The 446,312-nt window shown below is 69.0% G+C and carries 442 protein-coding genes, 5 tRNA genes, 4 pseudogenes and 1 riboswitch (2 of these 452 cut by a window edge); of the genes and pseudogenes, 272 read left to right on the top strand and 179 right to left on the bottom strand.

The annotated features are described in order from the left end of the window. From AB4Y74_RS13405 to AB4Y74_RS13390, 4 genes are all read left to right on the top strand, one after another. Positions 1-234, top strand: partial view of a hypothetical protein gene (locus AB4Y74_RS13405; protein ID WP_441799553.1) — the 3' portion only. It extends 66 nt beyond the left edge of the window; only the last 234 of its 300 coding nucleotides appear in the window; its start codon lies off the left edge, out of view; the stop codon is at positions 232-234. A gap of 64 nt (positions 235-298) precedes the next feature. Then, a complete protein-coding gene (locus tag AB4Y74_RS13400) occupies positions 299-1,459 on the top strand; it encodes a benzoate/H(+) symporter BenE family transporter (protein WP_441799552.1) in 1,161 nt (386 codons plus the stop codon). 109 nt (positions 1,460-1,568) lie between these two features. Next, on the top strand, positions 1,569-2,435 hold the full coding sequence (locus tag AB4Y74_RS13395; protein ID WP_441799551.1) for a phosphatase PAP2 family protein: 867 nt from the start codon (positions 1,569-1,571) through the stop codon (positions 2,433-2,435). 10 nt (positions 2,436-2,445) lie between these two features. Beyond that, positions 2,446-3,201 (top strand): SDR family NAD(P)-dependent oxidoreductase, encoded by a 756-nt coding sequence (locus tag AB4Y74_RS13390; protein WP_441799550.1) that lies wholly within the window; start codon positions 2,446-2,448, stop codon positions 3,199-3,201. A 34-nt stretch (positions 3,202-3,235) separates the two neighbouring features. Here AB4Y74_RS13390 and cls read toward each other — a convergent pair whose 3' ends face one another. Further along, entirely contained in the window at positions 3,236-4,708 is a 1,473-nt protein-coding gene (gene cls, locus AB4Y74_RS13385) for a cardiolipin synthase (protein ID WP_441799549.1), read from the bottom strand. 157 nt (positions 4,709-4,865) lie between these two features. Here cls and AB4Y74_RS13380 point away from each other — a divergent pair, with 157 nt between their 5' ends. Then, positions 4,866-5,183, top strand: coding sequence for a DUF5652 family protein (locus tag AB4Y74_RS13380; protein ID WP_441799548.1), 318 nt, complete (start codon positions 4,866-4,868; stop codon positions 5,181-5,183). Between the two features lie 101 nt (positions 5,184-5,284). Next, positions 5,285-6,955 carry an alpha-amylase family protein gene (locus AB4Y74_RS13375; RefSeq protein ID WP_441799547.1) on the top strand — a complete coding sequence of 557 codons (1,671 nt, stop codon included), beginning with the start codon at positions 5,285-5,287 and terminating at the stop codon, positions 6,953-6,955. 12 nt (positions 6,956-6,967) lie between these two features. Here AB4Y74_RS13375 and AB4Y74_RS13370 read toward each other — a convergent pair whose 3' ends face one another. From AB4Y74_RS13370 to AB4Y74_RS13360, 3 genes are all read right to left on the bottom strand, one after another. Next, positions 6,968-8,200, bottom strand: a complete 1,233-nt coding sequence (locus AB4Y74_RS13370) for an ATP-binding protein (protein WP_441799546.1) — start codon at positions 8,198-8,200, stop codon at positions 6,968-6,970. Positions 8,201-8,273: 73 nt separating this feature from the next. After that, positions 8,274-8,942 carry a GAP family protein gene (locus AB4Y74_RS13365; protein ID WP_441799545.1) on the bottom strand — a complete coding sequence of 223 codons (669 nt, stop codon included), beginning with the start codon at positions 8,940-8,942 and terminating at the stop codon, positions 8,274-8,276. Positions 8,943-9,102: 160 nt separating this feature from the next. Further along, on the bottom strand, positions 9,103-9,666 hold the full coding sequence (locus tag AB4Y74_RS13360; protein ID WP_441799544.1) for a TetR/AcrR family transcriptional regulator: 564 nt from the start codon (positions 9,664-9,666) through the stop codon (positions 9,103-9,105). 90 nt (positions 9,667-9,756) lie between these two features. On the opposite strand from AB4Y74_RS13360, the gene AB4Y74_RS13355 reads away from it, so the two are divergent. After that, a complete protein-coding gene (locus AB4Y74_RS13355; RefSeq protein ID WP_441799543.1) occupies positions 9,757-10,758 on the top strand; it encodes a zinc-binding dehydrogenase in 1,002 nt (333 codons plus the stop codon). Here AB4Y74_RS13355 and AB4Y74_RS13350 read toward each other — a convergent pair. Then, the gene (locus AB4Y74_RS13350) at positions 10,725-11,180 is read right to left on the bottom strand and encodes a hypothetical protein (protein ID WP_441799542.1); all 456 of its coding nucleotides are present in this window, start codon (positions 11,178-11,180) and stop codon (positions 10,725-10,727) included. The genes AB4Y74_RS13355 and AB4Y74_RS13350 overlap by 34 nt on opposite strands. Before the next feature lie 133 nt (positions 11,181-11,313). Here AB4Y74_RS13350 and AB4Y74_RS13345 point away from each other — a divergent pair, with 133 nt between their 5' ends. Next, complete coding sequence (locus AB4Y74_RS13345) at positions 11,314-11,790, top strand: hypothetical protein (RefSeq protein ID WP_441799541.1); 477 nt, start codon at positions 11,314-11,316, stop codon at positions 11,788-11,790. Positions 11,791-11,863: 73 nt separating this feature from the next. On the opposite strand, the gene AB4Y74_RS13340 is transcribed toward AB4Y74_RS13345, so the two are convergent. The 5 genes from AB4Y74_RS13340 to AB4Y74_RS13320 form a co-directional block, all read right to left on the bottom strand. After that, a complete protein-coding gene (locus AB4Y74_RS13340) occupies positions 11,864-12,688 on the bottom strand; it encodes an alpha/beta fold hydrolase (RefSeq protein ID WP_441799540.1) in 825 nt (274 codons plus the stop codon). A gap of 173 nt (positions 12,689-12,861) precedes the next feature. Then, a complete protein-coding gene (locus AB4Y74_RS13335; protein WP_441799539.1) occupies positions 12,862-13,554 on the bottom strand; it encodes a hypothetical protein in 693 nt (230 codons plus the stop codon). A gap of 43 nt (positions 13,555-13,597) precedes the next feature. After that, positions 13,598-14,044, bottom strand: a complete 447-nt coding sequence (locus AB4Y74_RS13330; protein ID WP_441800456.1) for a MarR family winged helix-turn-helix transcriptional regulator — start codon at positions 14,042-14,044, stop codon at positions 13,598-13,600. Further along, positions 14,035-14,244 carry a hypothetical protein gene (locus AB4Y74_RS13325; RefSeq protein WP_441800455.1) on the bottom strand — a complete coding sequence of 70 codons (210 nt, stop codon included), beginning with the start codon at positions 14,242-14,244 and terminating at the stop codon, positions 14,035-14,037. The genes AB4Y74_RS13330 and AB4Y74_RS13325 overlap by 10 nt, the downstream gene beginning before the upstream one ends. 72 nt (positions 14,245-14,316) lie before the next feature. Continuing rightward, the gene (locus AB4Y74_RS13320) at positions 14,317-14,730 is read right to left on the bottom strand and encodes an arsenate reductase ArsC (RefSeq protein WP_441799538.1); all 414 of its coding nucleotides are present in this window, start codon (positions 14,728-14,730) and stop codon (positions 14,317-14,319) included. A gap of 229 nt (positions 14,731-14,959) precedes the next feature. On the opposite strand from AB4Y74_RS13320, the gene AB4Y74_RS13315 reads away from it, so the two are divergent. The 4 genes from AB4Y74_RS13315 (at position 14,960) to AB4Y74_RS13300 (ending at position 18,253) form a co-directional block, all read left to right on the top strand. After that, positions 14,960-15,310: an ArsR/SmtB family transcription factor gene (locus AB4Y74_RS13315; protein ID WP_441799537.1), complete on the top strand. Its 351-nt coding sequence runs from the start codon at positions 14,960-14,962 to the stop codon at positions 15,308-15,310. 40 nt (positions 15,311-15,350) lie between these two features. Next, positions 15,351-16,418, top strand: coding sequence for an NAD(P)H-dependent flavin oxidoreductase (locus AB4Y74_RS13310; RefSeq protein WP_441799536.1), 1,068 nt, complete (start codon positions 15,351-15,353; stop codon positions 16,416-16,418). Positions 16,419-16,501: 83 nt separating this feature from the next. Further along, positions 16,502-17,512: an alpha/beta fold hydrolase gene (locus AB4Y74_RS13305; protein WP_441799535.1), complete on the top strand. Its 1,011-nt coding sequence runs from the start codon at positions 16,502-16,504 to the stop codon at positions 17,510-17,512. Positions 17,513-17,587: 75 nt separating this feature from the next. After that, positions 17,588-18,253, top strand: a complete 666-nt coding sequence (locus AB4Y74_RS13300) for a class I SAM-dependent methyltransferase (protein ID WP_441799534.1) — start codon at positions 17,588-17,590, stop codon at positions 18,251-18,253. A 15-nt stretch (positions 18,254-18,268) separates the two neighbouring features. Here the strand turns inward: AB4Y74_RS13300 and AB4Y74_RS13295 are convergent, their stop codons facing one another. The 3 genes from AB4Y74_RS13295 to AB4Y74_RS13285 all read right to left on the bottom strand — a co-directional run bounded on the left by AB4Y74_RS13295 (position 18,269) and on the right by AB4Y74_RS13285 (position 20,106). After that, positions 18,269-18,442 (bottom strand): hypothetical protein, encoded by a 174-nt coding sequence (locus AB4Y74_RS13295; protein WP_441799533.1) that lies wholly within the window; start codon positions 18,440-18,442, stop codon positions 18,269-18,271. An 87-nt stretch (positions 18,443-18,529) separates the two neighbouring features. Then, positions 18,530-18,904, bottom strand: coding sequence for a DUF2200 domain-containing protein (locus AB4Y74_RS13290; RefSeq protein ID WP_441799532.1), 375 nt, complete (start codon positions 18,902-18,904; stop codon positions 18,530-18,532). A 35-nt stretch (positions 18,905-18,939) separates the two neighbouring features. Next, positions 18,940-20,106 (bottom strand): toxic anion resistance protein, encoded by a 1,167-nt coding sequence (locus AB4Y74_RS13285; protein WP_441799531.1) that lies wholly within the window; start codon positions 20,104-20,106, stop codon positions 18,940-18,942. A gap of 163 nt (positions 20,107-20,269) precedes the next feature. On the opposite strand from AB4Y74_RS13285, the gene AB4Y74_RS13280 reads away from it, so the two are divergent. Further along, a complete protein-coding gene (locus AB4Y74_RS13280; protein WP_441799530.1) occupies positions 20,270-20,752 on the top strand; it encodes a hypothetical protein in 483 nt (160 codons plus the stop codon). A gap of 19 nt (positions 20,753-20,771) precedes the next feature. Here AB4Y74_RS13280 and AB4Y74_RS13275 read toward each other — a convergent pair whose 3' ends face one another. Both AB4Y74_RS13275 and AB4Y74_RS13270 read right to left on the bottom strand, forming a co-directional pair. Continuing rightward, a complete protein-coding gene (locus AB4Y74_RS13275; protein ID WP_441799529.1) occupies positions 20,772-21,257 on the bottom strand; it encodes a DUF805 domain-containing protein in 486 nt (161 codons plus the stop codon). A 170-nt stretch (positions 21,258-21,427) separates the two neighbouring features. After that, entirely contained in the window at positions 21,428-22,315 is an 888-nt protein-coding gene (locus tag AB4Y74_RS13270; protein WP_441799528.1) for a LysR family transcriptional regulator, read from the bottom strand. 154 nt (positions 22,316-22,469) lie between these two features. On the opposite strand from AB4Y74_RS13270, the gene AB4Y74_RS13265 reads away from it, so the two are divergent. Then, complete coding sequence (locus tag AB4Y74_RS13265; RefSeq protein ID WP_441799527.1) at positions 22,470-27,239, top strand: ExeM/NucH family extracellular endonuclease; 4,770 nt, start codon at positions 22,470-22,472, stop codon at positions 27,237-27,239. A 77-nt stretch (positions 27,240-27,316) separates the two neighbouring features. Here the strand turns inward: AB4Y74_RS13265 and AB4Y74_RS13260 are convergent, their stop codons facing one another. Genes AB4Y74_RS13260 through AB4Y74_RS13245 form a run of 4 tightly spaced genes read right to left on the bottom strand, consistent with a single transcriptional unit; the run spans position 27,317 to position 29,607 of the window. Next, entirely contained in the window at positions 27,317-27,640 is a 324-nt protein-coding gene (locus tag AB4Y74_RS13260) for a CHY zinc finger protein (RefSeq protein ID WP_441799526.1), read from the bottom strand. Next, positions 27,637-28,248, bottom strand: a complete 612-nt coding sequence (locus tag AB4Y74_RS13255) for a CbiQ family ECF transporter T component (RefSeq protein ID WP_441799525.1) — start codon at positions 28,246-28,248, stop codon at positions 27,637-27,639. The genes AB4Y74_RS13260 and AB4Y74_RS13255 overlap by 4 nt, the downstream gene beginning before the upstream one ends. A gap of 10 nt (positions 28,249-28,258) precedes the next feature. Continuing rightward, complete coding sequence (locus AB4Y74_RS13250) at positions 28,259-28,951, bottom strand: energy-coupling factor ABC transporter ATP-binding protein (protein WP_441799524.1); 693 nt, start codon at positions 28,949-28,951, stop codon at positions 28,259-28,261. Then, on the bottom strand, positions 28,948-29,607 hold the full coding sequence (locus AB4Y74_RS13245; protein WP_441799523.1) for a biotin transporter BioY: 660 nt from the start codon (positions 29,605-29,607) through the stop codon (positions 28,948-28,950). Before AB4Y74_RS13245 ends, AB4Y74_RS13250 begins: the two co-directional genes overlap by 4 nt. 57 nt (positions 29,608-29,664) lie before the next feature. Between AB4Y74_RS13245 and AB4Y74_RS13240 the strand changes: the two genes are divergently transcribed. Then, a complete protein-coding gene (locus tag AB4Y74_RS13240; protein ID WP_441799522.1) occupies positions 29,665-30,270 on the top strand; it encodes a TetR/AcrR family transcriptional regulator C-terminal domain-containing protein in 606 nt (201 codons plus the stop codon). Here AB4Y74_RS13240 and AB4Y74_RS13235 read toward each other — a convergent pair. Both AB4Y74_RS13235 and AB4Y74_RS13230 read right to left on the bottom strand, forming a co-directional pair. Then, positions 30,251-30,631 carry a DUF3566 domain-containing protein gene (locus AB4Y74_RS13235; protein WP_441799521.1) on the bottom strand — a complete coding sequence of 127 codons (381 nt, stop codon included), beginning with the start codon at positions 30,629-30,631 and terminating at the stop codon, positions 30,251-30,253. The two genes, AB4Y74_RS13240 and AB4Y74_RS13235, sit on opposite strands and share 20 nt — an antisense overlap. Before the next feature lie 215 nt (positions 30,632-30,846). Beyond that, positions 30,847-31,476: a ScbR family autoregulator-binding transcription factor gene (locus AB4Y74_RS13230; protein ID WP_441799520.1), complete on the bottom strand. Its 630-nt coding sequence runs from the start codon at positions 31,474-31,476 to the stop codon at positions 30,847-30,849. 107 nt (positions 31,477-31,583) lie between these two features. On the opposite strand from AB4Y74_RS13230, the gene poxB reads away from it, so the two are divergent. Beyond that, a complete protein-coding gene (gene poxB, locus AB4Y74_RS13225; protein ID WP_441799519.1) occupies positions 31,584-33,317 on the top strand; it encodes a ubiquinone-dependent pyruvate dehydrogenase in 1,734 nt (577 codons plus the stop codon). A gap of 29 nt (positions 33,318-33,346) precedes the next feature. Here the strand turns inward: poxB and AB4Y74_RS13220 are convergent, their stop codons facing one another. The 3 genes from AB4Y74_RS13220 to AB4Y74_RS13210 form a co-directional block, all read right to left on the bottom strand. Next, complete coding sequence (locus AB4Y74_RS13220) at positions 33,347-35,068, bottom strand: LCP family protein (RefSeq protein WP_441799518.1); 1,722 nt, start codon at positions 35,066-35,068, stop codon at positions 33,347-33,349. A 166-nt stretch (positions 35,069-35,234) separates the two neighbouring features. Next, positions 35,235-35,759: a MarR family winged helix-turn-helix transcriptional regulator gene (locus tag AB4Y74_RS13215; RefSeq protein WP_441799517.1), complete on the bottom strand. Its 525-nt coding sequence runs from the start codon at positions 35,757-35,759 to the stop codon at positions 35,235-35,237. A gap of 43 nt (positions 35,760-35,802) precedes the next feature. Beyond that, on the bottom strand, positions 35,803-36,345 hold the full coding sequence (locus AB4Y74_RS13210) for a hypothetical protein (protein WP_441799516.1): 543 nt from the start codon (positions 36,343-36,345) through the stop codon (positions 35,803-35,805). 77 nt (positions 36,346-36,422) lie between these two features. On the opposite strand from AB4Y74_RS13210, the gene AB4Y74_RS13205 reads away from it, so the two are divergent. Beyond that, positions 36,423-37,010 carry an NADPH-dependent FMN reductase gene (locus tag AB4Y74_RS13205; protein WP_441799515.1) on the top strand — a complete coding sequence of 196 codons (588 nt, stop codon included), beginning with the start codon at positions 36,423-36,425 and terminating at the stop codon, positions 37,008-37,010. Between the two features lie 31 nt (positions 37,011-37,041). On the opposite strand, the gene AB4Y74_RS13200 is transcribed toward AB4Y74_RS13205, so the two are convergent. The 3 genes from AB4Y74_RS13200 to AB4Y74_RS13190 all read right to left on the bottom strand — a co-directional run bounded on the left by AB4Y74_RS13200 (position 37,042) and on the right by AB4Y74_RS13190 (position 43,320). Then, on the bottom strand, positions 37,042-37,818 hold the full coding sequence (locus AB4Y74_RS13200) for a DNA-formamidopyrimidine glycosylase family protein (protein ID WP_441799514.1): 777 nt from the start codon (positions 37,816-37,818) through the stop codon (positions 37,042-37,044). Positions 37,819-37,830: 12 nt separating this feature from the next. After that, positions 37,831-42,606, bottom strand: coding sequence for a DNA glycosylase AlkZ-like family protein (locus AB4Y74_RS13195; protein WP_441799513.1), 4,776 nt, complete (start codon positions 42,604-42,606; stop codon positions 37,831-37,833). 63 nt (positions 42,607-42,669) lie between these two features. Continuing rightward, the gene (locus AB4Y74_RS13190; RefSeq protein WP_441799512.1) at positions 42,670-43,320 is read right to left on the bottom strand and encodes an alpha/beta hydrolase; all 651 of its coding nucleotides are present in this window, start codon (positions 43,318-43,320) and stop codon (positions 42,670-42,672) included. 114 nt (positions 43,321-43,434) lie between these two features. Between AB4Y74_RS13190 and AB4Y74_RS13185 the strand changes: the two genes are divergently transcribed. The 3 genes from AB4Y74_RS13185 (at position 43,435) to AB4Y74_RS13175 (ending at position 45,549) form a co-directional block, all read left to right on the top strand. Then, positions 43,435-44,016 carry an NUDIX hydrolase family protein gene (locus AB4Y74_RS13185; protein ID WP_441799511.1) on the top strand — a complete coding sequence of 194 codons (582 nt, stop codon included), beginning with the start codon at positions 43,435-43,437 and terminating at the stop codon, positions 44,014-44,016. Between the two features lie 92 nt (positions 44,017-44,108). Continuing rightward, positions 44,109-44,972: an alpha/beta fold hydrolase gene (locus AB4Y74_RS13180; protein ID WP_441799510.1), complete on the top strand. Its 864-nt coding sequence runs from the start codon at positions 44,109-44,111 to the stop codon at positions 44,970-44,972. 79 nt (positions 44,973-45,051) lie between these two features. Continuing rightward, positions 45,052-45,549 (top strand): TetR-like C-terminal domain-containing protein, encoded by a 498-nt coding sequence (locus tag AB4Y74_RS13175; protein ID WP_441800454.1) that lies wholly within the window; start codon positions 45,052-45,054, stop codon positions 45,547-45,549. Between the two features lie 87 nt (positions 45,550-45,636). Here AB4Y74_RS13175 and AB4Y74_RS13170 read toward each other — a convergent pair whose 3' ends face one another. Further along, positions 45,637-47,214: a DEAD/DEAH box helicase gene (locus AB4Y74_RS13170; protein WP_441799509.1), complete on the bottom strand. Its 1,578-nt coding sequence runs from the start codon at positions 47,212-47,214 to the stop codon at positions 45,637-45,639. A 262-nt stretch (positions 47,215-47,476) separates the two neighbouring features. Here AB4Y74_RS13170 and AB4Y74_RS13165 point away from each other — a divergent pair, with 262 nt between their 5' ends. Then, complete coding sequence (locus AB4Y74_RS13165) at positions 47,477-49,723, top strand: HelD family protein (protein WP_441799508.1); 2,247 nt, start codon at positions 47,477-47,479, stop codon at positions 49,721-49,723. A gap of 104 nt (positions 49,724-49,827) precedes the next feature. Here AB4Y74_RS13165 and AB4Y74_RS13160 read toward each other — a convergent pair whose 3' ends face one another. The 4 genes from AB4Y74_RS13160 to AB4Y74_RS13145 are packed head-to-tail and all read right to left on the bottom strand — an operon-like array spanning position 49,828 to position 52,747. Further along, the gene (locus AB4Y74_RS13160) at positions 49,828-50,523 is read right to left on the bottom strand and encodes a DUF1684 domain-containing protein (protein WP_441799507.1); all 696 of its coding nucleotides are present in this window, start codon (positions 50,521-50,523) and stop codon (positions 49,828-49,830) included. Continuing rightward, on the bottom strand, positions 50,520-51,086 hold the full coding sequence (locus AB4Y74_RS13155) for a hypothetical protein (protein WP_441799506.1): 567 nt from the start codon (positions 51,084-51,086) through the stop codon (positions 50,520-50,522). The genes AB4Y74_RS13160 and AB4Y74_RS13155 overlap by 4 nt, the downstream gene beginning before the upstream one ends. Positions 51,087-51,137: 51 nt before the next feature. Further along, positions 51,138-52,430 carry an RNA polymerase sigma factor gene (locus AB4Y74_RS13150; protein WP_441799505.1) on the bottom strand — a complete coding sequence of 431 codons (1,293 nt, stop codon included), beginning with the start codon at positions 52,428-52,430 and terminating at the stop codon, positions 51,138-51,140. Continuing rightward, positions 52,427-52,747 (bottom strand): YciI family protein, encoded by a 321-nt coding sequence (locus tag AB4Y74_RS13145; protein ID WP_441799504.1) that lies wholly within the window; start codon positions 52,745-52,747, stop codon positions 52,427-52,429. Before AB4Y74_RS13145 ends, AB4Y74_RS13150 begins: the two co-directional genes overlap by 4 nt. Positions 52,748-52,872: 125 nt before the next feature. Here AB4Y74_RS13145 and AB4Y74_RS13140 point away from each other — a divergent pair, with 125 nt between their 5' ends. The 6 genes from AB4Y74_RS13140 (at position 52,873) to AB4Y74_RS13115 (ending at position 56,657) form a co-directional block, all read left to right on the top strand. After that, a complete protein-coding gene (locus AB4Y74_RS13140; RefSeq protein WP_441799503.1) occupies positions 52,873-53,370 on the top strand; it encodes an EVE domain-containing protein in 498 nt (165 codons plus the stop codon). Beyond that, positions 53,367-53,963 carry a 2-phosphosulfolactate phosphatase gene (locus AB4Y74_RS13135; RefSeq protein WP_441799502.1) on the top strand — a complete coding sequence of 199 codons (597 nt, stop codon included), beginning with the start codon at positions 53,367-53,369 and terminating at the stop codon, positions 53,961-53,963. The genes AB4Y74_RS13140 and AB4Y74_RS13135 overlap by 4 nt, the downstream gene beginning before the upstream one ends. Positions 53,964-54,003: 40 nt before the next feature. After that, positions 54,004-54,306: a DUF427 domain-containing protein gene (locus tag AB4Y74_RS13130; protein WP_441799501.1), complete on the top strand. Its 303-nt coding sequence runs from the start codon at positions 54,004-54,006 to the stop codon at positions 54,304-54,306. A gap of 15 nt (positions 54,307-54,321) precedes the next feature. Continuing rightward, complete coding sequence (locus AB4Y74_RS13125; protein ID WP_441799500.1) at positions 54,322-55,485, top strand: PQQ-dependent sugar dehydrogenase; 1,164 nt, start codon at positions 54,322-54,324, stop codon at positions 55,483-55,485. Between the two features lie 215 nt (positions 55,486-55,700). Then, positions 55,701-56,111: a hypothetical protein gene (locus AB4Y74_RS13120; protein WP_441799499.1), complete on the top strand. Its 411-nt coding sequence runs from the start codon at positions 55,701-55,703 to the stop codon at positions 56,109-56,111. A 48-nt stretch (positions 56,112-56,159) separates the two neighbouring features. Then, positions 56,160-56,657, top strand: coding sequence for a SprT-like domain-containing protein (locus AB4Y74_RS13115; RefSeq protein ID WP_441799498.1), 498 nt, complete (start codon positions 56,160-56,162; stop codon positions 56,655-56,657). 89 nt (positions 56,658-56,746) lie between these two features. On the opposite strand, the gene AB4Y74_RS13110 is transcribed toward AB4Y74_RS13115, so the two are convergent. Beyond that, positions 56,747-57,355: a GNAT family N-acetyltransferase gene (locus AB4Y74_RS13110; protein WP_441799497.1), complete on the bottom strand. Its 609-nt coding sequence runs from the start codon at positions 57,353-57,355 to the stop codon at positions 56,747-56,749. A gap of 63 nt (positions 57,356-57,418) precedes the next feature. On the opposite strand from AB4Y74_RS13110, the gene AB4Y74_RS13105 reads away from it, so the two are divergent. Genes AB4Y74_RS13105 through AB4Y74_RS13090 form a run of 4 tightly spaced genes read left to right on the top strand, consistent with a single transcriptional unit; the run spans position 57,419 to position 60,445 of the window. After that, entirely contained in the window at positions 57,419-58,180 is a 762-nt protein-coding gene (locus AB4Y74_RS13105) for a CGNR zinc finger domain-containing protein (protein WP_441799496.1), read from the top strand. Continuing rightward, positions 58,159-58,920 carry a LamB/YcsF family protein gene (locus tag AB4Y74_RS13100; protein ID WP_441799495.1) on the top strand — a complete coding sequence of 254 codons (762 nt, stop codon included), beginning with the start codon at positions 58,159-58,161 and terminating at the stop codon, positions 58,918-58,920. The genes AB4Y74_RS13105 and AB4Y74_RS13100 overlap by 22 nt, the downstream gene beginning before the upstream one ends. Beyond that, positions 58,917-59,534, top strand: coding sequence for a 5-oxoprolinase subunit PxpB (gene pxpB, locus AB4Y74_RS13095; RefSeq protein WP_441799494.1), 618 nt, complete (start codon positions 58,917-58,919; stop codon positions 59,532-59,534). Before AB4Y74_RS13100 ends, pxpB begins: the two co-directional genes overlap by 4 nt. Next, entirely contained in the window at positions 59,531-60,445 is a 915-nt protein-coding gene (locus tag AB4Y74_RS13090) for a biotin-dependent carboxyltransferase family protein (RefSeq protein WP_441799493.1), read from the top strand. Before pxpB ends, AB4Y74_RS13090 begins: the two co-directional genes overlap by 4 nt. 9 nt (positions 60,446-60,454) lie before the next feature. Here AB4Y74_RS13090 and AB4Y74_RS13085 read toward each other — a convergent pair whose 3' ends face one another. After that, a complete protein-coding gene (locus AB4Y74_RS13085) occupies positions 60,455-61,336 on the bottom strand; it encodes a spermidine synthase (RefSeq protein ID WP_441799492.1) in 882 nt (293 codons plus the stop codon). Between the two features lie 144 nt (positions 61,337-61,480). Here AB4Y74_RS13085 and AB4Y74_RS13080 point away from each other — a divergent pair, with 144 nt between their 5' ends. The 17 genes from AB4Y74_RS13080 to AB4Y74_RS13000 all read left to right on the top strand — a co-directional run bounded on the left by AB4Y74_RS13080 (position 61,481) and on the right by AB4Y74_RS13000 (position 85,320). After that, on the top strand, positions 61,481-62,530 hold the full coding sequence (locus AB4Y74_RS13080) for an SDR family oxidoreductase (protein WP_441799491.1): 1,050 nt from the start codon (positions 61,481-61,483) through the stop codon (positions 62,528-62,530). 295 nt (positions 62,531-62,825) lie between these two features. Beyond that, the gene (rpoB, locus tag AB4Y74_RS13075; protein WP_441799490.1) at positions 62,826-66,323 is read left to right on the top strand and encodes a DNA-directed RNA polymerase subunit beta; all 3,498 of its coding nucleotides are present in this window, start codon (positions 62,826-62,828) and stop codon (positions 66,321-66,323) included. A gap of 60 nt (positions 66,324-66,383) precedes the next feature. Beyond that, positions 66,384-70,259, top strand: coding sequence for a DNA-directed RNA polymerase subunit beta' (gene rpoC, locus AB4Y74_RS13070; protein ID WP_441799489.1), 3,876 nt, complete (start codon positions 66,384-66,386; stop codon positions 70,257-70,259). A gap of 158 nt (positions 70,260-70,417) precedes the next feature. Continuing rightward, positions 70,418-70,642, top strand: coding sequence for a hypothetical protein (locus AB4Y74_RS13065; protein WP_441799488.1), 225 nt, complete (start codon positions 70,418-70,420; stop codon positions 70,640-70,642). Positions 70,643-70,893: 251 nt separating this feature from the next. After that, entirely contained in the window at positions 70,894-72,558 is a 1,665-nt protein-coding gene (locus AB4Y74_RS13060; protein ID WP_441799487.1) for a GspE/PulE family protein, read from the top strand. 8 nt (positions 72,559-72,566) lie between these two features. Beyond that, positions 72,567-74,246: a PilT/PilU family type 4a pilus ATPase gene (locus AB4Y74_RS13055; protein WP_441799486.1), complete on the top strand. Its 1,680-nt coding sequence runs from the start codon at positions 72,567-72,569 to the stop codon at positions 74,244-74,246. A gap of 2 nt (positions 74,247-74,248) precedes the next feature. Then, the gene (locus tag AB4Y74_RS13050; RefSeq protein ID WP_441799485.1) at positions 74,249-75,478 is read left to right on the top strand and encodes a type II secretion system F family protein; all 1,230 of its coding nucleotides are present in this window, start codon (positions 74,249-74,251) and stop codon (positions 75,476-75,478) included. A gap of 176 nt (positions 75,479-75,654) precedes the next feature. Next, positions 75,655-76,089, top strand: coding sequence for a type II secretion system protein (locus AB4Y74_RS13045; protein ID WP_441799484.1), 435 nt, complete (start codon positions 75,655-75,657; stop codon positions 76,087-76,089). A gap of 114 nt (positions 76,090-76,203) precedes the next feature. Further along, positions 76,204-77,595: a prepilin-type N-terminal cleavage/methylation domain-containing protein gene (locus AB4Y74_RS13040; RefSeq protein WP_441799483.1), complete on the top strand. Its 1,392-nt coding sequence runs from the start codon at positions 76,204-76,206 to the stop codon at positions 77,593-77,595. Continuing rightward, positions 77,592-78,263, top strand: a complete 672-nt coding sequence (locus AB4Y74_RS13035) for a PulJ/GspJ family protein (RefSeq protein ID WP_441799482.1) — start codon at positions 77,592-77,594, stop codon at positions 78,261-78,263. The genes AB4Y74_RS13040 and AB4Y74_RS13035 overlap by 4 nt, the downstream gene beginning before the upstream one ends. Before the next feature lie 8 nt (positions 78,264-78,271). After that, positions 78,272-80,176: a hypothetical protein gene (locus AB4Y74_RS13030; protein ID WP_441799481.1), complete on the top strand. Its 1,905-nt coding sequence runs from the start codon at positions 78,272-78,274 to the stop codon at positions 80,174-80,176. Further along, complete coding sequence (locus tag AB4Y74_RS13025; RefSeq protein ID WP_441799480.1) at positions 80,173-81,018, top strand: prepilin peptidase; 846 nt, start codon at positions 80,173-80,175, stop codon at positions 81,016-81,018. Before AB4Y74_RS13030 ends, AB4Y74_RS13025 begins: the two co-directional genes overlap by 4 nt. Before the next feature lie 32 nt (positions 81,019-81,050). Beyond that, positions 81,051-82,100: a type IV pilus assembly protein PilM gene (pilM, locus tag AB4Y74_RS13020; RefSeq protein WP_441799479.1), complete on the top strand. Its 1,050-nt coding sequence runs from the start codon at positions 81,051-81,053 to the stop codon at positions 82,098-82,100. Continuing rightward, positions 82,097-82,840: a hypothetical protein gene (locus tag AB4Y74_RS13015; RefSeq protein WP_441799478.1), complete on the top strand. Its 744-nt coding sequence runs from the start codon at positions 82,097-82,099 to the stop codon at positions 82,838-82,840. Before pilM ends, AB4Y74_RS13015 begins: the two co-directional genes overlap by 4 nt. A 1-nt stretch (position 82,841) precedes the next feature. After that, positions 82,842-83,564, top strand: a complete 723-nt coding sequence (locus AB4Y74_RS13010; RefSeq protein ID WP_441799477.1) for a hypothetical protein — start codon at positions 82,842-82,844, stop codon at positions 83,562-83,564. Positions 83,565-83,653: 89 nt separating this feature from the next. Further along, positions 83,654-84,811, top strand: coding sequence for a hypothetical protein (locus tag AB4Y74_RS13005; RefSeq protein ID WP_441799476.1), 1,158 nt, complete (start codon positions 83,654-83,656; stop codon positions 84,809-84,811). A 14-nt stretch (positions 84,812-84,825) separates the two neighbouring features. Beyond that, on the top strand, positions 84,826-85,320 hold the full coding sequence (locus AB4Y74_RS13000; RefSeq protein WP_441799475.1) for a DUF6121 family protein: 495 nt from the start codon (positions 84,826-84,828) through the stop codon (positions 85,318-85,320). A 135-nt stretch (positions 85,321-85,455) separates the two neighbouring features. Here AB4Y74_RS13000 and AB4Y74_RS12995 read toward each other — a convergent pair whose 3' ends face one another. Then, positions 85,456-89,970 carry an FtsK/SpoIIIE domain-containing protein gene (locus AB4Y74_RS12995; protein ID WP_441799474.1) on the bottom strand — a complete coding sequence of 1,505 codons (4,515 nt, stop codon included), beginning with the start codon at positions 89,968-89,970 and terminating at the stop codon, positions 85,456-85,458. Positions 89,971-90,107: 137 nt separating this feature from the next. Between AB4Y74_RS12995 and AB4Y74_RS12990 the strand changes: the two genes are divergently transcribed. The 4 genes from AB4Y74_RS12990 to AB4Y74_RS12975 are packed head-to-tail and all read left to right on the top strand — an operon-like array spanning position 90,108 to position 93,005. Further along, a complete protein-coding gene (locus tag AB4Y74_RS12990; protein WP_441799473.1) occupies positions 90,108-90,395 on the top strand; it encodes a hypothetical protein in 288 nt (95 codons plus the stop codon). Then, the gene (locus AB4Y74_RS12985; protein ID WP_441799472.1) at positions 90,392-91,744 is read left to right on the top strand and encodes a putative T7SS-secreted protein; all 1,353 of its coding nucleotides are present in this window, start codon (positions 90,392-90,394) and stop codon (positions 91,742-91,744) included. Before AB4Y74_RS12990 ends, AB4Y74_RS12985 begins: the two co-directional genes overlap by 4 nt. 14 nt (positions 91,745-91,758) lie before the next feature. After that, on the top strand, positions 91,759-92,397 hold the full coding sequence (locus tag AB4Y74_RS12980) for a hypothetical protein (RefSeq protein ID WP_441799471.1): 639 nt from the start codon (positions 91,759-91,761) through the stop codon (positions 92,395-92,397). Beyond that, on the top strand, positions 92,394-93,005 hold the full coding sequence (locus AB4Y74_RS12975; protein ID WP_441799470.1) for a hypothetical protein: 612 nt from the start codon (positions 92,394-92,396) through the stop codon (positions 93,003-93,005). The genes AB4Y74_RS12980 and AB4Y74_RS12975 overlap by 4 nt, the downstream gene beginning before the upstream one ends. Here AB4Y74_RS12975 and AB4Y74_RS12970 read toward each other — a convergent pair. Further along, the gene (locus AB4Y74_RS12970; RefSeq protein ID WP_441799469.1) at positions 92,962-93,720 is read right to left on the bottom strand and encodes a hypothetical protein; all 759 of its coding nucleotides are present in this window, start codon (positions 93,718-93,720) and stop codon (positions 92,962-92,964) included. The genes AB4Y74_RS12975 and AB4Y74_RS12970 overlap by 44 nt on opposite strands. Positions 93,721-93,873: 153 nt before the next feature. Here AB4Y74_RS12970 and AB4Y74_RS12965 point away from each other — a divergent pair, with 153 nt between their 5' ends. From AB4Y74_RS12965 to glmM, 40 genes are all read left to right on the top strand, one after another. Beyond that, positions 93,874-94,170, top strand: coding sequence for a WXG100 family type VII secretion target (locus tag AB4Y74_RS12965; RefSeq protein WP_374009678.1), 297 nt, complete (start codon positions 93,874-93,876; stop codon positions 94,168-94,170). A gap of 386 nt (positions 94,171-94,556) precedes the next feature. Further along, positions 94,557-94,931, top strand: coding sequence for a 30S ribosomal protein S12 (gene rpsL / locus AB4Y74_RS12960; protein WP_011186743.1), 375 nt, complete (start codon positions 94,557-94,559; stop codon positions 94,929-94,931). Beyond that, positions 94,931-95,401, top strand: a complete 471-nt coding sequence (gene rpsG / locus AB4Y74_RS12955; RefSeq protein WP_374009680.1) for a 30S ribosomal protein S7 — start codon at positions 94,931-94,933, stop codon at positions 95,399-95,401. Before rpsL ends, rpsG begins: the two co-directional genes overlap by 1 nt. A gap of 84 nt (positions 95,402-95,485) precedes the next feature. After that, a complete protein-coding gene (gene fusA / locus AB4Y74_RS12950) occupies positions 95,486-97,600 on the top strand; it encodes an elongation factor G (protein ID WP_441799468.1) in 2,115 nt (704 codons plus the stop codon). Positions 97,601-97,714: 114 nt separating this feature from the next. Then, positions 97,715-98,908: an elongation factor Tu gene (gene tuf / locus AB4Y74_RS12945; protein ID WP_374009682.1), complete on the top strand. Its 1,194-nt coding sequence runs from the start codon at positions 97,715-97,717 to the stop codon at positions 98,906-98,908. A 533-nt stretch (positions 98,909-99,441) separates the two neighbouring features. Next, the gene (locus tag AB4Y74_RS12940) at positions 99,442-100,461 is read left to right on the top strand and encodes a hypothetical protein (protein ID WP_441799467.1); all 1,020 of its coding nucleotides are present in this window, start codon (positions 99,442-99,444) and stop codon (positions 100,459-100,461) included. A 296-nt stretch (positions 100,462-100,757) separates the two neighbouring features. Beyond that, the gene (gene rpsJ / locus AB4Y74_RS12935; RefSeq protein ID WP_018191969.1) at positions 100,758-101,066 is read left to right on the top strand and encodes a 30S ribosomal protein S10; all 309 of its coding nucleotides are present in this window, start codon (positions 100,758-100,760) and stop codon (positions 101,064-101,066) included. A 14-nt stretch (positions 101,067-101,080) separates the two neighbouring features. Further along, positions 101,081-101,740 (top strand): 50S ribosomal protein L3, encoded by a 660-nt coding sequence (rplC, locus tag AB4Y74_RS12930; protein ID WP_441799466.1) that lies wholly within the window; start codon positions 101,081-101,083, stop codon positions 101,738-101,740. Positions 101,741-101,744: 4 nt separating this feature from the next. Then, positions 101,745-102,392 carry a 50S ribosomal protein L4 gene (gene rplD, locus AB4Y74_RS12925; RefSeq protein ID WP_441799465.1) on the top strand — a complete coding sequence of 216 codons (648 nt, stop codon included), beginning with the start codon at positions 101,745-101,747 and terminating at the stop codon, positions 102,390-102,392. Beyond that, positions 102,392-102,691 (top strand): 50S ribosomal protein L23, encoded by a 300-nt coding sequence (gene rplW, locus AB4Y74_RS12920; protein WP_441799464.1) that lies wholly within the window; start codon positions 102,392-102,394, stop codon positions 102,689-102,691. Before rplD ends, rplW begins: the two co-directional genes overlap by 1 nt. Before the next feature lie 24 nt (positions 102,692-102,715). Beyond that, the gene (gene rplB, locus AB4Y74_RS12915) at positions 102,716-103,555 is read left to right on the top strand and encodes a 50S ribosomal protein L2 (RefSeq protein ID WP_374009686.1); all 840 of its coding nucleotides are present in this window, start codon (positions 102,716-102,718) and stop codon (positions 103,553-103,555) included. A gap of 12 nt (positions 103,556-103,567) precedes the next feature. Next, positions 103,568-103,849, top strand: a complete 282-nt coding sequence (rpsS, locus tag AB4Y74_RS12910; RefSeq protein ID WP_018191964.1) for a 30S ribosomal protein S19 — start codon at positions 103,568-103,570, stop codon at positions 103,847-103,849. A 24-nt stretch (positions 103,850-103,873) separates the two neighbouring features. Next, positions 103,874-104,266 (top strand): 50S ribosomal protein L22, encoded by a 393-nt coding sequence (gene rplV / locus AB4Y74_RS12905; RefSeq protein ID WP_064109780.1) that lies wholly within the window; start codon positions 103,874-103,876, stop codon positions 104,264-104,266. Beyond that, the gene (gene rpsC / locus AB4Y74_RS12900) at positions 104,266-105,039 is read left to right on the top strand and encodes a 30S ribosomal protein S3 (RefSeq protein ID WP_441799463.1); all 774 of its coding nucleotides are present in this window, start codon (positions 104,266-104,268) and stop codon (positions 105,037-105,039) included. The genes rplV and rpsC overlap by 1 nt, the downstream gene beginning before the upstream one ends. A gap of 2 nt (positions 105,040-105,041) precedes the next feature. Further along, entirely contained in the window at positions 105,042-105,461 is a 420-nt protein-coding gene (gene rplP / locus AB4Y74_RS12895; protein WP_055894786.1) for a 50S ribosomal protein L16, read from the top strand. Then, positions 105,461-105,793 (top strand): 50S ribosomal protein L29, encoded by a 333-nt coding sequence (gene rpmC / locus AB4Y74_RS12890; RefSeq protein WP_441799462.1) that lies wholly within the window; start codon positions 105,461-105,463, stop codon positions 105,791-105,793. The genes rplP and rpmC overlap by 1 nt, the downstream gene beginning before the upstream one ends. Beyond that, positions 105,793-106,098 (top strand): 30S ribosomal protein S17, encoded by a 306-nt coding sequence (gene rpsQ / locus AB4Y74_RS12885; RefSeq protein WP_441799461.1) that lies wholly within the window; start codon positions 105,793-105,795, stop codon positions 106,096-106,098. Before rpmC ends, rpsQ begins: the two co-directional genes overlap by 1 nt. Continuing rightward, positions 106,095-106,463, top strand: coding sequence for a 50S ribosomal protein L14 (gene rplN / locus AB4Y74_RS12880; RefSeq protein WP_018191958.1), 369 nt, complete (start codon positions 106,095-106,097; stop codon positions 106,461-106,463). Before rpsQ ends, rplN begins: the two co-directional genes overlap by 4 nt. Positions 106,464-106,466: 3 nt before the next feature. Then, positions 106,467-106,826 carry a 50S ribosomal protein L24 gene (gene rplX / locus AB4Y74_RS12875; protein ID WP_374009690.1) on the top strand — a complete coding sequence of 120 codons (360 nt, stop codon included), beginning with the start codon at positions 106,467-106,469 and terminating at the stop codon, positions 106,824-106,826. Then, positions 106,826-107,413 carry a 50S ribosomal protein L5 gene (gene rplE, locus AB4Y74_RS12870; protein WP_441799460.1) on the top strand — a complete coding sequence of 196 codons (588 nt, stop codon included), beginning with the start codon at positions 106,826-106,828 and terminating at the stop codon, positions 107,411-107,413. Before rplX ends, rplE begins: the two co-directional genes overlap by 1 nt. Before the next feature lie 99 nt (positions 107,414-107,512). After that, positions 107,513-107,911: a 30S ribosomal protein S8 gene (gene rpsH, locus AB4Y74_RS12865; protein WP_441799459.1), complete on the top strand. Its 399-nt coding sequence runs from the start codon at positions 107,513-107,515 to the stop codon at positions 107,909-107,911. Between the two features lie 6 nt (positions 107,912-107,917). Beyond that, a complete protein-coding gene (gene rplF / locus AB4Y74_RS12860) occupies positions 107,918-108,454 on the top strand; it encodes a 50S ribosomal protein L6 (RefSeq protein ID WP_441799458.1) in 537 nt (178 codons plus the stop codon). Positions 108,455-108,456: 2 nt separating this feature from the next. Then, entirely contained in the window at positions 108,457-108,828 is a 372-nt protein-coding gene (gene rplR, locus AB4Y74_RS12855) for a 50S ribosomal protein L18 (RefSeq protein ID WP_325517352.1), read from the top strand. Positions 108,829-108,854: 26 nt separating this feature from the next. Continuing rightward, complete coding sequence (rpsE, locus tag AB4Y74_RS12850; protein ID WP_441799457.1) at positions 108,855-109,547, top strand: 30S ribosomal protein S5; 693 nt, start codon at positions 108,855-108,857, stop codon at positions 109,545-109,547. After that, on the top strand, positions 109,547-109,732 hold the full coding sequence (rpmD, locus tag AB4Y74_RS12845; protein WP_055894815.1) for a 50S ribosomal protein L30: 186 nt from the start codon (positions 109,547-109,549) through the stop codon (positions 109,730-109,732). The genes rpsE and rpmD overlap by 1 nt, the downstream gene beginning before the upstream one ends. Further along, positions 109,732-110,451, top strand: a complete 720-nt coding sequence (gene rplO / locus AB4Y74_RS12840) for a 50S ribosomal protein L15 (protein WP_441799456.1) — start codon at positions 109,732-109,734, stop codon at positions 110,449-110,451. The genes rpmD and rplO overlap by 1 nt, the downstream gene beginning before the upstream one ends. 76 nt (positions 110,452-110,527) lie before the next feature. After that, the gene (gene secY / locus AB4Y74_RS12835; RefSeq protein WP_441799455.1) at positions 110,528-111,850 is read left to right on the top strand and encodes a preprotein translocase subunit SecY; all 1,323 of its coding nucleotides are present in this window, start codon (positions 110,528-110,530) and stop codon (positions 111,848-111,850) included. Next, positions 111,847-112,461, top strand: coding sequence for an adenylate kinase (locus AB4Y74_RS12830; protein WP_441799454.1), 615 nt, complete (start codon positions 111,847-111,849; stop codon positions 112,459-112,461). The genes secY and AB4Y74_RS12830 overlap by 4 nt, the downstream gene beginning before the upstream one ends. Before the next feature lie 16 nt (positions 112,462-112,477). After that, entirely contained in the window at positions 112,478-113,308 is an 831-nt protein-coding gene (gene map, locus AB4Y74_RS12825; protein ID WP_441799453.1) for a type I methionyl aminopeptidase, read from the top strand. Positions 113,309-113,466: 158 nt separating this feature from the next. Next, complete coding sequence (gene infA, locus AB4Y74_RS12820; RefSeq protein ID WP_011186713.1) at positions 113,467-113,688, top strand: translation initiation factor IF-1; 222 nt, start codon at positions 113,467-113,469, stop codon at positions 113,686-113,688. An 82-nt stretch (positions 113,689-113,770) separates the two neighbouring features. Then, positions 113,771-113,884, top strand: a complete 114-nt coding sequence (gene rpmJ / locus AB4Y74_RS12815) for a 50S ribosomal protein L36 (protein ID WP_018191946.1) — start codon at positions 113,771-113,773, stop codon at positions 113,882-113,884. A gap of 140 nt (positions 113,885-114,024) precedes the next feature. Further along, positions 114,025-114,399: a 30S ribosomal protein S13 gene (rpsM, locus tag AB4Y74_RS12810; protein ID WP_441799452.1), complete on the top strand. Its 375-nt coding sequence runs from the start codon at positions 114,025-114,027 to the stop codon at positions 114,397-114,399. A gap of 38 nt (positions 114,400-114,437) precedes the next feature. Next, on the top strand, positions 114,438-114,836 hold the full coding sequence (gene rpsK, locus AB4Y74_RS12805; protein ID WP_018191944.1) for a 30S ribosomal protein S11: 399 nt from the start codon (positions 114,438-114,440) through the stop codon (positions 114,834-114,836). A 119-nt stretch (positions 114,837-114,955) separates the two neighbouring features. Then, entirely contained in the window at positions 114,956-115,954 is a 999-nt protein-coding gene (locus AB4Y74_RS12800) for a DNA-directed RNA polymerase subunit alpha (RefSeq protein ID WP_441799451.1), read from the top strand. Between the two features lie 53 nt (positions 115,955-116,007). Next, positions 116,008-116,571, top strand: a complete 564-nt coding sequence (gene rplQ, locus AB4Y74_RS12795; RefSeq protein WP_441799450.1) for a 50S ribosomal protein L17 — start codon at positions 116,008-116,010, stop codon at positions 116,569-116,571. An 86-nt stretch (positions 116,572-116,657) separates the two neighbouring features. Next, the gene (locus tag AB4Y74_RS12790) at positions 116,658-117,692 is read left to right on the top strand and encodes a GNAT family N-acetyltransferase (RefSeq protein ID WP_441799449.1); all 1,035 of its coding nucleotides are present in this window, start codon (positions 116,658-116,660) and stop codon (positions 117,690-117,692) included. Beyond that, positions 117,682-118,557: a tRNA pseudouridine(38-40) synthase TruA gene (gene truA, locus AB4Y74_RS12785; protein ID WP_441799448.1), complete on the top strand. Its 876-nt coding sequence runs from the start codon at positions 117,682-117,684 to the stop codon at positions 118,555-118,557. The genes AB4Y74_RS12790 and truA overlap by 11 nt, the downstream gene beginning before the upstream one ends. A gap of 175 nt (positions 118,558-118,732) precedes the next feature. Then, positions 118,733-119,179, top strand: coding sequence for a 50S ribosomal protein L13 (rplM, locus tag AB4Y74_RS12780; protein WP_441786532.1), 447 nt, complete (start codon positions 118,733-118,735; stop codon positions 119,177-119,179). A gap of 51 nt (positions 119,180-119,230) precedes the next feature. Beyond that, positions 119,231-119,728: a 30S ribosomal protein S9 gene (gene rpsI / locus AB4Y74_RS12775; protein WP_441799447.1), complete on the top strand. Its 498-nt coding sequence runs from the start codon at positions 119,231-119,233 to the stop codon at positions 119,726-119,728. A gap of 27 nt (positions 119,729-119,755) precedes the next feature. Beyond that, positions 119,756-121,117, top strand: coding sequence for a phosphoglucosamine mutase (gene glmM / locus AB4Y74_RS12770; RefSeq protein ID WP_441799446.1), 1,362 nt, complete (start codon positions 119,756-119,758; stop codon positions 121,115-121,117). 24 nt (positions 121,118-121,141) lie between these two features. On the opposite strand, the gene AB4Y74_RS12765 is transcribed toward glmM, so the two are convergent. Next, on the bottom strand, positions 121,142-121,450 hold the full coding sequence (locus AB4Y74_RS12765) for a helix-turn-helix domain-containing protein (RefSeq protein WP_441799445.1): 309 nt from the start codon (positions 121,448-121,450) through the stop codon (positions 121,142-121,144). Between the two features lie 78 nt (positions 121,451-121,528). After that, positions 121,529-122,464, bottom strand: coding sequence for a type I pantothenate kinase (coaA, locus tag AB4Y74_RS12760; RefSeq protein ID WP_441799444.1), 936 nt, complete (start codon positions 122,462-122,464; stop codon positions 121,529-121,531). Positions 122,465-122,530: 66 nt separating this feature from the next. Between coaA and glmS the strand changes: the two genes are divergently transcribed. The 8 genes from glmS (at position 122,531) to AB4Y74_RS12720 (ending at position 129,343) form a co-directional block, all read left to right on the top strand. Further along, the gene (gene glmS, locus AB4Y74_RS12755) at positions 122,531-124,381 is read left to right on the top strand and encodes a glutamine--fructose-6-phosphate transaminase (isomerizing) (protein ID WP_441799443.1); all 1,851 of its coding nucleotides are present in this window, start codon (positions 122,531-122,533) and stop codon (positions 124,379-124,381) included. A 4-nt stretch (positions 124,382-124,385) separates the two neighbouring features. Further along, on the top strand, positions 124,386-124,742 hold the full coding sequence (locus AB4Y74_RS12750) for a holo-ACP synthase (protein WP_441799442.1): 357 nt from the start codon (positions 124,386-124,388) through the stop codon (positions 124,740-124,742). After that, positions 124,730-125,860, top strand: coding sequence for an alanine racemase (gene alr / locus AB4Y74_RS12745; RefSeq protein WP_441799441.1), 1,131 nt, complete (start codon positions 124,730-124,732; stop codon positions 125,858-125,860). Before AB4Y74_RS12750 ends, alr begins: the two co-directional genes overlap by 13 nt. Continuing rightward, a complete protein-coding gene (gene tsaE / locus AB4Y74_RS12740) occupies positions 125,857-126,414 on the top strand; it encodes a tRNA (adenosine(37)-N6)-threonylcarbamoyltransferase complex ATPase subunit type 1 TsaE (protein WP_441799440.1) in 558 nt (185 codons plus the stop codon). The genes alr and tsaE overlap by 4 nt, the downstream gene beginning before the upstream one ends. A gap of 9 nt (positions 126,415-126,423) precedes the next feature. Next, on the top strand, positions 126,424-127,044 hold the full coding sequence (gene tsaB, locus AB4Y74_RS12735) for a tRNA (adenosine(37)-N6)-threonylcarbamoyltransferase complex dimerization subunit type 1 TsaB (protein ID WP_441799439.1): 621 nt from the start codon (positions 126,424-126,426) through the stop codon (positions 127,042-127,044). Positions 127,045-127,091: 47 nt separating this feature from the next. Further along, positions 127,092-127,526, top strand: a complete 435-nt coding sequence (rimI, locus tag AB4Y74_RS12730; RefSeq protein WP_441800453.1) for a ribosomal protein S18-alanine N-acetyltransferase — start codon at positions 127,092-127,094, stop codon at positions 127,524-127,526. Then, positions 127,523-128,608, top strand: coding sequence for a tRNA (adenosine(37)-N6)-threonylcarbamoyltransferase complex transferase subunit TsaD (tsaD, locus tag AB4Y74_RS12725; RefSeq protein ID WP_441799438.1), 1,086 nt, complete (start codon positions 127,523-127,525; stop codon positions 128,606-128,608). The genes rimI and tsaD overlap by 4 nt, the downstream gene beginning before the upstream one ends. Before the next feature lie 120 nt (positions 128,609-128,728). Next, a complete protein-coding gene (locus AB4Y74_RS12720; protein WP_441799437.1) occupies positions 128,729-129,343 on the top strand; it encodes a DUF4190 domain-containing protein in 615 nt (204 codons plus the stop codon). 18 nt (positions 129,344-129,361) lie between these two features. Here the strand turns inward: AB4Y74_RS12720 and AB4Y74_RS12715 are convergent, their stop codons facing one another. Continuing rightward, positions 129,362-130,549, bottom strand: coding sequence for a THUMP-like domain-containing protein (locus AB4Y74_RS12715; RefSeq protein WP_441799436.1), 1,188 nt, complete (start codon positions 130,547-130,549; stop codon positions 129,362-129,364). Between the two features lie 152 nt (positions 130,550-130,701). Between AB4Y74_RS12715 and groES the strand changes: the two genes are divergently transcribed. The 3 genes from groES to guaB all read left to right on the top strand — a co-directional run bounded on the left by groES (position 130,702) and on the right by guaB (position 133,695). Beyond that, complete coding sequence (groES, locus tag AB4Y74_RS12710) at positions 130,702-130,998, top strand: co-chaperone GroES (protein ID WP_055894868.1); 297 nt, start codon at positions 130,702-130,704, stop codon at positions 130,996-130,998. Between the two features lie 170 nt (positions 130,999-131,168). After that, positions 131,169-132,110 carry an EamA family transporter RarD gene (rarD, locus tag AB4Y74_RS12705; RefSeq protein ID WP_441799435.1) on the top strand — a complete coding sequence of 314 codons (942 nt, stop codon included), beginning with the start codon at positions 131,169-131,171 and terminating at the stop codon, positions 132,108-132,110. 82 nt (positions 132,111-132,192) lie between these two features. Beyond that, positions 132,193-133,695: an IMP dehydrogenase gene (gene guaB / locus AB4Y74_RS12700; protein ID WP_441799434.1), complete on the top strand. Its 1,503-nt coding sequence runs from the start codon at positions 132,193-132,195 to the stop codon at positions 133,693-133,695. 99 nt (positions 133,696-133,794) lie between these two features. Here the strand turns inward: guaB and AB4Y74_RS12695 are convergent, their stop codons facing one another. Next, entirely contained in the window at positions 133,795-134,952 is a 1,158-nt protein-coding gene (locus tag AB4Y74_RS12695) for a MalY/PatB family protein (protein ID WP_441799433.1), read from the bottom strand. A gap of 91 nt (positions 134,953-135,043) precedes the next feature. Here AB4Y74_RS12695 and AB4Y74_RS12690 point away from each other — a divergent pair, with 91 nt between their 5' ends. The 7 genes from AB4Y74_RS12690 to guaA all read left to right on the top strand — a co-directional run bounded on the left by AB4Y74_RS12690 (position 135,044) and on the right by guaA (position 143,017). After that, positions 135,044-136,162 carry a GuaB3 family IMP dehydrogenase-related protein gene (locus tag AB4Y74_RS12690; protein WP_441800452.1) on the top strand — a complete coding sequence of 373 codons (1,119 nt, stop codon included), beginning with the start codon at positions 135,044-135,046 and terminating at the stop codon, positions 136,160-136,162. Between the two features lie 104 nt (positions 136,163-136,266). Next, the gene (locus AB4Y74_RS12685; protein ID WP_441799432.1) at positions 136,267-138,105 is read left to right on the top strand and encodes a glycerol-3-phosphate dehydrogenase/oxidase; all 1,839 of its coding nucleotides are present in this window, start codon (positions 136,267-136,269) and stop codon (positions 138,103-138,105) included. A gap of 126 nt (positions 138,106-138,231) precedes the next feature. Further along, positions 138,232-138,762: a cation:proton antiporter regulatory subunit gene (locus AB4Y74_RS12680; RefSeq protein WP_441799431.1), complete on the top strand. Its 531-nt coding sequence runs from the start codon at positions 138,232-138,234 to the stop codon at positions 138,760-138,762. Positions 138,763-138,768: 6 nt separating this feature from the next. Next, positions 138,769-140,109 carry a cation:proton antiporter gene (locus AB4Y74_RS12675; protein ID WP_441799430.1) on the top strand — a complete coding sequence of 447 codons (1,341 nt, stop codon included), beginning with the start codon at positions 138,769-138,771 and terminating at the stop codon, positions 140,107-140,109. A gap of 56 nt (positions 140,110-140,165) precedes the next feature. After that, positions 140,166-140,957: an SURF1 family protein gene (locus AB4Y74_RS12670; RefSeq protein ID WP_441799429.1), complete on the top strand. Its 792-nt coding sequence runs from the start codon at positions 140,166-140,168 to the stop codon at positions 140,955-140,957. A gap of 4 nt (positions 140,958-140,961) precedes the next feature. Beyond that, complete coding sequence (locus tag AB4Y74_RS12665) at positions 140,962-141,411, top strand: DUF3817 domain-containing protein (RefSeq protein ID WP_441799428.1); 450 nt, start codon at positions 140,962-140,964, stop codon at positions 141,409-141,411. Between the two features lie 19 nt (positions 141,412-141,430). After that, positions 141,431-143,017 carry a glutamine-hydrolyzing GMP synthase gene (guaA, locus tag AB4Y74_RS12660; RefSeq protein WP_441800451.1) on the top strand — a complete coding sequence of 529 codons (1,587 nt, stop codon included), beginning with the start codon at positions 141,431-141,433 and terminating at the stop codon, positions 143,015-143,017. Positions 143,018-143,103: 86 nt separating this feature from the next. Here the strand turns inward: guaA and AB4Y74_RS12655 are convergent, their stop codons facing one another. Together AB4Y74_RS12655 and AB4Y74_RS12650 are read right to left on the bottom strand one after the other, a co-directional pair. After that, a complete protein-coding gene (locus tag AB4Y74_RS12655) occupies positions 143,104-143,895 on the bottom strand; it encodes a Bax inhibitor-1/YccA family protein (RefSeq protein WP_441799427.1) in 792 nt (263 codons plus the stop codon). 12 nt (positions 143,896-143,907) lie between these two features. After that, on the bottom strand, positions 143,908-144,483 hold the full coding sequence (locus AB4Y74_RS12650; RefSeq protein ID WP_441799426.1) for a hypothetical protein: 576 nt from the start codon (positions 144,481-144,483) through the stop codon (positions 143,908-143,910). Positions 144,484-144,560: 77 nt separating this feature from the next. On the opposite strand from AB4Y74_RS12650, the gene AB4Y74_RS12645 reads away from it, so the two are divergent. Genes AB4Y74_RS12645 through AB4Y74_RS12635 form a run of 3 tightly spaced genes read left to right on the top strand, consistent with a single transcriptional unit; the run spans position 144,561 to position 149,270 of the window. Further along, a complete protein-coding gene (locus AB4Y74_RS12645) occupies positions 144,561-145,649 on the top strand; it encodes a glycerophosphodiester phosphodiesterase family protein (RefSeq protein WP_441799425.1) in 1,089 nt (362 codons plus the stop codon). 49 nt (positions 145,650-145,698) lie between these two features. Beyond that, a complete protein-coding gene (locus AB4Y74_RS12640; protein ID WP_441799424.1) occupies positions 145,699-148,227 on the top strand; it encodes an ATP-dependent helicase in 2,529 nt (842 codons plus the stop codon). Then, the gene (locus AB4Y74_RS12635) at positions 148,224-149,270 is read left to right on the top strand and encodes an FUSC family protein (protein ID WP_441799423.1); all 1,047 of its coding nucleotides are present in this window, start codon (positions 148,224-148,226) and stop codon (positions 149,268-149,270) included. The genes AB4Y74_RS12640 and AB4Y74_RS12635 overlap by 4 nt, the downstream gene beginning before the upstream one ends. Here the strand turns inward: AB4Y74_RS12635 and AB4Y74_RS12630 are convergent. Both AB4Y74_RS12630 and AB4Y74_RS12625 read right to left on the bottom strand, forming a co-directional pair. Next, the gene (locus AB4Y74_RS12630) at positions 149,267-150,094 is read right to left on the bottom strand and encodes an oxygenase MpaB family protein (protein WP_441799422.1); all 828 of its coding nucleotides are present in this window, start codon (positions 150,092-150,094) and stop codon (positions 149,267-149,269) included. The two genes, AB4Y74_RS12635 and AB4Y74_RS12630, sit on opposite strands and share 4 nt — an antisense overlap. Positions 150,095-150,148: 54 nt before the next feature. After that, a complete protein-coding gene (locus tag AB4Y74_RS12625) occupies positions 150,149-151,771 on the bottom strand; it encodes a hypothetical protein (protein WP_441799421.1) in 1,623 nt (540 codons plus the stop codon). A 235-nt stretch (positions 151,772-152,006) separates the two neighbouring features. On the opposite strand from AB4Y74_RS12625, the gene sucC reads away from it, so the two are divergent. From sucC to AB4Y74_RS12575, 10 genes are all read left to right on the top strand, one after another. Continuing rightward, positions 152,007-153,170 (top strand): ADP-forming succinate--CoA ligase subunit beta, encoded by a 1,164-nt coding sequence (gene sucC / locus AB4Y74_RS12620; protein ID WP_441799420.1) that lies wholly within the window; start codon positions 152,007-152,009, stop codon positions 153,168-153,170. A 16-nt stretch (positions 153,171-153,186) separates the two neighbouring features. Then, positions 153,187-154,074, top strand: a complete 888-nt coding sequence (gene sucD / locus AB4Y74_RS12615; RefSeq protein WP_441799419.1) for a succinate--CoA ligase subunit alpha — start codon at positions 153,187-153,189, stop codon at positions 154,072-154,074. Between the two features lie 189 nt (positions 154,075-154,263). Next, positions 154,264-155,646, top strand: coding sequence for a hypothetical protein (locus AB4Y74_RS12610; protein ID WP_441799418.1), 1,383 nt, complete (start codon positions 154,264-154,266; stop codon positions 155,644-155,646). 55 nt (positions 155,647-155,701) lie between these two features. Continuing rightward, positions 155,702-157,006, top strand: coding sequence for a cell division protein PerM (locus AB4Y74_RS12605; RefSeq protein WP_441799417.1), 1,305 nt, complete (start codon positions 155,702-155,704; stop codon positions 157,004-157,006). 9 nt (positions 157,007-157,015) lie between these two features. Then, on the top strand, positions 157,016-157,609 hold the full coding sequence (gene purN / locus AB4Y74_RS12600) for a phosphoribosylglycinamide formyltransferase (protein WP_441799416.1): 594 nt from the start codon (positions 157,016-157,018) through the stop codon (positions 157,607-157,609). Next, on the top strand, positions 157,606-159,186 hold the full coding sequence (gene purH / locus AB4Y74_RS12595) for a bifunctional phosphoribosylaminoimidazolecarboxamide formyltransferase/IMP cyclohydrolase (protein ID WP_441799415.1): 1,581 nt from the start codon (positions 157,606-157,608) through the stop codon (positions 159,184-159,186). Before purN ends, purH begins: the two co-directional genes overlap by 4 nt. Positions 159,187-159,314: 128 nt before the next feature. Then, positions 159,315-160,370 carry a Glu/Leu/Phe/Val dehydrogenase dimerization domain-containing protein gene (locus AB4Y74_RS12590; RefSeq protein WP_441799414.1) on the top strand — a complete coding sequence of 352 codons (1,056 nt, stop codon included), beginning with the start codon at positions 159,315-159,317 and terminating at the stop codon, positions 160,368-160,370. Positions 160,371-160,394: 24 nt separating this feature from the next. Beyond that, the gene (gene ddaH, locus AB4Y74_RS12585) at positions 160,395-161,594 is read left to right on the top strand and encodes a dimethylargininase (protein WP_441799413.1); all 1,200 of its coding nucleotides are present in this window, start codon (positions 160,395-160,397) and stop codon (positions 161,592-161,594) included. A gap of 344 nt (positions 161,595-161,938) precedes the next feature. After that, entirely contained in the window at positions 161,939-163,771 is a 1,833-nt protein-coding gene (locus tag AB4Y74_RS12580; protein WP_441799412.1) for an ABC transporter ATP-binding protein, read from the top strand. Then, positions 163,768-165,582, top strand: a complete 1,815-nt coding sequence (locus tag AB4Y74_RS12575; RefSeq protein WP_441799411.1) for an ABC transporter ATP-binding protein — start codon at positions 163,768-163,770, stop codon at positions 165,580-165,582. The genes AB4Y74_RS12580 and AB4Y74_RS12575 overlap by 4 nt, the downstream gene beginning before the upstream one ends. Positions 165,583-165,667: 85 nt before the next feature. Here the strand turns inward: AB4Y74_RS12575 and AB4Y74_RS12570 are convergent, their stop codons facing one another. Further along, positions 165,668-166,621: a hypothetical protein gene (locus AB4Y74_RS12570; protein WP_441799410.1), complete on the bottom strand. Its 954-nt coding sequence runs from the start codon at positions 166,619-166,621 to the stop codon at positions 165,668-165,670. A gap of 179 nt (positions 166,622-166,800) precedes the next feature. On the opposite strand from AB4Y74_RS12570, the gene AB4Y74_RS12565 reads away from it, so the two are divergent. Genes AB4Y74_RS12565 through AB4Y74_RS12555 form a run of 3 tightly spaced genes read left to right on the top strand, consistent with a single transcriptional unit; the run spans position 166,801 to position 169,664 of the window. Continuing rightward, positions 166,801-167,148, top strand: a complete 348-nt coding sequence (locus AB4Y74_RS12565; RefSeq protein ID WP_441799409.1) for a response regulator — start codon at positions 166,801-166,803, stop codon at positions 167,146-167,148. Positions 167,149-167,152: 4 nt separating this feature from the next. Further along, a complete protein-coding gene (locus AB4Y74_RS12560) occupies positions 167,153-167,836 on the top strand; it encodes a response regulator transcription factor (protein WP_441799408.1) in 684 nt (227 codons plus the stop codon). A gap of 4 nt (positions 167,837-167,840) precedes the next feature. Continuing rightward, entirely contained in the window at positions 167,841-169,664 is a 1,824-nt protein-coding gene (locus AB4Y74_RS12555) for a sensor histidine kinase (RefSeq protein WP_441799407.1), read from the top strand. A gap of 37 nt (positions 169,665-169,701) precedes the next feature. Here the strand turns inward: AB4Y74_RS12555 and AB4Y74_RS12550 are convergent, their stop codons facing one another. The 3 genes from AB4Y74_RS12550 to AB4Y74_RS12540 all read right to left on the bottom strand — a co-directional run bounded on the left by AB4Y74_RS12550 (position 169,702) and on the right by AB4Y74_RS12540 (position 171,008). Then, the gene (locus tag AB4Y74_RS12550; RefSeq protein ID WP_441799406.1) at positions 169,702-170,124 is read right to left on the bottom strand and encodes a hypothetical protein; all 423 of its coding nucleotides are present in this window, start codon (positions 170,122-170,124) and stop codon (positions 169,702-169,704) included. 76 nt (positions 170,125-170,200) lie between these two features. Then, positions 170,201-170,572, bottom strand: a complete 372-nt coding sequence (locus AB4Y74_RS12545) for an MGMT family protein (protein WP_441799405.1) — start codon at positions 170,570-170,572, stop codon at positions 170,201-170,203. Then, on the bottom strand, positions 170,556-171,008 hold the full coding sequence (locus tag AB4Y74_RS12540) for a GNAT family N-acetyltransferase (protein WP_441799404.1): 453 nt from the start codon (positions 171,006-171,008) through the stop codon (positions 170,556-170,558). The genes AB4Y74_RS12545 and AB4Y74_RS12540 overlap by 17 nt, the downstream gene beginning before the upstream one ends. A gap of 146 nt (positions 171,009-171,154) precedes the next feature. On the opposite strand from AB4Y74_RS12540, the gene AB4Y74_RS12535 reads away from it, so the two are divergent. Further along, positions 171,155-172,369 carry an NADP-dependent isocitrate dehydrogenase gene (locus tag AB4Y74_RS12535; protein ID WP_441799403.1) on the top strand — a complete coding sequence of 405 codons (1,215 nt, stop codon included), beginning with the start codon at positions 171,155-171,157 and terminating at the stop codon, positions 172,367-172,369. Between the two features lie 222 nt (positions 172,370-172,591). On the opposite strand, the gene AB4Y74_RS12530 is transcribed toward AB4Y74_RS12535, so the two are convergent. Then, positions 172,592-173,383 (bottom strand): SDR family NAD(P)-dependent oxidoreductase, encoded by a 792-nt coding sequence (locus AB4Y74_RS12530; protein WP_441799402.1) that lies wholly within the window; start codon positions 173,381-173,383, stop codon positions 172,592-172,594. Positions 173,384-173,450: 67 nt separating this feature from the next. Here AB4Y74_RS12530 and AB4Y74_RS12525 point away from each other — a divergent pair, with 67 nt between their 5' ends. The 8 genes from AB4Y74_RS12525 (at position 173,451) to nagB (ending at position 182,201) form a co-directional block, all read left to right on the top strand. Continuing rightward, positions 173,451-174,326 carry a serine hydrolase domain-containing protein gene (locus tag AB4Y74_RS12525; RefSeq protein ID WP_441799401.1) on the top strand — a complete coding sequence of 292 codons (876 nt, stop codon included), beginning with the start codon at positions 173,451-173,453 and terminating at the stop codon, positions 174,324-174,326. A gap of 68 nt (positions 174,327-174,394) precedes the next feature. Next, a complete protein-coding gene (locus tag AB4Y74_RS12520; RefSeq protein WP_441799400.1) occupies positions 174,395-175,576 on the top strand; it encodes an ROK family transcriptional regulator in 1,182 nt (393 codons plus the stop codon). Between the two features lie 71 nt (positions 175,577-175,647). Beyond that, positions 175,648-176,997: an extracellular solute-binding protein gene (locus AB4Y74_RS12515; protein ID WP_441799399.1), complete on the top strand. Its 1,350-nt coding sequence runs from the start codon at positions 175,648-175,650 to the stop codon at positions 176,995-176,997. A 90-nt stretch (positions 176,998-177,087) separates the two neighbouring features. Continuing rightward, positions 177,088-178,044 carry a carbohydrate ABC transporter permease gene (locus AB4Y74_RS12510; protein ID WP_441799398.1) on the top strand — a complete coding sequence of 319 codons (957 nt, stop codon included), beginning with the start codon at positions 177,088-177,090 and terminating at the stop codon, positions 178,042-178,044. Beyond that, a complete protein-coding gene (locus AB4Y74_RS12505; RefSeq protein WP_441799397.1) occupies positions 178,041-178,949 on the top strand; it encodes a carbohydrate ABC transporter permease in 909 nt (302 codons plus the stop codon). The genes AB4Y74_RS12510 and AB4Y74_RS12505 overlap by 4 nt, the downstream gene beginning before the upstream one ends. After that, positions 178,946-180,523 carry a beta-N-acetylhexosaminidase gene (gene nagZ / locus AB4Y74_RS12500; RefSeq protein ID WP_441799396.1) on the top strand — a complete coding sequence of 526 codons (1,578 nt, stop codon included), beginning with the start codon at positions 178,946-178,948 and terminating at the stop codon, positions 180,521-180,523. The genes AB4Y74_RS12505 and nagZ overlap by 4 nt, the downstream gene beginning before the upstream one ends. Further along, positions 180,520-181,416 carry an ROK family protein gene (locus AB4Y74_RS12495; RefSeq protein WP_441799395.1) on the top strand — a complete coding sequence of 299 codons (897 nt, stop codon included), beginning with the start codon at positions 180,520-180,522 and terminating at the stop codon, positions 181,414-181,416. The genes nagZ and AB4Y74_RS12495 overlap by 4 nt, the downstream gene beginning before the upstream one ends. Continuing rightward, a complete protein-coding gene (gene nagB / locus AB4Y74_RS12490) occupies positions 181,416-182,201 on the top strand; it encodes a glucosamine-6-phosphate deaminase (protein ID WP_441799394.1) in 786 nt (261 codons plus the stop codon). Before AB4Y74_RS12495 ends, nagB begins: the two co-directional genes overlap by 1 nt. 121 nt (positions 182,202-182,322) lie before the next feature. Here nagB and nagA (AB4Y74_RS12485) read toward each other — a convergent pair whose 3' ends face one another. The 3 genes from nagA (AB4Y74_RS12485) to purU all read right to left on the bottom strand — a co-directional run bounded on the left by nagA (AB4Y74_RS12485) (position 182,323) and on the right by purU (position 184,809). Beyond that, positions 182,323-183,480 carry an N-acetylglucosamine-6-phosphate deacetylase gene (gene nagA / locus AB4Y74_RS12485; RefSeq protein ID WP_441799393.1) on the bottom strand — a complete coding sequence of 386 codons (1,158 nt, stop codon included), beginning with the start codon at positions 183,478-183,480 and terminating at the stop codon, positions 182,323-182,325. Next, positions 183,477-183,839, bottom strand: coding sequence for a YrdB family protein (locus tag AB4Y74_RS12480; protein ID WP_441799392.1), 363 nt, complete (start codon positions 183,837-183,839; stop codon positions 183,477-183,479). Before AB4Y74_RS12480 ends, nagA (AB4Y74_RS12485) begins: the two co-directional genes overlap by 4 nt. 106 nt (positions 183,840-183,945) lie before the next feature. Then, positions 183,946-184,809 carry a formyltetrahydrofolate deformylase gene (gene purU / locus AB4Y74_RS12475; protein ID WP_441799391.1) on the bottom strand — a complete coding sequence of 288 codons (864 nt, stop codon included), beginning with the start codon at positions 184,807-184,809 and terminating at the stop codon, positions 183,946-183,948. Positions 184,810-184,877: 68 nt separating this feature from the next. Between purU and AB4Y74_RS12470 the strand changes: the two genes are divergently transcribed. The 5 genes from AB4Y74_RS12470 to AB4Y74_RS12450 all read left to right on the top strand — a co-directional run bounded on the left by AB4Y74_RS12470 (position 184,878) and on the right by AB4Y74_RS12450 (position 188,978). After that, the gene (locus tag AB4Y74_RS12470; RefSeq protein ID WP_441799390.1) at positions 184,878-185,141 is read left to right on the top strand and encodes a hypothetical protein; all 264 of its coding nucleotides are present in this window, start codon (positions 184,878-184,880) and stop codon (positions 185,139-185,141) included. Further along, on the top strand, positions 185,138-185,554 hold the full coding sequence (locus AB4Y74_RS12465; protein WP_441799389.1) for a PIN domain-containing protein: 417 nt from the start codon (positions 185,138-185,140) through the stop codon (positions 185,552-185,554). Before AB4Y74_RS12470 ends, AB4Y74_RS12465 begins: the two co-directional genes overlap by 4 nt. Before the next feature lie 45 nt (positions 185,555-185,599). Next, positions 185,600-187,066, top strand: a complete 1,467-nt coding sequence (locus AB4Y74_RS12460; RefSeq protein WP_441799388.1) for a purine-cytosine permease family protein — start codon at positions 185,600-185,602, stop codon at positions 187,064-187,066. Further along, a complete protein-coding gene (locus AB4Y74_RS12455; RefSeq protein WP_441799387.1) occupies positions 187,063-187,611 on the top strand; it encodes a cysteine hydrolase family protein in 549 nt (182 codons plus the stop codon). The genes AB4Y74_RS12460 and AB4Y74_RS12455 overlap by 4 nt, the downstream gene beginning before the upstream one ends. A gap of 140 nt (positions 187,612-187,751) precedes the next feature. Next, positions 187,752-188,978: an MFS transporter gene (locus tag AB4Y74_RS12450; RefSeq protein ID WP_441799386.1), complete on the top strand. Its 1,227-nt coding sequence runs from the start codon at positions 187,752-187,754 to the stop codon at positions 188,976-188,978. 87 nt (positions 188,979-189,065) lie between these two features. Here the strand turns inward: AB4Y74_RS12450 and nagA (AB4Y74_RS12445) are convergent, their stop codons facing one another. From nagA (AB4Y74_RS12445) to AB4Y74_RS12420, 6 genes are read right to left on the bottom strand one after another with little or no spacing between them, the layout of a single operon-like run. Continuing rightward, a complete protein-coding gene (nagA, locus tag AB4Y74_RS12445) occupies positions 189,066-190,214 on the bottom strand; it encodes an N-acetylglucosamine-6-phosphate deacetylase (RefSeq protein ID WP_441799385.1) in 1,149 nt (382 codons plus the stop codon). After that, positions 190,211-190,996 (bottom strand): DeoR/GlpR family DNA-binding transcription regulator, encoded by a 786-nt coding sequence (locus AB4Y74_RS12440; protein WP_441799384.1) that lies wholly within the window; start codon positions 190,994-190,996, stop codon positions 190,211-190,213. Before AB4Y74_RS12440 ends, nagA (AB4Y74_RS12445) begins: the two co-directional genes overlap by 4 nt. Beyond that, complete coding sequence (locus tag AB4Y74_RS12435) at positions 190,993-191,868, bottom strand: class II fructose-bisphosphate aldolase (RefSeq protein ID WP_441799383.1); 876 nt, start codon at positions 191,866-191,868, stop codon at positions 190,993-190,995. The genes AB4Y74_RS12440 and AB4Y74_RS12435 overlap by 4 nt, the downstream gene beginning before the upstream one ends. Before the next feature lie 38 nt (positions 191,869-191,906). Beyond that, positions 191,907-192,818, bottom strand: a complete 912-nt coding sequence (locus AB4Y74_RS12430) for a 1-phosphofructokinase family hexose kinase (RefSeq protein WP_441799382.1) — start codon at positions 192,816-192,818, stop codon at positions 191,907-191,909. Then, on the bottom strand, positions 192,815-193,774 hold the full coding sequence (locus tag AB4Y74_RS12425) for an ROK family protein (RefSeq protein WP_441800450.1): 960 nt from the start codon (positions 193,772-193,774) through the stop codon (positions 192,815-192,817). Before AB4Y74_RS12425 ends, AB4Y74_RS12430 begins: the two co-directional genes overlap by 4 nt. A 59-nt stretch (positions 193,775-193,833) precedes the next feature. Then, positions 193,834-194,715, bottom strand: coding sequence for an SIS domain-containing protein (locus tag AB4Y74_RS12420; RefSeq protein WP_441800449.1), 882 nt, complete (start codon positions 194,713-194,715; stop codon positions 193,834-193,836). A gap of 363 nt (positions 194,716-195,078) precedes the next feature. On the opposite strand from AB4Y74_RS12420, the gene AB4Y74_RS12415 reads away from it, so the two are divergent. From AB4Y74_RS12415 to AB4Y74_RS12400, 4 genes are all read left to right on the top strand, one after another. Beyond that, positions 195,079-196,320 (top strand): extracellular solute-binding protein, encoded by a 1,242-nt coding sequence (locus tag AB4Y74_RS12415; RefSeq protein ID WP_441799381.1) that lies wholly within the window; start codon positions 195,079-195,081, stop codon positions 196,318-196,320. A gap of 6 nt (positions 196,321-196,326) precedes the next feature. After that, positions 196,327-197,283, top strand: coding sequence for a carbohydrate ABC transporter permease (locus tag AB4Y74_RS12410; protein ID WP_441799380.1), 957 nt, complete (start codon positions 196,327-196,329; stop codon positions 197,281-197,283). Beyond that, on the top strand, positions 197,280-198,173 hold the full coding sequence (locus AB4Y74_RS12405) for a carbohydrate ABC transporter permease (protein ID WP_441799379.1): 894 nt from the start codon (positions 197,280-197,282) through the stop codon (positions 198,171-198,173). Before AB4Y74_RS12410 ends, AB4Y74_RS12405 begins: the two co-directional genes overlap by 4 nt. Before the next feature lie 83 nt (positions 198,174-198,256). Continuing rightward, positions 198,257-199,501, top strand: a complete 1,245-nt coding sequence (locus tag AB4Y74_RS12400) for a hypothetical protein (RefSeq protein WP_441799378.1) — start codon at positions 198,257-198,259, stop codon at positions 199,499-199,501. 6 nt (positions 199,502-199,507) lie between these two features. On the opposite strand, the gene AB4Y74_RS12395 is transcribed toward AB4Y74_RS12400, so the two are convergent. After that, positions 199,508-201,043: a family 20 glycosylhydrolase gene (locus AB4Y74_RS12395; RefSeq protein WP_441799377.1), complete on the bottom strand. Its 1,536-nt coding sequence runs from the start codon at positions 201,041-201,043 to the stop codon at positions 199,508-199,510. A gap of 145 nt (positions 201,044-201,188) precedes the next feature. Then, a riboswitch (ZMP/ZTP riboswitch) is annotated at positions 201,189-201,287 on the top strand. Between the two features lie 33 nt (positions 201,288-201,320). Here AB4Y74_RS12395 and glyA point away from each other — a divergent pair. The 4 genes from glyA to AB4Y74_RS12375 all read left to right on the top strand — a co-directional run bounded on the left by glyA (position 201,321) and on the right by AB4Y74_RS12375 (position 204,630). Then, positions 201,321-202,646: a serine hydroxymethyltransferase gene (gene glyA / locus AB4Y74_RS12390; protein ID WP_441799376.1), complete on the top strand. Its 1,326-nt coding sequence runs from the start codon at positions 201,321-201,323 to the stop codon at positions 202,644-202,646. 101 nt (positions 202,647-202,747) lie between these two features. After that, complete coding sequence (locus tag AB4Y74_RS12385; RefSeq protein ID WP_441799375.1) at positions 202,748-203,629, top strand: bifunctional methylenetetrahydrofolate dehydrogenase/methenyltetrahydrofolate cyclohydrolase; 882 nt, start codon at positions 202,748-202,750, stop codon at positions 203,627-203,629. Next, the gene (locus tag AB4Y74_RS12380; protein ID WP_441799374.1) at positions 203,626-204,108 is read left to right on the top strand and encodes a YbaK/EbsC family protein; all 483 of its coding nucleotides are present in this window, start codon (positions 203,626-203,628) and stop codon (positions 204,106-204,108) included. Before AB4Y74_RS12385 ends, AB4Y74_RS12380 begins: the two co-directional genes overlap by 4 nt. Before the next feature lie 156 nt (positions 204,109-204,264). Further along, on the top strand, positions 204,265-204,630 hold the full coding sequence (locus tag AB4Y74_RS12375) for a hypothetical protein (protein WP_441799373.1): 366 nt from the start codon (positions 204,265-204,267) through the stop codon (positions 204,628-204,630). Positions 204,631-204,732: 102 nt separating this feature from the next. Here AB4Y74_RS12375 and AB4Y74_RS12370 read toward each other — a convergent pair whose 3' ends face one another. From AB4Y74_RS12370 to galT, 3 genes are read right to left on the bottom strand one after another with little or no spacing between them, the layout of a single operon-like run. Beyond that, complete coding sequence (locus AB4Y74_RS12370) at positions 204,733-205,539, bottom strand: MBL fold metallo-hydrolase (protein WP_441799372.1); 807 nt, start codon at positions 205,537-205,539, stop codon at positions 204,733-204,735. A 60-nt stretch (positions 205,540-205,599) separates the two neighbouring features. Further along, positions 205,600-206,760, bottom strand: a complete 1,161-nt coding sequence (galK, locus tag AB4Y74_RS12365) for a galactokinase (RefSeq protein WP_441799371.1) — start codon at positions 206,758-206,760, stop codon at positions 205,600-205,602. Then, positions 206,757-207,944: a galactose-1-phosphate uridylyltransferase gene (galT, locus tag AB4Y74_RS12360; protein ID WP_441799370.1), complete on the bottom strand. Its 1,188-nt coding sequence runs from the start codon at positions 207,942-207,944 to the stop codon at positions 206,757-206,759. The genes galK and galT overlap by 4 nt, the downstream gene beginning before the upstream one ends. Positions 207,945-208,025: 81 nt before the next feature. Here galT and AB4Y74_RS12355 point away from each other — a divergent pair, with 81 nt between their 5' ends. Beyond that, a complete protein-coding gene (locus AB4Y74_RS12355; protein WP_441799369.1) occupies positions 208,026-208,811 on the top strand; it encodes a DeoR/GlpR family DNA-binding transcription regulator in 786 nt (261 codons plus the stop codon). A 16-nt stretch (positions 208,812-208,827) separates the two neighbouring features. Continuing rightward, positions 208,828-209,763: an aldose 1-epimerase family protein gene (locus tag AB4Y74_RS12350; protein WP_441799368.1), complete on the top strand. Its 936-nt coding sequence runs from the start codon at positions 208,828-208,830 to the stop codon at positions 209,761-209,763. Here AB4Y74_RS12350 and AB4Y74_RS12345 read toward each other — a convergent pair. Then, positions 209,742-210,446, bottom strand: a complete 705-nt coding sequence (locus AB4Y74_RS12345; protein WP_441799367.1) for an SDR family oxidoreductase — start codon at positions 210,444-210,446, stop codon at positions 209,742-209,744. The genes AB4Y74_RS12350 and AB4Y74_RS12345 overlap by 22 nt on opposite strands. 99 nt (positions 210,447-210,545) lie before the next feature. Here AB4Y74_RS12345 and AB4Y74_RS12340 point away from each other — a divergent pair, with 99 nt between their 5' ends. Then, a complete protein-coding gene (locus AB4Y74_RS12340) occupies positions 210,546-211,169 on the top strand; it encodes a TetR/AcrR family transcriptional regulator (RefSeq protein WP_441799366.1) in 624 nt (207 codons plus the stop codon). On the opposite strand, the gene AB4Y74_RS12335 is transcribed toward AB4Y74_RS12340, so the two are convergent. Next, positions 211,144-212,238, bottom strand: coding sequence for a calcium:proton antiporter (locus AB4Y74_RS12335; RefSeq protein WP_441799365.1), 1,095 nt, complete (start codon positions 212,236-212,238; stop codon positions 211,144-211,146). The genes AB4Y74_RS12340 and AB4Y74_RS12335 overlap by 26 nt on opposite strands. Positions 212,239-212,369: 131 nt before the next feature. Between AB4Y74_RS12335 and AB4Y74_RS12330 the strand changes: the two genes are divergently transcribed. After that, on the top strand, positions 212,370-212,981 hold the full coding sequence (locus AB4Y74_RS12330) for a DUF4232 domain-containing protein (protein WP_441799364.1): 612 nt from the start codon (positions 212,370-212,372) through the stop codon (positions 212,979-212,981). Positions 212,982-213,009: 28 nt separating this feature from the next. Here the strand turns inward: AB4Y74_RS12330 and AB4Y74_RS12325 are convergent, their stop codons facing one another. Continuing rightward, the gene (locus tag AB4Y74_RS12325; protein ID WP_441799363.1) at positions 213,010-213,585 is read right to left on the bottom strand and encodes a transporter; all 576 of its coding nucleotides are present in this window, start codon (positions 213,583-213,585) and stop codon (positions 213,010-213,012) included. Positions 213,586-213,672: 87 nt separating this feature from the next. Here AB4Y74_RS12325 and AB4Y74_RS12320 point away from each other — a divergent pair, with 87 nt between their 5' ends. Genes AB4Y74_RS12320 through AB4Y74_RS12310 form a run of 3 tightly spaced genes read left to right on the top strand, consistent with a single transcriptional unit; the run spans position 213,673 to position 215,669 of the window. After that, positions 213,673-214,950 (top strand): chloride channel protein, encoded by a 1,278-nt coding sequence (locus AB4Y74_RS12320; protein ID WP_441799362.1) that lies wholly within the window; start codon positions 213,673-213,675, stop codon positions 214,948-214,950. 48 nt (positions 214,951-214,998) lie between these two features. Beyond that, positions 214,999-215,571 carry a VanZ family protein gene (locus AB4Y74_RS12315; RefSeq protein WP_441799361.1) on the top strand — a complete coding sequence of 191 codons (573 nt, stop codon included), beginning with the start codon at positions 214,999-215,001 and terminating at the stop codon, positions 215,569-215,571. Continuing rightward, positions 215,493-215,669, top strand: a complete 177-nt coding sequence (locus AB4Y74_RS12310) for a CGNR zinc finger domain-containing protein (protein ID WP_441800448.1) — start codon at positions 215,493-215,495, stop codon at positions 215,667-215,669. The genes AB4Y74_RS12315 and AB4Y74_RS12310 overlap by 79 nt, the downstream gene beginning before the upstream one ends. Before the next feature lie 17 nt (positions 215,670-215,686). On the opposite strand, the gene AB4Y74_RS12305 is transcribed toward AB4Y74_RS12310, so the two are convergent. Beyond that, positions 215,687-216,169, bottom strand: coding sequence for a hypothetical protein (locus tag AB4Y74_RS12305; protein ID WP_441799360.1), 483 nt, complete (start codon positions 216,167-216,169; stop codon positions 215,687-215,689). A 149-nt stretch (positions 216,170-216,318) separates the two neighbouring features. On the opposite strand from AB4Y74_RS12305, the gene AB4Y74_RS12300 reads away from it, so the two are divergent. Next, positions 216,319-217,413, top strand: coding sequence for an FAD-dependent monooxygenase (locus AB4Y74_RS12300; RefSeq protein ID WP_441799359.1), 1,095 nt, complete (start codon positions 216,319-216,321; stop codon positions 217,411-217,413). A gap of 65 nt (positions 217,414-217,478) precedes the next feature. On the opposite strand, the gene AB4Y74_RS12295 is transcribed toward AB4Y74_RS12300, so the two are convergent. Then, positions 217,479-218,255, bottom strand: coding sequence for a DUF4386 domain-containing protein (locus AB4Y74_RS12295; RefSeq protein ID WP_441799358.1), 777 nt, complete (start codon positions 218,253-218,255; stop codon positions 217,479-217,481). A gap of 92 nt (positions 218,256-218,347) precedes the next feature. Between AB4Y74_RS12295 and AB4Y74_RS12290 the strand changes: the two genes are divergently transcribed. Further along, a complete protein-coding gene (locus tag AB4Y74_RS12290) occupies positions 218,348-218,626 on the top strand; it encodes a helix-turn-helix transcriptional regulator (protein ID WP_441799357.1) in 279 nt (92 codons plus the stop codon). A 254-nt stretch (positions 218,627-218,880) separates the two neighbouring features. Here AB4Y74_RS12290 and AB4Y74_RS12285 read toward each other — a convergent pair whose 3' ends face one another. From AB4Y74_RS12285 to AB4Y74_RS12270, 4 genes are all read right to left on the bottom strand, one after another. After that, the gene (locus AB4Y74_RS12285) at positions 218,881-219,525 is read right to left on the bottom strand and encodes a VOC family protein (RefSeq protein ID WP_441799356.1); all 645 of its coding nucleotides are present in this window, start codon (positions 219,523-219,525) and stop codon (positions 218,881-218,883) included. Between the two features lie 219 nt (positions 219,526-219,744). After that, a complete protein-coding gene (locus AB4Y74_RS12280) occupies positions 219,745-220,011 on the bottom strand; it encodes a Txe/YoeB family addiction module toxin (RefSeq protein ID WP_441799355.1) in 267 nt (88 codons plus the stop codon). Beyond that, entirely contained in the window at positions 220,004-220,252 is a 249-nt protein-coding gene (locus tag AB4Y74_RS12275) for a type II toxin-antitoxin system Phd/YefM family antitoxin (protein ID WP_441799354.1), read from the bottom strand. The genes AB4Y74_RS12280 and AB4Y74_RS12275 overlap by 8 nt, the downstream gene beginning before the upstream one ends. 194 nt (positions 220,253-220,446) lie before the next feature. Next, positions 220,447-220,519: transfer RNA gene (locus tag AB4Y74_RS12270), tRNA-Lys, on the bottom strand. A gap of 56 nt (positions 220,520-220,575) precedes the next feature. On the opposite strand from AB4Y74_RS12270, the gene AB4Y74_RS12265 reads away from it, so the two are divergent. From AB4Y74_RS12265 to AB4Y74_RS12255, 3 genes are all read left to right on the top strand, one after another. Further along, complete coding sequence (locus AB4Y74_RS12265; RefSeq protein WP_441799353.1) at positions 220,576-221,205, top strand: DNA-directed RNA polymerase subunit beta; 630 nt, start codon at positions 220,576-220,578, stop codon at positions 221,203-221,205. Between the two features lie 268 nt (positions 221,206-221,473). Further along, positions 221,474-222,049 carry an ECF RNA polymerase sigma factor SigK gene (sigK, locus tag AB4Y74_RS12260; RefSeq protein ID WP_441799352.1) on the top strand — a complete coding sequence of 192 codons (576 nt, stop codon included), beginning with the start codon at positions 221,474-221,476 and terminating at the stop codon, positions 222,047-222,049. Next, complete coding sequence (locus AB4Y74_RS12255; RefSeq protein WP_441799351.1) at positions 222,046-222,813, top strand: anti-sigma factor; 768 nt, start codon at positions 222,046-222,048, stop codon at positions 222,811-222,813. Before sigK ends, AB4Y74_RS12255 begins: the two co-directional genes overlap by 4 nt. 9 nt (positions 222,814-222,822) lie before the next feature. Here AB4Y74_RS12255 and AB4Y74_RS12250 read toward each other — a convergent pair whose 3' ends face one another. Continuing rightward, on the bottom strand, positions 222,823-223,293 hold the full coding sequence (locus AB4Y74_RS12250; RefSeq protein WP_441799350.1) for a MarR family winged helix-turn-helix transcriptional regulator: 471 nt from the start codon (positions 223,291-223,293) through the stop codon (positions 222,823-222,825). Between the two features lie 59 nt (positions 223,294-223,352). On the opposite strand from AB4Y74_RS12250, the gene AB4Y74_RS12245 reads away from it, so the two are divergent. Then, positions 223,353-223,721 (top strand): VOC family protein, encoded by a 369-nt coding sequence (locus AB4Y74_RS12245; protein ID WP_441799349.1) that lies wholly within the window; start codon positions 223,353-223,355, stop codon positions 223,719-223,721. Between the two features lie 18 nt (positions 223,722-223,739). Here the strand turns inward: AB4Y74_RS12245 and pstB are convergent, their stop codons facing one another. From pstB to AB4Y74_RS12210, 7 genes are all read right to left on the bottom strand, one after another. Continuing rightward, the gene (gene pstB / locus AB4Y74_RS12240; protein ID WP_441799348.1) at positions 223,740-224,519 is read right to left on the bottom strand and encodes a phosphate ABC transporter ATP-binding protein PstB; all 780 of its coding nucleotides are present in this window, start codon (positions 224,517-224,519) and stop codon (positions 223,740-223,742) included. 46 nt (positions 224,520-224,565) lie between these two features. Next, the gene (gene pstA, locus AB4Y74_RS12235) at positions 224,566-225,663 is read right to left on the bottom strand and encodes a phosphate ABC transporter permease PstA (RefSeq protein WP_441799347.1); all 1,098 of its coding nucleotides are present in this window, start codon (positions 225,661-225,663) and stop codon (positions 224,566-224,568) included. Then, positions 225,663-226,610: a phosphate ABC transporter permease subunit PstC gene (pstC, locus tag AB4Y74_RS12230; protein WP_441799346.1), complete on the bottom strand. Its 948-nt coding sequence runs from the start codon at positions 226,608-226,610 to the stop codon at positions 225,663-225,665. The genes pstA and pstC overlap by 1 nt, the downstream gene beginning before the upstream one ends. Positions 226,611-226,712: 102 nt before the next feature. After that, positions 226,713-227,807 carry a phosphate ABC transporter substrate-binding protein PstS gene (gene pstS, locus AB4Y74_RS12225; protein WP_441799345.1) on the bottom strand — a complete coding sequence of 365 codons (1,095 nt, stop codon included), beginning with the start codon at positions 227,805-227,807 and terminating at the stop codon, positions 226,713-226,715. 168 nt (positions 227,808-227,975) lie between these two features. Next, positions 227,976-228,914, bottom strand: a complete 939-nt coding sequence (locus AB4Y74_RS12220) for an NUDIX hydrolase (protein ID WP_441799344.1) — start codon at positions 228,912-228,914, stop codon at positions 227,976-227,978. Next, positions 228,911-231,121 carry an RNA degradosome polyphosphate kinase gene (locus AB4Y74_RS12215; protein ID WP_441799343.1) on the bottom strand — a complete coding sequence of 737 codons (2,211 nt, stop codon included), beginning with the start codon at positions 231,119-231,121 and terminating at the stop codon, positions 228,911-228,913. Before AB4Y74_RS12215 ends, AB4Y74_RS12220 begins: the two co-directional genes overlap by 4 nt. Positions 231,122-231,221: 100 nt before the next feature. Continuing rightward, on the bottom strand, positions 231,222-231,977 hold the full coding sequence (locus AB4Y74_RS12210) for a response regulator transcription factor (protein ID WP_441799342.1): 756 nt from the start codon (positions 231,975-231,977) through the stop codon (positions 231,222-231,224). 99 nt (positions 231,978-232,076) lie between these two features. Here AB4Y74_RS12210 and AB4Y74_RS12205 point away from each other — a divergent pair, with 99 nt between their 5' ends. From AB4Y74_RS12205 to ygfZ, 3 genes are all read left to right on the top strand, one after another. Next, the gene (locus AB4Y74_RS12205) at positions 232,077-232,427 is read left to right on the top strand and encodes a hypothetical protein (protein WP_441799341.1); all 351 of its coding nucleotides are present in this window, start codon (positions 232,077-232,079) and stop codon (positions 232,425-232,427) included. A 180-nt stretch (positions 232,428-232,607) separates the two neighbouring features. Next, the gene (locus AB4Y74_RS12200; protein ID WP_441799340.1) at positions 232,608-233,204 is read left to right on the top strand and encodes an FABP family protein; all 597 of its coding nucleotides are present in this window, start codon (positions 232,608-232,610) and stop codon (positions 233,202-233,204) included. A 10-nt stretch (positions 233,205-233,214) separates the two neighbouring features. Continuing rightward, complete coding sequence (ygfZ, locus tag AB4Y74_RS12195; RefSeq protein WP_441799339.1) at positions 233,215-234,330, top strand: CAF17-like 4Fe-4S cluster assembly/insertion protein YgfZ; 1,116 nt, start codon at positions 233,215-233,217, stop codon at positions 234,328-234,330. 12 nt (positions 234,331-234,342) lie between these two features. Here the strand turns inward: ygfZ and AB4Y74_RS12190 are convergent, their stop codons facing one another. Continuing rightward, positions 234,343-235,164, bottom strand: a complete 822-nt coding sequence (locus AB4Y74_RS12190) for a class I SAM-dependent methyltransferase (RefSeq protein WP_441799338.1) — start codon at positions 235,162-235,164, stop codon at positions 234,343-234,345. A 54-nt stretch (positions 235,165-235,218) separates the two neighbouring features. Here AB4Y74_RS12190 and AB4Y74_RS12185 point away from each other — a divergent pair, with 54 nt between their 5' ends. Next, positions 235,219-235,968, top strand: coding sequence for a phosphoglyceromutase (locus AB4Y74_RS12185; RefSeq protein ID WP_441799337.1), 750 nt, complete (start codon positions 235,219-235,221; stop codon positions 235,966-235,968). 86 nt (positions 235,969-236,054) lie between these two features. Beyond that, positions 236,055-236,441: pseudogene (locus tag AB4Y74_RS12180) on the top strand (2'-5' RNA ligase family protein); the annotation flags it as partial. A gap of 104 nt (positions 236,442-236,545) precedes the next feature. Here AB4Y74_RS12180 and phoU read toward each other — a convergent pair. After that, positions 236,546-237,202 (bottom strand): phosphate signaling complex protein PhoU, encoded by a 657-nt coding sequence (gene phoU / locus AB4Y74_RS12175; RefSeq protein ID WP_441799336.1) that lies wholly within the window; start codon positions 237,200-237,202, stop codon positions 236,546-236,548. 190 nt (positions 237,203-237,392) lie between these two features. Between phoU and AB4Y74_RS12170 the strand changes: the two genes are divergently transcribed. Together AB4Y74_RS12170 and AB4Y74_RS12165 are read left to right on the top strand one after the other, a co-directional pair. Beyond that, a complete protein-coding gene (locus tag AB4Y74_RS12170; protein WP_441799335.1) occupies positions 237,393-238,544 on the top strand; it encodes a sensor histidine kinase in 1,152 nt (383 codons plus the stop codon). Further along, positions 238,541-239,224: a response regulator gene (locus tag AB4Y74_RS12165; protein WP_441799334.1), complete on the top strand. Its 684-nt coding sequence runs from the start codon at positions 238,541-238,543 to the stop codon at positions 239,222-239,224. The genes AB4Y74_RS12170 and AB4Y74_RS12165 overlap by 4 nt, the downstream gene beginning before the upstream one ends. Before the next feature lie 68 nt (positions 239,225-239,292). On the opposite strand, the gene AB4Y74_RS12160 is transcribed toward AB4Y74_RS12165, so the two are convergent. Then, positions 239,293-239,799 carry a hypothetical protein gene (locus AB4Y74_RS12160; RefSeq protein WP_441799333.1) on the bottom strand — a complete coding sequence of 169 codons (507 nt, stop codon included), beginning with the start codon at positions 239,797-239,799 and terminating at the stop codon, positions 239,293-239,295. 139 nt (positions 239,800-239,938) lie between these two features. Here AB4Y74_RS12160 and AB4Y74_RS12155 point away from each other — a divergent pair, with 139 nt between their 5' ends. The 5 genes from AB4Y74_RS12155 to rlmB all read left to right on the top strand — a co-directional run bounded on the left by AB4Y74_RS12155 (position 239,939) and on the right by rlmB (position 244,672). Next, the gene (locus AB4Y74_RS12155) at positions 239,939-240,421 is read left to right on the top strand and encodes a CarD family transcriptional regulator (RefSeq protein ID WP_021763858.1); all 483 of its coding nucleotides are present in this window, start codon (positions 239,939-239,941) and stop codon (positions 240,419-240,421) included. A gap of 163 nt (positions 240,422-240,584) precedes the next feature. After that, positions 240,585-241,742, top strand: a complete 1,158-nt coding sequence (gene ispD / locus AB4Y74_RS12150; protein ID WP_441799332.1) for a 2-C-methyl-D-erythritol 4-phosphate cytidylyltransferase — start codon at positions 240,585-240,587, stop codon at positions 241,740-241,742. Between the two features lie 79 nt (positions 241,743-241,821). Continuing rightward, positions 241,822-242,202, top strand: coding sequence for a nuclear transport factor 2 family protein (locus AB4Y74_RS12145; protein ID WP_441799331.1), 381 nt, complete (start codon positions 241,822-241,824; stop codon positions 242,200-242,202). 26 nt (positions 242,203-242,228) lie between these two features. Further along, positions 242,229-243,662, top strand: a complete 1,434-nt coding sequence (cysS, locus tag AB4Y74_RS12140; protein ID WP_441799330.1) for a cysteine--tRNA ligase — start codon at positions 242,229-242,231, stop codon at positions 243,660-243,662. Further along, positions 243,659-244,672: a 23S rRNA (guanosine(2251)-2'-O)-methyltransferase RlmB gene (gene rlmB, locus AB4Y74_RS12135; RefSeq protein WP_441799329.1), complete on the top strand. Its 1,014-nt coding sequence runs from the start codon at positions 243,659-243,661 to the stop codon at positions 244,670-244,672. The genes cysS and rlmB overlap by 4 nt, the downstream gene beginning before the upstream one ends. Here the strand turns inward: rlmB and AB4Y74_RS12130 are convergent. The 3 genes from AB4Y74_RS12130 to AB4Y74_RS12120 all read right to left on the bottom strand — a co-directional run bounded on the left by AB4Y74_RS12130 (position 244,669) and on the right by AB4Y74_RS12120 (position 247,666). Further along, positions 244,669-245,097, bottom strand: coding sequence for a DUF4190 domain-containing protein (locus AB4Y74_RS12130; RefSeq protein WP_441799328.1), 429 nt, complete (start codon positions 245,095-245,097; stop codon positions 244,669-244,671). The two genes, rlmB and AB4Y74_RS12130, sit on opposite strands and share 4 nt — an antisense overlap. 73 nt (positions 245,098-245,170) lie before the next feature. Further along, entirely contained in the window at positions 245,171-246,472 is a 1,302-nt protein-coding gene (locus AB4Y74_RS12125) for a DUF4032 domain-containing protein (protein ID WP_441799327.1), read from the bottom strand. 99 nt (positions 246,473-246,571) lie between these two features. Further along, positions 246,572-247,666 (bottom strand): ABC transporter ATP-binding protein, encoded by a 1,095-nt coding sequence (locus AB4Y74_RS12120; RefSeq protein WP_441799326.1) that lies wholly within the window; start codon positions 247,664-247,666, stop codon positions 246,572-246,574. A 274-nt stretch (positions 247,667-247,940) separates the two neighbouring features. Between AB4Y74_RS12120 and AB4Y74_RS12115 the strand changes: the two genes are divergently transcribed. Both AB4Y74_RS12115 and AB4Y74_RS12110 read left to right on the top strand, forming a co-directional pair. Continuing rightward, the gene (locus tag AB4Y74_RS12115) at positions 247,941-248,837 is read left to right on the top strand and encodes a DsbA family protein (protein WP_441799325.1); all 897 of its coding nucleotides are present in this window, start codon (positions 247,941-247,943) and stop codon (positions 248,835-248,837) included. Between the two features lie 59 nt (positions 248,838-248,896). Then, positions 248,897-248,972, top strand: a tRNA-Thr gene (locus tag AB4Y74_RS12110). A gap of 12 nt (positions 248,973-248,984) precedes the next feature. Here AB4Y74_RS12110 and AB4Y74_RS12105 read toward each other — a convergent pair. From AB4Y74_RS12105 to AB4Y74_RS12090, 4 genes are all read right to left on the bottom strand, one after another. After that, positions 248,985-249,434, bottom strand: coding sequence for a hypothetical protein (locus AB4Y74_RS12105; protein ID WP_441799324.1), 450 nt, complete (start codon positions 249,432-249,434; stop codon positions 248,985-248,987). 94 nt (positions 249,435-249,528) lie between these two features. Further along, positions 249,529-249,918, bottom strand: a complete 390-nt coding sequence (locus AB4Y74_RS12100; protein WP_441799323.1) for a PLD nuclease N-terminal domain-containing protein — start codon at positions 249,916-249,918, stop codon at positions 249,529-249,531. A gap of 22 nt (positions 249,919-249,940) precedes the next feature. Next, complete coding sequence (locus AB4Y74_RS12095; RefSeq protein ID WP_441799322.1) at positions 249,941-251,494, bottom strand: carboxylesterase/lipase family protein; 1,554 nt, start codon at positions 251,492-251,494, stop codon at positions 249,941-249,943. Continuing rightward, the gene (locus AB4Y74_RS12090; RefSeq protein WP_441799321.1) at positions 251,491-251,835 is read right to left on the bottom strand and encodes a YciI family protein; all 345 of its coding nucleotides are present in this window, start codon (positions 251,833-251,835) and stop codon (positions 251,491-251,493) included. The genes AB4Y74_RS12095 and AB4Y74_RS12090 overlap by 4 nt, the downstream gene beginning before the upstream one ends. A 186-nt stretch (positions 251,836-252,021) precedes the next feature. On the opposite strand from AB4Y74_RS12090, the gene AB4Y74_RS12085 reads away from it, so the two are divergent. Further along, a complete protein-coding gene (locus tag AB4Y74_RS12085) occupies positions 252,022-252,972 on the top strand; it encodes a siderophore-interacting protein (protein ID WP_441799320.1) in 951 nt (316 codons plus the stop codon). A gap of 60 nt (positions 252,973-253,032) precedes the next feature. Here the strand turns inward: AB4Y74_RS12085 and lepB are convergent, their stop codons facing one another. Beyond that, a complete protein-coding gene (lepB, locus tag AB4Y74_RS12080; RefSeq protein ID WP_441799319.1) occupies positions 253,033-253,767 on the bottom strand; it encodes a signal peptidase I in 735 nt (244 codons plus the stop codon). 129 nt (positions 253,768-253,896) lie between these two features. Between lepB and AB4Y74_RS12075 the strand changes: the two genes are divergently transcribed. Beyond that, positions 253,897-255,318 (top strand): M23 family metallopeptidase, encoded by a 1,422-nt coding sequence (locus AB4Y74_RS12075; protein WP_441799318.1) that lies wholly within the window; start codon positions 253,897-253,899, stop codon positions 255,316-255,318. A 54-nt stretch (positions 255,319-255,372) separates the two neighbouring features. Next, a complete protein-coding gene (locus AB4Y74_RS12070; RefSeq protein WP_441799317.1) occupies positions 255,373-256,734 on the top strand; it encodes a maltokinase N-terminal cap-like domain-containing protein in 1,362 nt (453 codons plus the stop codon). 48 nt (positions 256,735-256,782) lie between these two features. On the opposite strand, the gene AB4Y74_RS12065 is transcribed toward AB4Y74_RS12070, so the two are convergent. The 6 genes from AB4Y74_RS12065 to paaA are packed head-to-tail and all read right to left on the bottom strand — an operon-like array spanning position 256,783 to position 261,278. Next, positions 256,783-257,553: an enoyl-CoA hydratase/isomerase family protein gene (locus tag AB4Y74_RS12065; protein WP_441799316.1), complete on the bottom strand. Its 771-nt coding sequence runs from the start codon at positions 257,551-257,553 to the stop codon at positions 256,783-256,785. Positions 257,554-257,565: 12 nt separating this feature from the next. Beyond that, complete coding sequence (paaE, locus tag AB4Y74_RS12060) at positions 257,566-258,654, bottom strand: 1,2-phenylacetyl-CoA epoxidase subunit PaaE (protein WP_441799315.1); 1,089 nt, start codon at positions 258,652-258,654, stop codon at positions 257,566-257,568. Positions 258,655-258,656: 2 nt separating this feature from the next. Beyond that, positions 258,657-259,139 (bottom strand): 1,2-phenylacetyl-CoA epoxidase subunit PaaD, encoded by a 483-nt coding sequence (gene paaD / locus AB4Y74_RS12055; protein ID WP_441799314.1) that lies wholly within the window; start codon positions 259,137-259,139, stop codon positions 258,657-258,659. After that, complete coding sequence (gene paaC, locus AB4Y74_RS12050) at positions 259,133-259,993, bottom strand: 1,2-phenylacetyl-CoA epoxidase subunit PaaC (protein WP_441799313.1); 861 nt, start codon at positions 259,991-259,993, stop codon at positions 259,133-259,135. The genes paaD and paaC overlap by 7 nt, the downstream gene beginning before the upstream one ends. Continuing rightward, positions 259,990-260,277 carry a 1,2-phenylacetyl-CoA epoxidase subunit PaaB gene (paaB, locus tag AB4Y74_RS12045; RefSeq protein WP_441800447.1) on the bottom strand — a complete coding sequence of 96 codons (288 nt, stop codon included), beginning with the start codon at positions 260,275-260,277 and terminating at the stop codon, positions 259,990-259,992. Before paaB ends, paaC begins: the two co-directional genes overlap by 4 nt. A gap of 26 nt (positions 260,278-260,303) precedes the next feature. After that, entirely contained in the window at positions 260,304-261,278 is a 975-nt protein-coding gene (gene paaA / locus AB4Y74_RS12040; RefSeq protein WP_441799312.1) for a 1,2-phenylacetyl-CoA epoxidase subunit PaaA, read from the bottom strand. A gap of 85 nt (positions 261,279-261,363) precedes the next feature. Between paaA and AB4Y74_RS12035 the strand changes: the two genes are divergently transcribed. Next, positions 261,364-262,020: a TetR/AcrR family transcriptional regulator gene (locus tag AB4Y74_RS12035; RefSeq protein ID WP_441799311.1), complete on the top strand. Its 657-nt coding sequence runs from the start codon at positions 261,364-261,366 to the stop codon at positions 262,018-262,020. Positions 262,021-262,120: 100 nt separating this feature from the next. Here AB4Y74_RS12035 and paaZ read toward each other — a convergent pair whose 3' ends face one another. After that, entirely contained in the window at positions 262,121-264,196 is a 2,076-nt protein-coding gene (paaZ, locus tag AB4Y74_RS12030) for a phenylacetic acid degradation bifunctional protein PaaZ (protein WP_441799310.1), read from the bottom strand. A gap of 36 nt (positions 264,197-264,232) precedes the next feature. Here paaZ and AB4Y74_RS12025 point away from each other — a divergent pair, with 36 nt between their 5' ends. Next, entirely contained in the window at positions 264,233-264,634 is a 402-nt protein-coding gene (locus AB4Y74_RS12025; protein WP_441799309.1) for a PaaI family thioesterase, read from the top strand. Here the strand turns inward: AB4Y74_RS12025 and AB4Y74_RS12020 are convergent. The 5 genes from AB4Y74_RS12020 to AB4Y74_RS12000 all read right to left on the bottom strand — a co-directional run bounded on the left by AB4Y74_RS12020 (position 264,612) and on the right by AB4Y74_RS12000 (position 269,452). Next, positions 264,612-265,478, bottom strand: a complete 867-nt coding sequence (locus AB4Y74_RS12020) for a 3-hydroxyacyl-CoA dehydrogenase family protein (protein ID WP_441799308.1) — start codon at positions 265,476-265,478, stop codon at positions 264,612-264,614. The two genes, AB4Y74_RS12025 and AB4Y74_RS12020, sit on opposite strands and share 23 nt — an antisense overlap. Then, positions 265,475-266,221: an enoyl-CoA hydratase/isomerase family protein gene (locus AB4Y74_RS12015; RefSeq protein ID WP_441799307.1), complete on the bottom strand. Its 747-nt coding sequence runs from the start codon at positions 266,219-266,221 to the stop codon at positions 265,475-265,477. Before AB4Y74_RS12015 ends, AB4Y74_RS12020 begins: the two co-directional genes overlap by 4 nt. Beyond that, positions 266,218-267,402, bottom strand: a complete 1,185-nt coding sequence (locus tag AB4Y74_RS12010) for a thiolase family protein (protein WP_441799306.1) — start codon at positions 267,400-267,402, stop codon at positions 266,218-266,220. The genes AB4Y74_RS12015 and AB4Y74_RS12010 overlap by 4 nt, the downstream gene beginning before the upstream one ends. Positions 267,403-267,854: 452 nt before the next feature. After that, the gene (locus tag AB4Y74_RS12005) at positions 267,855-269,027 is read right to left on the bottom strand and encodes a low temperature requirement protein A (protein WP_441799305.1); all 1,173 of its coding nucleotides are present in this window, start codon (positions 269,025-269,027) and stop codon (positions 267,855-267,857) included. Beyond that, a complete protein-coding gene (locus AB4Y74_RS12000; protein WP_441799304.1) occupies positions 269,024-269,452 on the bottom strand; it encodes an Lrp/AsnC family transcriptional regulator in 429 nt (142 codons plus the stop codon). Before AB4Y74_RS12000 ends, AB4Y74_RS12005 begins: the two co-directional genes overlap by 4 nt. Positions 269,453-269,579: 127 nt before the next feature. On the opposite strand from AB4Y74_RS12000, the gene pdhA reads away from it, so the two are divergent. Genes pdhA through AB4Y74_RS11975 form a run of 5 tightly spaced genes read left to right on the top strand, consistent with a single transcriptional unit; the run spans position 269,580 to position 274,201 of the window. Further along, on the top strand, positions 269,580-270,695 hold the full coding sequence (gene pdhA / locus AB4Y74_RS11995; RefSeq protein ID WP_441799303.1) for a pyruvate dehydrogenase (acetyl-transferring) E1 component subunit alpha: 1,116 nt from the start codon (positions 269,580-269,582) through the stop codon (positions 270,693-270,695). After that, positions 270,692-271,735 carry an alpha-ketoacid dehydrogenase subunit beta gene (locus tag AB4Y74_RS11990; protein ID WP_441799302.1) on the top strand — a complete coding sequence of 348 codons (1,044 nt, stop codon included), beginning with the start codon at positions 270,692-270,694 and terminating at the stop codon, positions 271,733-271,735. The genes pdhA and AB4Y74_RS11990 overlap by 4 nt, the downstream gene beginning before the upstream one ends. After that, positions 271,732-273,084, top strand: a complete 1,353-nt coding sequence (locus AB4Y74_RS11985) for a dihydrolipoamide acetyltransferase family protein (protein ID WP_441799301.1) — start codon at positions 271,732-271,734, stop codon at positions 273,082-273,084. The genes AB4Y74_RS11990 and AB4Y74_RS11985 overlap by 4 nt, the downstream gene beginning before the upstream one ends. Positions 273,085-273,093: 9 nt before the next feature. Beyond that, the gene (locus AB4Y74_RS11980; protein WP_441799300.1) at positions 273,094-273,216 is read left to right on the top strand and encodes a hypothetical protein; all 123 of its coding nucleotides are present in this window, start codon (positions 273,094-273,096) and stop codon (positions 273,214-273,216) included. Between the two features lie 31 nt (positions 273,217-273,247). Continuing rightward, positions 273,248-274,201 (top strand): DMT family transporter, encoded by a 954-nt coding sequence (locus tag AB4Y74_RS11975; RefSeq protein ID WP_441799299.1) that lies wholly within the window; start codon positions 273,248-273,250, stop codon positions 274,199-274,201. A gap of 84 nt (positions 274,202-274,285) precedes the next feature. Here AB4Y74_RS11975 and AB4Y74_RS11970 read toward each other — a convergent pair whose 3' ends face one another. Both AB4Y74_RS11970 and AB4Y74_RS11965 read right to left on the bottom strand, forming a co-directional pair. Further along, positions 274,286-274,840 (bottom strand): LytR C-terminal domain-containing protein, encoded by a 555-nt coding sequence (locus tag AB4Y74_RS11970; protein ID WP_441799298.1) that lies wholly within the window; start codon positions 274,838-274,840, stop codon positions 274,286-274,288. A gap of 20 nt (positions 274,841-274,860) precedes the next feature. Next, on the bottom strand, positions 274,861-275,172 hold the full coding sequence (locus AB4Y74_RS11965; protein ID WP_441799297.1) for a DUF3263 domain-containing protein: 312 nt from the start codon (positions 275,170-275,172) through the stop codon (positions 274,861-274,863). A gap of 183 nt (positions 275,173-275,355) precedes the next feature. On the opposite strand from AB4Y74_RS11965, the gene msrB reads away from it, so the two are divergent. From msrB to groL, 4 genes are all read left to right on the top strand, one after another. Next, entirely contained in the window at positions 275,356-275,781 is a 426-nt protein-coding gene (msrB, locus tag AB4Y74_RS11960) for a peptide-methionine (R)-S-oxide reductase MsrB (RefSeq protein ID WP_441799296.1), read from the top strand. Continuing rightward, on the top strand, positions 275,781-276,332 hold the full coding sequence (locus AB4Y74_RS11955) for a nitroreductase family protein (RefSeq protein WP_441799295.1): 552 nt from the start codon (positions 275,781-275,783) through the stop codon (positions 276,330-276,332). Before msrB ends, AB4Y74_RS11955 begins: the two co-directional genes overlap by 1 nt. A 169-nt stretch (positions 276,333-276,501) precedes the next feature. Next, complete coding sequence (locus AB4Y74_RS11950) at positions 276,502-276,705, top strand: cold-shock protein (protein ID WP_374009857.1); 204 nt, start codon at positions 276,502-276,504, stop codon at positions 276,703-276,705. Positions 276,706-276,908: 203 nt separating this feature from the next. Then, positions 276,909-278,528, top strand: coding sequence for a chaperonin GroEL (gene groL / locus AB4Y74_RS11945; protein WP_441799294.1), 1,620 nt, complete (start codon positions 276,909-276,911; stop codon positions 278,526-278,528). Between the two features lie 81 nt (positions 278,529-278,609). Here the strand turns inward: groL and AB4Y74_RS11940 are convergent, their stop codons facing one another. Both AB4Y74_RS11940 and AB4Y74_RS11935 read right to left on the bottom strand, forming a co-directional pair. Then, positions 278,610-278,996, bottom strand: a complete 387-nt coding sequence (locus AB4Y74_RS11940) for a type II toxin-antitoxin system VapC family toxin (protein ID WP_441799293.1) — start codon at positions 278,994-278,996, stop codon at positions 278,610-278,612. Then, positions 278,993-279,259 (bottom strand): type II toxin-antitoxin system Phd/YefM family antitoxin, encoded by a 267-nt coding sequence (locus AB4Y74_RS11935; protein WP_441799292.1) that lies wholly within the window; start codon positions 279,257-279,259, stop codon positions 278,993-278,995. Before AB4Y74_RS11935 ends, AB4Y74_RS11940 begins: the two co-directional genes overlap by 4 nt. Before the next feature lie 157 nt (positions 279,260-279,416). Here AB4Y74_RS11935 and AB4Y74_RS11930 point away from each other — a divergent pair, with 157 nt between their 5' ends. Beyond that, positions 279,417-280,580: a hypothetical protein gene (locus AB4Y74_RS11930; protein ID WP_441799291.1), complete on the top strand. Its 1,164-nt coding sequence runs from the start codon at positions 279,417-279,419 to the stop codon at positions 280,578-280,580. A 182-nt stretch (positions 280,581-280,762) separates the two neighbouring features. Here AB4Y74_RS11930 and AB4Y74_RS11925 read toward each other — a convergent pair whose 3' ends face one another. Together AB4Y74_RS11925 and AB4Y74_RS11920 are read right to left on the bottom strand one after the other, a co-directional pair. Further along, positions 280,763-282,454 (bottom strand): ATP-binding protein, encoded by a 1,692-nt coding sequence (locus tag AB4Y74_RS11925; RefSeq protein ID WP_441799290.1) that lies wholly within the window; start codon positions 282,452-282,454, stop codon positions 280,763-280,765. A 58-nt stretch (positions 282,455-282,512) separates the two neighbouring features. Further along, on the bottom strand, positions 282,513-283,205 hold the full coding sequence (locus AB4Y74_RS11920; protein ID WP_374009860.1) for a response regulator transcription factor: 693 nt from the start codon (positions 283,203-283,205) through the stop codon (positions 282,513-282,515). A 114-nt stretch (positions 283,206-283,319) separates the two neighbouring features. Between AB4Y74_RS11920 and AB4Y74_RS11915 the strand changes: the two genes are divergently transcribed. The 4 genes from AB4Y74_RS11915 to AB4Y74_RS11900 are packed head-to-tail and all read left to right on the top strand — an operon-like array spanning position 283,320 to position 287,111. After that, on the top strand, positions 283,320-284,540 hold the full coding sequence (locus AB4Y74_RS11915; RefSeq protein ID WP_441799289.1) for an NAD(P)/FAD-dependent oxidoreductase: 1,221 nt from the start codon (positions 283,320-283,322) through the stop codon (positions 284,538-284,540). After that, complete coding sequence (folP, locus tag AB4Y74_RS11910; protein ID WP_441799288.1) at positions 284,533-285,474, top strand: dihydropteroate synthase; 942 nt, start codon at positions 284,533-284,535, stop codon at positions 285,472-285,474. The genes AB4Y74_RS11915 and folP overlap by 8 nt, the downstream gene beginning before the upstream one ends. Then, complete coding sequence (locus AB4Y74_RS11905; RefSeq protein ID WP_441799287.1) at positions 285,467-286,243, top strand: pyrimidine reductase family protein; 777 nt, start codon at positions 285,467-285,469, stop codon at positions 286,241-286,243. Before folP ends, AB4Y74_RS11905 begins: the two co-directional genes overlap by 8 nt. Then, entirely contained in the window at positions 286,230-287,111 is an 882-nt protein-coding gene (locus AB4Y74_RS11900) for an aminoglycoside phosphotransferase family protein (RefSeq protein WP_441799286.1), read from the top strand. Before AB4Y74_RS11905 ends, AB4Y74_RS11900 begins: the two co-directional genes overlap by 14 nt. A gap of 111 nt (positions 287,112-287,222) precedes the next feature. Here AB4Y74_RS11900 and AB4Y74_RS11895 read toward each other — a convergent pair whose 3' ends face one another. The 4 genes from AB4Y74_RS11895 to AB4Y74_RS11880 form a co-directional block, all read right to left on the bottom strand. Then, on the bottom strand, positions 287,223-288,866 hold the full coding sequence (locus AB4Y74_RS11895) for a DNA repair helicase XPB (protein WP_441799285.1): 1,644 nt from the start codon (positions 288,864-288,866) through the stop codon (positions 287,223-287,225). Between the two features lie 66 nt (positions 288,867-288,932). Next, the gene (locus AB4Y74_RS11890) at positions 288,933-289,355 is read right to left on the bottom strand and encodes a hypothetical protein (RefSeq protein ID WP_441799284.1); all 423 of its coding nucleotides are present in this window, start codon (positions 289,353-289,355) and stop codon (positions 288,933-288,935) included. A 130-nt stretch (positions 289,356-289,485) separates the two neighbouring features. Then, a complete protein-coding gene (locus tag AB4Y74_RS11885) occupies positions 289,486-291,348 on the bottom strand; it encodes a helicase-associated domain-containing protein (protein ID WP_441799283.1) in 1,863 nt (620 codons plus the stop codon). A gap of 24 nt (positions 291,349-291,372) precedes the next feature. Beyond that, complete coding sequence (locus AB4Y74_RS11880; protein WP_441799282.1) at positions 291,373-291,672, bottom strand: hypothetical protein; 300 nt, start codon at positions 291,670-291,672, stop codon at positions 291,373-291,375. A 56-nt stretch (positions 291,673-291,728) separates the two neighbouring features. Here AB4Y74_RS11880 and AB4Y74_RS11875 point away from each other — a divergent pair, with 56 nt between their 5' ends. Together AB4Y74_RS11875 and AB4Y74_RS11870 are read left to right on the top strand one after the other, a co-directional pair. Next, positions 291,729-292,109: a cold-shock protein gene (locus AB4Y74_RS11875; protein WP_374009868.1), complete on the top strand. Its 381-nt coding sequence runs from the start codon at positions 291,729-291,731 to the stop codon at positions 292,107-292,109. Beyond that, positions 292,102-292,923, top strand: coding sequence for a DUF3027 domain-containing protein (locus tag AB4Y74_RS11870; RefSeq protein WP_441799281.1), 822 nt, complete (start codon positions 292,102-292,104; stop codon positions 292,921-292,923). The genes AB4Y74_RS11875 and AB4Y74_RS11870 overlap by 8 nt, the downstream gene beginning before the upstream one ends. A 24-nt stretch (positions 292,924-292,947) precedes the next feature. On the opposite strand, the gene AB4Y74_RS11865 is transcribed toward AB4Y74_RS11870, so the two are convergent. Beyond that, complete coding sequence (locus tag AB4Y74_RS11865; RefSeq protein WP_441799280.1) at positions 292,948-293,169, bottom strand: DUF2530 domain-containing protein; 222 nt, start codon at positions 293,167-293,169, stop codon at positions 292,948-292,950. 8 nt (positions 293,170-293,177) lie between these two features. Further along, positions 293,178-294,293, bottom strand: a complete 1,116-nt coding sequence (serC, locus tag AB4Y74_RS11860; RefSeq protein ID WP_441799279.1) for a phosphoserine transaminase — start codon at positions 294,291-294,293, stop codon at positions 293,178-293,180. Positions 294,294-294,424: 131 nt separating this feature from the next. On the opposite strand from serC, the gene AB4Y74_RS11855 reads away from it, so the two are divergent. From AB4Y74_RS11855 to AB4Y74_RS11830, 6 genes are all read left to right on the top strand, one after another. Next, complete coding sequence (locus tag AB4Y74_RS11855) at positions 294,425-295,117, top strand: metal-dependent transcriptional regulator (protein WP_441799278.1); 693 nt, start codon at positions 294,425-294,427, stop codon at positions 295,115-295,117. Positions 295,118-295,341: 224 nt separating this feature from the next. Then, a complete protein-coding gene (locus AB4Y74_RS11850; protein ID WP_441799277.1) occupies positions 295,342-296,250 on the top strand; it encodes a C40 family peptidase in 909 nt (302 codons plus the stop codon). A gap of 360 nt (positions 296,251-296,610) precedes the next feature. Then, positions 296,611-297,126: an HNH endonuclease gene (locus AB4Y74_RS11845; RefSeq protein WP_441799276.1), complete on the top strand. Its 516-nt coding sequence runs from the start codon at positions 296,611-296,613 to the stop codon at positions 297,124-297,126. A 24-nt stretch (positions 297,127-297,150) separates the two neighbouring features. Then, positions 297,151-297,222 (top strand) — tRNA-Arg (locus AB4Y74_RS11840). 589 nt (positions 297,223-297,811) lie between these two features. After that, positions 297,812-300,370 carry an N-6 DNA methylase gene (locus AB4Y74_RS11835; RefSeq protein WP_441799275.1) on the top strand — a complete coding sequence of 853 codons (2,559 nt, stop codon included), beginning with the start codon at positions 297,812-297,814 and terminating at the stop codon, positions 300,368-300,370. Continuing rightward, on the top strand, positions 300,367-301,413 hold the full coding sequence (locus tag AB4Y74_RS11830) for a hypothetical protein (RefSeq protein ID WP_441799274.1): 1,047 nt from the start codon (positions 300,367-300,369) through the stop codon (positions 301,411-301,413). Before AB4Y74_RS11835 ends, AB4Y74_RS11830 begins: the two co-directional genes overlap by 4 nt. A 38-nt stretch (positions 301,414-301,451) precedes the next feature. On the opposite strand, the gene AB4Y74_RS11825 is transcribed toward AB4Y74_RS11830, so the two are convergent. The 5 genes from AB4Y74_RS11825 to AB4Y74_RS11805 form a co-directional block, all read right to left on the bottom strand. Continuing rightward, positions 301,452-302,384, bottom strand: a complete 933-nt coding sequence (locus AB4Y74_RS11825; protein WP_441799273.1) for a DUF5655 domain-containing protein — start codon at positions 302,382-302,384, stop codon at positions 301,452-301,454. Continuing rightward, positions 302,381-305,467: a type I restriction endonuclease subunit R gene (locus AB4Y74_RS11820; RefSeq protein WP_441799272.1), complete on the bottom strand. Its 3,087-nt coding sequence runs from the start codon at positions 305,465-305,467 to the stop codon at positions 302,381-302,383. The genes AB4Y74_RS11825 and AB4Y74_RS11820 overlap by 4 nt, the downstream gene beginning before the upstream one ends. A gap of 3 nt (positions 305,468-305,470) precedes the next feature. Then, positions 305,471-306,805, bottom strand: a complete 1,335-nt coding sequence (locus AB4Y74_RS11815; protein WP_441799271.1) for a restriction endonuclease subunit S — start codon at positions 306,803-306,805, stop codon at positions 305,471-305,473. Continuing rightward, positions 306,802-308,766 (bottom strand): type I restriction-modification system subunit M, encoded by a 1,965-nt coding sequence (locus AB4Y74_RS11810; protein ID WP_441799270.1) that lies wholly within the window; start codon positions 308,764-308,766, stop codon positions 306,802-306,804. Before AB4Y74_RS11810 ends, AB4Y74_RS11815 begins: the two co-directional genes overlap by 4 nt. Positions 308,767-308,939: 173 nt before the next feature. After that, positions 308,940-309,692, bottom strand: coding sequence for an HNH endonuclease (locus tag AB4Y74_RS11805; protein WP_441799269.1), 753 nt, complete (start codon positions 309,690-309,692; stop codon positions 308,940-308,942). A gap of 326 nt (positions 309,693-310,018) precedes the next feature. Between AB4Y74_RS11805 and AB4Y74_RS11800 the strand changes: the two are divergent. Next, positions 310,019-311,258 (top strand): annotated as a pseudogene (locus AB4Y74_RS11800) (integrase core domain-containing protein). A gap of 267 nt (positions 311,259-311,525) precedes the next feature. Here AB4Y74_RS11800 and AB4Y74_RS11795 read toward each other — a convergent pair. The 3 genes and pseudogenes from AB4Y74_RS11795 to AB4Y74_RS11785 all read right to left on the bottom strand — a co-directional run bounded on the left by AB4Y74_RS11795 (position 311,526) and on the right by AB4Y74_RS11785 (position 312,733). Further along, positions 311,526-311,759 carry a GNAT family N-acetyltransferase gene (locus AB4Y74_RS11795; RefSeq protein ID WP_441800446.1) on the bottom strand — a complete coding sequence of 78 codons (234 nt, stop codon included), beginning with the start codon at positions 311,757-311,759 and terminating at the stop codon, positions 311,526-311,528. 95 nt (positions 311,760-311,854) lie between these two features. Then, a pseudogene (locus tag AB4Y74_RS11790) lies at positions 311,855-312,028 on the bottom strand (GNAT family N-acetyltransferase); the annotation flags it as partial. A gap of 120 nt (positions 312,029-312,148) precedes the next feature. Then, the gene (locus AB4Y74_RS11785; protein ID WP_441799268.1) at positions 312,149-312,733 is read right to left on the bottom strand and encodes a TetR/AcrR family transcriptional regulator; all 585 of its coding nucleotides are present in this window, start codon (positions 312,731-312,733) and stop codon (positions 312,149-312,151) included. A 109-nt stretch (positions 312,734-312,842) separates the two neighbouring features. On the opposite strand from AB4Y74_RS11785, the gene AB4Y74_RS11780 reads away from it, so the two are divergent. From AB4Y74_RS11780 to AB4Y74_RS11765, 4 genes are read left to right on the top strand one after another with little or no spacing between them, the layout of a single operon-like run. Further along, positions 312,843-314,087: an amidohydrolase family protein gene (locus tag AB4Y74_RS11780; protein ID WP_441799267.1), complete on the top strand. Its 1,245-nt coding sequence runs from the start codon at positions 312,843-312,845 to the stop codon at positions 314,085-314,087. A 56-nt stretch (positions 314,088-314,143) separates the two neighbouring features. Next, positions 314,144-314,731: a DUF1349 domain-containing protein gene (locus AB4Y74_RS11775; protein WP_441799266.1), complete on the top strand. Its 588-nt coding sequence runs from the start codon at positions 314,144-314,146 to the stop codon at positions 314,729-314,731. A 56-nt stretch (positions 314,732-314,787) separates the two neighbouring features. Further along, a complete protein-coding gene (locus tag AB4Y74_RS11770) occupies positions 314,788-316,038 on the top strand; it encodes a sensor histidine kinase (RefSeq protein WP_441799265.1) in 1,251 nt (416 codons plus the stop codon). Beyond that, positions 316,035-316,670 (top strand): response regulator, encoded by a 636-nt coding sequence (locus tag AB4Y74_RS11765; protein WP_441799264.1) that lies wholly within the window; start codon positions 316,035-316,037, stop codon positions 316,668-316,670. The genes AB4Y74_RS11770 and AB4Y74_RS11765 overlap by 4 nt, the downstream gene beginning before the upstream one ends. A gap of 2 nt (positions 316,671-316,672) precedes the next feature. Here the strand turns inward: AB4Y74_RS11765 and AB4Y74_RS11760 are convergent, their stop codons facing one another. After that, entirely contained in the window at positions 316,673-316,960 is a 288-nt protein-coding gene (locus AB4Y74_RS11760) for a hypothetical protein (RefSeq protein WP_441799263.1), read from the bottom strand. Positions 316,961-317,131: 171 nt separating this feature from the next. Next, a complete protein-coding gene (locus tag AB4Y74_RS11755; protein WP_441799262.1) occupies positions 317,132-317,965 on the bottom strand; it encodes a phosphotransferase in 834 nt (277 codons plus the stop codon). Between the two features lie 386 nt (positions 317,966-318,351). Between AB4Y74_RS11755 and AB4Y74_RS11750 the strand changes: the two genes are divergently transcribed. The 5 genes from AB4Y74_RS11750 (at position 318,352) to AB4Y74_RS11730 (ending at position 321,511) form a co-directional block, all read left to right on the top strand. Beyond that, the gene (locus tag AB4Y74_RS11750) at positions 318,352-319,035 is read left to right on the top strand and encodes an ABC transporter permease (RefSeq protein WP_441799261.1); all 684 of its coding nucleotides are present in this window, start codon (positions 318,352-318,354) and stop codon (positions 319,033-319,035) included. Positions 319,036-319,037: 2 nt separating this feature from the next. Next, positions 319,038-319,814, top strand: coding sequence for an ABC transporter permease (locus AB4Y74_RS11745; protein ID WP_441799260.1), 777 nt, complete (start codon positions 319,038-319,040; stop codon positions 319,812-319,814). Beyond that, the gene (locus tag AB4Y74_RS11740) at positions 319,814-320,749 is read left to right on the top strand and encodes an ABC transporter substrate-binding protein (protein ID WP_441799259.1); all 936 of its coding nucleotides are present in this window, start codon (positions 319,814-319,816) and stop codon (positions 320,747-320,749) included. Before AB4Y74_RS11745 ends, AB4Y74_RS11740 begins: the two co-directional genes overlap by 1 nt. An 82-nt stretch (positions 320,750-320,831) precedes the next feature. Beyond that, positions 320,832-321,167: a hypothetical protein gene (locus AB4Y74_RS11735; protein ID WP_441799258.1), complete on the top strand. Its 336-nt coding sequence runs from the start codon at positions 320,832-320,834 to the stop codon at positions 321,165-321,167. Continuing rightward, a complete protein-coding gene (locus AB4Y74_RS11730) occupies positions 321,164-321,511 on the top strand; it encodes a LysR family transcriptional regulator (RefSeq protein WP_441799257.1) in 348 nt (115 codons plus the stop codon). The genes AB4Y74_RS11735 and AB4Y74_RS11730 overlap by 4 nt, the downstream gene beginning before the upstream one ends. 65 nt (positions 321,512-321,576) lie before the next feature. Here AB4Y74_RS11730 and AB4Y74_RS11725 read toward each other — a convergent pair whose 3' ends face one another. The 3 genes from AB4Y74_RS11725 to AB4Y74_RS11715 all read right to left on the bottom strand — a co-directional run bounded on the left by AB4Y74_RS11725 (position 321,577) and on the right by AB4Y74_RS11715 (position 324,913). After that, entirely contained in the window at positions 321,577-322,650 is a 1,074-nt protein-coding gene (locus tag AB4Y74_RS11725) for a DNA glycosylase AlkZ-like family protein (protein WP_441799256.1), read from the bottom strand. A 63-nt stretch (positions 322,651-322,713) separates the two neighbouring features. Continuing rightward, positions 322,714-323,910 (bottom strand): DNA polymerase IV, encoded by a 1,197-nt coding sequence (dinB, locus tag AB4Y74_RS11720; protein ID WP_441799255.1) that lies wholly within the window; start codon positions 323,908-323,910, stop codon positions 322,714-322,716. Between the two features lie 64 nt (positions 323,911-323,974). Beyond that, positions 323,975-324,913: an Lrp/AsnC family transcriptional regulator gene (locus AB4Y74_RS11715; RefSeq protein ID WP_441799254.1), complete on the bottom strand. Its 939-nt coding sequence runs from the start codon at positions 324,911-324,913 to the stop codon at positions 323,975-323,977. A 198-nt stretch (positions 324,914-325,111) separates the two neighbouring features. Between AB4Y74_RS11715 and AB4Y74_RS11710 the strand changes: the two genes are divergently transcribed. From AB4Y74_RS11710 to AB4Y74_RS11690, 5 genes are read left to right on the top strand one after another with little or no spacing between them, the layout of a single operon-like run. Further along, positions 325,112-326,458, top strand: a complete 1,347-nt coding sequence (locus tag AB4Y74_RS11710) for an MFS transporter (protein ID WP_441799253.1) — start codon at positions 325,112-325,114, stop codon at positions 326,456-326,458. Between the two features lie 3 nt (positions 326,459-326,461). After that, the gene (locus AB4Y74_RS11705) at positions 326,462-328,153 is read left to right on the top strand and encodes an amidohydrolase (RefSeq protein WP_441799252.1); all 1,692 of its coding nucleotides are present in this window, start codon (positions 326,462-326,464) and stop codon (positions 328,151-328,153) included. Then, positions 328,150-329,748, top strand: coding sequence for a thiamine pyrophosphate-binding protein (locus tag AB4Y74_RS11700; protein WP_441799251.1), 1,599 nt, complete (start codon positions 328,150-328,152; stop codon positions 329,746-329,748). The genes AB4Y74_RS11705 and AB4Y74_RS11700 overlap by 4 nt, the downstream gene beginning before the upstream one ends. Positions 329,749-329,763: 15 nt before the next feature. Then, positions 329,764-330,750, top strand: coding sequence for an agmatinase (gene speB, locus AB4Y74_RS11695; RefSeq protein ID WP_441799250.1), 987 nt, complete (start codon positions 329,764-329,766; stop codon positions 330,748-330,750). After that, entirely contained in the window at positions 330,743-331,732 is a 990-nt protein-coding gene (locus AB4Y74_RS11690) for a C-terminal binding protein (protein WP_441799249.1), read from the top strand. Before speB ends, AB4Y74_RS11690 begins: the two co-directional genes overlap by 8 nt. An 11-nt stretch (positions 331,733-331,743) precedes the next feature. Here the strand turns inward: AB4Y74_RS11690 and AB4Y74_RS11685 are convergent, their stop codons facing one another. Then, on the bottom strand, positions 331,744-332,133 hold the full coding sequence (locus AB4Y74_RS11685; RefSeq protein ID WP_441799248.1) for a DUF6855 family protein: 390 nt from the start codon (positions 332,131-332,133) through the stop codon (positions 331,744-331,746). A gap of 20 nt (positions 332,134-332,153) precedes the next feature. Beyond that, positions 332,154-332,351: a hypothetical protein gene (locus tag AB4Y74_RS11680; RefSeq protein ID WP_441800445.1), complete on the bottom strand. Its 198-nt coding sequence runs from the start codon at positions 332,349-332,351 to the stop codon at positions 332,154-332,156. A 181-nt stretch (positions 332,352-332,532) separates the two neighbouring features. Here AB4Y74_RS11680 and AB4Y74_RS11675 point away from each other — a divergent pair, with 181 nt between their 5' ends. Next, positions 332,533-332,877, top strand: coding sequence for a YciI family protein (locus tag AB4Y74_RS11675; protein WP_441799247.1), 345 nt, complete (start codon positions 332,533-332,535; stop codon positions 332,875-332,877). On the opposite strand, the gene AB4Y74_RS11670 is transcribed toward AB4Y74_RS11675, so the two are convergent. Then, positions 332,874-333,518 carry a class I SAM-dependent methyltransferase gene (locus tag AB4Y74_RS11670; RefSeq protein WP_441799246.1) on the bottom strand — a complete coding sequence of 215 codons (645 nt, stop codon included), beginning with the start codon at positions 333,516-333,518 and terminating at the stop codon, positions 332,874-332,876. The genes AB4Y74_RS11675 and AB4Y74_RS11670 overlap by 4 nt on opposite strands. Before the next feature lie 410 nt (positions 333,519-333,928). Here AB4Y74_RS11670 and AB4Y74_RS11665 point away from each other — a divergent pair, with 410 nt between their 5' ends. Next, a complete protein-coding gene (locus tag AB4Y74_RS11665) occupies positions 333,929-334,549 on the top strand; it encodes a J-domain-containing protein (protein ID WP_441799245.1) in 621 nt (206 codons plus the stop codon). Between the two features lie 110 nt (positions 334,550-334,659). Here AB4Y74_RS11665 and AB4Y74_RS11660 read toward each other — a convergent pair whose 3' ends face one another. The 3 genes from AB4Y74_RS11660 to AB4Y74_RS11650 are packed head-to-tail and all read right to left on the bottom strand — an operon-like array spanning position 334,660 to position 336,400. Continuing rightward, positions 334,660-335,364, bottom strand: a complete 705-nt coding sequence (locus AB4Y74_RS11660; RefSeq protein ID WP_441799244.1) for a hypothetical protein — start codon at positions 335,362-335,364, stop codon at positions 334,660-334,662. Beyond that, positions 335,361-335,813, bottom strand: coding sequence for a DUF6114 domain-containing protein (locus AB4Y74_RS11655; RefSeq protein ID WP_441799243.1), 453 nt, complete (start codon positions 335,811-335,813; stop codon positions 335,361-335,363). The genes AB4Y74_RS11660 and AB4Y74_RS11655 overlap by 4 nt, the downstream gene beginning before the upstream one ends. Next, positions 335,804-336,400, bottom strand: coding sequence for a DUF6230 family protein (locus tag AB4Y74_RS11650; protein ID WP_441799242.1), 597 nt, complete (start codon positions 336,398-336,400; stop codon positions 335,804-335,806). Before AB4Y74_RS11650 ends, AB4Y74_RS11655 begins: the two co-directional genes overlap by 10 nt. Before the next feature lie 131 nt (positions 336,401-336,531). Between AB4Y74_RS11650 and AB4Y74_RS11645 the strand changes: the two genes are divergently transcribed. Further along, on the top strand, positions 336,532-337,149 hold the full coding sequence (locus AB4Y74_RS11645) for a TetR/AcrR family transcriptional regulator (RefSeq protein ID WP_441799241.1): 618 nt from the start codon (positions 336,532-336,534) through the stop codon (positions 337,147-337,149). Here AB4Y74_RS11645 and AB4Y74_RS11640 read toward each other — a convergent pair. Both AB4Y74_RS11640 and AB4Y74_RS11635 read right to left on the bottom strand, forming a co-directional pair. Then, a complete protein-coding gene (locus tag AB4Y74_RS11640) occupies positions 337,146-337,469 on the bottom strand; it encodes a hypothetical protein (protein ID WP_441799240.1) in 324 nt (107 codons plus the stop codon). The two genes, AB4Y74_RS11645 and AB4Y74_RS11640, sit on opposite strands and share 4 nt — an antisense overlap. Positions 337,470-337,622: 153 nt before the next feature. After that, positions 337,623-338,528, bottom strand: a complete 906-nt coding sequence (locus AB4Y74_RS11635; RefSeq protein WP_441799239.1) for a DsbA family protein — start codon at positions 338,526-338,528, stop codon at positions 337,623-337,625. Positions 338,529-338,648: 120 nt separating this feature from the next. Here AB4Y74_RS11635 and AB4Y74_RS11630 point away from each other — a divergent pair, with 120 nt between their 5' ends. Further along, the gene (locus AB4Y74_RS11630) at positions 338,649-339,287 is read left to right on the top strand and encodes a class I SAM-dependent methyltransferase (protein WP_441799238.1); all 639 of its coding nucleotides are present in this window, start codon (positions 338,649-338,651) and stop codon (positions 339,285-339,287) included. Between the two features lie 31 nt (positions 339,288-339,318). On the opposite strand, the gene AB4Y74_RS11625 is transcribed toward AB4Y74_RS11630, so the two are convergent. Continuing rightward, complete coding sequence (locus tag AB4Y74_RS11625; protein WP_441799237.1) at positions 339,319-340,764, bottom strand: MDR family MFS transporter; 1,446 nt, start codon at positions 340,762-340,764, stop codon at positions 339,319-339,321. Positions 340,765-340,838: 74 nt separating this feature from the next. Between AB4Y74_RS11625 and AB4Y74_RS11620 the strand changes: the two genes are divergently transcribed. The 5 genes from AB4Y74_RS11620 to AB4Y74_RS11600 all read left to right on the top strand — a co-directional run bounded on the left by AB4Y74_RS11620 (position 340,839) and on the right by AB4Y74_RS11600 (position 347,529). Next, positions 340,839-341,606: an ArsR/SmtB family transcription factor gene (locus AB4Y74_RS11620; RefSeq protein WP_441799236.1), complete on the top strand. Its 768-nt coding sequence runs from the start codon at positions 340,839-340,841 to the stop codon at positions 341,604-341,606. Next, entirely contained in the window at positions 341,603-342,853 is a 1,251-nt protein-coding gene (locus tag AB4Y74_RS11615; protein WP_441799235.1) for an MFS transporter, read from the top strand. Before AB4Y74_RS11620 ends, AB4Y74_RS11615 begins: the two co-directional genes overlap by 4 nt. A gap of 53 nt (positions 342,854-342,906) precedes the next feature. Further along, complete coding sequence (locus tag AB4Y74_RS11610) at positions 342,907-343,452, top strand: hypothetical protein (RefSeq protein WP_441799234.1); 546 nt, start codon at positions 342,907-342,909, stop codon at positions 343,450-343,452. Positions 343,453-343,566: 114 nt separating this feature from the next. Further along, a complete protein-coding gene (locus AB4Y74_RS11605; RefSeq protein WP_441799233.1) occupies positions 343,567-347,325 on the top strand; it encodes an AAA family ATPase in 3,759 nt (1,252 codons plus the stop codon). Between the two features lie 24 nt (positions 347,326-347,349). After that, positions 347,350-347,529 (top strand): hypothetical protein, encoded by a 180-nt coding sequence (locus AB4Y74_RS11600; protein WP_441799232.1) that lies wholly within the window; start codon positions 347,350-347,352, stop codon positions 347,527-347,529. 94 nt (positions 347,530-347,623) lie between these two features. Here the strand turns inward: AB4Y74_RS11600 and mscL are convergent, their stop codons facing one another. Next, complete coding sequence (gene mscL, locus AB4Y74_RS11595; RefSeq protein ID WP_441799231.1) at positions 347,624-348,061, bottom strand: large conductance mechanosensitive channel protein MscL; 438 nt, start codon at positions 348,059-348,061, stop codon at positions 347,624-347,626. Between the two features lie 98 nt (positions 348,062-348,159). Between mscL and AB4Y74_RS11590 the strand changes: the two genes are divergently transcribed. Beyond that, positions 348,160-348,297 (top strand): hypothetical protein, encoded by a 138-nt coding sequence (locus tag AB4Y74_RS11590; RefSeq protein ID WP_441800478.1) that lies wholly within the window; start codon positions 348,160-348,162, stop codon positions 348,295-348,297. A 14-nt stretch (positions 348,298-348,311) separates the two neighbouring features. On the opposite strand, the pseudogene AB4Y74_RS11585 reads toward AB4Y74_RS11590, so the two are convergent. Both AB4Y74_RS11585 and AB4Y74_RS11580 read right to left on the bottom strand, forming a co-directional pair. Continuing rightward, positions 348,312-348,452 (bottom strand): annotated as a pseudogene (locus AB4Y74_RS11585) (FmdB family zinc ribbon protein); the annotation flags it as partial. Between the two features lie 23 nt (positions 348,453-348,475). Next, positions 348,476-349,060, bottom strand: a complete 585-nt coding sequence (locus tag AB4Y74_RS11580) for a 5-formyltetrahydrofolate cyclo-ligase (protein WP_441799230.1) — start codon at positions 349,058-349,060, stop codon at positions 348,476-348,478. A gap of 59 nt (positions 349,061-349,119) precedes the next feature. On the opposite strand from AB4Y74_RS11580, the gene galU reads away from it, so the two are divergent. From galU to AB4Y74_RS11560, 4 genes are all read left to right on the top strand, one after another. Next, a complete protein-coding gene (gene galU, locus AB4Y74_RS11575; protein WP_441799229.1) occupies positions 349,120-350,097 on the top strand; it encodes a UTP--glucose-1-phosphate uridylyltransferase GalU in 978 nt (325 codons plus the stop codon). A gap of 22 nt (positions 350,098-350,119) precedes the next feature. Then, the gene (locus AB4Y74_RS11570) at positions 350,120-350,782 is read left to right on the top strand and encodes a GNAT family N-acetyltransferase (protein WP_441799228.1); all 663 of its coding nucleotides are present in this window, start codon (positions 350,120-350,122) and stop codon (positions 350,780-350,782) included. 96 nt (positions 350,783-350,878) lie between these two features. Further along, complete coding sequence (locus tag AB4Y74_RS11565; RefSeq protein WP_441799227.1) at positions 350,879-351,973, top strand: hypothetical protein; 1,095 nt, start codon at positions 350,879-350,881, stop codon at positions 351,971-351,973. Positions 351,974-352,031: 58 nt separating this feature from the next. Further along, positions 352,032-352,104 (top strand) — tRNA-Ala (locus AB4Y74_RS11560). 96 nt (positions 352,105-352,200) lie between these two features. Here the strand turns inward: AB4Y74_RS11560 and AB4Y74_RS11555 are convergent. Further along, positions 352,201-352,800, bottom strand: a complete 600-nt coding sequence (locus tag AB4Y74_RS11555) for a LysE/ArgO family amino acid transporter (RefSeq protein WP_441799226.1) — start codon at positions 352,798-352,800, stop codon at positions 352,201-352,203. Positions 352,801-352,869: 69 nt separating this feature from the next. Here AB4Y74_RS11555 and AB4Y74_RS11550 point away from each other — a divergent pair, with 69 nt between their 5' ends. Beyond that, positions 352,870-353,805: a LysR family transcriptional regulator ArgP gene (locus AB4Y74_RS11550; protein WP_441799225.1), complete on the top strand. Its 936-nt coding sequence runs from the start codon at positions 352,870-352,872 to the stop codon at positions 353,803-353,805. On the opposite strand, the gene AB4Y74_RS11545 is transcribed toward AB4Y74_RS11550, so the two are convergent. Further along, positions 353,744-356,617, bottom strand: coding sequence for an aminotransferase (locus AB4Y74_RS11545; protein WP_441799224.1), 2,874 nt, complete (start codon positions 356,615-356,617; stop codon positions 353,744-353,746). The two genes, AB4Y74_RS11550 and AB4Y74_RS11545, sit on opposite strands and share 62 nt — an antisense overlap. A gap of 185 nt (positions 356,618-356,802) precedes the next feature. Between AB4Y74_RS11545 and AB4Y74_RS11540 the strand changes: the two genes are divergently transcribed. Further along, a complete protein-coding gene (locus AB4Y74_RS11540; protein WP_441799223.1) occupies positions 356,803-357,210 on the top strand; it encodes a DUF3054 domain-containing protein in 408 nt (135 codons plus the stop codon). 15 nt (positions 357,211-357,225) lie between these two features. On the opposite strand, the gene AB4Y74_RS11535 is transcribed toward AB4Y74_RS11540, so the two are convergent. The 3 genes from AB4Y74_RS11535 to AB4Y74_RS11525 all read right to left on the bottom strand — a co-directional run bounded on the left by AB4Y74_RS11535 (position 357,226) and on the right by AB4Y74_RS11525 (position 360,377). Beyond that, entirely contained in the window at positions 357,226-358,338 is a 1,113-nt protein-coding gene (locus AB4Y74_RS11535; protein WP_441799222.1) for an aminopeptidase P family protein, read from the bottom strand. Between the two features lie 43 nt (positions 358,339-358,381). Then, complete coding sequence (locus AB4Y74_RS11530; RefSeq protein ID WP_441799221.1) at positions 358,382-359,548, bottom strand: acyl-CoA dehydrogenase family protein; 1,167 nt, start codon at positions 359,546-359,548, stop codon at positions 358,382-358,384. A gap of 73 nt (positions 359,549-359,621) precedes the next feature. Continuing rightward, a complete protein-coding gene (locus tag AB4Y74_RS11525) occupies positions 359,622-360,377 on the bottom strand; it encodes an SDR family NAD(P)-dependent oxidoreductase (RefSeq protein ID WP_441799220.1) in 756 nt (251 codons plus the stop codon). 58 nt (positions 360,378-360,435) lie between these two features. On the opposite strand from AB4Y74_RS11525, the gene AB4Y74_RS11520 reads away from it, so the two are divergent. Continuing rightward, entirely contained in the window at positions 360,436-361,008 is a 573-nt protein-coding gene (locus AB4Y74_RS11520; RefSeq protein ID WP_441799219.1) for a TetR/AcrR family transcriptional regulator, read from the top strand. Between the two features lie 6 nt (positions 361,009-361,014). Here AB4Y74_RS11520 and AB4Y74_RS11515 read toward each other — a convergent pair whose 3' ends face one another. Continuing rightward, positions 361,015-361,614 carry a TetR/AcrR family transcriptional regulator gene (locus AB4Y74_RS11515; protein ID WP_441799218.1) on the bottom strand — a complete coding sequence of 200 codons (600 nt, stop codon included), beginning with the start codon at positions 361,612-361,614 and terminating at the stop codon, positions 361,015-361,017. A gap of 98 nt (positions 361,615-361,712) precedes the next feature. Here AB4Y74_RS11515 and AB4Y74_RS11510 point away from each other — a divergent pair, with 98 nt between their 5' ends. Both AB4Y74_RS11510 and AB4Y74_RS11505 read left to right on the top strand, forming a co-directional pair. Then, a complete protein-coding gene (locus AB4Y74_RS11510; protein ID WP_441799217.1) occupies positions 361,713-362,834 on the top strand; it encodes an ABC transporter permease in 1,122 nt (373 codons plus the stop codon). A 79-nt stretch (positions 362,835-362,913) separates the two neighbouring features. Continuing rightward, the gene (locus tag AB4Y74_RS11505) at positions 362,914-363,894 is read left to right on the top strand and encodes an aldo/keto reductase (protein ID WP_441799216.1); all 981 of its coding nucleotides are present in this window, start codon (positions 362,914-362,916) and stop codon (positions 363,892-363,894) included. An 80-nt stretch (positions 363,895-363,974) separates the two neighbouring features. Here AB4Y74_RS11505 and AB4Y74_RS11500 read toward each other — a convergent pair whose 3' ends face one another. After that, positions 363,975-364,862, bottom strand: coding sequence for a hypothetical protein (locus tag AB4Y74_RS11500; protein ID WP_441799215.1), 888 nt, complete (start codon positions 364,860-364,862; stop codon positions 363,975-363,977). 119 nt (positions 364,863-364,981) lie between these two features. Then, on the bottom strand, positions 364,982-366,193 hold the full coding sequence (locus tag AB4Y74_RS11495) for an MFS transporter (RefSeq protein ID WP_441799214.1): 1,212 nt from the start codon (positions 366,191-366,193) through the stop codon (positions 364,982-364,984). Positions 366,194-366,455: 262 nt separating this feature from the next. On the opposite strand from AB4Y74_RS11495, the gene AB4Y74_RS11490 reads away from it, so the two are divergent. From AB4Y74_RS11490 to AB4Y74_RS11460, 7 genes are all read left to right on the top strand, one after another. Continuing rightward, positions 366,456-368,954: a ribonucleoside-diphosphate reductase subunit alpha gene (locus AB4Y74_RS11490; RefSeq protein WP_441799213.1), complete on the top strand. Its 2,499-nt coding sequence runs from the start codon at positions 366,456-366,458 to the stop codon at positions 368,952-368,954. A gap of 122 nt (positions 368,955-369,076) precedes the next feature. After that, positions 369,077-370,066: a ribonucleotide-diphosphate reductase subunit beta gene (locus tag AB4Y74_RS11485; protein ID WP_441799212.1), complete on the top strand. Its 990-nt coding sequence runs from the start codon at positions 369,077-369,079 to the stop codon at positions 370,064-370,066. Position 370,067: 1 nt separating this feature from the next. Beyond that, a complete protein-coding gene (locus AB4Y74_RS11480; protein ID WP_441799211.1) occupies positions 370,068-370,967 on the top strand; it encodes a sulfurtransferase in 900 nt (299 codons plus the stop codon). A 258-nt stretch (positions 370,968-371,225) separates the two neighbouring features. Continuing rightward, positions 371,226-372,122, top strand: coding sequence for an ABC transporter substrate-binding protein (locus AB4Y74_RS11475; protein ID WP_441799210.1), 897 nt, complete (start codon positions 371,226-371,228; stop codon positions 372,120-372,122). 5 nt (positions 372,123-372,127) lie between these two features. Further along, on the top strand, positions 372,128-373,111 hold the full coding sequence (locus AB4Y74_RS11470) for an amino acid ABC transporter permease (protein WP_441799209.1): 984 nt from the start codon (positions 372,128-372,130) through the stop codon (positions 373,109-373,111). After that, positions 373,108-373,884, top strand: coding sequence for an amino acid ABC transporter ATP-binding protein (locus tag AB4Y74_RS11465; RefSeq protein ID WP_441799208.1), 777 nt, complete (start codon positions 373,108-373,110; stop codon positions 373,882-373,884). Before AB4Y74_RS11470 ends, AB4Y74_RS11465 begins: the two co-directional genes overlap by 4 nt. 27 nt (positions 373,885-373,911) lie before the next feature. Then, positions 373,912-374,664 (top strand): SDR family NAD(P)-dependent oxidoreductase, encoded by a 753-nt coding sequence (locus AB4Y74_RS11460; protein WP_441799207.1) that lies wholly within the window; start codon positions 373,912-373,914, stop codon positions 374,662-374,664. 91 nt (positions 374,665-374,755) lie between these two features. Here AB4Y74_RS11460 and hrpA read toward each other — a convergent pair whose 3' ends face one another. After that, positions 374,756-378,613, bottom strand: coding sequence for an ATP-dependent RNA helicase HrpA (gene hrpA, locus AB4Y74_RS11455; protein WP_441799206.1), 3,858 nt, complete (start codon positions 378,611-378,613; stop codon positions 374,756-374,758). 171 nt (positions 378,614-378,784) lie between these two features. On the opposite strand from hrpA, the gene AB4Y74_RS11450 reads away from it, so the two are divergent. From AB4Y74_RS11450 to AB4Y74_RS11435, 4 genes are read left to right on the top strand one after another with little or no spacing between them, the layout of a single operon-like run. Further along, positions 378,785-380,401, top strand: coding sequence for a long-chain-fatty-acid--CoA ligase (locus tag AB4Y74_RS11450; protein ID WP_441799205.1), 1,617 nt, complete (start codon positions 378,785-378,787; stop codon positions 380,399-380,401). Between the two features lie 28 nt (positions 380,402-380,429). Then, the gene (locus AB4Y74_RS11445) at positions 380,430-381,263 is read left to right on the top strand and encodes an aldo/keto reductase (RefSeq protein ID WP_441799204.1); all 834 of its coding nucleotides are present in this window, start codon (positions 380,430-380,432) and stop codon (positions 381,261-381,263) included. A 58-nt stretch (positions 381,264-381,321) separates the two neighbouring features. Beyond that, on the top strand, positions 381,322-381,732 hold the full coding sequence (locus AB4Y74_RS11440) for a hypothetical protein (protein WP_441799203.1): 411 nt from the start codon (positions 381,322-381,324) through the stop codon (positions 381,730-381,732). Between the two features lie 50 nt (positions 381,733-381,782). Next, complete coding sequence (locus AB4Y74_RS11435) at positions 381,783-383,651, top strand: thioredoxin domain-containing protein (RefSeq protein WP_441799202.1); 1,869 nt, start codon at positions 381,783-381,785, stop codon at positions 383,649-383,651. Here AB4Y74_RS11435 and AB4Y74_RS11430 read toward each other — a convergent pair. The 4 genes from AB4Y74_RS11430 to AB4Y74_RS11415 form a co-directional block, all read right to left on the bottom strand. Next, positions 383,629-384,243 (bottom strand): dihydrofolate reductase family protein, encoded by a 615-nt coding sequence (locus AB4Y74_RS11430; RefSeq protein ID WP_441799201.1) that lies wholly within the window; start codon positions 384,241-384,243, stop codon positions 383,629-383,631. The two genes, AB4Y74_RS11435 and AB4Y74_RS11430, sit on opposite strands and share 23 nt — an antisense overlap. A 13-nt stretch (positions 384,244-384,256) precedes the next feature. Then, on the bottom strand, positions 384,257-384,592 hold the full coding sequence (locus tag AB4Y74_RS11425; RefSeq protein ID WP_441799200.1) for a hypothetical protein: 336 nt from the start codon (positions 384,590-384,592) through the stop codon (positions 384,257-384,259). An 86-nt stretch (positions 384,593-384,678) separates the two neighbouring features. Further along, positions 384,679-385,572 (bottom strand): aminodeoxychorismate lyase, encoded by an 894-nt coding sequence (locus AB4Y74_RS11420; RefSeq protein ID WP_441799199.1) that lies wholly within the window; start codon positions 385,570-385,572, stop codon positions 384,679-384,681. A 49-nt stretch (positions 385,573-385,621) separates the two neighbouring features. Next, on the bottom strand, positions 385,622-385,897 hold the full coding sequence (locus AB4Y74_RS11415; protein ID WP_441799198.1) for an acylphosphatase: 276 nt from the start codon (positions 385,895-385,897) through the stop codon (positions 385,622-385,624). A 78-nt stretch (positions 385,898-385,975) separates the two neighbouring features. On the opposite strand from AB4Y74_RS11415, the gene AB4Y74_RS11410 reads away from it, so the two are divergent. Continuing rightward, positions 385,976-387,502 carry a DUF7059 domain-containing protein gene (locus AB4Y74_RS11410; protein WP_441799197.1) on the top strand — a complete coding sequence of 509 codons (1,527 nt, stop codon included), beginning with the start codon at positions 385,976-385,978 and terminating at the stop codon, positions 387,500-387,502. Between the two features lie 55 nt (positions 387,503-387,557). On the opposite strand, the gene AB4Y74_RS11405 is transcribed toward AB4Y74_RS11410, so the two are convergent. Continuing rightward, positions 387,558-388,064, bottom strand: a complete 507-nt coding sequence (locus tag AB4Y74_RS11405) for a metallophosphoesterase family protein (RefSeq protein ID WP_441799196.1) — start codon at positions 388,062-388,064, stop codon at positions 387,558-387,560. A gap of 48 nt (positions 388,065-388,112) precedes the next feature. On the opposite strand from AB4Y74_RS11405, the gene AB4Y74_RS11400 reads away from it, so the two are divergent. After that, the gene (locus AB4Y74_RS11400) at positions 388,113-389,144 is read left to right on the top strand and encodes an aldo/keto reductase (protein WP_441799195.1); all 1,032 of its coding nucleotides are present in this window, start codon (positions 388,113-388,115) and stop codon (positions 389,142-389,144) included. A gap of 118 nt (positions 389,145-389,262) precedes the next feature. Here AB4Y74_RS11400 and AB4Y74_RS11395 read toward each other — a convergent pair whose 3' ends face one another. After that, positions 389,263-389,682, bottom strand: a complete 420-nt coding sequence (locus tag AB4Y74_RS11395; protein WP_441799194.1) for a WapI family immunity protein — start codon at positions 389,680-389,682, stop codon at positions 389,263-389,265. Further along, positions 389,679-390,272, bottom strand: a complete 594-nt coding sequence (locus AB4Y74_RS11390; protein ID WP_441799193.1) for an NADPH-dependent FMN reductase — start codon at positions 390,270-390,272, stop codon at positions 389,679-389,681. The genes AB4Y74_RS11395 and AB4Y74_RS11390 overlap by 4 nt, the downstream gene beginning before the upstream one ends. A 285-nt stretch (positions 390,273-390,557) precedes the next feature. Here AB4Y74_RS11390 and AB4Y74_RS11385 point away from each other — a divergent pair, with 285 nt between their 5' ends. Together AB4Y74_RS11385 and AB4Y74_RS11380 are read left to right on the top strand one after the other, a co-directional pair. Continuing rightward, a complete protein-coding gene (locus AB4Y74_RS11385) occupies positions 390,558-390,833 on the top strand; it encodes a hypothetical protein (protein WP_441799192.1) in 276 nt (91 codons plus the stop codon). Positions 390,834-390,918: 85 nt separating this feature from the next. Continuing rightward, a complete protein-coding gene (locus AB4Y74_RS11380) occupies positions 390,919-393,867 on the top strand; it encodes a helix-turn-helix transcriptional regulator (protein ID WP_441799191.1) in 2,949 nt (982 codons plus the stop codon). Between the two features lie 45 nt (positions 393,868-393,912). Here AB4Y74_RS11380 and AB4Y74_RS11375 read toward each other — a convergent pair whose 3' ends face one another. Continuing rightward, the gene (locus AB4Y74_RS11375; RefSeq protein WP_441799190.1) at positions 393,913-394,326 is read right to left on the bottom strand and encodes a TraR/DksA family transcriptional regulator; all 414 of its coding nucleotides are present in this window, start codon (positions 394,324-394,326) and stop codon (positions 393,913-393,915) included. A gap of 100 nt (positions 394,327-394,426) precedes the next feature. Here AB4Y74_RS11375 and AB4Y74_RS11370 point away from each other — a divergent pair, with 100 nt between their 5' ends. Then, entirely contained in the window at positions 394,427-394,717 is a 291-nt protein-coding gene (locus AB4Y74_RS11370; protein ID WP_441799189.1) for a hypothetical protein, read from the top strand. Between the two features lie 9 nt (positions 394,718-394,726). On the opposite strand, the gene AB4Y74_RS11365 is transcribed toward AB4Y74_RS11370, so the two are convergent. From AB4Y74_RS11365 to AB4Y74_RS11335, 7 genes are all read right to left on the bottom strand, one after another. Continuing rightward, on the bottom strand, positions 394,727-395,215 hold the full coding sequence (locus AB4Y74_RS11365; protein WP_441799188.1) for a glutathione peroxidase: 489 nt from the start codon (positions 395,213-395,215) through the stop codon (positions 394,727-394,729). A gap of 49 nt (positions 395,216-395,264) precedes the next feature. Next, complete coding sequence (locus AB4Y74_RS11360; protein ID WP_441800444.1) at positions 395,265-396,650, bottom strand: L-serine ammonia-lyase; 1,386 nt, start codon at positions 396,648-396,650, stop codon at positions 395,265-395,267. A gap of 39 nt (positions 396,651-396,689) precedes the next feature. After that, positions 396,690-397,508, bottom strand: a complete 819-nt coding sequence (locus tag AB4Y74_RS11355) for an ABC transporter permease (protein ID WP_441799187.1) — start codon at positions 397,506-397,508, stop codon at positions 396,690-396,692. Beyond that, a complete protein-coding gene (locus AB4Y74_RS11350) occupies positions 397,505-398,506 on the bottom strand; it encodes an ATP-binding cassette domain-containing protein (RefSeq protein ID WP_441799186.1) in 1,002 nt (333 codons plus the stop codon). Before AB4Y74_RS11350 ends, AB4Y74_RS11355 begins: the two co-directional genes overlap by 4 nt. A 139-nt stretch (positions 398,507-398,645) precedes the next feature. After that, the gene (locus AB4Y74_RS11345; RefSeq protein ID WP_441799185.1) at positions 398,646-399,155 is read right to left on the bottom strand and encodes a Clp protease N-terminal domain-containing protein; all 510 of its coding nucleotides are present in this window, start codon (positions 399,153-399,155) and stop codon (positions 398,646-398,648) included. Then, positions 399,148-399,390 (bottom strand): helix-turn-helix domain-containing protein, encoded by a 243-nt coding sequence (locus AB4Y74_RS11340; RefSeq protein ID WP_441799184.1) that lies wholly within the window; start codon positions 399,388-399,390, stop codon positions 399,148-399,150. Before AB4Y74_RS11340 ends, AB4Y74_RS11345 begins: the two co-directional genes overlap by 8 nt. A 54-nt stretch (positions 399,391-399,444) precedes the next feature. Further along, positions 399,445-402,744, bottom strand: coding sequence for an AfsR/SARP family transcriptional regulator (locus AB4Y74_RS11335; RefSeq protein WP_441799183.1), 3,300 nt, complete (start codon positions 402,742-402,744; stop codon positions 399,445-399,447). A 52-nt stretch (positions 402,745-402,796) separates the two neighbouring features. Here AB4Y74_RS11335 and AB4Y74_RS11330 point away from each other — a divergent pair, with 52 nt between their 5' ends. Next, positions 402,797-403,393, top strand: a complete 597-nt coding sequence (locus AB4Y74_RS11330; RefSeq protein ID WP_441799182.1) for a class I SAM-dependent methyltransferase — start codon at positions 402,797-402,799, stop codon at positions 403,391-403,393. Positions 403,394-403,411: 18 nt separating this feature from the next. On the opposite strand, the gene AB4Y74_RS11325 is transcribed toward AB4Y74_RS11330, so the two are convergent. The 5 genes from AB4Y74_RS11325 to AB4Y74_RS11305 all read right to left on the bottom strand — a co-directional run bounded on the left by AB4Y74_RS11325 (position 403,412) and on the right by AB4Y74_RS11305 (position 409,713). Then, positions 403,412-403,999 (bottom strand): CoA-binding protein, encoded by a 588-nt coding sequence (locus AB4Y74_RS11325; RefSeq protein WP_441799181.1) that lies wholly within the window; start codon positions 403,997-403,999, stop codon positions 403,412-403,414. Next, positions 403,996-405,297, bottom strand: coding sequence for an O-acetylhomoserine aminocarboxypropyltransferase/cysteine synthase family protein (locus tag AB4Y74_RS11320; RefSeq protein ID WP_441799180.1), 1,302 nt, complete (start codon positions 405,295-405,297; stop codon positions 403,996-403,998). Before AB4Y74_RS11320 ends, AB4Y74_RS11325 begins: the two co-directional genes overlap by 4 nt. A gap of 103 nt (positions 405,298-405,400) precedes the next feature. Beyond that, positions 405,401-406,420: a YeiH family protein gene (locus tag AB4Y74_RS11315; protein ID WP_441800443.1), complete on the bottom strand. Its 1,020-nt coding sequence runs from the start codon at positions 406,418-406,420 to the stop codon at positions 405,401-405,403. A 30-nt stretch (positions 406,421-406,450) separates the two neighbouring features. Then, positions 406,451-408,043, bottom strand: coding sequence for a S53 family peptidase (locus tag AB4Y74_RS11310; RefSeq protein ID WP_441799179.1), 1,593 nt, complete (start codon positions 408,041-408,043; stop codon positions 406,451-406,453). A 56-nt stretch (positions 408,044-408,099) separates the two neighbouring features. Then, positions 408,100-409,713 carry a dolichyl-phosphate-mannose--protein mannosyltransferase gene (locus AB4Y74_RS11305; protein WP_441799178.1) on the bottom strand — a complete coding sequence of 538 codons (1,614 nt, stop codon included), beginning with the start codon at positions 409,711-409,713 and terminating at the stop codon, positions 408,100-408,102. Between the two features lie 57 nt (positions 409,714-409,770). Between AB4Y74_RS11305 and rsmI the strand changes: the two genes are divergently transcribed. Genes rsmI through AB4Y74_RS11280 form a run of 5 tightly spaced genes read left to right on the top strand, consistent with a single transcriptional unit; the run spans position 409,771 to position 414,994 of the window. Beyond that, entirely contained in the window at positions 409,771-410,601 is an 831-nt protein-coding gene (rsmI, locus tag AB4Y74_RS11300; RefSeq protein WP_441799177.1) for a 16S rRNA (cytidine(1402)-2'-O)-methyltransferase, read from the top strand. Between the two features lie 41 nt (positions 410,602-410,642). Continuing rightward, the gene (metG, locus tag AB4Y74_RS11295; RefSeq protein WP_441799176.1) at positions 410,643-412,232 is read left to right on the top strand and encodes a methionine--tRNA ligase; all 1,590 of its coding nucleotides are present in this window, start codon (positions 410,643-410,645) and stop codon (positions 412,230-412,232) included. Further along, on the top strand, positions 412,229-413,158 hold the full coding sequence (locus AB4Y74_RS11290) for a TatD family hydrolase (RefSeq protein WP_441799175.1): 930 nt from the start codon (positions 412,229-412,231) through the stop codon (positions 413,156-413,158). Before metG ends, AB4Y74_RS11290 begins: the two co-directional genes overlap by 4 nt. Continuing rightward, the gene (gene rsmA, locus AB4Y74_RS11285; RefSeq protein WP_441799174.1) at positions 413,155-414,006 is read left to right on the top strand and encodes a 16S rRNA (adenine(1518)-N(6)/adenine(1519)-N(6))-dimethyltransferase RsmA; all 852 of its coding nucleotides are present in this window, start codon (positions 413,155-413,157) and stop codon (positions 414,004-414,006) included. The genes AB4Y74_RS11290 and rsmA overlap by 4 nt, the downstream gene beginning before the upstream one ends. A 52-nt stretch (positions 414,007-414,058) precedes the next feature. Next, entirely contained in the window at positions 414,059-414,994 is a 936-nt protein-coding gene (locus AB4Y74_RS11280) for a 4-(cytidine 5'-diphospho)-2-C-methyl-D-erythritol kinase (protein ID WP_441799173.1), read from the top strand. Between the two features lie 294 nt (positions 414,995-415,288). Here AB4Y74_RS11280 and AB4Y74_RS11275 read toward each other — a convergent pair whose 3' ends face one another. Continuing rightward, positions 415,289-418,105: a LuxR C-terminal-related transcriptional regulator gene (locus AB4Y74_RS11275; protein WP_441799172.1), complete on the bottom strand. Its 2,817-nt coding sequence runs from the start codon at positions 418,103-418,105 to the stop codon at positions 415,289-415,291. Between the two features lie 127 nt (positions 418,106-418,232). Next, entirely contained in the window at positions 418,233-420,023 is a 1,791-nt protein-coding gene (locus AB4Y74_RS11270) for an ABC-F family ATP-binding cassette domain-containing protein (RefSeq protein ID WP_441799171.1), read from the bottom strand. Between the two features lie 44 nt (positions 420,024-420,067). Here AB4Y74_RS11270 and AB4Y74_RS11265 point away from each other — a divergent pair, with 44 nt between their 5' ends. Continuing rightward, positions 420,068-421,699 carry an acyl-CoA dehydrogenase family protein gene (locus tag AB4Y74_RS11265; RefSeq protein ID WP_441799170.1) on the top strand — a complete coding sequence of 544 codons (1,632 nt, stop codon included), beginning with the start codon at positions 420,068-420,070 and terminating at the stop codon, positions 421,697-421,699. An 80-nt stretch (positions 421,700-421,779) separates the two neighbouring features. Here the strand turns inward: AB4Y74_RS11265 and AB4Y74_RS11260 are convergent, their stop codons facing one another. Continuing rightward, positions 421,780-424,296 (bottom strand): CDP-glycerol glycerophosphotransferase family protein, encoded by a 2,517-nt coding sequence (locus tag AB4Y74_RS11260; RefSeq protein ID WP_441799169.1) that lies wholly within the window; start codon positions 424,294-424,296, stop codon positions 421,780-421,782. Positions 424,297-424,342: 46 nt separating this feature from the next. Continuing rightward, positions 424,343-424,846 (bottom strand): MarR family winged helix-turn-helix transcriptional regulator, encoded by a 504-nt coding sequence (locus AB4Y74_RS11255; RefSeq protein ID WP_441799168.1) that lies wholly within the window; start codon positions 424,844-424,846, stop codon positions 424,343-424,345. Positions 424,847-424,912: 66 nt separating this feature from the next. Between AB4Y74_RS11255 and AB4Y74_RS11250 the strand changes: the two genes are divergently transcribed. The 3 genes from AB4Y74_RS11250 (at position 424,913) to AB4Y74_RS11240 (ending at position 427,450) form a co-directional block, all read left to right on the top strand. Further along, positions 424,913-424,984 (top strand) — tRNA-Gln (locus tag AB4Y74_RS11250). 30 nt (positions 424,985-425,014) lie between these two features. After that, complete coding sequence (gene glmU, locus AB4Y74_RS11245; RefSeq protein ID WP_441799167.1) at positions 425,015-426,472, top strand: bifunctional UDP-N-acetylglucosamine diphosphorylase/glucosamine-1-phosphate N-acetyltransferase GlmU; 1,458 nt, start codon at positions 425,015-425,017, stop codon at positions 426,470-426,472. Then, a complete protein-coding gene (locus AB4Y74_RS11240; RefSeq protein ID WP_441799166.1) occupies positions 426,473-427,450 on the top strand; it encodes a ribose-phosphate diphosphokinase in 978 nt (325 codons plus the stop codon). Positions 427,451-427,532: 82 nt separating this feature from the next. Here the strand turns inward: AB4Y74_RS11240 and AB4Y74_RS11235 are convergent, their stop codons facing one another. Further along, the gene (locus AB4Y74_RS11235; RefSeq protein WP_441799165.1) at positions 427,533-427,883 is read right to left on the bottom strand and encodes a hypothetical protein; all 351 of its coding nucleotides are present in this window, start codon (positions 427,881-427,883) and stop codon (positions 427,533-427,535) included. A 109-nt stretch (positions 427,884-427,992) separates the two neighbouring features. After that, positions 427,993-429,450: an NADP-dependent phosphogluconate dehydrogenase gene (gene gndA / locus AB4Y74_RS11230; protein ID WP_441799164.1), complete on the bottom strand. Its 1,458-nt coding sequence runs from the start codon at positions 429,448-429,450 to the stop codon at positions 427,993-427,995. A 176-nt stretch (positions 429,451-429,626) separates the two neighbouring features. On the opposite strand from gndA, the gene AB4Y74_RS11225 reads away from it, so the two are divergent. The 8 genes from AB4Y74_RS11225 (at position 429,627) to mfd (ending at position 439,027) form a co-directional block, all read left to right on the top strand. Further along, the gene (locus AB4Y74_RS11225; RefSeq protein WP_441799163.1) at positions 429,627-430,463 is read left to right on the top strand and encodes a sugar phosphate isomerase/epimerase family protein; all 837 of its coding nucleotides are present in this window, start codon (positions 429,627-429,629) and stop codon (positions 430,461-430,463) included. Continuing rightward, entirely contained in the window at positions 430,460-431,623 is a 1,164-nt protein-coding gene (locus AB4Y74_RS11220) for a Gfo/Idh/MocA family protein (protein ID WP_441799162.1), read from the top strand. The genes AB4Y74_RS11225 and AB4Y74_RS11220 overlap by 4 nt, the downstream gene beginning before the upstream one ends. Next, entirely contained in the window at positions 431,620-432,483 is an 864-nt protein-coding gene (locus AB4Y74_RS11215) for a sugar phosphate isomerase/epimerase family protein (RefSeq protein ID WP_441799161.1), read from the top strand. Before AB4Y74_RS11220 ends, AB4Y74_RS11215 begins: the two co-directional genes overlap by 4 nt. Before the next feature lie 101 nt (positions 432,484-432,584). Next, complete coding sequence (locus AB4Y74_RS11210) at positions 432,585-433,091, top strand: gluconokinase (RefSeq protein ID WP_441799160.1); 507 nt, start codon at positions 432,585-432,587, stop codon at positions 433,089-433,091. A 170-nt stretch (positions 433,092-433,261) separates the two neighbouring features. Continuing rightward, a complete protein-coding gene (locus tag AB4Y74_RS11205) occupies positions 433,262-433,873 on the top strand; it encodes a 50S ribosomal protein L25/general stress protein Ctc (RefSeq protein ID WP_441799159.1) in 612 nt (203 codons plus the stop codon). 9 nt (positions 433,874-433,882) lie between these two features. Beyond that, on the top strand, positions 433,883-434,494 hold the full coding sequence (gene pth, locus AB4Y74_RS11200; RefSeq protein WP_441799158.1) for an aminoacyl-tRNA hydrolase: 612 nt from the start codon (positions 433,883-433,885) through the stop codon (positions 434,492-434,494). Between the two features lie 152 nt (positions 434,495-434,646). Continuing rightward, the gene (locus AB4Y74_RS11195; protein WP_441799157.1) at positions 434,647-435,351 is read left to right on the top strand and encodes an alpha/beta fold hydrolase; all 705 of its coding nucleotides are present in this window, start codon (positions 434,647-434,649) and stop codon (positions 435,349-435,351) included. A 58-nt stretch (positions 435,352-435,409) separates the two neighbouring features. Next, positions 435,410-439,027 (top strand): transcription-repair coupling factor, encoded by a 3,618-nt coding sequence (gene mfd, locus AB4Y74_RS11190; RefSeq protein WP_441799156.1) that lies wholly within the window; start codon positions 435,410-435,412, stop codon positions 439,025-439,027. Positions 439,028-439,033: 6 nt separating this feature from the next. Here the strand turns inward: mfd and AB4Y74_RS11185 are convergent, their stop codons facing one another. Then, positions 439,034-440,239 (bottom strand): Na+/H+ antiporter NhaA, encoded by a 1,206-nt coding sequence (locus AB4Y74_RS11185; protein WP_441799155.1) that lies wholly within the window; start codon positions 440,237-440,239, stop codon positions 439,034-439,036. A 114-nt stretch (positions 440,240-440,353) separates the two neighbouring features. Between AB4Y74_RS11185 and AB4Y74_RS11180 the strand changes: the two genes are divergently transcribed. Further along, a complete protein-coding gene (locus tag AB4Y74_RS11180) occupies positions 440,354-441,049 on the top strand; it encodes a MazG family protein (protein ID WP_441799154.1) in 696 nt (231 codons plus the stop codon). A 129-nt stretch (positions 441,050-441,178) separates the two neighbouring features. Here the strand turns inward: AB4Y74_RS11180 and AB4Y74_RS11175 are convergent, their stop codons facing one another. From AB4Y74_RS11175 to AB4Y74_RS11160, 4 genes are read right to left on the bottom strand one after another with little or no spacing between them, the layout of a single operon-like run. Next, the gene (locus AB4Y74_RS11175) at positions 441,179-442,015 is read right to left on the bottom strand and encodes an ABC transporter ATP-binding protein (RefSeq protein WP_441799153.1); all 837 of its coding nucleotides are present in this window, start codon (positions 442,013-442,015) and stop codon (positions 441,179-441,181) included. Between the two features lies 1 nt (position 442,016). Then, positions 442,017-443,087 (bottom strand): FecCD family ABC transporter permease, encoded by a 1,071-nt coding sequence (locus AB4Y74_RS11170; protein WP_441799152.1) that lies wholly within the window; start codon positions 443,085-443,087, stop codon positions 442,017-442,019. Then, on the bottom strand, positions 443,084-444,154 hold the full coding sequence (locus AB4Y74_RS11165) for a FecCD family ABC transporter permease (RefSeq protein ID WP_441799151.1): 1,071 nt from the start codon (positions 444,152-444,154) through the stop codon (positions 443,084-443,086). The genes AB4Y74_RS11170 and AB4Y74_RS11165 overlap by 4 nt, the downstream gene beginning before the upstream one ends. 6 nt (positions 444,155-444,160) lie before the next feature. After that, complete coding sequence (locus AB4Y74_RS11160; protein ID WP_441799150.1) at positions 444,161-445,213, bottom strand: iron-siderophore ABC transporter substrate-binding protein; 1,053 nt, start codon at positions 445,211-445,213, stop codon at positions 444,161-444,163. Positions 445,214-445,670: 457 nt separating this feature from the next. Between AB4Y74_RS11160 and hisS the strand changes: the two genes are divergently transcribed. Continuing rightward, on the top strand, positions 445,671-446,312 hold the 5' end (the start) of the coding sequence (hisS, locus tag AB4Y74_RS11155; RefSeq protein ID WP_441799149.1) for a histidine--tRNA ligase. Its footprint extends 651 nt past the window's final position; the window shows 642 of its 1,293 coding nt (coding positions 1-642); the start codon lies at positions 445,671-445,673; its stop codon lies beyond the right edge, outside the window.

The following is a 446,312-nucleotide window of genomic DNA, read 5'->3' as shown; positions in this document are numbered from 1 at the left end:
CTCACCGCAGCTTCGTCCGCGTCGGCTCCGCAGGTCGTACTGCAGGCGGAGGGCCTCGGCGCCCCGCAGCAGTGGAGTTCGCAGTTGCCGACTGCTGCTGAGCGCATCGTCATCGAATACGGCACCGCCAGACGCCGCTTCGAGCGGACGTGGGCGCTGTCTTCGGAAAGCCGTGGCACGCGGTACTACACGCTCGTCGACGACACGTTCGCGAGCGGGTATGTGAGCCACTGAGTTCTGTCCCCGCGGTAGTCGAGGTGCGGGAAAAGATAAGCTCTCTGTTATCGCTTCGACATCCGTGCTTCAGCCGATCTCGGCCGGGTTCGTCGCGGCCATCTCGGGGTTTGCGTCGTCTTTCGTCATCGTCATCGCTGGTCTGCATTCTGTCGGCGCCACGGACGCCCAGGCGTCATCGGGTCTATTCGCGGTGTGCATCGCGATTGCCGTCGTCAGCACGGCAGCTGCGCTCTGGTTGCGAGTGCCTCTCGCGATCGCGTGGTCTACGCCGGGTGCCGCGGTGCTGCTTGCTGCGGCCGGTGGGCGCACCCGCTTCTCGGACGCCGTCGGCGCGTTCGTGGTGTCGGCGGCACTCATGGTGCTCTCCGGACTATGGCGGCGGCTCGGCCGTGCGATCGCGAGTATCCCGCGACCGCTGGCCAGTGCGATGCTCGCCGGAGTGCTGTTGCCGATCTGCCTGGCGCCTGTGAAGGCGGTCGCCACCCTGCCGCAGTACGCTGTCCCGATCGTGGTCGTCTGGCTAGTGCTGTTCCGGCTCGCGCCGCGGTGGGCAGTGCCGGCGGCCATGCTGGTGGCCGTTGTGGCAATACTCGTGGCCGCGGGAACCGGTTGGATAGGTGGGGCCGCCATCTCGCCGCAACTTGTGTTCGTCGCCCCCACATTCGATCCGTTCACGATTCTGAGCGTCGGGCTGCCGCTGTTCGTGGTGACGATGGCGGGTCAGAACGTTCCGGGATTCGCGGTGATGCAGACCTACGGCTATGTCGCGCCGCCACGGTTCTCGCTGGTCGGCCAGGGCCTCGGCTCGGCGGGCGCGGCCCTGTTCGGCGGCCACGCGATCAATCTCGGCGCGATCACCGCAGCGATCATGGCGTCGCCGGAGTCGTCGCCCGACCCATCCCGCCGGTGGATCGCAACTCTGACGAACGGTCTGCTCTATCTTCCGCTCGGTGCGGCTGCGGGTTTGGCTACTGCGCTGATCGGTGCTGCGCCCGCGATCCTTGTCACCGCGGTCGCCGGTCTGGCGGTGCTCGGAGCGCTCGTCAGCAGCATCGTGGCCGCACTGGAGGACGTGCGGCACCGGATCGCGGCGATCGTGACCTTCCTCGTCGTTGTGTCCGGTGTTGTCGTGGGCGGAATCGGATCGGCGCTCTGGGGCCTCATCGCTGGGGCGATCACGATGTGGTGGCTGGATCGTCGACTCCCGATGACGCCGAGCTGACGCAGAACGCCCACTCAGCGCGCTGCCCATCGGATGACGCCCGTGCTCTGAGCGCTTACTCAGCCGGCGACGGTATCCGGAAGGAAGGCGGGCGGGCACAATGCGAGCAATGACCGGTTCCCCGCTGACCCCAGATCCACATGAGACCGGTGTCCGGGGTGAGGTCACCGATGACCGCTTCGTGGGCGACCGTGACCTCACGCATTGGTACACGCCGCTCGGTCGGCAACTGGCACGATTCGCGCACTGGATCAGCGCCCGCCTGGGAGCGAACGCTGCGCTCATCATCACCCTCGTCGTCGGGATGACGCTGGCCGTCGTTCTCACCCTGATCGCGGCGCAGGTGTACGACGCTGTCACGGACAAGGACGGCGTCGCCGGCCTCGACCTGCCCGTCCTGAACGCGGCGATGCACCTGCGCTCGCCCGTGCTGAATGCCTTCACCATCGGCTACACGGATATCGCCGGCGAGATCGGTATGCCGATCATCGCGGTGACGGCCATCCTCGTGCTCGCTCTGCGCCGTCGCTCGTGGACTCCGGTACTGCTCATCGCCGCTGCGGGAACCGGCTCACTCCTGATGACCATCGCGGGAAAGGACCTGATCGGCCGGCATCGCCCACCGCTGACGGACGCTGTGCCGCCGTATGAATTCTCGCCGTCGTTCCCGAGCGGCCACACGTTGAACGCGGTCGTCGTCGTCGGCATCATCGCCTACCTGCTGATCCTCAGACGCCACTCCGTTCACGCCCGCGTGCTCCTGATCTGCGGCGCCGGCTTCTACGCCTTCACTGTGGGATTGAGCCGGATGTATCTCGGCCACCACTGGTTCACCGACGTCCTCGCTGCGTGGGCCCTCGGCGCCGCCTGGCTGACCCTGATCATCACCGCCCACCGCCTCTACCTGACGGTCCAGCGCCGCCGCGAACCGGTTGCCCCCGCGCAAGCCCCGTCGCAGGCGATGCCGGGTCGCTAGCATTGCCCACGTGGCGCTGGAATCACTCTTCGGGCTGGACGGACGAGCCGCCCTGGTGACGGGTGGCAGTTCCGGCATCGGTCGGGCTATCGCGGTCGCCTTGGCCGGGGCGGGAGCCCGTGTTGTCATTGCTGCCCGGACGTGGTCGACCATCTCCGCCACGGTCGATGAGATTCTCGCAGCCGACGGCTCCGCGCGAGGAATCCAGGCCGATCTCGCGACGAGATCCGGCGTCCATGAGTTGGCAGACCAGGTTGGGGATGTCGACATCCTCGTGAATTCCGCGGGTGTGAATCTGAGGCCGCCGATGGCTGACCTCGACGAAGCCACGTGGGATGCGACCATGGCAGTGAATCTGGATGCGCCGTTCATCCTCGGGCAACGACTGGCTCCGGCGATGGCGTCCAGACGTTTCGGGAGAATCATCCACATCAGCTCCCAGCAAGCGCATCGAGCGTTCGCGTCCAGTGGCGCTTACGGTGTGTCCAAAGCTGCCATCGAGGGGCTGGCCCGCTCGCAGGCGGAGGCATGGTCGAAGTACGGTGTCACGGCCAATGTGCTGGTTCCCGGATTCGTCGAGACGCCCCTGAATGCGAGGCTGAGCGCCGACCCGAAGACCGTGGCTGCACTCGCGGCACGGACGCTTGTCGGTCGCAACGGCCGCACTGAAGACTTCGCGGGCGCCGCCGTGTTTCTTGCAAGCCCTTCGGCGGCTTACGTCACGGGGCAGTCGATCGCGGTCGACGGCGGTTTCTCGGTTCACTGACCGGGTCGCGGAGGGTGCGGGCCAGTGTGCGCGACTACTGCAGTGCGGACGTCAGCCGGGCGACCCCATCCAGGAAGGTGGCGGACGCCGGCTCCTTCTCCCACTCTTCGAGGGTGAGCCGGCGGCCGGCGTCGCGGTAGCCCTGCTCGACCGCCCGCATCTGAGCGACGAACGTTTCGCCGCGCACGAGCAGCGTCACCTCGGAGTTGAGGGCGAACGAGCGGATGTCCATGTTGCTCGACCCGATCACCGCGACATCGTCGTCGATCGACACATGCTTCGAGTGCAGGATGAACGGGGCCGGGTACAGCCAGATCTGCACGCCCGCCTGCAGGAGCGGTTTGTAGTAGGAGCGCTGGGCGTGCCAGACGGATCCCTGGTCGCCGATCTCGGAGACGAACAGCTGCACCTCGAGGCCGCGCTCGCAGGCTGAGGTGATGGCGTACATCATCGCCTCGTCGGGTACGAAGTACGGGCTGGTGATGATGACCGTGTGCTGGGCGGAGGTGACCAGGGTGAGGAACTGGCGCAGGTTGTTCTCGCCGACGTAGCCGGGGCCGCTCGGTACCACCTGGCAGACCAGGGCATCCGGCGACGGGTCTGCGGGCACATCCCGGGCGGGCACGTTCGCCTCCGCCTCCAGGAGCTCACCGGTCTCGAGGTACCAGTCGGACAGGAAGACGGCGTTCGTCGCAGCGACGATCGGCCCGGTCACCCGTGTCATCAGCTCCTGCCACTGCAGTCCGCGCTTGATGTTCTTGGGAGAGTTGTAGCTGCGGTCGATGAGGTTCTGCGACCCCATGAACCCCGCCCGGCCGTCCACGACGAGCAGCTTGCGGTGATTGCGGAGGTCGGGTCGCTGGTATTCGCCCTTGAAGGGGCGAACCGGCAGCATGTAACTCCATTTCACACCGATGCGATCCAGTTCGGCGAAGGTCTCGTCGTGTGCGGCCACCCGCCGCGAGGCGACGTAGTCGGCGAGGAGGCGGACCGCTACCCCGCGCTGCACGGCGCGTTCCATCGCGGCGAAGAAGCCCTTCGTCGTCGCATCGAACGAGACGATGTAGAACTCGGCGTTCACGAAACGGGTGGCGGTGTCGATTTCGGCGGCCATCGCGTCGATCGAGGTCGTGTAGTCGCCGATCAGAGTCGCGCTGTTGCCGCTGGCGGCCGGCAGGGCGCCCAGGCTCTGGTTCTGACGCACGAGACCCGCGAACCAGTCGGGCCAGGCCGAGCGGTCGCCCGCCAGCTCGACCTCCGAGGCGCGCTCGGCGATCATCCGGTTGAGTTCGGCCTGCTTCTCGCGCCGTTTCTTGGGGAGCTTCACGTTGCCGATGAGCAGGAACAGGATGATGCCGATGAACGGGATCAGGAAGATGGCGAGCAGCCAGGCCATGGCGGCCGTCGGCTTGCGGTCCCTCGGCACGATGATCAACGCGGCGATGCGGATCGCCAGGTCGACGAGGATCAGGATGCCGCCGATGAGCGGTGGAAGCTGATCATTCACCGGACAGCCCTCGGGCTGGTTCGTCTGCAACACCGGTGCGATCATCCATGTGCGTTCCCTTCCGAGGCTGAGTCTGCCGTCAGGCTGGGCGAGCGCACAATGATGCGTTCAGCGGTCCCCTTGCCACCCGGCCGGCAACGGCAGTCCAATGGGGCCCATGAGAAACAACACAGGCCCATTCGGGATGCGCATGCCCGACATACCGCCGGCTCGCCGCGCCCTCTTCGTCGCGGTCATCGTCTGGAGTCTCGCCTGGAAAGGCGCGTCACTCTGGCGAGCGGCCAGGAACGGCAGCAAGCCGTGGTTCGTGACCCTACTGCTGACGAACACGCTCGGCGTATTGGATGCCGTCTACCTGTTCGCACTGCACCGACGGCCGAACGCCCGGCTGGTCGAGGAGGCCATCCTCGCCGCAACCGGCGAGCCGGAACAGGGCGGACACTGGGACGAACCGCGCGGGCCAGCCGGGCCATGAACTCGAGCCGCCCGCCGGGGTAGCCCGCCACTCACGGCTGCCGATAGCGTGAACCGGGGCCGGACGTCCGGACTGGCGAAAGAATCGGCGGTGGAGCAGCGATGAAGGTCAGCGATACCAGCGACTTGTGGTGGAAGAGCGCCGTGATCTACTGCCTCGACGTCGAGGTTTTCATGGACGGCGATGGCAACGGCATCGGAGATCTCGGTGGTCTCGCGAGCCGGCTCGACTACCTGGAGGAGCTCGGTGTCACGTGCCTGTGGCTCATGCCGTTCTATCCATCGCCCGACCGGGACGACGGATACGACATCTCGGAGTTCCTCGGTGTGGATCGGCGGCTCGGGGATCTCGGGGATTTCGTGGAGGTGATCCGAATCGCCGAGGATCGCGGGATGCGCGTCATCGTCGACCTCGTCGTGAATCACACCTCGGACGAGCATCCCTGGTTCAAGGCCGCACGCTCGAGCCCCGACTCGCCCTACCGGGACTTCTACGTGTGGCGGGACGAACCGCCGAAACGTCAGCCCAAACCGGTCTTCCCCGACCAGGAGACCAGTGACTGGCAGTACGACGAGAAGGCCGGGCAGTACTACCAGCACGTGTTCTACCGTCAGCAACCCGACCTCAACATCACGAACGAGCGGGTGCGCGATGAGATCGCCAAGATCGTCGGATTCTGGGTGCAGCTGGGGGTGTCCGGATTCCGTGTGGACGCTGTGCCGTTCCTTCTCGACACGACCGGCATCGTCGACGGCGCAGCACTGCTGCCGGACCCGCACGCCTACCTTCGCGACCTGCGATCGTTCCTCGACCGGCGCTCGGGGCAGGCGATCCTGCTGGGCGAAGTTAACCTCCCCCGGAGCGACCAGAACACCTTCTTCGGCGGAAAGGAGGGCGACGAACTCACGATGCAGTTCGATTTCATCAGCATGCAGAAGATGTACCTGTCGCTCGCCCGTGGCGACGCGCGCCCCCTGGCGAAAGCACTCCTCAGCCGCCCCAAGGGCTCGCCGGATATCCAGTGGGCGAACTTCGTGCGCAACCACGATGAGCTCACCCTCGACAAGCTCACCGACAAAGAACGCGCCGAAGTCTTCGCCGCGTTCGGTCCGGAAAAACGGATGCAGGTCTACGACCGCGGGTTGGTGCGCAGGCTTCCTCCCATGCTCCAGGGCGATCCGCGCCGCATCCGCATGGTCTACAGCCTGATGTTCTCCCTCCCGGGAACACCGGTGCTCTTCTATGGCGAAGAAATCGGGATGGGCGAGAATCTCGATGTCGGCGGGCGGTTGTCGGTCCGCACTCCCATGCAATGGAACGCCGATCGAAACGGCGGCTTCTCGACCGCGCCGACATCAAAGCTTCGTAGAGCCGTCACCTCGGGCGGGTTCGGCCCGGAACACGTCAATGTCGCCGACCAGCGGCGGGATCCGGACTCGCTGCTCGCATTCATCCGCACCCTCATCCGGCACTACCGCAACGGACGAGAGTTCGGCTGGGGCGCGTTCGACGTTCTGGAGCAGCCCGACAAGGCGGTCTTGGCGCACACCCTGACCGTGGGCGACCGACAGATCATCGCACTGCACAACTTCGCGTCCGAGCCCCGGGAGGTGCAGCTCACCCTCCCGGCCACAGCGGACGACCGGCGACTTACCGACGTCTTCACCGGCATACAGGTTCCTGTCGAGGGCAAGGCGCTGACCGTTTCCCTCGATGCCTACGGTTACCGTTGGCTGCGACTCACGGCGCTGGACGACATCGACCTGTACTGAGAGCCACCGCGCTCAGACGTTCGGCCAGCTGCTGGTGAGGTAGGCCTCGACGGCGCGGTGACGGAACGTGTAGAGCCTCCCGCGCCCGATGATGCCGCGAACGGTGTCGAGTCGCTGCGATGTCGGTCCGGCGTCGGTGGCCTTCTCGAGACCCATCTGCCGCGCGATGTTCGTGAGTGTGCGATCAGCGACGGGAAGCGATGCCATCGTCTGGAGGAACTGGGTCTCCCTGCTGGGCAGGCGTTCGAGGATGCGCTCGACGTGCGCGGTCGCTTCGCGCTGCGCGCCTCGCCAACCGGTACGGACCTCATCGACCGTGATGGTGTCGCCCCGCCCCGCGTACCAGGCCTGCTCGCCGGCCAGCTGGAAGAGGAACGGCTCCCCGCGGCAGACGTCGACGATGAGGGACGCCGCATCCTGCTCCATCCGGATCCTCGTGGTGCCGCCGGAGCCGTCGGGGACCTCCCAGCCCTCGAGGACGAACTCCTGAAGGGCTTCGGCAAGATCCTCGTCGTCGATGCCGCTGAGGGTGGTGGTCTTGAACCGGCGCGCGAAGGTTGCGCCTTTGCGGGCCCCGGTCATGTCCTCGAAGTCGGGGAGGCCGGTGAGGTAGACCTCGATCGGGAGCGAACGCGTCACCTTCGCGCCACCGGGAACGGTGACCACGACCTGGTGGGACAGCGCGTCCCCGAGGGCGATGAGCAGCTGGGAGAGGGCCTTCTCGTCCGTGATGTTCTGGATCTCGTCGATGTGGATCAGAGCGATGACGTGGCCGTGGGCGATCGCCGCGTTGCCCACCTCGACGAGGAGCTCGGTGAGCGCCGTGTAGGGCTCGGGACCGGCGGTGGCGCGCAATGTGAGCGAGATGCCGGCAGCGGCCACCTCCTGTACGCGAGCCATGGCGTCGCCGATCCGCTTCTCGCGTGCCGACGCCAGTCCGGCCTCCGTGGCGAGCTTCAGGATGGCGCCGGCAACGAGCTTGAGCGGGTCTGCGCCGGATGGGATGCGGAGCTGGGGTGTGACCCAGTCGCCTGCCCGCTCCGCCTCCTCAGCGATGCGGCGCACGAGCGTGGACTTGCCCAGCCCCGGTTCGCCGAGGATCGTGCGGCCGCGCTCGGGGAGGCCGGCGAGCCTGCGCGGACGGACGACGTCGCGCCAGTCGCTCAGCTGCTCCGTCCGGCCGGCCCAGACGTCGGGGACCGTGTCCGATCCGGGGCTGAAGGGATTGTTGAGAGCGTCGCGCACGCTGATAACTTTATCAGCGCACGGCGTCTTGATAAAGTTATCGCTGCCAGCGCTGAAGCGGTTCCGGCGGCCGCTATCCCAGCCGGCTCACCCCGTTGCCGAGGACGAAGGCGCCCACCATCACCAGGATGAGCACCGTGACCAGTGCGCCGTTCCCCGCGATCCAGGCACGGGTCCGCTCCAGCAACGGTCGCGTCCGCACCGGCGAACTCAGAGCGATCACCACGAGCGCGACCACCGTGGACCCGCTGATGAGCGTGTAGAAGAGGACCGCCACGGGGTACTGCCAGCCCATCAGATCCGCTCCACGGATGGCGAGCCCGGCCGCGGCGCCCAGGAGAATCGATTTCGGCCGCACCGCGAGACCGAATCCGAAAGCGAGTGACGACCAGGGGCCGAACGATCCGACGGCTCTCAGCCAGCGGGGTTCAGGGGCGGAATGGTCGCGGGGGCGTCGCCGCCATTCGATGAACGCGAGAATCTCCAAGGCGAGTCCGATCACGATCTCGAAGGTGCCGACCGCAACCTGCGGTTGGCGGTGGGACGCCAAAGGCAGGGCTTGCGCCAACACGGCGAAGAGAAGCGTGACGAGGGCGATGCCCACCACCAATCCGAGAGTGAACGGGATGGAGGAGCGTCGCTGATTCGCGGACAGCAGGATGATGACCGTCGCGCTGATGGGGACCGAACTCACGGCGCCCGCAATGGCGAGAGGGAACAGGTGCCCTACTGCATCCCACATGAGGTTCAGGCGCCCGGGCGCGTGCGGTGCGCACCGGTCCGCGACGAGCGGACACGCTTCTCCGCTTTCCGCCCCACACGTTCCATGGATGTCCTTTCGGCCGTTGGTGCAAGGGAACCACACGGAGGATTCCACGCACTAGCGTCGGAATGCGTGCGGGCTATCGGGACTCCGCGCGGAAGGCAGCGATCGCCAACTCGGCGAAACGCTCGGCGGCGTCTGCCCGACGCTCGGGCGCAGCGGCGGACAGACCTCGCCCCGCCAGAAGGACGAGGGTCAGGTCTTCGATGCGGAAGTCGGCACGGAGGTCGCCGGCGGACTGGGCGCGGCGCGCGAGCTCCGCGAGCATCCCGAGCAGTTCCCGGCGGTGAGCGGCGATCGTCCCGTCCGCCGCGCCTGCGGACGTGAAGGCATCCACGAACCCCCTGTTTCGGACGTTCAGCGCGGTGAGGCGGCGGATGACGGAAGCGAACCCGCGCCACGGGTCGGGGTCGCCTGCACCGTCGATCACGATCTGCCGGCATGCGCGGAGCTCGAGCGCGAAGGCCTCCTCCACCAGCTCCTGCTTGGTGGGGAAGCGGCGATACAGCGTGGCAGGACCGATCTCCGCTCGGCGGGCGACTTCTCGCATGCCGACGTCGAGGCCGCGCTCGGAGAAAAGGACGCGGGCAGAAGCCAGAATGCGGTCCCGGTTGTCGCGGGCGTCGGCGCGGAGCTGAGGCACTTTCTTATCCCGTTCTCTCACTTGCACTAACCGGACGGGGGCGTCCGTTACCGTCGGATGATACCGCGAGCAGGATGTAAGGAGACGATCATGCAGGCGATCACGATCCAGGAGTTCGGTGATCCGAGTGGGTTGCGCGTGATCGATGCGCCTGTCCCGAGAGCGAGCGCGACACAGGTCCTGGTGCGGGTCGAAGCGATCGGCGTCGGCGGAGTGGATGCGGTGATCCGCCGCGGCACGCTGGGGCGATCGTTCCCTGAAGGGATGGTCCCGGGGAGCGAGGTCGCCGGCGTGGTGTCGGCGGTCGGATCAGAGGTCGATCCGTCGTGGATCGGACGCCGGGTGTGGGCGTTCACGGGAACCAGCGGCGGCTATGCGGAGTGGGCGGTCGCACACGTCGACGACCTGACGCCCCTCCCGGCGGGCCTTGAGGCCGTCGACGCCGTCACTCACGGCAGTGCGGCCACCGTGGCGCACTTCGCCCTCCAGCATGTGCGATTCACGGCCGGTGAGACGGTCCTCGTGCGCGGAGCTGCCGGCAGCATCGGCATCGCTGCCGTCGAGCTCGCAGCGCAAGCCGGGGCGCGGGAGGTCGCGGTAACGACGTCCTCGCCTGAACGTGGTCGGCGGCTTGCGGGCCTCGGCGCGACGCGCATCCTGGATCGGGCGGGCGCAGGCGGAGCAGAGGGGACGACCACCTTCGACGTGATCGTCGATATCGTCGGCGGCGCCGATGTGCCGACGTTCATCGACCGTCTTTCCGCCAACGGCAGGTTCGTTCTCGTCGGCGCGATCGCGGGGTTCCCGCCGGCCGACTTCGGGATGACGCTGATCCGTGGGTTCCAGGAGTCGCGGTACTTCGCGACCTTCAGCCTTGCGACGATCCCGGTGGCCGACCGCAACCGCGTCCGCGCAGCCCAGTTCGCGGAAGCGGCGGAGGGCCGCCTCACGCCGGTGGTCCACGACGTCCTCCCGTTGGACCAGGCGGCGCAAGCACATCGGGAATTGGACGGGGGGAACGTCTTCGGCCGGATCGTGCTCGTGCCCGGGTGGGACCGTCAGTCAGCCGCTTCGGGCGGTGCCGCGAAGTAGGCCGGCGCTACCGCCGCCGTCGCCACGACAGCAACGCTGACGGCGACGGCCGCGAGCACCTGAAGACCCGCTATATACCCCAGGAACGCGACCAGGATGAGACCGACGGCCGCCCAGGGAGCCCAGCGCTGCGTCCAGTACGCGGGGGTTCGCGGGCCGGAGCGCCAGCGCGCGTCGACGTCGGCGCCGCGGCGGCCGGCCAATCGGCTGATGCCGGAGATCGCGACTATGAAGACAAGAGCGCACCACGACCAGTGCAGCCCCAGCGGATCGACGACCTCGAGCGCTACTCCGGAGAAGAACACGGCGACCAGCGCGACCGGCCAGGCGAGGCTCAGGTACCCGTAGGGCCCGAAGGTCGCTGCCGATACGCGGCGCCCCGACCCCATGGTCGCCCCCGCGACCTCCCGATTCTGCAGCATGAGCCGACCCTAGCGGACCCGGACCCGGACCCGGACTCCGGCGACCCGCAATCAGCCCACCGGGGCGATAGCGGGGAACGCATGCCGTCCGGTATGGTCATTCCGTCCGGGACGCGAGGGGGACGTGATGCCGATGACGGGGACAGCGACGGTCGACGCGGGGGAGCTGTCGCGGCTGCCCGCTGGACCGATTCTGGTGCGGCTGCGCCGGCTGCTGGTCACGGCCGGCGTCGCCGCGCTCGTCTACACGGCGCTCAGCACAGGAAGTGTCGGCACGTGTTCGGATGGTGACGGGACCTTCGGTCCGAACGGAGAAGCCCACGTCACGTGCGCGAGCCTGGTGCTCCGCCCGAGTTGGGTGATGTACGCCGTCTTCGCCCTGATCGTGTTCGTCGCGATCGGCAGGGTCGCCCGCAGGGCATCCACGGTACCGGAGGCACTGCGCGTCCTCGACCGCGCCGCCGCCCTCACCGTGATTTTCGCCCTGGTGGCCGCCGCCATCGGTCTGCTCTGGATGATGCTGGTGCCGGTCGACAGCCTCCTCGGGACCGGAACCGTCCTCTTCCCGTTCCCGTTCAGCTCACCCGAGCTCACCATCACCCACCCCTGAGCGGTAGTTCGGGCGAACGCCCCGGATCCGCCACGCGGATTCCGGGGCGTTCGTCACTGACGCCTGCTCGCGGCTAGGACTTCAGCCACTCCAGCAGGTCGGCGTTGATCGTGTCGGCCTGGGTGGTCGGCATGCCGTGCGGGAAGTCCTTGTACGTCTTGAGCGTCCCGTTCTGCACGAGCTTGGCCGAGAGCGGGCCGGCGTCGGCGTAGGGGACGATCTGGTCGTCCTCGCTGTGCATGACCAGCACCGGGACCGTGATCTTCTTCAGGTCCTCGGTGAAGTCGGTCTGCGAGAAGGCGACGATTCCGTCGTAGTGCGCCTTCGCGCCGCCCATCATGCCCTGGCGCCACCAGTTCTCGATGATGGCCTCCGACGACTCCACGCCGGGCCGGTTGAACCCGTAGAACGGCCCGGACGGAAGTGCCCGGTAGAACTCCGAGCGGTTCTTCGCCAGCTGCGCCTGAAGGTCGTCGAAGACGCTCTTCGGCAGGCCGCCCGGGTTGTTCTCGGTCTGCACCATGAGCGGCGGGACGGCGCTGATGAGGACGGCGCGAGCCACCCGGTCTTCGCCGTACGTGCCGATGTAGTGCGCGACTTCGCCGCCACCGGTGGAGTGCCCGACGTGGATGGCGTCGTGCAGGTCGAGCTTTTCGACCACCGCGCGCAGGTCGGCGGCGTAGTGGTCCATGTCGTGGCCGTCGCCGGTCTGGGTGGAGCGGCCGTGCCCGCGGCGGTCGTGCGCGATCACACGGTAGCCCTGCTGCAGGAAGAACAGCAGTTGGTTGTCCCAGTCATCCGCGGAGAGCGGCCAGCCGTGACTGAAGACGATGGGTTGACCGGTTCCCCAATCCTTGTAGTAGATCTCGGTGCCGTCCGACGTGGTGACAGTGCCCATGATTTCCCTCCCGGGTGACGATACGGGTGCTGTGGGAGACGGTGTTGCAAGGCACTCGGTGCCTCTTCACCGTAGCTTCCGGCGCTGGTGCGGCACCAGGGTCGTGTCGGTGGATCGGCTGAATGTCTCAGGCCGTTCGCCCGCTGTCCACTTTGGCGAAGCTCCGGTCGGAATCAGGGGCGTCGGTGGGGCTGCAGCAGGGAGAATACTGCGGCCGTGGTCGTGCCGAAGACGAGGTGGGCGGCGAGGTCCTTCCCGAGGGTCTTCGCGTCGTACTCGGTGATCTTCTTGTAGAGATGCAGCGGCGGCAGGATGACGTACCCGGAGAGCCACATCCCGACCGCGAGAATGAGCCCGTAGGCGGTCCGGGGTCGCCGCAGCGAGCCTGCGACGACCCCGTACGCCGTCGCTCCCGAGAGGGCGTAGGCCCAGTGCGCGATGTTGTTGAGGGTGGCAGCGCGCGAATCCGGGAGCTCGGTCTGGAAGAGTCCGTCGATGATGCGCCGCCCGACCTGCGCGGGCGCCGGGGCCGACTCCCAGCCGGTCACGTCGGCCGAGAACTCCCAGTCCGGAAAGGGTTCGTTGCCGTGTTTCCGGCGGTATTGCAGGTAGAGCCAGGTGTCGAAGGCGAGGGTGCCGACGACGCCCGCTGCCGCACCGCGGGTGATGGCGCCGAGGGGGGTCGACCGCGAGGCCGTGGTGCGGCGACCCCGGGTCGCGAGCCCGACGATGGTGATCGCCACCGCCGCGGCGGACACGGCGGCTGTGAGTGCGCGCCGGTTCCGGTGTCCGGCCGGTCCGCCGGTCGGCCCGGTTGGCTCAGTCGGTTCGGCAGGCTCGGTCTCGGGTGCATCCGCTTCGGTCATGGGCCCAGGATGCGCCTCGGCGCGGGTGCGCGGGAAGACCGGGCTACGGGTCTCGCGTCGCCGCGATCAGCGAGCTCATCGCGCGATGCAGGTCGCGCAACTGCTCCGGCCCCATCCCGAGCCGGTGCATCATCGTCGCGGGGATGGTCTCGGCGTACGCTCGCAGCTCTCGACCGGAGTCGGTGAGCCGGATCTCGACGACTCGCTCGTCGTGCGAGGAGCGTGCCCGAGCGATGTAGCCCAGCGCCTCCAGCCGCTTGAGCAGCGGCGAGACGGTGGCGGAATCGAGCGCGAGCAGGTCGGCGAGCTGGCGGACCGATAGCGGTTCGTTCTCCCAGAGGGCGAGCATCACCAGGTACTGCGGGTGCGTCAGCCCGACCGGTTCGAGCACAGGCCGGTACGCCGCGATGACCGAGCGGGCCGCCACGGACAGCGCGAAGCAGACCTGGCTCTCGAGCGCGAGCGGGTTGGTCGTGGTGGTCACGGGCAGTGGATGCGCGTGGAGGTTCGCGAATCCTCGAACCGTTCGAAGCGGTGCTGGTCGAGCGGTTTTCCGCAGAGCGGGCAGGCGGCGTCGGTGCGGCGCACATCCGGCTCTTCGGGGTGCCCGGCGCCGAGCTGCGCCGGTCCGGTGAACGTGCGAACGACATCGTTGGCGCGTTCGTAGAAGCGCCAGAAGCGGCCGGCCATCGTGGGTGTCCCATCCCTCGTGCAATTAATTAGTACACAAACCATTATTGCACAAAGAAGCCGTGGGAGGGCTCAAGCGTCCGTCGGCAGCAACTCCGCGAGCAGATTCTGGATGCGCTGCTTGATCTCGTCACGGATGGGGCGGACCTCGTCGATCGGCCGACCGGCGGGGTCGGTGAGGTCCCAGTCCTCGTAGCGCTTGCCCGGGAAGATCGGGCAGGTGTCGCCGCAGCCCATGGTGATCACCACATCCGACTCCTTGACCGCTTCGGTCGTGAGGATCTTCGGAGTGCTGCCGGCGATGTCGATGCCCTCCTCGGCCATGACCTGCACGGCGATCGGGTTGATCTGGTCCTTCGGTTCGGAGCCCGCGGACAGCACCTCCACCCGGCCCCCGGAAAGCTCGCGCATGTACCCCGCGGCCATTTGCGAGCGGCCGGCATTGTGGACGCAGACGAAGAGGACGGTCGGTGCAGTGTCGGTCATGGTTCTCCGTATTCGAAATGGCGGAAGGGGGAGGGGCCGTCGCTCCCTCGGGAGCGGCGGCCCGGGGCGTCAGCAGCAGCCCGGCACGCAGGAGCCGTCGGGCAGAGTCTGGCACTCGTCGGTGTCGCAGCATCCCATGATCATTCTCCCTTCTTCATCGACGGTTGTCGATGAACCCAGGGTGAACGAATACATTGACGTTTGTCAATGTATAGCCCAGAATCGACTCATGGCGATGACCGAGCTTCTCCCGCTGCGAGATCTGCAGGCGTGCTGCGCCCCGATCACCAAAGAAGTGATCAGCGAGGAGAACGCGGTCTCGGTCGCGCGCGCCATGAAGGCTCTCTCCGACCCCGCACGCCTGCGACTCGTCTCCATGGTCGCGGCGCACGAAGACGGCGAGGCATGCGTGTGCGACCTGACCGAGCCGCTCGGGCTCTCGCAACCGACCGTCTCGCACCACCTCAAGATCCTGGTCGACGCCGGTTTCCTCAGCCGGAGCAAGCGCGGAACCTGGGCGTACTACCGCCTCATCCCCGGATCCCTCGACATCGTCTCCTCGTTCCTCGGCTCCGTCTAGGACGCTCGACGGCAGAAAACGCGATCAAGGAGATTCCCGGATGGACCTGCGCTCACTCCTCGGCGTCGACACGCCCATCGTGCTCGGCCCGTTCGGCGGCATGTCGTCGGTCGCCCTGACCGCCACCGTGAGCGAGGCCGGGGGTCTGGGCTCGTTCGGCCTCTACGGGCTCGCCCCCGAGCGGATCACCGCCATCGCCGCCGAGTTGCGCGAACGCACCGCGCGGCCCTTCGCCCTCAACCTCTGGCTGCCGTTCCAGGGCTTGGGTGAGGGCGCGCCGGGCGCCGGCTTCGACCGCGCCGAGTACGACCGCGCGATCGCGGGCCTCGCCGATCTCTTCGCGGAAGCGGGAGTCGCACCTCCCGAGTGGCCGGTCGCTCCGCTGCCTGCGTTCGACCTCCAGCTGGAGGCGGCGCTCGCCGCAGAACCGGCCGTTCTCAGCTTCGTGTTCGGCGTGCCGCCCACCGAGGTCGTGGACGAGGCGCACCGTCGAGGGATCCGCGTGATCGGCGCGGCGACAACGGTACCCGAGGCCCGCGCGCTCGAGGCCGGCGGGGTGGACGCGATCGTCGCAGCAGGCGTGGAGGGCGCCGGACACCGGCCGTCGTTCCTCGCGGACCCCGAGGCCGGTCTCGTCGGGGGACTCGCGCTCATCCCCCAGGTCGTCGACGCGGTCGGCATCCCCGTGATCGCCGCCGGCGGCATCGCCGATCGCCGCGGCGTCGCCGCCGCGTTCGCGCTCGGTGCCGACGGCGTCCAGGTCGGATCGGCGTTTCTGGCCACGAGGCAGTCGGCGGCACCGGAGGTCCATCGCGCGCGCATCCGCACCGCGGACGCCCACGAGACCATCCTGACCAGGACGATGAGCGGACGCGCAGCCCGCGGGCTTCCGAATCACGCCGTCCGCACCATCGAGGCGCGGGGCGGGCGCGCATCCTTCCCGCTCCAGAACATCCTCACCGGCGTGTTCCGTCGCCGGGCGGCTGAGCTGGGGGAGCCGGACCTGCTCTCGCTGTGGATGGGCCAGGCCGCGGGCCTGGCCCACTTCGACGACGCCACCGAGGTCTTCTCGGAACTCGCCGCCGGGGTACCGGACGACCGCGCCTGATCCTCGTCCGTCCGCCGCCTTCCGGGAGGGGACCGGCGCATACTGGCGGTGCGGCACGACCGAGGAGCGGCCACACTAGACCCGTGCAGCAGCACCTCTCCCGCGTCACCACGGCGGACGGCTCCGAGCTCGCCGTCGCCACGGTCGGCGACGGCCGCCCAGTGGTCTACGTCTCCGGGTGGCTGAGCCACCTGCAGCTGGGATGGGAGCTCCCGGAGGAGCGGGCCTTCTCCGAATCCCTCTCGCGCGGCGCCCGGCTGGTGCGCTACGACCGGGCGGGATGCGGGCTGTCCGCTCCGACCGACCGACCGCCGTCGCTGAACTACGAACTGGAGCAGCTGGCGGCCGTTGTCGCCGATCTCGGACCCGAACCGTTCGACCTGATCGGGGCGTCGCTGGGCGCCGCGGTCGCGGTCGCGTGGGCGGCCGCCCATCCCGAAACCGTCCGGCGTCTCGTGCTCTACGGCGGGTGGGCTTCCGGGGCGGAGATCTCGCCGCCCAGCGCGCGCGATCACATCCTGGGCCTGGTCGCGTCGCACTGGGGTCTCGGTTCGGACGTGCTCACCGACCTCTTCGCGCCCGACGCGACGGCGGCCGCACGAGCCGGGTTCGCCCGCTACCAGCGGGCCTCGTCGAGTGCGGAGACCGCGCGGGCGCTGCTCGGGATGAGCTACCGCCTCGACGTCCGTGACCTCCTCCCGCGGGTGGTGGCGCCGACGCTCGTGGTTCACCGGTCGGAGGACCGCGCGGCGCCGGTCGCGCAGGCGCGGGTATTGGCCGACGGCATCGATGGTGCACGCCTGGTGGTGCTTGCGGGGCGGTCGCATCTGCCGTGGGCGGGGGACACGAACGAGCTGGTGTCCGCCATCCGCCGATTCCTCGGCCTCCGGGTCGCGCGTGCCGACGGCAGCGCATTGACCGCTCGGCAGCGGGAGGTCGCCGCGCTGATCGGTGAGGGTCTCACTAACCGCGAGATCGCCGCCCGACTCGGAATCGAGGAGCGCTCTGCGGAGGGGCACGTCGAGCGGATCCGGCTGCGACTCGGGTTCCGTTCCCGCGCCCAGATCGCCGCGTGGTACGCGTCCCAGCGCTAGCGGCCGGCCGCGGCCCGGTCGAAGTGGGGTAGTCCTACGCCTGTCCCCGGTTCGCCTGGCGGGCAGTGTGGAGTCATGACCGAGACCACCACCCGCGACCAGACTGCTGACGGCTTCCCGTTGCATCGCGGACGGGGACGCTTCAACGCGGCGTTCTTCCGCGCGATGGGTCCGTACCTGGAGTCATCGCTGCGCCCACACAAGCAGCGGGTGTTCGCCGGGCTGCCGGCCAGCGTCGTCGAGATCGGGCCGGGCGTCGGGCCGAACCTCCCGTACCTGCCGCCGGGCGCAACCCTCGTGGGCATCGAGCCCAACCGATACATGCACGACCGCCTGCGGGCGGCCGCCGACCGCCGCGGTGTGCGGCTCGATCTCCGCGAGCGGATGGCCGAGCAGACGGGACTGCCCGACCACAGCGCCGACGCGGTGATCTCGTCCCTGGTGCTCTGCTCGGTGACGGATCCGGAGGCGGTCCTCGCCGAGATCCGTCGCATCCTGCGCCCGGGTGGGACGTTCCGCTTCGTGGAGAACGTCGTCGCCCCGGATGGCACGCCGACCCGGGCGTCCCAGCGGATGTTCCGCCGCCCGTGGGCGTGGACATTCGAGGGATGCTCGTGCGAGCGCGACCTGGAGCGGGCCGTCCGTGGTGCCGGCTTCGCGAGCGTGGAGGTCGAGCACTACCGGCTGCACTCGCCGTTCCTCCCGTTCAACACGCAGATCGCGGGAGTGGCGCGGGCCTGAAGCCGAACGCGCGGGTCAGTAGTCCTCGCGGCGGTCCTGCTCGGCCGCGACGACGGGCTCCAGTTCCGCGAGTTCGCTCAGCGCCGAGCGCAGGTGCCGTTCCAGCCACTCCGCCGACACGTCTCCGCCGGCACTAACCGCGTCGAGCTGCCGGAGGCGTTCCTCCGCCGAACCGTGAAGGTCGTCCATGATGTCCACTCCCTCCCCGACGGCCCCGACCGGGTCGCCTGTCTTGAGGCTAACGTCCGCGACGGCCGATGGCCATGGCCGGCATGCTCAGCCGCGTGATGAGGCCGTCGCTTCGCCGCGGAGGATCGAGGTCATCTTCTTGCCGCGGGCCACCTCGTCGACGAGCTTGTCCATGTAGCGGATCTTCTGCAGGAGGGGGTCGTCGATCTCCTCCACCCGGACGCCGCAGATCATCCCGGTGATCAGTGAGGCGTTCGGGTTCAGCCGGGGCGCCGCCGCGAAGAAACCGGTCAGGTCCACGCCGTCCGCGACCGCGGCCTCCAGGCCGTCCTGGTCGTAGCCGGTGAGCCAGCGCAGGACCGTGTCGAGGTCGTCCGTGCTCTGGCCCTTCCGCTCCACCTTCGCGACGTACAGCGGGTAGATGCGCGCGAAGGGCATGGCGGCGAGTCGGTTGTCTGCCATGCCGTCCAGGGTAACGCCGGAGGGCGCGACCGTGCCTACCCGCGCGGGTCCGTCGGGCGGGAACGCTTGAGGTAGTCGCGGGAGCGGGCCACCTGCTGGTCGAGCGCGTCGACCGTCTTGGCCATGCTCGCGATCGCACCGGTGCGGTAGGTGTCGATGCTGTCCATCGTCGCGAACACGTTGTCGAACGCGCGCTGCAGCACCTCCACATCCACCGCCGACGATGTCTGCTCCTTCTGCACCTGCTCGGTCTGCGTCCGGAGGACCTCGCCCGTGCGCCCGATCAGAGCGTTGGTGCTCTGGTGGAGGGCGCCCAGCTGGTCGATGACGAGGCGCTGGTTCTCGAGGGCCTGCGCGACGACGACGGCGGTCCGCAGGGCGGACACCGTGGTCGTCTTGGCGCGTTCGACGCCCTTGATGAGCTCGACGTTGTTCTTCTTGATCACGTCGAGCGCGAGGTACGCCTGCACCGAGACGGCGATCTGCGCCGTCAGATCCTGGCGGCGCTGTCGGATCGGGAACAGCGCCTCCTTCTCGAGCACGGTGGCGCGCTCCGGATCGGTCATCCGCAGGTCGGCTGCGGCCTCCACGGTCGCGCGGTCGAGGGCGGCCGTGAGGACGACGTACTCGTTCAGGCGTTCCGTCGTCTTCCAGAGCGAGGCACGCTCCTTCTCGATCTCGATGTTGTCGCTCGCCAGCCACTCCTGACCGTGGTCGAGCGCTGAGACGATGCCGTCGAGCTGCTTCTGCGCGGACTCGAACCGCTGCACGTACTGCCGCAACCGCCGTCCGCCGGGAACGCGGGAGAGCATCCGGTTGCGGCCGGTGAGGTGCTGCGGGTCGAAGTCGCTGACTGTCGCCCGCAGATCCTGGAGCGTGCGGATCACGCCGTACTGCGGGTCGGTGCGCACACCCTTCCCGCGCGCGGCGGCGAGGGAGGCGGCCGGCCGGTTCAGCAGCTGGCGCGAGGCGTCACTGGATGCGCGCATCTCCGTGTCGCCGAGGTGGGAGAAGCCGGTGATCTTGCGTGTGAACGCGTCGGTGCCGGGCTCGGCGGCGGCCAGTTCGCGGATGAAAGCCCGGGCACGTGTCTCGAGCTCCGCCTCGCGCTCGGGAGTGACGGCGACCATGGCGACCGCCTGGTCCTCCGGCAACTCGGGCACGGCCTCCGGGGGCCGCAGGTCTTCTTCCGTCGCGTTCATGAACTGTCCTCCCACCGACAACAGACTGTGGAGGACACGATATATCGCGATTGGCTTCGTGGGGAGAGAGTCGCAGGGAACGTTCAGGACACGAACGTCGGTGCCGGAATGGTGGCGCGACGCGTAGCGTTCGTGTCAGAGCGATCGCATGAAGGAGCCCACGATGACGGACACGCAGCAGAGCGGCACAACGGAGCGGGAGTTCTACGCGGATGTGGCAGCCGAATTCCTGCAGCACTACCAGCGCGGTCCTCGGTTCGTCGCGGTGACCGGCGTGCCGGACGCCGACCCGGCCCGGGTGGCCGAACACTTCGCGGCGGCCCTGCGCGACGCGGGCCAGGAAGCGGAGCGGGCGAGCGCCGGGTCCGACGGAGGTGCGGACGCCTTCCGGGACGAGGTCGTTGCGCCGTTCCGCTCGCGGGATGCGGTACTCGTCGTCGACGGCGAGGGGCTGCTGACGCCGGCGTTCCGCGGTTTCTGGAACTTCTCACTGTGGGTCGAGCACGACCCGGAGCGGAGCCCCGACTGGTCGTTCGTGACGACCGGTCAGAAGGACCCGCTCGGCGCGCCGCGCGAGGTGGCGTCCGTCCTGCTGGACGACACCGACCCCGAGCGGCCGCGCCGGCTGTGGGCCGACTCCTGCTGAGGAGCCTGCCCGGCTCCCGCTAGGCGCGGGGACGGTCGAACCGGGCGCCTTCCGGCTTCGACGGCAGGAGCACCAGGACGAGGACGATGATGCCGCCGACGAGCGGGATGAGGCCGAGGAAGAAGAACGGCCCGGCCAGGTTCACGTCGTGCAGGCGACGCCAGGTCAACGCCAGGTGCGGCACGATCGTGCCGAGGCCCCAGACGATGATCAGCAGCGCCGGCAGCCAGAACAGCGGACCGGGGGTCGAGGTGCCGTCGTCGTTCACGGTCGCGCCGGCGGTCCCGAGTGTGAGCGCCAGGACCTCGAGGACGACGGCGACGATGATGGTGACCAGGTACCACCACCAGTACTCGCTGCGGCTGGCACGCCCGGTGAAGTCCGCGTACTTCTTGAAGAAGCGCTGGACGGCCTGGGGGAGGGACGCGCCGTAGAGCGGAGCCCAGAGCGGGGTCTCGCCCGCAGGGGCTGCGGGAGGGGCGGTCGGGTACTGCGGAGACGTCACGAGGAGTCCTTTCCAAGACACGTGTTTTGGTGAGGTGGAGCGGGCACAGTCAACCGCATGTGAGCCGCCTGTGCGTCTTTCGTGACGCGGCGTGTCCTCCACCGCCCCGGACGGGGGTGGAGCGGGCGGCCAGACCGGGGGATATATCCTCCGTTGCGTCCGACCTCGGCTCACCCCAGAGAGTCGAGCTCCTCGTGCACGAAGCGGGCGAACTGCTCGGCGGCGGCCGACTGCGATCGGGCGCGGTTGCGGGCGAGGCCGATGACGCGCGTCGCCTCGTCGCGCAGCGGCACGGCAACGATCCCGGGCTCCGCCGGGGTGTCCGGGATGAGCGCGACGCCGACGCCGTCGCGGACCAGGCCGCGCAGGGTGGAGAGCTCGGTGACCTCGATGACCGGGCTCATCACCACGCCGTGCGCGGCGAAGTAAGCGTCCGCGATGTGGCGCAGCCCCGAGCCGGTGCGCAGGGCGACGAGGTCGTACGTTTCGAGGTCGGGCACGGTCACGGCGTCCCGTCCGGCGAGTGGATGCGTCTCCGGCACACCGAGCACGAGGCGCTCAGCGGTGAGCGGCTTCCACTCGATCTCGGGATCGCGGGGGTCGGGGCTCAGGAAGGCGAGGTCGGCCGAGCCGTCGCGGAGCGCATCCAGCACAGTGTCCGCTGTGCCTCCGCGCAGCACGAAGCGGATGTCGGGGAACAGACTGCGGTATTCGCTGATGACGCGCGGGATCAGCCAACCGCCGAACGACGACACGTACGCGAGCGAGACGGTGCCGCCGGACGGATCGCGCAGGGCCTCGATGCGCGCCCGCGCATCCTCCAGCTCCGACTCGGCGCGGACCGCGTGCGCGAGCAGGATCTCCCCGTACTGATTGAGCTCCAAATGCCCGCGACGGCGGTCGAAGAGCTCGACGCCCATCTCCTGCTCGAGCTTCGCGAGCGAGCGGGTGAGCGTCGACTGCGAGACGCCGAGGGTCTCGGCGGCGAGGGCGGGGTGGCCCTCAGCGGCCAGGGCCCGGAAGTGGGCGATCTCGTCGATCCGCATGGTTCTCATCATGGCGCATCCACAGCCTCCCCCGGTCGGTGCTCAAATGAGCGGTCTACCCCCTAACGAGTTTTCTGTACGTTCACACACGGGCAACAGTCCCGTTCAACGGCTTCCCTACGTTGACGACCGACTCATCCACACACCTCACCGACCGAGGAGAACAATGTCACGCAGTTTCGGCAGGCTGGCACGCGCTGCGGCCGCCGCGATCGCAGGAGCCGGCCTCGTGGCCGGCGCCCTCGTCGCGACCCCCGCGCTCGCCAGCACGGACGGCAGCGGTGTCGTCATCAATGAGGCCTACCTCTCCGGCGGCAGCGCCGGTGCGGCCTTCACGAACAAGTTCGTGGAGCTCTACAACCCGGGCGACGGCGCCGTCAGCCTGAGCGGATGGAGTCTCCAGTACCGTCCCGCTACCGGCACGGGCGCGTCGTCGGGCGTCGTACCGCTCACGGGATCCATCCCGGGCAAGGGCCTCTACCTCGTCGGCGGCGGCTCCAACGGCTCCAACGGCCAGGCTCTGCCGACGCCGGATGTGGCGAGCAACGCCCTCAACCCGAGCGGAACCACCGGCACGCTGATCCTGGCCAAGTCCGCTTCGGCACTCACGCTTCCGACCGGTTCGGTCACCGGTGACCCGAATGTCGCCGACCTGCTCGGCTACGGCACCTCCAACACGTTCGAGAAGGCGAAGGCCACGGCGCCGTCCGCCAACACCGACGTCAAGTCGCTGGTGCGCACGAACGCCGCCGACTCGGACGACAACAGCGCCGACTTCACGCTCAGCGCGACCATCACCCCGCAGAACGCCGCCTCGACTCCCGGCGACCCGGGCACGGGCGACCCCGGCACCGGCGACCCCGGCACACCCGCGGACACCACGCCGATCGCCGAGATCCAGGGTACCGGGGACGCCAGCCCGAAGGCGGGCACGACGGTCGCCACCACCGGTGTGGTCACGGCGCAGTACGCCACCGGCGGCTTCAACGGCTTCTACCTGCAGACCCCCGGGACCGGCGGCGCGGTCGACCTCGCGACCCACACGGCATCCGACGCCGTCTTCGTCTTCGGCTCGTCGTTCGCCGGCGCGGTCGCCGCGGGCGATTATGTCAAGGTCACCGGCGCCGTGAGCGAGTTCAACGGCTTGACCGAAATCACGGCGACGGGAGTGACCAAGCTCGACGCCTCCACGGTCACGGCTCCGGTTCCCGCGACGGTCGGCCTGCCCGCAACGGCTGCCCAGCGCGAGAGCCTCGAAGGGATGCTGATCGCACCGCAGGGCGCGTTCACCGTCACCGACGTGTACTCCGCCAACCAGTACGGCGAGATCGGCCTGGCCGCGGGCGACAAGACACTCGTGCAGCCGACGGAGGCCGCGCGCCCGGGTTCGCCCGAGTACGCCGCGGTCGTCGCCGACAACGCCGCACGAGCGGTCACGCTCGATGACGGAGCGTCGACGAACTTCCTCAGCGCGGCCAACAAGGCCAAGCCGTTGCCGTACGTCTCGCTCGACAACCCGGTCCGGGTCGGCGAGCCGGTCGCGTTCACCAGGCCGGTCATCCTCGACTACCGCAACAACGCCTGGAAGTTCCAGCCGACCGCCGAGCTGACCCCGGCCAACGCGGCGGCGGTCCAGCCGGTGTCGTTCACGAACACGCGGACGGCGGCCCCGGAGAACGTGGGCGGCGACCTCCGCCTGGCGACCTTCAACGTGCTGAACTACTTCACCACCACGGGCGACCAGCTCAGCGGCTGCACTTTCTACACCGACCGCGACGGCAACCCGATCACGGTGAACAGTGGATGCGACGCCCGCGGCGCCGCGGACGCTGCGAACCTCAAGCGCCAGCAGGACAAGATCGTCGCGGCGATCAACGGCCTCACCGCCGATGTCGTCTCGCTGGAGGAGATCGAGAACTCGGCCCGCTTCGGCGAGGACCGCGACTCCGCGCTCGCCACGCTGGTCGGTGCTCTGAACGCGGCCGCAGGCTCGGAGGTGTGGGCGTACGTGAAGTCGCCGTCGCAACTCCCCGCGACGGAGGACGTCATCCGCACCGCCTTCATCTACAAGAAGGCGAACGCGGTCCCGGTCGGCGATGCGAAGATCCTCGACGACCCGGCGTTCTCGAACGCACGCCAGCCGCTCGCCCAGGCCTTCAAGAAGGTCGGCGAGAAGGACTCGCAGGCGTTCCTCGCGATCGTGAACCACTTCAAGTCGAAGGGTTCCGGCGCGGGTGAAGACGCGGATCAGGGCGACGGTCAGGGCGCGTCCAACGCCTCGCGCGTCAAGCAGGCGAAGGCGCTGGTCGCGTTCGCGGACGAGCGGAAGGCCGCGCTGAAGACCGACAAGGTGCTCCTGATCGGAGACTTCAACGCCTACCTGATGGAGGACCCGATCAAGGTCCTCACCGACGCGGGCTACGTCGACCAGGTCAGCACCCGCACCTCGAAGGCGACCTACTCCTTCGGCGGCACGACCGGTTCGCTCGACCACGTGCTGGCCTCGCCGGCGTTGAACGCGGGCGTAACCGGTGCTGACGTCTGGAACATCAACTCGGGTGAGTCGGTAGCGCTGGAGTACAGCCGCTACAACTACAACGTCACCAACTTCTACGCGGCAGACCCCTACCGGTCCTCCGACCACGACCCGATCGTGGTGGGCCTCGGCCTCGTCCCGAAGCCGGTGACGCTGAACCTGATGAACATCAACGACTTCCACGGCCGGATCGACGCCAACACCGTGAAGTTCGCCGGCACGATCGAGAAGCTGCGCGCGGAGGGCGGCGAGGCGAACTCGCTGTTCCTCTCGAGCGGCGACAACATCGGAGCCTCCCTGTTCGCCTCGGCGAGCGCGGGCGACATCCCGACGCTCGACGTGCTCAACGCCCTGAACCTCAAGACGAGCGCCGTCGGCAACCACGAGTTCGACAAGGGCTACGCGGACCTCACCGGTCGGGTGAAGGATGCGGCCGACTTCTCGTACCTGGGCGCGAACGTCTACGAGAAGGGCACCAAGACCCCGGCTCTGCCGGAGTACGCCCTGTTCGACGTGGACGGCCTGAAGGTCGGCGTCATCGGCGCCGTCACGCAGGAGACCCCGACCCTGGTGTCACCCGGCGGTGTGTCGACGCTCGACTTCGGCGACCCGGTGGATGCGGTCAACCGCGTCGCCGGTGAGCTGACGGACGGCGACGCTGCCAACGGCGAGGCCGACGTGCTCGTCGCCGAGTACCACGAGGGAGCCGGCTTCGGCACGCCCGACGGCGCGACGCTCGACCAGGAGATCGCGGCGGGCGGCGCGTTCGCGGACATCGTCACCAAGACGAGCGCGAAGGTCGCGGCGATCTTCACCGGCCACACCCACAAGGTCTACGCGTGGGATGCCCCGGTGCCGGGAGTCGACGGCAAGACCCGTCCGGTGGTGCAGACCGGCAGCTACGGCGAGAACATCGGTCAGGTGACGCTGACGGTGAACCCGGAGACCGACACGGTCACCGCGTACACCGCCCGCAATGTCGCGCGGACGACCGACGCCGACGCCGCCCTCGTCGCCGCGTACCCGCGGGTCGCAGCGGTCAAGACGATCGTCGACAAGGCGCTCGCCGACGCGGCCGTGATCGGCAACCAGAAGGTCGGCTCGGTGACGAAGGACATCACCACCGCCTACCTGGGCGGCGCGCGTGATGACCGGATGAGCGAATCCACTCTGGGCAACCTGGTCGCCGACTCGCTGCTGTCGTCCCTCTCCTCGCAGGAGCTGGGCGGCGCAGAGATCGGCGTGGTCAACCCGGGCGGGCTCCGCGCGGACCTGCTCTACGGCACCGACGGATCCGTCACCTACGCCCAGGCCAACGCGGTGCTGCCGTTCGTGAACAACCTGTGGACCACGTCCCTCACCGGGGCGCAGTTCAAGCAGGCGCTCGAACAGCAGTGGCAGCGGGACGCGGCCGGCAACGTGCCCAGCCGCGCGTTCCTCAACCTGGGACTGTCGAAGAACGTCAGCTACACCTACGACGCGACCAGGCCCGAGGGCGACCGCATCACGAGCATCCTCGTGAACGGTGCACCGATCGATCCGTCGAAGTCGTACCGGATCGGGACGTTCTCGTTCCTCGCTCAGGGCGGAGACAACTTCCGGGCCTTCGCTGCCGGGACGAACACGAAGGACTCGGGCCTGATCGACCGGGACGCGTGGATCAGCTACATCCAAAAGAACAGCCCATTGTCGCCCAGCTTCGAGAAGCGCGGCGTCGGGGTGAGCGGCGTGCCGTCCGGGACGTTGCAGCGCGGGCAGCAGCTCACCCTCCAGGTGTCCAAGCTGAACCTCACCTCGCTCGGCAGCCCCGCGAACACGAAGCTCGACCTCTCCTGGAACGGCTCGGCGCCGCTCGGCAGCGTCCCGGTGGATGCCGCAGGCAACGCCACTGTGACGTTCACGGTGCCCGCGACAGCGGCCGGCGCGAGCACGCTCGTGCTGACGGCGCCCGACTCGGGCACCACGGTCCGAGTCCCGCTCACCGTCGCCGATGCGCCGTCGAACCCGAAGCCGGGTACCGACCCGAGGGCCGCCAAGGAGTCGGCGCTCACCAAGGCGCTCGAGGACAGGGTGACCGTCGACAAGGACACCTACCGTCCGGGCGACCCCATCCGCATCACCGTTGGCGCTGCACACGCCGGCGAGTGGGTGTCGGTCTGGCTGTACTCGAAGCCGCAGAACATCAGCGGCGGCTGGGTGCAGGTTCCGGCGGACGGCGTCGTCAAGCTGACGCTCCCGAAGGACGCGGGCAACGGCCAGCACAAGCTGTCCGTGCAGAACGCGTCGAACGGGGTGGTCGGCTGGACCACGCTGAAAGTGAAGGCGGACAAGCCGCACACCGGCATCCCGGTCATCGACTGGCTGCTCGACCTGCTGGACCGCATCTTCGGCTGGTTCTGATGTAGCCGCCGAGCACAGGGAAAATGTCGTCGATCGTCCCGGTCGGCGACATTTTTCCTGTGCTCGCGGGCGGCCGGTCAGACTTCGAAGTAGAGGTGGGTGTGCAGGTGGCAGCCGGGGTTGAAGGCGGCGCCGCAGCGGGTGCAGGAGTCGGTGGCCAGGTAGTCGGCGATCGTCAGCTCGCCGCCGCACACCCCGCACAGCACGGCTTTTTGGCCGCGACGGCTCAGCGGCCACACCTGCGCCGGATGTCCGGCCGTCTCGGCGTGGCACTGGTGGCAGGGGTAGTACTCGCCGCAGCAGGCGAACCGGATCGCGACGACATCCAGCGCTGAGTGATAGTGGATGCAGCGGGTCTCGTCATCGACGACCGGCCCGAGCACGCGCGGCGCCGCGGTCACCGCACACCCCGGGCGGACAGCGCCTCGCCGAGCTGGTCGGCGTGCTTGAGGGACAGGATGAGGAACGGCACTGCGAAGAAGCGTATCCCGGGCCGCACTCCGCGCGCCCGCTGCGCTTCGCGCACCTCGGAGCCGAGCCGAGCGAGCACGGGGACCGTCGTCAGCGTCACCGTCAGGAGGACGGCAGCGCGCTCCGAGTCGAAACCCACCCGGTCCAGCGGACGCAGCCCGCGTTCGACTGCGTCGAGGAGGTCGGTCACGCGCGTCGTGAGGGCGAGCAGCCCGGCGAGGAGCACGGCGGCGGTCACGCGGGCGGTGTTCGCGACCGCCTCCTCCGGGCCGAGGAACACCAACTGCGCCGCCAGGGTGATGACGATCAGCCAGCGGAGCGCCACAGTCTGCCGCGCGAGCACGCGCATCCCGAGCATCCCATCGCCCAGCCCGGCGGCGGCATAGACGACCACGGTCGCGCCGAGGGCGACGCCGGCGGCCCACCACTGCGACGGCAGCAGGGACACGGCAAGCACGAGTACCAGCAGCAGGATGAGCTTGGGTCCGGCCGGCATCCGGTGCAGGATGCCGCTGCCCGGCCGGTACAGGCTCAGCACGGCGCCCCCCTCAGCACGCCAGCGCCGCCTCGTAGTCGGTGATGACCGCGGAGGGATGGCCGACCGCCTCCACCCGTCCGCCTGCGAACAGCACGGCCGCGTCGCAGCGCGCCGCGAGAGCGAGGTCGTGCGTCACCAGGACCAGGCGGTGCCCGGTGTCGTCCAGCAGGTGGGCCGCCACCAGGCGACCGTTGCGCGCATCCAGGTAGGTGGTCGGCTCGTCGGCCACGACCAGGTCGGGTTGCCGGACGAACGCTCCGGCCAGCGCGAGCAACTGCTTCTGGCCGCCCGACAGGTCGTGCGCCGACCGGTCGCGCAGCGCGGTGAGCCCGAACCGTTCGAGCGTCTCGGCCACCCGTCGCCGTGATTCGTCGCGAGGAAGCCGCTCGGGGCGCAGCGAGAAGGCGACGTCCTCTTCGACGGTCGGCATCACGATCTGCGCATCCGGGTTGCTGAAGACGACGGCGACCCGTCGCCGAAGTTCGGCGGCCTGGCGCACCGGATCCAGGCCCAGGATGCGGGTCTCGCCGACGGTCGGCGGCACGAGCCCCGCGATCACTCGGGCGAACGTGGACTTGCCCGAGCCGTTCTCGCCGACGACGGCGATCGTCCGCGCGTCGAGAGCCAGGTCCACGTCGCTCAGCGCGTCGACGTCGCCGAGGCGGACACCGACGCCGTCCAGGCGGATCACGGGATCGGTCACGGGACGCGCGGCTCGGCCGGTTCGGGCGTTGCGCTCGCCGCGGCCTCCTCCGCGTGGGGCGTGGTGGTCCAGCTGCGGCGGAAGGCTCGCGGATAGGCCCGCACCAGCGTCATGACCACGGCCGTCGCGATGACCGCCTTCACCAGGTCGCCGGGCACGAAGACGAGGCTCATCGCGGCGGTCGCATCCAGCGGCAGTCGGGTGACGAGCGCCTGCACCGGCACCCCGAAGGCGTAGACGACCAGGATTCCGCCCACCACCATCCCGAGGAACGTGCGCCACCACACCGGCTTCCGCCGCCCGGCGTGCACGATGATGCCGATGACGAACGCGCCGACGATCCACCCGAACAGGTAGCCGGCCGACGGCCCCACGAACGCGCCGATGCCGCCGTGGCCGCCGGAGAGGAGCGGGAGTCCCACGGCCACGAGGGCGAGGAGCACCGCCATCGACAGCGCCCCGAGCCAGGGACCGAGGATGGCCCCGGCGAGCATCACACCGAGTGTCTGCGCCGTGATGGGCACCGATCCGAAGACGCTGAGCCCGCCGGGAAGGCCGAGGACGGCAACGATCGCCGCGAAGACGGCGACGCGGGCGAGGTCGGTGGCATCGAGCCGCCGACGAGCGCCGGGGGCGGGAGAAGGGGTGAGAGTCACGGGCGTATTCCTTACCTGAACAGTGTTCACCTGAACGGTGTTCACTATACTGATGAGGTGGCAGGGAATGAAACCGGGCGCCGGCACTCACGCGACGATGTGGCGGAGGCGGCTCTGCGCATCCTGGACGACCTCGGACTGCCCGACCTCACGATGCGGCGGCTGGCCGGAGCGCTCGACGTGCAGGCCAGCGCCCTGTACTGGCACTTCCCGAACAAGCAGACCCTGCTGGCCGAACTCGCCGACCGCATCGTCGCCACCCGACGGGCTCCCGAGCCGTCGGACGACGTCCGGTGGCAGGATGCGGTCCGCGCGGAAGCGGGCGCGCTCCGCGACGCGCTGCTGTCGTACCGCGACGGCGCCGAGGTCGTGTCGAGCACCTTGGCACTCGGGCTCGGCTCGCCCGAGACGCTCGATCGGCTTGCGCGGGCGGTCGCACGCGGCGGCTTCGACGCCGAGACCTCGCGCCGTGCGGCGACGGCGCTGCTGCACTTCGTACTCGGGCACGTGTCGCACGAGCAGCAGCGCATCCAGTACGACTCGCTGGGGGTCCTGGCGAACGAGCCCGCGTCGCCGCTGGACGAGGACGACCCGGCGGCCGCCTTCGCGTTCGGGGTCGGCCTGCTCGTGGGCGGCCTGGAGCTCAGTCGCTCCCGAAGGTGACCTTCCAGCCGCCCACCACGTGGACGGCCAGGTTGAACAGGGCGGCGAAGATCGCCCCGAGGGCGGACACCACGATCACCTCGAGCAGGGCGACGACGAGCGTGAAGGTCATCACGTTCTGGAACGTCAGTCCGGCCACCAGGTTGGCGCCCTGGGCACCGGCGATGTCTTCCAGGAAGGTGGTGGCGGAGCCCACGACGCCCAGCCGGTCCATCGCCGACCAGACCAGGAGGCTGATCACCACGGTGATCGCGGCCACGATGATGCTCAGCAGGAAGGACATCTTCAGCGCCGACCAGAAGTCGATGTAGACCAGGCGCATGGTCGCGCGCTTCTTCTGAGCCTTGCCCCGTGACGGCATGCCGTTCCTCCCCCGTACCGCTTCCACCGTCGCCGGCGTTTCCCCGTCGGGCAAGTCTACGGGACGTGCTCCTCGCTTCCGGGACAGCCACGGGAGCGACGATGACCTGCTTCATACCGATCGTCCGGTTCTGCCGTAGAATGCTTGGGTGTCCGGCGCGGTCGCAGCGGATTGGGGGGCGCTGCGGCTGGGTCGGATGCACCCGTGCGGCCGGCTCAGCGGATGGAATCCGGAAGGGTCCGCAGCCGATCCAGGTGGTCAGCGGGCACGATCCCCGGGAGCAGCACGATCCACAGTTCCCGCACCCGCTGCAGCAGATCGGCGCGGCGGGAGAAGGTCTCCGACACCAGTTGAACACCGGTATACGACGCGACCACGACGCTGGCCAGCATCGCCGGGTCGACGTCCGGGCGGAGATCGCCCTCGCCGACCGCACGGCGGAACAGCGACTCGGCGGTCTGCAGCCAATCGAGGTACGGATCCCTCACCGGCTCATCCAGGTAAGCGACATCCGTTGTCAGCCGGATGCCCGCCTGCACGATCGGGTCGGTCAGCAGTTGGTGGGCGAGGAGGCCGCTCAGCAGCACCATCGACTCCAGCCCCGGGCGACCCTCGTCGAGCACCTCGGCCGACGCCGCCATCGTGCGCCTGTGCTGCTCGGCGATGACCGCTCGGGCCAGCGCATCCTTGGACGGGAAGTGGAAGTACAGCGCGCCCTTCGTGACGCCGGACGCTTCGGCGATGTCGGCGATGGACGCGAGACCGTAGCCGCGCCGACCGAAGACGGCGGCCGCTCCGCCGACGATCGTGTCGCGCGTGACCTGCGCCCTCACCTGCATCACCATGATGGGCTCACGTTAACGCACAGTTCCTTTCCGCAGGATGGATGATTCGCGCACGGGGCGTAGCGTTAGCCCTGAATCCACGAGAACGTGATCGAGGGGAGACCTCCATGCCCACCGTCGCCGACACCATCGTCGAGATCCTGGAGGACGCCGGGGTGAGCCGGGTGTACGGCATCCCGGGCGACTCCCTGAACGGCTTCACCGACGCGATCCGCCGCAGCGACGGGATGACGTGGGAGCACGTCCGCCACGAGGAGACCGCCGCGTTCGCAGCCTCGGCGGACGCGGCGCTCACCGGCGAGCTGGCCGTCTGCGCAGGCAGTTGCGGCCCGGGCAACACGCACCTCATCAACGGTCTCTACGACGCCAATCGCAGCCGTGTGCCGGTGCTCGCGATCGCGGCGCAGATCCCCAGCGCCGAGATCGGCAGCGGGTACTTCCAGGAGACCCACCCGCAGGACGTCTTCCGCGAGGCCAGTGTCTACACCGAACTGGTCAGCCAGGCGGATCAGATGCCGCGCATCCTCGAGATCGCCATGCGGACCGCCGTCGAGCGGCGTGGAGTCGCGGTGATCGTGGTGCCGGGCGAGATCTTCCTCGCGGACAGCGTCGGGCGCCGCAAGTCCGCCCCGATCGCCTTCTCGCCGCGCGTGACCCGGCCCGCCGATCCCGAGCTCCGGCGCGCCGCCGACATGCTCAACGATGCCCGCAAGGTCACCATCCTCTCGGGAGCGGGTGCCGAGGGCGCGCATGCGGAGCTGGTCGCCCTCGCTGCCGCGCTGAAGGCGCCGATCGTGCACGCGATGCGCGGCAAAGAGTTCATCGAGTACGACAACCCGTACGACGTGGGCATGACCGGACTGCTCGGCTTCTCGTCGGGCTACCGGGCGATGGAGTCGTGCGACGCCCTGCTCATGCTGGGCACCGACTTCCCGTACCAGCAGTTCTTCCCGTCCAAGGCGAAGATCATCCAGGTCGACATCCGCGGTGAGAACCTCGGGCGGCGCGTCCCGCTCGATCTCGGCCTGGTGGGGAGCGTGAAGGACACGGCTGAGGCGCTGCTCCCGCTGCTGAAGGAGCGCACCGACACCAAGCATCTCGACTCGTCGCTCGCCCACTATGCGAAGGCGCGGAAGAGCCTCGATGACCTCGCCGTCAACGACCGCAACCGCACGCCCATCCACCCGCAGTACGTCGCCCGGCTGGTCAGCGAGCTCGCCTCTGAGGACGCGGTGTTCACCCCCGACGTCGGCTCGCCGGTGGTGTGGGCGGCGCGCTACGTGCGTATGAACGGCCGGCGCAGGCTGATCGGCTCGTTCACCCACGGGAGCATGGCCAACGCGCTCCCGCAGGCGATCGGCGCGCAAACCGCGTTCCCGGGCCGGCAGGTGATCGCGCTCGCCGGGGATGGCGGTCTCGCGATGCTGATGGGCGAGCTGCTGACACTGCGGCAGAACAGGCTGCCGGTCAAGATCGTCGTCTTCAACAACTCCTCGCTCAACTTCGTCGAAGTCGAGATGAAAGCGGCCGGGTTCGTCAACTACGGCACGGGACTGGAGAACCCCGACTTCGCGGCGGTGGCTCGGGCGATCGGGCTGCACGGGCAGCGCGTTGAGGAGCCGGACGAGCTGGAGGGGGCGCTCCGGGAGGCGTTCGCTCACGACGGGCCCGCCCTGGTGGATGTGGTCACCGCGCGTCAGGAGCTCAGCATCCCACCCGCGATCACCGCGAAGCAGGTCGGCGGCTTCACGCTCTACGCGCTGCGCACGATCATGAACGGCCGCGGCGACGAACTCATCGACCTCGCCGACACGAACGTGTTCCGCCGCCTCTTCGACTAGCCGTCCTGTCCCGTCCCGCAGCTCGGCGGCTAGTTGATGCAGACCTGGGTGCTGTAGTTGGTGGCCGGGCCGGACGGGGTGGCGGACGGGGCCGGAGCGGCGGGCGCGGCGGGACCCGCAGCCGACGGGGCGGCCGGCATGATGCCGTCGTCGCCGAGGACGACGGTCACAGTGCTCACCGAGTCCGTCTGCTGGACGGCGGCGCCGGGCAGGTAGGCGGCGACCGCCTTGGCCTGCGCCTCCTGGCCCGACTTGTACTGGATCACCGTCGTCGCGCGGGTGTCCGCGTCGCCGGGAGTGCCCGTCTTGAAGCCGGCGGCCGCGAGCGTCTGCGATGCCGTCGTGGCCGCGCCGTTCGCGCTGCCGCCGTTCAGCACGGTCACTGTCGTCTCGGCGGGCGTGGCCGCCTTCGCGTTCTCGTACGCCGTCGGCGTGCCCATCAGGCTCTGGATGAACGCCGGCATCGCCGCCGTATCGACCTCGACGATCGAGAGGTCGTTCCCATCCACCGTGATGGTCGGTGTTCCCGAGATGGGGATGGTCGCCGACTGGATCTTGCCGCCGGTGAGCCCCTGCAGCTGCGCTCCGAGCTGCAAGAAGTTGAGACCGGGGTCCGTCTCGAGCGAGCCGCTCACCGCATCCAGCACCTGCGTCAGCTTGCCCGGGTTGAGCAGAGTGCCGGCGGAGAGGAACTTGTGCGCCTCCACCGAGAGGAAGTACTGCTGACGCACCACGCGGTCGAGGTCGCCGCGCGGAAGTCCGTGCCGCTGGCGCACGAACGACAGTGCCTGCTGGGCGTTGAGAGTGGAGACCCCCGCCGGGAAGTTCGCGCCCGAATACGGGTCGTCGACCGCGTTGTTCAGGCACACCTGCACCGGGCCGAGCGCCTGCGCGATCGTGTAGAAGCCGAGCAGGGAGACCCGCACGTAGTGGTCGATGCTCAAGCCGGTCAGGTTCTGGACCGTCTGGATGAGGAGCTTGGCGCCGCTGGTCGGGTCGCTTCCTCCGCCGCCCAGGGAGAACGCCGAGTTGAGCTTGTTCATGCCGTGACCCGGGACGTCCACCCACGAGTCACGGGGCAGGGAGATGAGCGTCGCCGACTTCCCGTTGGCCGGGATGTGCAGCACCATCATCGTGTCGGTGTTCGTGCCGCCGCCGTCGTCGGTCGTACTCAGCTGGTCCAGCTGGGCCTGGGTCGCGCCGTCCGGGCGGTGGTCGTCGCCGACCAGCAGGATGTTCTGGTCGGTGCCGTCGACGTCGGAACCCGACTTCGAGATCACGTCGACGTGCTTCACGCCGCCGACGAAACGGAAGTAGCTGTACGCGGCGTACCCGCCGACCACGATCAGGATGATGGCGAGGGCGGCGGCGGTCCAGGCGACGATCCTCTTGGTGCGGCGGCGCTTGCGCGGGGGTGTGCCGCCGGGGGTGGGGCCGGTGCCGTCGCCACCGCCGCTGCCAGCTCCGCCGTTGCCGCGTCCGCCGTTGCCGCGTCCGCCGTCGTCGCGCCCGTTGCCCCCGGCACGGCGTCCGGCGCCGTCCCCGCCGAGTCCCGGCGCGTCCCCGCCCATCCCGAACGGGTCGAACGGCGCGGGGGCGCCGCCGGTGGGCACGCCGGACGCCGGGCGGGTGGCGCGCACCGGCCGACGCGGGTCGGCCGACGGCGCGCGTCCGAGGACCTCCGTCGCGGGCGGCTGCTGGTCGCTGCCGTCAGCGTCGGATCCTGAGGCGGGGAAATTCGGGCGTCGCACACCGAAACGCTAGGGCGAAGCGCCTTGGAACCGCCTGGTTTCCCGCGGTGTTCCCGACGAATGGCCAGCGAATCCGCCACGGTCTCCCAGCGAACCGGTGCCTCAGAGCCGTGCGAGCCTTCGAGAACCCTCAGCCGTCGCCGTCGATGCAGCCGTCGCTGTCAACTCACTCGTCGCCGTCGGCTCTCTCCTCGTCGTCGTCGGGCGGCGCGCAGTCCTCCGCGACGATGGCCGTGTTCATGCTTCTTGAGATGCCCAGCAGATGCTCCTGCTGCTCGGGTGACAGGGCGTCGAACAGGATGCGGCGGATCGTCGCCGAGTGCTTCGGCAGGGCGCGCACCACCACCCTGCGGCCCTCACCGGTCAGGTGGATCCAGGTGGCCCGGCGATCCTCGGCGCACTCCTGCCGCTCGACGAACCCGCGAGCAGCCATGCGCGTCACCTGGTGCGAGACCCGGCTCTTCTCCCAGCCCGTCGCATCCACCAGGTCGCGAACGCGCAGCCGCCTCCCGGGCGAACGGGTGAGCGTCATCAGCACTTCGAGTTCGGAGATCGAGATGCCGTCGTCGTGCTGCAATTGAGCGTCGAGCGTCCGGTCGAAGCCGCGGCGCATGAGATGGAACGCCTGGAACAGCTCCAGCTCGTCTTCCGTCAGCTTTCGCGGATCGGGACGCGTGCGCACGGTGGCCATACTTCATCCTGACACGCTGTGGGCGGCCCACACGAGCTCGCGGTCAGTGGACCAGCGCTTCGAGGAAGACGACGAGCACACCGAGGGCGACGATGACCAGTAGTGCGGCCAGCTGGCGCCACCCGGACAGTCCGGTCCTGGCGACGGCGATGCGGGCGATGACGGCCAGGGAGACGATGAGCGCGACGATCGCGATGGTCATTCCCGTGCGGTCGGGGATGACGTCGAAGACCGCGAGCCCGACGGAGATGAGCGGCACGACGAGGACCCCGAGTGCGCGGGAGGAGACGGCCAGCATGTGCCCGAACTCGTTCGCCGCCGGGAGGGTGCTGTGCACGATCATGTGCGAGACCAGGTCGGACGCCAGGCCGGCCAGCAGGACGCCGACGACGGAGATCACCAGCGTCCACAGCACGGTGGGGGAGTCGAGCTCGCCGTGGCCGTTCATCGCCATCAGGATGGCGAGTGCCGTGAAGGTGACGTAGATCCGCTCGCGCAGGCGATCACCGGCTTGGCGGCGTTGCTCCTCCGTCGCGTCGGCGGGGAGGTGGATGTCGTCGCTGCGGTCGGCGCGCTCGTCGGACATGCCGTGAGCCTAGCGGGAATGCGAACGCACGCCCCGCGGTTGCGGATGGATGACACGTCATCAAACGGAAGGCTGACATGACGAAGATCGCCATCATCATCGGAAGTACACGCCCTGGACGCAACGGCGAAGCCGTCGCCCGCTGGGTGTACGAGAACGCGTCCAAGCGCGCAGGCGTCGACTACGAACTCGTCGACCTGAAGGACTGGGACCTCCCGCATCTCGACGAGGCCATGCCGGCCGCGATGGGTCAGTACGCGGGCGAGCACACCAAGGCCTGGGCCGCGAAGATCGCCGAGTTCGACGGCTACCTGTTCGTCACTCCGGAGTACAACCACAGCACCTCGGGCGCGCTCAAGAACGCGATCGACTACGTCGGCGCCGAGTGGTACAACAAGGCGGCCGGCTTCGTGAGCTACGGCGTCTTCGGCGGAGCCCGCGCTGTCGAGCACCTGCGCCTGGTGCTCTCGCAGCTGCAGGTCGCCACGGTCAGTGCGTTCGTCGGGCTCAGCCTCGCGCACGACTTCGAGAACTGGCAGCTCAAGCCGACCCAGCAGCAGACGGCGGCGCTCACCCCGCTGTTCGACCAGCTCGAGTCGTGGTCCACCGCGCTCGAGTCGGTCCGCAGCGCCTCCGAGCAGGACGAGGACGAAGCGGCGGCCTGATCCCTCCACTCCTGCTTCTGCCCGGTCCTGCCTATGTCTGGCAGACCGGGCAGAAGTAGGTGACCCGCTCCTCCAGCTCGGTCCGACCGAGCGATGCGGAGCGGATCGGGGTGCCGCAGCGGCGACACGGCTGACCGCGGCGACCGTACACCCACGTGTTGCGGCCACGGCGCGTGTCGCCGGTGGTCACCCGGAGCGGACGGTCACGGTTCGCCGTGATCAGGCGGTGCCCCAGGTCGACGGCTGCCGCGAGGTCGGTATCGCCCGCCGGGTGCGTCGGCAGAATACCTCGCAGGAAGCACAGCTCGTTCGCGTACACGTTGCCGAGGCCGGCCAGGTTGCGCTGGTCGAGCAGGGCCACGGCGACCGGTACGTCCGGATGCGCGGACAGTCGGCGCAACGCCTCCTCCGCGTCCCAGTCGGGACCGAGCAGATCGGGTCCGAGATGACCGACGGCCTCGTCCTCCCGCTCGCGGGGGAGAACCTCCAGGACGCCGAGCTGGAAGCCGACCGCTTGGGCGTCCGCGTTTCGCAGGACCGCGCGCGCCTGGTAGCCGGGATGCCGCCACCGGGCGCCCGGTGGGTACACCTCCCACGTTCCCTCCATCTTGAGGTGGCTGTGGATGGTGAAACCGCCCGCGTGCATCAGAAGGTGCTTTCCGCGGCTGACGACCTCGTCCATCCGTTCGCCGGACAGGTCGACCGTCGCATAGGCGGGGACGCGGAAGTCGGTCTCCGTGAGGACACGGCCGACGAGGGCGCGTTCGAGCCGGCGGGCCGCCTGATAGACGGTGTCGCCTTCAGGCACTCGTTCCCCCGCTCATCCGCGGAGCCGCAGCCCGCGTGGTGTGGCCAGGAACCCGGCCTCCGACAGCGCGTCGCCAAGCGGGGAGCCGAGGATGAAGCCGCCGTTGACCGTTTCGACGGCCAGTTTGTCGACGCGGCGGGAGGTCACCAGGGCCGCCAGAGCGCATGCCGCCGTGCGGAGCACCAGCGCCGGGTCGCCGCCCGACCGCTGCGCGTCGCCGCTCGGAGGGCTGCCCTGGGAGGGCTGCCGGGCCGACTGCCCCGCTGACTGCTCAGCGGATTTCTCCGATTTCTCCGCCCCGGCGACGAAGCAGAGCAGGCTCTTGCCTCCGCGCTCGACGTACAGGGTGAGCTCGCCGTCGACGAGGACCGCGAGGGCCCCCGCCTTCCGCCCTGGGCGGTGGCCCGTGCCGCTCTCGCCGGGGACGGCGGGCCAGGGCAGCGCCGCCCCGTACGCGTTGGCAGGGTCGGTCGCCGCGAGGGCGACAGCCTCGTAGGGCCGTTCCTGCGTGTGGTCGCGTGAGAAGGACCGCAGCCGGTCGACGGTCGCGCCGCTGGCGAACTGGGCCGCTCCCAGAGTCTCGATGAAGTAGCCGCGCCGCGCACGCCCGGTGTCTTCGAAACCGCTGAGCACCTTGTAGGCGAGTGCGAATCCACCGGGGGTGCCCTCGTTCATCACCGAGCCGCGGGTCACGACGCCGTACCGGTCGAGCAGGGTCTCGGCCTGCCCGTGCGCGCGGACGGTCGAGTCGAGGTCGCGCTGCGGCAGCAACGACCAGCGGCCCGCCGCGGTCGGTGGTCCCATCCGGGTGACCATGGCGGAGCGCGTGGCGACCCGCCCTCGGTACATGCGGGCGCGCGTGGGCTGACGTGGCCGTTTGTGCGCACCGGATCCACCGGCGGTCAGCGTCCGCAGAGGGGCGAGCGTGTCGTTGGTGATCCGCCCGGCCCAGACGAGATCCCACAGGGCGGTGACCAGCTCGGGGTCGTCGATCGCCGACCCGCGTTCCGTGCCGAGAGCGTCGGAGAGCTGGCGGAAGAAGTATCCACCGCCGCGGCCGAGCGCCTCGAGGATGCCGCGCTGCAGCTCATCCGGCTCGTGGTCGGATGGCGGCGCGAGCGTCAGCGGTGCCGAGTCGGCCAGGTGCAGGCTGATCCAGCCGTCGTCGCCCGGAAGGCTCCCGTCACCCGCCCAGATGACCTCGCCCGTTGCGGTGAGCTCGTCGAGCATGGCGGGGCTGTAGTCGGAGACACGGCTGGGCAGTACGAGCGACTCCCACGCAGAGGCAGGGATGCGCGCGCCGGCGAGTTGCTCGATCACGGATGCGACCGCATCCACTCCGCGCAACGTCGAGCCGACGTGCTGCCACTCGGGCAGGAACCGTCCGAAAGTCGTCGTATCGACCGGTTCGACCTCGTGCCGCAGAGCCGCGAGCGACATGCGCCGCAGCCGTCGGAGCACCTCCGCGTCGCTCCACTCGGTGCCGTGGGCGTGCGGGCGGAACTCGCCTTCGACCACCCGCCCGTCCCGCGCGAGCCGTCGCAGCGCGTCGTGGACGATCGCGGGGCCGAGCCCGAGTCGGGTGGCGATGTCGGCCGTCTCGAAGGGGCCGTGGGTGCGGGCGAACCGGCTGACAAGGTCGCCCAGCGGATCGTCGACCGGCTCGATGAACGCGAGGGGCACGCCGATCGGCAGCGGCACGCCGAGCGCGTCGCGGAGCCGACTGGCGTCTTCGATCGGGGCGAAACGCTCGGTTCCAGCGATCGTGACTGCCAGGGCGCGATGCGTCTCGACCAGCGTCGCGAGGTGCGCGGCTGCGGCAGCGCGGTCGGCGTGCGGGGCGACGGCTTCGTCCGGCGTGTCCTCGGGGGCACCAGTCAGCTCGGCGGCGGCGGTGCTTCCTGCCGTCGAAGCATCCGCCTCCAGACGCTCCGCGACCTCCTCCACCGACAGCGGCCCCAGCAGGCGCAGCAGGTCGGCCACGCCCTCGACTCCGCGCACGCGTCGCTCCGGCGCGAGTCGCTGCAGCTGCAGCTCCACGCGCTCGATGACCTGCGGGTCGAGGAGTTCGCGCAGCTCGGCACGACCGAGCAGCTCGGCAAGCAGACCGGCGTCGAGCGAGAGAGCGGCGGCCCGCCTCTCGGCGAGCGGGCTGTCGCCCTCGTACATGAACGCAGCGACATATCCGAACAGCAGCGATCGTGCGAACGGCGACGCCGTCTCGGTCGCGGCCTCGACGAGGCGGATGCTGCGCTGCTCGATCTGCTTGGCGATTTCGGTCAACGCGCCGAGGTCGTAGACGTCTTGCAGCACTTCGCGGATGGTCTCGAGGATGATCGGGAAGCTCGGGTACTTGCGCGCCACATCCAGAAGCTGCGCTGCCTTCTGGCGTTGCTGCCACAGGGGCGAGCGCTTACCCGGGTTGTACTTCGGCAGCAGCAGAGCGCGCGCCGCGGACTCCCGGAAGCGGGACGCGAAGAGGGCCGAGCCGCCGACCTCGGAGGTCACCAGTTCGTCGAGCTCTTGCGGCTCGAAGACGAAGAGCTCTCCGCCGGGCGGCTGAGCCTCGGTGTCCGGGATGCGCACCACGATGCCGTCATCGGCCGCCATGGCACCGGCATCGATGCCGTACCGCTCGCGCACGCGGGCCTGGACGGCCAATGCCCAGGGCGAATGCACCGGCATGCCGAACGGGGAATGCAGGACGACGCGCCAGTCTCCGAGCTCGTCGCGGAAGCGCTCGACGACAAGCGTGCGGTCGGTCGGCACGTGCCCCGTCGCCTCCTTCTGCTCGCGTAGGAAGGCGAGCAGGTTGTTCGTCGCCCACGCGTCGAGTCCGGCCTCGACGCAGCGCAGCTCGGCGTCGGCCGGGGAGGCGGTGCTCAGTTCGCGGATGAACGCGCCGACCGCTCGGCCGAGCTCGGCCGGGCGACCGATGCCGTCGCCCTTCCAGAACGGAAGGCGCCCCGGCTCGCCGAACGCCGGAGTGACCAGCACGCGGTCGTGGGTGATCTCCTGGATCCGCCAGCTCGTGGACCCCAGGGCGAAGACGTCGCCGACGCGCGACTCGTAGACCATCTCCTCATCGAGCTCGCCGACCCGGCTGGCCTTCTCGCCCACCATGTAGACGCCGAACAGGCCGCGATCCGGGATGGTGCCGCCACTCGTGACGGCGAGCCGCTGCGCGCCCGGGCGACCGGTGATGGCGCCGGTGTCGCGGTCCCAGACGATGCGTGGGCGCAGCTCGGCGAACTCGTCGGACGGGTAGCGCCCGGCCAAAAGGTCGAGCGTCGCGTCGTAGGCGCTCCGCGGAAGGGTCGAGAACGGCGCGCTCCGCCGGACCGCGTCGAACCACTCGTCCGCGTCGATCGGCTCGAGCGCCGCGGCGGCGACGGTCTGCTGCGCCAGGATGTCGAGCGGGTTCGCCGGGACTTTCAGCGACTCGATCAGGCCGGCCGTCATCCGTTCCGTCGCGACGGCCGAGTGGATGAGATCGGCCCGATGCTTCGGGAACACCACGCCGCGCGAGATCTCGCCGACCTGGTGCCCGGCGCGGCCGACGCGCTGCAGACCGCTCGCCACCGACGGCGGCGCCTCTACTTGGATGACGAGGTCGACGGCTCCCATGTCGATGCCGAGTTCGAGGCTCGACGTGGCTACCACGCACCGCAGACGGCCCGACTTCAGGTCGTCTTCGATGAGTGCCCGCTGCTCCTTGCTGACCGAGCCGTGGTGCGCGCGCGCCAGGACGAGGGTGTCTTCGTCGGCGACGGCCTGCGATCCGCGTGTCTGACCCGATCCGCCCATCAGCTCGGCCGGTGCGCGGCGGGCGGCATCGTCGACCGCGCCACCCAGCAGTCGCTCCTCATAGATCTCGTTCAGGCGGGCCGTGAGCCGTTCGGCCAGCCGTCGGGAGTTGGAGAACACGATCGTCGAGCGGTTCTCGAGCACGCGATCGACGATCGCCTCCTCGACGTGCGGCCAGATCGACCCTGCCTGCGGCGGCGATCCGTCGCCGGGGTTCTCGCTGGCGTACGTCGACGTGCCGAGCTCGCTCATGTCTTCAACAGGGACGACGACACGCAGGTCGAAGCGCTTGCCCGCGGGAGGCGCCACGACCTCCACCGGTCCGCGGCCGCCGAGGAAGCGAGCGACCTCCTCCGCTGGCCGCACCGTCGCCGACAGGCCGATGCGCTGCGCCGGCTTCTCGAGCAGCTGGTCGAGCCGCTCCAGGGACAGCGCCAGGTGGGCGCCGCGCTTGGTGGATGCCACGGCGTGGACCTCGTCGACGATGACCGTCTCGACCCAGGCGAGCGTCTCACGCGCCTGCGACGTGAGCATGAGGAAGAGTGACTCGGGCGTCGTGATCAGGATGTCCGGGGGGTTGCTCAGCAGAGCACGCCGATCCGACGCCGGAGTGTCGCCGGAGCGGACGCCGACGCTCACGTGGGGCGGTTCTGCTCCGAGGCGCTTCGCGGTCTGCGTCACGCCGACCAGGGGAGCGCGCAGGTTGCGCTCCACATCGACGCCGAGGGCCTTGAGCGGGGAGATGTAGAGGACGCGGGTGCCCGGCTTCGCGTCGGCGGGACGCGGCTCGCTCGCGAGTCGGTCGATCGCCCACAGGAACGACGCGAGGGTCTTGCCCGAACCGGTTGGCGCGATGACGAGCGCGTGCTTGCCGTGCGAGATCGCTTCCCACGCGCCCTCCTGCGCCGGTGTGGGCGCGGCGAACGCCCCACGGAACCATTCGCGGGTCGCAGGAGAGAATCGATCGAGCACGTCGCCCATCCCTCCATCCTGCACCCGGCCACCGACACTGTCAGGGGCGGGAGGCGGACCTGTGGAGAACCCTCAGCGAGGGAGGTGACCGCGGATGAATGTGGAGATGTCGCCGAGCTCCAGGGGCGAGATCGCGTGCCCCATGCCCTCGTAGATGCGCGCGTCCAGCGCGGAATGCTCCGGGAGCCAGTCGGACGTCCGTTGCAGGGATGCCGCCGGGATGGTGTCGTCCAGGGTTCCGCGGCCCCAGAACACGGGCACGCGCGCCTCGGCGAGCTCCACATCCTTCGGCTGCTCGCCCTTCACGACGAAGCCGGAGAGCTGTACGGCGAAGTCGAAGCGCTCGGGAGCGAGCCGGAGGAGCTGTAGTGCCATCGCGCCGCCCTGGGAGAAGCCAAGCAGGCCGGTGGGCACGCGCGGCTGGTCGTCCAGCCAGGCGAGCACCGCGCGCGCGGCGGCATCGGCGTTCCCGGCGAGCGGGTCGCCCGGCACGTTCGTGAAGCGGGAGAACCACGCGAACCCCGACCCTTCGGGAATCGGCGCCCGCAGGGAGGCGATCACCGGCTCGAGTGGCAGATAGGCCGCGATCCCGAACAGGTCGGCCTCGTCGGATGCATAGCCGTGCATCAGGATGAGGAGCGGCCGGCCGGCGCGATCGCGTTCGGATGCGGACCACAGCACGGCGTCGTGGTCGATCCGCAGGTCGGGAGTGGGAAACGGCACCCTCCATTCTCTGCCGGATGTGGAATCGTCCACAGCCCCCGTCGGAGTGCCGCCCATCCACAGATCCGTCTGTACCCCGTAGGTCCCTGCCGTGCCCTTCCGTAGGATTCATGCATGAGCGTTCGCACCCCGGATCCGGATCCCACTCCCGACCCGCGTCCCGGCAACGGTCCGCAGCCGGGTCCCGCCTGGCTGTCCGACCTCGAGCTGGAGCAGATCCGCCAGCGGCTACCGCTGCTGTACGTCGAGGCGGTGCCCGTCCGCGTCGACGGGCTCGGTCAGGTGGTCGAGGTCGGCATCCTGCTGCGGGCGAATGCTGTGGGCGAGATGACCCGCACCCTCGTGTCAGGCCGCGTCATGTACGGCGAGACCCTGCGTGAGGCCCTCTTCCGTCATCTCGAGAAAGACCTCGGGCCGATGGCGTTCCCTCAGCTGCCGGCGAGCCCGGTGCCGTTCCAAGTGGCGGAGTACTTCCCGATGCCGGGGGTGACGCAGTACGTCGATGAGCGGCAGCATGCGGTGTCTTTGGCCTACGTCGTGCCGGTGACCGGCACGTGCGAGCCGCGACAAGATGCGCTGGAACTCACCTGGATGACGCCGGAAGAGGCCATCTCCGTCGCCGTGACGGAGGAGCTCGAGGGCGGCCGTGGGGCCCTGGTCAAGGCGGCCATGGCGTCGCTGGGCCGGATCGCCTGAGGCAACTGCAGCCCATTCAGCAGAATCTCTCGCGCTGAATCTCTTGCGCTGAAGCCTTGCGCTATGCGGCTAATGGTATTAGCTTTATGGCTATGAACACTTCCGTCGAGTCGCAGGTCCGCTACCTGCAGCGTCCTGAAGGACGCGTCAGCTACACCGTCGAGGGTCACGGCCCCCTGGTGGTGGCGGTTCCCGGCATGGGGGACCTCCGCTCCAGCTTTCGCGAGCTCGTCCCGCCGCTCGTCGCGGCCGGCTACCGGGTGGCCGTCACCGACCTACGTGCCCACGGTGACTCCGACACCACCTTCCACGAGTTCGGCGACGTCGCTACCGCCCGCGACCTCATCGCGCTGCTGGAGGAGCTGGGCGAGCCCGCGATCGTGCTCGGCAACTCGATGGGCGCCGCCGCGGCCACCTGGGCCGCAGCCGAACGTCCCGACCTCATCGCGGGTCTGGTCTTCTACGGGCCACTGCTGCGTGACCCGGCACTGGGCCGCACCACGACCGGGCTGATCCACCTGCTGTACCGCGTGCTGTTCGCGCGGCCGTGGGGTGCTTCCGCCTGGGCCGGTTACTACCGCAGCACCCTGAACCGGGGCCGCAAGGCACCGTGGCTCGCCGAGCACGTCGCGGCCATCCGCGCGAAGCTGTCGGAGCCCGGCCGCCTCGCCTCGTTCCGCCGGTTGACCCTCCAGCTCACCCATTCGGTCGTCGAGCCTCGAGTGCCGCAGGTGCAGGCCGACATCCTGGCGTTCGTCGGCGAGCTCGACCCCGACTACCGCGACCTTCCGGCCGAGATCGAGTGGATGCGGTCCCACGGCATCGAGGTCGTGCAGGTCCCGGAGTCCGGCCATTACCCGCACGCGCAGCGCCCCGACATCACGGTGCCGGCGACGCTCGCCTTCCTCGGGGCGCGACACGGCGCCGATGGCGAGACCTGGGCATCGCGTGCCTAGGGCCGGGCTGACGCGCCCCGCCGTGACGGCCGTCGCGGTCGACCTCGTCGACGACGGGGGTACGGCGGGCTTCGAGAAGCTGACGCTCGCTGCGGTGGCCGGACGAGCGGGCGTCGCGGTGCCCAGCCTCTACAAACACGTCTCCTCGCTCGACGACCTGCGCCGGTCGGTGGCTATCGAGTCGGTGACGGAGTTGACGCGCGTCCTCGCCGCCGCGACGATCGGCCGCGCCGGACCGGAGGCGATCCGAGCCGCGGCGGACGCCATCCGCGACTTCGCCCACCGGCATCCTGGCCGGTACGCAGCGGCGCAGGTCGCGCCCGACGGCAGCGATCCGGCGGATGCTGAGCTGGCGGCGCGCGCTGCCGAGACCTTGACGGTGCTGTCCGGGGTGCTGCGCGGCTTCGGCCTGCCCGAGGACGAGCTGGTGGATGCGATCCGGATGCTGCGAAGCGCCATCCACGGATTCGTGACCCTGGAGCTCGGCGGCGGCTTCGGCCTTCCCGACGACCTCGACCGCAGCTACGCCGTACTCATCGACGGCGTCATCGCGGGCGTCGAACTGCTCGCCCGCTGACCGCATCCCCAAACCCCATCTAGTACGCAAAAACTGCACGCCGGGAGCGTTCCCGGCGTGCAGTCTTCGTGTACTCGATGGAGGGGGTCAGCCCTGAGCGCGACGGCTTCCCTGGCCGCGGCGCACGGAGGCAGCGCTGGTGTCGCGGCCCCCGGCGGACTGGCCGCGGTGCTGGCCGGCGCCGCGCGAAGCGGAACCCGGCTGAGCGGTTGCCGGACGCTGGCTCCGACGACGCGATCCGCCGCCCGCACCAGCACCGTTCCCGGTGCCTGCGGTCACGCCACCGGCAGCGCCGCGGCCGGAGCCGCCGCCCTGACCGCCGCGGCCGGAGCCGCCGCCCTGGCCGCCGCGGACTGAGCCGCCCTGGCCGGTGCCAGCGCCGCCTGCGGCACCTGCACCACCGGCACGACGCGCGCGCTTCCGCTGCGCGTTCGCGCCCTGAGAGCTCCCGCCACCGGCGGGCTGCGCCACGACGGGCGCCGGCGCAACGCGTGCCGCAACCGGGCCGACGAGCGTCGTCACGGCCGGTGACGTGGCCGTCACGCGCTGCGGGGTAACCGCGATCGCAGCCTTGCGCAGCAGCGTCCGCACGTCTTCGGCCTGCGACGAGAGCATCACGGTGACCACGTCACCGGCGCTGCCCGCGCGAGCGGTCCGTCCCGAGCGGTGCAGGTACGCCTTGTGCTCCATCGGCGGGTCGACGTGCACGACGAGCTCGACATTGTCGACGTGGACACCGCGTGCGGCGACGTCCGTGGCGACGAGCACCTTGACGCCGCCCTCACCGAAGGCCGCGAGGTTGCGGTCACGGGCCGCCTGCGCCAGGTTGCCGTGCAGGTCGACGGCCGGGATGCCGGACGCGGTGAGCTGCTTGGCCAGCTTCTTCGCCTGGTGCTTGGTGCGGGTGAACAGGATGCGACGGCCCGTGCCGGACGCGAGCGCCTCGACCAGTGCCTTCTTGTCGTCAGCCCCGTCCACCTGCAGCACGTGGTGGGTCATCGCCGCGACCGGGCTGTTCGCCTCGTCGACGGAGTGCAGAACGGGCGAGTGCAGGAACCGCTTCACCAGCTTGTCCACACCGTTGTCGAGCGTCGCCGAGAACAGCAGGCGCTGTCCGTCGGTCGGGGTCGCGGAGAGGATGCGGGTGACGACCGGGAGGAAGCCGAGGTCGGCCATGTGGTCCGCCTCGTCGAGCACGGTGATCTCCACGGCGTCGAGGTTGACGAAGCCCTGCTTCATGAGGTCTTCGAGGCGGCCGGGGCAGGCGACGAGGATGTCCACGCCGGCCTTGAGCTCGGCGACCTGCTTGTTCTGCGACACGCCACCGAAGACGGTCGAGACGCGCATCGAGTAGGCATCGGCCAGCGGGCGGAACGTCGCGGCGATCTGGGTCGCCAGTTCGCGGGTGGGGGCCAGCACGAGGGCCAGCGGGCGTCCAGGACGGCGGCGGCCGCCGGCGAGCACGGTGCCCAGGCGGGCGACGAGGGGCAGGGCGAAGGCGATGGTCTTGCCCGAGCCGGTCTTGCCACGGCCGAGCACATCCTTGCCGGCGAGGGCATCGGGGAGCGTGTCCTTCTGGATGGGGAACGCCTCGGTCTTGCCGTCGGCGGCGAGGACGGCGACGAGCGGGGCGGGTACGCCGAGCTGGGCGAAAGTTGAAGTCAAGAGATGGGTGCCTTTCCGGCAGCGAATCCGGAGGGCGTCGTGCCGCAGCGGATCTGGTGGCGAGCGCACCGAGCGGCGCGATCGTTCGCCGTATGAAGAGAAGCGTGCGGGGCTGGGCCCTGCGCAACGCGAAGCGTTCTACGACGCAGCGGGCATTCTTCGACCCGCAGATCTTCAGCATAGGGCATGCGGCCGTATGAGTGCTGAGAGCACATGCCCACCTGAAGGTCGTAGACTTTCGGCCCGGAAACGAGAGGTGGCCATGGGCGTGCTGGAATCGGAGCTCGAGCGTGAACGCGCCGTGGTCTCGGGACTGTATGAGCGGCTGGATCAGCTGCGCGCCGAGACCGAGGATCGGCTCGCTCGCGTGCGCCGCGACAGTGTCGGCAGCAACCACCAGGCCCGCAGCGAGCGCGACGCGTTCGCCCGGCTCTATGAAGACCAACTCACGCAACTCCGCGACGTGGATGCCCGGCTCGTGTTCGGCCGTCTGCTGCTGGAGGAGGCGGTCGACGGCTCCGATCACCGCTACATCGGTCGTATCGGCCTGCGTGACGAGGATCAGCGCTCCCTGCTGATCGACTGGCGCGCCCAGCAGGCGGGCGCCTTCTACCAGGCGACGGCGAACGAGCGGATGGGTGTCCGCGCCCGTCGGCACCTGACCATGTCGGGGCGTCAGGTGACGCGGATCGACGACGACGTCTTCGACGAGGCGCTGCTGGAGGGCGACCGCGCCGGCGAGAAGGTGCAGGGCGAGGGTGCCCTCCTGGCAGCTCTGACGGCGCAGCGCACCGGGCGCATGCACGACATCGTCGCGACCATCCAGGCCGAGCAGGACCGCATCATCCGCTCCGATCTGCGCGGTGCTCTGGTGGTTCAGGGGGGACCGGGGACCGGCAAGACCGCGGTGGCGCTGCACCGTGCCGCCTACCTGCTGTACGCGAACCGACAGCGGCTGAGCACCTCCGGGGTGCTCGTCGTCGGCCCGTCGACCGCCTTCCTGCGCTACATCGAGGCGGTACTGCCGTCGCTGGGCGAGACCGGCGTCGTCATGTCGAGCCTCGGCGAGCTCTTCCCGGGGGTGGAGGCGACGGCCGAGGATGCTCCGGAGGCGGCGGTCCTGAAGGGCTCCGCGCAGATGGCACGGCTGCTGTCGCGCGCGGTGCGCTCGCGGCAGAAGGCGCCGGCCGAGGCGCAGACGGTAGTCGTCGAGAACGAACGCCTCGTGGTGGAGCCGCAGCTCGTCCAGCGTGCGCTCGCGAAGGCGCAGCGGACCGGCAAGCCGCACAATGTCGCCCGCGTGACCTTCGTGAAGAGTGCGCTGGCGGAGCTGACGGATCAGCTTGCGGCGCAGCTCCGTGCCGCAGGTTCCACCATCGACGACGCCGATCTGAAGGTGCTGCGCGAGGACCTCCGCACCTCGTACGACGTGCGAGTGCTCCTCAACACGGCGTGGCTCCCGCTCACCCCGCAGAAGCTGCTGCAGGACCTCTTTGCCCGTCCTGCCTGGCTCGCCGAGCTGACGCCGCGCTGGTCCGAGGAGCAGCGGGCTGCGCTCCTGCGCGAACGCACTGCGCCGTTCACCGTGTCGGATGTCCCTCTGCTCGACGAGGCGGCGGAGCTGCTGGGCGACTTCCCAGGACGCGCCGATCCCGCGGACCGTGACCGTGAGCGGCAGCGCAAGCGCGACCTCGAGAACGCTCGCGCGGCCATCCGCAACATGGGTGTGCAGGGCCTCGTCAGCGCCGAACAGCTGGCCGATGGATTCGCCGAGCAGGTCGACCGCGGGACCACCGCGGAGCGCGCCGCGTCAGACCGCAGCTGGACCTACGGCCACGTCGTGGTCGATGAGGCGCAGGAGCTCTCGCCGATGCAGTGGCGCGTGCTGGTGCGTCGCTGCCCGATGAAATCGTTCACCATCGTCGGCGACATCGCCCAGGTCGCGTCGGCGGCCGGGGCCACCAGCTGGCAGGAGGCGCTGGAGCCGGTCTTCAAGGACGCCTGGCGTCTGGAGGAGCTGACGGTCAACTACCGCACGCCCGCGCAGATCACGCGGGAGGCGGAGCGGATCGCCGTCGCCGCGGGGCTGCCCATCACCCCCACCCGCGCGGTGCGCGAGGGCGACTGGCCCATCCGCCGGATCGACGCATTCGCTGCGCCGGAGGAACAGACGCAGCCGCGGACGCTGGCGGCGGCCGTCGCCGCTGCGGTCGCGCACGATCGCGGCATCGACGACGCGGGGACCCTCGCGGTCATCGCCACCGCCTCCGATCTCCCGGAGGTCGCCGCGGCGATCCGGGAGCGCTTCGGGGATGCGGCGGGCCGCGGCGCCGCCGGTCTCACCCGCCCGATCGCGGTGCTGACCGGCTACGAGGCGAAGGGCCTCGAGTTCGATGCCGTCGTGCTGGCCGACCCGGACGCGCTCGCCGCGGAGTCGCCGCGCGGGGCCGCATCCCTCTACGTCGCGATGACCCGCCCGACGCAGCGCCTCACCCTGGTCACCCGCTGACCCGCTGCCGCCTCACCCGCACGATTTGCGCCAAATCGCGGTTTTGACGGCGCCATAACCGCGATTTGGCGCAAATCTCACGCGCGGCTACGGACCGGGGCGGGTCAGGCGCCGGCGTAGCGCTCGCCGACGGGGATCTCGACCGCGAGCGTGTTGCCGGCCTGCGCCAGCGGGCACGCCCAGGCCGGGTCGTAGGCGCACGACGGGTTGTAGGCGAAGTTGAAGTCGAGGACGAGCGAGGTCTCGCCGTCGTCCGCGTCGAGGCCGAGGTCGGCCCCCTTGATCGTGTCGATGAGGTACCGCCCGCCGCCGTACGTTCCGCCTGGCCGCCCGGCCAGCGCATCCTTGACCGGGACGAAGAGCCCGCCGCCGTGCGACGACAGCCGCCAGACGTCCAGCGTGCCCGCGAGCGGGACCCGCACCGTGCCGAGCAGCTCGAACGGCACGACGCCGTCGGTCCCGGTCTCCACGTCCATCCGTGTCGGTTCGGCGGCGGGATGGATCGGCAGCTCGAAACGCCAGTCCCGGTCGTAGGGCACGACCGGGAGGCCGGTGAACCGGTCGCGGTCTTCTGGCATCAGCGGCGACGCCGGGTGCGACGAGAACAGGTCGTTCCGGCACGATGTCCAGTACGCGTGCGCCTCAGCGGGGTCGTGGGCCGCGAGCCGTCGGACCGAGGCGTACATCGCGAACACCCGTCGCCGCCAGTCGGCGGTCTGGACGGCGGTGACAGCGCGCGGGACGGCGGGGATGTCGGCGACGGCGTCCGCACCCGCCGGTGGCTGCTCGATGCTGGTCATCTCTCCGCTGCTCCTGTCTGCTCCGCCGGAGCCGGCTCATCCTCCGGCTCCCGCACTTCCGGATCGTAGGCCCAGGTGGGCGCGAGGCGGCGCAGGCGCACGCCGCGCCACTGCCAGAACGCCCAGAAGGCGTACCAGGCGAACGGGGTGAGCGCCCCCGCGCGCACGATCAGCTGGTCCCGGTACAGCGTCCGGAGCCGTCCGTGCTCGTCGGGCCCTGCCGGGTCCGGCGCGATGGCCATCCGGTGGTCGAGGTGCGGTATGGCGGCGAGGACGCCACCGGTCCCGCCGCCGCTGTCGTGCAGGATGCGCGTCGCCCGCTCGCGCGGGTCGGTGGACCGCAGCGTGTCGAGGCGGATGGCCTGCGTCCCCACCGTGAAAGCGCCCAGGGCTTTCACCCGGACGCGGTGCTCCGAACCCCAGGTCGTCGGGAACCCGGCGGGCTCGTCGGACCGGAAGTCGAGCCACGGCATCGCCACCTCGCGGAACGCGGTCGGACTCTGCAGGGCACGCCAAACGGCATCGGGGTCGCAGTCGAGCGTCAACTTGAGCAGAACGCGCATGCTCCCAGTCTCACCCCGGCGCGGGTGGATGCGGTGGCCGGGATGCGGTACTCAGAGGCATTCCTCGGCTCGCGCGAGCAGCAGCTCCCGTTCGCGCGCATTGTCCGTCATGGCTGCCGCCCGCTCGAATTCCACCCGCGCCTCCGCCGTGCGACCGAGCCGCAGGAGGAGGTCGGCACGCACGGAGGGGAGCAGGTGGTACGAGGCCAGCGCGCCGTCGACCGCGAGCTGGTCGACCACCTCGAGCCCTGCCTCCGGCCCGTACGCCATCGAGAGCGCGACCGCCCGGTTGAGTTCGACCACGGCCGACGGCCGCAGTTCGGCCAGCGCGCCGTACAGGGCGACGATCTCCTCCCAATCCGTCGCCTCGGGTGTCGTCGCCGTCGCGTGGCAGGACGCGATCGCCGCCTGCAGCGCGTACGGTCCGCGGCTCACCGGGGGCCGCTTGCTCAGCCTAAGCGTGTCGGAGCGGTCGAGCGCGGCGACCCCGCGCCGGATCAGGACGCGATCCCAGCGAGCGCGATCCTGGTCCTGCAGCAGGATGGGCGACCCGTCCGGTGCCGTGCGCGCACCGATCCGGGACGCCTGGAACTCCATCAGCGCCACCAGGCCGTGCACTTCCGGTTCGCGCGGGGTGAGCTCGGCGAGCACGCGCCCCAGCCGCAGGGCCTCACGGCAGAGGTCGGGACGCATCCAATCGTCGCCGGCCGTCGCCGAGTAGCCCTCATTGAAGATCAGATAGACGACCTCCAGCACGGAGGCCAGGCGCTCCGCGAACTCGGCCCTCTCCGGCACCTCGAACGGCACCCCAGCCGCACTGAGGGTCCGCTTGGCCCGCACGATGCGCTGCGCCATGGTGGCGGGAGGAACCAGGAAAGCGCGAGCGATCTCCTCGGTCGAGAGGCCGCCCAGCAGCTTGAGGGTGAGCGCGACCCGCGCCGCCTGGGGGAGTACAGGGTGGCAGGCGACGAACACCAGCCGCAGCAGGTCGTCGCCGATCGGCTCCTGCGCCGCCCGCGCCGGGTCGTCGTCGCCCAGCTCCTGCTCCAGGTTGTGCGCGATCGCCGTGTAGCGGTCGTCGAGGCGCTCTCGGCGGCGCCAGCCGTCGACCGCCCGACGTTTGGCGACGGTGGTCAGCCAGGCGCCGGGGTTGCGCGGGATGCCTGCGTCCGGCCACTGCTCGAGCGCGGCGACCAGCGCGTCCTGGGCGAGCTCCTCGGCGAGTCCGATGTCGCCGGTCGAGCGGGCCAGCCCGGCGATGAGGCGCCCCGACTCGATGCGCCACACCGAGTCGACCGCGCGCCGGGCCTCGGCCGCCCGGTCATCCGCGTCGCCCCGGCTCATCGCCCGTCGTCGCCCGTCACGCGCCGCACCTCCACCGTGCCGGAGGTGAGGGGCAGCCGCCGGGCCCATTCCAGGGCTTCCTCCTCGCCGGCCGTCTCCAGCATCCAGAACCGGTTCAGCGCACCGGCCGCGGGGCGGCTCAGGATGCGCGACTCGCCCTCGAAGCGGACGCACACGCCCGCGGTCGGCGGCTCCAGCGCTTCCGCCGCCAGGAGGACGCCCGCGCGGACGAGGTCGGCGTCGTACCGGTCGAGCTCCGCTCGCGGCGTCGCGGCCTGTTCGCCGCCTTCGGCGAGTGCCATCAGCACGAATCGCATGGTCCCATCCTCTCGTCAGATGCCCCGCTCCGGACAGGGTTCCGGACACGTGCCCCACACGGACACGTCGAATCGCCGTGGCTCGTTTCGACACGAGTGACGGAGGTGTGCGCTACAACGGGAGCATGGCGATCCGTTACTGGCTGGGCGTGGTGCAGCTCGACCACGTCCTCCGTGGTGTCGCCGGAGGTTACGCGCAGGTCAATCACGGGGCCCGAGCGCCCCTCGAGCGGATGGGCTCGGCCGACGGTTTCGTGTACTACTCGCCGCGTGCGACCTATCCGGATGGCGAGCCGCTCAAGCAGTTCACCGCTGTCGGGCGCCTGGCCGACGACGACGTGTTCCAGGTGACGCAGGGTCCGGCGATGACGGGGCCGGCGGGCGATTTCAAGCCGTGGCGGCGGCGGGTCGAGTGGGACCACGATGCGGTCGCAATGCCCATCCGCCCTCTTCTCGGCGCCCTCGACTTCACCCGCGACCGCGCCGATTGGGGCTACCAGCTGCGCCGCGGGCTGATCGAGATCTCACGCCACGACTTCGAACTGATCCGCCGGCAGATGCGGCCGTCACCGGGCGAAACACGGCAGGCACGGCCCGGGGCGCGAACTACGATGGCTCGGTGACCCAGCCGACGCACTCCGACTCCGTCATTCCCGCTGCCCAGCGCCAGGCCAAGTATCAGGTGCGCTTCGACTGGGCCGTCGAGGGCGCTCATGCCGTGGCCGCCGATGCCGACGTGATCGTGTGGGTGGATGCGCTCGCCGACGAATCGTCGCCGGCGCCGGAACTCCCCGGCGATGGTGCCGTGCTGGCCGCCGGCTTCACGGACGCCGCAGCCGTCGCCTCCTGGATCCTGCACGAGCAGGTCCGCCTCGGCCGGAGGGCCATGGTCGCGCTGATCGCGGCGGGCGGATCGACGCCGGGCGGGGCGGCGCGTTTCGCGGTCGAAGACCTGCTCGCCGCCGGCGCCGTCGTCGACGGTCTCGCTACGCTCGGAATCGACTACTCATCGCCGGAGGCCGCGGCCGCGTGCGCTGCCTTCACCGGCCTGCGCGGTGCCGTCGCGCATCTTCTCACCGCCTCCGTCTCCGGGCAGGAGCGCGTCGCCGCCGGTGCCTCGGCTGCCGACATCGCGGCGCTCGGCCGCCTCGGAACCTCGGACACTGTGACCGTGCTGCGAGACTCCCGGCAGAGCGGTGCGCTCGCCTCGGAATGATCGCGGGCCGGCGTACGTTCGCTCGGACAGGAGGTTTTACATGAAAGCCGTGCTGAACGACACCGTGATCGCCGAGGCCCCGCAGGATGAGCTCATCCGCATCGAGGGCAACTGGTACTTCCCGCCCGCGAGCGTGAAGTCCGAGTACCTCGTCGAGAGCGCCACCCCGTACACCTGTCCCTGGAAGGGCGAGTGCCAGTACTTCTCCGTGAAGGGGGAGGACGGCCTGCTGCAGGACCGCGCCTGGAGCTATCCGACGCCGTACCCGAGCTCGTTCGATCGGGTGGGCAAGGACTACAGCAACTACGTCGCGTTCTGGAAGGACGTCCGCGTCGTCGACTGACGACCGGAGGCCACGATGATCCGTCCCGGCCGCCGCTCAGGGCTCTTCGCCCTGGCGGCGGCCGTCGTCGTTCTGGCGGGATGCTCGGCGCCCGCGCCGAGTCCGGATCCGACGGTCACACGCAGCCCGACGCCGCGCCCGACGGGCAGTTCGGCGGCGGTCGCGGCGATCCCGTGGCAACCGAGCGAGCAGACGACCGTGCTCGAGACCGGGCTGGAGGCACCGTGGTCGATCGTTCCTCTCCCGAACGGGTCGGCGCTGATCAGCGAGCGCGACTCCGGCCGCATCCGTGAACGGCTGCCGCAGGGCGGCCTGCGTGACGTCGGCACGGTGCCGGGGGTCGTCCACGAAGGCGAGAGCGGCCTGCTCGGACTCGCGGTGCCATCGGCCGCTCCGACGCAGCTCTACGCGTACCTGACGACCGCGGACGACAACCGGGTGGTGCGGATGCCGCTGAGCGGCGCGTCAGGCAGCTACTCGATCGGTACGCCGACACCGGTCGTCACGGGCATCCCGAAGGCGGGCAACCACGACGGCGGCCGGATCGCGTTCGGTCCCGACGGGATGCTGTACATCACGGCCGGGGATGCATCCGATCCGGGCAACGCGCAGAACGTCGCATCCCTCGGCGGGAAGATCCTCCGCGTCACTCCGGACGGTCGGATGCCGAGCGACAACCCGTTCCCCGCCTCTCCCGTGTGGACCTACGGTCACCGCAACCCGCAGGGCATCGGCTGGGATTCGCGCGGCACGATGTGGGCGTCCGAGTTCGGCCAGAACACGTGGGACGAGCTGAACATCATCCGCGCCGGGTCGAACTACGGCTGGCCGGAGGTCGAGGGCGTCGGCGGCGACCCGAGGTACACGGACCCCGTCTATCAGTGGCCGACGTCCGAGGCGAGCCCCAGCGGGCTGGCCGTGGTGGGCGACACGGTGTTCCTCGCGGCGCTCCGGGGCCAGCGGTTGTGGACGGCCTGGTCGACCGATGGGGCGGCGCCCGTGACGGCCGTGCCGTCCTTCGACGGAGCCTTCGGCCGGCTCCGCGATGTGGTCGCGGTCGGTGACCGCATTTGGATCCTGACGAACAACACGGACGGGCGCGGATCCCCGCGCAAGGGCGACGATCGGCTCATCGAAGTGCCGCTCACTCCGGCACAAGCTGTCAAGCGCCCGGGCTGACCCCCTCCTGCGGGTAGTCTGGTGGCGAGACACCGATCGGGAGCACAACCCTGAGCATCATCCTCGGATACGATCCGACCACCCTGCGCGAACGCGTCGATCTGCGCGCTGCCGGCGAGCGTCTTGAAGAACTCGGCAGCCTGCGCAGCCTGAGCGCGCTCAACGAGAAAGCCGTCCTCCTCCGCCTGCTCGACAGGCTCGACGACGCCTACGAAGTGGCGAACGAGGCCGTGCGCCAGGCGCGCTTCACCGGCGACCGCGAGCAGCTGCTCGGTGCGCGTGTTCGCAGAGCGCAGGTGCTCCAGTACCAGGGCAAGGCCGACGAGGCGGTGGTGGAGCTCACCGGCTGCGTCGATGAGGCTCGCGGACGCGAGTGGACCGCGCTGGAGGCGTTCGCCATCCAGAACCGCGGCAAGGTGTACTTCGACACGGGCGACTACGAGAACGCTCTCTCCGACATGACGTCCGCCGTGTTCCTGCGTGAAAAGCTCGGCGCATCGCCCGCCGAGATCCAGGCCGCCCTGACCGCGGTCGCCGTCGTCCAGTCCGCTCTGGATGAGCACCGCGGCACGTCGGCAGCCTCCGGGGACGCCCCCGGCAGCGAGTCGGGCCTCGATCGCGCGTAGGATGCACGGCATGGAGGAGTGGAGCGCTCCGGACGGGGGTCGCCCCTGATGGCGGAACTCGACCGTGTCCGTCGCTGGGCGGATGCCCTGATCGCGTTGCACCTCGATCCGAACGTCTGGAGCTTCGGCTTCGACAACGCCAAGACCCGCGCAGGGCTCTGCAACTACACGTCCAAGCGGATCACCGTCTCGCGCTATCTGGCCGCACGCTACGAGGACGACGAGATCCACCAGATCCTGCTGCACGAGGTCGCGCACGCGCTCGCCGGGTCGCGGGCGGGCCATGGTCCGCGTTGGCGGGCGATCGCGCTCGACCTGGGATACGAGGGCAAGCGCCTCCACGGCGGTGCCATCGCGGACGACCTGGCCCCCTGGGTGGGGACCTGCCCGAACGGGCACACGCATTACCGGTATCGGAAGCCGGCCCGCGCTCTCGCCTGCGGAGCCTGTTCTCGCCGCTTCGATGCGGCGAACCTCATCGCGTGGCAGCACCGCGAGGTCTCGTCGTCGCAGCGTCGCGTCGCCGCGGCCGCGGCTACCGAATAGGTCACCGGCGGGTCTGCGGTCGCCCGGTACGTCTGCTGCTGCTCGCGCATCCGCACTCGTGCCGGGGTGCAGCAGACGCAGCAGGTACGCTAGGCGCGCGTGAGTCCCAGTCGCGCGTCCAGCGCATCCCGGACCTCCGGCCACTCCTCGCGCAGGATGGAGTACACGGCGGTGTCGCGCCAGCTACCGTCGGCACGGCGCTGCGTGTGCCGGAGGACGCCTTCGAAGCGGGCTCCGAGCCGCAGGATCGCGGACCGCGAGCGCTCGTTCAGCACATCCGCCTGGAGCTTCACCCTCTCGAACCCGTGATCGAAGGCCGCGCCGAGGAGCAGACGCTTGGTCTCACCGTTCACGCGGCTGCCCCACACTTCGGGCGCGTAAGCCGTCCAGCCGATGTGCGCGGAGTCGTTCACCAGGTCGAAGTCGCCGAGGGTCGTCGTGCCGACCAGGCGGTCCCCGTCACGCAGGACCACCGCCGTGACGTTGCTGCGCTCCCAGTCGAGGTAGTGGAGCATGTGCTCACGCCACTCCTCGTAGGTGTCGCGATACGCGGCCGGTCCGCCTCCCCAGCCTCCGGCGAACACCTCCGGATGCCCGATGGCGTCGAACAGGTCGGGCAGGTCGTCGTGCGTCAGCGCCCGGAGGCGCACCGTGGCGCCGTCCAGCCGGGCGTGCGGGTCCGGGCGCGTCGCGGTCATCCGCCCAGTATGCCAGCGCCGCCGTCCGGCTTCCCATCCGTCGCCAGGTAGGGTGTTCTGGCGATGGAAGCGTTACTCACCAGACGGACCGGCCAGTGGCTGGAGCCCCGCGACGGCCAGCGCTGGTGGTTCGACTCGGGCGCTCTCGCCCTCGATTTCGCGTACACGGGCGGTATCGATTTCGATGCGCCGAACGCGGGGGATGCGGGAGACGCGGGAGATGCGGCGGACTGGGAGGCCATCCGCGACGCCGACGGCCTGAACGCCTGGCTGATCGAGCGATTCCCGGAGGTCGCGTCGACCGCGGGGGAGCGCGAGCTCCGCGACGCCGTTGCACTCCGCTCCGCGATCGGCCGGTTGGCCCGGCAGGCGAGTGCTGGCGACGACCTGTCGCCCGACGACGTCGACGTGATCAACCTCTTCGCGGCCACGCCCGACATCCCACCGGTGCTGGCCGGCGGTGGACGCCAGGCGGGGAGGACGAACGCGCGCCCGCACCAGGCCCTCGGTTCGCTCGCCCGCGACGCCGTGCGCCTGTTCGGCCCGGACATCGACGGGCGCATCCGTGAGTGCTCGGCCGACGACTGCCGCCTCGTCTACCTGGACACGTCGCGCAGCGGCACCCGGCGCTGGTGCTCGATGCAGCGCTGCGGCAACCGCGCGAAGGTGCGTGCGCACCGGGCGCGGGCGGTGGAGCTGGGGGCAGCGCGGAGCGGTGCCGCGACCCCAGCCCCGAGGGAGCCTGCGACCGAGGCAACGGAGCCCGCCACGGCTTGGGGCTCCGAGGTTGAGACAATAGCCACATGGCTCCCACCATCGACCTGAACAGCGACCTGGGCGAGTCCTTCGGCGCGTGGACGATGGGCGATGACGCCGCACTGCTGCGGGTCGTCTCCAGCGCGAACGTGGCGTGCGGCTTCCACGCGGGCGACGCCTCCACGATGCTGAGCGTCTGCCGGGAGGCCGCCGCCAACGGCGTCACCGTCGGGGCGCACGTCTCCTACCGCGACCTCGCCGGCTTCGGTCGGCGGGCGATGGACGTGCCGCCGGCGGAACTGCGCGACGAGGTCCTCTACCAGTTGGCGGCGCTGAGCGGCCTGACTCGAGTGGCGGGCACCGCCGCGCGCTACGTCAAGCCGCATGGCGCCCTCTACAACCGCATCGTGCACGACGAGCGGCAGGCGAACGCCGTGGTGGATGCGGTGATCGCGTTCGACCCGTCCCTCGCTCTGCTCGGACTGGCCGGCTCGGCGGTGGAGCGCGCGGCGGGCGAGGCGGGACTGCGGTTCGTGCGCGAGGCGTTCGTCGACCGGGGATACCGGTCCGACGGCACCCTGGTGCCGCGCACCGAGCCCGGAGCGCTGCTGTCCGACCAGGCGGAGATCGCCGCCCGCGCCGTCCGGATGGTCACCGACGGCGCAGTCACCGCCATTGACGGGGAAGAGGTGACCGTCCAGGTCGACTCGCTGTGCCTTCACGGCGACACCCCGGGCGCGGTCGCCATGGCGCTCGCCGTTCGCGCAGCGCTCGCCGCCGCGGACATCGGCGTGGAGCCGTTCGCATGACGCGGCGCATCCTGCCCTACGGCGACCACGCCCTCCTGGTCCAGCTGGACGACCTGGAGGCGGTCTTCGCCCTGTTCCGCGGTCTCGACGCGACCAGGCCGGACGGTGTGGTGGAGCTGATCCCGGCCGCCCGGACGATCGGCGTGGTGGTCGAGCCGCGCATCCTGTCGCCGAGTGCCGCGACCGCCTGGGTGCACCGCACCGAGCCGCTCGCCGCCGCAGCGGTGGAGGCACGCGCCGTCGTGCTCGACGTGCACTACGACGGCGAGGACTTCGGGGAGGTCGCCCGGCTGACCGGACTCTCCGCAGCCGAGGTGGTCCGCTTCCACACCGAGTCGCCGTGGCGGGTCGCCTTCGGCGGCTTCGCGCCGGGCTTCGCCTACCTCGTGACCGACGGCGACCCGCTCGACGTGCCCCGCCGGGCGACCCCGCGCACCGCAGTCCCTCCCGGTGCGGTCGGCCTTGCCGGCGCCTTCACCGGCGTCTACCCGCGGTCGAGCCCGGGCGGCTGGCAGCTGATCGGCCGGACGGATGCGGCCCTCTGGGACGAGACCGCCGACCCGCCGGCGCTGCTCCGGCCGGGGACCGTCGTCCGGTTCCGGGAGGCGCGGTGAGCGGCCTCCGCATCCTGAACCCCGGCGCGCTCTCCCTCGTGCAGGACCTCGGCCGGCCGGGCTTCGCCGCCCTCGGCGTCGGCCGCTCGGGCGCACTCGATCGCGGTGCTCTGCGGCTCGGCAATCGCTTGCTGGGCAACCCCGAGACCGACGCCGGGATCGAGGTCCTGCTCGGCGGTTTCGAGACCCGCTTCGAGCGCGACACCTGGTTCGCCGTGACCGGTGCGACGGGTCCGTTGCTGCTCGACGGGGGACCGGTGGATGCGCACCTCGCGGTCCGCGCGTACGAGGGCCAGATCCTGCGCATCGCTCCGGCTGTGGCCGGCGCCCGCCGGTACCTCGCGGTGCGCGGCGGCGTCGATGTCGCGCCGGTCCTCGGCTCGCGATCCAGGGACACCCTCGCCGGCCTCGGTCCTGCGCCGCTGGCAGCCGGGGACCTGCTGCCGCTCGGCGAGCATCCCGGCTCGGACCTCCCGCTGCTCGACTTCGTTCCCGTCGCCGATCCCGCAGCGGGCGTCGTCGAGGTCCGCGCCCACCGCGGGCCGCGGGCCGACTGGTTCACCGCCGCGGCGCTGGAGGCGTTCTTCACCGTCGAGTGGCGCGCCGCGGCCGAAGCCGACCGGATCGGGATGCGGCTGGACCCGCCCGCCGCGGCCCGTCACGGGGCGCATACGGCCGACGCGGGACCGCATCCGACGGCCGTTCTCGAACGGGCGATCACCGCCGAACTGCCGAGTGAGCCCATGGTGGCCGGGGCCGTGCAGGTCTCGCCCGACGGTCGGCCCACGGTGCTGCTGGCCGACCACCCGGTCACCGGAGGCTATCCGGTGATCGCCGTGGTCTCCGACGCCTCCCTCGACGCCTTCGCGCAGCTCCGTCCCGGACAGCCGCTGACCTTCCGGCACGCCTGAACGACGAGATCAGTCCCGGCGGGTGCCGGACTGGAAGATGCTGCGCGCCGGCGGAGGGGACGGCACGCTGGTCGCGTCTGTGACGATGGGCGCGTTCGCGGCGAACGTGCGCAACTCCTCACCGGCGACGGCCTTCGCGGGATGCGGTCCGCTCGCCAGCAGCCGCGGTAGCCACTCCAGCGGCAGGGGCGAATTGGAGCCGACCAGCACGACGTTCCCGAACCTGCGGCCCTTCAGCACCTGCGTCTCGGCCAGAGCGGCCACGTTCTCGACGACCGCTCCGAGCGTGGAGACCTGGCTGCGGGCGAAGGTCAGCGGCGGCCCGTCCGCGACGTTGACGAGCACGATGCCGTCCGGCTTCAGCAGGGAGACCGCCGAGCGGTAGAACTCGACACTGGTCACGTGCGCCGGAGTGCGCGCGCCGCTGAAGATATCCACCACGAGCAGGTCGACCGCGCCGCGCAACCCGGCGGGCAGCTTGCCGACGACCTCGCGGGCGTCCCCGTGCCGGATGCGGATCTGCGCGTACCGGGGGAGCGGCAGCTGCTCGCGCACCAGATCCACCAGGCGGCTCTCCAACTCGACCACCTGCTGGCGCGAGCCCGGGCGGGTGTACGCGACGTAGCGCGGGAGGGTCAGCGCACCGGCCCCCAGATGCACCGCGGTGATCGGCTCGCCGGGGTCGCCGATCAGGTCGATGACGTTGCCCATCCGCTGCACGTACTCGAAGAACAGCTGCGAGGGGTCGTCGAGGTTGACGTGCGACTGCGGAGTCCCGTCCACCACCAGCTGATAGGCGCCGGGCACGAAGCGGTCCGGCTCCACCGCCGCCAGGAATCCGCTCTCCGACAGCACGACCGCGGGCACAGGTGGGGGCGTATTCGGTGACACACCGGCAGCCTAGTCTCGACGCCCTCACCGAGCGTCTGCGGGCGTTCGGAACGAGTGCGCCCGGTCGCCCCGCCGCACTCGTGACAAACGATCGCAGTCGCCCGGGCGGTAGCGCCGCCGTCCGACCGGGGGAAGGATGGGGCCGTGACCGACCCGAGCAGCAGACCCGACCTCGTCCTCGTCACCGGGGGCTCCGGCTTCCTCGGTGCGCACTGCATCCTCGCGCTGCTAGAGGCGGGATACCGGGTCCGTACGACGATCCGCACTCCCGCGCGCGCCGCCGACGTGCGGTCGCAGCTTGCGGCGGGAGGCGTCGACGACCCGGGCGACCGGCTCGAGTTCGCGATCGCGGACCTGACCTCCGATGACGGGTGGGTGGGCGCGGTCGCCGGCTGCCGCTTCGTGCTGCACGTCGCCTCCCCGTTCCCGTCGAAGCAGCCGAAGGACCCGGACGAGCTGATCCGTCCCGCTCGCGACGGAGCACTGCGCGTGCTGCGCGCCGCGCGCGACGCCGGAGTCGAGCGCGTCGTGCTGACCTCGTCCTTCGCGGCGATCGGCTACGGGCATCCGCCCACCGACCGCCCGTTCACCGAGGAGGACTGGACCGAGCTCGACAGTGGTCGTCCGATCAGCGCGTACGTGCAGTCGAAGACGATCGCCGAGCGTGAGGCGTGGGCGTTCATCCACGCTGAGGGCGGCGACCTGCAACTTGCGACCGTGAACCCCGTCGGCATCCTCGGCCCGGTGCTCGGGCCGGACGTGTCCAGCTCGATCGAGCTGATCCGCCTGGTGAAGGAAGGACGCCTCCCGCGCCTGCCCGACGTGCACTTCGGCATCGTGGACGTCCGCGATGTCGCCGAGCTGCACCTCCTCGCCATGACGAGGCCCGAAGCCGCCGGCCAGCGCTTCCTGGCGATCGCGGGCGAGGTGATGAGCGCTCAGGAGGTCGCCCTCCTCATCCGCGGTCACCTGGGCGAGGCCGCGGGGCGCCGGGTCAGCACGAAGCTCATGCCGCCGTGGATGCTGAAGGCGGCCGCGCCGTTCAGCCGCCGCGTGCGGGACGCGCTCCCCGACCTCGGCACCGCGCGTCGCGCGTCCGGCGAGAAGGCCCGGCGCGTGCTCGGCTGGTCTCCGCGCACACGGGAGGAAGCGGTCATCGCGACGGTCGACACGCTGCCGACGTACCATCCGTGACGCCCCTGATCGGGGCCCTGACGGCCGGGAATAGAACAACTGGCGGCGGGTTATACATCAGGACGGGGTCCGGGTCAAGAAAAGACTGGACACGGCGCGTCTGTTTGACATATAGTTGTTCTTTGCGCTCCCAGTCAAACTTCTGCCTTCATATTGCGGTCGGCTCTGACTCTCCGTGCGCGCCTGGGCCCGACATTTCGGGTCAGATGAGGCGGCGCGATGCGACTGGGAGTTCTCGTCCACATCACTCCACGACCGAGTAACTGGCCCGACGGGGCCCACGGAGGTTATTTCCTTGGCTGCTGCGCGCAACGCAACCAACACTGACAAGACACCCAAGAACGGACGAGCCGCATCTCGTCTTTCGTTCGCCAAGATCACGGACACCCTCACGGTTCCCGATCTGCTCGCACTGCAGACGGAGAGCTTCGACTGGCTGGTCGGAAACGACGTGTGGAAGGCACGCGTCGCCGAGGCCGAGTCGCAGGGTCGTCAGGATCTTCCCGCCAACACGGGCCTCGAGGAGATCTTCGAGGAGATCTCTCCCATCGAGGACCTCGGCGAGACCATGCAGCTCTCGTTCACGAACCCCTTCCTCGAAGAGAAGAAGTACTCGATCGACGAGTGCAAGGAGAAGGGCAAGACCTATTCGGCCCCTCTCTACGTCGAGGCCGAGTTCATGAACCACCTCACCGGTGAGATCAAGACCCAGACGGTCTTCATGGGTGACTTCCCGCTCATGACCGAGCGCGGAACGTTCATCATCAACGGCACCGAGCGTGTCGTCGTGTCGCAGCTCGTGCGTTCGCCGGGCGTCTACTTCGAGGCCACGGCCGACAAGACCAGCGACAAGGACATCTACTCGGCGCGGGTCATCCCGAGCCGCGGAGCCTGGCTCGAGTTCGAGATCGACAAGCGCGACCAGGTCGGTGTCCGCATCGACCGCAAGCGCAAGCAGTCGGTCACGGTCTTCCTCAAGGCCCTCGGTCTGACGAGCGAAGAGATCCTCTCCGAGTTCGCCGGCTTCCAGTCGATCGAGCTGACCCTCGAGAAGGACGCCATCCTCACCAAGGAGGAGGCGCTCAAGGACATCTACCGCAAGCTGCGTCCGGGTGAGCAGGTCGCTGCCGAGGCCGCACGTGCGCTCCTCGACAACTTCTACTTCAACCCGAAGCGCTACGACCTCGCCAAGGTCGGCCGTTACAAGATCAACCGCAAGCTCGGCCTCGAGGCCCCGCTGTCGGACTCGGTGCTGACCGTTCAGGACATCATCGCGACGATCAAGTACCTGGTCTCCCTGCACGACGGCCAGACCACGTTCAAGGGCCTCCGCAACGGAGTCGAGACGGACATCCGCCTCGACGTCGACGACATCGACCACTTCGGCAACCGTCGTATCCGCGCCGTCGGCGAGCTCATCCAGAACCAGGTCCGCACCGGTCTGTCCCGCATGGAGCGCGTCGTCCGCGAGCGCATGACCACGCAGGACATCGAGGCGATCACCCCGCAGACCCTGATCAACGTGCGACCCGTCGTCGCCGCGATCAAGGAGTTCTTCGGAACGTCGCAGCTGTCGCAGTTCATGGACCAGAACAACCCGCTCGCGGGTCTGACCCACAAGCGCCGCCTCTCCGCGCTCGGCCCCGGTGGTCTGAGCCGTGAGCGTGCCGGTGTCGAGGTCCGTGACGTCCACCCGTCGCACTACGGCCGCATGTGCCCGATCGAGACCCCGGAAGGCCCGAACATCGGCCTGATCGGCTCGCTCGCGTCGTTCGCCCGGATCAACTCGTTCGGGTTCATCGAGACGCCGTACCGCAAGGTCGTCGCCGGCCGGGTCACCGACCAGATCGACTACCTGACCGCTTCCGAGGAGGACGACTTCGTCGTCGCGCAGGCCAACGCCCCGCTCGACCCGAACGGCCACTTCGTCGAGGAGCGCGTGCTCGCCCGTCAGAAGGGCGGCGAGGTCGACCTGATCCCCGCCGACGAGATCGGCTACATGGACGTCTCGCCGCGCCAGATGGTGTCGGTCGGTACGTCGCTGATCCCCTTCCTCGAGCACGACGACGCCAACCGAGCCCTCATGGGTGCGAACATGCAGCGCCAGGCGGTGCCGCTGCTCCGCTCGGAGAGCCCGGTCGTCGGAACCGGTATGGAGGGCTACGCGGCCATCGACGCCGGTGACGTGGTCATCGCGGAGAAGTCCGGTGTGGTCTCCGAGGTCTCGGCCGACGCAGTCACCGTCCAGGCGGACGACGGCACGTACCAGACCTACTACCTGCGCAAGTTCGACCGCTCGAACCAGGGAACCTCGTACAACCACCGCGTGGTCGTCGACGAGGGTGACCGGATCGAGCAGGGCGAGGTCGTCGCAGACGGTCCCGCGACCGAGAACGGCGAGCTCGCGCTCGGCAAGAACCTGCTCGTCGCGTTCATGCCGTGGGAGGGTCACAACTTCGAGGACGCGATCATCCTCAGCCAGAACCTGGTGAAGGACGACACCCTCTCCTCGATCCACATCGAGGAGTACGAGGTCGACGCCCGCGACACCAAGCTGGGTAAGGAAGAGATCACCCGCGACCTGCCGAACGTCAGCCCGGACCTCCTGGCCGACCTCGACGAGCGCGGCATCATCCGCATCGGCGCCGAGGTGCGCCCCGGCGACATCCTCGTCGGCAAGGTCACGCCGAAGGGCGAGACCGAGCTGTCGGCGGAAGAGCGCCTGCTCCGCGCGATCTTCAACGAGAAGAGCCGCGAGGTGCGCGACACCTCCCTCAAGGTCCCGCACGGCGAGGAGGGCACCATCATCGGTGTCAAGGTCTTCGACTCGCAGGACGGCGACGACGAGCTCGGCTCCGGCGTCAACCAGCGCGTGGTGGTCTACATCGCCCAGAAGCGCAAGATCACCGCGGGTGACAAGCTCGCCGGTCGTCACGGCAACAAGGGCGTCATCTCGAAGATCCTTCCGGTCGAAGACATGCCGTTCCTCGCGGACGGAACTCCGGTCGACGTGATCCTCAACCCGCTGGGTGTTCCTGGACGAATGAACTTCGGTCAGGTCCTCGAGATCCACCTCGGCTGGATCGCGCAGAACGGCTGGGAGATCAAGGGCAAGCCGAAGTGGGCCGCAGCGCTCCCTGAGGCCGCGTACAGCGTCGCCCCCGGCACCAAGGTCGCCACCCCGGTGTTCGACGGAGCGAGGGAAGAGGAGATCGCAGGTCTGCTCGACTCGACCCTCCCGACGCGCGACGGCGACCGCCTGATCGGCGGCTCCGGTAAGACGCAGCTGTTCGACGGCCGCTCCGGCGAGCCGTACCCGGACCCTGTGTCGGTCGGTTACATGTACATCCTGAAGCTGCACCACCTGGTCGACGACAAGATCCACGCCCGTTCGACAGGTCCGTACTCGATGATCACCCAGCAGCCGCTCGGTGGTAAGGCACAGTTCGGTGGTCAGCGCTTCGGTGAGATGGAGGTGTGGGCCCTCGAGGCCTACGGTGCCGCGTACGCGCTGCAGGAGCTCCTGACCATCAAGTCGGATGACATCCTCGGCCGCGTGAAGGTCTACGAGGCCATCGTCAAGGGTGAGAACATCCAGGAGCCGGGCATCCCGGAGTCCTTCAAGGTCCTCATCAAGGAGATGCAGTCCCTCTGCCTGAACGTGGAGGTGCTCTCGGCCGATGGTCAGACCGTCAGCCTCCGCGACTCGGACGACGAGGCCTTCCGCGCTGCGGAAGAGCTCGGCATCAACATCTCCTCCCGCTTCGAGTCGTCGTCAATTGATGAAATTTGACGCCGAGATCTGACCCGGCAGACAGCCAACTGACGAAACTTTTTGTAGAGAGTAGGAACATTGCTCGAGTCAACAACTTTTGACGAGCTGCGTATCGGCCTGGCCACCGCCGACGACATCCGTCGCTGGAGCTACGGCGAGGTCAAGAAGCCGGAGACGATCAACTACCGGACCCTGAAGCCCGAGAAGGACGGCCTGTTCGGAGAGCAGATCTTCGGACCGTCCCGTGACTGGGAGTGCTCGTGCGGCAAGTACAAGCGCGTCCGGTTCAAGGGCATCGTCTGCGAGCGCTGCGGCGTGGAGGTCACCAAGTCCTCCGTCCGTCGTGAGCGCATGGGCCACATCGAGCTCGCCGCTCCGGTCACGCACATCTGGTACTTCAAGGGTGTGCCGAGCCGTCTCGGCTACCTCCTCGACATGGCGCCGAAGGACCTCGAGAAGGTCATCTACTTCGCCGCCTACATGGTGATCTCCGTGGATGAGGACGGCCGTCACGCCGACCTCCCCGGCCTCGAGAACGAGCTCCGGCTCGAGATCAAGACGCTGTCCGACCAGCGCGACGCCCGCGTCGCCGAGCGTCTGCAGCGCCTCGAGACCGACCTCGCCGCACTGGAGGAGGAGGGTGCCAAGGCCGACCAGAAGCGTCGCGTCAAGGACACCGCCGAGAAGGAGATGGGACAGCTCCGTAAGTCCTTCGACGAGGACATCGCCCGCCTCGAGCGCGTGTGGGAGTCGTTCCGCACCCTCAAGATCGGCGACCTCAAGCCCGAGGACGCGGACTTCAACGAGCTCCTCGACCGCTACGGCCTCTACTTCGAGGCCTACATGGGCGCCGAGGCGATCAAGCGTCGCCTGCTGGCCTTCGACCTGGCCGCCGAGGCCGAGCTGCTCCGCGAGCAGATCGCCAACGGCAAGGGCCAGAAGAAGATCCGTGCGATCAAGCGACTCCGCGTCGTCTCGTCGTTCCTGGCGACCGGCAACTCGCCGGCCGCGATGGTCCTCGACGTCGTTCCGGTGATCCCGCCGGAGCTGCGCCCGATGGTCCAGCTCGACGGTGGCCGCTTCGCCACCAGCGACCTGAACGACCTGTACCGCCGTGTGATCAACCGCAACAACCGTCTGCGTCGTCTGCTCGACCTCGGTGCTCCCGAGATCATCGTGAACAACGAGAAGCGCATGCTGCAGGAGGCCGTCGACGCGCTGTTCGACAACGGCCGCCGCGGCCGTCCCGTGACGGGTACCGGCAACCGCGCCCTCAAGTCCCTCAGCGACATGCTGAAGGGTAAGCAGGGTCGTTTCCGTCAGAACCTGCTCGGAAAGCGCGTCGACTACTCCGGTCGTTCGGTCATCATCGTGGGTCCGCAGCTCAAGCTGCACCAGTGCGGTCTGCCCAAGCAGATGGCGCTGGAGCTGTTCAAGCCGTTCGTCATCAAGCGCCTGATCGACCTGAGCCACGCTCAGAACATCAAGGCCGCGAAGCGGATGGTGGAGCGTTCGCGCCCGCAGGTGTGGGATGTGCTCGAGGAGATCATCCGCGAGCGCCCCGTGCTGCTGAACCGTGCGCCCACGCTGCACCGTCTGGGCATCCAGGCGTTCGAACCGCAGCTCGTCGAGGGCAAGGCCATCCAGCTCCACCCGCTCGTCTGCGCCGCGTTCAACGCGGACTTCGACGGCGACCAGATGGCCGTTCACCTTCCGCTGTCGGTGGAGGCACAGGCCGAGGCTCGCATCCTGATGCTCGCCTCGAACAACATCCTGAAGCCGTCCGACGGCCGCCCGGTCACCCTGCCCTCGCAGGACATGATCATCGGTCTGCACCACCTCACCACCGTCCGCGAGGGCGCTGTGGGCGAGGGTCGCGCGTTCTCCTCGGTCTCCGAGGCGATCCTCGCGAAGGACCAGGGCACGCTGCACCTGAACGCCAAGGTCAAGATCCGTCTGACCGACTACGTTCCGTCCGACGCAGCCGACACCGGTGCCGAGCCGACCACCGCCATCGTGGAGACCACGCTGGGTCGCGCCCTCTTCAACGAGACGCTCCCGGCGGACTACCCCTACGTGGAGGAGGTCGCCGACAAGGGCACGATCTCGTCGATCGTGAACGCCCTCGCCGAGCGGTACCCGAAGGTGGAGGTCGCCGCGGCGCTCGACCGGATCAAGGACGCCGGCTTCTACTGGGGCACCCGCTCGGGCGTCACGGTGTCGCTGAGCGACATCCTGACTCCGCCGAACAAGGCGCAGATCGTGGCCGGTTACGAGAAGAAGGCCGCCAAGATCACCTCGGAATTCGAGAAGGGTCTCACGACCGACCTCGAGCGCCGCCAGGAGCTGGTGAAGATCTGGACCGAGGCAACCAACGAGGTCGCCGAGGCCATGCGCGCCAACTTCCCGGAGGACAACACCATCAACCGCATGGTGACGTCCGGTGCCCGTGGTAACTGGCTGCAGGTCCGCAACATCGCCGGTATGCGTGGTCTGGTGAACAACCCGAAGGGCGAGATCATCCCGCGCCCGATCATCTCCTCGTACCGCGAGGGGCTGTCGGTGGCGGAGTACTTCATCGCGACGCACGGTGCCCGTAAGGGTCTGGCCGACACGGCCCTCCGTACGGCCGACTCGGGGTACCTGACCCGTCGTCTGGTGGACGTCTCGCAGGATGTCATCATCCGTGAGGACGACTGCGGCACGACCAAGGGTCTCGACCTGCCGATCGCCACGGTCGGTGCGGACGGCACCCTCACCCGCGACCCGAACGTCGAGAACTCGGTGTTCGCCCGTACCCTGGCCGCTGAGGCGGTCGGTTCGGACGGCTCCGTGGTCGCGAAGGCGGGCGAGGACGTGGGCGACGTGCTCATCGACAAGCTGGTCGCCGCCGGCGTCACCGACATCAAGGTCCGCTCCGTGCTGACCTGCGAGTCGGCGGTTGGCGTCTGCGCCGCCTGCTACGGCCGTTCGCTCGCGACCGGCAAGCTGGTGGACATCGGCGAGGCGGTCGGCATCATCGCCGCCCAGTCGATCGGTGAGCCCGGAACGCAGCTCACGATGCGTACGTTCCACACGGGTGGTTCCGCGTCCGCGGACGACATCACCCAGGGTCTGCCACGCGTCCAGGAGCTGTTCGAGGCACGTACCCCCAAGGGTGCGTCCCCGATCGCCGAGGCTGCCGGCCGCATCACCATCGAGGACACGGACAAGTCCCGCAAGGTCATCCTGACCCCGGACAGCGGCGACGAGCCGCACGTGTACCCGGTGCTGAAGCGTTCGACCCTCCTGGTGGAGGACGGACAGCGCGTCGAGCTCGGCCAGCAGCTGATCGTCGGCACGGTCGACCCGAAGGAGGTTCTGCGCGTCAAGGGTGTCCGCGAGGTGCAGAAGCACCTGGTGGGCGGCGTGCAGGGCGTCTACCGCTCGCAGGGTGTGCCGATCCACGACAAGCACATCGAGGTCATCGTCCGTCAGATGCTCCGCAAGGTCACCGTCGTCGATCACGGCGACACCGACCTGCTGCCGGGTGAGCTCGTCGACCGGTCGAAGTACAACGAGATCAACCGCGCGCACCTGCAGGAGGGCAAGAAGACGGCCTCCGCCCGTCAGGAGGTCATGGGTATCACCAAGGCCTCGCTGGCGACCGAGTCGTGGCTGTCGGCCGCGTCCTTCCAGGAGACCACCCGCGTCCTGACGCAGGCGGCCATGGAGGGCAAGTCCGACCCGCTGATCGGTCTCAAGGAGAACGTCATCATCGGTAAGCTCATCCCGGCTGGTACCGGCCTGCAGCGCTACCGGAACGTCTCCGTCGAGGCGACTGAGGAGGCCAAGGCGGAGCGGTACCCCAACCGCATCTTCGCTGACGACTCCTCGTTCAACGAGAGCGACCTGAGCTTCGTCGACTTCGACAGCTTCAGCTCGGACGACTACACCCCGGGCACCTACAACTAAGCAGGTACCCGCACGACGAAGGCCCCCGGCATGAGCCGGGGGCCTTCGTCGTTCCCGGGCTCCGATGTCCTTCAGATTTGCGTCAATTCGTGGTTATGGCCGGCCCATAACGACGATTTGGCGCAAATCTCAGGGTGGCGGTCTGGGAGAATGGACGCATGTGGCGACAGCTCCTCGAGTACACGGACACGGCCGGCCGCGCGATGGTCGGCTTCGCGGGCGTGCTGCTGGTCGCCGCCGTCGTGAGCTTCGTCGTGGGGATCGCGCAGGCCGCCTCCGGCCACGTCGCCGTGACTCTGCCGTACTGGCTGACGACCATGGGCTGCGCCGTCGTGGCCCTGCTGCTGATCTTCCTCGCGAGCCGCCGCGGCAAGCTGCGCTGACGCTCCCGGGGCTTCGACGGCATTAAGGAGCGTCGGCGCTCTGGGCCGGCCGCGGCATCCATTGGACGATGGATGCACGACCCGCACCCGGGTGCCCCCCACCGGTGTGGCACCCTCTCGCGGGTCTGTTGCCCTGTTCCGGCTGCTGAATAGGGTGACTACGCCCAGCCGTCCAGGGAGCTCTCGCCTCTGCCCGGTCGGACCTGCCGTTCACCCGACCCGTCGGCAGCCGTATCACCGAGGAGGTCCCCGTGGCGTCCATGACCGAGATCCTCATCCTGCACGGCCACCTCCCGATCGAATACCTCGACCGAGTGGAGACCGAGCCGGCGGCGGACGAGTCCGTCGTGCGCGAACTGATCACGCGCGGCGCAATCACGTCCGCGCAGTTGGCGCGAGCGCGAGCGGCCCAGGCCGGCATCCCGTTCGTCGAACTGACCGACTACCCCGTCGACCGCGCGGCCGTCGCGCTGATCCCCGGCGCGATCTGCCGTCGCCACACGGTCCTCCCGATCGGCACCGTCGACGGCATGATCGTCCTGGCGATGGCCGACCCGGGCAACGTGTTCGCCATCGACGACGTGCGTGCCGCCTCCCGGCTCACCGTTGCGGCCGCTGTCGCCGAGGAGACGGACCTGCGGGCCGCGATCGACCGGTACATCCGCGCCGACGACGAGCTGAGCGACCTGACTTCGACGCTGGAGGAGGAGAAGGCCGCCAGCGAGGAGGCGTCGGTCGCCGAGTCGACCGACGACGACGCACCGATCGTCCGATTCGTGAACCTGCTGGTGAGCCAGGCCATCCAGGACCACGCCTCGGACATCCACATCGAGCCGGCCGAGCACGACGTCCGGGTGCGCTATCGCATCGACGGCGTGCTCCACGCCATGCAGTCGGCGCCCAAGAGCATCCAGAACGGCGTCATCTCCCGGCTGAAGATCATGTCGGACATCGACATCGCCGAGCGCCGCAAGCCGCAGGACGGCCGCATGTCGGTGGTTCACGGCGGCCGCCAGATCGACCTCCGCGTCGCGACCCTTCCGACGGTCTGGGGCGAGAAGGTCGTCATGCGAATCCTCGACAACACCAACACGGGGATGACGCTGAAAGACCTGAATCTGCTGGAGCGCAACTTCGAGACCTACCGCGAGGCGTATTCGAAGCCGTACGGGATGATCCTGGTCACCGGTCCGACCGGCTCCGGCAAGTCGACCACCCTCTACACGACGCTGAACGCCGTCGCCCGGCCGGAGATCAACGTGATCACGGTCGAGGATCCGGTCGAGTACCGCATGCCGGGCATCAACCAGGTGCAGGTGAACCCGAAGGCGGGGCTGACGTTCGCGAGCGCGCTGCGCAGCATCCTGCGCTCCGACCCGGATGTGGTGCTGCTCGGTGAGATCCGCGACCACGAGACCGCGCAGATCGCGATCGAGGCGTCGCTCACCGGGCACCTCGTGCTCTCGACGCTGCACACCAACGACGCCCCGAGCGCGGTGACACGCCTGACCGAGATGGACATCGAGCCCTTCCTGGTCGGTTCCGCCCTCGACTGCGTCGTCGCCCAGCGGCTTGCGCGGCGTCTCTGCGACCGCTGCAAGCAGCCGGGCACCTTCGTCGCCGACGACCTGCGCCGCCTACGCTTCGCCATCCCCGTGGATGAGGCGCCGCCGCAGCTGTTCGTCCCGGTCGGCTGCCCCGCGTGCTCGAACACCGGCTACCGCGGCCGCATCGCGGTGCACGAGGTCATGGCGGTGACGGAGGAGATCGAGCGCCTCGCCGTCGAGCGCGCCTCCAGTGCCGAGATCGGCCGGGCTGCCCGCGAGCAGGGGATGCTGACCCTGCGCGAGGACGGCTGGGAGAAAGCCAAGCGCGGTCTGACATCCGTCGACGAGATCCTGAGAGTTGTCGCCTAGGAGGGCACATGACGAACGACGAGAGCTGGGGTGGCTTCCCGCCGCCGGTGGACAAGCCGGTGTACGAGATCCCGGTGACCCCGCCCGGCGCGAGCGCCGGCGGGTGGACGCCCGGCCCTGGTGTGCCGCTGAGTGCGCCGCCCCAGTGGGGGCCGCCGGTGGGCGCCGAGCCGGTTTCGTATGCGGCACCCGAGTCGGTGCTGCCGGAGCCGGTTTCGTATGCGGCGCCGGTGCCGGCGCCGGCGCTGCCCGAGCCGGTGGCGTACTCGGCGCCCGAGTCGGCTCTGCCCGAGCCGGTCACGTACGCCGATCCGGAGCCGTTCGTCGCCCCTGAGCCCGAGCCCGCCACCCTGGTCTGGTCGCTCGACCACCCGGCTTCATCGCCGCAGCCGGGCGCGCCGACTGCCCCCGTGACCCGTCTGATCCCCGCCGGTCGCCGTGCCGCGGCGCCGGTGCCCGAAACACAGGAAGTCCACCACCCGACGATCCCCGAGTTCGACGAGAGCCTCACCGATCCCGAGCGTGAGGCGCTCGAGAAGGCGGACAAGGATCTGGTGCTGGCCCTCCACGAGGTGGTCTACCAGCGGGCCTCCGACCTGCACATCACGGTCGGCGCCCCGCCGATGGTCCGCGTCGACGGCGGGCTCCGCGCGGCGGCGAGCACTGAGCCATGGAACCACGAGCGCACCCGCAGCGCGCTCACCAGCCTGCTCACCGAGCGCCAGCTGCAGCAGTTCGAGCGGGAACACGAGCTCGACTTCGCGTTCACCATCTCGGCGAACTCCCGGTTCCGCGTGAACCTGTACCAGCAGCGCGGTTCGTACGGCGGCGCGTTCCGTCTCATCCCGACCGAGATCAAGCAGCTGGATGCGCTCGGCGTACCGGAGACTGTCGGCCAGTTCGCGCAGCTGCCGCGCGGCCTGGTGCTGGTCACCGGCCCCACCGGTTCGGGCAAGTCGACCACGCTGGCGGCGCTCATCGACCTCGTGAACAGCACCCGCTCGGACCACATCGTGACGGTCGAAGACCCGATCGAGTTCATGCACGTGCACAAGAAGTCGATCGTCAACCAGCGCGAGGTCGGGTTCGACACCCACAGCTTCAACAACGCGCTCAAGCACGTGCTCCGTCAGGACCCCGACGTGATCCTCATCGGCGAGCTCCGCGACCTGGAGACGATCTCGGTCGCCCTCACCGCGGCGGAGACCGGCCACCTCGTCTTCGCCACCCTGCACACCCAGGATGCGCCGCAGACCATCGACCGCGTGATCGACGTCTTCCCGCCGCACCAGCAGGATCAGGTGCGGGCGCAGCTGGCCGGCACCCTCCAGGGCGTCGTCTCGCAGACCCTGATCAAGCGCGCGAGCGGAAAGGGCCGGGTGGTCGCGACCGAGATCCTCATGATGAACCCGGCCATCGCCAACGTCATCCGCGAGGGCAAGACCTATCAGATCCCCTCCATGATGCAGGCGGGTCGGGATTCGGGGATGCGCACGATGGATCAGCACCTGGCCGAGCTCGTCAACGCCGGCGTGATCACCCGCCGGTCCGCGATGGAGAAGGCGCACGACAAGGAGGGCATCACCCGCCTCATCCAGCGCATCGAGTCGCCGACCGAGGCTTCGGCTATGGCGATCGCCGCGAGCGGTCCCGACTTCGGCGACAGCTACTCAGGAACGGTGGGCTGATCGTGAGCACGAGCACCGCCTACGCGTACCGGGGCCGGAACGCCGAGGGCAAGATCGTCAAGGGCCGGGTGGATGCGACAAGCGAAGCCGCCGTCGCCTCTCGTCTGCGGACCATGGGCCTGTCGCCGGTCTCCATCGCGGAGGCGGGCGAGGGAACGGGCCTGAATCGGGAGATCAAGCTGTCCGCGGGCTCGGGGGTGAAGCTCAAAGAGCTCGCCGTGACCAGCCGCCAGATGGCGACGATGATCGGGGCGGGCCTGTCGCTCCTCCGGACCCTCAACATCATCGCCGAGCAGACCTCGAACAAGAAGTTCAACGCCGTGCTGTCCGACGTCCGCGACCAGGTGGAGAGCGGCGTCGCCGTCTCCGACGCCATGCGAAGACACGCAGACGTCTTCCCGCCGCTCATGATCAACATGGTCAAGGCTGGCGAGACCGGCGGTTTCCTCGACGGCGCGCTGGAGGCGGTGGCCGAGAACTTCGAGAAGGAGGTCAAGCTCCGCTCCGCGATCAAGTCCGCCCTGACCTATCCGGTGATCGTGTTCTGCATGACGATCGTCGGCGTCACGGCCATGCTGCTGTTCGTCGTGCCGATCTTCGAGAAGATGTTCGCCGGCCTGGGCAAGCAGTTGCCGCTCCCGACGCTGGTGCTCGTCCAGCTCTCGCACGCCATGGTGTTCGTCGTGCCGGTGGTCGCCGTCCTGGGCATCGTGTTCGCTTTCTGGTGGCCCAAGCACAAGAACGACGAAGGGGTCCGCAAGCGACTGGATCCGTTCAAGCTCCGGATGCCTGTCTTCGGGTCGCTGATGAAGCGCATCGCGATCGCCCGGTTCAGCCGCAACTTCGCCAACATGATCAGCGCCGGTGTACCGATCCTGCAGGCCCTGCGGATCGTGGGGGAGACCAGCGGCAACTACGTGCTCGAGAAAGCCCTGGAGGAGGTCGCTGAGGGCGTCAGACAGGGTGAGGCGATAGCCACCCCGCTGGGCCGTCAGAAGGTCTTCCCCTCCATGGTCACGCAGATGATCGCCGTGGGCGAGGATGCCGGGTCCCTCGAGACCATGCTCGACAAGGTCGCCGACTTCTACGAGCAGGAGGTGGAGGCCACCACCGAGCAGCTCACAGCCCTCATCGAACCGCTCATGATCGCCTTCCTCGGCGTGGTCATCGGCGGCATGGTCGTCGCCCTCTACCTGCCCATCTTCAGCATCGCGTCGGCCGTCGGAGGCTGACCCTCCGCCGGGGGCCAGGGGCGGCAAAACGCCCCCGCACTGGGGTCGGGAAAGCCCTGAAAACCCCTCTGACGGGGGATATTTCTCCAAAACCGCTGGGAAATATGGTCATCCCGGAAGCGGTACTCGCATCCGCTCCAGCCGCACCACCTCCACCCGACCGATTGGACACTGCAATGTACTTCCGTCTCATGGGCAAGCTGAACGCTCGCCGCCAGGGGCTGCTCGAAGAGGACGAGAAGGGCTTCACCCTGATCGAACTCCTCGTGGTGGTCATCATCATCGGCATCCTCGCCGCCATCGCCATCCCGATCTACATCGGAGTCCAGAACAACGCGAAGGACGCGAGTGTCAAGTCCGACCTCGCCAACGCCAAGACCGCCGTCGTCGCGTACTACACCGACAAGGGCTCCTCGGCCACCCTCCCGACCTTCGACGCGGTGACCGGCACAGGGCTCGCCAACTACGGCTACACCCTGAGCCCGGGTAACACCGCGCCGACCTTCAAGACGGGCGCAACGTCGACTGCCTTCTGCGTCCAGGAGGTCAGCAGCACTGGAACGACGTTCCACATCGACCAGACCAACGGTGCCACGACCGGCATCTGCTAACAGGATCCGCTCCTGACAGCGGGGCGTCGCTTCCCAGCGGCGCCCCGCTTCCGCTCTCCAGCGGCCCTTGATCCACCATCCACCCCCGGACCCGACCCAGGGAGGTGAACCCCCGTGAACCGCCTCAACACCCTCTTCCACGACAACGAGTCCCGCGACCGCGGGTTCACCCTCATCGAGGTCCTCGTCGCCATGATGGTCTTCGCGATCATCTCCGTCATCGTCGCCTACTCGCTGACGCTCTCGATGACCCTCACCCGCAACAGCCGCTCCAGTGAAGTCGCGGCCAATCTCGCCGCGCAGCAGATCGACGTGGCCCGGGCGACGACCGACATCTTCGACGTCACCGGCGGCATCGTCTCCCAGACACTCGACGGAACGACCTACACGATCACGAAGCAGGTCGGCTGGGTGAACAGCGCCGGCGCCGCCTCCGACTGTGGGAGCGGAACCAGCATCCTGCAGAACAAGACCCTGAACGTCTCCGTCTCGTGGGACGGCAAGAACCCCTCGACCACCCCGGTCCAGGCCAGCACACTGCTCGCCCCCGCCGGCCCGATCAACGATCCGACCACGGGCACGATCATCGTCCACGTGACCGATGCCTCCGGATCCGCCCTCCCGGGCGTGCCCATCGCGGCGAAGGTCGACACCACCGTCTCACCGAATACCGCCGCCGCTGTTCCCACCGCACCGGATCCCACCGATGCTGACGGCTGCAGCTACGTGCTGAAGGTCGCCCCGGGCACATACGCCATCACTGTGGGCAAGGCGGGCGACGGCCGCATCAGCAGCAAGCAGGTGCAGGCTCCGTCGTTCCAGACCAACGTCACGGCCGGCCAGTCGTCGGTGCTCGACGTGCAGTACGACACCGCGGCGAATCCCCTCCTGACCCTGTCTCCCGGCGCGCCGCTCGGAACCCTGTTTCCGACGTCCCTCCCGATGACCTTCATCTCCCAGGGTGACCCCTACTCCACGGCGGTGACGCCCAGCACCCTGCTGCTGGTGACAACGGCTTCGGCTCCGCTGTTCCCGTGGGGCTCGGGGTACAACGTGTTCGCCGGCCAGTACGTGCAGACGCCGGCGACCCAGCCGTCCTGTCTCTCGGTCGATCCTGCTCAGTGGGTGACGCCCAACGCTTCCGGCAACGTCGGGCAGCGGCAGCCGGCTGTCGGAGTCACCCCCGGCTCGGGAACGACCGTTCTCATGCCGCTGGTGACGGTCAAGACGTCGAGCAAGTGGATCGTCGCCGTCAGCACCGCAGCGCCCGCCTCGACGGGGGATCCGGGGTGCACGAAGCCGATGTCGCTCGCTTTCCCGGTGTCCTCCGGCAACGCGGCCACCATCGCCCTGCCCTACGGCAGCTGGCGGGTGTACGCGATGAGCAACAAGACCGACACGCCGGGCGCTTCCAACCAGGTCAAGAAGACCGACCTCACCCTCCCCGCCGGTAGCCCTGTGTACCCGGACGCGTACACGTTCACCCTCGATCCGAGGCAGCCATGATGCGCGCTGTGTGGTTGCTACGGATGCTGCGCTCCCGCGAGGCCGGGCTGTCACTCATCGAGCTCCTCATCGCGATCATGCTCACCGGTTTCCTGATGACTCTGGGCGTGTGGATGTTCGTCGCGGGCACGCACAGCGTCAGCCTCGCGCAGTCCATCGACGGGGGCACCCGGCAGGCGTCGAACGGGATGAACCAGGTGGCGCGCATGATCCGCGCGGCGACCCCGAATCCGCTGGCGTCCCCCACGCCCGGCAACCCGCTCAACGCTCCCGCGATCATCTCCGCCTCCGCGACCGGGCTCCAGTTCTACGCCTACGTGAACCTCAACGGCGCCGAGAGCCCGGTCATGGTGAGCTACGCCCTCACCGGCACGGGCATCCTCACCGAGACCCAGTACCCGGCGACGTCGAACACCCCCGGCGCGAACGGCCACTGGGACTTCGGCACTGCGCGCCCGACGCGCAACCTGTGCAACTCCATCCCGGCGAGCACCACCGTGTTCCGCTACTTCAATAAGGCCGGAACCGAACTGCTCCCGGCGACGATCACCAGCGACACCCAGAAGGCCGCGATCGCGTCCATCCAGGTGACCATCACCATCCAGGCGACCGGTGCGGCCAACGCGGTGACCCTCACCAACACCATCGGCATGGCGAACGTCGGATAGGGATCGAAATGCTCACTCTTCTGCGCTCCCGGCTGGCGATGGTCCGCGCCTCGCGCGAACGCGGCGTGGCGCTCGCCATGGTCGTCGGCATCGCCAGCGTCCTCCTGCTGCTGATCTCCCTGACGATGACCTTCTCGGTCTCCGGCCTGGTCCGCTCCAACCACGACGCGGACTGGGATGCGGCCATGTCGGCCGCCTTCGCCGGAGTCGCCGATTACCAGGGGCGCCTCACGAACGACCCGAGTTACCAGCAGTACGGCAACCCGGCCTCGGCGTTCACCATCGCCAACGGCTCGCAGGGATCCGTCGCACTTCCGCCCAGCAGCCGCGACAACCCCGCCTTCGACGTCACCACCACGGCAGCAGGCGGCCGGTGGGCGTCCGTGCCCCTGACAGACGGTCTCGCGGCGAACGCCTCCTTCCGGTACGAGGTGGACAACTCCAAGTACGCGAGCAACGGCATCCTGCATCTGCGTGCCACCGGGCGAGTGGATACGGTCACGCGAAGCGTCGTCGCCAACATCAAGCAGACCGGCTTCACCAACTACGTCTACTTCACCGATTACGAAGAGCTCGACCCGACGCTGAACGATGTGGACTGCACCGTCGCCTACGCCTGGGCGGCGACGCGGGACAGCGGCTGCCTGATCAACTTCATCGCCGGGGATACGTTCGACGGCCAGGTCCATTCCAACGACACCCTCAACATCTGCGGTGGCACGTTCAAGCAGAGAGTGACGAGCGCGAACCCGACTCCCATTGCCGGCAAGCTGTACACCGCGAACAACTGCTCGGGCGGAGCGCAGACGCCGACGTTCAGCGCCGGTGCTCCCGTGAACGCGGCGCAGATCACGATGCCACCGGCCCAGGCGCAACTCGACCAGGTGCGCACGGACATCTCGACGAAGGTGCCGAGCCCGGGGTGCCTTTACACCGGGCCCACCAAGATCACGTACTCGGTGTTGGGAGGGGTGGCCTCCATGACCGTCCGGTCGCCGTGGACGAAGAAAACCGAGCTGTCGAACGGAAACGCCACAGCGGGTACGGCGCCGGCCTTCTGCGGCACCCCGGGCGATCCGGCGAAGACCGAGAGTCAGAACTCCGGAACACTTTCCGGGGCCACCGGTCAAACCATCACGATCGGTCCGAGCTCCCAGCTCTACAACAACCTCGCCTACGTGCAGGCGGTGCCGAGCGGGGTGACGAATGCGAACTACTGGTCGTCCTCCGCCTCCCCGAACGCGAACGGTTTCAAGTGCGTCGGCGGGACCAACAATGCGGCAGCCGGCAACGGCATCGGATACCCGGTCGCCAACGAGATCGTGCCGTCGATCGCCACCTACGACTGCCGTGCCGGCGATGTCTTCGTCGAGGGCACCATGCACAGCGCGATGACCGTCACCGCCGAGCACTTCGCCTGGATCACGGGGAAGCTCGTCTACCAGGACGCCGCAAACGACATCCTCGGCCTCGTCGGCGCAGGCGCCGTCTGGGTCTGGAACCCGATCGTCTGCACCAACCCGACCACGTACCCGAACAGCAGCGGGACGGCCTGCTCCAGCAACAAGCCGTACCTCACGTTCGAGGCGACCGCCTCGAGCGGCAACTGCGCGCGGACGATCAACGCCGCCATCCTCTCCAACAACCACAGCTTCGAGGTGCACAACTACGATTCGGGCGACTCGCAGGCCTACCTGTGCGTCACCGGCTCCATCGCGCAGGAATTCCGTGGTCCGGTGGGAAGAGGCGCGGGAAGCAGTCGCAGCGGCTTCTTGAAGAAGTACAGCTACGACACCCGGCTGCTGAACTCGCCACCGCCGAAGTTCCCGACCCCGCGGACGACGTCGTACGACGTCAACACCGAGATCGAGGTCAAGACCGCTTTCGGGTCGGACGGGGCGCCGCTGTCATGACTCCCGCCTTCTTCGCCTTCGCGGTCGTGTGTGCCGGCGTGTTCGGCGCGCTGATCGGCTCGTTCCTCAATGTGGTCGTCTACCGCGTGCCGGCCGGACGCTCCATCGTGTCCCCGCCGAGCGCCTGCGGCAGCTGCGGCACCGAGATCAAGCCGTACGACAACATCCCCGTCGTGTCCTGGCTCGCGCTCCGCGGCCGGTGCCGGACATGCCGCAGTGCGATCTCGATCCGCTACCCGCTGGTCGAAGCTGCCACAGCGGGCGCGTTCGCACTCGTCGCGTGGTGGTTCTGGGCGGGACCGCAGGCGCCCGCAGCTGGTGGGACCGGAGCGGTCGTCGCCGGTCTCCTCACGCTCGTCGCCTTCCTGTACCTGACCGCGATCACCATCGCGCTCGCGCTGATCGACCTGGACACGCATCGCCTGCCGAACACGATCGTGCTGCCCTCCTACGTGGTCGGGCTGGTGCTGCTCGGAGCGGCCGCTCTGGTTGCGGGCGACCCGATGGCGCTGCTGCGAGCAGTGATCGGGGCGGCGGCGCTCTACGTCTTCTATCTCATCCTCGCGCTCGTGTACCCGGGTGGGATGGGCTTCGGCGACGTCAAGCTCGCGGGCGCCCTCGGCCTCTTCCTGGGGTATCTCGGCTGGGCGCCGCTCGTCGTCGGAGCTTTCGCCGCGTTCCTGCTCGGCGGCCTCTTCGCCCTGGTTCTTGTCGTCACGCGCCGCGCCGGCCGCGGCAGCGGCATCCCGTTCGGACCGTGGATGCTCGCTGGCGCCTGGCTCGGCATCCTCGCAGGACCCACGATCGGCAGCGCCTACCTGGCCCTGCTCGGACTCGCTTAGACAACAGACACACAAGACAGAAGGAGGATCGGATGGCCACCAGCATCGTCGGTATCGACATCGGAAGCACGACCATTCGTGCGGTGGAGCTCGCCGACCCCGGCAAGCCGAAACCCACGCTGCTGCGGCACGCCGCGGTCCCCATCCCGGAGGGAGCCGCCTCGCGCGGCGAGGTCCTCGAACCCAACACCATTGCGGCCGGCCTCCGGCAGCTGTGGCAGCAGGGCGGGTTCAAGAGCAAGAAAGTGGTGCTCGGGATGGGCAACCAGCGTGTGCTGGCCCGCGACCTGACCGTTCCGCGCATGTCGCAGACGCGCATCCGCGAGAGCCTCCCCTTCCTGGTGCAGGACATGCTCCCTGTCCCGGTCGCCGACGCGCTGCTCGACTTCTACCCGATCTCCGAGGGCATGCTGGAGACCGGGCCGGTCGTCAACGGCCTCCTGATCGCGGCGGTCAAGGAGGCGGTGCTCGGGAACGTCAAGGCCGTCCAGCTCGCGGGCCTGACGCCGGTCGACGTCGACCTGCTGCCCTTCGCCCTGACCCGCGCCATGATCACCCGGGCGGGCATCCGGGGCACGGTCGCCCTGGTCGACATCGGCGCGAACACGACCAGTGTCGTCGTGGCGACCGACGGCGTCCCCCAGTTCGTCCGCATCATCCCGGCGGGCGGGGCCGAACTCACCCAGGCCCTGCGGTCGGGCCTCGAGGTCTCGGCAGGGGAGGCGGAACGGATCAAGGCCGTAACGGGGCTCGCGAAGCAGGTGAACTCGGAACAGGAGCAGCAGGCGGTCGAGATCGTCTACCGCATCACCGGCGAGCTGCTCAACAGCCTCCGCAACACGGTCAGCTACTTCGTCAACACTCGCCCCACGACGCCCGTCGAGAGCATCCTGCTCACCGGCGGCGGCTCGCAGCTCCCCGGCATGGCCGAGGCCCTCAGCGAGATGACCCGGATCCCCGTCGCACCGGGGGACCCCTTCCACGCCGTCACACTGTCGCGTCACCTGGACGCGACGCAGCTGCGGCAGAACCGGTCGGGGCTGTCCGCAGCGCTCGGCCTCGCCCTGGGGAGCGCAGCATGAGCATCAGCATCCGTCGTCCGTCCGACCCACCGGAGACTCCGGACGCGAAACCGTCGAAGAAGAAGAAGGCGCCCGTCGCGCCTCCGCCGCATGACGTCGGTGACCTGCGCATCGGCGGTGATCCGCGTGTCGACCTGCTACCACCCGAGGTGCGCTCGTCACGCCGGAACGCGCGCACGCGACGCGGATTCACGTGGGGCGTTCTCGCGGTGTTCCTGTTCGTGATCGTCGCGAGCGGTGCGGCGTTCGGGTACGACGTCGTAGCGCAGACGCAGCTCCTGACGGCACAGGCCAAGGCCAATGAGCTGCTCGCCGAGCAGCAGAAGTATCTCGAGGTGCGGAACGTCCAGAACCAGGTCGACATCGCTGTCGCGGCGCAGCAGGTCGGCGCTTCGACGGAGGTGGACTGGCAGAAATTCCTCACGGAAGTCGGCAAGGCAGAGCCGAAGACCATGCTCTTCAAGAAGATGACCATCGACTCCGCAACTCCGATCGCGAATTATCAGCAGTCCACCGACCCGTTGCAGGGCCCGCGCATCGCGACGGTGACGTTCCAGGCCGTGAGCGCAACGTTCCCCGACGTTCCCACCTGGGTACGCGGTCTGCTGAAGGTGGACGGTGTCGTCGACGCGGTGCCGGGCACGGTCAACCTCGACGCGACGGGTGTCTACACGTCGACCGTGACCATCCACCTGAGCGAGTCGCTGTACACGAAGCGCTTCCAGACGAAGGGCCAGTGACATGGACAAGACCAGATTGTGGATCATCGGCTCGGTGCTGGTGATGGCCGTCATCGCCACGCTGGGCTGGATCGTGGGCATTCAGCCGCAGCTCGACCAGGCATCGGCAGCGGGCGCCCAGACCGCTCAAGTGCAGAGCGGCAACGCCGTCAAGCAGACGGTTCTGGCGAAGATGAAGAAGGACAGCGAGAACCTGGCGACGCTGAAGAAAAAGCTGACGTCGCTCAAGACCTCCGTTCCGACCCTCGAGGAGTGGCCGGCCTTCGGCGATGAGATCAACTCGATGGCCGCAGCAAACGGGGTGACGATCGTGTCTGTCACGACCAGTGACGGGCAGGCCTACACGACACCCGTCGCGCCTGCGGCTGCCCCAGCCCCTGGAGCGGCCTCCGGCTCGTCGCCCGCCGCGACCTCCACTCCGACGCCTTCGCCCTCGAGCTCGCCGACACCCCCTCCGGCGCCCGTGAAGGTGGTCGGGGCCCCGCCGCTGAACTCCCCGCTCATCACGTCGAGCAACTTCACGTTGGTTCCTGTCAGCGTCACGGTGCGCGGAACCGTGGACCAGATCGTCGCCTTCGTCCACTCCGCGCAGACGGGTGTGCGACTCTTTCTCGTCAACGGCCTCACCATCGACAATGCGTCCGCTGGTGTCGGGCTCGACGGCAAGGTCAGCGGATACATCTACGTGCTCAACAAGGCCTCGGAGGTGAACACCGCGAAGTAGCACCACCCCCGGTCCCGCCTCCCTGGACACGGCCGGACCCGTTGCTACAGTGGGCGCAACGGGCCCGCCGGGCCCCTGGAGGAGCCAGGATGAGCGACACGCCCGAGTCTGCGCAGAAACGCGCGACCTACGAGCCCGCGCCGGACACCGACCAGGTCGCCCCCGCGACCGCCCCGGCGGAGTCGGCCGCAGCAGAGCCGCAGGACACCGATCAGCAGGTGGTGGAGCCGCCCTCGGAGCCGGTCTCTGCTCGCGGCCACATCAACCGGCCCGCCGACGAGGCAGCCGACGGGGCAGCCGACGAAGGCGCGACACCGGCCGCCGTTCCCGCTGCCGTTCCCGCCGAGCCCCAGCGTCCCTCCGCCATCGCCGAGCCGGAGCCCGTCGTCGCGACCGATGACGACGTCGCCGCCGCGGTCGCACGCAACAGCACGCCGCCGGGCGCAGCCGCCGCCGGTTCCGCGTCCGTCGACACCGCGTCGGCCGCCGAGTCGGCCACCCCCGTCATCGTCGCGGCCGAGGCCGCGAACCTGCGTCAGACAGGCGAAGCCCCGACCACCGCCTACGCGACCGCTCCCGCGGGCGAGGCCACCGCGGCCGGTGCGACGGGAGTCGTGGCCGGCGCCGCCGCGGCAGCCCCGCAGCCGGTCACCCCGATCTACCTGCAGCGCCCCGAGCCGCCGAAGAAGAAGAGCAACCGCGGCGTCGGCATCCTCATCGCGCTCGTCGGTACCGTCGCGTTCGCCGTGCTCTGGGCTGCGGCCGTGCTCATCGTCGGCTCTCTGCTGACACCGAGCGACGAGTTCCTGCCGGCGCTGCTGGAGTTCTTCACCGGTGGCGTGGCGTTCGGCCTCCGGGGCTGGGCGCCCGTCCTAGCGTTCTTCATCGGGATGGTCGTGCTCATCCAGATCCTCAACCGGTCGCGCTGGTGGGCGTACATCCTCGGCGGCCTGTTCGTCGCGATCTTCGTGTACCTCGTGTATATCGGCGCCAACCTCATCGACGCGCAGTACTGGACCCGCACGTCGAACGAGTTCGCCATCCTGCTCCGCAGCGCGTGGGTGAACCCGTTCGCCGTGCTCGCCGGCGTCATCGCCCGGGAGATCTCGATCTGGACCGGCGCGTGGCTGGCAGCTCGCGGCCGCAAGCTGAAGGCGCGCAACGCCGAGGTTCAGGCCGACTACGAGCAGCAGGTCGCCGACGCCCAGAACCAGGCCGCCTCGGCGTACACGCAGCAGGGATACTGACCGGCGGGTGAGTGATGCGTGACGAGCGCGCCTACGCCACCGTCGTCGCGTTCTTCGCGACGATGCTCTACCTCGCGCTCGTCGTGGGCGCCTTCGGGCTGATCTCGCTGGCGACCGACAGTGACGTCGTCAACGATCCGCAGGTCGGTCCCCTGGTCGGGCCGACGATGGTGATCGCGGCTGCGCTGATGCTCCTGGTGTTCCTGATCGTGCTCGGAACGCGTGTCCCCGGCGACCGGCAGCGTGTCTCTCCGGGTGTCGCGTTCGGCGTCGGAGTCGCCTGCTACGCGGTCTTCATCGCCGCCGGAGGCATCGCCGGCGCGATCGGGGACCCCGGCGACCCCCTGCACTACTTCCTTTTCGCCCTGTCGCAGCTGGTCGGCTGGCCGGCGATCACGGCGGGCCTCGCCGCGTTCGCCGTCACGCTGATCTACCAGCTCGTGCTGGTCGGCCGCTTCCGCCAGCGCGGACGGCCGCGCTGGCCCTGGGAGCGGGACGACGAGGAGTAGCGCCCGCCCCTCACCAGCCTCCTCGGCCCTCACCAACCCCCTCGGCCGGCGTCGGAGATTCGGCCACCAGCCGTCCGATTCTCCTGCCGCACTGCTCATCGAAGGAGATTCCGGCGCACTTCTCCTTCGATCGCTTCAGACCCGCACGCGCGCCGGGAGGGACGCATCCACCAGGGGCACCTGCACCCTCGTGAAGCTGCCCCTCTGGATGAACACCCCGCGCCCCGGAGGGAACTCGGACCGGTTGAGCCGGGGCAGCGGCGTCTTGAGCAGCAGGTCGCCCTCGATGGAGTCCGGCTGCAGAAGCAGCCCGCGGCGGCCGTTCTTCACCTCGCCGAGCAGCGGCCAGGAGCTGCCCCACGCGCTCGTCTCCGCCTCGGCGACGAGCAGGTGGTCGCTCCGCCGGATGGCGCGGGCGAGCTCCACGATGGCGGAGTCCGCCGGGGTCTGCAGGAAGTCGCCGATGCTCTCGACGAACACCGCGATCCGGCCCTCGGTGTCCGGGTCGGCGACGGCGGCCACCAGGTCTTTCGCCAGCTCGGCGGCGTCCGCGGGAGTGAGCGCCCGGTCCGTCCAGAGGCCCGAGGCGGACAGTGCAGAGCGCGCGCTTCCCAGGTAGTAGAGGCGCGTCTCGGTGTCGAAACGCGCGACGGCGTCCGCGACCGCGGCGAGGGCGGTGGTGCGCCCGCTCGCGGGCGGCCCAGCGATGAGCAGCGTGCCGGACGGTTCGAAGCCGAGCGGCCCCAGATCGAGGTCTCCGATGCCCAGCACCGGGAGGCCGCCGACGCTGTCGGGCACCGACTCCGGGGCCAGCTCCTTCGGCATCGACCCGACGACCGGCGCGTGCGGGATGCCCGCACGCTCCATGGCCCCGGCGAGCCGGCGCACGGCCTCCGACTGGTCGGCGACGGCGCGCGAGCCGCCGAGCACGGCCACCTGCGTCTCGTACCCGTCGACGATGGCGCGTCCGGGAGGGGAGGCGGGCGAGAGGATGTCGCTGGGCACGTCGAGCATCCCGTAGCCGTCCTCCGCCAGCCGGAGCACCACCCGCCGTTGCACCAGTGAGTTGATCGCGGTCGGCACGGCCCCCGCGCGGTCCCCGGTGAGCGCGACGTGCATCCCGAGGCGCCGGCCGTCGGCGAGCAGGTCGCGGAAGACGTCGTACCACTGGGACCGTCCTGCCGGGATCTCGAAGTCCTCGCGGAAGCCGGGGAACCCGTCCACCAGCAGCAGGATGCGCGGCTCGTCCGTCCGGCCGGTCAGCGACCGGTACTCGGTGATGTTGGAGGCGTTCGCCTCGGCGAAGCGCGGGCCGCGGTCCTCCAGTGTCTCCTTGAGCATCCGGAACAGCCGGATGATGCGCTCCGGGTCGTCGCCGGGGATGACCGAGCCGACGTGCGGCAGCTTCTCCAGCATCCGCAGGCTGCCCGCCCCGAAGTCGAGCCCGTAGACGTGCACGGGACCGCCGCGGGGTGTGATCGCGGCGGCCGACGCCAGCGTGCGGAGCACGGTCGACTTGCCCGAGCCGCCGGTGCCGTAGACGGCGATGTTGCCGTCCACGTCCGGCTGGAAGTAGACCGGTCGTTGCTCCTGCCGGTCCGGGATGTCGGACACCCCGAGCAGGAGTTCGGCGTCGGTCCGCTGCCGGAGCAGCCCCAAGTCGTAGGCCGTCGCCAGTTCGTCGAGCCACGGCCGACGTGGCGCCGGGATGTGCGCGGCGGCTTGCGCGCGCACGATCGAGGCGACCAGGCGCTGCTGGTCGGTCGGGCCGAGGTCGCGCTCCGGCTCCTCCGCCGGACGCTCCTCCTCCCAGCGCACTTCGCCGCCGAAGCGCAGCTCGGAGACCTCGACGCCCGCGCGCTCCGGCTCCCGGGTGGTCCAGCCGCCGCCGTAGGCGGACTGGAATCGCACCAGGCGCCCGGGTCCGGTCTTCGCCAGCCCGCGGCCCGGGATCCCGGGATCGAAGTGACCGGCGTCGGGAACGCCCACCACATCCTGGCTGTCCGACTCGTCGGCCATGCGCAGCGCGATGCGGAGGTTGGTGTTGGCGCGCAGGTTGTCCTTGATGACACCGGCCGGACGCTGCGTCGCCATGATGAGGTGGATGCCGAGGGAGCGGCCGCGCTGAGCGATGTCGACGACGCCGTCTACGAACTCCGGAACCTCGCCGACCAGGGCCGCGAACTCGTCGATCACGAGCACCAGAGCGGGAGGACTGTCCGGGTCGCCGCGCTTCTCCAGCTCGAGCAGATCCTTCGCCTTCTTCCGGTTCAGCAGGTGTTCGCGGTGGTGCAGTTCGGCGCGGAGGCTGGTGAGGGCACGACGGACCAGGTGCGGGCTGAGGTCGGTCACCAGACCCACGCAGTGCGGAAGGCTGACGCAGTCCGCGAAGGCGGAGCCGCCCTTGTAGTCGACGAAGAGGAAGGTGACGCGGTCGGGGCTGTATTCGGCGGCCATCCCGAGCACCCACGCCTGCAGGAATTCGCTCTTTCCGGCTCCCGTGGTGCCGCCGACGAGGGCGTGCGGGCCCTGCGTCCGCAGGTCGAGGTGCATGGCGTCGACACCGGCGGAGCCGATCGTCGCGCGCAGTGTGCCCGGTCGGCGGCGCGCGGGCCGGTCGCTCGAGCTGCGGTCGTGGATGGACGCGTTCTGCCGCCAGCGGTCCACCACGGCGCTGGAGGACTCGGCCAGCTCATGCCCGAGGAGCGTCACGAGGGAGATCGACCGGGGCAGGTCGCTCGCGTCGGCGACCAGCGCGCCGGCGTCGATGACGGGGGCCATCCGCTTCGCATAGTCGAGGGCGGTCGCGGCGCTGACCGGCTCGGTGACGACATCGTCGACCGTCTCGCCGAGCCGCACGAAGCCCGCGCGAGCGCGATGCGGCTGGTCGGTGTGCTGCAGGAACGTGCGGCACACGGCCGGCAGGGCGGCGACGTCGTCGGAGATCCAGACCGGGAAGACTCCGGCGTCCGCCGCGGCCTCCGCGAGCTGCACCAGTCGGGCACGGTCGACGGCGACGTCATCGGAGATGACCACCACCACCGCCGGCACCGGAGACGGTGTGCCGTCGGTCGTCTGCGAGCGGCCAACGTCGGCTCCGCGTTCCAGCGCGGCGCGCTCCTGCTCCATGGCGCCGCGGCGCTGCGGTCCGCGCCGGGCGTCGGCCAGCCGTTCCTCGATCAGGCCTTCGAGCGCGCTCAGCACGCCGGCTGCGCTGGACGCGCTGTCGGCGAGGTGGCTGCCCGGCAGTGGGCTGTGCGGCGATGAGGTGTGCGGCATCCACTTGAGCCAGCTGAGCTCTCGCGACCAGCGCGGAGAGACCAGGGCGGCGACGGCGAGCTCCGCGGGGGAGTGCAGGGAGGTGAGCTGCACCAGCACCGAATTGACGGAGCCGGCGATCAGATCGGCGGGCCCCGCGATGCCGAGCGCGCCCGACTCGTACAGGTTGTCGAGCACGGGCACGTCGTCGACGCGCTCGTTGGCGGCGACGACCGCATCCAATCGCTCCTGGAACTCGACGATCAGTTCTGCGCGGTCGACGGCCTGCACGGTGTTGCGCGAGCGCATTGTCCCGCGCCCGAGTTGGAGGTTGAGGAACGACCAGTGCTCAGGCCGGCGTGTCCAGAGCAGGGGACCGCGGCGGACGGCCTCGGACAGCGCATCGGCCGTGGTCGGGGTCTCCGCCCTCCGCAGTTCGACCTCCGTCCGACGCTCCTGCTCGAGCTTGGTCGAGAGCGCCTCGAGTCGCTGCTCGAAGGCGGCGATCTGCTTCTTCAGCTTGCGCTTGCCGCGCGTGCGTCCGCTGATGTAGTTGCCGATCAGCATGACCGGAGAGAGCAGCACGAACAGCAACGTGGTCGGCTGGCGGGTCAGGGCGAACATCGCCCCACCGAGGAGCAGCGGGGTGATCATCGCGAGCAGCGGGAAGGGCGGGTCGTCCTTCTCGCCCGGCACTTCGGGGGCCTGGAAGACCTGGCCCGCGTAGCGCCGCTCGACGCGCGGCGATCGGTTGAAGAACACCGGACCGGCAGTGGGCGTCGCAGCAGGGAGCTCGGAGGCCGCCCTGACCTCGAGCTCCACCTCGGTGTCGCCGAGCAGCAGGGTCTCGGTGCGCCGGACGGTGAACCGTGTCACCAGACCGCCGTCGACGACGACGCCGTTGGCCGAGCCGAGGTCGACGACCTCCACGCCGTCGCCCGCCTCGAAGCGCACATGGCGCTTCGACACCAGCGGGTCCTCCAGCACGATGTCGCACGACTCGTCGCGGCCCAGAACCGTCGAGCCGGCGCGCAGCGGGAACTCGGTCCCGGTCTGCGTGCCGTTCAGCACGCGCAGTGTCGCCACCACGGGCACGTCGCCGAGCTCCGGCGGTGCGTAGTGGAGTCCGGCATCCGCCAGCGCCACCGTGGCGCCGCTGCCGATCCACGCCTCACCCACCGGCGCATCCGGCGGCAAGATGAGCGGATCGGCCTGTCCGGGCAACTGCGCGCGCAGGGTCAGCGCGCCGGGCGCGGCGACCGGACCGGTGCGCCGCGGGTCGATGCGCGCGATGGTCGCCGCGACCTCCGAGATGCTGGCCGCGGCGTCCGCGGTGACGACGATGTCATCGCTGCTGCCGGACGGGCGGGCGAGAGTCAGTTTCAGTCGCACTTCAGCACCATACCCACTGCCTGCGACACGTGTGGATGGGGACCGCTCCCCATCGCTCTCCCGCTGGACCACCGGTACGGTGCTGAAGGCAGGATGGCCCGAGGACCCGGGCATCGTGGACCGACAGGGGAGGAACAGTGTCCGATCTCGTACTCAAGCTGGACGAACTGGTGCAGCTGCGTGACGACCTCGACGCCGTCGTGCGCGAGTTCCAGAACGCCGACGACTTCAGCGACGCGGTTGCGGACGCCACCGGTCACGACGACCTGCACAACCACGTCCGGGACTTCGCGCACAAGTGGAACGAGAAGCGCAAGGACATGACCGAGAACGTGAAGAACGTGCAGCAGGTGATCGCCGCTGTCGCAGACAACTTCGTGAAGGTGGATGGCGACCTCGCCAAGGCGCTGGAGGACAAGAAGTGAGCGACAAGGAGTTCCAGCCGCTGACCGGCGACCCCGACGTGCTGGAGTCGAAGGCCCGGCACTACCAGTCCATCGGCGAGGCCATCCAGCGATCGGTCAAGGAGCTGAACAAGATCCATGACGTCGACGGCTACAAGTCGCAGGCCGTCTCCAAGCTGCAGGAGATGGCGAAGGACACCGCCGACGACATCGGCAAGGCCAAGGACCGCTACGCGAAGACGGCTGCGGCGCTCATCACCTACGCCGCGGAGCTGCGTGAGGCGCAGGACGACGCGACCAGGGCCATCGCCCTCATCGACCAGAAGAAGAGCGCGGCCGACTCCGCGCACACCGCCGCTGCCACCGCACACACCGAGGCCCAGAGCGCGAAGCCCGAGGATGCCTCCACCGCGGGTAAGGCAGCGGACAAGGCCGACGACGCGGCACGGGATGCGAATGCGGCTCTCCAGGCAGCGCACCAGGCCTGGTACGACGCCCGCGAGAAGAAGAACCGTGCCGCCGAGAAGGCGGTCGACGCCATCGTCGATGTCGTCGACCACCACAACAACGGCCTCAAGAACCCGGGTTTCTGGGACAAGGTGATGGATGTGATCAGCACGATCGGCGACATCGCCGGGGTGCTCGCCATCTTCCTGGCCTGGGTGCCCGTGCTCGGGCAGGTCCTCGCGGTGATCGCGATCGTCGCGTCCATCATCAAGCTGGTGGACGCGGTGGTGAAGTTCGCGAACGGCGAGGGCTCGTTCCTCGACATCCTGGGCGCCGCCGTCACGGTCGTGCTCAGCGTCTTCGGCGGCCGCATCTTCGCGTTCCTGGGCAAGGCGGCGCGGATCAAGGGGCTGGCCCGAGTGCCGAAGATGGTCGGTGGCGTGCACACGAGCCCGAACGCCATCCTCAAGATGCAGATGGGCAAGCGCCTGATGAAGTCGGCGACCACCAAGCTGTTCCAGAACCCGGGCAAGGACCTGAACATCTGGAAGGCCGCGGGAGAATCCGGCGCGGCCCAGCGGGAGGCGTACAAGGCTCTGGTCACGAGCGGCGCGGACAAGGCGAAGGCCATGCGCGCCCTGCTCGGCATCGACCAGAACGTGGTCCGCGCGGTCTCGCACGACCTCGGGGCCCGGGAGCTGAATCCCTTGACCGTCGTGGCGGCCTACCACCAGGGGTCGGCGCTGATCAACAAGGGTGTGGAGCTCGTCAACGCTCCCGGCAAGGTCGACTCCATCGTCAACAAGCTGGACGGCGGTCGCAACCACACCGACCTCCCGCAGCTGCCGAGCGTCGACCTGCAGAAATTCGCGATCGGCCAGGGGAACACGTATGTTCCGACCTACAAGAGTCACAACGGCTGAGAGGTGGACCGGATATGACGCTGAGCCCGCAGGACATCGTCGACTTCTCCTTCGAGGCGCCGGACAGCTGGTACGACGTCGAGTTGCTGGGGGAGCACGGGAGTGACGACTGGCCCGAGCGCCTCGTCGCCTCCCTGGACGCCGGTGCTCTCTCGGCCGACCTGACGGAGCGGCTGCGCGCGCTGCAGCGCGTGCTGCACGCGGAGGACCCGACCGGAGCGACCCGCGCGCGGGTCTACATCCCCGTGCCCGCGGCCGGTGTGCTGAACGCGTTCCAGACGATCGAACTGCTCCAACTGGAGACCGACGACAGCCCCGAGAGCTACCTCGCCGCCGCCGACGCAGAGGGCGCGCACCGCGAGCCGGGCTACGAGATCCTCGGCTACCGGTCGTGGCGCACCGCCCATGCGACCGGTGAGCTGGTCGGCTTCACGCACCTGACGGCGATCGCCGGTGAGGATGCGCAGAACGCGGGAGAAACGGGGGACGCCCTGCTCGAGCAACGCGTCGTGTTCGCCGTCTTCCCCGTCGGGTCGGCGCAGGCGTTCCAGATGGTGTTCCGGTCCGCGTTCGTCGGCGGTTTCGCCGACATGGTGGAGGAGACGCAGCAGATCGCCGACTCGCTTCGCGTCACCCTCGGGGAGTACGCATGAGTGACCCGCGCCTGACCCCCCTTGACGCCGAACTGACCATCGTCTTCCCCGGAACCTGGGTGATGATCCCGCTGCACGACGAGGATGCGGCCGCGCGCCGCATCCAGCGGCTCGTCACCGAGCGGGTGGGACGGGCGGACCGGCTGGCACGCGTGCGCCGCACCGCGAAGACCGAGTTGGAGCGTCTGGTCGCCCTGGCGAACGACAGCTCCGCGTTCGCGCTGGCCCTGTCGCTCGAGATCCTGCCGGGCGTACCGTTCCCGGCATCCATCGTGCTCTCGCGAGAGGAGTGGCCGACCGCCCCCGATGCGGAGGCCGACGCGGCCGTCCATCTCGGGCGTTGCTTCCCCGACGACGAGGCCCTCGACCTCTCCCTCGGCCCGGTCCGCCGGCGCTCGACGGTCCGCCAGACGACGTACGAGGAGCAATCAGCGCCGGAGCTCGTCGCCGACTACCGGTTCGCGGCACCAGCAGGCGAGCGCCTCATCCACGCGCGCGTCAACGCACCGATGGCCACCGCACCGGAGCTCTACCTGGAGCTCTTCGACGCGATGATCGACTCGATCAGCTTCCGGGCACCGCTCGGGCTGCCGGCCGGCGGCCGCTGACCCGCTGCCGGTACGCACGCACCACCAGCACGACGGTCGCGACGACGAGTGCGGCCGTGAGGATGGTCCACACGGCTACGCCGACGGTGCCGACCGGCCAGAACAGCCACCCGGCGACGGCGAACGACGCCAGCCCGTAGGGGATGCCCGCGAGGAGGATGCCGCGGCCGGGTCGCCAGCCGAGCAGCATCAGCTCGGTCCAGAACCGGGTCCACGCGGTCAATCGGACGGGCAGCAACGACAGCGCCGTCGGCCCCAGGGTCGGCGGGCCGATCACGTTCCGGGACCATCCGGTGCTCGACAGGCGCTCGCCGGCGTACGCGGGCGCCAGGCTGCGTCCGACATACGTCCAGGACAGCACCGCGAGCGGCACGGAGGCGAGGGGCAGCGCGACGAAGGCGTAGCCGAGCAGTGGCACCAGCACGACGACGGCGAAGATCAGGAACAGCACTGTCGGGACGACGTCACCACCGGTGACGAACTCCTGCGAGCTGAAGTCGGGATTCGTGCTCCAGAGGGCGAACGGAAGGGCGGCGGGGAGCAGAAGGGTGACCACGCTCAGCGCCGTCCACACCAGCGCCACCAGCAGGTAACCGACCGGTCGCAGGGCTCGCTCGGCCGCCGACGGGGGCGTCGACGCTCGGTCGGAGCGCGGCAGTCGGGCACGCGCGGCGGCGGGGTTCGCGTTCGGCTTCATCGGACTATACGACGGCATGGCTGCCAGGCTATCCCGCTGGGCCTGCGGCGGTGAACCCGCCCGGATGGGGAGTGCTCCCCATTCCGTCCTCGGGCCGGGCCTGGTTAGGTGGACGTAGCTGGTCGGCCCCGGGGGTACGGCCTCTTTCGAACCGAAGGGATAAGGACCGTCATGGCCAACATGAATGTCACGTACGGCGAGATGACCGATGCCGCCAACCGCCTCACCGCAGGCAAGGACGACATCACCGCGAAGCTCCACGAGCTGCAGAACCTGGTGAACGGCCTGGTCAACGGCGGCTTCGTCACGGACCAGGCGTCGGGAGCCTTCCACACCTCGTACGAGCAGTTCACCAAGGGCACGACGGAGGCGGTGAACGGACTCGACGGGATGTCGCAGTTCCTCACCAAGGCCGCCGACGCGCTCCAGAACGTCGACAGCGAGCTCGCCAAGGGCATCGGCGGCTGAGCCGACCTCCACGCGCCACGAAGGGCGGTCGTCCGGAAGGACGGCCGCCCTTTTCGCCGTGCGCGGACACGGCCCCCGAAGGCCCTCGTCCATTTGACCGCCAGGAGCCCGGCGGATAGTATTTATCGGGTGTGCGCTTTGTCGCGCGCTTGTCTCATGCCCTCCGTGCTTATCGCCTCAGAGGGGGCAGGAGCTGAGCGGGCCGGCACGTACTCATCCGATGGGCAGGGAAACCGCACGGAATCCCGGCCCCCACGGCATATCGGCTGGCGGACAACGCCTGTCGGCCGATTCCCCCGAGAACCTCCGCGCCCGTCCAACGGGTCGGTGGCTCCTGGGGTAGATGCAGCAACTGTCACCGTGCAGTCCATAAAAGGAGAAGTTCAGTGCCAACCATTCAGCAGTTGGTCCGTAAGGGACGGACGCCGAAGGTCACCAAGACCAAGGCTCCCGCCCTGAAGGCCAACCCGCAGCAGCGCGGCGTGTGCACCCGTGTTTACACCACCACCCCCAAGAAGCCGAACTCGGCGCTCCGCAAGGTCGCCCGCGTGAAGCTGTCGAACGGGACCGAGGTCACCGCTTACATCCCCGGTGAGGGCCACAACCTGCAGGAGCACTCGATGGTGCTCGTCCGCGGCGGTCGTGTGAAGGACCTGCCCGGCGTTCGCTACAAGATCGTCCGTGGCGCGCTCGACACCCAGGCCGTCAAGAACCGCAAGCAGGCTCGCAGCCGTTACGGCGCGAAGATGGAGAAGAAGTAATGCCTCGCAAGGGTCCCGCTCCGAAGCGCCCCGTCGTCGCCGATCCCGTATACGGCGCCCCGGTCGTCAGCCAGCTCGTCAACAAGATCCTCCTCGACGGCAAGAAGGGCCTCGCTGAGCGCATCGTCTATGACGCGCTCGAAGGCGTCGGCACCAAGTCCGGCCAGGATGCGGTCGTCGTGCTCAAGAAGGCTCTCGACAACGTCCGTCCGACCCTCGAGGTCCGCAGCCGCCGTGTCGGTGGCTCGACCTACCAGGTGCCGGTCGAGGTCAAGCCGCACCGCGCCAACACGCTGGCGCTCCGCTGGCTCACCAGCTACGCAAAGGGTCGTCGTGAGAAGACGATGACCGAGCGTCTCCAGAACGAGATCCTGGACGCGTCCAACGGTCTCGGCGCCGCCGTGAAGCGTCGCGAGGACACGCACAAGATGGCCGAGTCGAACAAGGCCTTCGCGCACTACCGCTGGTAATAAATTTCGCCGTCCGGGCGTTGCACTGAAAGGTGCCGCGCCCGGATGGCACCCTCTCACTTTCAACTCTTTCGGAGGAACCCTGTGGCACAGGACGTGCTCACCGACCTGAACAAGGTCCGCAACATCGGCATCATGGCCCACATCGATGCCGGCAAGACCACTACGACCGAGCGCATCCTGTTCTACACGGGCGTCAACCACAAGATCGGCGAGACGCACGATGGCGCCTCGACCACCGACTGGATGGAGCAGGAGAAGGAGCGCGGCATCACCATCACGTCCGCGGCCGTGACCTGCTTCTGGAACAAGAACCAGATCAACATCATCGACACGCCCGGTCACGTCGACTTCACCGTCGAGGTGGAGCGCTCGCTCCGCGTTCTCGACGGCGCGGTCGCCGTCTTCGACGCGAAGGAAGGCGTCGAGCCGCAGTCCGAGACCGTGTGGCGTCAGGCCGACAAGTACGTCGTCCCGCGCATCTGCTTCGTCAACAAGATGGACAAGCTGGGCGCCGACTTCTACTTCACCGTCGACACCATCGTCTCCCGCCTCGGCGCCAAGCCGCTGGTGATGCAGCTCCCGATCGGTTCCGAGTCCGACTTCGTCGGCGTCGTCGACCTGGTCGAGATGCGTGCGCTGGTCTGGCCCGGCGACGCCAAGGGTGATGTCACCATGGGCGCCAAGTACGAGGTCCAGGAGATCCCGGCCGACCTCCAGGCCAAGGCCGAGGAGTACCGCGCCAAGCTCATCGAGACCGTCGCCGAGGCCGACGACGCGCTGCTCGAGAAGTACTTCGCCGGCGAGGAGCTCTCCATCGCGGAGATCAAGGCGGGCATCCGCAAGCTCACCGTGAACAACGAGATCTACCCGGTCCTCTGCGGTTCCGCGTTCAAGAACCGTGGCGTCCAGCCGATGCTCGACGCCGTGATCGACTACCTCCCGTCGCCGCTCGACGTGCCCGCCATCGAGGCGCACAACCCGCGCGACGAGGAGCAGGTCATCATGCGTCACGCAGACGCGACGGAGCCGTTCTCGGCGCTGGCCTTCAAGGTCGCGGTGCACCCGTTCTTCGGTCGCCTCACCTACGTGCGCGTCTACTCGGGTCACCTCGACTCCGGCGCCCAGGTCGTCAACTCGACCAAGGGCAAGAAGGAGCGCATCGGCAAGATCTTCCAGATGCACGCCAACAAGGAGATCCCGGTCGACTCCGTCACCGCCGGCAACATCTACGCGGTGATCGGCCTCAAGGACACCACCACCGGTGACACCCTGAGCGACCCGGACAACCAGGTCGTGCTCGAGTCGATGACCTTCCCGGAGCCCGTGATCGAGGTGGCCATCGAGCCGAAGACCAAGGCCGACCAGGAGAAGCTGGGCACCGCGATCCAGAAGCTGGCCGAGGAAGACCCGACGTTCCGCACCGAGCAGAACCAGGAGACCGGCCAGACCGTCATCAAGGGCATGGGCGAGCTCCACCTCGACATCCTCGTCGACCGCATGAAGCGCGAGTTCAATGTCGAGGCGAACGTCGGAAAGCCCCAGGTGGCCTACCGCGAGACGCTTCGCCGGACGGTCGAGAAGTACGACTACACCCACAAGAAGCAGACCGGTGGATCCGGTCAGTTCGCGAAGGTGCAGATCAGCCTGGAGCCGATCGAGGTCACTCCGGAGACCTCGTACGAGTTCGTGAACGCCGTCTCCGGTGGTCGCGTTCCGCGCGAGTACATCCCCTCGGTCGACGCGGGCATCCAGGACGCGATGCAGGTCGGCGTGCTCGCCGGCTTCCCGACGGTGGGCGTCAAGGCGACGCTCCTCGACGGTGCAGCGCACGACGTCGACTCCTCGGAGATGGCGTTCAAGATCGCCGGCTCGATGGCCTACAAAGAGGCCGCTCGTAAGGCGAACCCGGTGCTCCTCGAGCCGCTCATGGCGGTCGAGGTGCGTACGCCGGAGGAGTACATGGGCGACGTCATCGGCGACCTCAACTCGCGTCGTGGACAGATTCAGTCCATGGAGGACGCGAGCGGCGTCAAGGTCGTTCGCGCGAACGTCCCGCTGTCCGAGATGTTCGGCTACATCGGCGACCTGCGGTCCAAGACCTCGGGCCGTGCGGTGTACTCGATGCAGTTCGACAGCTACGCGGAGGTCCCGAAGGCTGTCGCCGACGAGATCGTCCAGAAGAGCAAGGGCGAGTGACCTCGGTCACTGCTCCCAGGCAACATCCCGTAACATAAGAAACCAATCCAGCAGATCCACCGGTCGAAATCCATCGACCGGTGGCCCTGCACGAGAGTCCTGAGGAGGACCACAGTGGCTAAGGCCAAGTTCGAGCGGACTAAGCCGCACGTGAACATCGGAACCATCGGTCACGTCGACCACGGCAAGACGACGCTCACCGCGGCGATCTCCAAGGTGCTTGCTGACAAGTACCCGTCGGCGACCAACGTGCAGCGCGACTTCGCGTCGATCGACTCGGCGCCGGAAGAGCGTCAGCGTGGTATCACGATCAACATCTCCCACGTCGAGTACGAGACGCCGAAGCGCCACTACGCGCACGTCGACGCCCCGGGTCACGCGGACTACATCAAGAACATGATCACCGGTGCTGCCCAGATGGACGGCGCGATCCTCGTGGTCGCCGCCACCGACGGCCCGATGGCTCAGACCCGTGAGCACGTGCTGCTCGCCAAGCAGGTCGGCGTGCCGTACCTGCTGGTCGCGCTGAACAAGTCCGACATGGTCGACGACGAGGAGATCCTGGAGCTCGTCGAGCTCGAGGTCCGCGAGCTGCTCGCCAGCCAGGACTTCGACGGCGACAACGCCCCGGTCATCCGCGTCTCGGGCCTGAAGGCTCTCGAGGGCGACGAGAAGTGGACGCAGTCCATCCTCGACCTCATGGAGGCCGTTGACGACTCCATCCCGGACCCGGTGCGCGACAAGGACAAGCCGTTCCTGATGCCGATCGAGGACGTCTTCACGATCACCGGTCGTGGCACCGTCGTCACCGGTCGCGCCGAGCGCGGCACCCTCGCCATCAACTCCGAGGTCGAGATCGTCGGCATCCGCCCGACGCAGAAGACCACGGTCACCGGTATCGAGATGTTCCACAAGCAGCTCGACGAGGCGTGGGCCGGCGAGAACTGTGGTCTGCTCCTCCGCGGCACCAAGCGCGAGGACGTGGAGCGCGGCCAGGTCGTCGCGAAGCCGGGTTCTGTGACCCCTCACACCAACTTCGAGGGCACCGCCTACATCCTGTCCAAGGATGAGGGTGGCCGTCACAACCCCTTCTACACGAACTACCGTCCGCAGTTCTACTTCCGTACCACCGACGTCACCGGCGTCATCTCGCTGCCCGAGGGCACCGAGATGGTCATGCCCGGCGACACCACCGACATGTCGGTCGAGCTGATCCAGCCGATCGCCATGGAGGAGGGCCTCGGCTTCGCCATCCGTGAGGGTGGCCGCACCGTGGGCGCCGGTACCGTCACGAAGATCAGCAAGTAAGTCCTCCGGGATCTCACTTGTGAGAGGGTCGGGCCTTCGGGCCCGGCCCTCTTTCGCGTTCCTGGCTGTCCGCTGACAGGGGTTTACCTCTCGCCGTCGCGGTTGCACAATTGACGCATCGTTTCAACCGGAACGGTTCCCGTCTACGAGAGGAGCGCCTATGGATACGCATGGCCTCGCAAAACAGCACACACCGCTGACAGGTTCTCGCAACGGAAGTTCCGGGGCCGCATAGCGGTCGTGAAGATTCAGCTGAGTGACGGCGCGAGGCGTCACTCGAGCGGGGCCGGCTTAGCCGGCCCCGCTCCTTCGTGTCTGGCGCCCCTCGCCGCCACTCCGCGGGCGACGGCCGTCTCGCGGCTCGCTCCGCGTCCAACTGCGGTCTGACGTAACGACTGCGTCGGCGCGCCGCGCCGCAGTCGTTACGAGACACCGCATTCGCGCTCCGTCCACAGAACGGCGGTGCGACTCCGATTGCACAGGTTGCGGTGCGGACGACACAGTAGCCGAGGCGAGCCGGTAGACCGGAGGCCATGAGCGTCGAATCGAGCCGGCCACCGGTGATCCTCGTCCGTCAGCTGCACGACCGGGCCGAGACCCGTCAGCAGCACGCCCGAGCTGCACGGAGCGGAGATGAGGTACGCGTCGCGCATGGTGCCTACGTGCGGACACGCGATTGGGAGGGAACGACGGACCGCGAGCGCTGTATCCTGCGCTTGTCCGGGTTCGCCGGCACGCGGAAACGGCCTCCGGTCTTCTCCCACTGGTCGGCCGCCAGCCTTCACGGCCTGCCGCTGATCGGCGCGATCCCGGACCGGATCCACGTCACTGTCGGCCGCACCGGGGGCGGGCGTTCGGCCCGCGGGGTGGTCGCGCATTCGACCCAGGTGCACGTCGACGACATCGTCGAGGTAGATGGGATGCGCTGCACATCGCTGCTCCGGACGGTGGTCGACCTGGCCGCCACGGCGCCCACGGCGGACGCCGTCGTGCTCGCCGACCACGCGCTGCGAACGTCTCTGTCGGGTCTCAAGGCTGAACTGCTGGAAGCCTGGTTGCGCGCTCAACCCATGCGAGGCCACCGGAGGTCGCTGGATGTGATCGCCCTCGCCGACGGGCGGGCGGAGTCACCGCTCGAGTCCGTGAGTCGCGTCAACATGCAGGCCGCGCGGCTGGCGGAGCCGGACCTCCAGACGCCCTTCGCGGACGGGAACGGGCGCATCGGCTTCGTGGACTTCGCGTGGCCGTCTGCACGCGTGATCGGCGAGGCCGACGGCGAAGCCAAGTACCTCGACCCGGCGCTGCGCGGTGGACGGACCGCCGACCGCGTGGTCCTGGACGAAAAGATCCGCGAGGATCGCCTCCGCGCCCTGGGGTGGCGCGTCGTTCGCTGGCGATGGTCCGTGGCCCGCGACGCCGAGGCGCTCGGCGCCCTCCTGACCGCGGCCGGAGTCCCGCGAGCGACCACCCCATGGCGTGACTGCGCCTCGGCGCCACGCCGACGCGACACGCCCGGGTTGCAGCATTGGCCGCGATCTGGCAAACTTGTCTAGTTCAACATTTCGGAACGTGCGTGCAGGTGTGCGCGCGAACCGGATCACTGCCAGGCAGTGCATAGCCCTCCGCGAGAGTCATAGCCGCGGACGTTGGTTAGGCCGCAGGCAGCAGGACACGCTCAATCCGACCACCTCAGAGGCCTAGGGACATCCCTGTGCCTCGAGAGTCGCGGTCGGTGGAGTTGACAGAAGAATAGTGGCGTTCCCCACGCGTACGTCGCACCGCGTCCAATGCGAAGAACGACTCGAGAGAGCCGTCTCGTACGACGCCATAACCAGAGAGAGAGTCAGACATGGCGGGACAGAAGATCCGCATCCGGCTTAAGTCGTATGACCACGAGGTCATCGACACCTCGGCGCGCAAGATCGTCGACACGGTGACCCGTGCCGGCGCCACCGTCGTCGGCCCGGTGCCGCTTCCCACCGAGAAGAACGTGGTGGTCGTCATCCGTTCGCCCCACAAGTACAAGGACAGCCGCGAGCACTTCGAGATGCGCACGCACAAGCGGCTGATCGACATCATCGACCCGACGCCGAAGGCCGTCGACTCGCTCATGCGTCTCGACCTGCCCGCCGACGTCAACATCGAGATCAAGCTCTAAGGGGGAGTGCCACTATGTCCAATTCTGAGACCAAGACCTCCAAGGGCCTCCTCGGCAAGAAGCTCGGCATGACCCAGGTCTGGGACGAGAACAACAAGCTCATCCCCGTGACCGTCATCGAGGTCACGCCCAACGTCGTGACCCAGGTCCGCACGCCCGAGGCCGACGGCTACAACGCCGTCCAGATCGCCTACGGCCAGATCGACCCGCGCAAGGTGAACAAGCCGTCCGCCGGTCACTTCGACAAGGCGGGCGTCACCCCGCGCCGTCACCTCACCGAGGTCCGCACCGCCGACGCCGGCGAGTACGCGGCCGGCCAGGAGCTCACCGTCGACGCCACCTTCGAGATCGGCCAGCTGGTCGACGTCGTCGGTACGTCGAAGGGTAAGGGCTTCTCCGGTGTCATGAAGCGCCACAACTTCAAGGGTGTCTCCGCTTCGCACGGTGCGCACCGCAACCACCGCAAGCCGGGCTCAATCGGCGCCTCCTCGACCCCCAGCCGTGTCTTCAAGGGCATGCGCATGGCCGGTCGCATGGGTGGCGAGCGCGTCACCGTCCTGAACCTCAAGGTGCAGGCCATCGACGCCGAGAAGGGCCTGCTGCTGGTCAAGGGTGCCGTTCCCGGCGCTCGTGGCCGCATCGTTTTCGTCCGCAACGCAGTGAAGGGGGCCTAGGTTCATGGCTACCTCGATTGACGTCGTCGACCTCAAGGGCAAGAAGGCGGGCTCCGTCGAGCTTCCCGAAGCCCTGTTCGACGTTCAGACCAACATCCCGCTGATCCACCAGGTCGTCACCGCCCAGCTCGCCGCAGCGCGTCAGGGCACGCACAAGACGAAGAACCGTGGAGAGGTCTCCGGCGCCGGCCGCAAGCCGTTCAAGCAGAAGGGCACCGGCCGCGCTCGTCAGGGCTCGATCCGCGCTCCTCAGATGACCGGTGGTGGCATCGTGCACGGCCCGACGCCGCGCAGCTACGCCCAGCGCACCCCGAAGAAGATGATCGCCGCTGCTCTGCTCGGCGCCCTCTCCGACCGCGCACGCGGCAGCCGCCTGCACGCCGTCCAGGCGTTCACCGCGGGTGACGCGCCCTCGACCAAGGCCGTCGTCGACCTGCTCAGCGGCATCGCGACCTCGAAGCACGTCCTGATCGTGCTCGAGCGCGACGACGAGCTGGCCTTCAAGAGCGTCCGCAACCTGCCGACCGTGCACGTGCTGACCTTCGACCAGCTGAACGCCTACGACGTGCTCGTGAGTGACGACATCGTCTTCTCGCAGGCCGCGCTCGAAGGCTTCATCGCAAGCAAGAACAAGGAAGAGGTGAACGCGTAATGGCCGCCGTCAACAAGGACCCGCGCGACGTCATCATCGCGCCGGTCGTCTCCGAGAAGAGCTACGGCCTGATCGATGAGGGCAAGTACACCTTCGTGGTCGACCCGCGTTCGAACAAGACCGAGATCAAGCTCGCCATCGAGTCGATCTTCAAGGTCGAGGTCGCTTCCGTGAACACCCTGAACCGTCAGGGCAAGACGCGCCGGACCAAGTTCGGTATCGGCAAGCGCAAGGACACCAAGCGTGCGATCGTCACGCTGAAGTCCGGTTCCATCGACATCTTCACGGCCGTCGGCTGAGCGAAGGACTAGAGGAAAACAGACATGGCAATTCGTAACTACAAGCCCACGACCCCCGGTCGTCGCGGCTCCTCGGTCGCCGACTTCGCGGAGATCACCCGCTCGACGCCGGAGAAGTCCCTTCTCCGTCCGCTGTCGAAGACCGGTGGCCGTAACAACCAAGGCCGCATCACGACCCGTCACATCGGTGGTGGCCACAAGCGCCAGTACCGTGTCATCGACTTCCGTCGCAATGACAAGGACGGCGTGAACGCCAAGGTCGCTCACATCGAGTACGACCCCAACCGCACCGCGCGCATCGCGCTCCTGCACTTCGTCGACGGCACCAAGCGCTACATCCTGGCGCCGGCCGGCCTCAAGCAGGGCGACGTCGTGGAGTCGGGCGCCGGTTCGGACATCAAGCCGGGCAACAACCTGCCGCTCCGCAACATCCCGACCGGTACTGTCGTGCACGCGATCGAGCTGAAGCCGGGCGGTGGCGCGAAGATCGCCCGTTCGGCAGGTTCGTCCGTCCGACTCGTCGCGAAGGACGGCCCCTACGCCCAGCTGCGCCTCCCCTCGGGTGAGGTCCGCAACGTCGACGCGCGCTGCCGCGCGACGATCGGCGAGGTCGGCAACGCCGAGCAGTCGAACATCAACTGGGGTAAGGCCGGCCGCATGCGCTGGAAGGGCGTCCGCCCGACCGTGCGTGGTGTCGCGATGAACCCGATCGACCACCCGCACGGTGGTGGTGAGGGCAAGACCTCCGGTGGTCGCCACCCGGTCAGCCCCTGGGGTCAGAAGGAAGGCCGTACGCGCCACCCCAACAAGGAAAGCGACAAGCTCATCGTCCGCCGCCGTAACGCCGGCAAGAAGCGCAAGTAGGAGTTCGAGAAGATGCCACGCAGTCTCAAGAAGGGCCCCTTCGTCGACGAGCACCTGTTTCGCAAGGTGGTCGCCGCGAACGAGGCCAACAGCAAGAACGTGATCAAGACCTGGTCGCGCCGCTCGATGATCGTCCCGGCCATGCTGGGTCACACCATCGCGGTGCACGACGGTCGCAAGCACATCCCGGTGTTCGTCACCGAGACCATGGTGGGCCACAAGCTCGGCGAGTTCGCGCCGACCCGCACCTTCCGTGGACACGTGAAGGACGACAAGAAGGGTCGCCGCCGCTAACGCGGAGGCGAAAGGAGGAGAGAAATGGTGGAGTCGATCGCACGCGTGCGACACATCCGCGTCACCCCCATGAAGGCCCGCCGCGTCGTCAACCTGATCCGCGGCAAGCAGGCCCAGGAGGCCCTGGCCATCCTGAAGTTCGCGCCGCAGAGCGCGAGCGAGCCGGTGTACAAGCTCGTCGCCTCGGCCATCGCCAACGCGCGGGTCAAGGCCGACCAGAGCAACACCTACCTGGACGAGCAGGACCTGTACGTGAGCCGCGCCTTCGTGGACGAGGGGACCACCCTCAAGCGGTTCCAGCCGCGAGCACAGGGTCGGGCCTTCCGCATCAACAAGCGCACCAGCCACATCACGATCGTCCTCGCGACGCCGGATGAGGTCGAGGATGCCAAGGCTACGAAGAAGGCGAGCAAGTAATGGGCCAGAAAGTCAACCCGTACGGCTTCCGTCTGGGCATCACCACCGACCACGTGTCGCGCTGGTTCTCGGACAGCACCAAGCCGGGTCAGCGGTACAGCGACTACCTCGCTGAGGACGTCAAGATCCGCACCCTGCTGAAGACGTCGCTCGACCGTGCGGGCGTGTCCCGCATCGAGATCGAGCGCACCCGTGACCGCGTCCGCGTCGACATCCACACCGCCCGTCCGGGCATCGTGATCGGTCGCCGTGGCGCCGAGGCCGAGCGCATCCGCGCCGACCTCGAGAAGCTCTCGGGCAAGCAGATCCAGCTGAACATCCTCGAGGTCAAGAACCCCGAGGCCGATGCACAGCTCGTCGCGCAGGGCATCGCCGAGCAGCTCGCTGCCCGCGTGGCGTTCCGCCGCGCGATGCGCAAGGGCCTGCAGGGCGCTCAGCGCGCCGGCGCCAAGGGTGTCCGCATCCAGGTGTCCGGTCGCCTCGGCGGCGCCGAGATGAGCCGCTCCGAGTTCTACCGCGAGGGTCGTGTGCCGCTGCACACGCTCCGCGCCAACATCGACTACGGCTTCTACGAGGCCAAGACCACGTTCGGTCGCATCGGTGTGAAGGTGTGGATCTACAAGGGCGACATCACGAACAAGGAACTTGCTCGCGAGCAGGCCAACCAGAAGCCGTCGCGCGAGCGCAACGACCGTGACCGTCCGCGTCGCGGCGGCCGGGGCAACGCCCCCGCCACCGAGGCCGCGCCGGCCGCAGCAGGAGTTGAGGCATAACCATGTTGATCCCACGCAGAGTCAAGCACCGCAAGCAGCACCACCCTGGCCGTAGCGGCCAGGCGACCGGTGGCACGAAGGTCTCCTTCGGCGAGTTCGGCATCCAGGCCTTGACCCCCGCTTATGTGACCAACCGTCAGATCGAGTCCGCTCGTATCGCCATGACGCGTCACATCAAGCGTGGCGGCAAGGTGTGGATCAACATCTACCCCGACCGTCCGCTCACGAAGAAGCCGGCCGAAACCCGCATGGGTTCCGGTAAGGGTTCACCCGAGTGGTGGGTCGCGAACGTCAAGCCGGGCCGGGTCCTCTTCGAGGTCTCCGGTGTCTCCGAGGAACTCGCTCGTGAGGCCATGACCCGTGCAATCCACAAGCTGCCCCTCAAGGCACGCATCATCAAGCGCGAGGAGGGCGACGCATAATGGCGATCGGTTCCAAGGAGCTTGCCTCGAGCGAGCTCGACACTTTCGAAGACGAGCGACTCGTCGACGAGCTGAAGAAGGCCAAGGAAGAGCTGTTCAACCTGCGCTTCCAGTCGGCCACCGGCCAGCTCGAGAGCCACGGCCGCCTGCGCGCCGTGAAGCGTGACATCGCTCGTATCTACACCGTGATCCGTGAGCGCGAGCTCGGGATCCGGGCGACCCCGGCCCCGGCCGAGGCCGCGCCCGCCAAGGAGAAGAAGACCCGTGCGAAGAAGGCGGCCCCGGCCGCCGAGACCGCCGAGGTCGACGCCACGAATGAGGAGGCCAAGTAATGGCTGAGACCACCAAGGCCACGGCCGCGGAGTCGACGGCCGACGAGGCCATCGTCCGCGGGTACCGCAAGGCCCGTCGCGGATACGTCGTCAGCGACAAGATGGAGAAGACCATCGTCGTCGAGGTCGAGGACCGCGTGAAGCACCCCCTGTACGGCAAGGTCATCCGCCGCACCTCCAAGGTGAAGGTGCACGACGAGAACAACGCCGCCGGTATCGGTGACCTCGTTCTCATCAACGAGACCCGACCCCTGAGCGCCAGCAAGCGGTGGCGTCTGGTGGAGATTCTGGAGAAGGCCAAGTGATTCAGCAGGAATCCCGACTCAAGGTCGCCGACAACACCGGCGCCAAGGAGCTCCTGGCGATCCGCGTGCTCGGCGGCTCCAGCCGTCGCTACGCCGGCCTCGGCGACGTCATCGTCGCCACGGTCAAGGACGCGATCCCGGGTGGAAATGTCAAGAAGGGCGACGTCGTCAAGGCGGTCGTCGTGCGTGTTCGCAAGAACACCCGCCGCCCCGACGGCTCGTACATCAAGTTCGACGAGAACGCCGCGGTCATCCTGAAGAACGACGGTGACCCCCGCGGTACCCGCATCTTCGGACCGGTCGGCCGCGAGCTCCGCGACAAGAAGTTCATGAAGATCATCTCGCTCGCACCGGAGGTGCTGTAACCCATGGCGAACATCAAGAAGGGCGACCTGGTCCAGGTCATCTCGGGCCGCTCGCAGGCTCGCGGTGGTGACCGTGGCAAGCAGGGTCGCGTCATCGAGGTTCTCGTCGAGCAGAACCGCGTCATCGTCGAGGGCGTCAACTTCGTGACGAAGCACGTGCGCGTCGGTCAGACGCAGCGTGGCACGAAGACCGGCGGCATCGAGACCCACGAGGCCTCGATCCACGTCTCCAACGTGGCGCTGGTCGACCCCGAGACCAAGAAGCCGACCCGCGTCGGTTTCCGCGAAGAGAGCGTCACGAAGGACGGCGTCACCAAGACGGTCCGCGTTCGCTACGCCAAGAAGTCTGGTAAGGACCTGTAATGACCGACACTGCAGTGGAGTCTGGCAAAATCCAGCCCCGCCTCAAGCAGAAGTACAAGAACGAGATCTCCCAGCAGCTCCTGGGTGACTTCGGTTTCACCAACGTGCACCAGGTGCCCGGTCTGGTGAAGATCGTCGTCAACATGGGTGTGGGCGAGGCGGCTCGTGACGGCAAGGTGATCGATGGCGCGGTCAACGACCTCACCCTCATCACCGGCCAGAAGCCGCAGGTCACGAAGGCCCGCAAGTCCATCGCGCAGTTCAAGCTGCGCGAGGGCCAGCCGATCGGCGCGCACGTCACGCTGCGCGGCGACCGCATGTGGGAGTTCCTCGACCGCCTGCTCTCGCTCGCCCTGCCCCGTATCCGCGACTTCCGCGGCCTCTCGGACAAGCAGTTCGACGGGAACGGCAACTACACGTTCGGTCTCACCGAGCAGTCGATGTTCCACGAGATCAACCAGGACCGCATCGACCGCGTCCGCGGCATGGACATCACTGTGGTGACCACTGCCAAGAACGACGAGGAGGGCCGCGCGCTGCTCAAGCAGCTCGGCTTCCCATTCCGTTCGAGCGACGCGGCCAACTAGGCCCACCTGCGGGCCGGCCGCCTTGGCCGGCCCGCTTCCACCACAGGTCGTCAGCCGTGAACGGCTGAACGAAACCTGGTGTCAGTAAGGAAAATCCCCATGACCATGACAGATCCGGTCGCAGACATGCTGACCAGACTGCGCAACGCGAACTCGGCTCACCACGACACCGTGTCGATGCCGCACTCGAAGCTCAAGGCCCACATCGCGGAGATCCTCACCAAAGAGGGCTACATCGCGGGCTGGGACGTCGCTGACGCGCGCGTCGGCAAGACGCTGACCCTGAACCTCAAGTTCGGTCCGAACCGCGAGCGTTCCATCGCCGGTATCAAGCGCGTGTCCAAGCCCGGTCTTCGTGTCTACGCGAAGTCCACGGAGCTCCCCACGGTGCTCGGCGGGCTCGGTGTCGCCATCCTGTCCACCTCCTCCGGTCTGCTCACGGACCGTCAGGCTGAGAAGAAGGGCGTGGGTGGGGAAGTCCTCGCCTACGTGTGGTAATCCGCCATGTCGCGTATTGGAAGACTGCCCATCGACGTCCCGACCGGGGTCGATGTGAAGATCGACGGCCAGGCCGTCACCGTCAAGGGTCCGAAGGGTGAGCTGAGCCTCACCGTCGCGAACCCGATCGAGGTCAAGCTCGAAGAGAACCAGGTCCTCGTGACCCGCCCGGATGACGAGCGCGCCTCGCGTTCGCTGCACGGTCTCACCCGCACCCTCATCAACAACCAGATCATCGGCGTCACCGAGGGCTACTCCAAGGGCCTCGAGATCGTCGGCACCGGTTACCGCGTCGTCCAGAAGGGTGCGGCCGTCGAGTTCGCGCTCGGCTTCTCGCACCCGGTGACCGTCGAGCCGCCGGTGGGCATCACGTTCACGGTCGAGGGCAACAACCGCCTCACCGTGGCCGGCATCGACAAGCAGACCGTCGGTGAGGTCGCCGCGAACATCCGCAAGATCCGCAAGCCCGAGCCGTACAAGGGCAAGGGTGTGCGCTACGCCGGCGAGGTCGTTCGTCGCAAGGCCGGAAAGGCTGGTAAGTAATCATGGCTCTGGGTACCAGAGGAAAGAGCAAGGCGGCCGCTCGCGACCGCCGTCACACCCGCCTTCGCAAGAAGATCGAGGGCACCGCGGTCCGTCCGCGCCTGGTCGTCACTCGTTCGGCCCGCCACGTCTTCGTGCAGGTCGTCGACGACGCAGAGGGCCGCACGCTGGCCTCGGCGTCGACCATGGAGTCGGACCTCCGCACCTTCGACGGTGACAAGACCGCCAAGGCCCGCAAGGTCGGCGAGCTCGTGGCCGAGCGCGCAAAGAGCGCGGGAGTCGACGCGGTCGTGTTCGACCGTGGAGGCAGCAAGTACGCAGGCCGTGTCGCCGCTGTCGCCGAGGGCGCTCGAGAGGGCGGACTGAACCTGTGAGCGACGAAAACAACAAGGAGCAGACCGTGGCCGAACCGGTAACGGACACCGCGCAGCCGGTCGAGACCGCTGCGTCCACCGACAACAACACCACCAGCCGTGGTGACCGCGAGCCCCGCCGTGGCGGACGCGAGCGCAACCAGGGCCGCGGCGAACGCGGCAGCCGTGACGCCGACAAGAGCCAGTTCCTGGAGCGCGTCGTCACCATCAACCGCGTCTCCAAGGTCGTGAAGGGTGGTCGTCGCTTCAGCTTCACCGCCCTCGTGGTCGTCGGTGACGGCAACGGTCTGGTGGGCGTCGGCTACGGCAAGGCCCGCGAGGTGCCACTGGCGATCTCCAAGGGCGTCGAGGAGGCGAAGAAGAACTTCTTCCGCGTCCCCCGCGTCGGAGTCACCATCCCGCACCCGGTGCAGGGCGAGGCCGCCGCTGGTGTGGTCCTCCTCCGTCCGGCCGCAGCAGGTACCGGTGTTATCGCCGGTGGTCCCGTGCGCGCCGTCCTGGAGTGCGCCGGCATCCACGACGTCCTGAGCAAGTCGCTCGGTTCGTCGAACACCATCAACATCGTGCACGCGACCGTCGAGGCGCTGAAGCAGCTCGAGGAGCCTCGTGCCGTCGCTGCGCGCCGTGGTCTCGACTACGACCAGGTGGCTCCGGCTCGCCTGCTGCGTGCCGAGGCTGAGGCGGCCGAGGCCGCCGCGACCGCGAAGGCAGGTGCCTGATGGCTGCGCGTCTGAAAATCACGCAGATCAAGTCCAAAGTGAGCGAGAAGCAGAACCAGCGCGACACCCTTCGCAGCCTGGGTCTGAAGCGCATCGGTGACGTCGTCGTTCGCGAGGACAACTCGCAGAACCGCGGGTACGTCAACACCGTCGCTCACCTGGTGAAGGTTGAGGAGATCGACTAATGGCTGACGAGAAGGCCACCACCGAGGCCGCCGAGAAGCCGGCCACGAAGAAGCCCGCGACCAAGGCCGCGAGCACGAAGGCAGCTGCCGACAAGCCGGCTGCCGCGAAGTCCAGCACCGCGAAGACCGCGGAGAAGACCAGCACCGCGAAGAAGGCTCCGGCCAAGAAGGCGACGGCTTCGGCCGCTGCCGACAAGGCCGCCGCCTCCTCGAAGGATGACACCGTGGCCGCAAAGCCGGCCGCCAAGTCCTCCGCCAAGAAGGACGTCGCTGCTCCCCGCGAGCAGGTCCTGAAGGTGCACCACCTCCGCCCCGCCGCCGGCTCCAAGAAGGAGCGGACCCGCGTCGGACGCGGTGAAGGCTCCAAGGGTAAGACGGCCGGTCGCGGTACCAAGGGAACCAAGGCGCGCTACCAGGTGCGTCCGGGCTTCCAGGGCGGCCAGCTTCCGCTGCACATGCGTGCGCCGAAGCTGCGCGGCTTCAAGAACCCGTTCCGGGTCGAGTACCAGGTCGTGAACCTGGAGAAGCTCGCCGAGCTGTACCCGTCCGGCGGTGACGTCACCGTCGCCGACCTCGTGCTCAAGGGCGCCGTTCGCAAGAACGAGAAGGTCAAGGTTCTCGGCAACGGGGACATTGCGGTTAAGCTGAACGTTGCGGTCGACAAGGTCTCCGGCTCTGCCGAGCAGAAGATCGTCGCCGCTGGTGGCTCTGTAAAGTAGTCATCCGCCGAGCAGCACAGTCGGGTGGCCGGGAGACCGGCCGCCCGACTGACTCTTAGGAAAGCAGGACGCACGTTTGTTTAGCGCCGTTGCGCGGATCTTCCGCACGCCAGATCTTCGCCGCAAGATCTTCTTCACGCTGGGCATCATCGCCCTGTTCCGCCTGGGATCGTTCATCCCGGCGCCGTTCGTCGACTTCGGCAACGTTCAGACCTGTCTGAACGCCAACCAGGACACCTCCGGCCTCTACTCGCTGGTGAACCTGTTCTCCGGCGGCGCCCTCCTCAAACTTTCGGTCTTCGCGCTGGGCATCATGCCCTACATCACCGCGTCGATCATCGTGCAGCTGCTGCGCGTGGTCATCCCGCGCTTCGAGACCCTCTACAAAGAGGGTCAGGCCGGTCAGGCCAAGCTGACGCAGTACACGCGCTACCTCACCATCGCGCTGGGCGTCCTCCAGTCGACGACCCTCATCACCGTCGCCCGCAGCGGCGCGCTGTTCGGGACCACCGCCGTCTCGCAGTGCACGCAGCTGATCACCGACGACTCCTGGTACGCGATCATGCTGATGGTCATCACGATGACCGCGGGAACCGGCCTCATCATGTGGATGGGCGAGCTCGTCACCGAGCGCGGTATCGGCAACGGCATGTCGCTCCTCATCTTCACCTCCATCGCCGCGCAGTTCCCGACCTCCCTCTGGGCGGTCGGCCAGTCGCAGGGCATCGAGATCCTTCTCGTCGTGATCGCCATCGGCTTGCTCATCGTCATGGGCGTGGTCTTCGTCGAACAGTCGCAGCGGCGCATCCCCGTGCAGTACGCCAAGCGGATGGTCGGGCGCCGGACGTACGGCGGTAACAACACGTACATCCCGATCAAGGTGAACATGGCCGGCGTCGTGCCCGTCATCTTCGCCTCGTCCCTGCTGTACCTGCCTGCCCTGATCGCGCAGTTCAACCAGCCGGCCGCGGGTAAGGCCCCGGCGCCGTGGGTGACCTGGATCACGAACTACCTGACCAAGGGCGACCACCCGCTCTACATGCTGCTGTACTTCCTCCTGATCGTGGGCTTCACGTACTTCTACGTGGCCATCACCTTCAACCCGGAGGAGGTCGCGGACAACATGAAGAAGTACGGCGGCTTCATCCCCGGCATCCGCGCTGGGCGCCCGACGGCGGAGTACCTCGACTACGTCCTCACGCGGGTGACGCTGCCCGGCTCGTTCTATCTGGGCTTCATCGCACTGATACCGCTTGTCGCCTTCGCCTTGATCGGGGCAAGCCAGAACTTCATGTTCGGTGGCACGTCCATCCTGATCATCGTCGGTGTCGGGCTGGAGACGGTCAAGCAGATCGACTCCCAGCTCCAGCAGCGGCATTACGAAGGGCTTCTGCGTTGACCCGAATGCTGATCGTCGGTCCCCCCGGAGCGGGCAAGGGTACGCAGGCCTCCCGCATCACCTCCACCTACGGGATCCCCGACATCTCCACGGGCGACATCTTCCGGGCCAACATCAAGAACGAGACCGAGCTCGGCAAGCAGGTCAAGGCGATCGTGGATGCGGGCGACTACGTCCCGGACAGCCTGACGAACCAGCTTGTCGCAGACCGGTTGCGCGAAGAGGATGCCGCTGGCGGCTTCCTCCTCGACGGTTACCCCCGGACGCTCGCGCAGGTCGACTATCTTGACCGGTTGCTGGCCGCAGACGGCGAGAAGCTCGGCGCAGTCATCCAGCTGACGGCCGACCAGGACGAGATCGTGCAGCGGCTCACCAAGCGCGCGCTCGAGCAGGGCCGGGCGGACGACTCGGAGGAGGCCATCCGGCACCGCCAGGAGGTCTACGTCCGTGAGACGTCCCCGCTGATCGAGGTCTACCGCGATCGCGGGTTGCTCGTTCCGGTCGACGGCCTGGGCGGAATGGACGAGGTCGCCGAACGCATCACGGCTGCCCTCGCCGAACGCGGCATCCACCCGGTGGCGGGCGCGCCCGCCGGCGGGTCCGTCGCTTAGCGGTTCCCGTTTCTCGATGAAACTGAAGCGCTCCATCTACAAGACCCCGGCCCAGCTACGCGACATGGTCGCTCCGGGGCTGGCTACGGCCGCGTCGCTCGACGCCGTCGCGGCTGCCGTTGCAGCGGGGGTCTCGACGCTCGAACTCGATGCCCTCGCTGAGCGCGCCATCATCGAGGCCGGTGGCGCCTCCAATTTCCAGCTGGAACCGGGATACCACCACACCATTTGCGCGTCGGTCAACGACGAGGTCGTGCACGGCATCCCCGGCTCGCGCATCCTGGAGCCCGGTGACATCCTCTCGGTCGACAGCGGCGCCATCCTGCACGGCTGGAACGGCGACGCGGCGCGCACCTTCGTGGTGCCCGACCCGGCGCACCCGGAGACGGTCGCCGATCGGCAGCGGCTCGCCACCGTGACGGAGCAGTCGCTCTGGCGCGGCATTGCGACGCTCGCCTCCGCGCGATACCTCAACGAGGTCGGGGAAGCGATCGAGGACTACATCCTCGCGCAGGGCGACTACGGCATCCTCACCGACTACATCGGCCACGGCATCGGCCGCCGGATGCACGAGGAGCCCCCGGTGTTCAATTACCGGGTGCGCGCGAAGGGCCCGGAGGTCAGGCCCGGACTCGTCGTCGCGATCGAGCCGATGGTGGTGATGGGCGACCAGGAGACGTATGTGAAGGACGACGGCTGGACCGTCGCCACCGAGGACGGCAGCGCGGCCGCGCACTGGGAGCACAGCGTCGCCGTGCACGCGGACGGCATCTGGGTGCTCACCGCGGAGGACGGCGGGTCAGCGGGCCTTGCCGCATTCGGTGTGACTCCGACGCCCATCCCGTGACCCGTTCGCTGACGGCGGGCGCAGATACTACACGCGGATTGGCGGAATCGCGCCGTTTCCCATAAGATAGATCCTTGGTGTCTTAGGCACGTTTCTGACGTGCCTTTCGCCGATCAACGCACGACCAGCAAACCACTACTTTTAGCGACAGTGAGGCTATGGCCAAAAAAGACGGTGTCATCGAGATCGAAGGATCCGTGATCGAAGCCCTGCCCAACGCGATGTTCCGCGTCGAGCTGACGAACGGTCACAAGGTTCTTGCCCACATCTCCGGCAAGATGCGCCAGCACTACATCCGTATCCTCCCCGAGGACCGCGTGATCGTGGAACTGAGCCCCTACGACCTGACCCGCGGCCGGATCGTCTACCGCTACAAGTAAAGGTCTGCTGTAAGTAACGGCCCCAGCCGACGGGTTGCCCCAGGCGAGGTACGAAGACAGCGAACAAAGGTAAAGAACACTTATGAAGGTCAACCCCTCCGTCAAGAGGATCTGCGACAAGTGCAAGGTCATCCGTCGCAACGGCCGCGTCATGGTCATCTGCGAGAACCCGCGCCACAAGCAGCGCCAGGGCTAATCGCAGTTCCCATAACCGAATAAAGAAAAACAGGCGATCCCAGATCCTGAGTCCGGAAACGGACGCGGGGGACACCCTCGGAGGAGGCCGGGGCACCGGGATCGCTGCAGACCTCCACTCATCACAGGAGAAGCCAACACATGGCACGTCTAGCAGGCGTCGACATCCCGCGCGAAAAGCGCGTGGAAGTCGCACTCACCTACATCTACGGAGTCGGCCGCACGCGTGCGCTGCAGACTCTGCGCGAGACCGAGATCTCGGGCGACATCCGCGTCAAGGATCTGTCCGACGACCAGCTCGTCGCGCTCCGCGACTACATCGAGGGCAACTTCAAGGTCGAGGGTGACCTCCGCCGTGAGGTCGCCGCCGACATCCGCCGCAAGGTCGAGATCGGCAGCTACGAGGGTATCCGCCACCGCAAGGGCCTCCCGGTCCGCGGCCAGCGCACCAAGACCAACGCGCGCACCCGCAAGGGACCGAAGCGCACCGTGGCCGGCAAGAAGAAGGCGCGCTAAGGCCTGCGGCCCCACGCTCTTAGGATTCAGGAGAAGAAATGGCAGCACCCAAGTCGGCCGCTCGCAAGCCGCGCAAAAAGGAAAAGAAGAACATCGCTGTGGGCCAGGCCCACATCAAGAGCACGTTCAACAACACGATCGTCTCGATCACCGACACCACCGGTGCGGTCATCAGCTGGGCCTCGTCCGGCGGCGTCGGGTTCAAGGGCTCCCGCAAGTCGACCCCGTTCGCGGCGCAGCTCGCCGCTGAGTCGGCGGCTCGTCAGGCGCAGGAGCACGGCATGAAGAAGGTCGACGTCTTCGTCAAGGGTCCGGGCTCGGGCCGCGAGACGGCGATCCGCTCGCTCCAGGCCGCCGGCCTCGAGGTGGGCTCGATCAACGACGTCACCCCGCAGGCGCACAACGGTTGCCGCCCGCCGAAGCGCCGTCGCGTCTAAGCAGTTCTCTCCGTTAAATTTTCGCGCAAGCGAGGGGCGGCGCCGGCTTCGCCGACGTCGTCCCTCACGCGCGACGCGAGTGTCATATAGCGGACACTCAGTCGAAAGGAAAATAAATAGTGCTCATTGCACAGCGTCCTACGCTCACCGAAGAGAACATCTCCGAGTTCCGCTCGCGGTTCGTCATCGAGCCGCTGGAGCCGGGCTTCGGCTACACCCTCGGCAACTCCCTGCGTCGCACCCTGCTCTCGTCGATCCCGGGCGCCGCTGTCACCAGCATCCGCATCGACGGCGTGCTGCACGAGTTCAGCACCGTGCCGGGTGTCAAGGAAGATGTCACCGAGATCATCCTGAACATCAAGGGCCTGGTCGTCTCGAGCGAGCACGACGAGCCGATCACCGCGTACCTCCGCAAGACGGGCTCCGGCCAGGTCACCGCGGCCGACATCTCGGCTCCGGCGGGCGTGGAGATCCACAACCCCGAGCTGGTCATCGCGACCCTCAACGACAAGGCGAAGTTCGAGGTCGAGCTGACCATCGAGCGTGGCCGCGGCTACGTCTCGGCCCAGCAGAACCGCAACGAGTACAGCGAGGCGGGCCAGATCCCGATCGACTCGATCTACTCGCCGGTGCTCAAGGTCACCTACCGCGTCGAGGCCACCCGTGCCGGCGAGCGCACCGACTTCGACCGCCTCGTGGTCGACGTCGAGACCAAGCCCGCGATCAGCCCGCGCGACGCGATCGCCTCGGCCGGCCGCACCCTGGTCGAGCTGTTCGGTCTGGCGCGTGAGCTCAACAGCGCCGCCGAGGGCATCGAGATCGGCCCGGCGCCGGTCGACGCCGTCCTCAGCTCCGAGCTGTCGATGCCGATCGAGGACCTCGACCTGTCGGTCCGCTCGTACAACTGCCTCAAGCGCGAGGGCATCAACACCGTGAGCGAGCTCGTCTCGCTGTCGGAGACGCAGCTCATGAACATCCGCAACTTCGGTCAGAAGTCGGTGGATGAGGTCAAGGACAAGCTGACGGAGATGGGCCTGTCGCTGAAGGACTCGGTTCCCGGGTTCGACGGCGCCCACTTCTACAGCGGGTACGACGAGGACGAGTCCACCACCATCTGAGGCCGTCATCCGACCTTCGCCATCAGACCTTTTACAACTGGAGATAACCGATCATGCCTAAGCCCACCAAGGGCCCCCGCCTCGGGGGCGGCCCGGCGCACGAGCGCCTCATGCTCGCCAACCTGGCTGCAGCGCTGTTCACCCACAAGAGCATCAAGACCACCGAGACGAAGGCCAAGCGCCTGCGTCCCGTGGCTGAGCGCCTGATCACGTTCGCGAAGCGCGGTGACCTGGCTGCACGCCGTCGCGTGCTCGCCGTCATCAGCGACAAGGCCGTGGTCCACGAGCTCTTCACCGAGATCGCGCCGCTGGTCGCCGAGCGTGAGGGCGGCTACACCCGCATCACGAAGCTCGGCTTCCGCAAGGGCGACAACGCATCCATGGTGCAGATCGAGCTCGTGCTCGAGCCCGTCACCCCGAAGGTGAAGTCGTCCAAGACCACCGCTGCCCCCAAGGCTGCGCCGGTCGAGGAGACCGCGGCCCCCGCCGAGGAGACTCCGGTCGAGGAGGCCAGCACCGAGACCACCGCCGCGGAGGCAGTTGTCGCGGAGGACGCGACGGCTGACGCCGACGCTGCCGGTGAGTCCGACGCCGAGACCGAGACGGAGAAGGCGTAACACCCTTCCTCGCACGCCCGAAGGCCCCGCATCCTTTCGATGCGGGGCCTTCGTCGTGTCCGTCGCCGTCTTCTAAAGTGAGAGGCATGACCTCGACCGACGACGCCTCCCTGCCGCCGCTCCGGGACCGCGTGACCGCGCCTCCGACGTACCGTCCACAGCACGCGGAGATCGCCGTGTGGCGCCCGGCGACGGCCGATGACGTGGACGCCGTGTACGAGGTGTACCGCGCCATCGACGCCGCCGATCACCCGAACTACCTGACCACCCGCGAGGAGGTGGAGGAGGAGCTCGCCTACAGCTTCGTGGAGCTGGAGGCGGACACCCTTCTCGCGGTCTCCGGCGAGGGACGTGTGGTGGCCGTCGGGGTGGTCATGGAGCCGCCGCGGCAGGAGACCCTGGTCCGCGAGTTCATGAACGGGGGCGTCCATCCCGACGTCCGGGGGAGGGGAATCGGACGCGAGCTGCTCACCTGGCAACGAGCGAGGGGCGAGCAGAAGCTCGCGGCGTCGGAGAAACGTCTGCCGGGCTGGCTCGTCGGTTACGCGGACCGCCGCGCCGAGGGGCGGCGCCGGCTGCTCGAGGCCGGTGGGTTCGAGGTGGCGCGGTACTTCCAGACCATGGAGCGCGACCTGGCCGACCCCATCCCCGCCGTCTCTCCGACCGGCGACGTGCGTATCGAGCCGTACCGGCCGGAGCTGGCGGATGCCGTGCACCTCGCGCGGGACGAGGCTTTCCGCGACCACTGGGGCAGTCAGCCGCTGTCGGACGAGCAGTTCACCGGGCTCACCTCCGGCACGTTCGTCGCCGACCTGTCCTTCGTCGCCCTGGTCGACGGCGTGGTGGCGGGTGTCCTGCTGACCGACGTGAGCCAGGAGGACTGGGCAGGTCAGGGCTTCTCGAGCTCCTACGTGTCGACCGTGGCCGTCACGCGACCCTACCGGGGCCGCCGGATCGCGCCCACCCTTTTGCGCGCCGTACTCGAGGCGTCGGCCGCGCGCGGTCTGGACAAGGTGGTTCTGGATGTGGACGCCGAGAACCCGACCGGGGCGCTCGGCCTCTACACCGGCATGGGCTTCGTCACGGCTCAGTCGGAGACGGGTCTGGTCCGTGCCTACTGACGGGCAGCCGACGCGACGGTACCGCCTCGACATCGCCTACCAGGGCACCGACTTCAACGGCTGGGGGCGACAGCCCGGCCTCCGCACCGTCCAGGGGGCGCTGGAGGATGCGCTCGCGACGATCTTCCGCCGGGCCGGCGACCCACCGGTCCTGACGGTGGCGGGACGGACCGACGCGGGCGTCCACGCCGTCGGACAGGTCGCGCACGTCGACCTGTCGCCGGCGCAGGAGGCGGTGCTGCGCAAGCCGCACGGTATGCGTCAACCGCTTTCCGCGGAGGAGGCGCTCGCGCGGCGGCTCAACGGCATCCTGGGTCCGGTCTCCGACGTCGTCGTGCTCGCCGCCGCCGTCGCGCCGGACGGATTCGACGCACGCTTCTCGGCGCTGTGGCGGCACTACGAATATCGCGTCGCCGATCGCACAGCGTTCCGCGACCCGCTTCAGCGACACCGCACGGCGTGGGTGTCGTCGGACCTCGATGTCGCGGCGATGGACATGGCCGCTCACGGATTGCTCGGCCTGCACGACTTCGCCAGCTACTGCAAGGCGCGGGAGGGGGCGACGACCATCCGTACCCTGCAGGCGTTCTCCTGGCGTCAGGATGCGGACGGCGTTCTGGTCGCGGATCTCACTGCGGATGCCTTCTGCCACAGCATGGTCCGTGCGCTGGTGGGCGCCTGCGTCGAGGTGGGAGAGGGCAAGCTCGGTGCCGGCGACCTCGTGGCGCTCCGCGACGAGCGGCGCCGGACCAGCGCGTTCAAGGTCATGCCGGCGCGCGGGCTCACCCTCCTCGAGGTGGGATACCCCGAAGGGGCCGAGCTCGCGCTGCGCGCGGAACGGACCCGGGCGATGCGCGAACTGTAGCCGGTTTGACCGGGGTGGCGACGTCCCGTACGATTGATCTTTGGTGTCCGCGCCTTCTGCGGCGTGACATACGAACGTGAGCCCTCCACCGGCCCGGTTCCCTCCTGAGGGAGGCGAACCCCCACGGAGCGGGATTCACGAACACCTCCGTTCGAGACAGAAAGCAGCCACTACTGTGACGCGCACGTATTCCCCGAAGGCAGACGAGATCCAGCGAGACTGGGTCGTCATCGACGCGACCGACGTCGTGCTCGGCCGTCTTGCCAGCCACACCGCCGCCCTCCTGCGCGGCAAGCACAAGCCGACCTTCGCTCCGCACATGGACAGTGGTGACTTCGTCATCATCATCAACGCGGAGAAGGTCGCGCTGACCGGTCAGAAGCTCCTCCAGAAGAAGGCCTACCGCCACTCGGGCTACCCGGGCGGCCTCAAGGCCACCACCTACTCGGAGCTCCTCGAGAAGAACCCGGTCCGCGCCGTCGAGAAGGCCGTCCGCGGCATGCTCCCGAAGAACTCCATCGGTCGCGCCCAGCTCCGCAAGCTGAAGGTCTACACCGGAAGCGAGCACCCGCACGCCGCCCAGCAGCCGAAGCCGTACACGCTCGGCCAGGTCGCACAGTAGTTCGCGACGACGACGACTTTCACGACTTAGAGACAAAGGATTATCACCACCGTGGCGAAGATCGCAGACAGCATCGAGTCGGCCCAGGCCGACAACGTCGAGTCCTACTCGACCGAGACCCCGGCAACCGAGGCCCCCGCGGCCCCGCGCGCCGTCCTCTCCGTTCCCGGAGCGGCCGTCGGCCGCCGCAAGGAGGCCATCGCGCGCGTGCGCCTGGTCCCGGGTTCCGGCACCATCACGGTCAACGGCCGTGAGTTCGCCGACTACTTCCCGAACAAGCTGCACCAGCAGCTGATCAACGACCCGTTCAAGGTGCTCGACCTGCTCGGGGCCTACGATGTCATCGGCAAGATTACCGGCGGTGGCCCCTCCGGCCAGGCGGGCGCCCTGCGCCTCGCCATCGCGCGCGCTCTCAATGAGATCGACCGCGAGAACAACCGCGCGACTCTGAAGAAGGCCGGGTTCCTCACCCGTGACGCTCGCGTCACCGAGCGCAAGAAGGCCGGTCTCAAGAAGGCCCGCAAGGCGTCGCAGTTCTCCAAGCGCTAACGCTTACGAGCGTTTAGGCTTCGGTCCATGCCTCGTCTATTCGGTACCGACGGCGTTCGCGGTCTCGCAAACGGAAGTCTCACCGCGGACTTGGCGCTCGGCCTTGCGCAGTCAGCTGCTGCTGTACTGACGCAAGGCCGTAGCGCCGAGGCGCGGCGGGCCGCCGGTAAGCGCCCGAAGGCCATTGTCGCCCGCGACCCGCGCGTCTCGGGCGAGTTCCTCTCCGCCGCGGTGGCGGCCGGGCTCGCGAGCTCCGGCATCGACGTGTACGACGCGGGAGTCATCCCCACGCCGGCCACGGCCTTCCTAATCGCCGACTTCGACGCAGACTTCGGTGTGATGGTCTCCGCCTCGCACAATCCTGCTCCCGATAACGGGATCAAGATCTTCGCCCGGGGAGGCACCAAGCTTCCCGACGTTGTCGAAGATCGCATCGAGCAGCATCTCGAACTCGACAAGCTGACTCCGACAGGGGCCGGCGTCGGCCGCATCCGCCGCTTCGCGGACGCCGAGGACCGCTACGTCCTCCACCTGCTGGGCAGCCTCCCGCACCGCCTCGACGGCATCCATGTCGTGCTGGACTGCGCGCACGGCGCGGCGGCGGGCATCTCGCCGGAGGTCTTCACGGACGCCGGTGCCCGCGTGACCGTCATCGGCGATGCGCCGGACGGCATGAACATCAACGACGGCGTCGGGTCGACGCACCTCGACAACCTGGCCAAGGCCGTCCTCGCCGCGGGCGCCGATGTGGGCATCGCCCACGACGGCGACGCGGACCGTTGCCTGGCCGTCGACGCCGAAGGCAACATCGTCGACGGCGACCAGATCATGGCGATTCTCGCGGTCGGCATGAAGCAGCGCGGCAAGCTCCGCGACGACACGCTGGTTGCCACCGTGATGAGCAACCTCGGCCTCAAGCTCGCCATGCGCGATCACGGCATCCGCGTCGTCGAGACCGCTGTCGGCGACCGCTACGTGCTCGAAGAGATGAACGAGCACGAGTTCTCCCTCGGAGGCGAGCAGTCCGGACACGTCATCATGCGCGAGTTCGCGACGACGGGTGACGGCATCCTGACCGGTCTCCACCTCCTCAGCGAGATGGCGCGCCAGGGCAAGTCCCTGGCCGAGCTGGCCACGGTGATGACGATCTACCCGCAGGTGATGATTAACGTGAAGAACGTCGACCACCACGGCGTCCACTCCGACGAGCAGCTGCTCACGGCGGTGCAGACGGCGGAGAACGCCCTCGGCGACAGCGGCCGCGTGCTCCTGCGCCCCTCCGGCACTGAGCCGTTGGTGCGCGTGATGGTGGAGGCCGCCGACCATGTCACCGCCGAGCGTCTCGCCAACGAATTGGCCGATGTGGTGCGGGAGCGTCTGGCGCTCTGACGGAGCCCGACCGATCGCGGGCGGTCAGCGGGTTTCGTGCGCGCGCCGGGCGGCGATGAATTCGGCAACCGAGTAGGCGCGCGAGCGGTCCGGGAGCATGTCGCTGCCGTACAGACCGCGGAGCAGGTCGGCGGGATCGACGTTGAGTGCGGTCGCGAGCCGGACGATCGTGTGCAACTCGGAGTTGGCCTCGCCGCGCTCGACCCGCCCGTAGTTGGTGACGTGCATGTCGGCCAGGTTGGCGATGTCCTCCTGGCTCATGCCGAGGGCGATGCGCGCCTCGCGTACCCGCTGTCCGAAGACTTCGGCGGCGCGGGAGCGTGGTGTTGCCATACCTCATGCCTACGCGACCACCGCATCCACGGCCAGAGCTTGACAGCCTCTCGCATCTGAGCGCCGGGTCTAAAGACCCTACAGCTTACGCAGGAGCACCGAGCTGACGGCGTGATTGTCGTCCTTGCGCAGGACGAGCTTCGCGCGCGACCGCGTCGGGCGGATGTTCTGCAGGAGGTTCGGCTCGTTGATGCGGGACCAGATGGTCGCTGCGCGCTCGCGGGCCTGATCCTCGGTGAGTTCGGCATACCGGTGGAAGTAGGACTTCGGGTTGGCGAAGGCCCCGCGCTGGAGCTTGAGGAAACGCTCCTCGTACCAGCGGGCGATGTCGCGCGTGCGCGCATCCACGTAGACGCTGAAGTCGAACAGGTCGCTGACGGCGAGACGGTTGCCGCCGCCGGCCGGCTGCAGCACGTTGAGCCCCTCGACGATGAGGACGTCCGGGCGGCGCACCACGATCTCCGCGTCCGGCACGATGTCGTAGCTCAGGTGCGAATAGAACGGCGCGCGCACCTCGGGGGCGCCGCTCTTCACCGCCGTCACGAACCGCAGCAGCGCCTTGCGGTCGTACGACTCGGGGAAGCCCTTGCGCTCCATCAGGCCCAGTCGCTCCAACTCGGCGTTGGGGTGCAGGAACCCGTCGGTGGTGACCAGCTCGACGCGCGGGGTGTCATCCCAACGCGAGAGCAGCTCCCGCAGCAGGCGCGCGATGGTCGACTTGCCGACCGCGACGGACCCCGCGACGCCGATGACGAAGGGAGTGCGCGCAGCGCGCTCGCCGAGGAAGTCGCTGGTGACGTGGTGGAGCTGCTTCGCGCCGCCGACGTAGAGGTTCAGAAGGCGGCTGAGCGGGAGGTAGACCTCCTCGACCTCGCGCATGTCGAGCGGATCGCCGAGACCGCGGAGCTGGACGATCTCCGTCTCCAGCAGCGGGAGGCGCGTGTTCTGCGCCAGTTCCGCCCAGTCGGCCCGGCCCAGTTCGACGAAGGGGGTGGAGTCGCCGTTCGAGAGCATAGGACCCCAAGTCTAGGGGGGCGCTCACAGCGAGGCCCCACCCAAGCCCACGATAGACTCGACCCCATGTGTGGAATCGTGGGGTACGTCGGTACTGACAAGAGCCTCGAGGTGCTGCTTGGCGGCCTGAAGCGCCTGGAGTACCGCGGCTACGACTCGGCCGGCATCGCCGTGATCGGCCCGGACGGCGCGCTCGGGACCGCGAAGAAGGCGGGCAAGCTGGCGGTCCTCACCGAGGACCTGCAGGAGAACCCCATCCCGAACGGCCAGACCGGCATCGGGCACACCCGCTGGGCGACGCACGGCGGTCCGACGGACGTGAACGCGCACCCGCACCTGGGCGACGAGGGTCGCCTCGCCGTCATCCACAACGGCATCATCGAGAACTTCTCGACCCTGAAGGACGAACTGCTGGCAGACGGCTTCGCCTTCGAGTCGGAGACCGACACCGAGGTCGCCGCCGTCCTCCTCGGCCGCGAGTACCGTCGCACCGGCGACCTTCCTGAGGCGTTCCAGGCGGTCGTGTCGCGTCTGGAGGGCGCGTTCACGCTGCTGGCGATGCACCAGGATCAGCCGCACGTCGTCGTCGGCGCGCGCCGCAACTCCCCGCTGGTGATCGGGCTGGGCGAGGGCGAGAACTTCCTCGGCTCCGACGTGGCCGCGTTCGTCGAGCACACGCGCCGCGCCATGGCCATCGGCCAGGACCAGATCGTCACCATCACGCCCGACAGCGTCACGGTGACCGACTTCACCGGTACGCCGGTCGAGGTCGAGCCGTTCGAGGTGGCGTGGGACGCCTCCGCCGCCGAGAAGGGCGGGTGGTCCTCCTTCATGGCGAAGGAGATCGCCGAGGAGCCGGACGCCGTCGCCAACACTCTGCGCGGCCGCCTCGTCGACGACACTGTGCACATCCCCGAGCTCGACGCGCTGGGCGACGAGTACTTCGCCGGGATCGACCGGGTCACGATCATCGCGTGCGGCACCGCCGCCTATGCGGGGCTCGTCGGCAGCTACGCGATCGAGAAGTGGGCCCGCGTGCCCGTCACCGTCGAGCTCAGCCACGAGTTCCGGTACCGCGAGCCGGTGCTCACCGAGGGCACGCTCGTCATCTCGATCAGCCAGTCGGGCGAGACGATGGACACGCTCATGGCGGTCAAGTACGCCCGTGAGGCCGGCGCCAAGGCGATCTCCATCTGCAACACGCAGGGTGCGACCATCCCGCGCGAGTCGGACGCGGCGCTCTACACCCACGCTGGTCCCGAAGTCGCTGTCGCGTCGACGAAGGCCTTCGTGGCCCAGATCACCGCGCTGTACCTCTTCGGTCTGCACCTGGCGCGCGTGCGCGGCACGCTGTCCGCCGCTCACCAGCGCGACGCGATCGCCGAGCTGAACGCCGTGCCCGAGAAGATCGCGACTGTGCTGGAGTCGCACGCCGAGATCGCTCAGCTGGCCAAGTGGATGTCGGACACCCGGTCGGTGCTGTTCCTCGGCCGCCACGTCGGTTACCCCATCGCGCTGGAGGGTGCGCTGAAGCTCAAGGAGCTCGCGTACATTCACGCCGAGGGCTTCGCGGCCGGTGAGCTGAAGCACGGCCCGATCGCGCTGATCGAGCCCGGCCAGCCCGTCTTCGTCGTCGTGCCGAGCCCGCGCTGGTCGGACGAGCTGCACAAGAAGGTCGTCTCCAACATCCAGGAGATCCGAGCCCGCGGCGCCCGCGTCATCGCGATCGCCGAGGCCGGTGACGCCGCCGTGCTGCCGTTCGCCGACGAGGTCATCCGCATCCCGCTGGCCGCCCCGTTGTTCGAGCCGCTGCTGGCCGTCGTGCCGCTGCAGATCTTCGCGATGGAGCTGTCCGCCGCCAAGGGTCTCGACGTCGACCAGCCGCGCAACCTGGCCAAGTCCGTCACCGTGGAGTGATGCCGTGATCTCCGGCATCGGGGTCGACGTGGTCGATCTCGCCCGCTTCGAACGGTCGATCGTGCGCACGCCGAAGCTGCGGGACCGTCTCTTCACGGAGGCGGAGCGGTTGCTGCCGGTGCACTCGCTCGCGGCACGTTTCGCGGCGAAGGAGGCGCTGATCAAGGCGCTCGGCGGCTCGGAGGGCGTGCGCTGGCACGACATGGAGATCGTCCCCGATGAGGAGAGGAACCCCGGCTTCGTGCTGCACAACGTGGTCGAGGCGCAGGTGCGTGAACGCGGAATCGTGCGCATCCACGTATCCATGACGCACGATGCGGGCGTGGCCACGGCATTCGTGGTGACGGAGTGCGCGCCGTGACGGCGGTGTTCCGGGAGCGGGTCGTCGATCTGGATGCGGTGACAGCCAACGTCATCCGCTTGCGCGAGCTGGTGGGCACGCCGCACGTGATGGCGGTCGTCAAGGCGGATGCCTACGGCCACGGTGCCGTCGAGAGCGCGCGAGCAGCCCTCGCCGGCGGCGCGGACTGGCTGGGGGTCGCCGAGGTCGCCGAGGGCTTGGAGCTTCGAGAGGCGGGGATCACCGCCCCCGTGCTGGCCTGGCTGCATGACCCGGACGAGGACTTCGAGGCCGCCGCCCGCGCCGGCCTCGATCTGGGCCTGTCGTCCCTCGAGCAGCTGGAGACGGCGGCCCGAGCCGGACGCGGTGACCGGCCGGTCTTCGTCCATGTGAAGGTCGAGACCGGGCTGAGCCGCAACGGCGTCGCCGAGGCCGACTGGGATGCGGTGTTCGCCCGGGCACGCGAGCTGGAGGCGAGCGGCGACGTGGTCGTGCGCGGTGTCTTCTCGCACCTGTCGAACGCGTCACTGGAGGACGACCGGGCCGCTCTCGCCGTCTTCGAGAGCGCGCTCGCTCGGGCGCGCGCCGCCGGCCTCGCGCCGGAGCTGCGGCATATCGCCGCCAGCGCCGCGGCGCTCACGCTGCCGGAGTCGCGGTACGACCTGGTGCGGCTGGGCATCGCCGTCTATGGGCTGTCGCCGTTCGGCGGTGGGTCCGGGGCGGAGTACGGTCTGCGCCCGGCGATGACCCTCCGCGGGCGTGTCGCGGCGGTGCGCCGGGTTCCCGCCGGAAAGGGTGTCTCGTACGACTACACGTACCGCACCGCGGGGGAGACGACGCTCGCGCTGGTCCCGCTCGGGTACGCCGAGGGTATTCCGAGGCACGCATCCAATCGGGGTCCGGTGTCGATCGCAGGCCACGCCTTCCGGATCAGCGGCCGGGTTGCGATGGACCAGTTCGTGGTGGATGTGGGCGACCTGGATGTGCGGGTCGGCGACGAGGTCGTGCTGTTCGGCGACCCCGCGACCGGCGTCCCCGGCGCGGACGACTGGGCGGCCGCGGCCGACACCATCAACTACGAGATCGTCACGCGGCTCGGCGGCCGGCTGAAGCGGACCTTCGTCGGGGGCGCCCAGTGAGCGCAGCCCTGCGGCTTCCGTCGACCCGGCGGGTGGCCACGGCCGACGAGATGCACGCGCTCGGGCGAGAGCTCGCCGCCGAACTGCGCGCCGGCGACCTCGTGGTCCTGTCCGGCCCGCTCGGCGCAGGCAAGACCACCCTGACCCGGGGCATCGGCGAGGGGATGGACGTGCGCGGCCCGGTGACGAGCCCCACTTTCGTGCTCGCGCGGACGCATCCCCACCTCTCCGGCGGTGTACCGCTGGTGCACGTCGACGCCTACCGGCTGTCGAGCGCCCTCGAGCTCGACGACCTCGACATCGACTTCGCGCGCTCGGTCGTCGTGGTGGAGTGGGGCAGCGGGATGCTCGACGGCGTCGCGGAGTCGTGGCTGGAGGTCGCGATCGAGCGGCCGACGGGCGCGAACGAGTCCGCCGCACACCCCAGCGCCGACTCCGCCGCCGCAGCTGTCGCCGCAGCTGACGTCGACGAGGTCGATGAGCCGCGCACCGTCACCATCACCGGCTTCGGACCGCGCTGGGCGCAGGGCGCCGACGTCGCCGATCCCGCCTAGGCTGGACGCATGCTCCTCGCCATCGACACGTCCGCCGGCACCAGCGTGGCGGTGGTCGACCGGGATGCCGGCGTGCTCTCCGAGATCATCGAGACCGACACCATGCGGCATGCTGAGGTGATCGGCACGCTCATCGACGAGGCGCTCACCGTCGCCGGCGTCGAGGTCCGGGCGCTGTCCGGGGTGGTCTCCGGCATGGGCCCCGGGCCGTTCACGGGCCTCCGGGTCGGGATCGCCGCGGCGAAAGCCTTCGCGATCGGGGCGGGTAAGCCGCTGGTGCCGGTCGTCAGTCATGACGCCGTCGCCTACGACCGCTACGCGTCCGGGTACGCCGGTCCGCTGCTGGTCGTGACGGATGCCCGCCGCCGCGAGCGCTACTGGACCGCTTACTCGGGCGCCGACGATCTGGGCCTGCCGATCCGTCTCGACGGGCCAGGGCTCGCGAAGCCTGACGAGCTGCCGCATCCGGACCTGGTGCGGGTCGAGACCGACGTCGTCCCGGCCGGGCGACTCGGGATGCTCGCCGAGCTGCGCTTCGCCAACGGGCTGCCGATGGACCGCGACGAGGCGCTCTACCTGCGCTCGCCCGACGTGACGCTCTCCGCCGGACCGAAGCGGGTGACGGCGTGAGCGCCTACGAACTGCGGCGCGCGAATCCCGACGATGTCCCGGCGATCATGGCGCTGGAGCGCTCGATCTTCCTCACCGACGCCTGGTCGGAGCGTTCGATGCTCTCGGAGGTGACGGGCGAGCACGGCTACTACCTCGTCGCGTTCGAGCCGGACACGCCGGAGCGGATCGATGCCTACGCCGGGCTTCTGGCTCCACGCGGGGGAGGCGATGGCGACATCCAGACGATCGCGGTCGCGCCGCATGCCCGCCGCCACGGCCTCGGTCGCACGTTGATGCTGGCGATGATCGCAGAGGCGCGCCGCCGCGGAGCCCGGGAGGTGTTCCTGGAGGTCCGCGCGGATAACCCGGGAGCGCAGACGCTCTACCAGCAGCTCGGTTTCGAGGAGATCGGGGTGCGCCCCAAGTACTACCAGCCGGACGGTGTGGATGCGGTCGTCATGCGCCTCACCGTCCCGACCCCGGAGACCACGATCGCATGAATCGAGCCACTTCTGCCGATCAGGGTCCGCTGGTGCTGGGCATCGAGACCTCCTGCGACGAGACCGGCATCGGCATCGTCCGCGGCACCACACTGCTCGCCAACACGATCGCGTCGTCGATGGAGGAGCACGCCCGCTACGGCGGCGTCGTCCCCGAGGTCGCGGCGAGGGCCCATCTGGAGGCGCTGGAGCCGACGCTGCGCACGGCCATCGCGGACGCGGGCATCGAGCTGGCCGACGTGGATGCGATCGCTGTCACGAGCGGACCCGGCCTGTCGGGCGCGCTCATGGTGGGGGTGGGCGCGGCGAAGGCGCTCGCCGTATCCCTCGGCAAGCCGCTGTACGCTGTCAATCACCTCGTCGGGCACGTCGGAGCGGACCTGCTCGATGCCGCAGGCGGTCCGGGACACCCGGTCGAGTTGCCCACCATCGCCCTGCTCGTGTCGGGTGGTCACACCTCGCTCCTGCTGGTCCGCGATCTGGTGTCGGATGTGGAGCTGCTCGGCGAGACCATCGACGATGCGGCCGGCGAGGCCTTCGACAAGGTGGCCCGAGTGCTCGGGCTGCCGTATCCCGGCGGGCCGCAGATCGACCGGGTGGCAGCGGATGGCGATCCCCGGGCGATCCGGTTCCCGCGCGGTCTCACCCGCCCGAAAGACCTCGAGCAGCACCGCTACGACTTCTCCTTCTCGGGGCTCAAGACGGCGGTGGCGCGCTGGGTCGAACAGCGCCAGGACGCCGGTGAGGAGGTGCCGGTGGCGGATGTCGCGGCGTCGTTCCGGGAGGCCGTGGTCGATGTCCTGATCACGAAGGCGCTGGCCGCCTGCCGCGAACACGCCGTCCCTCGGTTGCTGCTCGGCGGCGGTGTGGTCGCGAACGCGCGGGTGCGCCAGGTCGCGGTGCAGCGCGCCGCGGAGGCGGGAGTCGCCCTCCGCATCCCGGCCCTGTCGCTGTGCACCGACAACGGCGCGATGATCGCGGCACTGGGTGCGCAACTGATCATGGCGGAGCACGAACCGAGCGAGCTGACGTTCTCGGCGGACTCCACGCTCCCCGTCACGGAGATTCAGGTCACCGGCTGACATCGTGCGTTGACACTCCCGCTGGGGCCCTGCCACCATGGAACTGATCCAGCGTTCTCTCAGGAAATGAGCTTCCGAGCGAGGCGCCGACCAGCTTCCACAATGAAGGAGATGGGTCCCATGACCGATCCGAACGCCCCCACCGACCCGGTGGACCCCAACACGCAGAACGGCTCGGTCCCTCCGGTCCCTCCGGTCCCACCCGCGCCGCCCGCGGGCGACACCGGCGTGGTCCCGCCGCCCGCTCCGGATTACGGTCAGCAGCCGCCGCCTCCCGGATACGGCCAGCAGCCGCCGGCGCCGGGTTACGGGCAGCAGCCGTACGGCGGGCAGCCGGGCCAGCAGCCGTACGGGCAGCAGCCGTACGGGCAGCAGCCGGGGCAGCAGCCGTACGGCCAGCCGGCCTACGGACAGCCGGCCTACGGACAGCCGGCACCCGGCTACGCCCAGCCCTACGGGCAGCCGGCCGCCAAGTCGCCGATCCTGAGCATCCTCTCGCTCGTCGGCGGCATCGTCGGCATCGTCCTGAACCTGGCCTGGGGCATCGGCTTCCTGTTCGGCATCGCCGCGATCGTGCTGGGCTTCATCGGCAAGAACAAGGAGCCGCAGGCCCGCGGATTCTGGCTGACCGGAATCATCCTCGGTTTCGTCAGCATCGCGATCGCGATCATCTACTGGATCTTCCTCGCGATCCTCTTCGCCAGCTTCGCGAACAACATCCCGAGCAACTACTGAGGCGACGGTCGGGCGGCCCTACAGTCGCTCGGCGAGGAGTGCGGTGTGCCGCCCGGCCACCCTGGTGAGGACCAGGGTCGCCGGGCGGTCGCCGTTCAGGCCGAGGCGTCGGCGCAGGGCGGCGGGGTCGACATCCACGCCGCGCTTCTTGATCTCCAGCGTGCCGATACCGCGCTGGCGCAGCGCCTTCTTCAGGTCCTTCTCCGCATAAGGCAGCGCTTCGAGGATGCGGAAACCGGCCGCGAAGGGCGTCTCCACGGCGGCGTCGGCGGTGATGTACGCGATCTGGTCCGACATCATCCGGCCGTCGATCCGTCGCGCGAGGTCGCCGATCAGGCGGGCACGGATGACAGCCCCGTCCGGCTCGTACAGGTACTCGCCGAGGGGACCGGTCTCCTCGTCCACGCTGTCCGACTCGGCCGTGAGTTCGTCCGCCTGGTCGCCGCGCAACACGAGCGCGGCCCGGCGGATGCCCGGGCGGGCGAGGGCGCCAAACCAGAGCCCGAGCTCGACCACCTGGCCGTCGGCCGAGATCCACTGGGCCTCGGCCGTCGAGGGGATGAGGTCGCGGTCGAAACCGGGGCCGAGCTTGAGGCCCACGGAGCGGCCCGTCGCCAGTTCGTAGGCGAAGCCGAGCGACGGGGTGTAATCGTCGGGGTCGACGAGCCGCTCGGTCTGAGCGTGCCCGGCGGTCCGGCGGGCCGGGTCGAGGAAGACGCCGTCGATCGCTCGCAGGTCGACATCCTCGGCCCTGCGCTGCTCGACGGTGGCGGTGGGGAACGGTGCCAGGTTGAAGGATGCGATGGCCGCCGTGACCTCGTCGGCGTCGACGGCGGTCACGTCGATCTCCAGCGCGGCGAGGGCGAGCGCGTCGCCTCCGATGCCGCAGCCGAGGTCGGCGACCCGGCGGATTCCGGCGGCGCGGAACCGGCCGGCATGTCGTGCGGCGACCGGCAGGCGCGTCGCCTGCTCGAGGCCGGCCTCGGTGAACAGCATGCTGGAGGCGAACTCCCCGAACTTGGCCTGCGCCTTTCGCCGGAGTTTGGACTGGGTCAGCACCGCGGCGACGAGCGCGGGGGAGTGGCCCTGCTTGCGAAGGTCGCTGACGATCCGCAGCACGTCCTGCTCGCTGTTGTAGGGCGGCAACGAGTCGAGAAGACGGAGCCCTTCCGGGCTGAGCAGCGCGACAAGCTCCGATCGTTCCATGACGTCCACGCTACCTTTCCGCGACGTCGGTGCCTTTCCGCGGGTGCCTGGCACTCACGTTGCGTGACTGCTAATCCACCCCCTAGACTCGGGTTAGCACTCTCACTGCGAGGTTGCTAATCAGTCTTGTTCTTCACAGGAAAGGGGTCAACGTGTCGGTCTCCATCAAGCCGCTCGAGGATCGCATCGTCATCAAGCAGGTCGAGGCTGAGCAGACCACTGCTTCCGGTCTGGTCATTCCCGACACCGCCAAGGAGAAGCCCCAGGAGGGCGAGGTCGTAGCGGTGGGCCCGGGTCGCATCGACGACAACGGCAACCGCGTTCCCCTCGATGTCGCCGTCGGCGACAAGGTCATCTACTCCAAGTACGGTGGCACCGAGGTCAAGTTCGGCGGCGAGGACTACCTCGTCCTGTCGGCCCGCGACGTTCTCGCGGTCGTCGTCCGCTGACGCATCCTTCTTCCGACGGCCCGGCTGCCCTGTGCAGCCGGGCCGTCGTGGTTTCCCGTCCCGCCCGTCTGTGGTTTGCGCCAATTCGCGGTTATGGACGACGCATAACCGCGAATTGGCGCAAATCGCAACCGTCGAGGGAGTTCGCCGGCGGCAGTAGAGTCGGACGAGTGGCACCCTCCGACGACCTCAGCACCCACCGCTCCTCCGGCCTGATCTATGCCGTCTCGGCCTACGTACTCTGGGGCATCCTGCCCATCTACTTCCTGGCGCTGGCACCCGCCGGCGCGTGGGAGATCGTCGCCTGGCGAGTGATCTTCTCGCTGGCGTTCTGCGCAATCGCGCTGACGGTCACCCGCTCCTGGAGTCGCTTCGGCGCGTTGCTGACAGACCGGCGTGTGCTGTTCACGATGGGCCTCGCGGGCCTGTTCATCTACGTCAACTGGCAGACGTACGTGCTGGCCACGGTGAGTGGTCACGTCGTCGAGGCCGCGCTCGGCTACTTCATCAACCCGATCGTCACGGTCTTTCTCGGTGTGCTGGTCCAGCGCGAGCGCCTTCGCGTCGCGCAGTGGGTGGCGGTGGGTGTCAGCATCGTCGCCGTCATCGTGCTCGCGGTCGGGTACGGATCCGTGCCGTGGATCGCACTCATCCTGGCCTTTTCGTTCGGATTCTACGGCCTCATCAAGAAGCGCGTCGGCGGCCGAGTGGATGCGCTCTCCGGCCTGACGCTCGAGACGATGTGGCTGACGCCGGTGGCGGTCATCCAGCTGGTGGTCGTCAGCGTCACGGTGGGGCTGACGATCGGAAGCGCTGGGCCCTGGCACGCCGTGCTGCTGGTCGGCGCGGGCGTCATCACGGCCGTCCCGCTGCTCTTCTTCGCCGCGGCCTCCCGCCGCCTGCCGCTGGTCTACATGGGCTTCATCCAGTACTTCGCCCCGTTCATTCAGTTCGTCGTCGGGGTCGCGGTGCTGCACGAGGCGATGCCGCCGGAGCGGTGGGTCGGGTTCGCGATCGTCTGGCTGGCGCTGCTCATCCTGAGCGTCGACATGATCGTCGCCGCGCGCCAGGGCAAGAGGGCCGCAGAGCTCGATCTGGCGCCGGTCGATTAGCTCAGGATCGGCGGAATACCCGCCCAGGTTCTGCCGTTACCATTGAGCATCCACAGTCGCGCATCTTCTTGTTAGGGGTGAAATGGATCAGCCCGATCCGTTCGGTTTCATCGGTTTGACCTACGACGACGTCATGCTCCTTCCCGGGCATACCGACGTCATCCCGAGCGAGGCGGACACCTCGACTCGTCTCACCAAGCGGATCTCGATGGCGACCCCGTTGCTGTCGAGCGCGATGGATACCGTGACCGAGTCGCGCATGGCGGTCGCCATGGCGCGCCAGGGCGGCATCGGCATCATCCACCGCAACCTCTCCATCGAAGACCAGGCGGCGCACGTCGATAAGGTGAAGCGCTCCGAGTCGGGCATGATCACCAACCCGGTGACGACCACGCCCGAGGCGACGGTCGAAGAAGTGGACGCGCTGTGCGGCCAGTTCCGCGTCAGCGGCCTGCCCGTGATCGAGCCGGACGGCACCCTCGTCGGCATCATCACCAACCGCGACATGCGCTTCGTCTCGCCGTTCGAGCGGTCGACCACCAAGGTCCGGGATGTGATGACGCGCCAGCCGCTGATCACCGCACCCGTCGGCATCGACCCGGACTCCGCGGTCGCCATCTTCGCCGAGCACAAGATCGAGAAGCTTCCGCTCGTGGACATCGACGGCAAGCTGCGGGGCCTGATCACGGTCAAGGACTTCGACAAGAGCGAGAAGTACCCCGACGCCACGAAGGACGACGAGGGCCGCCTGCGCGTCGGTGCTGCGATCGGCTTCTTCGGCGACGCCTGGGACCGCGCCATGACCCTGGTCGACGCGGGCGTCGACGTCATCGTCGTCGACACGGCGAACGGCGACAGTGCGGGCGTGCTCGACATCATCCGCCGCCTCAAGCATGAGCCGCGCGCGTCGCATGTCGACGTGATCGGCGGCAACGTGGCCACCCGCTCGGGCGCGCAGGCGCTTATCGACGCTGGTGCCGACGCCATCAAGGTCGGCGTGGGCCCCGGCTCGATCTGCACCACGCGCGTCGTCGCCGGTGTCGGCGTGCCGCAGGTCACCGCGGTGTACGAGGCGTCCCTCGCCGCGCGTGAGGCGGGCGTTCCGCTCATCGCGGACGGCGGCCTCCAGTACTCGGGCGACATCGCCAAGGCACTCGTCGCCGGCGCTGACAGCGTCATGCTCGGGTCCCTGCTGGCCGGAACCTCCGAGTCCCCCGGTGAGCTGGTCTTCGTCAACGGCAAGCAGTTTAAGAACTACCGCGGAATGGGGTCGCTCGGCGCCCTCCAGACGCGCGGCAAGAAGACCTCCTACTCGCGCGACCGCTACTTCCAGGCGGATGTGCCGAGCGACGAGCAGCTGATCGCCGAGGGCATCGAGGGGCAGGTGCCGTTCCGGGGCCCGCTCTCGGCCGTCGCGTACCAGCTCGTCGGTGGCCTTCGTCAGTCGATGTTCTACGTCGGCGCGCGGACCATCCCGGAGCTCAAGTCGCGCGGCAAGTTCGTCCGCATCACCGCGGCCGGGCTCAAGGAGTCGCACCCGCACGACGTGCAGATGGTCGTCGAGGCCCCCAACTACCGCCGCTGACCCCGCCGCGTTACGACTGCGGTCGTTCGTCACGTCTGCCGGTGCTCGCCGCACCGCAGACGTCACGAACGGCCGCAGTCGCCGTTTCAGCGGCGCGTTTCAGCGGCGCACGAGCTCCGCGATCCGGTCGAGGGCGTCCGTGAGGACCTCGGGGGAGCACGCGAAGTTCAGCCGCACGAAGCCCGCGCCCTGCGCGCCGAAGTCCAATCCCGGGTTCACGGCCACGCGTGCTTCCTCCAAGATCCGGGCGGCCGGGTCGTCGCCCCAGCCCAGTTCCCGGAAGTCGAGCCAGGCCAGGTAGCTGGCGTGCGGCTCCCGGTACCGGACATGCGGGAGCCGATCGGTCAGCAGCAGTGCGAGCAGAGCGCGATTGGACTCGATCGCCGCGAGTGCGCCGTCCAGCCACTCCTGCCCGGAGCGGTAGGCGGCCTCGGTCGCGATGCGTCCGAACAGGCTGGTGCGCACCTCCACCTCGATCGGCAGCGCGTGGATGCGCTCCGCCTGCTCCGGGGACGCGGCCACGAACAGCGCGCATTTCAGCCCAGCGAGATTCCAGGCCTTGCTGGCGGCGTGCGCGGCGACGCCGATGCGCCGCGCATCATCCGACACGGACAGGAACGGCGTGAACGTCGCCTCCGAGTGCACCAGCGGAGCGTGGACCTCGTCGCTGACCACCGACACGCCGTGATGCGCTGCCAGCGCGGCCACCGCCTCCAACTCGGCCCGTGGATGCACCAGCCCGAGCGGATTGTGCGGGTTGCACAGCAGGAAGGCCTTCGCGCCGCCGGCGAAGGCGCGCTCGAGCCCGGCGAGGTCGAGCGCCCAACCGGTGCCGTCGGTCCCCCCTTCGAGGAGCGGCACCTCTTCGACGACGCCACCGGCTTCGGGGATGAAGTCGAAGAACGGCGGGTAGACCGGGGGCGTGATGACGACCCGGTCGCCTGGCTCGATCAGCATCCGCAGCGACTCGACGATGACCACCCCGACATCCGTCGTCGTGCGCGTCCGGGCCGGGTCGACATCCCACCCCCACCGGCGCTGCGCGTACTCGGTGAAGGCGCGCTGCGTGTGGTCGTCGGGCCCGATGTAGCCGGTGTCGCTCCGGTCGATCGCCGCGTGCAGCGCCTCGGCGACGGGAGGCGCCAGCGGATAGTCCATCTCGGCGACGAACAGCGGGAGCACATCGTCGGGATACGCACGCCACTTCTCGCTGGTGCGCAGGCGCAGGCGGTTGAGGGATTCGGCTTCGACGGTCACCCCACCACTGTCCCACCTTCGCCGCCGACTGGCCCACTGTCATCCGGCACTGGCCCGCACCGCGTCGCGGCCTAGACTGAAACGCGTGAGTATGGAGATCGAGATCGGGCGCGCCAAGCGCGCCCGCCGTGTGTACGCCTTCGACGACATCGCGGTGGTTCCCAGCCGTCGCACCCGTGACCCGGAAGACGTCTCGGTTTCGTGGACCATCGACGCGTATCAGTTCGACATCCCCTTCCTCGCCGCCCCGATGGACTCGGTGGTCTCGCCGACCACGGCCATCATGATGGGCCAGCTGGGCGGTGTCGGCGTGCTCGACCTCGAAGGCGTGTGGACCCGCTACGAGGACCCGGAGCCGCTGCTGGCCGAGATCCGCGAGCTCCCCGCCGAGCGGGCTACCGCTCGCATGCAGGAGATCTACTCCGAGCCCATCAAGCCTGAGCTGGTGACCCGGCGCCTCGCCGAGATCCGCGAGGGTGGGGTGACCGTGGCCGGCGCCCTGTCGCCCCAGCGCACGCAGGAGCTCTACGAGACGGTGGTGGCGGCCGGTGTCGACCTCTTCGTCATCCGCGGCACGACCGTGTCCGCCGAGCACGTCTCGAAGAACGTCGAGCCGCTCAACCTCAAGAAGTTCATCTACGAGCTGGATGTACCCGTCATCGTGGGCGGGGCCGCCACCTACACCGCGGCGCTGCACCTGATGCGCACCGGCGCGGCCGGAGTGCTGGTCGGCTTCGGCGGCGGGGCCGCATCCACCACCCGGTCGACGCTCGGCATCCACGCTCCGATGGCGACCGCGGTCGCCGACGTCGCCGGCGCACGCCGCGACTACATGGACGAGTCCGGCGGGCGCTACGTGCACGTCATCGCGGACGGCGGCCTCGGCAGCTCCGGCGACATCGTCAAGGCGATCGCTTGCGGGGCGGACGCCGTGATGCTGGGCACCACGCTCGCCCGCGCCACCGACGCACCCGGCGGCGGCTGGCACTGGGGCGCCGAGGCGCACCACTCTCAGCTGCCGCGCGGCAACCGCGTCGCCGTCGGGCAGGTCGCCCCGCTCGAGGAGATTCTGTACGGGCCGGCACCGGTCGCGGAGGGCTCTGCGAATCTCGTGGGAGCTTTGCGACGGAGCATGGCGACGACGGGATACTCGGACCTGAAGGAGTTCCAGCGCGTCGAAGTCGTCGTCGCGCCCTACCGAACGCAGTAGGACCAGTTGCCGGCCGTCGGCGGTCGGGGAGGGAGAGAACGATGACCGTTACTCAGTCGGCTCCGGGCGGCGATAGGCACGCCACGCCAGCTTCCAACCCGGCGGTGACGTATCCGTCACGGCTCGGCCCCGCTGAACGCGCGGCCGCGATAGCGGCGCTGAAGGACACCGAGCTCGACATCCTCGTCGTGGGTGGCGGCATCGTCGGTGCCGGCTCCGCGGTCGATGCGGCGACGCGCGGCCTGACCGTCGGCCTGCTGGAGGCGCGCGACTTCGCCTCCGGCACCTCCAGCCGGTCGTCCAAGCTCGTGCACGGCGGCATCCGGTACCTCGAGCAGCTCGACTTCCGGCTGGTCCGGGAGGCGCTGATCGAGCGCGGCCTCCTGCTGCAGCGGATCGCACCGCACCTCGTGAAGCCCGTGCGCTTCCTCTACCCGCTGCACAAGCGGATCTACGAGCGCTTCTACATCGGCGCCGGGATGATGCTCTACGACATCTTCTCGTACAGCGGTGGACGCCCTCCCGGGGTCCCGCACCACCGTCACCTCAGCAAGCGTCAGGTGCTCAACGCCATCCCGTCGATGAACAAGGACGCCCTGATCGGCGGCATCACGTACTACGACGCACAGGTGGATGACGCGCGTTACGTCGCCAACCTGGTCCGCACGGCGGCGCACTACGGCGCGCACGTCGCATCGCGCGTTCGGGTCGAAGGTTTCATCAAGGTCGGCGAGCGCGTCGTCGGGGTGCGCGCGCACGACCTGGAGACCGACGAGCGCTTCGACATCCGGGCCAAGCAGGTCGTCAACGCCACCGGGGTGTGGACCGACGACACGCAGTCGATGGTGGGGGAGCGCGGCCAGTTCAAGGTGCGTGCGTCCAAGGGCATCCATCTGGTCGTCCCCCGGGACCGGTTCCAGTCGAAGATGGGCCTCATCCTCCGCACCGAGAAGAGCGTGCTGTTCGTCATCCCGTGGGGTCGGCACTGGCTGATCGGCACGACCGACACCGACTGGCACCTCGACAAGGCGCATCCGGCGGCCACGGCCGCGGACATCGACTACCTGCTGGCGCACGTCAACGAGGTGTTGAACGTCCCGCTGACGCGAGAAGACGTCGAAGGCGTGTACGCCGGTCTTCGCCCACTGCTCGCGGGCGAGTCCGAGCAGACGTCCAAGCTGTCGCGCGAGCATCTGGTCGCCCACTCGGTACCCGGCCTCGTCGTGATCGCGGGCGGCAAGTGGACCACCTACCGCGTGATGGCGAAGGACGCGGTGGATGCGGCGGTCAGCGCGCTCGACGGCAAGATCCCCGCCTCCGCGACCGCGGACATCGCGCTGGTCGGCGCCGAGGGCTACCAGGCCGCGTGGAACCGCCGGAGCCGGATCGCTCAGGAGTCCGGGATGCACGTAGCCCGGATCGAGCATCTGCTGAACCGCTACGGCACGTTCGCGGAAGACATCCTCGCCCTCATCCGTGAGGACCCGTCGCTGGCCGATGCGCTGCCCGGTGCCGACGACTACGTCGGTGCCGAGGTCGTCTACGCCGCGACGCACGAGGGAGCGCTTCACCTGGAGGATGTGCTCGCCCGACGCACCCGCATCTCCATCGAGGCGTGGGACCGCGGAGCGTCTGCCGCGCCGGTCGCGGCGTCCCTCCTGGCGCGAGTCCACGGCTGGGACAAGGAACGCGAGGAGCGCGAAGTGGGCACCTACCTCCGGCGGGTCGAGGCCGAGCGCGCCAGCCAGCTGCAGCCCGACGACGAATCGGCGGACCGCATCCGGCTCGAGGCTCCGGACATCGTCGAGGAGGACGCGGCCGCGGCCAAGCATCTCGCACCGAAGGCCGGATCGTCGAAAGCCGGCACTCCGACCAGTGCCGACAAGGCGCCCAAGGAGGTCAACGGTGCGGGCGGAGAGGACGCCCCGGCGACCGACGGCTGAGCACGGCTGAGAACTACCGCAAAGGGCCCTCCCGGGCGCACGATCCCGGGAGGGCCCTCGCGCGCCTCCGGTAGGCTGGAAGCTCACCCCCCTTATGCCGGCGAACCCGGCGGATGGAGACGGATGATGGTTGACGTTCGACGGGTCAAGCTGCCCGGGGTCGGGGTGCTGCACACCTTCGTGACGGACGATGGCGGCAAAGTCGGCGTCATCGCACACCGGTCCGGTCACAGCGACCTCATCACCTTCTCGGACCACGAGGACGGCAGCGACGTCACCAAGGTGTCGCTCCGGCTCAACGACGACGAGGCCCACACCCTCGCCGAGCTGCTTGGCGGCACGCAGATCACCGAGACGCTCACCGCGCTCGACCAGATCCCGGGCCTGAGCATCGACTGGTTCACCGTCGACTACGACGACCACATCGCGGGTCAGCAACTGGGCGCGCCCGGCGACCGCGGCTTCGTCGGCCTCACCGTCGTGGCCGTCGTGCGCGGGGACTCCGCCAATCCCGCCCCCGCGCCCGACTTCAAGGTCTTCCCCGGCGACACGCTCGTCGTCGCCGGAACCCCCGAGAAGGTCGCCAAGGCGTTCTCGTTCTTCCGCACGGGCTCGGTCGCTCCGCGCCCCAGCGCCGACGCTCCGCCCGGAGGCTGATCGACGATGCATCTCGGCGAAGACCTCATCGTTCTCGGAATCCTGCTGCTCGTCGCCTACGTGCTGGGGCGCCTGGGCAGGCTGGTGAGTCTCCCCGCGATCCCCATCTACATGATCGTCGGGCTGCTGGCGAGCCCGCACACGGGATGGTTCCCGCTCAACTTCGAGAGCCACTACATCGAGCTCATCGCGATCTTCGGGCTCATCCTGCTCTTGTTCAATCTGGGCCTGGAGTTCGACCAGGACGAGTTCTTCGGCAACTTCGGCAAGCTGATCGTCTCCGGCGGCTCCTACATCGTCATCAACATGGGCGTCGGCCTGATCTTCGGCTTCATGGTCGGCTGGGGGACGCGAGAGGCGCTCATCATCGCGGGTATGACCGCGACCTCGTCCTCGGCGATCGTGACGAAGCTGCTGATCGAGCTGCGGCGGCTGGCGAACACCGAGACGCCGATGATCCTGGGCGTTACGGTCGTGGAGGACATCTTCATCGCCATCTACCTGGCAATCGTGTCCGTGGTGCTGAGCGGCGAGACGGACTTCTGGCCGGTGGTCGGCAAGCTCGCCATCGCCTTCGCGTTCCTGGTGGTGATGTTCACCATCGCCCGCTGGGGCGGCCGGTTCGTCTCGCGGCTGTTCCGTACCAAGGACGACGAACTGTTCACCATCCTGTTCTTCGGCTTCGCGGTGCTGTTCGCCGGGATCGGGGAGTTTCTGGGCGTGACGGACGCGATCGGCGCGTTCCTGATCGGCCTCGTGCTTGGAGCGACCAAGTACCGAAACAAGATCGAGCACATCGCCACGCCACTGCGCGACGTGTTCGCGGCGTTCTTCTTCCTCAACTTCGGGCTCGCGCTGAATCCCGCGCTGTTCCCATCGGTCCTGGTGCCGGTGCTCATCGCCGTCGGTATGACGATCGTGCTGAACATCGGGGCGGGCCAGTTCGTCGCCTGGATCAACGGGATGGGCGTGCAGGCCGGGATCAACACCACGGTCATCCTGCAGAACCGCGGCGAGTTCGCCCTCATCCTTGCCACGCTGTCGTTGTCGGCCGGACTGGATGCGCGCATCCAGCCGTTCGCGGGGCTGTACGTCCTGATCATGGCCGTGCTCGGCCCGATCCTCGCAGCGAACTCCGAGAAGATCGGTGCGATGATCCTACGGTCCGGCCGGAGAAGCCGACGCGAACGGAAGAAGAAGGCGCCCGATCCCATGCTCGACGAGGAAATCGCGCTCGTGGAGGCCGCGACCGCCGACTCCGACCCGGACGCCGCGCGCGATACCGTCGACCGGATGGTCGAGCGCGCCATGCAGCAGGACACCAGCGGGGAACGGGAACGGGACTGACCATCGACACGACCACGAGAGGGTCTGCGCCTGCGGGCGAAACCACCCTCTTCCAGATGATGCTGCGCCCGCGCTGGATCGGCGCGCTCGTGTTCGCGCTGTTGCTGGCCGCCGGATTCGCCTGGCTCGGCCAGTGGCAGCTGGAGCGTGCTGTGGAGTCGGGTAAGGCGGTCGAGGCGCCCACGGAGACCGTCCTGCCGCTCGCCGGGGTCGCGGGGCCGGGCTCGCCACTGCGCGACACCGCGGTGGGACAGCTCGTCGAGTTCTCCGGTACGTTCGTCCCCCAGGACTACCAGCTGCTGCACGGCCGCCTGAACCACGGGAAGAGCGGCTGGTGGGTGGTCGGCCACGTCACCATCGAGGGGGCCGACGGGCGGCCGGTCGCGCTCGCCGTCGCTCGCGGATGGGCCCCCGACGAGGCCACCGCTAAGGCCTCGCTGGCCCGGCTGGCAGAGCAACCAGCGAAGCCCCAGCCGCTCGTCGGGCGCATCCTGCCGGATGAGCAGCCCGATCTACCGGACGACAAACAGAAGGATCCGACCGGGATGAAGAGTCTCGGGGTCGGGCAGCTCTACAACCTGTGGACAGGCGTCGACGGGGTGGACGTGTACGCCGCGTACGTGGTCGAACGCGGTGCTCCGGACGGGCTCGTGCAGATCGATTCGCCCCCGCCGATCGCGCAGACCGAGCTGAACTGGCTCAACATCTTCTACGCCGCCGAGTGGATCATCTTCGCCGGGTTCGCGGTGTTCCTCTGGTATCGCCTGGTGAAGGATGCCAAGGAGAAAGAGGACGAGCTGCGTGAGCTGGAGGCGCAGGAAGCTGCCGCCGCAGGGAACGTAGAATAGACCCATGCCCCTCGCTCCCAAGCTCGAAGACTTCCCGAAGATCCGCGGGGCGCTCCGGTTCTACCAGGTGTTCGCCTACGTCACCGGCATCATGCTGCTCCTGCTGTGCGCCGAGATGGTCGTCAAGTACGGTCTCGGGTACGAGCTCTTCGCGTTCAGCAACTACGGTGTGCTGACGTTCGTCCCCGTGCAGACCGCGGTCGCGCCGACCGGCATCGACCTGAGCACGGGCATCCTGATCGCACACGGCTGGCTCTACGTCGTGTACCTCATCTCCGACTTCCGCCTGTGGACCTTGATGCGCTGGCCCTTCTCGAAGTTCGTCATGATCGCCCTCGGTGGCGTCGTGCCGTTCCTCTCCTTCTTCGTGGAGGCGCGCATCACCAAGCAGGTGAAGTCGTACCTGGCCAGCCGCGAGGCTGAAGCCCTGACCCTCGCGGAGGCGACAAATTAGCGGAGATTCGATGACCGACATGCTGGGCGGGGCAGACTCCGCCAATCCCTCCGGGCCCGTGCTCGTCGTCGACTTCGGGGCGCAGTACGCGCAGCTGATCGCTCGACGGGTCCGCGAGGCCAACGTCTATTCGGAGATCGTCCCGCACACCGTCACGGCATCCGAGATCGCCGCCAAGCGGCCGTCCGGCATCGTGCTCTCCGGCGGGCCTTCCAGCGTGTACGAGGAAGGCGCCCCGCAGCTCGACGAGGCCATCTTCGAGCTCGGCGTTCCTGTGCTCGGCATCTGCTACGGCTTCCAGGTGATGGCGACAGCGCTCGGCGGTGAGGTCGCGAAGACCGGCCAGCGCGAGTACGGTTCGACCGCGGTTCGGATCTCCGACGCGGGCGTCCTGCTCGACGGTCAGCCGGAGGAGCAGACCGCGTGGATGAGCCACGGCGACTCGGTGGCGCGTGCACCCGAGGGCTTCGAGGTGCTCGCCTCCACCGAGGGCACACCGGTCGCGGCCTTCGCCAACGATGAGCGCAGACTGTACGGCGTCCAGTGGCACCCGGAGGTCAAGCACTCCACCTACGGCCAGGCCGTGCTCGAGAACTTCCTGCACCGTGCCGCGGGCATCCCGGCGGACTGGAACAGCGGCAATGTCATCGCTGACCAGGTGGCGGCGATCCGGGCGCAGGTCGGGTCCGGCCGCGTCATCTGCGGGCTGTCGGGAGGCGTCGACTCCGCCGTCGCTGCGGCACTGGTCCACAAGGCGGTCGGCGATCAGCTGGTGTGCGTCTTCGTCGACCACGGGCTCCTCCGCCAAGACGAGGCGCGGCAGGTCGAGGTCGACTACGTGGCCTCGACGGGCGTCCGGCTCGTCACCGTGAACGCGCAGGAGCAGTTCCTGAATGCGCTCGCCGGCGTCAGCGACCCGGAGACCAAGCGCAAGATCATCGGCCGCGAGTTCATCCGCGTCTTCGAGCAGGCGCAGGCCGACCTGATCGCCGAGGCCGCCGATGAGGGCGACCCGATCCGCTTCCTCGTCCAGGGCACGCTGTACCCGGACGTCGTGGAGTCGGGCGGCGGGACGGGTGCGGCGAACATCAAGAGCCACCACAACGTCGGAGGCCTGCCGGAGGATTTGCAGTTCGAGCTCGTCGAGCCGTTGCGGACCCTGTTCAAGGACGAGGTGCGCGCGATCGGACGCGAGCTCGGCCTTCCCGAGGAGATCGTCGGGCGTCAGCCGTTCCCCGGTCCGGGGCTCGGCATCCGTATCGTCGGCGAGGTCACCCAGGAGCGGCTGGACCTGCTGCGGGAGGCCGACGCCATCGTGCGCGCCGAGCTCACCACCGCGGGCCTCGACGCCGAGATCTGGCAGTGCCCGGTCGTGCTGCTCGCGGATGTCCGGTCGGTGGGCGTGCAGGGCGACGGGCGCACCTATGGTCACCCGATCGTGCTGCGGCCGGTCTCCAGCGAAGACGCCATGACCGCCGACTGGACCCGCCTTCCGTACGACCTGCTGGCCAAGATCTCGAATCGGATCACGAACGAGGTCGACGGTGTGAACCGCGTCGTTCTCGATGTCACGTCGAAGCCGCCGGGAACCATCGAGTGGGAGTGACCTCCCGCTGACGGCAGAAGGCCCGGGATGCTCTGTGAGCGATGCTCTGTGAGCGTCCCGGGCCTTCTGCCGTTGCGGGCTGTGCGTCAGTCGCGCGCGATGGCGAGCATCCGCAGGATCTCGAGGTACAGCCAGATCACGGTGACCATGATTCCGAAGGCGCCGGACCAGCCGTAGATGCGGGGAGCCCGGTTCGCGACGCCCTGCTTGATGGCGTCGAAGTCGAGCACGAGCGAGTAGGCGCCGAGGAGCACGACCAGCAGACCGATGATGAGGCCCAGCTTGATGCCGGTGTTGCCCAGCTCGACGCTGTTCAGACCGAACGCGCCGTTGGTCGCGCCCGTCCACATGAGGACGACGTTGACCAGCGAGTAGGCCAGGTAGCCGAACATCGCGATCAGGAAGATCTTGGTCGCCTTGGCCGAGGCGCGGACCTTGCCGGAGGCGAACAGCGCCAGGGTGACGCCCACGACGGCGAAGGTCGCGATGACCGCCTGGATGACGATGCCCGACCACTGGGATTCGAAGAACATCGAGATGGCGCCGAGGAAGATGCCCTGCGCCGCCGAGTAGCCGAGGATCAGCGCGGGGACCGGGCGGCGCTTGAAGATGTTGACCAGCGCCAGCACGAAGCCGACGATCGCCGCCGGGATCGCGAGGACGGGAACGAACCAACCGACCGCCGCGCCCGCGAGCAGCAGGACGAAGCAGATCGCCGTCTTGACGATCGAGTCTTCGACCGTCATACGGTCGGTGTCGACGGCGGTCGCCGACGGCGACTGGTACATCTGCTCCAGGTTCTCGGCGGTGGCCGTCGCGGCCTGGCCGTTGCTGGAGAACGCCGGGTTCGTGGAGAAGGCCGGGTTACTGAGTGCCATGAGCTCCTCGTTCTATGGGGACCGGGTACGGTCGTCTGTACCTAATCTACGGGGTTCTTTTCTGAGAGTTCTGACAGATTGCCATGAATCGAGCCGGATGGCGCCCCATCGCGCCGCCCAGGCGGCCACGACGATGATCACACTGCTCGTCAGGATCGTGACCCAGCCCTGCTGGTAGTCCCACACGAGCAGCGGGACGATCACGCTCCAGGCGATCGGGAGAGCGAGGACGGCGAACACCGGGAGCGGCCGGAGGCGTACGAGGAGCCAGGCGGCGAGCGGGACCGCGTAACACCACGCGAAGCCGGAACCGCCCAGCATGAGCCACGAGAAGCCCAGCACCGGCAGCGCCACCGCGACGCGGCGGCCGATCGTGGACGGGAGGACGGCCCATCCGGCCGGCTGCATGAGCGAGCCCACCAGAAGGAGCGGGAGGCTGTACGTCGTGGTGCCGAGGATGCAGGCGGTGCCGACGACGATCATGGCGAGGCCGGTCAGCAGCCGGGCGCGGTAGCCGCCCCACCGGAGAGGCAGCTGCGAGGCGGGCTCGATCCAGTGAGCGGTAGGCGTGGTCGGCTGGGCGGGCACTCGACGATTCTGGCACTCCGCGCCGTGTGCCGTCGTGACGTCGCCGATCGCGCCCACCGCGTGGATAGGATCGGGCCATGCGCGCGCGAACCGCTCCCGTGGTCATCGGTCACCGCGGTGCGCCGGGCTACCGGCCGGAGCACACGCGCGGTTCCTACGAGCTTGCCTTCCAGCTCGGCGCGGACGCGGTGGAGCCGGACCTGGTCGCCACGAAGGACGGCGTGCTCGTCATCCGCCACGAGAACGAGATCTCGGGCACGACGGACGTGGCCGCGCATCCCGAGTTCGCCGACCGCCGGACCACCAAGGAGGTCGACGGCGCCCCACTGACCGGCTGGTTCACCGAGGACTTCACCTGGGACGAGCTGGCGACGCTGCGGGCGCGCGAGCGCATCCCCGCTCTGCGTCAGGCCAGTTCGACCTTCGACGGGCACTACCCCCTGCTGCGGCTGCGTGACCTGCTGGAGCTCGTCGAGCGCCGAGCCGATGGTCGCGGCGGTGGCGGCCGAGACGGCGCAAGCAACGCGCCCGGTCTGGTCGCGGAGCTCAAGCACGCCACCTACTTCGAGGCCGCCGGACTGCCGCTCGACGAACTGTTCGCCGCGGAGCTCGCCGATGCCGGCTGGACCGACCGGTCGGGCGTCGTCGTGGAGAGTTTCGAGCGCACGGTACTCGCGAAGCTGTACGACCGCGGCTTCCGCGGCAGGCGCGTCTACCTGCTGGAAGACTCCGGCGCACCGGCCGACCGTGTCGCCGCGCTGGGTTCGAAGGCGCCCGGGTATGACACGGATCTCACGCTGCGCGGGCTCTACGCGCTTGGCTCGGCCGCCGCCCCCGCCGAGCGGGTGGACGGCGTCAGCGTCGAGACGTCGCAGGTGCTGTCGTCGGGCTCCGTCTCGATGGCGCTCTTCGGCGAGGACGACGCCGCCGATGTCGGCGCAGTCACCTCCGACCTCGTCGATCTGGCGCACTCGGCGGGCCTCGCGGTCTTCTGCTGGACCCTGCGGCCGGAGAACGGGATGCTGCCGAAGGAGTTCCGGACGACGGGACCCGACGCGGAGTGGGGCGATTGGCGCCGATTCTTCTCGATTCTGTTGCACTCCGGCGTGGACGGTGTCTTCGCCGACCACCCCGATCTCGCCGTGGCGGTCCGCGACGGTCTCTGAGCGACTCCCGCCCGGAATGACGGTGGCAGCGACTAAAATCGTCTGAGACATGACGAGCCTCCCCGACGCCCCGCAGACCACCCCTTCCTCCGTCCCGATCATCCTGGACGGATGGCAGGGCGACGATGCAGAACGCGCCGGCGGCGATGGGCGAACGCGCACCGGATCGGCCGGGTCCGATCACTGGGGGCCGAGCGATCGGCTGTTCGCCGGGCTGAACCCGCAGCAGCGCGAGGCCGCGGAGTATCGAGGCCAAGCGCTCCTGATCGTCGCGGGGGCGGGGTCGGGCAAGACGAGCGTCCTCACCCGTCGCATCGCGGGCCTGATCGAGAGTCGCGAAGCGTGGCCGAGCGAGATCCTCGCGATCACCTTCACCAACAAGGCCGCCAACGAGATGCGAGAACGGGTCGAGCACTTGCTGGGCGGCAAAGCGCAGGGCATGTGGATCTCGACCTTCCACTCCGCCTGCGTCCGCATCCTGCGCCGCGAGGCCGAGACGATCGGGAAGACGCAGAGCTTCACCATCTACGACTCGGGCGACAGTCGCGCGCTCCTCAAGCGCATCATCAAGGAGCTCGATGCCGACACCCTCGGCTTCACCGTCGGCGCGGCGGCCAACCGCATCTCGAAGCTGAAGAACGAGCTGACCGACCTCGAGACCCATGCCCGCTCGGCGAATCTGAGCGACCCGCAGGAGGTCATGTTCCTCGAGATCTTCCGGCAGTACACGCGCGAGCTCCGCCGCGCCAACGCCTTCGATTTCGACGACCTGATCGCCGAAACGGTCTTCCTGTTCCGTGCCTTCCCGCGAGTGGCGGCCCTCTATCAGAGCCGGTTCCGCCACATCCTGGTCGACGAATACCAGGACACGAACCACGCCCAGTACTCCCTCATCCGCGAGCTGACGATGCCGGTGGCGCCGGAGATCGTGGACGACCTCGAGGAGCATGGTCGCAACGTGCGGCCGCTGCGCGACGCGGCGGGGCTCATCCCGGCCGCCTCTTTGACGGTCGTCGGAGACTCCGACCAGTCCATTTACGCCTTCCGGGGTGCGGACATCCGGAACATCGTCGAGTTCGAGCGCGACTTCCCCGGCGCGAAGGTGATCCTGCTGGAGCAGAACTACCGTTCGACGCAGAACATCCTCAGTGCCGCCAACTCCGTCATCGCGAACAATTTCGACCGCAAAGACAAGAAGCTCTGGACTGCCGTGGGCGACGGCGAGAAGATCGTCGGCTACACCGGGTACTCGGGGCACGATGAGGCACAGTTCGTCGCCGATGAGATCGAGAAGCTCCACAGTGCCGGCATGGACTACAAGGACATCGCCGTCTTCTACCGCACGAACGCTCAGACCCGAGCGCTGGAGGAGATCTTCATCCGGTCGGCCCTGCCGTACAAGGTGATGGGCGGCACGAAGTTCTACGAGCGAGCCGAGATCAAGGACTCGATGGCGTACCTGATCACGGTCGCCAACCCGGACGACATCCTGGCTCTGCGTCGCATCCTGAACACGCCGAAGCGCGGGATCGGCCCGGCGACGGAAACCCAGCTGGCGAGCTATGCGGAGGACAACGGCCTCACGTTCCGTGCCGCGATGCGCGACGCGGCATCGCTGGGACTCGGCCCGAAGGTGACGAACGCGATCCTGCAGCTGTCTAACCTGCTCGACGAAGCGGCGTCCAAGATCGACCCGTCGAACCCGACCGGGGTTTCGACGGTCGCCGACGTGCTGACGTTCCTGCTCGATGGGAGCGGCTACCTGGAGGTTCTCCGGAACAGCCGTGATCCGCAGGACGAGGCGCGGGCGGAGAACGTCGACGAGCTCGTGGCCGTGACGCGCGAGTTCGCGCGCAACAACCCGGACGGGACTCTGGTCGACTTCCTCACCGAGGTGTCGCTCGTGGCCGCGGCGGACGAGATCGACGACTCGAGTGGTTCCGTCTCGCTCATGACGTTGCACACGGCGAAGGGCCTCGAGTACGACGCGGTGTTCCTGACGGGCATCGAGGAGGACCTGCTGCCGCACCGGATGTCCGCCAACGAGCCGGGAGGGCCGGCGGAGGAGCGCCGCCTCTTCTATGTGGGGATCACGCGTGCCAAGAAGCGGCTGTTCCTGTCGCTGGCGATGACCCGCGCTCAGTTCGGCGAGACCGCCGTCGCCATGCCGAGTCGCTATCTGCAAGAGATTCCCGCAGACCTGATCGACTGGCGCCAGTCTCCCGGCTCGGCGAACGGCCGAGGCGGCACCCAGTCGCGCGCGCTCAACGCGCGGCGGCCGGGTATCGGCGGGGGCACAGGGAGCGGCTCCGGCGGTGGCTGGAACGACAGCCTCGCCGCCTCGACGTTCCGCCAGGAGCGGCCGAAGGCCGAGTGGCCGAACCGTGTCACGGGCAAGGTCCGTGACAACGGCGACCTCGAGCTGGAGCCGGGCGATCGCATCCGCCACACCGACTTCGGCGATGGCCGGGTCACGGCGGTGACCGGCCAGGGCGCCAAGCGCGTCGCGCACGTGCAGTTCGAAAAGGTGGGCGCGAAGAAGCTCCTCATCAAGATCGCGCCGATCGACAAGCTGTGAGCCCCCGCTTCACGGCCCCGAAGAACCTCGAAGTCGGTCTGCGGGCGGCGCTCGCCGTGGCGGTTCCGCTGTTCCTGTTGTTCGCAGTCGGCCGGCTCGACCTCACCGCGTATGCCACCTTCGGCGCGTTCACCGCGCTGTACGGACGCAACGAGCCGTACCGGATCCGCGTGCGGACGCTCACGGCGGCGGCTATCGCCCTGCTGGCGAGCATCACTGCGGGAACGCTCCTCGCTGTAGCGGGTGAACCGTTGCCGCTCGTCGTGCTCGCGCTGATCGTGGTGGTGGGAGGCGGGACGCTGTTCGTCACTGTGTTCCAGATGGTGCCCCCTCAGGCGCTGTTCTTCGTGTTCGCCCTGCTGGTCTGCGCCGGGGTTCCGACGCCGGCCGCCGACGCGCTCCCTCGCATCGGCCTGGCGGCCGCCACGGCGGCCTTCGCGTGGCTTCTGACGATGTCGGGCTGGGCCATCCGGCGCATCCCCGGTGTCTCGCGCGGAATGCTGGCGCGGTCCGGTCTCGTGACGGAGCTGCGCCGTCGTCCGAGCCCCGACTTCGCTGCCCTTCGTGATGCACGCGTGTGGCTCACCGTGGCGCAGAACGTCGTCGGCGTGCTCGTCGCGGGTTCGATCGCCCTCGCCTTCGGCTTCGGGCACGCCTACTGGGCCGTGGTCAGCCTGGTCGCGGTGATCCCTCCGGCCCGCGCGGCCCATTCGATCTCTCGCTCGTTGCACCGCATCGTCGGCACGATCGCCGGTGTCGGGGTGACCGCTGCTCTCCTCGCGTGGTCGCCACCCGCTGCCGTCGTGATCGGCGTGATCGTGGTGTGTCAGTTCTTCGCGGAGATCTTGGTCGCTCGCCATTACGGCGCCGCCCTGGTCTTCATCACACCGTTGGCGCTCTCGGTCTCGCACCTGGCCAGTCCCACTCCGCTCAACGTGCTCGTCGTCGACCGGGTCCTGGAGACGGTCCTCGGGGCGGGCGTCGGTATCGTCCTCGTGCTGCTGGCGCGAGGCATCGAGCGCAGCCGGGGGCTCGCTCCCTAGCCCGGGTGCGCCGGGACCTCCGACCGCACCGCTCGGTGGAGCTTCGCCAGGTACCGGTCGCGGGGGAGGTGCCGAAGCCGCAACGGAAGTCGCGGGTACAGGAGCGCGACCCACCGGATCAGCCGGTCGAACCGTCGCTGCCTGCTCGGGTTCCAGCTCAGACGGAACTGTCGCCGAGCGGGCTCGGGAAGGAGTCCGGCGGTCAGAAGCCGAATGGCGGGCAGGCCCGGCCGCAGCCACCAGGGCACGCCGCGCGGGTACAGGATCTGACGGGAGACGAGCAGCACATCGTCGTCCACACGCAGCGCCGCAACCATCCGCTCCCAGTAGTCGTCGAAGGTTTCTCGCGACTCCGGCCATTGGGACGGTGAGAGCTGCAGATTCGACAGGGCGAGGGTGAGCTCGCGATATGCGGAATCGGCCTCGGCGCCGGTCAGCGGGCCGAATACCCGCCGATGCAGCTCCATCATGGTCTGGTAGAGAGTCGCGGCGACCCACAGTTGCAGCTCCGGGTCGTACGCGTTGTACGCCGGGGTGCCGTCGCCCTCCTGGCCACCGCGGACCGGAGCGTGGGCCCGGTTCACGACTCGCTGCATGGCCCGCAACTCCTCCGGAGTGCCGAACACGGACGCCGTCAGGTAGAGCATCGTCGCGTCGAAGCGGTCCATCAGCCGCGACGCGAAGTCGCTGTGCTCGACGACGCCCCGGCCCACAGCGGGATGTGCGATCTGCAGGAGGAGCGCCCGCCCGCCGCCCGCGAGGGTCAATGCCTCGGACGCGATGTCGCGCACGTCGACGGGTCTCTTGCGTGATCTGCGCACCATGACATCCTGCCGCGACGTCCTGCGAGCGACCGGGGAGGGCGTTCTCGAGGCTGCTCACGGCCCCACCCAGGTGGAGCGGGCGCGACGCGGACCGGTCAGGCGACGACCGACGATCCTCGGCGGACGGGCGGGCCGCTCGACCCCGTCGACATCCATGTGGATGCTCTCGAGGGCCGCTCGGCGGCCGCGCATGCGTCGCATCCGTCGGGTCGCACCATCCCGACGCGATGAGACTCTCGACAGTCCGATCAGAGCAACGCCTGCAGCGGCCGCCCCGCCGCTCACGACAGCGGGAACCGTGACGTGGGACCCGGTCTCAGCCAGCTCGATGGTCGGCGGAACCGCGGCGGGGGTCGTGGCTGCGGGAACCACCGTCGTCTCGGCCCGTGTGATCTCGCTCGCCACCCCGAACCTCGACGTCCACGGCCGCAGCCGCTCTCCGCCCTGCTCGGGGTCGGTGCGCGCCGGGTCTATGCGATCCGTCCATACGTAGTACCCGTCCGACGGGATGACGCACGACGGCGTCGTGTACTCGCCGACGCCGTCAACCGCGGTTTCGACGGTACACACGGTCGGCGCCCCCGCCGGGGCCTGTTCCGCCTCGACGATCGGGTCGGCGAAGGGTCCGAGCAGGGTGCTCTCGACGACGGCGGGCACGGGCGCGAAGCCGTCTGTCGTCGAACGAACTCCCCACGTGGGCAGGAGGCCTTCCCCCTCCTGAACCGCCACCGTCAGCCTGTCGGCGATCTCTGCGCCCGGATGCGACTCCGGGGCCGTCGTCTGCGTCTCGACACGCGGCTGGAACGGCAGAGGAGAGGGGCCCGCGACATCGACGGAGGCGCCGGCGGAAGCGGTCGAGGGTTTGGCGATGAGCACGGCCTGCGCGTCCACCGCCGGCAGAGCCACGGTGACCCGATTGCCGTACGGCAGATCTGATGCCGTCGCCGTCGCGCTGACGGACACGCTCGGGTCGGTGCCCGTGGACGCGATCGCCACGTCGGTGCCGGATGAGACGGACTTGCTGGCCGTCCCGTCGGAGAACGTCGCCCCCTCCAGCCTGACCTGCACGGGATGGGCGCCGGCGGGGAGGAGCTCCGGTCCGGCGAGACGGTCCACTGCGAGCTCGACCCGCACGCGCCCCGGCCCGGTCTCGGCGAGTTCGACCACGGTGGCCGCCCGCACGCCGGTCGAGCCGCGGCCTTTCGCCTCGGCGAGCATCTGCAGAGCGCGCGCGTAGACCGCGTCGGTGTCGGCGCCTGCACGTCCCGCATGATTCTGCGCGTCGACATCGGACATGCCCGCGTACATCCAGGTGGCGAGCTGTCCGGCTCCCGCGGTGAGCCGGTCGCCGCTTCCGGCCCACGTGCGAGCGATGTAGGCGAACACGGCGGATTGCTCCGGTGTCCACCACCCCATCCCCGCCGGGTCGGCGTAGCTGTACTGCAGGCCGACCGGCGCCACTTTGCCCGGGTTGAGGCAGAACCCGAGCGCGCCGTCGTCGAAGTGATACGCGCCGAGCCACCAGCCGTCTGAGGAGAGATAGCCGGGGCCATGCCCATCGCCGGCGAGCGCGCGTGCGGGCGCCGCGGCGGCCAGGAGGCTCTGGAGTACTCCGAGGAGGACGGCGAGTCCGACGAGGCTCACCGCGGTGATCAGTGTGAAGGGTCGTTGGGTCATGCATCCACGGTCGCGGTGGCGGGTGCCCGGTCCGCTGCCGGTTCGCAGATCGGTGGAGAACCGCATCCCGAGCCCCGCTGTGCACACTCCGCCGGTTTCGGCCCGTTCAGGCGGAGGCGCTAAAGTTCTTCCTGGCGAATTTATCTCGGCGTCGAGCTAATCTCGCGTCGGACCGCCCGGAGAAATCAGCGGGCAGCGCACCAAGCGCACCGGACCACCAGCGGATTGGATAACCGTGGATCTATACGAGTACCAGGCCAGAGACCTGTTTGAGAAGTACGGGGTCCCGGTGCTTCCGGGCATCGTCGCGGACACGCCGGAGGAGGTGCGCGCAGCGGCTGAAAAGCTCGGCGGCGTGACCGTCGTTAAGGCGCAGGTCAAGGTCGGCGGCCGCGGCAAGGCCGGCGGCGTCAAGGTCGCGAAGAACCCGGACGAGGCCGAGGAAGCCGCGAAGGCGATCCTGGGGCTCGACATCAAGGGCCACGTCGTGCGCCGCGTCATGGTCGCCGGCGGCGCCCGGATCGCCCGCGAGTTCTACTTCTCGGTGCTCCTCGACCGGGCCAACCGTTCGTACCTGTCGCTGACCAGCGTCGAAGGCGGCATGGAGATCGAGCAGCTCGCCGTCGAGAAGCCGGAGGCGCTCGCCCGCATCGAGGTCGACCCGCGCGGCGGCATCGACCACGCCAAGGCCGTCGAGATCGCGAAGGCGGCCGGGTTCCCGGACGACCTCGTCGAGAAGGTCGCCGACGTCTTCGTGAAGCTGTACGAGGTCTACACGGGCGAGGACGCCACCCTCGTCGAGGTCAACCCGCTGGTGCTGACCGAGGAGGGTGACATCATCGCTCTCGACGGAAAGGTGACGCTCGACGAGAACGCCGACTTCCGCCACCCCGAGCACGAGGCGCTCGAAGACAAGGACGCGGCAGATCCGCTCGAGGCCAAGGCCAAGAAGGCGAACCTCAACTACGTGAAGCTCGACGGGCAGGTCGGCATCATCGGCAACGGCGCGGGCCTGGTCATGTCGACGCTGGATGTCGTCGCCTACGCGGGCGAGAAGCACAAGGGCGTCAAGCCGGCCAACTTCCTCGACATCGGCGGCGGAGCATCCGCCGAGGTGATGGCGGCGGGTCTGGATGTCATCCTGAACGACCCGCAGGTCGAGAGCGTCTTCGTGAACGTCTTCGGCGGTATCACCGCCTGCGACGCGGTCGCGAACGGCATCGTCAAGGCCCTCGAGATCCTGGGCGACGAGGCGAACAAGCCGCTGGTCGTCCGTCTCGACGGCAACAACGTCGAGGAGGGCCGCCGCATCCTGAAGGATGCGAACCACCCGCTGGTCACCCTCGCGCTCACCATGGACGAAGGCGCCGACAAGGCCGCCGAGCTGGCCGCGAAGTAAGCGAAGGACGAAAAACATGTCTATCTTCCTCAACAAGGATTCCAAGGTCATCGTCCAGGGCATCACCGGCGGCGAGGGCACCAAGCACACCGCCCTCATGCTCAAGGCGGGCACCCAGGTCGTCGGCGGCGTGAACGCGCGCAAGGCGGGCACCACCGTCACGCACGGTGACGTCGAGCTGCCCGTGTTCGGCACCGTCGTCGAGGCGATCGAGAAGACCGGGGCCGATGTCTCGATCATCTTCGTGCCGCCGGCGTTCGCGAAGGACGCGATGGTCGAGGCCATCGACGCCGAGATCCCGCTCCTGGTGGTCATCACCGAGGGCATCCCGGTGCAGGATTCCGCCGAGGCGTGGGCCTACGCCCAGGAGAAGGGCAACAAGACCCGGATCATCGGGCCGAACTGCCCCGGCATCATCACCCCCGGCGAGTCGCTGGTCGGCATCACCCCCGCAACCATCACGGGCAAGGGCCCGATCGGCCTGGTCTCGAAGTCGGGCACCCTGACCTACCAGATGATGTACGAGCTGCGCGACCTGGGCTTCTCGACCGCCATCGGCATCGGCGGCGACCCGGTCATCGGCACGACCCACATCGATGCGCTCGCCGCATTCGAGGCGGACCCGGAGACCAAGGCGATCGTCATGATCGGTGAGATCGGCGGCGACGCCGAAGAGCGCGCCGCGGACTTCATCAAGGCCAACGTCACCAAGCCGGTCGTCGGCTACGTGGCCGGGTTCACCGCCCCCGAGGGCAAGACCATGGGCCACGCGGGCGCGATCGTCTCCGGCTCGGCCGGGACGGCGCAGGCCAAGAAGGAGGCGCTGGAGGCAGCGGGCGTCAAGGTCGGGAAGACGCCGTCCGAGACCGCTGAGCTCCTGCGCGAGGTCTACGCCGCGCTGTAGTCCGCACGCCAGACGACGCACGCAGACGACGCACGCCAGACGACGCACGCCAGACATCAGGAGGCCGGGACCGCACGGGTCCCGGCCTCTTGTCGTTCGATCCCGCCGAATTGCTCCCTGCCGCACCCGGCCCGGGCAGCGCTACAGTGTGCCCACCGGAACGCCGGATGAACGCCGGAAGGGGACGGGATGGCACGCCTGACGAACACCGAGCTGCTCCAGCGCATCGCCGCGCTGGAGGAGGAGAACGCGTCCCTGCGGGTGCAGGCCGGGACGGCTGCGGAGGACGTACCCACGGCATCCCTTCCCGCCACCGAGAAGCATCGGCGGAGCTGGGCGTGGACGCTGCTCGCAACGGTCCTCATCGTCGTCGGTTCGATCCTGGCCCCGCTCGCTGTGGTGGCGTCGTGGGCGAAGGTGCAGCTCACGGACACCGACTCCTTCGTCGCGACGTACGCGCCGCTCGCCCACGATCCCGACGTGCAGTCGTTCATCACCGACCAGACCGTCAAGGCCGTGCAGGAGAATGTCGACATCCCGCAGATCACCTCGCAGGTGATCGATGGGATCACGCAACTCGGCACGGGCCCGGTCGCCACGAAGGCGCTCGACTCCCTCAAGGCGCCGCTCGCCCAGGGGATCGTGTCCCTGATGCAGTCCACCGTCCAGCGGTTCGTGGCCTCGGACGCCTTCGCGCAGGTGTGGCAGCAGGCGCTGCGGACCAGCCATGATCAGCTGATCGCCACGATGCAGAACAATCCGAAATCGGCGATCACCGTCGGCTCGAACGGCTCGATCGGCATCCAACTCGCTCCCATCATCGACCGGGTGAAACAGCTGCTGGTGGCCAAGGGGCTCACGTTCGCGTCGCAGATCCCGAGCGTGGATCGGACGATCACGGTCGCGCAGAGCTCGTCCATCCCGACGCTGCAGTTGTTCTACGGCTTGGCCGTCGCTGCGGGGGCCTGGCTCCCGTGGGTGGCGATCGGCTTGCTCGCGCTGGGCGTGCTGGTCGCGCGCCGGCGCGCGCTCGCCCTCGTCTGGGCGTCGGTGGGGCTCGGGCTCGCGATGGCTCTGACGTTGGCCGCCATCGCGGGCGGCCGACTCGTGTTCATCGCGTCGGTAACGCCGTCGCTCGTTCCCTCCGCCCTGGCCCGTACGCTGTTCTCGACCGTCACCGACGCGATGATCGACACGGCGGTCGCCGTGCTCGTCCTGGCGATCGCCGTGGCCGTCGTCGGCTGGTTCGCCGGCCCGTTCTCGGTGCCGCGCAGACTGCGCGGCTTCTTCGGGTCGGGTGTCGCCTGGGTGCGTCAGTCGGCGGAGAGGCACGGCATCACGACCGGACGTGCGGGCGAGTGGATGTATGCCCAGCGTGTGCTCCTCCGCGCTGTGGTCGCCGTGATCGCCGCCGCCGTCGTGCTGTTCGTCCGGCCGCTGACCCCTTCGCTGATCATCTGGACGCTGGTGCTCGCTGCGCTCGTGGTCGCGGTGCTGGAGTTGCTGCAGCGCCCGGTGATCACGGTGCCGGAGAAGGCGGACGAGGAGACGCCGGTCGTGACGGTCTCCTGAGCCCCGAAGTGTCGGCGGTCCAGCGAGGCCGCGCGCCGGTAGGCTCCGTTCGGTCATGAGTCGCACAACCGTCGCCCTGCTCGCCGCTCTGGAGGCGCTCATCGTCGCCGCCATCGGACTCGGGATCTGCCTGGTCCCGATCACGATCCTGTGGGCGGCCCAGTACCACCTGGGGGCGGATTTCGGGGTGGTGTGGCGTTCGTCGGCAGACATCTGGCTCGTCGGCCACGGCGTGAATCTGACTATCGCGCTCGACCCGCAGACGGTCGCGCAGCTCGGGCTGCCGGCCGCCGCTGTCCCCTTCCAGGTGACGATTGCGCTGCTGGGCTTCGCCGCGCTGACGGCGGGATTGGGCGTGCGGACGGGGATGCGCGCGGCCGAGACCGATCAGCGCCTGGTGGGGGCGGTCAGCGCGCTGGCGACGTTCGCGGTCATCTCGACCCTGGTGGTGTTCTCGTCGGGTTCTGCTGTGGCGCAGCCCTCGGTCTGGCAGGGGATCGTCCTCCCACCGTTCGTCTACGCCGTCGGGATCGCGGCCGGCTTCGGTTTCGCGGCGCTGCGCGGACCGGGCGAGGACGGCGCAGGCGGCCAGAGCCCCGACGGCGCCGAATCGGCCACGGCTACGACCACGTCCGCGCGATCGTCGGGAGGCGCGGCCCCCGCCGTCCTGTCGGCTCTGCGGAGTCCTGCCCGCACCCTGGCACTGCCGGGGCAGCTGCGCGCGGGGGCCGCGGCCGCTGTTCGCGCCGGGACGGCGGCGACGGCGATCGTCATCGGCATCGCCGCGCTGATCCTGGCCCTGCTGATCTTCGGCAATTACGGCACCATCATCAGCCTCTACGAACAGCTGCAGACCGGCATCGCGGGTGGCGCTGCACTGACGGTCGGGCAGCTGGCGGTGCTTCCGAACGTGGTCGTGTGGATCGCCTCGTGGCTCGTCGGCCCGGGTTTCGCGATCGGGTCGGGCTCATCGGTCAGCCCGCTCGGCACGGAGCTCGGCCCGCTGCCGGGGCTGCCGGTCTTCGGGGTCATCCCTCCCGGCGGGTACGCCTTCGGCCTCGTCGGCGTCATCGTCCCACTCCTGGCGGGCTTCCTCGCCGCCGTCCTGCTGCGGTCGCGAGTGGAGGCGGGAAGCAGCGGGCTGAGCGGCCTGCGCGCGCGCATCCTCACCGCCGTGGGCATCGGGGTCGTCGCCGGCATCCAGCTCGGGCTGCTCGCGTGGTGGTCCTCCGGTTCTCTGGGACCGGGGCGCCTGCACGATGTCGGGCCCAATCCCTGGCTGGTGGGCGCCATCGCGACGGTGGAGGTGGCCGTCGCGGCGGTCATCGGGCTCGTCGTGGGCGGTCGCGCGCGCCGCTAGGCTGGTCGGGTGCTCTCGATTGTCGTGCTGATCTCCGGCGGTGGCTCCAACCTGCGTGCACTGCTGGACGCCGCAGGGGACGCCGAGTTCCCGGCGCGCGTCGTCGCGGTGGGCGCCGACCGCGACGCGGACGGCTTCGAGCACGCGGAGCGCTTCGGCATCCCCACCTTCACCGTGCCGTACACGTCGTACCCGAGCCGCGAGGAGTGGGGTGACGCACTGCTGGAGCAGATCCAGCAGTGGCAGCCGGACCTCACCATCCTGTCCGGATTCATGCGTCTCGTGCCGCCGCGGGTGGTGGATGCGCTCTCGCCCGACCTTCTCAACACGCACCCCGCGTATCTGCCCGAGTTCCCCGGCGCCCATGCGGTTCGGGATGCGCTGGCCGCGGGTGTCACGCAGACCGGTGCCAGCCTGATCATCGTCGACAACGGAGTGGACGCGGGACCGATCATCAGCCAGGAGCGCGTGGAGGTGCTGCCCGGAGACTCCGAGGCCGCCCTGCACGAGCGCATCAAACCTGTGGAGCGACGGCTGCTCATCGACGCCGTCCTCGACATCGCCAACGGACACATCGACCTCGAGGAGCTAGCCCGAGCATGAGCGGACCCCGTCACGACCCGAGCCTGTACCGCGAGCGGGATCTCGTCCCGATCCGGCGGGCGCTGATCTCGGTCAGCGACAAGACCGGCCTGCTCGACCTCGCGAAGGCGCTGGCCGGCGCCGGGGTCGAGCTCGTCTCCACCGGCTCGACCGCGCAGACCATCCGTGACGCGGGCTACGCGGTCACCGATGTGGCGAGTGTCACCGGATTCCCCGAGTCACTGGATGGGCGGGTCAAGACGCTGCACCCGGCCATCCACTCCGGGCTCCTGGCCGACTTGCGGCTGGCGTCGCACGAGGAACAGCTCAAGGATCTGGGCATCGAGCCGTTCGAGCTCGTCGTGGTCAACCTGTACCCGTTCGTGGAGACCGTCGCCTCCGGCGCGGTCGGGAACGACGTCGTGGAGCAGATCGACATCGGCGGCCCGGCGATGGTCCGGGCGTCGGCCAAGAACCACGCCAACGTCGCGATCGTCGTCTCGCCGGCCGACTACGCCGCGCTCACGGACGCCGTCGCCGCCGGAGGGACGACCTTCGACCAGCGTCGTGAGCTCGCGGCGAAGGCGTTCGCGCACACGGCCGCCTACGACGGCGCCGTTGCTGCCTGGTTCGCGGGGGAGGCACCGTCCACCGACGATTTCCCTGAGCGCTGGGAGGCCCGCGCCGAACTGAAGCAGACCCTCCGCTACGGCGAGAACTCGCACCAGGCGGCGGCCCTCTACGCCGAGCCTGCCGGACGCGGCATCGCTCAGGCGACCCAGCTCGGCGGCAAGGAGATGTCGTACAACAACTATGTGGATGCGGACGCAGCCCTGCGGAGCGCGTACGACTTCTCCGAACCGGCCGTCGCGATCATCAAGCACGCCAATCCGTGCGGGATCGCCGTTGCGGATGACATCGCTGAGGCTCACCGCAAGGCGCACGAATGCGACCCCGTCTCGGCGTACGGCGGCGTCATCGCCGCCAACCGGACCGTGACGCTCGCGATGGCCGAGACGGTCAAGGGCATCTTCACCGAGGTGCTCATCGCGCCGGCGTACGAGCCCGAGGCGCTGGAGCTGCTCCAGACGAAGAAGAACCTGCGCATCCTGCAGCTGCCGGAGGATTACGCGCGCTCGCTCACCGAGTTCCGTCAGATCTCCGGCGGCGTCCTCGTGCAGGACAGTGACCGATTCACAGAGTTCTCCTCGGCCGGATGGACGCTCGTGGCGGGCGAAGAGGCGGACGCCGCCACCCGCGCCGACCTCGAGTTCGCCTGGAAGGCGTGCCGCGCGGTGAAGTCGAACGCCATCCTGCTCGCCCACGACGGCGCGTCCGTGGGCGTCGGCATGGGACAGGTGAACCGCGTCGACTCGTGCCACCTGGCGGTCAGCCGTGCGGGTGACCGCGCCCGTGGCTCCGTCGCTGCGTCGGACGCGTTCTTCCCGTTCGCGGACGGAGCGCAGATCCTCATCGACGCCGGGGTTCGGGCCATCGTCCAGCCGGGCGGCAGCATCCGCGACGAAGAGGTGGTCGAAGCGGCGAAGGCGGCCGGCGTGACCATGTACTTCACCGGGGAGCGGCACTTCTTCCACTGAGGGCTGGCGGCAGCTGGTTCGGCGACTGAGGTCGCGACGCCGTTGCTTCCGCGGCGGGCGCGCGAGAGAATGGACGGCGGTCCACAAGACCGTTGCATTTTTCACCGCGATCCCACGAGGAGACACCGATGTCCGTCCTGCCCACAGACCTGCCGCACGAAACACTGCACGTGGTGAAGGGGAGGCGGAGCGGCCTCACCATCAGCATCGCGGTTCACTCCACCGTCCTCGGCCCTGCCCTCGGCGGCTGCCGCGTGTGGACGTACGACTCCTGGCAGGAGGCGGTGGCCGACTCTCTGCGGCTCGCTGAGGGGATGACACTCAAGAACTCCGCCGCCGGGCTCAACCGCGGCGGCGGCAAGGCGGTCATCTACCTGCCCCGCGGAACGGTGCTCACGCCGACCGAACGATTCGAGGCCATGCTCGACCTCGGCGACGCGGTCGAGACGCTGGGCGGCAGCTACATGACGGCCGAGGATGTCGGGACGAGCGCCGAAGACATGTCCGTGGTCGCCGGGCGCACCGCGCACGTCTGCGGCCTGCCGCCGTCGGAGGGCGGCGTGGGTGAGCCCAGCGACGCGACCGCAGCCGGCGTCTACGCGGGCCTGCTCGCCACGCTGGAGCGCGCCTTCGGCAGCCGCTCGGTCGCCGGTCGCCGGGTGACCGTGCTCGGGCTCGGCCACGTCGGCTCGATCATCGCGATGCGACTCGCCGGGGAGGGCGCCGTGCTGACGGTCACGGATGTGAACCCGGCGAAGCGAGCGCTGGCGGATGCCCTCGGCGCCACCTGGGTCGACCCCGAGGAGGCGCACCGCGTCGAAGGCGACCTGTTCGTGCCGGCGGGCGTCGGCGGTGTGCTCACCGACCGCGTGATCGACGAGCTGCGCGTCGCCGCGGTCGTCGGGCCGGCGAACAACCAGCTGGCCGAGCGCGCGGGCGCCGAGCGGATGGCCGCACGCGGCATTCTGTGGGCCCCCGACTTCGTCGTGAACGCGGGCGGCGTCATCTTCCTCGACATGATGGGAGAAGCGGGCGTCACCGCCGAGGCGACGCAGGAGCGGGTCGAGCGCATCGGCGACACGATCGCCGAGATCTTCCGTGCGGCCGACGAGCGGGGAGTGACCACGTTGCAGGCCGCCGAGGAGCTGGCGCTCGCACGGCTGCGGGAGCCAGCGAACGCATAGCAGCGCTCCACTAGGTTGGTTCTCATGACGTCTTCCTGGGGCCGCCGGCTCGCCGCATCCATCTCCGCCGCTGTCGCTGTCGCCGCGATCGCGTTCGTCGCCTCGACGTTCGTGATCCTGGTCGCCAGCCAGCTCAACTCGGCGGCGCTCGCGACCACGACGCCGTACGTGGGATGGAACTCGCTGGCGGCGCTGGTGCTCGGCTTCGTGGCCGCGCTCCTCGGGGCAATGGACCGACGCTGGATCGCCGTGGTGACGGGCATCGTGCTCGCTCTCGTGAGCACGCTGCTCGGCACCCTGGTCCTGTTCACGGTGCTGAAGGTGACGCTCTCGGGCGACGCGTGGGGCCAGCTGCTGCAGTCGTTCATCGGCATCAACCTGCCGTTCTGGCTGTCGGTCGCGATCGCGTTCCCGACCGCGGGCTACGCGGTCTTCCGGGCTGTGGACGGCGGCGAGCGCGCCGAGCGCCGCATCGCGCTGGTCCGCATCCCGGCGGGCAACCTGGCCGAAGGCCTGACGACGCACATCGACCGCCAGCCGGTGGACACGGAACTCGCCGACAAGCAGTGGGACGGCTACGTCGCCGCGCTCTCCCAGGCCGGCTGGCAGACCGTCGAGGTGGCGAGCGCCGACCGCCTGGCCGACTCCGTCTTCGTCGAGGACACCGCAGTCGTCTTCGGCGACACCGCCGTCATCACGCTGCCCGGTGCGGAGTCGCGCCAGGCCGAGCCCGCCGGCACCGAGGCGGCGCTGCGGGCGCAGGGGCTGCGCCTGGAGCGCATCGAGGCGCCGGGCACCCTCGAGGGCGGCGACGTACTGAAGGTCGGCTCGACGGTGTACGTCGGCCGTGGGGGCCGCACGAACGCGGAAGGCGTGCGCCAGCTGCGCGCGATCGTCGCTCCGCTCGGCTACTCGGTCGTGGCCGTCCCCATGACCAAGGCGCTGCACCTGAAGACGGCCGTCACCGCTCTGCCCGACGGCACGGTCATCGGCTACGAGCCGATCGTCGACGAGCCGCGGATCTTCGAGCGCTTCCTCCCCGTCCCCGAGGCCGAGGGCACGGCCGTCGTGGTCCTGTCCGAAGACACCGTGCTGATGTCGTCGTCGGCCCCGCAGTCGGTGGCGCTGGTCGAAAGCCTGGGCTACACCGTCGTCCAGGTCGACATCTCGGAGTTCGAGAAGCTCGAGGGCTGCGTGACCTGCCTGTCGATCCGTATTCGCTGAGTCCCCTCCCTCGGGCGGTTCGAGAAAAGTCTTGCTTTCTCGTCAACCCTGGCAATATCCTGTAGGGCTGCCTTGTTGCGGCACATGAGGATGCATTCATCGAGGCTGGAGGACGCCATGACGACGATCGAGACCGCACGAAAGACCACCGTGCCCGGGTCCGTCGCCGCCGCCCTCGTGGCCGGCCTCCGACCGTCTGGCCGGTAGCTCCAGCCCCCGCCCGCGCGCTTCGGCGCGCACTGCATCCTTCTCACAAGGCCTGCCACCGTCGGCAGCCCTTCGGCGACTCGTCCGCGTGCTCGCCGCCGACTCCACGTCGGATCTCTACAGAAAACGGAAGACCCATGTCTGTCGGTCAGGCACAGAAGAACAACGACATCCAGCGGAAGAGCACCGTGCGCACGTTGCTGCGCATCCTGCCGTTCGCCAAGTCGGCCGCGCCCCGCATCGTGCTCGGTATGGTCGCCGCGCTGCTCGCGAGCCTCGTCGCGCTGACCATCCCGCAGGTGCTGCGCTGGCTGGTCGACGGCCCGCTCTCGACGGGCGATCCGTCGGCGGTCTGGCCTGCCGCGCTGCTGGTGGTCGGGCTGGGTGCCGCCGAAGCGGTGTTCATCTCGCTGCGTCGCTGGTTCGTCCTCACGCCCGGCACCCACGTCGAGGCGCGGATGCGCAACGCGCTGTACGAGCAGCTCGAGGACCTGCCGGTCGCTTTCCACGACCGCTGGCCGAGCGGCCAGCTGCTGTCGCGCGCGGTCAGCGACCTCGGCATGATCCGCCGCTGGCTGTCCTTCGGCATCGTGCTGCTGGTCGTGAACGTCGTCACGATCGTGGTCGGGTTCGCCATCCTGATCGGGTGGAACTGGATCCTCGGACTCATCTTCCTGGTGTGCTCGATCCCGCTGTGGATCTACGGCTTCGTCTTCGAGAACAAGTACTCGATCATCGCGCGACGCAGCCAGGACCAGGCCGGAGACCTCGCGACGGCGGTCGAGGAGTCGGTGCACGGTATCCGCGTGCTCAAGGCGTTCGGGCGCGGCAAGCACGCGCTGAAGGGCTTCGAGTCGCAGGCGGAGCAGTTGCGCGGCACCGAGATCGAGAAGGCGAAGGCCATCGCCGGCATCTGGCTGTGGCTGCTGCTCGTCCCCGATATCGCCTTCGGCATCAGCCTGGTGGTCGGCGTGTGGCTGTCGGCGCAGGGGCAACTCTCGGTCGGTGAGCTGGTTGCGTTCTTCGCCACCGCGACGGTGCTGCGCTTCCCGATCGAGTCGATCGGCTTCCTGCTCTCGATGACGTTCGACACGCGCACTGCTGCCGACCGTTTCTTCGAGGTGATGGACGAGGTCAACACGATCACCGATCCGGCCGAACCGGTGAAGATCACCGATCCGCGGGGCGAACTGGTCTTCGACGACGTGCACTTCCGCTACCAGGACTCCCCGGAGCGCTTCCCCGACCTGCTGGACGGCATCCGCCTGACAGTGCGGCCGGGGGAGACGATGGCTCTGGTCGGACTGACCGGTTCGGGCAAGTCGACTCTGACCGCCCTGACGACGCGTCTCTACGACGTGACGGGCGGCGCGGTGAAGATCGACGACGTGGACGTGCGCGACCTCACGCGTTACGACCTCCGCAAGGCGATCGCTATGGCGTTCGAGGATGCGACCCTCTTCTCCGCGTCGGTGCGGGACAACGTCCTGCTCGGCCGGGACGACCTCGACCCGGCGTCGGCGGAGGCGGAACGCGTGCTCACCGAGGCGCTCGAAGTGGCGCAGGCCGGCTTCGTGTACGACCTGCCGGAGGGCGTCGAGACGAAGGTCGGCGAGGAGGGGCTCAGCCTCTCCGGCGGTCAGCGGCAGCGCCTCGCTCTCGCTCGCGCGGTGGCGGCCAACCCCAGCGTCCTGGTACTCGACGACCCCCTGTCCGCACTCGATGTCGACACCGAGGCACTGGTGGAGGCTGCGCTGCGACGCGTGCTCGCATCCACCACCGCCCTCATCGTCGCGCACCGCCCGTCCACGGTGATGCTCGCCGACCGGGTGGCACTGCTCGAAGACGGTCGCGTGACCGCCGTGGGCACCCACCACGACCTGCTCGCCACCAGCGAGCACTACCGCTTCGTCATCTCCAGCCTGGAGGACGAGGAGAACGACGAGATCCTCGAGGAGGTGAACCTGTGAGCACCACGACTGTGCTGGGCGTCGAAGGCGAAGAGCGCAACGACCTCAGCAAGGAGGAGAGCCGGCAGGTCCGTCGTCGCTCGCTGCGGCTGCTCGGCTCGCTGCTGAACCCGCTGCGGACGCGCTTGTGGCTGACCGCTGTCGTGGTCGTCATCAGCACCGCCGCGCAAGTGGCGGGGCCGGCGATCATCGCATTCGGCATCGACAACGGCCTGCCCGCACTGCTCAAGCAGGACTGGTTCCCGCTCGCCGCGGCCGGTATCGCCTACCTGATCACCGGTGTGATCGGGGCCGTACTGATCGCCTGGTACACGGTGCTGAGCGCGCGGATCAGTCAGGCCATCCTGATCGACCTGCGCAAGCGGGTGTTCCTGCACACGCAGAAGCTCTCGCTGGAGTTCCACGAGTCGTACACCTCCGGGCGCATCATCTCCCGGCAGACGAGTGACCTCGACTCCATTCGCGAGCTGCTCGATTCGGGTATCAATCAGCTGGTGCAGGGCTTCCTGTACATGCTGTTCATCGCGATCGCGCTGTTCACGATCGACTGGACGAGCGGAGTGGTGCTGCTCGGCTCGCTGATTCCGCTGTACTTCCTGACGCGCTGGTTCCAGAAGCGCTCGCAGGTGCTGTTCCGCATCTCGCGGGTCGCGTCGGCGAAGCTGATCGTGCACTTCGTGGAGACGATGACGGGCATCCGCGCCGTCAAGGCGTTCCGCAAGGAGAAGCGCAACGAGAAGGAGTTCGGCGGCCTCGTCGAGGAGTACCGCGACGTCAACGCGCGGGTCATCCAGCTGTTCGGGATCTTCGACCCCGGGCTCGTGATGATCGGCAACGTGACGGTCGGCGTCGTGCTGCTCGTCGGCGGCTTCCGCGTCGCCGACGGTCAGCTCGCGATCGGCGTTTTGCTCGCGGTGCTGCTGTACACGCGCCGGTTCTTCGACCCGATGGAGGAGATGGCGATGTTCTACAACTCCTACCAGTCGGCTGCGGCAGCGCTTGAGAAGATCTCGGGCGTGCTGGAGGAGGAGCCGAGCGTCCCCGATCCGGTGAAGCCGGTCGACCTCTGGTCGGCGCAGGGGCACGTGCGGTTCGACCGCGTCACCTTCGCCTACAAGAAGGACCGCGTCATCCTGCCGGAGTTCACACTCGACCTCCCGGCCGGACAGACGGTCGCTCTCGTCGGGTCGACCGGTGCGGGCAAGTCGACCCTGGCGAAGCTGATCTCGCGGTTCTACGACCCGAGCGAGGGCTCCGTCCAGCTCGACGGCGTGGATCTGCGCGACCTGCACCCGAAGGACCTCCGCCGGGCGATCGTGATGGTCACCCAGGAGGCGTACCTGTTCAGCGGATCGGTCGCCGACAACATCGCACTCGGCAAGCCGGACGCGACACGGGAGGAGATCGTGCACGCGGCGGAGGCGGTCGGCGCCCACGAGTTCATCTCGGGTCTGCCGAACGGCTACGACACCGACGTGAACAAGCGAGGCGGCCGGGTGTCGGCGGGTCAGCGGCAGCTGATCTCCTTCGCCCGGGCGTTCCTGGCCGACCCGGCGGTACTCATCCTGGATGAGGCCACCAGTTCGCTGGACATCCCCAGCGAGCGGTTGGTGCAGGAGGCGCTGCAGACGTTGCTGGCGGACCGGACGGCCGTGATCATCGCCCACCGCCTGTCCACCGTCGCGATCGCCGACCGCGTCCTGGTGATGGAGCACGGCCGCGTCGTGGAGGACGGCACGCCCGACGACCTCATCGCCGGAACGGGCCGCTTCGCCCAGCTGCACGCCGCGTGGCGCGACTCGCTGGTGTAGCCGGACGGTACGGCGTTCCGGAGGGGACCGCGGGGAAGCCTTCCCGTGGTCCCCTCCGCCTGTCTCCAGTGGGTGAGGGGTTGAGTCAGCCCGCTGGGGACCAGGTCGACCGCGCGCGGGACGGACGCGGGATTCGGCGGCGCCGGCGGAGGACGAGGACCTCCGCGCCGGCGTCGATGTAGCGGCTGGCGGTCGCGGCGTCGGCGTAACGCTCGGCGTCGCCCGCGACGATGGTGATGGCGTCGTCCGCGATAGCGCGTCCCGCCGACGCTGAGACGCGGACGCGGGAGGTGACCGGCGCAACGAGGGAGCGGATGCTGCGCCCGAGCTCCGCGACCTGCCCCGGGCGGCCGGCGAACGGCCCCGAGAGCGCCTCGCCGAGGTCGAGCGACGCCAGGGGGCGGCCGGTCATGGACGCGATCCGTGTGCCAGAAGCCATCGCGGCCTGGACCGCATCGAGCACGTCGCCGGCGCCCGCATCCGGTGCGACGCGCAGCGAGAGTCCCGCGACGTGGATGCCGAGAGCATTCGCGTGCCCGGCAGCCTCGACGGCGTCGGTTGGGTCGAGCCGGAGAAGCACCGAGGTCCCCACGGGCGCGACGGCGAAGGCGTCGAGGTCTCGAGCGTCGTCCACCACGAACCGTCGCACTCCCGCCGCCCATGCGGTGCGACGCTGGGGCCAACGCGCACCGGGCGTCGCGTGCAGCACGCGGCCGAGGTCGGCACCAGTGCGCCGCAGCGCGTCGATTCCGGCATCGTGCGAGACGACGAAGCCGGCGCCTTCCGTCACGAGTGCTGACAGGAGCGCGGGATGGGCGAGCGCGCAGACGTCGTAGCTCACGTCCATCCACGGCAGCGCCGCCCGCAGCTCGTGGAACCGCTGCGCCACGCGCGGCAGATCGATCACGACGACCGGCGCCGTGCGGCGCCGCCCGGAACCGCTGGAGAGGGGAGGGAGATCGTCCACCGCGACCGCCCCGGTCGCCGCGTGCATCGCGGCGATACCGGTCGGGTCGGCGGTTCGGGTCGCGATGGACATCGCTCTCTCCTCGGGTGGATTCGGTCCGGTTCAGCGGGCCGGCCGCCTCAGCATTCGGGTTGGTGAGGTTGTCTCATATGCTCGTCCGGCGGGATGTGGCCCGCATCAGGGGGGTCACCTCATTCCGATTGCGTGGAGGCACGGATGAATGACCGGGCTGGTGCGGTGAAGATGAACTCATGTCCCTCCGTGTTGTGATCGTCGACGACCACGAGCGGTTCCGAGCTCAGGCCGCCGAGCTCCTGCGCCTGGAGCGGTTCACCGTGGTCGGGGACAGCGACACCGCAGCCGGCGGGGTCGAGCTGAGCAGACGTCTCGCGCCCGATGTCGTCCTGCTCGACGTCGGACTCCCGGACGCCAGCGGCTTCGACATCGTGCCGGCGATGCGAGCTACGGGGGCGGCCGTCGTGCTCACCTCCAGCCGGTCGGCGACCGACTACGGCAGGCGGGTCGTCGACAGTGGCGCGGAGGGCTTCATCAACAAAGACGAGCTGACCGGTGAGGCGATCCGCAGCCTGCTAAGGTAAGCGCGTGAGCGGGGGACAGACAGATAGTTCTCACGCGCTCCGGGTGGCCGTCGCCGACGACGCAGTGCTTTTGCGCGAAGGGATCGGGCAGATCCTGCGCGCGGGTGGAATGGACGTCGTCGCATCCGTCGACACGGCCGAGGAGCTCCTCGATGCGGTCGAGGCCGATGGCGCGGTCGACGCGATCGTCCTCGACATCAAGATGCCGCCGACGCACACCGACGAAGGCCTGCGCGCGCTCGAGCGGCTGCGGGCCGGCGGCTCCCAGGCGGGCGTCCTCCTGCTCTCCATGTACACGACGGCCGCGTACGCGATCCGGGCGATGAGCGCCGGCAGCGGGACCGGCTACCTGCTGAAGGATCGCGTGGCGGACGCCGACACGCTCGTCACTGCCGTCCGCACCGTGGCGCGGGGCGGCTCCATCGTCGATCCGGAGGTCGTGCAGCTCCTGGTGTCGGCGCGTTCCTCGGAGGCGGCGGTCGAGTCCCTGTCCACCCGCGAGCGGGACGTCCTGCGGTTGATGGCCGAGGGCAAGTCGAACGCCGGCATCGCGGGCGACCTGCACCTCAGCCTGCGCACGGTGGAGTCGCACATCGGGCACATCATGGCGAAGCTCGACGTGGAGGACTCCGCGGAGGGCCACCGGCGCGTGCTCGCGGTGCTGCGCTTCCTCGGCCGGGAAGCCTGAGCTCGTGGTCGCCGCGCGGCCGGATCTCGCACGCACCGACGCGGTGAGCCCCGTGGCGCGCCCGCACGCCGTCCGCGTCGCGGTGCGGGCGCTCGCCGTGACCGTTGCCGTCGCCTCCAATGTGCTCGCCCAGCTTCTGAGCGCCATGACGAACGACTACGGTCCGCGTCCCTCCGGAGCGGGCTGGGCGATCGTGTTCATCACCGTCGCCCTGGACTACATCATCTGCGCCGTGGTCGCCTGGCGGCTGGTCAAGAGTCCCATCCCGGGCTGGCTCATGGTCGGGGCCGCGCTGTTCTGGTCGGCCGGCGCCTGGTACCCGCTGGTTCGGCAGTGGGGATGGGTCTGGCCGTGGGTGGCGGGGGTCACCGACCTCTGGGCGGTGCTGGTCGGCGTCCTCGTGCTCTGCTACCCCAGCGGCCGGCTGACTGCGCGGTTCGACAGGGCACTGGTGCTCGCGGTGACTGTAGCGTTTGCCATCCGCCTGGCCGGTATCCTGCTGTTCTCGTCGCCGGACCCGGCACAATGCGGGTGCATGGCCAATCCCTACGCGGTGCTCCCCAGCGAGACCGCGGACTTCTGGTTGGGCATCGGCTGGCGCTTCGTCGGCCTGGCCCTCATGCTCACGGTGGCTGCGCGTCTGATCGCGCGCTGGTTCACCAGCTCGCTGCCCGCGCGTCGCGTCGCCTTCGTGATGCCGCTCGCGATCCTGCTGTGGTGCTACGGCACGATCCAGGACTCGCTGAGCTTCGCGCTGGACTGGGACGGGGGATGGCTGCAATTCATCCCGCCCATCGCGATCGCGCTCATCCCGCCGGCCTTCGTGGGCGGTGTGCTGTACGCCAGGGGGCTCCGCTCGCGCGTCGCCGATCTCGTCATCGTGGCCCGCGACAAGGTCGACCGGGCGTTGTGGGAGTCGAGCCTCGCGCGCACTCTGCACGACACGTCGCTGCGGGTGTTCTGGTGGGATGAGCCGCTGCAGAGGTACCAGACCGGCGACGGAGAACCCGCGCCGGCGGCGGTCCCCACCGAGCGCCCAGGGAGGTCGACGCTCGCGATCGACTCCGACCAGGGGCCGATCGCCCTCATCGAGCACGACGTGGCGCTCAGCCAGGACGACCGACTGCTCGACGCGGTCTCGTCGGCGCTGCTGCTCTCCGTCGACAACGATCGCTTGCGCGCGCGGCTCGAGCGCACCATCCAGGAGCTGCGCGAGTCGCGCCTCCGCATCGTCGAGGAAGGCTACCTCGCGCGCCGCAAACTGGAACGGGACCTCCACGACGGCAGCCAGCAGCAGCTGGTCTCCCTCGCGATCAGTCTGCGCATCGCCACCGCCAAGGCGGAGGCGCGTGGCGACGAGGAGCTCGCGGGCGACCTTCAGCGCTCCTCCGGTCAGCTCGCCGACGCGCTCCGCGAACTGCGGGAACTGGCCCGCGGCATCCACCCGACGGTGCTCACCGACGGAGACCTGCGGTCGGCCATCGAGGAACTCGGTCTGCGCAGCCACCTGCCGGTGGAGGTGCACGTCGATTTGAGCGAGCGGCTGCCGGAGGTGGTCGAGGAGACGATCTACTTCTGCGTGTCCGAATGCCTCGCCAATGCGGCCAAGCACTCCGGCGCCCGCAACTGCTCCGTCGCCGTGGCCCGCGCCGACGCGACCGTCACGGTGCTCGTGAAGGACGACGGGCAGGGCGGCGCGAAGATCGAGCCGGGTGGCGGGCTGGAGGGGGTGCGCGACCGGGTGGAGGCGGTGTCCGGTCGAGCGGACGTGCGCTCGGTGGAGGGGCTCGGCACCATCATCGAGCTGACCATCCCCGTCGCTGCCTGAGCTCGCGGGCGCGCGGTGCGCGGCTTGAACGCGGCGGTTACTTGGTCGCGGCCTTGGCGGCCCAGACCTGGTCGCCGATCGCGAAGACGGTCCAGCCTTTGCCGCAGTCCCCGACCTGCGGCGGGATGCCGTCGACCGGCCACCAGCTGTCCTGGATGGTCGGCTTCGGCGGCGTTGTCGCCTTCGTGCACGTATTCGGCGCGAGGTGAGCTTTCGACGTGTAGGTCATGATCGCCGACCCGTCCTGCGTGTCGTAGTCGATCCGGATGACCGTCGCGTCGTCCGGGACGAACGAGGGGGAGCCGAAGACGGAGGTGTTGGCGGCCTTCATGTCTTTGGCGGTGTCGAAGATCTCGGCGGAGACGTGCGGTTCGAACGCGGTCAGCACCGAGCATCCGGAGAGCGCCAAGGCGAGGGCGGACGTCGTCGCGATGACTCCGGCGGTTCGGATGCGGGGCACGGCAGCTCCAGGGAACGGTGGACAAGAAAAGTGGACAAACGTCTCTTACGAAGTGAACACTACGGATCTGAGTGGTTCATCGGTCGGAGGAATGATCCCGTGCGTCATCGTATCGGGCCGCCCGGAGGTCGACGCGATACGCCGCCGTTCCGACGCCCAGCAACGGCGTCCCCTCTGCCCGGTAGTACTGGAGCGCGATGTGCTCGTGCTTGACGGGCGGATGGCCGCTGGCCCGGACCACTCGCCACCACGGGACGTCGCTCCCGTAGTACGCCATGATCTGGCCGACCATGCGCGCGGCGCGGGAGCCGAGGGTGGCCGCGACGTCGCCGTAGGTCATCACACGGCCCGGCGGGATGGCGTCCACGACCTCGAGAACGCGCTCGACGAAGGAGTCCCGACCGTCGCTCCGCTCGTCGCTGGAGGGGGTGTCAGAGATCGAGCGCACCGATCGTCTCGCCGTACTGGGTCTCGCCGACCGGCAGGAAGCCGCTGCGCAGGAAGAACTGCTCCGGGCCCAGTTCGCCGGACTCCCAGATGACGTAGAGGCGCTCGTGGCCGCGCGCGCGGGCCTCATCGGCCAGCGCGTGCACGGCGAAGGTGCCGATGCCGCGGCCCTGGTCGTCGGCGTCGACGTTGATGCGCCAGAGGATGGCCTTGAACTCGTCGTGCTCGGCGTTCGGGTCGAAGTTGCCCATGATGAAGCCGACGACCTCATCCCCGTCGAGGACCACACGCTGCCAGGACGTGTTCGGGTCGACGACGGCGGCTGCCGCCGAGTAGGAGACCGGAGCGACGAACTGCTCCTGACCCGGCTTCAGTGTCAGGGCGTTCGCCGCCACGACCGTCCGCGCGCTCAACTCTTCCAGTCTCAACTCAGCCATGACGAAAGGGTAACGTGCGCGAGTGACGCCGCATAGCTCTGTCCGCAACCGACGGTTTGCCGAGAGAAAACTGTCTCGATGTCAAGATAGTTGCCGCGCTCGGGTAAGCTGTCGTCGGCTTGGAACGCAGACACCACAGGAGAACCATGGACAAGATCAAGGTTGACGGAACGGTCGTCGAACTCGACGGCGACGAGATGACTCGCATCATCTGGAAGGCCATCAAAGACTCACTCATCCACCCGTACCTCGATGTGAACCTCGAGTACTACGACCTCGGCATCCAGAAGCGCGACGAGACCGACGACCAGATCACCATCGATGCGGCGCACGCCATCCAGAAGCACGGTGTCGGCGTGAAGTGCGCCACCATCACGCCCGACGAGGCACGCGTCGAGGAGTTCGGCCTGAAGAAGATGTGGCGGAGCCCGAACGGCACCATCCGTAACATCCTCGGCGGCGTCGTCTTCCGCGAGCCGATCATCATCTCCAACATCCCGCGGCTGGTGCCGGGCTGGAACAAGCCGATCGTCATCGGCCGTCACGCCTTCGGCGACCAGTACCGCGCCACCGACTTCGTCTTCGACGGCCCAGGCACGCTGACGATGAGCTTCCAGCCGGCCGACGGCGGCGAGGCGAAGTCCTTCGAGATCTACCAGGCGCCCGGCGCCGGCGTCGCGATGGGGATGTACAACCAGGACGCGTCCATCCGCGACTTCGCCCGTGCCTCGTTCAACTACGGCCTCGACCGTCAGTACCCGGTCTACCTGTCCACCAAGAACACCATCCTGAAGGCGTACGACGGCCGGTTCAAGGACCTGTTCCAGGAGGTGTTCGAGGCCGAGTACAAGGAGAAGTTCGACGCGGCCGGCCTCACCTACGAGCACCGCCTCATCGACGACATGGTCGCATCCAGCCTCAAGTGGGAGGGCGGCTACGTCTGGGCGTGCAAGAACTACGACGGCGACGTGCAGTCCGACACCGTCGCGCAGGGCTTCGGCTCGCTCGGCCTGATGACCTCGGTGCTGACCACCCCGGACGGCTCTGTCGTCGAGGCGGAGGCCGCGCACGGCACGGTCACCCGTCACTACCGCCAGCACCAGCAGGGCAAGCCGACCTCGACGAACCCGATCGCCTCGATCTTCGCCTGGACGCGCGGTCTCGCGCACCGCGGCAAGCTCGACGGCAACCAGGAGCTCATCGACTTCACGCACACCCTCGAGGATGTCGTGGTGAAGACGGTCGAGGAGGGCAAGATGACGAAGGACCTCGCACTCCTTGTCGGCCCCGACCAGAAGTTCCTCACCACCGAGGAGTTCCTCGACGCGATCGCCGAGAACCTGAAGACCCGCATGGCCTGACCTCTGGGTTTGGGGGCCCGGCGGACCACGTCCGCCGGGCCTTTCGCGCTTCCGCGTCGAGTTGCGAAGGACCCGCTCCCAAAACGAAGGAGAAGTGGGCCGAAATCTCCTTCGATTAGCAGACGTGCAGGAGATTCGGACGGAATGCTGCCGAATCTCCTTCGCAGTGGGCGGAGGTGGAGGTGGAGGTGGAGGCGGATGGCCTCCATCGGCGCTCCTGGGTCAGCGGGCGGTCCAGCCGCCGTCGATGGCGAGGGTCTGGCCGGTGATGAGGGAGGCGGAGGGAGACGCCAGGAACGCCACGGCCCCGGAGACCTCACGGGGCTCGCCGATCCGGTGGAGCGCGGCGATCCGTTCGACGGTGTCGGCGCGGAACGCGTCGTCCGAGAGCGCGGACGACGTGCCGTCCGTCTCGATGAAGGTGGGCGCGACCGCGTTGACCCGGATGCCGTACTGTCCCCACTCCACCGCGAGGCACCGCGTCAGGTGCACCACCGCGGCCTTGGCGGCGCAGTACGATGCCTCGCCCGGCAATGCCACGAGTCCAGCCTGGGACGCGACGTTGACGATCGAACCGCCCCCGTTCGCGAGCATGTGTTTGGCCAGGTGCTGCGACAGGAAGAACGTCGAGCGCACGTTGAGCTGCCAGACGTGGTCGAAGTCGTCCTCGGTGACCTCCAGGGCGGGCGCGTCGATCCCACCGCCGGCGTTGTTGACGAGGATGTCGATCCGGCCAAGCTCCGCAGTCGCCGCGTCGATCGCCGAGCGGCTCGCGGCCAGGTCGAGCACGTCCATCCTGATCGCCGTCGCCGCCACGCCGAACGCGCGCAACTCGTCGACGAGCGCGGCCGATCCTGCGGGGTCGCGGACGCCGAGTACCACGTCGGCGCCCTGCCCGGCGAGCTCGAGTGCGATCTCACGGCCCAGCCCGCGGCTCGCCGCGGTGACGAGGGCGCGCGAACCGGCGAGCGAGAAGGGCGAGCGGGTGGATGCGGGGGCGGGCGAGGCGGTCATCCCTGGAGCCTAATCCGCGTCGTCGCACGCGGTGTGACGACCTCCTCGGGCGCGCCAGAATGGACCCATGACCGCTGCGGATGCGCTGCTCCACCGTTTCGTCCAGTCCGTCGACCGAGAGGGACTGGGTGCGTACGGAGTGCACGCCCTCGTCGGGGAGGACGAGGCGGAGCACCGCTGGCGCAGCGACGACCGGGAGAACCTCTACTCGGTGTCGAAGGGCGTCAGCGCCCTGGCCGCCGGGATTGCGGTCGACGAGGGGATCCTGTCGCTCGACACGACCGTGTCGGAGGCGCTTCCGGGCCTGGAGCTCGGCGACGGTGTCGACCAGGTCACGCTCCGGCACCTGTTGACCATGTCGAGCGGCATCGACTTCGTGTGGTTCGGCGACCAGCCGGTCCCAGGGCGCGATCTCGCGCAAGAAATGCTCGGGCGCCCCACCCGCGGGCCCGGCGCGCATTTCCAGTACACCGATGCGAGCACCTACGTCGCCATGCGGATGCTGGGTTCCGCCGTGGGCGACGTGCGGGACTGGTTGCTTCCGCGCCTCTTCGACCCGCTCGCGATCGACAACCCGCAGTGGATGCGGTGCCCGCTGGGCTGGATCGTCGCGGGGACCGGGCTGCAGCTGCGCACCGGGGAGCTCGCCCGCATCGGCCGCGTGCTGCGTGACCGGGGCGAGTGGCGGGGACAGCGGATCGTGAGTGCCGATTGGATCGACGGGATGCACGCGGACTGGCGCGACACGGGGGAGGACCCGGCGACCGATCGGTACGGTGTCGCGGTCTGGGAGGGCCCGTCCGGGCTCTGGCGGTTCGACGGGCGCTACGGCCAGTACGTCGTCGTCGACGACGAGCGGGGCGCCGTACTCACCGTGACGGCGCACGAGGAGTTCCGCACCGCTCGGTTGCTGGAGCTCGCTCACGAGGCGCTTCTCGCCTGAGCCGTCGTCGTGTAACGACTTCATTTCGTCTCTTGCATTTCATTTGTTCGTAAGCTTTACTAACAAACATGACGACGACGGAGGTGCAAGGAAGCGCCGGCGGGCTGGGCCCGGGGCGTGTGCTCCGGCCGCGCGTGAAGGTACTCCCCGAACACGCACGCGGTCATAACCGCTCGCTCGTCCTCCAGACGCTCTACCGGTCCGGGGAGCGCAGCCGTGCGGACCTCGCCCGCGAGACAGGCCTCACCCGGGTGACGGTCTCCGACCTCGTCGCCGAGCTCCTCGCCGAGGGGCTCGTCATCGAGCTGGGCCAGCGCGAATCCGCCCGTCCGGGCAAGCCGGCCGTTCTCCTCGATATCAATCGCAGCGCCCACCAGATCATCGGCGTCGACCTCAGCGACCACGATCGCTTCCGCGGCGCCGTCATGGACCTCGACGGTGTGATCATCGCGTCGGCCGAGATCATGCTCGCCGACCACGACGGCCGTGCCGCCACCGGACAGGATGCGCTCGGCAAGGTCGAGGAACTCGTCGACCGGCTGGTCGCCGCAGCCACCACCCCGATCCTCGGGGTCGGTGTCGGCTCACCGGGCGTCGTCGACCTGAGCGGCACCATCCTCACCGCTCCCAACCTCGGCTGGACCGGCCTCGCCCTCCAGCAGCTCCTCGCTTCTCGCACCGGCCTGCCGGTCATCGTCGCCAACGACGCCAACGCCGCGGCCCTCGCCGAACACACGTACGGGGGAGCAGCCGGCGACATGATGCTCATCCGCGTCGGTCACGGTATCGGCGCAGGTCTCCTCGTCGCGGGCGCGCTCGTGTACGGCAGTCACTACGCGGCAGGCGAGATCGGCCAGGTCATGGTCGGTACCGACCTGGGGCTCGAGACGACGTACAACCGCGACCAGGTGCTCGAGCACTGGCTGAGCGTCCCGCAGCTGCAGCGCGGCATCCGGGAAGCCCAGACCGCCGGGGTGGATGCGACGCCGATCCTGCGGGAGGCCGGGCAGCGCCTCGGCATCGCACTCGCGCCGGTCGTCGGCGCCCTCAACCTGTCGGAGATCGTGCTCAGCGGCCCGACCGAACTGCTCGACGGCCCCCTCGCAGAGGCGACCGTCCACACGCTCCGGAATCGGACGATGGCGGAGAACCACGCCGACCTGTCCCTCCGGATGACCACGCAGGGGCAGGACATCGTCCTGCGCGGCGCGGCCGTTCTCGTCCTCTCCGGACGACTCGGGGTCTCGTGACAGAGCGTCACCCCGTCGATCAGCTCCATATCCCTACCAACAAGAGTCCCAACATTACGAAAGGAACAGCCATGAAGAGAAAGCTCGTCGGCCTCGCCGCTGTGGCTACTGCTTCCGCTCTCGTGCTCGCCGGATGCGCCTCGGGCGGCTCCACCGGAGCCAGCACCGACGGCAAGGACAAGACGGTCACCCTGTGGCTCGTCGGCTCCGACACCCCGGACAAGCTGCGGAACTACCTGAAGACGGAGTTCAACAAGGAGACCGGGGCGACCCTCAAGATCGAGCAGCAGGACTGGGGAGACATCGTCACGAAGCTCACCACGGCGCTGCCCGACGCGAACAACACGCCGGATGTCACGGAGATGGGCAACACCCAGTCGCCGACGTTCACCAACGTGGGTGCGTTCCTCGACATCTCCGACATGTACAAGGAGCTCGGCGGAAGCGACCTGCTCCAGTCGTTCGTCGAGGCCGGCAAGGTGGACGGCAAGAACTACACGCTGCCGTACTACTTCGGTTCGCGCTACATGTTCTACCGCAAGGACGTCTACCAGGCGGCCGGAGTCTCGGTGCCGACGACGCTCGACCAGTTCAACACCAACGTCGCGGACATCACGGCGAAGAACCCGAAGGGGATCGACAACTTCTCCGGCTTCTTCCTCGGCGGTCAGGACTGGCGTGACGGTATCTCCTGGATCTTCGCCAACGGCGGCGACATCGCCACGAAGGACGGCGACAAGTGGAAGGCCACCCTCGAGTCGGACGACTCGCTGAAGGGCCTCCAGCAGCTCCAGGACCTGTACAAGAACGCATCCAAGGCGCCGAACGACGCCAAGGACTCGAACCAGTACATCTACCTGAACGACACCGACCAGACCCTCGATGCCGACGGCAACAAGACCGGTGACACCGCCCTGGCCGCCGCCACCATCATGGCTCCGGGATGGGCTCACTGGTCGATCGGCGACCTCGGGAAGGGCGACGACGGCAAGCCGACGCGTACCTGGAACGACGCCACCTTCGGCACCTTCGTGCTCCCGGGCAACGACGGCAAGCCGGCACCGGTGTTCGCGGGCGGCTCCAACATCGGCATCTCGGCGAAGAGCAAGGAGCCGGGACTGTCGAAGACGCTCCTGAAGATCATGTTCTCGAAGGAGTACCAGGAGATGCTCGGCCAGAACGGACTGGGCCCGGCGAACTCGAAGTACACCTCCTCGCTGGGCGACGACCAGTTCGCGAAGGCGCTCATCGAGTCCTCCTCGAACTCCAAGCTGACCCCGGCCGCTCCCGGCTGGGCCTCGGTGGAGGCAGGCAACGTGATGGAGGAGTTCTTCTCCAAGATCCGCGACGCCTCCGACCTGAAGGCGCTGGCGCAGGAGTATGACAAGAAGATCGACGCTCTGCTGAACGTCAAGAGCTGACCACCGCTCGAACCGTTGGGACGCAACACGCCGTGTCGGCACTGACCGGTGCGGCGTGTTGCGTCCTACGGAATACCCAAGGAGACGTCCGTGACCGCCACTGAGGACACTCGCCTCATCCTGCCGGAGCCACCACGGCCAGCGGCCGACCAGCCCCGCCGGCGCCGCGGGAGGATCACGCCGTACGGCCTGGTGCTCCCGGCCATCATCATCCTGCTCGTCGCGCTCGGCTACCCCGTCGTGTGGCAGCTGATCACCTCGATGCAGCACTTCGGGCTGGCCCAGCAGTTCGGCAAGCCGGCTGACTTCGTCTGGTTCGAGAACTACATCACCCTGTTTTCGGACGGCTACACCTGGGTGGTCGTCGCCCGCTCCATCGCCTTCTGCCTGGTGACGGCGTTCGTCACCGTGATCATCGGCGTCGGGATGGCGCTGCTGATGAACGTCGTCGGCCGCGCCGTCCGCATCATCCTGCAGATCGCCCTGCTGCTCGCCTGGGCCATGCCCGTGGTCGCCGCGATGACCGTCTGGAACTGGCTGTTCGACTGGCGCCGCGGCGTCGTCAACTACACGCTCACATCCTGGGGACTCGACTTCCAGGACCACAACTGGCTGCAGAACCCGCTCTCGTTCTTCTTCGTGGCGATGGTCATCGTGACCTGGATGAGCGTCCCTTTCGTCGCCTTCTCGGTCTACGCGGGACTCACGCAAGTCTCGACGGAGGTGCTTGAGGCGGCGCAGATGGACGGTGCCCGGGGATGGCAGCGCCTGCGCTACATCATCCTGCCGATCATCCGGCCGGTCCTCGGCATCGTCCTGCTCCTGCAGATCATCTGGGATCTGCGCGTCTTCGCTCAGATCAAACTGCTGCAGGACAAGGGCTCCATCGCCAGCGAGTCCAACCTGCTCGGCACCTACATCTACCAGCTCGGCGTCGGCTCGAGCGACTTCGCGATGGCCAGCGCCGTCAGCGTCTTCGTGCTCGTGCTGACCGTCGCCCTCAGCTGGTTCTACGTGCGCCACCTGCTCAAGGAGGACGAATCATGACCGCCGCGCCCTCGCTCCGTAAACCCGGCACCCGGCCGACCGCCGTCGCCGGCCGCCCGCGGAACCGCCGCCGCATCCGCGTCTCGCGCGTGCTGCTCGGCGCCCTCGGCATCGTCCTCGCCCTGATCTGGGTGTTCCCCGTCTACTGGATGGTGAACTCGTCGCTGCTGCCGAACGTCACGCTGCAGAACACCACGCCGACCTGGCTGCCGTTCGGCGGCTCGTTCGACAACTTCAGCGCGGTCGTCGACGGCGGGACGTTCTTCCCGGCGCTCGGGATGAGCGTCGCCGTCGCACTGATCACGGTCGTCTTCTGCCTGGCGTTCGCGTTCCTCGCCGCGCTCGCGATCAGCCGCTTCCGCTTCCGCGGTCGGCGGTCCTTCGTGCTCGCGGTTCTGCTCATCCAGATGCTGCCGGCGGAGGGGCTGTTCATCGCCCAATACAAGCTGATGGGCACGCTCGGCCTGCTCAACAGCGTGATCGGCGTCAGCATCCTGTACATCGCCGCCGTCGTGCCGTTCACGATCTGGATGCTGCGCGGCTTCGTCGCCGGCATCCCGGCCGACCTCGAAGAGGCCGCGATGGTGGATGGGCTCAGCCGCACGCAGGCGTTCCTGCGGATCACGTTCCCGCTGCTGGCGCCGGGGCTGGTCGCCTCCGGCGTCTACGCCTTCCTGCAGGCCTGGAACGAGTTCACCGTCGCGTTGGTCATCCTTCCGCAGTCGAGCAGCGCGACGCTGCCGCTGTGGCTTCGGGGCTTCGTTCAGCAGTCCGCCTCCCGCGCGACAGACTGGGGCCAGGTGATGGCGGCGTCGACCCTGGTCGCGGTGCCCGTCATCATTTTCTTCCTGATCGTGCAGGGGCGGATGACGAGCGGCCTCGTCAGCGGGGCGGTCAAGGGGTGACCGGCGCGTCCGTCGCCGACACCGCACTGACCGACCCGGACCTGCGCCACAGCATCGCGGCGACGCTGCTGCCCGGGTTCGTCGGGACGACGCTCCCCGAGTGGCTCGCGGCGCGACTGCGCGAAGGGCTCGGCGGGGTGTGCCTGTTCGGCCAGAACATCGCCTCGGCGGAGCAGCTGCGCGCCCTCACCGACGCGATCTACGCGGCCAACCCGGACGCAGTCGTCGCGATCGACGAGGAGGGCGGGGATGTCACGCGGCTGTACTACGAGAGCGGCTCGCCGTATCCCGGCAACGCCATCCTGGGCCGGCTCGGTGACGTCGCGTACACGGAGCGGGTCGCCCGCCGGGTGGGGGACGAACTGCGGCGCGCGGGCGTCAACCTGGACTTCGCGCCCGACATCGACATCAATTCCAACCCCGACAATCCGGTGATCGGCGTGCGCAGCTTCGGCACGTCGCCCCAGGTGGTCGCCGAGCACGGGGCGGCGTGGACGCGCGGCCTCCAGAGCGCCGGGGTAGCGGTCGCGGCAAAGCACTTCCCTGGCCACGGCGACACCGGCGCCGACTCCCACCTCGAACTGCCCGTGGTCGACCTGTCGGCGGCGCAGCTGCGCGAGCGCGAGCTGGTGCCGTTCCGCGCGGTCATCGAGGCGGGGGCACGGGCGGTCATGACATCCCACATCCTGCTGCCGCAGCTGGATGCCGCCCTCCCCGCCACGCTCAGCCCGGCGATCATCGGAGGGATGCTGCGCGGCGAGCTCGGCTTCGACGGCGTCGTCGTCAGCGACGCCCTCGACATGCACGGTGCGAGTGGGGAGCGGGGCATCCCCGAGGCGGCGGTGCTGGCGCTTGCCGCAGGCTGCGACCTGCTGTGCATCGGAACCGAGAACACCGACGAGCAGCTCGCCGCGATCGAGCACGCCATCGCCGCCGCCGTCTCCGACGCCCGGCTCTCCGCCCGCCGCCTCGCCGGCGCCGCCGTCCGCGTCCGCGCCCTCGCCTCCTCTGCCGGCAGCCCCACCGTCGAGTCCGCGAAGACTGACGGCCTCCACGGCGTGTCGCGTGCAGTCATTGCGGACTCGATGGCGGGGGCCGGGAGCCGGGTGGAGGAGGAGGACGTGCGGGCGGCGCAGCGGGCGTTCGATGTGAGCGCGTATGCGGCGGAGTGGCTGGAGGCGAACGCTGGCACGTACTCGGTGGTGCGGATCGACACGGTGGCGAACATCGCGGTGGGCACGGCGCCCTGGGGGCCGTTCGCGGAGGTCGAGGCCGAGCCGACGAGTCCCTGGGCCGCGGCTTTCGCCGGCAATCCGATGGTGCTGTTCACCGAGGGGGACCATCCCGACCTCGTGCTGGCCGCGCAGTCGCCCGTGCTCGTCATCGGCAAGGACAACCACCGCCGCGCGTTCGCCCGCGCGGCGATCGACCGGCTGCGCGCCGAACGCGAGCGGGTGCTCGTCGTCGACATGGGCTGGCCGAGCGACGATCGCGCCTACGCCGACATCGCCACCTTCGGTGCGTCGCGGCTGGTCGGCCGCGCGTTGCTGGAACTGCTCGGACACCGGTCGTGAGGCTCGGCATCGACATCGGCGGAACGAAGACCGACGCGGTCGCCGTCGACGAGCGCGGGATGCTGACCCAGCGCATCCGGCTCTCGACGGGGTTCGGCCACGACGCCGTCGTCGAGACCGCGGTCACGGCGGTGTCGCGCATCGGGGAGCTGACCGGCCTGGCGCCCGCCGCCTTCCAGTCGATCGGGATCGGCGTGCCCGGGATGGTCGACACCGCCTCCGGGCATGTCGCCCATGCCGTGAACCTGGGGCTCGACCGGCTGGAGCTGGGCGGGATGCTCGCCGGCCGGCTGGGCGTCGGCGTCCGGGTCGAGAACGACGTCAAGGCTGCTGCGCTCGGCGCCTACCACCTCCTGGGCCTGTCCGGCACGATGGCGTTCCTCAACCTCGGGACCGGGATGGCGGCGGGCATCGTCGTCGACGGGAGGCTGTGGCGTGGCAGCACCGGCATCGCCGGCGAGGTCGGTCACCTGCCGGTCGACCCGGCGGGTCCGGTCTGCGCCTGCGGGCAGCGCGGCTGCCTGGAGACCGTCGCAAGCGGCTCCGGCGTGGCGCGGCAGTGGCCCACCGACGACCCGCTCCCGGTGCGCGCGGTCTTCGCTGCTGCCTCCGACGGCGACCGCGACGCGCAGGCGATCACGGCTAGGCTGGCAGCGGGCATCGCCGCCGCGGTGCGCGTCCTCGTGCTCACCGTCGACCCCGCCACCGTGGTGATCGGGGGAGGCCTGAGCCACCTGGGGGAGCGCCTGCTCGGCGACGTCCACGAGGTGCTGCACGACTGGGAGCGCACGTCGCCGTTCCTGGCGTCGCTCGACCTGCCAGGGCGGGTGCGCCTCGTCCCCGAAGGAACCCCCGTCGCCGCGCTGGGTGCGGCACTCGTAGGAGAGAACTGATGGCCGAAATCGTCGTCGTCCCCGACCAGGACTCCGCGGGCGACCTCGCCGCGCGCAGCATCCTGGACCTCATCGCCACCAAGCCGGACGCCGTGCTCGGGCTCGCGACGGGCTCGACTCCGCTGGCGGTGTACCGGGCGCTGGAGCGCGGCATCCGGGAGCGGAGCGTGGACATGTCCCACGTCCGCGGCTACGCCCTCGACGAGTACGTGGGCCTCCCGGCGGGGCATCCCGAGTCGTACCGTGCGGTCATCACGCGCGAGGTCGTCGAGCCGCTCGGACTGACGCCGTCGCTCATCCACGTGCCGAACGGTTCGCTCGACGGCATCGAGCACGCCGGCGCCGACTACGAGAAGGCCATCGCCGAGTCGGGCGGGGTGGATGTGCAGCTGCTCGGAATCGGGACGGACGGGCACATCGGGTTCAACGAGCCGGGCTCGTCGTTCGCGTCGGTCACGCGCGTCAAGACGCTGACCGAGCAGACGCGGAAAGACAACGCGCGCTTCTTCGCGTCGGAGGACGACGTGCCGATGCACTGCATCACGCAGGGCCTGTCGACCATCATGCGTGCGCGTCACCTGATGCTGCTCGCCTTCGGTGAGGGCAAGGCGGAGGCGCTGGCCGGTGCCGTGGAGGGACCGGTGTCGGCGTCCAACCCCGGCTCGGCTGTGCAGCTCCACCCGCACGTCACCGTGCTGGTCGACGAGGCCGCTGCGTCGCGCTTGCGGAACCTCGACTACTACCGGTACGCGTACGCGAACAAGCCGTCCTGGCAGACGCTCTAGCGGCGGCGGCGGCGGCAGCGGTGCGTGTGTGCGGTCGTTGGTCGCGTTTGCCCCCGGGCGCGCAACAGCAGACGTTCCGAAGAGGCGCAGTCGCAGCTGACGACCGGCGGACGCAGCCCCGTTAGAGCACCGAGCCGTCGGCGATGACCGTGCGCACGCGCCACTCGTGGTCGAGGAGCACGGCATCGGCGACGTAGCCGGTGTGCAGACGACCGAAGCGGTGGTCCTCGCCGAGCACGCGCGCGGGCGTCCGGGTGAGGGCGGTCACCGCGTCCACCGGATCCACGCCCACCAGGGTCACGGCGTTACGGAGGGCCGCATCCTGAGTCAGGGTGGAGCCGGCAATGGTGTGTGTGCCGGACAGCACTGCCAGGCCGTCGTGCACCGTCACGTTGAGGTCGCCGAGGCGGTAGTCGCCGTCGCTCGCGCCCGCCGCCGCCATCGCGTCCGTCACCAGGGCGACGCGACCCGGCGCCTCGCGGAACAGCAGGCCGGCGACCGGTGGATGCACGTGCAGGCCGTCGAGGATCAGCTCGAGGGTCACGTCCCGGTTCTCGATCGCGGCCATGACCGGCCCGGGAGCACGATGGTGGATGCCCTCCATCGCGTTGAACGCGTGGGTCAGCAGCCGCGCGCCCACCTCGAAAGCCCGCGCCGCCTGGGTGTAGTCGGCCGCCGTGTGGCCGACGCCGACGACCACGCCGGCCTCGATGAGCACGCCGATGGACTCGAGCGCGTTCGGCAGCTCGGGTGCGATGGTCGCCGTGCGGAGGGTGCCGCGCGCCGCACCGATGAGTTCCTCCACCGCCTCCGGCTGCGGCTCGCGCAGGAAGCGCGCGTCGTGCGCTCCGCGCCGCTCCGGGGCGAGGAACGGCCCCTCCAGGTGGGAGCCGAGCACGAGCGGGTCGGTCGCGGTGAGCTCGGCGACGATGCTGAGGCTCTCCCGAAGGGCTGCGAGGGGATTGGCGACGTGCGAGATCAGGGAGCGGGTGGTGCCGTGGGCGCGGTGCGTGGCCAGGGCCGCGCGCATCTCGTCGATGCCGTCGTCGTACGGGTGCCCGCCGCCGCCGTGGCAGTGCAGGTCGATGAAGCCGGGGGTGAGCCAGTGTCCTTGGGCGTCGATGATCCGATCGCCGGGGGATGCGTCGGCGGCCGCCTCCCGCCATCCCGCGCCCGAGCCGGTCGCGGTGAGGTGGGCGCCGTCGGCGACGAACCAGAACTCATCCACCCGCCCGTCCGCATCCACTTTGCGGGCACTGTGGACGACGAGGCGGCTCATGCGAACTCGCGCCGGCAGTTGAGGACGCCGCTCACGGTCGCGACCACCGCGAACACGATGGCGACGACGGGCTGGCCCAGGCTCCACCAGGCGAAGGCTGCTGAACCCATCACCACGATCTCGACGACCGCCTTCACGAACGCGTCGACGTGGAGCACCGCCCGAGGGGAGCGGAAGAGCGCCCACAACAGGATGGCGATCGCCGGTGCGCCGATTCCGACCAGGATGTTCCACGGGAGCGGCCAGGCCAGGAAGCCCCAGAGGCCCAGCGAGACGATCGCGAACAGCTCGAGCACGAACCGGATCACATCGTTGACGCCCACCTTGACGGCGGCGTGCTGTTCGGGGGCGGAAGTCACCAGTCCACTCTACGGGAACCGTCATTTCGGCGCTCCGTAACCTCGGTCGCAGGCTCCCTCGGAGCTGGGGTCGCGGCATCGCTTCGCGCTGCTCCAAGCTCCCCCGCTAGCGGAAGATGATCGTGCGGGCGCCGTCGAGCAGCACCCGGTCCTCCGCGAACCACTTGACGGCCTGCGTCAGCGTGCGGCTCTCCTCGTCCTGCCCGATCGCCACGAGCTCCTGCACCGACTGGGTGTGGTCGACCCGCACGACGTTCTGCTCGATGATCGGTCCCTCGTCCAGGTCGCTCGTCACGAAGTGGGCGGTGGCGCCGATCAGCTTCACGCCCCGCGCATGCGCCTGCCGGTAGGGGTTCGCACCCTTGAAGCCGGGCAGGAAGGAGTGGTGGATGTTGATCGCCCGTCCGGCGAGCTGTGCGCACAGCTCCGGCGAGAGGATCTGCATGTATCGCGCGAGGACGACCAGTTCGATGTCGTGCTCCTCGACCGCTTCGAGGACGCGCGCCTCGAAGGCGGCTTTCGACCCGGCGTCGGACACGGCGTGCGCCTCGAACGGGACGCCGTAGAAGCCGGCCAGATCGCTCAGTGTGTCGTGGTTGGACAGCACGAGCGGGATCTCGACCGGCAGCTGGCCCGCGCGCTGGCGGAACAGCAGGTCGTTGAGGCAGTGCGCCGCCTTGGACACGAGCACGAGCGTGCGGAGCGGCCGGCCGACGTTGTCGACGCGGTGCGTCATCCCGAACCGCTCGACGACGGGGGCGAGCGCTTGCTCGAACTCGTCGCGTCCCGCGTCCGACTCCACCTGCAGCCGCATGAAGAAACGCCCGGTGTCGGTGCTCGCGAACTGCTGGCTCTCGGTGATGTTGCCCCGGGCCGCGACGATCGCGCCGCTCACCGCGTGCACGATGCCGGGACGGTCGGAGCAGCTGAAAGTCAGCACCCAGTGGTTGGAGGCGGGGGAGTCGGTCACCAGTTCAGGGTAGCGGGCGCGGAGTGTTAGACTGAGTCGTATGTGACATATGTATGTATTAGGAGGCCATGGTGGAGAAGACGACGCTCACGCTCGACATCGACAACGACGTCTATGAGGTGATCCGCGCGCGAGCGCAGGCCAAACGTCGAGCGCCAGAACGGGAAGCCAAATACATCCTGATGAGGGCGGCCACTGGTCAGGGTGTCGAGCCGCTCGCCGGCGTCCAGACGATCGATTCTCTTGACTATCTGCAAAGCCGATTCGCGGAGGTTGGATGGGACCCGTCGTGGCTCGAAAGGAACGCCGCAGATGGGTCACCGGACGAATGATCGTGCTCGACACCAACGTCGTCTCGGAGATCGTCAAGGCCGAGCCGCATCCGTCTGTTGTGTCGTGGTGGAGCGCCCACGACTCGCAGAGCTACTTCATCACCACTGTCACCGTGGCCGAGCTGTTGCAGGGTGTGAATAACAGCCCTGCTGGTCGGAAGAGCGATGAGCTGGCGGAGATGGTGCTCGAAGCCATCGACTTCTTCGGCGAGCGCGTCTTGGAGTTCGACATGATCGCGGCGACCGAGTGTGCGAACCTGCGGTCGTTGCGTGCCGGACAGGGGCGACCGATCAGTGTTCCGGACGCCATGATCGCGGCGACGGCGGTCGCGGCCGAGGCCGACGCGATTGCGACGCGAGACAGAGGGCTGCACAGCGTGGGCATACCGGTCGTCGACCCGTGGGCCGCATAGCGCGCCGCTGTTGACGCGCGCCCGCCGGTGCACGACGATCGGTGCATGACCAGCACCGGTGAGGATGCGCCAGACACCCGTTCGGGCGCGGCATCCGCCTTCAACGTCGAGCTGAACGGGCTCAACACCATCCATGAGGACGAACGGAAAGGGCGCCCCCGCGACCTCTTCTGGCCGTGGTTCGGCGCGAACGTGTCCGTCTTCGGGCTCAGCTACGGGTCGTTCCTGCTCGGCTTCGGCATCTCGTTCTGGCAGGCGACGATCGTCGGCGTCGTCGGGATCGTCGCGTCGTTCCTGCTCTGCGGGATCATCGCGCTCGCCGGGAAGCGCGGTTCGGCGCCCACCATGGTGCTCAGCCGGGCCGTATTCGGCGTCGAGGGCAACCGTGTCCCCTCGTTCCTCTCCTGGTTGCTGACGGTCGGATGGGAGACCGTGCTGGTGTCGCTCGCGGCGCTGGCAACGGCCACCGTCTTCGAGCAGCTGGGCTGGGAGGGCGGCGTCGTCACGAAGCTCGTGGCGTTGATCGTGGTGGTGGCGCTGGTGATCGTGGGCGGCGTGATCGGTTTCCACCTGATCATGCGGATGCAGATGATCATCACGATCGTGACCGGCGTCCTCACCGTCGTGTACATCCTGCTGGTTCTGAACCACATCGACCTCGGTGCGGTCGCTGCGCTGCCTGCGGGCGACGCCCCGCACGTGATCGGCGGGTTCGTGTTCATGCTGACCGGGTTCGGCCTCGGCTGGGTGAACGCGGCCGCCGACTACTCGCGCTACCTTCCCCGGTCTTCCCGCAGCGGCGCTGTTGTCGGCTGGACGACGTTCGGCTCGTCGCTCGCGCCGGTCATCCTGCTGATCTTCGGCGTGCTGCTGGCGGGATCATCGTCCAAGCTCAGCGACGCGATCGGCGCGGACCCGATCGGTGCGCTCGCGTCGCTGCTCCCCACCTGGTTCCTGGTGCCGTTCGTGATCGTCGCCGTGCTCGGGCTCGTGGGCGGTGCCGTGCTCGACATCTACTCGTCCGGGCTTGCGCTGCTCAGCGTCGGCGTCCGGGTCCCTCGCTACGTGGCGGCCGGGATCGACGGCGTCATCATGACGGCCGGAGCCGTCTACGTCGTGTTCGTGGCCACCGACTTCATCGGCCCGTTCCAGGGCTTCCTGATCACGCTGGGCGTTCCGATCGCGGCCTGGTGCGGCATCTTCGTCGCCGACATCCAACTTCGTAAGCGGGACTACGCCGAGGCCGACCTCTACGACCGGCGCGGCCGGTACGGGGCGGTCAATTGGCTCCCGATCGCCCTCATCGTCATCGGGACCGTGATCGGCTGGGGCCTGGTCACGAACACGTATGCGGGGTGGCTCAGCTGGCAGGGTTACCTGCTCGGGCCGTTCGGCGGTAAGCAGGGCGACTGGGCGTTCGCGAACCTGGGCGTTCTCGTCGCGCTGGTGATCGGGTACCTCGGCACCCTGCTGTTCTCGCGCAACGCCGTGCGTCGTCAGGAGGAGCGATGAGCGGTCCCACTCTCGTCGTCGTCGACATGCAGCAGGTCTTCGGCAACCCGGCCAGCCAGTGGTTCACACCGAAGTTCGCGGAGGCGGAGGCGGTGATCGCCGGGATGGTGCCGGCATTCGGCGACCGCGTCGTGTTCACCCGCTTCGTGGCGCCGGAGCGGCCCGAGGGCGCGTGGGTGCCGTACTACGAGCAGTGGCCGTTCGCGTTGGTCCCGTCCGACGACCCCATCTACGACCTGGTGCTGGCGTTTCGCGGCACCGGCCATCCGGTGGTGAGCGAACCGACGTTCGGCAAGTGGGGTGCCCAGCTGCGCGCGGCTCTGCGAGGGTCGCAGGATGTGGTGCTCGCCGGCGTCTCGACCGACTGCTGCGTCCTGAGCACCGCACTCGGGGCGGCGGACGCCGGGGTGCGCATCCGGGTGGCCGCCGACGCGTGCGCCGGGCTGTCGGATGCCGACCACCAGCGCGCGCTGGACGCCATGGCGCTGTACGCACCGCTCATCGAGGTCACCGACAGCGCTTCCGTCCTGGGCGGCCTCGGGTAGAATCGTCCCTGGTCGACGGTTCCCGCTCGGCCCTGGGCGCGCACATCAGCGCGTAGTCGACCCGTCATTCCCTCCGTATTCTCGGTCGCCGTTCGTCGCGGCGGAATGGCTGGGGAACGCCGTCCGTTGGACAGACCCGTATGACCTCCACTTCGACGACCCCGGTGCCCGTTGCGCCGAAATTCCCCTGGACGGGGCTGATCGCCCTCGCCGCCGCCACCTTCCTCTCGGTCACCAGCGAGATGATCCCGACCGGCCTGCTGCCGGACATGAGCTCCTCGCTGGGTGTGAGCGAGGCCCAGATCGGGCTGCTCGTCACCGTTTTCGCGTTCACCGTCGTGGTGACCAGCACCCCGTTGACGGCGTTGACCAAGCGCTGGCCGCGGCACGGACTGCTGATCGGCATCCTGGTCGTGCTCGGCATCTCGAACGCGCTCACCGCCATCGCGCCGACCTACGAGTTCGTGGTGGGCTCGCGCATCCTGGGCGGCGTCGCGCACGGCATGTTCTGGTCGATCGTCGGCGCGTATGCCGGGCATCTCGTGCCGAAGGAGCAGATCGGCCGCGCCGTCTCCCTCACGTTGGGCGGCGGCACACTCGCGTTCGTCCTGGGTGTGCCGCTGGGCACGTTCGCGGGTCACCTGTTCGGCTGGCGGCTGTCGTTCGGGCTGCTCGCCGCCCTGATGATGGTCGGTGCCGTCGTCATCTGGAAGCTGCTGCCGGCGGTGGAACGCGAGGCGGACGCGGTGGGCACGCGGCGCCGCGATCGTTCCGTCCCGAAGCCGCGCGACCGCACCATCCCGGCCGTCGTCATGGTCTGCCTGATCGCGGCGGTCACGATGGTCGGCCACTACGCCTTCTACACATTCGTCGTCCCCTTCCTGACCGGGCCCATGGGCATCCCGGCGGGTAACGTCGGCGCGCTGCTGTTCGTCTACGGGATCGCCGGTGCGGGCGGACTCCTGCTGGCCGGTTCGGTGCTCGGTCCGCGTCCGCAGCTGGGGCTGATCCTGGCTCTGCTCATCACGGGTGTGGCCGTAGCGGCCCTCGCCGTGTTCGCCTTCCAGCCCGTCCCCGCGCTGATCGCCTTCCTGCTGTGGGGACTCGCTTTCGGCGCGCTCCCGCCGCTGCTGCAGACCCGCCTGCTCCACACGTCGTCCGCGGCCTTCCGCGACACCGCGAGCGCCCTCTACACGACCTTCTTCAACATCGGGATCGGCGGGGGAGCGCTGGTCGGCGCCCTGATCTTCGACGCGGGCGGCCTGATGCTGCTGCCGTGGTGCTACGTCGGGCTGCTGGTGGTGTCCATCGTGCTCGTCATGGTGGTGGGGCGGATGACGCGCCAGCGCGACATCACCGCCGCCTGATCGCGCCGAGCGGCGAACGAGTGGTCCCGATTCGCCGTTATGGCGAGACCGCAACGGCATGTCCGGACCACCGGATACCGGCCCCGCTCAGAGGACCGGCGAGCCGTCGCTCCAGACCTGCCGCACGCGGAAGTCGTCGTCGAGCAGGACGGCGTCCGCCGCGTAGCCGGGTGCCAGCCGCCCGACGTCCGCGCCCCGGCCGATGGCGGCGGCCGGGGTCTCCGTGAGCGCGCGCACCGCCTCCGGGACGGGGATGCCGACCTCCAGCACCGCACGCCGCAGCGCGTCGTCGAGGGTGAGGGTCGACCCCGCGATCGAGCCGCCGCCGGCCAGCCGGGCGACGCCGTCGCGCACCTCGACCTCGAGTGAGCCGAGCAGGTAGTCGCCGTCGGCGGAGCCCGCGGCCGCCATGGCGTCGGTGACCAGTGCGATCCGTCCCGGTGCCGAGGCGAACGTCATTCGCACCACCTCCGGGTGCACGTGCACGCCGTCGTTGACGATCTCGAGGGTCACGCCGGGGGTCCGCGTCGCTGCCGCCACGGGGCCGGGGGCACGGTGGTGCACGCCGGGCATGGCGTTGAAGGCGTGCGTGAGGATGCGCGCCCCGGCGTCGAAGGCGGCCAGCGCCTGTTCGTAGTCGGCGGCGGTGTGCCCGACCGCCACGGCGACACCGGCTTCCGAGAACGCGCGCACCGCGTCCATCCCACCGGGCAGCTCGGGCGCGAGCGTGATATGGCGCAGAGTGCCGTCCGCCGCATCCATTAGCGCGTCGATTTCAGCGCGCGTCGCGGCGTGCAGCAGCGTGGGGTCGTGGGCGCCCTTGTGGCCGACGTCGAGGAAGGGACCCTCCAGGTGCGAGCCCAGGATGCGCGGGTCGGACCGGGTCAGCCCCGCGATCTCGCGCACGCGCCCGGCCAGGTCGGGGACAGCTGCGGTGACCAGCGAGATCACCGAACGGGTGGTCCCGTGTCGCCGATGCAGGTCGAGTGCCCGCCCGATCGCCTCGGCACCCTCGTCGAAGCTTGCACCGCCTCCACCATGCACGTGGATGTCGACGAAGCCGGGCGTGAGCCACGCGCCGCCGGCGTCCGTCGTCGGCACGGTCGGCTCCGACCGCCACGACGGCCCAGAGCCGACCGCCACGACGGCCCGGTTCGCGAAGCGCACCCAGCCGTCATCGACGACGGTCCCGCCGTCGACCAGCCGTGCCGAGTGGATGAGGTGGTCGCCGCTCACGCGACGATCACCTCGAACCCCTGATCGACGAAGGCGGCCCGCTGGTCCGCGGTGATCCCCTCGTCGGTGATCAGGGTGGTGAGCAGTTTCGGGCCGCCGAGGGTGGCGAAGGCCTTGCGCCCGATCTTCGACGAGTCGGCGACGACGACGGCACGCGTGGCCCGGCGCGCCATCAGGGAGTTCACGCTCGCCTCGCCCTCGTCGTGCACTGTGGCGCCGACGATCGGGTCGATGCCGTTGACGCCGATGAAGGCGATGTCCATCGTGATCTTCTCCAGCACCACGTCGCTGTACGGCCCGACCAGTTCGTACGAGCGGGCGTGCACGACCCCGCCGGTCACCACGGTCTTGATCTGCGGGCGCATGACGAGCTGTGCGGCGATGTTGATGGCGTTGGTCACGACGGTGAGGCTCGTATGCGGCGACGGCTCCATCAAGTCGGGACGTGAACCGAGGACGGTTGCGACCGCGGTGCTGGTCGTGCCGCCGCACAGTCCGACGACCGCGCCGCGGGGGACGAGGGCGCTCGCCGCCTGCGCGATCCGCAGCTTCTCGGGGGCGTGCTGCTCGCGCTTGTACCGGATGGGCAGATCGTAGGCGACGGACTGGCCGATCGCGCCGCCGCGCGTCCGGGTGAGCAGCTGCTGGGACGCGAGCGCGTCGAGGTCGCGCCGCGCGGTCGCCGCCGAGACGTCCAGCTTGACGACGATGTCGTCCACCTCGACCTGGCCGGCCTCCGCGAGGAGGTCGAGGACGGCGTTGAGCCGCTCAGCTCTGTTCATCGGTGTCCCGTCTCCGTTCCGCGTGCTCCGCCGTGGCCCGCCACGTCGAACAGGGTCATCAGACGTGCCGCCTCCGCCGTCACCGCGCGCCGTCCTTCCCGCACATACTTGCGCGGATCCACCGCCTCGGGATGCGCGGTGAGGTACGCCCGGATCGCGTCCGTGAAGAACCGGTTGAGGTGGGTGGAGACGTTGACCTTGGTGATCCCTGCACGGATCGCCTGCTCGATGGTCTCATCCGCCACCCCGCTGGACCCGTGCAGGACCAGCGGAACGGGCACGGCGTGTCGCAGCTGGGCGATGCGGTCGAGGTCGAGCGCCGCCGTGCGTTCGGTCATCGCGTGCGAGCTGCCGACGGCCACCGCGAGGGCGTCGACGCCGGTCTCCTCGACGAATCGCCGGGCCTCCGCCGGGTCGGTGCGGACACCGGGAGCGTGGGCGCCGTCCTTGCCGCCGATCTCGCCGAGTTCGGCCTCCACCAGTACGTCGTTGGCGTGGGCGTGCTCGACGACCCGAACCGTCGCCGCCACATTGTGCTCGTAGTCGAGGGTCGACCCGTCGAACATGACCGAGCCGAACCCGGCCTCGACCGCCCGCCGGGCCAGCTGCTCGTCCTCGGCATGGTCGAGGTGGACCGCGACGTGCGCCGTCGACTCCCGCGCCAGCGCGAGGGTGGCCGCAGCGATCGGCTCCAGCGACCCGTGATAGGCGACGCAGTTCTGCGAGATCTGCAGGATGACGGGGAGGCCGGTCTGCTCGGCCGCGTCGACGAGTGCCTCGGCCGTCTCCAGCTGGATGACGTTGAACGCGGCGAGGCCCGTGCGGTGTCCGACCGCGGCGTGCAGCAGGTCGGCGGTGGGGACGAGAGGCATGGCGGCTCCGGAGTCGGCGTAACGGGTGGACGGGGTGGTCAGCCGGTCACGAGGCGTGCCTCGAGCTCCGGATAGGAGGGGTCGAGCTCGCCGGCGAGCGGTGCGAGCACTGCGGCGGCCGACCAGGCAGTGGCCCGGCGGAGCAGGGCGGCAGGGTCGTCGGTTCCGGCGGCGAGTAGGGTCGCGACCGCGGCCACGGCCGCATCTCCGGCACCGGTCGCGTTGCCGCTGAGCGGCTTCGGGAGGCGGGCGTGCAGCGGCTCGCCGACGCGAGGCACCGCCAGCATCCCGTCGGCGCCGAGGGAGACCAGGACCAGCCCGGCTCCGGCGTCGAGCAGCAGGCGGGCTCCGGCAACCGGGTCGTCGTGCCCGGTCGTCTCGGCGAGCTCCCGACGGTTCGGCTTGACGACGCGGGCGCCGGCCTCGGCTGCGAGCAGCAGGGCCATGCCGACACCGTCGATCACGCTGGGCAGGCCGCGTGCCGTGGCGATCGCGACCACGTCCGCATAGAACGTGTCCGGCGCGTCCGGCGGGAGGCTCCCCGAGCCCACGAGGCAGGTCGCGGGGACGGCGAGGCGCGTCGCGGCATCCCTCAGTGCGATCCACTCGGCGGCCGTGAGCGCCCCGCCGGTCTCGTTGATGACCGTCGTCTCGCCTGAGGTCTCGTCGACGATCGCGACGCTGCTGCGGGTGGGGGAGGCGACCGGGATCAGCTCGGCAGGCAGGTGGGACGCCTCCAGATCGTCCGCCAGCCGCAGGCCGGAGGGGCCGCCGGCCGTGGTCAGCGCGAAGGCCGGGCCGCCGGTCTGCGCGATGACGCGTGCGACGTTGAGTCCTTTGCCACCGGCTCGCACCGACGGGGCCGCGGCGCGATGCGTCTCCCCGGGCTGCAGTGCGGGGACGCGATACGTCAGGTCGAGTGCCGGATTCGGGGTGATGGTGAGGATCATGCGGTCCTCTCGCCCGTGGACGCTGCGACGGCATCTGGCGCCGCGACCGGCGCGGCGGTCGCGGCGAGCAGGTCCCGGGCGCGCAGAGCCGCACCGATGACACCCGCGTTCTCGCCGATGCTCGCCGGAAGCAGCACCGGGCGGCGGTGGAACGTGAGGATGCTGTCCAGCTTCTCCGCGAGCGGCCCGAACAGCGCGGGCCCGGCCTGCGCCAGGCCGCCGCCGATCACGATGGCCTCCGGTGCGAGGAGTGCGACGGTGTGCGACAGGTCGAGGGCGAGCGCGTCGATGGCGGAGTCCCAGACCTGGCGAGCGGCCGCATCCCCGCCTTCGGCACGCTGCAGGACCTCCCGCGCACCGGGCAACGCGGCCCCGGTCAGGGCGTTGTATCGGCGCGCGATCGCGGCCGCCGAGGCGACCGCCTCCAGGCAGCCGACGCCGCCGCAGGCGCAGACGGGACCGTCGGCGACACGGGAGTGACCCATCTCGCCGGCCATGCCGCCGCCTGTGTACAGGCGGCCGTCCACGAAGATGGCGCCGGCGATCCCCGTGCCGATCGCCATGACCACGACGTCGCGGTAGGGGGCGGCGGCGCCGAGCCGGTGCTCGGCCTCGCCGGCGCCGCGCACGTCGTGACTGAAGGAGACGGGCAGCCCGAGAGCGTCTTCCGCGCGGGCGCGGAACGGGAAGTCGCGCCAGCCCAGGTTCTCCGCGAACACTCCGATCCCGGCGTCGTCGTCGACGTGACCCGGGACCAGCAGCCCGGCCGCCTGGGGGACGATCTCGGGATGCTCGGCGGCGAACCGCGTGGCCAGTCCGGCGATCGCGTCCACCACGGCCTCGCCGGTGGCCGCATCCGCGTGAGGCGTCGGGATGCGGACGACCTGCACCAGGCGGCCGTCGCCATCCACGAGGGCGGCCTTCGTGTCGGTTCCGCCGACGTCGAAGGCCAGCACCGGTGCGCCACTCCCGAGCAGGGCGGCGGCCGGGGCCGGCAGGCGAATGGGATCGAGGCTCACGAGGGGAGGATCACCGATCGGGTCAGGTTGCGCGGGCTGTCCGGGTCGAGTCCGAGGCGGCGGGCGCGCGCGAGCGCGACGCGCTGGGCACGGACCAGATCGGCCATCCCGTCGATCGCGCCATCCTCGAAGCGGACTCCGGTCACGGCGAGATCGCCGGAGAGCCCGGCGGGCGCCTCGCCCAGCATCCAGGTGACACGACCGGGGGCTGCGATCGCGAGCGGGCCGTGCCGGTACTCCTTGGCGGGGTAGGACTCGGTCCACGACTGCGACGCCTCGCGCATCTTGAGGGCCGCCTCGTGGGCGAGCCCGACCGTCCATCCGGCGCCCAGGAACGCGTACTGCTCGGCCGAGACGAGCTCGTCATCCAACTCCTCCTCGAGCGCGGCCGCGGCCTGGTCGATCGCCGGGGCGAGGTCGTGCCCGAGGGAGGCGCGGACCAGCGCGAGCGCGGTCGTCGCGAATCGCGTCTGTACGACGGACTGCTCGTCGGCGAAGGGGAGGCGGATGGCCGTGTCGACCAGATCGACGAGGGGCGTCTCCGGGTCGCCGACGATGCCGACCGTCCGTGCGCGGCTGCCCGCGGTGCGCAACTGGTCGAGCAGCTCGAGCACCTCGGTCGTCGTGCCGGAGCGGGTGATCGCGACGATCGCGTCGTAATCGCGATCGAGCACCGGTGCTTCGGACGCGGCGAACGCATCCGTCACACCGTGTCCGGCCGCCTCGCGCAGGGCGGCGTACGACTGCGCCATGAACCACGATGTCCCGCAGCCGACCACGGCGATCCGCTGGCCCGCGGCCGGAAGCTGCGCCTGCTCATCCCGGAGGCCGGCTGCGGTGGCCCAGGTCTCGGGCTGGGAGCGCAGCTCGGCCTCCATGTAGGCCCCTGCGGGAGATGCGTGCGTCACTGGTCGCTCCTGTTCGGCGTTGTGGCAAGTCGATGCATGGTTGCTCGCTGCCAATGATCGCTGATGATCGAACGCTGTGTCTAGTAATCATGTTCAATCGTTTCGTTCGCGGATCTCGGCCACACCGCGCCCTGGTGTAAACGCCATGTAACGATCTCTCGCTTTGTCCTTGACGCGGAGGCCCGCAAGCGCCATGCTTTCGATCATCCATTGAGTGCAAGTGCTTGTTTCGAGCGGAAACAAATCACTAAGCATCAAACAGCTACGCATCGTCGCGCAGGCACCACCAGCAGTGACGGTTCGTGTTTTTCCCTTCAAGAAGTGAGGAAGTCAATGAACAAGTCACTGCGGTGGGGAGCGGCGGTCGCGACAGCGGCGGTCGCCACCTTGACGCTCGCGTCCTGCGGCTTCAGCGGCGGGTCCGGCGGGTCGTCCGGAGGCGCGCAGTCGCTCGACCTGATGGTCGCCAGCTACTCGGACAACACCAAGGCCGAATGGCAGCAGATCATCAAGGACTTCGAGGCCAAGAACAGCGACATCAAGGTCAACCTCGACGTCGAATCCTGGACCGACATCAACAACGTCATCAAGACGCGCATCCAGGCCCAGAAGCAGCCCGACATCCTGAACATCGACGCTTTCGCCGGCTTCGCCGCCGACGATCTGCTCTACCCGGCGAAGGACATCGTCTCGGCGTCCACGCTCGACGACTTCCAGGACGCCTTCAAGAAGAACGCCAGCATCGACGGCACCCAGTACGGGCTCCCGTTCATCGCCTCGGCCCGCGGTCTGTTCTACAACAAGGACGACTTCTCCAAGGCCGGGATCTCTGCTCCGCCGAAGACGTGGGCGGAGTTCGAGGAGGACGCCGCCAAGCTCAAGGCCGTCGGCGTCACCCCGTACGGCATGCCGCTCGGCAGCGAAGAGGCCCAGGCCGAGACCGCGATCTGGTTCTACGGTGCCGGCGGAGGATACGGCGACGCCAAGAAGCTGACGATCGACAGCCCGGAGAACGTCGCCGGCGCGACCGAGATGCAGAAGATCATCAACCAGGGCTTCACGGAGCCGAACCCCGGTTCGACCAACCGCACGCCGCTGCTGAACGTCTTCATCCAGGGTCAGCTCGGCATGCAGGTCGGCCTTCCGCCGACAGTCGGCCAGCTGAAGGACAAGAACCCGTCGCTCCAGTACGGCATCGCGCCGATCCCGACCAAGGACGGCTCGCCGTTCACCCTGGGGGTCGCCGACCACCTGATGGCCTTCAAGAACAAGACGGACAAGACGGCGTCGATCAAGAAGTTCCTCGACTACTTCTACTCGAAGGACGTCTACACCAAGTGGGTCAAGGCGGAGGGCTTCCTGCCGACCACCAAGTCCGGTGCGGATGTGATGGGCTCCGACGAGACCATCAAGCCGTTCCTCGACCTGCTGCCGAACGCCAAGTTCTACCCGTCCACCAACCCGAACTGGTCCGCCGCGCAAGGCGCGATCCAGAGCCAGATCGGTCAGCTCGGTCAGGGCGCCAAGCCCGAAGACCTGCTGAAGACCATCCAGGCGAAGGCCGACGGCCAGTAGTCCCGGATGACCAGCACCACTGAAGCGACTCGCGCGGGGGCGGCCACCGGCCGTCCCCGCCGCGGGGCGTCCCCCAAGCCCAACGGGCGTGCGACCGACCTCTGGCGAGCCGTGCCGTGGACCCTGCCCGCCCTCATCCTGATCTTCGGCATCGTCCTGTTCCCCGCCGGATACATGGTCTACAACTCCACCAGGAAGATCTCCCTCGCGGGCATCGACCACGGATCCGTCGGCCTGCAGAACTACGTCACGGTGCTGTCGCGCCCGGAGGTCCCGGGCATCCTGCTGAACACCCTCGTCTGGGTCGTGTCGGTGGTCGTCATCACCGTCGTCATCTCCCTGGCCCTCGCGCAGTTCCTCAACACCAACTTCCCCGGCCGACGCTGGGTGCGGATGGCGATCATCGTGCCGTGGGCGGCGAGCGTCGTGATGACCACGACCGTCTTCGTCTACGGCCTCGACCCCTTCTACGGGATCATCAACAAGTTCCTGGTCGACATCCACCTGCTCGCGGAGCCCTTCGGCTTCACGAAGGAGCCGATCCCGGCGTTCATCTCGTCGATCGGCATCGCGGTGTTCGTGTCGCTGCCGTTCACGACGTACACGATCCTGGCGGGACTCGCCGGCATCCCGGGCGACATGCTCGAGGCGGCGAAAATGGACGGCGCGAGCGCGACACGCTCCTACTTCAGCGTCACCCTGCCCAACCTCCGCGGGGCCATCGCGCTCGCAACGCTGATCAACATCATCAACGTGTTCAACTCGCTCCCGATCCTCAAACTCATGACCGGATCCATCCCCGGATACAAGGCGGACACGACGACCACCTACGTGTTCAAGCTGCTGCAGAACGAGCAGCGGATCGACCTCTCCAGCGCGCTCAGCGTGATCAACTTCCTGATCGTGCTGGTCGTCGTCGCTCTCTACCTCTGGATCGTGAAGCCGATGAAGGAGGTCTCATGACTGCGCCCGCCCCCACTCTGATCGCGGGCGCCCCGGCCGCCCGCCCGGGCCGCTCGCGACGCTCCCGCTCCTGGCGCACGCCCCTCCGGGTGCTCGCCGGGATCGTCATCGCCCTGGTCTTCATCGCGCCGTACCTGATCATGCTGATCGGCTCGTTCAAGAGCAGGAACAACATCCTCGCTGTCCCGCCGACCTACCTGCCCGAGCAGTGGCATCCCGAGAACTACATCACGATGTGGTCGACTCCCGAGACCCCGCTGCCGTTCAACCTGATCTCGACGATCGTGATCGCAGTGTTCGCCACCGTGCTCGTCATCATCGTCTGCGTGCCCGCGGCGTACTACACGGCGCGATTCCGGTTCCCCGGTCGAGGGATCTTCCTCTTCCTGGTCATCGTCACGCAGATGCTGCAGCCGACCGTGCTCGCCACCGGACTCTTCAAGGAGATGGTGGCGCTCGGGATCAACGACACCTGGCTGGCGATGATCCTGGTGAACGCGGCCTTCAACCTCGCGTTCGCCATCTGGATCATGCACGCCTTCTTCGCCGGCGTCCCCAAGGAGGTCGACGAAGCTGCCCAGCTGGATGGCGCAGGCAAGTGGACGGTGCTCTTCCGGGTGCAGCTGCCCCTGGTCTGGCCCGGGATCGTGACGGCGATCATCTACACCTTCGTCGCCTCCTGGAACGAGTTCGCGGCGAGCCTGGTGATCCTGTCGACGGATGCCAACCAGCCGCTGTCGGTCGCGCTCACCAAGTTCGTCGGCCAGTACGACGCGGCATGGCAGTACGTCTTCGCGATCTCCGTCGTCGCCGTCATCCCCGTGGTCATCCTCTTCGCGCTCATCGAGAAGCGGCTCGTCGGCGGGCTGACGGCGGGCAGTGTGAAGTAGCGCTCAGACAAGCGGTCACAACCAGCAGCGCGCACGAGTACCATCCAAGGGGCGAATCAGCGGACGAGCAGACGGATGGGACGATGACGGCGGGCACGACGAGTACCAGGAGGTCGGTTCTCACACCCGCCCCCCTGTCGGTTCCCCGCCGGCTCCGCTTCGCGGGGCGCGAGGTCCCGTGGTGGGCCGCCGTGCTCGTCCTGTACGCCGTGTCCCGGCTGCTCACGACCACGCTCATGCTGGCGCTCTTCATCGCGGCGAACATCGGCCACTGGTCGTACTCGAGCCCGCTGATGGACCCGACGTTCTTCACGTTCTCCGGCTCGTGGGACGCCGCGTACTACGGGCAGATCGTCGAGCAGGGGTACCCGACGTCGCTGCCGCTCGACAGCGACGGATCGGTGCAGCAGAACCCCTGGGCGTTCCTCCCGCTGTACCCGATCGTGGTCCGCGCGGTCATGTTCCTGACCGGGATGACGTTCTATCCGGCAGGATTCGTGGTCGCGATGCTGTTCGGGGCGGCGGCCAGCGTGGTGCTGTTCCGTTTGGTCGCGGCGCGGGCGGGGGTGTCGAGCGCGTTCTGGGCGACGGCGTTCTTCTGCTTCGGTCCGCTGTCGTTCGTGCTCCAGATCGCCTATGCGGAGAGTCTGTTCTTCCTGCTGATGTTCGCGGCACTCCTCGCGATGACCCACCGGCGCTACTGGCTGATGATGCCCTTCGGCGTTGCAGCGGCGTTCACCCGGCCGGGCGCTCTCGCCCTGCCGCTGGCGCTCGCCATCGTGCTGATCGTCCGCATGGTGCAGGCGCGCCGCGGCGGCGAGGGTTTCCGTCCGCGTGAGCGGCTGAGCATGATCGTGTCCGGCGTGGTGATGGCCGTGGCCGGGATGTCGTGGCCGATCATCGCGGCCGCGGTGACGGGCACGGGCGACGCGTATGTCAGCACGGAACTGTCGTGGTGGACAGGCTTCATCGGCAAGGTCGCGTTCATCCCGCTGACCCCGTGGTTCCTGCTCAGCTGGCGCTACCTCAGCATCCTTGGCGCGCTGATCGTGCTCGGGATCGTCGCCGCCTTCACTTGGATGATGACCCGGCCGTCCGTGCGGGCCCTCGGCACCGATATGGTCGCCTACGGGGTCAGCTACGGACTGTACCTGTTCGCGGTGTTTCTGCCGCAGCAGAGCCTCTTCCGGTTGCTGCTGCCGCTGTCGCCGTTGGCGGGGGCGCGCGGGCTCACCCGCAACCGCCGGGCGCGGAAGTTCACGCTCATCGCGTGCGTCGCGTTGCAGCCGGTCGCGATCGTCCTGCTCTGGTTCATCGGCTACCCGTGAGCCAGCTCAGCTCCACCGCGCAGGCTCTGGCCAGCTGACCTCGGGCACCCGACGGTACTGCGTCCCGGCAGCGTCCCAGTGCTCGGCCAGCTTCGCGAGACGTTCGGCGAACTCGGTGACATCGCGAACGCTCTCCACGGGATCGGTGTCAGCCGGGGCCGCCGACCAGCCGATCTCGGCCACGGCCGCGAGACGCGGGAACGCCATCTCCTCCGCCTCCTCGATGCTGGTGACCGTCTCCGTCCACAGCGGAGCCTCCACGCCCAGGATGTGCGCGTCACCCAGCCCCGGAACGATGCGTGCAGGGTCCCACACGTAGGCATCGCGGAGGCTGGTCGGCCCGTCGGCCCAGTCCTGGCCGATCGGGTCGCCCTCCTCGTACACGATGTCCAGATACGCGACGTCGGACGGCGACATGATGACCGAACCGCCGCCGCGGACGAAGGCCAGCGCCAGCTCGTCCGCTCGCCCGCGCGGGGTGGTGAAGTCCCAGTACTGACCGACCATCCCGGCGGGGAGGCCGTCGGCCTTGCCGACCTCGTGCCAGCCGATCGCGATCTTGCCGTTCTCGGCGACGACCCGCGCAGCGTCCCGCATGAATCGGGCGAAGTCCGCCTCCGTCGTGCTGAGGCACTCGTCGCCGCCGAGGTGCAGGTACGGGCCCGGGGTCAGCGCCGCAACCTCCCGGACCACGTCACGTACGAACCGCTCCGTGGTCGCATCAGCGGTTTGCAGGGTGCTGAAGCCGACGTTCGCGCCGGTGTACAAGGCCGGCGCGACTCCGTCCGGGTTGAGCTCGGGATACGACGCCAGCGCGGCGTTCGTGTGGCCCGGCATGTCCAACTCGGGGACGACGGTGATGTGGCGCTCGGCTGCGTAGGCGACGAGCTCGCGGAACTCGGCCTGCGTGTAGAAGCCGCCGCGGCTCCCGTCGCTTCCCGTGGACCCGCCGACCCGGGTCAGCTCGGGCCACGACTCGATGTGGATGCGCCACCCCTGGTCGTCCGTCAGGTGCAGGTGGAGATGGTTGACCTTCAGCAGGGCGATGGCGTCGATTAACCGCTTCACCTCGGCCGGCGTGAAGAAGTGGCGGGCCACATCCAGCATCGCCCCGCGGTAGGCGTAGCGGGGGTGGTCGTGGACGCGCACCGCCTCGATGGTCAGCACGTCGCCTCCGCAGGAGGCGGGGACCAGCTGACGCAGCGTCTGCACGCCCCAGAACGCGCCGGCCGGAGTGGCCGCGCCGATGCGGACGCCCTCGGCAGCCACCTCCAGCGTGTAGCCCTCCGCGCTGTCCGACCCGTCCTCGTGCGGACCCTCGCCCGGTGCGATGACGATCGCGATGTCGCCGAACGCGGGCGGCTCATCCACGATGACGGGCTCCCGCCCGCAGTCCGACGCGAGTTCTGCGCGCAGCAGACGGGCGACCGCGTCCGCACCGGCACCGGCGACGCTGATCCGGGCGGAAGGGGACAGGATGAAGGGCGCAGAATCCGACGAATCGCCTGAGGATTCCAGGCGGACAGGGCGAGGCACGACCATGTGGGGCTCCTGACGCATCGGCGACACAAATCGGAGGAGAGCGGAGGGCCGACATCGCCCGCCCCACGAGGGTCGGCCACAGCGAGTATTGCAGGGGTCCTAACTTATGAGCAAGGGTTCCCGGCGCAGCCCCCTTTGCTATGCTTGCCCTCGTCGCAACTGGCGCTCAGATGGTCACCATCGGGGAGCGACACGCAACCTCCTTGAACACGGGTGGATTCGGCCGCGCGCCTGGGTCGATACGCAGATGGTCCACCCCTGTACGAAGGAGCCGGTTTTGACCGACACGTTGCCCTCCACATTCACTGCCCCTCTCGCGGAAGTCGACCCCGAGATCGCCGAGGTGCTGCAGCTCGAGCTCGGTCGCCAGCGCGACTACCTCGAGATGATCGCCTCCGAGAACTTCGTTCCCCGCGCCGTGCTCGAAGCGGTCGGCTCGGTGCTCACCAACAAGTACGCGGAGGGCTACCCCGGCCGCCGCTACTACGGCGGCTGCGAGTATGTAGACATCGCCGAGCAGCTCGCCATCGACCGGGCCAAGGCCCTGTTCGGCGCGGAGTACGCCAACGTCCAGCCGCACTCCGGCGCCTCCGCCAACGCGGCAGTGCTGTCCGCCATCGCGACGCCGGGCGACACCATCCTGGGTCTGGAGCTCTCCCACGGCGGCCACCTCACCCACGGCATGAAGCTCAACTTCTCGGGCAAGCTGTACAACGCCGTCTCGTACGGCGTCGACCCGGAGTCCTTCCTCGTCGACATGAACGTCGTGCGCGACAAGGCCCTCGAGCACAAGCCGCAGGTCATCATCGCCGGGTGGTCCGCGTACCCGCGCCAGCTCGACTTCGCCGCCTTCCGCGAGATCGCGGACGAGGTGGGCGCCAAGCTGTGGGTCGACATGGCGCACTTCGCCGGTCTCGTCGCCGCGGGGCTGCACCCGTCGCCCGTTCCCCACGCGGACGTCGTCAGCTCGACGGTGCACAAGACCATCGGCGGACCCCGTTCCGGTTTCATCGTGAGCCGCGACATGGAGCTCGCGAAGAAGCTCAACTCGAACGTCTTCCCCGGTCAGCAGGGCGGCCCGCTCATGCACGTGATCGCCGCGAAGGCGACCGCGTTCAAGCTGGCCGCGACCGAGGAGTTCAAGGACCGCCAGGCCCGCACGATCCGCGGGGCCCAGCTCCTCGCCGAACGCCTGACGGCTGAAGACTCGCGCGCCGCCGGCGTCGACGTCCTGACCGGCGGCACCGACGTCCACCTGGTCCTCGCCGACCTCCGCACCTCGGAGCTCGACGGCCAGCAGGCGGAGGACGTGCTGCACGAGGTCGGCATCACGGTGAACCGCAACGCCGTGCCGTTCGACCCCCGCCCGCCGATGGTGACCTCGGGCCTGCGCATCGGCACCCCGGCGCTCGCGACCCGCGGCTTCGGCGACACCGAGTTCACCGAGGTGGCCGACATTATCGCCCTCGCGCTGCGCCCCGGAGCCGACACCCGCGCCCTGCGCGCCCGCGTCGACGCCCTGACCGCGGCCTTCCCCCTCTACCCGGGCCTGACCCCCTCCGGCCAGGACGCCTTCCCCGTAGAGCTCCCCTCCTCGATCTAACCCCCACCCCCCACCCCCACCCCCCCCAATCGCTTCCTCACTTAATCCGCTGTTTCGCGACTGGAACGCGGATTAAGTGAGGAACAGATGGAAGGAACCGCGTGACCGCACAGATTCTGGATGGGAAGGCGACCGCCAGCGAGATCAAGGCGGAGTTGAAGGAGCGCGTCAGTGCACTCCGCGAGCAGGGCGTCGTTCCCGGTCTCGGGACGATCCTCGTCGGGGACGACCCGGGGTCGCAGTGGTACGTCGCCGGCAAGCACCGCGACTGCGCCGAGGTGGGCATCGCGTCCATCCGCCGTGACCTCCCCGCCGACATCTCGCAGGCCGAACTCGAAGCGGTCGTCGAGGAGCTCAACGCGGACCCCGACTGCACGGGCTTCATCGTGCAGCTGCCGCTGCCGGGCCACCTCGACACCGACGCCATCCTCGAACTCGTCGACCCGGCGAAGGATGCGGACGGGCTGCACCCGACGAACCTGGGCCGGCTGGTGCTCAACGTCAACCGTCCGATCACGTCGCCGCTGCCCTGCACGCCGCGTGGCGTGATCGAGCTGATGCTGCGCCACGGCATCGACATCCGGGGCAAGGATGTGGTCGTCGTCGGACGCGGCGTCACCGTCGGCCGTTCGATCGGAGCGCTGCTGACCCGCCGCGAGTTCAACGCGACGGTCACGCTGACCCACACCGGCACGCGCGACCTCGACGAGCACCTGCGCCGCGCCGACATCATCGTGGCCGCCGCGGGTGTCGCCGGACTGGTGACCGCGGACAACGTCAAGCCGGGCGCGATCGTGCTCGACGTGGGCGTCAGCCGGGTCGAGGATCCGGTGACCGGCAAGAGCGTCGTGGCGGGCGATGTGGCACCCGAGGTCGCCGAGGTCGCCTCCTGGGTGTCGCCCAACCCCGGCGGGGTCGGCCCGATGACCCGCGCGCTGCTGCTGCAGAACGTGGTGGAGTCGGCCGAGCGAGAACTGGCGTGACGGACGCCGAGCGGACGCATCCCGCGGTCGAACGCGTGGAGGCGGCCCTGCTTGCGGCCGGCGTCGAGCCGCGGGTGCGCTGGTTCCACACCGCGACCCCGACCGCCGTCGCCGCGGCGGCGGAACTGGGCGTGGAGGTGGGCGCGATCGCGAACTCGCTGGTCTTCACCCTGGACGGCGAGCCGCTGCTCGTCATGACGTCGGGCGCGCACCGCGTCGACACCGCTTTCCTCGGCGAGCAGCTGGGCGGCCGCATCCGCCGCGCTGACGCGGACACCGTCAAGGCGGCGACCGGTCAGACCATCGGCGGCGTCGCTCCCCTCGGGCACCCCGCTCCGCTCCGCACGGTGGTGGATGTGGCGCTCGCCGGCTACCCCGAGGTCTGGGCGGCCGCCGGCCACGCACACACGGTCTTCCCGACCACCTTCGAGGAGCTCCTCCGCCTCACCGGCGGCACCCCCACCTCCGTCGAGCCCTGACGCCCCCGGCCACCGAGTCCGCGAAGACTGCACACTCCGTCCGCGTGTCGTGTGCAGTCTTCGCGGCTCGACGGCGGAGGCGGTTCAGTCTGGGGAGGGATGAGGGTCGCTCTTCGGGGGGATTGATGAGCGCCTGCGCATCGCTAGCGTCGAGGGATGCGGAAGCGTGCTGGTGACCTGGGAGTTTTCGCGGGACTCGTAGGGACGGCGATCCTCTCCCTGGCGTTGAGCGCCGTGTTCGGTGTCGTGGCGCTCGGCGCCGGATGGAAGGACCGGTGTTCGGTGTACGGCCCGGCTCCGGCCGGGGCCCACATCGGGGAGAGGAACTCCCTGCTCGGCGAGCAGCGCTCGTGGTGGCCGATCGGCACAGCGTGCGAGTGGCGGCGCGCCGACGGCAACGGCACGGTCTGGAGCGTGAACGGGAGCGTCGATCTCTCCGCAGCCACCTACGGACTACTTCTCGTCGCCATCGCCTCCACCACCGCAGCCGTCATCTCCGCCTCTCGCCGAACCGACCCCTGACCCCAGCAATCGCTTCCTCGAAAAGTGCGCCCTCCGGCGGCGTGTCGGGCGGACTTTTCGAGGAAGCGATGGCGGGAGAGGGGAGAGGGGGAGAGGGGGAGGTCAGCGGTTGAGGGTGACGATGAAGCGGCGGCGGACGACGCGCTGGCCGGGGGTGCCGTCGAGTTCGTCGAGGGCGGCGAGGACTCGGTCCAGGATGCGCGGCCGCAGTGGCAGGGGAGCCTCGTCCGGCTGGTCGACCGTGCCCGGCGGGTAGACCACGCCGGGGTCGTTCGACATCTCGATGTGGGCGCCGCGTAGCTCCCGGACCGGCGCCGTCGGGTCGTCGCGGAAGCGAATCAGGCGTTCGACGGTCGCGCGGAACTGCGTCAGATCGCGCACGTAGAGGTGGGCGGGCAGTACGGTGTCGCCGGTGAAGAGGATGCCCGTCTGCCGGTCGAAGAAGGCGACCGCCGACGGCTCGTGGCCCGGACCGCCGATCACGTCGATCACGCGGCGCCCGAGGTCGAAGGAGACCGTCTCATCCGGCCAGGTGTGGAAGCCGAAGAAGCCGATCACCTCGGCCGGACTGGTGCCGACGACCGTCGTGCCGGGACGGCCGCGCAGCAGAGCATCGCCGGCGATGTGGTCGCCGTGCGCATGCGAATGCGCCACCACGAGCGGGTAGGGACGGACGAACACGACCGGATTGCGGCGCAGCCAGTCGGAGGTCAGCCGCTCGATGGTCGCGCGCAGCGCGAACTGTGCCTCGTCGGTGGTCGCACCCGTGTCGATGAGGAGGGACCGCTCCCTCCCGAACAGCAGGTACAGGAAGGGTGCCTCCCAGTGCGACGCCTTCGTCTGCCGCAGTTGGACCGTGTCCGGGTCGAGCCAGGTCACGTCCGGTTCGTTCACGCGTTGTTCCGTCACCTGTCACATCCTGCCTGCTCCCGGTGACGGGTAGGTGAACGCGGCCGTCCCGGCAGCAACTCAGCTCTCGCGCCGAGCGCCCTCCGACGCACGCACCGTGAAGAGGTCGGGCTGGCCGAAGCCGTGCTCCGCGAAAGCCCCGTCGAGGGCGACGAGCACGCGGCTCATCGCGTCGGACGGCACCAGTGCGAGCGCCGAGCCGCCGAAGCCGCCGCCGGTCATCCGCGCGCCGATGGCGCCGTTCGCCTGCGCGGTCTCGACCGCCAGGTCGAGCTCCGGCACCGAGATCTCGAAGTCGTCGCGCATGGAGACGTGGGATGCGTCGAGCAGTTCACCGATCGCCGCCGGCCCCTCCTCGCGCAGCGTGCGCACGGTGTCGAGCACGCGCTGGTCCTCCGTCACGATGTGGCGGACGCGGCGGAAGGTCACGTCGTCGAGCAGCTCGCGCGCGCGGTCCAGGTCGGCGACCGACACATCCCGCAGCGCCTCGACGCCCAGGATGCGCGCACCCTCCTCGCAGGAGGCGCGGCGCTCGGCGTACCCGCCCGTCGCGTGGTCGTGCGTCACTCCGGTGTCGATGATGAGGATCTCGAGTCCGGCATCCTCGAGTCCGAGCGGCACGATCTGCGAGTCGAGTGAGCGGCAGTCGAGGAAGACGGCGGCGTCGCGCTCGCCGAGGAGGGACGCGGACTGGTCCATGATGCCGGTCGGGGCGCCGACGGCGACGTTCTCGGCACGCTGGCCCACGCGGGCGAGTGTGCGGCGGTCGAGTCCGAGACGCCAGATCTCATTGAGCGCCATGACAACGGCGCCTTCGATCGCCGCGGACGAGGACAGCCCGGCGCCGACGGGCACGTTCGAATCGATCAGGATGTCGACGCCCGGCACGGCGGCCAGGTCGGCACCGAACTCGCCGAGCGCCCACGCGACACCGAGCGGGTACGCGGACCAGCCGCTCAGCGCGTCCGCCTTCAGGTCGTCGAGGGACACCTCCACCAGCTCGTCGGCGAAGGTGCTGCCGACGCGGAGGACGCGGTCGTCGCGCACGCCGACCGCCGCGAGCGTGCGGCGGTTGATGGCGAAGGGGAGAACGAATCCCAGGTTGTAGTCGGTGTGCTCGCCGATCAGGTTGACGCGTCCGGGTGACGACCAGACGCCGTCGGGTTCGCGGCCGAACACCTCGGCGAAGTCGTCGCGGACGCCGGTGCGCAGGTCGGTCATCGGTCAGCCTCTCGGTCGATGGGGGATGCGGTCACGAGTTCGGTGACGGAGACCGGCAGCTCGCCGACCGGGTTCTCCGCATCCGCGCGCCCGATGGCCTCGCGAATGGCGGCAGCGGCCTGCTCCGGCGGGACGTCTCCGATCCACGCGCCCATGGCCGCCTCGGAACCGGCCAGGAACTTCAGCTTATCGGCGCCGCGACGGGGCGATGTGAGCTGCAGCATCAGACGGATCTCGTCTCGCCGCACGCCGACCGGCGCCTGGTGCCACGCCGCGATGTACGGCGTGGGGGAGTCGTAGAGCGCGTCGACTCCGCGCAGGACGCGGAGGTAGAAGATAGCGAGCTCGTCGCGCTCGGCGGCGCTCGTCTCGGCGAGGTCGGCGACGTGCCGGTGCGGCAGGACGTGGATCTCGATCGGCCAGCGGGCGGCGAACGGCACGAAAGCGGTCCAGTGCTCGCCTTCGAGCACCACGCGCTCCGACACCCGCTCTCGCTCGAGGATGTCGGCAAACAGGGTGGGTCCGTACGCATCGAGCGAGCGGATGAGGGTTGCCGTACGCGGGGTGATGTACGGGTACGCGTAGATCTGGCCGTGCGGGTGGTGCAGCGTGACGCCGATCGCCTCTCCGCGGTTCTCGAACGGGAAGACCTGTCGCACGCCCGGCAGCGCGGAGAGCTGTGTCGTCCGGTCGGCCCACGCCTCGATGACGGTGCGAGCGCGCGACGGGGTCAGGCTCCCGAAAGCGCCGCTGGTCGCCGGGCTGAAGCAGACCACCTCGCAGCGGCCGACGGAGGTGCGGGTGCGGCCGAGCCCGACCGCCGCGAGGTCGTCGAGACTTTCCGGCGCGTTGCCGTCGTCGAGGAGCGGCCCGAAGGACGGCGACTTGTTCTCGAACACCGCGACGTCGTAGAGGTCGGGGATCTCGGACGGGTTCGTCGGGCTGGCCGGCGCCAGCGGGTCGAGCTCGGCCGGCGGGAGCATGACCCGGTTCTGCCGGGCGGCCGCGATGGAGACCCACTCGCCGGTCAGAGGGTCTTGTCGCATGGTGGCGGTCGCCGGGCGGGGCGCAGCCTCGCGCTGGTCCGGCTTGCGCTCGGGGCTCAGCGTCGTGTCCGCATCGTCGTAGTAGATGAGGTCCCGGCCGTCGGAGAGACGGGTGGGACGCTTCGTGATCGCAGCCATGCCAACCTTTCGATTCCGAAAGACAGAATACGCTGACGCTTTCGTATTGACAAGAATACGCAAGCGAAGCAGCATGGGCGTATGAGCGAACCGCTGCCCGCCGCGCTCCGCCGCGAACGGATGCTCGAGCTGATCGGCCGAGCCGGTTTCGCGCGCGTCTCGGACCTCAGCGAGACGTTCCAGGTCTCCGACGTGACCATCCGCACCGACCTGGATGCGCTCGACCGCGAGCAGAGCATCCGGCGCGTGCATGGTGGAGCTGTGCTGCGCGGGGTGGGCACCCGCGAGCCGAGCTTCGAGGAGGCGCTGGAGTCGTCGGCGGAGGAGAAGCGCCGCATCGGCCAGGCTGCCGCCGCGATGGTCGTCTCCGGCAGCAGCGTGCTCCTCGACGTCGGCACGACCACGGCTGCGATCGCGCGCGCCCTGGTCGAGCGCGACGACCTGGAGGGCGTGACTGTGATCACGAACGGCCTCACGATCGCGCTGGAACTGGAGCGCGCCATCCCGCGCTTCGAGGTCGTCGTCACCGGCGGCACTCTGCGGCCCCTGCAGCACTCCCTGGTCGAACCGCTCGCGGCGGTGCTCCTCGAGCGCCTGCATGCCGACATTGCGTTCATCGGCTGCACCGGCGTGCATCCCACCGGCGGCATCACCAACGTCAACCTGCCGGAGGCCGACCTGAAACGCGTCATGGTCCGGTCGGCCGAGCGCGCCCTCGTCGTCGCCGACGGCAGCAAGCTGGGCCGCACGCACTTGGGGAGGATCGCCGCAGCGGACGAGGTCGCCGGGTTGGTCACCGGCGCGTCCGCCTCCCGTGACTCCGTCGAGGCATTGCGGGAAGCCGGTCTGCCCGTGGTCGTTGCCTGAGGCCTACCCTGGTTCCATGCGTCCCGCGACCGGTGAACAGTACGAGCTCGACTTCGGCGATCTGAGCGCCACCATCGTGCAGGTGGGGGCCGGGATCCGGTCGCTGCGTTTCGCGGAGTCCGACCTGACCGAGCCGTATCCGGCTGAGGAGCAGACGCCCTCGGCGTGCGGGCTCGTGCTGGTGCCGTGGCCCAACCGTGTCGCGAATGGACGCTGGGAGTACGACGGCGAGCCCCGCCAGCTCGACCTGACCGAGCCGGCGAAGGGCAATGCGAGCCACGGGCTGCTGCGTCGCCGCCCCTACGAGCTCGTGGATCGCAGCGACTCGACGGTCACACAGGCGGCGACGATCTTCCCGGAGCCGGGCTATCCCTTCCTGCTCGAGACCGCCGTCACCCACGAGTTGCACACCGAGGGGCTGTCCGTCACCCACACGATCAGCAATGCGGGCGAGACGGCAGCTCCGGTCGCCGTGGGCGCGCATCCCTACCTCCGGATCGCGGATGTCCCTCCCGAGCAGCTCACCGTGACCGTGGCCGCCCGCACCCGTTTCGAGGTGGACGACCGCAGCAACGTCACGGGGGAGGCGCCGGTCGAGGGTACGCCGTTCGATCTGTCCCGTGGCCGTCGCGTCAGCGAGCTGGACCTCGACACGGGCTACGCCGACCTGCCCGACGGGCCGGTGGAGCATTCCCTCAGCGCAGACGACGGTCGGCGCGTGGTGCTGTGGGGGGACGACGCGTTCCGCTACGTGCAGGTGTTCACGCACCGGAAGTTCGCCACCAAGCCTGGCGGGGTGGCCCTCGCGGTCGAGCCGATGACCGCCCCGGCGAACGCCCTCAACTCAGGGCGTGGTCTGCGGTGGCTGGAGCCGGGCGAGACCTGGTCGCTGAGCTGGGGCATCCGGCCGGAAGGATTCGGCGGCGAGGCCTACTTGGCCAGCTGGGGGTAGAGCACGCGAACGTCCTCGTGCAGCCGCGACTTGACGAGCTGTGCGGTGTCGCCCACGACGGCCTCCGCCTCGTCGTTCGCGACGGCGTCCAGCGCCTCCTCGGCGACCTGGCTCGGCGGCACCTTCACGCCCGGAGCACCCGCGGCCATCTCGGTGTCGACGTAGCCGACGTGGACGCCGACGACCTGGATGCCCGCGGGCGCCAGCTCGACGCGCGCCGAGTTGCTCGCGGACCAGAGCGCGGCCTTGGTGGCGCTGTACGAACCGGTGGCGAGCCAGCTGAGAGCGGAGTGCATGTTCACGATGGCGCCGCCGCCGTTGGCCTCCAGCACGGGGGCGAAGGCGCGGGTGACGAGCACCGGTCCCCAGAAGTTGGTGTCGAGTTCGCGGTGGATCTCGTCGAGGTCGCCGGTGACGAGCGACTGGTTGGCCGCGATGCCGGCGTTGTTGACGAGGATGCTCACGTCCGTCGCGATCGCCGCGGCGCGCTGGATGCTGTCCGCGTCGGTCACGTCGAGCTCCAGGGGCACGACACGCGGGTCGCGGCTCGTGACGGTCTCGGGACGGCGTGCCGCCGCGTACACCTTGCTGGCACCGCGCTCGAGGAGCGCAGTGACGAAGGCGGCGCCGAGGCCGCGATTGGCGCCGGTGACGAGGGCGATGCGTCCAGTGATGTCGGTCATGGGAATCCTTCCGAAAAGTAAACCGATCTGTGTATCGGCGTAGGTGCCAATGTACACAGATCGGTTTACTTTCTGCAACCCCGGCTCTATCATCGGAGGATGACCACCGCGACGCCCCGCACGATCCCGACGCCGAAGCCCAAGCCGCGCGACCGCGTCCTGGCCGCCGCGGCGCGGCTTTTCGTTCGGGAGGGCGTGAACGCGGTCGGTGTCGACCGGCTCGCGCACGAGGCCGAGGTCTCGAAGCGCTCGATCTACCAGCACTTCGACGGCAAGGATGCGATCGTCGCGACGATGCTGCAGGAGTACGGCCCGCAGGTCGTCGCCGGCTACTTCGCGAGCGAGCAGGAGGGCACTCCGCGCGAGCGCACCCTCCACGTGTTCGAGGCCCTCCACGAGGCGGCCCGGGTGAGCGACTTCTACGGGTGCCCGTTCGTCAATGTGGCCACGGAGCTGCGCGACCGCGCACATCCCGCCGCCGTCGTCGCCCGTCATTTCAAGGAGGAGCTGACCGCGTACTTCGAGCGCCAGGCCGCCGCCGCGGGCGCGCGCGACCCGCACCTCGTGGGCGTGCAGCTCACGCTGCTCTTCGACGGAGCGTCCGCCAGCGCTGCGATGCGCGGAGGGACCCCCGAGGCCGCGGTTCAGGCGGCGGCGCAGCTGTTCGACGCGGCGACCGCGTCCGTGACCGAGCCAGCTACGGCGCGATCGACAGGAAGATGAACGCCGCGAACAGCACCAGGTGGATGCCGCCCTGCAGGCGTACGGCGCGGCCCTGGACGATGGTGAGGATGCTGACCAGCACGGTCAGCACGAGAAGCACGATCTGACTCGCCCCGAGTCCGAGGTGCAGCGCGCCGGGCAGCCAGATCGACGCCACCGCGATGGCGGGGATGGTGAGGCCGATGCTCGCCATCGCCGAGCCGAGCGCCAGGTTCAAGCTGGTCTGCGTCCGGTTCCGGTTGGCTGCCTTGGCCGCAGCGATCGCCTCCGGGAGCAGCACCAGCAGGGCGATCACGACGCCGACGAACGACTGCGGCAGGCCGATCCCCGTGATCGCGCGCTCGATCGGTGTGGACTCCAGCTTGGCCAGACCCACGACCGCCACCAGCGACAGCAGCAGCAGACCGAGGCTGATCCAGGCCGTACGGCTCGACGGCGCCGCGGCGTGGTCGTCCTCGGTGAGCGGCTGGCCCTTGCTGCCCACCGGAAGGAAGAAGTCGCGGTGCGCGATGGTCTGGGTGAGGACGAACATCCCGTACAGCGCGAGGGAGGCGATCGCCGCGAACACGAGTTGGGGCGTGGAGAACACCGGGCCGGGCGCGGATGTGAAGCTCGGCAGCACCATCGTCAGCGTCGCCAGGGCGGTCACCGTGGCGAGGGCGGCACCGCTGCCCTGTGCGTTGAACGCGGTGGATTCGCGACGGGAGGCGCTGAGCAGCAGCGACAGCCCGACGATGCCGTTCATCGTGATCATGACGGCGGAGAACACGGTGTCGCGAGCCAGCTCGGGGGAGTCCTTGCCTGTTGTCATCAGCGTGACGATGAGGGCGACCTCGATGATGGTCACCGCCACCGCGAGCACGAGCGAGCCGAACGGCTCCCCGACCCGGTGGGCGACCACCTCGGCATGCTGCACGGCGGCAAGCACCGTGCCCGCCAGGACGACGGCGATCACAGCGACCGCGATCGTGTTCAGTTCCACCGCCCAGAAAGCGACCAGGACCACGACCCCGATCGCGGGCACCCCGATCGTCCACCATCGTGCGAGCCAGGAGCCGAGCGCCTTCATGCGTCCATCCTGCCAGGCCGGTCTCGGGCGGTGCAGTGCGCCTGCGGCGCACGATTGGCCGGATCCGCCCGCTCACCGACCGTTCGGCGGGTCCGCCGAGCGCGCCGCGCTTCCCGTGATGGGATGGGCGCATGACCGGGAACTGGACCCTCCGCGTCGCCGGCTCCGCCGGTGTCGCGCTCGCCATCGCCCTCGCCGTCGCCGGGTGCGCCACGCCGAATTCGGCGCCGACGACAGGCAGCGCCTCCGCATCCACGACGCCGACGTCGTCACCGCGCCCGACATCCACGTCGACCGCGACCGCGACGCCTATCGACGGACAATGCGACACCGCGAACCTCGCCGGAACGATCGGCCAGGGCGGTGGCGGCGCCGCCGGGAGTGTCGAGGTCACCATCGTTCTGACGAACAACGGCTCGACCCCATGCTCCCTGCAGGGCTGGCCGGGCGTGTCGTTCGTCGGCGACGGCAACGGCACCCAGCTGGGCAAGCCGGCCGAGTTCGACCGCAGCACGCCGCATCCGACCGTGGTGCTCCAGCCAGGTGGCACCGCGAAGGCGCCGCTCCGGATCACCCAGGCGCTCAACTATCCGGAAGCGGACTGCGGTCCGAAGCCGGCAGATGGGTTCCGCGTCTACCCGCCCGGATCGACCGCGTCCCTCTTCGTCAAGGATGCCAACGTGACGGCGTGCACCTCAGACTCCATCTCCCTGCTACAGGTCGGAGCGCTGGTCGCGGGCTGAGTTCGCGGCGACCGTGGTCGACGCACACTCAGGAGCAGACGCGCGCGATCGGGCCCTGCCACGCCTGGGCGAGGCGGGCGAACGCGTCGTCGACCGCTGCGTCGGCGACGGGAGCATCCGGGGTGGCCCCGGAGACCTGCACGCTGTCGGCGAGGGTGTTGAGCTCTCTCCGGACGGGACTGAGGGCGGTTTCGACCGACGGTGTCGCCAGATCCTGCGTGCGCGCTCCGAACGCCGCGATCGCCGAGCGGATGGAGCGGGGGGCGTCCGCGTCACGGACCCGCAGCGAAAGCTGGGCCTCCAGAGCCGCGTCGAGCGCGTGCCGAGCACTCGCGATCGTGGTGCAGTCGCGGCCGCGCGCCGCCGACGCCTCCGAGAAGAGCGGGAACTCGGTGCGCAGAGAGACGGCGAGAAGCAGGCTCGCGACGATGCATCCGGCGACGAGGGCGGCGCCGAGCGGCAACAGGCGGGTGGCGGTGCGTCGAACGGTCGACTCGTCGAGAGAGGCGCGTGACGCGCGCGATCGTGACGCAGTGGACGCCGACGGCTGCGCCGGCGACGCGTCCTGCTCGAGCTTCACCGGCTCGGGGAGGGAGGAGGCCACGCGCTCACCGTACCGGCGAACGGTGAACAGTTCGTTGCCGAGTTTCGTACGGACGAACGCTGCGCCCGTCGCCGCTACGCTGGGCCCGTGCGCTCTGCTCGACCGGCTCCCGGACCCGCCACGCCGCAGTGGCTCCTCCGTCTCGTCGTGGTGACCGCGCTGGTCGGCGTCGGAGCGGGCGTCGGCGGCGGACTCGTCTACCTGGGGTTGCACGCCCTGCAGCACCTCGCGTTCGGGTACTCGGAGGGCGACTTCTACGAGGGGCTCCTCGACGCGCCGCCCGTCAACCGCGTCGTCGCGCTCGCCGTCGCTGGTGTGATCGGCGGTGTCGGATGGTGGGCGCTCCGCAGGTGGGGCGCACGGGCGCCGGCACATGCCGTGGTCTCGGTCGAGCAGTCGGTGAACGGGCGAAGGATGCCGCCATTCGTCACCCTGGCCAATGCCGCCCTGCAGATCGTCATCGTCGGCCTCGGCGCGTCGATCGGCCGCGAGGTGGCCCCGCGAGAAGTGGGAGCGCTCTGGGCCGGCTGGCTCGCCGAGCGGGCCGGTGTCTCGGCGCGAGAGCGGCGCATCCTGATCGCCTGCGGGGCGGGCGCGGGTCTGGCTGCCGTCTACAACGTCCCCTTCGGCGGGGCGGTCTTCGCCGTCGAGATCCTGCTGGCCGAGATCAGCTTCGCGACCGTGCTGCCGGCGTTCGCGACCTCCGCGATCGCCGCGCTGGTGGCGCGCGTCGTGGTTCCGGCGAACCCGCTGTACGCGCTGCCGGAGCTGCACCTCACGCCGACGGTTGTCGTCTGGTCGGTGCTGGCCGGACCCCTGATCGGCCTGGCCGCGGTCGGCTTCGTGCGCGGGGCCCGCTTCGCGCAGGTCCACCGCCCGAAGTCGTGGGGCATCCTCATCGTCATGCCGCTCACCTTCCTCGCGGTCGGCATCGCCGCCGTGTGGCTGCCGGCCATCCTGGGCAACGGCCGTGCCTTGGGGCAGCTGGCGTTCGCGGCGTCGCTGCCGGTGCTGCTCATCCTGCTCATGACGGTCGTGAAGGCGGCCGCCACGCTCGGAACGATCGGAGCGGGCGCGGCGGGCGGAACGCTGACACCCAGCCTCGCGATCGGCGCCGGGCTCGGGCTGGCCGGGGGAGCGGCGTGGAACCTCCTCTGGCCGGGGGCGGAGCTCCCCGCCTTCGCCCTCATCGGCGCCGCTGCCTTCCTCGCCGTCACCATGCGGGCTCCCCTGACCGCACTGCTGCTCACGATGGAGTTCACCGGCCAGGGCCCCGACCTGCTGGTGCCCGTGATGCTCTGCATCGCCGGCGCCGTAGCGGTGGGCTACCTGCTCGAGCGCAGCCGGGTGACCGGGGTCGCATAGCGCGACGCGCCGTTGTCGCATGCAACTACAGAGGGACTGAGAACAGAGATGACGCCGAGTCGAAGTGGCCGCAGCCCCCGAAGCAGCACGCTCACGACCATCCTTTTCGCCGCCTACCTGGTGCTGCTGGTCGGGCTCGTTCTGTTCAAGTTCCCCTTCAACTACGAGACAGGAGACAGCGGCCGGCACCTCAACCTGATTCCGTTCGCGGGCTCCTACACGGCCGGCGGCGTCGTCGGCTGGAGCGAGGTGATTGAGAACGTGATCGTCTTCGTGCCGTACGGGGTCTACCTGTCCATGCTCACGTCCGGCTGGTCGATCGGCCGCAGGCTCCTCCCGATCCTCATCACGACTGTTGCGTTCGAGACGGTTCAGTACGTCTTCGCTATCGGGCGGTCGGACATCACGGATGTGCTGGCCAACGCCCTGGGCGGCGTCCTCGGCATCGGCATCTACGCGGGCGTCGCGCGGCTTCTCGGCGCCCGCACCAACCGGGTGCTGAACGCCGTCGCGCTCGTCCTCACGATCGTCGTGGTGCTGGCCTGGGCATTCCTCGGCGTGCACAGCATGGGTGCGAGCCCCTCGGGCCATGCGCGAACCCTGACTGCAGCAAATTCCTGATTGATCACAGTCGACCGAATTCCGCGCGTTGGTGCTCGATGGCCGAGTGCGGCAACCGGATGAAAGCGCGACGCCACTATGCGCGTCAGACGGGCTGAGCCTCGCCGCCGGCTGATCAGACGCTTCGGGCGATCGTGTCGCGCCGCACCAGATGGCGAATCACGACGACTCCCACCACGACGCCGAGAATGGCGACGGCGATGATGACGGCCGCGGGCATCCCGAGATCGATCGCGGAGACGATACAGAAGCCGTCGAACAGCGAGATCATCACGAAGCCGACATGACCGATGAACCTCTTGCGCCACCCATCGGATTGACCTCTCAGGGCACGACGTGCCTGTTCGGCGCGGACGATCAGGTAGATGGCCAGAGCGCAGAGAACGCCGAACGCAACGCGCTTCGTTACGGTGAGCCCGGCCCAGTCGACCGCGACGACGACAAGCAGCAGCAGCATCGCCGTCACGGTGCACCAGAAGAACGAGGCGAATCGCCGCGACGACGCGTTACGCGGCACGGTCGCGAGCACGAGCCACCCGAACACGAAGCTGGCGACAGCGAATGCTGCGTGAAGCAGGATCAGCGCTGAATGCGGCATTCGCGTCTCCGTTCTGAGGGAGAAGCTACACCCGCCGACCGCCTCTCCTGCTTGACCACCGTCGAATCCGGGACCATCGTGATCACGAGGGGCGTCCATCCTCGGCCTGGACTCGGGTCAACAAGGACTCCGGAGTCCCGGGAGCGATCGTGTCGAAATCAGTTCTCATCTCCGGTGCCGGGATCGCCGGTGCCGCCCTCGCTTTCTGGCTCTCCCGGTCCGGGTGGAGTGTTTCCATGGTCGAGCGTGCGGAGAACACGCGCTCGAGTGGAAGCCCGGTCGATGTGCGCGGCGAAGCCCTCCCGATCGTCGCGGCGATGGGAGTCGAGGAGCGGCTGCGCGCCGCCGATACCGATGTGACGCGGGCGGTCTTCGTCGATGCGAGCGGGCGCACGCGGGCATCGATGCGCACGCGTCGGGTCGGCGCGAGAGAGATCGAGATCGCCCGAGCGGACTTGGCTTCAACGTTGCTCGATGCGGTGCTGCCATCCGTGCACTTGCTGTCAGGTGACACGGTCACTGCTCTAGCCCAGGACGCCGACGGTGTCGATGTGTCCTTCGAGCGGTCAGCAGATCGCCGGTTTGATCTCGTCGTCGGCGCCGACGGTCTATATTCGACCGTTCGACGGCTGGTGTTCGGGCCGGAGACCGCCTTTGCTCGACCATTCGGCTTGGCGGTCGGAACCATTCGGACCGACATCGACATCGCTGATCCGTCCTCCGTTCTGATCTACAACGAGCCCGGCCGCATGCTCGCCGTGCATCCGGCAGGCGGACACCCCGGCGCGGCGTTCATCTTCCGCACAGATCATCTGGTCGCTCCGGGCGACCGGGCCGCCGCCAAGAAGCTCGTCACGGACGCCTATGCTCACGTCGGATGGCTGGCGCCCACGATGCTGGATCGCTGGCGAGACGCCGGCGATGTCTACCTGGATGCGGTCACACGCATTGCGCTTCCCACCTGGCACCACGGCCGAATCGTGTTGGTCGGCGACGCGGCCAGTTGTCTTTCTCTCCTCGGGGAGGGATCCAGTAATGCCATCATCGCCGCGCGCACCCTTGCCGCTGCGCTCGCGTCCCACGGGGACGACCACGCCGTCGCGTTCAGCGACTACGAGCGTACCCACCGGCGCCGAGTCCGTCGGGCCCAGCGGGGGTCGGTCATCGCGTCGCACTTCCTGGTGCCGGCCACGGGCGTGGGAATCCGGGCACGCAACGCCCTACTTCGATTCGCCCCAAACTGATTCGCGCGGAGTGAGCCGACAGCTGAGGGTGATGGGCGGCAGGGGCATCGTTGTGGTGCCGACGTTCAGGCTCCTGCGGGCTGGCCGATTGCGTCGTATCCGAGTGTCAGCGGCGTGGTCTTGAACCCCTTGATGATCAACCAGATGCCGAGGGACAGTTCGAACACGGCGACGGGCAGCGCGGCGAGAACCGCGATCGGGGACACCGGGGAGTATGCGCCGAAGAAGACCGCGATGTCGGAGGCGAGGAGCAGGGGTGCGCCGATGAAGGCGACGATCGGGAAGATCCGGGGAACGAGGGCGGAGCGGAACAGCAGGTAGCCCAGGAGCAGGTCGCAGGCGACGGGCATCAGGCTTTGCGAGAGCAGGAACGTCCAGGTGTAGTTCGCAAGCAGGCCATGACCCATCGTGGCCAGCATCGCTGGGCTTGTCCCGGGGGCTCCAGCAAGGTCGCTCCGCAGAGTCATGATCGTAAGCAGGCTGACGACGCTGACGAAGATGAGGCAGGTTTCCAAGAGCCGGGCGGCAACCAACCCCAGGGCGGCGGTCTGACTGATCCGTTTGGTCAGCGGGTAAAGCACTACGGCCGTGCTGATGCCGGCCAGGCCGACAATGACTTCGGACAGCACCCCCACCTGCAATGCCGATGTGCTTCCAGCGGTTCCCAGGATGAAGGTGCGGACGTTTTCTTTGATGGGCGCGTACAGCCCCAGTGTCGGGATGGACACGAACGTGAGTACGTACAAGATGCCGACGCTCAGGGAGATTCGCCTCGTCGGGCGCATTCGGCCCCGCGGAATGGGAATCCTGACAGGAGGGGTGATTTCGGTGTTGGCGGCCATGGTGTGCTCCTTAGAAGGTGCATTGGCAACGCTATCCTGTTGTACACGACATGGCAATGTAGACATGTCTCAAATGACAGGAGGATAGCGCAATGGCTCAGTGGGGTTTTCTGACTAATCACATGCATGCCCTGTACTGCGTCGCTCGCCACCCTGGGATCCGGATCCGCGAGATCGCCGAAAGTGTGGGCGTGCAGGAACGTGCGGCACATCGGATAGTCGGAGATTTGGTCGAAAGCGGATACCTGACGCGCCGTCGGGTTGGCAGTCGCAATTTCTATGAGCTGCATCCGAACCAGCCGATCCGCAGGGAGGGCCTGGACGAAGTCGCCGTCGGTGAGATTCTCGACGTGCTCCTCAGGCGGGCGTGAGAGGCAATCACCGTGGGGATTCTCGAGGCGACATGTGCGCCCTGCTCGTGCAGGTCGAACCCAGCACGCTCCAGGCTGACGGCCTCGAATCCCAATGCTTGTGAGGGTGGGCCCGGTGGGGCTCGAACCCACGACCCGCGGATTTGGAATGACAGAAGACCATTGTCATCGCATGGGATCTCGACCAACTGTGGGCAAAGTGTGGGCACGGATCACGAGCCGAGGGGTGGTCTGAGGGCGGGACACCGACCAGATCAGCCCTCCCCATCTCCCCATGCCGCGATGTCGATACCGTGGTTGTCCGGGGATGCCAGGGTCCACCAGTCGGGAGCGTGCGAGCCATCGGCCAGTCGGCCGCCCGCGGCCTCGACGGCGGCGACCCGTTCTTGGGCCTGATCGTTAGGGACTGCCACATCGATGTGCGTCCTGCCGCGGCCGGACAAAGCGATTTCGTCGAACCAAAGTCGCGGTCCGCGCCGCAGCGGATCGACCAGGAGTCCTCCCACCTCCTCGTATCCGAGCGCGGCGATCCAGAAATCGCGAGTGCGCACGCCCTCCGCCTCGGCGACGGCGATCTGGATCGTGTGCAACAGCGACGGATCGGGGGCGATGCCCATCTTGTCGGCAATCGCCGAGACACGCTGCACGAGCTCGACATCGGAGCCGTCGAGACGCCCGTTCACTGTTGCAGCGGTACGGACGACGACCGCCTCAGGCCGCAGATCGATGTCGGGTTCTCGACCCACGTCGACGACCTCGTTGGCGATGCGGCGAACGAACTCCACTCCGATTGCGAACGACCCGGTGGTGAACACGGTCTGTGCGCCTCCATACAAGACATGCCAGCCACTCGTGCCCGGAGCCTCATGGAACTGCTTGGAAGTAATCTGCTCGGCCACTCGCCCCAACCGTTCCGGGACATGTGCCCCGGTCAGCAAACCTAGGCCACCGACCCCGCGAGCTCAACCGTTGCCATCCGAGCCTCCACCACAAAGGAGACCTGGCGCGGGCTCGCGGCGCGCCGCCGAGTCCACGGGTAAAGCGCCGCGGCCTGCCCTCGAGCAGCGCTGCACCTCGCGGCGCATCAAGGAGGATAAGTGGGACCGAGCGTCTTCCCGTCAGTAGTGATACCGAGCCTGCAGAACTATCACGTAGACATCATCGACGAGGTAGACAAGCCGATTCGCTTCGTCGATGCGTCGCGACCACGCCCCGGCCAGCGCATGCTTCAGCGGCTCCGGCTTACCGACGCCCTCGAACGGGTCATCGCGCAGGATGTCCTCGATCAGGAGGTTGATCCGCTTCAGTGTTCGCCGGTCCTGGCCTTGCCAGTAGAGGTAGTCCTCCCAGCCGCCGGCGGTCCAGGCGAGCTTGCGGTCACTCACCGGTCAGGTCGTGCTCGGTGATGTCTCCCGCGCGTGCGCTTTCAATGGCGTCGATGAGGCGTCGTGCGTTCTTAGGGGAGCGCAGGAGGTAGGTGGTCTCAAGGAGCGCGTCGTACTCGTCCTTCGACATCAGCACGGCCGACCCGCGCTTGGATGTGATCTCGACTTCAGTCTGGTCGAGGTTGACGCGTTCGATGAGGCCGAACAGGTCGCTGCGAGCCTCGCTTGCTGTGATGGCCATGATTCCTCCAAGTGGTACAAGATATCGTACCACTTGACGGTGCAAGACCTCCGCCACACGGCCGCGAGCCTGGCAGTCTCGGCCGGAGCCGACGTCAAGGCCGTGCAGCGGATGCTCGGCCACGCCTCCGCAAACCCGAAACCATCGGGTCTGAATCGACCGCCGATGGGCTGGAATCCCAATGAATATAAGGGTGGGCCCGGTGGGGCTCGAACCCACGACCCGCGGATTAAAAGTCCGATGCTCTGCCAACTGAGCTACAGGCCCGTGCGTCCAATCTAGCGTGGATTCACTCGGTCCGGTCGCAGGGGGAGAATAGGGGGATGTCTGACCGCTTCCACAAGCCCGCCCTGTTCACGAGTGGAATGTTCGAGGCCTTCATGGGCGGGGAGGATCCCGCGCAGATCAGCAGGGTCGCCCACGAGACCGCGCGGGCGCTGCTGGCGCGTGTTCGCGACAATCCCGAACCCGCGGTCGTAGATCGGCTGGTCGCGTTCACGGACGAGCACGGGATCGACGCGCTCGCCGAGTTGTGGTCCCGCTCGAACGCGAAGAGCCTGCCGGGTGCCCTGTGGCGCATCTATCTCCTGCGGCTGCTGATCCGGCAGGACGCGGAGGGCACCGCATACCTGTACCAGCGAGGGACCGAGGTTCTCCCGTCCATCGACCCGGTGATCGCGGGAGCCTCGAGTCCCGCCGGACCGGCTGAGATCACCGAGCTGGCCGACCGCATCCTGCGCGGGCTGTTCGAGGGCGATTTCGCCGTGGCGCTCGACCGCGCCGCCGCGTTCTGCCGGGTGGCCGCCGCCGGCGCCGCATCTGTCGCCGACGACCGCGACATCCTCGACCCGGAACGCGCCAGCGAACTGACCACGCGCGCGTTGCGCTTCACGCGCACCGCGGAGGAGCTCACGGCCTGCGCGCGGCTCTGGCGCTCCGATTCGCTCGACTGACGCGCCACCCGGCCTCCGCGAGGTCAACCCCCGACACGGGCATCTGCGTTCTCCCGCTGCGAACGCCACGCCCGGCAGTGAGCGCGAGGCCTCCTGTACACTGGATGTCGCCGGGCCGCAGTAACCCCGGGCTCCAAAACTAGCCGCTCCGAGCGGCCTCGCGCCGAGAGGCGTTCTGCGGCCCGGCACTACTCTGTCAAGAAGGCCTTTTCTGGCAAGAAGATCCTTTCTGGCGAGTGCAGCCTGTCTGGAGCGCCGGACGGACGAGATGAGCGGAGACGACGTGGAGGACGCCCCTGCGGTCGATCTCGACGCGCTCCTTGTGCGCACCGCCACAGGCGATCAGGAGGCGTTCTCGACCTTCTACGACGCTATGGCGCCTCGCGTATTCGGGCTCATCCGCCGCCTCCTCATCGACGCTGCTCAGTCGGAGGAGGTCTCCCAGGAAGTGTTCCTGGAAGCGTGGCAATCCGCTGCGCGATTCGATCCGAATAAGGGTCGAGCGCAGACCTGGATCATGACCATGGCCCACCGACGTGCCGTAGACCGGATCCGCGCATCCCAAGCGTCGCGCGACCGTGACACGGCCGTGGGGATCCGCGACCTGCCGACCGCCTACGATCAGGTGGCCGAGGCGGTCGAGGTCCGCGTGGAGCACGAGAGGGTGGAGGTGGCGATGGCGAAGCTGAGCGAGCCGCAGCGGCGCGCCGTCACCCTCGCCTACTACGGCGGGCTCAGTCAGTCGGAGGTGGCGACCGAACTGGGCATCCCGCTCGGCACAGCCAAGACTCGGCTGCGCGATGCGATGATACGGCTGCGACAGGAACTGGGGGTGACGACATGACCGACGAGAACGACCGCGACGACCGCCTGGGCTACCGCCTGGGCGCCGAAGACGACACGGAGGCGCGCGCCTTCGAAGACGTTGCCGCCGAGCTCGCCCTGGCTGCCGAGCCGGTCGCGCCGCGCCCGGAGTTGAAGGCCGCCCTCTTTGCACAGCTGGCGACCACTCCGCAGCTGCCGGTCCAGGATGCGACAGAGGATGCGACCGAGCCGTCGCCCGCGCCCGCCGCGACACCGCCCGCCGCTTCGTCCATCCCTGCACCGTCTTCCGCAGGACCTGCCGAGCGCGCTGCTCAGCGACGCTGGTTCCAGCGACCGGCTCTGCTGCTCGGCGCCGCGGCCGCCGCCGTGATGCTCTTCATCGGCGGAGCGTTCGTCGGCTCCGCCCTCTCGGGCAACAACGCGTACACGTCGCAGCAGGCATCCGCCCTGGCTGAGATCAATGCGGCATCCGACGTCCAGCACGCGACCGCGGAGGTCGCCGGTGGCGGTACCGCGACTCTCGTCTGGTCGGGGGAGTTGGGCCGTTCAGCGCTCGTCGCCAACGACCTCCCGGAACTGCCCGCAAGCAAGACCTACGAGCTCTGGTACCTGCGCGACGGTCAGGCGATCCCGGCCGGCACGATGCAGCCGGCGGATTCGGGCTCGACCTGGCGCGTCCTCGCCGGCGACATGGCTGCCGGTGACACGGTCGGCGTCACCGTCGAACCCCGCGGTGGCTCGGACAAGCCGACGACCGCTCCGATCGTCGCCATTCCCTCCTGATCCGCAGGTCTATGCGCTGTCTACAGCGCTGACCTCGCCATCACGCAGGGAGCGGATCATGCTCTGCAGGATCCGGAACGCCCCGGCCTGCTCAGCCTCGGTCATGCCGGACAGCATCCTGAGCTCGACGGACCGGACGGCTGCGGTCGCCTTCTCCAGGCTCTGCCGGCCCTGGGGCGTGAGCCGCGCAGGGAGGGCCTTCCCGACCGGTGCCTCCGTCGGCCTGGTCACGGAGCCGTCCCGTTCCAGCGACTGGAGAAGCACATTCATGGTCTGGCGTGTCACGAACGCGCCCCGCGCCAGCTCGGAGTTCGACAGGCCGGGCCGCTGAGCCAGCAGTTCGAGGCAGGAGTAGTGCGTCACACTCATTCCCAGCGGGCGCAGCACCTCCTCCATCGCCGCACGGAGCGCACTCGACGCCTCCTTCAGCAGATAGCCCAGGGATGTCTCCAGGTCGACGCCGGCTCGGTCTTGGCTCATGTCAGTATTCTGACATAGGCTTCGTATGTCAGAAAACTGACATACAACGAAGGAGCACCATGCCCGCCACCGGTCCCGACTTCATCTCACTCCAAGCCCGCGACCTCGTCGCCTCGCAGGCGTTCTACGAGCGCTATCTCGGCCTCGTCCGGTCGCCGGCGGGTCCGCCGCACGCGGTCGTCTTCGAGACCCAGCCGATCGCGTTCGCGCTCCGCGACCTCGTCCCTGGCACGGATCTCGCATCCGTCCCTCAGCCCGGCATCGGTGCTGCGATCTGGCTCCATGCCACCGACGTCCAGGCCATCCACGATGCGCTCGTCGCCGATGGTCACACCATCGTGGCAGCCCCGATCGACGGCCCCTTCGGACGGACGTTCACCTTCGCCGACCCCGACGGCTACCACATCACCCTTCACGACCGCGCCTGATCGGCGCTGTCGCCGAACTCAACCGAAGCGGCCGGAGACGTAGTCCTCGGTGGCCTGCACGGTCGGGTTGGAGAAGATCTGGTTGGTGTCGTTGTACTCGATGAGCTTGCCCGGCTTGCCGGTGCCTGCGATGTTGAAGAAGGCGGTGCGGTCGGAGACGCGCGAGGCCTGCTGCATGTTGTGGGTCACGATCACGATCGTGTAGTCGTTCTTCAGCTCCTCGATGAGGTCCTCGATCGCAAGCGTCGAGATCGGGTCGAGGGCCGAGCACGGCTCGTCCATCAGCAGCACGTCGGGAGAGACGGCGATGGCGCGCGCGATGCACAGACGCTGCTGCTGTCCGCCCGAGAGGCCCGATCCGGGGAGCCCCAGGCGGTCCTTGACCTCGTTCCAGAGGTTGGCGCCCTGCAGCGAGCTCTCGACCAGCTCGTCGGCCTCGCTCTTCGACATCCGCCGGTTGTTCAGCTTCACGCCGGCGAGGACGTTGTCGCGGATGCTCATGGTCGGGAACGGGTTGGGGCGCTGGAACACCATGCCCACCTGGCGGCGCACCAGCACCGGGTCGACGCCCGTGCCGTACAGGTTGTTGCCGTCGATGAGCACCTCGCCCTCGACGTAGGCGCCGGGAATGACCTCGTGCATGCGGTTGAGCGTGCGGAGGAAAGTCGACTTGCCGCAGCCGGACGGGCCGATGAATGCGGTGACGGTACGGGGCTCGATGGTGAGCGACACGCCCTCGACGGCGTGGAACTTGCCGTAGTAGACGTTGAGGTCGTTGACTTCGATGCGCTTGGACATGCCGTGACTCCTTTGAGATTTGGCCTTGCTAGTCGGGTGAGGCCGGTCAGCGGCCGTACTTGGGGGCGAAGGCCTTGGCGATGATGCGCCCGACCAGGTTGAGCAGCATCACGATGATGATGAGGGCGAGTGCGCCCGTCCACGCCCTGTCGATGGAGGCCTGCGCGTGCAGACCGGCGGCTTGCGTGTACTGGGTGTACACGAACACCGGCAGGGCCATCATCCGGTCGTTGAAGAGGTCGTAGTTCATGCTCGTCGTGAAGCCGGCGACGATGAGCAGCGGCGCGGTCTCGCCGATGACGCGGGCGATCGCGAGCATCACGCCCGTCACCAGACCGGCGATGGAGGTCGGCAGCACGACCTTGAGGACGGTGAGCCACTTCGGCACGCCGAGAGCGAGCGACGCCTCGCGCAGCTCGTTCGGGACGATCCGCAGGATCTCCTCGCTGGAACGCACGACGACCGGGATCATCAGCACCGAGAGCGCGATCGAGCCCATGAAGCCGTTGCGGATGCCGGGGCCGAAGAACAGCGCAAACAGTGCGTAGGCGAACAGGCCGGCGACGATCGAGGGGATGCCGGTCATCACGTCGACGAAGAAGGTGATGCCGCGGGCGAGCATCCCGCGCCCGTACTCGACGAGGTAGATGGAGGTGAGCAGGCCGATCGGGACCGAGATGACGGCCGCCATCAGCGTGATCTCCAGCGTCCCCACGATGGCGTGAAGCGCGCCGCCGCCGTCGCCGATCACGTTGCGCATCGACTGCGAGAAGAACGCGATGTCGAACCGCGCCAGACCCTGCGCCACGACGGTCCAGCCCAGCGAGATCAGGGGGAGCAGCGCGATGATGAACGCCGTGGCGACCAGTGAGGTGACCAGCCGGTCCATCGCCTTCCGGGGGCCCTCGACGAGCAGGGACGTCGTGTAGATCGCGACATCGAACAGCACGGTGCCGAAGAAGACCGCCCCGACGATGTTGAAGCCCTTCGTCGCGCCGCTGGCGGCCAGGATGGCGAAGATCGCGCCGAACACCACCCACGAGACGACGAGCATCGCCCACGGGCTCCAGCGAGGCAGCTTGCCCGCGGTGTACGAGTTGACGAGGGGCCGCGGGGCGGTGGCAGTGGCGGTCGTGGTGGCCATCAGTTCGCTCCAGAGAAGGCCTTGCGGCGGTTGACGATGTAGCGGGCGAGCACGTTGATGAGCAGCGTCACCACGAACAGCACGAGGCCGGAGGCGATGAGCGCGTTCACGCCGATGCCGGTGGCCTCGGGGAACTGCAGTGCGATGTTGGCGGCGATGGTGTTCGGGCTCTGGGCTTGCAGCAGCGCGAACTTGACGATCAGCGCCGGCGACAGCACCATCGCGATGGCGAGCGTCTCGCCCAGCGCCCGCCCGAGACCCAGCATGATCGCGGAGACGATCCCGCTCCGCGCGAAGGGAAGGACGGCCATCTTGACCATCTCCCAGCGGGTCGCGCCGAGCGCGAGCGCCGCCTCTTCGTGCAACCGCGGCGTCTGCAGGAAGATCTCGCGGCAGATGGCGGTCATGATCGGGATGACCATGACGGCGAGCACGAGACCGGCGGTGAGGATGGTGCGGCCGGTGCCGGAGACCGGCGGCGCGAAGAGCGGGATCCAGCCCAGGTACTCACCGAGCCAGACGTAGAAGGGCTGCACGAACGAGGCGAGCGTCGCGATGCCCCAGAGGCCGAAGACGACCGACGGGACCGCGGCCAGCAGATCGATGATGTAGCCGAGAACGGCGGCCACACGGCGCGGCGCGTAGTGCGAGATGAAGAGGGCGATTCCGATGGAGAGCGGTGTCGCGATCAGCAGGGCGATGACGGCGGCCCAGATGGTGCCGAAGACGAGTGGCCAGACCCACGACCAGAAGTTGGTGGCGTTGTTGGGCAGCTCGCCGGCGTGGGCGAAGAGTGCCGGGATGCTCTGGATGACGAGGAACAGCGCCACTGCGGCGAGCGTCGCGAGGATCAGGGATCCCGCGACGATGGTGGTGCTGGAGAAGACGCGGTCGCCGAGGCGGACCTTCGCTTTGGGCCTGATGGCTCCTGCGGTTCCGGCGGTCATTGCTTGCTTTCTCTCATCGGGTGCGCCCGGGTGAGGGGCGGCTGAGGTGGGAGCGCCGCTCGGCCCGGGCTGCGGGGCAGCCCAGGCCGAGCGGTTGGTGCATTACTTGATGCTGGCGGTGGCCTTCGAGACCTTGGCAGCGAGGTCGCTCGACAGCGGGGCCGAGCCGGCCTGCTCTGCGGCGGCCTTCTGGGCGTCGCTGGTGATGATGTAGTCGACGTAGCCCTTCACCAGGTCCGCCTTGGCGGCGTCCTTGTACTCCTGGCACGCGATCACGTAGGAGACCAGCACGAGCGGCCAGGCGCCCTTCGAGGTGTCCTTGCGGTCGATCTTGATGGCCAGGTCGTTGGCCTCACGGCCGTCGGCGATGGGGGAGGCGGAGACCACGGCAGCAGCACCGTCGGCGCTGATCTTCTCGTAGTTGTCGCCGACCTTCAGCTGGGCGATGCTCAGCCCGGCCGATCCCGACTCGTCGATGTAGGTGATGGCGTTCTTCGCGTTCTTGGTGGCGTCCGCGACACCCGAGGTGCCCTTGGCTGCGTCACCGACCTGGAACGGGAAGGTCTGGGCAGCCGGAGCGGTCCAGACGTCGGGGGCGTTCGCTGCGAGGTACTCGGTGAAGTTCTGGGTGGTGCCCGAGTCGTCGGAGCGGTGCACGACGGTGATCGGAGCCGACGGGAGCGTGGCGCCCGAGTTCTGGTCCTTGATCTTCGCGTCGTCCCACGTGGTGATCTTGCCCGAGAAGATGCCCGCGATGGTCGCGGCGTCGAGCTTGAGGTCCTTCACGCCGTCCACGTTGTACGCGATGGCGATCGGGGAGATGTAGACGGGGAGGTCGATGCCCTTGCTGCCCGCGGCGCACCCGGCGAACGTGGAGGCGAGCTCCTCGTCCTTGAGCGCGGCGTCGGAGCCGGCGAAGTCGGCAGCGCCGGAGATGAAGCTCTTGCGGCCCGCTCCGGAACCCTGCGGGTCGTAGTTGATGGTGGCCTTCGGGTTGGCCTCCTGGAAGCCGGCGGCCCAGACGGTCTGCGCCGCGCCCTGCGCGGACGAGCCGATGCCGTTCAGCGTGCCGGTCAGGTTCGAGGCTTTGGCCGTCGTGGTGGACGGCGTGCTGCCTTCGTTCGCCGCACATGCGGTGAGAGAGATGGCGGCGGCGGCAAGCAGAGCCACGGGAGCGCCGATGCGCTTGAGTTTCACAGTTGTCCCTTCGGGGATCAGTAACAACAGGACGGGGTCGGTGCGACCCGCGTGAGACGCTATTCCCGGTGTCTGTCCAGAGTCCCCCGCAGCGGTAAACGGAAGGTTAACGCGGGGTGTTCTCTTGGTCCTGTTGCCCTGTGAATCCGCGGCGAAGGCCGCCCGCCGTCACTCTTCGACGGGCGCGTACGTCTCGATGGACACGATGCCGGAGGCGGGATTCGTCGCCGAGAGGTGCACCACCGAGAAGCCGCCGGTGTCGAGGTCGGCCGCGTCATTCAGGTAGCCGCCGGGCATTGTGCCGGTTGCGAGGGCGATCTCGCGCATGATCTCGGGGAGCACCGGCCCGTGGCTGCACAGCACCGCGGTCTTGCGTGAGCGGATGCGCTTGCCGACCACCCGGCGCACTTCGGGCTGGCCTTCCTCGTACGCCTCCTGGCTGATGCCGTGATCACGGTGCGGCTTGATGCCGCTGGCAGCGACGAGAGGCGCCACGGTGGTGACGCAGCGCACAGCGTCGCTGGTGACGATCCGTTTCGGCCGCCAGGCCTGCAGAGTCGCGACGTCGCCCGCCGCCTGCCTGACGCCGCGCTCGGTGAGGGGCCGGGAGGCGTCGGAGCCCTCCCAGTGGTCGCGCGGGGCCGCTTTGCCGTGCCGCAGCGCGATCAGAGCGAATGTGGAGGTGATGCCCTGACGGACGAGGGCGTCGAACGCATCCAGGATCTCGACATCGCGCTCGTAGGTGAGGTAGCCCCTGGCCTTCTTGATGGTGACCCATTCGATGGCCGCGATTTCGCCGTTCGGGACGAAGGTCGACTGTGCAATGGCCTTGTCACCGACTTCTGCTGCCCAGAAGTGCACGATCTTCTCGCGCCCGCTGCTCAGCGGGTACGTGGAGACGCCGAGCGGCACCCCGAGCCCGATCCGCAGGCCGGTCTCTTCGAGGATCTCGCGGACGGCGGTCTGCGGCAGCGTCTCGCCGGGGTCGACCTTGCCTTTGGGGATGGTCACGTCGCCGTACTTCGTGCGGTGCACGACGAGCACCACGATGCGGTCGTCCACGACGCGCCAGCAGAGGGCGCCCGCGGCGTAGATGGCCGGGCTCACCGCCTCGTTCCCGTACGGGTGCTGCGCGGACGGTGGCTGTACTGCTGGATGAGCTTGTTCTGCAGGTCGACCAGCGGCTTGCCCTTGTCGTCGAGGTGGTGCCTGGTCCAGACGCCGTGCTGGTCGAGCCTCCACGTCGCGGTGCGCTCGTCGAAGGCCAGGTCGAAGAGGTCTTCCAGTTCGCGCAGGTGCGCCGGGTCGGACAACCGCACCAGTGCCTCGACGCGGCGGTCGAGGTTGCGGTGCATCATGTCCGCGCTGCCGATGTAGACCTGGGGGTCGCCGCCGTTGACGAATGCGAAGACGCGCGAGTGCTCCAGGTAGCGGCCGAGGACGGAACGCACTCGGATGTTCTCGGAGAGGCCCTCGCGTCCGGGGACCACGCCGCAGATCCCGCGCACCCACAGGTCGACCGGGACGCCCGCCTGGCTGGCGCGGTAGAGCGCATCGATGATGGCCTCGTCGACGATGGAGTTGAGCTTGATGCGGATGCCGGACGGCCGACCGGCCTCCGCATTGGCCCGTTCGGCGTCGATGCGCTTGAGCAGCCCCTTGCGCAGGTGCAGTGGCGCGACGAGCAGCCGCTTGAACTTCTTCTCGATCGCGTAGCCCGACAGCTCGTTGAAGAGGCGTGTCAGGTCTTTGCCCACCTGGTCGTCGTCGGTGAACAGTCCGAGGTCTTCGTAGATGCGGGAGGTCTTGGGGTTGTAGTTGCCCGTGCCGATGTGGCTGTAGCTCTTGAGCACGCCCTTCTCTTCGCGGATGACCAGCGCGAGCTTGCAGTGGGTCTTCAGCCCGACCAACCCGTAGACGACGTGCACGCCGGCCTTCTCGAGCTTGCGCGCCCAGGAGATGTTGTTCTGCTCGTCGAAGCGCGCCTTGATCTCGACCAGTGCGAGGACCTGCTTGCCCGCCTCGGCCGCGTCGATGAGCGCTTCGACGATCGGGCTGTCGCCGGAGGTGCGGTACAGCGTCTGCTTGATGGCGAGCACGTGCGGGTCGGCGGCCGCCTGCTCGAGGAACGCCTGGACGCTCGTCGCGAAGGACTCGTAGGGGTGGTGGACGAGAACGTCTTGCCGGGCGATGGCCGCGAAGATGTCCGGCTTCGCGTTCGGCTCGCTCGGCATCAGCTGGGCGGGAGTCGTCGGCACGTGGTTGGGGTAGTGCAGGTCGGGTCGGTCGATCTTGGCCAGATCGAACAGACCGCCGAGGTCGAGCGGCGCGGGGAGGCGGTAGACCTCCTGCTCGGTCACGTCGAGTTCGCGCACGAGCAGCCCGAGGGTGACCGGGTCCATGTCGTCCGTGACCTCGAGACGGATGGGCGGCCCGAACCGGCGGCGCAGCAGTTCGCGCTCGAGAGCCTGGATCAGGTTCTCGGTCTCGTCTTCGTCGATCTCGACGTCTTCGTTGCGGGTGATGCGGAAGACGTGGTGCTCGAGGATCTCCATGCCGGGGAAGAGGTCGCCGAGGTGATTGGCGATGAGGTCTTCGAGCATGATGAACCGGACCTGCCCGAGGCCCTCGCGCTGGTCGATGCGCACGAACCGGGGGAGCATCTGCGGCACCTTCAGGCGCGCGAACTGTTCCTTGCCCGTGCGCGAGTTGCGCACGCGCACCGAGAGATTGAGCGAGAGCCCGGAGATGTAGGGGAAGGGGTGGGCCGGGTCGACCGCAAGGGGCATCAGCACGGGGAAGATCTGCTGGGAGAACACCTCGCGCATCTGCGCCCGGTCGGCCTCATCCAGTTCGCCCCACCGGGCCACCGTGATGCCGGCTTCGCTGAGCTCCGGCTGCACGAGGTCGTGGTAGGCGCGGGCGTGCCGCAGCTGCAATTCGTGCGCCATCTCCGAGATGTCGGCCAGCACCTCCTGCGGCGCGCGCCCCACATTGGTGGGCACGGCAAGGCCGGTCGCGATGCGGCGCTTGAGACCGGCGACGCGCACCATGAAGAACTCGTCGAGGTTGCTGGCGAAGATGGCGAGGAAGTTCGCGCGCTCCAGCACCGGAAGCAGCGGGTCCTCCGCCAGCTCGAGCACCCGCTGGTTGAACGCGAGCCAGCTCAGCTCGCGATCGAGGTAGCGGTTCTCAGGGAGGGTCGGGTCGGGCTCGTAGATGAAGGGGGCGAAGTCGTCGTCGAAGTCGCTGCCCAGGCTCCCGCCCAGCCCTGTGTCGAAAAGGCCGTTCTCCAGAGTCGTGCGCTCGTCCATTGCTCCATCATGTCACCGCGGGCAAGCGCCCGGGACGGTGGCATGTAAACGGTGGATAAACGCTGGCCTGTGGAGAAACGGCCGCGCTGGACCGCTCCGATCAGGAACGGACGCTGGTCGGGAGGCGGTCGTTGTCGTCTTCGTAGACGTTGAAGCGGTAGCCCACGTTCCGCACCGTGCCGATCAGCGACTCCAGGTCGCCGAGCTTCGCCCGCAGGCGGCGGACGTGGACGTCGACCGTGCGCGTTCCGCCGAAGTAGTCGTACCCCCACACCTCGCTCAGCAACTGCTCCCGGGTGAACACCCGCGACGGGTGCGTAGCGAAGAACCGGAGCAGCTCGAACTCCTTGAACGTCAGGTCGAGTTGGCGCCCGTGCGCCTTCGCCGAGTAGCTGGCCTCGTCGATGGTGACGCCGGAGGCCTGGATCTTCGACTGGGCGTGCTCCTGCGTCTGCCGGCCGATCGCGAGGCGGATGCGCGCATCCACCTCGGCAGGACCGGCGGAATCGAGCACGACGTCGCTGACGCCCCAGTCGGCGCTCACGGCGGTCAGGCCGCCCTCGGTCAGCACCAGGAGCAGCGGGACGGTCACGCCGGTGGTGGTGAGGATCTTGCAGAGCGACTTCGCGGCGGCCAGGTCGCGCCGCGCATCCACGAAGATGAGGTCGCAGCTCGGCGCGTTGACGAGGGATGCCGGCTCGGCCGGGATCTGGCGCACACGGTGGCTCAGGAGGGCGAGGGCGGGCAGCACCTCAGCCCCGGGGCCGACCGAATCGGCCGCGGAAGAACTGATCGCCCCGGTGGTGCTGGACGCGGACGGACCCGACGCAGACGTGAGGATCAGAAGTTGCGCCACCCATTCCTCCTCATCCGTCTGTGCCGCAATGCTACCGGAAACGCGCGCGCTCCCTTCCCGGACAGTCGCGGTCGGGCCGCTCCAGGGCACAATGGGAGGGTGACCGACGAGACACCGGAGAACCAGGTACCGCACGCGCTCGGCCCCGCCGCGGCCGCGGGTCCCGTTGAGCCCGCACTGCCGCGGTGGGCGACCGCCCTGAGCGTCGGTTCGATCTGGGTCGTCGCGCTCGTGCTCGGCATCCTGATCGGTGTGCTCTCGCGCCCGACGGGCTATGCCTCGTGGCTGTCGCTGGCGCTCGCAGTCTGCGCGCTGCTCGGGTTCGTCGCTCAGCTGGCGACCCAGCAGAAGGACGGTTTCGTCAGTCGGCTGGCCGCGACGCTGACCGGCAGTTTCGTCATTCTGGGTGCGATCGGAGGCATCCTCGCCCTCGTCTCGGGCGTTGCCTGACGCGCTCCGCCCGATTGTCGGTGGCTGCTGGTTAGACTGGCTGCATGCTGGTCGCTCTCGAACTCTTCTTCATCGGCCTTCTGGGCCTGGCAACGCTCGCCATCCTCGGCGTCTCCGGACTGGTCGTCTACAACCTGTTCCGCGGTCAGCGCTGAACGCCCGAGCGTCTGAACCCGGATCATGATCGAGATCCCCACCGACCTTCCGGCCGAGCTGGTCCCCCTCTCCTGGCTGATCGGCATCTGGGAGGGCACCGGCGTGGTCGACTACGCCATCGGCGAGGAGCACACCCAGCTGGAGTTCGGCCAGCGGATCAGCTTCAGCCATGACGGGCTGGGCTACCTGAACTATTCGGCGACCTCGTGGGTGCTCGACGAGGAGCACACGCCGCTCGCTGCGGAGACCGGCTACTGGCGACTGCACCGCAAGCTCATCGAGGGAGACGCGGGTCCGGCGATGCTTCCCGGCGCAGGCACCCGCCCTTTCAACACAGCGCAGTCGGTCGAAGCGCTGCGGGCCTCGAACGGCGCCTTCGAGATCGACGTGTCGATCATCCATCCGGACGGCGTGAGCGAGTTGTACATCGGACAAGTCGCCGGCCCGCGGATCGACCTCGCGACCGACGCCGTGCTGCGCACCGCCGGTGCGAAGGAGTACACCGCGGCGACCCGCCTCTACGGTCTGGTGGAGAACCACCTCCTGTGGGCGTGGGACATCGCCGCCCTCGGGCAGGAGCTGCGGACGCACTCCTCGGCCCGACTCGCCAAGGTCGAGTGAAGGCCGTCTGATGGTTGCGCGTTCGCCGTTCCTCGACCTGCCTGGCGCGGTCGACCTCTCCGACGCCGGGGTGCCGTCGCACTACGGCAAGCCGCTGGCCGAGCAGCGCGCCCTGGCCGAGGCCGGTGCGATCGTCGACCTCTCCGACCGGGCCGTGCTGACGATCCAGGGTCCCGACCGCCTGAGCTGGTTGAACTCGCTGACCAGCCAGTCGCTGGCAGGTCTGCGGCCGGGGGAGTCGTCCGAGACCCTGCTGCTGGATGTGACGGGCCGCGTCGAGCATGCGGTTCGCCTGGTCGATGACGGCGAGACGCTCTGGATGCTGGTGGACCGTCCCGAGGCCGCTGGGCTGCTCGCGTGGCTCGATTCGATGCGCTTCATGCTGCGCGTCGAACTCGCCGACCGCAGCAGCGACCTCGCGACCATCGGGACGCTCGGAGATCCGCCTCTGCCGATCGCCGCGCCGAACGACGTCCCGCTGATCTGGCACGATCCGTGGCACGCGGTGACACCGGGTGGTCACCAATACGCCCAGGGCGAGCATCCCGGCGCCGCATGGTCGTGGAGCGAGCGGCTCGTCCCGCGGGATGCCCTGCCCTCGCTGGTGACGCGCGTCCGGGCGGGCGAGCTGCCGGTCGCCGGAACGCTGGCGGCGGACGCGCTGCGGATCGCCGCCTGGCGCCCCCGCTTCTCGACGGAGGTGGACGAGCGGACCATCCCGCACGAGCTGGACTGGCTGCGGACGGCCGTGCACCTGAGCAAGGGGTGCTACCGCGGCCAGGAGACGGTCGCTAAGGTCCACAACCTCGGGCACCCGCCGCGCCGACTGGTGATGCTGCACCTCGACGGCTCTGAGGGCGTGCACCCGGAGCGCGGCGCCGCCGTGTCGCTGGACGGCAACGAGGTCGGGGCGGTCACCTCGGTCGCACTGCACTACGAGTTGGGTCCGATCGCCCTCGCGGTGGTCAAGCGCTCGACGAGCCCCGACGCGACGTTGACGGTGGATGCGGACGGCACCGCCGTCGCCGCCGCGCAGGAGATCGTGGTGCCGCCGGAGGCAGGTGCCGAAGCGCACGTGCCGCGGTTGCCCCGCCTCGGCGCCGTCACCCGCACCCCTCGGCAGTAGCGCTTCCGCCGCTCAGTCGGCCGGCGCGACAGCCTCCCACGCCACCGTCAGCTCGCCGAGCCGCCACCGCGCGCGGCCGCCGGTGACGGGCCAGCCCGCGTCGCGCATCCCCTGCGCCACGGCGATCCATCGCTGGCTCGGCCCGTATGCGGCGAGCGGCGAGTGGATGCGCCACCCCCGGTCGAGTTCGGAGAGGAACGCGTACACACGCTCGCCGGGCACGTTGCGGTGGATCAGCGCCTTCGGCAACCGTTCGGCGACGACGGATGGCGCGTCGAGGCCGCGGAGCCGGAGCGACACGGTGAGCGACCGGGGCCCTGCGGCATCCAGCGCGACCCAACTGGCGATGCGGCCGATCTCGTCGCAGGTCCCCTCGACCAGCAGGCCGTTCGGCTGCAGGCGGGAGCGCATCCGCTCCCAGGCCGCGGCGACATCCGCCTCGCGGTACTGCCGCAGCACGTTGAAGGCTCGGATGACCGCGGCCCGGCGTCCGTTCGGGAGCGGGACCTCGAAGCCGCCCAGGTCGAAGCGGATGCGCGCCGCCGGATCGAAGGTGGTGGCGCCGGCCCGCACCCTCGCCAGCTGCTCGTTTGCGGTCCGCACCCGGCCGGGCTCGATCTCCAGACCCACGACCTCCACCTCGGGCCGGGACCGCGCCAGCCGCTGGTGGAGCTCGAGGGCGGTCACGCCGCTGGCGCCGTAGCCGAGATCGACGACCACCGGATCGGCGGCGCGACGCAACTCCGGAAGGGCCGCGATCCACCGGTCGACGCGGCGCAGCCGGTTGGTGTTCGTCGTGCCACGGGTCACCGTGCCGACCGCGCCGGAAGCCATAGGTCCAGTCTGCCAGCGCCGCGACGGTGCATCGTCACGCGATAGATTGGGGGCATGGCCGCTCCCTACACCCTGATCCTCCTGCGCCACGGCAGCAGTGAGTGGAACGAGAAGAACCTGTTCACCGGCTGGGTCGACGTCCGTCTCAGCGAGACCGGCGTCGCCGAGGCCAAGCGGGCCGGCGAACTGCTGCGCGACTCCGGGCTGCAGCCCGACGTGCTGCACACCTCGGTGCTCACCCGCGCCATCCAGACGGCGAACTACGCGCTCGACGTCGCCGACCGGCTGTGGGTCCCGGTGAAGCGCTCGTGGCGGCTCAACGAGCGCCACTACGGCGCGCTGCAGGGTCTCGACAAGGCCGAGACGCTCGAGAAGTACGGGCCCGAGCAGTTCCAGCTGTGGCGCCGGTCGTTCGACGTTCCGCCGCCGCCCCTGCCCGACGACAGCGAGTTCTCGCAGGTCGGCGACCCGCGCTACGCCGGTCTCGGCGACGACCTCCCGCGCACCGAGTGCCTGAAGGACGTCATCGCCCGGATGCTGCCCTACTGGGAGTCGGACATCACGCGCGACCTCGCCGCCGGGAAGACGGTGCTCGTCACCGCTCACGGCAACTCGCTGCGCGCGCTGGTGAAGCACCTCGACGGCATCTCCGACGAGGACATCGCCGGGCTCAACATCCCGACCGGCATCCCGCTCGTGTACAAGCTCGACGAGGACTTCGCCCCGCTCGAGCCGTCGTACTACCTCGACCCGGAGGCGGCCGCCGCCGGTGCCGCCGCCGTCGCCGCGCAGGGCAAGAAGTAGCCACGACCAGCACGTTCGTCGTCGTCGCGTTCCTCCCGGGGCGCGGCGACGACGCGTCTCCGGAGGAGTTCCCGGCCGCTGACTGGCCGCTGCACGTCACCGTGGTTCCGCCGTTCGAGACCGAGTTGGCGCCTGAGGCGGTGGCCGCACTCATCCCGCGCGTGCCACCCATCCCGGTGACCGGCGGCCCGCACGAGCGCTTCGGCGCGCACCGCACCGTGCCCGTGACCGTGCTGCACGACTCCGTTGCGCTCAAGGCGCTGCACACGGCCGTGGTGGATGCGCTGGAGGCGTCGGGCGCGACGATCCGCGACCAGCGCCACATCCGCGACGGCTACCGCCCGCACGCCACCGACCAGCGCACCGGCCGCCTGCACCCCGGTGAGCACGCCCTCCTGACGCACGTCTCCGTCGTCGCCCGAGCCCCCCACTCCTTCCGCCGCGTCGCCGCCAGCGTCCCCCTTCGCCCCTAGCCGCCCGCCTACTCCCATAATCGCTTCCTCAATTAATCCGCCAAATCTTGCTCGGAAGGCGGATTAAGTGAGGAAGCGATGGTTGGGAACGAAGGGGGGCGGGGTTAGGAGGCGAGCTCGGGAGCCCAGTCGCCGGTCGCCAGGTACTGCACCTTCTTGGCGATGGAGACGGCGTGGTCCGCGAAGCGCTCGTGGTAGCGGGAGGCGAGGGTCGCGTCCACTGTGTCGACGGCCTGGCCCTTCCAGGTCTCGCCGAGCACCTTGTCGAAGACGCTGATGTGCAGCTCGTCGATGTCGTCGTCGTCGTTGCGGATCTCGTCCGCGAGGCGGATGTCCTGGGTGCGCAGCAGCTCCGCCAGCTTCTCGGCGATCTGCACGTCGAGGCGGCCCATCTCGGAGAACGTCGAGCGCAGGCTCTTCGGCACCACCTTGTCCGGGAAACGATAGCGGGCCAGCTGCGCGATGTGCTCGGCCATGTCGCCCATCCGCTCGAGCGAGGCACTGATGCGGAGGGCGCTCACCACGATGCGGAGGTCACGCGCCACCGGCTGCTGCCGGGCAAGGATCTGGATCGACAGCTCGTCGAGCAGCACGGTCAGCTCGTCGATGCGGTGGTCGTTCGCGATCACGTCCTCGGCGAGGCTCACGTCGGATTCGTTGAACGCCTGCGTCGCGTTCTTGATCGAACGGACGACCAGCTCGGCGATCTCGACGAGGCGGTCCTGAACCTCCGCCAGCTCCTGCTGGAAGACTTCGCGCATGGGTGGGTCCTTTCCTCGCGTGCGCGGGCACGCGGAATGCCGGCCCTTTGACCGGCGTAAGAATGTTCGCCGCGACAGGTTAACAAACGGTGCCTCCCGGCTGAACACTCTCTAACGTACCCGCGAAAAGACGCGGGCGGTGGAGGCACCCGTCGATGCGCGTGTATCGGAATCACCTACGCTGGGGGCCATGGAGTCCACCTGGTTGGTGCTGCTGTCGCTGGGCCTGGGGCTCGCCGTCGGCGCCGGTTTCGTGTGGATCCTGCACATCGCGGAACGCCGCGGGCACAACGCGGCCCAGGTCGCTAATCCGGCGGTGCCGGATGGCGTCGACCAGGTGCTCGACGCCATGGAGTCGGCCGGGGTCGTGCTCGATCCGTCCAACAACGTGATCAAGGCGTCGCCCGGCGCCCATTCGATCGGTCTGGTGTGGAACGGCGCACTCGTGCATCCGCATCTCATCGACATGGTGGACCGCGTCCGGAGGACCGGTGAGTCGACCACCGAGGAGTGCGAGCTGTCGCGCGGCCCGTTCGGCGATGCGAACATCCACCTCAGCGTGCGCGTGGCTCGCCTGGGGTCGCGCTACGTGCTGCTGCTGGCGGAGGACCGCACCGAGTCGTTTCGGCTGGATGCCGTACGCCGTGACTTCGTCGCCAACATCAGCCATGAGCTGAAGACGCCGATCGGCGCGGTCGGCCTGCTGGCCGAGGCCCTCGACGACGCGTCCGACGACCCGGCCCAGGTGCGGCGCTTCGCGCTGCGGCTCTCGGAGGAGGCACAGCGGCTCGCGCGCATCACGCAGGACATCATCGAGCTGAGCCGGCTGCAGGCGACGGATGCGCTGGGCACGGCCACCGAGCTGTCGGCGCACAAGGTGGTCAAGGCCGCGATCGACCAGAACCGGGTGGCCGCGGAGACCCGCAACATCGAGCTCGCGATGCGCGGCGACAAGCAGGCCCAGGTCCTCGGCAACGAGAGTCTGCTGGTCACGGCCGTGCACAACCTCATCTCGAACGCCATCCAGTACTCGCCCGACGGCTCCCGCATCGGCATCGGCGTCCGCAACTCGGGCGGCGTCGTCGAGATCGCTGTGACCGACCAGGGCGAGGGCATCCCGGAGGAGGACCTGGATCGGGTCTTCGAGCGCTTCTTCCGGGTGGATCAGGCCCGCTCCCGCAACACCGGCGGCACGGGCCTCGGCCTCGCCATCGTCAAGCACGCCGTCCAGAACCACGGCGGCGAGGTTCGGGTCTGGTCGCAGCCGGGACGCGGTTCCACCTTCACCATCCGACTCCCCGAAGCCTCCACCGCCAGACCCCCGATAGGAGACACCCCGTGACATCCATCCTGCTCGTCGAGGATGAGGGCGCGCTCAGCGAGCCGCTCGCCTACCTGCTCAAGCGCGAAGGCTATGAGGTGGAGGTCGCCGAGGACGGACCCAGCGCGCTGGCGGCCTTCGACCGCGACGGCGCCGACCTCATCCTTCTCGACCTGATGCTGCCGGGCATCCCGGGCACCGAGGTCTGCCGCGAGATCCGCACGCGCTCGAGCGTCCCGATCATCATGCTGACCGCCAAGGATTCCGAGGTGGACATCGTGGTCGGGCTGGAGCTCGGCGCCGACGACTACGTCACCAAGCCGTACTCGTCGCGCGAACTGCTCGCGCGCATCCGCGCCGTGATGCGTCGGCGCGTCGAGGAGGAGGAGCAGCAGGATGACGGCGTGCTGGAGGCGGGCACGGTGCGGATGGACGTGGACCGCCACACGGTGGCCGTGAGCGGCTCCGAGATCTCCATGCCGCTGAAGGAATTCGAGCTGCTCGAGCTGTTGCTGCGCAACGCCGGGCGCGTGCTGACCCGCGGCCAGCTGATCGACCGGGTGTGGGGGAGCGACTACTTCGGCGACACCAAGACGCTGGACGTGCACATCAAGCGCATCCGCTCGCGCATCGAGGAGAGCCCCTCGGAGCCGCGGATGCTGGTCACCGTGCGTGGGCTAGGGTACCGCTTCAACGCCTGAACACAGCAGGAACGACGAAGCCGCCCGGTGCGATGCGCCGGGCGGCTTCGTGCTGCTGGGGGCGACCGCTACGGGGCGGCCGGGAGGATGGTCGGCGGGACGAGGCTCGAGTACTCGGGCAGCTGGCCGTCGAGGACGGGGACCTTCAGGTTCACGCCGGTCTGGTCGCCGTAGTGGAAGAACACCGAGTAGAGCCCGCCGGGCTTGGTGGTGAACTCCGGGATGAGGACATTGCTGGAGCCGCCGTTCTCCGGGTCCTGGCCGAGCTGCTTGACCTGGCCCGGCTGCACGGTGACGTGCGCGGCCGACGAGCTGCTGTCGCCGGCGCTGATGGCGACGCGCTGGCTCTTGTCGCCCGTATTGACGAGCGTGACGACGAGGTTGCCCACTGTGCCGTCTTTCGCATCCGTGACGATGATGGCATTGCGGACGTCGACGGAGCCGACCGTTCCGCTCACGCCGTCGCTCGCGTCGTAGTGCTTGGTGGTGGCCTGCGGAGCGACGAAACCGCATCCCGCGGTACCGAACGCGACGGCCAGGGCGAGGGCGACGGACGTCGCGACTCGAGCTTTCACGGATGACCCTCCCGGTGGAATTTTCAGTGCAACTCTATCCCATCACGAGAGGCGTCCCTGGGCCTCGGGAGGCGCGAGGGCGAACCTTAGCACGTGCCTCATGTGGTATCCTATTCATTGCTGAAGGGACAACAAATCTATGCTTTTCGAGGTTGGCGAGACCGTCGTCTATCCGCACCACGGTGCCGCAACGATCACCGAAGTCAAGAAGAGAATCATCAAGGGTGAAGAGAAGCTGTACCTCAAGCTCAATGTGACTCAGGGCGACCTCACCATCGAGGTCCCCGCCGAGAATGTCGACCTGGTCGGCGTTCGTGATGTCATCGGCAAGGAGGGCCTCGACCGCGTGTTCGAGGTGCTGCGCGCTCCCTTCACCGAGGAGCCCACCAACTGGTCCCGCCGTTACAAGGCCAACCTTGAGAAGCTCGCCTCCGGCGACGTCATCAAGGTGTCCGAGGTCGTCCGCGACCTGTGGCGTCGCGACCAGGATCGCGGCCTCTCCGCCGGTGAGAAGCGCATGCTCGCCAAGGCGCGGCAGATCCTGATCTCCGAGCTGGCTCTGGCTGAGAAGACCGACGACGAGAAGGCCTCCAGCCTGCTCGACGAGGTGCTGGCCTCCTAGGCCGATTCCGACGAATTCGAAGCCCCGCTGCACGCACCGTGCGGCGGGGCTTCGTCGTTGCCGCCAGGCGAGTGCGGTCTCTCGTCGCGACTGCGGCCCCGCGAGCAGCCGCAGTCGTGACGGCGTACCGCACTCACTGCGGCGGGGCCGGTACGGTGGTGGGGTGGACAGCATCACCGGGCCGCGGGTCGCGGTCGTCATCGTCGCCGCAGGCTCCGGGATGCGGTTGGGGGCGGGTCGCCCGAAGGCGTTCGTCACCCTCCAGGGCCGCACGCTGCTGGAGCATTCCCTGCATGCCGTCCGCGGCATGCGGCACGCGGCCGACCCGATCGTCGTAGCGCCGGCCGAGTTGCTGGCGGATGCCGCCGAACTCGCGGAGCGTGTGTCGCGACGCCCCGTCACCGTGGTGGCCGGGGGAGACTCCCGCCAGCGATCGGTCGCCGAGGGGCTCGCGGTCGTCGACCCGCACGTCGACGTCGTCCTGGTGCACGACGCCGCCCGGGCGCTGACGCCCGCATCCCTCTTCGACGCCGTGGTGGATGCGGTGCTCGAGCGCGGCTACGGCGTGGTCCCCGGGCTTCCGGTCAGCGACACGGTCAAGCGCGTCGGGGACGACAGCGCTGTGCACGAGACCGTCGATCGTTCCGCGCTTGCTGCGGTGCAGACACCGCAGGGCTTCCCTCGCGAGCAGCTGCTGACGGCTTACGCGCTGGCGGAGAGCGACGAGACCGACGACGCCGGGCTGGTCGCGGCCGCCGGCTTCCGAGTGGATGTGGTGCCCGGCGACGCGCACGCCTTCAAGGTGACGACGCCATGGGACCTGCGGCGGGCCGAGGAGTTGCTCGCCGGTACCGCCGTGCCGCGCATCGGGACGGGGAGCGACACTCACGCCTTCGACCCGGCCGCCGAGCTGTGGCTGGCCGGGCTGCATTGGCCAGGAGAGCCGGGCCTGGCCGGACACAGCGACGGGGATGCGGTCGCGCACGCCATCGTGGATGCGCTGCTCTCGGCGGCGGGGCTCGGCGACATCGGCGGGGTGTTCGGGACGGGCGACCCCCGGTTCTCGGGCGCGCACGGCGATGTCTTCCTGGTGGAGGCGCGGCGGCGCGTGGAGGAGGCCGGTTTCCGCATCGGGAACGTCGCGGTGCAGGTCATCGGCAACCGCCCGAAGCTGTCTCCGCGGCGTGCGGAGGCGGAGAAGCGCCTGTCGGCGATCCTCGGCGCGCCGGTCTCGGTCGGGGCCACGACCACCGACGGCCTGGGCTTCACCGGTCGTGGCGAGGGCGTCACGGCCCAGGCGACCGTGCTGCTCCTGTCCTGAGGTGGCATGGCCGATGTCGGCCGCTGGGCCTACTGTGTCCCCTGGAACGCCGCGGTGAGCGGCGCAGGAAGGACGGGCCATGGCATCCACAGATGCGGAGACGGTTGCACGCCGCTACATCCAGGCGGTGGGCGCCCGCGACGAGGACCCGCTGGACGACCTGCTCGACGTCGCCCTGGTGGCCGAGTTCGCGGGGTCGACTCTCGACAAGGACGGATGGCTGGCGGCGTTGCACCGGCTGATGCCCGCCCTGGTCCGGAACGAGATCCGGGAGGTGTTCAGCGCGGGCGATCGGGCGTGCGTCGTCTACGACTTCGTCACCGACACCGCCGCAGGAGCGGTCCGCTGCGTCGAGCTGCTGACCGTCCGGGACGGCCGGATCGCGCACATCGAGCTGCTGCTGGACCGGGTCGCGTTCGCGCCGGTGAATGAGGAGCTCGCTGAGCGCGCCTCCTCCTAGCCGTCGGTCCCTCTAGGCTGGTGGGCGTGACTCTGCGACTCTTCGATACGAAGGCGGGCGCCCTGCGCGACTTCGTCCCGCTGCGCGACGGCGAAGTCGGCATGTACGTGTGCGGACCGACCGTTCAGTCGTCCCCGCATATCGGCCACCTGCGTTCGGCGCTGGTGTACGACCAGCTGCGCCGCTGGATGACCTACCGAGGGCTCGACGTCACCCTGGTCCGCAATGTCACCGACATCGACGACAAGATCCTCGTGAACGCCGCGGCCGGGCAGGCTGCGGGCGGTACCGAGGAGTGGTGGGCGCTCGCATACCGTTTCGAGCTCGAGTTCACCGACTCGTACCGCGCCCTGGGCATCCAGCCACCGACCTACGAGCCGCGCGCGACCGCCAGCATTCCGCAGATGCAGGAGCTGATCGAGCGTCTGATCGCCGCCGGTCACGCATACGCGGCCGCCGACGGCTCCGGCGATGTGTACTTCGACGTCAAGAGCTGGCCCTCGTACGGCGAGCTGACCCGGCAGAGCATCGACAACATGGAGGCGGCGGCCGACGCCGACCCGCGCGCCAAGCGCGACCCCCGCGACTTCGCACTGTGGAAGGGACGCAAGGCCGACGAGCCCGCGTCCGCCGCGTTCCCCTCCCCGTGGGGCGATGGACGACCGGGGTGGCACATCGAGTGCTCCGCGATGTCGCGGCGCTACCTGGGGCCGCAGTTCGACATCCACGGCGGCGGTCTCGACCTGCGCTTCCCGCACCACGAGAACGAGGTGGCCCAGTCGACGGCGGCCGGAGACGCGTTCGCCAACTACTGGGTTCACAACGGACTCGTCCACGTCAACGGCCAGAAGATGAGCAAGTCGCTGGGCAACTCGGTCTACGCGGCCGACCTGCTCGGCGCCGCTCGTCCTCTCGTGGTCCGCTACTACCTCGGGTCGGCGCACTACCGCTCGACCATCGACTTCCACGACGGCTCGCTCAGCGAGGCAGAGGCCGCCCTCGACCGCATCGCCGGATTCTTCGAGCGCGTCGAGCGCCGGCTCTCGGGCACCCGCTTCGCCGGCCACGGCGTCGAGATCGTCCCGGACGCCTTCGCCGAGGCGATGGATGACGACCTGGCCGTTCCGCAGGCACTCGCCGTGCTGCACGACACCGTGCGTTCAGGGAACGCGGCGCTGGATGCGGAAGACTTGGAGGCGGCCGCCACCGCGCGCGGGCATGCGCTCGCCATGACGGAGGTACTGGGCATCAACCCGTTGTCGCCGCAGTGGCGTGCCGGCGGCTCGACGGAGGCGGAGTCCGCACTCGGCGAGCTGATCGGCCGGCTGCTCGCCGACCGGCAGGACGCCAGGGCCGCACGCGACTTCGCGGCAGCCGATCGCATCCGCGACGAGCTGACCGCGGCAGGAATAACCATCGAAGACACCCCCACGGGGTCGCATTGGAGCATCGGATCATGAAGAACTCGGGTGGAAAGCCCCGCGCCGGGGCGGTGCGCAAGAGCAAGAAGGGCGCCCAGGTCGGCACCGGCGGTCACGGCCGCAAGGCGCTGGAGGGTCGCGGACCGACCCCCAAGGCGGAGGACCGGGACTACCATCCCGCGGGCAAGGCGAAGGCCCTGCGCGAGCGCGCCGCCGCCAAGGCGGAGCTGCGCGGAGGTCGCGACAGCACCCCTCGTGGCGCGTCGGGCGCCTCGCGTCGCGCCAAGTCCGGCGATGAGAGCGAGATCGTCACGGGTCGGAACTCGGTGCTGGAGGCGTTGCGCGCGGACATCCCCGCGACGACCCTCTACGTCGCTGCCCGCGTCGAGTTCGACGACCGGATGAAGGAGATCCTCTCCATCGCCACCCGTCGCAACCTTCCCATGCTCGAGGTGATGCGGCCGGAACTCGACCGACTGGCCGGTCGCGACGCGGTGCACCAGGGCGTTGCGCTCAAGGTGCCGCCGTACGAGTACGCCCACCCGGGCGACCTGCTCGACCGGACCATCCGCTCGGGCCAGACGCCGCTGTTCGTCGCTCTCGACGGCATCACCGACCCGCGCAATCTCGGTGCCATCATCCGTTCGACCGCTGCGTTCGGCGGCCAGGGCGTCATCGTCCCGCAGCGCCGCTCGGTGGGCATGACCGCCTCCGCCTGGAAGACATCGGCCGGTGCCGCCGCGCGCACGCCCGTCGCCATGGCGTCCAACCTGACGCGGACGCTCCAGGACTTCAAGAAGGCCGGCGTCTTCGTGCTGGGCCTCGATGGCGGAGGGGATACGTCCCTCCCGGGCCTGTCCTTCGCCGACCGCCCCGTCGTGATCGTCGTCGGCAGCGAGGGCAAGGGCCTCTCGCGGCTGGTGACCGAGACGTGCGACGCCGTCGTGTCGATCCCGATCAGCGCCTCCACCGAGTCGCTGAACGCGGGCATCGCGGCGAGTGTCACCCTGTATGAGATCGCGAAGCTCCGGGCGGAGGGCGCGCGCTAGTTCGAGAGCTGGCCCGTCGTGTACGCGTGGCCCATGATCGTCAGAAAGAGGATCAGCCAGATCACGAAGAACACGACGGCGAGACCGATCCCGGCGTAGCCGATGATCAGTCCGGCGAGTGCGAACCCGCGTCCGCCTTCCCCGGTCCGCTTGATCTGCGACAGCGCGATGTGCCCGGTGATCACCGCGGCGATGCTCATCACGAAAGCGGACACGAACGAGACGATCGCCAGCGGGTTCGTCCGCGGCGCGGGCGGGTAGCCGTACGCGTACGGCGCCCCCGGCTGGCCGTAGGCGGGGCCGTAGGCCGGCGGTGCGTACACCGGGTGCGCAGAGTTCGGCTGGCCGTCGTAGGGCTGGCCATCGTAGGGCTGGCCGTACCGCTGGCCGCTGAACTGTTCGCTGGACGGGTCGGTGTTCGACATCGGACTCCTCGCTGGGGGTGAGAGTCAGAGCCTAGCGGGCCGGTCGGCGGAGTACCGCCACCCGAGCAGGGGGTCAGACCTTGGAGCGCCAGTCGTCGTCGTCATCGTCATCGTCGGCCGCTGCGCCGCCGAGCACGGGGATGGCGATCGTCTCGGTCGGCGGCGCGATCACGGTCGCCTCGTCCCGGCGGTGTCGGAGGATGTCATTGATGTAGGAGGTCAGCGCCTCGGCCAGGGGCACGTCGCGCCCCTCCTTCTGCGACATGAACCAGCGGTGCTCCAGGAGCTGGTGGAAGACCTCCGCCGGCTCGAGCTTGCCTTTCAGATCGGCAGGGATGGAGCGGATCACCGGTTCGAAGACGCGCAGCAGCCACTCGTGTGCCATCGCTTCCTCGTCCAGGCCCTCTTTGCCAAGCGTGGCGGCGTACGAGTCGAGGTCGTTGAGCAGACGCCGCGCCTGGTTCTCGCCGGTATCCAGGCCGGTCAGACGCAGGAGACGGCGCTGGTGGTGTCCCGCGTCGACGACCTTCGGCTGGATGCGCACCTTAGTGCCCTCCTCCGACGTCTTGATCGCGAGCTCCTCGATGTCGAAGCCGAGCTCGTTGAGGCGCTCGACGCGCTCGCTGATGCGCCAGCGCTCCGAGGACGCGAACGACTCGCTGCCGGTCAGTTCCTTCCAGAGCGAGCGGTAGGCGGCGACGATGCCGTCGGAGAGGCGGATGGGGTCGAGCTCTTCGTCGGCCCGGCCACCGGCCTCGAGGTCCATCAGTTCGCCGGCGATGTTGACGCGCGCGATCTCGAGATCGTTCTCACGTTGACCGTTCGAGAGGCCGCCCTCGTAGAGCTGGCCGGTCTCCGCATCGACCAGGTACGCCGCGAAGGCGCCGGCGTCGCGGCGGAACAGGGTGTTGGACAGTGAGACGTCGCCCCAGAAGAAGCCGACGATGTGGAGGCGCACCAGCAGTACCGCCAGGGCGTCGACCAGACGTGTGGCCGTGTCCGGCCGCAGGGTCTGCGAGAACAGTGCGCGGTACGGGAGGGAGAACTTCAGGTGCCGGGTCACCAGCGCGGCGTTCAGCGGCGTGCCGTTGTCGTCCGTGCGGTTCTTGATCACGGCGACCGGGTCGACGCAGGGCACGTCGTAGCGCTGCAGCGTGCGGAGCATGTCGTACTCCCGCTGGGCCATCTCGGCCGTCGTCTCCTTGATGGCGATGACGTACCCGGAGAGGTTCGCGAACCGCACCAGGTGACGGCTGATGCCCTTGGGCAGCAGCGCGATGTGCTGGTTCGACCAGTCTTCGAGGGGGATGTTCCACGGCAGGTCGAGAAGCGCCGGGTCGACGGTCGCTGCGGTGATGTTGACGGATCCGGCCACGATGGTCCTCCGGTCGGTGGTGGAAAGCACTCTGCCGCAGCCCGGTCCGGACTGCGGCAGAGTGAGGGATCGCTCCCTGGTTCGATCAGCCTACAAGGCTCAGTCGACGACCGCCCCGCCGAGGCGCTCGCCCGACTCCGCGTGGAACGCGTGGACGTGGCCCGGCTTCGGGGTGATGTAGACCGTGTCGCCCGCGTTCGGGTGGACACGGCCGTCGACGCGACCGACGATGTCGGTGCGCTTGCCGTCGATCTCGGAGTGGCCGTAGAGGTAGCCGTCGGCGCCGAGCTCCTCGACGAGGTCGACGGTGACCTTGAGGCCCGTGCCCTCGGTGGAGGAGACGACGACGTCCTCCGGGCGCACGCCGATGGTGACCGCCGAGCCGGCGTTCGCGATGGTCTCGCGCTCGATCGGGACGACCGAGGTGCCGAACTTGACGCCGCCGTCGGTGACGTCGGCCGAGAACAGGTTCATGGCCGGGCTGCCGATGAAGCCGGCTACGAACACGTTATTCGGCTGCGCGTACAGGTCGCGCGGGGTGCCGACCTGCTGCAGGACGCCGTCCTTGAGCACCGCGATGCGGTCGCCCATGGTCAGAGCCTCGGTCTGGTCGTGCGTGACGTAGACGGTGGTGACGCCGAGACGGCGGGTCAGCGACGCGATCTGCGTACGGGTCTGCACACGGAGCTTCGCGTCGAGGTTCGACAGCGGCTCGTCCATGAGGAACACCTGGGGCGAACGGACGATCGCGCGGCCCATGGCGACGCGCTGACGCTGACCACCGGAGAGCGCCTTCGGCTTGCGGCCGAGGTAGGGCTCGAGGTCGAGCAGCTTGGCGGCCTCAAGGACGCGCTGGGCGCGCTCGTCCTTGCCGACGCCGGCGATCTTGAGCGCGAAGCCCATGTTCTCCGCAACGGTCATGTGCGGGTACAGCGCGTAGTTCTGGAAGACCATCGCGATGTCGCGGTCCTTCGGCGGAACATCGGTGACGTTGCGCTCACCGATGAAGATGTTGCCGTCGTTGACCTCTTCGAGGCCGGCGAGCATGCGCAGGGAGGTGGACTTACCGCAACCGGAAGGACCGACGAGAACGAGGAATTCCCCGTCTGCGATCTCCAGGTCGAGTGCGTCCACAGCGGGGCGGGTTGATCCCGGGTAGAGCCGGGTCGCCTTGTCGTAGGTGACTGTCGCCATGTTGTTCGTTTCTCCTTCACCGGCAGGTACGTGCCGGACGATCCGTTGTGAATGGATGAGTGTGGCGTCGACATCCGATGGCGTCGATGCCACCTGGCCATAATATGGCATCGGCGGACGTGCTCTCGACCGGAGGCGTACAGCCACCGTCTGGGCGATTCCCAGACTGCCGATTTAGGCTGGCCCGGTTGTGTGCGCCGGAAGTGCGCCGTCCGCCGCGTCCCCCGCGCGGCCCGTTCGATCCCGAGAGCAGTATCCCGAAGATATGAGCCAAATGACCGACCCCGACGACAGCCGGCCCGGCGATGTCCGCGCGGCCGCACGGGAGAAAGCTCGTCAGCTCCGCACCTCGCACCAGCGCCAGGAACGCCGCCGCCGTGCCCTCCTCGGTGGAGGCATCACGATCGGTGTCCTCGCGGTCCTGGCCATCGTGGCCGTCGTCATCGTCAGCGCGATCCGCCCGACGGTCCCCGGGCCGAAGAACATGGCGAGCGACGGCGTCGTCGTCGGCTCCGGCCTGAAGGTGAAGACCACCACGGCTCTCGCCGCCGACGCCAAGCCGGTCGCCAGCACGCCGGACCCCAAGGCGAGCACGGTCGACATCCGGATCTACGCCGACTACCTGTGCAAGCTGTGCGGCGACTTCCAGCGCACCAACTTGGAGCAGTTGGAGCCGCTCGTGAAGAACGGCGCCGTCACGGTGGAGATGCATCCGGTCGCGATCTACACGAGCCACTCGGCAGGCACCAAGTACTCGCTCCGCGCGGCCAACGCCGCGGCCTGCGTCGCCAACTACGACCCGAACTCGTTCTGGAAGTTCAACTCCTCCTTGTTCGAGAAGCAGCCGGCCGAGGGCGGTCCTGGCCTCACCGACGACGTGCTGAAGAAGCGCGTCGAGGCGGCGGGCGCCTCCCGCACGAGCGAGATCGACTCCTGCATCGACGACGGGCGCTTCAAGAGCTGGGTGACCGTTGCGAGCGACCGGGCTCTCAGCGGCCCTATCCCCCACTCCGACGTCTCGAAGATGACGAACGCCCTCCTCGTGCTGGTCAACGGCAAGCCGTACACCGGCTCGCTGACGAGCGCCGACGACTTCAAGGCGTTCGTCCTGCAGGCGCAGGGCGACGAATACACCTCGACCCCGACTCCCACCCCGACGCCGGCTCCCTGACCGGACGGCGGACCGCGGACCGCGGACGCCATAGGATGGTGGCGGCGGGCGACCGCCGTGCCGGCTTAGCTCAGTTGGTAGAGCACTCGCCTTGTAAGCGAGCGGTCGCGGGTTCGAGTCCCGCAGCCGGCTCCAGACGGTGCGGAATCAGCCGTGGATCGGCGACGTCGCACCCCGCTTGCCGGAGGCCAGAAGAAGTCGGTCGAGCGCTTCCTGGGGGCTGATGGAGCGGCTCACCGCCTCATCCCACACCCGCTCGTACGCGGCGTGACTCACCGCGAGCGATCGCGCGCTCCGTCGTCGCCGCCGCGTCGCCGGAGTCGGAAGTCGCAACAGACGTTCCCGGATCAGGAACGGGATGTTGTCGATGGGGGCGATCCCTCGGCGACCGTCGCGCAGGGATATGACGAGGTCCCCGGTGTTCGTTGCGTGCCGGATCTGGGCCAGCGTCATGCCCGCGATGCGAGCGAACTCGTCGATGGGCACGAGGACGGGCAGCTTTCCGACGTACTCGTCGGCGACGGCGCAACGCAGGCGCATCCAGGCTTCCGCCCTCGTCTGGGCGCCGGTCATCTCCGGTGCCGTGTGATCGGACATGGTCGTTCCCCGTTCTATTCGGTGGTGCCGCCGATGCGGTCTCACCTAAGAAGACGGGTCGAGTTCGGTTGCGTGACGCGGATCAGGGCAGAAGTTAGGAGGGTTCTTCCGCGTCGTTGCGGAGGCGCAGCTCCTCCTCGAGGCGGCGGATGCGGAGGTCACGGTCCGCAGCCTCGATCTCCCGCTCCAGCGCGGCGAGCTGCGCTTCCGTGCTGTCCGAGGCGATGTACTCCTGCTCGGCGGTGTAGCCACCGGACATCACCCGGGCGCCGACCGCCGGCATCCGCAGCGTGCGACGGCGCGACGACGGCTGGTATTCGCGGCCGACCGCGAACCAGAGGATGCTGCCGATGAGCGGCAGCAGGATCACGATGAACACCCACGCCAGCTTCGGCAGGTGACGCACCTGATCGCTGGGACGAATGATGATGTCGACGAGCGCGAATACGAACAGCGCGAACGCGAGCAACGGCAGCAGCACCATGCAGCCGAGTCTAGGAGACCATTCAGCCGAAGGAAAGGATCTGCGCGCCCCACCCGGCTCGCAGTGCGGCGTCGAGGTCGGCCGCCGTCCGGTCCTCGCGGGCGATGACCAGCGTGGCGCGGCGGTCCGAATCGTAGGGAGGCCATCCCGCCCCCGGCTCAGCGCCGTGTGCGAAAGCCGCCCAGCGTGCCCGGACACGTGCCGAGACGGCAGCGGCGGCTCGTCGGCCGCCGAAGAGGAACGACGGATCGTGCGGTAGCCCTCCGAACTCGCCCCAGACGTACGGGAGGTCGGTGGCGTGCGCGGCTCCGATGCCGGTCAGCCGCAGCAGCAGGGGAGCGTAGTCGAACCGATACAGGTATGTCGGCGCGACCGCCGAGTGCCCTTCGGCGAGCCAGAGGGCCGGCATCCGGAAGGCGATGTCCGTGGCGACGCGCACACTCCGGGACATCCGGGTGCCCGCATATGCGGCCAGAATTCGGTCACGCGGGGGGAGACGCCCCCCGTCGGGTTGACCGAGCCGCTCCTGCTCGTCGCGCATCGCCGAGAACATCCGCCTCAGGGATGCGCTGCGGATGGGCAGAAGGGGTGATCGCATCAGGCGGAACAGTGTCGCTTCATCCCGGTTGGTTCCGACGATGAGCGGTACCGGGAGTCCGCGACCCTCGCTGAGCACGCGCAGCGGCGACTCGGGCAGCAGATCATCGCCGACGCTCGGGGCGAAGGCGAGCGTGCCGGGATGGGCGCGCGGCACCTCTGTATAGACCGCGGCCCCCGCATCCACGATCGCCTCGACCGGAAGCCCGCGCAGCGACCCGACATCGCCGGGAGCAACGCCGAGGTGGTCCAGAATTCGGCGCGCGACGCGGCCGGACCGCTCGGGTCCGTACATCGACCCGGCCGGCGGGCTCTGCGCGATGGCCCGGTGGAACAGGCCATCGGCCGCCGGGGACGCGAGCAGGGCGGTGACCAGTCCCGCGCCTGCGCTCTGCCCGAAGACCGTCACGGCTTCGGGGTCGCCGCCGAACGCCCGGATGTTGTCACGCACCCAGGCGAGGGCGAGCAGCACATCCCGCAGCGCCACGTTGGTCTCCGCGCCCGGCACGCCGGCCGCGGCCAGGTCGAGGAAACCCAGGGCGCCCAGCCGGTAGTTGAGCGTGACGAGCACGACGTCGCCGTCGGTCGCCAGAGCGTCTCCGCGATAGACGAGCTGGCTGGATGCGCCGAGCGCGTATGCGCCCCCGTGCAGCCAGACCATCACCGGTCGCGGGCGACCGAAGGCCGGCTCAGCAGACGGGCGGACGACGTTGAGGAACAGACAGTCCTCATCCATCCGGGGGCCACCGGGCTCGCCGGGCGCCAGGGGCACCGACGGGTTCGGGCGCTGCGGCGCGGCAGGGCCGAACCGCACGGCCTCCGCGACACCCTTCCACGGCCGTGCCGGTACGGGCGCCCTCCACCGCAGCGCACCCGTCGGCGGCTCCGCGTAGCGGATGCCGCGCCAGGCGCTGACGCGGCCGTCGTCGCGGCCGCGGACCGCGCCCGCTGCCGTGACGACGACCGGCCGATCGCTCACGCTCCCGCGGTCTCCTCCCACTGCATGAACGGCCGCAGCTCAAGCTGCCCGTTGCGCGCCATCGGGTGCCGCGCGGCGATGTCGATGGCCTCATCCAAACTGTCCACCTCGAGGATGTCGAACCCGCAGATCCACTCCTTGGTCTCGGCGAACGGGCCGTCGGTGACGTAGCGCTTGCCGTCACGGACGCGCACGACGCGCGACTCGACAGGGGCCTGCAGCACCTCCCCGATCACCCGCTTGCCGGAGGTGTCGAGCTCGTCCACCCACAGGTCGACATCGGACTCGTCCGTTTCGCTGTCCGGGTTGCTGTCGGTGATCACGAACATCATGTATTTCATCGTCTTTGTCCTCTCGATGGTGAACGCTTCACCGGGGCGTCGAACGGGATGGCCGCTGCTCGACATTCTGGCCCGACTCGGCTTCGTTCCGGGAGGACTCAGCGGATCACCAGGAGGAGAGATCGCGGGTTAGTGTAGCCTTACCTAAGCCCAGCATCCCCTCCGATCCCGACCCGGAAGACCGCCGTGACCCTCCTCGCCCCGACCCGCACCGAGCGCCCGAGGCCGGCCTACCGGCCCTATCGCGCGACCGTCGCCGCGGTCCGATGGCTGAGCCCGCACTTCACGCGCGTCACCTTCCACTGCGATGAGTTCGAGCACTTCGGGACCGAGTGCCTCGACCAGCGGATCAAGCTGCTCTTCCCGTTGCCCGATGGCAGCTTCTCCGACCTCGGGGTCGACGACGAGGCGTCCCACCTGGCGGGCGACTGGTATGAGCGCTGGCGCGGGCTGCCCGAGCACCGGCGCAACCCGTTCCGCACCTACACCGTTCGAGCGGTCGACCCGGAGGGATGCCGTCTCGACGTCGACTTCGTGGCTCACGGGGACGGCGGTCCCGCCGCCCGCTGGCTGATCTCCGCCGAAGCCGGCGACCAGCTCGTGGTGATCGGTCCGGACGCGCGCAGCTCCCACCGCGGAGTCGGCATCGACTGGCGCCCGGGTGACGCGCAGGAACTCCTGCTCGCCGGTGACGAGACCGCGGCTCCCGCGATCGCCTCCATCCTCGAGGCGCTCCCGCCCGGGTGCCGCGCGCGCGCCTTCATCGAGGTGCCCTCGCCGGAGGACGCCTTGTCGCTGACAGTGCCGGATCACGCGACCGTCACCTGGCTGGCCCGCGGCGACGACGCCGTCACCGGTGCGGCGCTCATCCCGGCCGTCCAGGGCTGGCTGGCCGACAACCCGCGCGTGGTCTCCACCGCGGGCGCCTCCGCGCCGCAGAACCTCGACGACGTGGATGTGGACCTCGACATTCTCTGGGAGAGCCCGGAGGACGCACATGCCGGCTTCTACGCCTGGATCGCGGGGGAGTCGGCGGCGGTCAAGACGCTGCGCCGGCTGCTGGTGCGCGAGCACGGGATCGACCGGTCGCAGGTCGCCTTCATGGGCTACTGGCGCCGCGGTCGCTCGGAGATCTGAGGCGGCACAGCGAACTGAGACGGCACCTCGAACCGAGGCGGCACAGCGCCGTCGCCCGCTCTAGTGGTCTTCGCGCTCGACGCCGCGGAAGACGTCGGGGTAGTCGTCCAGCCAGCTCCAGTGGCTGACCGGCCAGCTGACCACGAAGGCCTTGCCGACGACATCGGACAGCGGCACGAAGCCCTTGCCCGGGTCGTCCATGTGGTAGCGGGAGTCGGCCGAGTTGTAGCGGTTGTCGCCCATCACCCAGACCGAGCCCTCGGGCACGGTGACGTCGAACGACTTCTCCGAGACGGCCTGCACGCCAGCCGGCAGGAGCACGTACGGCTCCTTGAGCGGGACGCCGTTCACGCTCATCTGTCCGAGTGCGTTGCAGCAGCTGACATGATCCCCGGGGAGGCCGATGAGGCGCTTCACGAGGTGCTGATCGGAATCGGAGGCACCCAGCCCGACGAAGTCGAGAACGGCGCCGACACCCTGCTGGAACGCGCTGCCCGTCTGTGGCGGCGCAGGCGGCAGCCACCCGCCCGGATCCTTGAAGACGACCACGTCGCCGCGCTGCAGGCCGAATACCTTCGGCTGGAGCTCGTTGACGATGATCCGGTCGTTGATCTGGAGCGTGTTCTCCATCGAGCCGGACGGGATGTAGAACGAGCGCGCCACGAACGTCTTGATCAGGAACGAGACCAGGACGGCGACGACGAAGATGACCACCACGTCACGCAGGAGGGTCTTCCAACTGGACGTGCGGCGCGCGGCGCGGCGCGGGCGCGCGGTGGCGGTACTGTCGGTCACAATCTCACACCGTAACGTGCCGAGCCTGTGAGCCGCATCACACCCCCTTCGGGTGTCTTGTTCCGAGTGGCCCATGGTGAGAACATCTCACTACGGGCCTTCGGCATGTGCCGCGGGCCCGATCCCATCATGCGCAGAGCGTTCGAGGCATCCGGAACGGCGACGCGGTTCGGGGGACCGCGCGTCATTCACGCGTGCGCCGTTCTCGCCCTGGTGGCCGGTGGGCTGCTGGCCGTGCCGACGGCTGCTTCAGCCGACCCGTGCGCCGCGCCGTGTGCACCGTCTCCCACGCAGAGCGTGACGGAGACGCCGACCCCAGACCCGACTCCCGCCCCGACGCCCACGCCTGACCCGACGCCGACCCCGGACCCGACTCCGACACCGGATCCGACGCCGACACCTGACCCCACACCGACTCCGGATCCCACGCCGACGCCCGACCCGACGCCGACGCCGACTCCCACGCCGACGCCGACCCCCACACCGACCCCGGCGCCCTCCGCCCCCGTGGCCGCGCCCCCGCCCACCGACGACATCACGCTGAGCGTCCCCGACCTCCCCGCTTTCCAGGACGTGGACCCGGCCCAGCTTCAGCAGACCGTGCAGCTGGCGAGCGACCTGGCCGCGGCCCAGCAGCAGCTCTCCGCTGCCACCCAGGAGTCGGAGGGGACCCAGCGCGAGCACGAGCGGGCGCAGGCCAGCGCCGACGCCATCCAGCAGCGGGCGGATGCGGCGCAGAAGCGGGCCACGAAGGCCGCCGCATTCGCGACCGCGCTCCTCCGCTCTTCCGGCTCGCACCTCCTGACTCAGGATCCGACGAGCGCCGCGCTGCAGAGTCCCGGCGACCTGCTGACCAAGCTGGGTGCGGCGAACCGGCTGGCGACGCTCACGGCGAACCGCGATGCGGCCATCCACACGGCGATGAGTGAGAAGAAGGTGGCGCAGAAGCTGGCCCGGCAAGCGCAGGGCGCGCTGGAGGCCGAGAACGCCATCGACCTCGAGGGGAGCCTGCAGGCGGTCGCCGACGCTCAGGCGCAGGTGGATGCGGCCTCAGCAGCTCTCGCAGCCGCACCGACCGTGATCCAGGCGGGCTCCGGCTGGCAGGTACTCACTTCCGACCCGGCGCTCGTCGCGAGCGGATGGGCGCTGCCGGTGCACGGCGTTCTCACCGACGTCTTCGGTCCGCGTCCCTCCCGGCCGCTCGGGACGGATCCGTTCCACCCGGGCGACGACATCGGCGCCGCCTGCGGCACGACCATCTACGCCGCAGCCGCCGGCACCGTAGTGCGGGCGGGGCCGTTCAGCGGGTACGGCAACTACATCCGGATCGACCACGGCGGCGGGGTGGAGACCGCTTACGGGCACATCCGCGACGGCGGCATCGGCGTGACCGTGGGTCAGCAGGTGGCCGCCGGCCAGCCGATCGCGCAGGTCGGGTCGACGGGCCTGTCGACCGGGTGCCATCTCCATTTCGAGGTGCACGTGAACGGCCTGCAGATCGACCCGCAGCCGTTCATGGCCGCGCGCGGCGTCGTGCTCGGCACCCGCTGAGCATTCGGTGCGAACCTCTCTGCGCAAGCGCAGGAGCGGGCGTACGGTTCAGGCATGACCGAACTCACCGAGCTGGTCGGGACGTGGATGCGGCGCCAGCGCTGGTACTCGACGAAGAACGTCGAGCCGCGCCTGCGCCTGCTGGCCTCATTCGACGCCGAACCGGCGGACCCGGATGTCCGCATCGTCACCCACTTCTTCTGCGACGACGCGCCGCGGACGCCGCGCGTCTACCAGGTGCCGGTGGTCGCCCGGGTGGAGCGCGACGGAGACGAGGCTGCTCTCATCGGCGAGGCCGGCGGCCGGTACCTCTACGACGGTCCGACGGAGGAGGCGTACATCGCGACGCTGGTGCAGCTGATGACCGGCGCGGAGCGTGCCGAGGGTCGGGACGCGCACGCTCAGGGGCATACCCTCGGCGAGAACGTGGCGGTGCGTACCTCCCGGAGGCTCACGGGTGAGCAGTCCAACACGTCCATCGTGGGCGAGCTGGACGACGGGCGTCGCGTGCTCATCAAGGTCTTCCGCGTGGTGCAGGACGGCGAGAACCCGGATGTCTCGACGCTCGCCGCGTTGACGGCCGGCGGCTCTCGGCGCACGCCGTCCCTGCTCGGTTGGCTGACCGGCCAATGGCCGACCGCGGACGGCCGCACAGCCTCTGGCGAGCTGGCGCTGATGCAGGACTTCGTGCCCGGCGCGGAGGACGGCTGGGAGCTGGCCGTCAGTGCCGCGGAGCGCGGCGAGGACTTCGCCGACCGCGCCTTCGAGCTGGGGTCGGGGACGGCCGAGCTGCACCGCCTCATGGCGCAGGCGCTGCCGACCACTCCCGCCTCCAAGGAGGATGTGGCCATCGCCCTGGACGGCATGTTCCGCAGGCTGACGGTCACCACCACCGAGGTCCCGGAAGTCGACGAGCTGCGGGCCGGGATCGCGGCAGTGTACGAGGAAGCGGCCGCTGGGCCGCTCCCGCTGCTGCAGCGCATCCACGGCGACCTGCACCTCGGCCAGGTGCTGTTCTCCGCGGAGCGCGGCTGGCAGTTCATCGACTTCGAGGGCGAACCGCTTCGGCCGCTCGCCGAGCGCGCCATCCCGGACGCGACCATGCGCGATGTCGCCGGGATGCTGCGCTCGTTCGACTATGTCGCGGGCTCGCTGGCGCGCCGCGAGACGCCGGTGGATGCGAGTGCCTGGGCGGCGGAAGCCCGGCGGGCGTACCTCGACGGCTATGCGTCGGTCGCGGGCTCCGCGATGGAGGACTTCCGTTTGCTGCTCGATGCGTTCGAGCTCGACAAGGCCGTGTACGAGATCGCGTACGAGGCGCGGCACCGCCCGTCCTGGATTCCCATCCCGCTTTCTGCGGTGCAGCGCCTGCTGGCAACGCGCGCGGTGGAGCTTGAAGGCAGCGCGGAGCGGTGACGCGACCCCAGCGCCGAGGGAGCCTGCGACCGAGGTAACGAACGCCCATTACGAACCGGTGAAGCCCGGCTTGCGCTTCTCCTGGAAGGCGCGGAAGCCCTCGCGGTAGTCGTTCGTGTCGCGGAGCGCCGCCTGGGCGGCGTTCTCGGCGGCGACGGAGCCCCACAGGTCGAGGGTGCCGTCGCGGAGGCCGGCCACGATGCGTTTGCTCGCCAGGAATGCCTCGGTGGCGCCGGACGCGGCCGCCGCGGCCGCAGCATCCACCGCCTCCCGCACCTCGGAGGACGGCAGCGCGCGCGAGAACAGCCCGCCCGCGACCGCCTCGGTTCCGGAGAGCAGCCGCCCGGAAAAGATTAGGTCGAGCGCGCGCTGCGGGCCGAGTCGGGAGACGAGCAGCCAGTGTCCGCCCGAGTCGAGCGCGGCGCCCAGGGCGGCGAAGGGTGAGCCGACCTTCGCATCCTCGGTCACATAGACGACGTCGGTCGCGACGAGGAGGCCGAGGCCGACGCCGAGGCTCGCCCCTTGGGCTGCGGCGAACGTCGGCGCGGGGAACGCGGCGATTCGCCGCAGCAACGGCGTGACCAGCCCATCGAGGTAGCCGCTCACGTCGTCCGTCGCCGGGTCCACCCCGGAAATGTCGCGGCCGGCGCAGAACGCGCGCCCCTCTCCGCGCAGCACGAGCGCCCGCACGCCGGCGGCCTCGGCCTCGGTGTACGCGGCGGTCAGCGCTCGCAGATCGTCCGGACCCAGCGCATTCAGTCGTTCGGGTGCGTTCAGTGTCACCCGCGCGATCCCGTCGGCGATCTCCAGTTCGATCACGCGCGGCTCCTCTCAGACGTCGTAGTCGACCACGACGCGGTCGGTCAGGGGATGCGACTGGCAGGTGAGCACGTAGCCGCGTTCCAGCTCGTCCGGTTCGAGCGCGTAATTCTCCGTCATCCGCACGTCGCCCGAGATCAGTCGCGCGCGGCAGGTGCCGCAGACTCCGCCGGTGCAGGCGAAGGGGACGTCCGGGCGCACTCGCAGGGCGGCGTTCAGCACCGACTCGTTCGCATCCACCGGTGTGGTCACGCTCGAGGTGAGGCCGTCCAGGGTGAACTCGATCTCGGCCGTGCGCTCGCCGTCGTGCACGACCACCGGGCGCCCGACATCGCCGCGAACCTCGCCCGGCTCGCCGGTGGTGAACAGCTCGAAGTGGATGCGCTCGCGCGCCACCCCGTACGTCTCCAGCACGTCCCGGCACAGCTGCACCAGCTCGAACGGCCCGCAGAGGAACCACTCGTCGACGGAGTCCGGCGGGAGCAGCGTGTCCAGCATCCGCCGCAGCCGCTCCTCGTCGATCCGGCCGGAGAGGAGGGGCGCCGACCGTTGCTCGCGCGAGAGCACGTGGTGCAGGGCGAGACGCGACGGATACCGGTCCTTCAGGTCGGCCAGCTCCTCGAGGAACATGACGTCGATCGCCGTCCGGTTGGTGTAGACCAACGAGACGCGCGAGGTCGGGGAGTCGGCCAGAATGCCGGCCGCGAGTGCCATCAGCGGGGTGATGCCGGATCCCGCGGCGATGCCGACGATATGGTGGCCGGCCGTCCGGGCGGGATCGATGGTGAACGTCCCCTGCGGGCTCATCACGTCGATCCGGTCGCCGGCCCGCAGCTCGCTGGTCGCCCACGTCGAGAATGCGCCGCCCAGGTCGCGCTTGATGGCGACGCTGATCCGGCCGACGGCCGGCGGACGGCAGAGGGAGTAGCTCCGCCGCAGCTCGCGGCCGCCGACGTGCGCGCGCAGCGCGACGTGCTGCCCGGGAAGGTAGTCGTACTCGCCGTGCAGCTCCGCAGGGACGGCGAAGGTCACCTCGACGCTGGCAGCCGTGAGCGGTCGCACCTCGGCGACGGCGAGCGTGTGGAAGCGGGCGCGCGCCATCCTCAGAGCGCCTTGAAGTGGTCGAACGGCTCGGCGCAGGCGCGGCAGACGAACAGCGCCTTGCACGACGTCGAACCGAAGTGGGCCACCTCGCGGGTGTCGAGGGAGCCGCAGTGCGGGCACTTCACCGAGAGGCTGAGCCGGACCGGGCCCGCTGCCGAAGGCGGAGCGATGCCGTACTCGTTGAGCGCCGTGCGGCCGGCCGCGCTGATCCAGTCGGTCGTCCAGGCGGGGGAGAGGGCGAGACGGACGCGCACGTCGGCGAAACCGGCAGCGGACAGGGCGCGGACCACATCCTCGCGGATCGCGTCCATCGCCGGGCAGCCGGAGTAGGTCGGGGTGATGACGACCTCGACGCCGTCGTCGGAGACGGTCACCTCGCGCAGGACGCCCAGATCGTCGATGCTGAGGACGGGCACCTCCGGGTCGACGACGGCGGCGGCCGCCGACCACGCCCGCGCGGCGTCCGCGTGATGGGTCACCATGATGCCCCCGGATGCCGACGTGCCAGCACCTGCAACTCGGCGAGCAGCGGCGCCAGGTACTCCGAGTGGCGGCCCCCGCGACCGCCACCGGCCGCATGGAACGCCTGCGGCAGCTCCAATTCCGCCTCCGCGAGCACCGGGGCCACGTCGGCGTCGAACGCGGGACGCAGGGTGGAGGGGCGGACGGCGATGCCGTCCAGCGCATCCAGCAGCGACTCATCCCCTCCCGAGTCGTCGGAGAACAGCTCGTCGACGTACGGCCAGACGTCCTCCAGGGCACGCAGGGTGCGGCGGCGGGACTCGTCGGTGCCGAGGGCGAGGCGCAGCATCCACTGGTCGGCGTGGTCGCGGTGGTAGTCGACTTCCTTGACGGCCTTCGCGGCCACCCCGGCGAGCACCGGGTCGGCGGAGGCGCGGAGCCGCTCGTACAGCACGTACAGGTAGTGGGATGCGGCGAACTGCCGGACGATCGTGTGCGCGAAGTCCCCGTTCGGCTGCTCGAACAGGTGCGCTGAGCGGAACTCGCCCTCCTCGCGCCAGTAGGCCAGGTCGTCCTCGGAGCGGCCCGAGGCCGACCCGGCGTAGCGGAGCAGCGAGCGGGCGTGACCGAGGAGGTCGAGCGCGATGTTGGCGAGGGCGACATCCTCCTCCAGCTCCGGGGCCCGGGTGATCCACGCACCGAGTCGCTGGGCGAGCACGAGGGCGTCGTCGCCCAGCCAGAGGGCGTACTCGGCGACCGCGGGTGTCGGCGGGATGTCGGAGGCGACGAACTCCTCGGAGAGGGTCACCGCGCTGAGTTCGACGTGGCCGTGGCCGTGGTCGAGATGCGAGTGGTCGAGGTGCGTGTCCGTCACAGGTGCTTCACCCCTTCTGCAGCGGTGTAGTAGGTGGCGTGCCGGTAGTTCTTGCCTGCGGGGGAGGTGAAGAAGGCGCCCTTGGCGTCCGGGTCGCTCGCGGTGATCGCGTCGGACGGGACCACCCAGATGGAGACGCCCTCGCCGCGACGCGTATACAGATCGCGGGCGTTGCGCAGGGCCAGCTCCTCGTCCGGCGCGTGCAGCGAGCCGACGTGCACGTGGCTGAGCCCGCGGGACGCGCGGACGAACACCTCCCAGAGGGGCCACGGCTCGGTGGTCATGCTCTCGGTGGTCATGCTCTCGGCGGTCATGCGACGGCCTCCGCGTGGGCGCGCTTGTCCGCCTGCTTCGCGGCGTACGCGGCTGCCGCCTCCCGAACCCAGCGTCCCTCCTCGTGCGCCTCGCGCCGACGCTGCAGCCGTTGGGCGTTGCACAGGCCGCGACCGGCGATGATCTCCTGCAGTTCGCTCCAGTCGATCGGGCCGAGGTCGTACGCCTGACGCTCGTCGTTCCAGCGCAGGTCCGGGTCGGGAAGGGTGACGCCGAGCGCCTCAGCCTGCGGGACGAGCATTGCCACGAAGCGCTGCCGCAGCTCGTCGTTCGAGAAGCGCTTGATGTTCCATGCCATCGAGCGGGCGGAGTTGGGGGAGTCGGCGTCCGGCGGGCCGAACATCATCAGCGACGGCCAGTACCAGCGGTCCACCGCATCCTGGGCCATCCGCTGCTGCTCGGGGGTCCCGCGCGTCAGCGACAGCAGGATCTCGAAGCCCTGCCGCTGGTGGAACGACTCCTCTTTGCAGATGCGGACCATCGCGCGGCCGTACGGTGCGTACGAGCAGCGGCACAGCGGCACCTGGTTGCAGATCGCGGCGCCGTCGACCAGCCAGCCGATCGCGCCGATGTCGGCCCAGCTGAGGGTCGGGTAGTTGAAGATCGAGGAGTACTTCGCCTTGCCGGAGAGCAGCTGCTCGGTGAGCTCGTCGCGGGTGATGCCGAGCGTCTCGGTCGCGGAATAGAGGTAGAGACCGTGACCGGCCTCATCCTGCACCTTCGCCATCAGGATGGACTTGCGTTTCAGGCTCGGGGCGCGCGTGATCCAGTTGGCCTCCGGCTGCATCCCGATGATCTCCGAGTGCGCGTGCTGCGACATCTGCCGGATGAGCGTGCGGCGGTAGTCGTCGGGCATCCAGTCGCGGGGTTCGACACGGGAATCGGCGGCGATGAGCTCGTCGAAGCGGGCCTGGCCGACGGCGTCGTCCGTCTCGGTGGTGGCGGTGGTCATCGTCGACCCTCCAGTCGCGGATCAATACTTACTGATCGTTCGGTCAGTATATCCGCACGGAGGGCTCGCATGCCAGACTGAGCGGATGACCGACGCCCTGAGCACCGAGGCGGCGCTGAGCACCGAGGCGCTGCGCACCGAAGCGGTGCGCACCGAAGCGGTGCGCACCGATGCGCTGCGGCGTGGGCGGCCCGGTTACGACCAGCGCGGCATCCTCGAAGTCGCCGTCAGCGCGTTCAACGAGCATGGGTACGACGCGACCTCGATCGGGATGCTCGCCGAGCGTCTCGGCCTCTCGAAGTCGGCGATCTACCACCACGTCGCGTCGAAGGAGGAGCTGCTGCAGCTCGCCCTCGACGAGGCGCTGGGCGGCCTCGAAGGGGTGCTGCGCGCTCCGGAGGCGACCGAGGGCGCTGCGGCCGATCGGCTCGCGTACGTGCTCCGCGGTGCCGTGCGCGTGCTCGCCGACCGGCTGCCGTACGTGACGTTGCTGCTGCGCGTGCGCGGCAACACCGAGGTGGAGCGTTCCGCTCTCGCCCGCCGGCGCGCGTTCGACCACGCGGTCGCGGCGCTCGTCGCTGAGGCCCGCGACGAGGGCTCCCTCCGAACCGACGCTGACCCGGCCGTGGTCGCCCGCCTCCTCTTCGGCATGATCAACTCGCTCACCGAGTGGTACACCCCGCGGGGCCCTCTGACCCCCGACGACCTCGCCGACACCATCCTCGCCCTCGCCCTCCGCTGACCCCCCTCCCGCCCACCATCGCTTCCTCAGTTAATCCGGGGACACGCCGGGCAAACCCGGATTAAGTGAGGAAGCGATGGATGGGGGCGGGGGGCGGCGGCTACTTGGCGACGAGGGTGAGGACGTCGTAGGTGGCGACGACCTCGTCGCGCTGGTTCGTGATGCGGGCGTCCCAGCGGACTTCGCCGTAGTCGTCCGTCTCGCGCGGGGTGATCTGCTTCGCGGTGAGGGCGACGCGGATGCTGTCGCCGGGGACGACGGGCGTCAGGAAACGCAGGTCCTCCAGACCGTAGTTGGCGAGGACTGGACCCGGCGCCGGGTCGACGAAGAGACCGGCGGCCCACGACACGAGCAGGTACCCGTGCGCCACACGGCCCGGGAAGAACGGATTCGCAGCCGCCGCCTCCTCATCCATGTGCGCGTAGAACGTGTCGCCGGTCGAGGTCGCGAACTCCTCGATGTCGTCGAGCGTGATGCGCCGGGGGCCGGCCTGCACCTGGTCGCCGATCCTCAGGGTCGCCAACGACTTGCGGAAGGGATGCTGCGCGCCCGCACGCGCCGCCGCCCCGGGATGCCACACCCCGGTGATCGCCGTCAGCAGGTCGGGCGACCCCTGCAGCGCCGTCCGCTGCATGTGGTGCAGCACCCCGCGGATCCCGCCGAGTTCTTCTCCGCCGCCCGCCCGTCCCGGGCCGCCGTGCACCAGATGCGGCATCGGCGAGCCGTGTCCCGTGGAGGTGCGCGCATCGTCCCGGTCCAGCACGAGGATGCGGCCGTTGTACGCGCCCGACCCGAGCACGAAGGTCCGCGCGAATTCGGGGTCGTGCGTCGCGACGCTGGTGACCAGCGAGCCGCCGCCGCGTGCGACCAGGGCAACAGCCTCCTCCGCCGTCTCATACGGCAGGATGCTGGCCACCGGTCCGAACGCCTCGATCGTGTGCGCTTCCGCGGTCCACGCGTCCGCGAAACGCAGCAGCACCGGCGCGACGAACGCCCCCTCGGGCGCCGCACCGGTGGTTCCGTCGGCGCGCACGACGGTCGGCTGGTCGAGCCCGCCGAGCACCAGCTCGCCGCCGGCGGCGACGAGCCGCGACACCTGCCGCAGCACCTCCGTGCGCTGTGTCCGCGACACGAGCGGGCCCATCGTCACGCCCTCAGCCCGCGGATCGCCGAGGACGACGCGGGAGGCGATCCGGTCGCGGACCGCCGCGATGACATCGTCGACGAGCGGGGCCGGGACGATCGCCCGGCGGATGGCGGTGCATTTCTGTCCCGACTTGGCCGTCAGCTCGACGACGAGGCCCTTCACGTACGCGTCGAACTCGGGCGTGCCGGTCACTGCATCCGTGCCGAGAACCGATGCGTTGATGGAGTCCGTCTCGCTGGTGAAACGCACCCCGCCGGTCTGTATCGAGTCGTGCGCGCGAAGCCGCTCGGCGGTGGACGCCGACCCGGTGAAGGCGACGAGGTCGCCCAGCCGCAGGTGCTCGAACAGGTCAGGCACCTGGCCGCAGACCAGCTGCAGTGTGCCTGCCGGCAGGAGGCCCGTCTCGACCATGATGCGCACCGCGGCCTCGGCCACGAACGCGGTCGGCGTCGCGGGCTTCACCAGCGTCGGCAGACCGGCCAGGAACGACGGCCCGAGCTTCTCGAGCATCCCCCAGACCGGGAAGTTGAAGGCGTTGATCTGTACCGCGACACCGGGCAGCCGTGTGTACACGTGACGGCCGAGGAAGCTGCCGTCCTTCGACAGCTGCTCCGCGGGCCCGTCGAGCACGACCTGCGAGTTGGGCAGCTCGCGGCGTCCCTTCGACCCGTAGGTGAACAGCGCGCCGATGCCGCCGTCGACGTCGATCCACGCGTCCGCGCGCGTGGCGCCGGACTGCGCGGACAGCTCGTACAGTTCGTCCTTGCGGTCGGTGAGGGCCTGCGCGAGTTGCTTGAGCAGCAGCGCGCGCTGATGGAAGGTGAGCTCGCCGAGGGAGCGCTGGCCGACCGTGCGCGCGTGTTCCAGCGCGCCGGCGAGGTCGAGCCCGGCCGCGCTCACCTGGGCGACCGGGGTGCCGGTGGACGCGTCGAGCACCTCGGCGGCGCTCTCCGCGGCACCATCGGCGGTGGCCCCGAGGACGTCGTCGGGCGTCCACCATCCGTCGCGGACGTAGCTGGGCAGGATCATGAGAGGACTCCTCGAGTGGATGCGTATGCTGGCCGCATGGCCGACGGTGACTGGACGATCGAACTGGGTGAGCTCGACGTGAAGATGGGGGTGCGCATCCTGGAGCAGTCCGCGGAGCGCGTGGTCGCGACGATGCCCGTCGAGGGCAACCGCCAGTCGTTCGGGCTGCTGCACGGCGGCGCATCGGTCGCTTTCGCCGAGGCGCTCGGGTCGTGGGCGGCGGTCATCCACGCCGGCCCCGGACGGAGCGCGGTCGGGGTCGACATCAACGCGACGCACCACCGGGCCGCGCGATCGGGCCTGGTGACCGGCGTCGCGACGGCGATCCGGCTGGGCCGCACGATCGCGTCGCATGAGATCGTGGTCAGCGATGAGGAGGGCAACCGGCTCTGCACGGCGCGCATCACCAACCTCATCATCGACGCTCCGGCCCGGTAGCGGTCCAGTCGTAGAAGCCGTTCCCGCTCTTCTGCCCGAGCATCCCCTCGGCGACCATCCGCCGCAGCAGCTCCGGCGGCTCGAAACGCGGGCCGAGTTCGCGCGCGAGATATTCGGCGATGTCGAGCCGCACATCCAGCCCCACCATGTCGGTGAGACGCAGTGGGCCGACGGGATGCTTGTAGCCCAGGGTCATCGCCCGGTCGATGTCGTCCGGGGTCGCGACGCCTTCCTCAACCATCCGGATGGCCTCGAGACCGAGCAGCACTCCCAGCCGGGACGACGCGAAGCCGGGCGAGTCGCGCACCGTGATCGGCGTCTTGCCGAGGGATGCGACCCAGCGGGCTGCGTCCTCGGCGGCGGTCGTCGCGGTGGCGGTGCCCGCGACGATCTCGACGAGGGTGGATGCGGGGACCGGGTTGAAGAAGTGCATCCCGAGGAACGCGCCCGGCCGCTGCAGCCCCTCCGCCAGCGTGTCGATCGACAGCGACGACGTGTTCGTCGCAAGCACGGCATCCACCGGGAGCAGGTCCTCCGCGCGACGCAGTGCCTCGCGCTTCAGCCCGAGGAGCTCGGGGACCGCCTCGATCGCGAGCCCGGCGCCGCTGAGTGCCTCCCAGGTGACCGTGACGAGCAGGCGATCCGGGTCGGGCGCGGTGGCCCCGCGCAGGACGCTGCGCTCCACCGACGTGAGGATGCGGTCCCGCGCTTCCTTCGCGGCGGACGCATCCCGCTCCACGACCGCGACCTCGGCGCCAGCCATCACGAACGCGTGGGCGATGCCTGCGCCCATCCGCCCGCCTCCGATCACGACGACACGTTCGGGAAGCTGTGCTGCGCTCATCGTGCCTTCCTCCGCTCCAGGAACTCGGTCATCCTCCGCCGCTTCTCGGGCGACTCGAACAGCTGCGCCTGGGACTCCCGCTCGGCGGCGGGATGCTCGGAGAGCGGCGCGCGCAGCACCCGCTTGGTCAGTTGGGTGGCGAGCGGGTCGTTCGCGGCGATGCGGTCGGCCAGTGCGTGCGCGCCGGCCAGGAGCTCGCGCGGCTCGAACAGGTCGCTGACGAGTCCGGCCGCGAGCGCCTCCTCACCGTTGAGGATGCGCCCCGTCAGCACGAGCTCGGTCGCCAGCGGCAGTCCGACCAGCTGGGGGAGCCGCCACAGAGCGCCCGCCGCTGCGATGATTCCGAGGCCGGTCTCGGGGTTGCCGATGCGCAGGCGGGGGGTGCCGAGCCGCAGGTCGGCCGCGTAGGCGAGCTCCGCCCCGCCGCCGAGCGCGTACCCGTCGAGCGCGGCGATGACCGGCATCGGCAGGGCGGCGATGCGCGAGAAGATCGTGTCGTTGATGCCGCGCTCGGCGTCCGCTCCCGTGCGCTCCCGCAGTTCCGCGATGTCGGCGCCCGACGCGAAGACGCCGCCCGCTCCGGTGAGGATCAGGATGCGCGGCGCGACCTCGAGGCGCGCGCAGACCACGTGTAGCTCGTCCACCATCCCCTGGTCGATGGCGTTGCGGCGCGCGGGGCGGTTGAGCGTGACCGCCACCCGGTCGTCGTGCTCGTCGACGAGGAGGCTGCGCTGATCGCTCATACCGCCTCCACGATGAGGGAGGTGCCCTGGCCGACGCCGACGCACAGGGTGGCGAGCCCGCGTCGGGCGCCTTCCCGCTCCATCCGGCCGAGCAGCGTGACCAGGATGCGCGAGCCGCTCGATCCGAGGGCGTGGCCGAGCGCGATCGCGCCGCCGTCGGCGTTGACGGTCGCCGGGTCGAGGCCGAGGCGGCGGATGCACGCGAGGGCCTGACTGGCGAAGGCCTCGTTGAGTTCGACCGCGTCCAGGTCGGCCACGTCGAGCGCGGCGCGGGCGAGGGCCTTGTGCGTCGCGGGGACCGGGCCCAGCCCCATGATCTCGGGGGCGACGCCCGCGCTGGCCGCCGCGACGATCCGCGCCCGCGGGCGCAACCCGTAGCGTTCGACCGCCTCGGCGCTCGCGACGAGGATGGCGGATGCGCCGTCGTTGAGAGGGGATGCGTTGCCCGCGGTGACCACGCTGCCGCCGGCGACGACGGGCTTCAGCCGCGCCAGCGCCTCCAGGTTGCTGTCGCGCCGGATCCCCTCGTCAGCGCTGACCGTCCCGGCAGGCGTCTCGACCGGAAGCAGCTCGTCGTCGAACCGCCCGGCGTCCGCTGCGGCCGCCGCCCGCTGGTGACTCTCCAGCGCGAAGGCGTCGGCTTTCTCGCGGGTGATCCCGTCAATGCGAGCGACTTCCTCGGCCGTTTCCGGCATCGTGTAGGTCGCCTTGTCCCGGTCGAGCAGCCGCGGGTTCGTGAACCGCCAGCCGATGGACGTGTCGAACTGCGGCCCGGGCTTTGCGTACGCGCGCTCGGGCTTCGCCTGCACCCAGGGCGCGCGTGTCATCGACTCGACGCCGCCGGCGACGACGAGGTCGGCATCCCCGGCCCGGATGGACTGGGCGGCCTGGATGACGGCGGTGAGCCCCGAGGCGCACAGCCGGTTGACGGTCATCGCCGGAACCTCGTCGGGCAGCCCGGCCAGCAGCACGGCCATGCGGGCGACGTTGCGGTTGTCCTCGCCCGCCTGGTTGGCCGCACCGAGGATCACCTCGTCGAGCGCATCGGCGGGCGCGCCCCCGCGCCGCACCGCCTCGGCGACGACCAGCGCCGCGAGGTCGTCGGGCCGGACTCCGGCCAGCACGCCGCCGTACCGACCGACCGGCGTGCGCACACCGCCGACGAGGTAGGCCTCCGCCATCGCGCTCTCCCTCGAACCCGACGAAACCGAATTACCGAACGATCGTTCAGTTGCACCCATCGTTGCAGAACACCGCTACGCGAGCAACCGCCGCCGCGCTGGAAAGGAGGACTTCCGGGTGTGCAGTCGGCGCAACTCCTCCCTTTGCGTCAGATCGCGGCATCCCGGGCCAGAACTCCTCCGTATCCGACGGTGCACGGGTCGCAGGGCCCGGGCTGACGAAGCCGCTCGGCCACCCGAAAGGGAGGACATCTCGGCCGACACGCCGTCAGCCGGCGGGAAAGGGAGGAGATAACCGGGACATCGGGACTGGCTTCCTCCCCTGGGTACGGGCGGAAAGGAGACTGGCGTTGGGATCGGCGTAGCCGTTGTCGACGGACGGAGAGTGAGGAGACAACCCCGAGACCGAGATGGACCTCCGGTGTTCTGAACGGTCTGGAAGGTCCCAGGCGTCAGGAGTCGGCGACCGCGAGCAACCGCCGCCGCGCCGACAGCTCAGCGAGGGCGATCACGATCGCGAGCGCCACCACCGTGCTCGCCGCCGTGGCCATCGCGGGCAGGAGCACGGCGACGGGAACCAGCACCAGCGCCAGACCGACGTCGGGCGCGGCCCATCGCAGCACCAGCGGCCACGGGTCGCCGTAGCGACGCGTGATGATCGCATTCGTCAGGTAGAACAGCGCGATCCCGCCGCCCAGGCACACCGCGAGTGCGAGCGGCAGCGGCTCGAACGGGTGTCCGATCGCCTCCGCCAATGCCGCCGACAGCGCGGTCACGCCGGCCAGCAGCAGGTACGGCAGAAACGCGACCGTGTCCCGGATGCCGCGGACATCTCTGGCGGCGCGGAGCCGTTCCAGTCCGGCCCGCATCACATCCACGCCGAACATGAAGAACGACCACGCCAGTTCCGCAGCGATCAGCAGCCCCAGGAATCCAACCACGCCCCCCGCGACCGTCCACACCTCAGACACCTCCGCGACGATGCTGAGCACGGACTCGCCGAGGACGATGATGACGAGCAGCCCGAACCGCTCCGACAGGTGCTCCACGTTGAGCGTCTCGAACCGGCCCGACGACCAGCGCGACGCCGTCGTCATGAGCAGGGTCACCTCGAGCGCGATCGCGACCGCCCACAGCACGTAGCCCGCGGGCTCCGGAACCCAGATCGAGACCAGCCAGATCACCGCGGTCACACCGTTGTACGACGAGATGCGGAGACGGGACGGCCAGCCGTCGCGCCAGGAGAGCCGCATCCACACCACCAACAGCACGATCCGGATCGCCGCGTTGCCGGCGGCGAAGAGCCACGCCCGCTCGCCGATCGCCTCCGGCGCCGCCACGGCCATCGCGCCGACCGCGAACATCGCCGCGAGCATTACTGCCGACAGTCCGCGCCGGGTCAGCTGCGGCGACACGTCGACGACGAAGGTCAGGTTCGCCCACGCCCACCACACCGCGGCGAACAGCGCGAGGAACACGCCCAGCGCCGCGAACGAGGGATGGGCGTGCAGGCCGTGCGCGAGCTGGCCGACCAGCGCGACGAAGATCAGGTCGAAGAACAGTTCCATCCAGTCCGCGCGGGACGGGTCGCGGCTGGCGGGCCCCAGCGGTAGCCGCTGGCTCATCGGAGGTCGTGGTCCTCGAACACGAGCGACGTCTTGGTGTCGCGCACCGAGGGGATGCTGGTCAGCTCCTCGAGGACGACCCGCCGCAGGTCCTCGTTGTCGCGGGCGCGCACCAGCAGGATGACGTCGAAGTCGCCGCCCACGAGCGCGAAGTGCTCCACCTCGGGGATGCCGCGCAGCCGGTCGCGCAGATCGTGCCAGTCGGCCTGCTCGACGCGCAGCGTGACGTAGGCCGACGACGCGCGGCCGGAGAGTCGCGGGTCGACCTTCGCCGTGAAGCCGGTGATCACGCCGTCGGAGACCAGCCGCGAGACCCGCGCGTACGCGTTCGCGCGCGAGACGTGCGCGGTCTCGGCGACGGCGGTGATGGAGGCGCGGCCGTCGGCGCGCAAAGCGTCCAGGATGCGTGCGTCGATGTCGTCCATGGTGGTGGACAGTCTGACACCGAACCTGCGCTGGCGCATCCGTCCGTCTTGAGTCTGTCGCATTCGTAGCGCTGAGCGTCCGCCGAAGTCATCCTGGGGAGGAGCGACGTCTTTCGAAGGAGAACAGATGCACGCGGACGACCTGCTGCCCGGCGACACCCCGCTGCGGCTCATCGACCAGGACGGCACGTCCCACCCGGACGACCGCCACCCGATCCCGTCCACCGACACCCTGCTGGACGGCTACCGCCGCCTCGTGCTGGCCCGCCGGATCAACGACCAGGCGGACGCCCTCGTGCGTCAGGGCCGCCTCGCCGTCTACCCGTCGTCGCATGGACAGGAAGCGTGCGAGATCGCCGCCGCGATGGTGCTCGCGGAGCGGGACTGGATGTTCCCCACCTACCGCGACACCGTGTCCGTCATCGCGCGGGGCGTCGACCCGTTCGAGGCGTTCGTGCTGCTCCGTGGCGACTGGCACTCCGGCTACGACCCGACCGTCCATCATGTCGCCCCGCAGTCGACGCCGCTCGCCACCCAGCTGCTCCATGCGGTCGGCTTCGCCCATGCGGCGCGGATGCGCGGTGAGGACACCGTGGTGCTGGCGATGTGCGGCGACGGCGCCACCAGCGAGGGCGACTTCCACGAGGCGCTCAATTTCGCCGCGGTCTTCCACCTGCCCGTCGTCTTCCTCGTGCAGAACAACGGGTACGCGATCTCCGTCCCGCTCAGCAGGCAGACCGCCGCGCCCAGCATCGCCCACAAGGGTGTCGGCTATGGGATGCGGGGCCGCCTGGTCGACGGAAACGACCTCGCCGCGCTGCTCGCCGTGCTGGGGGAGGCGGTCGCCGAGGCGCGCGAGGGCGGCGGGCCGACCCTCGTGGAGGCGCTGACGTACCGGATGAAGTCCCACACCAACGCGGACGACGCCACCCGCTACCGGACGCAGGACGAGGTGGAGCCGTGGCTCGCCCGCGACCCGCTGCTCCGGCTGCGCACCTGGCTGACGGCGCAGGGTGCCCTCGACGAGGGTGACGACGCGGAAGCGCACGCGCATGCCGAGCGGATCGCCGCCGAACTGCGCACGGCGATCATGGCCGACGCCGATCCGCACCCCGAGGACCTCTTCGCCCACGTGTACGCGACGCCCACCCCGCAGCTGCGCGAGCAGGCGGAACTGCTCGCCGCCGAACTGGCCGGAAACGCGTTGGCCGAACCGACCCGCACCCAGGAGGTCGCCCGATGACACTCATGCACGAGGCTCCGGCCGAGCGGCCCGCCGACGCGCCCACCGCATCCACCGCGTCCGTCACCATGACCATGGCCCAGGCTCTGAATCGCGCCCTCGCGGACGCCCTCTCCGCCGACCCCTCGGTGGTGGTGTTCGGCGAGGACGTGGGCACCCTCGGCGGCGTCTTCCGCATCACCGACGGCCTGACCGCCCGGTTCGGCGAGGGCCGCTGCTTCGACACTCCGCTCGCCGAGTCCGGCATCGTCGGCGCCGCTGTGGGCATGGCGATGAACGGGATGCGCCCGGTCGTGGAGATGCAGTTCGACGCGTTCGCGTACCCCGCGTTCGAGCAGATCGTCGACCACGTCGCCAAGATGGGCAACCGCACCAGGGGTGCCGTGCGCCTGCCGATGGTGATCCGCATACCGTACGCGGGCGGCATCGGCGGCGTCGAGCATCACTCGGACTCGTCGGAGGCCTACTACGTCCACACGCCGGGTCTCACCGTCGTGTCGCCGGCCACACCGCAGGACGCGTACGGCCTGCTGCGTGCCGCCATCGCGCATCCCGACCCGGTCGTGTTCCTGGAGCCGAAGAAGCTGTACTGGTCGAGCGGCGAGGTGGATGTGGACGCCCCGCTGCCCGAGATCGGGCGCGCGCGGGTGGCCCGGGAGGGCACCGACGCGACGCTGATCGCGTACGGTCCGTCCGTCCCGCTCGCGCTCGCCGCCGCCGAGGCCGCCGCGGAGGAGGGACGTAGTCTCGGCGTCATCGACCTGCGCTCGCTCGTGCCCTTCGACGACGAGACCGTCTGCGCCGCCGTCCGGGCGACCGGCCGTGCGGTCGTCATCGCCGAGGCGCCCGGGTTCGCGAGCATGGCCGCCGAGGTCGTCGCTCGTGTCTCCGAGCGCTGCTTCCACCACCTGCTCGCGCCGGTCGGCCGGGTGACCGGTTTCGACACCCCGTTCGCGCCTCCCAAGCTGGAGAAGTTCTATCTGCCCGACGTCGACCGGGTGCTGGACGCGGTGGATGCGCTGCAGTGGGAGGACGCGTGAGCGCCCGGGTATTCACCCTCCCCGACCTGGGTGAAGGGCTGACCGATGCCGAGCTGGTTCGCTGGCTGGTGGCCGTCGGCGACACCGTGGCCACCGACCAGCCCATCGCCGAGGTCGAGACGGCCAAGTCGGTGGTCGAAGTGCCGTCGCCGTACGCCGGGACGGTGGCGGCCTTGCACGGAGACGAGGGAGAGACCATCCTCGTCGGTGCGCCGCTGATCGAGGTGGACGAGGGCCTTGCGAGCGCGCGGCCCGGCGACGACACGCCCATCGAGGCGTCCAGCAGATCCGGCCAGGTGCTCGTCGGCTACGGGACGGTCGAGCACAGCGGCCGCCGTCGCGGCCGTGCCGCGCGTGGCTCGGCGCTCACCCAGGAGCGGCCCGCACCGGTGGCCGCGCCGGCCGCGACGCCGCCGCGCGTCGTCCCCGTGGTCTCCCCGGTGGTCCGCTCCCTTGCACGCAGCCACGGCATCGACCTGGCGACCCTCCGCCCCAGTCGCCCCGACGGGGTTCTGACCCGGCGGGATGTGGAGGCGGCCTTCGCGACGGCGCCCGCCGCATCCACGCTCCCGCCCACGCGTGAGCAGCCGACCGGTACCGACCCGCGCACCGGGCTAGACCCGCGCACCAGCCTGGCGATCAGCGCGACGACCCCGTTCTCGCGTCTCCGCCGCACGGTCGCCGAGACGATGTCGCGCAGTCGGTCCGAGATCCCGGAGGCGACGGTCTGGGTGGATGTGGACGCCACGGACCTCTGGGACGGCCGGCGCCGCCTCGCCCGCGACGGTCGTGCCCCGTCCTTCCTCTCCTTCGTCTCGCGGTTCGCCCTCGCGGCGCTCGCGCGGCACCCCGAACTCGCCGGACGCGTGGCGACCGACGGTCAGAGCCTCGTCACCTTCGACGGCGTGAACCTGGGCTTCGCGGCGAACACCGACCGCGGACTCCTGGTTCCCGTCGTCCGGCGGGCCGATCGCCTGTCGGTGCGTGAGCTGGACGCGGAACTCGACCGGCTGTCCCGAGCGGCCCGCGAGGGGACGCTACCCCCGGCCGAACTCACCGGCTCCACGTTCACGATCAACAACTACGGCAGCCTCGGTGTGGACGGCAGCGCCGCGATCATCAACCACCCGGAGGTCGCCATCCTCGGACTCGGCCGCGCGATCGAGCGGCCGTGGGTCGTCGACGGGAGCGTCGTACCGCGACGCATCCTGCAGCTGTCCCTGGTGTTCGACCACCGGGTCACCGACGGCGGGGTCGCGGCGGGCTTCCTGCGCGAGGTGGCGGACGCGATCGAGTCGCCGCTCGGCGTCCTCGCCGACGCGCCCGGGCCGCTGGCAACCCGGGCGTAAGGTGACGGCATGAGCGACAAGAAGAACGACGACGACTACGACCTCAGCGAGGAGAAAGAGGTCGCGCCCGAGGAGAACATCGACTGGCTCCCGCATCCCACGCCGGCCGACGGCGACGCCCCCGCGCCCTGACCGAGCGCGGTACGCGCTTAAGATAGGGGGAGTGACTCCTCGCTCGCTTCCCCTGTGGCTCGCCCTGGTCTTCGCCCTCCTCTGCGGCGCCCTGGTGGCGATCCAGTCCCGGATCAACGGCGAACTCGGCAGCCGGCTCGGCGACGGATTCACGGCCGCGGCGATCTCCTTCGGGTCGGGCCTGATCATCCTTTCGATCGCGCTGGCGATCTTCCCGGCCGGAAGGCGCGGGCTTGCGCGTGTGCGTGACGCGCTTCGCGGCCGCCGGCTTCGCTGGTGGTACGTCTGCGGGGGCGCAGCCGGCTCCTTCCTGGTGCTCTCGCAGGGCCTAGCAGCGGCCGCCCTCGGCGTCGCCCTCTTCACGGTCGCCGTCGTCGCGGGCCAGACCATCAGCGGTCTGGTGCTCGACCGCGTCGGCATCGGCCCCGGCGGGCGCCGACCGCTGACGCCCGCGCGGCTCGTCGGCGCGCTGCTCGCGCTCGCCGCGGTCACCTGGGCGGTCTCGGCGCAGTTCGGGGGCAGCGCACCGATTCTGCTGATGATCCTTCCGCTCATCGCGGGACTCGGCACCGGCTGGCAGCAGGCCGTCAACGGACAGGTGCGCGCAGTGGCAAACAATGCCCTGACCGCCACGTTCATCAACTTCGCCGTCGGGACGACGGTGCTCCTGGTGCTGATGCTCGGGCACTGGGCACTCGCTGGGCTCCCGAAGCAGCTGCCCACCGAGCCGTGGCTCTACATCGGCGGCGCGCTCGGCTGCGTCTTCATCGGGGTGACGGCCCTGCTCGTCCGCATCACCGGCGTCCTGCTCCTGGGCCTGGCCACCGTCGCCGGCCAGCTGGTGTCCGCCCTCCTGCTCGACCTGCTGCTCCCGACTTCGGGCCAGGCGCTCGCGTTCTCGACCATCGGCGGCACGCTCCTCGCGATCGTCGCGGTCGCCATCGCCAGCATCCGCTGGCGCGGTGGAGCTAGGAGCAGCGCGTAGCGATGCCGCGACCCCAGCGCCGAGGGAGCCTGCGACCGAGGTTGCGTACCGCGGGCCGCCTGACGGCTAGGCAGGATGCGCGGCTCAGCCGGTGTAGTTCGCCCCGATGACCACGGTGAGGTCGGCGCCGGTGTCGGCGAACGCCGTGCTCTGCTGGACGGTCGCGCCCGGGAGCGTCTGCGCTGCGCCGAGCGCCGCGGCCTGGTTCGCGGGGTCGCTGTAGTAGACGATCGTGGTCGCGAGGTCGGTCCGGTCGGCGTTCGCCAGAGCGCCGACCTTCCAGCCGGCGGCGGTCAGCTTGTCGGCGACGGTCTGCGCGAGGTTTTCGGTCGTCGTCCCGTTCAGCACGTTCACGGTGAGCGCCGGGTTCACCGTTGGCACGATGGTGGGCGTCGGACTGGCGGTCGGGGTCGCGGAGGCGGTGCGGCTCGCGGAACTGCTCGGTCCGTGGAACGAAATGCTGCCGTTCACCAGCGAGAGGCCGAAGATGCCGGCCCCGACCAGGAGCACGGTCGCGAGCGCTGCCCATCCCACGGCGATCCAGCCGCGGCCACGGGCGCGCGGAGCCCGGTGCGCACCGACGCGCGTCAGGTCGTCCGGGATCTCGTCGAAGCGGTCGTGGGGGAACTTCTCTGCCATCGGGGATGCGGTCCTTGGTGTCAGTCGCCGGACGGGAGGGTCCGTGCGTGTCGTGCGGCCAGTCTCGCCTCGCGCAGCCGGAGCAGCCGCTTGACGAGCATGGGGTCGTGGCGCAGCGCTTCCGGACGGTCGATCAGCGCACCGAGCAACTGATAGTACCGAGCCGCCGAGAGACCGAACTCCTCGCGGATGGCCTGCTCCTTGGCCCCGGCGTGCCGCCACCACTGGCGTTCGAACGCGAGGATCGCGGCATCCCGATCGTTCAGCTGGTCCGCATCCGAGGGGTCGCGGTCGGCGGAAGACTGTCCGTCGGCTGACCGGGTCACGCGCACCGCCTTCCCTCGTCACGGACGCCGGGCTGAGACCTTCGTGCCGGGCGCGCCCCGCGCTCGCGAGTCATCCTAGGGCGACCGCCCTGTGTGTTTCCGGTTCCGCCCCGGCACGTCGCCGTTCGCGACGCCGGGAACACTGGGCGGGGGGACGCGTTTAGTCTGGTGACGACGAAAGGGAACGGCATGGCACAGAACGACACGTCGACCGGCGGCTACACGGTTTCGAAGAGCGACAGCGAGTGGCGCGAGGAGCTCAGCCCGGAGCAGTACGCGGTGCTGCGCGAGGCCGGAACCGAGCGCCCGTGGACGGGCGAACTGCTCGACGAGGGCCGCGCAGGCCTGTATACGTGTGCCGCATGCGGTGCGGAGCTGTTCCAGGCGGGGACCAAGTTCGACTCCGGATGCGGCTGGCCGAGCTTCTACGAGTCGGTGCGCCCGGAGGCGGTGCAGCTGCTCGAGGACGACAGCCTCGGCATGGTGCGCACCGAGGTGCGCTGCGCCAGCTGCGGCTCGCACCTGGGCCACGTGTTCCCCGACGGTTTCGGCACCCCGACCGGTGACCGCTATTGCATGAACTCGATCTCGCTGAACTTCACTCCGGAGTCCTGATGACCGACCTCGCCGGCCGCGTGGCCGCGCGGCGGTCGTACTCCCGGGTGACCCCGGACGCCCCGACGCACGACGAGCTGCTGCCCCTGGTGGCAGCGGCAGGCCGGGTCGCCGATCACAGCGCCCTGCATCCCTGGCGGATCATCGAACTGCGTGGTGACGCCCGGCGGCGACTGGGGGATGCGTTCGTCGCGGACGCCAAGGCAACCGGGTCGGACGCCGAAAAGCTCGCGGCCAAGCCGTTGCGCTCCTCTTTACTGCTGGCGATCGTTGCGGTGCGCTCGAAGAGCGAGAAGGTTCCCGGCTGGGAGCAGGATGCGGTCGCTTCGGGCGTCGCGCACGTCCTGAGCCTGCTGCTCCACGACGCCGGGTGGGGCGTGATGTGGCGCACCGGCCACCACACCCGCTCGAAGGCGGTGCACCGGATGCACGGACTCGCCAAGAACGAGCGGCTGCTCGGCTGGCTCTACGTGGGCGGGATCCCGGCCGACAGCAAAGAGGGCTACCGCGCCACACTCGACCCCCAGCGCTTCCTCTCCGCCCTCGACTGAGGTCGCGACGCGCCCGGGCGTTCCCCTTTGTTACGCACGTGTTTCTGTTTGGAATCTTTTCGGTACGGATTCACGAAATCGCTGGCGTAGCCAGGCATTACAAGCATTAGGATCGTGATTCAACGTGCGGCGTTGGATCGCGCGAGTCACACAGCAATGGGAGTAAGGCATGGCGAACGGAACCGTGAAGTGGTTCAACGCTGAGAAGGGCTTCGGCTTCATCACCGTCGAAGGTGGGGGACAGGACGTTTTCGTTCACTACTCCGCGATCGACATGGCAGGTTACAAGGTTCTCGAAGAGGGCCAGCAGGTCGTGTTCGAGGTCGGCTCGGGGCAAAAGGGCCCGCAGGCCGAGTCGGTGCGACTGGCCTGACGCGATTCAGCACGCGAGTGCGAAGCGCCGTCCCCACCGAGGGGGCGGCGCTTCGTCGTTCCCCCTGTCGTGCCGGCGACCGCCGCAGGCTGACGTCGTCTTGCACTCCACCGCCACGAGTGCCAGAATCGCTTTAGCACTCCATCTGTCTGAGTGCTAATAGACGGAATCTTTCGCATACGTCCGGGAGGGACGAGAAACACATGGCAAAGATCATTGCTTTCAACGAGGACGCGCGCCGCGGCCTCGAGCGCGGCCTGAACACCCTGGCCGACACGGTCAAGGTGACCCTCGGCCCGCGTGGCCGTAACGTCGTCCTCGAGAAGAAGTGGGGTGCGCCGACGATCACGAACGACGGTGTCTCCATCGCGAAGGAGATCGAGCTCGACGACCCGTACGAGAAGATCGGTGCGGAGCTCGTCAAGGAGGTCGCCAAGAAGACCGACGACGTCGCGGGTGACGGAACGACCACCGCGACCGTGCTGGCCCAGGCGCTCGTCAAGGAAGGCCTGCGCAACGTCGCGGCCGGCGCTGACCCGATCACGCTGAAGCGCGGCATCGAGAAGGCCGTCAAGGCCGTCACCGACGAGCTCGTCGCCTCCGCCAAGGAGGTCGAGACCAAGGAGGAGATCGCGGCCACCGCGTCCATCTCCGCCGGCGACACCACCATCGGCGAGATCATCGCCGAGGCGATCGACAAGGTTGGCAAGGAGGGCGTCGTCACCGTCGAGGAGTCGAACACCTTCGGCACCGAGCTCGAGCTGACCGAGGGCATGCGCTTCGACAAGGGCTTCCTGTCGCAGTACTTCGTCACCGACCAGGACCGCCAGGAGGCGGTGTTCGAAGACCCGTACATCCTCATCGCCAACCAGAAGATCTCCAACATCAAGGACCTCCTGCCGGTGGTCGACAAGGTGATCCAGGCGGGCAAGCAGCTCCTCATCATCGCGGAGGACGTCGACGGCGAGGCCCTGGCCACGCTGATCGTCAACAAGATCCGCGGCATCTTCAAGTCCGTCGCCGTCAAGGCTCCGGGCTTCGGCGACCGCCGCAAGGCCATGCTGCAGGACATCGCGATCCTCACCGGCGGCCAGGTCATCTCCGAGGAGGTCGGTCTCAAGCTCGAGAACGTCACCCTCGACCTGCTCGGTCAGGCCCGCAAGGTCGTCATCACCAAGGACGAGACCACCATCGTCGAGGGCTCCGGTGACCCGGAGGCCATCGCTGGTCGCGTGCAGCAGATCCGCAACGAGATCGAGAACACCGACAGCGACTACGACCGCGAGAAGCTCCAGGAGCGCCTCGCGAAGCTCGCCGGTGGCGTCGCCGTCATCAAGGCGGGCGCGGCCACCGAGGTCGAGCTCAAGGAGCGCAAGCACCGCATCGAGGACGCTGTCCGCAACGCGAAGGCCGCCGTCGAGGAGGGCATCGTCGCCGGTGGTGGCGTCGCCCTCATCCAGGCCGGCAAGACCGCGTTCGAGAAGCTGGAGCTGACCGGTGACGAGGCAACGGGTGCGAACATCGTGCGCGTCGCCATCGAGGCCCCGCTGAAGCAGATCGCGATCAACGCGGGCCTCGAGGCCGGCGTCGTCGTCGAGAAGGTGCGCAACCTCCCCGTCGGCCACGGCCTCAACGCCGCGACCGGCGAGTACGTCGACATGCTCGCTGCCGGCATCAACGACCCGGTGAAGGTCACCCGCTCGGCGCTGCAGAACGCCGCGTCCATCGCGGGTCTGTTCCTCACCACCGAGGCCGTCGTCGCCGACAAGCCCGAGAAGAACCCGGCCCCGGTCGGCGACCCGACGGGTGGCATGGACTTCTAAGTCCCGGCTCCGCACGACACAAGAGGGCGTCTCCCGCACGGGAGGCGCCCTCTTCGCGTACGTGGATTTTCGGTGAGGCGGTCAGGTCGGTACGACGACACGGACACCGACCGCTCTGGCTAGTCGAGCGAGTTCTTCGTCGTACGTGAGGAGCTCATCCACTCCGAGGCGGAGAGCGGTAGACAGGTGGATTGCGTCGTTCGAACGCAGAGGCGTGTTGAGAGCGGCAGTCATCAGGTCGCCCCGTGTGAGATCCACGAGGTCGACCACGTCGAGCAGCGATTCGATGTCGTCGAGGTCGAGAGGCTCGTTTCGGCGCATGGCTGCGCAGTGAAGTTCGGTGTGAAGAAGCCAGGATGCGACGAGGCGAAGCGGCGCCCGCTCCAGCTCGCGGAACATCGCGTCGGTTTCCTCTTCCCGGATGAGCAGTTTCATCGCGGCCGAGGTGTCGAGGTAGGCGACCGTCACCAGCGCCCCCGACTTTCGTCGAGCAACTCGCGGGAACTGATCGGGTAGTCCTTGGGCGTGATTTTGCAGAGGGAAGACAGGGGTTTGAGCGCTGGTCTGGCCTGATTCCGCTCGATGAGTTCGTCCAGAAGTGGGCGCTCGACGGGAGATAAGACCGCTGTCACTCGTCCGTTGTTGGTGATCTGGAACGACTCGCCCGCTGCGACCCGTCGCAGGACGTCGGCGCTGTTGTTTCGCATCTCGCGATGAGTGATGGTCTTCATCCGTCGACCGTAGCGTCGCGTAGCACCCGCCCGGTGGTCCGTGGCCGCAATGGAGAGGCCAGTTGAGCTTCTGCGCGACAGGCCGTGACTTCGCCTGCCCGCGCCTGCTGGCACGGCTCGGCACGGCGGCGGTTCGGGAGCGTCCCGGGCCGATAGGGTGCGGTCGTGGAGCAGACGTCGAAGGGCCGACGCAGTCGCCGGGGAGCGCTGCTCGCCGTGGGCGCTACCGCGGCCGCGCTCGCGCTGCTGGCGTCCACGCTCACTGGCTGCGCCTGCGCTCGGGATCGACGTCGTCGGCGGACCCGCCTCCACCCGCGCGACGGAGACCGTCCCCTCGCGCCCGCCGGCCGCGCCCGCCCTCGACTGCTCGCAGTTCGCGTCGGACGATGCCGTCGGCGCCCTGCTCGGAGCGCACGCCGCCGCTGCCGACCCTCCCGCCGGAACACTGACCGGGGTCGCATCCTTCGGCGGGTACGCCGCATCCGCGGCGGGTGGCGGCTGGTGCTCCTGGGGCGACGACACCACCGTCTCTCCGTTGCCGAAGACGTGGCGCGCGCTCACAGTCACGCTGCTTCCGCACGCCCACGACGCCTGGACGAAACTCGCGGAGAACTACCCGGCTGCCGCCGCCAACGGGGCCGACTACGACGGAGGGGTGTCCCGCGGCGGATCCTGCTCGACGCCGACGACGCTGTCGCCCGGCGTCGAGTGCCACACCAACGTCCTCGTGGGCTCGTCATGGCTGGAGGTCCGCGCGGGAGCGTCGGACCTTCCGATCGCCGAAACCGACTTCCACGCGTTCGTCCAGGGGGTGCTGCCGGCTGCCGCTCGATTCGACGCCTCCGTTCCCGTGGTGACTGCGCTCGCGCCGCTGGCTTGCGCGGGACCCGAATGGCTCGCAGAGGTGAAGAGCGTCTTCGGCCTCTCGGCGGTGTCGAGTCTCGGCTCCGAGGGTTCGTTCGACCTCCGCACGGCGGCCCACCTCGACGGCGCGGCCACGTCCTGCGCCTACCAGCCGAGCGAGGACGGCTCCGGCGGCCTTCTCGGCACGCTGTCGGTGCTGCGGGACAGCGCGGCCTCGTATGCCACGTATCGCCACGCCGCGATCACCACCGGCGGGCCCGCGGCCGGCGTGCACAGCGGCTCCATCACCGTCGCGGGCCAGACGGTCCCGACGGTGGTCCGCACCGAGCAGGACGGTTTCGCATCCACCACGGTCGTCGACGCCCTCGTCGGCTCCACGTGGGTCCAGTTCGCCGCCCCCGACACCGACGAGGACACGGTCAGCGCCTACGTCACGTGGGTCGCCGGCCGCCTCTGACGGCGCTCGCCGCCACATTCGTGACGAATGTCGCTTATGGCGCCCGCTAAGCGCACATTCGTCACGAATCTCCGCCACACGAACGAGCAACATTCGTGACGAATGTCGCTTATGGAGCCCGCTGAGCGCACATTCGTCACGAATCACCAGCGCCGGCGACCGCGCGGCTATTGCGCGAGCGGCTAGGGCGACGCGGGGGAGTCGGCGAGCGGGAGCGAGACGCGGAACGTGGCGCCGCCGCCCTCCGTGTCGACCACCTCGACCGTGCCGCTGTGGGCGGCGACGATCGACGACACGATCGCCAGCCCCAGTCCGCTTCCGCCGGTCTCGCGTGCGCGGGAGGTGTCGGCGCGCCAGAAGCGCTGGAAGATCTTCTCGCGGATCTGCGGTGGGATGCCGTCACCGTGGTCGCGCACCTCGATGGTGGCCCGCTCGGTGCGGTGGTCGATCTGCACCGCGACCTCGATGGGGCTGCCCTCCGGCGTGTAGCGCAGCGCATTGCCCATCAGGTTCGTGACGACCTGCCGCAGCTTGTTCTCTTCCGCCATGACGATCGCGGGCTCCGTCGGCGACGGCTGCGTCAGCACGATCTTCTCGGCGGTCGTGATGGGGAGCGTGTCCGTGCTCACCCGGCGGCCGCGACCCCGGCGCAGTCGGGCCAGCGCGGACCCGGCGAAGGAGATCGGCCCGGTCGCGTTGGTGGCCCGGGCGCCCGTATCCGGCACCAGCATCGGGACGGTGTCGACGCCGAGGTCGACCAGCTCGTCCTCTTCGGGCGCGACCGGCTCAGGAGTGAGCACGCTGACGACGCGGCCCGGGGAGCCGGCCATCGCATCCATCGCGGCATCCTGTGCGATCTTCACCAGGTCGACCCGGTGCAGGTCGAGCGGCTTGGTCTCGTCGAGGCGGGCCAGCTCGAGCAGGTCCTCCACGAGGATGCCCATGCGGATCGCCTCCTTCTCGATGCGATCCATGGCCTGGGCCACGTCTTCGGGAGTCTGCAGCGCGCCCATCCGGTACAGCTCGGCGTAGCCGCGCACCGACACCAACGGCGTCCGCAGCTCGTGGGAGGCGTCGCCCACGAAGCGGCGCATCTGGTCGATGGTGCGCGCGCGGTCGCTGAACGCGCGGTCGATGCGGTTCAGCATGGTGTTGAGGGAGCGGTTCAGCCGCCCGACCTCGGTGTTGGGCGTCGCTCCACCGAGACGCTGGCTGAAGTCGCCGTCGGCGATCGCAGCGGCCGTCTGCTCGACTTCGCGCAGGGGCGAGAACGTCGTGGTCACGAGCATCCGCGTCAGGCCTGCGCCGACGATGATGACGATGACGCCGAACCCGAGGAAGATCGCGAGGAAGCTCGCCATAACCGTGTCGATCTGCGACGTGGCCGTCGCGACGATCGCCGTTCCCAGCTCACCGTCCGGCCCGGCGAACGTCACCGTCTGGGTGAGCGCACGGTACGACGTCCGGCCGTCGTTGCTCGGGATCGTGTACCCGCCCGCCGGCATCGCCTTACCCTCCGGGACCGTGAGGCTGGCAGGGATGGCCGGCCGGTGCGCGTACGGGATGTTGGTCCAGTTCGTCTTGACCAGGTGGCCGTCGGAGTCGTAGAGCGCCGCGAAGTAGTCCGAGGGGCTCGCGTCCGTCGCGATCTGGTCGGCGTCCGACGACGACTTGAACAGGTAGGTGTTCAGGTAGGAGGCTCCGGAGGCGGCGGAGAGCTGCGCATCCAGCTGGTCCAGCAGCACCGGCTTGAGCATCGACATCGTGCCGATCCCGGTCACGAGCAGCCCCAGGGTCAGCATGAGCACGGTCACGCCCGTGATCTTGGTGCGGAGGGAGATCGCGTTCCAGCGATCGAGCAGGCGTGAATGCATCAGGCCGTCAGTCTATGCAGGGGATGCTGTGTCGGGCATGTGTGCGCGGCGGAGCACCTCAGACCTTGGCGGCCTTGAGCATGTAGCCGAACCCGCGCTTGGTCTGGATGAGCGGCTCGCTGGAGTGCGCGTCCACCTTGCGGCGCAGGTAAGAGATGTAGGACTCGACGATGCCCGCGTCGCCGTTGAAGTCGTACTCCCAGACGTGGTCGAGGATCTGCGCCTTCGACAGCACGCGGTTGGGGTTGAGCATGAGGTAGCGGAGGAGCTTGAACTCGGTCGGGCTGAGCTCGATCGGGGTGTCGCCCACGAAGACCTCGTGCGTGTCCTGATCCATCGTCAGCTCGCCGGCGCGGATGACCGCATCCTCGTCGGCCTGCATCGTCCGGCGCAGGATGGCCTTGATGCGGGCGACGATCTCGTCGAGGCTGAACGGCTTGGTGACGTAGTCGTCGCCGCCGACGGTGAGGCCGGTGATCTTGTCTTCGGTGTCGTCCTTCGCGGTGAGGAAGAGGATCGGCGCGGTGTACCCGGCGCCCCGCAGCCGCTTGGTGACGCCGAAGCCGTTCATGTCCGGCAGCATGACGTCGAGGATGATCAGGTCGGGCTCCTCTTCGAGGACCGCGGAGATCGCCTGGGCTCCGTTGCCGACCGCGCGAACGGCGAATCCGGCGAAACGGAGGCTGGTGGTGAGAAGGTCGCGGATGTTCGGCTCGTCGTCGACGATGAGAATGCGTGGTCCGGCGTTCATGGAGACAGTATCTGCGCGTCAGCTGATTCTTACCTGTGAGCCGTCGGTGCGCAGTGAGTGCGCGGGTGGTGCACGGGTCTGGCGCCCGCAGTGTGAAGAGTGGATGCTGAACTCATGTCGAATCCCACCGTCGTCATCGCGGGCGCCGGGCTCGCCGGGGCAAGCGTCGCGACCGAGTTGCGCGAGCGCGGCTTCGCGGGCCGCATCCTGCTGCTCGGACTCGAGGAGCATCACCCGTACATCCGCCCGCCGCTCTCGAAGGAGTACCTGAAGGGCGAGGGTGGCATCGAGCAAGCGGACGTCCACCCTGCCGCCTGGTACGCCGACAATTCGGTCGAATTCGTGCCAGGCGTCGAGGCCGGATCGTTCGAGGTCGGAGCCCACGAGTTGTTCGTCTCGGAGGGCGGCCGCATCACTTACGACAGCCTGGTGCTGGCGACCGGCGCGAGTGCGCGTCCCCTCGGCGTCCCCGGCAGCGGGCATGGGGCCGTGTTCCCGCTGCGCACGCGCGAGGACTCCGCCTGGCTGCGGGCAGCCCTCGAAGTCGGTGGGCGGCGCGTCGTCGTGGTCGGCTCCGGCTGGATCGGCCTGGAGGTCGCCGCCGCTGCACGCGGGTACGGCAACGACGTGACCGTGCTCGGCCGGGCGCCCGTCCCGCTGAGCGGTGCGATCGGCCGGGAGCTGGGTGCGGTCTTCGAGCGGCTCCATGTGGACAACGGGGTCACGTTCCACAACGGCGCGAAGGTGGTCGGGGTGGATGGCGGGGAGGAGCAGGTGGTCGTCCTCGCGTCGGGAGAGCGCATCCCGGCGGATGTGGTCGTCGCAGGCGTCGGGGCCGCCCCGAACACGCTGGTCGCCGAGCGCTCGGGCGCCCGCATCGCGGACGGCGTGCTCACCGACAAGGGGATGCGCACCAGCATCGAAGACATCTATGCGGTCGGGGACGTGGCCAACCCGTTCCTCCCGGCGATCGGCCGCCACCTGCGCAGCGAGCACTGGGCGAACGCCATCGCGAGCGGGAAGGTCGCGGCGCACGCGATCCTCGGCGAGCGCGCTTCGTACGACGACATCCCGTACTTCTACTCCGACCAATACGATCTGGGCATGGAGTATTCGGGCTACGCGCCGCTTGCCGCCGGCGCCCGGGTCGTCTACCGCGGCGACGTGGGGGCGCGCGAGTTCATCGCGTTCTGGCTGCGCAACGACCGGGTCGTCGCGGGCATGAACGTCAACGTGTGGGACGTGCAGGACGACATTCAGCGCCTGATCCGCTCCGGTGGGCGAGTGGATGCGGACCGCCTCGCCGACGAGAGCGTCGCCCTTGCCGATGTCTGAGGCGGGCGCGGAGGCGGGCGGAGCGACGCCGCACACGCCGTACCTGCCCCCGCTGCGCATCCCCGTCCGGCAGATCGGTGCGCGCACCTTCGACTTCTCCCGTCAGGTGGCCATCATGGCCGTGGTGAACAGGACACCCGACTCCTTCTACGACCAGGGTCGCACTTACGCCTTCGACCGCGCGGTGGACGCGTGCTTCGAGGCCGTCGCGTTGGGCGCCGACTGGGTCGACATCGGCGGGGCGCCGTTCGCGCCGGGGGAGCCCATCCCCGTCGAGGAGGAAGTGGAGCGGGTCGTCCCGGTCGTCGAGGCGTTGCGCGCCGGGTCGGATGTGGTGATCTCGGTGGACACGTTCCACTCGGTGGTCGCGCGTCACGCGATCGGGGCCGGCGCGACCGTGATCAACGACACGACCGGTTTGAGAGACCCGGACCTGGCGAGGGTCGTCGCGGACAGCGACGCCACGCTCGTCATCACGCACAGCCTGGCGGAGCCGCGGCGCCCGTTTCCCCGGCCGCAGTACGGGGATGTCGTGGCCGAGGTGTCCGCGTTCCTCCGCGACCGGGTGGAGCGGGCGCTCACCGCGGGCATCCCGGAGGAGCGGATCATCGTGGACCCGGGGCACGACCTGAACAAGAACACACTGCACTCGCTCGCGTTGACCCGCCGCCTCAGCGAGATCGCCGACCTCGGCTATCCGACGCTGGCGGCGGTATCGAACAAGGACTTCATCGGCGAGACCCTCGACGCGCCCCGCACCGAGCGTCTGGAGGGCTCGCTCGCCGCCGCCGTGATCAGCGTGATGAACGGTGCCCGGATCGTCCGGATGCACGATGTGCGCGCGTCCGTCGCGGCCGTTCGGATGACGGAGGCCGTGCTCGGTCTGCGCGAGCCCGCCTACCTCAAGCACAACATGGGAGACCTGAATGACTGACACCCCTGGCACCGCTTCTCCCGCCCCGGCCATCCATCGCCTGTCGCCTCTGCCGTCGCAGACCGAGCTGAGCGACGACGACATCGCCGCCCTCTACCTCGAGGGTGCCGGCGACCCGTGGCTGCGCGTCAACTTCGTCACCAGCGTCGACGGCGCCGCCACCCACCAGGGGCTGTCCGGTGGTCTGTCCAACGACGTGGATTCCCGCGTCTTCGAAATCCTGCGCCGCCTGTGCGACGTGGTCCTCGTGGGCGCGGGGACCGTGCGCGCCGAGGGCTACGGCGCGATGCGGGTGGATGCGACGTCCGCGCGGCTCCGCAGCGGGGCCGGGATGACCGCCCACCCGGTCTTCGCGATCGTGTCGGCCGGACTCGACCTCGACCCGCGGAGCTCCATCTTCCAGGACGCGCCGGAGCGGCCGATCGTCCTGACCACCGAGCTGTCCAGGCCCGAGGCGCGCGACGCGCTCGGCGAGGTGGCCGACGTGGTCGTCTGCGGGCGGGAGCGGGTGGTCGCCGAGCGCGGACTGGCCGTGCTGCACGAGCGCGGGCTGACGCGCATCCACTGCGAGGGAGGTCCGCACCTGTTCGCCGACCTCATCGCGGCGCGAGCCGTCGACGAGCTGTGCCTGACGGTCAGCCCGCGGCTGGAGGGCGGCACCTCGTCGCGAATCGCGACGGGTGCGGCGCCGATCGTTCCGCTCGGTCTGCGCCTCGCGCACACGCTCGCCGGGGACGACACCCTGCTGCTCCGGTATGTCCGCGGCTGACGGGGAGCTCCGACCCCGGATCGACGCGGCGGTCGTTCGCCGGCTTGTCGACACGCAGTTTCCCCAGTGGCGCGGGCTGCCCCTGCGCGCGGTGGACCACGACGGGTGGGACAACCGGACCTTTCGCCTCGGGGACGAGCTGAGTGTCCGGCTGCCCAGCGCCGCGGGGTACGTCGAGCAGGTGGCGAAGGAGCAGTATTGGCTCCCGCGGCTTGCGGCGGTGCTGCCGCTGCCCATTCCGCAGCCGGTGGCCGCGGGCGCGCCCGGTGAGGGGTTCCCGTTCCCGTGGTCGGTGTACCGATGGCTGCCGGGCACGCCCGTCGTGCTGCGCGGCGATGTGTCACGGGATGCTGCGCTCGCGGAGGCGATCGGATCGTTCCTGGTGGCGCTGCGATCGGCGCCGGTCGATGGCGCACCGTGGCCCGGCACCCACAACTTCTTCCGGGGTGCACCGCCCGATGTGTACGAGGAGGAGGCGCTCGCCGCGTTCCCGCTGCTGGGTGCGGACGCCGACCGGGCACGCTCGCTCTGGGCGGAGGCGACCGCATCCCGGTGGGAAGGGCCGCCCGTGTGGTTTCACGGGGACGTCGCGCCCGGCAACCTGCTCGTGGACGGGTCGGGCGCGCTGTCCGCCGTGATCGACTTCGGCACCTCCGGCGTCGGCGACCCGGCGTGCGACCTCGTGCCGGCGTGGACGATGTTCGAGGGCGCGGCGCGCGACGCCTTCGTCGAGACCGTCGGCGTCGGCCTCGACGACGCGACGTGGGCGCGGGCGCGTGGCTGGGCGCTGTGGAAGGCGGCGATCACCGTGCGCGACCGCCCCGCTGACGCGGAGTCCCGCGCCACGCTCGCGCGCATCCTCGCCTGAGCTGCGCCCGTCCCCGCCGCCCTCGCCGCCCTCGCAGAGATTTGCGCCAGTTCGCGGTTTTGGGGGCGGCATAACCGCGAATTGGCGCAAATCGTAAGTACCGCGCGGGGGCTACGCCGCCTCGAGGGCGTGGGCGTCGAGGATCGTGTACGAGTAGCCCTGCTCGGCGAGGAACCGCTGGCGGTTCTGCGCGAAATCCTGATCGACCGTGTCGCGCGCCACCAGGGTGTAGAAGTTGGCCGACAGGCCCGACTCCTTCGGGCGCAGCAGACGACCGAGGCGCTGTGCCTCCTCCTGCCGGCTGCCGTACGAGCCGGACACCTGGATGGCGACCGTCGCCTCGGGCAGGTCGACCGAGAAGTTCGCGACCTTGCTGACGACCAGCAGCTTCGTGCGTCCGTCCCGGAACTCCTGATACAGCCGCTCGCGCTCGTCCACCGGCGTGGCACCGGTCAGCTTGGGCGCGCCGAGGGCATCCGCGAGTTCGTCGATCTGGTCCAGGTACTGCCCGATGACGAGGATGCGCTCACCCTCGTGCCGGTCGACCAGCTGCCGCACGATGTCGAGCTTCGCCGGCGCGGTGGCCGCGAGGCGGTACCGCTCGTCGTCGGGAGCGGCCGCATAGCTGAGGCGGTCGGAGGCCGGCAGGTCGACGCGCACCTCGTAGCAGGCGGCGGGGGAGATGAAGCCCTGGGCCTCGATCTCCTTCCACGGCGCATCGAAGCGCTTCGGACCGATCAGGCTGAACACGTCGCCCTCACGGCCGTCCTCCCGCACCAGTGTCGCTGTCAGCCCGAGTCGGCGTCGCGCCTGCAACTCGGCGGTCAGTTTGAAGACGGGCGCGGGCAGCAGGTGGACCTCGTCGTACACGACGAGTCCCCAGTCCAGGGCGTCGAGCAGCGCCAGGTGGGCATACTCGCCCTTCCGCTTCGCGGTGAGGATCTGGTACGTCGCGATGGTGACCGGCTTGACCTCTTTCACCTGCCCCGAGTACTCGCCGATCTCCTCCGCCGTCAGGGTGGTGCGGCGCAGCAGCTCGTCGCGCCACTGCCGGGCGGAGACCGTGTTGGTGACCAGGATGAGCGTGGTCGTCTTCGCCGTCGCCATCGCCCCGGCGCCGACCAGCGTCTTGCCCGCGCCGCAGGGCAGCACGACCACACCCGAGCCGCCGTCGAAGAAGTTGGTGACCGCCTTGCGCTGGTAGTCGCGGAGCGCCCAGCCGTCCTCCTTCAGCCCGATGTCGTGCGGAGTGCCCGGGGTGTAGCCGGCGAGGTCCTCCGCCGGCCAGCCGAGCTTCACGAGCTCCTGCTTGAGTTGTCCTCGCGCCCACGCCTCCACGACGAACGTCTCGTCGTCGCGGCGCTCCAGCAGCAGGGGGGAGATGCGCTTGGCGTTCGCGACCTCCGTCAGCACGGGCAGGTCGGTGGAGCGCAGCACCAGCGTCCCCTCGTCGTCGCGTTCGATGACCAGGCGGCCGTAGCGGGCGACGGTCTCCGTGACGTCCACCGAGACGGTTTGCGGAATCGGGAACTTCGAGTACCGCTCCAGCGTCCCGAGCATGTCCTCCGCGGTGTGCCCAGCGGCCCGCGCGTTCCACAGGCCCAGCCGGGTGATGCGGTAGGTGTGGATGTGCTCGGGCGCGCGTTCCAGCTCGGCGAAGACCGCGAGATCGTGGCGTGCATCCTCCGCCTCGGCGTGGGCGACCTCGAGGAGCACGGTGCGATCGCTCTGGACGATCAGGGGGCCATCAGACATAGCTGACCAGCCTACGCCCTGCGGCCGTGCGTTCTGTCGGCCGTGCACGCGAGGACCGGTGCCGCCCTAACCCGCGTGCGACCTGCCGCAGGCCGGACACACGCACGTGTTCGTATCAGGAGGGTCGAACAGCGAGTGGTTCCGCGCTTCCGCGGCAACCCACGGCACATCCGACTCGGCTGCCGACGCGAGGAGTCCAGGGTCGGTGAGGAGCCGGATCCGTGACGCCAGCCAGACCCGCGGCTGGCCGTGAACATCGTGCCGGCTCAGGAGGATGACGAGGGGCGCCATGCCGTAGCGTCCACCCGTCGCCAGATCGATCCTGTCGAGGAGCTGGTCGATCGTCACGGCCACGATCTCGAGCGGAATCGCCGGCTCGTCGCCGGCGTCCGGCACGACCGACGCGAACAGGACATCGTTGAGCTCGTCGTACCCCCAGGCGCTCCGCGCGGCGAACCCGGGCAACTGGAGTCGGTAACTGGTCGTCATGCGGTGCTCGCCTCCCCTCGCAGCCGATGCTACGGAGGGGTAGACGGGCCCGACCAGAGCACCAACGCGCGGAAATCCCTGCATAGCGCCCGGCCTGCGCAGCAGTGCGGCGCGCGGCAGCGCGGCGCACTCAGGGCGCGGGGCGCATCCCGCGCACGCTGGAGAGGGGGAGGGTCCGCTCGATGTCCGCCGCGCGGTCCCGCCCGCGCAGGCGCCCGCCGCCGACGCCGGTCGGCTCCAGCAGGTAGTCGACGACGCTGCCGTCGGGCATCGCCACCTCGATGATGATCGGCTGCCGCGCGCGGACCGCGAGGTCCAGTTGGCGCACCAGCCAGCGCTCGCCGGTGTCGTCGCCGGCGTCCGCCTCCGCGTGTCGCAGCCGCTCGACCAGCTCGGCGTCGCGGTCCTGCTCCTCAATGGCTCCGGGATGCGCGACCCGCTGCCGCCGCAGCGTCACCTCGTTGCCGTCCGCGTCCTCCGCCACCACCGGGTAGCGCGCGTCGCTGAGCGCCCAGAACACGACATCGCGCGGGAACCGGCTCACGAGTTCCCCCTCCCGCGTCGGCGCGAGCCGCAGGGACGCGAGCGTCTGGTCCACGTGGATGGTGCGCAGCAGCGTCGCGTCCGCCGACCGCACGGCTGAGCGCGCAATCTCGTCGGTGACGTCGTGCACGCGAACCCGTCCGTGCCGCTCGGCGGCGTCCGCGATCAGGTAGTCCACCGGCTGCGGCAGCCCGGTCAGAGAGATCGTGCTGAGGAATTCCCGGATGCCGTCCGCCGTCTCGCCCGCCGTCAGCGCGCGGTCGACGGATGCGGCGGAGATGCGGAACGTCGACGCCAGTGCCCGGGACTCCAGCTCGGCGATCCCGCGCAGGCGTGACTCGATCTCGGGCGCCAGCGGCCCGGGAGACACGATGGTCAGGTCGTGCTGCAGGTACACGTGATCGACCTCGGCGGGGAACTGCGCGGCCATCAGCGTGGTCGCCGCATCCGGCCCGTCCTCCACGAGCGCCGCACCGGCCGAGCTCGGTGCCTGGTGCGCGGTCACCCCCAGCCACTCGGCCAACCGCGTGTGCGCATCCACTCGGCTCTGCGCCTCCGCGATCGACGCGGGATACAGCCACGCGACATGCTCACGCAGGCTGTCGCCCCAGGCCGCCCGGCTGCGCAGCGCCAGAAGGCTGCGGATATCGCCGGGGAGCGTATCCAGCCAGGCGGCCGCCAGGGCGCGCCAGCGGTCGGCGCTGGGGGAGTGCGACCAGGTCGCCGCGCTGTCGGTCGGGAGCCACATCCCCTCGCCTACGGCCACCAGTCCGGCGCGCTCGGCCGCCGACAGCGCGACGGGGATGAGGTCGGCATCGAGCGAGAGCGCCTCGGCGAGCCGCTTCACGGCGGGCAGCGCGAGGCCGCCCTTCTGCAGCCGGCGCGCGCCCTCACGCCCCAACTCGGCCAGCAGCTCGGAGACAGCCGCGACCGACTCGAACGCGCGCTCGGCCGCGAGCCGGTCGGTGAACCGGCGCTCGGTGTCCGGCACGGGTGCGAGGGCGGGAGGTGGTGGAGTGTGCAGGAGTTCGTCGGAGGACGGCAGCCGCTGAGCGGCCCAGCCGTCGAGGTGCGCGGTCACCGCGTCGTAGACACCGAACGTCGCATCCTCGGCCGGGTGGGCCAGCAGGAGGGCGGCCGTGTCGTCCAGAGCCGCCGCCACGGCATCCCGATCGACGGCAGCGGTCGCGGGCTCGGCGGCCAGCAGTGCGGCCACCTCGTCGACGTTCAGCGGCGTCGCCGCGCGGCCCAGAACGACCAGCGCGGCGAGGTGGATGCGGTCGAGCGGCGCCAGGGCACGCTGCAGCGCGTCGGTGTCGAGCAGCGCATCGGCGAGGTCGAAGAAGTCGGTCACGCCCGTCCGCCGGTAGGTCCGGCCGTGCAGGACGGACGCGAGCACCGCGTCGTCCAGCCCCCGCAGCCGCGCTGCGAGAGCGAGCGTCGTCGTCATCCGCCGATCCGCCGGCCGTCAGGCCTAGCGCCGGCCCTTCGGGGTGTTGGCGGCGGCGGCCGCGCGGTTGGCCGCCCGGTTGCGTCGGGCGCTCACGATGAGCAGCACGATGATCAGCACGAAGGCGATAGGGAGCGCGACAAGAGGGAAGAGGAACACCGTCGGCCAGAGGCCGGCACCCGATCCCTGCTGCGCGAATTGGCCTGCTGCGGTGCCGATCAGGATGGCCGCGATGCAGACCAGAGAGACGATGACGAGCGCGGCGATGATGTACGAAAGCACGCGCTGGAGCCGCGATGCCGGCGGCGGGGTCTGCTGGGTCACGAAATCAAGGATAATTGAGGTCGGTCATCTGATCCCCCATGTGAAGTGAGGTTCCCATGCCAACCGGCAAGGTCAAGTTCTACGACGACGAGAAAGGCTTCGGCTTCATCAGCTCCGATGACGGCCAGGAAGTCTTCCTGCACGCCTCGGCGCTCCCCGCCGGCGCCGTCGTGAAGGCGGGAACCCGTCTCGAGTTCGGCATCGCCGACGGCAAGCGCGGAGCGCAGGCGCTCTCGGTGCGCGTGCTGGAGGCTCCGCCGAGCCTGACGAAGCTCAAGCGCAAATCGGCCGACGACATGGCGATCATCGTCGAAGACCTGGTGAAGCTGCTCGACGGCATCGGTGGCAACCTGCGCCGCGGCAAGTATCCCGACAAGGCGCACGGCGCGAAGATCGCGGCCGTGCTGCGCAAGGTCGCGGACGATTTGGATGCCTGAGCTGGGCGACGAGCGCGAGACCGACCCGGTCGAGGGTGGCGTCGAGGTGGAGGCTGAGGTCGTCGCTGAGGTCCAGACCGACGTCGAGGTCGAGAACGTCGTCGAGGCGCAGCCCGTCGCCGACGAGGTGCTTCTCGCGGCCACGCCGCTCGCGCTGAGCGCGCTCGCGGAGAACACACCCGAGGCCACCATCGGCGAGCCGCTCGGGCACATCGTCGAGGGTCCGCACACCCTGACGATGCTGTTCGAGGCGCGCATGTCCGGCTACCCGGGTTGGCGCTGGTCCGTGACACTCGGACGCGCCGACGACGATGCGGAGCCCACCGTCCTCGAGACCGAGCTCATGCCCGGCGACGGCGCGCTCCTCGCACCTGACTGGGTGCCGTGGTCGGAGCGGCTGGCCGACTACCAGGCCGCTCAGCAGGCGCTCGCCGCCCAGGCTGCGGAGGCCGGGGACGAGGACGCCGAGGGCGACGACTCGGACGAGGACGACGAGTCGTTCGACGACGGCGAGGACGACAGTGACGTGCACGACCTGCACGATGACGACGACCTGGACGGTGTGGACATCGACTCCGTGGACGTCGATGTCGACTTCGACGAGGTGACGGATGTCGACCCAGAGCTCGATCTCGCAGCGGAAGAGACTGCGGCGCTCGCGGACCCGGAGGATGAGTCCGACGACGACCAGTCCGATGACGACGACGATGACGACGATGACGACGAGTCGGATGATGACGACGAGTCGGATGATGACGACGAGTCGGATGATGACGACGAGTCTGACGACGACGACTCCGACGACCGGGAGTGACGCCTCCCCGCCGTCACCCGCCGTTCAGTGTCGTCGGGCGATGGTGAGGTAGCCCAGCCCCAGGATGCCGAGGACGATCCCGACGACGATCGTCCACATCCACGTGCCCGTTCCCACGCCGAAGACGAGCAGGACGACGAGCGCGATCACCCACAGCCCCAGCCCGACGAGCACGGCCCGCCGGTCATCCGTCTTCACGGGGACCGGGTCGGGCCGACGCTCGTCGTCGCGGAGCCAGAGGCGCACGGTGCTTCTCAGCCCAGTCGCTCGACGACGTACTCGATGCAGCCGATCAGCGCGCGCACATCCGCCGGCTCGATCGCGGTGAACGTCGCGACGCGCAGCTGGTTGCGGCCGAGCTTGCGGTACGGCTCCGTGTCGACGATGCCGTTGGCGCGCAGTGTCTTGGCGATGGCCGCCGCGTCGATCCGGTCGTCGAAGTCGATCGTGGCGACCACCTGGGAGCGGTGCGCGGGGTCGGCGACGAACGGCGTCGCGTAGTCGACTCCCTCTGCCCACTCGTACAGCGCGCCCGACGACTCGCGGGTGCGGGCGTCGGCCCAGGCGAGACCGCCGTTGCCGTTCATCCACTCCAGCTGGTTCTCGAGCAGCACGAGCGTCGCGATCGCGGGGGTGTTGAGCGTCTGGTTGAGGCGGGTGTTGTCGACCGCGTTCTTGATGCTCAGGAACTCGGGGATGTAGCGTCCGCTCGCCGCGATGCGCTCGACGCGCTCGAGGGCGGCGGGGGAGAAGAGCGCCAGCCACAGACCGCCGTCGGAGGCGAAGTTCTTCTGCGGCGCGAAGTAGTAAACGTCCGACTCGCTGACGTCGAAGTCGGCACCCCCCGCGGCGCTGGTCGCGTCGATCACCGTGAGCGCACCGTCGTCGCCGTGGACGCGGCGGACCGGGGCCATCACGCCGGTCGAGGTCTCGTTGTGCGGCCAGGCGTACACATCCACGCCCTCCACGACCTCGACCTCGCTGCGCGAACCGCCGGGTGCCTCGATCACGTGCGGGGCGTCGAGCCAGGGCGCGCCAGCCGCCTTGGCGAACTTGCCGCCGAACTCGCCGAAGACGAGGTTCTCGCTGCGCTTCTCGATCAGGCCGAAGGCTGCCGCATCCCAGAACGCCGTGGAGCCACCGTTGCCGATGACGACCTCGTAGCCGTCGGGCAGGCGGAACAGCTCGCCGAGACCCTCGCGCACGCGGCCGACGAGATTCTTGACTGGGGCCTGGCGGTGGGAGGTGCCGAGCAGCTCCGCGCCGGCGCCGGCGAGGTACGCGACCTGCTCGGGGCGGACCTTGGAGGGTCCGCATCCGAATCGACCGTCGGCGGGCAGCAGGTCAGAGGGGATCGTGACGTCCGGCATAACTGAAGTGTATTGGCTGTTGCACACCCAGGACGGCGCGCCGACGGCCCCCGTTCCCGCCTGTGCATTGCCGTCAGCCGCAGCAAGTAGGCTGATATCCGACATTCGCGCGCCGTCTTGTGGAGGGGTTCATGACCGACCTGATCGATACCACCGAGATGTATCTGCGCACCATCCTCGAGCTGGAGGAGGACAACATCGTCCCCCTCCGCGCACGCATCTCGGAGCGTCTCGGGCACTCCGGTCCGACCGTCTCGCAGACCGTCGGGCGCATGGAGCGCGACGGCCTGGTCGTCGTCTCGGGCGACCGTCACCTCGAGCTCACCGCTGAGGGCCGCCGCAAGGCCGTCAACGTCATGCGCAAGCACCGCCTGGCCGAGCGCCTGCTGAGCGACGTCATCGAGCTCGAGTGGGAGTACGTCCACGAAGAGGCCTGCCGCTGGGAGCACGTCATGAGCGAGCAGGTCGAGCGCAAGCTGCTGACCATGCTGGGTCACCCGACGGAGTCGCCGTACGGCAACCCGATCCCGGGGCTCGGCGACTTGGGCGCGGCCGATACCTCCGCATCCACTGAGAGCCTCGTCAACCTCGTCGACGCCGTGCGCGGCAGCGATTCCGGAGTCTCGGCGCGCATCCGCCGGCTCGGCGAGCCGGCCCAGGTCGACCCCGAACTCCTGCTCCAGCTCAAGCAAGCGGGCGTTATTCCGGGCTCGACCGGCACTTTCTCTGCGGCGGGTTCGTACGTCGCCGTCCAGATCGACGGGTTCGACGCTGGGCTGGAACTTCCGAACGAGCTCGCAGCGCACATCTTCGTCGACGCCTGAATCCCGTTACCATTTCGTTAAAAAGTGGTCCAAAAGATGTGACAAACACCCTCCTGTCCCGTAGTCTCTTACGAGTTCGAACGGGCCAGAAGCCGGCCCATCAGAACCCTGGATCGCGACGCTCCACCCCCCTTAGACCCGTCTCGTGATCCGTGAAGCCGAAGCCACCCAGCTTGGGACGGGGGCAGCATCCCTAGTGCTGCCGGAGCGCTGGAGGTCACACTTTGGCATCATCGAGCACGCACGGTCCTGACCAGGACCGCACGAACCCGAACCAGAGCCCTTCTTCGACCGTCTCGCGTCGCGCCCAGCGCACGACCCGCGAGACTACGGCGTCGTCCCGCCCGGCAGGGTCGCCGGCGCGCACCGTTGCGTCGACCACGGGAGCAACCGCAGCCCAGCAGCCGAAGAAGAAGCGCAGGGGCGGTTGGATCCTGAACGCCGGTGTCATCACCGTCGCCGCGGGCCTCGTCGCCACCATGTCTCTGCCTGCTTTCGCGTTCAACCCGAACGGCACCGACAGTGCCGCGTTCGGCCCGAGCGCCGCGGACGCCATGAAGAAGGCGCAGTCGCAGACCGTCGAGGTCGGCGGTGTCGCCTCCGCCGCTGTCAGCCGTGACACCGCATCCGCGACCACCGAGGAGCAGCTGAACGCGCAGAAGGCCGCCGTGGCTGCTGCTGCCGCCGCCGAGGCCGCTCGCCGCCAGGCCGCCATCCAGCTGACCAGCTACGCCACCCGCTCGAGCTCCGGCCCGTCGGTCTCCGACTTCCTGGCCAACCCGCCGTACCCGAACTTCAGCCTCGCGCAGGTGTTCTCGGTCGCCCAGCAGTACATCGGCACTCCGTATGTGTACGGTGGCGCCAGCCCCGCGGGCTTCGACTGCTCCGGTTACGTCATGTACGTGTACGCCCAGTTCGGCATCAACCTGCCGCACTCGGTGTCCGGGCAGGCCGCCATGGGCAAGCGCATCTCGATCGCGGACGCGCAGCCCGGCGACATCGTCATCATGTCCGGCCACGACGGCTTCTACGCCGGCAACGGAAACATCATGGATGCGCCCGACACCGGCCGCTCCATCTCCATCCGCCCGATCTGGACGAGCGACTACTACATCGTCCGACTGGGGATCTGAGGCCGGGCTCTCGAGCCTGACCGTCCGGTTTCCGACCGGTAAACACTCCGCACCACAGCACCCGAGCGGCGCGCCCCGAATAGGTGGCGCGCCGTTTCTGGGTTACCCTGGCGTTCTGACGCTGCGTGTCGCAGCCGCAGAATCGGAGGATCCGATGGCCGGAACGCGTTCCGCCGGGTCGCTGAGGGCGACCGGTTGGGACGAGCGCGGCCTGGAATTCCTCGCCTGCCGCCACCACTTCGAGGCCTGCCACCGCCTCCATGTGGCCTGCCACCACCATGCCGCTGCCATCCTGGGCGCTGTCCGCACGGACAGTGCCCTTTTTGTTTGCCGTTCTCTCCTCCCCCCGGAAGGTCGCAGATGAAAACACTGGTTCTGAACGCCAGCTACGAGCCGCTCGGCGTGATCTCGACGCGAAGAGCGGTCATGCTCGTTCTCGCCGGCAAAGCATCCACCATCGCGGGAAGCGGCGCCCAGTTACACAGCCGCTCGCTGGTGTTGGATGCGCCGAGCGTCGTCCTCCTGAACCAGTACATCCGCGTGCCGCACCGCCGCATCCCGCTCACCCGCAAGTCGGCGCTGGAACGCTACGGCCACGTCTGCGCCTACTGCGGCAAGTTCGGCGACACGCTCGACCACGTCATCCCGCGCGCCCGCGGCGGCACGCACACCTGGGACAACGTCGTCATCGCCTGCTTCCGCTGCAACAACGTCAAGTCGGACCGCATGCTCGCCGACCTCGGCTGGAAGCTCCCCTTCGAGCTGAAGGAGCCGCACCTCAACATGGCGTCGCTGATCAGCATGCGCTGGGACGACCCCAGCTGGGACGAGTACACCGAGCCCTGGCGGAGGCACGAGCTGCAATTGGCAGGGTGAGGCTTCGGTAGACTTGGGCCGCCAGCCTCTGTAGCTCAATGGAAGAGCAGTTCCGTCCTAAGGAAACGGTTGGGGGTTCGAGTCCCTCCAGGGGCACTTTTAAGGTGCGGTTAAATTGCTGGTCAGAGGCATAATCTGGGCATCGGATAACGTTTGCAATCCACGATTTGCCCACAATTTGCCCACAGGCATGCCGAAAACTCTACGAAACTCTAAGAGCAGCACTGCGATCTCATTGCGTGGGTTTGCGTCCGGAGGGTCGCTGAAAGCCGAGACCGGGTTCGCTCATCTGGGATGTTGTCGGCTGCCCCTCAGAAACCAAGCTCCAGAGCAATTCCGGAAGTCGCTGTTTCGAGTTCATCGTCAGCTCTTGCCGACGTCCGCCGCGATCTGCTTGATCGTGACACCTCCATCACGGCGTCGGCGACCGCGACGACATCGTCGCGGAACTCTGGAACAGGGAGCGGGCATCATGACATCCTCCCCGGTTAGCACCCCCCGGCACCAACGATCAGTTGTCACCAATTCCTTCCTCACGCCCGTCTGTTGATTGGTCTCGTGTCCGTCGTTCGCCGGGAGGGTTGGCGATAGTGTCAACAAGTCGTGCACGAAGCTTGCTGCGTAGGTAAGCATCGCGGCGAAATAAATACCAAGGTTTCGGTCAGCCGACTGACAGACTGCGTTTGTGCAAGAAAAGGATCTCGATAGCCCTCGAAAGCCTGGGCAGTTCAAGCCGGAGACGGTCGCCGCTGCCCTGGTCGATGCGGGAAGAGGCGAATCCCTCGAGGCTGTCGTCGATGCCGCGTGCGACATTGTGTACTTGCAGTGGGCCGAGGGATATCCGGCCGGCCCAAGTGACCAACTGAACGCGAGGCGGACATCCGACCCTCTTCGGAGCGTCAGCAGACATGTAGCGGAGCAAATCGCGGGTACTCTGAGCGGCTTCCAGCTGTCGTCGCGGGGCGAGTTCGCAGCGGTGTTTGAAGCGTTGCTAGCTCTGCGGACGTCCAACCTGTCGCGTGCAGGCCTCAGCTACTCGAGCAGACCTGAGCTGTCTCAGTTGATGGCAGCGCTTGTAGGGCCGGCACCAGTGGTGATGGATCCCGCCTGTGGCTTCGGCGGCACTCTGCTGGCAGCTGCGAGTACGAATTCCAGATCGATGTTGTACGGCGTCGACATCAGTGACAATGCTGCCCGAACGGCTTACCGCCGGTTGCGGCTAGCCGGCCATGACGCTGATATCCGGGTTCTTGACTGGCTAGATCGGCCGCGGGCAGAGCTGTGGGATGCGATTGTGGTTGAGCCTCCTTTCGGAGGAAAATTGACTTCGGCTCGCGAAGGTGAAGGCATCCCGACTTACACCGACGCTCTTTGGTTACAAAGCGTTGCGGAATCGCTGACGCGCGAGGGACGGGCGGTGATTTTACTGCCCGATGGTGTCGCGTTCCGTGGTCAGGATTCATCCATGACAGTTGAGCATCTGCTTACGAACGGACTCGTGGAAGCCGTTATCTCCATGCCCACCGGAGCGGTTCTCGGGAGCAACATTGGCACTTGCATGTGGGTGCTACGCGGGGAACGCGATGTGAGCAAAGCCGGCAATGTGCTTCTCGTCAACGCACGGGCTCAGGGGCAAGACCGTGGGGGCTCGCGTCGATACGACGAGATTCTAAGAGCCGTAAATCCTTGGCTGGAAAACAGCGCCGTCTCGGACGTCCCGGAGTGGTACGCGCGGCCGGTCCACGAATCGACGCTCATCGACGTGCAGGATGTCACTCCGCAGCGCCACTTGATTCCTCCTCCTGAAACGGCGACACCGCGTCCAGAGGCGCCCGGATTGCTCCTGACGGAACTCCGCCTGGCGTCCTTCAAGAGTGTCGGGCCACCCGTTAGCATCCCGTTGAAACCGCTAACTCTCATTTACGGCAAGAACTCCGCTGGGAAATCATCCCTGATCCAATCAATCTTGCTGCTCAAGCAATCTATTGCGGCGGGACGGCTATCTGCCAGTGGGCCGTTGATCGACCTTGGCAGTGTGGCGGGGCTGGCTCACAATCATTTGGCTGGCGTCCCGATTCGCATTGGATTGTCGTTCGCTTCGTCGCTGGATATCGATTCCGCTCTCGCACTCCCGAATCCGCGCGAACTTCGCAAAGTAGACTTCGAGTTTCTGGCGTCTCCAGAACGGCATGAGCATGAGCTGCGCCAGCTGCAGATCGGGATGGGAGAAGGGCGGTTTCGCTGGCATCCGATCAAGGACGACTTCGCGGTGCTGCGCGTGCCGGTCGACGAGCTGGCGCAAATGGCGGCGTTGGCGTATGAAGAACATTCCGTCTACCCGCCCCGAAAGGGTTCCACTGCTCAAGCAGGCGCAGTGCGGCGCGAACTCCTACGGATGGGATTCGAACACGTCGATTTCATGTTGGACCGGCTACTTGTCGGGCCTCCGACGCCTCAAACACTGGCTGAGATTCGACACCGAAGTAGCGGTTCTTCCCGTATTGGACGCGTGGAGGGAGCTCTCCGGACTGTCGCAAACCTGTTCGGTGCTGTCGGTCAGGAGCTAGAAGCACTCCTCTCGCGGGTGGCGTATCTTGGACCACTTCGTGAGGCGCCATCTCGTATTCGGGTTCGCTCGAGCAACACCGCGGGGCTAGATGTACCGTTCTTTCTCCTTGACAATACGTCTGAGCGAGCTGAAGTGTCCGAACGCCTGCACCTACTTGGTATGCCCTACGACCTGGACGCCGTCAGAGTGTCGACAGATGTAGATCCGACACTCTTCGGTGACCTCGCTGCTCTAGTCCTGACCGACACTCGCACTGGCACACGACTTAGTCCTGCTGATGTGGGCTTCGGGATATCGCAGGTGCTGCCTATTGTGACTGAACTGTCGGCGCGATCGCGCTCTTTGATCTTGATCGAGCAGCCGGAAATCCACCTTCATCCCGCGATGCAAGCGGACTTGGCGGACTTGCTTATGGAGTCGGCTGATGCGCGCGGAAGGTCCAACCAGATCATCGCTGAGACCCACAGCGAGAACATCATTCTCCGCGTTCAACGACGAATTCGGGAAGGCGCCTTTCGAGCTTCCGACGTTGCAGTGATATATGTGGATCAGGACCCGAATGGTGAAGCTCTCGTGAGTGAGCTTCGCTTGGACGAAGACGGAGACTTCACCGACGCCTGGCCCCATGGTTTTTTCGTGGAGCGATTCGACGACGTGTTTGGGCTTTCCTCGTGATTGTCGATGTAGCCCTTTCGCCAGGATCGCTCGACGATATTTCGGAGCGGGTCGCGGGGGAATATTCGCGTGGGGTTCAAAGACTTCTAATCGAGCGTCTGCGGAGTCACGGTGCCCTGGTGTGGGCGTCGCGAAGGGAATTGACCGCCACGTTGGACCTCATCCGTGCTGGTGACGGCCTAACGGAGGGCGAGAAGAAAGAGTGGTCGGATCTACTCATTTGGTTGAAGCAGGGTGGCCGGGTAAGACTCTCCGTCGACAGCGACGACTGTGCGCTTGAATCGCTCACGCGCTGGTCGCCTTCGGTAGAAAGCTCCTTTGCGGGTCGACCGATAGTGGCGATTCTGTCGCAGCGCATCTTCGGTCGCCTCTTTCCCGACGCGCAGGAAGGGCTGGTCGCTACATCCTCGGATTTCGAGGTCGCCACCGGAGCAATGGCTCCGTTTGCCTCGCCGTTCGCCAGGCTACAGGCCTTGGCCGACCTGGAAGCTTATCCCCCTGGGACTCAGAGGGAGGACATCTGGCAACAGCTCCTTGCTCCGCTAGCCGCTCGGAGTAAGCAGGTCACGATTTTTGACCGATACGCGTTCGCCGAGCTGTTTCGTCGAAGACAAAGCGGAAGTTCCGAACCGGAACATTTGGAATGGTTGCTCAAGAAGCTCGACAGCCACGCCCCTCGAGGAACGGTGGTCAAAGTCTTTGGCTCCGTAGGATACGGTCACGGCGGCTCAGCTGTGCCCCAGCCTCCTGGACAAATTGCGGCGGCCCTATTACAGCGGATGCCGACCCGCCTCACGCGACTCGCAGGAGTGGAACTACACACCCTGACTGGAATTCATGCCCATCCGCATGACCGCCACATCTCGTTCGGTAGTACATTCGGGCTCGAGCTCCCGTCGGGCCTTGACCGTCTCGCCAAAACCCAAATCAGCCACACGTTTTCCTTCGGGTACAAATGGCGGGAAGGTCAATTACAGGCGCTCCGAGATCGCGAGATTGCCGTCGCCCTGGCACGGCCGAGGGTCACAAGCGTCTATGCATAGAAATGACGACAATCGGAACCGTCGTCAGAAGTGCCATATCAGTTGGCCTCATAAGATCTCCTGGTGAGAGCTTCCACGTGTTCCCACTTTGATTCATCGCTTACACGTAGCTCTAGGTCTCCGGTGCCGAAGTGTCCGATTTTGGACACGTCGCGGGCGAATCCATCCTCGAGCTGAATGGACTTTGGGTCCAGTTTCAAATAAATGAGCAAGTTGCCAGATGACGGGTGGACTTCGACGCAGGCGAAGTTCTTCAGCCGTCGGAAGGCGAAGTAGAGAGACCGTTCGTTCTTTACGACATCGTCTCCGAGCGATAGGGCAAAGAGCTCGAATCGATGGTAGAGCGCAGCGAGGGCGCTGTCCGCCTGCGCGAGGAGCTGCGCGACTGTTTTCGACTTCGGACGGTCGGTCTGGGGTGCCGCTGCGTTTCGTCTCGGTTGAGGCGACTGTCCAAGCGCCGCATCCGAAGTAACAGACGTCACGAGTTCGATCGCGAGAAGCCCCGAACCGAAATCCCGATAACGAACCAGCTCGACGTTTCGGTTGATCTGACGTACAGCGTGCTCGTCGTAGCGAGTGAAATCGTTGGCCACACAGATGAGTCGCGGCGCCGACCAATCAATCGCCTCCGCGACGTCCGTACCGAGGGCCTTCAGGACAAGGAGCTGGAACTCCGCTCGATGGTCCATCAACCAGTCGAGATAGAACAGACCCTGGTTAATGACGTTCTCGTTCGTTGTGCGCTTGTACTCGAAAATGACCGGTGAGCCGTTTTCGTCAAGGCCGAGGGAATCGATTCGTCCGCGATGGATCTTGCCGGTTGAGTACTCAGTCGCCAAGAATCTGACGGCGAACATTGTCGACATGTTCTGCTCGATCACGACTTGCAGATCGCGCTCGAGCGCCACCGTCCCAGAGGCGAGCTCGAGAGCTTTACCTCCCTCAACCTTGAAGAGTTTGAGGTCACTCACGAGACTCGATCAACCTCCGCGGCTGCTTCCCGCAGCTTCTCGTACAGACCAGCGCGAAGCAGAATCCTCGTCAGCTGGTTCAAGTCTTCGAGTTGCATGACTGCGTTACTGGCTCGTTCGAGGCCTTCGCCGGCGGTGTAGCGGATCTCGTCGAGTTCGGCTGGGATCGTTGGTGAGCTGGCGAAGTCGGCTTCGGTGTTTGACATCGCCTGGGCTTGCAGGCGAGGGTTGTTGACCGTGTGGCGGAAGAAGGACTCGAAGGCGGTGACCTGGTCTTCCTCCGCAAGCCCGGACCCGCTGAAGAGCTCGTTGATCTGGGCGATGATCTCGCTCAGCCATCCGTACTTCGTTTCCCGTGCTTGACCGGAGCCGGCGCTGGTGAGCCCAGTCAGATCCCCAGCTTGGCCTGAAGTCAGGTGCAGGTTGCGGGCGTCTTGGCGGCGGAGTCGGTAGTGGGTCAGCACGACGTCGTCGAGGTTGAGCACGCGGGCGTCGTCGGTCTCGTTCTCGATCACGTTGCGGTAGACGCGGAGGAAGATCGCCCACTTTTCCACGCGCGTGTCGCCGTAGTTGATGATCTGAGAGAGGAAGTCGTAAGCGCGCACGAACGCGTTCACTGTCCCGCGGAAGTCTTGCAAACGGGAGAGTTCGAGATCATCGCCAGCCTCTTCGGCGGCGCGCCACCGGTCCCAGAACAGGTCCCGGGAGGTCTTCACGCGCGAGTAGAGCGCATTGTGGCTGTTGTTGGTCAGCCAGGCTTCCACGACTCGGGCGACGTCGTGCTCGTCGATGATGTGCATGCCTTCGAGCTTGCCCAGCATGTCGTGGATGACGTCCGGGTCGGACGGGGTCTCGAGTTGAGCGTCCTCGTAATACACCTGGAACGCCTCCAGGATGTCGGCCGGGTCGTTGACGAAGTCGACGATATACGTGTTCTCTTTGCCAGGGATCACCCTGTTCAACCGAGAGAGTGTCTGCACTGCCGTGATGCCCGAGAGCTTCTTGTCGACGTACATGCCGACCAGCAGCGGCTGGTCAAAGCCGGTCTGGAACTTATTCGCCACGATCATGACCTGGTACGTGTCGCCCGCGAACGCCTTTTCCAACGACCGGCCGAACAGGCTTGGATTCAGATTGGTTTCGGTGAATTCCTCAGGTCCCGAGTCTGGATCGAACACGCTTCCAGAGAACGCCACCAGGGTGCCGAGGTCCTCGGCAAGATCGTTTTCGGCCAGATATTCGTCGATGGCGAGCTTGTACCGCACTGCCTCCTTCCGTGAGGCGGTGACCACCATTGCCTTCGCCCGGCCGCCGAGTTCGGATTGCACGTTCGCGCGGAAGTGCTCAACGATGACAGCGACCTTCTGAGTGATGTTGTACGGGTGCAACCGCACCCAACGCATCAGTTCGCTATTCGCCTTCTGCTTATCCACCTCGACATCGCCGTTCTCGGTCTTCGCGTGGGCGACGTTGAAGGCGAGGTCGTACGGCATGTAGTTCTTCAGCACGTCAAGGATGAAGCCTTCTTCGATTGCCTGCTTCATCGAGTACAGGTCGAACGGTCCCGGCTGCCCGGTCGAAGGATCGGGGCGACCGAACAGCTCGAGCGTCTTGCCCTTCGGAGTGGCGGTGAAGGCAAGGAATGAGATGGTGCCCACGCCGACCTTGCGTGCCATCAGGTCCGTCAGGACATCCTCAGCGTCGACCTCGCCGTCGTCGGAGTCGACGGCGCCCGCGGTCAGCAACTGCTTTAGCGATGCGGCCGCCTCTCCCGACTGTGAGGAATGCGCCTCGTCAGCAATCACCGCGTACTTCTTGCCGCGCAGGCTTTCGTTGCCCGCGATCGCGTCGAGCGAGTGCGGGAAGGTCTGCAATGTCACGCCGATGATCTGCTTGCCCGCAAGTAGCGCCTCCGTGAGCTGCTTGGACTTGGATGCGTCGCCGCCGTTGGTGATCGGCTGGAAAACTCCAGGAGTCGTTTCGAGCTGCTCGACCGCTCGCCGTAACTGCCCGTCCAGCACCTGCCGATCGGAGACGACTATTATCCCGTCGAAGACCTTCGACCCGTCCTCTCGGTGCAGCGATGCCATCCGGTGCGCAGCCCACGCGATCGAGTCGGTCTTGCCCGACCCAGCGGAGTGCTGGATCAGGTAGTTGTGGCCCGGGCCTTCAACGCGGGCTGCCATCTCGAGCTTGGTGACGGCACGCCACTGGTGGTACCTCGGGAACCGCAGGGACTTCGCGTAACTGACAGCGCCCGTAATCGGGTCCTGTCGGTCCTCGAACCTGTAATGCACGAAGCGGCCAAGGATGTCCAACCAGGTGTCTCGGTGGAGGGTCTCCTCCCAGAAGTAAGCGGTCGGGCTTGTGCCGGGGATCGGGGGGTTACCGGCGCCGTTGTTGCGGCCGCGGTTGAAGGGAAGGAAGAAGGTGTTCGCTCCGTCCAGCTTGGTTGTCATGTAAACCAGCTCATTCGACACCACGAAATGTACGAGTGCGCCGCGACCGAATTCCAGCAACGGCTCGCCTGTGGGGTGCCGGTCCTGCGCGTACTGGTTGAGTGCCGCCTTTGCGTTTTGAGTCAGATCGGTCTTCAACTCCACTGTCGCCACAGGGATGCCGTTAACGAACAGGACGAGGTCCAGCCGGTTGCCATTGCGATTCGAATACTCGACCTGCCGCATCACGCGTAGCCGATTTGCCCCGTACCGGGCCCGCGTCGCCTTGTTGATCGAGGTCGCGGGTCGTCCCTGGAAAAGACTGAATTTCGCAGGCGTCACAGCAACCGAACGCTTGAGGACGTTCAGCGTCCCGCCACTGTTCATCGGATCCGTCGATGCGACTTTCGCCACACGGTCGAGCAGACGCTCCACGGTCTGAGTGCGCTGTATTCCAGACGTCTCGGACTTCAGAACCTTTGCCAACTCCTCCGGCTGTGTTTCTCTCAGCCAGGCGAGCAGATCGGCGGGAAAAAGGGCGCGCTCACGGTCGTAGCCATCGTCGTTCGGCGAGTACAACCAGCCGTGCGCGGCCAGGTACTCGCAAAGCTCCGTCTCGAACTCATCCTCGTGCTGGATTCCCATCGACTACGCCCCCCTCACGAGCTCACGCGTCTCATTCTTTCCGGTGACCGCCCTCGAAATCAGAGCGGAGCGCCGCTCGCGCATCAGGCTGATCGCTTCTGCGCCATCTGCGATTGCTTCATCGATGTCGGCGAGTGCGGCGTCGAGGAACTGGACGACCTCTTTTAGCTGGTCTAGCGGCGGAAGAGCGAATCGGATGGACTTGATGTCGTCGACATTGATTCGCTTGAAGGTAGACCCAACTGCCGCAGTCGCGAATGCATCAATGCCGACCTTTGATTGCATCACGTAGCGCAGGAACGTCGTCCTTTTCTGTTGAAGGCCATCGCGGATGAGTGATACGTCCTGGCCAAGGGCGAAAGCGCCGAGGCCTTCGGGCACAAGAGATGATTGTCCTACGCTTGCGTTCCTGCTGAGAATCAGGTCGAAGGGCCGCGGCTGCCGGCCACCTTCGGTGAGGGCTAAGAAGTAGAGCTCAGATGTGCGTTTTGCGTGATCGAGTGAGACGTAGGTCTCACCTATCTCGCGAATCGACGCCACAGGGAAGTCGCCGTCAGGCACGAACTCAGCCGTTATGTGCTTGCAATCCAGTACATCGAAGACGCGACGGACCGTCGCAACAGACCAGTCAATGGGAATCTTCCCGATAGATGCGTTGCCGCTGTCTTTCAGTGGAACGCTCGAGTCAAGTCCCCTGGTGACCGCACGCGTGATGATCGCGGAGCGACGCTCGCTTAGTAGCCGGATGAGTTCCTCCTGGTCTCGGATGAACTCGTCGATCTCTGCGGTCCCTCGGTCCAGGACGTCGGCGATCGACTGCTGGATGTGCAGAGGAGGAAGAACAATTGGGAACGCCATTAGATCGGATCGACTCATCTGCAACGAGTTTGGTCGGATGCCGGTGAGCAGAGCAGTGTAGCCGCTGACGTAAATGGACGAACGAAGTAGGTAGTGCGCGAACCGTGGGTCGATTTGGTCATTGATCCAATAGGCCCTGTACGCCGGGCTCACGTGGCCGAGGAACTTTGACACGCCGAGGCCCGCGTAGTTGAGCCACATGGTGTTGATGACGAGCTGACCTGGTCGCACCACTCTGTAATTTTCCAGGTCAGCGTCTGCTCGGCGCTGGTTCTCGTCTTCATAGTGGCGGGGCTCTACGCCTCGGAATCCGGAAACTGAAAGCATTTCGCCGACCGGAGCGCCACCGTTTACCTCCGAGGACTCGCGGAACAGGTGGCGAAACTTTGATATTTTCCAAGCCGCCGGGATAGGCCCAAGCCAGGGGATCCCCGATTCCGCGAACTCTGTGGTGTCGCCCGCTTTGGTCTCCGGGATCATCGCTCGATCTGCTCCAACCGGGCGCGAATTCGGCCCAGCACTGTCTCTAGGTCAGCGTCGATCTCATCCAGGGGGCGCGGAGAAACGTACTGGTAGAAGTGGCGCGTGAACGGAATCTCGGCGCCTTCCTTGGTCTTCGACTCATCAATCCAAGCGCCTGTCACGAACGGCCGGACTTCGCGGTCAAAGTATGCGTGGATGTCTTCGCTCCAGGGAACGTTCTCGGTGTCGCGCAGGGTGCTGTCCGATTCCGGGCGCCCCTTGGCGTCTGAGCAGACCTCTGCAGTGTCGTCTTGCTCGCTCAGTGCCGCGAGGACCGCCTTCAGTACGGGCGTCGCGATGGCAATGCCGGTCGCTGCGAACACTCGTCTGAGCTCTTCCTGGAAGTCGCGACGGTTCTTCCACAGCCGAGTTTGGTCGATGCTTTTCAGTGCGAGGCGCAGGTACTCCTTGTCGACATCGCTGAGTTTGGCAACCGCGTTCTCTTCGAACACTGCTGCGATGCGATCCGGAGTGGCTGCGAAGTTTAGCCGCAGTGGCCGGTCGACTGTGATCGTCCGGTAAAGGAACACCTCTCGCTCGAAAATCTTTGAGCCAGGTGCCTCGGCGAATTCGCCGTAAAGGCGAACGACGTCGGCGATGTCACTTCGCCCGAGTTCGTTGCGTTTGGAGCCGAGACCCTTACGCATCTTTTGGAACTTCTTGCTTCCATCGATCAGCTGCACTTTGCCGGCTCGGCTTGGGTGCTTGTCGGTGGTGAGGACCCAGATGTAGGTGGCGATGCCGGTGTTGTAGAACATGTCGGGTGGAAGGGCGATGATCGCCTCGAGGTAGTCGCGCTCGAGGATCCACTGCCGGATGTTCGACTCGCCGGAGCCGGCACCGCCAGTGAAGAGGGGGCTGCCGTTGAGGACGATTGCGGCTCGTCCGCCGGCGGAGTCGGCGCTCTTCGGGCGCATCTTAGAGATCAGGTGCAGCAGGAACAGCATCGACCCATCGGATACGCGGGGAAGCCCTGGTCCGAAGCGGCCGGCAAAACCTCGTAGGTTGTGTTCCTCGGTGATGTGCCTCTGCTGCTTCTTCCAGTCCACACCGAACGGGGGATTGGACAAGCAGTAGTTGAATGTCGCGCTCTGATGTCCGTCGTTGAGAAGGGTGTCACCGAAGACGATCGCGTCCACTGACTGGCCTTTCACGGTCATGTCGGCTTTGCAGATGGCGTAGGACTGCGGGTTGATCTCCTGGCCGGCCAGGGTGAGTGTCGCTGTCGGGTTCATCGCCCGAATGTGATCTTCCGCCACCGACAACATGCCGCCGGTGCCGGCGGTGGGGTCATAAATGGAACGGACAACGTTCGGCTTCGACAACGCATCGGCGTCGGGGGCGAGGAGGATGTCCACCATCAGTTCGATGACGTCGCGTGGGGTGAAGTGTTCACCCGCTGTCTCGTTGGAGGCTTCCGCGAATTTGCGGATGAGCTCCTCGAAGATGTGCCCCATCTCTTCGTTGGGCACAGCTTGCGGGGAGAGGTCTACCTCGGCGAAGCGCTGGGCCACCAGAAACAGCAGCCCGGCGTCGGCGAGCTCGGCGAACCGGTCGCTGATCTTGTACTTGTCGAAGATGTCTTTGACGTTCTCGGAGAACCCGCCCACGTAGTCGAGCAGGTTCTCTGTGATGTTCTCCGGGTCGCCAAGGACCGACCGAAGGTGGTAGCGGGAGGTGTTGAAGAACGAGTACTGGTGTCCCGCGCGTGCCTTCAAGAGGGCCGGACGAACGGGGACGTCCTTCGCGCGTGCGTCTTCGACGACCTCCAGTACCCGTGATTTGTTCGGCGCGAGCACCGCATCCAGTCGGCGTAGCACTGTGAACGGCAGGATGATGTCGCCGTACTGGTGTGCTTTGAAGCTGCCGCGCAGGAGATCCGCGATTGACCAGATGAAGGTTGCGTGGTTGTTGCTCAAGCTCGGGAAGCCTTTCGGTGAGTTGCCTTGCCTCTCTTAGTTTGGCAACGCCCCATCACACACGCTATCGCCCCTTCGGGGCGTACGAAGCGAAGTCATGCGGTACTTGTGGAGCTGCCAGGCGCGACCGCTCGGCCGGCTATGGAACGACGGGCCACGCGGGGCGGTCTCGCTCAATCCTCTTCCCACGCCTTGCGCACTAATCGCTCGAAGAAGTCACTTCTAGCTACGTCAGCATCCACTAGGGCTTTCCGCGCGGCTTCCGCACGATGCGAATCCCTCGCAGTCTCAATCGCCGAACGAGTCCTTAGCCCGACTGGATCGAAGCCGCCCGCTCTTGCGTGTTCCACGTACCGTCGAAGTCGCGACGCCTTGAGTTCGCGCCAGCGAGTGCTCCATTGTTCGTGGTCATCCGCCAAGAGAATCGGCTCGTCGGGCATTACGCGGCCCACCATAATTGACATGAGCAGGGCCCGGTTCTCCTCCGACGCCGGATGAAGGTGCTTGGCTGTCTTTGCTCGATGGCAATCCCCGCATAGTAGCTGGAGATTGTCCACCTCGTTTGAGTTTCCGGAGATGTGGTCCACCTCGACTCCGGCCCGTCCGCACGCCTGGCATAGGCCGCCGGCGCGATTCACCACGTGCGCTCGCGCGCTCGGGCTCACTTGGCGTCCAAGCGAGCGATAGCCGCCGATGAGCAGAAAGGCGTTTCGAGTGCTGATCGCTTCCTTCACCGCCGGGTCGTTGATCCGACCGTCTCGGAACGCGCCCCGCATATAACGGACGTGCCCGGCAATCTCGTTACACCAACTGCTGCAGAAGAGCGCGTCTTCCAGCTCGGGCAGCTCGTCAAGGCAGTTCGCGCAGTGGTCGTCGAGGAAGTAACGCGCATGAGGAGCGTCGACGAGGAAGGGATGCGGCCCCATGCGGCCAACCTAGCGAAAATGGACTTCGTGCCTCAAGGACAGACGCCGGATCAGTGGCAGTCCGACGCGCGTTCAGAGGTCGCCGAGAGTGTTGCCTCGCGCTGATGCTGGGGCCGGTCCCAGGGACTCACGCGAAGACGTGCCCGTCGCCGAGCCCACGGCTTTCGCGTATCTTCTGAGGCAGGAGCGGCGCCGATCCTCTGCGACATCCCAGTTTCGAACAATGTCTGTGTTATGTGTCAGGACATCTCTGACACATGTGCATCAATAGATCTCTGACGCTTCGGCGGTGTTTGGTCCTGACAGTTGCCCTCAATGTTTGAGGGATGAGCCGCATTGAGCCTGTCGATCCTCGCGTCCGTCTCGCCATCGTTCAGTGGCCGCCGGATGCGCCACGAGGAGCGGTGACGACGTTCTGCGCCGAGCACGGGATCTCTCGGGAGACGTTCTACGCGATCCGAAAACGGGCGGCGACGGACGGGCCGGCGGCGGCGTTGGAGCCGCGCTCGCGACGGCCGAAAGACAGCCCGTCGAAGGTCGCCGACGACGTGGTCGAGCAGGCGATCGGAGTGCGGGCGGCGTTGGAGCAGTCCGGTCTGGATCATGGTCCGATCAGTGTTCACGAGAAGATGCGGTCGCTCGGCATGGACCCGGTTCCCTCGATGGCGTCGCTGGCGCGGATCTTCCGTGATCAGGGTGTTGCTCGGGTCGAACCGCGGAAGAAGCCGCGGGCGTCGTATCGGCGGTTCGTCTATCCGGCGCCGAACGCGTGCTGGCAGCTGGACGCGACCGAATACGTGCTCACCGGTGGTCGCAAGTGCGTGATCTTTCAACTCATCGACGACCACTCCCGCCTCGCCGTCGCCTCCCACGTCAGCTGGGGGTGAGACCTCGGAAGGCGCGATCGCCGTGGTCAGCAAAGGGATCGCCGCGCATGGTGTTCCGCAGCGGCTACTCAGCGATAACGGGGCCGCGTTGAACCCGTCACGGCGGGGAGTGCTGGGTCAGCTGGTCGTCTATCTGCGCTCGCTCGGTGTTGAGCCGATCACCGGGAAACCTTATAAGCCGACCACGCAAGGGAAGAATGAGCGGTTCCATCAGACGTTGTTCCGCTGGCTCGACAAGCAACCGCTGGCGGAGTCGCTGGAGCAGTTGCAGTCCCAGGTCGACGCGTTCGACCTGATCTATAACACCGAGCGGCCGCACCAAGGCCTGCCGGGTCGGATCACTCCGGCGTTGTCCTGGGCGGCGACACCGGTGGTTGAGCCGCCGCGACCGGTCCCGCAGTCTGCCGCCACGGTCGGAGACGGCGGCCTGCGAATGACGCGCATCCACGACAACGGCACTGTCTATGCCCGAGGCGCCAAGTTCCAGGTCAGCCGCACCCTCGCCGGCCAGATCGCCTACCGGGTCGAGGAAGCCGACCGGCTCCTGATCTTCGACGCCCAGGGCACCCTCCTGGCCGAATACCCGTGGCCCGCGCCGGGCACCAAATACGTCGGCAGCGGCAACCCTCGCGGACCCCGCGGCCCACGCAAGAATCGGGGAGTGTCAGAGATGTCCTGATACATCCTTTGTCAGAGATGTCCTGATGCAGAATCGTCAGAGATGTCTTGATACATCACATTCGAACAATGTCTGTGATGACTAAATTTGCCCACAATTTGCCCACAATCGGGTGAGTTTCTCTGTAATCGCAGTCATCTCCACGCGGTCAAAGAGCGCGGAATTCCGCGGATTTTGGACCATGGCTAGCGATGGTTAAAGAGTGGTCCCAGTTTTCGAGTCCCTCCAGGGGCCCCCTTGGACCGCAATTGAATTGCCGGTCGTGCCCTACTTCAGAGGGTCGATGGTGAACAGCTCGCATTGGGTGTCGTAATACCTCGCGGTGCGCCCGGCGTCTCTCATGCCGAGCCGCAGGCAGACGCGGTGCGAGGCCGTGTTGTCGGGGTGGGCCACGGCGATGATGCGTTTGAGCCCGGAGTCGAATGCGTGCTGGAGAACGCGTCTGGCCGCATCCGTCGCATAGCCGTTGCCCCAAGCATCCGGATGGAAGTGCCACCCGATTCGATCTCGTCAGAAGGCTGCTGCGTCCCCGAGATTCGTATGCCCTGGAGCATGGCTGTACCAACGAGCCTTCCTGTGGAAAGCGTTTCGACAGCCCAATACCCGAGGGCACTGTTTTCCTTGCCGCGAAGGCGCTCGATCAGCGCACGAGCTTGCCGCGGCTCCGTCATGACCTGGGGTTCGCGCCCGATATACCTCTGTACCTCCCACCGGGAGTAGAGGTCGTAGACGAACGCGGCATCGTCCAACCTCCAGGGGCGCAGAAACACACGTTCCCCGCTCAGTTCTGTCACTGTCGAAGCCTACGCATGGTGAGCTGTAAGAGGATCCACGACCGGGCGCGGGAGATCCGACCGGACTTCGTCGCCGACGCTTCAAATCGTCAGCAATCAACTCGAGCTGGCTTCGAGTCCCCATCCACGGCGGAGGTTGTCCAGCAGCATCGACAGCGCTTCCTGGGGTGAGGGTTCGCGCGCGGCCAGGTCGGGGCATTCGAGGATGAACAGCGCGAGGGCATGCAGACTGGCCGGCGGGGCGGTCGGCTGGGATGAGGCGAGCATGGACGCGACGTCGTCTTCACAGTCGGTCCATTTCGCTCGGACGTAGGACCGGAGCTGCGGGGTGGAGTAGATCAACTCGAGCACGTCTCTGGAGTGCTTGTCCTCGGTGTCGAAGGGCAGCCGAGTGTTCATGAACTCCTCGATCGCCCGGATGACGTCCGTTCCCGCGGCGCGGTTCTCGACGGCCTGCCGGAGGGCGGCTGGCCGGTCTTCGTCGTGCTCGAAGACCAGCGCGACCTTGCCCGCGGGGAAGTAGGTGAACAGTGTGGTCAGCGCTACGTTCGCTTCTTCGGCGATCTGGGCGACCGTGACGTTGTCGAACCCCTGTTCAAGGAACAGGCGCAACGCCGCCAGATGGAGTGACTGACGATTCTGAGCCTTCTTGCGCTCTCGGAGACCGGTTCCCGCTGCCATTCGCTTAGTGTACCCAATCCGTATCGAAACCAAATAACTACTCGCACCATTTCCGTAATGACTACAGAATAGTGATAGCGTCGACTGATCGAGGAATAAGGAGCACGCAATGGGCAAGACAGCAATCGTGAACGCGCGGGTTTTCGAGGGGAACGACGTCGTCGACGCCACCACGGTGGTGATCGAGGGAAGCCAGATCGTTTCAGTCGGAGGCGCAGTTCCGCCCGACGCCCGTGTCGTCGATGCAGCGGGTTCGTTCCTGCTCCCGGGTCTCATCGACTCCCACGTTCACACGTCGATGGAGGGCCTCGAGCTTGCCCTCACCTTCGGTGTGACCACGGAGCTGGAGATGCAGGGCGTGTTCACCAAGGGAATGCGAGCCGAGGTCGCCGACAACGACCGGCTGGCGGATGTGCGATCGGCCGGCTTCGGGATCACGCCTCCTGGCGGGCATCCGAGTGAACTGATGGGCGATGGTGGGGCGGACGACGAGGAAGCCCCCTGGGAGGACGGCGACGAGCACGCGGACTGGTCGGGTGTCGTGATGCCTTTCGCGTCGACGCCAGCAGAAGCCGCTGCGTTCGTCCCACAGCTCAAGGCGGCGGGCTCGGATTACATCAAGTTCATGATCGACGACGGCAGCGTCGAGGGGGCGCCGGGACTGCCCATGCTGGATGACGCGACGATCCAGGCCGGTGTGGAAGCGGCACGGCGCGAAGGCCTTCTCACCGTTGCCCACACCCTCACCATCGACTCCACCGCATCGGCTGTCGCAGCGGGGATCGACGGGCTCGTGCACCTCTTCATGGATAAGCCGCACACTCCGGACATCATCGACGCCGTCGCTCGATCGGGAGCGTTCGTGGTTCCGTGCGTCGTCCTGAATGCGTCGATGATGGGAATTCCGGCAACTGACCTGGCGGCCGACCCGCGGGTCCGAGCGAAGCTGGACGATCAATGGATTGCCACGCTCGAGAGCAGCTACGACCGGTTCCCGAGCGGCGACCTGGAAGCGGCTCTCGCGTCCGTCCGGGCACTGCGAGCGGCGGGGGTGGATATCCTGGTCGGCACCGACGTGTCGTTCCCTCTTCCGACTCTCGGCGGGATGGCGCACGGTGCCAGTGTCCACCACGAGCTCCAGTTCCTTGTTCGGGCCGGCCTCAGGCCGGTCGAAGCGCTCCGCGCCGCTACGTCCGTTCCAGCCCGCCGATTCGGCCTCACCGACCGCGGGCGGATCGCAGAGGGGCTCCGCGCGGATCTCCTCCTCGTTGACGGGGATCCCACCGTTTCCATCTCGAGCACGCTCGACATCCGACAGGTCTGGCGGCGCGGAACCGAACTCTTCCCGCAGTAGACCGCCCCCGGCCGGGGTCCGGGTCGGCGATCGAGACGGGCGATACATTCGATGACATGACTGACATCGACTGGAACTCCGGCACGTGGACGACCGAGCCCGCCCACGTGGTGGTGGCCGACGACGGAATGCGCGTCACGGCCGTAGAGGGAAGCGACGCATGGCGCATCACCTCCTACGGTTTCGTACACGACACTGAGCACGCCCTTCTCACGTCGTTCGGCCAGGACACCGCGATGGAGGTGTCGTTTCTCCTCGACTTCTCTGCCCAGTTCGACCAGGCCGGCATCTTCGTCAAGGTCGACGACAGCACCTGGATCAAGGCTGGGGTGGAACGCAGCGACGGTGAGGACAGCCTCGGCGCGGTCGTCACCCGCGGCTTTTCCGACTGGTCCCTCTCGCCGGTGCCCGGCTGGCATGGTCGGCTTGTCACGATCCGTGCCAGTCGGTCCGGTGACGCCCTCACCGTCCGCGCCCGAGTGAACGACGAACCGTGGCGACTTGTGCGGGTGGCGCCCCTCGACCCCGACGCCGCAGTGACCGCGGGCCCCCTGTGCTGCGCTCCGTCACGGGCCGACCTCACCGTCCACTTCACCGCCTGGCGGACCGGACCGGCGGACACGAGCCTGCACCTCGACGCCTGAGACGTGTGGCCCATAGGGGTGATCGGCTCCACCCAAAGGCTGAAATCGGCGCGAATTTGGCTCCCCGCACGTGTGCGGGCCATAGCGTGTTCGGCATGAGTTTGTTCCTGCGGCGTAACCGATGGCTCGTCGAACCGGCCGTCGGCGTGGCCTTCTTCGTGCTCTGGGCGATTGAGGTTGTGGGGCGGCATCAGCTCGCCGCAGGATCGCTTCGCCTCACTGTTCCGTTTTGGGCGGCGCTCCTCCTCCTGGCCACGGCGATCGCGTGTTCCCGATTGCAGCCGGTCGCGGCAATGGTCGCGGGGACCGCCGTTCTGATAGGTCAGCTGCTGTTCCCGACCGCCGTCTTCGATGAACCATTGGCGTACGCCGGGTATGCGATCGTCATCCTCGTCGTTGCAGCCACAACCCAAGGACGGATGCGAGCGATCACGTTTGCGTTTGCTGTCGGGGCAGGGATTTCTGCGGCGGGGCTCATTTCCTGGTCACTGGGGGTTGGACACGTCAACGCCGGCACGCGTGCCATCTTCTTCATCGTCTGCGCCGGTGCGGCGGGGATCTCGTGGCTGATAGGTGCTCTCCTCGGCACCTGGAGGAGGAAGCGCACCAGTGAGCTCGAGCTTGCTCGAGCGACGAGCGCGCTCCGCGCAGCAGAGACCGAGGTCGTCGTGGCTTCTGAGCGGGAGCGGATAGCGCAGGACGTGCACGACATCATGGCGCACTCGCTATCGGTGATCCTGGCCCAAGCCGACGGAGCACGTCTCGTGGCTGAGGAGAGGCCCGCGGCTGTCGCGCCGTCGCTCGCAACCATCGCCTCCACCGCACGTTCATCGTTGACGGAAGTTCGCGTACTCATTGAGACCCTGGTCGGAAGCCCCGACGGACCAGCCCATCCCGGCATCGCGGACCTGGAGGAGCTCGTGCGGCGCCTGTCGGACGCTGGATTAGCGATCACGATCGAGCGTTTCGGTGACGACGCCGACCTCACGGTTGCGCAGGAACTCGCTGTCTACCGGATTGTTCAGGAGGGTCTGACGAACGCGCTGAAGCACGCAGGTCCGGGAGCCCTCGTGCGGCTGGCACTCGACAATCGCGACGACGGTATCGCGATCTCCATCACCTCTCGACCGGACAACGAGGTCAGCGAGCTAGCGGCGCCCAACCCTAATGGCAGGGGCGTGATCGGTATGCGGGAGCGCGCTCGGCTCGCAGGAGGCTGGCTTGACGCAGGGGCTGACGACGACATCCGCGGCGGGTTCCTCGTGACGGCTTACATCCCATCCGCTGGACGCGAGGGGATCGCGTGATCCGGGTGGCGGTCGTCGATGACCAGCCGCTGTTCTGCGCGGGATTGCAGATGGTCATCGAGTCGCAGAAGGATCTCGATTTCGCAGGTGCAGCAACGAACGGCAGCGACGCCGTCGAGTTGGCGCGGTCGGCGCATCCGGATGTCATGCTCATGGACATTCGAATGCCGGGGATGGATGGCATCGCGGCCACGCAGGCTATCCGGAGCGCGACCGCTTCGCCTCTTCCGCGCATCATCGTCCTCACGACCTTCGACCGCGACGAGGCGGTCGCTGCCGCGCTGCGAGTCGGCGCGGACGGCTTCCTTCTCAAAGATGCGACTCCGGACTTCATCCTGGCGGCGATCCGCACCGTGCATGATGGGCACTCGGTCATCGCATCCAACGCCACGAGCGAGCTGTTCCGGACGCTAGCGAGACGCCGACCGGAGGCGATTGATCCCCTTTCGATTCGCGAGAAGGAGGTATTTCTGCTGGCAGCCCGCGGCCTCAGCAACGGTGAGATCGGCCGCACCGCTTTCATCTCTGAAGCGACGGTGAAAACGCACATCAGAAGCATCCTCGCGAAGCTCGACCTCACGTCCCGCGTTCAACTGGTGGCGTTCGCTCACGAAAACGGTCTCGTGCGCTGACCCTACATCGCGACCACTTCGCCCACCTCGACGCTGCCCCCGTAAGAGAGGCCGGGGCATCCTTCGGCCAGCGCGGTCGCCGCGGCCAGGTCGGTTGCATCTATCAGGGTGTATCCCGACAACGCGTTGGCTCCGGCGGACGTCCCCAGCAGGTTGGTTGCCCCGACGCGGCTGCCCATGTCGGTCACGGCCGGGCCGAGCTTCTGGAACCACGCGCCCCACGCAGCGACCTCTTCCTCGGTGGCATTCACGGCGGGATCGTTGCGGAAAGCAAGAACGAAAGCAGACATGGTGTGCTCCTTCTGATTCTGGTCGACGTTAGATGTCGACTCAGTAGTACGACGTGAGAGCGCATCCGAAATCGACAGACCACACATACAACCGAGCGATCTGCTCACGAAAGCGCCTAGCCCAAGCGGGACATGGGAGACGATCCAAGGTTCGCTGCGCGGGTGCTGTGGCTAGGTGACCGCCGCAACGAGAGCGTCTTCGTTCTTCTGCAGCCATGCCTGCCGGCGTCGGATGGCGTCGCCGACTCCAGCGTCCCACATGCGTCGCCAACCGCCGCCTTCGCGCTGGGCTCGCAGCCGCATCGAATACCAGGTGCGTTCAGCCATGTTCCTCGCTAACGGAACCAGGATCCCCCGCGAGTAGGAATCGAGGCCGTAAGCGTCCACCATCATCCGCGCGCGAGCACAGGCGTCCACCTCTACAAGCGGCCCGGGTCGGTCTTCAACCGGCTGCCACGGCGCCCACCACTGCAGCATGTTGCAGACGTCCTCAACGCGGGCTGATGGGCGGGCGAGATCGAAGTCGATCAGTGCGGATGCGGCACCGTCGCTGAACACGACGTTCTCCAGAGTGACATCGCGGTGTCCGATCAGGTCCCGCGGAACGGCCAACGATTCGGGTGAACCGTCCGGCAGCACGGATGCCTCCTCGAAGATATCCGGCAGGCCGAACGAAGCCACCGCGTCATGGTAGGCGCGCAGGAGGGACGCAACGCTCGTGGCGCGGTCGTCCGAAGCCACCCACTCGGGTGCGGGGCGTCCCGCTACCTCACCCTCGACGAACGTCAGGACATCACGGCCGCGATCATCAACGCCGAGGAATCGTGGAGCGCCCGCGAAACCAACCCGTTCAAGGTGGGTAAGCAATGCCTGCACACGCTCGGACGAAGCGCCGTGCGGACGGCGCACCGTGTTCCCTGCTCGAACAACGCCTTCGGTGACGTCACCGCCCACCAGAAGCTCCTCCGAAGCCCCGGAATCCCACACCCGCAACCGACGCTCCACGCGTCCATCCTCCCACTCATCCCGACGGAGGCGCGTCGTGGGTGTGTGCTTTCCGTAGGCGGACCTCCCTCAACGACGGGAGGCTTGCGGGCAGCCGGTTCTACTCCTCGCTCGAGCACACACCTCAACGCTCGCGCGCTCCGCCGCGTTCGACTCACGCCTGGTCGACTGGGAGGTCACCCACGGGTTCTTGCGTGCGAGCTTCACCTCACCCGTCACCGGCGCAGGGGTCGAAGCTGATCTTCGGTCACGGGGAACGACACGGTGGGCGATCGGGGCATTCGGCTCAGCCGCACTTGCGAAATTGCTAGCTAAGATAGATAAATAGGCTGTGCCGAACGATTCTCGGCAGGGCGCGCGTCTTCCTTGGCGAACGGATCGGTTGCATGGGCTGGATCATTTCGAATATCAGCCTCATCGGCGAGCTCACGCTCAACCATGTTCTCTTGAGCATCCCCCCGATTCTGATCGGGTTCATCGCAGCCGTGCCTCTGGGCTGGCTCGCCAGCCGGTGGAAGCCCTGGCGGTCGATCATCGTCGGCGGCGGGAGTCTGCTCTACACGATTCCGTCGCTCCCTCTCTTTGTGATCCTCCCGTATCTGCTGGGCACGCGGATCACCGATCCCGTGAACATCGTCGTCGCACTGACCATCTATGCGGTCGCTGTGATGGTGCGCTCCGCCTCGGATGCGTTCGTCTCCGTCCCGACCGACGCCATCGAGGCCGCGACGGCCGTCGGTCACTCCCGCTGGTCGCTGTTCTGGGGGGTCGAACTCCCGCTGGCCGGTCCCGTCCTGCTGGCAGGGATGAGAGTGGTTTCGGCGAGCACGGTCGCTTTGGTCTCGGTTGGAGCGCTCGTCGGCTCCGCCAATCTGGGTTACCTGTTCACCGACGGCATGCAACGCCAATTCTTCGAAGAGATCATGGTCGGAGTCGTCGCGAGCCTGCTGATCGCACTCGTCTTCGACACGATCCTGGTTCTCATCGGACGCTCCCTGATGCGCTGGCCCCGGCCCCTGCGGCGCCGCGAACGTCGGGCATCCCTTGTCGTTCTCGAGCGGGGAGCCTGACCATGCAGTTCTTCCTCAACGCACTCGCGTGGCTCGCCGATCCGGCCAACTGGGTGCCCGGGTCCCAAAGCCCGCTACCCATCCAAGACCGGATCATCGAACACCTGCTGTACACCGTCGTCGCGGTCGCGATCGCTGCGGTGATCGCCCTGCCGTTGGGCTTCTACATCGGCCACACCGGGCGCGGGCGCCAGTTCGTCATCGGGTTCAGTGGTGCGATGCGGGCACTGCCCACCCTCGGACTGCTCGGCGCTCTGTTCGTCGTGATCGGACTGACGGTGCCCTTCACCGCGACCGCGTTCATCGCCTCCATGATCGCGTTCATCGTGCTCGCCGTCCCCTCGATCCTTGCCGGGGCGTACGCCGGCGTCGAGTCCGTCGACCAGGACGTCGTCGATGCCGCGCGGTCGGTGGGGATGACCGAGTTCCAGGTGCTGACCAAGGTCGAGATCCCGCTATCCCTGCCCCTGATCATCGGAGGGATCCGAGCCGCGGTGCTGCAGGTCATCGCAACCGCGGTGATCGCGTCGTACATCTCGCTGGGTGGCCTCGGCGCCATCATCGCGTCGGGGATCAGTCTCAATGACAACAACCGGATCCTGGGTGGCGCTCTGCTGGTCACGGCGCTCGCCCTCACGGTCGACGGTCTGTTCGCTCTCGTCCAGCGGCTCACGCGGCGCGACGTACATCGTCGACCAGCACGCGCCGTGTCCGAGCCCCTCGTTTTGTCCTCTGCGGCCCGCACCAGCGGCCCGTCCGCCGAAGAAAGGTACAACTGATGTTCACGCCCACAAAGAAGACCCGCGTTCTCGCGGGCATCCTCGGGATCAGCGCGCTGCTCGCGCTCTCGGGCTGCGCCACCTCGGATCCCACGAAGGCCGCGCCCGCCACCGGCGGCGCCGACGGGGCGAAGATCGTGGTCGGATCCTTCAACTTCCCCGAGAGCGAGATCTTGGGCAACATGTATGCTCTCGCCCTCAAGAACGCAGGCTTCGATGTCTCCACGAAGTTCAATCTCGGACCGCGCCAGACCACCATCCCCGCGCTCAAAGACGGTTCGATCAACCTGATGCCCGAATACAACGGCAACCTGCTGTTCTTCTACGACACCAAAGCCACAGCGCGCACCACGGAAGAGGTGGACGGCGCCCTCAAGACCGCCGTGCCGAGCGATTTCCAGATCCTCAAGCCGTCACAGGCCGAGGATAAGGATGCGTACGTGGTCACGCAGGCCGCAGCAGCCAAGAACGGGCTCACCTCGATCGGGGACCTGTCCAAGATCGAGCCGTTCGCTCTCGGTGCCAACCCACAATTCGGGGAACTCCCGTATGGCATCCCGGGGCTCAAGCAGACCTACGGCGTGACCAAGGTGACCTTCACGTCGATCGAGGACTACGGGGGACCCGCGACCGTGAAAGCCCTCGTCGACAACGCGGTGCAGGTCGCGGACATCTACACCACGTCGCCCGACCTGGTGTCGAAGAAGCTCAAGGTGCTTGACGACCCGAAGCATCTGATCGCGGCGCAGAACGTCGTACCGTTCCTGAACAAGAGCATCTACAGCACCAAGCTCGCCTCCGTGCTCGACTCGATCTCGGCAAAGCTCACGACCGACGACTTGATCGCTCTCCGCGACCAGGTCGAGGGCGCGACAAAGACGCAGGCGTCGACCGCGGCCCAGCAGTGGCTGACGAAAGAAGGTCTACTCAAATAGGTGCGGGAAACGGTCGCAGGTTCGCCTCTGGGGGCACCATGGTGTGCGAAGTTACTTGAGTCGAGTGGACCTAGGAGGCCCGGTGCGAGCCACGTGGGATGAGTCGTTTTTCGAGTTGCAGCAGGAGGACGCATCCGTCTATTGGGTCTGCTTCTGGACGGGGGATGACGTCGACCAAGCGGCACGACACGACCCGCAGCGCATCACGGGAGCCGCGTCGATCGAGGAGGTACATGATTGGCTGAACTCCGAGAAGGGTGACCGGCGGTTCGAGCTGTTCGTGGAGACGACCGATCACGCCCAATCCCGCGACGGAGGATGGACTTCGCGCCGCAACCTCATCCGCTTGGCCGGCGACTTCCACCCCGCTGCAACCTCGGTCACCATGACCTTCGAGCGCCCGGAGGGCACAGAGTGAATATCACCCTGCTCGTTCGATTCGTCGCAGTAGCCGAAGAGTTGCATTTTCCGCGCGCGGCGAAGGCGCTCAACATCCCTCTCGCTGCCCTGTACTCCTCGATCTCGAAGCTGGAAGACGAGGTGGGATCCCCGCTCTTCGTCCGCGACGCCGCGGGAACCCGTCTGACCAAGGCCGGCGTGCTTTTCCTTGCCACGGCGCGGGACGAGATCGCTGCGGCCCCAGCTCCGGTCGAGAAGCCTGTCGTTCCGCCCGGCGGAAAAGCCAAAGCCTCCAAGGGCAAAGGTCGCGCCCCGGCGGTGAAGGGCCAGCCGAAGCCCTACAAGAAACGTCAGGGGCGGTAGCGCGTCATTCGTGTTACGAAGGTCAGCCCCGCAGCGGCGACCCGTCGCGATGGCCCGTCGGGCGATCACCACTCCGGGACGTCGACGCCCAACCACCTGCCGAGGTCTGCGATCTCAGCGCCGACCGTGGCGTGCTCGTCCTCATCGAAGGGCAGGAACTCGTGGACTGCCGTGACTCTGAGCTCTTCGCGCTCGTTGTCGACTTCGGCGTCGAGCGTTCCCACGAATCGATCGCCGATGAGGATCGGATGGGCGAAATATCCGTACCTGCGCTGCGGCTTCGGCTTGAACTGCTCGAGCACGTAGTCGAACTCGAAGAGCTCGTGCAGCCGGGGACGATCGAAGAGCAGGCCGTCGTACGGGCTGAGGAACACGGCCCGGCCGCCTTCATCGCTTTCGAGCGCGGTGAGCGCCTCGGGGTCGACGCGATACTTCTGGCGCAGGCCCTCGACCACCGCGGGCTCACCTGCCTCCCCGACTGGAGTCCAGGGCGATCGCTGCTTGGCGATGCCGGCCGCCTGCAGCCTGCGCTCGTCGAGCATCCGTTCGGCATCGGCGTAGCTGTAGTCGGGGAGATCGTGCGGGTACACACGCTCGGCCAGGTCCCAACGCCGATGGCGCCCTTCACGCCCCACGATTGCGACCACGCCTTGCCGTTGCAGGAAGTCGAGCATGTGCACGACCTGGTTGGGCCCGTACCAGCCATCCGGCGGCCGGACGAGGTCGGCGGTATCCGGAATCTGGCTCGCCAGGAGTGGGCCCTCCGCTCGAAGCCGCGCGAGGACCTCCCTGCGGAAACGGTCGTTCGCCTCCAACCACTGCCGGCTGCTCTCCCGCCGCGGCCAGCGCCGCATGGCCGGCAACATCAGCGGCAGCAGACTCACCGGACGGAAGGCTCCATCGAACTCGAACAGCAGCCGGTCCGACTCGACGGCCTTCGACAGCTGGGCCCTGTCGTACGTCGAGCCGATCCGCGACCAGAGAATCGTGTGCTCCGCGGGCGCGATGGTGGCCGTCGGATCGATCTTGATGGCGCCGAGTTGCTCGGCGATCCCCACGACGTCGTCAGGGCGGTCGGCTTCCAGGAGCTGCGCCTGCACGGCGATGCGGCGCGCCTGGTCGCGGGTGAGCTGGTGCATCGCGGAGCCTCCACATCGACGCAGCCAGACTAGCCAAGGCAGCCCGAGCCAGCTAAGGGAGCGTCATTCGTGCTCCGGGAGGAGTGGGGTCGACCAGCCGGGATCCCGACCGAGGTGCGCGGCACGGGATACTGAGGTCGCGCCGAAACGGTCGCGGACGGCGTCGAGCACGGAGTCGAGGCGCGCCCCGTCGTCCCAGTCGATCGTGAGTTCGGGCTGGAAGGTGTCCGAGCGTCCCAGCTGCGACAGCGAGATGCCGATGAGGGTGATGCCGCGTTCCGTGATCGCCGGCTGAGCGGCGGCGAGGAGGCCGCGGGCGATGCCGAGCAGCACGGACGTGCGGTCGGTGGGGAAGCCGAGCGTGCGCGAGCGGGTGGCTTTCGTGAAGTCGCCGAAGCGGAGTCGCAGCACGACGGTGCGGCAGGTGCGATCGCCGTCGCGGAGCCGGCGCGCGAGGCGGTCGATGATCTGGGTGAGGATGAGGTCGAGTTCTTCGGGCGTGCGCGGACGGCTACCGAGGGCGCGCTGGGAGCCGATGGACCCGCGCCGCTTCGTGGCGTTGACCGGGCGCGGATCCCGCAGCCGGGCCAGCGCGTGCAGGTGCGCTCCGGTCGCCGTACCGAGCAGCCTCTCGGCCGTGGCCTCCTCCAGCTCGGCGAGCTGACCGACGGTGCGGATGCCGAGCCTGTGCAGCTTCTCGGCGGTGACGGCGCCGACGCCCCACAGGCGTTCCACGGGGAGGGGGAGCAGGAACTCCTGCTCCCGGTCGGGCTCGACCAGGAGGAGGCCGTCGGGCTTGCTGACGGCGCTGGCGACCTTGGCGAGGAACTTGGTGCGTGCGATCCCGACCGAGATGGCGAGACCGACCTCCGCTCGAACGCGCTCCCGCAATCGTGTCGCGATCTGCTCGGGGGCGCCGGCGATCCGTCTGAGCCCTCCGACCTCCAGGAACGCCTCGTCGATCGACAAACCCTCGACGAGCGGGGTGGTGTCGCGGAAGATCGCGAACACGTCCTTGCTGGCGGCGGAATAGGCATCCATCCGTGGCGGGACGACGATGGCCTCGGGGCAGAGGTCGCGCGCCTGGCGGCCTCCCATCGCGGTGCGCACTCCGCGCGCCTTCGCCTCGTAGCTCGCCGCCAGCACGACGCCGCCACCGACGATGACCGGACGGCCGCGCAGCGCGGGCGCATCGCGCTGCTCGACCGAGGCGTAGAACGCGTCGAGATCGGCGTGCAGCACGGTCGCCTCGCCCCGCATCCCTGTCTCCGATCGCTCGCTCGCTCAGGGCGATGGTCGCACGGACCGGGGACACTGTGACCGGCTAGCCCCGCACGATCCGTCCCAGCGTGCGCGTGTAGTCCTCCTTGATGATGTCGAGGTGTGCCCACGATTCGAGGGAGCCGACCTCGGGCAGCGCGCGCAACTCCTCGATCACGTCGAGCACGCCCGTGCGCGTAGTCCCCACGATCGTCGCGATCACGTCGTAGGCGCCGTGTGCGTCCGCCGCCAAGTCCACCGCCTGCGTGTCCACGAGGTAGCGGTGCACGGGTTCTGCGTCCCCGCGCAGCGAGATCCCCACGCCGACGGCGACGCGGTTGCGGGAGAGGCCGCCGGCGTCGATGGCAGCGATGCGGATGACGCCGGCGTCGAGCAGACGGCGCACCCGCGCGCGGGCGGAGGAGGGGGAGAGGCGTACCGTGTCGGCCAGGGTGCGGTAGCTGGCGCGGCCGTCGTCCTGGAGGACCGCGATGAGGTCGTGGTCCAGGCGGTCGAGCCGCAGTTCGGTGACCGAGGCGGCGGTGATGAACTCCTTCAGCAGTGCGTCGTATGTGCTGACGCGCAGGCCGTGCACGCCCGGGATGCGCCGGATGGCGGAGAGGGTGGCGTGCAGCTCGTCGGTGTCGCCGTGGCGCGACTCGAACACGACGGGGGAGGAGCCGCCCACGAGCGACACGAAGACGGTGTCGGGCAGCTCGGCGATCTGCTCGGCGACGGGACGGGCGCGGCCGTCGATCCCGACCATCCCGTGGATGAGCACGTTGAGGCCGGCGAAACCGGGGTCGAGGGCGGCGACCACCCGCAGGCCGTCCCGTCCGATCAGCGTCCCGAGCCGGCGCGAGACGAGGTCGCGAGAGACGCCGAGGGTCCGGGCGAGCTCGTGGATGCTGGCGCGGCCGTCCCCCTGCAGGGCGCGGACGAGGCTGCTGTCGAGCGAGTCGCTGTCGCGATCGGGGGCGGTCCTGTCGGGTCGGGTGGGCACATCGGCAGAATACCTGGAATCGCCCGCTCGGCGCGGCAGATCGTCGGAACACGAATTCCCCAGCGGACGAATCGCGATAGTTTTGATCATCCGATCACGCAGAACGACGGCGGCGAACCGCGCGCGACGCCGATGTGCGCTTGCGCATCGCATCACGCGGCGTGAGACTTCACTTCACTACGAGCAAAGGAGCTTTGTGTGTCCGTCACAGCAACGCAAACCACAGGCCACGCCCGCGCCCTGAAGGCCGGTCTGGCTTCGGTGGTCGGCACGACCATCGAGTGGTACGACTTCTACGTCTACGCGACCGCCGCCGCCATCGTCTTCCCGCAGGTCTTCTTCCCCGAGATCAACCACGCGCTCGGCACGCTCGCGTCGTTCGGCACCTACGCCGTGGCCTACTTCATGCGCCCGCTCGGCGGCATCATCTTCGGCCACATCGGCGACAAGCTCGGCCGCAAGCGCGCGCTCACCATCACGCTCTTCCTGATGGGCATCGCGACCGTGCTGGTCGGCTGCCTGCCCGGCTACAACACCATCGGAATTCTGGCGCCCATCCTGCTCATCGTGCTCCGCATCGCCCAGGGCCTCGCGGTCGGCGGCGAGTGGGGCGGCGCGAGCCTGATGTCGGTCGAGAGCGCCCCGCCGAAGTTCAAGACCTTCTACGGCGGCTTCACACAGCTCGGAAACCCGCTCGGCGCCCTGTTGGCCTCCGGCGCGTTCTGGATTCTCGCGGGGATGGGCGACGAAGTGCTCCTGACCTGGGGATGGCGCATCCCGTTCCTGTTCAGCATCGTGCTGATCGGCGTGGGCATCTGGGTGCGCTACCGGGTGGAGGAGACCCCGGTGTTCGAGGAGAAGATCGAGGGACACACGCAGTCGACTCCGCTCCTCTTCGCACTGCGGAACAACTGGCTGCCCATCCTGCTCGGCTTCTGCATCATCGCGATGTCGTCCGGCGGCTACGTGATCGCCACCACCTTCGTGCAGAACTTCGCCACCAGCCCGGAGGTCGGCCTGAACGCCGGCATCATCCTCGGCGCCATGACGATCGCGTCCTTCGTGGAAGCCCTGGTCACCCTGCCGCTCGCGATCCTCGGTGACAAGTGGGGCGGCAAGCGCGTGATCATGCTCGGCACGGTGCTGTCGTTCCTCGCCGTGATCCCGCTGGTGCTGGTGATCCAGAACCACCAGGTGACGCTCATCTACATCTTCGTCACCGTCATCCGCATCACCCTGAGCGGGGCGTGGGCGCCGCTGTCCACCGTGATGACCCAGATGTTCCGCCCGCAGGCCCGCTACACGTCGATGTCGCTGTCGTACGGGATCGGCGCGGCCGTCTGGGGCGGACTCTCCCCGGCGATTGCGGCCGGGCTCATCGCAGTGACCGGGAGCTTCTGGTCGGCCATCTGGTTCTTCGGTGCGCTCGCACTCATCGCCTTCATCGGTACCTGGTTCGCCCCGCAGCACTCCGACAACGCGCCGGTGACGGCATCCTTCAACCCGCGCCTGGACACCACGGCCATCAAGACCTCGAGGATCTGACCCATGCGACACCTGGCCACCTACGACGCCCGCGACTCGGCCCCCACGATCGTGACGGCCGACGTCATCCTGACCATCGACGATCACGCCCCGCGCGCCGAAGCGATGCTCACCGCGGGCGGCACGATCCTCGCCATCGGCACTGTCGCCGAGGTCGAGGAGGCGGCGCGGGCCGCGGGCGTCGAGGCGCGCCGGGCAGACTACCCGGGCGCCACGATCGTTCCCGGCTTCATCGACGCGCACGCGCATCCGCTGATGTACGGCCAGCTGCTCACGTGGGTGGATGTCAGCCCGGCCAAGGCGTCGTCCATCCCGGAGATCGTGGAGCTGATGCGGGAGGGCGCCCACCGGCTGCCGGCCGGCGTCCCCCTGCGCGGCTACGGCTACGAGCAGCGCAACCTGGCCGAGCGGCGCCACCCCACCAAGGAGGAGCTCGACCGGATCGCGACCGACCGCGAGGTGTACATCATGAACGCCTCCGGACACGGGGGAGTCGTGAACAGCTTCACGCTCGAGAAGTACGGCATCACCCGCGACTCGCCCAACCCCGAGGGCGGCGAGTTCTTCCGCGACGCGGACGGGGAGCTCACGGGCGAGCTCTCCGACGCGGCGTGCAACGTGCTCACCGGGCTGCACGGAGTGAAGATCGGCCACCACGGCCCGAACTTCCACCTCGGGGACGAGCCGGCCGAGCACCAGCGGCAGCTCGACATCGCGCAGCGAGAGTTCCTCTCGGCCGGTGTGACGGCGCTCGGCGACGCGCAGGTGTCGAAGCGCGAATTCGCGGCCTACCTCGCGATGGCCGATCGCGGCGAGCTCTCGGTGCGCGTCTCGATGTACTTCCTCTCGCACCTGCTCGACCAGGTCGTCGACCTCGGGCTCACCGGACCGTTCGGCAATGCGTTCCTCTCGGCGGCCGGCATCAAGTTGTACGCCGACGGGACGCTCGGCGGCTGGACCGCGTACTTCCCGGAGGGGTACGTGGGCGACCCGTGCCGCACCGGCCAGCTCTACCACGAGCCGGAAGAGTACGCCGGGCTGGTGGCCAAGGCGCACGAGGCCGGCCTGCAAACCGCGACGCACGCGCAGTCGCCGACGGCCATCGCGATGGTGGTGGATGCGCTGGAGCAGGTGCTCGCCGAGCACCCCGACTCCGACGCGCGACACCGCATCGAGCACTGCGGGCTGCCTGCTCCGGAGGAGATCACGCGGATGGCACGCCTCGGCATCCGCCCGGTGAACCAGACACAGCACTACTACAACTGGGGAGAGGGAGTCGAGCAGGCCATCGGCACCCCCGGCGAGCGGTTCAACCCGCTCGGCGAGTTCATCGAGGCGGGCGTGCCCGTGACCATCTCGTCGGATGCGCCGGTCGCCGAACCGCGCCCGCTGGAGGCGATCCAGGCGGCGGTCACACGCGTCACGCGTCGCGGCCACAAGCTCGGACCGGACAGCCTGCGCATCAGCGCGGAGGCGGCGCTGCGGGCGCACACCCTGGAGGGTGCGATCACTCTCGGCCGCGAGAACGAGCTCGGCTCGCTCGCGCCGGGCAAGCGCGCCGACTTCGTGGTCCTGGATGCGAACCCGCTGACAGTCGAGGCCGAGGCGATCGCGGCCATCCCGGTGCGCGAGACCTGGGTCGATGGCATCATCCGGTTCGAAAGCGCGCGGGTTCTGGAGGGCGCTGCGGCATGACGGCACGCACGACCGGCTGGGTGCTCATCGAGACCCTCCGCAACTACGGCATCGACACGGTGTTCGGCATCCCGGGCACCCACAACCTCGAGTTCTACCGGCCACTGACGGCGCTCGGCGTGCATCCCGTGACCACCCGTCACGAGCAGGGTGCGGGATACGCGGCCGACGGCTGGTCCCTGCAGACCGGGAAGCCGGGCGTGGTGATCACGACGAGCGGGCCTGGCCTGCTGAACGCTCTCTCGGCGGCGGGCACCGCGTACTGCGAGTCGCGGCCGATGATCATCCTCTCGCCGGGCCCCGCACGCGGGCGCGAGTTCGCCGACGTGGGCACGCTGCACGAGACGAAGGACCAGCTGGGCGCCGCCTCCGCGATCGTCGAGTGGGGGCGCCGGGTGCAGTCGGTGCAGGAGGCCGTGGAGGCCGTCCACGACGCGTTCGCGCTGTTCGCGACCGGGCGTCCGCGCCCCGTCTACATCGAGGTTCCGCTCGACCTGCTGGAGGAGGAGACGGAGCCGGCGGCGGATGCGCTCGCGGCGCGCATCCCTGCAGCACCGGCGGCCCCGGACGCTGCGGCGATCGCCGAGGCCGCTCGGCTGCTGGCCGGCGCGACGGATCCGGTGATCCTCGCCGGGGGCGGGTCGCGTGGCGCAACGGACGAGTTGCGCGCGCTGGCGGAGCGCCTCGGCGCACCCGTGGTCACCACGCTGAACGCCAAGGGCGTGCTCGACGAGCGGCACCCGCTCTCCCTCGGTTCCAACCTGCGGCTGGCCGCCGCGCGCAACCGCGCCCGCGTCGCCGACGTGCTGCTCGTGGTCGGCTCGAAGCTGGGCGAGGCCGAGCTGTGGGTGGATGCGCTGGAGGCCAGCGGGCATGTCATCCGCATCGACGTGGTCGCCTCGCAGCTCGCGAAGAACCAGCCGGTGGAGGTGGGGATCGTCGCCGACGCGGCGGTCGCGCTCGCCGCCCTGGTGGATGCACTCGGAACGGGAACGCCCAACGCTGACGCCCGGGTGGCCGAGACGCTGGAAGCGGTCGGTGCCGAGTGCGCCGAGCTCTCCGCCATCAACACCGACCTTGCCGACGCCATCGCCGCGACCCTGCCGGCCGACGCGATCGTGACCACGGACTCCTCGCAGATCGCCTACTGGGGTCTGCTGAACCGGCTGAAGGTCGCCACCCCGAACTCCACCCCGTACATGGCCACCTACGCCACGCTCGGCTACGGCCTGCCCGCCGCGATCGGTTCGCGGGTCGCGCGTTCGGATCGACCGGTGTTCGCGGTGGTCGGTGACGGCGCGCTGATGTTCTCGGTGCAGGAGCTGATCACGGTGGTCGAACAGCGCCTCGATGTCACGGTGATCGTCGTCGACAACGGCGGGTACGCCGAGATCAAGCAGAACGAGGTGGATGCGGGCATCGCCCCGATCGCGGTCGATCTCGCCCAGCCCGACTGGGCCGCCGTCGCCGACGCGTTCGGCGGCACCGGGCACCGCGTCGGCTCCGCCGGCGAGCTTTCCCGGGCCGTCGCGGCCGCGGGGGATGCAGGCGGATTGCACCTCATCCACCTGCCGCAGTCCACCTTCACGAAGTAATACGAGGACCACGACATGACCACGCCACCCATCGGCCCCGCCGACGCTTCGAAGACTCCGCGCTACGCGGGACTCTCCACCTTCGCCCGGCTGCCGCGTCTCGAGGACGTTCCGGCCGTCGACCTGGCTGTCGTCGGCATCCCCTTCGATACCGGGGTCAGCTACCGGCCGGGTGCGCGCTTCGGCCCGGAGCACGTGCGCGCCTCCAGCCGGCTGCTTCGTCCGTACAACCCGGCGCAGGACTTCTCGGGCTGGGAGGCTGTGCAGGTCGCCGACGCCGGCGACATCGCCGTGAACCCGTTCCACATCGACGAAGCCGTTCGGCAGATCGCCGAGGCCGCAAGCGACCTGGGCGGCCGGGTGCAGCGCATCCTCACGATCGGCGGCGACCACACCATCGCGTATCCGCTGCTCAAGGCCATCAGCGAGAAGCACGGCCCGGTCGCGGTCCTGCACTTCGACGCGCACCTCGACACCTGGGACACCTACTTCGACGAGCCGATCACCCACGGCACGCCCTTTCGCCGCGCGTCGGAGGAGGGGTACCTCGACCGGACCGCGTCGGTGCACGTCGGGACGCGCGGGCCGCTCTACTCCAAGCAGGATCTGGAGGACGACGAGCGCCTGGGGTTCTCGATCGTGTCGAGCGAGTACATCGAGGAGCACGGCATCCCTGCTGCCCTCGAGCGCATCCGCACCCGCATCGGCGACAAGCCGCTCTACATCTCGATCGACATCGACGTGCTCGACCCGGCGCACGCGCCCGGCACCGGCACTCCGGAGGCGGGCGGACTCACCAGTCGTGAGCTGCTGCGGTTGCTGCGCGGACTGACCGACCTCAACATCGTCGGCGCTGACGTGGTCGAGGTCGCGCCCGCCTACGACCATGCCCAGGTCACCGGGATCGCCGCGGCCAACGTCGCGTACGAGCTGATGACGGCGATGGCACAGGTGATCGTGCGCGAGGGCAGCGCCCACCCGCGCGGGAGCGACGATGAGTGAAGCCGGCCGCAGGCCGGTCGCGGTCTACACCGACGTCGACGACACCGACCCCTCGGTGGGGATCGCCCTGCTCGAGTCGCACGGCTTCGACGTCCGCGTGCTGGGCACGCGCGATCCGGCGGCGATCGTCGCGGGCGCGCAGGACGCCGACGCGATCCTCCCCGGCTACGCCGCCATCACCCGTGAGATGATCGCATCCCTCCCGCGGCTGAAGGTCATCGCGCTCATGTCGATGGGCTTCGACTACGTGGATGTGGAGGCCGCCACCGAGCACGGCGTCTGGGTGACGAATGTGCCGGGAGCTGCGACGGAGGAGGTGGCGACGCACGCGCTCGCCCTGCTGCTGGCGAGCGCGCGACAGCTCCCGTTCTATACGGCGTCGGCCACCCCGGGGCGCTGGAACGAGCGCGCTGCGGTGCCGCCGCCGCGGCTGAGCGAGCTGACCCTCGGAATCCTCGGCCTCGGCAAGATCGGCCGCGAGTTCGCCCGCCTCGCCGGACCCCTGTTCGGCCGCGTGCTCGGCTACGACCCGATGCTGCCGGACACCCCGGAGATCGCGGCCGACCTCGACCGCCTCGGCATCACGCGCGCGAGCCTGGAGGACGTCCGGGCCGCATCGGACGTGCTCTCGCTGCACATGCCGCTGACCGCCACGACAGCAGGGATGGTGGACGCCGCCTTTCTCGCGCAGATGCCCGCCGGCTCCATTCTGGTCAACGTCTCGCGCGGCGGTCTCATCGACAATGCGGCGCTCGTCGCGGCACTAGATGCCGGCCACCTGTCGGGTGCGGCGCTGGACGTGCTCGACCAGGAGCCGCCCGAGCCCGGCCATCCCCTCATCGGGCGGGACGACGTGGTGCTGACCCCGCACATCGCCTACTTCTCGCGCTTCACCGAGGTGGAGTACGTACGCGTGCAGGCGCAGAACGCGGTGGCCGCGGCGACGGCGGGAGTGCCGGAGGCGGCGGTCAACCGGCTCTGAGACGCGAGGGATCAGATAGCCCGCACGCTGTTGTTCCGGGGAGTGTGGGTCAGCTCCGCGCGCCCCAGCTTCTCGAGCAACGGCGGCAGATACATCCCGAAGCGCCCGCGGTATCCCTTGCGCAACCCGTACCACCCGCCGACCGGATTCGTCTCCGACCGACCCCACGCCTCGACCGTGCCTTCGGCGGCCGGCTTTTGTTCGTCTGCGGCGCCGAGCGGAACCCAATCCGCCTGCTCGACCAGCCACGCGTGCAGGTCGTCGATCGCCCGCGCCTGGTATTTGAGCTGCGTCGATCCGACCTGGCAGACCAGCTCGTCACCGTCGATGTACATCAGATATTCGGATGTGCCCGGGGCGGTGGTCAGCGTCCACGGATCCTCTTTCGTTCCTTCGGTCATTCGAAGTTCCTTTCACCCGCTCAACGCGCCCCGCGCCGCCGCCCCCGCACGACCCCGACCACGATGAGCACCACCCCGACCACCAGCACGATCGGTCCGACCGTCGCCCAGAGCGACGAACCGCTCATGGCGGACCCGCCGATCACGTTGAACCCTTGCAGCGTCCACACCAGCCCGAGGAGTACCAGGACGATGCCGAGGACGAGGAACAGCCACATTCGCTTCACGGTCCGACTTTAGATCCCCGCACCCGATCGGTGGACGCTCACTCTGCGGCGGCGACGGCGGCGACGGTGACGACCGGCCGCAACGGGTGACATCGGGGCGCGCGGTGGCTAGGGTGCGGGGGGTGCAGAGCGACGAAGTGCGGCCGGGGGGCCGCCGGACGAAGGGGTTCCGATGACGCACTACCTGATCTGGTTTCCGAGCGCGGCTATGGTTCTCACCGAGGACGAGTTCCCGGAGGTGGTCGCCGACAGCCACGCGGTCATCCAGGAGATGAAGGATGCGGGCGTCTACGTCTTCGGCGGAGGGATCGACGAAGCAGTCGAGCCCGTGGTGGTCGGCCGGGACGGTTCGGTGGCGGCCGGCGGGTATCCCGGGCGTGAGCAGGAGCTCGACGGTGGGTTCACGGTCATCAAAGTCGAGACGCGCGAGGAGGCGGTGCGGTGGGCGGCGAAGACGGCCGCCGCGTGCCGGTGCCCGCAGCAGCTTCGCGCCTTCGGGTACGACCCGGCCAGTTAGGAACGGGGCGCGCCCGCGGAGGATAGCGCCAGCTCCGCAATCAGCAGCTCGTCGGCCCCGTCCGTCCACGTCTCCGTGCGGGCCACGCGGAAGCCGGCGGGCGCGACCGTGTCGGCCAGGTGCTCGACGGAGTCGAAGGGGCTGTGGTCGAGGAAGCCGGGCGGCGGCGCGGCGCGGTGGCGGGACGGGTCGAAGCTGAGAAACGTCGCCGTCACAGCCCGTCCGCGCGGGCGCAGCACGCGGGCCCACTCGGCGATTGCGGCGTCGGGATGCGGGAACAGCTGCAGTCCCGTCACGCACGTCACGAGGTCGAAGGATGCGTCCGCAAAGGCGAGCCGGGTCGCGTCGGCAACGATGAGTTCGGCGCCGGGGAGGTGGCGGCGTGCCTCGTCGATCATGCGCGGGGACAGGTCCACGCCGGTGAGGGCACCCGCGAAGCCGTGGTCGCGGAATGCCCGCAGCACCAGGCCGGTGCCGGTCGCGACGTCGAGGACCGCATCCACCCCATCCAACTCGGCGGAAGCGAAGGCGAAGGCCGCGACGGCGGCGGCCAGACCGCGGTGCATCGCGCTGTCGTCGTAGGTGGGGGCGCGGTCGTCGAAACGGTCGCGCACCGCCCGCAGGTGCTCGTCGTCGGTCACGAGGTCAGCGTAGCGGGAGCGCGAAACGAACCACCCGTTAAAAGCTGAGGCGGTCGGCTCACCCGAAAGCCGACCGCCGCGCACCCGGGAATGCAGTACAGCTGCCCGCCCCCTGCGGTTCAGCCTGCCATCCGGTTGCTTAGTGCACACAGTAATAGGTGCCCGGTCAAAGTCAATCGCCCGGGAGGGCAGATGTTCGGAATTCACCGGGCGTTCACCAACGGGGGCAGCACGCGGCGGGCCCCTGTCTGCTGCTGTTCGGAACGTCTGCTGCTGCTCGCGCAACCGCATACGTTCCGAAGGGCCGCACTCGCTCGGCGTCCGCCTGGTCGACTGCGTTCGCGACTGGCCCCATCCGTCCGGGCGGACCGGCCCAAAAGCGCCCCCGCGACCGGCGTAGGGTTGATGACATGGCCCGCAACCGTGACGAGAATCGTCGCGCGGCACGCGAGTCCGACCCGCTCGTGGACGCCGCGCGGTACCGGCTGCGGCGCGACGCCGAGGCACGCGGCGAACAGGTCGAAGAGGCGAACGCCGGCCAACCCTCGATGGACCAGCGGGCGCAGATCGTCGAGACGTCCATCCAGCAGGCGATCCGCCGCGGCGACTTCGACAACCTGCCCGGCGCGGGAAAGCCGCTGCCGGGGCTGAGCGACACGCACGACCCGGACTGGTGGATCCGCCGCAAGATCGAGCGCGAGCAGCTGACCGGGCTCGGGCCGCCGGCGCTCCTGCTCCGGACCGAGGACAAGGAGCTCGAGGCGCGGCTCGACCGGCTCGGATCGGAAGGCGCGGTGCGGGAGCACCTCGAGACGTTCAACCGCCGCATCGTGGAGGCGCGGCGGCAGCTGCAGGGCGGGCCGCCGGTGGTCACGCCGACGCGCGACGTGGATGCGGAGGTCGACCGGTGGCGGCAGCGACGTGAGGAGCGCCTCCGCGAGGCCGATGCGAATCGGCGCGCCGAGCGGGAGGCATGGGCGGCGCTGTCGCGACGAGAGCGGCGACGGCTGAGGCGCGATCCCGGCCGCTGACCCCCGCAGGGGTCCGCATCCCGCCGCGGTACGCATCCACTGGTCCCAACACGCCGTAACCCTGCCCGCGTAACGGCGTGTTGCGCCCACTCGATGGCCGCGCCGGGCGGCTACTCCGTCAGGTGCTGGTGCGGGTTGGTGAAGTGGATGCTGTCCGCGGTCACCCCGACCAGCCCCAGCGTGACGCGCAGCAGCTGCGGCGGCACGCCGTCGGCCGGCGGCGGGGTCGCGGCGCCCAGGGTCAGCGGCGTGCCGTCCGGTCCTGTCGCGGTCACCGAGTCCACGTAGACCTGCACATTGCCGCGCAGCGCCATCTGGTCGGCGGTGGTGGAGAGCTTCGGGCCGGTGGCCTTGCGGACGGTCAGGCTGAAACCGTCGATGGTGATGCTGTCGGCGGAGATCTTCAGCACCGGGATGCGGCTGCCGTCCGCGAGCGGGACGGTCACCACGGTCACGCCCCTGAGCCCGGAGAAGGACAGCGACTGGCTGCCGAGTTGGGCGGGCGGCTGGGTGAAGACCGGCGCGCCGGCGTCCGGGCCGGCGGGAGTCGGGGGAGCGGTCGGCGTCGGGGTGGGACCGGGAACGATCGGCGCGCTCGACGAACCGGGCAGCGGAAGTGACGGGATGCCCGGGATGCCGGGATCGGTCGAGCCGGGCGTCGGCGTCGAGCTCGGGGAACTGCACGGCATGATGATCGGGATGCACAGCGCGGCCGGCGCAGCGGACGGAACGCGGGCGGCGCCGAGGCCCGCCAGGGCTGCCGCGACGCACGCGATCAGCGCGCCGGCGACGACGCCGGAGCCCGCGCGCCTCATGCGATGGTGCCTTCCCGCGGGACCGAGGCGTCGGCGTCGTCCGCGACGCCGGCGTCATCCGCGGCGCCCTCACCCACCGCATCCCCCTTCGGCATCCACGCCACCGTGAGGATGCCGCCCACCGTGCTCAGCAGCATCCCGATGAAGAAGCCGCCCAAGTTCACGCCGACGAGCGAGTACACCGCGACGGCGAGCGCGATGACGCCGTAGAAGATGCGGTGCGCGGGCATCGCGATCACGAGCACGCCGAGCAGTACCAGCAGGATCGGGATGATCGTCGCCTGCAGCCCCTCGATGCCGAGCTGGACGTGGATCTTCCCGATGTCGAGCTGGCCGGAGAAGAACAGCTCGACGCCGCCGAGGGCGGTCAGGACGCCCCCGACGAAGGGACGCTGCCGCCGCCAGGTGCGGAAGCCGCCGGTCGCGTGGGCTCCCACGATCAGAAGCATCCCTTCGAGCCGTCGGTCAGCTGCACGTGCATCCCGGTGAGGGTGAAGACGGAGGCCTGCGTGCTCCACGCGGTCTGCTGGAGGTTCGTGATGGTGACGGCGTCCGCATCCTGAGCGAAGTCGCCGGCGCCGCCCTTCGCGGTCGTGTTCACAGTGGAGGCGTCGACGCCGATGCGGATGTTGTGGAACTCGGAGTCGCCCTTCAAGTCGGTCATTCCGATCTGGAGGTCGGATGCGCTCGCCGGTGCGCCGCCGCCGCCTGCGGTGATCAGCATCCCCACTTTGCCGAGCGGGGTGTCCGTGACGACCGCCTGGCAGAGGTCGGCGAGCGTGGCCGACTTGATGTTGGCGATCGCCACCTGGTGGTTCTTGCCGGCGGTGTCGGGGGCGACGCCCGCGTACTGCGAGAAGCCGGTGCCGTCGAGCTTCGACGCGCTGATCTGGAACTGGCTGCCGGAGACGGCGAACGACACGGGCACGGCGCCCTGCGCCACGCCGGTCATGAGCAGCGTGGAGACGACGGCAACCGGGACCGCTGCGAGAACGATCCGTCCGGCGTGAGACCCGGCGAGCTTTCGGAACTTCATCGATCCTCCTGTTCGGGGGACTTGACAGCGTCGGCGCAGTCAGGTCCAGGAGCGAGCATAGACGTTATTGACCGGCTGTCAATAGTCGAGCGATTCCTCATGTTCGCGAGCGCGACGGATAGGCTCGCCGCATGGAGTCGGACCGGCGCACGCGGCTGACGCCGGAAGAGCGGCGGGCGCAGCTTGTCGCGCTCGGGGTGGCGTTCCTCGCCGACAACCCGCTGGACCAGCTGACCATCGAAGAGCTGTCGGCGCGCGCGAGCGTGTCGCGCGGGCTCCTGTTCCACTACTTCGGGTCGAAGCAGGGGCTCCACCGGGAGGTGGTGCGCACCGCGCGCGACAGCATGCTGCACGCCACCGAGCCGGTCTCCGGGTTGGCGCCGCTCGACCGCCTCCACGACACCCTGGTGCGGATCGTCGCGTTCGTCCGGGAGCACAGCGGCACGTTCTACTCGCTGGTGCGTGGCGTCGCATCCGGCGACACGGAGGTGCGGGCCGTCGTGGAGGAGGCGCGCGGCGAGCAGGCGGAGCGGGTCATCGCGGTGTTCCTCGAGCTGGGCGTGGGGGACACGCCGATGCTGCGCATCGCCCTGCGGTCGTGGGTCGCGTTCGCCGAGGAGGCGCTGGTCGAGAGCGCGATCGGCACCGTGCTGCCGTCGGCGGAGATCGTCGGCTTCCTCGAGCGCAGCGCGCGCGGGGTGGTGGATGCGCTGGGCGCACCCGAGGAGAAGCCGGGTGGTGAGGGCTAGATGCCCTCCTCCTCGACGTCGTCCTCGGTGAGCACGCCCGCGTCCGGGTCGTCGTCGCTGTGCTCGTCGTACTCGGGCTCGGCCTCACGGGACTGACCGCCGGTCGGGCCGTCGTTGCCGTCACCCGGGCCGGGCCAGATCGTCTCGCCTGCGACGGCGTCATTGGTGACGAGTTCGTCGGCGAAGTCCGCTTCGGCCTCCGGGTCGTTCAGGGCGTAGTCGACGTCGCCGTCGGCCGGGTCTGCCCAGCCGGGCGTCTCGCCGGCGTCCGTCTCGCCGATCTCGACGTCGTCGACGCCGTCTTCCGGGATGCGCTCCATGCCGTCCGCCCCTCTCGTTCGCCCTGCCCTTTCCCCGGACGCTACCACCCCAACGCAACAGCCCCACCGCCGAGTCCGCAAAGATTGCACATGACACGCCGGGGCGGCGTGCAGTCTTCGCGGACTCGATGGTGGGGCGTGGGAGCGGGTGCGTCAGCTGGCGGTCGGGAAGGTGATGGTCTTGCCGGAGCCGGCATCCTTCACGGCTGCGTCCTTGAACGCCGCGAACTGGGCGGCATCGGTGAAGCCGCCCTGGTAGCGCTCGCCGTTGACGAACACGGTCGGGGTGCCGAAGCCGCCCGAGGTCGGGTTCTTCAGCTGAGAGTTGCTGGTCGCACCCTGCGTCATCGCGGTGACGAACGAGGCGAACGTCTGCTTGTTCACGCAGTCGGTGACCGACTGCGAATCGACGCCCGCATCCTTCAAGATCTTGACGATCTCCGAATTCGTGAGCCCCGTGCCGGTCTGTTCGTCCGGCTGATTGGCGAACAGGGCGGCGTTGACGTCGAAGAACTTGTCGGGCTGCGAGTTGGCGACACAGGATGCGGCGGCCGCGGCCCGGGTCGAATACTGCTTGTTCTGGGTGCTGTCGAGGATGGCGACCGGGTGGACCTCGAGCGTCGCGGATCCCTCATCCAGCCACTGCTTGATCTGGCTGTTGTTCGTCGTCTCGAACTGGTCGCAGAACGGGCACTGGTAGTCGAGCCAGATCTGAATGTGCGCCGTCTTGCCGTTGAGTTCCATCTTGGTCGGCGTGGGCTGCGCGCCGCTCTTGATCGCGGGGGTGGTGGTCGCCTTCGTCGGCGAGGTGAGGAGCACTCCACCGCTCGCCATGTTCTTCGGGTTCGTGGCGCTGGTGGCACCGCCGACGCTGGTGAAGACGACGACAGCGATGATCGCGAGAACGGCGAGGATTCCGACGATGACCGAGCTCTGGACGACGACCTTGCGGCGTTTCGCCTTCTTGGCCGCCTCCTCGCGCATCTTCCTGGCGGTCTCGCGCGCCTCCTCGCGGCGGTCGCGTTTGGTGGGACCAGTGGTTCCCCGGCCAGTTGACATTCAGCTCATCCCATCGAAGAGTGGACAGTTCTCTCATGAATCGTAGGGGGCTTTTGCTTTGAAGGCGCTGTACCGTGTGGCCTACCGTGGGGGCATGGAGTTCACGGATCGAGTCAGCTGATGTCCGACATGTCCGCCGGCACAGGCGCAGGCGAACCGAACGAGGGCCGCGACACTGCTGGCGCGGAGTACGCCGAGCGGTTGCACCGCCTCGACACCTCGTGGTGGCGGCGCACCCTCAACGTGCAGGCGCCGTACCGCTGGAACATCCGGCACCTGCACCTCGGCCGGGTACTGGATGTCGGGAGCGGCCTCGGCCGCAATCTGGCGCATCTCGGGAACAACGGGGTCGGGGTCGATCACAACCCGGAGTCGGTGGCGATCGCCCGCGCCCGGGGGCTGAACGCGTTCACGAGCGACGAGTTCCCGACCACGGAGTACGCCAAGCCGGGAGCCTTCGACTCCATGCTGCTGGCGCACGTCGTCGAGCACGTCGACCCGGACTTCGCGGTGGAGCTGGTGCGGATGTACCTGCCGTATGTGAAGCCGGGGGGCCAGGTCCTCTTCATCACGCCGCAGGAGCGCGGCTACGCGAGCGACTCGACCCACGTCGCGTTCACCGACTTCGACGGCCTGCACCGGCTGGCCGACCGGCTGGGGCTGACCGTCGAGCGGCACTACTCGTTCCCGTTGCCGCGGTTCGCGGGCAAGGCGTTCACGTACAACGAGTTCGTGGTGCTGGCGCGCATCCCCGGCTGACCGGCCCGGCGGGCCGTCTCATTGACGCGGGCTACTCCGCGGCCGCGGGCGTGCGGCGGAACTCGACGTCTTCGACGCGAGAGCGCGGCATCGCCAGGCCAGCCACGATGGTCAGAACAGCCGCGATCGCCACGGCGACGAAGACCGCCGTCGACGCCGACTGGATCGTGCCCGCGTCGTGGGCCCCGGCGACGGACCCTCCGATGATCGCGTTGGCGATCGCACCGAAGACGGCGACGCCGACCGCGCTCCCGATGGAGCGGGCGAACATGTTGCTGCCGGTCACCACGCCGCGCTCGTTCCATTCGACGCTGGACTGCGCGGCGATGAGCGTCGGGGTGGCGATGAGGCCCATCCCGAGCCCGACGACGAAGCAGCTGACCGCGACGAACAGCACCGACGGCGCGACGGAGGTCGCCGCCAGCGAGATCGCGCCGACGATCGCGATCCCCATCCCGAGCAGCGCGGTGTTGCGGAAGCCGATGCGCAGGTAGAACCGCCCCGAGACGCTGGCGGCGATCGGCCAGCCGAGCGTCAGCGCCGCGACGGCGAGGCCGGACACGATCGGTGCGACGCCGATCGTCCCCTCCAGATAGGTGGGGACGTACGACGTGAGGCCGATGAGGATGCCGCCGACGCCCAGCGAGATCAGGGTCGTCGTCACCAGCAGCCGTCGCGAGAACACCCAGAGCGGCAGGATGGGCTCGGCCGCGCGCCGCTCCACGAGCACGAAGACCACCAGCAGGACGGCTGCGACCGCGAACGCGCCGATGCTCCACACCGAGTTCCACGCCCACGCCTGGCCGCCCTCGAGCACGGCGAGGATGAGCAGTGTCATCCCGCCGGTGAGGAGCACGGCACCCGCGTAGTCGATGCGGTGGTGGCGGCGCTCGATGGTCTCGTGGAACGCGCGGATCAGCATCCACCCGGCCAGGATGCACAGCGGCACGTTGACGAAGAAGATCCACCGCCACGACAGGAACTGCGAGAACACGCCGCCGAGGGTCGGACCGACGACCGACGAGATCGCCCACACGCTCGCCAGGTACCCCTGGGTCTTGGCGCGCTCGGCGACGGTGTAGATGTCGCCCGCGATGGTCATCGACATGGGCTGGATGGCGCCGGCGCCCAGTCCCTGCAGCGCGCGGAACGCGATCAGAGCGGGCATGCTCCACGCGAAGCCGCAGAGCACCGAGCCGATCAGGAACAGCGCGATGCCGATGAGGACGATGGGCTTCCGCCCGACGGTGTCGGAGAGCTTGGCGTAAACGGGGACGGACACGGCCTGCGCGAGCAAGTACACGGAGAACAGCCACGGGAACTGCGCGAACCCACCGAGATCCTGCACGATCGAGGGGACCGCCGTCGCGAGGATCGTCGAGTCGATGGCGACCAGGCCGGTCGTCAGCATCAGGGCGATCAGGATGGGTCCGCGCTCGGACCGGAAGCCGACGCTCGCTCGGGTGGGTTCGTTCATATGGATCAACAACGTGGGGGAGGGGGATGCATTCCCGCTTGACATGAAAGTACACCCGGGGCAAACTCTGAAACATGTCTTTCACATCGGGTCGGCCGGAGCGGCGCACGACGGTCACCGACCCGCGCGCGCTGCGTGCGCTCGCGCATCCACTGCGCCTCGCGCTGCTCGACCACCTGATGTCGTTCGGCCCGCGGACGGCGAGCGAGTGCGCCGCGGTGGTCGGCTCCACTCCCTCCAATTGCAGCTACCACCTGCGTGCGCTCGGCAAGGTCGGGCTCGTGGAGGCAGTGGATGCGGAGGACGGCCGCGAACGTCCCTGGCGTTCCACCAACACCGGTCTGGCCTTCGGGCGGACGGAGGACCCCGAGTTCGCCATCGGCTCCGACACCGTGGAGCGTGCGCTCGCCGACCGGCAGGTCGATGACGAGGGCGCGCTCGTGCACCGCGCGATCGCCCAGCGCGACGAGCAGCCGGTGGAGTGGCGGGAGGCGAGCATCCTGAGCGGGTACGCACTGAAGCTCACCCCGGCCGAGCTGCGTGAGTTGGGGGAGCGAGTGGATGCGCTCATCCGGCCGTACATCGGGCTCACCCGCGTCGACCCGCCGGAGGGCAGCGACGTGGTGGCGCTGCACCTGAACGCGTTCCGGCATCCGGACGCGATCGCCGCCGCGCGCGCGGCCGAGCAGGCGGGCGCGGCCGTGCAGCCGGACGCGGAGCGAGTGCGGCCATTCGGAACGTCTGCGGTCGCGCGAGCGGCAGCAGACGTACCGAACAGCAGCAGACAGCGGCGCCCGAGGGGCCGAGCGGACGACGCGGGCGCGGGAGGCGACGCATCGTGACCGCCGCCGAGACGCAGAAGCGCTCCCCCTCCCCACTGCTCCGCCGCGACTTCGCGCTCATCTGGACCGCCGGGCTCGTCTCCGACACCGGCGACTGGCTGCTGATGATCGCGCTGCCGCTGTTCGCCCTCTCGGCGACCGGGTCGGCGCTGGGCGCATCCACCGTGTTCCTCGTCGAGCTGGTGCCGATGCTGCTGGTCGGCAGCTTCCTCGGCGTGCTGGTCGACCGCTGGGATCACCGGCGCACCATCGTCATCGTCGCGATCCTGCAGGGCCTCCTGCTGCTGCCGCTGCTCGCGGCGAGTGCCGACCGGATGGGCATCGTCTACGCGGTCGCGGCGGTGGAGGCGGTGCTCGGCGCGATCATCAACCCGGCGCGGCAGGCGATGATCCCGCAACTCGTCGGCGCGGACCAACTGGCGCGGGGCAACGCGCTCATCGCGGTGAGCGACAGCCTGGCGCGACTGATCGGGTCGCCGCTCGGCGGCCTGTCGTTCGCGCTGTGGGGGCTTCCGGGCGTGGTGATCGCGGATGCCGCCTCCTACGTCATCACGGCGGTGCTCGTCGCGATCAGCCGGCCGCATCCCGTCGCCGCCCCGCCGGGGGAGGAGCCCGCGTCGACGGCCGAGCGGCGCATCCTGCACGAGTGGGTGGAGGGGCTGGCACTGATCGCGCGGTCGGCGACCCTCCGGACGCTCGCCCTGATCGCGGCACTCGGGGGCGTGGCGCAGGGTCTGTTCCTCGTCCTCTTCCTCGTCTATGTCACGCAGAACCTCGGCGCGGGCGATACCGGCGCGGGCATCATCCGGGGCGTCCAGGCGATCGGCGGGGTGCTCGGCGGCCTCGTGACCGGCGTCCTGGCCCGCCGGCTCGGCCCCCGGTCGATGATCGGCGGCGGCTACATCGTGTTCGGGTTGCTCTCGCTCCTCACCTGGAATCTGGCCCCGTTCACGACCGCGCTTTGGGTCTACTGCGGCCTGTTCATCGCAATGGGGCTGCCCGGGGTGACGACGGCGACCGGCGAGATCACGCTGGTGCAGACGACCGTTCCCCCGCGCGCCCTCGGCCGGGTGATCGCCGCGATGACGACGCTCGACGGTGCCGCGCAGGCGGTCGGGCTGCTGCTGGGCGGCCTGCTGGCCGCCTCGGGCGACATCGTGCGCATCCTGGATGTGCAGGCCTCGCTGTACCTGCTCTGCGGCATCATCGGGATCGTCGCCCTCCGCGGCACGAAACGTCTTCCATAACGGGTCGCCCGGACGCTAGTGTGGCGCCACCGTGGTCCCTCCGGAGGTGGATGATGACGTTCCGCACCTCGCTGTTCCGCCGCTCGCGTGAGAGCCGCGCCGCTGTCCGACGCACCGCGGCCGCGGCCGTCGTCGCGGCCGCCGCGCTCTCCGGGCTCACCGCCTGCGACCTGTTCGCGCCGCAGGACACGCTGGAGATCGAAGAGGCGAGCGTCGGCGTGAGCGCGACCGTCGGTGACGTGTTCGTCGGCAACGCCGTGCTCGTCAGTGAGAACGGCAAGACCGCGAACCTGGTCGCCACCCTGGTGAATGAGGGCCCGGACTCCCAGGAGGTGCGGATCGTGCCCACCGGCGGGCAGACGATCACGGTCTCGCTCGAACCCCGCGACACTCAGCAGTTGGGCGACCCGCCCAGTGAGGAGACGCTGGTGACCGGGTTGGATTCGGCTCCCGGCTCCCTGACGACGGTGTCGTTCACGAGCGGCGGCCAGTCGGTCGGCCTGCAGGTGCCTGTGGTCACCGGAGCCCTGGCGCCATACGGCACGCTGACTCCGTCCCCCGCCTCCTCTGCGACCCCAACCCCCACGCCCTCCCGCTGATTCGGTCACATCCCTATCCCTCCAGGGGTCGCGCTGTGCGGATCGCGCGTGCTATTGACGCGAAACCCGCCCGGGTTCCCGCTCATTCTGCGGAAGTGAACGTAGGGTGTCGGTGTGTGGCGACTGGACAGGAAGACCGAGGATGACGACGCGACGTCGGTCATCGCAGACGACGACGCCCTGAACCCGCGCACGACGACCTCACCGCACGCCCTCAGCCTGGGCGATCCGGCGTTCGTCGCCGGCAACATCGCCGAGCCGGTGTGGACGCGGTGGCGCGACGAGATCGCATCGATCGGCGGTGACTCGCCGCTGCTCCACTTCGAGGACAGCCCGCGGACCCGCATCGAACTGAGCACGACGCATCCCGGCGGCCTGCCCCAGTTCATCACCGGCCAGAGCACTCTCCTCTCCAGCCTGATCCGCGACGAGCTGGCGCTGCGCACCGCACGCGCGGCCGCGAATGCGATCACCCAGAAGGGCATCGAGCTGCGCTCCGTGCGCGGCATCGAGTCGGTGCACCTGGCGATCGGCCTTGCGCAGTGGCGGCACGGCGCCGACGAGTTCTTCGCGCCGATTCTGCTGCGTCCCCTCGCCATCCGCCGCTACGGCCGCGACTTCGAGCTGAAGCTGAAGGGCCAGACGTTCCTCAACCCGGAACTGGCGCGGGTCCTGAACGAACAGTTCCAGATCACGCTCGACGCCGACGCCTTCGTCGCGCTCGCCGTGTCCAATGGGGTGTTCAAGCCCCAGCCGGTGATCGACCGCCTGCGCGGTCTCACCTCCCACCTGCCCTGGTTCAACGTGCAGCCGCGACTGGTCGCATCCTCGTTCGCCGATGTCGCCCCGGCTCTGAGCGAGGAGGCGCGCGACCTCGACACAGTGCTGCTGGATGCGCTCGCCGGCAACCCGACCGCCCGCACGACCGTGGAGGCCGCGTTCAACCCGGTGGAGCCGATCCGCCAGGATGAGCGCCCGCCCGCGACCGACACCCTCCTGCTCGACGCCGACGAGGCGCAGGAGAACGTGGTCGCGCAGATCGCTGCCGGCAACTCCCTCGTCGTGAAGACGCTGCCCGGCACCGGCGGAACGCAGACCATCGTCAACGCCATCGGCGCGCTCGTCGCCCAGCACAAGCGCGTTCTGGTCGTCAGCCCGCGCCGCTCCAGCCTCGACGACATCGCTCAGCGGCTGGCCAAGGCCGGCCTGCCCGGGCTCGCGGTCACCCCGCGGACGCTGCGCCGCGACCTCGTGCAGTCCATCGCCCGCAACGAGAAGGCCACCCAGCCGAAGGTCACCGACGTCGACGAGGCTCTGGTGCGCCTGCGCAAGGTGCTGGTCGACTACCGTGCCGCGCTCACCCGTCGCGACCCCGTGCTCCGCGTGTCGATTCTGGATGCGCTGCGCGAGCTGTCGGGACTGTCGCTGCTGCCCGCTCCGCCGTCCACCACGGCCCGTCTCGGCCGGCACGCGATCGAAGCGCTCGCCCGCAACCGCGACGCCTCGGCCGACGCGCTGATCCGGGCCGCCCGCCTCGGCGAGTTCCGGTACGGACCGAACGACTCTCCCTGGTACGGCGCCTCCTTCAACACCACCGAGGAGGGGAAGAGCGCGCACGAACTGGCCAAGAAACTCAACCGCGCCGAGCTTCCGCGACTCCTCGACCGCGCCAACGCGCTGATCGGGCAGACGCGGATGCGTCCCTTCGCCTCGATCGTCGAGCTGGGCGTCTACTTGCGGTTGCTCCTCGACATCCGCGAGACGCTCGACAAGTTCACGCCGTCGGTGTTCGACCGCTCGCTCACCGAGCTGATCGCGGCCACCGCATCCCGGCGCGAGTCGCCCTCGATGTCGAGTGCGAACCGCCGCCGCCTGCGCAAGCACGCGCTCGAGTACGTCCGGCCGGGCGTGCACGTCACCGACCTCAACGAGAGCCTGCGGCGCATCCAGCAGCAGCGCATCCTGTGGAACCGGTTCGCCGTCGCGGGCGTCGTGCCCGAGGTGCCGATCGGGATCGCGGACGTCCAGGTCGCCTACCAGCGCGTCGCCGAAGACCTCGCGCGCCTCGACATCCCGCTGCGCCGCACGGGCACGCCGCAGTCGCTGGCCGCACTGCCGGTGGAAGAGCTGACCCGTCAGATCGCCGGCCTCGCCGCCGAGTCCGAGGTGCTCGCCAACCTGCAGGAGCGCACCGCCCTGCTGACGCAGCTGCGCGAACTCGAGCTGGACCCGCTGATCTCCGACCTGTCCATCCGGCACGTCCCGGAGACGCAGGTGAGCGCCGAGCTGGAGCTGGCTTGGTGGCAGTCCGTGCTGGAGTCGCTGCTCGCCTCCGATCGCGCGCTGCTCAACGCCAACACCAGCGTGCTCGACCGGCTGGAGGCCGACTTCCGGCTCGTCGATGAGGCTCACGCCTCGGCGACGGGCAAGCAGCTCGCGTGGATGCTCGCCGAGACCTGGAAGATCGGCATCGTCGACTGGCCGGACGAAGCGGCAGCGCTGAAGCGCCTGCTGAAGAGCAGCGTGCCGACCGCGACCTCCCTCAACGAGGCCGCGCCCCACCTCGCGCGCCCGCTCGCGCCGGTCTGGCTGGTGTCCCCGTACGAGATCTCGTCGATCGGCCGCGAGGTCGGCTTCGACGCCGTGTTGCTCGTGGATGCGGGAGCGTCCAGCCTCGCCGAGAACGTGCCCGTCATCCGCCGTGCCCGCCAGGTCGTCGCGTTCGGCGACCCGGTGACGCAGACGCCGTCGCGTTTCGACATGGGCGTGCACGAGTACGGCCGCACCGTCGAGACCGTCGACGTGGATGCGCTGCACGCGGACTCCGCGCTGGCACGGCTCTCCGAGCTGCTGCCGGTGTACACGCTCAGCCGCAGCTACCGGGCGGGCGGCGAAGACCTCGCAGAGTTGGTCAACCGCCGCTTCTACGGCGGGATGATCGACTCCCTCCCGTGGGCCGGCACCTACCTCGGCCACGGCAGCCTGGCGCTGCACTACGTCACCGGCGGCCAGGGCATGCCGGACAGCGACACCGGAGCGGTCGAATCGACGGACGCCGAGGTAGCCAAGGTGGTCGAGCTGGTGCTCGCCCACGCCACCGAGCGCCCGCGCGAATCCCTCATGGTGATCACGGCCAGCGAGCGGCACGCCGTCCGCGTCAACCAGGCGGTGCTCTCGGCGTTCTCCAAGCGCTCGGAGTTGGCCGACTTCATCCTCGGCGACCGCGCCGAGCCGTTCACCGTCGTGACGCTCGACCAGTCGGTCGGGCAGAGCCGCGACCGGGTCATCTTCTCGATCGGCTACGGACGCACCCCGCACGGCCGACTGCTGTCGAACTTCGGCGCGCTCGCCGAGCCGGGCGGCGACCGCCTGCTCGCCGTCGGGATGACACGCGGACGTCGCGGCATGGACATCGTCTCCTGCTTCAAGCCGGACGACATCGACGAGTCGCGGATGCGGCACGGCATCGCCGCGCTCGCGCAGGTGCTCGGGGAGGCCGACCAGCTGCAGACGGCCGCCCCCGAATACCTGAGTCCGGACGCCGACCCGATGGTGCTCGACCTCGCCAAGCGCCTGGCGCGGCGGGGCTTGGAGGTGCACCTCGGCTACCGCGGGAAGCTCACGCTGGTCGCCTCGCACGAGGGCCGCGCGGTCGTCGTCGAGACGGACACGGATGTGTCGAAGGGGAGCCTGCGCGAATCGCTGCGCCTGCGCCCGGACGTGCTGCGCCGCCTCGGCTGGCACTACCTCCGCGTGCACAGCTTCGAGCTGTTCGCCGACCCGGACACCGTAGCCGGTCGCATCGCGACGCTGATCGGCAAGGGCGAACCGGACGCCGTGACCGCCCCGATCACGCTGCCGCCACTGGGCTGACCTCCCACGGCCTAGGCTGGAGAGGTGAGCGAGGCACCGGGACGGCGGCACCGACGGGTGCAGCGTCCGGGCGCGCCCGGGACAGATCCGGCGCCGCACGTGGAGCCGCGCGACGAGGAGCCGGCGCCCGCCGACACCGACAACGCACCCTCCTGGTCCTCCAACGACGCCCAACTCCGCCGCGACGTACCTCCGCACTGGTGAGCACCTCGGGCCGAGTTGTGACACGTTGTCGCAACTCGGGCCCGATACCCGCAACGACTCACGACTCAGCGAGTCGGATGGGAGAGGTGAGCGGTTACGGGAGCGGGTCGGCGTGCTTGCCCGCCTGCTGCGGCGGAGACTGCTGCGCCTGGAGCAGGTCGCGAATGTCGGTGAGGAGGTCGAGCTCGGTGATCGGCGCGTCCGGCTGCACGATGCCCTTGCTGCGGAGGCGCTCCGCGCGCTTCTTCAGCTGGTTGATCGGGTAGACGAACACGAAGAAGACGACGACCGCGACGATCAGGAAGTTGATGATCGCGCCGACCACAGCACCGAACTTGATGTCCGAGCCGTTGAGGGTGATGACCATCGCGTTGTCGAGCGAGCTCGCCTTGAAGAAGGCGCTGATCAGGGGATTGATCAGGTTGTTGACGATCGAGCTGACGACCGCGGTGAATGCGGCGCCGATGACGACCGCGACGGCCAGGTCGATCACGTTTCCGCGGAGGATGAACTCCTTGAAGCCTTTGAGCAAGACCGGTCCTTTCAGGGGGAGGGGAGGTGCCAGGTTAGGCAGCGGAGCCGGAGGAGGACGAGCCTGACGACGAGCCGGAGGAGGACGAGCCGGAGGATGTGGAGCCGGACGAGGACGAGCCGGACGACGACGAATCCGACGACCCCGACGAAGAAGACGACCCCGACGAAGAAGACGACCCCGAAGAAGACGACCCGGCCCCCTTCTTCGCCCCGCCGCGCGAGTCCGTCCGGTAGAACCCGGACCCGTTGAACGTCACGCCGACCGCGCCGAATACCTTCCGCAGCGAGCCGCCGCAGTTCGGGCACACGCTGAGGGCGTCGTCGGTGAAGGCCTGCTGGATGTCGAAGGCATGGCCGCAGTCGCGGCACGTGTAGGAGTAGGTGGGCATTCTTCTTCCGCTGCGCGTGAGGATCAGGTGAACTGGAGGATCCGGGTGGGGGTGACTGCGCCGTCGACCGGCTGGTCGTGACGCTCGCGCGGGACCTCGTCCACGAGCTCGCCGTCGAACAGGACGGCGTACACCGGGGGACATTTTTCCATGCTCCCGAGCGTCTTGTCGAAGTAGCCGCGCCCCCATCCCATCCGCATCCCGGTCGCGTCGACCGCGGCGGCCGGAACGACGATGAGGTCGACGTCGTTGATCGCGATCGGTCCGAGCAGGTCGCCGACCGCCTCCGGGAGCCCGAACAGGCCCTCGGTCTCAGTCTCGCCGTCGCCGGTGGTCCAGTCGAGGAGGCCGTCCTCGCGCGAGATCGGGAGCAGCACGCGCAGGCCCTGGGCGTGCGCCCAGTTCAGGAACGGGCGCGTGTCGGGCTCGATGTTCGTGGAGAGGTACGCGGCGACCGAGCGAACGGACAGGTCGGTGGCCAGGTCGACGAGGTTGCGGGTGATGCCCGCCGTCGCGGTCTGGCGTTCCGTCGTCGTGAGGTTCTGCCGGCGCTCGCGGAGCTCCGCGCGCAGTGCGCGTTTGCGATGAGCGGCAGTGTCCGGGTCCATAGGGCAATCCTAAGAGATGCCATCCTGTGCACCGCTGAAATGCGGATACTGTAGGCGGCATGGCTAATCACGACCGCGTTACGAAAGCAGTGATCCCCGCAGCCGGCCTCGGAACCCGCTTCCTGCCGGCGACGAAGGCGATGCCCAAGGAGATGCTGCCGGTCGTGGACAAGCCCGCCATCCAATACGTGGTCGAGGAGGCCGTGGATGCGGGCCTGCACGACGTCCTGATGATCACCGGCCGCAACAAGAACGCCCTCGAGAACCACTTCGACCGCAACTCCGAGCTGGAGGAGACCCTCCGCAAGAAGGGCGACACCGACCGGCTCGAGAAGGTCAACTACTCGACCGATCTTGCCGACATGCACTACGTCCGCCAGGGCGACCCGAAGGGTCTCGGCCACGCGGTGCTGCGCGCGCAGATGCACGTCGGCCGCGAACCGTTCGCGGTGCTACTCGGCGACGACATCATCGACGAGCGCGATGACCTACTGAAGCGGATGCTTCAGGTGCAGGCCGAGCGCCACACGTCGGTCGTCGCCCTGCTCGAGGTCGACCCCGATTCCATCCACCTCTACGGTGCCGCGGCCGTCGAGGCGACCGACGAGGACGACGTCGTCCGGATCACCGGCCTCGTCGAGAAGCCGGACAAGGACGAAGCCCCCTCGAACTACGCCATCATCGGTCGCTACGTGCTGCGCCCGGAGGTCTTCGACGTTCTGGAGCGCACAGAGCCGGGCCGCGGCGGCGAGATCCAGCTGACCGACGCGCTGCAGTCGATGGCCGAGGCGCCCGACTGGACCGGCGGCGTGTACGGCGTCGTATTCCGCGGCCGTCGCTACGACACCGGCGACCGCCTCGACTACATCAAGGCGATCGTCCGCCTGGCCACCGACCGCGAAGACCTCGGGCCCGACCTTCGCCCATGGCTGCGCGAGTTCGCCGCGGGTCTGACCGACGCACCGGACGAATACGTGCACGAGATGCCGGTAGACCCGACCGGGCCGATCCAGACGCTCGCCAACCGGTCCCGCTGACGGTCGGCTGAAGGAGGAGTCTGTGGCGATCGTGGTCCCCACCCTCAGCGAGGGCCGCGTGGGGTTGCGTCCCATCCGCCTGCGCGATGCACGCCCGCTCGAGCGGTCCCTTCTCGATAACCGCGGCTGGCTGCGGCAGTGGGAGGCGACCAGCCCGTACGCGCCCGGATCGTTCGACACCCGCGCGAGCATCCGGTCGCTGCTGGCGAACGCGCGCGCCGGGCACGGCCTGCCGTTCATCGTGGAGTGGGATGGGCGTCTCGCCGGGCAGCTGAACGTCTCGTCGATCGCGTACGGCTCCCTGTCGAGCGCGACGATCGGCTACTGGGTCGCCGAGGAGTTCGCCGGCCGCAACATCACGCCGACCGCTGTGGCGCTGGCTACCGACTACTGCTTCTACCAGCTGGGCCTGCACCGGATGGAGATCTGCATCCGCCCGGAGAACGTCCCCAGCCTCCGCGTCGTCGAGAAGCTGGGCTTCCGGTACGAGGGGTTGCGGCGCCGTTACATCCACATCAACGGGGACTGGCGCGACCACTTCTGCTTCGGCCTGGTGTCGGAAGAGCTGAGCCAGGGCGTCCTGCGCCGGTGGCTGGACGGGAACGCGCCGGCGGACGCCGCGGTGATCCCGGCGGACGACCGCGCGGCCGCATCCATCCCGCTCCCGGTCGCACGCCACCGCTGAACCCGTCCGCCGCCTTCGCTGAAAGAACTCTGGATCGCGTGACACACCCTCCGGGGTGACGCGGGCCCAGTGCCCGTCGCCCCTACCGTTAGAGGCATGAACGGGGATGTGATGGGCGGCGGGGTCGTGGTCGCCATAGCGGCCGCCCTCTGGCTTGCCTATCTCGTCCCGGTGTGGTTGCGCCGTCGCGAGTACCTGGCGACGGAGCGCAACGCGGTGCGGCTGCAGCAGACACTGCGCATCCTCGCCGAGACCAGCGAACTGCCCGACGAGGTGCGCATGGAGGCGACAGCCCGTACGGTCGCCGAGCAGCAGCGCATCCTCCGCAGGTCGGAGCAGAAGACACTCGCCGCCGCCCGCGCGGAGGCTGCCGCCCACGCGCGCCGGGAGCAGGCGATCGCCGACGAGCGCCGCCGCGCCGCCGAGGAGGCGGAGCGCGCCGCCGCGGACGCCATCGCGATGGAGCGCGCCGCACGCGCCGCCGCGGCCCAGCGGGCTCGAGCTCTCGCGACGGCCACGGCCGTCGTGCCGCTCTCGCCGCAGCGCCGCCGCCGCGTGCGCCGCACCCGTGCGATCTCGACCCTGCTCCTGGTCGCCGGTCTCGCCGGCTTCGTCGGGGGAGCGGTCGTCATGTTCGAGACCGGAGCGTGGCTGCTCGCCGCGGTCTCCGCCGGAGCCGTCGTCTTCTCCGGCTGGATGCTCGGGCGCCTCGCGCGCCCACAGCGTCCCGTCGCCGCATCCCAGCCGATGGTGCGCACCTCGCAGGTCGCCCCGGAACTGTACGACCACGCCCAGCACGAGTTGCCGGTCCAGGAACGGCTGCGTCAGAGCTGGACGCCGCGCCCGCTGCCGAAGCCGCTGCACCTGTCGCCCGGGACGGTCGCGGCCGCCGCGATGGCGTCGGTGGATGCTGCCGCCGAGTTGCGCCGGGCGGCCGCCCGCGCGGAGTTCGAGCGCAAGGCGGAGGAGTCCGCGCCGGTACCCGTGGCGGCGCCCGTACCCCTGCGGCCCGTGGCGCGCGTCGGCGCGGCACCCGTGGTCGAGGCTGCGCCGGTCGCTCTCGCGGACGCTGCTCCCGTGGTCGAAGCATCCGTTCCCAGCCGCTACGCGAGCATGGGCGTGCTCGACGATGCGGACACCGGGAGCCTGGATGTGGACGCCGTCCTGCGCCGCCGCCGGGCCGCCAGCTGAGCGCCTCTCGATTTCGACTCGGCAGACGGAGGGTGCTAGTCTTTCTAAGCAGTTCCCCGGGGCTATGGCGCAGTTGGTAGCGCGCTTCGTTCGCATCGAAGAGGTCAGGAGTTCGAATCTCCTTAGCTCCACCGGTACTGGAAAGGCCGCCCGAATCGGGCGGCCTTTCTGCATGTTCGGCGGTGGGGCTTCGGCGGTGGTGCTATCGGGCGCTGGTGCGCTGCGCGTCACACCACAAGCAGGACTGCCAGCACCAGCATGAGGACCGCGATCCCGGCGTCCAGGATGCGCCAGGCGATCGGCTTGGCGAAGAGCGGGGCGGCGTATCGCGCGCCGAAGCCGAGCAGACCGAACCAGAGCAGGCTGGCAGTCGCGGCGCCGGCGCCGAACACCCAGCGTCCGGGGTCGCCGTGCGAGGCCGAGAGCGAGCCGAGCAGCAACACCGTGTCGAGGTACACGTGCGGGTTGAGCCAGGTGATCGCCAGACAGGTGCCGACCGCAGCGGCCAGGGACCCGGCAGCGACCCCCTGGGCGCTGAGCGACTCGGGCTTGAGCGCGCGCCGAGCGGCGAAGATCGCGTAGCCGATCAGGAAGGCGAAGCCCGCCCAGCGGACGATCTGGAGCGCGATGGGCGCGTTCTTCACCAGCACCCCGATCCCGGCGACGCCGGCGGCGATCAGGACGGCGTCGCTCACGACGCAGATGATCACCACCGGGAGCACGTGCTGGCGACGCAGACCCTGGCGCAGCACGAACGCATTCTGGGCACCGATCGCGATGATCAGGGAGGCAGCGGAGCCGAGGCCGGTGAAGAAGGTCGCAAGCACTCTTCGACGCTACGGGTGACGTGCCACTAAGTACAGCTCAGTTTTCTTACCGTACATTAGACTGGCTTCATGTCAGCCAACGTCGAGCACTTGCGCACTCTCGCCGCGGTTGTCGACAGCGGGACGTTCGAGGCCGCGGCGGCTGTTCTCCGCATCACGCCGTCGGCGGTCAGCCAGCGCGTCAAGGCGCTCGAGCAGCAGAGTGGACGTGTCCTCGTCCGTCGCAGTAAGCCGGTCGAGGCGACGGAGGCGGGCAGTGTGCTGCTTCGGCTCGCGCGCCAACTGGTGCTGCTGGAGGCCGAGGCGGATGCTGCGCTGGCCGGTGAGCAGGATGCGGTGGGAGCCGCGCTTCCGCTCGTCGTCAACGCGGACTCGCTCGCAACCTGGGTGCTGCCGGCGCTCGCCCGGCTGGACGGGATCGCGTTCGAGATCGTTCTCGACGACCAGGAGCACACCCTCGACCGGCTCCGGGATGGCACGGCGATGGCGGCGATCGGGTCGGATCCCGAACCCGTGCAGGGCTGCACGGCCCGGGCTCTGGGGTCGATGGCCTACCGTGCGGTGGCGAGCCCGGCTTTCGTCGCGCGCTGGTGCCCGGACGGGTGGACTCCGGGTGCGGCCGCCGCTGCGCCAGTGCTGGTGTTCGACCGCAAGGACGCCCTGCAGGACCGCTATCTCGCCGCGTTCGCGCCATCCGCGCGGCCGCCGCGCCACTTCATCCCGGCGTCGACCCAGTTCGTCGATGCGGCCGTGCTCGGTCTCGGCTGGGGAATGCTGCCCGATCTGCAGGCCGACGCCCTCGTCGCCGACGGGGCGCTAGTGGTGCTGGACGACGACCGCATTGAGGAGGTGCCACTGTACTGGCATCAATGGTCACTGCGTTCGACCGCGCTCGACGCGGTGGCCGAAGCGATCGCCGGGGAGTCCGCTCGGGTGCTCCGCCCTACAGTGTCGCGAGGACGAGATCGAGCGCGTCCACGAACCGTTCGGCGCTCTCCCGGGTGAGACACAGTGGCGGCTTGATTTTGAGCACGTTCTTGTAGTCGCCAGTCGGTTGCACGATGCAGCCCTCGGCGAGCATCCGGTCGCAGACCAGGGCCGCCTCCGCCGTCGCGGGCGAAAGGGTCGCGCGGTCGAGCACCAGTTCCATCCCCAGGTACAGCCCCATGCCGTGGACGGCGCCGACGAGGGGATGCCGCTCTCCCAGCTCGCGGAGACGGCCGGCGAGATGGTCGCCGACCGTTGCCGCGTTCTGTTGCAGGCCTTCGTCGCGCATCACATCGAGCACCGTCAGGCCCACGACCGCCGAAACGGGGCTGCCGCCGGCCGACGAGAAGAAGCTGCCTTCCGCGGCGAACGAATCGGCGATCTCGCGACGGGTGATCACCGCGCCGAGCGGTTGGCCGTTGCCCATCGCCTTGGCGACCGTGATGACGTCCGGAACCACGCCCTGCTGCTCGGAGCCCCAGAAGTAGTGGCCGAGGCGGCCGTAGCCGACCTGGACCTCGTCGGCGATGCAGACGCCGCCCCGCTCCCGGATGCGTTCGTACACGCCGGGGAGGTAGCCGTCGGGCAGCATCAGTCCGCCCGCATTGCCGAACACCGGCTCGGCGATGTAGCCGGCCACCTGCGTTCCGGATGCGTCGAGCGCGGCGAGGTCGGCATCGAGGTCGGCGAGGTAGGCGGCGGCCGAGTCGGCGCCGCGGTGCCGTCCGCGTAGGGCGTTCGGGGCCGCGACGAGCTTCACCCAGTCAGGCCGGGTGTCGAGCGCTCGCGGGTTGTCTCCCAGAGACGAGGAGACGGCATCGGAGGCCATCGTCCAACCGTGGTACGCCTCGGTGACCGCCAGGATGGTCCGTCGATTCGTATGGATCTGTGCCAGCCGCAGCGCCAGATCGACCGCCTCGCTGCCGCTGTTGACGAGGAACACCGTGTCGAGTCCGTCCGGTGCGATCTCCGCCAGACGCTCGGTGAAGCGGGAGAGCTCGTCGTAGTGGAACCGCGAATTGGTGTTCAGGCGCGCCCATTGATCGCGCACCGCCTCCACGAGTCGAGGGTGGCCGTGACCGATCTGGGTCACGTTGTTGACCATGTCGATGTAGCTCTGCGCGCGCGTGTCGAGAAGGTGGTGGCGCCAGCCGCGCTCGATGAGCGGTGGATGCGCGAAATAGTGCTCCTGGACCTCGGCAAAGGTCGCCTCCCGCCGGGCCAGCGCCGCTGCCGGGTCGGGAGCCGCCGCTGCGAGGTCCACGTCGAAGAGAGCTGACGGGTCGGGGGAGACGGCCATCCACTCGGAGAGCGGGAGAGTCGGGGTGACGAACGCGGGCGGGCGATGACCGGGGATGGTGCTGAGTTGCGCGGTGAGATGGATCGCCGAGCCGATCGGGTCGCCCTCCGACACGGTGGCGGTGGTGAGCGGACGCGTGAGCCCATCGAGCCAGAGCTCCAGGCCGTCGGCGCGGAGGAGCCACGAGCCCTCGGCGAGAGACAGCTCGCCCGCGAAGGGAGCGGTGACCTGGATGCCGGTCGGCGCGTCCATCGTCACGCCCAGCGCGATGGTGGCCGAGGAAAGAGCGCGATCGGTGCGGGAGCGGGTCAGCCGCGCCTCCCCGTACCGGGTGATCGCGTGGCCGTGCTCCCGGCAGATGCGGGTGAGCACCGCATCCTCTGCGTTCTCCCGCAGCCAGGCGCCGGCGTCCAGGTCGCGTGAGGTCACGGACAGGTCGGCGAGGTTGTGCGCGGTCGACGTGAGGTCGACGAGGCGCCCCAGACCGGGCGTGCCAGGCCGTGCCGCACCCGCCAGGTGGGCGCGGATGAGCGTCTCGACCTCCTCGGCGTCGAGGCGGCGGGCGGTGTCGAAGGCCACCCACTCGTGCGCCCGGTTCTCGGCGGCGTAGACGTTGTCCGCCTCGAGGGCGACCTGCTGCTCACCGCTGACGACGAGCACGGCACCGCGCAGGACAACGAGCGGCCACAGGGCGGCGAGGTCGGCGTCGTCGAGCGGAGCCTCGCTGTGGAACCCCTCCACCACATCGAGCACCGCAAGGGGTTCGTCGGGGATGTGGTGGAGCGCACTCGTGACCGTGGCGGCGAGCTCGGCCACCAGCCACCCGTCGGAGACGTCGCCGAAGTCGATGACGCCCGGGCCGTCGTCGCCGAGCACGATGTTGTCGTCCGTGACATCACCGTGCACCGCCTGCACGCGCAATCGCCCGCGCAGCGGCTCCAGTCGGGCGAGCGCTGCCTGAGTGGTCTCCCGCACCACCGTGCGCTTGGCCGGCTGTTCGACGTACTCCAGGAGGAGGTCGACGACCTCACCGCCGATGCGCGCATCCCATTGGGTCGAGCGGTCGAGTCCGGCGTGCCGGAGCCCTGCGAGTCCGGCCGCGACCCGCCCAGCCAGTGTGCCGAGCGTTCGCAACTGCTCGCGGGAGGGTCGACCAACGTCGGTGAGCGGCTCGCCGTCGAGGTAGCGGAGGACGCGCGCGAGCAGCGAGACGCCACGCACGTCGACCTCCACGAGTTCGTCGCCCTCGGTGGAGGCGATGACCTCCGGGATGCGGATTCCCGCCCCGGCGAGAGCCGCCAAGGCGGCGTTCTGCGCCCGAAGTTCGTCCGCGGAGAAGACCGGATTGGCCAGCTTGAGCACGAAGCGCTCTTCGCCGGTGTCGATGCGGAAGTTGCGGTCCTGATTGCTTCCCAGCTCGGTGATCCGGCCTTCGAGTCCGAACTTCGTGGCGGCGATCCGCACCGCGTCGTCAGGCGTGACCTCTGGACGCGGAAGCGCCGGTTGGGCGAGGAAATCGAAGTTCGGCAACGGGTGCTCCAGTGGTTCGGGTGATGGCTGATCGCCAGTCTATTGAGGGCGATCCGACCCCTGGCGGCCTGCGACAGATCTGTGGAGAAGCCGCCGACTGTGGATAGTCCGCGGATAGATAACGGTCAGTATCAGCACGGGTTCTGCCCAGCCAACGCTCGGGCGGTGCCGCGTAGCCTGAAGCGGTGAAGCCCTGGAGGACCGCGCTGGTCGCATTCGTCATCGACGTTGCCCTCGTGACCCTTTTCGTGATGGTGGGCCGCCGGAGTCACGGCGAAGCGAACACCGCCGGGGGCATCCTGGACACGCTGTGGCCGTTCCTCGTGGCCCTGGTCGTCGGGTGGCTGGTCACCTGGGCCTGGAGACGTCCGCTCTCGATCGTGCTGGCCGGCATCCCTGTGTGGCTCATGACGGTGGCGCTCGCGATGCTCATCCGCACCTCGGCGGGACAGGGGGTCGAGCCCTCGTTCATCGCGGTCGCGGCTGTCGTGCTCGGTGTGTTCCTCGTCGGATGGCGACTGGTCGCCCTGCCGTTCGCCCGCCGCCGGGTGCGTCTAGCGCAGCGGTCGCAGCAGGCGCACCTGCGGGCGTAGCGGCGCCGCGCGGGCTCAGCCGACCAGGTGCAGCTCGCGGCTGGAGTTGTTGAGACGGTGCGCGCCATCCTCGGCCGCCACCACGATGTCCTCGATCCGCACGCCGAAGCGCCCCGGCAGATAGATGCCCGGCTCGATCGAGAAGCACATCCCCGCCTCGATCGGACGTTCTTCCCCTTCCACCATGTACGGCGGCTCGTGCGTCGTGACGCCGATGCCGTGGCCGACCCGGTGGATGAAGAACTCCCCGTATCCCGCATCCCGGATGACCGCCCGAGCAGCCCGGTCGACCTCCTGACACGGGACGCCCACCGCGACGGCCTCGAACCCTGCTTGCTGCGCCCGCCGGACCGTGTCGAACACCTCGTGCTCCTCGTCGGTCGGCTCGCCGACGTGAACCGCGCGGGTGGTGTCGGAACCGTAGCCGTCGAGCAGCCCGCCGAAGTCGAGCACGACCATGTCGCCGTCGGTGATGACGCGTTCGCCGGGTTCGTGATGCGGATCCGCGCCGTTGGGCCCTGACGCAACGATCGTGAAGTCCACCTGCTGGTGGCCGTGCTCGCGCAGAAGGCGATCGAGTTCGGCCGCCAGTTCGCGTTCCGAACGGCCGGCGAACGGGAGCCGGAGCACATCTTCGAACGTGGCGTCGGCGGCGGCTCCGGCCGCGGCCAGCCGGTCGACCTCGTCCGCGCTCTTGATCGCCCGCAGCATCGGAAAGGCGTGCGAGATCGCCTCGAAGTGGACTCCCGGCAGCTTCTGCTGGAGCCCAAGCAGATGCATCGCCCACGTCGCGTCCGATATGGCATAGCGTCCCCCAGGCCGCAGCAACGCCGCCGCCGGGGCGTACTCGTCCTCGCCGTCCGACCAGTCGATCAGGCGGACGGCACCGGCCGCGCGCGTCTCGGCAGCGCCGCCGTGCTCGAGCGCCGGGACCAGCATCGTCGGCTCGCCTTCTGCAGGAATCACGAGCAGGGTGATGCGCTCGGTGGTCGCGACGGGAAGGTAATCGGCGAAGTACGCCAGATCCGGCCCCGGCGCGACGACCAGCCCGTCGAATCCTGCGGCGCTCGCCTGCCGGGCCCCGCGTTCGAGCCGGTCGGCGAAGTGCCGTGCGGTGATCTCCTGCATCGTCTCTCCTGCTCGTGAGGCCGGGCTTCGCCCGGCGGTCCACCTACTCTTCGACGGGACCCAGCCAAGCCGTCGCCACCGTGTTGTGCGCAGACTCCGCGTCGGACGGATGGAAGATGCCGGCGAGCACGTCGCGGTACAACCGGCCGAGCTCGTTGCCGGCGAAGAAGGTCGAGCCCCCCGACACGCGGATCGCTTGGTCGACCACCCGCCGTGCGGTTTCGGTCGCCCGCACCTTCACTCCCACCAGCTTCGGGAACCACAGTCGGCCGTGATCGGTGAGCGCGTCCACGTCGCCGGCCAGTGCGTCCAACTGGGGGAGCAGCGCATCCTGTTCGATGGCGGCCTCGGCGACCCGCCAACGGATGTCAGGGTCGTTGGCGTAGCTCCGGCCCTCGTTCTTCAGGCTCGTGCGCCGGTGGGCGGAGACCACGGCGAGGTCGAGCGCCCGGGCACCGATGCCGGTATAGACCGCCGCGAGGAGGATCTCGAAGTTCGCGAAGATGGCGAACACGAGCGGATCGGCGTTGGGGCCCGGGTCGAGCCGTCTCACGATCCGATCGGCGGGGGACCGCGCACCGTCGAGGACGGTGGTGTTGCTCTGTGTCGCGCGCATCCCGACCGTGTCCCAGTCTTCGCGGATCTCGAAGCCGCCGCCGGTGCGCTCGATGAAGCCGTACACGATCTTGGGCGCGTCCGGGCTGCTGGTGTCGAGTCCCATGGTGCCCAACCGTGTCCAGGCCGGAGAGAGGGAGGTGAAGATCTTGCGCCCGTGGAAGCGGTAGGCGCCGTCGGGCTCGGGTCGCGCTTCCGTGGTCGACCCGAACAGGACGAGGTCGTTGCCCGCCTCGCTGAGCCCGAACCCGAAGACTTCACCCGCGCCCGCCTCCCGGAGCACGAACTCCAGAGAGTCGTCGCCGCGATCGCGCAGCGTCTTCGCCACGCCCGTCCAGACCAGATGCATGTTGATCGCGAGCGCTGTGGCCGGAGCGGCACCCGCGAGCCGGACCTGCAGACGCGCGGTCTGCTGCAGAGTCAGCCCGAGGCCGCCGAACTCGGCCGGCACCAGGGCGCGCAGGTATCCCGCGTCGGCGAGTTCTGCGAAGTCTTCCGTGAAGAAGCGGTTGTCGCGGTCGTAGTCTGCAGCGCGCTGTCGGATGCGCTCCAGGAGTTCGTCGGAGAGGGGTTCGGGGGTGTCGTGCTCGGTCACGCTCCTCACATTAGGCGAGCGTGACCGGGCGCGGCAGACGTCCATAAATCTGTGGAGAACGGACGCCTGTGGACTACTGGGCGGTGTAACCGCCGTCGACCAGGTGGTAGCTGCCCGTGATGAAGCTGGCAGCGTCGGAGGCGAGGAACGCGACCAGAGCGGCCACTTCCTCAGGCTCGCCCAAGCGGCCGAGGGCGTGCTTGCCCTCCAGGAAGCTGAGCGCGTCGGCGTCCAGGTTCGAGGCGACCAGGGGAGTGCGGATGAACCCGGGGCCGACCGCGACGACGCGCACGTTCTTGTCCGCGTACTCCAGCGCGGCGTTCTGCGTCAGACCGATCAGCGCGTGCTTGGCGGTGACGTAGGCAGACGAGTTCGCGAAGCCGACGCTGCCCAGGATGGAGGCCATGTTGACGATCGCACCACCACCGTTGGCGCCGATCGCGTCGAGCTGGGGCTGCATCCCGTAGAACACGGCGTTGAGGTTCACCTCGATGACCGCACGCCACGAGTCGAGCGGATAGTCGCCGACCGGAGCGGACGCGCCGCCGATTCCGGCGTTGTTCACCGCGATGCGGAGGGGTGCGAGCTCGTTCGCGGCGGCCACACTCGCGGCGGCGAATGCCGGGTCGGTCACGTCCCCCGCCAGCGCCTTCGCAGTGCCTCCGGCGGCCTGGATCTCCGCAACGACGGCATTGCCGTGCTCCTCGTTCAGGTCGGTCACCAGGACGGCGGCCCCACTCGCAGCGAGGGTCAGGGCGATGGCACGGCCGATTCCCGAGCCGCCCCCTGTCACGATTGCGGACCGGTCGGCGACGTCGTACTGAGCCATGAAAATCTCCTTTTCGTTATCCGACAACTGTCGGATAACTCCATTGTACGATCGTTCGGTGGATGCACGCCAGCAGAAGACCTTCGCCCGACTCAGTGCTGCGGTGCTCGAGCTGGCGACCCGCGGACCGGTCAGCGAGGTGAGCGTGTCGGCGCTGGCCGCCGCGGCCGGTGTGCACCGCTCCACGGTGTACGAGTACGCGTCGTCACCGGCAGATCTGCTGGAGCGCGTCCTGCGGGCGGAACTCGATGCCCTCCGCGCGGAGTACCTGCTCGATGTCGAGCCCTCCGATGCGGCGGCCGCCGTCACCGGGGTCACGCGGGCGGTGCTGCGGCACGTGGACGACCACGACGCCGTCTACCGCCGCGGTCTCGGGACCGAGAGTGGTGCAGCAAGCCTTCACGCGATGCTCAGCCATCACTTCCAGGGGTCGGTCGAGCTGCTGCTCGAGCAGCACAGCCTCGTCGTGCCGGCCACCGATGAGATCGAGAAGCGGGCGGTGGCGCGCTGGCTCGCCGACGGAACCATCGGCGCGATCGACGTATGGCTCACCCGACCGCGGCCGCGTGACGTGGATGCGTTCCTCGCGTTCGTGGGGCGGCTCACGCCGGCATGGTGGCCGGGGAGCTGAACGCGCTCAGCCCGCGCGGGTGGCCATCCGCTCGACCGCAGCGAGGTAGCGATCCCCGTCGAAGTCCGTGAACAGGACCGTCTGCACCACGTAGCCCTGGACGAGACCGACATACAGCGGAGCGTCGTCTTCCGCGGCCCGGGCGGCGGCGCGCTCGTCCAAGTCCCGGTATCTCTGGTACCACTCGCTCAGATAGTCGACGAACATCCCGCGGATGCGCCCGCCGACCCGTGCCGCGACGCGTGCCAGCGCCGGATTGATCGGGACCTGGCCCCAGACTTGAAGCAGCAGTCGGAGGTCGCCGATCTGCCTGGTGAGCCCGCGCACTAGGAGACCGACCAGCTCGGCGGGGGAAGGTTGCGGGTCCTGCCGTCGCGCTTCGGCGAGGTCGAGGAAGCGGGCGTCGAGGACTTCGGTGACCGCGAGTTCGACCAGCTCCTCCTTGCTCTTGTAGTGGCCGTAGATCGCACCGGTGGAGAGTCCGGACTCGGCGATGATGTCGGCCATGGAGGTCTGCTGGAAGCCGGCTCGTGCGAAGCAGCGCAGGGCGGCGTCGGCGATCTGACGCCGTCTCGCCGTGCGGTGCTCCTCGGTGACCTTCGGCAAGGGCCGCTCCTGTCTCGCGCAAAAAAGAATGATCGTTCTTGACAATAGCGGACGCGATGGTCACTATAAAGAACGAGCATTCGTTTTTGGAGGAGATCATGATCACCGCACCCGTTCGTCCCGACCCGGCCGACGCCGCCACCGGCACGACCGCCGTCGGCACCGCCGTGGGTTCTGCCGCCGTTCCGCCGCACACGCCGTGGATCCGGTCGGTTCTCCTCGCCGTCGGCGCGGCGGCCGCGGTGGTCGTCATCCTCCTGGCGTTCCTCTGGCCGACCATCACCTCCACCGTGAAGGATCTGCCCGTCGCGGTCGCGGGGAGCAGCACGGCCGTGAGCGCGGTCGAGAAGCAGCTGGATAAGGCGGCCGACGGCGCGTTCGACGTGACCGGAGTGTCCAATCGGCAGGAGGCGGTGGACCTCATCCGCACCCGTGACGTCTACGGCGCCATCGTCCTCGGCGACAGCCCGGAGGTTCTGACGGCATCGGCGAACGGCGCCGCCGTCAGCCAGATCCTGGGCCAGGTCGCGACCAAGATCCAGGCCCAGGCGCAGCAGCAAGCGGACGCCGCCGTGCAGCAGGCCGTCGCCGCAGGGCGGGCTCCGGCGGGGACGCAGGCGCCGACCATCACGGTGAAGGTGACCGACATCGTCCCGCTCGCCTCAACGGATGCCCGTGGACTCGGTCTCACCTCGGCCGCGTTCCCGCTCGTCCTCGGCGGGATGCTCGGCGGCGTGCTCATCTCCCTCCTCGTCGCCGGAAGCTGGCGACGACTCACCGCCGTCGCCGTGTACGCCGTCGTCGGTGGCCTCTCCGTGACGGGCATCCTGCAGGGCTGGTTCGGCATCCTGCAGAGCGACTTCTGGCTGAATGCGCTTGCCGTCAGCCTGTCGATGTTCGCGACCGCTGCCTTCATCGTCGGGATGAACGCGCTCATCGGGCGCGCGGGGATCGCCGTCGGTGCTGTGCTGACCGTCCTGGTGGGCAACCCGCTGTCCGCGGCGGCCCAGCCGCTCCAGTTCATGGTCGGACCGTGGGGCGCGATCGGGCAGTGGTTCGTACCCGGAGCATCGGTCACGCTCCTGCGCGACCTGTCCTACTTCCCGGAGGCGGACTCCTCGTTCGCGTGGCTCGTGCTGCTGGGCTGGGCCGCGGTCGGTGTGATCGCGATGCTCGCCGGACACTTCCGCAACCAGGAGGTGACCGAGGCCGCGGCGTGATGTGCGGCGGCCGACGACCGGCCGTCGCGCAGGCGGCCGGCCGGTTCTGCGGTCGGTCGCCAGCGCCTACGCTGGCGGTATGGAACAGCGCATCCTCGGCGGGACCGGACGGGAGGTGTCGGTCGTCGGACTCGGCACCTGGCAGCTCGGAGCGGACTGGGGGGACGTCTCCGAAGACGACGCCCTCGGCGTACTGGAAGCGGCGGCGGAGTCGGGCGTCACCTTCTTCGACACGGCCGACGTCTACGGCGACGGGCGCAGCGAACAGATCATCGGGCGGTTCGTGACCGAGCATCCCGAGCTTCCGCTCACCGTGGCGACGAAGATGGGGCGCCGCGAAGACCAGGACCCGGCCAACTTCACCCTTGCGAAGTTCCGCGAGTGGACGGACCGCTCGCGTCGTAACCTCGGCGTCGACCGGCTGAACTTGGTCCAGCTCCACTGCCCGCCCACTCCCGTGTTCTCCAGCGATGCCGTCTACGACGCGCTCGACACGCTCGTCGACGAGGGCGCGATCGAGAACTACGGCGTCAGCGTCGAGACGGTGGATGAGGCGCTCGCCGCGATCGCGCGCCCCGGCACGGCGACGGTGCAGATCATCCTGAACGCGTTCCGCCTCAAGCCGCTCGACCGCGTGCTGCCCGCCGCCCGGGAGGCCGGGGTTGGGATCATCGGGCGGGTTCCGCTCGCCTCGGGGCTGCTCAGCGGCAGGTACACCGAGCAGACGACGTTCGCGGCGGACGACCACCGCACCTACAACCGTCACGGCGAGGCGTTCGACGTGGGCGAGACCTTCTCGGGCGTGGACTACGAGGAGGGCGTGAAGGCGGCGCGCGAGTTCGCGGCCCTCGTGCCGGAGGGCGCGACGCCGGCCCAGGCCGCGATCGCCTGGATCGTCGCCCAGGACGGCGTGACCACCGTCATCCCGGGCGCCCGCTCGCCCGAGCAGGCGCGCGCGAACGCGGCCGCCGCATCCATCCGCCTGCCCGAGGGGTTCGACGCCGCCGTCCACCGCATCTACGACGACCACTTCCGCGCCTCCGTCCACCCCCACTGGTAGGCCCCCCGCCTTCGCCGAAGTGCACGTTGTGGCGGGTAATCCGGCGCAATAGCGACCACGACGTGCACTTCGTTGACCCGTCAGCGGGAGCGGAGGAGGTGGCGTACGCGGGAAACCAGGGCGTGCGGGCTACGGAGGTCTGCGGCGGTTACGCGCACCATCCGCCAGCCCAGGTCTTCGACACGTTCGCGGCGAGCGATGTCTTTCATCCACGTCGCCCGATCCACGCGGTGGATATCGCCCTCGTACTCCAGCGCGATCCGGGAAGCCGGATACGAGAGGTCCGCACGAGCGACGAACTCGCCCGCTTCGTCGAGAACATCGACGTTGAGCAGCGGTTCGGGCAGGCCGGCTTCCAAGAGCACGAGCCGCAACCGCGTCTCGCCTGGCGACTCGGCACCGACGCGCACGTGTTGCCGAGCAGACCGGGCGCGCCCCACACCTCGACGACCCGAGGCGGCCGCGATCGCGGCATCGAGCGAGTCCTTGTCCGTCAGCGGCGCGCGTCCGCCGACCAGAAAATCGCCGGCGACGACGAGCTCCGACAGTGAGAGCATTACCGCGAGGTCGATCCACGTTTGCTCCGGGGTCGTGACGGGCAGGTCGGCTACCGTCCGCGTGTCCCACCGACGGAGCTTGTGACCGGTGAAGCCGCGGATGGAGGGCGGTCGTCCAGGGTCCGGCACACTCACGTGGATGTCCGGCGGGAGGCCCGCGGGCAAGGGGATGCTGTAAAGCCGAGCCGCCGTCGTGTGGCTGAACGCGAAATCCCGCCGTCGATGCAGCGCGTAAGCCTGCAGGCGGGCGTCGATTCCATCGTCTCGGAGGCGGATCCGCACCCCGCGGATCGGGGTGACGAGGTCTCCGGCGCGCATCCGCGCACGGGTCGCCCCGGCCTCCGCGCCCGCGCTCGTGGTGAAAGGGCCGTCTGCGAGCGCGTCGTTCAGTTCGGCGAGATGTCGTCCCATCGCGACATCGTCGCCTACGCGTCGTGCTCTCTCCCCTTTATCCACAGCCCTCGCTTTGCCGAGGTGCACGTTGTGGTCGCTAAAACGAGGAAATAGCAGCCACAACGTGCACTTCGGCGTCAGGAGGGCTGAACGGGGACGGGCTCCGTGTCGGGGATCGGGGACGCGTCGCGGCCGCGGAGGTCGGGGTGGACGCGGTGCGCCAGGGCCGGGACGACGAACCCGACGAAGGCGAAGGCTCCCGCGATCCAGAACGCGCCGACCGGTCCGACGCCGTCGATGAGGAAGCCCGCGAGGGCCGAGCCGAGCGCCGCGCCGATCAGCTGGCCGGTGCCGACCCAGCCGTACGCCTCGGCGGTGTCGGAGAACTTGACGCTCGCCGAGACGATCGCGAACAGCACCGCGAGGGCCGGAGCGATACCGAGGCCCGCGATGAGCAGAGTGAGGGAGAGGCCCCACCACGACCACAGCATGAACGTCGAGAGCACGACGCCGACGAAGACGATGAACATGCGGCGCGCCGTCGCCCACGGACCGATCGGGATGTGTCCGAGCGCGAGGCCGCCCACCAGCGACCCCAGCGACCAGATGGCGAGGACGATGCCGGCGAGCGGCGACCCGTCGCCGAATGTCGCGACGACGCCCGCCTCGACCGCCGAGCACGAGCCGATCAGGAGGAAGCCGACGACGGTGGCGAGCAGCACGGGCGGCCGCGCCAGCACCGTCCCGAACCGCCGCTTGCTGCGGGGGATGCGCACCCGGCCGACCTCGGGCGACGCGATGAACCAGAAGCCGCCGGCCAGCATGATCGCCACGGACATGAGGATGCCCTCGACCGTGCCGATCTGGGTCGAGACGAAGGTGATCGCCACGGGACCAGCGATCCAGATGATCTCCTGGGCCGACGCGTCGAGCGAGAAGAGCGGGGTGAGCTGCCGGGAGTTGACCATCTTCGGATAGATCGTGCGCACGGCCGGCTGAATGGGCGGCATGCAGAGGCCGGCGAAGAAGGCGACCGCCATGGTCACCGGGATGGGCAGGACGAACAGCCCGATCACCGCGACGGACGCAGAGCACAGGAGGAGAGTCGTCCACAGCACGACGCGCATCCCGAGCACGCCCATCAGCCGACTGGTCATGGGACCGGCGATCGCCTGCCCGATGCTCATGGCGCCCAGGACGAGCCCGGCCGCGCCGTAGGAGTCGTGGACGCGCTCGATGTGGAGCAGGAAGGCGAGCGACAGCATGCCGAACGGGAAGCGCGCGGTGAGCTGAGCCGCGATGATGCGGGCCACGCCCGGCGTCTTCAGAAGGCTGGAATAGCTGCTCACAACTCACCACACTATCGGTCGCCGGCGTCGTGCCGAAGGGCTGTCCACAGGGAGGCGTCCCCTCTTCGCGGGGTGTGGAAACTGTGCATAAGTTGTCCCCACCTGTGGACGACACGCCCACTAGATGTGGGGGGATGGAAATGTCGGACCCCCGCTATATAGTGGTCGAGCACGTAAGGCCGGTCGGTCGCCTGGGGGCGCAGACGGCAGGATTTCGTGGGGTTTTCTGCCGCCTGAGCGGCACATCTATGAGGGAGAGACAGTGGGTATCACAGTCGTCAAGCGCAACGGCGAGCGGGAGCCGTACGACGCCAACAAGATCAACCTGGCCATCGAGAACGCGGCCCAGGGTCTGGACGAGAACATCACGTGGGTGACGCAGATCGCCAGCGAGCTCGAACTCACTCTGTTCGACGGCATCACGACGCAGCAGCTCGACGAGGCGGTCATCCAGGTCGCCCTCCAGAACGTCAAGGACGACCCGGCTTTCGACACCGTCGCCGCTCGCCTCCTCCTCAAGACGATCTACAAGCGCGTGCTCGGGGACTACCAGAGCCACGACGAGCTGGTAGAGCTGCACACCTCCCGCTTCCGCAGCTACATCGAGCGGGGTGTCGCCGAGACACTGCTCGACGGCCGCTTCACCACCGCGTTCGACCTGGACCGGCTGGCCGGCTTCCTCGACCCGTCGCGGGACGAGCTGCTCAAGTACATCGGCGTCGTCACCCTCAACAACCGCTACGGCATCAAAGCCCGCAACGGCGACTCGCTCGAGGTGCCGCAGTTCTTCTGGATGCGCATCGCGATGGGCCTCTCCCTCAACGAGGCCGACCCCACCAGCCACGCCCTCGCGTTCTACGACAAGATGTCGAAGCTCGAGTACCTCGCCGCCGGCTCCACGCTGGTCAACGCGGGCACTGCGTACCCGCAGCTCTCCAACTGCTTCGTCATGGAGATGCAGGACGACATCGAGCACATCGCGAAGAGCGTTCGCGACGTCATGTGGCTCACCAAGGGCACCGGCGGCATCGGCCTCTCGGTCACCAAGCTGCGTGCCCAGGGCTCACCCATCCGCTCGAACAACACCACGTCGACCGGCCCGATCCCGTTCATGCACACGATCGACTCGGTGCTGCGGGCGGTCAGCCGTGGCGGCAAGAAGTTCGGTGCCCTGTGCTTCTACATGGAGAACTGGCACATGGACTTCCCGGAGTTCCTGGACCTGCGTCAGAACTCCGGCGACCCGTACCGCCGCACCCGCACGGCCAACACCGCGGTGTGGATCAGCGACGAGTTCATGAAGCGCGTCCAGAACGACGAGGACTGGTACCTCTTCGACCCGCTGGAGGTCGCTGACCTCAACGAGCTGTACGGCAAGGCCTTCTCGGAGCGCTACGCGCACTACGTCGCCGAGGCCGAGGCCGGCAACATGCACATGTTCAAGAAGATCAGCGCTCGCGCTCAGTTCAAGGACATCCTGATGAGCCTCCAGACCACCAGCCACCCGTGGCTGACCTGGAAGGACACGATCAACAACCGTGCGCTGAACAACAACACGGGCACGATCCACCTCTCCAACCTGTGCACCGAGATCACGCTGCCCCAGGACCGTGACAACGTCTCGGTCTGCAACCTCGCCTCCATCAACCTGTCGCGCCACCTGGTCGACGGAAAGATGGACTACGAGCGCATCGAGGCCAGCGCCCGCCAGGCGGTTCGCCAGCTCGACAACCTCATCGACATCACAGTGTCGAGCGTCGACGAGGCCGACTTCTCGAACCAGCAGAACCGCGCGATCGGCCTGGGCGTCATGGGCTTCACCGACGTCGTCGAGAAGCTCGGACTCAGCTACGAGAGCGAAGAGGCCTACGCCCTGATCGACGAGATCATGGAGCACGTCTCGTACGCGGCCATCGACGAGAGCGCCGACCTGGCGCAGGAGCGCGGCGCATACCCGAACTTCGAGGGCTCACGCTGGTCGCAGGGACTGGTGCCCTACGACTCGATCGCGTTGACCGAGGCCGACCGCGGCCTCCCGATCACCGTCGACCGCACCATCCGCCTCGACTGGGACCGTCTGCGCGAGAAGGTCAAGGGCGGCATGCGCAACGCGACGCTCATGGCCATCGCTCCGACCGCATCCATCGGCCTGGTCGCCGGCACGACGCCGGGCTTCGACCCGCAGTTCTCGCAGATCTTCAGCCGTTCGACCTCGTCGGGCAAGTTCCTCGAGGTCAACCGCAACCTGGTCGAGACCCTGCAGGAGCGCGGGATCTGGCAGGACGTCCGCGAGGCGATCCTCCGGTCGCAGGGCGACATCCAGAACATCGCCGAGATCCCGGACGAGATCAAGGAGACGTTCAAGACGAGCTTCCAGCTCTCGCCGTACGCCTTCATCGAGGTCGCGGCCCGCGCACAGAAGTGGATCGACCAGGCGATCAGCCGCAACATGTACCTCGAGACGCGTGACCTCGGCGACATGATGGACATCTACTACGCGGCCTGGGAGAAGGGCGTCAAGACGACGTACTACCTCCACATGAAGCCGCGTCACCAGGCCGAGCAGTCGACGGTCAAGGTCAACAAGGCCGAGGAGATCTCCGGCGGCCGCAAGGGCTTCGCCACCGTCGGTGCCGGGGCTCCGGCTCCGACCGCGGCCCCCGCCGTGACCGAGACCGCTCCGGCCGCCGCTCCCGCTCGTCGTGGCTTCGGCTTCGGCGGACTGAGCTCCAACAGCACCGCGGGTGGTGAGAGCAAGTGAACAGCACCAAGATCGAGGATTACTACGTACCCATCGACCCGATGGACGACCTCCAGTGCGAGTCCTGCCAGTAGTCCGCCACCACGGCATCCGACCGTAGAAGCAACAAGGAGAACGACACCATGGGGATTCTGGGCACCGGAATCGAAGAGGGCCTACTGCTGAAGCCCGTGAAGTACCAGTGGGCGATGGACCTGTACGACCAGGCCGTCGCGAACACGTGGTTCCCGAACGAGATCCAGCTCGGTGAGGACATCGCCGACTTCAAGAAGATGACCGACGAGGAGCGTCACGCGGTCACCTTCCTGATGAGCTACTTCAACCCGAACGAGCTGCTCGTCAACAAGGCTCTCGCCTTCGGCGTCTACCCCTACATCAACGCGGCCGAGGCGCACCTCTACCTCGCCAAGCAGATGTGGGAGGAGGCGAACCACTGCATGTCGTTCGAGTACGTCCTCGAGACGTTCCCGATCGACCGCGAGCAGGCGTACAACTCCCACGTCGACGTCCCATCGATGGCGAAGAAGGAGGAGTTCGAGGTCAGCTTCATCAAGCGGATGACCGAGCAGACTCTCGACATCACCACCACGGAGGGCAAGCAGGACTTCATCCGCAACCTGGTGGCGTACAACGTCATCCTCGAGGGGATCTGGTTCTACTCGGGCTTCATGGTCGCGCTGTCGTTCCGCCAGCGGAACCTGCTCCGCAACTTCGGCTCGCTGATCGACTGGGTGGTGCGCGACGAGTCGCTGCACCTCAAGTTCGGCATCAACCTCATCCTGACCGTGCTCGAAGAGAACCCCGACCTGCAGACGCCGGAGTTCGCGGGCGAGATCCGTCAGATGATTCTCGACGCCGTCGAGATGGAGGAGCAGTACAACCGCGACCTCCTGCCGGGCGGCATCCTGGGCCTCAACGCCAACTACATCAACCAGTACGTGCGATACCTGGCCGACCGTCGCCTGGAAGAGCTGGGCTTCGAGGCCGAGTACAAGGTCTCCAACCCGGCCAAGTGGATGGCGACGGCGAACGACACCCTGGAGCTGGTGAACTTCTTCGAGTCCACCAACACCTCCTACGAGTCGAACGCGAAGGCGTCCAGCGGACGCTGAGATGGCATCCGTACTCCCTTCGCTGATCACCGCCGCCGCGCTCGACGTCGCTCTCGGGGCTGAGTCCCTGTGGAGCGGTGCCGGCCGGCGGCGCTCGTCGTGGCACGTGCTCGACGTCCGCTGGAAGCTCGGCGGTCCGCCCGGCCGGGAAGAGTTCGAGCGCGGCCACATCCCTGGCGCGGTCTACGTAGACCTCGACACCGAACTCGCCAGGCACGGCGCCCCGATCGACGGCCGCCACCCGCTGCCCGACGAGAGCGACTTCCAGGCGGCCGCGCGGCGATGGGGGCTCGACGACGGCGACTCGGTCGTCGTCTACGACGACGTCTCCGGCACGTCGGCCGCGCGCGCCTGGTGGCTGCTCCGCCACGCGGGCGTTCGCGACGTCCGCGTTCTCGATGGCGGCCTGGCCGCCTGGCGCGATGCGGGGATGCCGATCGAAACGGAGACGGTGACACCGGCTCCGGGTGGCATCCACCTGCGGTTCGGCGCCCTTCCGACGCTCGACGCGGACGGCGCGGCCGCCCTCACGCACGACGGCGTCCTGCTGGATGCCCGCGCGGCTGAACGGTTCCGCGGCGAGGTCGAGCCAGTCGATCCGCGTCCCGGCCACATCCCCGGCGCCGTGAGCGCGCCGACGACCGACAACCTCGATGCCGACGGGCGGATGCTGCCCTCGGACGTCCTCGCCGCGCGTTTCGCCGCGCTCGGCATCCGCCCCGAGACTCCCGTCGGGGTCTACTGCGGCTCCGGGGTGACCGCCGCGCACGAAGCGCTCGCTCTGGTCACCGCCGGCTTCCCGATGCCCTCGCTGTATGCGGGTTCCTACTCCGCGTGGTCGAACGACCCGGAGCGGCCCGTGGCCGGCGGAGCCGACGGAGCCGACAGCGGCAACCGATAGCCGGAACCGATAGGCAAACGAGACCCGGCGAGGCGAGGCGGCAGACATCGCCCGCCGACGCCGGTTTCGTAGCGCGACTGCGGCCGTTTTAGCGATTTCCGCCGACTTTCGCCGCGAAACCTATCGGAAACGTCCGTGAAAAACGCCGTTCGCAACGAGAATTAGTGTTAAGGGGCGGCCTCTTCGCTGGGGTATCCTCCCCTTACCCGTGCAACACGCCCCACTATTCCTGCACCAGGAAGAAGGACAACAACAATCATGCGCATCCGTACTGCGGCTCCCATCGTCGCCGTCGCCGCCGTTGCAGCGCTCGCGCTCACCGGTTGTGTCGACAACTCCACCCCGTCATCCAGCTCAACGTCGAGCTCGGCGGCAGTGAAAAAGGACGACACCCTTGCGGGCCAGCTGCCCCAGAAGATCAAGGACTCCGGCAAGCTCGTCGTCGGAATGGACAACACGTACCCGCCGAACGAGTTCAAGGACGACAACGGTCAGCCGGTCGGCTGGGAGGTGGATCTCACCAACGCGATCGCCCAGAAGCTCGGGCTCAAGGCCGACTACGCGATCGCAAAGTTCGACAACATCATCCCGAGCATCACCGGCGGCAAGGACGACATCGGAATGTCGTCGTTCACCGACACCACCGAGCGCGAGCAGCAGGTCGACTTCGTCAACTACTACTCGGCCGGCATCCTCTGGGCCTCCGCCAAGGGCAAGACCATCGACCCGGACAACGCCTGCGGGCTGAAGGTGGCCGTACAGTCCACCACGTACGAGGACACCGACGAGGTCCCGGCGAAGTCCAAGACGTGCACGGATGCGGGCAAGCCGGCTATCCAGGCGCTCCGGTACGACAACCAGGACGACGCGACCAACGCGGTCATCCTCGGGAAGGCGGATGCGCTGAGCGCCGACTCGCCCGTCACCCTCTACGCGATCTCGAAATCGAGCGGCAAGCTTCAGGAGGCCGGTAAGACCTTCGACCAGGCGCCGTACGGCATCCCGCTCCAGAAGAACTCGAAGCTGACGCCGGTCATCCAGAAGACAGTTCAGGCGCTGATCGACGACGGCACCTACAAGAAGATCCTCGACAAGTGGGGCGTCGCTGATGGCGCGGCGACGACAGCCGAGGTCAACGCCGCTTCGAAGGGCTGACCTTCATGTCACAGGGCAACACCGCTCGGCCGGCGACGGGATCCGTCCCGTCGCCGGCGGGCTCCCGCTCCGAGCCGATCAAGGCGATCAAGCTCAAGCACCCGTGGCGGATCGTCTTCGCCGCCATCCTGATCCTGCTGGTCGTCTGGTTCGTCGTCGACGCCTCCCAGCGCTCCGCCTTCGGCTGGCAGTACGTCGGCAAGTACGTCTTCGACCGGCGCATCAGTGCTGCTGCGCTCGTCACTCTCGAGCTGACCGTGTTCTCGATGATCATCGGCGTCATCCTGGGCCTGATCCTCGCGGTGATGCGCCAGTCGCCGAACCCGGTGGTCAAGTCGGTCGCCTGGGTCTACCTGTGGGTCTTCCGCGGGACTCCGGTCTACGTGCAGCTCGTGTTCTGGGGCCTGTTCTCACTGATCTACCCGCAGATCTTCCTCGGCGTGCCGTGGACGGACATCGGAGTCCACTTCGACCTCGGCTTCATGCAGAACGCCTTCGTCATCGCCATCATCGGTCTCGCACTGAACGAGGCGGCGTACATGGCGGAGATCGTGCGCGCCGGTCTGCTCTCGGTCGACAGTGGCCAGGAGGAGGCGGCGACGGCGCTGGGCATGTCGTGGGGGCAGACCATGACCCGCATCGTGATCCCACAGGCCATGCGCGTCATCATCCCGCCGACGGGCAACGAGGTCATCTCGATGCTGAAGACGACGTCGCTGGTGGCGGCCATCCCGCTGACCACCGACCTGTACGGAGTCGCGCGCGACATCTCGGCGGTGACGTACACGCCCATCCCGCTGCTGATCGTGGCATCGCTGTGGTACCTGCTGTTCACATCGCTGCTGATGATCGGGCAGTACTTCCTGGAGAAGCGCTTCTCGCGCGGCGTCAACGCACGACGTCCCGACCGCAACGAACCCGCACTCGCGACCGGCGCCCTGCCGGCCGCGGGCGTACCCGACGGAAACGACCTCGGAGGCAAGGGATGAGCGACACCAGAGCGACACCGATGGTGTTGTCCGAGGGCGTCTCGAAGAGCTTCGGCTCGAACGAGGTGCTCAAGAGCATCGACCTGAAGGTCAACCAGGGCGAGGTGCTGTGCATCATCGGCCCCAGCGGATCGGGAAAGTCCACCTTCCTGCGCTGCATCAACCACCTGGAGCGGGTCGACGCCGGCCGGCTCTCGGTCGACGGCGAGGTCGTCGGCTACCGCCAGCACGGCGACAAGCTCTACGAGCTGAAGCCGAAGGAGGCCGCCCGCCAGCGCCGCGAGATCGGGATGGTGTTCCAGCGGTTCAACCTGTTCCCGCACATGACCGCGTTGGAGAACATCATCGAGGCGCCCATCCGCGTGAAGGGCCTCTCGAAGGCGAAGGCGGTCGAGCGCGCCAACGAGCTGCTGCTGCGCGTCGGTCTCAGCGACAAGGGCGACCACTACCCATCGCAGCTGTCCGGCGGACAGCAGCAGCGGGTCGCGATCGCACGCGCACTGGCGATGGACCCGAAGCTCATGCTCTTCGACGAGCCGACCTCGGCACTCGACCCGGAGCTGGTCGGCGAGGTCCTCGACGTCATGAAGGGTCTGGCGGCGAGCGGCATGACGATGATCGTCGTCACGCACGAGATGGGCTTCGCCCGCGAGGTCGCCGACGAGCTGGTGTTCATGGACGGCGGCGTGGTCGTCGAGGCCGGAGACCCGCGCGACGTGCTCAGCAACCCGCAGCACCAGCGGACGCAGGCCTTCCTCTCGAAGGTGCTGTAGCTCCAAGGGCTCTGCCAGGATGAGGGGATGACCGAACGGCGTCGTCCCCTCGTCCTGATAACCGGCGTGGGCCGTCCGAACGCGATCGGCACCGGCATCGCGCGGGGCTGCAGGGTTAGCGGCTTCGACGTTGCATTCTCAGACGCTTACCCCGAGACGGGCTTCCACGAGTCGCTGGCGGCGGAGCTCACGGGCGCAGGAGGACGCGCGGTGAGCTTCGTCGCCGACCTCGCCGATCCGCGCGGACCCGCCGATCTCGTCGCTCGCGTGAATGACGAATTCGGCCCCATCCAGGCGCTCGTTGCCAGCCACGCCTACTCCGTCGACAGCGGTCTGCTCGACACGAGCGTCGAGGCTTTCGACCGTCACTTTGCCGTCAACACGCGCGGTTCCTGGCTGCTGATCAAGGCCTTCGCCGAGCAGTATGCCGCGAACGGCATGCCTCCGGGTCTTGGGAGGATCGTTGCCCTCACCAGCGATCACACGGCGCACAACCTGCCGTACGGCGCGAGCAAGGGCGCTCTCGACCGCATCGTGAAGGCCGCGGCCGTCGAACTCGCTCACCTCGGGATCACGGCCAACCTGATCAACCCGGGCCCGATCGACACCGGCTGGATGACGCCGGAACTGGCCGAGACGCTCGCAGCCGAGACCGCGCTCGGCCGCCTCGGCCGCCCGCAGGACACCGCCGACCTGGTCGCATTCCTGCTCTCGCCCGCCGGCGGCTGGATCAACGGCCAGCTCCTTCACTCCAACGGCGGCTTCCACCTCGGCGTCTGACTCACTCCCCGCCGTCGAGTCCGCGAAGATTGCACACGACGCGCCGCAGGGGCGTGCAGTCTTCGCGTACTCGATGGTGGGGATAGGCCGGTCAGGAGGCGAGGACTTTGCGGATGCGGGGGAGGGAGACGGACTCCGCCGTGCCGAGGGACTGGGCGAAGAGCGAGACCCGGAACTCCTCGAGCATCCAGCGGGCGTGGACGAGTGCGGGGGACGCTTCCGGAGCCACGGGGATGCGGCCGCCGGCGTCCGTGTAGAGGGCGACGGCGGTCTCCACCTGGGTCTGCCAGGCGCGGTCGCGGCCGGGGTTGGTGGGCAGTGCCTGCATCCGCTGGGTGATTCCGGCGAGGTAGCGCGGCAGCTGGCGCAGCTGCTCCAGCCCGGTCGTCGAGACGAAGCCCGGGTAGACCAGCCCGGCGAGCTGACCCTTCGCGTCGTTGAGCGCCGACAGGTAGGTCAGCGCCGTCACGCCCGAGATCGCCTTGTCAGCGGTGCGGGCAGCGGTGAGGATGCGCGTGACCAGCGCGACCGTCTCGAACATCGCATCCATGACGATGCCCGACACCCGGTCGCGCACCGCCTCGAACTCGGCGCGCATGAAGACCTGGCCGTCGGGCTTCATCCGGTAGAGCACCGAGTCGACGACCGCGAGAAGGCAGTCGTCGAACAGCGCCTTCGTGTTGGGGTACGGGCTGGCGGCGAGGGTGAGCTTCTCGTTCGACGTCAGGTGCTGCTGCACGTACGCAACCGGTGACGGCACGCTCGCGAGCAGCAGCCGTCGCACCCCGCCCGGCATGGCGCGTGCCTGCTCGGCGGGTGTGCCCAGGAGACGGATGCTCACGGACGAGCCGTCGTCGACCAGGGCGGGATACGCACGGATGACGTTCTTGGTCCCGCCTGGCCCGGTGTGGGTCGAATCCACGAACCGCGGGAGCTCGTCCATATCCCAGGTCGTCAGGCCCGAGCGTTCCAGGGCGTTCGGAGTGCGCGCCTCCGCAACCGCGGCGACGGAGTCGCGGGCACGCGAGCGCAGCCGGTCCTGGAGCGCGCCGAGGTCCTTCCCGCTCGTCATTGGCCTTCCGCGCTCGCCGACCACCTGGAAGGTGGGCCGGAGGTGCGGCGACAGCCGATCGAGGTCGAAGTCCGTGCCGCTGACCCGCGAGCCGGTCAGCCGCGAGATCGTCGCGGCCAGGGTGTCGGCGAGGGAGCCGGCCGGCCGTTCCCCCTCGTGCGCGCGCATCCCCGCGGTGCCCGAGAGCTCCCCGAGAAGTCGCTGCGCCCAGTCCGCCGCTGGCACCACCTGGCGGCGGATCGCCTTCGGCAGCGACTTGATCAAGGCGGTCACCAGCTCGTGACGGAGCCCCGGCACCTGCCAGTCGAACCCGTCCGGCAGCAACCCGGCGAGCAGCGGAAGCGGCACCTGCACGGTGACGCCGTCGTCCTCGGCCCCCGGCTCGAACCGGTAGCGCAGGGTGAGCTGCTGGTCGCCCTGCCGCCACACCGGCGGGAACGCCTCCTCGTCGATCTCCGCCGCATCCTCGTCGAGCAGGGCCTCGGGCGTCATGGTCAGGAGGTCGGGGGTCTCCTCCCGGGCCTTCTTCCACCATCCCTCGAAGGAACGGGTCGACACCACATCCGCAGGAATGCGCTTGTCGTAGAACTCGAAGACGGCCTCGTCGTCGTTGAGGATGTCGCGGCGGCGCGTCCGCTCCTCCAGTTCGCGCAGTTCGGCGCGCAACTTCCGGTTGGCGCGGTCGAACGCCTGGTGCGAGTCCCACTCGCCGTCGACGAGGGCGTGGCGGATGAACAACTCGCGGGAGAGTTCGGCGTCGATCCGCGCGTACTGCACCCGGCGCCGCGGAATGATCGGCACGCCGAACAGGGTGACCCGCTCGTAGGCGACGACCGATCCCTGGTTCTTCTCCCAGTGCGGCTCGCTGTACTGCCGCCGGCACAGGTCACCGGCGATGGGCTCTGCCCAGGCGGGGTCGATGGAGGCGTTCATCCGGGCGAAGAGGCGCGAGGTCTCCACGAGCTCGGCACTCATCACGGCGTTGGGCTGCTTCTTGGCGAGGGTGGAGCCGGGGAAGATCACGAACCGCGTCTGCCGCGCACCGAGGTACTCGGACTGCCGGGGGCCGCGCGCGCCGCCTTTGTTGCCGGACTCGCGCACATCCTTCAGTCCGATGTGCGACAGCAGGCCGGCCAGCAGCGAACGGTGGATGCCGTCCGGGTTCACGGACGGCTCCCCGATGGTCAGCCCGAGCGGCTTCGCGAGCTGCCGCAGCTGGCGGTAGACGTCCTGCCACTCGCGCACGCGCAGGAAGTTGAGGTACTCGGACTTGCAGAGGCGCCGGAACGCGCTCGAGGAGAGGTCCTTCTGCTGCTCCTCCAGGTAGTTCCAGAGGTTGAGCAGGGTGAGGAAGTCGCTGGTCGGGTCGGCGAAGCGGGCGTGCTTCTCGTCGGCACTCCCGCGCTTCTCGACGGGGCGCTCGCGCGGATCCTGGATGGTGAGTCCGGCGACGATCGCCATGACCTCGCGCGAGGTGCTGTGACGCTTGGATTCGACCACCATCCGGGCGAATCGGGGGTCGATGGGCAGCTGCGCCAGCTGGCGGCCGACCGCGGTCAGCCGGGTGGCTTCCTTCGCGGCCGAGATCGCGCCGAGCTCGGTGAGCAGGTCGAGGCCGTCCTTGATGCCGCGGGAGTCGGGCGGGGTGAGGAACGGGAACGCGGCGATGTCACCCAGCCCGAGGGAGATCATCTGCAGGATGACCGCGGCGAGGTTGGTGCGGAGGATCTCCGGCTCGGTGAATTCGGGCCGCTTCTCGAAGTCCTCCTCCGAGTACAGACGGATGGCGATGCCGTCGCTCGTGCGGCCGGACCGGCCCGAGCGCTGATTGGCGCTCGCCTGCGAGATGGCCTCGATGGGAAGGCGCTGGACCTTCGCGCGCGTGCTGTAGCGGCTGATCCGGGCCGTACCCGCATCCACCACGTATTTGATGCCCGGGACCGTGAGGCTCGTCTCGGCGACGTTGGTGGCGAGCACTACGCGGCGGCGCACACCGGCCACCGTCGACGGCTGGAACACGCGGTGCTGCTCGGCGGAGGAGAGGCGGCCGTAGAGCGGCAGCACCTCGGTTCCGGGCAGATTGCGGCCGCGGATGGCGTCGGCCGCATCCCGGATCTCGTTCTCTCCGGAGAGGAAGACGAGCACGTCGCCACGGTCCTCGCGGGCCAGTTCGTCCAGGGCGTCGTTGATGCCCTGCAGGTAGTCGCGGTCGACGGCGGGGACCGGATCCGGATCGTCGTCGTCCTCATCCATCGCCTCGGCGACGAGCGGCCGGTAGCGGATCTCGACGGGATATGTGCGGCCGGACACCTCGACGATGGGCGCCGGTGTGCCATCCTCGGACGCGAAGTGCTCGGCGAAGCTCTGCGGATCGATGGTCGCCGACGTGATGATCAGCTTGAGGTCCGGACGCTGCGGGAGCAGCTGCTTGAGGTAGCCGAGCAGGAAGTCGATGTTGAGGCTGCGCTCGTGCGCTTCGTCGATGATGATGGTGTCGTAGGCGCGCAGCATCCGGTCGCGGCGGAGCTCGTTGAGCAGGATGCCGTCGGTCATCAGCTTGATGCGGGTCGCCTTCGACACCCGGTCCGTGAAGCGCACCTGGTAGCCGACCAGCTCTCCGACCGACTGGTCGAGCTCCTCGGCGATCCGCTCGGCGATCGTCCGGGCGGCGAGGCGGCGGGGCTGGGTGTGGCCGATGCTCTTCCGGCCCAGCTCGAGGGCGATCTTGGGCAACTGCGTCGTCTTGCCGGAACCGGTCGCGCCGGCCACGATGACGACCTGGTGGTCGCGGATGGCGCGCGCGATGTCGTCCCGCATCCGGCTGACGGGCAGCTCGGGCGGGAAGACGATGCGGGGGAGGGTGTCGGCGGAAGACATGAGCCTTCCATTCTATCCGCGTGCCGGGCCCTTCCGGCCGGGCGGCTGCGCCGGGGATGCGAACACGACGCCGCACCTCCCGGGCGGGGGCGTTGCCCCAGACCCGCGGGTGACGTAGGTTCGGCTCAACCCGAAAACAGGGTCCGACGTCGATGGAGACGAGGAGAACCCATGAGTCACGGCTATGCCACCATGTCGGTCGCGAGCATCCTGGCGGAGACGGCGCATCGTATGCCCGACAACGTCGCCCTGATCTTCGCCGGGCGCGAGATCCGCTACGGCGCTCTGTGGGAGCAGACGCGATCGTACGCGGGCGCGCTCCGGGATCTGGGCGTCGAGCCGGGCGACAAGGTCGCGCTGATGCTGCCGAACGTCCCCGACTTCCCCCGCTCCTACTACGCGGTGCTCGCCCTCGGTGCCGTGGTCGTGCCCGTCCACGCCCTGCTGAAAGCCGAGGAGATCGCCTACGTGCTCGGCGACTCCGGTGCATCCGTCCTGATCTGCGCAGCCCCGCTGCTGGCCGAGGGCGCGCGCGGTGCCGGCCTCGCGGGCATCCCGACGCTGTCGGTGCTGGTGCCGGACGAGATGCTCGACCAGGCGCCCTTCCCGCGGCTCGAAGACCTGGCGGCCGCGGCCGAGCCGATCGACACGTATGTCCCGTGCGAGCCGTTGGACACTGCAACGATCCTCTACACGAGCGGTACGACGGGCAAGCCGAAGGGCGCGGAGGGATGTCACTTCTCCCTGGTCGAGCAGGTGAATGTGCTGCTCAACGGGACGCTCGACCTCGAACCCGGGGACCGCATCCTGGGCTGTTTGCCGCTGTTCCACACGTTCGGCCAGACCTGCGTGATGAACATGGGGTTCCGGGCCGGCGCTGCGATCGTGCTGGTGCCGAAGTTCGACGGCGCCACCGCGCTGCAGCTGCTCAACGAGCACGGATGCACGGTCATGACCGGTGTCCCGACCATGTACATCGCCCTGCTGGAGGCCGCGAAGACGAACCCGGACCGGCCACCGCTCCGGTACGGCATGAGTGGCGGGGCCGCCATCCCCGTCGCCGTGATCGAGCGGATGAAGGAGGTGTACGGCATCGACGTGCACGAGGGTTACGGCCTCACCGAGACCTCGCCCGTCGCCTCCTTCAACCACCGTGGCCAGCCGACACGAGTCGGCACGGTCGGCACCCCGATCTGGGGTGTGGATGTGGAGATCGCCGACGCAGAGGTCGACGACCGCATCCAGCTGCTCCCCCGCGGCGAGCTCGGCGAGATCGTCGTCCGCGGACACAACCTGATGAAGGGCTACCTGAACCTGCCGGAGGCGAATGCGGAGGCGGTGGTGGACGGCTGGTTCCGCACCGGCGACCTGGGCACGAAGAGCGACGATGACTACATCACGATCGTCGACCGCAAGAAGGACATGATCGTCCGCAACGGCTACAACGTGTACCCGCGCGAAGTGGAGGAGGTGCTCTCGACGCATCCCGCCGTCGCGATGGTCGCCGTCTTCGGGGTGGCGCACGAGACCCACGGGCAGGAGATCATGGCGGCGGTGACCCTCATGCCGGGCGGCGAGGCGGACACGGGCGAACTGATCGGGTTCGCACAGCAGAAGGTCGCGGCGTACAAGTACCCGCGCCGCGTGGTGATCCTGGAGACGCTCCCGCTCGGCCCGTCGGGCAAGGTGCTCAAGCGGGAGCTGGTGGCGCGGTTCGAAATGGAGGCGGCGGACGCGGCAACCTCGGAGTCGGCGACCTCCGAGGAGGGCTTCCACCCGGTCGGCTGACCACCCGGCTCCTGGTACCGTGGCGGATATGGTTGCAAACGCAAATACTCCGCTTCTGACCCTGAACAATGGGACCACCATCCCGCAGCTCGGTTTCGGCGTCTTCAAGGTCGACCCGGCCGAGACGACCCGCATCGTCACCGACGCTCTCGAGGTGGGCTACCGCCACATCGACACTGCCGCGATCTACGGCAACGAGGAGGGCGTCGGCCAGGCGCTCGCCGCCTCCGGCGTCCCCCGCGAGGAGCTGTTCGTCACCACTAAGTTGTGGAACGACCGCCAGACGGACGCCGAGAACGCGTTCGAGGAGTCGCTCGGCAAGCTGGGCCTGGACTACGTGGATCTGTACCTGATCCACTGGCCGACGCCGCAGAAGGACACCTTCGTCGAGGCATGGAAATCGCTGGAGAAGATCTACGCCTCGGGTCGCGCGAAGGCGATCGGCGTCTCCAACTTCCTGGTCCCGCACCTGGAGAAGCTGCTCGCAAGCACGGACATCGTGCCCGCCGTCAACCAGATCGAGCTGCACCCCGCCCACCAGCAGCCGGAGGTGACCGCGTTCGCGCGTGAGCACGGCATCGAGATCGAGGCGTGGGGTCCCCTCGGGCAGGGCAAGTACCCGCTGTTCGAGACGCCGGAGGTCGCCCAGGCGGCCGACGTGCACGGCAAGACGCCCGCGCAGGTCGTCATCCGCTGGCACCTGCAGAGCGGGAACATCGTCTTCCCCAAGTCGAACCGTCGCGAGCGCATGGCCGAGAACTTCGACGTCTTCGACTTCGAGCTGAGCGCCGACGAGGTCGCAGCCATCAGCTCGCTCGAGCGTGAGGGACGCGTCAGCGCCCACCCGGACGAGGTCAACTGAATCCGGCCGCCCGGGGGTGCGACGCAGTGGTGTCGGATCCCCGGGCTAGGCTCGTCGCGTGAGAGTCACGTCCGTCACCGGGAAGATCACCTACATCGTCGGCGTCTTCGCGCTGATCCTGGTGCTCAACGTCTTCCTCATCGCGCGCGTGGTGAATCCCACGTTCGACGTGCTGATCGTCGCCCTGCTCAACGTCGCGTACGTGATCGTCGGCGTGAGGATCTTCCGCGGCGAAGGGGAGAACCGCACGGACCCGCGGGCATGGTGGCGGGCGACGGCGCGGCCGGCGGCCGGCTTCTGGATCGGTGCCCTCCTGGCCGTGCTGGCCTTCATCTCCGGCGTCGGCGCGTTCGCGAGCGATCCGGAGGATGCCATCGTCCCCGCGATCGCGTGCCTGAGCTACGCGCTGCTGGCCGCCTTCTACCTCAACTCGAGCATCCGGCTGCAGGGGATGGACACCGCCAGCTGACAACGGAGCTCGGGGCTTCCCTTCCCACGCCCTCGTCGTAGGGTGAGCCCATGGCGAATCGGCTCGCGGATGCGATCAGCCCCTATCTGCGCGCGCACGCCGACAACCCGGTGGACTGGTTCCCGTGGGGTGCCGAGGCTTTCGCGGAGGCGCGGCGGCGCGACGTCCCCGTCATGGTCTCGATCGGGTACGCGACCTGCCACTGGTGTCACGTCATGGCCCGGGAGAGCTTCAGCGACCCGGCGACGGCGGAGGAGCTGAATGCCCGGTTCGTGGCGATCAAGGTCGACCGGGAGGAGCATCCCGACGTCGATGCGGCGTACCTGTCGGCCGCCAGCGCGTTCACCGGAAACCTGGGCTGGCCGCTGACGGTCTTCGCGACGCCGGCGGGCCGCGCGTTCTTCGGCGGGACGTACTTCCCGCCACAGCCGGTCGCCGGCCGCGCCTCCTTCCGCCAGGTGCTCGACGCGGTGTGGGATGCGTGGACCGTCCGGCGCACCGAGGTCGAGTCGGACGCGGGGAAGGTCGCGACGGCGCTCGCCGCGGCAGCGGAGGCGGCGACATCGGTCGCGGACCTCCCCGACGACCGGGCGCTGGATGCCGCGGTCGCGCAGCTCGGCGAGGCCGAGGATCCGGAGTTCGGCGGCTTCGGGACGGCGCCGAAGTTCCCGGTCGCGCCGCTCCTCGACTTCCTGCTCGCACATCCATCGGGCCACGAGCTGGCCGCGCGCACGCTGGAGCGGATGGCCGCGTCCCCGCTGCACGACGCGGTGGACGGCGGATTCTTCCGGTACGCCACCCGCCGCGATTGGAGTGAGCCGCACTACGAGCGGATGCTCTACGACAACGCGCTGCTGCTCGACGCCTACGCCCGGGCCTGGCAGCAGACCGGTGCGGACTGGGCGGAGCGCACGGCGGACGGCGTCGCGTCGTTCCTCCTCGGCGTGCTGCGCCGGTCCTCGGGAGGCTTCGCCTCCGCGCAGGACTCGGAGAGCACGATCGACGGCGCCCGGGTCGAGGGGACGTACTACACGCTCCCACCGGAGGAGCGCGCCCGGCTGGACCCTCCGCCGCTCGACGAGAAGGTGCTGACGGGCTGGAACGGGCTGGCGATCGGCGCGCTGGCTCGCGCGGGCCGCATCCTGAATCGCCCCGCCTGGATCGTAGCGGCGCGCCAGGCGGCGGACACGGTGCTCAGCCGCCACCGCCGCGACGACGGGACGCTGCTGCGCGCGTCGCTCGGCGACCGCAGGTCGGAGGCGGGCGCGACGCTGGAGGACTACGGCGGTCTATCGGCCGGGCTGCTGGAGTTGGCGCTCGCGGCGGGCGACCTGTCCGCGGCGACCGCGGCGCGCGACCTGGTGGACCTGTGCCTGGATGCCGCAGGGGACGGGACGTGTCCATTCGAGACCCCGGGTGGCGGCGACCCGGTGCTGGAGGCGACCGGGCTGTCCGTGCGCGTCGACCCGTCCGAGGGCGCCTACCCGTCAGGGCTCTCGTCGATGGCGCAGGCGGCGCATACCCTGTACCTGATGACCGGCGAGCGGCGCTACGAGCGCGCGGCACGCGAGGGGATGCGGATGGTCGCGGCTCAGGCGGCGCAGGCTCCCAGCGCTTTCGGGACGTCGCTGGCGCTGATGTCACGGCTGGCGGGGGAGGCGGAGCAGCTGGTCGTGGTGCTGCCGGAGGGCGGCGCGACCACGGAGGGAGCCCTCCTCGAGGCAGCGCGTCGGCATGGCGCACCGCTGGTCGCCGTCGCGACGGAGTCGCAGGCCGCGGCTCTCGCCGAAGCCGGCTTCGACCTCTACACGGCACGCACCACGCGCGACGGCCTGCCGACGGCCTACTTCTGCCGCGACTTCGTCTGCCGCCTTCCCGCGACGACTCCCGAGGAGCTCAGCGCCGCAGGCGGTAGGTGAGGTGGGCGACCTCCGGGGTCACCCGCTCCCGGACCAGCTCCAAGTCGAGCGGCGGGACGCGGTCGAAGACCCGTTCACCCGCCCCGAGCGTGAGCGGAACGATGTGCAGCCGGAGTTCGTCGACGATCCCTGCCCACAGTGCCTGGTTGAGGGTCTCCGCGCCGCCGGCGATGGACACGTCCGCCTCACCCGCCAGCTCGCGGGCCTGCTCGACGGCCGCGTGGATGCCGTCCGTCACGAAGGAGAAGGTGGTGCCGGTCAGAGTCAGCGGCTCCCGGGCGTAGTGCGTGAGAACGAATACGGGCGCGTGGTACGGCGGCTCGTCGCCCCACCAGCCGGCCCAGTCGCCGAACGGTTCGTCGGGCGCCGGCCACTCGTGCCGCACCGGGCCGAACATGTTGCGGCCCATCACGTAGGCGCCCGCCGTGGTGATGGCGTCGATCTCGGCCTTGTGGGCGTCGGCATGCTCGTCGAACATCCACGTGTGCAGGCGCTCCTCGACGCCCTCGCCGAGCGGGTTCTCGAGCGACTGGTTCGGTCCGGCGGCGAAGCCGTCGAGCGAGATTGCGATGTCGGCGGTGACGATTCCCATGCGGGAAGGTTAGTCAGGCGCGCTCCACCTTGTCGAGCATCCCCCAGACGGCTTCGCTGAGTTCGGGATGCTCGAGCGCGATCCGGCGCAGGACGCCGTACTCGAACCGCGTGAACACCTCACGGCCGGCAGCGGGATGGTGCGCGCGGGACTGCTCCTCGGCCAGGTCGAAGTCTTCGATGGCACCGGCGCGCAGGCCGATGACGACCTGCTCGTCGACGCTGGGCAGATCGGGGATGAACTGCCACGGATCTTCGCCCGCACGGCAGCGGTGCTCGATGATGGCGGACAGTTCGTCGCGCGCCTGCTGACGCAGCAACTCGATGCTGCGTGGCACCGGACCGCTCATCTCGCACCCTCCTTCCCCGGGCAGTGGGCTCAGCCTAGGCTGTGCCGCCGACGGTCGCCAATCGGGGTGACACGGAGCGTCTACCGCTACTCGGTGCGGGCGAGCAGGTAGGAGTTCAGCTCGGCGGTGAGCGCAGCATCCACCGGGTACTCGCGGTCGTCGAGGTGGGTGACCGGTGCGGCCTGGCGGACGCTGGAGACGAGCCAGATCGCGTCGGCGGCTTCGACATCGCGCAGGGTGAGCGGTGCGAACTCGGTGCGCAGGCCCCTGCTCTGGAAGAAATCGAAGACCGCGGCCTGGGTCGTGCCGGCGAGGATGCCCTGGTCGGTGTTCGGCGTCCGGACGACACCGTCCGTGAGCGTCACGACGTTCGAGGTCGGGCCCTCGAGGGCGAAGCCGTCGCTGCTGACGAACAGCACGTCGTCCGCGCCGCGGCGGACCGCCTCGCGCCCTGCTGCACGGTTGATCGCATAGGAGAGGGTCTTCGCCCCGGCCAGCAGCCACGGCGACGTCTCGGCCACATCGTGGCGGACACCGCGGTCGAGGGTGACGACCCGAATGCCGAGGCGCGCCTGCGAGAAGTCCTCGCCGAGGTCCACGAACAGCCAGCCGCTGGGACGGCCCGAGCCCTCGACGCCGCGGGTGTAGATCAGCTTCGCGAACAGCTCGGCGCTCGCGTCGCCGTTGCGGGTCAGGTAGTCGGCGACGCCCGCGCGCACGGCCTCCCGCCAGACGTCGGCCGCCGGCGCCGGGAGGTCGAGCAGCTCGGCCGAGTGCGCGAGTCGGGCCAGGTGCGGCTCCAACGCTTGCGGGTGGCCGTCGATGACCGCGATGGTTTCGAACACGCCGTCGCCGCGCGTCACCGAGAGGTCAGTGATGCGCACCTGCGGCGCGTCGAAGTCGGCAACGTGGTAGCCGGGATCCCCGCTCTCGGGCGTACCGGTGGGCGTCGTGATGGTCAGCAGAGTCGCGCGCGTCATGCCCCCATTCTGCCCGCGTCACCCCCGGCCGGGGAACGGAGCGAGGAGGTCAGGCGGTTTCGCGAATGCGGAAAGCGGAGTCGCCGGCGGGGGCGAGGTCGGAGACGGCGACGGCGTCGACGGCGGAGCCGGGAGGGCCGGTGCGCAACCAGGTCAGCATCCGGTCCACCTGTTCGGCCGTCCCCTCGATCTCGGCCTCGACGCTGCCGTCGAGACGGTTGCGGGCCCAGCCGGTCACCCCGAGGCGCTGCGCGGTCTCCCGAGCGCCCCAACGGAAGCCGACGCCCTGAACGCCACCGGTCACGATCGCTCGTCTGCGGATCACACGCCCATTGTGCTCCTGATCCTGCGCGGGGGATGCGGTGCCGCGCGGTGCGCATGCCGCTCCTGTTTGAATGGGGGCATGACCGAACCCGCCGACCGCATCCCCGACCTGCGCTCCGACCTGATCGCCGCCGGACTCACGGTCGACGCGTTGACCGAGCTGTGGGGTGAGGAGGCGGCGGACGCGCTGCACCGAGGACAGCGCATCCCGGCCGAGCGGGCGCTGGCCCAGCGGCAACCCTCGGCCCTGGCGACGCTGGCGCGGCTGTTCGTGCTGTCCCGGCCGGTCCCGCGCGACCGGGCGGCCGCGGCCCTGCCGACGCTCGGGATCGACGGGGCCGAGACCCTGGGGCTCGTCACGGTCGGCGACGACACCGTCTCCGCCGCGGTCGACCTCCGGCCCTACGCGTTCGTGGACGCGGCCGGGCCCGCCGAGTGGTGGATCGTCTCCGACCTCGGCGAGCTCGCCCTCGGCCACGCGCTCCCCGAAGATCACGTGCTGGGGGTCGGCGGCGCATCCCTCACCCTGAGCGGGCTGATGCTGCAGACGCCGGTCGGGAGCGCGCTCGACCTGGGGACCGGATGCGGTATCCAGGCGATGCACGCCGCCCGCCACGCCCGGCGCGTCGTCGCCACCGACATCTCTGCCCGTGCGCTGCGACTCGCCGCCCTGAACCTGGCCCTCAACGAGATCGACGGCGTCGAGCTGCGTCTCGGGAGCATGTTCGAGCCGGTCGCGCGCGAGCGGTTCGACCACATCGTGTCCAACCCGCCCTTCGTCATCACGCCGCGGTCGGAGGGCGTCCCCGCGTACGAGTACCGCGACGGCGGGATGGTCGGTGACGCGCTGGTCGCATCCTTCGTCGAAGGATGCGGCGAGCACCTCACCCCCGGCGGCGTCGCACAGCTGCTGGGCAACTGGGAGTACCGCGGCACCGGGGACGGCCTCGAGCGGGTACGCACCTGGGTGGATGCGTCGGCGGCGCCGCTCGACGCGTGGGTGATCGAGCGAGACGTGGAGGACGCCATCCGGTACGCCGAGACGTGGATCCGCGACGGTGGAACGCGGCCGGGCACGCCCCGGTTCGAGCAGCTTCTGGACGCCTGGCTGACGGACTTCGACGACAGGGATGTGCGCTCGGTCGGCTTCGGCTACCTGTTGCTCCGCCGCGCGGAGGGGGTCCCGACACTGCGCCGGTTCGAACGGCTGCACGGGTCGCTGGGCGCCAACGAGGCCGGGCTGGGCGTGCACCTCGGCGAGGCGCTGGCCGCCCACGACCTGCAGGCCGCGCTCGACGACGACGCTCTGTCGCGGTTGCGGCCGGTCGTCGCGGGCGACGTGACCGAGGAGCGGCATCTGTGGCCAGGCGCGGACGCGCCGACGGCCATCCTGCTCCGGCAGGGCGGCGGCTTCGGGCGCGTCGTCTCGGCGGACACGGGCCTCGCGGCCCTGGTCGGCGCGTCCGACGGCGAGCTCACCGTCGGCGCGATCGCCGCTGCCCTGGCGCAACTCCTGGAGGTGGATGAGGACGCCCTCCGGCGCGAACTCCTCACCGCCGTCCGAGGCATGCTCGTGGACGGCTTCCTCCGCGCGCCATCGAGGTGACAGGACACGCCGTCACGCTCGCCCCGCAGACGGCGTGTCGCGTCCACTGGATCGGTCAGCTCGATGCGCGGGGCACCGGGACCAGGGTGACGGGGCCGAGGCGCCCGTCCGCCAGCTCGGCGGTCAGGTAGGTGCAGACAGGCTGGCGGCGCCGGTCGGTGGGCGAGCCCGGGTTCAGGAGGCGCAGTCCGCGCGGTGAGACCGTATCCCAGGGGATGTGGGAGTGCCCGAACACCAGCACGTCGGCGTCCGGGTAGTCGCGGTCGGCGCGCGCCTCGCGGCCCGCCGCCGGCCCGGTCTCGTGCACGACGGCGAACCGCACACCGGCCAGCTCCACCCGTGCGACCTCCGGCAGCCGCCGCCGCAGCTCCGGCCCGTCGTTGTTGCCCCAGACCCCGACCAGCCGGCGGGACCGCCGCTCCAGCACGTCGAGCGTTGCCGCATCCACCCAGTCACCGGCGTGGATGACGACGTCGGCCGTCTCCACCTCCGCCAGCACCTGCGCGGGCAGGGCACGGGCCCGCTTGGGGACGTGCGTGTCGGAAATCAGCAGCAGCCTCACGAAGGCACACAGTACGCAAAGCCGCGAGACGGGTCTACTTTCGCGCGTATGGATCTACGCACTCTCGGAAACAGCGGAACGATCGTGTCGGAGTTCGCCCTCGGCACCATGACCTTCGGCGCGGAGGCCGACGAGCAGGCCTCCCACGCCATCATCGAGCGGTACCTGGAAGCGGGAGGCAACTTCCTCGACACCGCCGACGTCTACACGGCGGGAGCGTCGGAGTCGATCATCGGCCGCTGGCTCGCCCGCAACCCGGGCCGTCGCGACGGCGTCGTCATCGCGACGAAGGGCCGCTTCCCGATGGGCGGTGGCCCGAACGACCTCGGCCTGTCGCGCGCGCATCTGCGGACCGCGCTCGACGCATCCCTCCGCCGCCTCGGCGTCGAACACATCGACCTCTACCAGATGCACGCGTGGGATGCGCTGACGCCGATCGAGGAGACCCTGCGGTTCCTCGACGACGCCGTCACGGCGGGAAAGATCTCGTATTACGGATTCTCCAACTACCTCGGCTGGCAGCTGACCAAGGCGGTTCACGTCGCCCGCGCCCACGGTTGGGCGCCGCCGGTGACACTCCAGCCGCAGTACAGCCTGATCGTGCGCGGCATCGAGCACGAGGTGGTGCCCGCGGCGCTCGATGCGGGCGTCGGCCTGCTGCCGTGGTCGCCTCTCGCGGGGGGCTGGCTGAGCGGCAAGTACCGCCGGGACGAAGCGCCGACCGGAGCGACGCGGCTGGGCGAGAACCCGACCCGTGGCATGGAGGCGTGGGAGGCCCGCAACGCCGATCCGCGCACCTGGGAGATCATCGACGCGGTGGATGCGGTGGCGCGCGAGACCGGCACCTCGGCATCGCAGGTGTCGCTGCGGTGGCTGAGCGACCGTCCGGCCGTCACCTCCGTCATCCTGGGGGCGCGCACGGTCGAGCAGCTGGACGACAACCTGGGGGCCGCCGACCTGCGGTTGAGCGATGACCAGCGCGCGCGTCTCGACGCGGCCAGCGCACCGCAGACGGACATCTACCCCTACGGCGAGCAGGCGATTCAGCAGCGCCACCGCAAGCGCGAGGGCGGCCGCTGACCGGTGTCCTGACCCGCTGCGACGCCGGCGTGGCTGAGATTTGCGCCAAATGCCGGTCATGAGGCGGGGATAACCGACATTTGGCACAAATCGTGCGGGGGCGGTGCGTGTGGTGCGGCTAGGGGAGGGTGTTGAGTTCGGCGAGGAGGTCGCGGGCGGCGGCGGTGACGGCAGCCTGCGGGGCGCGCAGGCCGACCACGACGTCCGTCGTTCCTGCGCCTTCCGCGCGCATCCGGAGCAGCGCGATCCGCAGCTCGACGGTGCCGCCCGGGATGCGGTGACCGCTCAGCGAGAGGGCGTTCGAGGTGAAGGTCAGGGCCGTCCATTCGTCCGCCGCGGCTGTGGCGTCCTCCGCGAGTCCGGCGAGCCAGGCGGCCAGATCGCGGGCCTCGACGGTGGTCAGGCAGGCCTCGGTGAGGGCCCAGCGCCGTCCGCCGTCATCGACGATCGCGTCCACCACCACACGATCGCCGTCCGCTTCGTGCGCCGTCGGTCGCAGCTCGACCGCGCGGGCACCGCCCTCGTCCCGCAGTTTCACGACGCGCTCGGCACCACCGTCAGAACACGCTCGATGTACTCGAAGAAGGCGTTCATGTAGCCGCGGAGGAACTCCTCCGTGCCCGGGTCAGTGACGGTGCCGTCCTCCTCGATGAGCCCGGGCCGCATCCAGATGTAGGCCTCCGGCGCGTTCATCTGCGGCGCCTGCAGGAAGCTCAGGATGCTGCGCAGATGCTGCTGCCCGACAGCCGTTCCGATCTGGCCGGGGGACGCGCCGACCACCGCCGTCGCCTTGCGCGCGATGACGTTCTCACCGTAGGGCCGGCTCGCCCAGTCGATCGCGTTCTTGAGTGCGCCGGGGATGGAGCGGTTGTACTCCGGCGTGATGAAGAGCAGCGCATCCTGCTCGGCGATCAGCCGCTTGAAGTCGCGCGCCTCCGGCGGGAAGTCGCCGTCGAGGTCCCGGTTATACAACGGAAGGCCGCCGATCGGGATCTCGGTGAAGATCAGGTCGGAGGGCGCCAATCTCAACAGCGCTTTCGACAGCGTCCGGTTGACGGAGTGCGCGGAGAGACTGCCCACGAAGTATCCGACCTTGTAGGGGGGCTGGAGCTCGTTGATTGTCGCCATGACCCCATGCTGCCCCGCCGCCGCAGCCGAGTGAAGCCCCTCCGCACCCCGTTCCCGTGAACCTGAGACCCTTGCGTCGCCGAGGGGTGAGTCCTGGTCGCTATTCCCGCGCAATAGCGACCACTACTCACCCCTCGGTCGAGGGCGGCGCGGGATTCGGCGCGGTCTTAGGCGACCTGGCGGCCGGAATAGGGCATCCTCCCGATGCTCCCGGGGTTCCTTAGCGAGAAGGCTGAGGTTATCGCCGGACGCGACCTGCGCGGCGAAGCAAGAGGGGAACGGATCATGCTGCTGGACGAATACGTGGACTTCCGGGTGCGGATGGGCGAGTCGGAGCGCCTGAGGGCGGAGCGCGAGCAGGCGCAGAGCGTGCGGGAGCACAAGCGGTGGCTGCGGTCGGTCCTGCGGGGGCGGGACGTGCCGTCGAAGGGAGCCGCAGCTCCCGCGCCTGTGGCAGCCAAGCAGGACGATGCAGGGGATGCGGGGGCGGCGCCGGCTGCGCCGCCTGCACCGCAGTCGGAGGCGACGGTCGAGCGGGAGCTGGCTCACGCCGGCCGCTGACGTCGCAAGCGGCCGGGATTCTGCCCCCGGCGAAGCGGCACGCGACGGGGGCCCGAATGTCGGTGGTGGGTGGCACGATGAGGCCATGCGAACAGCGGCGTCGAGCCTCAGACTGGTCGGGCGGGGGTCCGACCTGGCCGCTCTGCGCGACGAGCTGCGAGCGGCCGCCGCGGGGGAACCGAGGGCCGTCGTGATCGGGGGCGAGGCCGGCATCGGCAAGTCCCGGCTGCTCGAAGAGTTCCTGGCCGAGCAGGAGCCGACGGCGACAGTGCTCGTCGGCCGCTGCGTCGACCTGGGCGACGACGGGCCGCCGTTCGCACCGTTCGCGGGGGTGCTGAGGAGACTCATCCAGCTGGTCGGCCTGGAGCGCGTGCTCGAGGTGGCCGGGTCGAGCGCGGGCGTACTGCCGGCGCTGCTGCCCGAGCTGGCGGACGAGTCCTCAGTACCGCCGCGAACGGGTGCCGAACGCCTCTACGAGCTGGTGACCGACCTCCTCGAGAAGATCTCGACGGAGCGCCCTGTGGTGCTTGCGATCGAAGATCTGCAGTGGGCCGATCGGTCCACGCTCGAACTGCTGCGCTTCATCGTGCGGATGGCCGAGCGCGGGCGCCTTCTCGTGGTCCTCACCTACCGCAGCGACGAGGTGCCGCGCGGCCATGTCCTCCGGTCGTGGCTTCCCGAGCTCGAACGCACCCGGCGGGTGACCCGCTGGGAGCTGTCGCGGCTGGGCCGCGACCAGGTTGCCGAGCTGGTGGAGCAGTTGCTCGGCCGTGTTCCCGACGACGGCTCGTTGGAGCGCGTGACGGAGCTGAGCGAGGGCGTTCCGTTCTTCGTCGAGGAGCTGGTCGAGATCGACGGACTCCGCTCGGGCGACGACCTGCCCGAGACCTTGCGCGAGCTGGTGCTGACCCGGTTCGAGCGGCTCAGCGAGCCCGCTCAGCGACTGCTGCGTGTGCTCGCCGCCGGTGGCGTATGCGTGACGCACGATCTGCTCGCCGCGGTCTACGAGGGGACGCCCGAGCAACTGGACGCCGCCGCTCGCGAGGCGGTGGTCGCCAACCTGCTCGCCGCCGACTCCACGGAGTACTCCTTCCGCCACGCCCTCGTGCGTGAAGCGGTCCACGCCGACCTGCTGCCGGGAGAGCGGACGCGGTATCACGCGCGATACGCGGAAGCGCTGGAGGCGAGCCCGCAACGCTCCGCGGTCCAGCTGTCGTCGCACTGGCTCGCCGCCCACGACGTTCGCCGCGCGTTCCTGGCGTCGCTGGAGGCGATGGAGGAGGCCAAACGGTCGTATGCCTACGCGACCGCTGCGGCGATGGGCGACCGGGTGCTCGAACTCTGGGATCGCGTTCCCGATGCGGAGGCGCTCAGCGGTCGGGACCGGATCGCCGTCATCGCGCGAACGGCCTCCGCTCTGCGCAATGCGGGGAACAACGAGCGCGCACTGGCGCTGGTCGAGGTGGCGCTGGCCGAAACGGAGGGGCTCGCGCCCTCGCGGCACGCGCGGCTGCTGCGCGACAAGGGTCAGTACCTGGCCAACCTGAACCGGCCCGGTTCGGCCGAACTCCTGGAGGAGGCGCTTGCGCTGGTCCCCCCGGGAGCCGTCACCGCCGGCGATCCTCTCCGCCCGCATCTGCTCACCGAGCTGGCCGCGCAACGGATGCTGGCCGGAGCTTTCGACGAGGCGATCCCCACTGCGCGGGCGGCGATCGCGGAGGCCGAGACGGCGCCGCCGCCGCTGCGGTCGATCGCCCACAACATCCTGGCGGCGTCCCTCGTGCCCGCGGGCCACATCGACGAGGGCTTCGCAGAATTCGACATCGCCAGTGCGCTCGCGTCCGGCGATGCCGGCGCGACGCTGCGGTACGCGGTGAACGCATCGGATGCACTCAACTCGATCGGCCTGTACGAGGAGGCCGTGCGACTCGCCGAATCAGGGGTGGCCCGAGCGCGCGAGCGCGGGGTGGAGCGGACCTCGGGCATCTGGCTCGCGTCCAACACGGCGGAGCCGCTGATCGCACTCGGGCGGTACGACCGCGCGGAGGAGCTGTTGCGCGTCGCACTCGGATTCGACGACCGCGCCGGAGTCACCGCGCAGTTGCAGCGGGCCCGGCTCTGGGTGTGGCATGGCGAGCCGGAGCGGGCGGATGCGCTGCTGCGGCGGTTCCGCGCCCCACTCCGCGCGCTTGCCGAGCTGGAGCAGCAGACGCGGCTCTCGTTGGCGCGGGTCGCCGCCGAGACGGCCATCGCACTCGGCGACTACGATCGCGCCTGGGCGGAGGCACGCGGAATCGGTGCGCCGCCCTTCCGCTCGATGCCGGGCTACGACCTCCCCGTGCTCGCCAGCGCATCCCGGGCGCTCGCGGAGCTCGCGATGCGCGGTGATGCGGCGTCGGGCCTCGGGGGTCTCTCTGATCCCGCGGACTCCGGATTGGACGTCGTGGCCGAGGTGTCGCGGCTGGCTGCTGTGCTCGACACGCTCCGCGCCTGGCCGACGGCTCGCGTCTGGGTGCCACTCGTGGAGGCGGAACTCGTGACGGCCCTGGCCGCTGTGTCGGACACCACCGACCGAACGGAGCGCTACGCCGACGCGCTGACAGCCTGGGACGATGCGGCCTCGGCGGCGGTCGATCCCGTCGCGCCCGCACACCTGCGCCCCTACGCCCTGCTCCGTGCGGTGCGCGTGGCCCTGGTCGCCGGAGAGCGATCCCGGGCAGACGCCTTCGTGTGGGAAGCTCGGGTGTTGGCGGAGGAGCGCGGTATCGGCGTTCTGGTCCAAGCAGCCGACGCCCTCGGGGCCCATCCCGCGGTTCGCTCCGCGCCCGTTGCGACGGCGCAGGGTGCTCCCCTCACGGAGCGCGAGGAGCAGGTTCTCGCGTTGATCGAGCAGGGCCTCAGCAACAAGCAGATCGGCGAGCGCCTCTACATCAGCGCCAAGACCGCGAGCGTGCACGTGTCCAGCATCCTGCGCAAGGTCGGCGCGTCGAGCCGCACGGAGGCCGTCTACCGGGCGTCCCGTCCCACCCCGTAGCGCGCATCGGCCGAAAGCAACGACCAGAGGACTCCTGGCGCGCGGTCAGCTCTCGACAGCGACCGCGCAGCGGATGCAGAGCTCGGCGGTCGGCCGCGCTCGCAGCCGGTCGATGCCGATGGACCGGCCGCAGCGGATGCAGACCCCGTAGGTGCCCCGGTGGAGTCGTTCCAGCGCGGCGTCAACGGCCAGGATGTCGTGCGCGGCGTCCGAGCGCAGGGCTTGCAGCCGACTCCACTCGGACGACAGCGTCGGCCCTTCCGGGTCGTGCTCGTCGTCCGCAGTCGACTCCGACCGCGACGCCAGCAGCACGCCCAGCGACTCCGCCATCCGCTCGGACTCGACGATGTCGCCCCGGCGCCGTTCCCGCAGCAGGGCCGCGAGCTCCTCCAACTCTGCGGCGTCGAGGGCGTCGTCGCCCATCATCACCCCGAGCTCATCCGTGTTCGTTTCGTGCACGAGCGCACCCCTTCCGATCCCCCGACCGTGGCATCCCGATTCGGGTCAGCGTACGCCCGGCCCGCGGGAACCGCTTCAACGACGCGCGTAGGCTCAGCGAGTGCCCTCCTTCCGCGTGATCGTCTCCGTCGGCCGTCTGCACCCCGGAGTCGACCCCCGCTCCCTCGAGCCCGCCGCCGCGGATGTGGCGCGCGAACTCGCCGTCGTGGAGGCGAGCAGCGTGGACGTCGTCGCGGGGGAGGCCCGGCTGACCGTGCGCTTCACGGAAGACACGGAACTCTCGGCGGTCCGTGTGGCCGAGCACACGGTGGCGCACCTGTACACGCTCGCCGACCTCGGCGGCTGGCGTCTCACCGAGCGCGTCGGCGGCCGCTGGTTCCGCCGCGCCTGAGCGCGCAGCTCACGCAGCAGCGGGCAGCGACTCCTCGATCAGTCCGACGATGGCCGGGTCGTCCGGCTCGGTCTGCGGACGGAAGCGGTGTACGACGCAGTCGGGCGTCACCACGAACTTCTCGAAGTTCCACTTCACCTTGCCGGCCTTGCCCTGCGCATCCGGTGTCTTGGTCAGCTCCTGGTAGATCGGGTGCGCGTTGCGGCCGTTCAGGCGCACCTTCTCCATCATGGGGAACGTGACACCCCAGGTGGTGGAGCAGTACTCCTTGATCGCGTCGGTGGAGCTCAGCTCCTGCAGGAACTGGTTGCTCGGGAAGCCCACGACCGTGAACCCGCGGTCGCCGTAGGTCTCCTGCAATCGCTCGAGCTTCTCGTACTGCGGCGCGAGCCCGCAGCGAGAGGCGACGTTGACGACGAGGATGACCTGGCCCGCATACGCAGAGAGGGTGGTCGGCTCGCCGTCGATGGTGTGGAAGGGGATGTCCATCACGGTCATGATCGCAGCGTATTGCCCGACCCTCCGAACCGCCTAGGAGAATCCGCGGTCAGCATTCGATGACGTTGACAGCGAGGCCGCCCTCGCTCGTCTCCTTGTATTTGGTGGACATGTCCAGCCCGGTCTGCCGCATCGTCTCGATCACCGTGTCCAGCGAAACCAGGTGGCGCCCGTCGCCGTGCAGCGCGAGGCGGGCGGCGGAGACGGCGGTCGAGGAGGCGATCGCATTGCGCTCGATGCACGGGATCTGCACGAGACCGCCGACCGGGTCGCAGGTGAGTCCGAGGTGGTGCTCCATCGCGATTTCGGCGGCGTTCTCGACCTGTCGCGGGGTTCCGCCGAGCACGGCGCACAGGGCCCCGGCCGCCATCGCGCAGGCCGAGCCGACCTCCGCCTGGCAGCCGCCTTCGGCTCCCGAGATGGACGCATTGGCCTTGAACAGCGAGCCGATGGCCGTCGCGGTCAGGAGGTACTGGCGGATGCCCTCCAGGGATGCGCCGGGCACGAACCGCAGGTAGTAGTGAGCGACGGCGGGGACGATCCCGGCCGCGCCGTTGGTCGGCGCGGTCACCACGCGCCCGCCGGACGCGTTCTCCTCGTTCACCGCGAGTGCGAACGCGTGCAGCCACTCCAGCGCCGTCGCCCGACCCGGGTCGTCCTGCACAGCCTCCAGGTGCTCCCGCATCGCGGCAGCCCGGCGTCGGACTCCGAGGCCCCCGGGCAGGGTGCCGTCGCCGGCCAGTCCGCGCGCAACGCACTCGGCCATGGCCTCCCAGATGAGGTCGAGCCGCTCCCGCGTCGCGTCGGCGCCGTGCAGCGCGACTTCGTTGCGCTGGGCGACTTCGCAGATCGGGATGCCGTCCCGTTCGCAGATCGTCAGCAGCTCCTCTGCGCTGTCGTAGGGGAGGGGATGCGCGTTGCGCGCCGCCAGCGCGGCCTCCTCGCCGTCGCGTCGGATGAACCCGCCGCCGATCGAGTAGTAGGTCTCCTCGAGCAGCGGGAGCGGCGAGCGCGCGCCCGAGGCGTCCCGTCCCCACGCCCGCAGGGTGAGGGCGTTCGGGTGGCCGGGCAGCCGCGTCCGCGGCTCGAACGCGATGTCGTCCTGCGAGAGCGGGATGCGCCGCCGGCCGGCGAGCAGCAGGGTCGCGCCCGGCTGGAGGCCCGACCAGGAGCCGCGGACGTCTTCCGGCCGACACGTCTCGGGCCGCAGGCCGCGCAGTCCGGCGATGACCGCATCCGGTGTGCCATGACCGATGCCGGTGGAGCCGAGCGAGCCGTAGAGCGTGCAGGTGACCTGGTCGACACGGTCGAGCATGCCCTCGGCTTCGACGTGGGCGGCGAACGCGGCGGCGGCTCGGAGCGGTCCGACGGTGTGCGAACTCGAGGGACCGATGCCGATCGAGAACAGGTCGAAGGCCGAGACGGTGGTCGCTATCCCGCAGGAATAGCGACCACTACTCGCACCTCGGCCGGGTCAGGCCTTGCGCATGTACGCCCGGACCGTGAGCGGGGCGAACACGGCGACGATCACGGCCGCGCCTCCGAGGGCGATCCAGGCGTCGACACTCCACGTGCCGTTGTTCGCGAGGTCGCGCACGGCGGTGACCAGGTGCGACACCGGATTCACGTTCACGAACCACTGGAGCCACGAGGGCAGCGTGTCGACCGGCACGAAGGCGTTCGAGAAGAACGTCAGCGGGAACAGCACCAGGAACGAGATGCCCTGTACGGACCCGGCCGTCCGTGCGATCACGCCGAAGAAGGCGAAGATCCAGCTGATCGCCCACGAGCAGGCGATCACAAGGAGCCCGGCGAGGATCACGAATCCGAGACCCGCCGCAGGGTGATACCCCATGATGAACCCGACCACGAAGGTGATCGTGGTGGCGATCGTGTAGCGGAGGGTGTCCGCCAGCAGGGCCCCCGAGAGGGGCGCGATGCGGGCGATCGGCAGCGATTTGAAGCGGTCGAACACGCCCTTGTCCATGTCTTCCCGCAGCTGCACGCCGGTCACCACGGAGGTCGTGATCACGGTCTGCACGAGGATGCCCGGGATGAGCGTCGGCAGGTAGGACTGCACGTCGCCGGCGATGGCCCCGCCGAACAGGTAGGCGAACATGACGGTGAAGATGATCGGCTGGAGCGTCACATCGAACAGCTGCTCTGGCGTGCGCTTGATCTTCAGCAGGCCGCGGCGGGCCATGGTCAGCGTGTTGGCGATCGTCTGCGAGATGCTGACGTGGTTCTTCAGTCGCCGCTCCGAGGGCGGTGTGATGGTGGCGATGGCGCTCATGCGCTGACCTTCTCTTCTTCGTCGGTGGACGCGTCGTCCGTCTTCTCGTCTTCGACGCCGTGGCCGGTCAGGGTGAGGAACACCTCGTCGAGGGTCGGTTTCTGCACCGACATCTCCAGCAGGTGGATGCCGGCCTCGCGGAACGTCACGAACAGGTCGGTGACGGCGTCCGCGTCGCGCATGGGCGCGGTGATGCGGGAGCCTTCGGGCGACACCACCGCATCCACCCCCAGCACGGTCTGGATGGCGCGGCGCGCGTCCTCGATGTCAGCCGGGTCGGTGAGGCGCAGCTGCAGCGAGGACTCGCCAACCGATGCCTTCAGCTCGTCCGCCGTGCCCTCGGCGACGACGCGACCCCGGTCGATGACCGCAATGCGGTCGGCCAGCTGGTCCGCCTCGTCGAGGTACTGCGTGGTGAGCAGCACGGTCGAGCCGGTGGCGACGAGGCGGCGGATGGTGTCCCACATCTGGGAGCGCGTCCGCGGGTCGAGGCCGGTGGTGGGCTCGTCGAGGAAGATGAGCGGCGGTTGCGCGATCAGGCTGGCGGCCAGGTCGAGGCGTCGGCGCATGCCCCCGGAGAACTTCTTGAGCGGACGCTTGGCGGCATCCGTCAGCCCGAATTCCTCCAGCAGCTCGGCGGTCTTGCGCTTGGCCTCACGGCCGGAGAGCCCGAGGAGGCGCGAGAAGATCATGAGGTTCTCGTTGGCCGACAGGGTCTCATCGACGGAGGCGAACTGGGCGGTGACGCCGATCAGCTGGCGGACGACCTGCTGCTCCTTGCGGATGTCGTGGCCGAAGATGAAGGCGTCGCCCGCGTCCGGCTTGAGCAGGGTGGCGAGCATGGAGATCGTGGTGGTCTTGCCGGCGCCGTTGGGGCCGAGGACGCCGTAGACGGCACCGGCGCGAACCGTGAGGTCGACGCCGTCGACGGCACGGTTGCCGCCGAAGTCTTTGACGAGCCCGTGGGCTTCGACGGCCCATTCAGAGCTGCGAGTCATGATGGTCCTTTCCTGGTGGAAATGGGGATGCTCCGATGATGCGGGCGCGCGCTTACACCGCCCTTACGTGCCGCTTACACGGCGGAGGAGTGGCTGTGAGGGCGTGTGAGGGTGCTGGAGCGCGGTCAGTCGCCGTGGGTCAGGCTGCGCGACGTGCCGAGGCGAGCAGTCCCTCCCGGTCGACGCCGGCGAGGGTGAGCAGGCGCGGGACAGTGCCCAGCTCCAGGCCCAGGATGGCGGCGAGCAGGTCGAGCTCACCGGAGCGCTGCCGTCGGTTCGCGGCGGCGGTCCGGTGGGCGCGAACGAGCGCCTCCCGGGCGGAGGCGCCCCAGCGGGGTCGGGTGACGCGGGGGGCGGCGGCGAGGCGCTCGGCGGGAGGGGGGGTGACTCCGGCGACGCGGAGACTGGCGGCGCGTTCGCCGGCGAGCGCGGCCTCGAGGCCGTCCGGGTCGAGGCCGGCGTCGGCGAACGCGGTGCGGACGGACGGGCTGCCGTCGCGGGACAGGGCGAGCAGGAGGTGCTCGGCCTCGACGGTGGCCGAGCTGCGCTGCTGCGCCTCGGTCACGGAGCGGATGATGACGGGTCGCAGGGCGCGTGACAGCGGCTGGCCGGGCACGTTCTGCGTGGAGCCGTCGGGGGTCTCAGACATTGCGTCTCCTCAGTTCGACGCCGGCGGCGGCCACACGGCGCAGGTGCTTCTTGTGGACGGCTTGGCGGGTGATGCCGAGCGCGTCGGCGATCTGCGTCCAGGTCCAGCCTTCGCGCAGGGCGCGCTCGACCTCGGCGTCTTCGAGGCGGTCGGCGAGTTCGCGGAGCGCGACGACGGCGGCGAGACCGTCGGCGACGCCGCCGACGGGATCCGGGAACGGGGTGGTGGGGCTCATGCAAGCAACTATAGTTGCTTATTCGCGACTGTCAACTTAAGTTGCTAAATTGGGTCACGCCCGCAGATCGGTGAGCAGCGACAGCCCCTGGGAGACGGCGTCGACGGGGGAGAGGGATGCGGCCGCGGCGACAGCCGCGTCGAGAGCGTCACTGCCCCAGACGTCCGTGATCCGGGCAGCCAGGACGTCTCGGTGCAGGCTGGCCACATCCTGACGGGAGTTGGCGCGTGCGGCCAGGGCGAACAGGGCGAGGCCGGTCGCGACCCACCCAGCGGCCTGCGCATGGCGCTCGGCCGTTCGCACGTCGAGCATCCACGCGGCGTAGCCGGCGAAGCCCGAGCCCATCACCGGCTGGTCGAGGGTCGGCGGGTTGAGCCGCGCGGTGACCAGCATGCGCGTGCGGAGGGCGGCGGCCGCCGCGTCGGTCTCGTCCCTGTCCACGACGTCGGGCGATGCGCTGTGCGCCGTCAGCCGGGCGACGAGCGCGGCGGCACCCAGCATGATCATCCACGGACTCATGGCCACGGCGCGGGTGTCGCGCGCGTCGGTGATCGCGCCGAGGGCCTGGTCGTACAGACGGACGGCTTCCGCCCGATCACCCTCGGCGAGCGCGATCTCGGCCATGCCGGCGTACCCGATCGCGTAATAGTCCGCGTAGTCGAACCCGGTCCGGTCCACCTCGGCCGCCAGGTAGCGCTCCAGCAGGCGTCGGCCCTGCGCGGTGTCGCCGGTCGAGATCGCATTGATGGCGATCAGCCAGTCGAGCTGGCGCAGGTCGCCGTCCGCCTGCAGGAGCGCCATCTGCTCGTACGCCCGCTGCGCCCACTCCAGCGCCTCGGCGGGATGCGCCAGCTGACTGTGCGACTGTGCGATGCCCTGCGCGGCCGACGCCATCGACCAGGTGTCGCCGACGATCTGCGCGTTCTCCCAGGCTCGCGTCGCGGAGGCGAGCGCCTCATCCAACTCGCCCGCGTTCTCGCGGAGCTGGGCGAGCAGCAGGTTGCCCATCGCGGCGGTCTCGGGGTCGGCCGAGGCGGCGTACTCGGTCAGCAGGGCGGTGCCCGAGTCGACCCGGCCCGCGTGCAGCACGAGCGCGGCCATCGCATCGAGGCGCCGGTCGGCGAACGGGCGGGTCCGGCGCATGCGGCGGAGGCGCGAGATGGCGACCGCCGCCGTCCGCAGATCGACGAACAGGAAGGTGCCGCCGATGATCGTGTAGCAGGCGGCGACGGCCTCGCGGAGCTCGCCCGTCGGCTCCCACTTCGCGAATGCGGTCATGACCGCGGTGCCGAAGCCGAGTACCTCCGAGTGCGCGCTGCGGAGCGACCAGTAGTACGAGAGCGTGGCGAAGACCACGGCGACGGTTTCGCGTCGCGCGGCGTCCAGCGCCGAGCGCAGCACGGCCACCAGGTTGTCCTGCTCGGCGGTCACGCGCTGGAATGTGCCGACCTGATCGCGGCCGTGCATCAGGACGAGCGCGTCGCGGCAGAATGCGGTGGCCCACGCATCCATCCCGGATACGACGTCGTCGACCTCGCCGGCTGCCAGCAGTTCGCGGTCGCCGAACTCGCGCACGGTCTCGAGCATCCGGTAGCGCAGCAGGCCGGTGGCGGCGTCCTCCGTCACCGTCACCAGGGACTGCGCGACCAGCGCGTCGAGGTCGTCGAGAACCGCGGCGGACGACGGGCCGGCGACGGCCTCCGCCGCTTCGGTGCTGAAGCCGTCCGGGAACCGCGACAGCCGCCGCAGCAGCGCCTGCTCGGACGCGCCCAGGAGGTTCCAGCTCCATTCGATCACGGCCAGCAGCGTGCGATGTCGTTCGGGCGCGGTGCGTTCGCCGCCGGTCAGAAGAGTGAAACGGTTGCCGAGCCGGCGCTCGATCTCGTCCACCGAGAGGGAGCGGGTGCGCGCGGCGGCGAGCTCGATCGCCAGCGGGAGGCCGTCGAGTCGGTCGCAGAGCCGGGCGACGACGTCGAGGGGCAGCACGGCGCCGGGCCGGGCGGCGCGGGCGCGTTCCACGAAGAGGGCGACGGCAGGGCCGTACTCGCCGGCGTCCGCGGTTCCGGTGCCGCCGTCGGAACTCTTGAGCGAGTCCAGCGGGTAGACGTGCTCGGCGCCGATGGTGAGCGGGGCACGGCTGGTGGCCAGCACCCGTACGGTGGTCGTGGAGTCCAGGATGTCCTGCACGTAGGCGGCCGCCGCATCCACGATGTGTTCGCAGTTGTCGACGATCAGGAGCGTCTCGCGCTCCGACAGCAGGCCCAGGATGCGGGAGCGAAGGTCCAGCTGTGCACCCGGGTCGGCCGGCCGAGCGGCCCGCGCCTCACGGATGCCGAGCGTCGAGGCGAAGGCGAGCTCCACATCCTCACCGGAGCGGACGCTGGCGAGTTCCACCACGATGACCGCGGGCGTGTGGACGGCGCGATTGCCGACCTCCTGCGCCAGCCGCGTCTTGCCCAGGCCGCCGGCACCCAGGATGGTCGTCAGCCGGGACGTGGCGACGAGGTCTTCGACCGCCTCCAGGTCGTACTCGCGACCGACCAGGGCGTTCGGAGCCGACCGCAGGCCGATCCGTACCCGGCGCGGCGCGGACGGGCGCTCCTCCTCGTCGGCGGCGAGCAGCTCGGCGTTCAGGGCGACGAGTTCGGGGCCGGGACGCGTCCCCAGCCGGTCGAGCAGCGCCTCCTTCAGCTCCGCGAAGGTGAGCAGGGCCTCGCTGCGGCGGCCGGCCTCGGCCAGGGTGCGGAGCTGCTCCAGGCGCAGGGTCTCATCCAGTGGTCGCTGCTCGATCAGCGGAAGGAGGTCGGCGAGCGCTCCGGCATGGTCGCCGGCCGAACGACGGCCACGGGCGCGGATGAGCAGCAGATCGTCGCGCAGGGTCGCTGCCGTGCGCAGCAGCTCGTCGGCGAGCGGGGTGCTGCCGAGCTCGGCGCCCGGTTCGCCCCGCCACAGGGCGAGCGCTGCGGTGGCTTCGGTGGCGGCCGCTGCGGCGTCGCCTGCGCGGAGGGCGGCGCTGGCACGGTCGACGGCCTGGCGGGCCAGTCCGAGGTCGGTCTGCTCGGGGGAGACGGCGAGCGCATAGCCGCTCGGCGTCGACTCCACCAGTCCGTGCGCGCTGGTGGTGCGCACCCGGGACACCAGCGTCTGCAACGCGGCGCGTTCCTGCCGCGGCGGGGCGTCGTCCCACAGGTCCTCGACCAGGGACGGGACGGTCGCAGTGCCTCGGGCGAGGACGAGTGCGACGATCAGGCTCTTGCCGAGCGCGCCGGCGGGCTCGGTCAGCGCGCCGCTCCGGTCCTCCACAAGCACCGGGCCGAGCACGGCGACGCGGGGAGGCGGGGGCGCGGTCTGCACCCGCCCGATCTTAGCCAGTGCGCCCCTCCGGCGCGTGTGTAGGCTCGGCCGCATGGCGTTCGACTGGTCGCAGTTCTACGAGGAGCAGGGCGGCCGCGGCGTGCGGCCCACCTTCACGAGCGCGCTCGCCGCGTGGGCGGCATCCGGGGACGGCTCGCCGGGGGAGGCGATCGACCTCGGCTGCGGAGACGGCGTCGAGACCCGCCACTTGGCCGAGCACGGCTGGCGCGTTCTCGCGGTGGATGCGGACCCGGGCGTCGAAGGACGCGTCCGGAAGGGGCTGTCCCCGGAGGCGTCGCAGCGGGTGACGGTTCGTCGTGCGTCGTTCGAGAACCTGGGGGAGCTCCCGCAGGCGGACCTCGTCTACGCCGGCTTCGCGCTCCCGTTCTGCGACGAGAGCCACTTCCCGTACCTCTGGGCGGATCTACGCGAGGCGCTCCGGCCGGGCGGTCTGTTCGCCGGCCAGCTGTTCGGCCCCCACGACCAGTGGGTCGGGCGCGCCGGGATGAGCTTCCACGACCGCAGCCAGGTCGAGGGCATGCTGACCGGGATGGACGTGCTCCAGCTCACCGAGGAGGACCGCCGCGGGATGTCGTTCGAAGGTCCGAAGCACTGGCACGTCTTCCACATCGTCGCCCGCGCCGCGTAGCCGGGCGCGGGGGTCGGCTCAGCGGGCGGTCTTGCGCGCCGTGATCTGGCCGGTGTCGAACCCCATGAGGTGCAGTCCTCCGTGGAAGCGGGCGTGCTCGATCTTGATGCACCGGTCCATGACCACGGTCAGACCCCGCGACTCGCCGTACTCCGCGGCCTCCTGGTTCCAGATCCCCAGCTGAACCCACACGGTCGGCGCACCGACGGCGACGACCTCGTCGATGACCGCAGGGATGTCACTCGCCTTGCGGAACACATCCACGATGTCCGGCACCTCGGGCAGGGAGGCGAGGTCGGGGTAGGCCTTCTCGCCGAGGATGGTGTCGGCGTTCGGGTTGACGAAGTAGACGCGGAAGTCGCTGGACTGCTGCAGGTAGGTGCCGACGAAGTACGAGGAGCGCGCCGGGTTGGGCGAGGCGCCGACGATGGCGACCGACTTCGCCGCGCGCAGGATGCGCAGGCGCTCCTTCGCGTCAGGGCCGACCCAGGTCCGCTCCGACGCGAGCAGCTTCGCTAGCGGCGAGTCCGACGGCAGCGCGCAGCTCAGACCGTTGGCGAGCTGGACCTCCGTGGTGGAGCCGATTGCCGGTGCCGCGGTCGTCATGCTGCGTTCGCCTCCTCGACGGCGATGGTGAGCGCCTGATCCAGATCGTAGATGATGTCCTCCACGTCCTCGATGCCGACGCTGATGCGCACGACGCCGGGCAGCACGCCCGCGTCGAGCAGCTGCTGCTCGGTCAGCTGGGCGTGAGTGGTCGAGGCGGGATGGATCACCAGCGTCTTCGCGTCGCCGATGTTGGCCAGGTGGCTGGCGAGGTTGAGCGACTCGATGAGCTTCTGCCCGACCGCGCGGCCGCCCTTCACCTCGAAGCTGAACACGCTGCCCGGCCCCTGAGGCAGGTACTTCTGCGCGCGAGCGTGGTGCGGGTGCTCCGGCAGGCCGGCCCAGTACACGCGTTCGATGCGCGGGTCCGCGTCCAGCCATTCGGCCACGGCCCGCGCGTTGTCGATGTGCGCCTGGATCCGGTACGGCAGCGTCTCGACGCCCTGGGCGAGCAGGAAGGCCGAGTGCGGGGCGAGCACCGGCCCGATGTCGCGGAGCTGCTCGGCGCGCAACCGGGTCAGGAAGGCGTACTCGCCGAAGTTGCCCGACCACTGCAGGCCGCCGTACGACGGCACCGGCTCGGCGAACAGCGGGAACTTCGAGGAGTGCCAGTCGAAGCGTCCGCTCTCCACCACGACACCGCCGAGCGTCGTTCCGTGCCCGCCGAGGAACTTGGTGGCCGAGTGGATGACGATGTCGGCGCCCCACTCGATCGGCCGGTTGAGGTAGGGCGTCGCGATGGTGGAGTCGATGGCGAGCGGGATACCGGCCGCGTGCGCGACCTCGGCGAGCCCCTCGATGTCTGCGATCTCGCCGGACGGGTTGGCGATGGTCTCGGCGAAGAGGATCTTGGTCCGGTCGGTGATCGCCGCCGCATAGTCGGCCGGGTCGGAGCTGCGGACGAAGGTCGTCTCGACCCCGAAGCGCCGCAGGGTCACGTCGAGCTGCGTGATCGAGCCGCCGTACAGGTTCGCCGAGGCGACGATGTGGTCGCCGGCGCCGACGAGCGAGGCGAAGGTGATGTACTGCGCGCTCAGCCCCGAGGCGGTCGCGACCGCTCCGAGTCCGCCTTCGAGGCTCGCGATGCGCTCCTCGAACGCCGCCACGGTCGGATTCGCGAGCCGGGAGTAGATGTTGCCGTACTTCTGCAGGGCGAACCGTGCGGCGGCGTCAGCCGTGTCGTCGAACACGAAGGCGCTCGTCTGGTAGATCGGGATCGCGCGTGCGCCGGTCACCGGGTCGGGGATGTTGCCCGCGTGGATCGCACGCGTGCGGAAACCGTATTCACGATCAGCCATGCCGTCACGCTACCCGACCTCGGGGTGCTGGTCGGCGCCCGCGGTAACACGCCGCAACCCGGTCCCCGCCGCGGCGCGGCCCGGCCGATGGATCGGTCAGCGCTCAGGCCACCGTGCTGATCCAGACCGCTGCAAGCGCGAGTGCGGCGATCAGCGCCCACGACACCAGCGCCGTGACGAGCGCACGCCATCCCGTGCCGACCAGCGTGCGCAACCGCACCGCCGTGCCCAGCCCGAAGAGCGCCATCGCCAGCAGCACCGTCTGCAGAGTGTCCGCGCCGTCCGTCACTGCGGTCGGAAGCGGCACGAGAGTGCGCACCAGCACCGCGACGAGGAACCCGGCCACGAAGAGCGGCACGATCGGCGGGCGCTTCGCCGCCGGATCGCCCTCGACATGCCGCCGGCGCTCGACGACCGACGCCACCGCCACCATCGGCGCCAGCATGAGCACGCGGGTGAGTTTGACGACCACGGCGATGGACAGCGCCGCGGCGCCCGCCAGCTGCGCCGTGGCGACGACCTGCCCGACGTCGTGCACCCCGGCCCCGACCCAGTGGCCGAACTGGGGCGCATCCAAACCGAGGGGATGCCACAGCAGCGGCAGGACGAAGATCGCGAGCGTGCCGCACAGGGTGACCAGGGCGACGGGAGTGGCAGCCTCCTCGTCCTTCGGCTTCACGACCCCGCTCATCGCACCGATGGCGGAGGCGCCGCAGATGGAGAATCCCGTCGCGATCAGGAGCGGCTGGTGACCGGGCAGGCGCATCAGCCGGCCGATCCAGAAGGTCCCGACGAAGCTGAGCAGCACCACGGCGACCGTCGAGGCGATCGTCACCCAGCCGAGGCCCGCGATGTCACCCAGGCTGAGCTTCAGACCCAGCAGCACCACGCCGACGCGCATCAGGCGCTTGGCGCTCAGGGAGAGCCCCGGGGCGAGCCGTCCGGTGACCGCCGGCCGCGCGGCCGGAAGCTGGCCCACCACGATGCCGAGCACCACGGCTGCGGTCAGCAGCGGGACCGCCGGGACCAGCCAGTGGACCGCCCAGGCAGCCAGCGCCGCGAGTCCGCAGACGACCACTCCTGCGAGCCACGGCAGCGGGCGTCGGATGGCAGGGGCGGGAATGCTCACCGATCCATTCTGGCGAGCTTCCGGTCAGAGTGCGGACAGCAGCTTCGTGCCGTCGGGCACCCCGAGGCCGGTGCAGGCGTCCCAGCCGGCCGTCGCCGCGTAGGCGCCGTTGTCGCCGGTTGTGATGTCGCGGAAGCCGTCCGCGACCTGTCCGGCCCGCACCGAGTCGTAGAGCAGCGGCTGCGCCAGCCCGAGCGGCTTCCCCGTCGACTGGGCGAGCCGCGCCACGAGCGCCGCCCAGAGCGGGGCGACCGCGCTGGTGCCGCCGATCACCGTGTCCTGTCCGTCGACGCGGATGCGGTAGCCGGTCTGCGGGTCCGCCACCGCCGAGACGTCGGGCACACCGCGTCCGCCCCGGCCGTTGGCGGCTCCGCCCGCGTCGGTCCCGTCGGCTCCACTCGGCACGCCGACGCCCTTCTGCCACGCCGGGAGCGCAAACACGGCACTCACGCCTCCGCCCGTCGCGCCGCCTCCGGTGCCGTTGTTCCACACGGTCTCCGAATGAACGGCTCCCGTCGAGGTGTCCGCCTCCAACCGGGTGCCGCCGCAGGCGAGCGCGTGCGGAGAAGACGCGGGGAAGTCGACGTGCGGACGTCCGTCGCCGACGCGATCGCTGCTGCCGTCGTCGCCCGCCGCGGCCGTGGTGGTCACTCCGAGCGCCGCCGCATCTTGCAGTGCTTCGTCGAAGGCGGTCCGCGCCTGGGCGGTCCACTGATCCTCCGACTGGCCCCAGCTGATGCTGATCGCCGCGGGAGTCGGATCGGCGTGGGCTGCCGTGGTGACCGCATCGAGGAACCCGGCGTCCGTGTTCGGGGCGAAGTAGACGACGATCGCGGCGCCGGGCGCCAGGGCGCCGGCCACTTCGATGTCGAGCATGACTTCGCCGTCGGCGCCGTTCGGGTTGCCCTCCGGAGCGTTCGACCCGCCGTCGACGCCCACCGCCGTCACGGACGGTGTCGGGATGCCGAGGCCGGCGAAGTAGGTGTCGAGATCGGACTGCACGTACCCGCCGCCCAGTTCGATGATCGCGATGGTCTGGCCACTGCCGTCGGTTCCTTCGGGGAAGGCGTAGACCTCTCCGAGCTGCGGCGGTGTGTAGCTGGTGCTGATGGCCGCGGCCGGAACGTACCGGAACTGGGCGCGGGCCTGGGGCCGATCGTCGAGCCCGAGCACCGCTGTAACGACGCCCGCCAGCGCGGCCGGGATGCTGAGTCCGCCCGTGCGCTGCCGGTACGTCGGCGCGTCGTCTCCGGCGTCCTCCGGTGTCGACTGCGCGAGGTCTGTCCCGAACACTCGGGCGACCGTCTGTACGGGGCCGGACACGCGCACCCGTCGGCCGCCCGTATCCACCTCGTCGACCGTCAGACCGGCGCCCTCCAGCGTCCGGCGGACCAACTCCACGTCCGCAGGCGATGCTCCGTAGCGCTCGGCCAGTTCGTCACGGCTCAGAGGCTGCGCGAAGGCGCTCTCCGGCAGTTCGGCGCGTCGGCGCAGCACCAGCGTCGCCTCGACGCGGGAGTCGGGCGCGAGGCCACCGTGCGCCAGGAAACCCGGGCGGTCGGGGCGCTCGCTCCCGGGAAGGGGGACCAGATCCAGGGGCTGTTCGGCGTCGCTCATACCCCTCGGTCTACCACCCACGTCCGACACCGCACAGTGTCAGGCGGTTGGTCGATTCACACCCAGCTGGGCAGCCACATGTGGATCTGCCAGAACCAGAACGGCACCTGCTGTCCCGTCCAGATCGGCCAGAAGAACGCGCTCACCACCGCGCAGGCGGCCAGGAACACGCCGGTCCACAGGATGCCCCGCTTCCGTCGCGGTTCCGGGTCCGATCGGCGGCCCAGTACCATCCCGATCGCCGCTGCCAGCGCAAGGATGAGGTACGGCTCGAACGCGATCGCGTAGAAGGTGAAGATGGTGCGACCCATGTACAGCCACCAGGGCAGGTATCCCGCCGCGAGCCCGGTCAGGATGAGGCCGATCCGCCAGTCCCGGGTGCGGACCAGCCAGTAGGCCAGGAACAGGATCGCAGCGGTGCCCGCCCACCAGATCAGCGGGTTTCCGAGCGAAGTGATCGCCGCCGAGCACGAGGCGGACGCGCACCCGCTCTGGCCCTGCGTCGTGCCCACGTAGTACATGCTCGTCGGCCGCAGCATCAGCGTCCACGTCAGCGGGTTCGACTGGTAGGGATGCGGCGTGTGCAGGTTGATGCTGTAGTTGTACATCTCGGTCTGGTAGTGCCAGAGGTTCTGGATCCACGCCGGAACCCAGGCCAGCGCGCCGGTCCACTGCCCGTGCGCGGCAGCAGCCCAGTTGCGGTAGTAGCCGTCCCTCGAGAAGATCCAGCCCGCCCAGGTGGCGACATAGGCGACGAACGCCAGCGGCACCATGAGCACGAAGGTGGCGGGTGCTTGCTTGAGCAGTGCTCCGCTGATGTGGAACGGGAGCTTCTCTCGGCGGCGGGCCACTGCATCCACCACCACCGTGTAGACCGCGAAGAAGGCGAGGAAGTAGAACCCCGTCCACTTCACGCCGGCGCACAGCCCGCACAGGATGCCGGCGGCGATCAGCCACGGACGCCACCACAGCACCGGCCCCCAGGCCGGATCGCGCCCGGCGGAGCGCTCCGCGGCCACCCGGGCCGCCAGCCGGTCGGCCGACCACTTCCGGTCGCGGAGGACGCAGCAGAACGCCAGCAGCGCGAAGAACATCACGAAGTTGTCGAGCAGGGCGACGCGGCTCATCACGATGGCGTGGCCGTCGATCGCGAACAGGAAGCCCGCGATCGTCGCCAGCATCGTGGAGCGGAACAGCATCCGTGCGATCAGGAAGACGAGCAACACGGCGATCGTGCCCGCGATCGCGGTCGACACCCGCCAGCCGAACGAGTTTCCGGCGCCGGTGGCGGCCATCCCCAGCCCGATCAGCCACTTGCCGAGCGGTGGATGGGCGACGAACGACGGATCGGACGAGAAGATCTGGGTCTCTCCTGCGGCGAAGCGGGCGTCCGCCTTGTCGGGCCAGCTGCCCTCGTAGCCGAGGTTCCAGGTCGACCAGGCGTCTTTCACGTAGAAGGTCTCGTCGAACACCAGCGCGTGGGGCTGGCCCAGGTTCCACAACCGCAGGATCGCCGCGAGCAGGGTCACGCCGATCGGCGCTCCCCAGTACCAGAGCCGCATCCTCGTGGGGGTGCGCAGGACGCGCGCCCACCAGTCGTCGAGGCGGCTGCCGACGCGAACCGGGGCGACGTGCGCGGCCGGGGCGGCGGTCAGGGGTGCTGAAGTCACCAGGCCATGCTAGGGGCGGAGCCTTCGTATCGCCTTTCGGCTGACAGACTAGAAGCCATGATCATCCTCGCCGCCACGCCGATCGGCAACCTGGGGGACGCCTCCCGTCGACTGGTGGAGGTGCTCGGCACGGCCACGGTCGTCGCCGCGGAGGACACGCGCGTCGCCCAGCGGCTGCTCGCCGGACTGGGCGTCACGAATCGGCCCCGGCTGATCGCCCTGCACGATCACAACGAGCGGGAGCGCGCGGGGGAGCTCGTCGAACTGGCGCGCGACCAGGATGTGGTGCTGCTCTCCGACGCGGGCATGCCGACGGTCAGCGATCCCGGCTTCCACCTGGTCGAAGCCGCCGCCGCGGCGGGCGTCACGGTGACGGCGCTGCCCGGGCCCTCGGCGGTGCTGACCGCGCTCGCCGTGTCCGGCCTGCCGACCGACCGCTTCACGTTCGAAGGCTTCCTGCCGCGTAAGCAGGGCGAACGGTTGTCGACCCTGCGGGTTGTGGCCGCGGAGCCGCGCACCATGGTGTTCTTCGAGTCGCCGAATCGTCTGGCCGCCTCCCTCGGCGACATCGCGACGGCGCTGGGCGCAGACCGCCGCGTGGTCGTCTGCCGGGAGCTGACCAAGCTGTACGAGGAGGTCCGGCGCGGAACTGCGGCCGAGCTCGCCGCCTGGGCCGCCGACGGCGTTCGCGGCGAGATCGTCATCGTGGTCGCGGGAGCGCCCGCGCGGGAGGCCGACCCCGAGGCGGCGGTGGAGCAGGTGGTGGCGCTGGTCGCGGCCGGGACCCGCCTCAAGGAGGCGGCGGCGGAGGTCGCGGAGGCCACCGGACTGAGCAAGCGCGACTTGTACCAGGCGGCACTCGCCCGGCGTTCTCCACAGGCGGAGTAACACGCGGGATCGCGCGCGCCCGCGCCCGTAGGATGGTCACCATGTCCGATGGCTCTTCCTTCTACATCACCACGCCGATCTTCTACGTGAATGATGTCCCGCACATCGGGCATGCGTACACGGAGGTCGCGGCCGACGTCCTCGCCCGCTGGCACCGTCAGGCCGGCGATGACACCTGGCTGCTGACGGGCACTGACGAGCACGGCCAGAAGATCCTGCGCACCGCCACCGCCAACGGCACGACGCCGAAGCAGTGGGCGGACAAGCTCGTGACCGAGGAATGGCTGCCGCTGCTCGAGACCATCGACATCTCCAACGACGACTTCATCCGCACCACGGACGAGCGGCACGAGGTCAACGTCCAGAAGTTCCTGCAGAAGCTGTACGACGACGGCTACATCTACGCGGGCGAGTACGAGGCGCTGTACTGCGTGGGCTGCGAGGAGTTCAAGCCGCAGAGCGAGATCGTCGACGGCACGGGGGAGTACGAGGGCCAGAAGGTCTGCGCCATCCACTCGAAGCCGCTGGAGCTGCTGCAGGAGAAGAACTACTTCTTCCGCATGAGCCAGTTCGCCGACCGGCTGCTCGCCCTGTACGAAGAGCGGCCCGACTTCGTGCAGCCCGAGTCGGCGCGCAACGAGGTCGTCAGCTTCGTGCGCCAGGGACTCTCCGACCTGTCGATCTCGCGGTCGAGCTTCGACTGGGGCATCAAGGTGCCGTGGGATGAGTCCCACGTCGTCTACGTCTGGTTCGACGCGCTCCTCAACTACATCACCGCGGTCGGCTACGGCCAGGACGACGAGGAGTTCGCCCGCCGCTGGCCGGCGAACCACCTGGTCGGCAAAGACATCCTCCGTTTCCACGCGGTCATCTGGCCGGCCATGCTCATGGCCGCCGGTCTCGAGGTGCCGCGGCGCGTCTTCGGTCACGGCTGGCTGCTCGTGGGCGGCGAGAAGATGTCCAAATCGAAGCTGACGGGCATCGCGCCGACCCAGATCACCGACACCTTCGGTTCGGACGCGTTCCGCTACTACTTCATGCGTGCGATCAACTTCGGGCAGGACGGCTCGTTCAGCTGGGAGGACCTCGCTGCGCGCTACCAAGCGGAGCTCGCCAACGGCTTCGGCAACCTCGCATCCCGGGTCGTCGCCATGGTGACGCGCTACTACGAGGGGATCGTGCCGCCGGCCGGCGAGTACGAGGAGGCCGACCTGCGCATCCAGGAGGTCGTCCGGACGGCAGCGGCCGACGCCGATGCGGCCATCTCGCGGCTGGCGATCCACGACGCCCTCACCGCGATCTGGCGCATCGTCGACGAGTTGAACGGGTACATCACCGAGCAGGAGCCCTGGACGCTGGCGAAAGACGAGGCCCGTCGCGAGCGCCTCGGGACGATCCTGTACACCGCAGCCGAGGGCCTCCGCGCGCTGGCGGTGCTGCTCTCGCCGGTCATCCCGGCCGCGACGACCACGCTGTGGGAGGCGCTCGGCGTCGAGGGGGAGCTCGGTGCGCTCGACGCGCAACCGCTCCGCACGGCCGGCGCGTGGGGTCAGCTTCCGGCGGGCACCGAGGTCAACGGCCTGCAGGCGCTGTTCCCGCGGATCGATGCGGAGGCGGTCGCCGCGGTATGACGGACCCGTCGTTCGTCCGGCAGCGGCATGTCACCGACGGCCGCGACCTGGCCTACCCACCGCTCCCCGAGGCGCTCGTCGTCCCCGTCTACGACAACCACACGCATCTGGAGATGGCCGACGGCGTCGAGCCGCTGGACTACCGGGAGCAGTTGGACCGGGCGTCCAGCGTCGGTGTCCGCGGAGTAGTCCAGGTCGGCAACGACGTAGAGACGTCCCGCTGGTCGGCGGAGACGGCGGCGATCGAGCCGCGCATGCTCGCGGCGGTGGCTCTGCATCCCAACGATGCCCCGGATTACGCCGAGCGCGGCGAGTTGGATGACGCCCTCGCGGTGATCTCCGAGCTTGCCGGCCGACCCCGCGTCCGGGCCGTCGGAGAGACCGGCCTCGACTTCTTCCGCACCGAGGAGGGGCCACGACGCGAGGCGCAGGTCCGGTCGTTCGAAGCGCACATCGAGATCGCCAAGCAGAACGGCATCGCGCTGCAGATCCACGACCGTGACGCCCACGCCGACGTCGTCGCGACTCTCAAGCGGGTGGGCGCCCCGGAACGGACGGTGTTCCACTGCTTCTCCGGCGACGTCGAGCTGGCCCAGGTCTGCGCCGACAACGGCTGGTACATGTCGTTCGCGGGCACCGTCACCTTCAAGAACGCGCCGAAGCTGCGCGAAGCGCTGGCCGCGGCTCCCCGCAACCTGATCATGGTCGAGACGGACGCCCCGTTCCTGACGCCCGTGCCGTTCCGCGGCCGGCCGAACGCGCCGTACCTCATCCCGCACACCCTCCGGGCGATGGCCGACGTGATCGGTACCGATGCGTCAACGCTCGCCGCGCAGATCAACTCGAATACCGAGCTGGTCTACGGCCGGTGGGACAGCGAGCCGGTCGGGCCGCCTCCGACCCGCCCGATCGGGATCATCGCGTGAGCGAGCTGCGCCTGCTCGGGCCCGCCGAGATCCGCGACCTCGCGGAGCTGCTCGACGTCACGCCGACCAAGAAGCTCGGACAGAACTTCGTCATCGACGCGAACACCGTCCGACGCATCGTCCGCATCGCCGAGGTGCAGCCCGGTGAGAGCGTGGTCGAGATCGGCCCGGGTCTCGGTTCCCTGACGCTCGGCCTGCTCGAGGCCGGAGCGGATGTCGTCGCCGTCGAGATCGACGGCCGCCTGGCCGGACAACTGCCGACGACCGTCGCCCAGATGGCGCCGGACGCCGCCACGAGGCTCACGGTCGTGCACCGCGACGCGCTCGCCGTGACCGAGCTCCCGGCCGATCCGGTGCGACTGGTCGCCAACCTCCCCTACAACATCTCGGTTCCCGTGCTCCTGCACTTCCTGGAACGCTTCCCCAGCCTCCGCTCGGGCGTGGTCATGGTTCAGGCCGAGGTCGGCCACCGGATCGCGGCCGGACCCGGCTCAAAGGTCTACGGAGCACCCAGCGTGAAGGCCGCCTGGTACGGCACCTGGCGGACGGCCGGATCGGTCAGCCGGCAGGTCTTCTGGCCCGTGCCGAACGTGGACTCGGTCCTCGTGGGGTTCGACCGCCACGACGCCCGACCCGGCGACGAGACACTCCGGCTGCGGACATTCGCCCTCGTCGATGCGGCCTTCCAGCAGCGTCGCAAGACCCTCCGGCAGGCCCTCGCGCCGGTCTTCGGCGACCCGACGTCGGCGGCGACCGCCCTCGAGGCGGCCGGCCTCGCGCCGAGCCTCCGTGGTGAGCAGCTGGCGCTCGCGGACTTCGTCCGGCTCGCGTCCGTTTCCGGCGCGTAACGCGTCCAGCAGACGCACAGCGGCGAGGCCGCCAGGTGTGTAGGTTGGAGGCATGGTGGACGGGTGGGACGTTGACAGCGTGCACGTTCGTGCTCCCGGCAAGATCAATGTCTTCATGCGCGTCGGCGCCGTCATGGAAGACGGCTACCACGACGTCGCCACCGCCTACCAGGCGTTGTCGCTCTATGAGGATGTCCGCGCCTATCCGGCGGACGACTACTCGCTGACCTTCGGCGGCAGCATCGACACCACCAACCTCCCGCTCGATGACGCCAACCTGGCGATCAAGGCGGCGCGACTACTCGCGAAGCGCACCGGCTACTCGGGCGGTGTCCGCCTGGAGATCGACAAGCACGTGCCCGTCGCGGGCGGGATGGGCGGAGGCTCGGCCGACGCTGCCGCCACCCTCGTCGCCTGCGACGCCCTGTGGGGGACCGACATCGGTCGAGAAGAACTGCTCGCCTTGGCCGCCCGGCTCGGCGCCGATGTGCCGTTCGCGCTGGTCGGTGGCACCGCCATCGGCACGGGACGCGGCGATCGCCTGAGCCCAGCGCTCGCGACCGGACAGTTCCACTGGGTGCTGGCGCTGCCCGAGGGTGAGCTGAGCACGCCACGCGTCTACAGCGAGCTCGACCGCCACCGCGAGCGGCACGTCCGCGACATCGCGCCGGCGCAGCTGACGCCCAGCGTCGACTCCGCGGTGCTGCAGGCCCTGCGCGCAGGCGACGCGGCCATGCTCGCCGAGGCGCTCACCAACGACTTGCAGGCCCCGGCCATCCACCTCGTGCCGGAGATCGCCGACGTCATCGAGCTGGGTGAGATGAACGGCGCCCTTGCCGGGATCGTGTCCGGATCGGGGCCGACGGTCGCGTTCCTGACGTCCGACCTCGACTCGGCCCTCGACCTCCAGATCGCTCTGAGCGCATCCCGGGTCCGCGCGGTCCGCGCGACCGGCCCTGTCCACGGTGCGCGCATCATCGGCGACTGACAGGACCGTTTGTGAAACGAAGGAGATCGGTCGTCGAATCTCCGACGTGAAGCAGTTCCGCGGGAGATTCGACCGGAAATCGTTCGAATCTCCTGCGCTCGCGGCAGACGGGGCCGCAGACGCAGACGGGGCGCACAGGGGGGCGAGACCAGAGGATGCCCGGCAGACAGCACGCGTCGGGTTGAGACGATTCGTCGAATTCGGGAAGCGTTTCCGCGCACTGGGCCGGGCATCCCAGGTGCTTTCACACTACCGACGACGCGCCCCGTCCCTCTCACTCAGGGGCCGAAACCGTCAAGACTTGACGGGTCGCCTCCGCGACAGCGTCCGCAGGTCGCGCCGCGAGCGCAGCCCGAGCTTCGACAGGATGTTGCGCACGTGGAAGTTGACCGTCGTCACCGACACGTAGAGCCGCTCCGCGATCTCCTTGTTCGTCATCCCGGCAGCCAGGGCGTGCGCCACCTGACGCTCACGGGTGGTGAGCGTCGCCAGCGGGTCGGTCGTGGACGGCACCACGGTTGCCTCGTCGAGCAGCCGGACGCAGCGCGCCAGGTAGCCGGAGGCACCGAGCCGCCGGAAGGTGGCCGCCGCCTTCTCCAGGTGCTCGCGACCGCGGGCCGCCTGTCCGGCGGCAAGGGCGAGCCGCCCGGCGTCGAATGCGGCCACCGCCTGCGGGAAGGGGAACCTCTCGGCTGCCGGCTCCTCGATCGCCGCCTGGTAGGCGTCGAGGGCTTCGGCAGCGCTCCCCTCCGCCTCGAGAACACGGCCTTCGAGCCAGCGCAGCGAGCCGTAGTAGGGTCGCCACAACCCGGGCGCTGCGCAACGCTCGTACGCCACCCGCGCCTCCTCGCCGCGCCCCAGCGCCGCGAGCGCATCCACCCGGTACGTCAGCCAGCCGAGGGTGGAGCCGCGGGAGGCGGCCGCCTCGGCCTGCGCCGTCGCCGCCAACTGCTCCTCCGGTCGGCCGAGCGCCCGCGCAAGCTCCGCGCGTGCCAGGTAGGGCAGGTCGCCGTCGTACGAGCCGGTGATCCGCGGGTCCGCCTGGGCAGCGGCGCGCAGGCGCTCGTCCACCGCCTCCGCCTCTCCGCGCGCTGCGCGGACCAGAGCGGAGGCCCACAGGGCGATCGGCCAGCACGAAAGGTCGGTCTCGTCGAGCGCCAGCGCGACGGCGGTGTCGGCGAGCGTCACCGACTCCTCCCAGTCGCCCGTGAGGTAGAGGATGTGCGCGTACATCGTCCGCGCGAAGCCGGCCGTCCAGCTTGTGGGGAAGAGCCGCGCCAGGTCGTTGGCGCGTGCCAGGTCTGCGCGTGCGCGCTCGATGTCGCCGCTCAGGATGAACACCCGCGAACGGCTGACGAGCGCGTCCACCGCTGCCGGCGACTCGTGGCCGACGACCAGCTCGTCGAGTTCCGCGGTGAGCGGCCCGAACAGGTCCGGCCGGCGCGAATGCGCGGCGGAGTTGATGGCCCAGCCGAGTAGGCGCGTCAGGTCGTCCTCGGGGGCTGCCAGCCAGCGCAGCGCCGGATCGCCGACCTCCGCCGGGTCGGGGCTCTCGGCGATGTGCCGCCGCGCGGCATCCAGGTGGTCCAGGACCCCGGGAAAGTCGCCGGTCGCCATCAGCACCTTGGCCAGCGCCTCGGCGGCGTGCGACCGGATCGCACGCTCGTCGGGCGTGGTCGCGGGCCGCTCTTCGAAGGCGAGCGCCAGTGCCATGGCGCCCGGCAGGTCGCGGGAGAGCGTCCGAAGTTCCAGGAGGACGGCGTCCCGGACGGGGGACGGCGGCAGCGCCTCGAACGCGGGCCGGAGCTCGAGGATGCGCTCGTGCATCCGGAACCTCATGGCGATGAGGCCGAGTTCCAGCAGCGCGCGTTCGGCTTCGGGACCTGCGGCCAGGTCGACCGCCGACCGCGCGTAACTGAGCGCCTGCTCCGCCTGGCCCAGGTCGGAGACCGTCAGCGCGGCCGCCAGCAGCTCGGCGACGAGGGTCGGATCGGCCTGGTGCGCGGCCTCCACACGGTGCCGCAGCGCCCGGTGTCCGGACAGCACCTCTGCGGCGACGCGGTGGATGGCGGATCGGCGGTCGAGCGGCACTTCCGCCGCGAGGGCATCCGCCAGGATGGCGTGCGCCGGTTCGACGTGCACCACTCCGTCGCGGGTCTCGGCCAGTACCAGACCGCGCGCGACCGCGGCGTGCACGTGGACATCGGCGCCGAGGCGGGTGGCGATGGTGCCGACGACGGGCAGCGGCAGCGGATCGCGGAGCACGGCCACCAGTTCCGCCGCGGCGCGGACCGACGGGTCCGCACCTTCCAGGGAGGCGGAGATCGCCGTCGCGAGGGGTGTGATCGCCGTGGCGGGGAGGTCCCAGCCGGCCGGATGCAATGCCTGCGCGAACGTCTCCCGGAGCTGACCGAGAAGGACGCTGAGCAGCAGCGGCGAACCCTGCGTCGCCTCGGTGAGACGCGTCGCCGTCCGACGGGAGACCGCGTGGCCCAGGATGTGGCGGGCCAGCTCCTGCGTGTCGCCGACTGTCAGTGGCGTGAGGTCGATCCGGGCGTGGTTGGCCGTGGTGGACGCGATGTCGTCGAACAGGGCGACCACGTTGTTCTGCTGCGGTCGCGTCGCCGCAGTGAACAGGAAGCCCTGGTCGGCGAGGCGCCGGACCACGAAGCGCAGTGCCCGGGCGGACGGTTCGTCGACCCACTGGGCGTCGTCGACGATCAGACACACCGGGCCGTCGATTCCGTCGATGGCGTCGAGCAGGAGCCGGCCGACGGTGAGCGGGTCGTCTCCCGGGGCCGGCGGACGGATGGCGCTGGATGGGGCGGCGCGGCGGACCCGCAGCCCGTTCATCCCACGCACCAGAGTCTCGACAGTGGCGTAGGCGAGGTCCGACTCGAAGGAGTCGGCGTGAACGCGGAGGACTGTCCATCCCTCCAGCCGTTCGGCGACGTCGGCGAGCAGCGCGGTCTTGCCGAGCCCCGCTTCGCCCGTCACCAGGACGGCGCCGCCGTGCTCCCGCGCCCGATGCGCGACCAGGAGCATCGTCTCCCGGGCGCGGTCCCGTCCGAACAGGGGCCGTTCGTCCACAGCCCGCTTCTCGTCGCCCACGTGCCGCTCCTGTCCCCATCGGCCGCGCAGGTTCGGGTGCGCCACCGATCCTCAGGATCATCGCACAGCGGCCGCGCGCTTTCGTTCCCCAGTCCGGGGGGACGCGTCGTGCGGTCGGTCGAGGCGGTCAGCCTTCGAGCTGCTCCGAGAGTTCCAGCCAGCGCGTCTCCAGGTCGGCGATCTCTCCCTCGAGCGTCCTGAGCTCGTCGGTGAGCCGGCCGAGGCCGACGTAGTCGCTCTGGTCGTGGCGGGCCAGCTCTTCGTGCTTCGCCGCGACCTGGTCGGTCACCTTGGCGAGCCGGCGGTCCAGGGCGGTCAGCTCTTTCTCGGCGGTGCGGAGTGCAGCGCCGGAGAGAGCGGGAGTGGAGGTGGCGGTCGCCGTCGCGGTCGCGCCTCCCGCTGCCGGCTCAGCGCTCTGCGCCCGCCGGAGCCGCAGGTACTCGTCCACCCCGCCCGGAAGGTGGCGAAGCCGCCCATCCAGCACCGCGTACTGCTGGTCCGTGACACGTTCCAGCAGGTACCGGTCGTGCGACACGACGAGCAGCGTCCCCGGCCAGGAGTCGAGCAGATCCTCCATCGCGGCGAGCATGTCCGTGTCCAGGTCGTTGGTGGGCTCGTCGAGGATGAGCACGTTGGGTTCGTCCAGCAGGATGAGCAGCAACTGGAGCCGACGCTTCTGGCCGCCCGACAGATCCTTCACCGGGGTGGACAGCTGCGCGTTCGTGAAGCCCAGCCGCTCCAGCATCTGGCCGGGGCTGACCTCCTTGCCACCCGCGAGATACGTCGTCTTCTTGCTCGCGACGACCGCGCTGACGCGGTCCTCCAGCACGTCCTCCAGCTCGTCGAGCTGCTGCGTGAGGGTCGCGATTTTGACAGTCTTGCCCCGCTTCACACGGCCGGAGTCCGGCGTGACGGTGCCCGCGACCAGTCCTAGGAGGGTGGACTTCCCGGCGCCGTTGACGCCCAGGATGCCGGTGCGCTCGCCGGGGGCGATGCGCCACTCCACCTCGCGCAGCACGGTTTTCGGGGGGTAGGAGACCGACACATCGAGCAGGTCGACGACATCCTTGCCGAGCCGCGCGGTCGCCAGGCTGGTCAGGGCGACCGTGTCACGCAGGGGCGGCTCGTCGGCGATCAGCTCGGCGGCCGCGTCCATCCGGAACTTCGGCTTCGAGGTTCTGGCCGGAGCGCCGCGGCGCAGCCACGCCAGCTCCTTGCGCATCAGGTTCTGCCGCTTGGTCTCGGCTACCGCGTTCATCCGGTCGCGTTCCACCCGCTGCAGCACATACGCGGCGTACCCGCCCTCGAAGGGCTCGACGATGCCGTCGTGCACCTCCCAGGTCGCGGTCGACACCTCGTCGAGGAACCACCGGTCGTGCGTCACCACCACGAGCGCTCCCGAGGTCGCCGACCACCGCCCCTTGAGGTGCTGGGCCAGCCACGCGACACCCTCCAGATCGAGGTGGTTGGTGGGCTCGTCAAGGAAGAGGATGTCGTGGTCGTGCACCAAGAGCGCGGCGAGGGCGACCCGTCGGCGCTGGCCGCCGGAGAGCTCGCCGATGGTGGCGTCCCAGCGGATGTCCGCGACCAGACCGGCCAGCACGTCCCGGATGCGCGGATCACTCGCCCACAGGTGCTCGTCGCGGTCGCCGACGATGGCATGACCGACCGTCAGCTGATCGGGCAGGATGTCGCGCTGGTCCAGCATCCCGACCGTCACGCCGCGCCGCCGGGTGACCCGCCCGGAGTCCGGCTCCAGCGTCCCCCCGAGCAGCTGCAGCAGAGTCGACTTGCCGTCGCCGTTGCGGCCGACCACGCCGATCCGATCGCCCTCCGAGAGCCCGAGGGTGACGGAATCGAAGACGGTGCGCGTGGGGTACTCGAGGTGCAGCGCTTCCGCGCCGAGAAGGTGGGCCATGAGGGTCTCCAGCCTACCGGGACGGGCGGCAGTAGACTCCCGCCATGGTCACTCACGCCGTCGTGAACCAGCCTCCGCCGCGCGTCGACGTCGACGAGTTCGCCGCGAACCTGCCGCTCCGCGAGGGCGTCGAGCGATACGAAGCCGGGTGGGCGACGGCGTCGCTCGGACAGGTCGGCCGGTTCGTCGGCTCCGCCGCGTTTCAGCGGGACGCGGAGCTCGCCAACGGGCACGAGCCGCAGCTGCGCGCGTTCGACCGCTGGGGAAACCGCATCGACGAGGTCGAGTACGACGACGGCTACCACCGCATCATCGCGGCCGCGGTCGCCGCCGGTGCCCACACCTCGGCGTGGGCGGACCCGCGTCCCGGCGCCAACGTCGCCCGGGCCGCCACGTTCATGCTGTTCGCGCAGGTGGAGCCGGGGCACGCCTGCCCGGTGTCGATGACCCACGCCGCTGTGCCGGCCCTCGCTGCCTCCGCATCCCTCTCCGACGAGTGGATGCCGCGCCTCCTCAGCTGCGACTACGACCCTCGACTCGCTGCGGACAAGACATCGGCGCTGTTCGGGATGGCGATGACCGAGAAGCAGGGCGGGTCGGATGTGCGGGCCAACACGACGCGCGCGCTCGCCGACGGGGACGGGCGTTGGCTGATCACGGGCCACAAATGGTTCTGCTCGGCGCCGATGTCGGATGCGTTCCTCGTCCTGGCGCAGACCGCGGCCGGGCTGTCCTGCTTTCTGGTGCCGCGGGTGCTGGACGACGGCGAACGGAACGTGTTCCTCATCCAGCGGCTGAAGGACAAACTCGGCAACCGCTCCAACGCCTCCAGCGAAGTGGAGTTCGACGGCACAGTCGGCTACCTGCTGGGGGAGGAGGGACGCGGCGTGCGCACCATCCTGGAGATGGTCAACCGCACGCGGCTCGACTGCGTGCACGGCAGTGCGGCCGGGATGCGCCAGGCCGTCGCGGAGGCGGCGTGGCATGTCCGGCACCGGTCCGCCTTCGGTTCCCGGTTGGTCGACCAGCCCGCGATGGCAGCGGTCCTCGCCGACCTGTCGCTGGAGTCGGAGGCGGCGACCGCGGTGGCCCTGCGCCTGGCGCGGGCGCACGACGCCGACGCATCGGGGGCGGACGCGGCCTTCCGCCGCCTGGCGACGGCGGTGACGAAATACTGGGTCTGCAAGCGCGGCCCCGGCCATGCGTACGAGGCGCTGGAGTGCCTGGGCGGCAACGGCTACACCGAGGCGTTCCCGCTGGCCCGGCGGTATCGGGAGCAACCGGTCATGGCGGTCTGGGAGGGGTCCGGCAACGTGATCGCGCTGGACGTGCTTCGCGCGCTGCGCCGCCAGCCGGACGCCTGGCAGGCTTTCGACGCCGAACTCGCCGGGGCCCGCGGCGTGTACCGCACCTTCGACCAGCACCACGACCGGCTGCGCGCGCGTGTGGCAGCGTGCGCCGCATCCGCCGAGGGCGACACTGCGGCTGCCGAGGCCTCGGTGCGCCCGCTCGTCGCCGGGCTGGCGGTCGCCCTGCAGGCGTCACTGCTGATCCGGGATGCACCGGCTCCCGTCGCCGACGCGTTCGTCGCCGCCCGCCTCGGCCCCGAGCGCGGCTCCCTCTACGGCGAACTGCCCTCCGCCCTCGACCTCCCGGCCCTCATCGCCCGCGCCTGACGCCCCCGAGCACAGGAAAATTGTTGCTTACGGGCGCTCTGCTCGACATTTTTCCTGTGCTCGGGGGCCGCAGGCCGGGGTCAGGAGTCGGCGGGAGCAGGGGCGGGGACGGCGCCGATCGCGCGGTAGAACTCGGAGACGGCCTTGCGGTTGTATGCGACGAAGTCGAAGTGGCTGTCGGGCACGTCGCCACGCAGGAAGGCGCGCATCCCGTCGGCCACACCCTCGACGCTCTGCGGGACGACCATCCCGCTGCCGACGGGGAGGGCGTTCTTCGCGGACGCGAACTCGACCGTGACGATCGGCAGCTGCAGTACCAGCGCCTCCAGGAGCACCATCGGCTGACCCTCGTAGTCGCTGGACAGCACGAAGCAATCGGCCTTGGCCATGATCGCGTGGGGATTGCGCTGCATCCCGGTCAGAAAGACGGAGCCCTGCATCCCCAGCTCCGCCACCAGCGCCTCCAGCTCGCCGGCGAGAGGACCCGACCCCACGATCACCAGGCGCGTGCGCGGGTTCTCGACGTGAACGGCGGCGAACGCGCGGATCAGTCGGGCCTGATTCTTCTCGGGCGACAGGCGGCCGACATTCACGAACGTGGTCACGTCGTCGTCGGCGAGCAGCAGTTCCGCCCAGTCGGGGATGCTGCCGACCTCCTCGTCGAAGGTCAGCTCGTGCAGGTCGGCGCCGGCGTTCTCGAGGATGTGCTCCGCGTCCACCGTGTTGAGCGCCGACGCGAACTTCTCGGGTGCCGCGTACTCGGTGAGGGAGGCCCGGTTGATCTCGGACAGCGTGGGGGAGACGGAGACGAGGTGGTCGTACTGCCGGTACAGCGTGAAGATCTGCGTGAGGCTGTGCAGCATCCGCTTCTCGCCGTTCACCTCGCGGTGCGCGTCCGATGCCAGGTCGTTGTGGAGCCAGATCGCTCGCTGCGCCTGGGGCGAGTGGAGGAGCAGAGCCGCCCAGAACGGCCCGTAGCCGGAGAAGTCGACCACGTAGTCGAACCGGCTGTCGCCGAAGCAGCGGTACCACTCGTCGTCCCACAGCCGGTTCTGCGCCGGGACGTCGGCGTGCTGGGCGATCCGTCCGCGCCGGAAATCGAGGTGGCGGGCGAGGTGCAGCAGTTTCGCGCCGTTCATGCCGCCGACCCGCGGGAACTGACGGACGGCGGGATGGATCTGCCGCTGCTTCCCGATGACGACACCCGACCGGCTCTGCGCGAAGAACGCGGAGACGTCGTACCGCTCGTGATCGATGTTGTTGAGCAGGTTCAGGGCGGAGGTGGTGATGCCGTTGGGCCGCATCCCGCCCAGGTACAGCAGGATCTTCTGACGGCCGTCGTCCGCGAGGTCGGTGCGCAGGCGATAGCCGTCGCGCACGCCGCGGAACACGATGTCGACGACGCGGCGCGAGGCCTCGCCGTTCTCGTACGGCGTGAAGCGGCGCTGCATGTCGAGGTACCGCTCGCGCGACTCCTCGGGCACGGCGTCGCCGGCCTCGGCGATCGCGTGGAGCTCGTCGCCGACCTCGCGGGCCGACATCAGCACCGGGCCGGGCCACTCCTCCGGCTCGAAGTAGAGGCCTCGGGTGCCCGCGTAGTCGGCGAGGTCGGGCGTGAAGAACACGATCGGCCGCCCGGTCTGCAGGAAGTCGAAGAAGATGCTCGAGTAGTCCGAGATCAGGATGTCGCTGGCGCCGAGAACGAGGTTGGTCGGGATCTCGTTGGGCACGAGCATCCGCTTCAGCTCCGGGCGGTGCGCGGCGAGGGCGTGGACGGTCTGGTGCGTCTTCAGCAGCACGGCGTACCGGCTGGTGTCGATGCGCTCCTCGATCTGGGCGATGTGGGCGAGCAGTGCATCCAGGTCGTCCTCGGGCCGCCCGAAGGTCTGGCCCTTCCAGGTCGGCGCGTACAGGATGACCTTCCGGTCGCCGAGCGGGATGCCCGCGTCGATCAAACGCCGGCGCACCTCCTCGCGCCCGCGGTCGTCGAGGAACTGCCGGTCGATGCGCGGGTAGCCCTCCTCGACCAGCGTGCCGCGATAGACCCCGGACAGCTTGTAGCCGGTCTCGTACATCTGTTCCGACATGAACGGGTTCGCGGACAGCAGGTAGTCGGCCTGAACGAAGTTGCGGAGGATGTTCGCGGTGGCCAGCGCGCCGTCTTCGATGTCGTAGCCCATGCGCTTCAGCGGCGTGCCGTGCCACGTGTTCAGGTAGACCTGGCCGGGACGCTTCGAGAAGTCCGGCGGGAAGGTCGCGTTGTTGACCAGGTACTGACTCGTCGCGAGGGCACGGTAGTACGCCGCGGAGCCGTAGCGGACGAAGCTGACGCGCGGATCACCGGCGAACTCCTCGACCGCCGCGCGGTAGAGGGACAGGTCGGAGAGCGCCCAGACGTGGGTGAGGTGCCCGAAATCGGGTGCCGCGAGAAGCTCGCGGAAGATCGCCTCCGGGTTGTCGAGCATCCCGTTGCCCGAGAACGACTCGTAGAACACGGAGCCCTGCACGATCGGCTGACGCCGCCAGTGCGCGTGGATCTCGTAGCGCGCGGCACGCTTGACCCGGGACGGGAGTCGCTTCAGTCGGGAGAGTCTCATCGAAGCCGATTTTATGAGAGCGGCATAACAGACACCTGGGAGCGGGTCACCCTTCGGCGTCGAAGCCGAGGCTCAGCTTCCGCAGCAGGGCGGCCAGCCGCTCCGCGTCGGCCGCGGAGAGCCCGTCGAGCAGCTCGGCCTCCGCATCCACCAGCCGGGTGATGGCCGCATCCACGCGGGTGAGGCCCTGCGCCGACATCTGCACCAGGATGCCGCGGCCGTCATTGGGGTCGGTGCGCCGCTCGACCAGGCCGCGCGCGACGAGGCGGTCGATGCGGTTGGTCATGGTGCCGGAGGAGACCAGCGTCTGCTGGAGCAGCGACTTCGGGCTCAACTGGTACGGCGCGCCGGCGCGGCGCAATGCGGCCAGCACGTCGAACTCCCAGGAGTCGAGGTCGGAGCGCTCGAACGCGCCGCGACGGGCGCGGTCGAGGTGCCGGGAGAGGCGGTCGACCCGCGAAAGGACCTGGAGCGGCGCGAAGTCGAGGTCGGGGCGTTCGCGCAGCCAGGCGTCCACGATGCGGTCCACCTCGTCGCGTGCGTCGGCCATCCCCCCAGGCTATCGGGGTTCGACCTGTCCGCGTCTGGCAGACTGTCACCTGCGCGAAACGCGCGTTCCGCCTTGGTGTAATGGCAGCACGACAGCCTTTGGAGCTGTTAGGTCCAGGTTCGAGTCCTGGAGGCGGAGCGTACCGAACAGCCCGATCCCTGGAGGGACATGACCGACCAGAATCTCGCCATCGTCGTTCTCGCGGCGGGGCAGGGCACACGGATGAAATCCGCCACGCCGAAGCTGCTGCATCCGCTGGGCGGCATTCCCATCGTGTCCCACGTGCTGGCGACCGCTCACGAGCTGGGCGCGGCGCACGTGATCGCCGTCGTGCGGCACGAACGCGACCGGCTCGCCGAGGTCATCGGCGCGGACATGCCGGAGGCCGTCATCGTCGACCAGGACGAGGTGCCCGGCACCGGGCGTGCCGTCGAGCAGGCCGTCGCGGCCCTCCCGGACGACTTCACCGGCGATGTCCTCGTGGTCAACGGCGACGTGCCGCTCCTCGACGCCGCGACCCTCCGCGAACTGATCGCGAAGCACCGCGCGGGCGAGGCGGCCGCGACCATCCTCTCGAGCTTCCCGGCCGACGCCACCGGCTACGGCCGCATCGTCCGCACCCCGGAGGGGCACCTCGACCGGATCGTGGAGCACAAGGATGCGACCGCCGCTGAGCGGGAGATCGGCGAGATCAACGCCGGCATCTACCTGTTCGGGCTGGCGGCGCTGCGCGACAAGCTCGCCCTCGTCTCCACCGACAACGCCCAGGGCGAGAAGTACCTGACCGATGTGATCGGGCTGCTCCGGGAGGCGGGCTTCGACGTGGATGCGCTTCCGGTCGCCGAGTCCTGGCTGGTGGAGGGGATCAACGACCGTGCGCAGCTCAGTGACGCGGCGGCGAAGCTCAACGCGCTGATTGTCCGTACCTGGCAGCTGGCCGGCGTGACCGTGCAGGACCCGGCGACGACCTGGATCGACGTGAAGGCGAAGCTCGCGCCGGACGTCACCATCCTCCCCGGCACCCAGCTCCGCGGCGCCACCCTGGTCGAGACCGGGGCCACCATCGGACCGGATACGACCCTCCTCGACACCGAGGTGGGCGAGGGCGCCACGGTGACGCGGACCGACGCGACGCTCGCCGTCATCGGTGCGGGCGCGATCGTCGGGCCGTTCGCCTACCTCCGCCCGGGCACGATTCTCGGTGAGAAGGGCAAGATCGGCACGTTCACCGAGACCAAGAACGCGGTCATCGGTGCGGGTACCAAGCTGGCGCACTTCAACTACGTCGGCGACGCCGAGGTCGGCGAGAAGGGCAATCTCGGCGCGGGGGTCATCACGGCCAACTACGACGGCGTGAACAAGCACCGCACGGTCATCGGGTCGAACGTCCGAATCAGCACGAACACCGTGCTCGTCGCGCCGGTTAGGATGGGTGACGGAGCGTATACCGGGGCAGGCACGGTCGTCCGCAAGGACGTTCCCGCCGGAGCCCTCGCGATCACCGTCGCCCCGCAACGCAACATCGAAGGCTGGGTCGCGCAGAAGCGGCCGGGCACAGACGCCGACAGGGCTGCCCGCGAGAGCGATGCCGCCCAGGACAACGCAGCTCCGGAGAGTGGAGAGTAAGTGTCAGGGATCACCACGACCGGCCAGAAGCGGCTCGTCCTCATCTCCGGTCGCGCGCATCCCCAGCTCGCGCACGAGATCGCGGAGTGCCTCGGGAGCGAACTCATCCCGACAGACTCTCGAACCTTCGCCAACGGCGAGATCTATGCGCGCTTCGACGAGAGCGTCCGTGGCTCGGACGCGTTCGTCATCCAGTCGCACACGTCTCCGATCAACGAGTGGCTCATGGAGCAGCTGATCATGGTGGACGCCCTCAAGCGCGCGTCCGCCAAGCGCATCACCGTGGTCGCCCCCTTCTACCCGTACGCCCGGCAGGACAAGAAGGGCCGCGGCCGCGAGCCGATCTCGGCCCGCCTCGTCGCCGACCTGTTCAAGGCGGCCGGCGCCGACCGCATCATGTCGGTCGACCTGCACGCCGCCCAGATCCAGGGCTTCTTCGACGGCCCGGTCGACCACCTGTTCGCCATGCCGGTGCTCCTCGAGCACATGAAGCGCGAGCTCGACCCGTCCACACTGACGGTCGTCTCGCCCGACATGGGCCGCGTCCGCGTCGCCGACATCTGGAGCGACAAGCTGGGTGCGCCGCTGGCGATCATCCACAAGCGCCGCGACCCGCTCGTCCCGAACCAGGTCTCGGTGCACGAGATCGTCGGCGACGTGAACGGCCGCGTCTGCCTGCTCGTCGACGACCTGATCGACACCGGCCGCACGATCGTGAAGGCGGCCGAGGCGCTCAAGGAGGCCGGCGCAACCGGCGTCGTCGTCGCGGCGACCCATGCCGTCTTCAGTGACCCCGCCGTGGAACTGCTGCAGAGCGACGTCATCGACTCGGTCGTGGTCACCGACACCCTCCCGCTCCCCGAGCACAAGCGCTGGGACGGCCTGACGGTGCTCCCGATCGCGCCGCTGCTGGCGAGCGCCATCCGCGAGGTCTTCACGGACGGTTCGGTTACGTCGATGTTCGACGGGGCTGCGTAGCCTTCCACCTCTGCTCCGAAAAGGGAGGACATCCCGCCGCACGCCGGCCCGATGTCCTCCCTTTTCCGCGTTTCGGCGGCGCCTACGGCAACCGGTGCGGCGCCGACGGGATGAGGCCCAGCGGCGCCACCCACGCCGCGTCGCCCTCGGTGTTGAGGGCGTAGCACTGCCACCCGGGGCCGAGTGGTCCGAACAGCTCGAAGCGCGCTGACGAGTCCACCGCATCCGGCTGGTACTGGCGCGCGTACACAGCGCAGGTGTAGTCGGCCGTCTGGGTCTGGATGCTGATGGTCAGCAGGATGCCAGGCAGCAGCAGCGCGCCGAGCGCCACGATCACGAAGACCCGACTCGCGACCGTCATCCCGCGCCCGCGGAGCGGTCGCTCGCCGAGCGGCTCATACTCCGCGAGCTCAGGATGGTCGTCGTACGTCACCACCCCATCCTCTCGCGCTCACGCCGTCGAGTACACAAAAACTGCACGCCGATCGGGTGATCAGCGTGCAGTCTTTGCGGACTCGATGGTGGGGCGTGCGCCTCGGCGGCTAGTGGGAGGAGGACTCGGTGGCGATCTCGGTGCGGTCGCCGGACCACAGGGTGTGGAAGACGCCGTCCTTGTCGACCCGCTTGTATGTGTGGGCGCCGAAGAAGTCGCGCTGGCCCTGCACCAGGGCGGCCGGGAGGCGCTTCGAGGCGAGCGAGTCGTAGTACGACAGCGCCGAGCCGAAGCCGGGGACCGGGACGCCCGAAAGCGCCGCGGTGGATACGATGCGGCGCCAGGCCGCCTCGCCCTCGCGCACCGCGTCGGCGAAGTACGGCGCCTCCAGCAGGGTCGAGATGTCGGGGTTCTCGTCGTATGCGTCCGCGATGCGGTTCAGGAACTGGGCGCGGATGATGCAGCCGCCGCGCCAGATCTTGGCGATGCGGTCCTTGTGGATGTCCCAGCCGTACTTCTCGGCGCCGGCGATGATCGCATCGAAGCCCTGCGCATACGCGACCACCTTGGAGGCGTACAGCGCCTTCGACACGTCATCGGCGAACGCGGCGACGTCGGCCGCCTTCTGCACCTCGGGACGCGACTGGATGGTCGCCTGCACGGCCGCGCGCTGGTTCGGCTTCGACGACACCGCGCGGGCGAACACAGCCTCCGCGATGCCGCCGACCGGGACGCCCAGGTCGAGCGCGTTCTGCACTGTCCAGACGCCGGTGCCCTTGGAACCCGCCTGGTCGAGGACGATGTCGATGAACGGCTTTCCGGTCTCCGCATCCACCTGGCGCAGCACCTCGGCCGTGATCTCGATCAAGTACGACTCGAGGTAGCCGTTGTTCCACTCGGCGAACACGTCGGCGATCTCGGCCGGCGACAGCCCGCCGATGGTGCGGAGCAGGTCGTAGGCCTCGGCGATGAGCTGCATGTCGGCGTACTCGATGCCGTTGTGGATCATCTTGACGAAGTGGCCGGCACCGTCGGTGCCGACGTGGGTGACGCAGGGCTCGCCCTCGGCGACGGCGGCGATGGACTCCAGGATCGGGCCCAGCGTCTCGTACGACTCGACCGATCCACCCGGCATGATCGAGGGCCCGTTCAGCGCGCCCTCCTCGCCTCCGGAGATCCCGGCGCCGACGAAGTGGATACCCGTGGGTGCGATGCGCTTCTCGCGGTCGATGGTGTCGTGGAAGTTCGCGTTGCCGCCGTCGACGATGATGTCTCCCGGCTCGAACCGCTCCACCAGCTGGTCGATGACGGCGTCGGTGCCCTTGCCGGCCTGCACCATGATGATCGCGGTGCGCGGCTTCGACAGCGAAGCGACGAAGTCGTCCATCTGCTCGGCGGAGACGAATCCGGCCTCCGGGTGCGCGTTCACCAGTTCTTCGGTGCGGGCGTAGGTGCGGTTGAACACGGCGACCGTGTTCCCCTCGCGGGAGGCGAGGTTGCGGGCGAGGTTGGACCCCATCACCGCCAGTCCGACGACTCCGATGTTCGCGGTTGCTTCCTGAGACACGTAATGCTCCTTCGTGGTGCCGCAGCGGACAGGGCCGTCCGCCACGACGGGATCTAGTCGGGGGTCAGCTCTCCCGCGGGTGGCAAGAATCGAGCAGTGCACTCCAGCGTAGCGTGGTGCCGTGGGGCGTGGGCGGTTCGCCCGGCCGCCGCGGCCGCGACCTCAGGAGGAATGGCATGACGACGTGGACCCTGTCCGGCTTCGGCGACGAGATCGACCCGGACCCGGCCATCCAGGTCGCGGTGCTGCAGGCCCTCGGCGCGAACCAGATCGAGGTGCGCAGCGCCTGGGGCGTCAACATCATCGACCTCGCTGCAGATCAACTGGACGGCCTGGCGCGGCTCTTCGCGGAGCGCGGGATGGGCGTCTCCGCCATCGCGTCGCCCGTCGGCAAGGTCGACGTCACGCTCCCGGTCGAGCACGAGGTGGAGCGTCTCGGTCGCGCGATCGCCGCCTCCCATGCGCTCGGCGCGCGGTACATCCGTCTCTTCAGCTTCTTCCGCGCCGGAGGAGTCCCGGTCGAGTCGATCCGCGACGACGTGCTCGTCCGGATGCGGGCGCTGGCCGAGCTCGCCGAGACGGAGGATGTGGTGCTGCTGCACGAGAACGAGAAGGACATCTACGGCGACACCCCCGAGCGCTGCCTCGACCTCGTCGAGTCGGTCGGATCGCCCGCGCTGCGTCTGGCGTGGGACAGCGCCAACTTCGTCCAGGTGGGCGTCGCGCATCCCTTCGACGACGGGTACGCTGCCCTGCGTCCGCACCTGGAGTACCTGCAGGTGAAGGATGCGCTGTCCGCCACGGGCGAGGTCATGCCCGCGGGGGAGGGCGACGGGCAGGTGCTGCTGACCCTCACCGCGCTGCGCGACGACGGCTACACCGGCTTCGCCTCGCTCGAACCCCACCTGACGGATGCGGACGCACTCGGAGGCTTCTCCGGACCCGCCGCCTTCGGGCGCGCGGCCCGCGCGTTCCGCACCCTGACCGACCGGATCGGAGTCACCCTCGCATGACGGACCAACCCGCCGCTTCAGACGCCCGCACCCCGCTCGCCGTGGCCATCGTCGGGTGCGGCATCATCGGCGTGAACCACGCCCGCGCCATCCTGCGACATCCTCGGCTCACCATCGCAGCGCTCGTGGATGCGGTGCCCGGGGCGGCCGAGGCGCTCGCTGATCTGGTCGCGGCCGACGGGCCCGGCGAGCGTCCGGCCGTGTTCGCGTCGCTCACCGCCGCGCTGGCGGGAGCTCCTGTCGACATCGTGGTGATCTGCACGCCCAGCGGACTGCACGTGAACGTCGCCGAGGAGGCGATCGTCGCCGGACGGCACGTCGTGATCGAGAAGCCGCTGGACACCGACATGCGCCGGGCTCGCCAGATCCTGGAGCTGGCCCGGCGGGCGGAGCGCGACGGTCTGGTCGTCTCGGTCATCAGCCAGCACCGCTTCGACCCGTCCTCGGTCGTCGTGGCCGAGGCCGCCCACACGGGACGCTTCGGTCGGATCACGAGCGGGCTGGCGTCCGTCGCCTGGTGGCGGACCCAGGACTACTACGACTCCGGCCAGTGGCGGGGGACCTGGGACCTGGACGGCGGCGGCGCCGTCATGAACCAGGGCGTCCACACGGTCGACCTGCTGGTCTGGTTCCTCGGGGCACCGGTCGAGATCTCGGCGCACACCGCGCTCCTCGCCCACGAGCGCGTCGAGGTCGAGGACATCGCGGTCTCGACCATCCGGTTCGAGTCGGGTGCGCTCGCGGTGCTGCACGCGACGACCGCGGCCTTCCCGGGCCTTGCGGTTCGCCTGCAGGTGCACGGGGACGGCGGCTCCGCCGTCATCCACGACGACCAGCTGGAGTTCTTCGCGGCCGACAGGGACGCCCGCGACCGTGCGAGCGAGGTCGTCGCGGCCGAGGAGCTGCGCGGCGGCGACCGCGGGTCCGACGCCTTCGTGGTCGGGCACCTGCGGCAATACGAGGACATCGTCGACGCCATCGACGAGGGACGGCCCCCGGGTGTTCGGGTCGAAGACGCTTACGTCTCGCTCTGCGTGGTCCGGGCCGTGTACCTCTCCGCGACCCTGGGCCGTCCAGTCCGTATCGACGAGGTGCTGTCAGGCGAGCTCGACGACGTCGTCGTATCCACCGGACCCGTCACGTCAGGAGCGCGCGCATGAGGTTCTCGATCTTCACCGCATCCACACCGGAATGGACGCCCGAGGAGGCGGCGCGGATCATCGCCGCCCAGGGCTGGGAGGGCGTCGAGTGGCGGATCACCGACCAGAGCCAGGCCGAGGCCCCGGGATTCTGGTCGGGCAACCGCGCCACCTGGCCGCTCACCGGTCTCGAGGACTCCCTTGACGAGATCGCCCGTATCACCCGCGAGAGCGGGCTGGAGTACTCCGGACTCGGGGGTTACGCGCGCTGCGACGACCATGACGGTGTCGAGCGGCTGCTCGCCGCCACGGCGCGCCTCGGTGCACGGCAGGTGCGCGTCACCATGCCGCGCACGGACGCGGGGGAGTACCGCGAGCTGTTCCGCGGCGCCCGCCGCGACCTCGACTGGGCGGCCGAGCGCGCCGCGCACCACGGCGTGAAGGCGCTCGTCGAGCTGCACCACGAGACCATCACGCCCTCCGCGTCCGCCGCCTTCCGAATCCTGGACGGGCTCGACCCGGAGCATGTCGGCGTCATCCACGACCTCGGGAATCTGGTCATCGAGGGGCGGGAGGAGACGCTGGCGTCGCTGCAGCTGCTCGGCCCGTACCTCGCCCACGTGCATGTCAAGAACGTGGCCTGGCTGCCGGGGGAGCCCGAGGAGGACGGCACCGTCCGCTGGCACCACGAGTGGGCGCCGCTGCGGACGGGGACCGGGGATGTCGACGCGTACTTCCGTGCACTTCACGCCTTCGGCTACGACGGCTGGGTCACCTGCGAGGACTTCTCGACCGAGCTGCCGCTCGAGGAACGGACGCGGGACGATCTGGCCTACCTGCGTGCGGTGGAGGCCCGCACGCGCACCGTGGCCGTCGCCTGACGGCGCCCCGCCGCGACGAGTCGTCGCAGCCGTGTGAAATGCTGGCCCCCGGCGACGAGTTCGGTGGGGATGCCGGTCGCGCGATGAACGAAGGAGACGGCGTGGACCGTGTGCAGGTCGTGGTGATGGGCGTGTCCGGGTCGGGCAAGACCACGGTCGGGGAGCGGCTGGCGGCCGAGTTGGGTGTCCCGTTCGTGGACGGGGACGCTCTGCACCCGCCGGCCAACGTCGCCAAGATGGCGTCGGGCGTGCCGCTCACCGACGAGGATCGCGGACCCTGGCTGCGCATCGTCGGGGAGACGCTCGCCGGGACGGCGCCGGAGGGAGTGGTCGTGGCGTGCTCGGCCCTGAAGCGTGCGTACCGCGACCTCATCCGTGCTGAAGCGCCGGGGACCGCCTTCGCCGAGCTGGACGGCTCGCGCGAACTGCTCGCTGAGCGCATGGCCGCGCGCCCCGGACACTTCATGCCCGTCTCGCTGCTCGACTCGCAGCTCGCCACCCTGGAGCCGCTCCAGCAGGATGAGGCCGGCATCCGGCTCGACGTCGGCGGAGCCCCCGAACAGCTGGCGTCGACCATCGCGGCAGCCGTAAGCCCGAGCGTCCGCTAGACTGACTAACTGAACTTCGGCGAGGGATGCTTCGGCATCCGTGATCGACGCGGTGGAGCAGGCTTCGCAGTCTTTCCTCGCGCACTTCGATGCGTTCGAGTCGAACAACACCACACACTGCGAGCCTCGCGGCTCGCCTGACAGCCGGCACGAGCCGGCGAGGAGACATCATGGCAGACGAGTCCAACAAGGTCGCAGCCGAGCTGCGCCAGAGCTTCGGCAAGGGCGCGGCGCGCAAGATCCGCGCCGTCGGCAAGATCCCCGCGGTCATCTACGGCCACGGATCCGACCCCATCCACGTCACCCTCCCGGGCCACCAGGTCTCCCTGCTGCTCCGCAAGGCGAACGCACTCCTCGACCTCGACATCGAGGGCACCAGCCAGCTCACGCTGGTCAAGGACGTTCAGAAGGACCCGGTGTCGCAGATCATCGAGCACCTCGACCTCGTGGTCCTGCGTCGCGGCGAGCGCGTCAGCGTCGAGGTACCCGTGCACGTCGAGGGCGAGCCGTACTCCGGCACCATCGCCGTGCTCGAGATCTCGACCATCAAGCTCGACGTCGAGGCCACCGCCATCCCCGAGCGGATCGTCATCGACGTGACCGACGCTGCCGAGGGCACGCAGTACCACGCCAAGGACTTCGACCTTCCGGCCGGCGCCGTCCTGGCGGAGGACGAGGACCTCCTCATCCTCAACGTCGTCGTCCCGGCCGCCTCGCGCGCCGACGAGGAGGCCGACGCCGAGGTGGCGGCGGCCGCCGCTGCGGAATCCGCCGCGGAGTAACAACCCGCTATGGAACCCCGTCACACTGCGCCGACCGGGCAGCCTGACGGGCCCTGGCTGGTAGTCGGGCTCGGCAACCCCGGGCCCGGCTACGCCAACACGCGTCACAACGTGGGTCAGATGGTGCTGGATGAGCTCGCCTCGCGCGGCCGCCTCACCTTCAAGTCCCACAAGACGAACGCGACGGTCGCCGAGGGTCGGTTGACCCCCGGCGGCCCGCGTTTCGTCCTCGCCAAACCGAATACGTACATGAACGTGTCCGGCGGTCCGGTCGCGCAGCTCCTGCGCTTCTATTCGCTCGATCCGTCGCAGCTGATCGTGGTGCACGACGAGCTGGACATCCCGTTCGACACCATCCGCCTCAAGCACGGCGGCGGCCATGGCGGCCACAACGGCGTCCGGGACGTGATGGCCGCGATCGGCACCGGAGACTTCGCCCGCGTGCGTGTCGGCGTCGGGCGTCCGCCCGGTTCCTCGGGCGCGGCGGACCACGTGCTCAAGGCCTTCTCGGCCGCCGAGCGCACCAACCTGCCGATCCTGGTCGCGGATGCGGCCGACGCGGTCGAGCAGATCGCGGCCGAGGGCCTGACCCCGGCGCAGAACCGGTTCCACGCGCGCTGACGCCCGTACCCCCGCACATTCGTGGCGAATGTGCGCTCTCGGGTGCGCTTTTCGCGCATTCGTGACGAATCTGCACCCCCGGCGATGGATGCTCAGCGGAAGCGAAGCAAGTGCCCTGCCGTCGGCCAGCGGCCACGCGTACCGTGACCGCTATGAAGTTGTTTTCGCGCGAGTGGGGCGATGGTGACCGCTACGCCGTCCTCGTCCACGGAGTGATGTCGGACTCGCGCAACTGGCGTCGCGTCGGGCCGGTGCTCGCATCCCACGGCTACCACGTGATCGCGGTCGACCTGCGCGGCCACGGCCACAGCCGCCGCGCGGCCGAGTACTCGGCCGAGCTCATGGCGCAGGACATCGTCGACACGGTCCCGACGCGTCCGGAGCTGGTCATGGGCCACTCACTCGGCGGTCTGACCGTGAGCCTCGCCATCGAGCGGCTCGAGCCCCAGCGGGTGGTCTACGTCGACCCGGCGTTCTCGTGCCCGGCCACGAACGGGTTCCAGCGGTGGCTCGCGCCGGCTTTCCTCCGCACCCTGGCGCGGCAGTCGGCGACGCGCATCGCGAAGCGGAATCCGCGCTGGGATCCGGCCGACGTCGCGATCGAGGTCGCGACCTTCAAGGCGTTCGACCGTGCCGTGCTGCCGGTCGTGCTGACCCCGGCCGCGATGCGGGCGCCCGAGGTGATGACGGTGCCGTCGTTGGTCATCCTCGCCGACGACTCGCGGCTGGTGCGGCCCGAGCAGGCCGAGCTGCTTCGTGACCAGGGGTTCCAGGTGCGCGTCGTGCCCGGCTCCGGCCACGTCATCAACCGTGACGACCACGACGGGTTCATGCGGGCGCTCGACGGCTGGATCTGACCCCGTTCTCCGCAGTCACCCCCTGGAACTGTCAGCGGCCCCACGTAGAATCGTCCGAGTGATACTCCAGGGTCTGGTCGACGCTCTCTCGCGCGATTCTTCGTTCAGCGACGCACTCTCGCACGCGGCGCGCGACGCCGACTTCTCGCTGACAGACGGACTGCGCGCGCCGCTCCTCGCGGGCCTCCTCCGCCGCCGCGCCGGGCAGGGTGGACCGCAGGCCGTGCTCCTGATCACCGCGACCGGCCGCGAGTCCGAGTCGGTCCGCGGCGCGCTGCCCTGCCTGCTGCCGGATGCCGAGGTCGTCGAGTTCCCGGCGTGGGAGACCCTCCCGCACGAGCGCCTCAGCCCGAGCGCCGAGATCGTCGGAAAGCGACTGACCGCGCTCCGCCGTCTCACCGACTGGGCCGATGGCGACCGAAGCACGCCGTTCATCCTCGTCGCCTCGGTGCGTGCCGCGCTGCAGCCCCTCGCCGACAACCTGACGGATTACGCGACGCTCGACCTCCGGACCGGCGGGCGCGGCTTCGACCTCGCCGGGCTGGCGGCGCAGCTCGTCGATCTGGCCTACGCCCGCGTCGACATGGTGACCCGGCGCGGCGAGTTCGCGGTCCGCGGCGGAATCCTCGACGTCTTCCCGCCGACCGCCGATCACCCGTACCGGGTCGACTTCTTCGGCGACGAGGTGGATCAGATCCGCGCCTTCTCGGTGGCCGACCAGCGGTCGCTCCCCGAACCCATCCCTTCGGTCGCCCTCCCGCCCAGCCGCGAGCTGCTGCTGAGCGAGTCGGTCCGGCAGCGCGCCCGCGAGATGGAGCACGAGTTCCCGAGCCTGTCGGCGATGCTGGCGAAGATCGGCGAGGGCATCCCGGTCGAGGGGATGGAGTCGCTGGCTCCAGCGCTCGTCGACCGGCTGGTGCCGCTGACGCACTACCTCCCGGAAGGCGTGGCCGTCGCCGTCCTGTCACCGGAGCGCGTGGCATCCCGCGCGGTCAGCCTCGCCGAGACGAACCGCGAGTTCCTCTCCGCAGCGTGGACGGCCGCGACCGTCGGCGCCGCCGCGCCGATCGACCTCGCCGCGGGCGACTTCATGACGCTCCAGCAGCTGAAGGACTCGGTGAAGTTCAGCCGGCCGGGGGTCCCCGACCCGGACCATCCGTGGTGGACGATGAGCGGCTTCCAGGCCAACGACGTCCTGCCGGAGGAGCGCGAGCTGGAGGAGCACCTGCAGGTGCGCATCCACGCGGAGGCCGTGCCGAGCTTCCAGGGCAATGTGTCGGGCGCCGTCGATCACGTGCGTGCCCGTCTGCGCGACGGCTGGCAGGTCGCCATCGTCGCCGCCGGCGCCGGACTGGTCGAGCGCGCGGCAGACGTTCTGGCCGAGTCGGAACTGCCGGCACGGCCCGTGGAGGAGTTTCCCGCCGATCCGGAGCCGGGCGTCGCCTACCTGCTCAAGGCGACTGCGGAGCACGGCTTCGAACTGCCCGGCATCAAGCTCGCACTGGTCAGCGAGGCCGAGTTCTACGGCCGCACGATCGGGTACGACTCCCGTCAGGTCAAGAAGCTCGCCACCCGGCGCAAGAACGTTGTCGACCCGATGGCGCTCAAGCCCGGCGACTACGTGGTGCACGAGACGCACGGCATCGGCAAGTTCGTCGAGCTCACCCAGCGGGAGGTCTCCAGCGGCGGGCGCAATGCGGTCAAGTCGAAGCGCGAGTACCTCGTGCTCGAGTACGCGCCGTCGAAGCGCGGCTACCCGGGCGACAAGCTCTACGTCCCGACCGACCAGCTCGACCTGCTCACACGGTACGTCGGCGGCGAGGCCCCGCAGCTCTCCAAGATGGGCGGAAGCGACTGGGCGGCGGCCAAGGGCCGCGCGCGTCGTGCTGTCCGCGACATCGCCGTGGAACTGGTCAAGCTGTACTCGGCGCGCATGGCGAGCAAGGGCCACGCCTTCGGGCAGGACACCCCGTGGCAGCGCGAGCTGGAGGAGGCCTTCCCCTTCGCCGAGACCCCCGACCAGTTGCAGACCATCGACGAGGTGAAGGCCGATATGGAGCGGCCGATCCCGATGGACCGCCTCATCTCCGGCGATGTCGGCTTCGGGAAGACGGAGATCGCCATCCGCGCCGCCTTCAAGGCCGTCCAGGACGGCAAGCAGGTCGCCATGCTCGTCCCGACCACGCTGCTGGTGAAACAGCACGCGGAGACGTTCCAGGAGCGCTTCGCCGGTTTCCCCATCCATCTGCGCCAGCTGAGCCGGTTCCAGAGCGACAAGGAGGCCCGCGAGACGCTCCGCGGCATGGCCGACGGCACGGTGGATGTGGTCATCGGCACCCATCGCATTCTCGCCGACGGCGTCTCCTTCAAAGACCTCGGGCTCGTCATCATCGACGAGGAGCAGCGATTCGGCGTCGAGCACAAGGAGGCGCTGAAGAAGCTCAAGACCAACGTCGACATCCTCGCGATGAGTGCGACGCCCATCCCGCGCACGCTGGAGATGGCGGTGACCGGCATCCGGGAGATGTCCACGCTCGCGACCCCGCCGGAGGACCGGCACCCGATCCTCACCTTCGTCGGCCCGTACTCGGACAAGCAGGTGGCCGCGGCTATCCGGCGCGAGCTGCTGCGCGAGGGCCAGGTGTTCTTCGTGCACAACCGCGTCGGCTCGATCACGAGCATGGCGGCCAAGCTGGCCGAGCTGGTGCCCGAGGCGCGCATCGGCGTCGCGCACGGAAAGATGAACGAGCACGCGCTGGAGCAGGTGGTCGTCGACTTCTGGGAGCGCCGGTTCGACGTGCTCGTCTCGACGACGATCATCGAGACCGGGCTCGACATCTCGAACGCGAACACGATCATCATCGACCGGGCCGACAAGTACGGCCTCAGCCAGCTGCACCAGCTGCGCGGGCGCGTCGGCCGTGGTCGCGAACGGGCCTACGCGTACTTCCTGTGGGACGAGAACAAGCCGCTCAGCGAGACAGCGCACGACCGCCTGTCCACAATCGCGGCGAACAACGACCTCGGCAGCGGCATGCAGGTGGCCCTCAAAGACCTGGAGATTCGCGGAGCGGGCAATCTGCTCGGCGGCGAGCAGTCCGGCCACATCGCGGGGGTCGGATTCGACCTGTATCTGCGGATGATCGGGGAGGCCGTTTCGACGTTCCGCGGCGAGGTCGCCGAGGGGCAGACCGAGCTGCGGCTCGAGCTCCCGGTCGACGCGCACATCCCCGAGGAGTACGTGGACAGCGAGCGCCTGCGGCTGGAGGCGTACCAGAAGCTGTCGACGGCGGCCTCTCCGAACTCCAAGGACGGCCAGATCGACCTCGTATTGGAGGAACTGACGGACCGCTATGGCGAGCCACCGGAGCCGGTGACGAACCTGATCGCCGTCTCACGCCTCCGCCGCGCCGCCCAGAAGGCCGGACTCGGCGAGGTCGTCGCGATGGGATCCAACCTCCGGCTGGCGCCGGCCCTCCTGCCGGACTCGCTGCAGGTGCGCCTGCAGCGGATGTACCCGGGCTCGAAGTACCACGCCGCGCCGAAGGTCGCGACGGTGCCACTGCCGCGGGTCAACGGCGAGGCGCTGCCCGACTCCGAGTTGATCACGTGGGTGGCCGACCTGCTCGGCGCGCTCTTCCCCGAGAAGGAGCCGGTGGCCGAGCAGGCGAGCTGACCGGCGTCAGCCCTTCCGCGGAAGCGGAACCTCTTCGTGCGCCGGCCCGTGCGACCGCGGGTGCGGGTTCGGGTGCGGGTGCAGCCGCCGGTTCTGCCGCGCCAGCGCACTCACGAGGATGCCCGAGAGCACGATCGCGATCGCTGATCCGAGGAGCACTGCGAGTGTGCCCTCCGACCGGACCACGTCGTTGCCCGCGAAGGCCAGCTCGTTCATCAGCAGTGACACTGTGAAGCCGATACCCCCGAGCGCGCCGATGGTCACCAGTGCGAGCGCGCTGATGCGCCCGCGCTCGGCCTTGGGCCGTGTAAAGGAACCCAGCCAACCTCCGAGCGAGATACCGACCACCTTGCCGACCGGGAGCGCGATGAGGATGCCCCAGAAGGCGGGCGAGAGCTCCGACGGCGCAACGCCCGGGATGACCACCAGGGCGGCCGAGAAGGCGAACAGTGGCAGGATCAGTCCGTTGTTCCACGGCTGCAGCGCGTGGGCAGTGCGTCCCCCCGGCTGGCGGGCCATGACCAGGCCCAGAGCGACTCCGGCGATCGTGGCGTGCACGCCGGAGTCGTAGACCAGGAACCAGGCCAGCACCGCAAGCAGCACCATCAGCACACCGAGCGGCCAGCGCATCCGTCCATGCAGGAAACGGCTGAGCACCCCGAATGCGGCCACGACGACGGCCGCCAGAGCCAGCTCCCACAGATTCGGGTCCTGGGTGAAGAAGAGCGCGATGATGAGGATGGCGACGAGGTCATCGAGCACAGCAAGAGCGAGCAGGAAGACCCGCAACCGGTTCGGCAGACCCCGGCCGAAGACGGCGAGCACGCCCAGTGCGAAGGCGATGTCGGTCGCCGTGGGGATCGGCCAGCCGTCCGCGAAGGGGGTGCGAGCGGTCACCACGAGGTAGACGGCCGCCGGGACGATGACGCCGGCGATGGCGGCGATCGCCGGGTGGATGGCCTTCTGGAACGAGTTGAGCTCACCGGCGACCAGCTCATGCTTGAGCTCGACGGCGACGATGAAGAAGAAGATGGCGAGGAAGCCGTCGCTGATCACGTGTCCGACGCTCAGTTTGAGGGCGCCGGTGCCGAGGTAGGCGTGCTGGAGGTCGAGCAGTGCCGGGCCCGCGCCGGTGTTGGCCAGCAGGAGCCCGAGGGCAGCGGCTCCGAGCAGCAGACCTGCTGCGGTGCGTTCGGATCGGATGATGCTCATGCGGGTCACCATTCTCAGGGGTCACGGAAAACGACGCCGACCAGACTTCCCGGCACACCCATGACGACTCTAGCCGGTGGCAGGATGGATGAAGCGTAGAGCGAGGAGGTTCGCATGGGGGAGACAGTCGGTCCCGTCGTGGTTCCGGATACGGCGACGAAGCTGGACGAGCTCGTCGCGGTGATGGCCCGGCTCCGTGCGCCGGACGGCTGTCCGTGGGACGCCGACCAGACGCACGAATCCCTGGTGCAGTACCTGATCGAAGAGACGTACGAGCTGATCGACGCCATCGAGACGGGTAATCGAGACGAGCTGCTCGAGGAGCTCGGCGACGTGCTCTACCAGGTGCTGTTCCACGCGGACATCGCCGCACACACTCCGGGCGAGGACTTCGACATCCAGGATGTGGCGGAGCACATGACCGCCAAGATGGTCGGCCGCCACCCGCACGTCTTCGGCGACCGTGCAGCTGCCGACGCCCGCACTGCCGAGACGGCGGACGACGTCGTCGGCTTCTGGGACGACCTCAAGAAGCTGGAGAAGCCCGGGCGCACCAGCGTGCTCGACGGCATCCCGCAGGGCATGCCGTCGCTCGCTCTGGCCGACAAGCTGCTCGGGCGCGCCGAGAAGGTCGGGCTGCTCGACCTGCAGGAGCAGGGCGGCGTCCAGGTCGGCAGCGAGGACGAACTGGGCCCGCTGCTGCTGGCCATCGTCGCGTCCGCGAAGGCTCAGGGACTGGATGCGGAGCGCGCGCTGCGGTCGACGCTGCGCGACCTGCAGGAGGAGATCCGCGAGCAGGAGAGCGCGTGACCCCCCGCTCCCTCCTCCCGCCGGCTTGCCGCTGACTGCGGCGTCTCGGAACGACTGCGCACGGGCGACCCGGTGCACACGTGACAGGACGCCGCAGACGCGCGACGCAGGGGGGCAGCCGCCGCCGCGCTAGGCGGTGTGGTGCCGCCCGAGCGGGACGACCAGCGGAGTCCCGGTGACAGGGTCCGCGGCGACCACCGACTCCACCCCGAACACCTCGCGCACCAGGTCTGCGGTCACGACGGCGGACGGGTCCCCGGAAGCGACCACGGAACCGGACCGCATGGCGATCAGATGCCCGGCGTACCGTGCGGCCAGGTTGAGGTCGTGGAGCACCATGACGACCGTCGTGCCGCGCGCGGCGTTGAGGTCGAGCAGCAGGTCGAGCACCTCCAGTTGGTGACTGATGTCGAGGAAGGTGGTCGGCTCGTCCAGCAGCAGGATGTCGGTCCGTTGAGCCAGGGCCATCGCGATCCAGACGCGCTGACGCTGCCCGCCGGACAGCTCGTCCACCGGGCGGTCCGCCAGATCGGCGACCGCGGTCGCGATCATGGCTTCGGCGACCGCCTCGTCGTCCTCCGCCGTCCAGCGCCGGAACCAGCCCTGGTGGGGATACCGACCGCGCGAGACCAGGTCGGCGACGGTGATCCCGTCCGGGGCGGTCGGTGTCTGGGGCAGCAGGCCGAGCCGCTGGGCCACGCGCTTGGTCGGCAGTCCGTGGATGTCGGCGCCGTCGAGCAGCACGGTGCCGGAGGCGGGAGGCAGGAGCCGGGAGAGCCCGCGCAGCAGGGTGGACTTGCCGCAGGCGTTGGGGCCGACGATGGCGGTCACCCGACCGGCCGGGATGTCGAGGTCCAGCCCGTCGACCACCACCCGTCCCTCGTAGGCGAGCGACAGGTTCCGGGCGGCCAGCTCGGCGGTCTCGGCGGGAGTCGATGCGGCGTTTGTCGTTCTCTGGGGTGTCATGTCAGCCTCCACGGCCCACGGAGTTGGTTCTGGCGAGCAGCCAGAGCAGGTACGGTGCCCCGACGATGCCGGTGACGACGCCGACGGGCAGTACGACGCCCGGGATCGCGAACTGGGCGACGATGTCGGAGACGACGAGGATGAGCGCGCCGAGCAGGGCGGACGGCACGAGCGCGAGCGACCCGCGGCCGACGAGCCGCCGTGCGATTGGTGCGGCCAGGAAGGCGACGAACGACACCGGGCCGGCGACGGCCACCGCGATGGCCGCCAGCGCCACGGCGACCGCGACCACCGCGAGGCGCGTGCGCTCCGGCCGTACGCCGAGGCCGGCGGCGAGGTCGTCGCCCAGCGACAGAGCGCCGAGCGGTCGGCCGACCAGCAGCGCGCACGGCACCAGGAGGGCCGTCCCGGCGGCGAGCACCAGCAGCGCCGACGGGTCGACGGAGTTCAGGCTCCCCGTGATCCAGACCAGCGCCTGCTGAACATCGGAGACGTCGGCACGAGTGAGCACGTACGAGACGAGACCGCCGCAGAACGCGGCGATCCCGATCCCGATCAGCACGAAACGGTAGCCGCTGACGCCGTTCCGCCACGCGAGCACGTAGATGAGCGCGGCGGCCGCGAGCGTGCCCGCGAGCACGACGCCGGAGAGCGCGAGTCCGGTGAGCCCGAACCAGATCAGCGCGATGGATCCCGTGGCGCTCGCCGCGGCGGTGATGCCGATGATGTCGGGGCTGGCGAGCGGGTTGCGGGCGACCGACTGGATGAGGGCGCCGGAGAGTCCCAGGCACGCGCCGACGAGCGCGCCGGCGACCAGGCGCGGCAGACGCAGGTCGAGGATGACGAAGGACGTGAGGCGGTCGGCCCGTCCGACCAGCGCGGCCAGCACATCCGCGGGTGCCACGGAGGCGGCGCCCAGCGTGAGCGAGACGGCCGCGACCACCACGACGAGGGCGGCGAGCACGACCGAGATGCGGAGGGCGCGCGAGCGGCCGCGATGCCGGTCGCTGCGGACGGCGGCGACGGCGCCGTGCGTGATCGAGGGCGGGGCCACCCCGCTGGGCGCGTTCACAGGCTCACCATCCGGCGGCGGCGCACCAACGCGATGAAGACGGGCGCTCCGACGAACGCGAGCACCACGCCGACCTGCAGCTCACCGGGCGGGGCGATGACGCGGCCCAGGATGTCGCAGGCGAGCAGCAGGGAGGGCGCGATCAGGGCCGAGTAGGCGAGGATCCAGCGGTAGTCCGCGCCGACCACGCGTCGCGCGATGTGGGGAACGATGAGACCGGCGAACGCGATCGGGCCGACCGCCGCGGTGGCGGAACCGCAGAGCAGCACGATGGCGACCCCGCACAGTGCCCGGGTCACGCCGACGCGCTGGCCGAGGCCGCGGGCGACGTCGTCGCCGAGCGCCAGCCCGTTCAACAGGCGGCCGAGGACGAGAGCGATCACCGCGCCGACCGTCAGCGTCGGCAGCACCTGCCAGAGGACGCCGAAGCCCCGGCCCGCCAGCGAGCCGACCTGCCAGAACCGCATCGCATCCAGCGACACCCGGCTGGTCAACTCCACCGCCGTGATGAGCGACCCGAGCGCAGCCGAGACCGCCGCCCCCGCGATGGCCAGCTTCACGGGAGTGGCACCCTCCCGGCCCAGCGACGACACTGCGTACACCAGGGCCGAGGCCAGCGCGGCACCCGCGAACGCGAACCAGATGTAACCGGAGGGCGACGTCACACCGACGAACGCGATCGCGACCACGACCGCCAGGGAGGCGCCGAAGTTGACGCCGAGGATCCCGGGATCGGCCAGCGGGTTTCGCGAGAGCCCCTGCATGACGGTTCCGGCGAGCCCCAGGCCGAGGCCGGCCACGATGCCGAGCAGCGTGCGGGGGAGACGGCTGTCGACGACCACCAGCGCGTCCGCATCCGTTCGGGAGTAGTGCAGCAGCGCGTGCAGGACGTCGGCCGGCGGGATGGTCCGCGCGCCCACCAGGAGACTCAGCACGGACAGGACGAGCAGCAGGACGAGGGCGGCGACGAACCCCACCAGCAGACGCCGGCGGCGCCGGGCGAGCGAGGAGGGCACACGGCCGCTCCCCGTCCGCCCGGCGTCAGAGGTGACGACGCTCGACGACATCCGCCGCTACTTCACCTTGTCGGCGGCCTTGGCCAGCTCCGGCACGTAGCGATCGAGCATCCAGGGGATGCTGAGCACGCTCGGGGCACTGGTCGCGGCGACGAACGATTCGCCGACGATCGGAGCGAAACGCCCCTCCGTGATGGTCGGCATGGCGGCGACGAGCGGATCGGCCGTGAACGCATCCACCGACGACTGCTTGTCGAAGTACATGACCAGCAGGTCGGTGTCGATCTTCGAGAGGTTCTCGTTGCTCAGCTGGTAGAAGAAGCTGCCGTCGCCCTTCGACTGGTCGAGCGCGTCGATGCTGGGGGAGTTCTTCAGCCCGAGGTCGTTGAGCAGCTGGACGCGGGGGTCCTCGGCCCGGTAGACGTTCAGCTTGCCTGGCTCGTTGGCGGCGGCGTAGAAGAACTTCTTGTCCTTCAGCACCGGGTACTTGGCGGCGAGGGCGGTCACGAAGTCTTCGGTCTTCGAGACCAGCGCGTCGGCCTCCGCGGTGAGGCCGAGCGCCTTGCCGACGATGGCCGTCTGGTCGCGCCAGCTCGTCGCCCACGGCTTCTCCGGGTAGGCGACGACAGGCGCGATCTTGCTGAGGGTGTCGTACTCGGTCTGCGTGAGACCGGAGTACGGGGCGAGGATGACGTCCGGCTGTGCCGAGACGAACTCCTCGAAGGGGACCTCGCCGGTGTCGGCGTTCAGCAGCTGCGGGGTCCTGCCGTCGAGCTTCTTGATCTGGTCCGCGTCCCACGGGAGCACGCCGTCGGCGTTCCCGCCGTAGCTGAAGGAGGGCATGGCGACCGGGACGATGCCCAGCGCGAGCACGATGTCCTGAGCGCCCCATCCCCAGGTCGCGATGCGCTTCGGCTTCGCGTCGATCGCGGCCGAGCCGAGGGCGCTCTTCATCGTCACGGGGAACGAACCGGAGTCGCCGCCCGTCGTGCTTTCGGATCCCGAGCCGCCGGCGCTGCAGCCGGTGAGGACGAGGGCGGAGGCGACGACCGCGGAGGCGATCAGGGCGAAGCGCGACCGGCGGGGGGCGACGCGAGCGGCACGGGGCATGGTTCTCCTCAGGAGGGGATGTGTTCGGGCGTCGGGCTCGGTGATATCGGCCCGTATTAGGCAAGCCTAACCTAATACGCCGAGTCGTCAACGGGCGAACGCCGGCCCGGGCCGTTCGATTAGGAAGCTGGTCGGCAGCGCGTCCCCCTGGCATCCGATCGCCATTCGGGTGAGGCGCCTGGTGGGGGCGCGCTCCTGGTCCCGGGTGGACGCGTTGTCGACCTCTGTGTCTGGCAGCGAGCAAGCGCCGTGGTCGGACGAATGCGACTCATGCCAGGCCCCGCAATGGGGGCACCACCGCACCGCGCACGCGGCGCGGCATCAGGGTGGCAACACGCGGATTCTACGCGCGCGGGCGGAGCCGCCGCGATCCCCCCGGGAGGTGTCGAGAGGAGGCGGGAGGTGCCTGCGGGTGGCTGCATGCGTGCGATGCGGGCCGTCATGGAAGAATCGGGACATGGCCTCCCCGATCACCCCGCCCCGCGGCATGCGCGACTTCCTCCCCGCTGAGAAGGCCCGCCGCGAGCATGCCCTCGGGGTGATCCGCCGCAGCTTCGCAGCCCACGGCTTCGACGAGATCGAGACGCCGGTGGTCGAGGATGTGGAGCGCCTGCACTCGGGGCTCGGTGGCGACAACGAGAAGCTGTCGTTCAGCATCCTGAAGCGCGGCCTCGACGGGGATGCGCTGACGGCCGCCATCGATTCCGGCGACCTGCTGGGCCTGTCCGACCTGGGGCTCCGCTTCGACCTCACGGTTCCGCTCGCGCGCTTCTATGCCTCCCACCGGGCCGAGCTGCCGCCGGTGTTCCGCAGCATCCAGATCGCCCCCGTGTGGCGGGCGGAACGGCCGCAGAAGGGCCGCTACCGGCAGTTCGTGCAGTGCGACATCGACATCATCGGCGAGCCCACGCAGCTTGCCGAAGTGGAACTGATCACCGCGACCGCCGCGGCGCTCGAGGCGCTGGGGCTGACGGACTGCACCATTCGCATCAACGACCGGCGCATCCTCAACGGCCTGCTCGAATACTGCGGCTTCGACGAGACGCGCTGGCCGCAGGTTCTGATCTCCATCGACAAGCTCGACAAGATCGGTGCGGAG

Origin of the sequence: Leifsonia sp. RAF41, assembly GCF_052114085.1 — a bacterium.
Taxonomy (GTDB): domain Bacteria; phylum Actinomycetota; class Actinomycetes; order Actinomycetales; family Microbacteriaceae; genus Leifsonia.
The sequence above is the reverse complement of the archived record's forward strand: the minus strand, read 5'-3'. Positions and strand labels throughout refer to the sequence as shown.

Bases quoted from the DNA above. Each gene is read 5' to 3' on its own strand.
- AB4Y74_RS13395 (WP_441799551.1), top strand. From the start codon at position 1,569: ATGACCGGTTCCCCGCTGACCCCAGATCCACATGAGACCGGTGTCCGG.
- AB4Y74_RS13380 (WP_441799548.1), top strand. From the start codon at position 4,866: ATGAGAAACAACACAGGCCCATTCGGGATGCGCATGCCCGACATACCG.
- AB4Y74_RS13375 (WP_441799547.1), top strand. From the start codon at position 5,285: ATGAAGGTCAGCGATACCAGCGACTTGTGGTGGAAGAGCGCCGTGATC.
- AB4Y74_RS13365 (WP_441799545.1), bottom strand. From the start codon at position 8,942: ATGTGGGATGCAGTAGGGCACCTGTTCCCTCTCGCCATTGCGGGCGCC.
- AB4Y74_RS13355 (WP_441799543.1), top strand. From the start codon at position 9,757: ATGCAGGCGATCACGATCCAGGAGTTCGGTGATCCGAGTGGGTTGCGC.
- AB4Y74_RS13350 (WP_441799542.1), bottom strand. From the start codon at position 11,180: ATGCTGCAGAATCGGGAGGTCGCGGGGGCGACCATGGGGTCGGGGCGC.
- AB4Y74_RS13345 (WP_441799541.1), top strand. From the start codon at position 11,314: ATGACGGGGACAGCGACGGTCGACGCGGGGGAGCTGTCGCGGCTGCCC.
- AB4Y74_RS13340 (WP_441799540.1), bottom strand. From the start codon at position 12,688: ATGGGCACTGTCACCACGTCGGACGGCACCGAGATCTACTACAAGGAT.
- AB4Y74_RS13335 (WP_441799539.1), bottom strand. From the start codon at position 13,554: ATGACCGAAGCGGATGCACCCGAGACCGAGCCTGCCGAACCGACTGAG.
- AB4Y74_RS13325 (WP_441800455.1), bottom strand. From the start codon at position 14,244: ATGGCCGGCCGCTTCTGGCGCTTCTACGAACGCGCCAACGATGTCGTT.
- AB4Y74_RS13320 (WP_441799538.1), bottom strand. From the start codon at position 14,730: ATGACCGACACTGCACCGACCGTCCTCTTCGTCTGCGTCCACAATGCC.
- AB4Y74_RS13315 (WP_441799537.1), top strand. From the start codon at position 14,960: ATGGCGATGACCGAGCTTCTCCCGCTGCGAGATCTGCAGGCGTGCTGC.
- AB4Y74_RS13310 (WP_441799536.1), top strand. From the start codon at position 15,351: ATGGACCTGCGCTCACTCCTCGGCGTCGACACGCCCATCGTGCTCGGC.
- AB4Y74_RS13300 (WP_441799534.1), top strand. From the start codon at position 17,588: ATGACCGAGACCACCACCCGCGACCAGACTGCTGACGGCTTCCCGTTG.
- AB4Y74_RS13295 (WP_441799533.1), bottom strand. From the start codon at position 18,442: ATGGACGACCTTCACGGTTCGGCGGAGGAACGCCTCCGGCAGCTCGAC.
- AB4Y74_RS13290 (WP_441799532.1), bottom strand. From the start codon at position 18,904: ATGGCAGACAACCGACTCGCCGCCATGCCCTTCGCGCGCATCTACCCG.
- AB4Y74_RS13285 (WP_441799531.1), bottom strand. From the start codon at position 20,106: ATGAACGCGACGGAAGAAGACCTGCGGCCCCCGGAGGCCGTGCCCGAG.
- AB4Y74_RS13280 (WP_441799530.1), top strand. From the start codon at position 20,270: ATGACGGACACGCAGCAGAGCGGCACAACGGAGCGGGAGTTCTACGCG.
- AB4Y74_RS13270 (WP_441799528.1), bottom strand. From the start codon at position 22,315: ATGATGAGAACCATGCGGATCGACGAGATCGCCCACTTCCGGGCCCTG.
- AB4Y74_RS13265 (WP_441799527.1), top strand. From the start codon at position 22,470: ATGTCACGCAGTTTCGGCAGGCTGGCACGCGCTGCGGCCGCCGCGATC.
- AB4Y74_RS13235 (WP_441799521.1), bottom strand. From the start codon at position 30,631: ATGCCGTCACGGGGCAAGGCTCAGAAGAAGCGCGCGACCATGCGCCTG.
- AB4Y74_RS13230 (WP_441799520.1), bottom strand. From the start codon at position 31,476: ATGGTGATGCAGGTGAGGGCGCAGGTCACGCGCGACACGATCGTCGGC.
- poxB (WP_441799519.1), top strand. From the start codon at position 31,584: ATGCCCACCGTCGCCGACACCATCGTCGAGATCCTGGAGGACGCCGGG.
- AB4Y74_RS13215 (WP_441799517.1), bottom strand. From the start codon at position 35,759: ATGGCCACCGTGCGCACGCGTCCCGATCCGCGAAAGCTGACGGAAGAC.
- AB4Y74_RS13210 (WP_441799516.1), bottom strand. From the start codon at position 36,345: ATGTCCGACGAGCGCGCCGACCGCAGCGACGACATCCACCTCCCCGCC.
- AB4Y74_RS13205 (WP_441799515.1), top strand. From the start codon at position 36,423: ATGACGAAGATCGCCATCATCATCGGAAGTACACGCCCTGGACGCAAC.
- AB4Y74_RS13195 (WP_441799513.1), bottom strand. From the start codon at position 42,606: ATGGGCGACGTGCTCGATCGATTCTCTCCTGCGACCCGCGAATGGTTC.
- AB4Y74_RS13185 (WP_441799511.1), top strand. From the start codon at position 43,435: ATGAGCGTTCGCACCCCGGATCCGGATCCCACTCCCGACCCGCGTCCC.
- AB4Y74_RS13180 (WP_441799510.1), top strand. From the start codon at position 44,109: ATGAACACTTCCGTCGAGTCGCAGGTCCGCTACCTGCAGCGTCCTGAA.
- AB4Y74_RS13165 (WP_441799508.1), top strand. From the start codon at position 47,477: ATGGGCGTGCTGGAATCGGAGCTCGAGCGTGAACGCGCCGTGGTCTCG.
- AB4Y74_RS13160 (WP_441799507.1), bottom strand. From the start codon at position 50,523: ATGACCAGCATCGAGCAGCCACCGGCGGGTGCGGACGCCGTCGCCGAC.
- AB4Y74_RS13155 (WP_441799506.1), bottom strand. From the start codon at position 51,086: ATGCGCGTTCTGCTCAAGTTGACGCTCGACTGCGACCCCGATGCCGTT.
- AB4Y74_RS13150 (WP_441799505.1), bottom strand. From the start codon at position 52,430: ATGAGCCGGGGCGACGCGGATGACCGGGCGGCCGAGGCCCGGCGCGCG.
- AB4Y74_RS13145 (WP_441799504.1), bottom strand. From the start codon at position 52,747: ATGCGATTCGTGCTGATGGCACTCGCCGAAGGCGGCGAACAGGCCGCG.
- AB4Y74_RS13140 (WP_441799503.1), top strand. From the start codon at position 52,873: ATGGCGATCCGTTACTGGCTGGGCGTGGTGCAGCTCGACCACGTCCTC.
- AB4Y74_RS13130 (WP_441799501.1), top strand. From the start codon at position 54,004: ATGAAAGCCGTGCTGAACGACACCGTGATCGCCGAGGCCCCGCAGGAT.
- AB4Y74_RS13125 (WP_441799500.1), top strand. From the start codon at position 54,322: ATGATCCGTCCCGGCCGCCGCTCAGGGCTCTTCGCCCTGGCGGCGGCC.
- AB4Y74_RS13115 (WP_441799498.1), top strand. From the start codon at position 56,160: ATGGCGGAACTCGACCGTGTCCGTCGCTGGGCGGATGCCCTGATCGCG.
- AB4Y74_RS13110 (WP_441799497.1), bottom strand. From the start codon at position 57,355: ATGACCGCGACGCGCCCGGACCCGCACGCCCGGCTGGACGGCGCCACG.
- AB4Y74_RS13105 (WP_441799496.1), top strand. From the start codon at position 57,419: ATGGAAGCGTTACTCACCAGACGGACCGGCCAGTGGCTGGAGCCCCGC.
- AB4Y74_RS13100 (WP_441799495.1), top strand. From the start codon at position 58,159: ATGGCTCCCACCATCGACCTGAACAGCGACCTGGGCGAGTCCTTCGGC.
- pxpB (WP_441799494.1), top strand. From the start codon at position 58,917: ATGACGCGGCGCATCCTGCCCTACGGCGACCACGCCCTCCTGGTCCAG.
- AB4Y74_RS13065 (WP_441799488.1), top strand. From the start codon at position 70,418: ATGTGGCGACAGCTCCTCGAGTACACGGACACGGCCGGCCGCGCGATG.
- AB4Y74_RS13055 (WP_441799486.1), top strand. From the start codon at position 72,567: ATGACGAACGACGAGAGCTGGGGTGGCTTCCCGCCGCCGGTGGACAAG.
- AB4Y74_RS13045 (WP_441799484.1), top strand. From the start codon at position 75,655: ATGTACTTCCGTCTCATGGGCAAGCTGAACGCTCGCCGCCAGGGGCTG.
- AB4Y74_RS13035 (WP_441799482.1), top strand. From the start codon at position 77,592: ATGATGCGCGCTGTGTGGTTGCTACGGATGCTGCGCTCCCGCGAGGCC.
- AB4Y74_RS13030 (WP_441799481.1), top strand. From the start codon at position 78,272: ATGCTCACTCTTCTGCGCTCCCGGCTGGCGATGGTCCGCGCCTCGCGC.
- AB4Y74_RS13025 (WP_441799480.1), top strand. From the start codon at position 80,173: ATGACTCCCGCCTTCTTCGCCTTCGCGGTCGTGTGTGCCGGCGTGTTC.
- pilM (WP_441799479.1), top strand. From the start codon at position 81,051: ATGGCCACCAGCATCGTCGGTATCGACATCGGAAGCACGACCATTCGT.
- AB4Y74_RS13015 (WP_441799478.1), top strand. From the start codon at position 82,097: ATGAGCATCAGCATCCGTCGTCCGTCCGACCCACCGGAGACTCCGGAC.
- AB4Y74_RS13010 (WP_441799477.1), top strand. From the start codon at position 82,842: ATGGACAAGACCAGATTGTGGATCATCGGCTCGGTGCTGGTGATGGCC.
- AB4Y74_RS13005 (WP_441799476.1), top strand. From the start codon at position 83,654: ATGAGCGACACGCCCGAGTCTGCGCAGAAACGCGCGACCTACGAGCCC.
- AB4Y74_RS13000 (WP_441799475.1), top strand. From the start codon at position 84,826: ATGCGTGACGAGCGCGCCTACGCCACCGTCGTCGCGTTCTTCGCGACG.
- AB4Y74_RS12980 (WP_441799471.1), top strand. From the start codon at position 91,759: ATGACGCTGAGCCCGCAGGACATCGTCGACTTCTCCTTCGAGGCGCCG.
- AB4Y74_RS12975 (WP_441799470.1), top strand. From the start codon at position 92,394: ATGAGTGACCCGCGCCTGACCCCCCTTGACGCCGAACTGACCATCGTC.
- AB4Y74_RS12970 (WP_441799469.1), bottom strand. From the start codon at position 93,720: ATGCCGTCGTATAGTCCGATGAAGCCGAACGCGAACCCCGCCGCCGCG.
- AB4Y74_RS12965 (WP_374009678.1), top strand. From the start codon at position 93,874: ATGGCCAACATGAATGTCACGTACGGCGAGATGACCGATGCCGCCAAC.
- rpsG (WP_374009680.1), top strand. From the start codon at position 94,931: ATGCCTCGCAAGGGTCCCGCTCCGAAGCGCCCCGTCGTCGCCGATCCC.
- AB4Y74_RS12940 (WP_441799467.1), top strand. From the start codon at position 99,442: ATGAGCGTCGAATCGAGCCGGCCACCGGTGATCCTCGTCCGTCAGCTG.
- rpsJ (WP_018191969.1), top strand. From the start codon at position 100,758: ATGGCGGGACAGAAGATCCGCATCCGGCTTAAGTCGTATGACCACGAG.
- rplC (WP_441799466.1), top strand. From the start codon at position 101,081: ATGTCCAATTCTGAGACCAAGACCTCCAAGGGCCTCCTCGGCAAGAAG.
- rplD (WP_441799465.1), top strand. From the start codon at position 101,745: ATGGCTACCTCGATTGACGTCGTCGACCTCAAGGGCAAGAAGGCGGGC.
- rplW (WP_441799464.1), top strand. From the start codon at position 102,392: ATGGCCGCCGTCAACAAGGACCCGCGCGACGTCATCATCGCGCCGGTC.
- rplB (WP_374009686.1), top strand. From the start codon at position 102,716: ATGGCAATTCGTAACTACAAGCCCACGACCCCCGGTCGTCGCGGCTCC.
- rpsS (WP_018191964.1), top strand. From the start codon at position 103,568: ATGCCACGCAGTCTCAAGAAGGGCCCCTTCGTCGACGAGCACCTGTTT.
- rplV (WP_064109780.1), top strand. From the start codon at position 103,874: ATGGTGGAGTCGATCGCACGCGTGCGACACATCCGCGTCACCCCCATG.
- rpsC (WP_441799463.1), top strand. From the start codon at position 104,266: ATGGGCCAGAAAGTCAACCCGTACGGCTTCCGTCTGGGCATCACCACC.
- rplP (WP_055894786.1), top strand. From the start codon at position 105,042: ATGTTGATCCCACGCAGAGTCAAGCACCGCAAGCAGCACCACCCTGGC.
- rpmC (WP_441799462.1), top strand. From the start codon at position 105,461: ATGGCGATCGGTTCCAAGGAGCTTGCCTCGAGCGAGCTCGACACTTTC.
- rpsQ (WP_441799461.1), top strand. From the start codon at position 105,793: ATGGCTGAGACCACCAAGGCCACGGCCGCGGAGTCGACGGCCGACGAG.
- rplX (WP_374009690.1), top strand. From the start codon at position 106,467: ATGGCGAACATCAAGAAGGGCGACCTGGTCCAGGTCATCTCGGGCCGC.
- rplE (WP_441799460.1), top strand. From the start codon at position 106,826: ATGACCGACACTGCAGTGGAGTCTGGCAAAATCCAGCCCCGCCTCAAG.
- rpsH (WP_441799459.1), top strand. From the start codon at position 107,513: ATGACCATGACAGATCCGGTCGCAGACATGCTGACCAGACTGCGCAAC.
- rplF (WP_441799458.1), top strand. From the start codon at position 107,918: ATGTCGCGTATTGGAAGACTGCCCATCGACGTCCCGACCGGGGTCGAT.
- rplR (WP_325517352.1), top strand. From the start codon at position 108,457: ATGGCTCTGGGTACCAGAGGAAAGAGCAAGGCGGCCGCTCGCGACCGC.
- rpmD (WP_055894815.1), top strand. From the start codon at position 109,547: ATGGCTGCGCGTCTGAAAATCACGCAGATCAAGTCCAAAGTGAGCGAG.
- rplO (WP_441799456.1), top strand. From the start codon at position 109,732: ATGGCTGACGAGAAGGCCACCACCGAGGCCGCCGAGAAGCCGGCCACG.
- map (WP_441799453.1), top strand. From the start codon at position 112,478: ATGAAACTGAAGCGCTCCATCTACAAGACCCCGGCCCAGCTACGCGAC.
- infA (WP_011186713.1), top strand. From the start codon at position 113,467: ATGGCCAAAAAAGACGGTGTCATCGAGATCGAAGGATCCGTGATCGAA.
- rpmJ (WP_018191946.1), top strand. From the start codon at position 113,771: ATGAAGGTCAACCCCTCCGTCAAGAGGATCTGCGACAAGTGCAAGGTC.
- rpsM (WP_441799452.1), top strand. From the start codon at position 114,025: ATGGCACGTCTAGCAGGCGTCGACATCCCGCGCGAAAAGCGCGTGGAA.
- rpsK (WP_018191944.1), top strand. From the start codon at position 114,438: ATGGCAGCACCCAAGTCGGCCGCTCGCAAGCCGCGCAAAAAGGAAAAG.
- rplQ (WP_441799450.1), top strand. From the start codon at position 116,008: ATGCCTAAGCCCACCAAGGGCCCCCGCCTCGGGGGCGGCCCGGCGCAC.
- AB4Y74_RS12790 (WP_441799449.1), top strand. From the start codon at position 116,658: ATGACCTCGACCGACGACGCCTCCCTGCCGCCGCTCCGGGACCGCGTG.
- glmM (WP_441799446.1), top strand. From the start codon at position 119,756: ATGCCTCGTCTATTCGGTACCGACGGCGTTCGCGGTCTCGCAAACGGA.
- AB4Y74_RS12765 (WP_441799445.1), bottom strand. From the start codon at position 121,450: ATGGCAACACCACGCTCCCGCGCCGCCGAAGTCTTCGGACAGCGGGTA.
- coaA (WP_441799444.1), bottom strand. From the start codon at position 122,464: ATGCTCTCGAACGGCGACTCCACCCCCTTCGTCGAACTGGGCCGGGCC.
- glmS (WP_441799443.1), top strand. From the start codon at position 122,531: ATGTGTGGAATCGTGGGGTACGTCGGTACTGACAAGAGCCTCGAGGTG.
- tsaB (WP_441799439.1), top strand. From the start codon at position 126,424: ATGCTCCTCGCCATCGACACGTCCGCCGGCACCAGCGTGGCGGTGGTC.
- rimI (WP_441800453.1), top strand. From the start codon at position 127,092: ATGGCGCTGGAGCGCTCGATCTTCCTCACCGACGCCTGGTCGGAGCGT.
- tsaD (WP_441799438.1), top strand. From the start codon at position 127,523: ATGAATCGAGCCACTTCTGCCGATCAGGGTCCGCTGGTGCTGGGCATC.
- AB4Y74_RS12720 (WP_441799437.1), top strand. From the start codon at position 128,729: ATGACCGATCCGAACGCCCCCACCGACCCGGTGGACCCCAACACGCAG.
- AB4Y74_RS12715 (WP_441799436.1), bottom strand. From the start codon at position 130,549: ATGGAACGATCGGAGCTTGTCGCGCTGCTCAGCCCGGAAGGGCTCCGT.
- guaB (WP_441799434.1), top strand. From the start codon at position 132,193: ATGGATCAGCCCGATCCGTTCGGTTTCATCGGTTTGACCTACGACGAC.
- AB4Y74_RS12690 (WP_441800452.1), top strand. From the start codon at position 135,044: ATGGAGATCGAGATCGGGCGCGCCAAGCGCGCCCGCCGTGTGTACGCC.
- AB4Y74_RS12680 (WP_441799431.1), top strand. From the start codon at position 138,232: ATGGTTGACGTTCGACGGGTCAAGCTGCCCGGGGTCGGGGTGCTGCAC.
- AB4Y74_RS12675 (WP_441799430.1), top strand. From the start codon at position 138,769: ATGCATCTCGGCGAAGACCTCATCGTTCTCGGAATCCTGCTGCTCGTC.
- AB4Y74_RS12670 (WP_441799429.1), top strand. From the start codon at position 140,166: ATGATGCTGCGCCCGCGCTGGATCGGCGCGCTCGTGTTCGCGCTGTTG.
- AB4Y74_RS12665 (WP_441799428.1), top strand. From the start codon at position 140,962: ATGCCCCTCGCTCCCAAGCTCGAAGACTTCCCGAAGATCCGCGGGGCG.
- guaA (WP_441800451.1), top strand. From the start codon at position 141,431: ATGCTGGGCGGGGCAGACTCCGCCAATCCCTCCGGGCCCGTGCTCGTC.
- AB4Y74_RS12655 (WP_441799427.1), bottom strand. From the start codon at position 143,895: ATGGCACTCAGTAACCCGGCCTTCTCCACGAACCCGGCGTTCTCCAGC.
- AB4Y74_RS12645 (WP_441799425.1), top strand. From the start codon at position 144,561: ATGCGCGCGCGAACCGCTCCCGTGGTCATCGGTCACCGCGGTGCGCCG.
- AB4Y74_RS12640 (WP_441799424.1), top strand. From the start codon at position 145,699: ATGACGAGCCTCCCCGACGCCCCGCAGACCACCCCTTCCTCCGTCCCG.
- AB4Y74_RS12630 (WP_441799422.1), bottom strand. From the start codon at position 150,094: ATGGTGCGCAGATCACGCAAGAGACCCGTCGACGTGCGCGACATCGCG.
- AB4Y74_RS12625 (WP_441799421.1), bottom strand. From the start codon at position 151,771: ATGACCCAACGACCCTTCACACTGATCACCGCGGTGAGCCTCGTCGGA.
- sucD (WP_441799419.1), top strand. From the start codon at position 153,187: ATGTCTATCTTCCTCAACAAGGATTCCAAGGTCATCGTCCAGGGCATC.
- AB4Y74_RS12610 (WP_441799418.1), top strand. From the start codon at position 154,264: ATGGCACGCCTGACGAACACCGAGCTGCTCCAGCGCATCGCCGCGCTG.
- AB4Y74_RS12605 (WP_441799417.1), top strand. From the start codon at position 155,702: ATGAGTCGCACAACCGTCGCCCTGCTCGCCGCTCTGGAGGCGCTCATC.
- purH (WP_441799415.1), top strand. From the start codon at position 157,606: ATGAGCGGACCCCGTCACGACCCGAGCCTGTACCGCGAGCGGGATCTC.
- AB4Y74_RS12590 (WP_441799414.1), top strand. From the start codon at position 159,315: ATGTCCGTCCTGCCCACAGACCTGCCGCACGAAACACTGCACGTGGTG.
- ddaH (WP_441799413.1), top strand. From the start codon at position 160,395: ATGACGTCTTCCTGGGGCCGCCGGCTCGCCGCATCCATCTCCGCCGCT.
- AB4Y74_RS12580 (WP_441799412.1), top strand. From the start codon at position 161,939: ATGTCTGTCGGTCAGGCACAGAAGAACAACGACATCCAGCGGAAGAGC.
- AB4Y74_RS12570 (WP_441799410.1), bottom strand. From the start codon at position 166,621: ATGTCCATCGCGACCCGAACCGCCGACCCGACCGGTATCGCCGCGATG.
- AB4Y74_RS12565 (WP_441799409.1), top strand. From the start codon at position 166,801: ATGTCCCTCCGTGTTGTGATCGTCGACGACCACGAGCGGTTCCGAGCT.
- AB4Y74_RS12540 (WP_441799404.1), bottom strand. From the start codon at position 171,008: ATGGCTGAGTTGAGACTGGAAGAGTTGAGCGCGCGGACGGTCGTGGCG.
- AB4Y74_RS12535 (WP_441799403.1), top strand. From the start codon at position 171,155: ATGGACAAGATCAAGGTTGACGGAACGGTCGTCGAACTCGACGGCGAC.
- AB4Y74_RS12530 (WP_441799402.1), bottom strand. From the start codon at position 173,383: ATGACCGCCTCGCCCGCCCCCGCATCCACCCGCTCGCCCTTCTCGCTC.
- AB4Y74_RS12525 (WP_441799401.1), top strand. From the start codon at position 173,451: ATGACCGCTGCGGATGCGCTGCTCCACCGTTTCGTCCAGTCCGTCGAC.
- AB4Y74_RS12520 (WP_441799400.1), top strand. From the start codon at position 174,395: ATGACGACGACGGAGGTGCAAGGAAGCGCCGGCGGGCTGGGCCCGGGG.
- AB4Y74_RS12515 (WP_441799399.1), top strand. From the start codon at position 175,648: ATGAAGAGAAAGCTCGTCGGCCTCGCCGCTGTGGCTACTGCTTCCGCT.
- AB4Y74_RS12505 (WP_441799397.1), top strand. From the start codon at position 178,041: ATGACCGCCGCGCCCTCGCTCCGTAAACCCGGCACCCGGCCGACCGCC.
- nagB (WP_441799394.1), top strand. From the start codon at position 181,416: ATGGCCGAAATCGTCGTCGTCCCCGACCAGGACTCCGCGGGCGACCTC.
- nagA (WP_441799393.1), bottom strand. From the start codon at position 183,480: ATGAGCCGCCTCGTCGTCCACAGTGCCCGCAAAGTGGATGCGGACGGG.
- AB4Y74_RS12470 (WP_441799390.1), top strand. From the start codon at position 184,878: ATGGTGGAGAAGACGACGCTCACGCTCGACATCGACAACGACGTCTAT.
- AB4Y74_RS12465 (WP_441799389.1), top strand. From the start codon at position 185,138: ATGATCGTGCTCGACACCAACGTCGTCTCGGAGATCGTCAAGGCCGAG.
- AB4Y74_RS12460 (WP_441799388.1), top strand. From the start codon at position 185,600: ATGACCAGCACCGGTGAGGATGCGCCAGACACCCGTTCGGGCGCGGCA.
- AB4Y74_RS12455 (WP_441799387.1), top strand. From the start codon at position 187,063: ATGAGCGGTCCCACTCTCGTCGTCGTCGACATGCAGCAGGTCTTCGGC.
- AB4Y74_RS12450 (WP_441799386.1), top strand. From the start codon at position 187,752: ATGACCTCCACTTCGACGACCCCGGTGCCCGTTGCGCCGAAATTCCCC.
- AB4Y74_RS12440 (WP_441799384.1), bottom strand. From the start codon at position 190,996: ATGAACAGAGCTGAGCGGCTCAACGCCGTCCTCGACCTCCTCGCGGAG.
- AB4Y74_RS12435 (WP_441799383.1), bottom strand. From the start codon at position 191,868: ATGCCTCTCGTCCCCACCGCCGACCTGCTGCACGCCGCGGTCGGACAC.
- AB4Y74_RS12430 (WP_441799382.1), bottom strand. From the start codon at position 192,818: ATGATCCTCACCATCACCCCGAATCCGGCACTCGACCTGACGTATCGC.
- AB4Y74_RS12420 (WP_441800449.1), bottom strand. From the start codon at position 194,715: ATGGAGGCCGAGCTGCGCTCCCAGCCCGAGACCTGGGCCACCGCAGCC.
- AB4Y74_RS12415 (WP_441799381.1), top strand. From the start codon at position 195,079: ATGAACAAGTCACTGCGGTGGGGAGCGGCGGTCGCGACAGCGGCGGTC.
- AB4Y74_RS12410 (WP_441799380.1), top strand. From the start codon at position 196,327: ATGACCAGCACCACTGAAGCGACTCGCGCGGGGGCGGCCACCGGCCGT.
- AB4Y74_RS12405 (WP_441799379.1), top strand. From the start codon at position 197,280: ATGACTGCGCCCGCCCCCACTCTGATCGCGGGCGCCCCGGCCGCCCGC.
- AB4Y74_RS12400 (WP_441799378.1), top strand. From the start codon at position 198,257: ATGACGGCGGGCACGACGAGTACCAGGAGGTCGGTTCTCACACCCGCC.
- AB4Y74_RS12395 (WP_441799377.1), bottom strand. From the start codon at position 201,043: ATGGTCGTGCCTCGCCCTGTCCGCCTGGAATCCTCAGGCGATTCGTCG.
- AB4Y74_RS12375 (WP_441799373.1), top strand. From the start codon at position 204,265: ATGCGGAAGCGTGCTGGTGACCTGGGAGTTTTCGCGGGACTCGTAGGG.
- galK (WP_441799371.1), bottom strand. From the start codon at position 206,760: ATGACCGACCTGCGCACCGGCGTCCGCGACGACTTCGCCGAGGTGTTC.
- galT (WP_441799370.1), bottom strand. From the start codon at position 207,944: ATGGCTGCGATCACGAAGCGTCCCACCCGTCTCTCCGACGGCCGGGAC.
- AB4Y74_RS12355 (WP_441799369.1), top strand. From the start codon at position 208,026: ATGAGCGAACCGCTGCCCGCCGCGCTCCGCCGCGAACGGATGCTCGAG.
- AB4Y74_RS12350 (WP_441799368.1), top strand. From the start codon at position 208,828: ATGCGTCCCGCGACCGGTGAACAGTACGAGCTCGACTTCGGCGATCTG.
- AB4Y74_RS12345 (WP_441799367.1), bottom strand. From the start codon at position 210,446: ATGACCGACATCACTGGACGCATCGCCCTCGTCACCGGCGCCAATCGC.
- AB4Y74_RS12340 (WP_441799366.1), top strand. From the start codon at position 210,546: ATGACCACCGCGACGCCCCGCACGATCCCGACGCCGAAGCCCAAGCCG.
- AB4Y74_RS12335 (WP_441799365.1), bottom strand. From the start codon at position 212,238: ATGAAGGCGCTCGGCTCCTGGCTCGCACGATGGTGGACGATCGGGGTG.
- AB4Y74_RS12330 (WP_441799364.1), top strand. From the start codon at position 212,370: ATGACCGGGAACTGGACCCTCCGCGTCGCCGGCTCCGCCGGTGTCGCG.
- AB4Y74_RS12315 (WP_441799361.1), top strand. From the start codon at position 214,999: ATGACGCCGAGTCGAAGTGGCCGCAGCCCCCGAAGCAGCACGCTCACG.
- AB4Y74_RS12305 (WP_441799360.1), bottom strand. From the start codon at position 216,169: ATGCCGCATTCAGCGCTGATCCTGCTTCACGCAGCATTCGCTGTCGCC.
- AB4Y74_RS12295 (WP_441799358.1), bottom strand. From the start codon at position 218,255: ATGGCCGCCAACACCGAAATCACCCCTCCTGTCAGGATTCCCATTCCG.
- AB4Y74_RS12290 (WP_441799357.1), top strand. From the start codon at position 218,348: ATGGCTCAGTGGGGTTTTCTGACTAATCACATGCATGCCCTGTACTGC.
- AB4Y74_RS12275 (WP_441799354.1), bottom strand. From the start codon at position 220,252: ATGGCCATCACAGCAAGCGAGGCTCGCAGCGACCTGTTCGGCCTCATC.
- AB4Y74_RS12265 (WP_441799353.1), top strand. From the start codon at position 220,576: ATGTCTGACCGCTTCCACAAGCCCGCCCTGTTCACGAGTGGAATGTTC.
- sigK (WP_441799352.1), top strand. From the start codon at position 221,474: ATGAGCGGAGACGACGTGGAGGACGCCCCTGCGGTCGATCTCGACGCG.
- AB4Y74_RS12255 (WP_441799351.1), top strand. From the start codon at position 222,046: ATGACCGACGAGAACGACCGCGACGACCGCCTGGGCTACCGCCTGGGC.
- AB4Y74_RS12250 (WP_441799350.1), bottom strand. From the start codon at position 223,293: ATGAGCCAAGACCGAGCCGGCGTCGACCTGGAGACATCCCTGGGCTAT.
- AB4Y74_RS12245 (WP_441799349.1), top strand. From the start codon at position 223,353: ATGCCCGCCACCGGTCCCGACTTCATCTCACTCCAAGCCCGCGACCTC.
- pstB (WP_441799348.1), bottom strand. From the start codon at position 224,519: ATGTCCAAGCGCATCGAAGTCAACGACCTCAACGTCTACTACGGCAAG.
- pstA (WP_441799347.1), bottom strand. From the start codon at position 225,663: ATGGCCACCACGACCGCCACTGCCACCGCCCCGCGGCCCCTCGTCAAC.
- pstC (WP_441799346.1), bottom strand. From the start codon at position 226,610: ATGACCGCCGGAACCGCAGGAGCCATCAGGCCCAAAGCGAAGGTCCGC.
- AB4Y74_RS12215 (WP_441799343.1), bottom strand. From the start codon at position 231,121: ATGGACGAGCGCACGACTCTGGAGAACGGCCTTTTCGACACAGGGCTG.
- AB4Y74_RS12200 (WP_441799340.1), top strand. From the start codon at position 232,608: ATGATCGAGATCCCCACCGACCTTCCGGCCGAGCTGGTCCCCCTCTCC.
- ygfZ (WP_441799339.1), top strand. From the start codon at position 233,215: ATGGTTGCGCGTTCGCCGTTCCTCGACCTGCCTGGCGCGGTCGACCTC.
- AB4Y74_RS12190 (WP_441799338.1), bottom strand. From the start codon at position 235,164: ATGGCTTCCGGCGCGGTCGGCACGGTGACCCGTGGCACGACGAACACC.
- AB4Y74_RS12185 (WP_441799337.1), top strand. From the start codon at position 235,219: ATGGCCGCTCCCTACACCCTGATCCTCCTGCGCCACGGCAGCAGTGAG.
- phoU (WP_441799336.1), bottom strand. From the start codon at position 237,202: ATGCGCGAAGTCTTCCAGCAGGAGCTGGCGGAGGTTCAGGACCGCCTC.
- AB4Y74_RS12170 (WP_441799335.1), top strand. From the start codon at position 237,393: ATGGAGTCCACCTGGTTGGTGCTGCTGTCGCTGGGCCTGGGGCTCGCC.
- AB4Y74_RS12155 (WP_021763858.1), top strand. From the start codon at position 239,939: ATGCTTTTCGAGGTTGGCGAGACCGTCGTCTATCCGCACCACGGTGCC.
- AB4Y74_RS12145 (WP_441799331.1), top strand. From the start codon at position 241,822: ATGGCATCCACAGATGCGGAGACGGTTGCACGCCGCTACATCCAGGCG.
- rlmB (WP_441799329.1), top strand. From the start codon at position 243,659: ATGAAGAACTCGGGTGGAAAGCCCCGCGCCGGGGCGGTGCGCAAGAGC.
- AB4Y74_RS12130 (WP_441799328.1), bottom strand. From the start codon at position 245,097: ATGTCGAACACCGACCCGTCCAGCGAACAGTTCAGCGGCCAGCGGTAC.
- AB4Y74_RS12120 (WP_441799326.1), bottom strand. From the start codon at position 247,666: ATGGCGACAGTCACCTACGACAAGGCGACCCGGCTCTACCCGGGATCA.
- AB4Y74_RS12115 (WP_441799325.1), top strand. From the start codon at position 247,941: ATGACCGACCCCGACGACAGCCGGCCCGGCGATGTCCGCGCGGCCGCA.
- AB4Y74_RS12105 (WP_441799324.1), bottom strand. From the start codon at position 249,434: ATGTCCGATCACACGGCACCGGAGATGACCGGCGCCCAGACGAGGGCG.
- AB4Y74_RS12100 (WP_441799323.1), bottom strand. From the start codon at position 249,918: ATGGTGCTGCTGCCGTTGCTCGCGTTCGCGCTGTTCGTATTCGCGCTC.
- AB4Y74_RS12090 (WP_441799321.1), bottom strand. From the start codon at position 251,835: ATGAAATACATGATGTTCGTGATCACCGACAGCAACCCGGACAGCGAA.
- AB4Y74_RS12075 (WP_441799318.1), top strand. From the start codon at position 253,897: ATGCGCAGAGCGTTCGAGGCATCCGGAACGGCGACGCGGTTCGGGGGA.
- AB4Y74_RS12070 (WP_441799317.1), top strand. From the start codon at position 255,373: ATGACCGAACTCACCGAGCTGGTCGGGACGTGGATGCGGCGCCAGCGC.
- paaE (WP_441799315.1), bottom strand. From the start codon at position 258,654: ATGGCGCGCGCCCGCTTCCACACGCTCGCCGTCGCCGAGGTGCGACCG.
- paaD (WP_441799314.1), bottom strand. From the start codon at position 259,139: ATGGTGACCCATCACGCGGACGCCGCGCGGGCGTGGTCGGCGGCCGCC.
- paaB (WP_441800447.1), bottom strand. From the start codon at position 260,277: ATGACCACCGAGCCGTGGCCCCTCTGGGAGGTGTTCGTCCGCGCGTCC.
- paaA (WP_441799312.1), bottom strand. From the start codon at position 261,278: ATGACCACCGCCACCACCGAGACGGACGACGCCGTCGGCCAGGCCCGC.
- AB4Y74_RS12035 (WP_441799311.1), top strand. From the start codon at position 261,364: ATGACCGACGCCCTGAGCACCGAGGCGGCGCTGAGCACCGAGGCGCTG.
- paaZ (WP_441799310.1), bottom strand. From the start codon at position 264,196: ATGATCCTGCCCAGCTACGTCCGCGACGGATGGTGGACGCCCGACGAC.
- AB4Y74_RS12025 (WP_441799309.1), top strand. From the start codon at position 264,233: ATGGCCGACGGTGACTGGACGATCGAACTGGGTGAGCTCGACGTGAAG.
- AB4Y74_RS12020 (WP_441799308.1), bottom strand. From the start codon at position 265,478: ATGAGCGCAGCACAGCTTCCCGAACGTGTCGTCGTGATCGGAGGCGGG.
- AB4Y74_RS12015 (WP_441799307.1), bottom strand. From the start codon at position 266,221: ATGAGCGATCAGCGCAGCCTCCTCGTCGACGAGCACGACGACCGGGTG.
- AB4Y74_RS12010 (WP_441799306.1), bottom strand. From the start codon at position 267,402: ATGGCGGAGGCCTACCTCGTCGGCGGTGTGCGCACGCCGGTCGGTCGG.
- AB4Y74_RS12005 (WP_441799305.1), bottom strand. From the start codon at position 269,027: ATGAGCCAGCGGCTACCGCTGGGGCCCGCCAGCCGCGACCCGTCCCGC.
- AB4Y74_RS12000 (WP_441799304.1), bottom strand. From the start codon at position 269,452: ATGGACGACATCGACGCACGCATCCTGGACGCTTTGCGCGCCGACGGC.
- pdhA (WP_441799303.1), top strand. From the start codon at position 269,580: ATGCACGCGGACGACCTGCTGCCCGGCGACACCCCGCTGCGGCTCATC.
- AB4Y74_RS11990 (WP_441799302.1), top strand. From the start codon at position 270,692: ATGACACTCATGCACGAGGCTCCGGCCGAGCGGCCCGCCGACGCGCCC.
- AB4Y74_RS11980 (WP_441799300.1), top strand. From the start codon at position 273,094: ATGAGCGACAAGAAGAACGACGACGACTACGACCTCAGCGAGGAGAAA.
- AB4Y74_RS11970 (WP_441799298.1), bottom strand. From the start codon at position 274,840: ATGGCAGAGAAGTTCCCCCACGACCGCTTCGACGAGATCCCGGACGAC.
- msrB (WP_441799296.1), top strand. From the start codon at position 275,356: ATGGCACAGAACGACACGTCGACCGGCGGCTACACGGTTTCGAAGAGC.
- AB4Y74_RS11955 (WP_441799295.1), top strand. From the start codon at position 275,781: ATGACCGACCTCGCCGGCCGCGTGGCCGCGCGGCGGTCGTACTCCCGG.
- AB4Y74_RS11950 (WP_374009857.1), top strand. From the start codon at position 276,502: ATGGCGAACGGAACCGTGAAGTGGTTCAACGCTGAGAAGGGCTTCGGC.
- groL (WP_441799294.1), top strand. From the start codon at position 276,909: ATGGCAAAGATCATTGCTTTCAACGAGGACGCGCGCCGCGGCCTCGAG.
- AB4Y74_RS11935 (WP_441799292.1), bottom strand. From the start codon at position 279,259: ATGAAGACCATCACTCATCGCGAGATGCGAAACAACAGCGCCGACGTC.
- AB4Y74_RS11925 (WP_441799290.1), bottom strand. From the start codon at position 282,454: ATGCATTCACGCCTGCTCGATCGCTGGAACGCGATCTCCCTCCGCACC.
- AB4Y74_RS11920 (WP_374009860.1), bottom strand. From the start codon at position 283,205: ATGAACGCCGGACCACGCATTCTCATCGTCGACGACGAGCCGAACATC.
- AB4Y74_RS11915 (WP_441799289.1), top strand. From the start codon at position 283,320: ATGTCGAATCCCACCGTCGTCATCGCGGGCGCCGGGCTCGCCGGGGCA.
- folP (WP_441799288.1), top strand. From the start codon at position 284,533: ATGTCTGAGGCGGGCGCGGAGGCGGGCGGAGCGACGCCGCACACGCCG.
- AB4Y74_RS11905 (WP_441799287.1), top strand. From the start codon at position 285,467: ATGACTGACACCCCTGGCACCGCTTCTCCCGCCCCGGCCATCCATCGC.
- AB4Y74_RS11900 (WP_441799286.1), top strand. From the start codon at position 286,230: ATGTCCGCGGCTGACGGGGAGCTCCGACCCCGGATCGACGCGGCGGTC.
- AB4Y74_RS11895 (WP_441799285.1), bottom strand. From the start codon at position 288,866: ATGTCTGATGGCCCCCTGATCGTCCAGAGCGATCGCACCGTGCTCCTC.
- AB4Y74_RS11890 (WP_441799284.1), bottom strand. From the start codon at position 289,355: ATGACGACCAGTTACCGACTCCAGTTGCCCGGGTTCGCCGCGCGGAGC.
- AB4Y74_RS11885 (WP_441799283.1), bottom strand. From the start codon at position 291,348: ATGACGACGACGCTCGCTCTCGCAGCGCGGCTGCGGGGGCTGGACGAC.
- AB4Y74_RS11875 (WP_374009868.1), top strand. From the start codon at position 291,729: ATGCCAACCGGCAAGGTCAAGTTCTACGACGACGAGAAAGGCTTCGGC.
- AB4Y74_RS11870 (WP_441799281.1), top strand. From the start codon at position 292,102: ATGCCTGAGCTGGGCGACGAGCGCGAGACCGACCCGGTCGAGGGTGGC.
- serC (WP_441799279.1), bottom strand. From the start codon at position 294,293: ATGCCGGACGTCACGATCCCCTCTGACCTGCTGCCCGCCGACGGTCGA.
- AB4Y74_RS11855 (WP_441799278.1), top strand. From the start codon at position 294,425: ATGACCGACCTGATCGATACCACCGAGATGTATCTGCGCACCATCCTC.
- AB4Y74_RS11845 (WP_441799276.1), top strand. From the start codon at position 296,611: ATGAAAACACTGGTTCTGAACGCCAGCTACGAGCCGCTCGGCGTGATC.
- AB4Y74_RS11820 (WP_441799272.1), bottom strand. From the start codon at position 305,467: ATGGGAATCCAGCACGAGGATGAGTTCGAGACGGAGCTTTGCGAGTAC.
- AB4Y74_RS11815 (WP_441799271.1), bottom strand. From the start codon at position 306,805: ATGATCCCGGAGACCAAAGCGGGCGACACCACAGAGTTCGCGGAATCG.
- AB4Y74_RS11805 (WP_441799269.1), bottom strand. From the start codon at position 309,692: ATGGGGCCGCATCCCTTCCTCGTCGACGCTCCTCATGCGCGTTACTTC.
- AB4Y74_RS11785 (WP_441799268.1), bottom strand. From the start codon at position 312,733: ATGGCAGCGGGAACCGGTCTCCGAGAGCGCAAGAAGGCTCAGAATCGT.
- AB4Y74_RS11780 (WP_441799267.1), top strand. From the start codon at position 312,843: ATGGGCAAGACAGCAATCGTGAACGCGCGGGTTTTCGAGGGGAACGAC.
- AB4Y74_RS11775 (WP_441799266.1), top strand. From the start codon at position 314,144: ATGACTGACATCGACTGGAACTCCGGCACGTGGACGACCGAGCCCGCC.
- AB4Y74_RS11760 (WP_441799263.1), bottom strand. From the start codon at position 316,960: ATGTCTGCTTTCGTTCTTGCTTTCCGCAACGATCCCGCCGTGAATGCC.
- AB4Y74_RS11750 (WP_441799261.1), top strand. From the start codon at position 318,352: ATGGGCTGGATCATTTCGAATATCAGCCTCATCGGCGAGCTCACGCTC.
- AB4Y74_RS11745 (WP_441799260.1), top strand. From the start codon at position 319,038: ATGCAGTTCTTCCTCAACGCACTCGCGTGGCTCGCCGATCCGGCCAAC.
- AB4Y74_RS11740 (WP_441799259.1), top strand. From the start codon at position 319,814: ATGTTCACGCCCACAAAGAAGACCCGCGTTCTCGCGGGCATCCTCGGG.
- AB4Y74_RS11725 (WP_441799256.1), bottom strand. From the start codon at position 322,650: ATGCACCAGCTCACCCGCGACCAGGCGCGCCGCATCGCCGTGCAGGCG.
- dinB (WP_441799255.1), bottom strand. From the start codon at position 323,910: ATGCGGGGCGAGGCGACCGTGCTGCACGCCGATCTCGACGCGTTCTAC.
- AB4Y74_RS11705 (WP_441799252.1), top strand. From the start codon at position 326,462: ATGCGACACCTGGCCACCTACGACGCCCGCGACTCGGCCCCCACGATC.
- AB4Y74_RS11700 (WP_441799251.1), top strand. From the start codon at position 328,150: ATGACGGCACGCACGACCGGCTGGGTGCTCATCGAGACCCTCCGCAAC.
- speB (WP_441799250.1), top strand. From the start codon at position 329,764: ATGACCACGCCACCCATCGGCCCCGCCGACGCTTCGAAGACTCCGCGC.
- AB4Y74_RS11690 (WP_441799249.1), top strand. From the start codon at position 330,743: ATGAGTGAAGCCGGCCGCAGGCCGGTCGCGGTCTACACCGACGTCGAC.
- AB4Y74_RS11685 (WP_441799248.1), bottom strand. From the start codon at position 332,133: ATGACCGAAGGAACGAAAGAGGATCCGTGGACGCTGACCACCGCCCCG.
- AB4Y74_RS11680 (WP_441800445.1), bottom strand. From the start codon at position 332,351: ATGTGGCTGTTCCTCGTCCTCGGCATCGTCCTGGTACTCCTCGGGCTG.
- AB4Y74_RS11675 (WP_441799247.1), top strand. From the start codon at position 332,533: ATGACGCACTACCTGATCTGGTTTCCGAGCGCGGCTATGGTTCTCACC.
- AB4Y74_RS11665 (WP_441799245.1), top strand. From the start codon at position 333,929: ATGGCCCGCAACCGTGACGAGAATCGTCGCGCGGCACGCGAGTCCGAC.
- AB4Y74_RS11660 (WP_441799244.1), bottom strand. From the start codon at position 335,364: ATGAGGCGCGCGGGCTCCGGCGTCGTCGCCGGCGCGCTGATCGCGTGC.
- AB4Y74_RS11655 (WP_441799243.1), bottom strand. From the start codon at position 335,813: ATGCTTCTGATCGTGGGAGCCCACGCGACCGGCGGCTTCCGCACCTGG.
- AB4Y74_RS11650 (WP_441799242.1), bottom strand. From the start codon at position 336,400: ATGAAGTTCCGAAAGCTCGCCGGGTCTCACGCCGGACGGATCGTTCTC.
- AB4Y74_RS11645 (WP_441799241.1), top strand. From the start codon at position 336,532: ATGGAGTCGGACCGGCGCACGCGGCTGACGCCGGAAGAGCGGCGGGCG.
- AB4Y74_RS11640 (WP_441799240.1), bottom strand. From the start codon at position 337,469: ATGGAGCGCATCCCGGAAGACGGCGTCGACGACGTCGAGATCGGCGAG.
- AB4Y74_RS11635 (WP_441799239.1), bottom strand. From the start codon at position 338,528: ATGTCAACTGGCCGGGGAACCACTGGTCCCACCAAACGCGACCGCCGC.
- AB4Y74_RS11630 (WP_441799238.1), top strand. From the start codon at position 338,649: ATGTCCGACATGTCCGCCGGCACAGGCGCAGGCGAACCGAACGAGGGC.
- AB4Y74_RS11625 (WP_441799237.1), bottom strand. From the start codon at position 340,764: ATGAACGAACCCACCCGAGCGAGCGTCGGCTTCCGGTCCGAGCGCGGA.
- AB4Y74_RS11620 (WP_441799236.1), top strand. From the start codon at position 340,839: ATGTCTTTCACATCGGGTCGGCCGGAGCGGCGCACGACGGTCACCGAC.
- AB4Y74_RS11610 (WP_441799234.1), top strand. From the start codon at position 342,907: ATGACGTTCCGCACCTCGCTGTTCCGCCGCTCGCGTGAGAGCCGCGCC.
- AB4Y74_RS11580 (WP_441799230.1), bottom strand. From the start codon at position 349,060: ATGGACCCGGACACTGCCGCTCATCGCAAACGCGCACTGCGCGCGGAG.
- galU (WP_441799229.1), top strand. From the start codon at position 349,120: ATGGCTAATCACGACCGCGTTACGAAAGCAGTGATCCCCGCAGCCGGC.
- AB4Y74_RS11565 (WP_441799227.1), top strand. From the start codon at position 350,879: ATGAACGGGGATGTGATGGGCGGCGGGGTCGTGGTCGCCATAGCGGCC.
- AB4Y74_RS11550 (WP_441799225.1), top strand. From the start codon at position 352,870: ATGTCAGCCAACGTCGAGCACTTGCGCACTCTCGCCGCGGTTGTCGAC.
- AB4Y74_RS11535 (WP_441799222.1), bottom strand. From the start codon at position 358,338: ATGCAGGAGATCACCGCACGGCACTTCGCCGACCGGCTCGAACGCGGG.
- AB4Y74_RS11525 (WP_441799220.1), bottom strand. From the start codon at position 360,377: ATGGCTCAGTACGACGTCGCCGACCGGTCCGCAATCGTGACAGGGGGC.
- AB4Y74_RS11510 (WP_441799217.1), top strand. From the start codon at position 361,713: ATGATCACCGCACCCGTTCGTCCCGACCCGGCCGACGCCGCCACCGGC.
- AB4Y74_RS11505 (WP_441799216.1), top strand. From the start codon at position 362,914: ATGGAACAGCGCATCCTCGGCGGGACCGGACGGGAGGTGTCGGTCGTC.
- AB4Y74_RS11500 (WP_441799215.1), bottom strand. From the start codon at position 364,862: ATGGGACGACATCTCGCCGAACTGAACGACGCGCTCGCAGACGGCCCT.
- AB4Y74_RS11485 (WP_441799212.1), top strand. From the start codon at position 369,077: ATGGGGATTCTGGGCACCGGAATCGAAGAGGGCCTACTGCTGAAGCCC.
- AB4Y74_RS11480 (WP_441799211.1), top strand. From the start codon at position 370,068: ATGGCATCCGTACTCCCTTCGCTGATCACCGCCGCCGCGCTCGACGTC.
- AB4Y74_RS11475 (WP_441799210.1), top strand. From the start codon at position 371,226: ATGCGCATCCGTACTGCGGCTCCCATCGTCGCCGTCGCCGCCGTTGCA.
- AB4Y74_RS11470 (WP_441799209.1), top strand. From the start codon at position 372,128: ATGTCACAGGGCAACACCGCTCGGCCGGCGACGGGATCCGTCCCGTCG.
- AB4Y74_RS11465 (WP_441799208.1), top strand. From the start codon at position 373,108: ATGAGCGACACCAGAGCGACACCGATGGTGTTGTCCGAGGGCGTCTCG.
- AB4Y74_RS11460 (WP_441799207.1), top strand. From the start codon at position 373,912: ATGACCGAACGGCGTCGTCCCCTCGTCCTGATAACCGGCGTGGGCCGT.
- hrpA (WP_441799206.1), bottom strand. From the start codon at position 378,613: ATGTCTTCCGCCGACACCCTCCCCCGCATCGTCTTCCCGCCCGAGCTG.
- AB4Y74_RS11450 (WP_441799205.1), top strand. From the start codon at position 378,785: ATGAGTCACGGCTATGCCACCATGTCGGTCGCGAGCATCCTGGCGGAG.
- AB4Y74_RS11445 (WP_441799204.1), top strand. From the start codon at position 380,430: ATGGTTGCAAACGCAAATACTCCGCTTCTGACCCTGAACAATGGGACC.
- AB4Y74_RS11435 (WP_441799202.1), top strand. From the start codon at position 381,783: ATGGCGAATCGGCTCGCGGATGCGATCAGCCCCTATCTGCGCGCGCAC.
- AB4Y74_RS11430 (WP_441799201.1), bottom strand. From the start codon at position 384,243: ATGGGAATCGTCACCGCCGACATCGCAATCTCGCTCGACGGCTTCGCC.
- AB4Y74_RS11425 (WP_441799200.1), bottom strand. From the start codon at position 384,592: ATGAGCGGTCCGGTGCCACGCAGCATCGAGTTGCTGCGTCAGCAGGCG.
- AB4Y74_RS11420 (WP_441799199.1), bottom strand. From the start codon at position 385,572: ATGACGCGCGCGACTCTGCTGACCATCACGACGCCCACCGGTACGCCC.
- AB4Y74_RS11410 (WP_441799197.1), top strand. From the start codon at position 385,976: ATGACCGAACCCGCCGACCGCATCCCCGACCTGCGCTCCGACCTGATC.
- AB4Y74_RS11400 (WP_441799195.1), top strand. From the start codon at position 388,113: ATGGATCTACGCACTCTCGGAAACAGCGGAACGATCGTGTCGGAGTTC.
- AB4Y74_RS11390 (WP_441799193.1), bottom strand. From the start codon at position 390,272: ATGGCGACAATCAACGAGCTCCAGCCCCCCTACAAGGTCGGATACTTC.
- AB4Y74_RS11385 (WP_441799192.1), top strand. From the start codon at position 390,558: ATGCTGCTGGACGAATACGTGGACTTCCGGGTGCGGATGGGCGAGTCG.
- AB4Y74_RS11380 (WP_441799191.1), top strand. From the start codon at position 390,919: ATGCGAACAGCGGCGTCGAGCCTCAGACTGGTCGGGCGGGGGTCCGAC.
- AB4Y74_RS11365 (WP_441799188.1), bottom strand. From the start codon at position 395,215: ATGACCGTGATGGACATCCCCTTCCACACCATCGACGGCGAGCCGACC.
- AB4Y74_RS11355 (WP_441799187.1), bottom strand. From the start codon at position 397,508: ATGAGCGCCATCGCCACCATCACACCGCCCTCGGAGCGGCGACTGAAG.
- AB4Y74_RS11350 (WP_441799186.1), bottom strand. From the start codon at position 398,506: ATGACTCGCAGCTCTGAATGGGCCGTCGAAGCCCACGGGCTCGTCAAA.
- AB4Y74_RS11345 (WP_441799185.1), bottom strand. From the start codon at position 399,155: ATGTCTGAGACCCCCGACGGCTCCACGCAGAACGTGCCCGGCCAGCCG.
- AB4Y74_RS11340 (WP_441799184.1), bottom strand. From the start codon at position 399,390: ATGAGCCCCACCACCCCGTTCCCGGATCCCGTCGGCGGCGTCGCCGAC.
- AB4Y74_RS11330 (WP_441799182.1), top strand. From the start codon at position 402,797: ATGGCGTTCGACTGGTCGCAGTTCTACGAGGAGCAGGGCGGCCGCGGC.
- AB4Y74_RS11325 (WP_441799181.1), bottom strand. From the start codon at position 403,999: ATGACGACCGCGGCACCGGCAATCGGCTCCACCACGGAGGTCCAGCTC.
- AB4Y74_RS11320 (WP_441799180.1), bottom strand. From the start codon at position 405,297: ATGGCTGATCGTGAATACGGTTTCCGCACGCGTGCGATCCACGCGGGC.
- AB4Y74_RS11310 (WP_441799179.1), bottom strand. From the start codon at position 408,043: ATGAGCGACGCCGAACAGCCCCTGGATCTGGTCCCCCTTCCCGGGAGC.
- rsmI (WP_441799177.1), top strand. From the start codon at position 409,771: ATGATCATCCTCGCCGCCACGCCGATCGGCAACCTGGGGGACGCCTCC.
- metG (WP_441799176.1), top strand. From the start codon at position 410,643: ATGTCCGATGGCTCTTCCTTCTACATCACCACGCCGATCTTCTACGTG.
- AB4Y74_RS11290 (WP_441799175.1), top strand. From the start codon at position 412,229: ATGACGGACCCGTCGTTCGTCCGGCAGCGGCATGTCACCGACGGCCGC.
- AB4Y74_RS11280 (WP_441799173.1), top strand. From the start codon at position 414,059: ATGGTGGACGGGTGGGACGTTGACAGCGTGCACGTTCGTGCTCCCGGC.
- AB4Y74_RS11270 (WP_441799171.1), bottom strand. From the start codon at position 420,023: ATGGCCCACCTTCTCGGCGCGGAAGCGCTGCACCTCGAGTACCCCACG.
- AB4Y74_RS11265 (WP_441799170.1), top strand. From the start codon at position 420,068: ATGGTCACTCACGCCGTCGTGAACCAGCCTCCGCCGCGCGTCGACGTC.
- AB4Y74_RS11260 (WP_441799169.1), bottom strand. From the start codon at position 424,296: ATGAGACTCTCCCGACTGAAGCGACTCCCGTCCCGGGTCAAGCGTGCC.
- AB4Y74_RS11255 (WP_441799168.1), bottom strand. From the start codon at position 424,846: ATGGCCGACGCACGCGACGAGGTGGACCGCATCGTGGACGCCTGGCTG.
- glmU (WP_441799167.1), top strand. From the start codon at position 425,015: ATGACCGACCAGAATCTCGCCATCGTCGTTCTCGCGGCGGGGCAGGGC.
- AB4Y74_RS11225 (WP_441799163.1), top strand. From the start codon at position 429,627: ATGACGACGTGGACCCTGTCCGGCTTCGGCGACGAGATCGACCCGGAC.
- AB4Y74_RS11220 (WP_441799162.1), top strand. From the start codon at position 430,460: ATGACGGACCAACCCGCCGCTTCAGACGCCCGCACCCCGCTCGCCGTG.
- AB4Y74_RS11215 (WP_441799161.1), top strand. From the start codon at position 431,620: ATGAGGTTCTCGATCTTCACCGCATCCACACCGGAATGGACGCCCGAG.
- AB4Y74_RS11205 (WP_441799159.1), top strand. From the start codon at position 433,262: ATGGCAGACGAGTCCAACAAGGTCGCAGCCGAGCTGCGCCAGAGCTTC.
- pth (WP_441799158.1), top strand. From the start codon at position 433,883: ATGGAACCCCGTCACACTGCGCCGACCGGGCAGCCTGACGGGCCCTGG.
- AB4Y74_RS11195 (WP_441799157.1), top strand. From the start codon at position 434,647: ATGAAGTTGTTTTCGCGCGAGTGGGGCGATGGTGACCGCTACGCCGTC.
- AB4Y74_RS11185 (WP_441799155.1), bottom strand. From the start codon at position 440,239: ATGAGCATCATCCGATCCGAACGCACCGCAGCAGGTCTGCTGCTCGGA.
- AB4Y74_RS11180 (WP_441799154.1), top strand. From the start codon at position 440,354: ATGGGGGAGACAGTCGGTCCCGTCGTGGTTCCGGATACGGCGACGAAG.
- AB4Y74_RS11175 (WP_441799153.1), bottom strand. From the start codon at position 442,015: ATGACACCCCAGAGAACGACAAACGCCGCATCGACTCCCGCCGAGACC.
- AB4Y74_RS11165 (WP_441799151.1), bottom strand. From the start codon at position 444,154: ATGTCGTCGAGCGTCGTCACCTCTGACGCCGGGCGGACGGGGAGCGGC.
- AB4Y74_RS11160 (WP_441799150.1), bottom strand. From the start codon at position 445,213: ATGCCCCGTGCCGCTCGCGTCGCCCCCCGCCGGTCGCGCTTCGCCCTG.